Origin of the sequence: Actinoallomurus soli (genome assembly GCF_024055715.1) — a bacterium.
Classification (GTDB): Bacteria; Actinomycetota; Actinomycetes; order Streptosporangiales; family Streptosporangiaceae; genus Actinoallomurus; species Actinoallomurus soli.
Genome location: NZ_JAMXMV010000004.1, coordinates 1 through 457,704 on the forward strand (window position 1 = coordinate 1; position 457,704 = coordinate 457,704).

The 457,704-nt window shown below is 71.5% G+C and carries 433 protein-coding genes, 1 tRNA gene, 1 other RNA gene and 3 pseudogenes (1 of these 438 only partly in view); 168 read left to right on the plus strand and 270 right to left on the minus strand.

What is annotated here, in order from left to right:
* Positions 1-95 precede the first annotated feature (95 nt).
* The 6 genes from ssrA to ftsE all read right to left on the minus strand — a co-directional run bounded on the left by ssrA (position 96) and on the right by ftsE (position 6,227).
* Positions 96-470: a transfer-messenger RNA gene (ssrA, locus tag NDW01_RS11890) on the minus strand.
* Between the two features lie 377 nt (positions 471-847).
* Positions 848-2,722 (minus strand): penicillin-binding transpeptidase domain-containing protein, encoded by a 1,875-nt coding sequence (locus NDW01_RS11895; RefSeq protein ID WP_252819869.1) that lies wholly within the window; start codon positions 2,720-2,722, stop codon positions 848-850.
* A gap of 2 nt (positions 2,723-2,724) precedes the next feature.
* The gene (smpB, locus tag NDW01_RS11900; protein ID WP_252785445.1) at positions 2,725-3,198 is read right to left on the minus strand and encodes an SsrA-binding protein SmpB; all 474 of its coding nucleotides are present in this window, start codon (positions 3,196-3,198) and stop codon (positions 2,725-2,727) included.
* Positions 3,199-3,202: 4 nt separating this feature from the next.
* Positions 3,203-4,444, minus strand: a complete 1,242-nt coding sequence (locus NDW01_RS11905; protein WP_252819871.1) for a S41 family peptidase — start codon at positions 4,442-4,444, stop codon at positions 3,203-3,205.
* A 55-nt stretch (positions 4,445-4,499) separates the two neighbouring features.
* On the minus strand, positions 4,500-5,405 hold the full coding sequence (gene ftsX / locus NDW01_RS11910; protein ID WP_252785443.1) for a permease-like cell division protein FtsX: 906 nt from the start codon (positions 5,403-5,405) through the stop codon (positions 4,500-4,502).
* Positions 5,406-5,528: 123 nt separating this feature from the next.
* On the minus strand, positions 5,529-6,227 hold the full coding sequence (gene ftsE / locus NDW01_RS11915; RefSeq protein ID WP_252785442.1) for a cell division ATP-binding protein FtsE: 699 nt from the start codon (positions 6,225-6,227) through the stop codon (positions 5,529-5,531).
* Between the two features lie 267 nt (positions 6,228-6,494).
* Here ftsE and NDW01_RS11920 point away from each other — a divergent pair, with 267 nt between their 5' ends.
* Positions 6,495-6,683 (plus strand): hypothetical protein, encoded by a 189-nt coding sequence (locus NDW01_RS11920; RefSeq protein WP_252819873.1) that lies wholly within the window; start codon positions 6,495-6,497, stop codon positions 6,681-6,683.
* A gap of 50 nt (positions 6,684-6,733) precedes the next feature.
* On the opposite strand, the gene prfB is transcribed toward NDW01_RS11920, so the two are convergent.
* On the minus strand, positions 6,734-7,855 hold the full coding sequence (gene prfB, locus NDW01_RS11925; RefSeq protein ID WP_252819875.1) for a peptide chain release factor 2: 1,122 nt from the start codon (positions 7,853-7,855) through the stop codon (positions 6,734-6,736).
* A 140-nt stretch (positions 7,856-7,995) separates the two neighbouring features.
* Here prfB and NDW01_RS11930 point away from each other — a divergent pair, with 140 nt between their 5' ends.
* Complete coding sequence (locus tag NDW01_RS11930; RefSeq protein WP_252819877.1) at positions 7,996-9,048, plus strand: hypothetical protein; 1,053 nt, start codon at positions 7,996-7,998, stop codon at positions 9,046-9,048.
* A gap of 12 nt (positions 9,049-9,060) precedes the next feature.
* Here the strand turns inward: NDW01_RS11930 and NDW01_RS11935 are convergent, their stop codons facing one another.
* The 10 genes from NDW01_RS11935 to NDW01_RS11980 all read right to left on the minus strand — a co-directional run bounded on the left by NDW01_RS11935 (position 9,061) and on the right by NDW01_RS11980 (position 24,885).
* On the minus strand, positions 9,061-10,014 hold the full coding sequence (locus NDW01_RS11935) for a hypothetical protein (RefSeq protein ID WP_252819879.1): 954 nt from the start codon (positions 10,012-10,014) through the stop codon (positions 9,061-9,063).
* 31 nt (positions 10,015-10,045) lie between these two features.
* Positions 10,046-10,957: a hypothetical protein gene (locus NDW01_RS11940; RefSeq protein WP_252819880.1), complete on the minus strand. Its 912-nt coding sequence runs from the start codon at positions 10,955-10,957 to the stop codon at positions 10,046-10,048.
* A gap of 105 nt (positions 10,958-11,062) precedes the next feature.
* The gene (locus NDW01_RS11945; protein WP_252819881.1) at positions 11,063-15,994 is read right to left on the minus strand and encodes an NAD-glutamate dehydrogenase; all 4,932 of its coding nucleotides are present in this window, start codon (positions 15,992-15,994) and stop codon (positions 11,063-11,065) included.
* Positions 15,995-16,361: 367 nt separating this feature from the next.
* A complete protein-coding gene (locus tag NDW01_RS11950; protein ID WP_252819883.1) occupies positions 16,362-18,233 on the minus strand; it encodes a serine/threonine-protein kinase in 1,872 nt (623 codons plus the stop codon).
* 264 nt (positions 18,234-18,497) lie between these two features.
* Positions 18,498-20,474, minus strand: a complete 1,977-nt coding sequence (locus NDW01_RS11955) for an acetoacetate--CoA ligase (RefSeq protein WP_252819885.1) — start codon at positions 20,472-20,474, stop codon at positions 18,498-18,500.
* A gap of 87 nt (positions 20,475-20,561) precedes the next feature.
* Positions 20,562-21,272 (minus strand): HAD family hydrolase, encoded by a 711-nt coding sequence (locus NDW01_RS11960; RefSeq protein ID WP_252819887.1) that lies wholly within the window; start codon positions 21,270-21,272, stop codon positions 20,562-20,564.
* 85 nt (positions 21,273-21,357) lie between these two features.
* Positions 21,358-21,885 (minus strand): methane monooxygenase/ammonia monooxygenase subunit B, encoded by a 528-nt coding sequence (locus tag NDW01_RS11965; protein WP_252819889.1) that lies wholly within the window; start codon positions 21,883-21,885, stop codon positions 21,358-21,360.
* Between the two features lie 98 nt (positions 21,886-21,983).
* On the minus strand, positions 21,984-23,612 hold the full coding sequence (gene pruA / locus NDW01_RS11970; protein ID WP_252819891.1) for an L-glutamate gamma-semialdehyde dehydrogenase: 1,629 nt from the start codon (positions 23,610-23,612) through the stop codon (positions 21,984-21,986).
* An 89-nt stretch (positions 23,613-23,701) separates the two neighbouring features.
* Positions 23,702-24,337 (minus strand): HAD family hydrolase, encoded by a 636-nt coding sequence (locus NDW01_RS11975; protein WP_252819893.1) that lies wholly within the window; start codon positions 24,335-24,337, stop codon positions 23,702-23,704.
* A 41-nt stretch (positions 24,338-24,378) separates the two neighbouring features.
* On the minus strand, positions 24,379-24,885 hold the full coding sequence (locus tag NDW01_RS11980) for a DUF6912 family protein (RefSeq protein WP_252819895.1): 507 nt from the start codon (positions 24,883-24,885) through the stop codon (positions 24,379-24,381).
* Positions 24,886-25,056: 171 nt separating this feature from the next.
* Here NDW01_RS11980 and NDW01_RS11985 point away from each other — a divergent pair, with 171 nt between their 5' ends.
* Entirely contained in the window at positions 25,057-25,938 is an 882-nt protein-coding gene (locus NDW01_RS11985; protein WP_252819897.1) for a GNAT family N-acetyltransferase, read from the plus strand.
* Here NDW01_RS11985 and NDW01_RS11990 read toward each other — a convergent pair.
* Positions 25,935-26,597: an HAD family hydrolase gene (locus NDW01_RS11990; protein WP_252819899.1), complete on the minus strand. Its 663-nt coding sequence runs from the start codon at positions 26,595-26,597 to the stop codon at positions 25,935-25,937. The genes NDW01_RS11985 and NDW01_RS11990 overlap by 4 nt on opposite strands.
* A 157-nt stretch (positions 26,598-26,754) precedes the next feature.
* Positions 26,755-27,339, minus strand: a pseudogene (locus NDW01_RS44325) (helix-turn-helix domain-containing protein); the annotation flags it as partial.
* On the opposite strand from NDW01_RS44325, the gene NDW01_RS12000 reads away from it, so the two are divergent.
* Together NDW01_RS12000 and NDW01_RS12005 are read left to right on the plus strand one after the other, a co-directional pair.
* Positions 27,318-27,644 (plus strand): hypothetical protein, encoded by a 327-nt coding sequence (locus NDW01_RS12000; protein WP_252819903.1) that lies wholly within the window; start codon positions 27,318-27,320, stop codon positions 27,642-27,644. The pseudogene NDW01_RS44325 and the gene NDW01_RS12000 sit on opposite strands and share 22 nt — an antisense overlap.
* A gap of 366 nt (positions 27,645-28,010) precedes the next feature.
* Positions 28,011-28,937, plus strand: coding sequence for a hypothetical protein (locus tag NDW01_RS12005; protein WP_252819905.1), 927 nt, complete (start codon positions 28,011-28,013; stop codon positions 28,935-28,937).
* A 60-nt stretch (positions 28,938-28,997) separates the two neighbouring features.
* Here NDW01_RS12005 and NDW01_RS12010 read toward each other — a convergent pair whose 3' ends face one another.
* Entirely contained in the window at positions 28,998-29,399 is a 402-nt protein-coding gene (locus NDW01_RS12010) for a winged helix-turn-helix transcriptional regulator (RefSeq protein WP_252819907.1), read from the minus strand.
* Positions 29,400-29,538: 139 nt separating this feature from the next.
* Between NDW01_RS12010 and NDW01_RS12015 the strand changes: the two genes are divergently transcribed.
* The 4 genes from NDW01_RS12015 (at position 29,539) to NDW01_RS12030 (ending at position 34,912) form a co-directional block, all read left to right on the plus strand.
* A complete protein-coding gene (locus NDW01_RS12015) occupies positions 29,539-30,420 on the plus strand; it encodes an alpha/beta fold hydrolase (RefSeq protein ID WP_252819909.1) in 882 nt (293 codons plus the stop codon).
* A gap of 997 nt (positions 30,421-31,417) precedes the next feature.
* Positions 31,418-31,870 carry a sigma-70 family RNA polymerase sigma factor gene (locus NDW01_RS12020; RefSeq protein ID WP_252819911.1) on the plus strand — a complete coding sequence of 151 codons (453 nt, stop codon included), beginning with the start codon at positions 31,418-31,420 and terminating at the stop codon, positions 31,868-31,870.
* 94 nt (positions 31,871-31,964) lie between these two features.
* Positions 31,965-34,187, plus strand: a complete 2,223-nt coding sequence (locus tag NDW01_RS12025) for an N-acetylmuramoyl-L-alanine amidase (RefSeq protein WP_252819913.1) — start codon at positions 31,965-31,967, stop codon at positions 34,185-34,187.
* Positions 34,188-34,363: 176 nt separating this feature from the next.
* The gene (locus NDW01_RS12030; RefSeq protein ID WP_252819915.1) at positions 34,364-34,912 is read left to right on the plus strand and encodes a hypothetical protein; all 549 of its coding nucleotides are present in this window, start codon (positions 34,364-34,366) and stop codon (positions 34,910-34,912) included.
* Between the two features lie 16 nt (positions 34,913-34,928).
* Here NDW01_RS12030 and NDW01_RS12035 read toward each other — a convergent pair whose 3' ends face one another.
* The 4 genes from NDW01_RS12035 to NDW01_RS12050 form a co-directional block, all read right to left on the minus strand.
* Positions 34,929-36,602, minus strand: coding sequence for an ABC transporter ATP-binding protein (locus NDW01_RS12035; RefSeq protein ID WP_308211681.1), 1,674 nt, complete (start codon positions 36,600-36,602; stop codon positions 34,929-34,931).
* Between the two features lie 26 nt (positions 36,603-36,628).
* Positions 36,629-37,528 carry an ABC transporter permease gene (locus NDW01_RS12040; protein ID WP_252819919.1) on the minus strand — a complete coding sequence of 300 codons (900 nt, stop codon included), beginning with the start codon at positions 37,526-37,528 and terminating at the stop codon, positions 36,629-36,631.
* A gap of 31 nt (positions 37,529-37,559) precedes the next feature.
* Entirely contained in the window at positions 37,560-38,513 is a 954-nt protein-coding gene (locus NDW01_RS12045) for an ABC transporter permease (RefSeq protein ID WP_252819921.1), read from the minus strand.
* Between the two features lie 72 nt (positions 38,514-38,585).
* On the minus strand, positions 38,586-40,424 hold the full coding sequence (locus tag NDW01_RS12050; RefSeq protein ID WP_252819923.1) for a peptide ABC transporter substrate-binding protein: 1,839 nt from the start codon (positions 40,422-40,424) through the stop codon (positions 38,586-38,588).
* A gap of 324 nt (positions 40,425-40,748) precedes the next feature.
* Between NDW01_RS12050 and NDW01_RS12055 the strand changes: the two genes are divergently transcribed.
* The 8 genes from NDW01_RS12055 (at position 40,749) to NDW01_RS12090 (ending at position 52,424) form a co-directional block, all read left to right on the plus strand.
* Positions 40,749-41,861 (plus strand): ROK family transcriptional regulator, encoded by a 1,113-nt coding sequence (locus tag NDW01_RS12055; RefSeq protein WP_252819925.1) that lies wholly within the window; start codon positions 40,749-40,751, stop codon positions 41,859-41,861.
* A 30-nt stretch (positions 41,862-41,891) separates the two neighbouring features.
* On the plus strand, positions 41,892-43,352 hold the full coding sequence (locus NDW01_RS43765) for a M81 family metallopeptidase (RefSeq protein ID WP_252819927.1): 1,461 nt from the start codon (positions 41,892-41,894) through the stop codon (positions 43,350-43,352).
* 29 nt (positions 43,353-43,381) lie between these two features.
* A complete protein-coding gene (locus tag NDW01_RS12065; protein ID WP_252819929.1) occupies positions 43,382-44,122 on the plus strand; it encodes a copper homeostasis protein CutC in 741 nt (246 codons plus the stop codon).
* Positions 44,123-44,166: 44 nt separating this feature from the next.
* Positions 44,167-44,742: a hypothetical protein gene (locus NDW01_RS12070; protein ID WP_252819931.1), complete on the plus strand. Its 576-nt coding sequence runs from the start codon at positions 44,167-44,169 to the stop codon at positions 44,740-44,742.
* Positions 44,743-44,906: 164 nt separating this feature from the next.
* Positions 44,907-46,220: an ammonium transporter gene (locus tag NDW01_RS12075; protein WP_252819933.1), complete on the plus strand. Its 1,314-nt coding sequence runs from the start codon at positions 44,907-44,909 to the stop codon at positions 46,218-46,220.
* A 148-nt stretch (positions 46,221-46,368) separates the two neighbouring features.
* Complete coding sequence (locus tag NDW01_RS12080) at positions 46,369-47,580, plus strand: alpha/beta hydrolase family protein (RefSeq protein WP_252819935.1); 1,212 nt, start codon at positions 46,369-46,371, stop codon at positions 47,578-47,580.
* Between the two features lie 402 nt (positions 47,581-47,982).
* Complete coding sequence (locus NDW01_RS12085; RefSeq protein WP_252820641.1) at positions 47,983-51,885, plus strand: DNRLRE domain-containing protein; 3,903 nt, start codon at positions 47,983-47,985, stop codon at positions 51,883-51,885.
* 125 nt (positions 51,886-52,010) lie between these two features.
* On the plus strand, positions 52,011-52,424 hold the full coding sequence (locus tag NDW01_RS12090; RefSeq protein ID WP_252819937.1) for a hypothetical protein: 414 nt from the start codon (positions 52,011-52,013) through the stop codon (positions 52,422-52,424).
* Positions 52,425-52,487: 63 nt separating this feature from the next.
* Here the strand turns inward: NDW01_RS12090 and NDW01_RS12095 are convergent, their stop codons facing one another.
* The 5 genes from NDW01_RS12095 to NDW01_RS12115 are packed head-to-tail and all read right to left on the minus strand — an operon-like array spanning position 52,488 to position 57,465.
* Positions 52,488-53,384, minus strand: a complete 897-nt coding sequence (locus NDW01_RS12095; RefSeq protein WP_252819939.1) for a carbohydrate ABC transporter permease — start codon at positions 53,382-53,384, stop codon at positions 52,488-52,490.
* Positions 53,381-54,331: a carbohydrate ABC transporter permease gene (locus NDW01_RS12100; protein WP_252819941.1), complete on the minus strand. Its 951-nt coding sequence runs from the start codon at positions 54,329-54,331 to the stop codon at positions 53,381-53,383. Before NDW01_RS12100 ends, NDW01_RS12095 begins: the two co-directional genes overlap by 4 nt.
* Positions 54,307-55,572 carry an ABC transporter substrate-binding protein gene (locus NDW01_RS12105; RefSeq protein WP_252819945.1) on the minus strand — a complete coding sequence of 422 codons (1,266 nt, stop codon included), beginning with the start codon at positions 55,570-55,572 and terminating at the stop codon, positions 54,307-54,309. Before NDW01_RS12105 ends, NDW01_RS12100 begins: the two co-directional genes overlap by 25 nt.
* Positions 55,573-55,612: 40 nt before the next feature.
* Entirely contained in the window at positions 55,613-56,539 is a 927-nt protein-coding gene (gene murQ, locus NDW01_RS12110; RefSeq protein WP_252819948.1) for an N-acetylmuramic acid 6-phosphate etherase, read from the minus strand.
* Entirely contained in the window at positions 56,536-57,465 is a 930-nt protein-coding gene (locus NDW01_RS12115; protein WP_252785397.1) for a MurR/RpiR family transcriptional regulator, read from the minus strand. Before NDW01_RS12115 ends, murQ begins: the two co-directional genes overlap by 4 nt.
* A gap of 90 nt (positions 57,466-57,555) precedes the next feature.
* On the opposite strand from NDW01_RS12115, the gene NDW01_RS12120 reads away from it, so the two are divergent.
* Positions 57,556-58,578, plus strand: a complete 1,023-nt coding sequence (locus NDW01_RS12120) for a BadF/BadG/BcrA/BcrD ATPase family protein (protein ID WP_308211682.1) — start codon at positions 57,556-57,558, stop codon at positions 58,576-58,578.
* Between the two features lie 162 nt (positions 58,579-58,740).
* Here NDW01_RS12120 and NDW01_RS12125 read toward each other — a convergent pair whose 3' ends face one another.
* From NDW01_RS12125 to NDW01_RS12135, 3 genes are all read right to left on the minus strand, one after another.
* Positions 58,741-60,573, minus strand: coding sequence for a glycoside hydrolase family 3 protein (locus NDW01_RS12125; RefSeq protein WP_252819952.1), 1,833 nt, complete (start codon positions 60,571-60,573; stop codon positions 58,741-58,743).
* Between the two features lie 152 nt (positions 60,574-60,725).
* Positions 60,726-62,012 carry a glycoside hydrolase family 3 protein gene (locus tag NDW01_RS12130; protein ID WP_252819953.1) on the minus strand — a complete coding sequence of 429 codons (1,287 nt, stop codon included), beginning with the start codon at positions 62,010-62,012 and terminating at the stop codon, positions 60,726-60,728.
* An 86-nt stretch (positions 62,013-62,098) separates the two neighbouring features.
* Positions 62,099-62,581, minus strand: coding sequence for a MarR family winged helix-turn-helix transcriptional regulator (locus tag NDW01_RS12135; RefSeq protein ID WP_252819954.1), 483 nt, complete (start codon positions 62,579-62,581; stop codon positions 62,099-62,101).
* A gap of 79 nt (positions 62,582-62,660) precedes the next feature.
* Between NDW01_RS12135 and NDW01_RS12140 the strand changes: the two genes are divergently transcribed.
* Together NDW01_RS12140 and NDW01_RS12145 are read left to right on the plus strand one after the other, a co-directional pair.
* A complete protein-coding gene (locus NDW01_RS12140) occupies positions 62,661-63,200 on the plus strand; it encodes a hypothetical protein (protein ID WP_252819955.1) in 540 nt (179 codons plus the stop codon).
* Between the two features lie 38 nt (positions 63,201-63,238).
* Positions 63,239-64,003: an SDR family NAD(P)-dependent oxidoreductase gene (locus NDW01_RS12145; protein ID WP_252819956.1), complete on the plus strand. Its 765-nt coding sequence runs from the start codon at positions 63,239-63,241 to the stop codon at positions 64,001-64,003.
* Between the two features lie 51 nt (positions 64,004-64,054).
* Here NDW01_RS12145 and NDW01_RS12150 read toward each other — a convergent pair whose 3' ends face one another.
* The gene (locus tag NDW01_RS12150; protein ID WP_252819957.1) at positions 64,055-64,984 is read right to left on the minus strand and encodes an SDR family oxidoreductase; all 930 of its coding nucleotides are present in this window, start codon (positions 64,982-64,984) and stop codon (positions 64,055-64,057) included.
* 84 nt (positions 64,985-65,068) lie between these two features.
* Between NDW01_RS12150 and NDW01_RS12155 the strand changes: the two genes are divergently transcribed.
* Complete coding sequence (locus NDW01_RS12155; protein ID WP_252819959.1) at positions 65,069-65,632, plus strand: TetR/AcrR family transcriptional regulator; 564 nt, start codon at positions 65,069-65,071, stop codon at positions 65,630-65,632.
* Between the two features lie 162 nt (positions 65,633-65,794).
* On the opposite strand, the gene ptsP is transcribed toward NDW01_RS12155, so the two are convergent.
* From ptsP to NDW01_RS12170, 3 genes are read right to left on the minus strand one after another with little or no spacing between them, the layout of a single operon-like run.
* On the minus strand, positions 65,795-67,471 hold the full coding sequence (gene ptsP / locus NDW01_RS12160; RefSeq protein WP_308211683.1) for a phosphoenolpyruvate--protein phosphotransferase: 1,677 nt from the start codon (positions 67,469-67,471) through the stop codon (positions 65,795-65,797).
* The gene (locus NDW01_RS12165) at positions 67,464-67,727 is read right to left on the minus strand and encodes an HPr family phosphocarrier protein (RefSeq protein WP_252819960.1); all 264 of its coding nucleotides are present in this window, start codon (positions 67,725-67,727) and stop codon (positions 67,464-67,466) included. The genes ptsP and NDW01_RS12165 overlap by 8 nt, the downstream gene beginning before the upstream one ends.
* A gap of 17 nt (positions 67,728-67,744) precedes the next feature.
* The gene (locus tag NDW01_RS12170; RefSeq protein ID WP_252820644.1) at positions 67,745-68,773 is read right to left on the minus strand and encodes an SIS domain-containing protein; all 1,029 of its coding nucleotides are present in this window, start codon (positions 68,771-68,773) and stop codon (positions 67,745-67,747) included.
* A gap of 167 nt (positions 68,774-68,940) precedes the next feature.
* On the opposite strand from NDW01_RS12170, the gene NDW01_RS12175 reads away from it, so the two are divergent.
* Complete coding sequence (locus NDW01_RS12175; protein WP_252785387.1) at positions 68,941-69,690, plus strand: GntR family transcriptional regulator; 750 nt, start codon at positions 68,941-68,943, stop codon at positions 69,688-69,690.
* A 36-nt stretch (positions 69,691-69,726) separates the two neighbouring features.
* Here the strand turns inward: NDW01_RS12175 and NDW01_RS12180 are convergent, their stop codons facing one another.
* On the minus strand, positions 69,727-70,287 hold the full coding sequence (locus NDW01_RS12180; protein WP_252819962.1) for a hypothetical protein: 561 nt from the start codon (positions 70,285-70,287) through the stop codon (positions 69,727-69,729).
* Between the two features lie 4 nt (positions 70,288-70,291).
* Entirely contained in the window at positions 70,292-72,934 is a 2,643-nt protein-coding gene (locus NDW01_RS12185) for a fibronectin type III domain-containing protein (protein WP_252819964.1), read from the minus strand.
* A gap of 247 nt (positions 72,935-73,181) precedes the next feature.
* Between NDW01_RS12185 and NDW01_RS12190 the strand changes: the two genes are divergently transcribed.
* On the plus strand, positions 73,182-73,661 hold the full coding sequence (locus tag NDW01_RS12190) for an Rv3235 family protein (protein ID WP_252819966.1): 480 nt from the start codon (positions 73,182-73,184) through the stop codon (positions 73,659-73,661).
* A gap of 68 nt (positions 73,662-73,729) precedes the next feature.
* Here NDW01_RS12190 and NDW01_RS12195 read toward each other — a convergent pair whose 3' ends face one another.
* The 3 genes from NDW01_RS12195 to secA all read right to left on the minus strand — a co-directional run bounded on the left by NDW01_RS12195 (position 73,730) and on the right by secA (position 78,243).
* The gene (locus NDW01_RS12195) at positions 73,730-74,701 is read right to left on the minus strand and encodes a CU044_5270 family protein (protein ID WP_252819968.1); all 972 of its coding nucleotides are present in this window, start codon (positions 74,699-74,701) and stop codon (positions 73,730-73,732) included.
* Positions 74,698-75,297, minus strand: a complete 600-nt coding sequence (locus tag NDW01_RS12200) for an RNA polymerase sigma factor (protein ID WP_252819970.1) — start codon at positions 75,295-75,297, stop codon at positions 74,698-74,700. Before NDW01_RS12200 ends, NDW01_RS12195 begins: the two co-directional genes overlap by 4 nt.
* Positions 75,298-75,438: 141 nt before the next feature.
* On the minus strand, positions 75,439-78,243 hold the full coding sequence (secA, locus tag NDW01_RS12205) for a preprotein translocase subunit SecA (protein ID WP_252819971.1): 2,805 nt from the start codon (positions 78,241-78,243) through the stop codon (positions 75,439-75,441).
* A 245-nt stretch (positions 78,244-78,488) separates the two neighbouring features.
* Between secA and NDW01_RS12210 the strand changes: the two genes are divergently transcribed.
* A complete protein-coding gene (locus tag NDW01_RS12210) occupies positions 78,489-78,797 on the plus strand; it encodes an HGxxPAAW family protein (RefSeq protein WP_252785378.1) in 309 nt (102 codons plus the stop codon).
* 230 nt (positions 78,798-79,027) lie between these two features.
* Positions 79,028-80,293, plus strand: a complete 1,266-nt coding sequence (locus NDW01_RS12215; protein ID WP_252819974.1) for a winged helix-turn-helix domain-containing protein — start codon at positions 79,028-79,030, stop codon at positions 80,291-80,293.
* A 19-nt stretch (positions 80,294-80,312) separates the two neighbouring features.
* Here NDW01_RS12215 and NDW01_RS12220 read toward each other — a convergent pair whose 3' ends face one another.
* The 7 genes from NDW01_RS12220 to mtnA all read right to left on the minus strand — a co-directional run bounded on the left by NDW01_RS12220 (position 80,313) and on the right by mtnA (position 88,442).
* A complete protein-coding gene (locus NDW01_RS12220; RefSeq protein ID WP_252785376.1) occupies positions 80,313-81,011 on the minus strand; it encodes a response regulator in 699 nt (232 codons plus the stop codon).
* A 147-nt stretch (positions 81,012-81,158) separates the two neighbouring features.
* Positions 81,159-81,836: a ribosome hibernation-promoting factor, HPF/YfiA family gene (gene hpf, locus NDW01_RS12225; RefSeq protein WP_252819976.1), complete on the minus strand. Its 678-nt coding sequence runs from the start codon at positions 81,834-81,836 to the stop codon at positions 81,159-81,161.
* Positions 81,837-82,454: 618 nt separating this feature from the next.
* On the minus strand, positions 82,455-83,156 hold the full coding sequence (locus NDW01_RS12230) for a ComF family protein (protein ID WP_252819978.1): 702 nt from the start codon (positions 83,154-83,156) through the stop codon (positions 82,455-82,457).
* 184 nt (positions 83,157-83,340) lie between these two features.
* Positions 83,341-85,077, minus strand: coding sequence for an LpqB family beta-propeller domain-containing protein (locus NDW01_RS12235; protein ID WP_252819980.1), 1,737 nt, complete (start codon positions 85,075-85,077; stop codon positions 83,341-83,343).
* Positions 85,074-86,723: an MtrAB system histidine kinase MtrB gene (mtrB, locus tag NDW01_RS12240; RefSeq protein WP_252819982.1), complete on the minus strand. Its 1,650-nt coding sequence runs from the start codon at positions 86,721-86,723 to the stop codon at positions 85,074-85,076. Before mtrB ends, NDW01_RS12235 begins: the two co-directional genes overlap by 4 nt.
* 30 nt (positions 86,724-86,753) lie before the next feature.
* Positions 86,754-87,431: an MtrAB system response regulator MtrA gene (mtrA, locus tag NDW01_RS12245; RefSeq protein WP_252785371.1), complete on the minus strand. Its 678-nt coding sequence runs from the start codon at positions 87,429-87,431 to the stop codon at positions 86,754-86,756.
* A gap of 6 nt (positions 87,432-87,437) precedes the next feature.
* Complete coding sequence (mtnA, locus tag NDW01_RS12250) at positions 87,438-88,442, minus strand: S-methyl-5-thioribose-1-phosphate isomerase (RefSeq protein WP_252819985.1); 1,005 nt, start codon at positions 88,440-88,442, stop codon at positions 87,438-87,440.
* 279 nt (positions 88,443-88,721) lie between these two features.
* Here mtnA and NDW01_RS12255 point away from each other — a divergent pair, with 279 nt between their 5' ends.
* The 6 genes from NDW01_RS12255 to NDW01_RS12280 all read left to right on the plus strand — a co-directional run bounded on the left by NDW01_RS12255 (position 88,722) and on the right by NDW01_RS12280 (position 94,797).
* Positions 88,722-89,870, plus strand: coding sequence for a hypothetical protein (locus NDW01_RS12255; RefSeq protein ID WP_252819987.1), 1,149 nt, complete (start codon positions 88,722-88,724; stop codon positions 89,868-89,870).
* Positions 89,867-90,520, plus strand: a complete 654-nt coding sequence (locus NDW01_RS12260; RefSeq protein ID WP_252819989.1) for a DUF4129 domain-containing protein — start codon at positions 89,867-89,869, stop codon at positions 90,518-90,520. The genes NDW01_RS12255 and NDW01_RS12260 overlap by 4 nt, the downstream gene beginning before the upstream one ends.
* 155 nt (positions 90,521-90,675) lie before the next feature.
* Entirely contained in the window at positions 90,676-91,866 is a 1,191-nt protein-coding gene (locus NDW01_RS12265; protein WP_252819991.1) for a DUF4350 domain-containing protein, read from the plus strand.
* Positions 91,863-92,840 carry an AAA family ATPase gene (locus NDW01_RS12270; protein ID WP_252785366.1) on the plus strand — a complete coding sequence of 326 codons (978 nt, stop codon included), beginning with the start codon at positions 91,863-91,865 and terminating at the stop codon, positions 92,838-92,840. The genes NDW01_RS12265 and NDW01_RS12270 overlap by 4 nt, the downstream gene beginning before the upstream one ends.
* A gap of 13 nt (positions 92,841-92,853) precedes the next feature.
* Positions 92,854-94,146 carry a DUF58 domain-containing protein gene (locus NDW01_RS12275; protein ID WP_252819993.1) on the plus strand — a complete coding sequence of 431 codons (1,293 nt, stop codon included), beginning with the start codon at positions 92,854-92,856 and terminating at the stop codon, positions 94,144-94,146.
* Positions 94,147-94,230: 84 nt separating this feature from the next.
* Complete coding sequence (locus NDW01_RS12280; protein WP_252819995.1) at positions 94,231-94,797, plus strand: Uma2 family endonuclease; 567 nt, start codon at positions 94,231-94,233, stop codon at positions 94,795-94,797.
* A gap of 56 nt (positions 94,798-94,853) precedes the next feature.
* On the opposite strand, the gene NDW01_RS12285 is transcribed toward NDW01_RS12280, so the two are convergent.
* On the minus strand, positions 94,854-95,624 hold the full coding sequence (locus NDW01_RS12285) for a GNAT family N-acetyltransferase (protein WP_252819997.1): 771 nt from the start codon (positions 95,622-95,624) through the stop codon (positions 94,854-94,856).
* Between the two features lie 92 nt (positions 95,625-95,716).
* Complete coding sequence (locus NDW01_RS12290; RefSeq protein ID WP_252819999.1) at positions 95,717-96,715, minus strand: stage II sporulation protein M; 999 nt, start codon at positions 96,713-96,715, stop codon at positions 95,717-95,719.
* A 67-nt stretch (positions 96,716-96,782) separates the two neighbouring features.
* On the opposite strand from NDW01_RS12290, the gene NDW01_RS12295 reads away from it, so the two are divergent.
* Positions 96,783-97,751 carry an RDD family protein gene (locus tag NDW01_RS12295; RefSeq protein ID WP_252820001.1) on the plus strand — a complete coding sequence of 323 codons (969 nt, stop codon included), beginning with the start codon at positions 96,783-96,785 and terminating at the stop codon, positions 97,749-97,751.
* Between the two features lie 41 nt (positions 97,752-97,792).
* On the opposite strand, the gene NDW01_RS12300 is transcribed toward NDW01_RS12295, so the two are convergent.
* The 4 genes from NDW01_RS12300 to ahcY (NDW01_RS12315) form a co-directional block, all read right to left on the minus strand.
* Positions 97,793-98,203: a hypothetical protein gene (locus tag NDW01_RS12300; protein ID WP_252820002.1), complete on the minus strand. Its 411-nt coding sequence runs from the start codon at positions 98,201-98,203 to the stop codon at positions 97,793-97,795.
* Between the two features lie 44 nt (positions 98,204-98,247).
* The gene (locus NDW01_RS12305; RefSeq protein ID WP_252820004.1) at positions 98,248-98,808 is read right to left on the minus strand and encodes a hypothetical protein; all 561 of its coding nucleotides are present in this window, start codon (positions 98,806-98,808) and stop codon (positions 98,248-98,250) included.
* A 376-nt stretch (positions 98,809-99,184) separates the two neighbouring features.
* Complete coding sequence (gene ahcY, locus NDW01_RS12310; RefSeq protein ID WP_252820006.1) at positions 99,185-100,438, minus strand: adenosylhomocysteinase; 1,254 nt, start codon at positions 100,436-100,438, stop codon at positions 99,185-99,187.
* Positions 100,439-100,451: 13 nt separating this feature from the next.
* Positions 100,452-101,879, minus strand: a complete 1,428-nt coding sequence (gene ahcY, locus NDW01_RS12315) for an adenosylhomocysteinase (RefSeq protein ID WP_252820008.1) — start codon at positions 101,877-101,879, stop codon at positions 100,452-100,454.
* A gap of 110 nt (positions 101,880-101,989) precedes the next feature.
* Between ahcY (NDW01_RS12315) and NDW01_RS12320 the strand changes: the two genes are divergently transcribed.
* The 4 genes from NDW01_RS12320 to NDW01_RS12335 all read left to right on the plus strand — a co-directional run bounded on the left by NDW01_RS12320 (position 101,990) and on the right by NDW01_RS12335 (position 105,574).
* Positions 101,990-102,328 carry a MerR family DNA-binding transcriptional regulator gene (locus tag NDW01_RS12320; protein WP_252820010.1) on the plus strand — a complete coding sequence of 113 codons (339 nt, stop codon included), beginning with the start codon at positions 101,990-101,992 and terminating at the stop codon, positions 102,326-102,328.
* Positions 102,329-102,474: 146 nt separating this feature from the next.
* Entirely contained in the window at positions 102,475-102,945 is a 471-nt protein-coding gene (locus NDW01_RS12325) for a carboxymuconolactone decarboxylase family protein (protein ID WP_252820012.1), read from the plus strand.
* Positions 102,946-103,400: 455 nt separating this feature from the next.
* On the plus strand, positions 103,401-104,906 hold the full coding sequence (locus NDW01_RS12330; RefSeq protein WP_252820014.1) for a sensor histidine kinase: 1,506 nt from the start codon (positions 103,401-103,403) through the stop codon (positions 104,904-104,906).
* Positions 104,903-105,574 (plus strand): response regulator, encoded by a 672-nt coding sequence (locus NDW01_RS12335; RefSeq protein WP_252820016.1) that lies wholly within the window; start codon positions 104,903-104,905, stop codon positions 105,572-105,574. The genes NDW01_RS12330 and NDW01_RS12335 overlap by 4 nt, the downstream gene beginning before the upstream one ends.
* 5 nt (positions 105,575-105,579) lie before the next feature.
* Here the strand turns inward: NDW01_RS12335 and NDW01_RS12340 are convergent, their stop codons facing one another.
* The 5 genes from NDW01_RS12340 to NDW01_RS12360 form a co-directional block, all read right to left on the minus strand.
* Positions 105,580-106,521 (minus strand): cation diffusion facilitator family transporter, encoded by a 942-nt coding sequence (locus NDW01_RS12340; RefSeq protein WP_252820018.1) that lies wholly within the window; start codon positions 106,519-106,521, stop codon positions 105,580-105,582.
* 33 nt (positions 106,522-106,554) lie between these two features.
* Positions 106,555-107,703: an SIS domain-containing protein gene (locus NDW01_RS12345; protein ID WP_252820020.1), complete on the minus strand. Its 1,149-nt coding sequence runs from the start codon at positions 107,701-107,703 to the stop codon at positions 106,555-106,557.
* Between the two features lies 1 nt (position 107,704).
* The gene (locus NDW01_RS12350; protein WP_252785350.1) at positions 107,705-107,878 is read right to left on the minus strand and encodes a Trm112 family protein; all 174 of its coding nucleotides are present in this window, start codon (positions 107,876-107,878) and stop codon (positions 107,705-107,707) included.
* Positions 107,875-109,230 (minus strand): phosphomannomutase/phosphoglucomutase, encoded by a 1,356-nt coding sequence (locus tag NDW01_RS12355; RefSeq protein WP_252820646.1) that lies wholly within the window; start codon positions 109,228-109,230, stop codon positions 107,875-107,877. Before NDW01_RS12355 ends, NDW01_RS12350 begins: the two co-directional genes overlap by 4 nt.
* A gap of 61 nt (positions 109,231-109,291) precedes the next feature.
* Positions 109,292-109,672, minus strand: coding sequence for a DUF3499 domain-containing protein (locus NDW01_RS12360; protein WP_252785348.1), 381 nt, complete (start codon positions 109,670-109,672; stop codon positions 109,292-109,294).
* A gap of 190 nt (positions 109,673-109,862) precedes the next feature.
* Here NDW01_RS12360 and NDW01_RS12365 point away from each other — a divergent pair, with 190 nt between their 5' ends.
* Positions 109,863-110,249 (plus strand): metallopeptidase family protein, encoded by a 387-nt coding sequence (locus tag NDW01_RS12365; protein WP_252820648.1) that lies wholly within the window; start codon positions 109,863-109,865, stop codon positions 110,247-110,249.
* 228 nt (positions 110,250-110,477) lie between these two features.
* Here the strand turns inward: NDW01_RS12365 and NDW01_RS12370 are convergent, their stop codons facing one another.
* Positions 110,478-110,741 carry a WhiB family transcriptional regulator gene (locus NDW01_RS12370; protein ID WP_252785347.1) on the minus strand — a complete coding sequence of 88 codons (264 nt, stop codon included), beginning with the start codon at positions 110,739-110,741 and terminating at the stop codon, positions 110,478-110,480.
* A 222-nt stretch (positions 110,742-110,963) separates the two neighbouring features.
* Positions 110,964-111,803, minus strand: coding sequence for a hypothetical protein (locus tag NDW01_RS12375; protein ID WP_252820022.1), 840 nt, complete (start codon positions 111,801-111,803; stop codon positions 110,964-110,966).
* A gap of 98 nt (positions 111,804-111,901) precedes the next feature.
* On the opposite strand from NDW01_RS12375, the gene cofD reads away from it, so the two are divergent.
* Positions 111,902-112,846 (plus strand): 2-phospho-L-lactate transferase, encoded by a 945-nt coding sequence (gene cofD, locus NDW01_RS12380; RefSeq protein WP_252820024.1) that lies wholly within the window; start codon positions 111,902-111,904, stop codon positions 112,844-112,846.
* Positions 112,843-114,114 carry a coenzyme F420-0:L-glutamate ligase gene (locus NDW01_RS12385; protein ID WP_252820026.1) on the plus strand — a complete coding sequence of 424 codons (1,272 nt, stop codon included), beginning with the start codon at positions 112,843-112,845 and terminating at the stop codon, positions 114,112-114,114. Before cofD ends, NDW01_RS12385 begins: the two co-directional genes overlap by 4 nt.
* A 55-nt stretch (positions 114,115-114,169) precedes the next feature.
* Here the strand turns inward: NDW01_RS12385 and NDW01_RS12390 are convergent, their stop codons facing one another.
* On the minus strand, positions 114,170-115,147 hold the full coding sequence (locus NDW01_RS12390) for a substrate-binding domain-containing protein (protein ID WP_252820029.1): 978 nt from the start codon (positions 115,145-115,147) through the stop codon (positions 114,170-114,172).
* A 256-nt stretch (positions 115,148-115,403) separates the two neighbouring features.
* On the opposite strand from NDW01_RS12390, the gene NDW01_RS12395 reads away from it, so the two are divergent.
* The gene (locus tag NDW01_RS12395; RefSeq protein ID WP_252785342.1) at positions 115,404-115,775 is read left to right on the plus strand and encodes a hypothetical protein; all 372 of its coding nucleotides are present in this window, start codon (positions 115,404-115,406) and stop codon (positions 115,773-115,775) included.
* A 72-nt stretch (positions 115,776-115,847) separates the two neighbouring features.
* Here the strand turns inward: NDW01_RS12395 and NDW01_RS12400 are convergent, their stop codons facing one another.
* The 3 genes from NDW01_RS12400 to NDW01_RS12410 form a co-directional block, all read right to left on the minus strand.
* Positions 115,848-118,400: a bifunctional FO biosynthesis protein CofGH gene (locus NDW01_RS12400; RefSeq protein WP_252820031.1), complete on the minus strand. Its 2,553-nt coding sequence runs from the start codon at positions 118,398-118,400 to the stop codon at positions 115,848-115,850.
* Between the two features lie 164 nt (positions 118,401-118,564).
* Complete coding sequence (locus NDW01_RS12405) at positions 118,565-118,945, minus strand: hypothetical protein (protein ID WP_252785339.1); 381 nt, start codon at positions 118,943-118,945, stop codon at positions 118,565-118,567.
* Between the two features lie 9 nt (positions 118,946-118,954).
* Positions 118,955-120,247, minus strand: a complete 1,293-nt coding sequence (locus tag NDW01_RS12410; RefSeq protein WP_252785338.1) for a helix-turn-helix transcriptional regulator — start codon at positions 120,245-120,247, stop codon at positions 118,955-118,957.
* 277 nt (positions 120,248-120,524) lie between these two features.
* Here NDW01_RS12410 and NDW01_RS12415 point away from each other — a divergent pair, with 277 nt between their 5' ends.
* The 3 genes from NDW01_RS12415 (at position 120,525) to NDW01_RS12425 (ending at position 122,921) form a co-directional block, all read left to right on the plus strand.
* A complete protein-coding gene (locus tag NDW01_RS12415) occupies positions 120,525-121,013 on the plus strand; it encodes an ATP-binding protein (protein ID WP_252820033.1) in 489 nt (162 codons plus the stop codon).
* A 209-nt stretch (positions 121,014-121,222) separates the two neighbouring features.
* The gene (locus NDW01_RS12420) at positions 121,223-121,369 is read left to right on the plus strand and encodes a hypothetical protein (RefSeq protein WP_252785336.1); all 147 of its coding nucleotides are present in this window, start codon (positions 121,223-121,225) and stop codon (positions 121,367-121,369) included.
* Positions 121,370-121,445: 76 nt separating this feature from the next.
* Positions 121,446-122,921: an asparagine synthetase B family protein gene (locus tag NDW01_RS12425; protein WP_252785335.1), complete on the plus strand. Its 1,476-nt coding sequence runs from the start codon at positions 121,446-121,448 to the stop codon at positions 122,919-122,921.
* Here the strand turns inward: NDW01_RS12425 and NDW01_RS12430 are convergent.
* From NDW01_RS12430 to NDW01_RS12450, 5 genes are all read right to left on the minus strand, one after another.
* Complete coding sequence (locus NDW01_RS12430) at positions 122,914-123,450, minus strand: GNAT family N-acetyltransferase (RefSeq protein WP_252820035.1); 537 nt, start codon at positions 123,448-123,450, stop codon at positions 122,914-122,916. The genes NDW01_RS12425 and NDW01_RS12430 overlap by 8 nt on opposite strands.
* 125 nt (positions 123,451-123,575) lie before the next feature.
* Positions 123,576-124,493 carry a DNA-3-methyladenine glycosylase family protein gene (locus NDW01_RS12435; RefSeq protein WP_308211684.1) on the minus strand — a complete coding sequence of 306 codons (918 nt, stop codon included), beginning with the start codon at positions 124,491-124,493 and terminating at the stop codon, positions 123,576-123,578.
* Complete coding sequence (locus NDW01_RS12440) at positions 124,490-125,557, minus strand: mannose-1-phosphate guanylyltransferase (protein ID WP_252820652.1); 1,068 nt, start codon at positions 125,555-125,557, stop codon at positions 124,490-124,492. The genes NDW01_RS12435 and NDW01_RS12440 overlap by 4 nt, the downstream gene beginning before the upstream one ends.
* A gap of 34 nt (positions 125,558-125,591) precedes the next feature.
* Positions 125,592-126,707, minus strand: a complete 1,116-nt coding sequence (locus tag NDW01_RS43770) for a glycosyltransferase family 4 protein (protein ID WP_252820037.1) — start codon at positions 126,705-126,707, stop codon at positions 125,592-125,594.
* A gap of 103 nt (positions 126,708-126,810) precedes the next feature.
* Complete coding sequence (locus NDW01_RS12450; protein ID WP_252820039.1) at positions 126,811-127,518, minus strand: class I SAM-dependent methyltransferase; 708 nt, start codon at positions 127,516-127,518, stop codon at positions 126,811-126,813.
* Between the two features lie 84 nt (positions 127,519-127,602).
* On the opposite strand from NDW01_RS12450, the gene NDW01_RS12455 reads away from it, so the two are divergent.
* Positions 127,603-128,550 carry a lysylphosphatidylglycerol synthase transmembrane domain-containing protein gene (locus tag NDW01_RS12455; RefSeq protein ID WP_252820041.1) on the plus strand — a complete coding sequence of 316 codons (948 nt, stop codon included), beginning with the start codon at positions 127,603-127,605 and terminating at the stop codon, positions 128,548-128,550.
* 115 nt (positions 128,551-128,665) lie between these two features.
* Entirely contained in the window at positions 128,666-129,004 is a 339-nt protein-coding gene (gene trxA, locus NDW01_RS12460; protein WP_252820043.1) for a thioredoxin, read from the plus strand.
* Between the two features lie 30 nt (positions 129,005-129,034).
* On the opposite strand, the gene NDW01_RS12465 is transcribed toward trxA, so the two are convergent.
* Genes NDW01_RS12465 through NDW01_RS12475 form a run of 3 tightly spaced genes read right to left on the minus strand, consistent with a single transcriptional unit; the run spans position 129,035 to position 133,209 of the window.
* A complete protein-coding gene (locus NDW01_RS12465; RefSeq protein ID WP_252820045.1) occupies positions 129,035-130,180 on the minus strand; it encodes a glycosyltransferase family 4 protein in 1,146 nt (381 codons plus the stop codon).
* Entirely contained in the window at positions 130,177-131,073 is an 897-nt protein-coding gene (locus tag NDW01_RS12470; RefSeq protein WP_252785327.1) for a glycosyltransferase family 2 protein, read from the minus strand. Before NDW01_RS12470 ends, NDW01_RS12465 begins: the two co-directional genes overlap by 4 nt.
* Before the next feature lie 54 nt (positions 131,074-131,127).
* Positions 131,128-133,209, minus strand: a complete 2,082-nt coding sequence (locus tag NDW01_RS12475) for a hypothetical protein (RefSeq protein ID WP_252820051.1) — start codon at positions 133,207-133,209, stop codon at positions 131,128-131,130.
* A 61-nt stretch (positions 133,210-133,270) separates the two neighbouring features.
* Here NDW01_RS12475 and NDW01_RS12480 point away from each other — a divergent pair, with 61 nt between their 5' ends.
* The 3 genes from NDW01_RS12480 (at position 133,271) to NDW01_RS12490 (ending at position 136,715) form a co-directional block, all read left to right on the plus strand.
* Positions 133,271-133,993: a TIGR03089 family protein gene (locus NDW01_RS12480; protein WP_252820053.1), complete on the plus strand. Its 723-nt coding sequence runs from the start codon at positions 133,271-133,273 to the stop codon at positions 133,991-133,993.
* 34 nt (positions 133,994-134,027) lie between these two features.
* Positions 134,028-135,461, plus strand: a complete 1,434-nt coding sequence (locus NDW01_RS12485; protein ID WP_252820056.1) for an LCP family protein — start codon at positions 134,028-134,030, stop codon at positions 135,459-135,461.
* A gap of 129 nt (positions 135,462-135,590) precedes the next feature.
* Positions 135,591-136,715 (plus strand): acyltransferase family protein, encoded by a 1,125-nt coding sequence (locus NDW01_RS12490; protein ID WP_252820057.1) that lies wholly within the window; start codon positions 135,591-135,593, stop codon positions 136,713-136,715.
* Here NDW01_RS12490 and NDW01_RS12495 read toward each other — a convergent pair.
* The 3 genes from NDW01_RS12495 to wecB are packed head-to-tail and all read right to left on the minus strand — an operon-like array spanning position 136,645 to position 140,610.
* Positions 136,645-138,879 (minus strand): glycosyltransferase, encoded by a 2,235-nt coding sequence (locus NDW01_RS12495; protein ID WP_252820059.1) that lies wholly within the window; start codon positions 138,877-138,879, stop codon positions 136,645-136,647. The two genes, NDW01_RS12490 and NDW01_RS12495, sit on opposite strands and share 71 nt — an antisense overlap.
* On the minus strand, positions 138,876-139,550 hold the full coding sequence (locus tag NDW01_RS12500; RefSeq protein WP_252820062.1) for a hypothetical protein: 675 nt from the start codon (positions 139,548-139,550) through the stop codon (positions 138,876-138,878). The genes NDW01_RS12495 and NDW01_RS12500 overlap by 4 nt, the downstream gene beginning before the upstream one ends.
* Positions 139,543-140,610, minus strand: a complete 1,068-nt coding sequence (gene wecB / locus NDW01_RS12505; RefSeq protein ID WP_252820655.1) for a non-hydrolyzing UDP-N-acetylglucosamine 2-epimerase — start codon at positions 140,608-140,610, stop codon at positions 139,543-139,545. Before wecB ends, NDW01_RS12500 begins: the two co-directional genes overlap by 8 nt.
* 65 nt (positions 140,611-140,675) lie before the next feature.
* On the opposite strand from wecB, the gene NDW01_RS12510 reads away from it, so the two are divergent.
* Genes NDW01_RS12510 through NDW01_RS12520 form a run of 3 tightly spaced genes read left to right on the plus strand, consistent with a single transcriptional unit; the run spans position 140,676 to position 144,505 of the window.
* The gene (locus NDW01_RS12510; protein WP_252820063.1) at positions 140,676-142,118 is read left to right on the plus strand and encodes a glycosyltransferase family 4 protein; all 1,443 of its coding nucleotides are present in this window, start codon (positions 140,676-140,678) and stop codon (positions 142,116-142,118) included.
* A gap of 12 nt (positions 142,119-142,130) precedes the next feature.
* The gene (locus NDW01_RS12515; protein ID WP_252820065.1) at positions 142,131-143,399 is read left to right on the plus strand and encodes a nucleotide sugar dehydrogenase; all 1,269 of its coding nucleotides are present in this window, start codon (positions 142,131-142,133) and stop codon (positions 143,397-143,399) included.
* A gap of 23 nt (positions 143,400-143,422) precedes the next feature.
* Entirely contained in the window at positions 143,423-144,505 is a 1,083-nt protein-coding gene (locus tag NDW01_RS12520) for a glycosyltransferase (RefSeq protein ID WP_252820067.1), read from the plus strand.
* Here the strand turns inward: NDW01_RS12520 and NDW01_RS12525 are convergent.
* Positions 144,502-146,286, minus strand: a complete 1,785-nt coding sequence (locus NDW01_RS12525; RefSeq protein ID WP_252820069.1) for an outer membrane protein assembly factor BamB family protein — start codon at positions 146,284-146,286, stop codon at positions 144,502-144,504. The two genes, NDW01_RS12520 and NDW01_RS12525, sit on opposite strands and share 4 nt — an antisense overlap.
* Positions 146,287-146,351: 65 nt before the next feature.
* On the opposite strand from NDW01_RS12525, the gene NDW01_RS12530 reads away from it, so the two are divergent.
* Entirely contained in the window at positions 146,352-148,703 is a 2,352-nt protein-coding gene (locus NDW01_RS12530) for a HelD family protein (RefSeq protein ID WP_252820072.1), read from the plus strand.
* Between the two features lie 660 nt (positions 148,704-149,363).
* Here the strand turns inward: NDW01_RS12530 and NDW01_RS44330 are convergent.
* The 7 genes and pseudogenes from NDW01_RS44330 to NDW01_RS12560 form a co-directional block, all read right to left on the minus strand.
* Positions 149,364-149,576 (minus strand): annotated as a pseudogene (locus tag NDW01_RS44330) (helix-turn-helix domain-containing protein); the annotation flags it as partial.
* A gap of 344 nt (positions 149,577-149,920) precedes the next feature.
* Complete coding sequence (locus NDW01_RS12535; protein WP_252820075.1) at positions 149,921-150,781, minus strand: glycosyltransferase family 2 protein; 861 nt, start codon at positions 150,779-150,781, stop codon at positions 149,921-149,923.
* Positions 150,778-151,569, minus strand: coding sequence for a CDP-alcohol phosphatidyltransferase family protein (locus NDW01_RS12540; RefSeq protein ID WP_252820078.1), 792 nt, complete (start codon positions 151,567-151,569; stop codon positions 150,778-150,780). The genes NDW01_RS12535 and NDW01_RS12540 overlap by 4 nt, the downstream gene beginning before the upstream one ends.
* Entirely contained in the window at positions 151,547-152,602 is a 1,056-nt protein-coding gene (locus tag NDW01_RS12545; protein ID WP_252820657.1) for an iron-containing alcohol dehydrogenase family protein, read from the minus strand. The genes NDW01_RS12540 and NDW01_RS12545 overlap by 23 nt, the downstream gene beginning before the upstream one ends.
* Before the next feature lie 17 nt (positions 152,603-152,619).
* Positions 152,620-153,351, minus strand: a complete 732-nt coding sequence (locus tag NDW01_RS12550) for a phosphocholine cytidylyltransferase family protein (RefSeq protein WP_252820079.1) — start codon at positions 153,349-153,351, stop codon at positions 152,620-152,622.
* Positions 153,348-154,031 (minus strand): DUF5941 domain-containing protein, encoded by a 684-nt coding sequence (locus NDW01_RS12555; protein ID WP_252820080.1) that lies wholly within the window; start codon positions 154,029-154,031, stop codon positions 153,348-153,350. Before NDW01_RS12555 ends, NDW01_RS12550 begins: the two co-directional genes overlap by 4 nt.
* On the minus strand, positions 154,028-155,683 hold the full coding sequence (locus NDW01_RS12560; protein ID WP_252820081.1) for a CDP-alcohol phosphatidyltransferase family protein: 1,656 nt from the start codon (positions 155,681-155,683) through the stop codon (positions 154,028-154,030). Before NDW01_RS12560 ends, NDW01_RS12555 begins: the two co-directional genes overlap by 4 nt.
* A 230-nt stretch (positions 155,684-155,913) precedes the next feature.
* On the opposite strand from NDW01_RS12560, the gene ispD reads away from it, so the two are divergent.
* Positions 155,914-156,633, plus strand: coding sequence for a 2-C-methyl-D-erythritol 4-phosphate cytidylyltransferase (ispD, locus tag NDW01_RS12565; protein ID WP_252820082.1), 720 nt, complete (start codon positions 155,914-155,916; stop codon positions 156,631-156,633).
* Here the strand turns inward: ispD and NDW01_RS12570 are convergent.
* Positions 156,596-157,612, minus strand: coding sequence for a glycosyltransferase family 2 protein (locus NDW01_RS12570; protein WP_256511586.1), 1,017 nt, complete (start codon positions 157,610-157,612; stop codon positions 156,596-156,598). The genes ispD and NDW01_RS12570 overlap by 38 nt on opposite strands.
* An 81-nt stretch (positions 157,613-157,693) precedes the next feature.
* Between NDW01_RS12570 and NDW01_RS12575 the strand changes: the two genes are divergently transcribed.
* The 4 genes from NDW01_RS12575 to NDW01_RS12590 all read left to right on the plus strand — a co-directional run bounded on the left by NDW01_RS12575 (position 157,694) and on the right by NDW01_RS12590 (position 161,011).
* Positions 157,694-159,331, plus strand: coding sequence for an LCP family protein (locus NDW01_RS12575; RefSeq protein ID WP_252820083.1), 1,638 nt, complete (start codon positions 157,694-157,696; stop codon positions 159,329-159,331).
* Positions 159,332-159,446: 115 nt separating this feature from the next.
* On the plus strand, positions 159,447-160,154 hold the full coding sequence (locus NDW01_RS12580) for a hypothetical protein (RefSeq protein WP_252820086.1): 708 nt from the start codon (positions 159,447-159,449) through the stop codon (positions 160,152-160,154).
* A 119-nt stretch (positions 160,155-160,273) separates the two neighbouring features.
* Positions 160,274-160,570 (plus strand): hypothetical protein, encoded by a 297-nt coding sequence (locus NDW01_RS12585; protein WP_252820088.1) that lies wholly within the window; start codon positions 160,274-160,276, stop codon positions 160,568-160,570.
* 75 nt (positions 160,571-160,645) lie between these two features.
* Positions 160,646-161,011, plus strand: coding sequence for an STAS domain-containing protein (locus NDW01_RS12590; RefSeq protein ID WP_252820090.1), 366 nt, complete (start codon positions 160,646-160,648; stop codon positions 161,009-161,011).
* A 6-nt stretch (positions 161,012-161,017) separates the two neighbouring features.
* Here the strand turns inward: NDW01_RS12590 and NDW01_RS12595 are convergent, their stop codons facing one another.
* Positions 161,018-161,467 carry a CoA-binding protein gene (locus NDW01_RS12595; protein WP_252820092.1) on the minus strand — a complete coding sequence of 150 codons (450 nt, stop codon included), beginning with the start codon at positions 161,465-161,467 and terminating at the stop codon, positions 161,018-161,020.
* Between the two features lie 355 nt (positions 161,468-161,822).
* Between NDW01_RS12595 and NDW01_RS12600 the strand changes: the two genes are divergently transcribed.
* Both NDW01_RS12600 and NDW01_RS12605 read left to right on the plus strand, forming a co-directional pair.
* On the plus strand, positions 161,823-162,182 hold the full coding sequence (locus tag NDW01_RS12600; protein ID WP_252820094.1) for a hypothetical protein: 360 nt from the start codon (positions 161,823-161,825) through the stop codon (positions 162,180-162,182).
* On the plus strand, positions 162,179-163,360 hold the full coding sequence (locus NDW01_RS12605) for a zinc-dependent alcohol dehydrogenase (protein WP_252820096.1): 1,182 nt from the start codon (positions 162,179-162,181) through the stop codon (positions 163,358-163,360). The genes NDW01_RS12600 and NDW01_RS12605 overlap by 4 nt, the downstream gene beginning before the upstream one ends.
* Before the next feature lie 52 nt (positions 163,361-163,412).
* Here NDW01_RS12605 and NDW01_RS12610 read toward each other — a convergent pair whose 3' ends face one another.
* Positions 163,413-164,312, minus strand: coding sequence for an NADP-dependent oxidoreductase (locus tag NDW01_RS12610; protein WP_252820098.1), 900 nt, complete (start codon positions 164,310-164,312; stop codon positions 163,413-163,415).
* A gap of 70 nt (positions 164,313-164,382) precedes the next feature.
* Between NDW01_RS12610 and NDW01_RS12615 the strand changes: the two genes are divergently transcribed.
* Positions 164,383-164,991 (plus strand): TetR/AcrR family transcriptional regulator, encoded by a 609-nt coding sequence (locus NDW01_RS12615; RefSeq protein ID WP_252820100.1) that lies wholly within the window; start codon positions 164,383-164,385, stop codon positions 164,989-164,991.
* A 39-nt stretch (positions 164,992-165,030) separates the two neighbouring features.
* On the opposite strand, the gene NDW01_RS12620 is transcribed toward NDW01_RS12615, so the two are convergent.
* The gene (locus NDW01_RS12620) at positions 165,031-166,350 is read right to left on the minus strand and encodes a UDP-glucose dehydrogenase family protein (protein ID WP_252820102.1); all 1,320 of its coding nucleotides are present in this window, start codon (positions 166,348-166,350) and stop codon (positions 165,031-165,033) included.
* 114 nt (positions 166,351-166,464) lie between these two features.
* Here NDW01_RS12620 and NDW01_RS12625 point away from each other — a divergent pair, with 114 nt between their 5' ends.
* Entirely contained in the window at positions 166,465-167,634 is a 1,170-nt protein-coding gene (locus NDW01_RS12625; protein WP_252820104.1) for an acyl-CoA dehydrogenase, read from the plus strand.
* Positions 167,635-167,715: 81 nt separating this feature from the next.
* On the opposite strand, the gene NDW01_RS12630 is transcribed toward NDW01_RS12625, so the two are convergent.
* The 4 genes from NDW01_RS12630 to NDW01_RS12645 are packed head-to-tail and all read right to left on the minus strand — an operon-like array spanning position 167,716 to position 170,040.
* Positions 167,716-167,904, minus strand: a complete 189-nt coding sequence (locus NDW01_RS12630) for a hypothetical protein (protein ID WP_252820106.1) — start codon at positions 167,902-167,904, stop codon at positions 167,716-167,718.
* 49 nt (positions 167,905-167,953) lie between these two features.
* Entirely contained in the window at positions 167,954-168,340 is a 387-nt protein-coding gene (locus tag NDW01_RS12635; RefSeq protein WP_252820108.1) for a hypothetical protein, read from the minus strand.
* Positions 168,341-168,394: 54 nt separating this feature from the next.
* Entirely contained in the window at positions 168,395-168,877 is a 483-nt protein-coding gene (purE, locus tag NDW01_RS12640) for a 5-(carboxyamino)imidazole ribonucleotide mutase (protein WP_252820110.1), read from the minus strand.
* The gene (locus NDW01_RS12645; protein WP_406567717.1) at positions 168,874-170,040 is read right to left on the minus strand and encodes a 5-(carboxyamino)imidazole ribonucleotide synthase; all 1,167 of its coding nucleotides are present in this window, start codon (positions 170,038-170,040) and stop codon (positions 168,874-168,876) included. Before NDW01_RS12645 ends, purE begins: the two co-directional genes overlap by 4 nt.
* Positions 170,041-170,209: 169 nt before the next feature.
* On the opposite strand from NDW01_RS12645, the gene NDW01_RS12650 reads away from it, so the two are divergent.
* Positions 170,210-170,764 carry a GtrA family protein gene (locus tag NDW01_RS12650; protein WP_252820111.1) on the plus strand — a complete coding sequence of 185 codons (555 nt, stop codon included), beginning with the start codon at positions 170,210-170,212 and terminating at the stop codon, positions 170,762-170,764.
* Here NDW01_RS12650 and NDW01_RS12655 read toward each other — a convergent pair.
* From NDW01_RS12655 to NDW01_RS12665, 3 genes are all read right to left on the minus strand, one after another.
* Positions 170,748-172,028, minus strand: a complete 1,281-nt coding sequence (locus NDW01_RS12655; RefSeq protein ID WP_252820113.1) for a sensor histidine kinase — start codon at positions 172,026-172,028, stop codon at positions 170,748-170,750. The genes NDW01_RS12650 and NDW01_RS12655 overlap by 17 nt on opposite strands.
* Before the next feature lie 60 nt (positions 172,029-172,088).
* A complete protein-coding gene (locus NDW01_RS12660) occupies positions 172,089-172,760 on the minus strand; it encodes a response regulator transcription factor (protein ID WP_141956913.1) in 672 nt (223 codons plus the stop codon).
* 195 nt (positions 172,761-172,955) lie between these two features.
* Positions 172,956-173,783 (minus strand): MBL fold metallo-hydrolase, encoded by an 828-nt coding sequence (locus NDW01_RS12665; RefSeq protein ID WP_252820115.1) that lies wholly within the window; start codon positions 173,781-173,783, stop codon positions 172,956-172,958.
* Positions 173,784-173,853: 70 nt separating this feature from the next.
* On the opposite strand from NDW01_RS12665, the gene NDW01_RS12670 reads away from it, so the two are divergent.
* On the plus strand, positions 173,854-174,453 hold the full coding sequence (locus NDW01_RS12670; protein ID WP_252820117.1) for a TetR/AcrR family transcriptional regulator: 600 nt from the start codon (positions 173,854-173,856) through the stop codon (positions 174,451-174,453).
* Between the two features lie 6 nt (positions 174,454-174,459).
* Here the strand turns inward: NDW01_RS12670 and NDW01_RS12675 are convergent, their stop codons facing one another.
* A complete protein-coding gene (locus NDW01_RS12675; RefSeq protein ID WP_252820661.1) occupies positions 174,460-175,395 on the minus strand; it encodes an NADP-dependent oxidoreductase in 936 nt (311 codons plus the stop codon).
* Between the two features lie 106 nt (positions 175,396-175,501).
* Here NDW01_RS12675 and NDW01_RS12680 point away from each other — a divergent pair, with 106 nt between their 5' ends.
* Positions 175,502-176,506 (plus strand): GlxA family transcriptional regulator, encoded by a 1,005-nt coding sequence (locus tag NDW01_RS12680; RefSeq protein WP_252820119.1) that lies wholly within the window; start codon positions 175,502-175,504, stop codon positions 176,504-176,506.
* Between the two features lie 230 nt (positions 176,507-176,736).
* Here the strand turns inward: NDW01_RS12680 and NDW01_RS12685 are convergent, their stop codons facing one another.
* Both NDW01_RS12685 and NDW01_RS12690 read right to left on the minus strand, forming a co-directional pair.
* On the minus strand, positions 176,737-177,087 hold the full coding sequence (locus NDW01_RS12685) for an NUDIX domain-containing protein (RefSeq protein ID WP_252820121.1): 351 nt from the start codon (positions 177,085-177,087) through the stop codon (positions 176,737-176,739).
* A 93-nt stretch (positions 177,088-177,180) separates the two neighbouring features.
* Positions 177,181-177,633 carry a hypothetical protein gene (locus NDW01_RS12690; protein WP_252820123.1) on the minus strand — a complete coding sequence of 151 codons (453 nt, stop codon included), beginning with the start codon at positions 177,631-177,633 and terminating at the stop codon, positions 177,181-177,183.
* 545 nt (positions 177,634-178,178) lie between these two features.
* On the opposite strand from NDW01_RS12690, the gene NDW01_RS12695 reads away from it, so the two are divergent.
* A complete protein-coding gene (locus tag NDW01_RS12695) occupies positions 178,179-178,661 on the plus strand; it encodes a DUF308 domain-containing protein (RefSeq protein ID WP_252820125.1) in 483 nt (160 codons plus the stop codon).
* A gap of 7 nt (positions 178,662-178,668) precedes the next feature.
* Here the strand turns inward: NDW01_RS12695 and treZ are convergent, their stop codons facing one another.
* The 3 genes from treZ to glgX are packed head-to-tail and all read right to left on the minus strand — an operon-like array spanning position 178,669 to position 184,749.
* Positions 178,669-180,393 (minus strand): malto-oligosyltrehalose trehalohydrolase, encoded by a 1,725-nt coding sequence (treZ, locus tag NDW01_RS12700; protein ID WP_252820127.1) that lies wholly within the window; start codon positions 180,391-180,393, stop codon positions 178,669-178,671.
* Complete coding sequence (treY, locus tag NDW01_RS12705; protein ID WP_252820129.1) at positions 180,390-182,663, minus strand: malto-oligosyltrehalose synthase; 2,274 nt, start codon at positions 182,661-182,663, stop codon at positions 180,390-180,392. Before treY ends, treZ begins: the two co-directional genes overlap by 4 nt.
* Positions 182,656-184,749 (minus strand): glycogen debranching protein GlgX, encoded by a 2,094-nt coding sequence (glgX, locus tag NDW01_RS12710; RefSeq protein WP_252820131.1) that lies wholly within the window; start codon positions 184,747-184,749, stop codon positions 182,656-182,658. Before glgX ends, treY begins: the two co-directional genes overlap by 8 nt.
* Before the next feature lie 160 nt (positions 184,750-184,909).
* Between glgX and NDW01_RS12715 the strand changes: the two genes are divergently transcribed.
* Genes NDW01_RS12715 through NDW01_RS12730 form a run of 4 tightly spaced genes read left to right on the plus strand, consistent with a single transcriptional unit; the run spans position 184,910 to position 187,262 of the window.
* The gene (locus NDW01_RS12715) at positions 184,910-185,110 is read left to right on the plus strand and encodes a (2Fe-2S)-binding protein (protein ID WP_252785286.1); all 201 of its coding nucleotides are present in this window, start codon (positions 184,910-184,912) and stop codon (positions 185,108-185,110) included.
* 52 nt (positions 185,111-185,162) lie between these two features.
* Entirely contained in the window at positions 185,163-185,642 is a 480-nt protein-coding gene (bfr, locus tag NDW01_RS12720; RefSeq protein ID WP_252785285.1) for a bacterioferritin, read from the plus strand.
* A complete protein-coding gene (locus tag NDW01_RS12725; RefSeq protein ID WP_252820133.1) occupies positions 185,639-186,784 on the plus strand; it encodes a DUF2786 domain-containing protein in 1,146 nt (381 codons plus the stop codon). The genes bfr and NDW01_RS12725 overlap by 4 nt, the downstream gene beginning before the upstream one ends.
* Before the next feature lie 49 nt (positions 186,785-186,833).
* On the plus strand, positions 186,834-187,262 hold the full coding sequence (locus tag NDW01_RS12730; protein WP_252820135.1) for a hypothetical protein: 429 nt from the start codon (positions 186,834-186,836) through the stop codon (positions 187,260-187,262).
* Positions 187,263-187,321: 59 nt separating this feature from the next.
* On the opposite strand, the gene NDW01_RS12735 is transcribed toward NDW01_RS12730, so the two are convergent.
* Entirely contained in the window at positions 187,322-187,741 is a 420-nt protein-coding gene (locus NDW01_RS12735) for a winged helix-turn-helix transcriptional regulator (RefSeq protein WP_252820137.1), read from the minus strand.
* Positions 187,742-187,837: 96 nt separating this feature from the next.
* Between NDW01_RS12735 and NDW01_RS12740 the strand changes: the two genes are divergently transcribed.
* Positions 187,838-188,686, plus strand: coding sequence for an SDR family oxidoreductase (locus NDW01_RS12740; protein WP_252820139.1), 849 nt, complete (start codon positions 187,838-187,840; stop codon positions 188,684-188,686).
* A gap of 61 nt (positions 188,687-188,747) precedes the next feature.
* On the opposite strand, the pseudogene NDW01_RS12745 reads toward NDW01_RS12740, so the two are convergent.
* Together NDW01_RS12745 and NDW01_RS12750 are read right to left on the minus strand one after the other, a co-directional pair.
* Positions 188,748-188,957: pseudogene (locus NDW01_RS12745) on the minus strand (pentapeptide repeat-containing protein); the annotation flags it as partial.
* A 30-nt stretch (positions 188,958-188,987) separates the two neighbouring features.
* Positions 188,988-189,257, minus strand: a complete 270-nt coding sequence (locus tag NDW01_RS12750) for a pentapeptide repeat-containing protein (RefSeq protein ID WP_252820143.1) — start codon at positions 189,255-189,257, stop codon at positions 188,988-188,990.
* A 246-nt stretch (positions 189,258-189,503) separates the two neighbouring features.
* Here NDW01_RS12750 and NDW01_RS12755 point away from each other — a divergent pair, with 246 nt between their 5' ends.
* A complete protein-coding gene (locus tag NDW01_RS12755; RefSeq protein WP_252820145.1) occupies positions 189,504-192,299 on the plus strand; it encodes a DUF6924 domain-containing protein in 2,796 nt (931 codons plus the stop codon).
* A gap of 134 nt (positions 192,300-192,433) precedes the next feature.
* A complete protein-coding gene (locus NDW01_RS12760; RefSeq protein WP_252820147.1) occupies positions 192,434-193,123 on the plus strand; it encodes a class I SAM-dependent methyltransferase in 690 nt (229 codons plus the stop codon).
* On the opposite strand, the gene NDW01_RS12765 is transcribed toward NDW01_RS12760, so the two are convergent.
* Complete coding sequence (locus NDW01_RS12765; protein ID WP_252820149.1) at positions 193,120-193,866, minus strand: TetR/AcrR family transcriptional regulator C-terminal domain-containing protein; 747 nt, start codon at positions 193,864-193,866, stop codon at positions 193,120-193,122. The genes NDW01_RS12760 and NDW01_RS12765 overlap by 4 nt on opposite strands.
* A gap of 112 nt (positions 193,867-193,978) precedes the next feature.
* On the opposite strand from NDW01_RS12765, the gene NDW01_RS12770 reads away from it, so the two are divergent.
* On the plus strand, positions 193,979-195,448 hold the full coding sequence (locus tag NDW01_RS12770; RefSeq protein WP_252820150.1) for an MDR family MFS transporter: 1,470 nt from the start codon (positions 193,979-193,981) through the stop codon (positions 195,446-195,448).
* A gap of 7 nt (positions 195,449-195,455) precedes the next feature.
* Here NDW01_RS12770 and NDW01_RS12775 read toward each other — a convergent pair whose 3' ends face one another.
* From NDW01_RS12775 to NDW01_RS12795, 5 genes are all read right to left on the minus strand, one after another.
* Positions 195,456-196,334 (minus strand): NUDIX hydrolase, encoded by an 879-nt coding sequence (locus tag NDW01_RS12775; protein WP_252820152.1) that lies wholly within the window; start codon positions 196,332-196,334, stop codon positions 195,456-195,458.
* Complete coding sequence (locus tag NDW01_RS12780; RefSeq protein WP_252820154.1) at positions 196,324-198,393, minus strand: RNA degradosome polyphosphate kinase; 2,070 nt, start codon at positions 198,391-198,393, stop codon at positions 196,324-196,326. The genes NDW01_RS12775 and NDW01_RS12780 overlap by 11 nt, the downstream gene beginning before the upstream one ends.
* Before the next feature lie 193 nt (positions 198,394-198,586).
* Positions 198,587-199,330 carry an SDR family NAD(P)-dependent oxidoreductase gene (locus NDW01_RS12785; protein WP_252820156.1) on the minus strand — a complete coding sequence of 248 codons (744 nt, stop codon included), beginning with the start codon at positions 199,328-199,330 and terminating at the stop codon, positions 198,587-198,589.
* A gap of 125 nt (positions 199,331-199,455) precedes the next feature.
* On the minus strand, positions 199,456-200,355 hold the full coding sequence (locus tag NDW01_RS12790) for a LysR family transcriptional regulator (RefSeq protein WP_252820158.1): 900 nt from the start codon (positions 200,353-200,355) through the stop codon (positions 199,456-199,458).
* Between the two features lie 52 nt (positions 200,356-200,407).
* Entirely contained in the window at positions 200,408-201,112 is a 705-nt protein-coding gene (locus NDW01_RS12795) for a GntR family transcriptional regulator (RefSeq protein WP_252820160.1), read from the minus strand.
* Between the two features lie 93 nt (positions 201,113-201,205).
* Between NDW01_RS12795 and NDW01_RS12800 the strand changes: the two genes are divergently transcribed.
* Positions 201,206-201,739 carry a YbhB/YbcL family Raf kinase inhibitor-like protein gene (locus NDW01_RS12800; RefSeq protein WP_252820162.1) on the plus strand — a complete coding sequence of 178 codons (534 nt, stop codon included), beginning with the start codon at positions 201,206-201,208 and terminating at the stop codon, positions 201,737-201,739.
* Between the two features lie 110 nt (positions 201,740-201,849).
* Here the strand turns inward: NDW01_RS12800 and NDW01_RS12805 are convergent, their stop codons facing one another.
* The 7 genes from NDW01_RS12805 to NDW01_RS12835 form a co-directional block, all read right to left on the minus strand.
* Positions 201,850-202,320 carry a hypothetical protein gene (locus tag NDW01_RS12805; protein WP_252820164.1) on the minus strand — a complete coding sequence of 157 codons (471 nt, stop codon included), beginning with the start codon at positions 202,318-202,320 and terminating at the stop codon, positions 201,850-201,852.
* Between the two features lie 235 nt (positions 202,321-202,555).
* Positions 202,556-203,536 carry an adenylate/guanylate cyclase domain-containing protein gene (locus tag NDW01_RS12810; protein WP_252820166.1) on the minus strand — a complete coding sequence of 327 codons (981 nt, stop codon included), beginning with the start codon at positions 203,534-203,536 and terminating at the stop codon, positions 202,556-202,558.
* An 11-nt stretch (positions 203,537-203,547) separates the two neighbouring features.
* Positions 203,548-204,057, minus strand: a complete 510-nt coding sequence (locus NDW01_RS12815; RefSeq protein WP_252820168.1) for a PH domain-containing protein — start codon at positions 204,055-204,057, stop codon at positions 203,548-203,550.
* A gap of 39 nt (positions 204,058-204,096) precedes the next feature.
* Entirely contained in the window at positions 204,097-204,783 is a 687-nt protein-coding gene (locus tag NDW01_RS12820) for a hypothetical protein (RefSeq protein ID WP_252820170.1), read from the minus strand.
* A 13-nt stretch (positions 204,784-204,796) separates the two neighbouring features.
* On the minus strand, positions 204,797-207,346 hold the full coding sequence (locus NDW01_RS12825; RefSeq protein WP_252820172.1) for an FtsK/SpoIIIE domain-containing protein: 2,550 nt from the start codon (positions 207,344-207,346) through the stop codon (positions 204,797-204,799).
* A gap of 78 nt (positions 207,347-207,424) precedes the next feature.
* Positions 207,425-207,685, minus strand: a complete 261-nt coding sequence (locus NDW01_RS12830) for a hypothetical protein (protein ID WP_252787068.1) — start codon at positions 207,683-207,685, stop codon at positions 207,425-207,427.
* A 32-nt stretch (positions 207,686-207,717) separates the two neighbouring features.
* Complete coding sequence (locus tag NDW01_RS12835) at positions 207,718-209,136, minus strand: FAD-dependent monooxygenase (protein ID WP_252820175.1); 1,419 nt, start codon at positions 209,134-209,136, stop codon at positions 207,718-207,720.
* Positions 209,137-209,221: 85 nt separating this feature from the next.
* Here NDW01_RS12835 and NDW01_RS12840 point away from each other — a divergent pair, with 85 nt between their 5' ends.
* Positions 209,222-209,818, plus strand: coding sequence for a TetR/AcrR family transcriptional regulator (locus tag NDW01_RS12840; protein WP_252820177.1), 597 nt, complete (start codon positions 209,222-209,224; stop codon positions 209,816-209,818).
* Here NDW01_RS12840 and NDW01_RS12845 read toward each other — a convergent pair.
* Both NDW01_RS12845 and NDW01_RS12850 read right to left on the minus strand, forming a co-directional pair.
* A complete protein-coding gene (locus NDW01_RS12845; RefSeq protein WP_252820179.1) occupies positions 209,815-210,660 on the minus strand; it encodes a biotin--[acetyl-CoA-carboxylase] ligase in 846 nt (281 codons plus the stop codon). The two genes, NDW01_RS12840 and NDW01_RS12845, sit on opposite strands and share 4 nt — an antisense overlap.
* Positions 210,661-210,690: 30 nt before the next feature.
* The gene (locus tag NDW01_RS12850) at positions 210,691-210,945 is read right to left on the minus strand and encodes a helix-turn-helix domain-containing protein (RefSeq protein WP_252820181.1); all 255 of its coding nucleotides are present in this window, start codon (positions 210,943-210,945) and stop codon (positions 210,691-210,693) included.
* Positions 210,946-211,044: 99 nt separating this feature from the next.
* Between NDW01_RS12850 and NDW01_RS12855 the strand changes: the two genes are divergently transcribed.
* Positions 211,045-211,626 carry a GlcG/HbpS family heme-binding protein gene (locus tag NDW01_RS12855; protein WP_252820183.1) on the plus strand — a complete coding sequence of 194 codons (582 nt, stop codon included), beginning with the start codon at positions 211,045-211,047 and terminating at the stop codon, positions 211,624-211,626.
* Positions 211,627-211,648: 22 nt separating this feature from the next.
* Here NDW01_RS12855 and NDW01_RS12860 read toward each other — a convergent pair whose 3' ends face one another.
* Positions 211,649-212,611, minus strand: a complete 963-nt coding sequence (locus NDW01_RS12860; protein ID WP_252820185.1) for an amidohydrolase family protein — start codon at positions 212,609-212,611, stop codon at positions 211,649-211,651.
* Positions 212,612-212,783: 172 nt separating this feature from the next.
* Between NDW01_RS12860 and NDW01_RS43775 the strand changes: the two genes are divergently transcribed.
* Positions 212,784-213,518, plus strand: coding sequence for an IclR family transcriptional regulator (locus NDW01_RS43775; RefSeq protein ID WP_252820187.1), 735 nt, complete (start codon positions 212,784-212,786; stop codon positions 213,516-213,518).
* A 52-nt stretch (positions 213,519-213,570) separates the two neighbouring features.
* On the opposite strand, the gene NDW01_RS12870 is transcribed toward NDW01_RS43775, so the two are convergent.
* The gene (locus NDW01_RS12870) at positions 213,571-214,557 is read right to left on the minus strand and encodes an NYN domain-containing protein (RefSeq protein WP_256511606.1); all 987 of its coding nucleotides are present in this window, start codon (positions 214,555-214,557) and stop codon (positions 213,571-213,573) included.
* A gap of 274 nt (positions 214,558-214,831) precedes the next feature.
* Here NDW01_RS12870 and NDW01_RS12875 point away from each other — a divergent pair, with 274 nt between their 5' ends.
* Genes NDW01_RS12875 through cydC form a run of 4 tightly spaced genes read left to right on the plus strand, consistent with a single transcriptional unit; the run spans position 214,832 to position 220,929 of the window.
* Complete coding sequence (locus tag NDW01_RS12875; RefSeq protein WP_252820190.1) at positions 214,832-216,241, plus strand: cytochrome ubiquinol oxidase subunit I; 1,410 nt, start codon at positions 214,832-214,834, stop codon at positions 216,239-216,241.
* Between the two features lie 22 nt (positions 216,242-216,263).
* Positions 216,264-217,298: a cytochrome d ubiquinol oxidase subunit II gene (gene cydB / locus NDW01_RS12880; RefSeq protein ID WP_252820192.1), complete on the plus strand. Its 1,035-nt coding sequence runs from the start codon at positions 216,264-216,266 to the stop codon at positions 217,296-217,298.
* Positions 217,295-218,953, plus strand: a complete 1,659-nt coding sequence (cydD, locus tag NDW01_RS12885; protein WP_252820195.1) for a thiol reductant ABC exporter subunit CydD — start codon at positions 217,295-217,297, stop codon at positions 218,951-218,953. Before cydB ends, cydD begins: the two co-directional genes overlap by 4 nt.
* Positions 218,950-220,929 carry a thiol reductant ABC exporter subunit CydC gene (gene cydC / locus NDW01_RS12890; protein WP_252820198.1) on the plus strand — a complete coding sequence of 660 codons (1,980 nt, stop codon included), beginning with the start codon at positions 218,950-218,952 and terminating at the stop codon, positions 220,927-220,929. The genes cydD and cydC overlap by 4 nt, the downstream gene beginning before the upstream one ends.
* 142 nt (positions 220,930-221,071) lie before the next feature.
* On the opposite strand, the gene NDW01_RS12895 is transcribed toward cydC, so the two are convergent.
* On the minus strand, positions 221,072-221,533 hold the full coding sequence (locus NDW01_RS12895; protein ID WP_252787077.1) for a GNAT family N-acetyltransferase: 462 nt from the start codon (positions 221,531-221,533) through the stop codon (positions 221,072-221,074).
* A gap of 84 nt (positions 221,534-221,617) precedes the next feature.
* Here NDW01_RS12895 and NDW01_RS12900 point away from each other — a divergent pair, with 84 nt between their 5' ends.
* Positions 221,618-222,187: a DUF3885 domain-containing protein gene (locus NDW01_RS12900; protein ID WP_252820200.1), complete on the plus strand. Its 570-nt coding sequence runs from the start codon at positions 221,618-221,620 to the stop codon at positions 222,185-222,187.
* Positions 222,188-222,413: 226 nt separating this feature from the next.
* Here the strand turns inward: NDW01_RS12900 and NDW01_RS12905 are convergent, their stop codons facing one another.
* Together NDW01_RS12905 and NDW01_RS12910 are read right to left on the minus strand one after the other, a co-directional pair.
* Complete coding sequence (locus NDW01_RS12905; RefSeq protein ID WP_252820202.1) at positions 222,414-222,647, minus strand: hypothetical protein; 234 nt, start codon at positions 222,645-222,647, stop codon at positions 222,414-222,416.
* A gap of 209 nt (positions 222,648-222,856) precedes the next feature.
* On the minus strand, positions 222,857-223,240 hold the full coding sequence (locus tag NDW01_RS12910) for an ATP-binding protein (RefSeq protein WP_252820205.1): 384 nt from the start codon (positions 223,238-223,240) through the stop codon (positions 222,857-222,859).
* Between the two features lie 101 nt (positions 223,241-223,341).
* Between NDW01_RS12910 and NDW01_RS12915 the strand changes: the two genes are divergently transcribed.
* On the plus strand, positions 223,342-224,124 hold the full coding sequence (locus tag NDW01_RS12915) for a GntR family transcriptional regulator (protein ID WP_252820208.1): 783 nt from the start codon (positions 223,342-223,344) through the stop codon (positions 224,122-224,124).
* A gap of 228 nt (positions 224,125-224,352) precedes the next feature.
* On the opposite strand, the gene NDW01_RS12920 is transcribed toward NDW01_RS12915, so the two are convergent.
* A complete protein-coding gene (locus NDW01_RS12920; protein ID WP_252820210.1) occupies positions 224,353-226,716 on the minus strand; it encodes an FtsX-like permease family protein in 2,364 nt (787 codons plus the stop codon).
* Positions 226,710-227,459, minus strand: a complete 750-nt coding sequence (locus NDW01_RS12925) for an ABC transporter ATP-binding protein (RefSeq protein WP_252820213.1) — start codon at positions 227,457-227,459, stop codon at positions 226,710-226,712. Before NDW01_RS12925 ends, NDW01_RS12920 begins: the two co-directional genes overlap by 7 nt.
* Positions 227,460-227,592: 133 nt before the next feature.
* Here NDW01_RS12925 and NDW01_RS12930 point away from each other — a divergent pair, with 133 nt between their 5' ends.
* Complete coding sequence (locus tag NDW01_RS12930; protein ID WP_252820215.1) at positions 227,593-228,888, plus strand: sensor histidine kinase; 1,296 nt, start codon at positions 227,593-227,595, stop codon at positions 228,886-228,888.
* On the plus strand, positions 228,888-229,496 hold the full coding sequence (locus NDW01_RS12935) for a response regulator transcription factor (RefSeq protein WP_252820662.1): 609 nt from the start codon (positions 228,888-228,890) through the stop codon (positions 229,494-229,496). Before NDW01_RS12930 ends, NDW01_RS12935 begins: the two co-directional genes overlap by 1 nt.
* Before the next feature lie 122 nt (positions 229,497-229,618).
* Here the strand turns inward: NDW01_RS12935 and NDW01_RS12940 are convergent, their stop codons facing one another.
* Positions 229,619-232,195 carry a phosphoenolpyruvate carboxylase gene (locus NDW01_RS12940; protein ID WP_252820664.1) on the minus strand — a complete coding sequence of 859 codons (2,577 nt, stop codon included), beginning with the start codon at positions 232,193-232,195 and terminating at the stop codon, positions 229,619-229,621.
* Positions 232,196-232,350: 155 nt separating this feature from the next.
* On the opposite strand from NDW01_RS12940, the gene NDW01_RS12945 reads away from it, so the two are divergent.
* On the plus strand, positions 232,351-233,955 hold the full coding sequence (locus tag NDW01_RS12945; protein ID WP_252820217.1) for an acyl-CoA carboxylase subunit beta: 1,605 nt from the start codon (positions 232,351-232,353) through the stop codon (positions 233,953-233,955).
* An 11-nt stretch (positions 233,956-233,966) separates the two neighbouring features.
* Entirely contained in the window at positions 233,967-234,182 is a 216-nt protein-coding gene (locus tag NDW01_RS12950) for an acyl-CoA carboxylase subunit epsilon (protein WP_252820219.1), read from the plus strand.
* Positions 234,183-234,591: 409 nt separating this feature from the next.
* Here NDW01_RS12950 and NDW01_RS12955 read toward each other — a convergent pair whose 3' ends face one another.
* A complete protein-coding gene (locus NDW01_RS12955; protein WP_252820220.1) occupies positions 234,592-236,058 on the minus strand; it encodes a PucR family transcriptional regulator in 1,467 nt (488 codons plus the stop codon).
* 258 nt (positions 236,059-236,316) lie between these two features.
* Between NDW01_RS12955 and NDW01_RS12960 the strand changes: the two genes are divergently transcribed.
* Positions 236,317-237,510, plus strand: a complete 1,194-nt coding sequence (locus NDW01_RS12960) for a YncE family protein (protein WP_252820222.1) — start codon at positions 236,317-236,319, stop codon at positions 237,508-237,510.
* Positions 237,511-237,653: 143 nt separating this feature from the next.
* On the opposite strand, the gene NDW01_RS12965 is transcribed toward NDW01_RS12960, so the two are convergent.
* From NDW01_RS12965 to NDW01_RS13010, 10 genes are all read right to left on the minus strand, one after another.
* Positions 237,654-240,707 carry a bacterial transcriptional activator domain-containing protein gene (locus tag NDW01_RS12965; RefSeq protein WP_252820224.1) on the minus strand — a complete coding sequence of 1,018 codons (3,054 nt, stop codon included), beginning with the start codon at positions 240,705-240,707 and terminating at the stop codon, positions 237,654-237,656.
* 22 nt (positions 240,708-240,729) lie between these two features.
* On the minus strand, positions 240,730-241,170 hold the full coding sequence (locus NDW01_RS12970) for a TadE/TadG family type IV pilus assembly protein (RefSeq protein ID WP_252820226.1): 441 nt from the start codon (positions 241,168-241,170) through the stop codon (positions 240,730-240,732).
* The gene (locus NDW01_RS12975) at positions 241,167-241,730 is read right to left on the minus strand and encodes a TadE family protein (protein ID WP_252820228.1); all 564 of its coding nucleotides are present in this window, start codon (positions 241,728-241,730) and stop codon (positions 241,167-241,169) included. Before NDW01_RS12975 ends, NDW01_RS12970 begins: the two co-directional genes overlap by 4 nt.
* Entirely contained in the window at positions 241,727-242,164 is a 438-nt protein-coding gene (locus NDW01_RS12980; RefSeq protein ID WP_252820229.1) for a TadE/TadG family type IV pilus assembly protein, read from the minus strand. The genes NDW01_RS12975 and NDW01_RS12980 overlap by 4 nt, the downstream gene beginning before the upstream one ends.
* Position 242,165: 1 nt before the next feature.
* Positions 242,166-242,402 carry a Flp family type IVb pilin gene (locus tag NDW01_RS12985; protein ID WP_252785871.1) on the minus strand — a complete coding sequence of 79 codons (237 nt, stop codon included), beginning with the start codon at positions 242,400-242,402 and terminating at the stop codon, positions 242,166-242,168.
* 38 nt (positions 242,403-242,440) lie between these two features.
* Positions 242,441-243,358 carry a type II secretion system F family protein gene (locus tag NDW01_RS12990; RefSeq protein WP_252820231.1) on the minus strand — a complete coding sequence of 306 codons (918 nt, stop codon included), beginning with the start codon at positions 243,356-243,358 and terminating at the stop codon, positions 242,441-242,443.
* Positions 243,359-243,455: 97 nt separating this feature from the next.
* The gene (locus NDW01_RS12995; protein WP_252820233.1) at positions 243,456-244,421 is read right to left on the minus strand and encodes a type II secretion system F family protein; all 966 of its coding nucleotides are present in this window, start codon (positions 244,419-244,421) and stop codon (positions 243,456-243,458) included.
* Entirely contained in the window at positions 244,418-245,719 is a 1,302-nt protein-coding gene (locus NDW01_RS13000) for a CpaF family protein (RefSeq protein ID WP_252785868.1), read from the minus strand. The genes NDW01_RS12995 and NDW01_RS13000 overlap by 4 nt, the downstream gene beginning before the upstream one ends.
* Positions 245,700-246,707, minus strand: coding sequence for a hypothetical protein (locus tag NDW01_RS13005; RefSeq protein WP_252820236.1), 1,008 nt, complete (start codon positions 246,705-246,707; stop codon positions 245,700-245,702). Before NDW01_RS13005 ends, NDW01_RS13000 begins: the two co-directional genes overlap by 20 nt.
* The gene (locus NDW01_RS13010) at positions 246,707-247,555 is read right to left on the minus strand and encodes a CpaB family protein (RefSeq protein ID WP_252820238.1); all 849 of its coding nucleotides are present in this window, start codon (positions 247,553-247,555) and stop codon (positions 246,707-246,709) included. Before NDW01_RS13010 ends, NDW01_RS13005 begins: the two co-directional genes overlap by 1 nt.
* A gap of 396 nt (positions 247,556-247,951) precedes the next feature.
* Between NDW01_RS13010 and NDW01_RS13015 the strand changes: the two genes are divergently transcribed.
* Complete coding sequence (locus NDW01_RS13015; RefSeq protein ID WP_308211688.1) at positions 247,952-252,259, plus strand: FtsK/SpoIIIE domain-containing protein; 4,308 nt, start codon at positions 247,952-247,954, stop codon at positions 252,257-252,259.
* Positions 252,260-252,403: 144 nt separating this feature from the next.
* Here NDW01_RS13015 and NDW01_RS13020 read toward each other — a convergent pair whose 3' ends face one another.
* The 5 genes from NDW01_RS13020 to NDW01_RS13040 form a co-directional block, all read right to left on the minus strand.
* Positions 252,404-254,911, minus strand: a complete 2,508-nt coding sequence (locus tag NDW01_RS13020) for a CehA/McbA family metallohydrolase (RefSeq protein WP_252820243.1) — start codon at positions 254,909-254,911, stop codon at positions 252,404-252,406.
* Positions 254,908-256,386: an APC family permease gene (locus tag NDW01_RS13025; protein ID WP_252820245.1), complete on the minus strand. Its 1,479-nt coding sequence runs from the start codon at positions 256,384-256,386 to the stop codon at positions 254,908-254,910. The genes NDW01_RS13020 and NDW01_RS13025 overlap by 4 nt, the downstream gene beginning before the upstream one ends.
* 124 nt (positions 256,387-256,510) lie before the next feature.
* Positions 256,511-257,980 carry a PucR family transcriptional regulator gene (locus NDW01_RS13030; protein WP_252820247.1) on the minus strand — a complete coding sequence of 490 codons (1,470 nt, stop codon included), beginning with the start codon at positions 257,978-257,980 and terminating at the stop codon, positions 256,511-256,513.
* A gap of 212 nt (positions 257,981-258,192) precedes the next feature.
* The gene (locus NDW01_RS13035) at positions 258,193-259,722 is read right to left on the minus strand and encodes a N,N-dimethylformamidase beta subunit family domain-containing protein (protein ID WP_252820249.1); all 1,530 of its coding nucleotides are present in this window, start codon (positions 259,720-259,722) and stop codon (positions 258,193-258,195) included.
* A gap of 593 nt (positions 259,723-260,315) precedes the next feature.
* Entirely contained in the window at positions 260,316-260,993 is a 678-nt protein-coding gene (locus tag NDW01_RS13040; RefSeq protein ID WP_252820251.1) for a TetR/AcrR family transcriptional regulator, read from the minus strand.
* A gap of 142 nt (positions 260,994-261,135) precedes the next feature.
* Between NDW01_RS13040 and NDW01_RS13045 the strand changes: the two genes are divergently transcribed.
* The 4 genes from NDW01_RS13045 (at position 261,136) to NDW01_RS13060 (ending at position 265,521) form a co-directional block, all read left to right on the plus strand.
* Positions 261,136-261,495 (plus strand): cupin domain-containing protein, encoded by a 360-nt coding sequence (locus NDW01_RS13045; protein ID WP_252820253.1) that lies wholly within the window; start codon positions 261,136-261,138, stop codon positions 261,493-261,495.
* A gap of 211 nt (positions 261,496-261,706) precedes the next feature.
* Positions 261,707-262,660, plus strand: coding sequence for an agmatinase (gene speB, locus NDW01_RS13050; protein WP_252820255.1), 954 nt, complete (start codon positions 261,707-261,709; stop codon positions 262,658-262,660).
* Position 262,661: 1 nt separating this feature from the next.
* Positions 262,662-264,032, plus strand: coding sequence for an NAD-dependent succinate-semialdehyde dehydrogenase (locus tag NDW01_RS13055; RefSeq protein ID WP_252820257.1), 1,371 nt, complete (start codon positions 262,662-262,664; stop codon positions 264,030-264,032).
* 604 nt (positions 264,033-264,636) lie between these two features.
* Positions 264,637-265,521 (plus strand): transposase, encoded by an 885-nt coding sequence (locus tag NDW01_RS13060; protein WP_252820261.1) that lies wholly within the window; start codon positions 264,637-264,639, stop codon positions 265,519-265,521.
* Between the two features lie 71 nt (positions 265,522-265,592).
* Here the strand turns inward: NDW01_RS13060 and NDW01_RS13065 are convergent, their stop codons facing one another.
* Entirely contained in the window at positions 265,593-265,862 is a 270-nt protein-coding gene (locus tag NDW01_RS13065) for a WXG100 family type VII secretion target (protein WP_252785857.1), read from the minus strand.
* 136 nt (positions 265,863-265,998) lie between these two features.
* The gene (locus NDW01_RS13070) at positions 265,999-267,258 is read right to left on the minus strand and encodes an MFS transporter (RefSeq protein WP_252820263.1); all 1,260 of its coding nucleotides are present in this window, start codon (positions 267,256-267,258) and stop codon (positions 265,999-266,001) included.
* A gap of 647 nt (positions 267,259-267,905) precedes the next feature.
* Between NDW01_RS13070 and NDW01_RS13075 the strand changes: the two genes are divergently transcribed.
* From NDW01_RS13075 to NDW01_RS13100, 6 genes are all read left to right on the plus strand, one after another.
* Positions 267,906-269,669: an acetyl/propionyl/methylcrotonyl-CoA carboxylase subunit alpha gene (locus NDW01_RS13075; RefSeq protein WP_252820666.1), complete on the plus strand. Its 1,764-nt coding sequence runs from the start codon at positions 267,906-267,908 to the stop codon at positions 269,667-269,669.
* A 194-nt stretch (positions 269,670-269,863) separates the two neighbouring features.
* A complete protein-coding gene (locus NDW01_RS13080) occupies positions 269,864-271,201 on the plus strand; it encodes a hypothetical protein (RefSeq protein ID WP_252820265.1) in 1,338 nt (445 codons plus the stop codon).
* A gap of 21 nt (positions 271,202-271,222) precedes the next feature.
* Positions 271,223-271,555 (plus strand): DUF5313 family protein, encoded by a 333-nt coding sequence (locus NDW01_RS13085; protein WP_256511779.1) that lies wholly within the window; start codon positions 271,223-271,225, stop codon positions 271,553-271,555.
* 227 nt (positions 271,556-271,782) lie between these two features.
* Entirely contained in the window at positions 271,783-273,000 is a 1,218-nt protein-coding gene (gene trpB / locus NDW01_RS13090) for a tryptophan synthase subunit beta (RefSeq protein ID WP_406567718.1), read from the plus strand.
* A complete protein-coding gene (gene trpA, locus NDW01_RS13095; protein WP_252820268.1) occupies positions 272,997-273,797 on the plus strand; it encodes a tryptophan synthase subunit alpha in 801 nt (266 codons plus the stop codon). The genes trpB and trpA overlap by 4 nt, the downstream gene beginning before the upstream one ends.
* A 35-nt stretch (positions 273,798-273,832) precedes the next feature.
* Positions 273,833-274,591 carry a GntR family transcriptional regulator gene (locus tag NDW01_RS13100; protein WP_252820269.1) on the plus strand — a complete coding sequence of 253 codons (759 nt, stop codon included), beginning with the start codon at positions 273,833-273,835 and terminating at the stop codon, positions 274,589-274,591.
* Positions 274,592-274,600: 9 nt separating this feature from the next.
* On the opposite strand, the gene NDW01_RS13105 is transcribed toward NDW01_RS13100, so the two are convergent.
* Positions 274,601-275,986, minus strand: a complete 1,386-nt coding sequence (locus NDW01_RS13105) for an NAD(P)H-quinone dehydrogenase (RefSeq protein WP_252820270.1) — start codon at positions 275,984-275,986, stop codon at positions 274,601-274,603.
* 70 nt (positions 275,987-276,056) lie between these two features.
* On the opposite strand from NDW01_RS13105, the gene NDW01_RS13110 reads away from it, so the two are divergent.
* The 6 genes from NDW01_RS13110 (at position 276,057) to NDW01_RS13135 (ending at position 281,536) form a co-directional block, all read left to right on the plus strand.
* On the plus strand, positions 276,057-276,509 hold the full coding sequence (locus NDW01_RS13110; RefSeq protein ID WP_252785849.1) for a gamma-glutamylcyclotransferase: 453 nt from the start codon (positions 276,057-276,059) through the stop codon (positions 276,507-276,509).
* A gap of 33 nt (positions 276,510-276,542) precedes the next feature.
* Entirely contained in the window at positions 276,543-277,343 is an 801-nt protein-coding gene (locus NDW01_RS13115; RefSeq protein WP_252820272.1) for a purine-nucleoside phosphorylase, read from the plus strand.
* 7 nt (positions 277,344-277,350) lie between these two features.
* Positions 277,351-279,012 (plus strand): phospho-sugar mutase, encoded by a 1,662-nt coding sequence (locus NDW01_RS13120; RefSeq protein ID WP_406567719.1) that lies wholly within the window; start codon positions 277,351-277,353, stop codon positions 279,010-279,012.
* A gap of 280 nt (positions 279,013-279,292) precedes the next feature.
* A complete protein-coding gene (locus tag NDW01_RS13125) occupies positions 279,293-280,558 on the plus strand; it encodes a sensor histidine kinase (RefSeq protein ID WP_252820276.1) in 1,266 nt (421 codons plus the stop codon).
* 233 nt (positions 280,559-280,791) lie between these two features.
* Positions 280,792-281,433: a response regulator transcription factor gene (locus NDW01_RS13130; RefSeq protein ID WP_308206976.1), complete on the plus strand. Its 642-nt coding sequence runs from the start codon at positions 280,792-280,794 to the stop codon at positions 281,431-281,433.
* A gap of 30 nt (positions 281,434-281,463) precedes the next feature.
* Positions 281,464-281,536, plus strand: a tRNA-Gly gene (locus tag NDW01_RS13135).
* 343 nt (positions 281,537-281,879) lie between these two features.
* Here the strand turns inward: NDW01_RS13135 and NDW01_RS13140 are convergent.
* The 3 genes from NDW01_RS13140 to NDW01_RS13150 are packed head-to-tail and all read right to left on the minus strand — an operon-like array spanning position 281,880 to position 284,492.
* Positions 281,880-283,013: an epoxide hydrolase family protein gene (locus NDW01_RS13140; protein WP_252820277.1), complete on the minus strand. Its 1,134-nt coding sequence runs from the start codon at positions 283,011-283,013 to the stop codon at positions 281,880-281,882.
* On the minus strand, positions 283,003-283,662 hold the full coding sequence (locus NDW01_RS13145) for a TetR/AcrR family transcriptional regulator (protein ID WP_252820279.1): 660 nt from the start codon (positions 283,660-283,662) through the stop codon (positions 283,003-283,005). The genes NDW01_RS13140 and NDW01_RS13145 overlap by 11 nt, the downstream gene beginning before the upstream one ends.
* Positions 283,663-283,706: 44 nt before the next feature.
* On the minus strand, positions 283,707-284,492 hold the full coding sequence (locus NDW01_RS13150; protein WP_252820281.1) for a DUF1963 domain-containing protein: 786 nt from the start codon (positions 284,490-284,492) through the stop codon (positions 283,707-283,709).
* A gap of 166 nt (positions 284,493-284,658) precedes the next feature.
* Here NDW01_RS13150 and NDW01_RS13155 point away from each other — a divergent pair, with 166 nt between their 5' ends.
* Positions 284,659-285,453, plus strand: a complete 795-nt coding sequence (locus tag NDW01_RS13155) for an MBL fold metallo-hydrolase (RefSeq protein ID WP_252820284.1) — start codon at positions 284,659-284,661, stop codon at positions 285,451-285,453.
* Positions 285,454-285,583: 130 nt separating this feature from the next.
* On the opposite strand, the gene NDW01_RS13160 is transcribed toward NDW01_RS13155, so the two are convergent.
* The 12 genes from NDW01_RS13160 to NDW01_RS13215 form a co-directional block, all read right to left on the minus strand.
* A complete protein-coding gene (locus NDW01_RS13160) occupies positions 285,584-286,216 on the minus strand; it encodes a PH domain-containing protein (RefSeq protein WP_252820285.1) in 633 nt (210 codons plus the stop codon).
* On the minus strand, positions 286,198-287,283 hold the full coding sequence (locus NDW01_RS13165; RefSeq protein ID WP_252820287.1) for an adenosine deaminase: 1,086 nt from the start codon (positions 287,281-287,283) through the stop codon (positions 286,198-286,200). The genes NDW01_RS13160 and NDW01_RS13165 overlap by 19 nt, the downstream gene beginning before the upstream one ends.
* 91 nt (positions 287,284-287,374) lie before the next feature.
* The gene (locus NDW01_RS13170; RefSeq protein WP_252820289.1) at positions 287,375-288,655 is read right to left on the minus strand and encodes a thymidine phosphorylase; all 1,281 of its coding nucleotides are present in this window, start codon (positions 288,653-288,655) and stop codon (positions 287,375-287,377) included.
* A complete protein-coding gene (locus NDW01_RS13175) occupies positions 288,652-289,053 on the minus strand; it encodes a cytidine deaminase (protein WP_252820291.1) in 402 nt (133 codons plus the stop codon). Before NDW01_RS13175 ends, NDW01_RS13170 begins: the two co-directional genes overlap by 4 nt.
* Positions 289,053-290,312 carry an ABC transporter permease gene (locus NDW01_RS13180; protein WP_252820294.1) on the minus strand — a complete coding sequence of 420 codons (1,260 nt, stop codon included), beginning with the start codon at positions 290,310-290,312 and terminating at the stop codon, positions 289,053-289,055. The genes NDW01_RS13175 and NDW01_RS13180 overlap by 1 nt, the downstream gene beginning before the upstream one ends.
* Before the next feature lie 52 nt (positions 290,313-290,364).
* Complete coding sequence (locus NDW01_RS13185) at positions 290,365-291,459, minus strand: ABC transporter permease (protein WP_252785834.1); 1,095 nt, start codon at positions 291,457-291,459, stop codon at positions 290,365-290,367.
* Positions 291,456-292,976: an ABC transporter ATP-binding protein gene (locus NDW01_RS13190; RefSeq protein ID WP_252820296.1), complete on the minus strand. Its 1,521-nt coding sequence runs from the start codon at positions 292,974-292,976 to the stop codon at positions 291,456-291,458. The genes NDW01_RS13185 and NDW01_RS13190 overlap by 4 nt, the downstream gene beginning before the upstream one ends.
* 72 nt (positions 292,977-293,048) lie before the next feature.
* Positions 293,049-294,095 (minus strand): BMP family lipoprotein, encoded by a 1,047-nt coding sequence (locus tag NDW01_RS13195; protein ID WP_252820298.1) that lies wholly within the window; start codon positions 294,093-294,095, stop codon positions 293,049-293,051.
* Positions 294,096-294,310: 215 nt separating this feature from the next.
* Positions 294,311-295,576 (minus strand): amidohydrolase, encoded by a 1,266-nt coding sequence (locus tag NDW01_RS13200; RefSeq protein WP_252820300.1) that lies wholly within the window; start codon positions 295,574-295,576, stop codon positions 294,311-294,313.
* Complete coding sequence (locus NDW01_RS13205; protein WP_252820303.1) at positions 295,563-296,729, minus strand: glutamate--cysteine ligase; 1,167 nt, start codon at positions 296,727-296,729, stop codon at positions 295,563-295,565. The genes NDW01_RS13200 and NDW01_RS13205 overlap by 14 nt, the downstream gene beginning before the upstream one ends.
* 272 nt (positions 296,730-297,001) lie before the next feature.
* Positions 297,002-297,772, minus strand: coding sequence for a maleylpyruvate isomerase family mycothiol-dependent enzyme (locus tag NDW01_RS13210; RefSeq protein ID WP_252820305.1), 771 nt, complete (start codon positions 297,770-297,772; stop codon positions 297,002-297,004).
* 54 nt (positions 297,773-297,826) lie between these two features.
* A complete protein-coding gene (locus NDW01_RS13215) occupies positions 297,827-299,440 on the minus strand; it encodes an acyl-CoA mutase large subunit family protein (protein ID WP_252820307.1) in 1,614 nt (537 codons plus the stop codon).
* A gap of 346 nt (positions 299,441-299,786) precedes the next feature.
* Here NDW01_RS13215 and NDW01_RS13220 point away from each other — a divergent pair, with 346 nt between their 5' ends.
* Positions 299,787-301,322: a D-alanyl-D-alanine carboxypeptidase family protein gene (locus tag NDW01_RS13220; RefSeq protein WP_252820309.1), complete on the plus strand. Its 1,536-nt coding sequence runs from the start codon at positions 299,787-299,789 to the stop codon at positions 301,320-301,322.
* A gap of 6 nt (positions 301,323-301,328) precedes the next feature.
* On the opposite strand, the gene NDW01_RS13225 is transcribed toward NDW01_RS13220, so the two are convergent.
* The 4 genes from NDW01_RS13225 to NDW01_RS13240 are packed head-to-tail and all read right to left on the minus strand — an operon-like array spanning position 301,329 to position 305,203.
* Positions 301,329-302,264: a YihY/virulence factor BrkB family protein gene (locus NDW01_RS13225; RefSeq protein WP_252820310.1), complete on the minus strand. Its 936-nt coding sequence runs from the start codon at positions 302,262-302,264 to the stop codon at positions 301,329-301,331.
* 58 nt (positions 302,265-302,322) lie between these two features.
* Entirely contained in the window at positions 302,323-302,865 is a 543-nt protein-coding gene (locus NDW01_RS13230) for a 2'-5' RNA ligase family protein (protein WP_252785825.1), read from the minus strand.
* Positions 302,858-303,886, minus strand: a complete 1,029-nt coding sequence (gene trpS, locus NDW01_RS13235; RefSeq protein ID WP_252820311.1) for a tryptophan--tRNA ligase — start codon at positions 303,884-303,886, stop codon at positions 302,858-302,860. Before trpS ends, NDW01_RS13230 begins: the two co-directional genes overlap by 8 nt.
* Positions 303,887-303,898: 12 nt before the next feature.
* Positions 303,899-305,203, minus strand: coding sequence for a hemolysin family protein (locus NDW01_RS13240; protein ID WP_252820313.1), 1,305 nt, complete (start codon positions 305,201-305,203; stop codon positions 303,899-303,901).
* A gap of 97 nt (positions 305,204-305,300) precedes the next feature.
* On the opposite strand from NDW01_RS13240, the gene galE reads away from it, so the two are divergent.
* Positions 305,301-306,248 carry a UDP-glucose 4-epimerase GalE gene (gene galE, locus NDW01_RS13245; protein ID WP_252820314.1) on the plus strand — a complete coding sequence of 316 codons (948 nt, stop codon included), beginning with the start codon at positions 305,301-305,303 and terminating at the stop codon, positions 306,246-306,248.
* A 185-nt stretch (positions 306,249-306,433) separates the two neighbouring features.
* Here galE and NDW01_RS13250 read toward each other — a convergent pair whose 3' ends face one another.
* Positions 306,434-307,696: an ABC transporter substrate-binding protein gene (locus NDW01_RS13250; RefSeq protein ID WP_252820315.1), complete on the minus strand. Its 1,263-nt coding sequence runs from the start codon at positions 307,694-307,696 to the stop codon at positions 306,434-306,436.
* A gap of 162 nt (positions 307,697-307,858) precedes the next feature.
* On the opposite strand from NDW01_RS13250, the gene galK reads away from it, so the two are divergent.
* Together galK and NDW01_RS13260 are read left to right on the plus strand one after the other, a co-directional pair.
* Entirely contained in the window at positions 307,859-308,977 is a 1,119-nt protein-coding gene (gene galK / locus NDW01_RS13255; protein ID WP_252820316.1) for a galactokinase, read from the plus strand.
* Between the two features lie 36 nt (positions 308,978-309,013).
* Positions 309,014-309,376 (plus strand): hypothetical protein, encoded by a 363-nt coding sequence (locus NDW01_RS13260; RefSeq protein WP_252820317.1) that lies wholly within the window; start codon positions 309,014-309,016, stop codon positions 309,374-309,376.
* 72 nt (positions 309,377-309,448) lie between these two features.
* Here NDW01_RS13260 and NDW01_RS13265 read toward each other — a convergent pair whose 3' ends face one another.
* The 5 genes from NDW01_RS13265 to NDW01_RS13285 all read right to left on the minus strand — a co-directional run bounded on the left by NDW01_RS13265 (position 309,449) and on the right by NDW01_RS13285 (position 315,024).
* Positions 309,449-309,763: a hypothetical protein gene (locus NDW01_RS13265; protein WP_252820318.1), complete on the minus strand. Its 315-nt coding sequence runs from the start codon at positions 309,761-309,763 to the stop codon at positions 309,449-309,451.
* A 239-nt stretch (positions 309,764-310,002) separates the two neighbouring features.
* Positions 310,003-310,992, minus strand: a complete 990-nt coding sequence (locus NDW01_RS13270; RefSeq protein WP_252820320.1) for a malate dehydrogenase — start codon at positions 310,990-310,992, stop codon at positions 310,003-310,005.
* 121 nt (positions 310,993-311,113) lie between these two features.
* Positions 311,114-311,617: a hypothetical protein gene (locus tag NDW01_RS13275; RefSeq protein ID WP_252820323.1), complete on the minus strand. Its 504-nt coding sequence runs from the start codon at positions 311,615-311,617 to the stop codon at positions 311,114-311,116.
* A 435-nt stretch (positions 311,618-312,052) separates the two neighbouring features.
* Positions 312,053-314,284 (minus strand): NADP-dependent isocitrate dehydrogenase, encoded by a 2,232-nt coding sequence (locus NDW01_RS13280; protein WP_252820326.1) that lies wholly within the window; start codon positions 314,282-314,284, stop codon positions 312,053-312,055.
* 341 nt (positions 314,285-314,625) lie between these two features.
* A complete protein-coding gene (locus tag NDW01_RS13285) occupies positions 314,626-315,024 on the minus strand; it encodes a DUF3017 domain-containing protein (RefSeq protein WP_252820328.1) in 399 nt (132 codons plus the stop codon).
* Between the two features lie 177 nt (positions 315,025-315,201).
* Between NDW01_RS13285 and NDW01_RS13290 the strand changes: the two genes are divergently transcribed.
* Positions 315,202-315,918, plus strand: a complete 717-nt coding sequence (locus tag NDW01_RS13290) for an FHA domain-containing protein (RefSeq protein ID WP_252820331.1) — start codon at positions 315,202-315,204, stop codon at positions 315,916-315,918.
* Positions 315,919-316,031: 113 nt separating this feature from the next.
* Here the strand turns inward: NDW01_RS13290 and NDW01_RS13295 are convergent, their stop codons facing one another.
* Genes NDW01_RS13295 through purN form a run of 4 tightly spaced genes read right to left on the minus strand, consistent with a single transcriptional unit; the run spans position 316,032 to position 319,338 of the window.
* Positions 316,032-316,883, minus strand: coding sequence for a bifunctional methylenetetrahydrofolate dehydrogenase/methenyltetrahydrofolate cyclohydrolase (locus NDW01_RS13295; RefSeq protein ID WP_252820332.1), 852 nt, complete (start codon positions 316,881-316,883; stop codon positions 316,032-316,034).
* A 52-nt stretch (positions 316,884-316,935) separates the two neighbouring features.
* Positions 316,936-317,124, minus strand: coding sequence for a hypothetical protein (locus NDW01_RS13300; RefSeq protein ID WP_252785812.1), 189 nt, complete (start codon positions 317,122-317,124; stop codon positions 316,936-316,938).
* Between the two features lie 58 nt (positions 317,125-317,182).
* On the minus strand, positions 317,183-318,733 hold the full coding sequence (gene purH, locus NDW01_RS13305; protein ID WP_252820335.1) for a bifunctional phosphoribosylaminoimidazolecarboxamide formyltransferase/IMP cyclohydrolase: 1,551 nt from the start codon (positions 318,731-318,733) through the stop codon (positions 317,183-317,185).
* Positions 318,730-319,338 (minus strand): phosphoribosylglycinamide formyltransferase, encoded by a 609-nt coding sequence (gene purN, locus NDW01_RS13310; protein WP_252785810.1) that lies wholly within the window; start codon positions 319,336-319,338, stop codon positions 318,730-318,732. The genes purH and purN overlap by 4 nt, the downstream gene beginning before the upstream one ends.
* A gap of 84 nt (positions 319,339-319,422) precedes the next feature.
* On the opposite strand from purN, the gene NDW01_RS13315 reads away from it, so the two are divergent.
* Complete coding sequence (locus tag NDW01_RS13315) at positions 319,423-319,890, plus strand: DUF4190 domain-containing protein (protein WP_252820337.1); 468 nt, start codon at positions 319,423-319,425, stop codon at positions 319,888-319,890.
* A 10-nt stretch (positions 319,891-319,900) separates the two neighbouring features.
* Here NDW01_RS13315 and NDW01_RS13320 read toward each other — a convergent pair whose 3' ends face one another.
* From NDW01_RS13320 to sucC, 4 genes are all read right to left on the minus strand, one after another.
* A complete protein-coding gene (locus tag NDW01_RS13320; RefSeq protein WP_252820339.1) occupies positions 319,901-321,355 on the minus strand; it encodes a cell division protein PerM in 1,455 nt (484 codons plus the stop codon).
* 168 nt (positions 321,356-321,523) lie between these two features.
* A complete protein-coding gene (locus tag NDW01_RS44335) occupies positions 321,524-321,619 on the minus strand; it encodes a DUF397 domain-containing protein (protein WP_406567120.1) in 96 nt (31 codons plus the stop codon).
* Between the two features lie 302 nt (positions 321,620-321,921).
* Positions 321,922-322,806, minus strand: coding sequence for a succinate--CoA ligase subunit alpha (gene sucD / locus NDW01_RS13325; protein WP_252785807.1), 885 nt, complete (start codon positions 322,804-322,806; stop codon positions 321,922-321,924).
* A gap of 1 nt (position 322,807) precedes the next feature.
* Entirely contained in the window at positions 322,808-323,998 is a 1,191-nt protein-coding gene (gene sucC / locus NDW01_RS13330) for an ADP-forming succinate--CoA ligase subunit beta (protein WP_252820341.1), read from the minus strand.
* Positions 323,999-324,239: 241 nt separating this feature from the next.
* Between sucC and NDW01_RS13335 the strand changes: the two genes are divergently transcribed.
* A complete protein-coding gene (locus NDW01_RS13335) occupies positions 324,240-325,631 on the plus strand; it encodes a glycoside hydrolase family 15 protein (protein ID WP_252820344.1) in 1,392 nt (463 codons plus the stop codon).
* Between the two features lie 3 nt (positions 325,632-325,634).
* Here NDW01_RS13335 and NDW01_RS13340 read toward each other — a convergent pair whose 3' ends face one another.
* From NDW01_RS13340 to dhaK, 7 genes are all read right to left on the minus strand, one after another.
* Positions 325,635-326,036 (minus strand): cobalamin B12-binding domain-containing protein, encoded by a 402-nt coding sequence (locus NDW01_RS13340; protein WP_252785804.1) that lies wholly within the window; start codon positions 326,034-326,036, stop codon positions 325,635-325,637.
* A 91-nt stretch (positions 326,037-326,127) separates the two neighbouring features.
* Complete coding sequence (locus NDW01_RS13345) at positions 326,128-327,591, minus strand: right-handed parallel beta-helix repeat-containing protein (RefSeq protein ID WP_252820346.1); 1,464 nt, start codon at positions 327,589-327,591, stop codon at positions 326,128-326,130.
* Between the two features lie 128 nt (positions 327,592-327,719).
* Positions 327,720-330,038: a DNA helicase PcrA gene (gene pcrA / locus NDW01_RS13350; protein ID WP_252820348.1), complete on the minus strand. Its 2,319-nt coding sequence runs from the start codon at positions 330,036-330,038 to the stop codon at positions 327,720-327,722.
* Positions 330,039-330,081: 43 nt separating this feature from the next.
* Positions 330,082-330,501: a dihydroxyacetone kinase phosphoryl donor subunit DhaM gene (gene dhaM / locus NDW01_RS13355; protein ID WP_252785801.1), complete on the minus strand. Its 420-nt coding sequence runs from the start codon at positions 330,499-330,501 to the stop codon at positions 330,082-330,084.
* A complete protein-coding gene (locus NDW01_RS13360) occupies positions 330,386-331,039 on the minus strand; it encodes a MerR family transcriptional regulator (RefSeq protein WP_308211693.1) in 654 nt (217 codons plus the stop codon). The genes dhaM and NDW01_RS13360 overlap by 116 nt, the downstream gene beginning before the upstream one ends.
* An 81-nt stretch (positions 331,040-331,120) precedes the next feature.
* A complete protein-coding gene (gene dhaL, locus NDW01_RS13365) occupies positions 331,121-331,729 on the minus strand; it encodes a dihydroxyacetone kinase subunit DhaL (protein WP_252820354.1) in 609 nt (202 codons plus the stop codon).
* On the minus strand, positions 331,729-332,724 hold the full coding sequence (gene dhaK, locus NDW01_RS13370; RefSeq protein ID WP_252820356.1) for a dihydroxyacetone kinase subunit DhaK: 996 nt from the start codon (positions 332,722-332,724) through the stop codon (positions 331,729-331,731). Before dhaK ends, dhaL begins: the two co-directional genes overlap by 1 nt.
* Before the next feature lie 88 nt (positions 332,725-332,812).
* Between dhaK and NDW01_RS13375 the strand changes: the two genes are divergently transcribed.
* The 4 genes from NDW01_RS13375 (at position 332,813) to NDW01_RS13390 (ending at position 335,544) form a co-directional block, all read left to right on the plus strand.
* Complete coding sequence (locus tag NDW01_RS13375; RefSeq protein ID WP_252820358.1) at positions 332,813-333,523, plus strand: PIG-L deacetylase family protein; 711 nt, start codon at positions 332,813-332,815, stop codon at positions 333,521-333,523.
* Positions 333,524-333,554: 31 nt separating this feature from the next.
* Positions 333,555-334,496 carry a nucleoside hydrolase gene (locus tag NDW01_RS13380; protein WP_252820360.1) on the plus strand — a complete coding sequence of 314 codons (942 nt, stop codon included), beginning with the start codon at positions 333,555-333,557 and terminating at the stop codon, positions 334,494-334,496.
* 21 nt (positions 334,497-334,517) lie between these two features.
* Positions 334,518-334,955, plus strand: coding sequence for a GNAT family N-acetyltransferase (locus NDW01_RS13385; RefSeq protein ID WP_252820361.1), 438 nt, complete (start codon positions 334,518-334,520; stop codon positions 334,953-334,955).
* A 94-nt stretch (positions 334,956-335,049) separates the two neighbouring features.
* Positions 335,050-335,544 (plus strand): beta-class carbonic anhydrase, encoded by a 495-nt coding sequence (locus NDW01_RS13390; protein WP_252820363.1) that lies wholly within the window; start codon positions 335,050-335,052, stop codon positions 335,542-335,544.
* Between the two features lie 115 nt (positions 335,545-335,659).
* On the opposite strand, the gene NDW01_RS13395 is transcribed toward NDW01_RS13390, so the two are convergent.
* Positions 335,660-336,433 (minus strand): alpha/beta hydrolase family protein, encoded by a 774-nt coding sequence (locus NDW01_RS13395; protein ID WP_252820365.1) that lies wholly within the window; start codon positions 336,431-336,433, stop codon positions 335,660-335,662.
* A gap of 308 nt (positions 336,434-336,741) precedes the next feature.
* Between NDW01_RS13395 and NDW01_RS13400 the strand changes: the two genes are divergently transcribed.
* Positions 336,742-337,665, plus strand: a complete 924-nt coding sequence (locus tag NDW01_RS13400) for an AraC family transcriptional regulator (RefSeq protein WP_252820367.1) — start codon at positions 336,742-336,744, stop codon at positions 337,663-337,665.
* 101 nt (positions 337,666-337,766) lie between these two features.
* Here NDW01_RS13400 and NDW01_RS13405 read toward each other — a convergent pair whose 3' ends face one another.
* Positions 337,767-338,438, minus strand: coding sequence for a LuxR C-terminal-related transcriptional regulator (locus NDW01_RS13405; RefSeq protein ID WP_252820370.1), 672 nt, complete (start codon positions 338,436-338,438; stop codon positions 337,767-337,769).
* Positions 338,435-339,601, minus strand: a complete 1,167-nt coding sequence (locus tag NDW01_RS13410) for an ATP-binding protein (protein ID WP_252820372.1) — start codon at positions 339,599-339,601, stop codon at positions 338,435-338,437. The genes NDW01_RS13405 and NDW01_RS13410 overlap by 4 nt, the downstream gene beginning before the upstream one ends.
* A gap of 129 nt (positions 339,602-339,730) precedes the next feature.
* Here NDW01_RS13410 and NDW01_RS13415 point away from each other — a divergent pair, with 129 nt between their 5' ends.
* The 5 genes from NDW01_RS13415 to NDW01_RS13435 all read left to right on the plus strand — a co-directional run bounded on the left by NDW01_RS13415 (position 339,731) and on the right by NDW01_RS13435 (position 344,875).
* Entirely contained in the window at positions 339,731-340,963 is a 1,233-nt protein-coding gene (locus NDW01_RS13415; protein ID WP_252820374.1) for a PspC domain-containing protein, read from the plus strand.
* Entirely contained in the window at positions 340,950-341,126 is a 177-nt protein-coding gene (locus NDW01_RS13420) for a hypothetical protein (RefSeq protein WP_252820376.1), read from the plus strand. The genes NDW01_RS13415 and NDW01_RS13420 overlap by 14 nt, the downstream gene beginning before the upstream one ends.
* Before the next feature lie 85 nt (positions 341,127-341,211).
* Positions 341,212-341,736: a PadR family transcriptional regulator gene (locus NDW01_RS13425; protein WP_252820378.1), complete on the plus strand. Its 525-nt coding sequence runs from the start codon at positions 341,212-341,214 to the stop codon at positions 341,734-341,736.
* Between the two features lie 26 nt (positions 341,737-341,762).
* On the plus strand, positions 341,763-342,458 hold the full coding sequence (locus NDW01_RS13430; protein ID WP_252820669.1) for an ABC transporter ATP-binding protein: 696 nt from the start codon (positions 341,763-341,765) through the stop codon (positions 342,456-342,458).
* Positions 342,455-344,875, plus strand: a complete 2,421-nt coding sequence (locus NDW01_RS13435; protein ID WP_252820380.1) for an ABC transporter permease — start codon at positions 342,455-342,457, stop codon at positions 344,873-344,875. Before NDW01_RS13430 ends, NDW01_RS13435 begins: the two co-directional genes overlap by 4 nt.
* 28 nt (positions 344,876-344,903) lie before the next feature.
* Here NDW01_RS13435 and NDW01_RS13440 read toward each other — a convergent pair whose 3' ends face one another.
* The 4 genes from NDW01_RS13440 to NDW01_RS13455 form a co-directional block, all read right to left on the minus strand.
* The gene (locus tag NDW01_RS13440) at positions 344,904-346,373 is read right to left on the minus strand and encodes a hypothetical protein (RefSeq protein ID WP_252820382.1); all 1,470 of its coding nucleotides are present in this window, start codon (positions 346,371-346,373) and stop codon (positions 344,904-344,906) included.
* Positions 346,374-346,579: 206 nt separating this feature from the next.
* A complete protein-coding gene (locus tag NDW01_RS13445) occupies positions 346,580-347,065 on the minus strand; it encodes a cupin domain-containing protein (protein ID WP_252820384.1) in 486 nt (161 codons plus the stop codon).
* 222 nt (positions 347,066-347,287) lie between these two features.
* Complete coding sequence (locus NDW01_RS13450) at positions 347,288-347,926, minus strand: flavin reductase family protein (RefSeq protein ID WP_406567720.1); 639 nt, start codon at positions 347,924-347,926, stop codon at positions 347,288-347,290.
* 552 nt (positions 347,927-348,478) lie between these two features.
* The gene (locus NDW01_RS13455) at positions 348,479-349,660 is read right to left on the minus strand and encodes an ROK family transcriptional regulator (RefSeq protein ID WP_252820388.1); all 1,182 of its coding nucleotides are present in this window, start codon (positions 349,658-349,660) and stop codon (positions 348,479-348,481) included.
* A gap of 149 nt (positions 349,661-349,809) precedes the next feature.
* Between NDW01_RS13455 and NDW01_RS13460 the strand changes: the two genes are divergently transcribed.
* The 6 genes from NDW01_RS13460 (at position 349,810) to NDW01_RS13485 (ending at position 355,388) form a co-directional block, all read left to right on the plus strand.
* On the plus strand, positions 349,810-350,811 hold the full coding sequence (locus tag NDW01_RS13460) for an SIS domain-containing protein (protein ID WP_252820390.1): 1,002 nt from the start codon (positions 349,810-349,812) through the stop codon (positions 350,809-350,811).
* Positions 350,801-351,730 carry an ROK family protein gene (locus NDW01_RS13465; RefSeq protein WP_252820392.1) on the plus strand — a complete coding sequence of 310 codons (930 nt, stop codon included), beginning with the start codon at positions 350,801-350,803 and terminating at the stop codon, positions 351,728-351,730. Before NDW01_RS13460 ends, NDW01_RS13465 begins: the two co-directional genes overlap by 11 nt.
* A 35-nt stretch (positions 351,731-351,765) precedes the next feature.
* Positions 351,766-352,635 (plus strand): amino acid ABC transporter permease, encoded by an 870-nt coding sequence (locus tag NDW01_RS13470; protein ID WP_252820393.1) that lies wholly within the window; start codon positions 351,766-351,768, stop codon positions 352,633-352,635.
* A complete protein-coding gene (locus NDW01_RS13475) occupies positions 352,632-353,426 on the plus strand; it encodes an amino acid ABC transporter ATP-binding protein (RefSeq protein ID WP_305883777.1) in 795 nt (264 codons plus the stop codon). Before NDW01_RS13470 ends, NDW01_RS13475 begins: the two co-directional genes overlap by 4 nt.
* Before the next feature lie 23 nt (positions 353,427-353,449).
* Positions 353,450-354,406 carry an ABC transporter substrate-binding protein gene (locus NDW01_RS13480; protein WP_252820396.1) on the plus strand — a complete coding sequence of 319 codons (957 nt, stop codon included), beginning with the start codon at positions 353,450-353,452 and terminating at the stop codon, positions 354,404-354,406.
* A 196-nt stretch (positions 354,407-354,602) separates the two neighbouring features.
* Positions 354,603-355,388 carry a thioesterase family protein gene (locus tag NDW01_RS13485; protein WP_252820398.1) on the plus strand — a complete coding sequence of 262 codons (786 nt, stop codon included), beginning with the start codon at positions 354,603-354,605 and terminating at the stop codon, positions 355,386-355,388.
* Between the two features lie 95 nt (positions 355,389-355,483).
* Here the strand turns inward: NDW01_RS13485 and NDW01_RS13490 are convergent, their stop codons facing one another.
* Both NDW01_RS13490 and NDW01_RS13495 read right to left on the minus strand, forming a co-directional pair.
* The gene (locus NDW01_RS13490; RefSeq protein WP_252820400.1) at positions 355,484-356,908 is read right to left on the minus strand and encodes a hypothetical protein; all 1,425 of its coding nucleotides are present in this window, start codon (positions 356,906-356,908) and stop codon (positions 355,484-355,486) included.
* A 262-nt stretch (positions 356,909-357,170) separates the two neighbouring features.
* Positions 357,171-357,770: a TetR/AcrR family transcriptional regulator gene (locus tag NDW01_RS13495; protein WP_252820402.1), complete on the minus strand. Its 600-nt coding sequence runs from the start codon at positions 357,768-357,770 to the stop codon at positions 357,171-357,173.
* 106 nt (positions 357,771-357,876) lie between these two features.
* Between NDW01_RS13495 and NDW01_RS13500 the strand changes: the two genes are divergently transcribed.
* The 5 genes from NDW01_RS13500 to NDW01_RS13520 all read left to right on the plus strand — a co-directional run bounded on the left by NDW01_RS13500 (position 357,877) and on the right by NDW01_RS13520 (position 364,055).
* Entirely contained in the window at positions 357,877-358,677 is an 801-nt protein-coding gene (locus NDW01_RS13500; protein WP_252820404.1) for an SDR family NAD(P)-dependent oxidoreductase, read from the plus strand.
* Positions 358,678-359,205: 528 nt separating this feature from the next.
* Positions 359,206-359,700 (plus strand): (2Fe-2S)-binding protein, encoded by a 495-nt coding sequence (locus tag NDW01_RS13505; protein ID WP_252820407.1) that lies wholly within the window; start codon positions 359,206-359,208, stop codon positions 359,698-359,700.
* A 64-nt stretch (positions 359,701-359,764) separates the two neighbouring features.
* Entirely contained in the window at positions 359,765-362,233 is a 2,469-nt protein-coding gene (locus NDW01_RS13510; protein ID WP_252820408.1) for a xanthine dehydrogenase family protein molybdopterin-binding subunit, read from the plus strand.
* On the plus strand, positions 362,230-363,075 hold the full coding sequence (locus NDW01_RS13515; RefSeq protein ID WP_252820410.1) for an FAD binding domain-containing protein: 846 nt from the start codon (positions 362,230-362,232) through the stop codon (positions 363,073-363,075). The genes NDW01_RS13510 and NDW01_RS13515 overlap by 4 nt, the downstream gene beginning before the upstream one ends.
* A gap of 155 nt (positions 363,076-363,230) precedes the next feature.
* Positions 363,231-364,055, plus strand: coding sequence for an SRPBCC family protein (locus tag NDW01_RS13520; protein ID WP_252820412.1), 825 nt, complete (start codon positions 363,231-363,233; stop codon positions 364,053-364,055).
* A 36-nt stretch (positions 364,056-364,091) separates the two neighbouring features.
* Here NDW01_RS13520 and NDW01_RS13525 read toward each other — a convergent pair whose 3' ends face one another.
* A complete protein-coding gene (locus NDW01_RS13525) occupies positions 364,092-365,039 on the minus strand; it encodes a hydrogen peroxide-inducible genes activator (RefSeq protein WP_252820673.1) in 948 nt (315 codons plus the stop codon).
* Positions 365,040-365,138: 99 nt separating this feature from the next.
* On the opposite strand from NDW01_RS13525, the gene NDW01_RS13530 reads away from it, so the two are divergent.
* Both NDW01_RS13530 and NDW01_RS13535 read left to right on the plus strand, forming a co-directional pair.
* Positions 365,139-365,693 carry a peroxiredoxin gene (locus NDW01_RS13530; RefSeq protein WP_252785770.1) on the plus strand — a complete coding sequence of 185 codons (555 nt, stop codon included), beginning with the start codon at positions 365,139-365,141 and terminating at the stop codon, positions 365,691-365,693.
* A 103-nt stretch (positions 365,694-365,796) separates the two neighbouring features.
* The gene (locus NDW01_RS13535; RefSeq protein ID WP_252820414.1) at positions 365,797-366,336 is read left to right on the plus strand and encodes a carboxymuconolactone decarboxylase family protein; all 540 of its coding nucleotides are present in this window, start codon (positions 365,797-365,799) and stop codon (positions 366,334-366,336) included.
* A 78-nt stretch (positions 366,337-366,414) separates the two neighbouring features.
* Here NDW01_RS13535 and guaA read toward each other — a convergent pair whose 3' ends face one another.
* Together guaA and NDW01_RS13545 are read right to left on the minus strand one after the other, a co-directional pair.
* The gene (guaA, locus tag NDW01_RS13540; RefSeq protein WP_252820416.1) at positions 366,415-367,986 is read right to left on the minus strand and encodes a glutamine-hydrolyzing GMP synthase; all 1,572 of its coding nucleotides are present in this window, start codon (positions 367,984-367,986) and stop codon (positions 366,415-366,417) included.
* 308 nt (positions 367,987-368,294) lie between these two features.
* On the minus strand, positions 368,295-368,519 hold the full coding sequence (locus tag NDW01_RS13545; protein WP_252820418.1) for a hypothetical protein: 225 nt from the start codon (positions 368,517-368,519) through the stop codon (positions 368,295-368,297).
* Between the two features lie 198 nt (positions 368,520-368,717).
* Between NDW01_RS13545 and NDW01_RS13550 the strand changes: the two genes are divergently transcribed.
* A complete protein-coding gene (locus tag NDW01_RS13550; RefSeq protein WP_252820420.1) occupies positions 368,718-368,945 on the plus strand; it encodes a FitA-like ribbon-helix-helix domain-containing protein in 228 nt (75 codons plus the stop codon).
* Positions 368,942-369,346, plus strand: a complete 405-nt coding sequence (locus NDW01_RS13555; protein WP_252820422.1) for a type II toxin-antitoxin system VapC family toxin — start codon at positions 368,942-368,944, stop codon at positions 369,344-369,346. The genes NDW01_RS13550 and NDW01_RS13555 overlap by 4 nt, the downstream gene beginning before the upstream one ends.
* A 26-nt stretch (positions 369,347-369,372) precedes the next feature.
* Here NDW01_RS13555 and NDW01_RS13560 read toward each other — a convergent pair whose 3' ends face one another.
* Positions 369,373-371,094 carry a GMC oxidoreductase gene (locus NDW01_RS13560; RefSeq protein ID WP_252820424.1) on the minus strand — a complete coding sequence of 574 codons (1,722 nt, stop codon included), beginning with the start codon at positions 371,092-371,094 and terminating at the stop codon, positions 369,373-369,375.
* Between the two features lie 10 nt (positions 371,095-371,104).
* Positions 371,105-372,682 (minus strand): succinic semialdehyde dehydrogenase, encoded by a 1,578-nt coding sequence (locus tag NDW01_RS13565; protein ID WP_252820426.1) that lies wholly within the window; start codon positions 372,680-372,682, stop codon positions 371,105-371,107.
* 201 nt (positions 372,683-372,883) lie between these two features.
* On the opposite strand from NDW01_RS13565, the gene NDW01_RS13570 reads away from it, so the two are divergent.
* Entirely contained in the window at positions 372,884-373,516 is a 633-nt protein-coding gene (locus NDW01_RS13570) for a TetR/AcrR family transcriptional regulator (RefSeq protein ID WP_252820428.1), read from the plus strand.
* A gap of 61 nt (positions 373,517-373,577) precedes the next feature.
* Here the strand turns inward: NDW01_RS13570 and NDW01_RS13575 are convergent, their stop codons facing one another.
* From NDW01_RS13575 to guaB, 4 genes are all read right to left on the minus strand, one after another.
* Entirely contained in the window at positions 373,578-374,867 is a 1,290-nt protein-coding gene (locus NDW01_RS13575) for a phospholipase D-like domain-containing protein (RefSeq protein WP_252820430.1), read from the minus strand.
* Between the two features lie 177 nt (positions 374,868-375,044).
* Complete coding sequence (gene glpD, locus NDW01_RS13580) at positions 375,045-376,790, minus strand: glycerol-3-phosphate dehydrogenase (RefSeq protein WP_252820432.1); 1,746 nt, start codon at positions 376,788-376,790, stop codon at positions 375,045-375,047.
* Between the two features lie 128 nt (positions 376,791-376,918).
* A complete protein-coding gene (locus NDW01_RS13585; RefSeq protein WP_252820434.1) occupies positions 376,919-378,031 on the minus strand; it encodes a GuaB3 family IMP dehydrogenase-related protein in 1,113 nt (370 codons plus the stop codon).
* A 57-nt stretch (positions 378,032-378,088) separates the two neighbouring features.
* Positions 378,089-379,585, minus strand: a complete 1,497-nt coding sequence (gene guaB, locus NDW01_RS13590; RefSeq protein WP_252820436.1) for an IMP dehydrogenase — start codon at positions 379,583-379,585, stop codon at positions 378,089-378,091.
* A 139-nt stretch (positions 379,586-379,724) separates the two neighbouring features.
* On the opposite strand from guaB, the gene NDW01_RS13595 reads away from it, so the two are divergent.
* A complete protein-coding gene (locus NDW01_RS13595; RefSeq protein ID WP_252785756.1) occupies positions 379,725-380,111 on the plus strand; it encodes a DUF5319 domain-containing protein in 387 nt (128 codons plus the stop codon).
* 176 nt (positions 380,112-380,287) lie between these two features.
* On the opposite strand, the gene NDW01_RS13600 is transcribed toward NDW01_RS13595, so the two are convergent.
* Positions 380,288-381,073: a hypothetical protein gene (locus NDW01_RS13600; protein WP_252820438.1), complete on the minus strand. Its 786-nt coding sequence runs from the start codon at positions 381,071-381,073 to the stop codon at positions 380,288-380,290.
* Complete coding sequence (locus NDW01_RS13605; protein WP_252820675.1) at positions 381,070-381,693, minus strand: sigma-70 family RNA polymerase sigma factor; 624 nt, start codon at positions 381,691-381,693, stop codon at positions 381,070-381,072. The genes NDW01_RS13600 and NDW01_RS13605 overlap by 4 nt, the downstream gene beginning before the upstream one ends.
* 24 nt (positions 381,694-381,717) lie before the next feature.
* On the opposite strand from NDW01_RS13605, the gene NDW01_RS13610 reads away from it, so the two are divergent.
* On the plus strand, positions 381,718-381,873 hold the full coding sequence (locus NDW01_RS13610) for a hypothetical protein (protein ID WP_252820440.1): 156 nt from the start codon (positions 381,718-381,720) through the stop codon (positions 381,871-381,873).
* Positions 381,874-381,923: 50 nt separating this feature from the next.
* Here the strand turns inward: NDW01_RS13610 and groL are convergent, their stop codons facing one another.
* Both groL and groES read right to left on the minus strand, forming a co-directional pair.
* Positions 381,924-383,546 carry a chaperonin GroEL gene (gene groL / locus NDW01_RS13615; protein ID WP_252820442.1) on the minus strand — a complete coding sequence of 541 codons (1,623 nt, stop codon included), beginning with the start codon at positions 383,544-383,546 and terminating at the stop codon, positions 381,924-381,926.
* 89 nt (positions 383,547-383,635) lie between these two features.
* Positions 383,636-383,947, minus strand: a complete 312-nt coding sequence (gene groES / locus NDW01_RS13620) for a co-chaperone GroES (protein WP_425542373.1) — start codon at positions 383,945-383,947, stop codon at positions 383,636-383,638.
* Positions 383,948-384,228: 281 nt separating this feature from the next.
* Between groES and NDW01_RS13625 the strand changes: the two genes are divergently transcribed.
* The 4 genes from NDW01_RS13625 (at position 384,229) to NDW01_RS13640 (ending at position 388,352) form a co-directional block, all read left to right on the plus strand.
* Positions 384,229-385,422: a class I SAM-dependent methyltransferase gene (locus tag NDW01_RS13625; protein ID WP_252820444.1), complete on the plus strand. Its 1,194-nt coding sequence runs from the start codon at positions 384,229-384,231 to the stop codon at positions 385,420-385,422.
* Positions 385,423-385,664: 242 nt separating this feature from the next.
* Complete coding sequence (locus NDW01_RS13630; RefSeq protein WP_252820446.1) at positions 385,665-385,880, plus strand: TFIIB-type zinc ribbon-containing protein; 216 nt, start codon at positions 385,665-385,667, stop codon at positions 385,878-385,880.
* A gap of 317 nt (positions 385,881-386,197) precedes the next feature.
* A complete protein-coding gene (locus NDW01_RS13635) occupies positions 386,198-387,271 on the plus strand; it encodes a hypothetical protein (protein WP_308211694.1) in 1,074 nt (357 codons plus the stop codon).
* A gap of 151 nt (positions 387,272-387,422) precedes the next feature.
* Positions 387,423-388,352 carry an aminoglycoside phosphotransferase family protein gene (locus NDW01_RS13640; RefSeq protein ID WP_406567117.1) on the plus strand — a complete coding sequence of 310 codons (930 nt, stop codon included), beginning with the start codon at positions 387,423-387,425 and terminating at the stop codon, positions 388,350-388,352.
* Positions 388,353-388,420: 68 nt separating this feature from the next.
* Here the strand turns inward: NDW01_RS13640 and NDW01_RS13645 are convergent, their stop codons facing one another.
* Complete coding sequence (locus NDW01_RS13645; RefSeq protein ID WP_252820448.1) at positions 388,421-389,530, minus strand: hypothetical protein; 1,110 nt, start codon at positions 389,528-389,530, stop codon at positions 388,421-388,423.
* A 1,082-nt stretch (positions 389,531-390,612) separates the two neighbouring features.
* Here NDW01_RS13645 and NDW01_RS13650 point away from each other — a divergent pair.
* The 5 genes from NDW01_RS13650 to NDW01_RS13670 all read left to right on the plus strand — a co-directional run bounded on the left by NDW01_RS13650 (position 390,613) and on the right by NDW01_RS13670 (position 394,577).
* Positions 390,613-391,137, plus strand: a complete 525-nt coding sequence (locus NDW01_RS13650; protein ID WP_252820450.1) for a toxin-antitoxin system HicB family antitoxin — start codon at positions 390,613-390,615, stop codon at positions 391,135-391,137.
* A gap of 68 nt (positions 391,138-391,205) precedes the next feature.
* Positions 391,206-392,072, plus strand: coding sequence for a DUF4097 family beta strand repeat-containing protein (locus NDW01_RS13655; RefSeq protein ID WP_252820452.1), 867 nt, complete (start codon positions 391,206-391,208; stop codon positions 392,070-392,072).
* A 350-nt stretch (positions 392,073-392,422) separates the two neighbouring features.
* Complete coding sequence (locus NDW01_RS13660) at positions 392,423-393,367, plus strand: ATP-binding cassette domain-containing protein (protein WP_252820455.1); 945 nt, start codon at positions 392,423-392,425, stop codon at positions 393,365-393,367.
* A complete protein-coding gene (locus NDW01_RS13665) occupies positions 393,364-394,155 on the plus strand; it encodes an ABC transporter permease (protein WP_252820457.1) in 792 nt (263 codons plus the stop codon). The genes NDW01_RS13660 and NDW01_RS13665 overlap by 4 nt, the downstream gene beginning before the upstream one ends.
* A 101-nt stretch (positions 394,156-394,256) precedes the next feature.
* A complete protein-coding gene (locus NDW01_RS13670; RefSeq protein WP_252820459.1) occupies positions 394,257-394,577 on the plus strand; it encodes a MiAMP1 family antimicrobial peptide in 321 nt (106 codons plus the stop codon).
* 80 nt (positions 394,578-394,657) lie between these two features.
* Here NDW01_RS13670 and NDW01_RS13675 read toward each other — a convergent pair whose 3' ends face one another.
* The 13 genes from NDW01_RS13675 to NDW01_RS13735 form a co-directional block, all read right to left on the minus strand.
* Positions 394,658-394,828: a hypothetical protein gene (locus tag NDW01_RS13675; protein WP_252820461.1), complete on the minus strand. Its 171-nt coding sequence runs from the start codon at positions 394,826-394,828 to the stop codon at positions 394,658-394,660.
* 290 nt (positions 394,829-395,118) lie between these two features.
* Positions 395,119-395,634 (minus strand): type II toxin-antitoxin system VapC family toxin, encoded by a 516-nt coding sequence (locus NDW01_RS13680; RefSeq protein ID WP_252820463.1) that lies wholly within the window; start codon positions 395,632-395,634, stop codon positions 395,119-395,121.
* Positions 395,624-395,893 carry a type II toxin-antitoxin system Phd/YefM family antitoxin gene (locus tag NDW01_RS13685; protein WP_252820465.1) on the minus strand — a complete coding sequence of 90 codons (270 nt, stop codon included), beginning with the start codon at positions 395,891-395,893 and terminating at the stop codon, positions 395,624-395,626. The genes NDW01_RS13680 and NDW01_RS13685 overlap by 11 nt, the downstream gene beginning before the upstream one ends.
* A gap of 63 nt (positions 395,894-395,956) precedes the next feature.
* A complete protein-coding gene (gene tsaD / locus NDW01_RS13690; protein WP_252780933.1) occupies positions 395,957-396,988 on the minus strand; it encodes a tRNA (adenosine(37)-N6)-threonylcarbamoyltransferase complex transferase subunit TsaD in 1,032 nt (343 codons plus the stop codon).
* Entirely contained in the window at positions 396,985-397,455 is a 471-nt protein-coding gene (gene rimI, locus NDW01_RS13695) for a ribosomal protein S18-alanine N-acetyltransferase (protein ID WP_252820467.1), read from the minus strand. The genes tsaD and rimI overlap by 4 nt, the downstream gene beginning before the upstream one ends.
* Before the next feature lie 11 nt (positions 397,456-397,466).
* Positions 397,467-398,129 (minus strand): tRNA (adenosine(37)-N6)-threonylcarbamoyltransferase complex dimerization subunit type 1 TsaB, encoded by a 663-nt coding sequence (gene tsaB, locus NDW01_RS13700; RefSeq protein WP_252820469.1) that lies wholly within the window; start codon positions 398,127-398,129, stop codon positions 397,467-397,469.
* Between the two features lie 51 nt (positions 398,130-398,180).
* A complete protein-coding gene (locus NDW01_RS13705) occupies positions 398,181-398,906 on the minus strand; it encodes a hypothetical protein (protein WP_252820471.1) in 726 nt (241 codons plus the stop codon).
* 126 nt (positions 398,907-399,032) lie between these two features.
* Positions 399,033-399,455: a tRNA (adenosine(37)-N6)-threonylcarbamoyltransferase complex ATPase subunit type 1 TsaE gene (tsaE, locus tag NDW01_RS13710; RefSeq protein ID WP_252820680.1), complete on the minus strand. Its 423-nt coding sequence runs from the start codon at positions 399,453-399,455 to the stop codon at positions 399,033-399,035.
* Between the two features lie 29 nt (positions 399,456-399,484).
* Positions 399,485-400,564 carry an alpha/beta fold hydrolase gene (locus NDW01_RS13715; protein WP_252820473.1) on the minus strand — a complete coding sequence of 360 codons (1,080 nt, stop codon included), beginning with the start codon at positions 400,562-400,564 and terminating at the stop codon, positions 399,485-399,487.
* On the minus strand, positions 400,561-401,712 hold the full coding sequence (gene alr / locus NDW01_RS13720; RefSeq protein ID WP_252820475.1) for an alanine racemase: 1,152 nt from the start codon (positions 401,710-401,712) through the stop codon (positions 400,561-400,563). Before alr ends, NDW01_RS13715 begins: the two co-directional genes overlap by 4 nt.
* Before the next feature lie 59 nt (positions 401,713-401,771).
* A complete protein-coding gene (locus NDW01_RS13725; protein ID WP_252820682.1) occupies positions 401,772-403,277 on the minus strand; it encodes an NAD(P)H-hydrate dehydratase in 1,506 nt (501 codons plus the stop codon).
* Between the two features lie 54 nt (positions 403,278-403,331).
* Positions 403,332-403,688 (minus strand): holo-ACP synthase, encoded by a 357-nt coding sequence (locus NDW01_RS13730; protein WP_252820477.1) that lies wholly within the window; start codon positions 403,686-403,688, stop codon positions 403,332-403,334.
* Between the two features lie 13 nt (positions 403,689-403,701).
* Positions 403,702-404,589 carry a helix-turn-helix transcriptional regulator gene (locus NDW01_RS13735; protein WP_252820479.1) on the minus strand — a complete coding sequence of 296 codons (888 nt, stop codon included), beginning with the start codon at positions 404,587-404,589 and terminating at the stop codon, positions 403,702-403,704.
* A 101-nt stretch (positions 404,590-404,690) separates the two neighbouring features.
* Here NDW01_RS13735 and NDW01_RS13740 point away from each other — a divergent pair, with 101 nt between their 5' ends.
* Entirely contained in the window at positions 404,691-406,079 is a 1,389-nt protein-coding gene (locus NDW01_RS13740) for an MFS transporter (protein WP_252820481.1), read from the plus strand.
* A 112-nt stretch (positions 406,080-406,191) separates the two neighbouring features.
* Here NDW01_RS13740 and coaA read toward each other — a convergent pair whose 3' ends face one another.
* Positions 406,192-407,130, minus strand: a complete 939-nt coding sequence (coaA, locus tag NDW01_RS13745; RefSeq protein WP_406567721.1) for a type I pantothenate kinase — start codon at positions 407,128-407,130, stop codon at positions 406,192-406,194.
* A gap of 112 nt (positions 407,131-407,242) precedes the next feature.
* Between coaA and glmS the strand changes: the two genes are divergently transcribed.
* The gene (gene glmS, locus NDW01_RS13750) at positions 407,243-409,087 is read left to right on the plus strand and encodes a glutamine--fructose-6-phosphate transaminase (isomerizing) (protein ID WP_252820483.1); all 1,845 of its coding nucleotides are present in this window, start codon (positions 407,243-407,245) and stop codon (positions 409,085-409,087) included.
* 3 nt (positions 409,088-409,090) lie between these two features.
* Positions 409,091-409,621 (plus strand): DUF1697 domain-containing protein, encoded by a 531-nt coding sequence (locus NDW01_RS13755; RefSeq protein ID WP_252820486.1) that lies wholly within the window; start codon positions 409,091-409,093, stop codon positions 409,619-409,621.
* Between the two features lie 85 nt (positions 409,622-409,706).
* Here NDW01_RS13755 and NDW01_RS13760 read toward each other — a convergent pair whose 3' ends face one another.
* The gene (locus NDW01_RS13760; protein ID WP_252820489.1) at positions 409,707-410,537 is read right to left on the minus strand and encodes a helix-turn-helix transcriptional regulator; all 831 of its coding nucleotides are present in this window, start codon (positions 410,535-410,537) and stop codon (positions 409,707-409,709) included.
* Positions 410,538-410,639: 102 nt separating this feature from the next.
* On the opposite strand from NDW01_RS13760, the gene NDW01_RS13765 reads away from it, so the two are divergent.
* The 3 genes from NDW01_RS13765 to NDW01_RS13775 are packed head-to-tail and all read left to right on the plus strand — an operon-like array spanning position 410,640 to position 412,860.
* Entirely contained in the window at positions 410,640-411,407 is a 768-nt protein-coding gene (locus tag NDW01_RS13765; RefSeq protein ID WP_252820491.1) for an SDR family oxidoreductase, read from the plus strand.
* A gap of 23 nt (positions 411,408-411,430) precedes the next feature.
* Positions 411,431-412,210 carry an SDR family NAD(P)-dependent oxidoreductase gene (locus tag NDW01_RS13770; RefSeq protein WP_252820493.1) on the plus strand — a complete coding sequence of 260 codons (780 nt, stop codon included), beginning with the start codon at positions 411,431-411,433 and terminating at the stop codon, positions 412,208-412,210.
* Positions 412,207-412,860 carry an SDR family NAD(P)-dependent oxidoreductase gene (locus tag NDW01_RS13775; protein ID WP_252820496.1) on the plus strand — a complete coding sequence of 218 codons (654 nt, stop codon included), beginning with the start codon at positions 412,207-412,209 and terminating at the stop codon, positions 412,858-412,860. Before NDW01_RS13770 ends, NDW01_RS13775 begins: the two co-directional genes overlap by 4 nt.
* A gap of 113 nt (positions 412,861-412,973) precedes the next feature.
* On the opposite strand, the gene NDW01_RS13780 is transcribed toward NDW01_RS13775, so the two are convergent.
* Complete coding sequence (locus tag NDW01_RS13780; RefSeq protein ID WP_252820497.1) at positions 412,974-414,410, minus strand: MFS transporter; 1,437 nt, start codon at positions 414,408-414,410, stop codon at positions 412,974-412,976.
* 148 nt (positions 414,411-414,558) lie between these two features.
* On the opposite strand from NDW01_RS13780, the gene NDW01_RS13785 reads away from it, so the two are divergent.
* Positions 414,559-415,443, plus strand: coding sequence for a helix-turn-helix transcriptional regulator (locus NDW01_RS13785; RefSeq protein ID WP_252820500.1), 885 nt, complete (start codon positions 414,559-414,561; stop codon positions 415,441-415,443).
* Here the strand turns inward: NDW01_RS13785 and nagA are convergent.
* The gene (gene nagA, locus NDW01_RS13790) at positions 415,440-416,594 is read right to left on the minus strand and encodes an N-acetylglucosamine-6-phosphate deacetylase (protein WP_308211695.1); all 1,155 of its coding nucleotides are present in this window, start codon (positions 416,592-416,594) and stop codon (positions 415,440-415,442) included. The two genes, NDW01_RS13785 and nagA, sit on opposite strands and share 4 nt — an antisense overlap.
* Positions 416,595-417,229: 635 nt before the next feature.
* On the opposite strand from nagA, the gene NDW01_RS13795 reads away from it, so the two are divergent.
* Complete coding sequence (locus NDW01_RS13795) at positions 417,230-418,102, plus strand: alpha/beta fold hydrolase (RefSeq protein WP_252820505.1); 873 nt, start codon at positions 417,230-417,232, stop codon at positions 418,100-418,102.
* A 154-nt stretch (positions 418,103-418,256) separates the two neighbouring features.
* Here the strand turns inward: NDW01_RS13795 and NDW01_RS13800 are convergent, their stop codons facing one another.
* Entirely contained in the window at positions 418,257-418,946 is a 690-nt protein-coding gene (locus NDW01_RS13800) for a hypothetical protein (protein ID WP_252820508.1), read from the minus strand.
* A 168-nt stretch (positions 418,947-419,114) separates the two neighbouring features.
* Between NDW01_RS13800 and NDW01_RS13805 the strand changes: the two genes are divergently transcribed.
* From NDW01_RS13805 to NDW01_RS13830, 6 genes are all read left to right on the plus strand, one after another.
* The gene (locus NDW01_RS13805) at positions 419,115-419,858 is read left to right on the plus strand and encodes a dienelactone hydrolase family protein (protein WP_252820509.1); all 744 of its coding nucleotides are present in this window, start codon (positions 419,115-419,117) and stop codon (positions 419,856-419,858) included.
* A gap of 1 nt (position 419,859) precedes the next feature.
* On the plus strand, positions 419,860-420,129 hold the full coding sequence (locus NDW01_RS13810) for a DUF6295 family protein (RefSeq protein WP_252820511.1): 270 nt from the start codon (positions 419,860-419,862) through the stop codon (positions 420,127-420,129).
* 210 nt (positions 420,130-420,339) lie between these two features.
* Complete coding sequence (locus NDW01_RS13815; RefSeq protein WP_252820513.1) at positions 420,340-421,230, plus strand: ABC transporter ATP-binding protein; 891 nt, start codon at positions 420,340-420,342, stop codon at positions 421,228-421,230.
* Positions 421,227-422,117 carry an ABC transporter permease gene (locus NDW01_RS13820; RefSeq protein WP_252820515.1) on the plus strand — a complete coding sequence of 297 codons (891 nt, stop codon included), beginning with the start codon at positions 421,227-421,229 and terminating at the stop codon, positions 422,115-422,117. Before NDW01_RS13815 ends, NDW01_RS13820 begins: the two co-directional genes overlap by 4 nt.
* 46 nt (positions 422,118-422,163) lie before the next feature.
* Positions 422,164-423,075 carry an ABC transporter ATP-binding protein gene (locus NDW01_RS13825; RefSeq protein WP_252820517.1) on the plus strand — a complete coding sequence of 304 codons (912 nt, stop codon included), beginning with the start codon at positions 422,164-422,166 and terminating at the stop codon, positions 423,073-423,075.
* Entirely contained in the window at positions 423,072-423,788 is a 717-nt protein-coding gene (locus NDW01_RS13830; protein WP_252820519.1) for an ABC transporter permease, read from the plus strand. The genes NDW01_RS13825 and NDW01_RS13830 overlap by 4 nt, the downstream gene beginning before the upstream one ends.
* Before the next feature lie 54 nt (positions 423,789-423,842).
* Here NDW01_RS13830 and NDW01_RS13835 read toward each other — a convergent pair whose 3' ends face one another.
* The 4 genes from NDW01_RS13835 to rplM form a co-directional block, all read right to left on the minus strand.
* Positions 423,843-424,049 (minus strand): dodecin family protein, encoded by a 207-nt coding sequence (locus NDW01_RS13835; protein WP_252780824.1) that lies wholly within the window; start codon positions 424,047-424,049, stop codon positions 423,843-423,845.
* A 129-nt stretch (positions 424,050-424,178) separates the two neighbouring features.
* Entirely contained in the window at positions 424,179-425,519 is a 1,341-nt protein-coding gene (gene glmM / locus NDW01_RS13840) for a phosphoglucosamine mutase (protein ID WP_252820521.1), read from the minus strand.
* Positions 425,520-425,701: 182 nt separating this feature from the next.
* Positions 425,702-426,208 (minus strand): 30S ribosomal protein S9, encoded by a 507-nt coding sequence (gene rpsI, locus NDW01_RS13845; protein ID WP_252780809.1) that lies wholly within the window; start codon positions 426,206-426,208, stop codon positions 425,702-425,704.
* 34 nt (positions 426,209-426,242) lie between these two features.
* The gene (rplM, locus tag NDW01_RS13850) at positions 426,243-426,686 is read right to left on the minus strand and encodes a 50S ribosomal protein L13 (RefSeq protein ID WP_252808899.1); all 444 of its coding nucleotides are present in this window, start codon (positions 426,684-426,686) and stop codon (positions 426,243-426,245) included.
* Positions 426,687-427,031: 345 nt separating this feature from the next.
* Between rplM and NDW01_RS13855 the strand changes: the two genes are divergently transcribed.
* The 3 genes from NDW01_RS13855 to NDW01_RS13865 all read left to right on the plus strand — a co-directional run bounded on the left by NDW01_RS13855 (position 427,032) and on the right by NDW01_RS13865 (position 430,599).
* Positions 427,032-427,712 (plus strand): CAP domain-containing protein, encoded by a 681-nt coding sequence (locus NDW01_RS13855; RefSeq protein WP_252820523.1) that lies wholly within the window; start codon positions 427,032-427,034, stop codon positions 427,710-427,712.
* A gap of 38 nt (positions 427,713-427,750) precedes the next feature.
* Positions 427,751-428,971, plus strand: a complete 1,221-nt coding sequence (locus NDW01_RS13860; RefSeq protein WP_252820691.1) for a hypothetical protein — start codon at positions 427,751-427,753, stop codon at positions 428,969-428,971.
* Between the two features lie 221 nt (positions 428,972-429,192).
* A complete protein-coding gene (locus tag NDW01_RS13865; RefSeq protein ID WP_252820525.1) occupies positions 429,193-430,599 on the plus strand; it encodes a hypothetical protein in 1,407 nt (468 codons plus the stop codon).
* A 237-nt stretch (positions 430,600-430,836) separates the two neighbouring features.
* Here NDW01_RS13865 and truA read toward each other — a convergent pair whose 3' ends face one another.
* From truA to NDW01_RS13910, 9 genes are all read right to left on the minus strand, one after another.
* Positions 430,837-431,688, minus strand: coding sequence for a tRNA pseudouridine(38-40) synthase TruA (gene truA, locus NDW01_RS13870; RefSeq protein ID WP_252820527.1), 852 nt, complete (start codon positions 431,686-431,688; stop codon positions 430,837-430,839).
* Positions 431,689-432,046: 358 nt separating this feature from the next.
* Entirely contained in the window at positions 432,047-432,568 is a 522-nt protein-coding gene (rplQ, locus tag NDW01_RS13875) for a 50S ribosomal protein L17 (protein WP_252820529.1), read from the minus strand.
* Positions 432,569-432,717: 149 nt separating this feature from the next.
* Positions 432,718-433,731: a DNA-directed RNA polymerase subunit alpha gene (locus tag NDW01_RS13880; RefSeq protein WP_252780730.1), complete on the minus strand. Its 1,014-nt coding sequence runs from the start codon at positions 433,729-433,731 to the stop codon at positions 432,718-432,720.
* Between the two features lie 94 nt (positions 433,732-433,825).
* Entirely contained in the window at positions 433,826-434,455 is a 630-nt protein-coding gene (gene rpsD, locus NDW01_RS13885) for a 30S ribosomal protein S4 (protein ID WP_252780715.1), read from the minus strand.
* Between the two features lie 16 nt (positions 434,456-434,471).
* On the minus strand, positions 434,472-434,873 hold the full coding sequence (gene rpsK / locus NDW01_RS13890) for a 30S ribosomal protein S11 (RefSeq protein ID WP_252780568.1): 402 nt from the start codon (positions 434,871-434,873) through the stop codon (positions 434,472-434,474).
* 60 nt (positions 434,874-434,933) lie between these two features.
* A complete protein-coding gene (gene rpsM / locus NDW01_RS13895) occupies positions 434,934-435,314 on the minus strand; it encodes a 30S ribosomal protein S13 (RefSeq protein ID WP_252780566.1) in 381 nt (126 codons plus the stop codon).
* Between the two features lie 164 nt (positions 435,315-435,478).
* Positions 435,479-435,592, minus strand: a complete 114-nt coding sequence (rpmJ, locus tag NDW01_RS13900; RefSeq protein WP_252780562.1) for a 50S ribosomal protein L36 — start codon at positions 435,590-435,592, stop codon at positions 435,479-435,481.
* A gap of 106 nt (positions 435,593-435,698) precedes the next feature.
* The gene (gene infA, locus NDW01_RS13905; RefSeq protein WP_067912209.1) at positions 435,699-435,920 is read right to left on the minus strand and encodes a translation initiation factor IF-1; all 222 of its coding nucleotides are present in this window, start codon (positions 435,918-435,920) and stop codon (positions 435,699-435,701) included.
* Positions 435,921-436,255: 335 nt separating this feature from the next.
* Entirely contained in the window at positions 436,256-436,909 is a 654-nt protein-coding gene (locus tag NDW01_RS13910) for an HD domain-containing protein (RefSeq protein WP_252820531.1), read from the minus strand.
* Positions 436,910-437,180: 271 nt separating this feature from the next.
* Between NDW01_RS13910 and NDW01_RS13915 the strand changes: the two genes are divergently transcribed.
* Positions 437,181-438,152, plus strand: coding sequence for a GlxA family transcriptional regulator (locus tag NDW01_RS13915; RefSeq protein WP_252820533.1), 972 nt, complete (start codon positions 437,181-437,183; stop codon positions 438,150-438,152).
* Here the strand turns inward: NDW01_RS13915 and NDW01_RS13920 are convergent.
* The 30 genes from NDW01_RS13920 to NDW01_RS14065 all read right to left on the minus strand — a co-directional run.
* A complete protein-coding gene (locus NDW01_RS13920) occupies positions 438,149-438,586 on the minus strand; it encodes a DUF1707 domain-containing protein (RefSeq protein WP_252780558.1) in 438 nt (145 codons plus the stop codon). The two genes, NDW01_RS13915 and NDW01_RS13920, sit on opposite strands and share 4 nt — an antisense overlap.
* 234 nt (positions 438,587-438,820) lie before the next feature.
* A complete protein-coding gene (gene map, locus NDW01_RS13925; protein WP_252820536.1) occupies positions 438,821-439,621 on the minus strand; it encodes a type I methionyl aminopeptidase in 801 nt (266 codons plus the stop codon).
* Between the two features lie 236 nt (positions 439,622-439,857).
* Entirely contained in the window at positions 439,858-440,511 is a 654-nt protein-coding gene (locus NDW01_RS13930; protein ID WP_252780554.1) for an adenylate kinase, read from the minus strand.
* On the minus strand, positions 440,511-441,812 hold the full coding sequence (gene secY, locus NDW01_RS13935; protein ID WP_252780551.1) for a preprotein translocase subunit SecY: 1,302 nt from the start codon (positions 441,810-441,812) through the stop codon (positions 440,511-440,513). Before secY ends, NDW01_RS13930 begins: the two co-directional genes overlap by 1 nt.
* A 156-nt stretch (positions 441,813-441,968) precedes the next feature.
* On the minus strand, positions 441,969-442,421 hold the full coding sequence (gene rplO / locus NDW01_RS13940; RefSeq protein WP_252780548.1) for a 50S ribosomal protein L15: 453 nt from the start codon (positions 442,419-442,421) through the stop codon (positions 441,969-441,971).
* Between the two features lies 1 nt (position 442,422).
* Positions 442,423-442,605, minus strand: a complete 183-nt coding sequence (gene rpmD / locus NDW01_RS13945; protein ID WP_252780546.1) for a 50S ribosomal protein L30 — start codon at positions 442,603-442,605, stop codon at positions 442,423-442,425.
* The gene (gene rpsE / locus NDW01_RS13950; protein WP_252780543.1) at positions 442,602-443,210 is read right to left on the minus strand and encodes a 30S ribosomal protein S5; all 609 of its coding nucleotides are present in this window, start codon (positions 443,208-443,210) and stop codon (positions 442,602-442,604) included. Before rpsE ends, rpmD begins: the two co-directional genes overlap by 4 nt.
* A 46-nt stretch (positions 443,211-443,256) precedes the next feature.
* Positions 443,257-443,643 carry a 50S ribosomal protein L18 gene (gene rplR, locus NDW01_RS13955; RefSeq protein WP_252820538.1) on the minus strand — a complete coding sequence of 129 codons (387 nt, stop codon included), beginning with the start codon at positions 443,641-443,643 and terminating at the stop codon, positions 443,257-443,259.
* 2 nt (positions 443,644-443,645) lie between these two features.
* Positions 443,646-444,182: a 50S ribosomal protein L6 gene (gene rplF / locus NDW01_RS13960; protein WP_252780526.1), complete on the minus strand. Its 537-nt coding sequence runs from the start codon at positions 444,180-444,182 to the stop codon at positions 443,646-443,648.
* Positions 444,183-444,198: 16 nt separating this feature from the next.
* Positions 444,199-444,597, minus strand: a complete 399-nt coding sequence (gene rpsH / locus NDW01_RS13965; protein WP_252780523.1) for a 30S ribosomal protein S8 — start codon at positions 444,595-444,597, stop codon at positions 444,199-444,201.
* A gap of 110 nt (positions 444,598-444,707) precedes the next feature.
* Complete coding sequence (locus NDW01_RS13970) at positions 444,708-444,893, minus strand: type Z 30S ribosomal protein S14 (protein ID WP_252780511.1); 186 nt, start codon at positions 444,891-444,893, stop codon at positions 444,708-444,710.
* Positions 444,894-444,896: 3 nt separating this feature from the next.
* Positions 444,897-445,469, minus strand: a complete 573-nt coding sequence (rplE, locus tag NDW01_RS13975; protein ID WP_252780508.1) for a 50S ribosomal protein L5 — start codon at positions 445,467-445,469, stop codon at positions 444,897-444,899.
* Entirely contained in the window at positions 445,469-445,783 is a 315-nt protein-coding gene (gene rplX, locus NDW01_RS13980; RefSeq protein WP_252820540.1) for a 50S ribosomal protein L24, read from the minus strand. The genes rplE and rplX overlap by 1 nt, the downstream gene beginning before the upstream one ends.
* Entirely contained in the window at positions 445,783-446,151 is a 369-nt protein-coding gene (gene rplN / locus NDW01_RS13985) for a 50S ribosomal protein L14 (RefSeq protein ID WP_252780494.1), read from the minus strand. The genes rplX and rplN overlap by 1 nt, the downstream gene beginning before the upstream one ends.
* Positions 446,152-446,230: 79 nt before the next feature.
* On the minus strand, positions 446,231-446,503 hold the full coding sequence (gene rpsQ / locus NDW01_RS13990) for a 30S ribosomal protein S17 (protein ID WP_252780482.1): 273 nt from the start codon (positions 446,501-446,503) through the stop codon (positions 446,231-446,233).
* Positions 446,496-446,744, minus strand: a complete 249-nt coding sequence (gene rpmC, locus NDW01_RS13995) for a 50S ribosomal protein L29 (protein ID WP_252780978.1) — start codon at positions 446,742-446,744, stop codon at positions 446,496-446,498. Before rpmC ends, rpsQ begins: the two co-directional genes overlap by 8 nt.
* A 67-nt stretch (positions 446,745-446,811) precedes the next feature.
* Positions 446,812-447,231, minus strand: a complete 420-nt coding sequence (gene rplP, locus NDW01_RS14000) for a 50S ribosomal protein L16 (RefSeq protein ID WP_252780460.1) — start codon at positions 447,229-447,231, stop codon at positions 446,812-446,814.
* A gap of 8 nt (positions 447,232-447,239) precedes the next feature.
* A complete protein-coding gene (rpsC, locus tag NDW01_RS14005; RefSeq protein WP_252820543.1) occupies positions 447,240-448,085 on the minus strand; it encodes a 30S ribosomal protein S3 in 846 nt (281 codons plus the stop codon).
* Positions 448,085-448,465, minus strand: coding sequence for a 50S ribosomal protein L22 (rplV, locus tag NDW01_RS14010; RefSeq protein WP_252780443.1), 381 nt, complete (start codon positions 448,463-448,465; stop codon positions 448,085-448,087). Before rplV ends, rpsC begins: the two co-directional genes overlap by 1 nt.
* A gap of 28 nt (positions 448,466-448,493) precedes the next feature.
* Positions 448,494-448,775, minus strand: coding sequence for a 30S ribosomal protein S19 (gene rpsS / locus NDW01_RS14015; RefSeq protein ID WP_252780430.1), 282 nt, complete (start codon positions 448,773-448,775; stop codon positions 448,494-448,496).
* A gap of 9 nt (positions 448,776-448,784) precedes the next feature.
* Positions 448,785-449,618, minus strand: a complete 834-nt coding sequence (rplB, locus tag NDW01_RS14020) for a 50S ribosomal protein L2 (protein ID WP_252820545.1) — start codon at positions 449,616-449,618, stop codon at positions 448,785-448,787.
* A gap of 38 nt (positions 449,619-449,656) precedes the next feature.
* The gene (gene rplW / locus NDW01_RS14025; protein WP_252780425.1) at positions 449,657-449,956 is read right to left on the minus strand and encodes a 50S ribosomal protein L23; all 300 of its coding nucleotides are present in this window, start codon (positions 449,954-449,956) and stop codon (positions 449,657-449,659) included.
* Positions 449,953-450,564 carry a 50S ribosomal protein L4 gene (gene rplD / locus NDW01_RS14030; protein ID WP_252820548.1) on the minus strand — a complete coding sequence of 204 codons (612 nt, stop codon included), beginning with the start codon at positions 450,562-450,564 and terminating at the stop codon, positions 449,953-449,955. Before rplD ends, rplW begins: the two co-directional genes overlap by 4 nt.
* Positions 450,565-451,212: a 50S ribosomal protein L3 gene (gene rplC, locus NDW01_RS14035; RefSeq protein WP_252820550.1), complete on the minus strand. Its 648-nt coding sequence runs from the start codon at positions 451,210-451,212 to the stop codon at positions 450,565-450,567.
* Positions 451,213-451,226: 14 nt separating this feature from the next.
* Positions 451,227-451,535, minus strand: coding sequence for a 30S ribosomal protein S10 (gene rpsJ / locus NDW01_RS14040; RefSeq protein WP_141956729.1), 309 nt, complete (start codon positions 451,533-451,535; stop codon positions 451,227-451,229).
* Positions 451,536-451,648: 113 nt separating this feature from the next.
* Positions 451,649-452,842 carry an elongation factor Tu gene (tuf, locus tag NDW01_RS14045; RefSeq protein ID WP_252820553.1) on the minus strand — a complete coding sequence of 398 codons (1,194 nt, stop codon included), beginning with the start codon at positions 452,840-452,842 and terminating at the stop codon, positions 451,649-451,651.
* A gap of 80 nt (positions 452,843-452,922) precedes the next feature.
* Positions 452,923-455,034, minus strand: coding sequence for an elongation factor G (gene fusA / locus NDW01_RS14050; protein WP_252820555.1), 2,112 nt, complete (start codon positions 455,032-455,034; stop codon positions 452,923-452,925).
* A gap of 42 nt (positions 455,035-455,076) precedes the next feature.
* Positions 455,077-455,547 (minus strand): 30S ribosomal protein S7, encoded by a 471-nt coding sequence (gene rpsG / locus NDW01_RS14055; protein ID WP_252780395.1) that lies wholly within the window; start codon positions 455,545-455,547, stop codon positions 455,077-455,079.
* Between the two features lies 1 nt (position 455,548).
* The gene (gene rpsL, locus NDW01_RS14060) at positions 455,549-455,923 is read right to left on the minus strand and encodes a 30S ribosomal protein S12 (protein ID WP_019632621.1); all 375 of its coding nucleotides are present in this window, start codon (positions 455,921-455,923) and stop codon (positions 455,549-455,551) included.
* 457 nt (positions 455,924-456,380) lie between these two features.
* Positions 456,381-457,704, minus strand: partial view of a hypothetical protein gene (locus tag NDW01_RS14065; protein WP_252820557.1) — the 3' portion only. It continues 1,268 nt past the right edge of the window; only the last 1,324 of its 2,592 coding nucleotides appear in the window; its start codon lies off the right edge, out of view; the stop codon is at positions 456,381-456,383.

The window sequence follows — 457,704 nt, forward strand, 5'->3', positions numbered from 1 at the left end:
CCTCGGGGGGCTCGGGGGGTCGTCCCCCCGAAAGAAATGACGAAGGGCCAGCGGGGAAGGGAGCGTCAGCTCCCGACCACACTGGCCCCAGGCCCGAGTGGAGGTGGCGGGAATCGAACCCGCGTCCTTCAGTACCAAGACAGGGCTTCTCCGGGCGCAGCCTGCTAGTCGTTTTCTCAGCCCCGGCGCTCACGCAGGCGTGTCGCCGACAGGCTCAGCCACTGTTAGGTTTCCCTGTCGCTCCCGTGGCCGGAGCGGCAGGTTGAGTCTCCTAGCGATGCCAGGTCCCGGGCCGGAGACACTCCCGGGCTGACAAGTTCGCTATCTCGCCTTAGGCGGCGAGGGCGAACTGAGTGCGCTTAGAGTTGGCACTTGTTCTTTTGCGGTTACAGGATTTACGAGGTCACAACCGCAACCCTCGGCCCGCTTCCCCGTGTCTCGACATACCGAAGTCGAAACCGGTCACCCCCTCTTGAGTTGTCAACCGGGCACCGAAGCGCCCGTCACGCCGACCGTACATCTTCAACACCGGGGATGCCAACGTCATTCCCGCCGGAGGGCCGGTCCGGGTGATGGGTGATCGGGGGCCGGAGAGATGAGAACCCCCGTGGGTGTGGACTAGGCACACCCACGGGGGTGACCGGCAGGGTCGGGCCGGTCCGGACGACAGAGCCTCCCCCGAGACGAGGCTCTGGTCTCATCACGGCGACTGAGTCCGCAACCCCCCAAGCGGTATCTCAGTCACTCGTTAAGACGCCCGGTCACAGGCGGATGGTTGCGGCCCGAGAGTCAAGAAATGACAAAGCCGTCACGCCGGTCACTTCGGCCGGTCAGGACACCTCGGCGTTCAGTGCTTCGCCCGCAGGAACGCCGCCGCCAGGCTCGCCGCCGAGACCTTGCCCTCGACCGCGATCGCGAAGGCGACGTCCTGCCGGTACCCGACGAACCAGGAGACGACCTTGCCGTTGCCGTCCGGCACCATCGCGGTGACGCCGGCCACTGGACGAGGGGGGACCTTCGCCTGCCGGGCCGCGCCGCTGCGGACGGACGTCTGCATGAGGCTCTGGAGCTGCGTGATCGAGTCGGTGCTGCCGCTCAGCGGCTGAGGCTGGATCGGCTGCGGGGAATCCTTCAGGAGCTGCGGCGGCCGCCAGGTGCCGCTCGCGACGGCGCCGGCGACCAGCGCCATCGACAGCGGGCTGACCTCGATCTTCCCCTGACCGACCATCTCGGCGGCCCGCTCGGCGTCATTGGCCGCCAGGGGCACCGAGCCGGAGAACGCCGGCACGGGCAGGCTCCACGGCGCGCCGAGCCCGAAGCGGGCCGCGCTGACGCGCAGGTCCTGTGGGGCGACGTTGCGGTACAGCGCGGCGAACGCCGTCGTGCAGCTCACGGCGAAGTTGGACGAGAAGGTCTTGCCGACCCGCCCGGAGTAGGTGAACTCCTGCCCGCCGATGTTCTGCGTGCCCCTCTTGCAGGGCGGCGAGGTGATCTTCTGGTCGTGCTGCAGGAGCGCCCGGGTCGTCACGATGCTGAACGTCATGCCCGGCGGATAGTGGCCGTTCAGCGCGGTGCTGCCCTGCTGCGAGGGGTCATCGCTCTGGCGGGCGTCGTTCTTGCGCTGGGCCGGGGGGTTGTCCGCGGCCGCGAGGACGGCGCCGGTGTACGGGTCGATCGCGGCGAGGGACGCCGGGTAGGGCACCCCCTTCAGCGCGGCCTCGGCGGCGTCCTGCGTCCTGCGGTCGATCGTCGTGGCGACGGACTGGCTCTGCGTGCCGCGGACCTCGTTGAGGATCTTCTCGTCGGCCCCGGAGGGGTCCTGCGCCACGACCTGGACGGTGGGGGTACCGGCCAGCTTCCGCTGCTCCAGCACCTGCAGTCCGGAGACGCCGATCGTGTCACCGGGCTGGTACGGCGCGCCGACCTGCTGAAGGCGCTCGGCGGTGGCCGGGCCGAGGTCGCCCACGATCTCATCGGCGACCGCGGGCGCGACGTACGCCGGCTTGGACCGCAGCTCCACGCCGGGCACCTGCCGGAGCTGGGCGGCGTCGCCGGCCTGCTGGGGTACCTGGAGGGTCACCAGCGGCAGGAACTTCTGCGGCGGCGCGGACCGCACGTGGGCGAGCACACGGTCCTTGTCCAGATGGGTGATCTTCGCCAGCTGGCCGAGCGTCTGCTCGGCGTTGGCGAGCCTGCCGGGCGTCACGCCGAAGACGTCGACCTCGACCTTCTTGAGGAGCGTCTTGCCCTTGTTGTCGACGATGGGCTGGCGCGTCGGCGTCATGGTGACGATGGCGAGCCGCTGGCCCTGGCCCAGCTGCGGGTGGATGATCGACGGACTCCAGACGACCTTCCATTTGCCGTTCGTCCGGTGCAGGCGCATCGAGCTGCCGTAGCTCCAGGGCTGGCCGCCGTCGCCGAGGTCGATGCTGACCGCGAACTGGGCCGTCGCGTCCTCGCCGGTCTGCCGCACGCGGCCGAGCGCGAGGCGCAGCGACGCCAGGTCCAGCTGGGACGGCAGGGCGGAGAGGACCGCCGCGACCGCGGTCCGGTCCCCGTCGGTCTCCTTCGCGGCGTTACGGTAGTTGCCGTTCTGCCAGGACACGAGGAAGTTGCGGATCGTCGGCAGCGGCGAGGGCTCGGCGAAACAGCCGGCGGTCGCCGTCGTGGCCAGCAGGGCCGCGGCCAGTCCGGCCGCCGACCGGAGCCGTCGGATACCCACCCTCAGCGCCTCCGCAGCCGTGCGGCGCGGGCCCGCTCCATCTCCCGGACGGCGTCCCGCTTGGCGATGTCCTGTCGCTTGTCGTACTCGCGCTTGCCGCGCGCGACCGCGATCTCCACCTTCGCCTTGCCGTCCTTGAAATAGAGGGTGAGCGGGATCAGCGTACGGCCGGGCTCGTTGGTCTTACCGATCAGCTTGCCGATCTCTCGCCGGTGCAGCAACAGCTTCCGGGGACGACGCGCCGCGTGGTTGGTCCACGTCCCCATCGTGTATTCGGGAATGTGCACTCCCTCGAGCCAGACCTCTCCGTCGCGGATCAGAGCGTACCCGTCCGTGAGGTTGGCCCGCCCGGCGCGCAGTGACTTCACCTCGGTGCCGGTGAGCACGAGGCCCGCCTCGTAGGTGTCCTCTATGTGGTAATCGTGACGCGCGCGCTTGTTCTGCGCGATCAGTTTGCGTCCCTCTTCGCGTGGCAATGACTCAGCCTCGGTCCTTCTTCGGCAGGGTGGCCGACAGCCCGCGCACGACCGTGAGCGCGCGTCGCTCGGCCTCCCGGGGTGGGCGGTTCGCGTTGACCGCGACGTCGGGGTCGATCCCGGACCCATCGAGGTTACGGCCACTCGGAGTCCGGTATCGACCGACGGTGAGTTCGATCGCGGATCCGTCGGCCAGCCGCAACGGCTCCTGCACCGACCCCTTTCCGAAGGTACGCGATCCGACGATCACTGCGCGATCTCGGTCCCGCAATGAGCCCGCGACCACCTCGGCGGCGCTGGCCGTGCCCCCGTCGACGAGGACGACGAGCGGGTCCGCGGTGTCGCCGCCCGGACCGGCCAGGAGCCGCTCCGGCGGGGCCCCGGCCCGTTCGAAGGTCGCCACGGGGCCGCCCGGCAGGAAGACCGAGGCGGTGTCGACGGCCTCGTCCAGCAGGCCGCCGGGGTTCGCCCGCAGGTCGAGCAGGACGCCGCCGCGCCGCCCGGGCCGGCCGGTCACCGCCGCGCGCACCTCCCGCCCGACTCCCCGGGTGAACGCCGCGATCCGGATCACGACCACGCCGTCGGCGGTGAGGGACGCGCTCACGTCGTGCGACGGCACGGCCGTCCGTACCAGCGCGAACCGCAGGGGCGCGCCGTTCCGGCGGACGGCGAGGCCGACGCCCGTGCCGGGCCGTCCCCGCAGAGCCGCGGCGACGGCGGCGACCGTCAGGTCACGGGTCGCGGTGCCGTCGACCGCCGAGACGACATCGCCGGGGCGCACGCCCGCGCTCTCGGCGGGTGAGCCCGGCTGGACGCCGACGATCCGGACGTCGTTCCCGGCCTTCGCCAGCCACAGGCCGACGCCGCTGTACCAGCCGTTCAGGGTGGCCTCCAGGCCGCCGAACTCCGCCGCCGTGTAGAACCGCGCCCAGCGGTCGCCGATGCGGCGCAGCGTCTCCGCGATCACGGCGCGCTCCTCCGCCGGGTCCGGCGCCGCCGCGACGCCCGCCATCACCGGGGCGCCCGGCGGGACCGGGGCGTCCGGCGCCGCCGAGGCGGGATCCGGCACCGCCGGGGCCGGCTCGATCGCCGCCCGTCCGGCCGGCCGGGCGCTCCGCCCGGGCGGCTTCCGCCGCGCCGACGCGTGGGTGCCCCTCCCGCCCGCCCCGGCGTCCATGACGTACACCACCGCCAGAGCGGCCACGGCGGCCGCCCCGCGGAGCACACGACCGGTCAGCCGGGGCATGCGAGGATTCTACGAGCGACCTGATCACCGGACCGGCATATCGCCGGGAGCAGCGTCAGATCTTGAGATAGCGGCGCAGAGTGAGGAAGGACGCCAGGGCGCACAGCAGGATGCCGAAGCACATCGACGCGACGATGACCGTGGTCACGTCGAGCCAGCCGAGCGGCGTCGCGAGTTGCAGGTTCTTCTGCAGCCTGCCGAGCAGGAAGACCTTCGAGAAGCTCAGCAGGATGGCCGCGAACACACCGCCGACCAGGCCCGCGATCGCGCCCTCGAGGACGAACGGCAACTGGATGTAGACGTTCGAGGCGCCGACCAGCCGCATGATGCCGGTCTCCCGCCTCCGGTTGAACGCCGACAGGCGGATGGTGTTCGCCACCAGGAGGACGGCCGCGATGAGCTGGATCGCCGCGATGATCAGCGCCGCCCACTGCAGACCACTGAGGATCTTGAAGAACTTGTCCAGGATGGCGCGCTCGTTGACCACCTGGTCGACGCCCTCCCGGTTGCTCATCTGGGCGACGACCGCCGCGAAGTTCTTCGGGTCCTTGAGCTTCACCCGGAAGGAGTCGGGGATGTCACCCGGCTGAATCGAGCCGGCGATGCCCGGGCTGTCCTTGAACTGCTCCTTGGCGCGCTGGTACGCCTCCTGCGCCGTCTCCGGGACGACCTTCGCGACCTGCGGCATCGACTCGAGCTGCTTGCGGATCGCGTCCTTCTCGCTCTGGTTCGGCTCCGTCTTCTTGCAGTTCGGGTTGGCGCTGAGCTTGTTGCACAGGTAGATCGAGACCTCGACCTTGTCCGACCAGTAGTTGTTCGACTTGTCGACCTGCATCTTCAGCAGCACACCCGTGCCGAACAGCGCCATCGCGATCGCGACGGTGACGATGAGCGCGATGGTCATCGTGAGGTTCCGGCGGAGACCGATCCAGATCTCCTGAAGAACGAACTGTACCCGCATGCCTCGCTGTCCTTGGTCGTCCGGGTGTTGGTCGTGGCGGCGCGGCGGCGCGGTCGGCGAGGGGCCGTTCCGCGCCTGGCCGGCGGTCTGTCGAACGCCGGCCCGCGCCTGGTGGGCGGTCCGCTAGACGCCGCCGTACGCCTGGCCGTAGACGCCGCGCGACTGATCGCGCACGACGCGGCCGTCCTCCAGCTCGACCACTCGCTTGCGGAACGCGTCGACGATCGCCGCGTCGTGCGTCGCCATCACGACGGTCGTGCCCGTCCGGTTGATCCGGTCGAGCACCTTCATGATGCCGATGCTGGTCGCCGGGTCGATGTTCCCCGTCGGCTCGTCGGCCAGGAGGATCATCGGCCGGTTGACGAACGCCCGCGCGATGGCGACGCGCTGCTGCTCGCCGCCGGAGAGCTCGTCGGGCATCCGATGGGCCTTGCCCTCGAGGCCGACCAGGTCGATGACCTCGGGGACCACCTTACGGATGAAACGCCGTGGCTTCCCGATGACCTCGAGAGCGAACGCGACGTTCTCGTAGACGTTCTTGTTGGGCAGCAACCGGAAGTCCTGGAACACGCAGCCGATACGGCGGCGCAGGTGCGGGACCTTCCAGTTGCTCAGCCGACTCAGGTCCTTGCCGGCGACGTGGATACCGCCCTGCGTCGGCCGCTCCTCCTTGAGGATCAGGCGCAGGAAGGTCGACTTGCCGGACCCGGAAGGACCGACGAGAAAGACGAACTCGCCCTTCTCCACGGCCACGTTGACACCCTGGAGGGCCGGTCGACTCTGGTGCGAATAGACCTTGGTGACGTTATCAAAGTGGATCACGGCTGCATCACGACGTGCCAGTCTAGGGGCTGGGGACGGCGACGACTGTCTTTCCGTCTGACAGACGCCCTGCCGCGGCTTCCCGGCTTGGCGGGCCGATTGGCCAAGCAGCAGTCTAGAGGGGAGACTGGCATGGATAGTCCAACTTGGGTACACCGAGGGAAAGCAACCGGGCATCACGGACACCCGTCGCCGATTGACGGCGGACCACCGGCCAGGAACGCATAGGCTGAACGGATTCCCGCCCGACGTTCAGGAAGGAGCCGGATGAGCTGCGAACATCTGATCTGCGCGCGATGCTCGGGCCCCGTCGTCGAGGGGCGCTGCCCCGCCTGCCGCGCGGCACGGGCGGAGGTGCACCGTACCGGGCCGTTCGGCCTGTCCCCCGTCCTCATCGTCGGCGCCCTGATCCTGGCGCTGACGCTGCTGATCGCGCTCAGGCTGGGCCTGCACTGACCTGGCCGGGCCCCCGGGCCCGGTCCAGGCCTTCGGCCGCGTCGTAGGGTCTAGTCCTGGTCCTCGCCGGCCTCGCGGCGGCGCATCCACCGGATCTCGGCCTCGATGAACTCATCGATGTCGCCGTCGAGGACCGCCGTCGGGTTGCCCGCCTCGACGCCCGTGCGCAGGTCCTTGACGATCTGGTACGGGTGCAGCACGTAGTTGCGGATCTGCGTGCCCCAGGAGCTCGTCGTCTCACCGCGCAGCTCGTTCATGCGCTCGGCCTCCTCCTGTCGCTTGCGCTCCAGGAGCTTGGCCTGCAGCACCGACATCGCGGTCGCGCGGTTCTGCAGCTGGCTGCGTTCGTTCTGGCAGGAGACGACGATGCCGGTCGGCAGGTGGGTGATCCGCACCGCCGAGTCGGTGGTGTTGACGCCCTGCCCGCCGGGGCCGCTCGACCGGTAGACGTCGATGCGCAGCTCGTCCTCGGGGATCTCGACGTGGTCGGTCTGCTCCACCACCGGCACCACGTCGACGCCGGCGAACGAGGTCTGCCGGCGGCCCTGGTTGTCGTACGGGGAGATCCGGACCATGCGGTGGGTGCCGTGCTCGCCGCGCAGGGTGCCGTAGGCGTACGGCGCCCTGACCGTGAAGGTCGTCGACTTGATGCCCGCCTCTTCGGCGAAGGACGTCTCGTAGATCTCGGTCGGGTAGCCGTGGCGCTCGGCCCAGCGGAGGTACATCCGCTGCACCATCTGGGCGAAGTCGGCGGCGTCCACGCCCCCGGCCTGGGAGTTGATCGTGACGAGCGCCTCGCGGGCGTCGTACTCCCCGGACATGAGGGTGCGGACCTCGAGCTGCTCGATCTCCTTGCGGAGCGTGCCGAGGTCGCGTTCCGCCTCGCCGCGGACGTCGTCGTCGCCCTCCTCCGAGGCCAGCTCGAACAGCACGGCGGCGTCGTCGAGGCGGCTGCGCAGGCCCTCGACCTTGCCCAGCTCGCCCTCCAGGTAGGACAGCCGCCGGGTCACCGCCTGGGCGCGGTCCTGGTCGTTCCACAGATCGGGGTCGGCAGCCTGCTCACGTAGCTCCGCGATGTCGCGGCGCATCGCGTCGAGGTCGAGGACGGCCTCGATGCCGGTCAGCATCGAGCCGAGTTCCTTCATCTCTTCCGAGGGATCCATGACTGCCACGTTCGAAGCCTACCCGTGCCCGTACTCTCCGCGTACGCGCTCCGCCGGTCTTCCACGGGCCCCGGGACCGGACCGCGCGAGGGCGTACTCGGAGATCCCTGGCATACTCTGCCCGATAGCTGTAGCGAAGGCCGGGGAACATGAACAAGGCGGTTGCGTCCACACTCGTGGCGGTGCTCACCATCACCGCCGCCGCGGGTTGCTCGGGCAAGCCACACCGCACCGTACGCGCGAGCCCGGTCGCCGCCGAGAGCAGCAGCCCCCCGCCCGAGCCGCTGACCCCCGACGTCGCGGCCAAGGCGTTCCACTCGTTCGTGAACAACGACGACGTGGCCCGGGCCAGCGGGGACGAGCGCCTCGCCCTGTGGTGGACCAGCGAGGGGCAGTCGCAGCTCACGGCCGCGGCGTTCCGGCGGGCGGTCGCGGCGGGCGACCCGGTCCCCCGCTACGTCTACGGGAAACCGGTCTTCTACGTGCCGCACCTGCTGCTGACGGGACCGCAGTGGTTCGTGGTGAGCGCGCGCCGGACGACGACGGACGGCAAGGATCCCCACACCGTGTACATGGGGTTCCTGCGGACCAAGTCGGTCCAGCGCTGGCGGCTGAGCGCGCTGGCGGTGCTCGACGACAAGCAGAAGCCCCCGAAGGTCGCGGTCGACTCCGACGGCTACGCCAAGGCCCTGGCCACCTTCGACAACGCCCTGCTGATCCCGCCGCGGCTGGTGCCCTCGATCCAGGCGACACTCGCCGAGGAGGGCCCGCAGAACGTCGCCGCCCAGGTCATGCGCGCCGGGAAGTACACCACCGGCTACTACGCGACCGACCAGAAGGCGATGAAGAACAAGAAGGCGAAGAAGGCCGGGCTGCACAACAGCGTCGTGTACGCCGCGACGTCCTTCCCGATCTTCCCGCTGGCGACCGCGGACGGCGGAGGGCTCGTGCTCTACGCCCTCAGCCGCGACACGGTGATCACCAAGAGCAAGGACAAGGACAAGTCGGACCGCTTCCCGGTCCCCGACGACGCCGCGCCCTTCCTGACGTCGAAGTCCGTCAAGAGCGAGATCGACATCAGCCAGACGATGCAGTACGTCGCGGTGGTCCCGGCCAAGCCGAAGAAGGAGGACGGCACCGTCAAGGCGCAGATCATCGGCGCCGACGGCGGCACCGTCAAGGCGTCCGTCCCCACCAAGTAGGCGTTCGCGATCTCAGGACGCCTGGGCGGAGGCCAGGTCGAAGGCCTCGATCAGCACCGTCGCCCGGCCCCGTACGGGCAGGTAGGTGACGGCCTGCCAGACCCAGGTCGCCGTCACCCGGTGCGCGGACCTGCCGTGGAGGTAGGTGCGGACGTCCGCCGGCAGGACCGCGACATCGCCGCTGCCGGTCGCCGTGTAGGTCGTCGTACGGCGCAGCGAGTAGGACACGATGGCGCCGCCGTCGTCGGTCCGCAGCGCGTAGACGGGATAGCCGGTGGGCGCGGACCGGCCGGAGACGGTCACCCCGTGATCACGTAGCTGCCGCTCCTGTCCGGCCTCGGCGGTCCGCCAGGTGCGGGCGGTGGTACCCGGCACGATCGAGTCGTCGTTCCCGCGATCGAGGTACGCGGCGTGCGCCGCCGGCAGCGCGGCCGGCGCCGTCGCAAGCGTGGTCGTGTCCGGGTCGACCGCGACGGCGTAACCCTGATCGCCGGTGGCGATCTTGGGCGGCTCCCCGTGGAAGTACATCCTGCTCGACAGCCGCCAGGCCGACTTCGCGTTCTTCTGCGCGAACACCGCGAAGAGCGGGCGCTCGGTGCCGCCCTTACGCTCCAGCGCCGACACCGCGAACCACCGGGGCGTGCCGCGCAGCCGCGGGACGTACATCACGGGGTTGCGCAGGGAGATCGCGCCGGTGCGCGGTGGCCGTCCGCCGCCGAGGCGCAGGGCGGCCTCGGCGGTGGCGCCGATCGCGTCGGTGCCCACCTCCCGCCACTCCTTGACGTCGCCCGCCGTGACCGCCCGGTTGTAGTGGCGTACGTAGGCCGCCAGGACCTGCGCCGAGGTGTCGGCCGAGACGGCGGGAACGGCGGTGTCGCCCGTGGTGTCACCGTCGTCGTGGCCGTCCTGGCAGCCGGCGAGCAGGAGGATCGCCAGCACGGCCGGCGCGACACGGCGGTGACGCATGCCACGAATTCTGACATTCGCCGCATCATCGCTAGGACGCGGTGGCCTGGATCGCCTTGCGGTAGCTTCCGACGACCTTGGCCGCGCCCTGCGGAGGGACCACGGCGAGGTACTGCGTCAGCGCGGTGGTGTCCAGGTGCCGGCGGACCTTCCCGTTGATCAGGCCGGCCAGGTCGCCGCCGTTGCCGATGAGCCCCGGCTTGGCCAGGTCGTAGCTCTCACTCTGCCGCACGACGTACCAGACGAGCGCGCCGCCGTCGGTGGTGCGCAGCGCGAACGCCTGCTGGCGGTCCGGCCGGAAGTCGGAGGTGAGCGTCACGCCCCGGCGCTTGAGCGCGGCCTCCGCCTTGACCAGCGCGTCGTGCGCCTGGTTGGTGTACGGGCCGGGGGCCATGCCGGACGTGCCGCGCGTCAGCGTGGCGGCGTGCACCGCGGCGATCTTGCCGGGCGCGGGCGCCGTCTTGCCGTCGTCAGGGGCCACGGCGGTGGCGTAGCCGTCCTTGTCCAGGGCGACGCCGGTGATCGTCTCGGCGGGGAACGGGTCGGCGGTGAGCAGCCAGGGGCCGCCGGGCCGCTCCTGGGTGAAGACCAGGGCGTGCCGGGTCCGGCCCGCGGTGGCGACGACCGCGAACCACTTGGGGAAGCCCGTCTCGCGCGGGATGTAGTAGGCCGGGGCGCTGTAGACGAACGGCGCGTACTTCTCCTTGGCCGCCGCGCGCCGCCGGTACTCGGCGCGGTCCATGTCGAGCTGGGCTCCGGTCTCGACCGTGGCCAGCAGCCTGTCGTCGGACGAGCCGTTGGCCCGGTTGTTGACGGACTGGTAGTGGGCGAGCAGCTGCGCGGCCCGGTCCTTGGCCACGGCGGGCGCGGCGACCGCCGGGGAACCGGCGCACGCGGCCAGGGGCAGCAGGACGACCGTCAGGGCGGTGAGGTGTCGAAGCATGCCGACAGATTCGCACAGTGATCATTCGATCACTGTGCGAATCCGGAAAGAATCATCGGGCGGAGAGACGCCCCGGCGACCACCGGGGCATCTCTCGCCGGCGGGTCAGCCGGGCAGGGTGCTGGCGGTGACCAGCGTGCGGATCGCGCGCAGCGCCACCGAGAGGGTCGCGATGCCGAAGCTGTCGCTCTCCCAGATCTCGCCGAGGGTCTGGCCCGCGCGCGAGACCGCGGCGCTGTTCTTCTCGGCCCAGATCGCCAGGCGCTCCTCGGGATCCGCGCCGGGCTCGCTGGTGGCGAGCACGTCGCGGGCGAGGGCGGCGTGCGCGGCGTACAGGTCGTCGCGCAGCGCCGACCGGGCCATCGACTGCCAGCGGTCGTCGCGCGGGAGCGCGATGACGCGCTCGCGCAGCCGCGCGATCTGCAGGCGCTCGGCCAGGTCGAAGTAGACCTCGGCGGCCTCTTCGAGCGGGCGGCCCGTGCTGTGCGCGATCTCCACCAAGTCGAAGGTGGAGTAGGCCGGGACCATGATCGCGACCTGCTCGGCCAGCTCGCCCGGCACGCCCGCCTCGGCGAAGCGGTCCCGCCGCTCCTCGAAGCCCGCCAGGTCACGGCCGGTGAGCAGCTTCGGCAGCTGCGGCGCGAGGATGGCCGCGCCTCCGGCGAAGAAGTCGACCGTCTCCTTCAGGTCGAACGGCATCCGCCGGTTGTGCAGCAGCCAGCGGGCGCCGCGCTCGGTCAGCTTGCGCGCCTCCAGCCGCATCCGGATCTGCGTCGCGGTGTCGACCTGGGACTCCAGGGCGTCCACCGAGCCCCAGAACCGCGGCATGTCGAACACCGCGCGCGCCACCAGGTAGGCGCGGGCGATGTCGGAGGCCGAGGCGCCGGTCTCCTCGTTCATCCGGAACGCGAAGGTGGTGCCGCTGTTGTTGACCAGGCTGTTGACGACGGACGTGGAGATGATCTCCCGGCGCAGGGGGTGCCGGTCCATGTAGTCGCGGAACCGCTCCCGCAGCGGCGTGGGGAAGTACTCCACGAGCCGGGTGGCGAGGTGCGGGTCGTCCGGCAGGTCGGAGGCCCGGATCTCCTCCTCCAGCGTCAGCTTGCTGTAGGCGAGCAGCGTGGCGAACTCCGGGCCGGTCAGGCCGAGGCCCGCCTGCCGCCGTTCGGCGAGTGCCTTGTCGTCGGGCAGGTCCTCCAGCCGCCGCTTCAGCTTGCCGTCGCGTTCGAGCTTGCGCAGGTGGCGGGCGTGTACGTGCAGCATGGAGGAGGCCTGCGTGCGGGCGGCGGCGAGCACGACGTTCTGCTGGTAGTTGTCGCGCAGGACCAGGTCGGCCACCTCGTCGGTCATCTGGAGGAACAGCGCGTCCCGCTGCTTGCGGGTCATCTCTCCGTCGCGGACGACCTGGTCGAGGAGGATCTTGATGTTGACCTCGTGGTCGGAGGTGTCCACCCCGGCGGAGTTGTCGATGAAGTCGGTGTTCACCAGGCCGCCGCCGAGGGAGAACTCGATCCGGGCCCGCTGGGTGAGCCCCAGGTTGCCGCCCTCGCCGATCACCTTGCAGCGCAGCTCGGTGGCGTCGGCGCGCAGCGCGTCGTTGGCCCGGTCGCCGACGTCGGCGTTGTTCTCGTTCGACGCCTTGACGTACGTGCCGATCCCGCCGTTCCACAGCAGGTCGACAGGGGCGCACAGGATCGCGTGGATCAGCTCGTGCGGGGTCATCGCCGTGACCCCGTCGTCGATGCCGAGCGCCGCGCGCACCTGCGGGGTGATCGAGATCCGCTTGGCGGTGCGCGGGTGCACGCCGCCGCCCTTGGAGATCAGCGAGGAGTCGTAGTCGGCCCAGGAGCTGCGCGGCAGCGCGAACATCCGCGTGCGCTCCCGGAACGACGCCGCCGGGTCGGGGTCCGGGTCGAGGAAGATGTGCCGGTGGTCGAACGCGGCGACCAGCTTGATGTGCTCGGACAGCAGCATGCCGTTGCCGAACACGTCACCGGACATGTCGCCGACGCCGACGACGGTGAAGTCCTCCTTCTGCACGTCCACGCCGAGCCCGCGGAAGTGGTACTTCACCGACTCCCACGCGCCGCGCGCCGTGATGCCCATCGCCTTGTGGTCGTAGCCGACCGAACCGCCGGAGGCGAACGCGTCGCCCAGCCAGAAGTCGTACGACGCGGCGACCTCGTTGGCGATGTCGGAGAACGTCGCGGTGCCCTTGTCCGCCGCGACGACCAGGTAGGTGTCGTCCCCGTCGTGCCGCACCACGTCCGGTGCCGGCACGACCTGCATCTGGCCGGCCCCCTTACGGGTGCCCACCCCCGCCTCTCCGCCGACGAGGTTGTCGGTGATGTCGAGCAGGCCGCTGATGAACTGCTTGTACGACGCGACGCCCTCGGCGAGGAACGCCTCGCGGTCGCTGGGGTCCGGCAGCCGCTTGCAGACGAACCCGCCCTTGGCACCCGCCGGGACGATGACGGTGTTCTTCACCGCCTGTGCCTTGACCAGGCCGAGGATCTCGGTGCGGAAGTCCTCCTTGCGGTCGGACCAGCGCAGGCCGCCGCGGGCCACCGACCCGAACCGCAGGTGCACGCCCTCCAGGCGCGGGGAGTACACGAAGATCTCGAACTTGGGGCGCGGCTGCGGCAGGTCCGGGATCGCCTCGGGGTCGAACTTCAGCGACAGGTACGGCTTCGGCCTGCCCTCGGCGGTCCGCTGGTAGTGGTTGGTGCGCAGGGTCGCGCGGATCATCGCCAGGTAGCTGCGGAGGATGCGGTCCTCGTCGAGGCTGGAGACCGCGTCGAGCGCGCCCTCGATCTCCTCGGTGATGGCCGCCTCGAGCTCCTCGTGGGCGGCGGCGGACCGGTCGTCGCCGGCGTGGTTGAGGCGCGGGTCCAGCCGCGCCTCGAACAGCCGGACGAGGAGGCGGGCGACGCGCGGGTTGGCGACGAGCACCTCCTCGATGTACCGCTCGCTGAAGGTGGTCTTGGTCTGGCGGAGGTAGCGGGCGTACGCGCGCAGCACCATGGCGGACCGCCAGTCCAGGCCGGCGCGCAGCACCAGCGCGTTGAACCGGTCGCTCTCCACCCTGCCGTCCCAGAGCGCCTCGAACGCCTCCTGGAACAGCCCCTTGACCTCGGTCTCGTCCACATCGGGCGACGGGTCGTACCGCAGGCCCAGGTCGTAGATCCACGCCTCGCGGCCGTCGGCGCGGGCGATCTCGTACGGCCGCTCGTCCACGACCTCGACGCCCATCTCCTGCAGCAGCGGCAGGATCTGGGACAGCGAGATCGGCGGGCCGAGCCGGTAGATCTTCAGCCGGCGCTCGCCGGCCTGCGCGTCGTACGGCTCGTACAGGTTGATCGAGATCTCGCCGGGCTCGGTGAGCTCCTCGAGCCGGGTGAGGTCGGCGCACGCCGTACGGGCGGGGAAGTCGGCCTTGTAGCCCTCGGGGAACGCGTCGGTGTAGCGCCGGGTGAGCGCGCTCGCCTGCTCCTCGCCGCACTGCTGAACGATCGCCTCGGCGAGGTCGTCGGTCCAGGACCGGGTCGCGGCGATCAGGCGCCGCTCCAGGTCGGCCGGGTCGACCTCGGGCAGCGGGCGGCCCCGCTCACCGCGGACGACGACGTGCAGGCGGGCGAGGATCGAGTCGCCGACCATCGCGCTGTAGTCGACGGAGATGCCCTCGTACGCCTTGAGCAGGATGTCCTGGATGCGCAGCCGGATCTGCGTGGTGTAGCGGTCGCGGGGCAGGAAGACCAGGCACGACATGTACCGGCCGTACTCGTCCTTGCGGACGAACAGCTTCAGCTGCTTGCGCTCCCGCAGCCGCAGCACGCCGAGCGCGATCGGCAGCAGCTCGGCGACGGAGATCTGGAAGAGGTCGTCGCGGGGGTAGGTCTCGAGGATCTCGATGAGGTCCTTGCCGTCGTAGCTGTCGGCGGCCAGCCCGGCGCGGCCCAGGACCTCCTCCACCTTGTGCCGCAGCACGGGGATGTGCTCGATGCTCTCGCTGTAGGCGGTGTGGGTGAACAGCCCGAGGAAGCGGCGCTCGCCGACGACCTCACCGTTGTCCCCGAACTTCTTGACCCCGACGTAGTCGAGGTACGCCGAGCGGTGCACGGTCGCCCGCGAGTTGGCCTTGGTGAGGATCAGCAGCTGCGGCTCCCGCGCCTTCGAGCGCACCTCCTGTGGGAGGGACGCGAAGCTCGTGGACTCCGCCTGGTCGGAGCGCAGGATGCCCAGGCCGGTGCCGGGAATCGCGCGCAGCTGCTCGCCGTCCGGCCCGTCCTCCAGCTTGTACTCGCGGTAGCCGAGGAAGGTGAAGTGGTCGTCGGCCAGCCAGTCCAGCAGCTCGACGCCGTCGATGATCTCCCGGTCCGGCAGCGGCGGCCGCGTCTCGTTCACCTCGACCGCGATCGCGCCCGCCAGCGCGCGCATCTTCTGCTCGTCCTCGACGGCGGCGCGCACGTCGCCCAGCACCCGCTGCAGGTCGGCCTCGAGCTCGTCGAGCAGCACCCGGTCGCTCTGCCGGTCGATCTCGATGTGGATCCAGGACTCCTCCAGCACGAGGCCGTCGCCGGCGCCGATCCGCTGGAGGCTGCCGGTCACGTCGCGGGTGACCCTGAGCTGGGGGTGGACGATCAGGTGCGTCGCAAGGCGGTGCCGGTTGAGCTCCATCACCACCGAGTCGACGAGGTACGGCATGTCGTCGGTGACCACCTGCACGACGCTGTGCCCGGGGTCCCAGCCGTACTCCTCGATCGTCGGGGTGAACGCCCGCACGTTGGCGCGCCCCTGCGGCCGCTCCTCGCCGAGGTGGCGGTGCACCATCGCGGGACCGCACACGTCCACCGGGTCGCGGTCGAGCAGATCCTCCGGCGCGACGTGGCGGTAGTACGCCCGCAGGTAGCCGAGGATGTCCCCGGCGTCCTGCCGCACGCCCGGGGTGTGCGTGCACGCCCGTGCCGCGCGCTCCAGCAGTTCGTCCTTGGCGTCGTCGAGTCCGGCGGTGCCGCTGACGTTGGCACTCGCGCTCATGCGCCCTCGCCCCTCATTCCAAGTCTCCCTCAATACCTTCGCAGATTCAGTGCTTCACGTGGTCGCGGGCTCGGCGACCGTTGTTCCCGCCAGGACGGGTCGGGAACGCGGTCGGCCACGGGGACGGTGATTCCGTGGGATGGCCGGCCGTGCGGGGGGCGCCGCAGCGCCACTGATCTCGTCGGATTCGAGAAGATCTTCGGCGAGTCGCCGGGGGTCGTCGTTTACGAAGCTACGCCCGGGCACGCGGGATCCGTGTCCGGACACGCCGGAAGCGAACGCGGCCGCACCACGCCGTTGTGGTGTTGTGCTCACGGCGGCCAGGTTAACGCGAAAACGGAGATTGTCCGACCCGGATGAGACCCGGTCACGCGCCTCCGGCACTGGTCGTGGCGTTGGCGTGACCGCCGGGCGCGCCCTGGGAGCCCACGTCCTGACCGGTCCCACCGGACCCACCGGTCCCCGTGCCACCGCCTGATCCCGTACCGGTGCCCGTTCCGCCGCCGGTGCCCGTTCCTCCCCCGGTCCCCGTGCCGCCGCCGGTGTGGCCCGAGCCCGTTCCGGTTCCGGTGCTCGATCCGCCTCCGGTCCCACTGGTGGGGGTCGACGTGTGGGTCGGGGTGGAGGTGTGGGTCGGCGTGGGGGTGTCGGTCGGTGTGGGCGAGGAGGTCGGCGTCGGTGTGTCCGTCGGCGTGGGCGTGTCCGTCGGCGTCGACGTCGGGTGCGACTGATGCGAGGAGGGCACGTCGACCGGCACGTTGTGGTTGTCCTGGCTGCTCTGGGAGGGGGACACGCTGCTCTGCGTGCCGTTCGGGGTGTAGCCGGTGTTCTGCCCGGTGCGGTCGTTCCCGGTGAAGGCCAGGGCCAGCGTGACGACGACCGCGGCGGCCGCGACGACCGCCGCTCCGGCGGCGGCGAGCCTCCGGCGGCCACGGGACAGCTCCGACCAGCGCCCGTGGGGGACCGGCGCGGCGCCGGGCACGGGCGGGAGCACCGGCGAGGTCGCCTCTCCGGCGAAGGGCGCCTGGGCCGACTGCCCGGCGTACGGCGCCTGGGCGGCCTCCCCGGCGTAGGGCGCCCGGGCGGCCTCCCCGGCGTAGGGCGCCCGGGCGGGCTGTCCGGCGTAGGGCGGCTGGGCCGGGGTCCCGGCGACGGGCGGCGTGACCGGCTCGGTGCGCTCCCCCACCCCGACGGTGGGCGTCCGCTCCACTCCCGCGACGGGGTACTTGGCGGCGACGGGGTACTTCGGTCCGGTGGCGCCCGAACCCGGCGCGCCGGCGAGGGCCGTGCCGCCGGGCGGGGTCCGCTGGGCGGCGACCGTGGCCGCGTGCTCGAGCAGGTCGGCGGGGACCGCCAGGGGACCGCCGGCCATGGTGGCGACGGGCGGCAGCACCTTGGTCGGGGAGGACTCCTGCCGCTGGGCCTGCTCACCGCCGCCGAGCAGGCGCAGCAGGAGGGCGTCGGCGGTGAGCCGCTTCTCCGGGTCCTTCTCCAGGCAGCCGGCGACCAGCGCGTGCAGCGGCGCCGGCAGGTCGCCGAGCCGGGGCTCCTCGGTCAGGATCCGGTTGACCACCGCGGAGATCATGTCGCTGCCGAACGGCGGGGTCCCGGTGGCCGCGAAGACCATCGTGGCGGCCCACGCGAAAATGTCGACGGGCGGTCCGACCGTCTCGCCGCGGATCTGCTCCGGGGCCATGTAGGCGGGGGTGCCGACGACCCGGCTGGAGACCGTCGAGGTGCCGTCCAGCGCCCGCGCGATGCCGAAGTCGATCACCCGGGGACCGTCGGGTCCGAGCAGCACGTTGTGCGGCTTGAGATCGCGGTGGACGACACCCGCCTGGTGGATGGCGACGAGCGCGGTGACCGTGCCGATCGCGAGCCGCTCCAGCGCGGCGCCGCCGATCGGCCCGCTCTCCTTGATCACGTCGTAGAGCGAACGCCCGGGGACGTACTCGCTGACGATGTACGGGCGGTCCCCCGCGACGTCGGCGTCGAGCACCTGCGCGGTGCAGAACCGCGCGACCCGCTTGGCGGCGGTCACCTCACGCTCGAAGCGGGTCCGTGCCTTGGTGTCCTGGGCGAGCTCGGGGTGGAGCAGCTTGATGGCGACCTGCGCGCCCTCGGGGGATCTGCCCAGGAAGACGGCGCCCTGGCCGCCCCTCCCCAGCCGCCCGACGACCTCGTACTCCCCCAGCCGCCGAGGATCACCTGGCTGCAGGGGATTCGCATTATGGTCCACCGCAGTCCGGTCCATGGCCGACCGCATCCCTTCCGTCGCTCCCCGCCGACCGTCCCCACGGTCGGGCATATCGGTTGAGATGCGGTCGATGTCCCGCTGGTTCGGCCGGCCGGCCGGGGTCGTTCACTCCCCTGCCGGCTCGCCGATCGGAGCATGGGCGACGAACCGCATCTGCCGAACATATCCCCACCGACTCCGCGTGCCCAGGGCGGGCCGCGGCAGGTGACGGACATGTCTCGTACGAGAGACGCGCCCGGCTCCTGGTCAGGAATCCGGAGTGAAGTGGCGCAGCACCTCGGGGTTGGCCATCGCGTCCGGATTCGCCGCCTTGTCGATGGGCGTGCCGAGCAAGATCTTACGGACTGGAACCTCCAGTTTCTTACCGGACAGGGTGCGCGGCACTCCGGGCACGACCCGGATCTCGTCGGGCACGTGCCGGGGCGACAGCGTCGAGCGCAGGGCGGCGCGCAGCCGGCCGACCAGGTCCTCGGACAGGTCGACCCCCTCGGCGAGCTGGACGTACAGCAGCAGCCGGCCCTCGGCGCCGAGCTGCCCGGTGTCGACGACGAGCGAGTCGGCGATCTCGTCGAAGCCCTCGACCACGCGGTAGAAGTCGGCGGTGCCCATGCGGACGCCCCCGCGGTTGAGGGTGGAGTCGGACCGCCCGTAGATCACGCATCCGCCGTCGGGCAGCACCTTGATCCAGTCACCGTGCCGCCAGACGCCCTCGTACACCCCGAAGTAGGAGTCGCGGTAGCGCTCGCCGTCCTCGTCGTTCCAGAAGGAGATCGGCATGGACGGCATCGGCGCGGTGAGCACGAGCTCCCCGACCTCGCCGACGACCGGCTCGCCCTTCTCGTCGTACGCCTCGATCCTCGCGCCGAGCCCGCGGCACTGGATGACGCCGGCGCGCAACGGCAGCAGCGGGCAGGGCCCGACGAACCCGGTGGCCACGTCCGTGCCGCCGGAGAACGAGCCGACCAGCGCGTCCCGGCCGACGTGGTCGTACAGCCAGCCGAATCCCTCCGGCGGCAGCGGCGAGCCGGTCGAGCCGATCCCGCGCAGCCGGGACAGGTCATGCGTCCGGCCGGGGTCGAGGCCCGCCTTCATCGACGCCAGGACGTACGGCGCGCCGACCCCGAAGTAGGTGACCCCGGTCTCGGCGGCCAGCCGCCACAGCGCGTCGCCGCCGGGCGCGCCGTCGTACAGCACGATCGTCGCGCCGACGAGCAGGCCGCCGATGAGGTAGTTCCACATCATCCAGCCGGTCGTCGTGTACCAGAAGAACACGTCGCCGGGGCCGAGGTCCTGATGGAAGGTGAGGGCCTTGAGATGCTCCAGCACGATGCCGCCGTGGCCGTGCACGATCGGCTTGGGCAGGCCCGTGGTGCCCGAGGAGTACAGGATCCACAGCGGGTGGTCGAAGGGCACCTCCTCGAAGGCGAGCGGCTCTCCGGAGCGCCGCAGCTCGGCGTACCGGAGTGCCCGGCCGTCCCCGATCGCGGCGGCGTCCGGGTCGAGGTACGGGATCGTGACGGTGGCCGTCAGCGTGGGCAGTGCCGCCGCGATGTCGCGGACCACCGAGGACCGGTCGAACCGCTTGCCGTTGTAGGCGTAGCCGTCCACCGCGATCAGCACCTTCGGCTCGATCTGGGTGAACCGGTCGATCACGCTCGGCGCGCCGAAGTCCGGCGAGCAGGACGACCAGATCGCGCCCAGGGACGCGGTCGCGAGGAAGGCGACCAGGGCCTCGGGCATGTTCGGGACGTACGCCGCGACGCGGTCGCCCCGGCCGACGCCGAGCGCCCGCAGCCCGGCGCGCACCTCGGCGACCTCGGCGGCGAGCTCTCCGTAGGTCAGCGTCCGCGAGCGGGCCGGCCCGTCGGAGCCCTCGCCGGCCGGGGAGCCGTCGTCGGCCTCCGTGCGGAAGACCACCGCCGTGGCGCCGGGGTCCTCCTCGGCCCGGCGCAGGGCGTTCCGCGCGTGGTTGAGCGTCGCGCCGGGGAACCAGCGCGCGCCCGGCATCTCGGCGCGCTCCAGCGCCGGCCCGTCGCCGCGGTCGCCCAGCACCCCGAAGGAGGACCAGATCGTGTCCCAGAACGCGCCCACGTCGGTGACGGACCAGCGCCACAGCTCGTCATAGGAGCCGAACCCGCGCTCTCGCATGAACCGGGCGACACGGGCGCTGCGGCGGACCTCCTCGGACGGCTCCCACAACAGGTCACCCTCGGCAACGGACACGACACGGCCTCCTCACGTCTTCGTGGCACCCAGCATTCACGGGGGCGGCCACCGATCGCAATGTCGGGTTCCCACCCGACTCTGCCGTCACGCCTGTGGGGTCGCGGTGAGCTCCTCGATCGCGGCGACGACCGCGCCGGTCTCGGTGAGGCTCGGCAGCACCACGTCGGCGCCCGCGCCGCGCAGCTCCGCCTGGGTGGCCGTGCCCGTCGCGACCGCGATCATCTTCGCCCGGGCGATCTTCGCCGCCTGCACGTCGCGTGGCGAGTCGGCCACGAGCACGGTCGCGGCCTCGGCGATCACGCCGCCGTGCCGCTCCGCCGCGCGGGTGCGGGCCAGTTCGACGAGGGCGGCCTTGGGATAGGTCTCCGAGCCGTACCCGCCGACCTCGAAGTCGAGGTACTTGGCCAGGCCGAGGGCCTTGAGCTTGGTGACGGTGTTCGGCCGGATCGCGCCGGTCAGCACCGACTGCACGACGTCGCGCCGCTTGGCCACCGCCGCGAGGGCCTCGCGGGCGCCCGGCAGCACCCGCCCGGCGCCCCGGACCGCGCCCTTGCGCGCCGCGAACGCGTCGGCGAGCGCGGCCATGAACTCCGGCAGGTGGTCCTCGGTCGGGGGGACGTCGTTGAACGCCAGGGTCTCGAAGATGATCTCCGATTCGGTGCGCCCGGCGGTCGGCGCGAGGCGGACGAGCGGCCGTCCGGTCACGCGCTCGAACGCCTCGGCGTACGCCTCCCGGGTCACCTTGCCGACGTCGACCAGTGTGTGATCGACGTTCCACAGCACCAGACGAGGCATCACGGTCTCCGCACACGGTCAACACAGGGGGCCGGTCAATCGTGAAGGCCCCGGCCCGTCCGCGCAAACCCGGCCGGTCACGGCGTCAGGGGAACCGCCCCGTGGTCGCCCTGACCTCGCCAATCACCTCGAGCGGGATCGTCCCGCCGACCGGCCCGGTGAACCGGCCCAGGAACGTGTTGATCGTCATCCGCCCGCGCGGCGGCCGGTCGTCCGGGGTGTTCACGACGACGCGCACGGTCCTGGTCTCCCCCGGGCCCAGCCGCTGGAAGATGCACTCCACCCGGCCCATCCCCCAGCACGACGGGTCGCTGACGGACACGACGGCCAGCCGGTCGTCGGTTCCGGGCGCCGCGACCTTGACGCTGCGCGCCACGACGTGACGGACGGCCTCCGGGCCCGCGTTGGTCACGGTGAAGGCGTACCGGGCCGGGCGGCCGGGCACGAGCCGGTGACCGGTCACCGGGACCAGCCGCGGATCCGCCCGGATCGACAGGTGGGCGAGGTCGGCGTCCCCGTCGGCGTCGACGACACGGGCGGGCCGCGGCTCGGGCACGGTGAGCGCCTTCACCGCGTACCCGGCCGCCGCCGCGCAGCCCACGAGGGCGGCCACTGACGCCAGACGCCGCACACAGCCCCCCGGTCTGTCCTACGCGTCACGCGTTCTGCCTGGTCACAGGCCAGGTTACTCGCCGGGAGACGCGAAGGCGATCACCCCATGTGCGGGTACCGGTGGTCGGTCGGCGGCACGAACGTCTCCTTGACCGCGCGCGTGCTCACCCATCGCGTCAGGTTGAAGATCGAGCCGGCCTTGTCGTTGGTGCCGCTGGCCCGCGACCCGCCGAAGGGCTGCTGCCCGACGACCGCGCCGGTCGGCTTGTCGTTGACGTAGAAGTTGCCGGCGGCGAACCGCAGCTTCTCCGACGCCTCGGCGATGGCCCGGCGGTCCTGGGCGATGACCGACCCGGTCAGGCCGTACGGCGCGGCGTTCTCCATCTGGGTGAGCACCGTGTCGTAGTCGGCGTCGTCGTAGACGTGGACGCCGAGGATCGGGCCGAAGTACTCCGTCGTGAAGATCTCGTCCTCCGGGTCGGCGCTCCGCAGCACCGTCGGCTGGACGAAGTAGCCCTCGGAGTCGTCGAGGCCGCCGCCGACCAGGATGTCGATGGCGTCGTGCGAGCGGGCCCGCTCGATCGCGGCCCGGTGCTTGGCGAACGCCCGGTCGTCGATCACGGCGCCCATGAACACCGACAGGTCCTCGGCGACGTCGCCCATCGTCAGGGACTCGACCGTGCCGAGGAAGTCGTCGCGCATGGTGTTCCACACCGAGCGCGGGACGTACGCGCGGGAGGCGGCGGAGCACTTCTGGCCCTGGTACTCGAACGCGCCGCGGATCAGCACGGTGGAGAGCACCCGCGGGTCGGCCGACGGGTGGGCGACGACGAAGTCCTTGCCGCCCGTCTCGCCGACGAGCCGCGGGTAGGTGCGGTAGCCGGCGATGTTCTCCCCGACGGTGCGCCACAGGTGCTGGAACGTCGCGGTGGAGCCGGTGAAGTGGATGCCCGCCAGGTCCGGGTGCCGCAGCGCGACGTTCGAGACCGCCTCGCCGTTGCCGGTGACCAGGTTGATCACCCCGGGCGGCAGGCCGGCCGCCTCCAGCAGGCGCATCGTGAAGTGCGCCGCGAACTGCTGCGTCGGCGACGGCTTCCACACGACGACGTTGCCCATGAGCGCGGCGGAGGTGGGGAGGTTCCCGGCGATCGCCGTGAAGTTGAACGGCGTGATCGCGAGGACGAAGCCCTCCAGCGGCCGGTACTCCGCGCGGTTCCACACGCCCGGTGAGCTGATCGGCTGCTGGGCGTAGAGCTCGCGCGCGAACGAGACGTTGAAGCGCAGGAAGTCGATGAACTCGCACGCCGCGTCGATCTCGGCCTGCTGCACCGACTTGGACTGGCCGAGGATGGTCGCGGCGTTCAAGGTGTTCCGCCAGGGACCGGACAGCAGGTCGGCGGCCTTGAGGAAGATCGCGGCGCGGTCGTCGAACGACAGCGCCCGCCAGCCCGGCGCGGCCCGCCTCGCGGCCTCGATGGCCGCGCGCACGTCGTCGTCGGTCGCCTCACGGGCCTGGCCGAGGACGTGCCGGTGCTTGTGCGGCTGCACCGTGTCGACGGGCCGTCCGCCGCCGAGCCGCTGCTCGCCGCCGATGGTCATCGTGAGGTCGATCCGCTCGCCGGCGAGTTCCTTGATCTTCGCCTCGAGGCCGGTCCGGTCCTGGCCGCCGGGGGCGTACGCCCTCACCGGCTCGTTCACGGGGACCGGTACGTTCGTGACAGCGTCCATGAGACAGCTCTCCCCGCAGTTCGTGACAGCGTCGTCAGAATGATCCGGGTGAGGATCGTGGACGCGGCCCCTCGTGAGGACCGCGCAGGTCAAATGTACGCGGAGACCTCGGTGAGCCGCTCCACCACCGGGACCCCGAGACGTTCCAGGTCCGCCCGCGCGTGCGTCCCCCCGGCGTACAGGATCGCGCGCGCGCCCGCGTGCCGGGCGGCCGCCGCGTCATCGACGCTGTCCCCGACCGCCACGACCTCGGCCGGGTCGACCCCCAGCCGGGACAGATGCCGGACCATGAACTCCGCCTTCGACCCGCCGGCCTCGCCCGGTCGCAGGCCGTCGACCCGGCGGAAGATCTCGCCGATCCCGTGCTCGCGCACCGCGACGGTCAGCCGGTCGTGGTGCCACATCGACAGCAGGGACTGGGTGTGCCCGGCGTCGGTCAGGGCGTCGATCGCGTGCCGGGCGTCCGCCGCGAGCCGGCAGCGCTCCATCAGCCGGTGGTAGGAGTCGTGGAACGCCGCGTCGAGCCGCTCCCACTCCCCCTCCTCCAACGCGCGGCCCAGCAGGCGCTCGTAGCAGGCCCAGATCGGACGGCTGTAGATCGCCTGGAACCCCGCCCGGTCCATCATCGGCAGGCCGTACGACGCGAAGACCTCGTTGGTCGCGTCCACGGTCGCGTCGATGTCGTCGAAGAGGGTGCCGTTCCAGTCCCAAACGATGTGCGCCATAGCCAGTCGAGCATAAGCCAGCCCGCTCGCCGGCCGGAACCTCATGGGACCAGGTGACGCAGCTCCTGCGTGGCGTACCACATGAGGTCGTGCCCGGCGGCGCCGTCGACGGTGAACATCGCGTCGTCGTCGCCCGCGTCGGCCGCCTCGACCGCCGCGCGCGCGGCGCGGACGTCCGCCTCTGCCTCGGCGTCGTCGATGTGCCCGGACACGATCCGGCTGAACGGGATCGTCTCGGAGATCCGGACGACGGCCCGGTCCTCGGCGTCGACCAGGTCACCCACGACGGAGGTCACGAGCGTGTCGGGGACCTCGGCGGCGATGACGACCCGGCGGGACGGCGCCTCCGGATCCGCGGCCAGCAGCCGGAGGGACGCCTTCGCGGCGTCCGACATCGCGGCGTACTCGAGCTCCTCGAGGTCCGCGGAGGCGTACCACTCGCGCAGCGCCGGCGTCACGGCGTAGGCGGTCAGCGGCACCGGCCCGAGCTCCCGATCGCGGAGGATCCGGGCCAGGCCGTTCAGTGTGGACGGTAGATAAACGCGCATGTCCCTGCAGAGTGTGCCAGCACGGGACCGCCGATGCGCGTGCTATCCGGCCGACACCCGCAGGACGGAAAAGCCTTTGCCGCTCCCCCGGCGAGGGGGTTACCTTCGGCGGACCCTCGGCCGACCTGGGCTTTCCCAGGTTCCGTCGTCCCCTTTCCCCCTGGAGACGCCTTGACCGTCCGCATCACTGCGTTGATCGACCCGGACACCGATCCGTCCCATCGACGCCTGGCATGGCTGGCATCCGACGCCGACGGCGCCCCCGTCGGGTCGGCGTTCCTTCGCCTCTTCACCGGGACCGGGCAGGACCACCTCGCCGAGTTGCAGCTGAACGTCCATCCGGCGGAGCGGCGCAGGCACACCGGCTCCCGCCTCCTTGACTCGGTCGTTGCCGCCGCACGTGAAGACGGCCGACGGTGCGTGATCGCCCAGGCCACGGCCGGCTCTGCCGGTGACCGGTTCCTGTCCGCCCGGGGCTTCCGCAAAGTCCTGACCCTGACCTACACCCGGCTACCGCTGGCCGACGCGGACGTCGCGGCTCTCCTCAGGATCATCGAACAGCCGCATCCCGGGTACCGGCTGGCGTCATGGGACGGCGCGGTCCCCGACGAACTCGCCGAGACGTTCGTGGTGTCACGTCACGCCATGGACGACATGCCGACGGGCAGCACCGATTTCGGCACGGTGACCTGGGACCTGGAGCGGGTTCGGGCCGCCGCTTCCGCCGTCGAGAAGCGGGGCGACCGCCTGCACACCGTCGTCGCCATCAGCGAGACGGATGGTGCGATCGCCGGATTCACCGAGCTGGTCGTCCCCGGCGACGGCAAGGGCGATGCCCAGCACTACGGCACCGGCGTTCTTCCTGAGCATCGCGGGCATGGCCTGGGCCTATGGATGAAGGCCGCTTCGATCCGGCAGGCCCGTGAGCGGTACCCCCAACTCGGCGGCCTGCTCACCGACACCGCCGACGACAACCCCTACATGCAGCGCATCAACGACTCGCTCGGCTACACGCCGACGCACACGGCCTACGAGTACCAGCTCGACCTCTAAGGCCGCTGCCCGCCGTCCCCGAGCGGAATGCCGAGCAGCCCCTCCAGCCGCACGACCGTGCTCTCCGCGTCCACGTAGTGCACGCCGGTGATGCCGAGCTCCTCGGCGGCGCGGACGTTGTGCTCGATGTCGTCGACGAACGCGCACTCCTCCGGCGTCAGCCCGATCAGCTCCAGCGCGTGATGGAAGATCGCCGGGTCCGGCTTGCGGAGCCGCACCTCCGAGGAGATGACGACCGCGTCGAACATCTCGGCGAACAGCTCACGCGGATAGGTGTTGCCCCAGGAGTTGGACAGCAGGCACGTACGGACACCGGCGGCCTTCGCGTTACGCAGCGCGTCGTACATCGGCTCGACCGGCTCGAACGCGAGGAACATCCGCGTCAGCAGCCCGTCGGCGGGCACCGCCGTGCCGGTCCGGGTCCGCAGCCGCTCGGCCAGCAGGCGCTCGAACTCGGCGGGGCTCAGCGACCCGTCCTCCAGCCCGTGGATCGGGTTGACCGCGCCGTCACCGGCGTACGCCTGGGTCACCCACTCCTTCATCACGAGCTTGTACGCGTCGGGATCGATGTCGTCCGCCTCGATCCACGCCGTGATCGTCTCTTTCAGCGGCGTGGTGAGCACGCCGCCCCAGTCGGTGATGAGCCCGCGAACCGTCACGAAGCCGATCGTAAGCCACCGCTCCCCAAGAACCGAACGGGGTTCTACCTCGTTGAGGCCGACTCCGCAACCACGGCCCCGACCTCAACGCACTGGCCACCCGTGTCGCCATCAAAGTAAAAGCGCCCATAACGCCGGCATAGGCACCTGTACGGCTCGGGACGATCTGTACGGTGATGTTGGGTTGCTCGGCGAGTTCGATCAAGTGGTTTATCTGCTCTCTGCGTGTTTCCTCGTCACCGATCGGCCGGTGCAGGACGTTCTCGTCGAGGACCAGGACGATTTCGGGCGGGTCCTCGCGGACCAGAATCTGCTGACGTTCCATCCGTGTGGCGACCAGATGTTCGACCGCCTCTGGCTTGCGGCCGGTCGTGAGCACCTCGCGGGCGTACTGCGGGGTCTGGAAGAGGCCGGTGACGACCATGTTCTCGAAGATGCACATCATCGTCGCCTTGGCCTCTAGTTCGAGGAAGCCGGAGAAGCCCGGAGGTAGTGCGGCGTGTTTGCCGGCACGGCGGATCTCCAGCCACATGCGGTGGAAGGTCTCGGGGGTCTTGAAGTAGGTGTCGAGGTCTTCCGACGTTGCCTCCGAGGGGGCGCGGAGGGCGGTCTCGAGCTTTTCGATCCATTGCGGGGTGCAGCCGAGCGCCTGGGCGAGGGCGGGCCGGGAGAGTTTCGCGGCTTCGCGGTGGCCGCGCAGGACCGCGCCGAAGGCTCGCCATGGCGAACGGCGCCGACTCACTGGCGCGGCGACCGCCGTCGGAGGCGAGGGAACTGCTCCAGCTGGACTTCCTCGTCCGCAAGTACCCGGCCGCCGCGCGCATGAGTCTGCAGCGGCGGCAGCGGGCCGACGCCGACCTCCCGGCGCCGCCGCAAGGCTGGTCGGCGGTACTGGACACGGGTGGAACGGGCCCCGCCGAAGCCGGGCGGCAACGGGGCGTTCTCTGCGACCGGCGCGGCGCGGCCACCACGCCGCAGGACATAACGCACGATCAGGGCATGTCAGACGCCTCCGGAGGCACCTCGCTTCCCACGCCGTCTACTTAGAGGAGAATTCGTCTCCTGTGAGTAGACGCCGCAGAACGCGATGGGTCCACCCGGCGAGGGAAACGCCCGATTATGTGGATATTCGCGCCGACCGGGCCCTGAAGAGAGCCCCGACCGAGGCCGTTCCGCACGGGCCACCGTTGCCGCGCCCTGTCCGCCGGCGACCGCGGTGCACCACCCCGTCCCGTTCGAGCACGCGCAGGTTCTGGGTGAGCTCTTGGTCGTAGCCACGGCCCGCCCGGGCCGGTGGCACTCGGCCGAACCCTCCGGACCCGCCCCGAGCGATTCGGCGCTGACGAACCCACCCCCGGCCGGCCAAGGAGCACGCTGCTCCGCGTCGGCAGAGGAGGGCAGTACTGTGCGCGGATGATCGCTGACCTGGTCGACCGCATCCTGTCCGGCGACGATGACGCCGCGTGGGAGCTCGAGGAGCTCGTGGAAGACGATCCGGACGCTCTCCGGCCCTACCTGTCGCGCCTGCTCGACGCCGACGACGTCTACCTTCCGGAGGCGCTGTTCCGCGAGGCGGACGAGGACGTGCAGCGCGATGCCGTGGCGCGGATCGACGCCGGTTCCCCGAACGTGTGGCTGGTGACGATGCTCACGGCCACCCACGGTCCGGTGGCCGAGGCGGCGTTCCGGCGATGGCTGAAGCAGGCGCCACCGGGTATCGAGGCCGAGACCCTCGCCAACGTGCTTCCCCGGTACGGCTGGGACTTCGAGGCCGACGGGCAGGCTCGGGAGATCCGCGGAGCGACGGCGTACGAGCTGGTGCCCGAGGACGGCGCCGCGTCGGCCGAGGAGGAATGCCCCTGGTGCGGCGGCCCGCTCTGGGTGGTCCTCGACATGGACACCACGGACCCGCGCGTCGCCGCCGCGCTCGCTCACACCGGTTGGCGGGGGCGGCTGCGGATCGTCGCCTGCTTCCTCTGCTGCATCTACCCCAGGGTCTCCTTCGCGGAGGTGACCCCGGACGGCGACGCCACGTGGTCCGCGCACACCGTCCGGCCCGGTTACCTGGACGGGAAGAAACTGGAGAAGGCGGACCCGCCGCCCGTACGCCTGACCGTCGGGGAGCGGCGGCCTGACCGGTACCTGGGCGGGCCGACGCTCGGCGGGGAGCCCGACTGGGTCCAGGATCCGGACTACCCGGCCTGCCCCGCCTGCGGGAAGGTCATGAACTACGTCGGCGGTATGACCGGAACGGTCATCCGCGAATACATCGACTGCGACTTCTTCCTCTTCCTGCACGCTCCCTGCGGCCTGGCCGCCGTGGTCACCCAGACCGACTGAAGCCTTCTTCCGGTCCCCGGGGGCGGCGGGCCGGCCCGCCCCGTACCGTCACCCTCGGGTTCACCGGGCGGCGCCGCCGTCCTTGGCGTCGAAACAACGCCGGGCCGCTTCGATGTGGTCGAGGTAGCGGCGGGTCCACGCGCACATGCCGCTGACCGTGTCCCGCAGGGCACGGCCCGCCTCGGTGAGGCGGTAGTCGACGCGTGGCGGCACCGTGGGGTGCACCGTCCTGTGCACCACCCCGTCCCGTTCGAGCGCGCGCAGGTTCTGGGTGAGCATCTTGTGGCTGATGCCCTCGACCTCCGTGCGCAGCTCGGTGAACCGCAGCGTGCGCTCACCCAGCACGTTGATGATCAGCAGGGCCCACTTGTTGGCCACGCCGGAGAAGATCTCGCGGGCCAGGGAGTCGGCGCGCGTCACATCCGCGTCGTCGGGTGCGCGCGTGACCTGCTCGGTTTCCACGAGGTTCCCCTCTCACCGAAAAGTGCGTTCTTCCATGTCAGAGCATACTCACTTACGGTTCCCAGGTAACCAGAAGAGAGCAGCGCCGCGGCCCGGCCCACCGGCCGGACCGCGGCCGAGTGGAAGAGTCAGTGGAGCGATGCTTCTCGACCATCGTGACGAACCCGTCCGTACCGGCCGCGCCTCCGTCAACGGAACGAGTCTGCATTACCGAACGGCCGGCTCCGGTCCGGCGGTCGTGCTGCTGCACGGGGTGCCCAAGACCGGCTATCACTGGCGGCACCTCGTCCCGAAGCTGACGCCGCGGTACACGGTCGTCGTGCCCGACCTGCGCGGTCTCGGCGACTCCGCCCGCCCCGCCGGCGGCTACGACTCCGCGACGATGAGCGACGACATCGCCGCGCTGATGGCCCACCTGGGGCACGCCTCCTACACCGTGGTCGGGGAGGACTGGGGGGCGGTGATCGGCTACCAGCTCGCCGCCCGGCACCGTGACCACGTCAACGCGCTGGTGTTCGCCGAGGCGCTGTTCCCCGGGTTCGGCTTCGAGGACCACACCGCGCTCACCCCCGAGAACGTCTCGAGCGGGATGCACCTGTGGCACCTCGGCTTCTACTTCCAGCCGGACGTGCCCGAGATGTTGATCACCGGGCACGAACGCGAGCTCATCACCTACATGATCAAGAACGAGCGCCTCTACCCCGACACCGCGACCCCGGACGCCGTGGAGGAGTACGTGCGCTGCTACTCCATGCCCGGCGGCATCCGCGCGATGCTGGCGATCTACCGCGCGATGCTCCTCGACGCCGAACAGAACCGGCAGAGCTCCCAGAAGAAACTGGACATCCCGGTCCTGGCGCTCGGCGGCTCGGCGTTCATCGCCGACCGCAACGAGACGCAGATGCGGATCATGGCCGACGACGTCACCGGCCACGTCTTCACCGCCGGACACGACCTCGCCGAGGAGGTCCCCGACGAGATGGCCGAGGTCGTGCTGTCGTTCCTGACCGAACGGCTGTAGCCGTACCTGCCGCCCTGTGCCCTCTCCGCTCGTGCCACGCCTCCCGGGAACCCGGCGAACAGCAGCGCGACCACCATTAGCAGTACCAGACGTTTTGCCATTTACGCGCCGACAACCGGCTCACGACAACTCCACTAGGGCAGTCGAAATCAAATCCAGAGCGCGCTGACGCGCCTGGAACTGGCGTCAGGAATAGTCGAAGACCGAATGACCCACTGAGGGCAGGAGTGACGATGACCCGTTAGGTCGGGCCGCGGGCAGGCGAAGTGACAGCCACTACCACCGAACCTCCGCAACAGACTGGCCGCTCGGGCTCGCCGGCAGCGAGCGCGCTTCGCCAGCGATCTTCACTCGGCGGTTTACGGCGGTCAAGGCAGGTCAGAGCGGACGGTGGCCGCAAAGAGGCCGTCAAGGCAGAGACCGGAGTCCCCCCAAGACCAAGCGTCCGGGGTCCTCGAAATGTCACACCTTCCCGCCAGGATGGCAACAGCCGGTCAGCTCAGACCGGCGCCGGTCGACGATCCGTAGCGCACCGGTCACTCTTCGCATGGACCCACCGAGAAGATAACAATTTAATCACGACGCCTAATCGGCGAGATCCCGAATCTGCCTGGCTCAACTCCTAAAAGCGTGTTAACCTTCCGCCGCTCTTTCAGAAAATCGCGGTCATTGATGAGCTCGATCGACTATCTCCGCACGGGTGCAAGGGGTGGCATGCCAGGGCAGGGAACGGCGGCGCCTCGCGAGCACTCCGGAGGCAGGGCGGACGGTCAGGACGCCGTCTCGCCCCATGCCGGTGACCGGCGCCGGCCCGACCATGAACCCTGACCGCCGGGCCGAGTCCTGTCTGGAAGGCGATCCCTCCGAGGAAGACGCAGGCCCGCCCGCCCCGATGTCCTCCGGCCCGTACCAAGCAGCGTCCGATTCCGATGTCGTCGCCGCGCAACACGGCGACGAATCCGCTTTCCGCCGTCTCTACCACGACGTTCAGCCGCGGTTGCTGCGTTACCTGGGCGCGCTCGCCGGAGCCGAGGCTGAGGACATCGCCGCCGAGACGTGGCTGCAGATCGCACGGGACCTGCACCGCTTCCGCGGGGATCTGGCCGCGTTCCGTGCCTGGGCCGCCCGGATCGGCCGCAACCGGGCCATCGACCAGCTCCGCCGTGCCCGGCGACGCCCCATCGCCGACGTACGCGCCGACGAGCTCACCGATCTGGCCGACCGCGAGCTTCCCGAGGAGACCGTCATGGCGCGGCTCGCCGCGGCCGAGGCGTTCCGGCTCATCGCGACTCTGCCGCCCGACCAGGCCGAGGCGGTCCTGCTGCGCGTGGTGATGGACCTCGACGCCAAGCATGCCGGTCGCGTACTCGGCAAGCGCGCCGGTGCCGTACGCACCGCCGCGCACCGTGGCCTTCGCGCGCTCGCGCGGCGGCTGGCCGGCGACACGTGACGAGCCCTGTCTCCTGAGGTGTAACAGCGACGGACCCTCCTGCGCTCTCGGTCGTACTGCGCTCTCTCGCAATGGAGGATTGATGAGATTTCGCGTGCGACCGCGCACCGCCGTCGCCGTCACCGCGGTGGTGCTCGGCTCGGCAGGCGTCGCCGTCCCGCTGCTGGCCTCGTCCGGAACGACCGCTCCTCGAAAACCCGCGGCGGCGGAGGTGACCGGTCCCATCGACGGGAACGTGCACACGGTCGGTCTGCGGACCACCGGTGCCAAGGCCGGCGCCCCGGCCCAGTCGACCTCGCCGTTCAGCCTGCTCGGTGTGGTCTGGGACCGGCCCGGTACGCGGCTGAGGGGAACCGTGAAGGTACGCACCCGCAGTGCGACGACCGGTACGTGGTCGGCCTGGCGGCCCGTCACCGTCGCCGATGATGACGTCCCCGACGGCACTAAGCGCGAACGGTCCCGTCAGGGCACCACCGCACCATTGTGGGTGGGCCCCTCCAACGGCGTCGCCGTTCAGGTGACCGGGCACCGCCGCCTGCCCGCCGGGCTGCGGGCCGTCCTCATCGACCCGGGTGCCAGACGGCGCCGTCCCGCCCGCACCGGCGTGCGGCACCCCGCGCACGCCGCCGGGCACCAGGGCGTGCGGGTCGCCCTCGCCGCGGACAGCGGCAGTCCTGATCCGTCCGCGCCGCCCGCGGACTCCCCCAGCGCGGCCCCGACCGCGAGCACCAGCGTCTCTCCGCCGCAGTCCCCCGCCCCGACCACCGGCCCGAGCGACTCGCCCCTCCCGTCGGCCTCCGCATCGCCGACTCCCCGAACCGGCACGGCGCCCCGCCCGACGATCGTCTCCCGTGCCCAGTGGGGCGCCGATGAGTCACTGGTCGCCACGCCCAACGCGTACGCGGACCAGGTCAAAGCGGTGTTCGTCCACCACACCGACACCGGCAACGACTACTCCTGCGCGGACTCGGCGGCGGTCGTCCGCTCGATCTTCCTGTACCACGTGAAGACGAACGGCTGGAACGACGTCGGCTACAACTTCCTCGTCGACAAGTGCGGCACCCTCTTCGAGGGACGGTCCGGAGGCGTCGACCGGCCGGTGATCGGCGCGCACGCCTACGGCTTCAACACCGACTCCGCCGGCGTGGCGGTCCTGGGCACCTTCACGAACGTCGCACCGCCCCAGGCGGCACTCGACACCGTCGCCAAGGTCGCCGCCTGGAAACTCGGCCTCGACGGCGGTGACCCCACCGGTTCCACGACACTCACCGAGGGCGTGAAGGACGGCAACTTCACGTACGGTTCGCAGGTCCCCTTCAAGACCATCTCCGGACACCGCGACGCCAACAGCACCGCCTGTCCCGGGCTCCTGTACGACAAGCTGTCCACGATCCGTACGGCCGCCAAGCAGTGGAGCACCCCGGCCGACCTCACCGCCGTCTCCCTCACGGGGGCGACGAAGGTGAACACGACGTACTACACCAAGGGCACGGTCACCCTCGGCTGGCACCCCGCCGCGGCCACCGGATACCGACTGCTCGACAACGGCACCGCGATCGCCCACCCCACGGCGTCGGCGACCTCGGTCACGGCCACGCTGCGCTCCGGGACCCACCAGCTTCAGGTCATCGCCGACAACATCGACGGCACCACCGCCAAGTCCTCCGCCTTCTCCGTCGTCGCCGACGCGACCAGACCCGTCTTCAGCAGTTCCGCCGCCCTGTCCGTGCGGACCGGCACCGTCAGCTCCACGAAGATCCCCGTCAGCCTCACGTGGAAGGCCACCGACGACCGGCTGCTGCGATCGGTGAAGGCCACCTCCCCAGCCGCCGTGACGTTCACGCCGACCACCACGGCCTGGTCCGCCTACGCAAAGCCCGCGACGTCCACGGCCTGGTCACTGACCGCGACGGACGCCGCCGGCAACACCGCGACCAGTTCCGCGACCCGGACGGCGTCGCTGCGGTCCGACTCCTCTTCCAGCCGCACCGGAACCTGGAAGACGACCACGAACAGCCACTACCTCGGCGGGACGGGCATCTACTCCAGCGCCAAGGGAGCCACCGCCTCATGGACCGTCACCGCCCGCTCGGTCGCACTGATCGACAAACGCGCCACCACCGCCGGCAAGTACTACGTCTACGTCGACGGCACCTATGTCGCCACGGTCGACACCAAGGCGTCCTCCAGCCTCTACCGGCAGATCCAGTGGACCCGGACCTGGAGCAGCAGCTCCCGCCACACCATCAAGATCAAGGTCGCCGGCACGTCCGGGCGTCCGACCATCGCCCTCGACGGCCTGGCCTACATCGGCTGAGCCACGGGCCGCCTACCGCTGTCACGTGAAGCATGGTGTCGCGGCGGCATACGGCATGATCGGTGAGAGACCGTCCTCAGCCGTCCCCCGCCCACGCCGTCGCGACATCCACGGCGGCCCGGCACCGTCCGAGCAGCACGCCGCCCGAGCAATCCCAACCGACCGGAACGCCAGCGATGAACGATCCACGGCTCGATCCCGAAACCGCCGAACGCCTGCTGCGCGGGGAGCACACGAGCCCGACCGAACTCGCCGAAATCCTCGCCGCCGCCTCCACCGCCCCGGTCGACGAGGACCCGAGGCGGGAGGAGGCAGCCGTCGCCGCGTTCCACGACGCCCGGACACGCCATCACCGGCGACTACCGATCCCACGCGTACTGCTCACCGCGAAAGCGGCACTCATCGCCGTTCTGCTGGCCCTCACCGGCGGCATCGCCGCCGTCGCCGCGTCACAGCACGTGCCCCTCCCAACAGGACACCACCACTCACGCGGCACTCACCAGCCGAGACGATCCCCCGCCCCCACAGCCACCGACTCACCGTCCCCGGGAGCCCTGCTCCCGCCGACGTCCCCCGGGCGCAGCCCGTCCCACGGGCACTCCGGGGAGCACCCGAAGCACTCGCACAAGCCGCATCCGGCGAGGAAGCACCCGACGAAGAAAAAGCCCAAGGGCAAGCCCTCGACCCATCAACCGCCGGGACGGTCGTCGCACCGCCTCTCGTGAGGCGCCCCGGCCACGGTCAGTCGCGGGCGGCCCTCAGTTCGGCCGCGCGGGCGCGGCGTTCGCGCTGCTCGACCGGGTCGGGTACGGGGGCGGAGCTGATCAGGCGGCGCGTGTAGTCCTCGCGCGGGTCGAACAGCACCTGGTCGCGCGGGCCCTCCTCGACCAGCTTGCCCTGGTTCAGCACCGCCACGCGGTCGGACACCAGCCCGACGACGGCGAGGTCGTGCGTGATGAACAGGCAGGCGAAGCCGAGGCGGGCCTGCAGCTCCAGGAAGACGTCCAGCACGGCCGCCTGCACCGAGACGTCCAGCGCGCTGGTCGGCTCGTCGGCGATCACGAGGTCGGGGTCGAGGGCGAGCGCCCGCGCGATGCCGATCCGCTGCCGCTGCCCGCCGGACAGCTCGTGCGGGTAGCGGAGCCGTACGGCGGGGTCGAGCCGGACGCTCTCCAGCAGGGCGACGACCCGCTCGTCGCGGTCGCCGACCTTGTTGATGACCAGGGGCTCGGCGATGCAGTCGCCGACGGTCATCCGGGGGTCCAGGGACGAGGCGGGGTCCTGGAACACGATGCCGCAGCGTCGCCGCAGCCGCCGCAGCGCGCTCCCCCGCGCGCCGGTCAGCGAGTCGCCGAGCAGCCGTACGGTGCCCGAGGCCGGGGTGATCAGCCCGATCGCCGCGCGGCCCAGGGTCGACTTGCCGGATCCGGACTCGCCCACCAGGCCGAGGACCTCGCCCTTGGCGACGGTGAGGGAGACGTTGTCGACCGCGCGGACCTTCGCGCCGCCCTTGCCGCGGAACTGCACGACGAGGTTCTCGATGGCGAGCGCCGCCTCGCCCGGCGCCGCCGGTTCGCCCGCGACCGCCGGTTCACCGGTGCGCTCGTCGCCCCGCGGCCTGAGGCGCGGGACGGCGCCCAGCAGGCGCTTGGTGTAGTCCGCGCGCGGGCCGGCGAACAGCTCCTCGACCGGGGCCTCCTCGACGACCTTGCCCTGGTACATGACGACGACCCGGTCGGCGATGTCAGCGACGACGCCCATGTTGTGGGTGATGACCAGCATCGCCGTGCCGAACCGCTCCCGCAGGTCGCGCAGGAGGTCGAGGATCTCCGCCTGCACGGTGACGTCCAGCGCGGTGGTGGCCTCGTCGGCGATCAGCACCTTCGGCTCGCACGCGATCGCCATCGCGATCATGACGCGCTGGCGGAGGCCGCCGGACAGCTCGTGCGGGTACTGCCCGAGCCTGCGCCGCGCGTCCCGGATGCCGACCGTCTCCAGGAGCTCGGCGGCGCGGTCCAGGGCCTGTTTCCGTGACAGGCCGTCGATGTGCAGGCGCAGCGCCTCGGCGACCTGCCAGCCGACGGTGAACGCCGGGTTCAGCGCGGTCATCGGCTCCTGGAAGACCATGGCGATCTCCGAGCCGCGTACGGCGCGCAGCGCGGGGCCGTCCAGCGTCGTGACGTCGACCCCGCCGACCCGGACGCTGCCGCTCGTGGAGGCCGTGGGCGGCAGCAGGCCGAGGGTCGACATGGACGTGACGCTCTTGCCGGACCCGGACTCGCCGACCACCGCGACGATCTCGCCCGGGTCGACGCGGATGCTGACGCCGTCGACCGCGCGGACCTTCCCGGAGCCGCCCGAGCCCGAGAAGGAGACGTGCAGGTCCTCGATGGCCAGAGCCGGGGAGTCGCTCACCGTCTCACCTTTCGTCCGGTCGCTCATCAGCGCCCCTGGAGCCGTACTTCGAAGGCGTCGCGCAGGCCGTCACCGATGCAGTTGAACGCGCACACGACCAGCACGATCGCCAGGCCCGCCGGGAAGATCAGCCACCAGTAGCCCTCGGAGGTGTAGGAGATGCCCTTGCTGAGCATGCCGCCCCAGTCGGTCTTCGGCGGGGCCACGCCGAGGCCCAGGAAGCTGACGTAGGCGATGAGCAGGATCGCGTCGGCGACCTGGAAGGTGGCGTTGACGACGACCGTGCCGATGGCGTTCGGGATGACGTGCCGGAAGACCGCGCGGCCGTGGCCGCCGCCCATCGCCTTCATCGCCTGGACGTAGTCGCGGCTGCGCAGGGACAGCGCCTCGGCGCGTACGAGCCTGGCCGGCACGAGCCAGGACACGCAGCCGATGATCAGGATCTGCACCGGCACCGTCGGGCGGAGGATCGTCGCGGTCACGAGGAGCAGGAACAGCGCGGGGATCGCGATGCCCGCGTCGACCACGCGCATCATCACCGCGTCGATCCAGCCGCCGGCGTACCCGGAGATGGCGCCCCAGACCGTACCGATCAGCGTCGCCAGCAGCCCGGCGGCGATGCCGATCTCCAGGGACGTCTGGCCGCCGACCATCAGGCGGCCCAGCACGTCCCGGCCGACGTCGTCGGTGCCCAGGAGGTGGCCGCGCGTGCCGGGCGAGAGGGTCGCGTCGGCCAGCTGCGTGTGGACCTGGTCGGTGTGGTGGATCAGCGGGCCGATGAAGCAGAACACGAGCAGCAGACCGAGGATGACCAGGCCCGTGACGGCCAGCCGGTTGGCGAGGAACATCCGCACCATGCGGCGGTACGGCCCGGCCGCCGTGGTGGCGGGCGCCTGCTCGGTCATCAGCGGAGCGGAGACCGTCATGGTTTCTCCTTCGCGGTACGGGACGCGCGGGTCATCGGATCGATCCTCGGACACGGGGGTCGACGAGCGCCTGGACGATGTCGGCGAGCAGCGAGCCGATGACGGTGGCGAGCGCGATCACCAGGACGGTGCCGAGCAGGATCGGGTAGTCGGACGTCTGCGCGGCGTTCCAGAACAACAGCCCCATGCCGGGGTAGTTGAACACCGACTCGATGACCAGCGCGCCGGAGAACAGCACCGGCAGGTAGTAGCCGAGCATCGCGATGATCGGCGTCAGCGAGTTGCGCATGATGTGGAGCCACACGACCCGGCGTTCCGAGGCTCCCTTGGCCCGCGCGGTCCGTACGTAGTCCTCGGCGAGGTTGTCGAGCACCGCCGACCGCATGTACCGGCTGAACGCCGCGACCGTCGCGATGGCCCCGGCGAGGACGGGCAGGATCAGCGCACGGGAGTCGGCGAACAGCGCGCCGAGCGTCTGGGCCTGCGGCGCCTGCGGGGGCAGGATCGGGATCTTCTCGGTGAAGACGATCACGAGGATGAGCGCCAGGAAGAAGACCGGCGTCGCGTATCCGACGAACACCAGGGTGGTGACCGTGTAGTCGGTCAGGCCCCGGCGCCGCCGGCCCTGCCACACGCCGAGCGGGATCGCGATGACCAGCGCCACGAGCGTCGACAGCCCGGTCAGGACGAGCGTCTTGGGCAGCCGCTGCCCGATGAGCGAGCCCACCGACTGGTTCAGCGTGTACGAGTCGCCGAGGTCGCCGTGCAGCAGGCGGCTGAGGAACGCCCAGTACTGCTGGACCAGCGACTTGTCGAAGCCGTGCTCGTGGTTGAAGGCCGCGATGGCCTGCGGGCTGGCCTGGGGACCGAGGATGCCCCGCGCGGGCCCGCCGGGGACCGAGTGCAGCAGCAGGAAGACGATCACGGTCACCAGCAGGATGACGACGATCGCCTGCCCGAGGCGCTTTGCCAGGAAGCGGATCAACGGGGTTCCTCCGGCCAGGGTGAGGTCAGGATGAGGGCCCGGGACGGCCGGCGGCCGTCCCGGGCGCGCCGGTCACTTCGCGAGATACCAGCGCTGCGGCTGCATGAAGGCCAGGGGGTCCTGGACGACGCCGCGCAGGTTGTTGCGGATGGCCGACACCTGGTAGGCGGGGTTCGGCATCCAGATCACCGGGAGCTGCTTGGCGAGGTAGGAGCTGTACTGCTGCATGGCCTGGGGGTCCGACGAGCTCGTCGACTCCTTGACCAGCTTGTCGGCCGTGGGGTCGCTGTAGCTGCCGAGGTTGGTGCCTCCGTCGGTGGCGAAGATCTGCTCACCGCTCGGGTACGCCGGGAAGTACCAGCTGCCCTGGGTGCCGAAGAAGGAGAGCTGCCAGGAGCAGGTCGACTGGTTCGGCTTGCACTCCGGGCTGTGGTCGAGGACGGAGTTGAGCGGCTCCGACTTGATCGACAGCGCGATGCCGATCTTCGACAGGGAGGACTGCAGCTCCTGCATCGTGTTGTCGGTCTCGGTGCTGCCGCTCTCGGTCAGCAGCGAGAACTTCAGCTGCGTGCCCGCCTTGATCCCGGCGCCGCACTGGTCGGCCCCGGTGCCCGGCTTCGTGCAGGAGGCGATGTTGCCCGCGATCGTCCAGCCGTGCGACGTGAGCAGCGCCTTGGCCTTGTTCACGTCGTAGGGGTACGGGTTGTTCTTCTGGTCCTGGGACAGGTACTTCGACACCGGCTGCTGGGGCACCGGCCCGTACCCGGGGGCGGCCTGGTCGTGCCAGATGACGCGCGAGATCGTCGCCTGGTCGATCGACATCTGCACGGCCTGCCGGATGTAGAGCTGCTTGAAGACCGCGCCCATCTCCGGGTTGTTGAAGTTGTACGGAATGTAGGTGATCGCCCAGCCGTTCCACGGCTTGACCTGGTACCCGCTGTTCTCGATCGTCTTCTGCTGCGAGACGGCGAGCGCCGGCAGGTAGCCGTAGTCGACGCCGCCGGAGCGCAGGACGTTGAACTCCGCCTGGGCCGAGGTGAAGGGCTTGAACGTCACGGCGTCCAGGTGGGCGGCGTCGTCGCCGGTGTACTTGGCGTTCTTGGCGAGCGTCACCTGGCCGGTGGTGGTGAACTCCTTGACCGTGAACGGCCCGTCCGCGACCTTCCACAGCGGGTTGCTCGCGTACTCCGACAGCTTGCCGGCCTCGCCGATGAGGTACTTGAAGACCTTCTTGGCGCCGTCGGTCGTGCGGTCGTAGTCGCCGACCTTGCCGCTCGCGTCCTCGACGTCCCAGGCCGACTGCGGCATGGGCGTGACGTAGGTGAGCTGGTTGGCGGTGAACCACTCCGGGTTGTACGCCTTGGTCAGGTCGAGCTTGAACGTCGTGTCGTTCACCGTCGTGAACTTCGCGACGTTGTCCGGCAGGTCGCCCTTGCTGTAGTTGCCCCACTGGGCCTTGTTGGCCTTGGCCAGGTTGAACCAGAACTCCACGTCCCGGGTGGTGACCTTCTGGCCGTTCGCCCAGGTGAGGCCGTCCTTCAGCGTGATCGTGACCGTCTTGCCGCCGTTGGAGTAGACCGGGGCCTTGGCCGCGCCGGCCTTCTCGTCCATGGCGACGGTGCCGCTCGACCCGTTGTAGGCGTACAGCGGCAGGAAGACGTTCTGCCGGATCGCGCTGTTGTACCCGGCCAGGTGACCGGGGGTGCCCAGCGGGAAGATCCAGTTCGGTGTGGCGTTGGGCGGCAGCGCGAACGTCACCGAACCGCCCTGCTGCGGCGTGCCGCCGGTCGCCGACGACCCTCCCTGCCCACTGCCGGAGGAACATCCGGCCACGAGCAGTGTGGCGGCCACGCCGAGCACCGCCAGCGGGGTGCGCGCGGTCGCCGGGAACGAAGGCGATCGTCTTCTCATCGATGCTCCTGACGGGGGGAACGGACGTCGTCCGCAGGTTTCAGCGAGTCGGTTCGGCCGACCGGCCGGGGGCTTCGTTCGAGTGGCCGGTCCGGCGGGGGTCGGTGGCGATGTGGCGGTGACGATACAGCGCCCCATCGAACGAAGACAAGACCGAATCGAAACAAGTAACGCAGTCGACGCAACAGGCGCGCCTGGTCACGGTCGTGTTACGCGGCCGACCGGTGGACTGCCGTCACAGCGATTGCTATTGTCCGACCGAATCAACCGAAGTAACGTTCGGATCCGAAGCAAGTCTGCTGAACATTCGACTAAGGAGCCACCGTGTCGGCCGCGCACATCATCGGGCTCGTGGCGTCGGGCCAGGCCACGTCGCGGGCCGAGCTGGCCCGGTTGCTCGGCTGGGCTCCGTCGACGGTCTCCGCCCACGTCCAGGAGCTGCTGGACGCCGGCCTGCTCCTGGAGTCCGGCGAGGGCCGCTCGCGCGGCGGCCGGCGGCCGCGGTTGCTCAGCGTCCCCGCCGGTGAGGGCGTGATGCTGGCCGCCGACCTCGGCGGCCACCACGCGCGCCTCGCGACGCTGGACGGGACGGGCCGGCCCCAGAAGATCCGCGATCTGGAGATGGACGTCAGCGCCGGGCCGGAACCCGTCCTGGACCAGATCATGGACGCGCTCGAAGAGCTCAGCGACGGCCGCCCGGTGCTCGGCGCCGGGATCGGGCTGCCCGGGCCGGTCGACCTGGACGGCGTCATGGTCGGGCCCTCCCGCATGCCCGGCTGGCACGGCTTCTCCGTACGTGAGCGGATGAGCGGGCGGTTCCAGGCCCCCCTCGTCGTGGAGAACGACGCCAACCTCATGGCGATGGGCGAAACGGTCGCCCGCGGGCCGGATCTCCGCGACTTCGTCTTCGTCAAGGCCGGCACCGGCGTCGGCGCGGCGGTCGTGAGCGACGGCCGGCTGCACCGGGGGGCCCGCGGCTTCGCCGGCGACATCACCCACAACCGCGTCCCGGCGGGCGGCGACCGGCCGTGCAGCTGCGGCAACTTCGGCTGCCTGGAGACGATCGCCAGCGGCGCCGCGCTGGTCGCCGCCGTGAGCGCCGAGGGCGTCGACGTGAAGAGCACCGCCGACCTCGTACGCCTCGCCCGCGACAGGCATCCGACGGTCACGACCAACGTCAGGTTCGCCGGTCGGCAGCTCGGCGAGGTCCTCACCACGATCGTGAACTTCCTGAACCCCCAGGCGGTCATCCTCAGCGGCGCGCTCGCCGCCTGCGACCTGTTCGTCGCCGCCGCGCGCGGCGTCCTGTACGAGCGGTGCCTGCCCCCGACCACCCAGGACCTGGAGATCGCCGAGAGCGTCGCCGGGCCCGACGCCGGCCTGCTGGGCATCGGCCGCCTCATCCTCGACCAGGGCGTGGCCCTGGCCTCCTCCTGACCCCCGCCGCCCCGAACGAAAGATCCACCCGTGAGAGCACTCCGCATCGGCATTGCCGGCATCGCGATCGAGTCGAGCACCTTCTCCCCGCACCTGACCCGCCTGGACGACTTCACGGTCACCCGCGACGACGCCCTGCTCGCGCGGTACGCCTGGATCCGGGAACCGCGGGCGTGGTGCGAGGGCGTGGAGTGGGTGCCGCTGCTGCACGCGGTCTCGCTGCCCGGCGGCGCCGTCGACCCCGACGTGTACGACGCCCTCGAGGCCGAGATCGTGGAACGTGCCAAGGCGGCGGGCCCCCTGGACGGCCTACTCTTCGACATCCACGGGGCGATGAGCGTCACCGGGCGCACCGACGCGGAGGCCGGCCTGGCCGCCGCCGTACGCGCCGCCGTCGGCCCCGACACGCTGATCTCCGCGTCCATGGACCTGCACGGCAACGTCTCCCGCGAGCTCGCCGCCACGGTCGACCTGATCACCTGCTACCGGATGGCGCCGCACGAGGACGCCTGGGAGTCCCGTGAACGCGCGGCGCGCAACCTCGTGACCCGGCTGCGCGACGGCGGCCGGCCGCGCAAGGCCTGGGTGCAGGTGCCGGTCCTGCTGCCCGGCGAGAAGACCAGCACCCGCATCGAGCCCGCCAAGAGCCTGTACGCCCGCGTATCCGAGGTCGAGGCGATGCCCGGCGTGCTGGACGCCGCCATCTGGGTCGGGTACGCCTGGGCCGACGAGCCCCGCTGCCGGGCGGCCGTCGTCGTCACGGGCGACGACGAGGCGACGATCACCCAGCAGGCGCGCGGGCTCGCCGAGGCGTACTGGAAGGCCCGCGCGGACTTCGCCTTCGTCGCCCCCACCGGAAGCCTCGCCGACTGCGTCCGGTCCGCGATCGACAGCGACGCCCGGCCGTTCCTGATCAGCGACTCCGGCGACAACCCGACCGCCGGCGGCGCCGGTGACGTCTCCGCGGCCCTGGAGTACCTGCTCGGCGTCGAGGACATCCGCCTCGGGAGGGTCAGCGCGATCTACGCGAGCATCCAGGACCCCGAGGCGGTGGCCGCCGCGTTCGCCGCCGGGGAGGACGCCGAGGTCGTGCTCCGCGTCGGCGGAAAGATCGACTCCGGCCCGGCGGGGCCGGTCACCCTCGCCGGGACCGTCCAGGCCCTCCGCCGCGACGACCCGGTCGGCGGCGACATCGCCGTGATCCGGACCGGCGGCCTGCGGGTCATCGTCACCGCCCGCCGCAAGCCGTACCACGAGATCCGCGACTTCACCTTCCTCGGCCTCGACCCGGCGGCGACCGACCTGGTCATCGTCAAGATCGGCTACCTGGAGCCGGAGCTGTACGACCTGGCCGCAGACTGGCTGCTCGCGCTCACCCCCGGCGGCGTCGACCAGGACCTGCTCCGCCTCGGCCACCACGGCGTACGGCGGCCGCTGTTCCCCTTCGACTCCGACATGCCCGACCCGGATCTGACGCCCGAGCTGCTCTGATCCACCTCCCCCGCGAAAGGAACCGAAACGTGCGTTACGAGATCTGCCTGGAGTCCGCCGACGGCGTCGCGGCCGCAGCGGAGGCCGGCGCGGACCGGGTCGAGCTCTGCGCCGCCCTCCTGGAGGGCGGGATCACGCCGAGCATCGGGATGGTCGAACAGGCCGTCGCCCTCGCGGCCGGCCGGATCAAGATCCACGTGATCATCCGCCCGCGCGGCGGGGACTTCGTGTACGGCCCGGCCGAGGCCGCGGCGATGCTGCGCGACATCGAGGCCGTCAAGGCCGCCGGTGTGGACGGCGTCGTCATCGGCGCCCTGACCCCGGACGCGGAGATCGACACCGAGCTGTGCGCGCGGCTCGTCGAGGCCGCCCGCCCGCTCAGCGTCACCTTCCACCGAGCGTTCGACGTCACCCGCGACCCCGAGGCGGCGTTCGAGGACGTCGTCGGGCTCGGCGTGGACCGGCTGCTCACCTCCGGCGCGGCCCCCTCGGCCCTGGAGGGCGCGGACCTGATCGCGCGTCTCGTCGCGAAGGCCGCCGGGCGGATCATCATCCTGCCGGCCGCCGGCATCAACGAACGCACCGCCGCCCGCGTCCTCGAGCAGACGGGCGCCCAGGAGCTGCACTTCACGGCCTCGGAGGACCGGCCGTCGTCGTCCCGCTTCACCCGGCCGGGCATCTACATGGGCGGCGCGCTCTACCCGCCGGAGACCGTTCGCTCCGTCACCACCACCGCGCGCGTCCAAAGCATCATCGCCGCCGTCGGCTGACCGAAAGGCCCCCAGAACGACCGAAATCATGCACACTGCAGGGGATGAAGATTTCCGACGGCGAACTACGGCGTATCCGGCTCGGCCCCAGCGAGGATGACGACGACGAGGGCCTGTTCCTCCTCCGCGTGTTCTTCACGGCGACCGACCCGGAGGCCGTGATCGCCCGTGCGCGTGAAGTGCTCGGCTGCGTTCTCGAGCGGGTGGACTCATGGCCGCCGGACGAAGAGTGGCCGAAGATCCTTCCTTCCTGGTTCGTCGAACGGTTCGCACCGGAGCCCACGCCTCCCGCCCCTGCGCCGATCTTCGATCCCGCCGCCAGAGCCGCCGCCTGGCTGCAGATGTGGCAGTCGGCGACTGCGGTCGAGGAGACCGCTCCTGACACGACGGACGAGGCCGAAGAGACGGACGAGGGCCCCGGGAGGCTTTCGGACTGGCTCTTCCACTTCGACCCGAGCGAGGAAGAGGGCGGCGGCGACCGGAGCTGGTGGTGGTGGGACGCCGGAATCGACGCGCTGGGCACCGGCTGGATCGACGTCGCCACCCCCCGGCTGCCTTTCGGCACCGAAGCCCTGTACCGGCTGATCGAGGCGAGCGGCGGCGCGAACCCCGGGTACTGATCGCGCCCGCCACCCTGCGGAACCCGCGGTGAGCTCTTCGCAATCTTCGTGAAACACGAAACACGCGGGTAACACGCCTGTACTCGACCGGAAACGTGGGCTGGCGACCCTTCCCAGAGCCGCCCGGGCATCGCCCGGGCCGATCGGGAGGACGACACACCGACATGCCGACCGGATTCGATGCCGGCGACACCGCCTGGCTGCTGACCAGCACCGCACTCGTTCTCATGATGACGCCGGGCCTGGCGCTGTTCTACGGCGGCATGGTCCGGACCAAGAGCGTGCTCAACATGCTGATGATGAGCTTCGTCTCGATCGCCGTGGTGACCGTCGTCTGGCTGCTCGCCGGCTACACGCTCGCCTTCGGTCCCGACCTGGGAGGCTGGGGGCTGCTCGGCGGCCTGCGGTACGTCGGCATGCACGGCATCGGGCCGAGGAGTCTCACCGGGCACGTACCGACCCTGATCTTCGCCGCGTTCCAACTCGCGTTCGCCGTCATCACGGCCGCGCTGATCAGCGGGGCCATCGCCGATCGGGCCAAGTTCGGCGCGTGGGTGGTCTTCGTCGCCGCCTGGACGCTGCTGGTCTACGTACCGGTGGCCCACTGGGTCTTCGCGCCCGGCGGCTGGATCCTCACCCGGCTGCACGCGCTGGACTTCGCCGGGGGCACCGTGGTCGAGGTGAACTGCGGCGCCTCCGGTCTGGCGCTCGCGTTGCTCCTCGGACCGCGCCTCGGCTTCAGGAAGGAGGCCATGCGTCCGCACAACCTGCCGCTGGTGCTCCTCGGCGCGGGGCTGCTGTGGTTCGGCTGGTTCGGATTCAACGCGGGCTCGGCGATGGGCGCCAACGGCCTGGCGGCGGCCGCCTTCGTCAACACCCAGGCGGCCGGCTGCACCGGCATGCTGGGCTGGCTGGCGGTGGAGAAGCGCAGGGACGGCCACGCCACCACGCTCGGCGCCGCCTCCGGCGCGGTCGCCGGCCTGGTCGCCATCACCCCCTCCTGCGGCTCTGTGGGCGTCTTCGGCGCGCTGGTGATCGGCCTGGTGGCCGGTGTGCTGTGCTCGTACGCGGTGAGCTGGAAGTACCGCTTCGGCTATGACGACTCCCTGGACGTCGTCGGGGTCCACCTGGTCGCGGGCGTCGTCGGCACCGTGCTGATCGGCGTCTTCGCCACCGCGGTGATGACCGGGGGCGCCACCGGGCTGCTCTCCGGCGGCGGAGGAGGCCAGCTGCTCAGGCAGGTCACGGCGGTGCTCGTGGTGGGCGCCTACGCGTTCACCGTGACGTACGGGATCGGGAAGCTGATCGACCGGATCATGGGCTTCCGGGCCTCGGCCCAGGACGAGCAGGCCGGCCTGGACCTGGCGGTACACGCCGAGAGCGCCTACGACCACGGCGTTCTGGGACACGGCACGACGCAGAACGCCAACCGGCGCCCGGCGACGCATCCGGACCGGACCCCGGCCCCCGAGAGCTGAGCCGTGACCTTCTCCGCCGCCTGAAGCCGCATACGCGACACATGCCCTTCCTGATCACAGGGCGGTCACGAAGTGATTCTGACGTTGATCAACCCCGTCCGTCAGGCGTTGTCAGGAGACGTGGTCCCTTCCGCAGGCGGGAGCGGTGATGCAGAGGATCATCTCGGTCGTCGCGGCGATCGTCGCGTTGGTGTTCGGCGCCCTCCCAGTGCCGGCCGCCTCGGCTCGGCCGGGGGCGGCGCGTCCGGCGACGACGCCGGTCTCGCCGCTGTCGCTGCCGCGTCCCACGGGGCCGTACCGGATCGGGACGGTCTCGCTGCACCTCGTCGACCCGTCCCGGCGTGACCCCTGGGTGGAGTCGCATCCGGTACGGGAGCTGATGGCGCAACTGTGGTACCCGGCCGCCCGGACCGCGGGGCTGCCCCGCGCGCCGTACATGCCGCCCCTCGCCGGAAGGCACCTGGACGCCTTCACCGCGCAGGCGCTGGGCGCACAGGTGCCGGAGGGGACGTTCCACGGGCTCCGCACACACTCGTTCGAAGGCGCTCCGGTCGCGCGGCCGCCGCGTACGGGATGGCCGGTCGTCGTCTTCTCCCCCGGTGACGGCATGGACCGGTCCTCACTGACCGGTCTCGCCGAGGACCTGGCGAGCCACGGGTTCGCCGTCGTCGGCGTCGACCACACCCACGACGCCGGCGAGGTGGAGTTCCCGGGCGGCCGGCTCGAGGTGGGGGGCGTCATCCCGCCGGGCAAGGCCGACGAGGAGACGCTGGTGCGCGCCGCCGACGTACGGTTCGTGCTCGACCGGCTCGCCGTGCTCGACGCGGGCGCCGACCCCGACGCCGAGGGGCGGTGGCTCCCCGCCTTCCGGGAGATGCTCGACCTCACGCGGGTCGGCATGTTCGGTCACTCACACGGGGCCGAGGCCACCGCCGAGACGATGCTGCAGGACCGGCGCGTGATCGCGGGGCTGGGGCTGGACGGTGGGGTCAGCGACCGCGTCGCCGCCGCCGGCCTGCCGGCGCCGTACATGGTCATCAGCGGGGCCACCGCCGCGAGCCCGCTGACGGAACGGAACCTGACCGCCCTCTGGCCGCACATCACGGCCTGGCACCGCTGGCTCCGGTTGCGCGACTCAGGCCACCTCACCTTCACCGACTTCGAGACCTTCGCCGGCGCCCTCGGGGTGCCGCAGCCCGTACGAGAGCAGCTGTTCGGCACGCTCGTCCCCGAGCGGGCCGTCGCCGTCGGACGGGCGTACGTGGAGGCCTTCTTCATGGAGCACCTGGATCACCACCACCGCCCGATCCTCGACCGGCCCTCGCCCCGCTACCCGGAGATGACGTTCGAGCCGAGCTGATCGCCTTCAGGCGGGCCACGAAAACCGCAACACAAATCGACCCAGATTTCGGATGTCCGTAATTCAACCCCCGGGGATACGCCTTTACCATCTCTTGCCTAGAAGATGGCATTTTTGCTACCTTGCCGCTACCTACCTCACTTTCGGATGGCTGGTCGAGTCGATTCCATCGACGCGCCTGTCAGATGTACCGCAGACGCTCATGGCCGGCCCAGTTCATCCGAAGGGACCCGCGTATCGCGCCCGCGGTCCATCGATGGAGCGGACCGGTGAAAGCCGTCCGCGACGACGATTGGGAGCACATTGGCGGGAGCGGGGAGAGCACCGGCCCTGAGGGGTCATTCGCGTGGCAGTCGGCCACTGATGCGGCGGTCCCGATGGAGCGCCGGCCTGGTGACCGCGATGGTCACCGTGACCGTTGTAGCGGTGACCGGAAGTGAGCGTGCATCCGCCGGGGAACGATCACCGTCGCGGGATCCGCGCACTGTGGCCTCGCAGACGGCGAAAGCACGCGGCACGAAAGTCGAAGTGCAGGACGATCGGACGGATAATTCGACCACATGGGCAAACCCGGACGGCACATTCACGATGGAGTCCTTCAGCGGACCTGTCCGGGTGAACAAAGATGGCACGTGGCGCTCGATCGATACCTCACTCACGCCGAACAGCGCTGCCACGGAACTACGACCGAAGACCGCCGCAGCCGACATTCAACTGTCGGACGGCGGCGCCGGCCCATTCGCCACTCTGCAGCGCGCGAATCGGTCGTTCTCCGTCGCGTGGCGCGATTCCCTCCCGAGCCCGCGGGTACAAGGGGACACCGCGATTTATGAGGATGTCGTTCCCGACGGCGACCTGGTGGTCAAAGCACTGCCCAACGGCTTCAGCCACTCGCTCGTTCTCCGGAAGCAGCCGAAGCAGGACCTCGAGATTCCGCTATCGGTCGATACCGAGGGACTGACTCTCGCCGCCTCCAGTGAGCACGGCCTGGATCTGCGCGACTCCTCGGGCCGGCTCGTGGCATCGGCACCCGAGCCGAGGATGTGGGACTCCGGAACCGATCCGCGCTCCGGCGAGCCGTCGCACCAGGCCGCCGTCGACACCACCATCCAGCAGACCGCCGACGGTCCGGTGCTGCGACTGAAACCCGACGCGCGGTTCCTCGCCGACCCCGCGGTTCGCTATCCCGTGACGATCGATCCCACCAGCACCCTGACCGTGCAGACGGACACCTGGGTGCAGACCGACTTCCCCGACTCCCAGCGAGGGTCCACCGAACTCAAGGCGGGAACGTACGACGGCACTCACATCGCGCGCTCGTACCTGAGGTTCAACCATGTCGATGACCTCCGGGGAACTCAGATCATCGACGCCGATCTCCGGTTGTGGGCCTTCTGGTCTTCTGTCTGCAAAGACCCGAGCGCCGGTGTCCAGGCCCGCCGGGTCACGTCCACCTGGGATCCCGACACGATCAGGTACGGCAGCGAGCCGAACACCACGACGACGGGGGCCGTGACCAGCGTCGCCGCGCCCGGTGCCGCGAGTTGTCCCCAGGACTTCATGCACTGGAACGTCGGCACCATCGTCAAGGCGTGGGCGGACGGACAGCCCGACTACGGCATCCAGCTTCGCGGCGCGGATGAGAAGGACCCGTCCACCTGGAGGAGGTTCTACTCCTCCAACTATGTGGCCGGGGCTCAGGGGGAGAAGGAACCGGCTCTGAGCGTCACCTTCAACTACAGGCTGCCGACGCCTACGAATGTCGGTGCCTCACCCAAGGCATCCGACCTGACGACATCGCCGACCGTGGCGTCCACCAGGCCGACCCTCTCCGCGCAGATCACCGAACCCAACGGCAAGCCGGTCGACTACACATTCGAGGTGGCGAAGTCCGCCGGTCGAACGACGGTGGTGACCGGCAGCGCGAATGCCGTCGCTTCGGGAGCGACTGCGACATGGCAAGTCCCCGACGGCCGGCTGAAGAACCCCGGGTCGTACATCTTCCGGGTCAGAGCCATGAGCGCCACCGGCGCCGGCGGCTGGTCGGCGTGGCAGCCGCTGATCACCGACGCGGCTCAGACTCCGCAGTCGCTGGCGACGGGAACCGATGAGTCCGGATCGACCGTGCTCTCGGGCGTGCTGTCTCGGCCCTCAGGGGCCGAGGTGGGCGCTCATTTCTACCTCTATGACACGAGCGGCGCGGTGATCGGAGGAACGCCGCTCGGCCAGGGAAGTGTGCAGAGTGGGCAGCGGATGAGTCTGCGGGTTCCGGCGGGGTTGACCAAGCCCGGCCAGTCCTATCGCTGGCAGATGGACGCCTGCGTGAAGGAGGTCTGCACTCCCAAGACCCCGAGCATCGCCTTCACCGCTCCCCAGCCGAGATCGTCCACCGGAACCCAACGCGTCACCATCGCGAAGAACAAGATGACCATCAGGACCGCCCAGTCGGATCCGGCGGCGTGCGGCGGGGCGGCCTGCCCGCTCACCGCGGACGACGCCGTTCGAGTCGGCGGAGCCGGCACGGCCCAGCGGGTCACCCACCTGAAGGTCGATCTGGACGCGCTGCCTGCAGGGGCGAGGATCACCGCGGCGAGCCTGAATCTCGGAGCGCCGGACTGCGGAGCCGGCTGTCCGAGCAGCGGCTCGGTGTCCGGTGAGCAGCCGGAGAGCGACCTCGCGGACAACGCGACAGGCGCCGACGCGGCAGAGGTGGCGGTGAGGGACCCGGATGCGCCGCCGACGAGCATCGCCGACCCTCAGGTGGACATCACGGGCCTGGCCGGTATCTGGTACCAGGATTCCTCTCAGAACAGCGGGATCATCCTCGAAGCCGACGGAAGCGATCTGCCGGTCCTCTCGTATGGGAATGGGTCAAGCTCGATCAACGTGACGATCGACTACCTTCCCCCCACGCCGCCGGGGAAGGTCTCCAACATCTCCACCCGAGGCGGCGACGGCGGGGTACTGGTCTCCTGGGCCGCCCCTCAGGACGTCGGCGCGAGCACCTCCCCGGGCACAGGCGCCGACGACGACCCGATGGCCTCACCCATCAGTTCGTACGACGTCCAGGCCCTGGACGGGAACAACAACGTCGTACAGTCCAAGACCGTCGTGAACGAAGCGACGATCGTCTCCGGACTGGCGAATGGCACGTCCTATCATTTTCAGGTCCGGGCGCACAGCAAGTACGGCGACGGGCCATGGCTGACCACCCCGGCTGTCGCCCCTGCCGGAATCCCGGGCGACAAGGCGGCCTATGTGGACGCGGTGAAACAGCTGGTACAGGGCCGCGAGGCGATCACGGAAGGCCGCTTCTCCGACGCGGACGCCGTCCTGGCGGCGAGCCCGGACGCCGACTACTTCGGCGCGGCGCTCAAGGCGCAGTCCGCCGACCTGGTCGCCGGCCGTGACGACGCAGCACAGGAACAACTCACTCAGGCCGACTCGACGATCACATTCCCGGAGATCTTCGCGAGCTACTCCCCATCGAACGACGCGGTCACCATCCGCGCCGCCTACGAAGGCCAGGAGGTGTTCGTGAACAACGCGGGCACGGCCGCGGAGAGTAAGGTGACGAACGATTTCTCGAGGGAGAGCGACTTCGTCTTCAACAGGCCATTGATCAACGCCCAGGGCGACGCCGATGAGCCCGCCCCCGTCCTGGCCTCCGAGACGGACTCGAGCGCGATCGACACTCAAGTCGACGGCGGTGGCGAGATCAACGCGTTCACCCCCGAACAGCTGACGGCGTCGGTGACTCCTAAGGCCGCCTCCGGTTCCGATCTGGACAAGGCTTCTCTACGAGCGGCGGCGAAGGTGGACCATCCGGGAATCGCGAGGTGGGCCGTGAACCACGCCAAGAGCGAAAAAGCAGAGTACAAGTACGACTGCACGAACTTCGTGTCCAAGGCCCTTAACCGGGGCGGTCACATACCGATGAGAACGGGGTGGTACCGCAGCGACCGTTCCTGGTGGGACAACTGGCTCAACGCCTCCTACCCCTGGGCGGCCGCGGACCACCACAAGAAGCACTTCGCGACCGCGTGGGACGGCAAGAAGCCGCGCGTGTACTGGGAACGCAACTACGGCGAAGTCGAACTCGGTGATGCCATCTACTTCGAACGCCCCGCGGGGACACCCGTGCACATGGCGATCGTCAGCTACAAGGCCGCGTCCAGCATAGGCGGTATCTACTTCGCGCAGCACAACCGCGCCAAAGGCCATCAGCACTACGACACCTACAAGCCTCTGTCGCTGGTCTACGGGAACTACCGCAACATCGGATTCGGATACATATGGAAGTAAGACACAGGGCGGTCACCGGAATTCTGTGCGCCCTTACGCTGATGGCGTCATCCGGTGCGTGCGGCGATCGGAGCCGCCCGTCGCTTCCGGACAACGCGACCGTGACAGGAGACGCGGACCGCGGTGTGCGATCGACGGTGGCGGAGTTCCTGACGCGGATCAGGGCGCACGACGTCGACGGCGTAGCACGGCTCGAGGTGAAGCCGCACGACAAGGACTGGACGACCGCGCACGCGGGATCCGGCTGGCTGGTCGGCAACTACGCCGACGCGCTCCGTGGCGCCGTACGTGCCGAGGTCAGGGACGAGACCGAGCTGGAGCAGCAGTGGCACGTGTGCCTGCGATTCGGCTCCCCGGAGCGGAGTCTCCGCCTGACCGTCCTGGAGAGCGGATCGGACGGTCATTTCTCCGCGAACGGTGGCCATCGTAAGTTGCTGCTCTCCGGCTTCGCCGAGCTCAGAGGGGCACCGAAACCGGATCCAACCGTCAAGCCCGGCACCTTCTGCGCCGCCGGCATCGTCGGTCCGCAGTGGGGTTGAGGGGTCGTCAGGAGCCGGCGTGTGACCACACGCCGGCTCCTGGCACCCTTCTCTCACAGTCGTTCACTTGGACATTCCGGCGGTCAGGCCTGCGACGATCTGTTTGGTGGCCACGAGGAAGAGGACCACGAGGGGGATCGTCGTGATGACCAATCCGGCGGACAGCGTCGCGTGCGCGGACTCGAACTCGCCGAAGAACCGCGTCAGGCCCGTCGGCAGAGTCCACTGGTCGTCCCTCAGCAGCACCAACGGGAAGAAGAAGTCGTTCCAGAGTGGGATGAACTGGAACAGCGCCACCGTGGTCAGCGCCGGGCGGACCATCGGGACCATGATCCGGGCGAAGATCCGCAGCTCGCCGGCGCCGTCGATGCGGGCCGCCTCCTCCAGCTCCATCGGCAGCTGCCGGAAGAACGCCGTCAGCACGAAGACCGAGAACGGCACGCCGCTGCCCGCGTACACGCAGATCAGCCAGAACCGCGTGTCGACCCCCGGCAGTGACTGCGTGAGCGAGTTGACCAGGTAGAACACCGGGACGGCGCCCAGCCGGATCGGCAGCATCAGGCCGGCCAGGAAGTAGGACGACAGCGCTCCCCGGCCGCGGAAGCGGTAGCGCCCCAGCGGGTAGGCGGCGAGCACCGAGACCCCCGTGCCGAGCACGACCGAGAACACCGTGATCACGACGGAGTTCACGAAGTAGGTGCTGAAGTTGCCCTCGGACCAGGCGCGGGAGTAGTTCCCGAAGTCCGGGTGCAGGGGCAGGCCGAGGGGCTGGTTCGCCAGGTCCTGCTCGGTGCGCAGCGAGTTGAACGCCATGATGATGAGCGGCGCGAGGGCCGCCAGGGCGTACACCCACAGCAGGATGACCGAGGCCGCTCCGCCGACCCGGATCCGCCTGCGCGGCGCACGGGGCCGCGCGGCGACGGTGGACCGCTCGCCGACCGTGAGGGTGCTGCTGGTCATTTGAGGCGTTCCTCCATCCGGCGGAAGACCTTGTTGGCCGCCAGCGAGACCCCGAAGATCAGGATGAACATGCAGACGGCGAGCGCGCAGGACTGGCCGATGGCGTTCGGGTCGGGGTTCTGGAAGGCCGTCCGGTAGAACAGCAGCCCGAGCGTGTCGGTGGCGAACCCGGGGTTGCCCTGGGAACCCTGCAACGCGTAGATCAGGTCGAGCACGTTGAACGTCCCGATGAAGGTCAGGACGGTGACGATGCCCAGCACCGGCGTGAGCAGCGGCAGCGTGACCCGGCGGAACACCTGCCACGACGAGGCGCCGTCGACGCGGGCGGCCTGCTCGTACTCGTCGGGGATCCCGGCGAGGGCGGCGCCGAACAGCAGCATCGGGAAGCCGACCCACTGCCAGGCGTTCACGACGATCGCGACGGGCAGCGCCAGGTGCGGGTCACCGCGCCACGGTTGCGCCAGCGCGCCGAGGCCGACGTCGCGCAGGGCGGCGTTGATCGCGCCGAACTGCGGGTTGAGCATGATCGACCAGAGGTAGCCGACCACGATGGGGCTGACCAGGTGCGGCAGCGTGTAGGCGGTCTGCAGGAACCGCTTGCCGCGCCGCGACTTGTGCAGCAGCACGGCGAACGCCAGGCCGAGGGTGGTCTGGATCAGCATCGTGCCGATGAAGAACAGGCAGTTGTGGCCGAGGGCGCGCCACACCTGCTCGCTCAGCGGGTACTTGGTGAACAGCTGGTGGAAGTTGGACAGGCCGGCGAAGCCGTCCTGCCTGTTCCCGGACCAGGAGTACAGGCTGTACTCCGCGGCCGAGACCAGCGGATAGATGATGAACACCGTGTACAGCGCCAGAGCGGGCAGCAGGAAGGTCAGCAGGACCCGGCGGCGGGGTCGCCCGCCGCCGGCTCCGACCGGACGCCTCAGCCTCCGCTGGGCTTGAACCACGCCGAGATGCCCTTCTGGACGAGCTTGCCCGCGTCCGCGGCCGAGGTGCCGCCCAGCATCTTCTGCAGGGCCAGCCCCTCCTGGTCACGGCCGAGGGGGTTCCCGTAGCCGAAGTCGACGACCATGATGTACGTCGCCCCGTGCTGCTGGTAGCCCTGGTAGGCCTGGGTGAGCAGCGGGTCGCCGGGGGTCGTGCCGGGCACGGTCGAGATCTGCTTGAGCGTGCTCGCGTACAGCTGCCCGAACTCCGGCGTCGCCATCCACTTGACCAGCTCGAGCGCCTCGCTCTTGTGCTCGGAGTGCGCGTTCACGCCGAACGACCCGTCGACGTAGCCGGAGGTCAGCGGCTGGTTCACCTTGGCGCCCGGCGCGGGCGGTGCGTCGAACCAGCCGATCTGCAGGTCCGGCGTCGTCTTGGTGAACGGCCCGATCTCGTACGAGCCGCCCGGGTACATCGCGGCCTTGCCGCTGGTGAACAGCGTCTGCGCGTCGGGGTAGTCGACGGCGGTGACCTGGTTCGGGAAGTACTGCTTCAGGTCCGCGACGGTCTGCAGCGACGCCGTGTAGTCCGGGTCGGTGAAGTCCTTCTTGCCGGTGAGGACGGCCTGCTCGAAGTCGTTGCCGCCCTCGCGCGTCGCGCCGAAGATCTGGTGGTCGATCGCCAGCACCCACGGCTGCAGGCCGCTCGTGGCCATCGGCGTGATGCCGGCCTTCTTGAGCTTGTCGCAGGCGGCGGTGAAGTCGGCCCACGTCTTCGGCGGCTGGATGCCCTGGTCGGCGAAGATCTTCTTGTTGTAGAGGATCCCGAGCGTCTGCAGGGCGTACGGGACGCCGTACAGCTTGCCGTCGTCCTTGCCCTTGGCCGCCTGCAGCACCTTGTCCTGCCAGCCGCTGACGTTCACCTGGCCGTCGAGCGGCACCAGGTTGCCGGCCTTGATGTAGGACTGCAGCGGCCCGTACGGCTTGAGCTGGACCACGTCCGGCCCGCCGGTCGCCTTCTTCAGCTCGTTCGGCAGCACCGTCAGGTAGTCGGTGCTCTTGATCGGCTTGTAGTCGACGACGACCTTCGGGTGCTTCTTCTCGTACGCGTCGAAGATCTTCTGGTAACCCGCGGTGTCCTCCGGCCGCCAGGTCTCGACCGTGAGGTGGACCTTGCCGCCGCCGCCACTGGTGCTCGGTGCGCACGCCGGGAGGGCGAGGGTTGCGCCCAGCGCCGCGACGAGCGCGCAGAATTTCCGCATGAGGAGGTTGACCCCTTTCTGAGCTGCCCCCGACGTCTTGCTACTGGCCCTCAGGCCGGATCCTGCGCATCGCCTCTCGCACCGAGCCCCCGGTCTCTTCCAGCGCTCCGGCGGCGCGGTCGGAGGGCACGTCGCACAACAGGGAGAGCAACGCGATGCGCGTGTCGCCGCCGGCATCCGCCAGCGCCGCCGCGCACGTCTCGGCGTCCAGACCGGTCGCCTCGACCAGGATCTTGATCACGCGGCCGCGCAGCTTGGAGTTGAGCGCGTTGACGCTGACCATGAGGTTGGAGTAGGTGCGGCCGAGCCGCACCATCGCAGCGGTGGACATGGCGTTCAGCACCAGCTTGGTCGCGGTGCCCGCCTTCATCCGGGTCGAGCCGGTGACGGCCTCGGGCCCGGTCTCCACGGCGATGTTGACGTCGACCTCCGAGCCGAACGCCGTCCGCGGGTTCGAGCTGATCAGCGCGGTGTGCGCGCCCTGCCGGGCCGCGGCGCGCAGCGCGCCCACGACGTACGGCGTGCGGCCGCTCGCGGTGATGCCGACGGCGAGCTCGCCGAGGCGCACGTCCGCGGCGTCGCGGGCCCCGAGGTCCTCGTCGTCCTCGACGTCCTCGATCGCCTGCGAGAGCGCGCCGAGCCCGCCCGCGTGGTGGGCGACGAAGAGGTCCGGGCTGACGCCGTACGTCGGCGGGAGCTCGGCGGCGTCCAGCACCGCGAGCCGCCCGGAGGTGCCGGCGCCGAAGTAGTGCACGCGCCCGCCGCCGCGCAGCGCGTCGACGGCGAAGTCGACGGCCTGGGCGATCTGCGGCAGCACCTTCGCCACCGCGCCGGGCACCTGCTCGTCCTCGGCGTTGATCAAACGGAGCATGTCCAGGGTGGGCAGCAGGTCGATGTCGATGGTGCGCGGATTGCGACCCTCGGTGGGGACCCCCCGCAGAACCCCGACGGAGAGACGATCGGTCACCTGCGTCTCCGATCTGATCCGACACGGCGGACCCGGACCGCCTCGCGGGTGGCCTCCAGGGCCTGCCGGGTCGGTTCGTACGTGCGCTGCGCGACGCCGACGAAGACGCAGTCGACGACGGTCAGCTGGGCCAGGCGGCTCGCCGTCGCACCCGACCGGAAGGTCGTCTCGCGCGCCGCGGTGGTCAGGACGTAGTCGGCGACCTCGGCGATCGGCGAGCGCGGGAAGTTGGTCAGCGCGACGGTGGTGGCGCCGCGCCGCTTGGCGACGCCGAGCGCGTCGATCGTGTCGACCGTCGTGCCGGTGTGGGAGATGCCGACCGCGACGTCTCCGGGCTCCAGGACGGCCGCGCTGGTGAGCATGATGTGCGCGTCGGACCAGCCGTAGGAGATGCGCCCGATGCGGTGCAGCTTCTGCTGGAAGTCCAGGGCGACGAACGCGCTGGCGCCCACGCCGTAGATGTCGACCCGGCGGGCGTCGACGATCGCCGCGACGACCCGCTCGAGGGCCTCGATGTCGAGCTGGTTGGCGGTCTCCTCGACCGCCCGCGCGTCGGCGAAGGAGATCTTCTCCACGACCTGCTGGAGCGTGTCATCGGTGCTGATGTCGCTGCCGACGACGCGCCCGCCGGTCACCCCCTGGGCGCGCCCGGCCTCGGTGGCCAGGGTCAGCCGCAGCTCGGGATAGCCGGCGAAGCCGATCGCCCGGCAGAACCGGATGACCGTCGTCTCGGAGGTGCCGCACGCCTGCGCGAGCTCGGTGATGGTGGAATTGGCCACCGCCTCCGGATCGTCGATGACGCGCTGGGCGACACGCGCCTCCGCGGGGGGCAGTGAGGGCAACAGGGAACGGACGCGAACGACCGTGCTGAGCGACGCTCCGGCACTGTCGGCCGCGGACCCGGCGTCGGGCCCGACCTTGCTCATGCAGGAAATTTTCCGACGAAACCCATTCCCTGTCAATATGCGATGTTCTACGGTCACAGTGTGTGTCCCAATTTGAGTGGTCCGTATGTCGTGGGAGTGGACGCCGGCGGCACCAACACCCGTGCCGCGATCGTCACGCTCGATGGCATCGTCGCTGGTCGCGGCCGTGGACCTGGTGCCAATCCTAACTCCAGCACCGATCCGGCCGGGGCTCTGGCCAGCGCCGTCGGCGACGCTCTGGGCGACCTGGACCGACTACAGGTCGTAGGCGGCGTTTTCGGGATCGCCGGCGCCGGCGCGGCCGGACGGTCGAAAGCGGTCGCCGCCGCGACCGCCGCGTGGCGGGAACTGGGCCTCCTGGGTGAACCGGAGGTCGTCACCGACATCGCGGTCGCGTTCGCCGCCGGGAGCCCCGCGCCCGCCGGGCTCGTCGTCTTCGGCGGCACCGGAGCGGGTGCGGCCGTGGTCGACGACGGCGAGGTCGTGCGCCGCGCCGACGGCTACGGGTGGCTGGTCGGCGACGAGGGCTCCGGCGTGTGGATCGGCGCCGAGGCGGTACGCGCGGCGCTGCGCGCCTACGACGGGCGCGGACGGCCCACCACCCTGGCCGAGAGCGTGCCGAGGCTGCTGCTCGGCGAGGCCGCGGGCCCGCTCCTCGCCGACGTCGATCTGAAGGCCCTGACCGACGGCGCCGGCGACACCGGCGCGGCCGCGATGTCCTCCGGCGCCGCGCTGCCCCAGGCGGTGCTCAGGGAGGTGTACGGCGGGCCGCCCGCCGGGCTCGGCCGCGCGGCCCCGCTGGTCACCGCCGCGGCCGCGGCGGGCGACGAGGTGGCGCGGCGGATCGTCGCGGAGGCCGCGGAGTGGTTGCTCGCCGACGTCGACGCCGTGCGCCCCGCGCTGGAGGAGATCATCGGCGCGGGCCGGGACGGCGGATCCGGGCCGGGGATCGTGGTCGCCGGTTCGCTTCTGGAGAAGGGACCCATCGCCGAGGCCGTATGGGCCGGGTTGCGCGAGCGGTTCGGCGCCGACGCCTCCGTGGCCAGTGACGGCACGCTCGGCGCCACCCGCCTGGCCCTGCGCCGGGCGCGATCCCGTACGGCGGACGAATGACCGCTTTACGCGGCGGCGGGTTCGGGTGAGGATTTGCCAGGGGCGTGGGACGGCGACCGGCGGGGTCTCGTCGTCCCACGCCCCCTTGCCCGGAAGTTCGGTCCGGGTGCCGCCTCATCGATCCGGACATCGATGAGGCGGGCACGCCGGCCGGGCGCCTTACTACTTCTTGTGGAAGGTGAGCCCGGTCCCGAAGGGGTACAGGACCTTGGTCGGGTCACCCGCGACGGGGATCATGACGGGCAGCTTGCCCTTCGGGCTGATCTCGCCGAACAGCACCTTGGTCAGCGACTCCAGCGTCGCCGGCGTGTAGCCGTAGGTGGCCAGGTAGGTCTGCGCCTCGGGGAAGTACGCGATGTCGTACGCGTCGCGCACCGCCGCCACGATCACCGGCTTGCCGGTGGCCACCAGCGCCTTGACGAGATCGGCCTGGCCCGGGCCGTTGTGGCCGGAGCCCGGGTCGACGTCCCAGGCGCGGTTGGTCGTGACGACGACGAGGTCGTTGTCCTGGGCCTTGGCGACCGCCTGGTCGATCGTCGCCTGCGACGGGCTCGTGCCGGTCTGGTAGACGGTCGTGGCCGGGCCCCGCTTGTGGATGTCGTTGGCGAGCGTCTGAGTCGTCGCGACGCCGTAGCCGGTCACGAGGACCTTCCGCCCGTCCTTCGGCAGCGGCAGCACGTCGTTCTTGACCAGCGTGATGGTGCGGTCGGTGACCCGCTGCTCGGTGGCGAGGTGCGCGGGCGTGCCGACGATGTCGGCGACCTTCCCCTCGTCGACGTACGGGTTCGCGAACAGGCCGTGCTTCTTCTTCACCTCGAGGAGCCGGTAGACCGACTCGTCGATCCGGGACTCGGTCAGCTCGCCGCTCTTCACCGCGTTGATCACGGAGTTGAGCTGCAGGTCGAACAGGCCGTTGCCCTTCGCGTCCGTCGGCGGCTTCTCCAGCTCGTCCGCGCCCGCCTTGATCGCCAGCACCGGCACGCGGTCGTCGCCGTACTTGTCACGGACGCCCTGCATGCCGAGCGCGTCGGTGGCGATGACGCCCTTGAAGTGCAGCTGATCGCGCAGGATGCCGGTCAGGATCGGCTTGGACAGCGTCGCCGGGTCACCGGACGGGTCCAGCGCCGGGACGACGATGTGCGCCGTCATGATCGAGTCGACGCCGTGCGCGATGGCCGCCTTGAAGGGCGGCTCGTCGAGCTTCTCCCACTGCTCCCGCGTGTGGTTGATGACCGGCACGCCGGTGTGGCTGTCGGTGGCGGCGTCGCCGTGGCCCGGGAAGTGCTTGGCCGTCGGGATGACGCCCGCGGCCTGGTAGCCGTCGACCTCCGCCGCCACGAACTTCGAGACGAGCTGCGGGTCGGAGCCGAAGGACCGTACGCCGATCACCGGGTTGGCCGGGTTGGTGTTCACGTCGGCGTCCGGGGCGTAGTCGGTGTTGATGCCGATCGCCCGCAGCTCCTGCCCCGTGATCTTCGAGGTCTCGTACGCGTCGCGGGGCCGGCGTCCGGCCCCGAGGGCCTGGCTGCCGGGGAACTGGGTGAACGGCGCGGGGACCCGGGTCACCACGCTGCCCTGCTCCTGGTCCGTGACGATCGTCATCGGGATCGGCACCCGCTGGCGCATCGCGGCCTGCTGGATCCCGTTGGACAGGTGCGCGACCTGCTGCGGGCTCGCGAGGTTCGGCGGATCCACCGAGTAGTAGATGATCCCGCCGGGGTGGTACTTGTCGATCAGCTGCGCGGCGTTGTCGACGCCGTACAGCTTCCGGTTGGCCGCGACGGCGGCCGGGTCCGTGGTGTCGGCGCTGGTGCCGTACACCTGCAGGACGAACAGCTGGGCGACCTTCTCCTGGAGGGTCATCGAGTGGAGGATCCGCAGGACGCTCTGGTCCTTGCCGGGCGAGGACGCGGCCTGGGCGGTTCCCGCGCCCAGACCCGCGATCGCCACCAATGACGCCGTGCTGATCGCGGCGAGCCGTCGGCGACGGGACATTCAGACTCCTTCCGTCCGCCCCCGAGACGAAATCGTAAAAAAGTGACTAGACGAAACCGGTCTGGCGAAAGTTAGTCACACATTCGGACGCGCGTCAACGGTCGATCACTCACTCGCTGGTCAGCGGCCCGCGCGAGCGAGCGCGCGGTGGGTCAGCGGCCCGCGCGGACGTGCGCGGCGACCCGCCGCGCGGCCGCCCGGTGCTCCGCGGAGCCCACGATGTCGGAGGCGCGGGACGCGTCGACGTACGGCGAGCGGAGGATGCCGCGGTCCTGCTTCATCCGCAGGATGCGGGTCACCGCCTGGTCGAGACGGCTCTGCGGGATCCGGCCCGACCGCACCGCCGACAGGACGGCGCGGTAGGCGCCGTCCAGGCTCGGCGGCATGAGGAGCATGTCCGCGCCGGCCCGTACGGCCCGCACCGCCGCCTCCGGCGCGCCGTACTTCATCCGCGCGCCCGCCATGCTGAGCGAGTCGGTCACCACGACGCCGTCGTAGCCGAGCTTGTCGCGGAGCAGGCCGGTCAGGACGGTCTTGGACATCGTCGCCGGGTCGCCGGAGTCGTCGAGGCCGGGCACGACGATGTGCGCCGTCATGATCATGTCGACGTGGTGCGCGATGGCGGTCTTGAACGGGGGCGCGTCGAGGCGCTCCCACGTCGCCATGGAGTGCTTGATCACCGGCAGGCCGGTGTGGCTGTCGGTCGCGGTGTCGCCGTGCCCGGGGAAGTGCTTGGCGGTCGCGACGACCCCGGTCGCCCGGTAGGCGTCGATCGCGACGCCGACGAGGTGGGCGACCTCCTTCGGGTCGGCGCCGAACGACCGTACGCCGATCACCGGGTTGCGCGGGTTGACGTTGACGTCGGCGACCGGCGCGAAGTCCTGGTTGATGCCGACCGCGCGCAGCTCCTCGCCGGTGACCCGCGCCGCGGTGCGCACGTCGTCGTCGGGGTCCCTGGTCGACGCGAGCGCCTTGTTGGTCGGGAAGTGCGTGATGTACGGCAGACGGGAGACGATGCCCTGCTCCTCGTCGGTGCCGATGAGCAGCGGGACGCCGCCGTCCTTCTGCGCGGCGCGCTGCAGGCCGTTGGACAGCGTCGCGGTCTGGTGGGCCGTGCGCAGGTTGTTCGGGAAGTAGATGACGCCGCCGGGGTGGTACTTCGCGATCATCGCCGCACCGGTGGCCGCGGTCGTGCCCTGCACGGTCGGGATGAACAGCTGACCGACCTTCTCCGCCGTGCTCATCCGCCGCACGAGCGCCGCGACCGGGTCGGGCGTGGGAGTGGGCGTGGCGCTCGGGGAGGTCCGGACGCCCGCCGCGGTGCGCCGCGCGTGCCCGTCGTCGGAGCGGGCCGCCGACCCGCCGCACGCGGTCGCCGAGGCCGCCGCGGTCATCACGGCCACCGCGGACAGGAGCCGCAGGCCACCGGTCCGTCTCACTCGCCGCCCTCCCCGAGCCGTCATCGCACCCGCACGACGCTAACCTCCGGACCCGCATGCGGCAAACGCCCCGGTCGGCGGACCGGTCAGGACGAGCGGTAGCCGGGGTGCACGCCCGGGGTCAGTCCCTGCTGCTCGGCGACACGGCGGAGCAGCGCGGTCAACTGCGTGTGCTCGTCAGGCGAGAGCGCCGCGCAGACGTCCCGCTCGTGCGCGGCTCCCACCTTGCGCAGCTCGGCCAGCAGCTCGACACCCCGTTCGGTCAGGTACAGCGCGTGCGAGCGCCGGTCGTCCGGATTCTTGCGCCGCTCGATCAGGCCGCGCGTTTCCAGCTCGTCCGCGAACGGCACGAAGCGGCTCGGCGGCATCCCGAGGTCCTCGGCGAGCCGGCGCTGGCTGCGGCCGGGCGTCGCGGCCAGCATCCGCAGCAGCCCCGCCTGCGGAGGTGTCAGGTCCAGCGCGGCGATCCGCGCTGCGAACGCCCGTGCCGCGTGCGCCCCGAGCTGAGCCAGCAGGAAGGCCGCGCCTCCCTGCGTCGCGGAGCGCTCGGCCTCCTCGTTCGTGCCCATACGGAGAATGTATACGATTGACAATCGTTCAAATATGTAATCATTATTGCGTGTACACGATCCGCGTCGAGGAGATGAGATGACCACCGCCTCTGCCGCCCCCGGCGTTAAGCCCCCAGGCCGCCGCCCGCAGTCCGGCCCTCCCCTGCTCGCACCCGTGCTCGCGTTCACCGCGCTGACCATCGGCTACGTCGTCGCGAACCGCGCTACGCCGCACCCGGACGCCTCCGGCCTCGCCGTTCTGCACCACGCCCGGACCCACGGCACCCCGATCAAGATCGGGGCCTTCCTGCTGCTCGCCTCCGCGGTGCCCCTCGCCCTCGTCGCGGCGGTGCTCTACCGGCGGCTGCGGGCGCTCGGCATCACCGCGCCGGGTTCGGCCATCACCCTGGTCGGCGGTGTGCTGGCCGCCGGTGCGCTCGGCCTGAGCGGGATGTTCGTCTGGAGCGGCGGCCGGACGAAGACCGACCCGGCGCTCGCCCGCGCCCTCGCCGACCTGGCCTTCCTGTCAGGCGGTCCGGCCTTCGCGGCGATGTTCGCCATGCTCATCGCCGGTATCTCGGTGACAGGCCTGCTCGCCGGCCTGCTGCCGCGTACGCGACCCTCCCGCCACCAGTGAGAGCCCCGGACCGGGCCGAACACCGAGGAGCCCTTCCCATGACCAGCACCTACTCCGACCTCGCCGGCAAGGTCGTCGTCGTCACCGGCGGGTCGCGCGGCATCGGCGCGCGGACCGCCCGGGCCTTCGCCGCCCAGGGCGCCGAGGTCTGCGCGGTCGGCCGCGACACGGAAGCCCTCGCGCGGGTGGTCGCCGGGATCGCCCGGGACGGCGGCGTCGCGATCGACGTGGCCGCCGACGTCACCGACTCCGCCGCGCTCGGCGCCGTACGCGACCAGGTCGAGGCGCGACTCGGCCCGGTCGACGTCCTCGCCGCCTTCGCCGGCGGCCAGGGCTTCCCGGCCCCCTCCGCGGAGCTGACCGAAGAGCGCTGGCGGGAGGTGCTGGACTCCGACCTCACCTCGGTGTTCCTGACCATCAGGGCGTTCCTGCCGGGCATGCTCGAACGCGGCCGGGGCTCGATCATCACGATGTCCTCGGCCGCCGGCCGTCAGCCGAGCCGGGCCAACCTCGCGTACGGCGTGGCCAACGCGGGGCTGGTCATGCTCACCCGCCACCTCGCCACCGAGGTCGGGCCGCGCGGGGTCCGCGTCAACTGCATCGCTCCCTCGGCCATCGCGACGGAGAAGGTCCAGGCCCGCATGCCGGCCGAGGTCCGGGCACAGGTCGCCGCGACGCACCCGCTCGGCCGCATCGGCACCACCGACGACGTCGCCCAGACGGCCCTGTTCCTGGCCTCCGATGCCTCGTCCTGGCTGACCGGGATCACCATCGACGTCGCGGGCGGCCGGATCACCGGCTGACGCCGCTCAAGGCGAGCGCGTCGGCCGGTGGCCGGGCGAGGAAGCGGATCCTCAGGCGGACGGGGCGCGGAAGTAGTGGCCCTTGTCGAGGTCGTCGAGGAGGCCGGGCTGGGTCGGCTGCCATCCCACCAGCTCACGGGTCAGCGCGCTCGAGGCCGGAGCGTCGGCCCCGATGAAGGCTCCCAGCCAGCCGAAGTGCTCCCCCGCGTCCTCGGGGGCGATGGAGACCACCGGGAGGTCGAGGTGGCGGCCGATCACTTCGGCGACCTCACGGATCGGCACGCCCTCGTCGGTCACCGCGTGCAGCACCGATCCGGCGGGGGCCTTCTCCAGCCCCAGGCGGAACAGGTTCGCGGCGTCGAGGCGATGCGTCCCGGGCCAGCGGTTGGAGCCGTCGCCGACGTAGCCGGAGACGCCCTTCTCGCGGGCGACGCCGACCAGGGCCGCCATGAAGGCGTAGTCCCCGTCCCCGTACACGGTCGGGGGCAGGCGCAGCACCGACGAGCGGACGCCCCGGGAGGCGAGGGAGAGCGTCAGGAGCGCGGTGCCGTAGCGGGTCCGCGGGCCGGCCGGCGTCGAGTCCGGAGCGGGCCCACGCCCGTCCTCCTCGGTCGCGACCCGCCCCGGCGCGAGTCCGACCAGCCCGGAGGCGAGGACGAAGGGCCGGTCGGAGCCCGCGAGCGCCTCACCGAACGTCTCGACGGCGCGGCGATCCGCGTCGGCGGCGGCCTCGAAGCCACCCGAGAAGGCGAGGTCGTGCTTGAAAGCGAGATGGATCACACCGTCCGACGCGGCGGCCCCCTCCCGCAGGACGTCGAGGTCGTCGAGAGTGCCGCGGAGCGCCTCCGCTCCGGCCGCGGTGAGGGCGGCGGCCGACTTGTCCGAGCGCGCGAGCCCGATGACCTGGTGGCCGGCGCCGATGAGCTCCGGAACGGCGGCGGAGCCGATCCAGCCGGACGCGCCGGTGACGAATACGCGCATGAGAAGCCTCCATAAGACGATGTCAGTGGCTGTCATCACTATAGCAAGCGATGTCAGCGGCTGTCATCGGGCTACGATCAGGGCATGGGTCGATGGCAGCCGAACGCGCGCGGCCGGCTCACGCAGGCGGCATACGAGCTCTACGGCGAACGCGGGTACGAACAGACCACCGTCGCGGAGATCGCCAAGCGGGCGGGGCTGACGGAGCGCACCTTCTTCCGGCACTTCGCCGACAAGCGCGAGGTCCTGTTCGCGGGATCGGAGGTTCTGCAGGAGGCCTTCGTGAACGCCGTCATCGACGCGCCCGAGTCGGTCGCGCCGGCCGACGCGGTGACCGCCGCCCTGGAGACCGTCGGTGCCGTGCTTCAGGACCGGGAGCTCTCCCGGCAGCGGCAGCGCCTCATCGAGGCGAACGCGGAGTTGCGCGAGCGCGAGCTGATCAAGCTCGCGTCACTGGCCACGGCCATCGCCGACGCGCTTCGCAGTCGCGGTGTCCCCGACCTGACCGCGAGTCTGGCCGCCGAGGTGGGGATGGCCGTCTTCAAGGTCGCGTTCCAGCGCTGGCTCGACGGAACGGGCGACGAGGACCTCGCGGGGTACGTCCGCGAGTCGGTCGCCGAGCTGAAGGCCGTGACCCCCGACGCCTGAGCGCCGGCAGACGCGGCCCTGGTGCCCGTGTCGGCTTACCGGCCGAGCGGCCCATGCCAGGTCACAGGCCGAGCGGCCCATGCCAGGTCACAGGCCGAGCGGCCCATGCAGGTCACAGGCCGAGCGGCCCATGCAGGTCACAGGCCGAGCGGCCCATGCAGGTCACAGGCCGAGCGGATCCAGGCCGGGGAGCTCCGCGCGCGCGGCCGTACGGGCGCCGTCGGCGTCGGTGGCGCGGCGGGCCGCCTCGGCCGCCTTACGGCACTGGTCCAGGGTGTGCGCGGCCAGCGCGGCGCGTACGCGGGGCAGCGCCCGGGCGCTCATCGACAGCGAGGTCACGCCGAGACCGGTGAGCACGCAGCCGAGCGCCGGGTCGGCGGCGGCCTCTCCGCAGACACCGCAGTCCTTGCCCGCAGCGCCGGCGGCTCCCGCGGCCAGCGCGACCAGGTCGAGCAGTGCCGGCTGCCACGGGTCCTGGAACCGCGCGAGCCCGCTGATCTGCCGGTCGGCGGCGAAGGCGTACTGGGCGAGATCGTTCGTGCCGAGGCTGAAGAAGTCCGCCTCGGCGGCCAGGTCGCCGGCCCGGAGCGCGGCCGCCGGAATCTCGATCATGACGCCGGCGCGGCTCAGCCCGGCCGCGCGGCAGGCCGCGACGAACGAGCGCGTCTCCTCCGCGTCGGTGACCATCGGCGCCATCACCTGCAGCCTGACGTCCAGCCCCTCGGCGGCGCGGGCGAGAGCGCGCAACTGCCCCGTCAGCACGCCGGGATGGCTGTGGAACAGGCGCAGGCCGCGTTCGCCGAGCGCCGGGTTCGGCTCGTCGTCCGGCGGCGGCAGGAAGCCCAGGGGCTTGTCGGCCCCCGCGTCCAGCGTCCGTACGACGACGCTCGGAAACGCCTCCAGCACGGCGCGGTAGACCGACTCCTGCTCCTCCTCCGAGGGCGCGGTCGTACGGCCGAGGAAGAGGAACTCGGTGCGGAACAGGCCCACGCCCTCCGCACCGCAGGACAGCGCCGCCTCGATGTCCTTGGGGCCGCCGATGTTGGCCAGCAGCGGCACCCGGTGCCCGTCGGCGGTGGCGCCCGGCCCGGTGCCGGCGCCCAGCACGGCCGCCCGCGCCTCGGCCTCCGCCTGGGCCGCCGCCAGCTCCTGCTCGGTGGGGTCGGGGCGCACCTCGCCGGAGGTCCCGTCGACGAGCACCATCGTGCCGTCGCCGAGGTCCATGCAGTCACCGCAGGCGACGATCGCGGGCACGCCCATCGCGCGGGCGAGGATGGCGGTGTGGCTGGTCGGCCCGCCGTCCCGGGTGACGAAGGCGAGGACCTTCGCCGGATCCAGCAGGGCGGTGTCGGCCGGCGCGAGGTCCCGGGCGACCAGCACGAACGGCTCGTCGGAGTCGGGGACGCCCGGCGCCGCCACACCCAGGAGGATGGCGACGGCACGGTCCCGGATGTCATCGAGGTCGGCGACCCGGGCGGCCATGTACTCCCCCGCGCGGGCCAGCGCCGCGCGGAAGGTGTTGAACGCCTCGTACACCGCGCGCGGCGCCGACAGACCCTCGTCGATCCGGTCGGTCACCACGCCGGCCAGCCCGGGATCCCGGGCCATCATCGCCTGGGCGGCCAGGACCTCCCGCGCCTCGCCGCCCGCCCGCGCGCCACGCTCCTCCAGGTCCGCGCCGACGCTGTCCAGCGCGGCGAGCGCACGCGCGCGTTCGGCGGCGGCATCGCCCGCGGAGCGTCGGCCGGCGGGTGGTTCGGGCACCGCGCCCGACATGGTCCGGACCGGCCCGGCCGCGACGCCGGGGCTGACCCCCGTGCCGCGCAGGACGTCAGGCACTCGACTCGGTGACCAGTCCCGCCAGCTCCTCCAGCACGGCGTCGGCGCCGTCGCCCTCCGCCCGGATCACGATCTCCTCGCCGTTCTGGGCGTCGAGAGCGAGCACGGAGAGGATGCTCTTGGCGTTGACCGGGTCCTTGCCCTGCTTGGCCACGGTGACGTCCAAGGGCGTCCTCGTGGCCGCCTGGACGAAGAGCGCAGCCGGGCGGGCGTGCAGCCCCACCTTCGTTTCCACCCTGACACGGCGCTCGGCCATGGGGTCCTCCTGCCTCGTTAGTCGGTCTGGGTCACCTTGTCGAGGCCGCGCGGGACATCGGGATCGATGCCGAGCCCGCGGGCCAGCGCCTCGGTCAGCAGCTGGCCTGGCACGATCAAGGCCAGCGGCGATACCCACTCTGGCAGATTCGGACCAGGTAGTGCACATGAGGTCGCATCGGACAGTGCCCGGCCGCCGCCGACGCCGTACGCCCGGGCGCCCGCCGCCACCACCCGCTCGGCCAGCGCCACCGTGCCGGGCAGCGTCGGACCTGAGTCGGCGGCGACCAGGACCGCGGGCGTCTCGTCGTCCACGACGGCGATCGGGCCGTGCAGCAGATCAGCGTAGGACAGGCCCATGGCGTGCAGGTAACAGGCTTCTTTCAGCTTGAGGGCCAGCTCGAGGGCGGTGCCGTACGCGATGCCGCGCCCGGACACCACCACGCCCTTGACCCCCGCGAGGCCGTCGACGATCGGACCGAGAGCGCCGGACTCCTCGGTCGCCGCGATCAGGCGCTCGACCTCGTCGGGCGCACGGCGCAGGTCCGCGACGTCGGCCTCGGCGCCGAGCGCGATGCCCAGCACGGCCAGCGCCGCGAGCTGCGTGGTGTAGGTCTTGGTCGCCGGAACCGCCACCTCCGTGCCCGCCTTCGTCACGAGGGCGATCTGGGCGGCCTCCGCGAGCGGCGATCCCTCGCCGTTGGTGACGGCGATCGTACGGGCGCCGCAGTCGGCGGCCCAGTCCAGCGACTCGACGATCTCCTCGGTCTTGCCCGACTGGCTGATGGCGACCGCGAGGACCCCCGACAGGTCGAGCCGCTTCTTGTAGGTGGTGGCCACCGACGGCGAGGCGAGGGTCGCCAGGCGGCCGGCGTGCGTCTGGATCAGATAGCTGCCGTAGACGGCGGCGTTGTCGGACGATCCGCGCGCGATGAAGAGTACGTGGCGGGCCTCCTGCGCCAGGAGCCCGATCTCCGGCATCCGGGGAAGCAGAGCGTCGAGGGTGGCCCGCAGGGCGGCGGGCTGCTCCCCGATCTCCGCCCGCATGCGCGATGTGCTCACCGGAACCTTCCCATCTGTTGAGCCTGTGATCTCGTCGTTACGTCTTCGTAGTGCTGACCTGCATTGACAGCATGTTCTGACGTGTGGTCTAGTCCGGACTAGACCAGTCTGAACCATACTTCAACCCCCACTTCGCTGCCAGAGGTACCCCAATGGGGAAAATCGACCCCAACAGTCCCGTGCCGAAGTACTTCCAGCTCCGCGGCATCCTCCTCGACCTGATCGACGACGCGGAGTTGCCCGTGGACGCGCCGATCCCCTCGGAACGCGAGCTCTGCCAGCGGTTCGGGCTCTCCCGGATGACCGTTCGTCAGGCGGTCGACCACCTGGTCACGGAGGGCCGGCTGTACCGGGTTCCCGGAAAGGGCACGTTCGTCGCGCGGCCGAAGATCGAGATGCCGCTGCGCCTGGTCTCCTTCACCGAGGACATGCGGGCGCGCGGCCTGGAGCCCGGCGCACGGGATCTCGACCACCGCACCACGCAGGCGAACAGCAATCTCGCGCGGGTGTTCGGCATTCCGGTGGGCGCCGGGGTGCACGTCATCGAGCGGCTGCGGACCGCCGACGGTGAGCCCATGGCGGTCGAACGCTCCCAGATCCCGGCGGCCGTCGCCCCGGGGCTCCTCGACATCCCCCTTCGGGACGTCTCGCTGTACGACGTGCTGGAGAAGCGCTTTGGCGTGATCTTCGACGCGGGCGAGCAGACGATCGAGGCGGGCCTGGCCGACGCGGCGGACGCCCGGCTCCTCGACCTGCCCCGCGGCAGCGCCGTCCTGCTGCTGCAGCGCCGGTCGTTCATGAACGGCAGGTGCGTCGAGCTCGCCGTCTCCACCTACCGCGCCGATCGCTACCAGATCCGCGGCGCCCTGGAGATCCCCCGCCGCGGCCGCCCACGCCAGTGACGCATCACGCCTGAATTCGAAGGCCGGACCACCGCCTCAGCCTCCGTCGACCGCGAAGCCGTCCTGGCAGAAGGTGTCGCGGTCATGGTGCGGCGCCGGCGACGGCCGACCCGGTTCGGGAGACGGAGGCGCGCCCTGCACCTTGGCGAGAACAAGCTCCCATCGGGACCCGCCCTTGTCGGCTTTCCGCACGAATTGGACGAGCTGATAGGGGTAGCTCGGGAAATTCAGGCACGCCGCCCGTTCGTCGGGCTTGCCGATCACCGCGAAAGTGATCAAAACTCGTCCGTCGAGCAGACGGGCGTAATTTCGTACCAGTGAGCGGGCCTGCGCGAGCGCGTCGTCGCCGATGCCGATGCGCGCGATGGCCGCGGGATCACGCGCACGCATGGCGTCGACGAACCGGACCATCACCGCCTCGCTCCCCGTGATCTCCCGGGCGCTTTCGGAGAAATCCCTGTCCTCGGTGAGGCGCTTTCCGAAGGTCACGCCGGGCGGCCGTTGTGGATGCTCGGGCGGCGAGGAGCACCCCGACAGGGCCATCGCGGCGAGCAGGCCCGCCGCGATGCCCCGTCCGTCCCGTCTCATGAGCGCCATGGGGTCACCAGTCCAGACTCGCGTAGCCGATGTTGCGCACGGTCCTGTCGCGTCTCATCGCGAAGGCCAGTGGCCGGTAGGCGTCGTAACCGACGGTCGGGCTCGAGCCGAGACCGTGGTCCGCGATGTAGATGCCGCCCGGGCCGTCGGCATTCTTGTAGGTGACCATGGACATGTGGTCGATGCCATCGATTCGGTCATCCCACCACATGACGTCGCCGACTCTGACTTGGGCGTAACTTCGTCTCCAGGTGACACGGTGGTGCTTGCGGCTGAAATGGCCGAGGTTCGCGCCGGCCAGGGTCCAGGATCGGGTGGCACCGGGCGCGAACGGCGGCGGATCGGCGTTGCGCCACCACGCGGATGAGTTGGTGTACCAACCGCTGACGTACTGCGCGCCACCGCCGAAGTGCATGACCTTCGACATGAAGTTGGTGCAGTCCTGGCGATACTGCCACCGGTCCCTGATGTGCCGGACGGCCCAGCCGACCATGCCGGAATGGCTGATCGCCGAATGGGCCCGTGCGGCGGTCACCGCGTCGGGACCCGCCGCCTTCCGAGCCGCGAAGATCTCGTCCGGCCTCAGGTGCGCCTCGGGGCCTCCGGCCTGGTCCTTGGTGACCGCGTTGATCTCCCCACCGATCGTTCGGGAGTCGACGGCCGGGCCGGCCAGCTCGTGGAGGAGCGTGACCCCGTCACCGCCGGCGTCGACGCCGAAGACGAAGTCGGCGCACTCGCGGTACTCGCTGCGGACCTTGTGCTCTCGGCCGGTACCGACACCGTCGGCGTAGACCTTGGCGCCGGACAGGTCGGCCCGGACGGTCACCGTCCGGGCCGCCGGGGAGTAGGTGACCAGCGACGAGTCCATCCGCACGGTGCTGGACAGCTGCGCCGATCCCATGCTCCGCGCGAATCCGCGCATGTCCAGCAGGTCGTTCCGGTGCGCCGCGAGCACGGCGCGGATGGCGTCGCCGGCCGGCCCGGAGCCGGCGACGGCGGGGGGAGCGGTGCCTTCGATGAGGCTCTCGCGGGCTCTGACGTAGGCGGTGGTGAGGTCGAGGAATCGCCGTGTCCCGCCGGGGACGGCGACCGGAGTGATCCGGCCGGCCGTGGTCCAGGGGCCCGCGCCGAAACCGTTGCGCGCGCGGATCCGGCTCAGGTATGCGGTGCCGTCGGCCAGACCGGCGACGGTCACGTCGGGCGTCTGGCTCCGCACCGTCGTGACCGCATGACCGGCGTCGTCCAGGATTTGGACGTCGTAGCCGGTGATGGCCGTGTCGGTGGCCCCGTCACCGGTGAGCGGAGGTGCCGCCGCCCCGGAGTCGGCGGGCGGAGCCCAGGTGACCAGGGCTCCGCCGTCGCCCTGCCGGGCCGTCGCGTCGGAGACCGCGCCGGGCACCGTTCCGGGAACGTAGGTGACCTCGACCGAGGCGTGCGCCAGGTCGTAGCCGACCGCGGTGGCCGAATCGGAGGTCAGGGCGATGCCGGTGTTCCTCGCCGGCTCGTGCCGCCACGAGCGGATCAGATCGGTGAGGTCCAGCCTGGCGTCCTGGAGCGCCGAGGACGTGCCGGCCTCCGGGATCGACGCGGCGACGACATCGGCACCGGTCGCCTCCGTACCCAGGGCCCTTCGCAGTTGGGCGGCGATCAGATGCGCCGATGCCGGGCAGCCGCCGTGGCCGGCGCAGGTCGGACCGCCCAGCCTGAGAACCGCCGACGTGATCCGCGCGCCTCGGGGAATGGCGGACGTGTCCACCTTCAGCAGGGTGACCCGTCGACGCGAGCCGGTGCCACCGCCGACCCGGATCGCAGTGCCCGCGGTCAACACGCAGGAGGTGCCCGGACAGGCGCCGGACGCCGCTTCGGCGGTCCAGGCGGACACCGCCTTGTCGGCCAAGGTCGTCGACGCGGTGCCCTTCAGCACGGGCGGGATCTGCGGAACCCTGAACGGAACCGGCCGCGTGGCGGCACTGCAGGCATCCTGGACGCAGGCCTTCATCGTCCAGGTGTAGGCCGCTCCCGGACGCGTCAGGCCGTCGGGCACCCGGAGCGAGATGCGTTCGCCGCCGTCCGCGGCACCGACGCCCAGCGGGCTTCCGCCGACCGGGCGACCGGCACCGTCGTACAGGAAGAACCAGCCGGTCACCGGCATCCCGGACGGGCGGGTCACCAGCCCGGTCAGGACGGGGCTCGCCGGGTCCCGCAGGTCGGTCCCCACGTCGGTGGGAACGCCGGGAGCGTCCACGACCGCCCAGGTGACCGGCGACCAGTCACTGACCGTCCGGCCGTTCGCGGTCCGGACCCGATAGCCGTAGACGCCGGGATTCCGCAGCGCGCTCAAGGCCAAGGTGGCCGGCCGCCCGGACGGGACGCCGGTGACGGTCGCCTGCTGGACCGGGACCCTGTCGTTGAAGTCGGTCAGCACCTGGAAGGTGTAGTCCAGCGGCGCGCCGCCGGGGTCGGTCGCGACCGCGGACAGCGTCGGCGCCGTGCTGGTGACGACCTGCAGGCCGGCCGGAGCCTGCCGGTCGGTGGGTTCCATCGTCGCCCGGATGGACCGGCCCGGCGGGTCCGCCCGGGGGACGGCCGCCGCGACGGCGGGCGCCGACAGCGCGAGCGGCAGGGACAACGCGACCGCGAGCACCACCGACCGTCTCCCGCGAAGGCGTGGTTCGCGGCCGGACCTGGCGTACGAGCCCAGTGGATCCACCGACGACCCTTCCCGACGTCACCATCAGTGCCGACTCGGACACCGATGGTAATCGGAGAAATCCGCGATCGGCTCCACGGGGCACGGTCCTGGCCGGATGCGGCCAGGACGTATCAACGCGCCGTCTCAGGCCTCTTTGTGTCTGCCGCCCTCCCCGCGCGGCAGACACCAAGGGAGGCCCGTCATGCGCCGAAACCCACCCGCACGCCGTCCGGCCCCGATCCGGCTCATCCCGTACGGCTCGGGCCGGGCCGCCGGGATCGTCGTCCACGGTTCACTGGCCGTCGCCCTGGACTCCGGGCCGCCACCCCGGACCCGTCCGCCGCTCGGCGTCGTACGCCCCGGCGCGCCGGACGTCACCGCGGACGCCCGGCTCATCGCCCGGCTGGTCCTGGAGGTGCTGGCCGGCGTGCGCCCGTACCACCACCTCGCCGGCCGTACGACGCCGGAGCTGTTCGAGCACCTGGACGGGTTCGCGGCCCGGATGAGGACGCGGGTGTTCCCCCGGCTGGGCACGGTACGGGTCTGCGCCCCCGCTCCCGGCGTCGCCGAGGTCACCGCGCTCGCGTCGTTCGGCTCGCGGGTCCACGCCCTGGCGCTCCGGCTGGAGCAGGAGCGCGGCCGGTGGCGCTGCGCCGCCATCGAGACCGCGATCCCGGCCTGAGACACCGAGGGCCCGGCCCCCCCGTGATCGTGTGTCACGGGGGGCGGGCCCTCAGGCGGCCTCGGTCGTCAGCCTCGCTGCCCGGCATGGTCGACCACCGCGGAGCCGAGGACGGCCTGGGTCGAGTCGCCCATGTAGCGGTAGGTCCGAGGATCAAGGATGATCTCCATGCCTCCCCTCGTACCCGGCGTCCCCCAGAGGACCGCGATGCCGTGGCGCCCGGCGTAGTCGGTGCCGTCCTTGGCGACGCGCACCCCGGGCATCAGCGCGAGAGCCCGGTAGAACGCCGCGGTCGTCTTCGGCGGCATGAGCCTGTCATCCCGCAGAATCCCGGAGATCTTGCCGAACATTCGTCCGTAATCGTCCTGGCGGTAGTGTCCGTCCTTCCGGATCCGCGCGAGCAGGGCGACCGGATCGGTCGGCAGGCCGGCGACGTAGCCGTACACCACCTTCGGCGCGGAGTTCCAGATGCCCGGACCCCCGATCCACCCCGCGTTGACGGCGGGATCAGGGCGACGCGGCGGCCGATCTCCCATCCCCGGCAGGACGCCCTTGACGTAGAGCCTGCCGCCCTGGAGCGACCGTGCCAGGCGCCTGCCGTCGAAACGCCACCACTCCTCTTCCTTCACCTTGCCGTGCAGCATCGCCTCCGGCCCGACGACGTCACCGTCCTGGAGGGCGTACTTGTCCATCCGCAGCGTGTAGACCCACTGTCCCGGCCGGGGCCGGCCGACGGGCACCTGGGTCTCGACGGTCGCCGCCGCCAGCTCCAGCGTCCGCGTCGTCAGCGCCTCCGGAGAGGACGGCGAATGCCCGCCCGGGAGCACGGCCACGATCCCGGCCGCGGTACAGGCCGCCGCCGCCACACCGACGGGCAGGACCCACCGGGCCGCCCGGCGGCGCGCCGCCCGGCGCCGGGTCTGCGGAGCCCCGATGATCTCGGCGTGCAGGCGCGCCCGGGCCCGTGCCCCGGCCCCCGTGTCCTGCGGCGGATCCGCCGGACGGGCCCGGCCGACCAGGTCGATCTCGTCGTCGATCACGCGAACTCCTCCTGCAGACGTGAGGGGTCGATCCCGCCGAACGCCCGGCGGAGCTTCCCGCGGACCCGGTGCAGCCGGGACCTGACCGTGCCGAGCGGCAGGTCCAGCGCCTGCGCCGCCTCCTCGTACGTCAGGTCGGCCCAGGCGATGAGCAGCAGCAGGTCGCGCTCCGCCGCCGACAGGCGGGTGAGCGCGGCGGCGATCCGCGGGCCGAGCCGCTGCGCCGTCACCCGCGCGTCGCTGCCCTCGTCGAACGGCACGGCCGTCCACTCGGCATTCGCCTGTGCCAGGGCGCGTTGCCTGCGGCGCTCCGCCCGGCGATGCTCACCGATCAGATTCGTCGCGATGCCGAAAAGCCACGGCCGGGCGTCGGGCCGCGTCAGGTCGTAACGGCCGCGGGCGCGGAAGGCGACGATGAAGGTCTCCGCGCTGACGTCCTCGGCGACCTCGGGGCCGAGCCTGCGGACCACGTACCGGTGGATCGCGTCCCAGTGCCGATCGAAGACCTGAGAGAACCTCTCCGGATCGGTGATGGACTCCGCGATCGCCTCGCCGTCGGTCACCTCCCTCGTGCCCGGGTGCGGCGTGTTCTCCACCGAAGTCTCCTTTCGATGCGGTGCGCATCGGTCATCCGGTACTTGGTGCAGCGGCGCCGCGTTGTTCCCGCTTTTTTTCGCGCTCGGAAACGCCGAACGGCCCCGGGCGAAGATCGCCCGGGGCCGTTCGGCCTGTGTCCGTCAGCCGGCGTGCTTCGGGTCGCCGTGGCAGCGCTTGTACTTCTTGCCCGAACCGCAGGGGCACGGGTCGTTGCGCGAGACGTTCGCGAAGGCGTCGTCGGCCTCTTCGGTGTGGGTCTCCACCCCGCCCTCGCCGTCGACGGTCGGCGCCGTGTAGCTGAGCGTCTGCGGCCGGGAGGCCTCCTCCAGGCCCTTCGCGACGATCTCGGGTGCCTCGTCGGAGGTCGCGGACAGCTCGACCGGGGCCTCGCCGACACCGGCCACCGCCGGGGCCTGGTCCTCCTCGGCCACCTCGACCTCGAGGTTGAACAGGTAGCCGACCGACTCCTCCTTGATGCCCTCGAGCATCGCGGTGAACATGTCGTAGCCCTCGCGCTGGTACTCCACCAGCGGGTCGCGCTGCGCCATGGCCCGCAGGCCGATGCCCTCCTGGAGGTAGTCCATCTCGTAGAGGTGCTCGCGCCACTTGCGGTCGAGGACGGACAGGACGACACGGCGCTCCAGCTCGCGGAGCACCTCCCCGCCCAGCTCCTCCTCACGCCGTTCGTACGCGGCCTGGGCGTCCTCGCCGATCTTCTCGGTGAGGATCTCGGCGGTCAGGCCGGCCTGGCCGCCCACCTCCTCGACGAGGTCCTCGGAGCTGATCGAGATCGGGTAGAGCTGCTTGAACGCCTTCCACAGCTTGTCGAGGTCCCACTCCTCGGGGAAGCCCTCGGCGGTCGCCGCGGTGACGTACCCGGCCACGACCTCGTCGATCATGCGGACGATCTGGTCGTGCAGGTCGGCGCCCTCGAGGACCCGGCGGCGCTCGGCGTAGATCACCTTGCGCTGGCGGTTCAGCACCTCATCGTATTTCAGGACGTTCTTGCGAATCTCGAAGTTCTGCTGCTCGACCTGGTGCTGGGCCGACCGGATGGCGTTCGACACGATCTTCGACTCGATCGGCACGTCGTCCGGGATGTTCAGCCGGGTCATGATCGCCTCGACCCGCGCGGAGTTGAACAGCCGCATCAGGTCGTCCTCGAGCGACAGATAGAAGCGGGACTCGCCCGGGTCGCCCTGCCGGCCAGACCGGCCGCGCAGCTGGTTGTCGATGCGCCGCGACTCGTGCCGCTCGGTCGCGAGGACGTAGAGGCCGCCGAGCTCCCTGACCTCGTCGTGCTCCTCCTTGACCGCCTTCTTGGCCTTCTCAATCGCCTCCGGCCAGGCCTTCTCGTACTCCTCCGGAGTCTCGAGCGGGGACAGGCCGCGGGCGTGCAGCTCCTTGTCGGCGATGTGGTCCGGGCTGCCGCCGAGCATGATGTCCGTACCACGGCCGGCCATGTTCGTCGCGACCGTGACGGCGCCCTTACGGCCCGCCTCGGCGACGATCATCGCCTCCTTCTCGTGGTACTTGGCGTTCAGCACCTCGTGCGGGATGCCGCGCCGCTTGAGCATCCGCGACAGCTTCTCGGACTTGTCCACCGAGGTGGTGCCGACCAGGACCGGCTGGCCCTTCTCGTGCCGCTCCATGATGTCCTCGACCACGGCCTCGAACTTGGCCTGCTCGGTCTTGTACACCACGTCGGAGACGTCCTTGCGGATCATCGGCTTGTTCGTCGGGATCGGGATGACGCCGAGCTTGTAGATCTTGTTGAACTCGGCCGCCTCGGTCTGGGCGGTACCCGTCATGCCGCCGAGCTTGTCGTACAGCCGGAAGAAGTTCTGCAGGGTGATCGTGGCGAGCGTCTGGTTCTCGTCCTTGATCGGCACGCCCTCCTTGGCCTCGATGGCCTGGTGCATGCCCTCGTTGTAGCGCCGGCCGTGCAGGATACGGCCGGTGAACTCGTCGACGATCAGGACCTCACCGTTGTTGACGATGTAGTCCTTGTCCTTCTTGTACAGCTCCTTGGCCTTCAGCGCGTTGTTCAGGAAGCTGACCAGCGGCGTGTTGACCGAGTCGTACAGGTTGTCGATGCCGAGCCAGTCCTCGACCTTCTCGACGCCGGACTCCAGGATGCCGACCGTGCGCTTCTTCTCGTCGACCTGGTAGTCGCCGTCCTCGCCCTCCGGACCGTCGGTGGCGCGCTTCAGCCGCGGCACGATCTTGGCGAACTCGACGTACCACTTGGAGTTCTGCTCGGCCGGGCCGGAGATGATCAGCGGCGTCCGCGCCTCGTCGATGAGGATCGAGTCGACCTCGTCCACGATCGCGAAGTTGTGCTCGCGCTGGACGCACTCGTCGAGGCTCCAGGCCATGTTGTCGCGCAGGTAGTCGAAGCCGAACTCGTTGTTCGTGCCGTACGTGATGTCGGCGGCGTACGCCTTGCGGCGCTCCTCGGGCGTCATGTCGGCCAGGATCACGCCCACCTCGAGGCCGAGGAACTGGTGTACGCGACCCATCCACTCCGCGTCGCGCTTGGCGAGGTAGTCGTTGACGGTGACGACGTGGACGCCCTTGCCGGACAGCGCGTTGAGGTAGGCGGGCAGCACACAGGTCAGCGTCTTGCCCTCACCGGTGCGCATCTCGGCGATGTTGCCCATGTGGAGGGCGGCGCCGCCCATGATCTGCACGTCGAAGTGGCGCTGGCCCAGCGTGCGCTTGGCCGCCTCGCGGGCGGTCGCGAACGCCTCGGGAAGCAGATCGTCGAGCGTCTCGCCGTCGGCGAGGCGCTCCTTGTACGTCTCGGTGAGCGCGCGCAGCTCGGCGTCACTCATGTCGACGAAGTCTTCCTCGATGGAGTTGACCTGGTCGGCGATCCGCTTGAGCTTGCGCAGAACTTTGCCCTCGCCAGCGCGAAGGATCTTGTCGATGACTACTGGCACTCTCGGAAGCTCCTCGAACCATTGCTGGAATCGCCGGGGGTCATGTCCGACGGTGCATACACGACCCGTACGGTGTCATCGTAGGCGAGTCCAACCGTACAGCGGGACCACCTCGATATCACGGGACTCGGCCGCAGGGACGGCGAACCCCGGGTTTATCGTTGACCCTGCGAGGAACCGCACCACAAAGCACAACGTAGGACGGCGTTCGGGGACGAACGCAGATGCCCCTGGGAGGAAAACACATGGCCGGCAGTTCTCACGCAGGCCGCCTCAGTTCGTGGGTCGCGGTCGTCGTGATGTGGATCGGCTTCATCGTCGGGGGCGTCGCGATGGTCAGCGGACCGTCCTGGTGGCTCTTCTGGACCGGGGTCGGCATCGTCGCGGTCGGCGGGATCATCGCGCTGATCGTCCGCATCTTCGACGACGTCATCATCGACGCGCCGCGCGTGATCCCGGAGGAGGCCCACCCGGCCGTGCTGCACGCGCGGGCGACCTCCGGCGAGGGTCCCGCCATCGCCACCGACCCGCAGACGACGCATCCCCACGGCTGAGCGAACACCAGCGGACGGCCGAGCGGACATCGCGCGGCCGTCCACCGGACTCCGGCGCGGGCGCACCGTCGCACCGCCGTCGTTTTCACGATTCGTTTCACGCCGTATCAGGGCCCGCCCGAGCCGAGCACCGGCCGAGCGGGCCCTTCGCGTTCCCCTGATCGTCCGTGCCGCCCCGACCGCTCAACCCCCATAACCGTTTCGTCGGTGTCGCCGCCTACGATCTGCCCATGCCGACCGACGAGCTGACCGCCGACGAGGCGCGCCGGATCCAGCTGCACGCCCAGGGCCTCATCGGACGGGTCACGCCCGCCCCGGTGTCCGGGCTGCGCGGCGACCCGGACGCGCGCCGGGCGCTCGGCGCGCTCCGCCACCTCGGCGCGGTCCAGCTGGACACGATCTCCGTGCTCGCCCGCTCCCATGAGCTGGTCGCGTACGCCCGGCTCGGCGCGGTCGGGCGGACGAGCGTCGAGCGGGCCTACTGGGGCGGGACCGCCGCGTTCGAGTACTGGTCGCACGCCGCGTGCGTCCTGCCCATCGAGGACTGGCCGCTGTACGCCTTCCGCCGCCGCGCCTACCGGCGGCGGGGCCGGCACTGGCACCGCACGCCGGAGAAGGTCTGCGAGGACGTCCTGGCCCGGCTCCGCGCCGAGGGCCCGCTCACCGTCACGGGTCTCGGCGGCGCCAAGAAGGGCGGCGAGTGGTTCGACCGCACCGACGAGAAGATCGCCGCCGAGTTCCTGCTCGCCACCGGCGACGTCGTCTGCACCCGGCGGGTCGGCTGGCGGCGCGTGTACGACCTGCCGGAGCGGGCCGTCCCGGCCGAGCTGCGCGCTCGGGACCTCGACGACGCCGAGTGCTTCACGACGCTCGTACGGCGCGCCGCGCGGGCGCTGGGCGTCGCGACCAGGGCCGACCTCGCCGACTACGTCCGCGTCCGTGGTGAGGACGTGGACGCGGTCGTCGAGGCGGCCGGCCTGGTCCCGGTCACGGTGGCGGGCTGGGCCAACGGCAACGGCACAGGCCGCAGCGCCGCCTGGGCGCATCCGGACGCGCTGGCCGCACCGCCGCGGGGCCGGCACCGAACGACCCTGCTGTCGCCGTTCGACTCGCTCGTCTGGGATCGCAAGCGCACCCAGCGGGTGTTCGGCTTCGACCACCGGCTGGAGGCGTACGTCCCCCGCGACAAGCGCGTGCACGGCTACTTCACGATGCCGCTCCTCGCGGGCGGGCGGCTCATCGGCCGCGCCGACCCGGCCCGTGAGGGAAGCACGCTCGTCGTCCACAAGGCGTCGCTGGAGCCCGCGGCCGTGAGCACCCCGGCCCGTGCGGAGATCGCGGTGACACGGCTGGCCGACGCGCTGACGGAGGCCGCGGCCTGGGTGGGGTGCGACGCCGTCCGCGTGGAGCGGCTCGATCCGCCCGAGCTCGCCTCGCTGCTCGGCACCGCCCTGAAGGAGGCGGGACTCGCCCGGTCCTCGGCGTCCGGGCAGTGACCGGCCGCTCACGCCGCGGTCAGCTGATCTCGAGAAGCTTCTCCCGCACCGCGTAGACCACCGCCTCCATCCGCGAGTGCAGCTGAAGCTTCTCGAGGATGTTGCGGATGTGGTTCTTCACGGTGTTCTCGGAGATGAAAAGCTCCTTGGCGATCTCCCGGTTGCCCAGGCCCCGTGCGACGAGACGGAGGACCTCCATCTCCCGCTCGGTGAGCTTGGGCGCCGGGACCTGCTGCTGCCGCTCCTCGCCGCGCTTGGCCAGCGCGGCGAACTCGGTGATCAGCTTGGACGCCATCGACGGGCTGATGAAGGACTGGCCGTCGTGGACGGCGCGGACGACGTCGGCGACCTCGTCGATCGAGACGTCCTTCAACAGGTAGCCCGTGGCACCGGCCTTGATCGCCTCGAAGAGGTCCTCCTCCTCGTCGCTGATGGTCAGCATCACGATCTTGGCGCTCGGTACCTGGTCCTTGATGGCGGTACACGCCTCGATGCCGCCGCGCCGCGGCATCCGGATGTCCATGAGCACGACGTCCGGCAGCAGGTCTCCCACCTGCTCGACGGCCTCCTGGCCGTCGCCGCACTGCCCGACGACCTCGACGCCGTCCTCATCCTCGAGCACCATCTCCAGGCCACGGCGGAACAGCGCGTGGTCGTCGACGATCAGCACGCGGATGGGATCACCGGCCGCGCCGCGAGTCTCGGGGGTCTCGCTCAACTCATCCTCCAAACGGTGCGCCTGCCCATGATCAAATCCTGGGCGTGTCGCAGGGCTGAGAGCAAGCTCGGGGAGTCCTGGGCGTCCCACCGCGGAACGCTTCCGAGTCCAGAGTGGTCGAGGCCGTGGCGCGGCGCAAGCGGAGGGTCACTCTTCGACGAGACGAATGACGCCGTAGTCCCATCCCCGCCGCCGGTAGACCACGCTGGCGTCGCCGGAGTCCTTGTCGCGGAAGAGGAAGAAGTCGTGACCGACCAGCTCCATCTCGAAGAGGGCCTGGTCGATCGTCATGGGCTGGGCCTTGTGCGACTTCTCGCGCACCACGAGCGGCCCCTCGCCCTCCATCGGGATGGGGACGATGCCCTCTTCGGTCTCCCGCCGGTCGCGGCCCTCGTCGCGCCAGGTGTCCTGGAGCTCCTCCACGGCCGGCTCCGTCAGGGGAACGGCGCCGCCGAGGGTCTCCACGGGTTCCGGAGCCAGAGCCTCCGCGAGACGGGCGCGCCCGTGGCCGCCATGGCCTCCGCGCGGCTTACGCCGGTCGCTCACGCGGCGGAGCCGCGCCTCGAGCTTGCCGATGGCCATGTCGAGCGCCGCGACCCGGTCGTCGGCGGCGGCCTCGGCCCGGATCACCGGGCCGCGTGAGTGGATGGTGAGCTCAACGCGCTCGCGCTGGGCCGACTGGCGGGGATTGTGCTCCTCGGAGACCTCGACGTCGATCCGCATGACCTTCGGGTCCAGCTTCTCGACCTTCGCGATCTTGCTGTCCACGTGACGGCGGAACCGGTCGCTCACGTCCGTGTGGCGACCCTTGACGATGATTTCCACGGGGGACCCCCCTCCTCCCCTGCCGCTGACCTGTCAGCGACGGGAACGCCGGGCTCGGTAGGTTCTTCGGATCCGGCCGTTCGTCGCCGGACCCCTAGGGGACAACACCCGCCCGGCCGACCTGGTCTTCGTCCCCACATCCGCCTGCTGAGGGTCTCGCGGCGCTCTCGCCACTACTGCCCTTCTCCCGGTCCGGGAGACATCTGATCCCCCGGCGAGGCAGGACTTACCTCTAAGCCGCACCGTGATCGGTCGACGAAAAGTCGCCTTACGTGGGCCGTTTCGCCTGCGGCTGGCATCGGCTTGCCGGGCCGGTAGGGGCTCGGCGCAACCACGGACCCGGGCGGGTGTCATGTTGGAACGCTAACCCCTCTTCGGGCGAATGTCAGGGGGGTGTGACGGAGAAAACCACGGATAGTCATGAACGAAGGCCGTTTCGGCCCTCCGGTTCGGCCTGCCGAGCCGCCCGGCCACCCGCCGCCGACCGGGCGAAACGCGCTGCCGTACGGGCCTCGCCGACGTCCGTACGCCCGGAGAATCGCCCTCCGGACACGGCGGGACGCCGACGGTGACCCTTCGGGCCCGGCCGCGCGGTCTGGAGGGGCGGCCGATAATCGGTTACGCAAAGTTACCGAACTCGGTGGGCGCCAGACCGTCGCCGTACCGGCGTGTCGCCGCGACCACCGCCGCCGCCCGGACCCGCGCCCCGCCCGACCGGAGGGCGCGGGCGGCCTCCGCGAGCGTCGCCCCGGTGGTGATCACGTCGTCGACCACGACCACGAGCGCTCCCCGCACGTCACCACGGACCTCCAGCGCGCCCGCGAGGTTGGCGGACCGGTCCGCCGCCGACAGGCCGGCCTGGTCGGCGACCCTCCGCCGATGGGCGAGCGCCCGCGCGACCGACACGGCCGCGCCCGAACGGACGGCCTCGCGGGCGGCGGCCAGCGCGATGCGCAGCGTCGGATCGTGGCCCCGGCGGCGGACCGACGCCCGCGAGGACGGCACCGGGACCAGCAGGACGGGGCATGCCGCGTCCCCGGCGGCCGCCAGCACGGCCGTGGCGAGACAGGAGCCGAGGGGCCGGGCCAGGCCCGTGCGGCCGTGCTCCTTGTGCGCCAGGATCATCTCCCGGACCGCGCCGGTGTAGGCGGCGACCGCCCAGGGCCGCGGCAGGCCGGGCGGCGTGGGCCGCGGCGGGCGGACCCGCGCCGGGCCGCCGAGCAGAGCGGCGCAGGCGGAGCACAGGAGACCGCCGGTCCGGCCGCAGCCGGCGCACTGCTGCGGCAGCATCAGGTCGAGGGCGGCGCCGAGGAGTCCCACGGCTCGAAGCCTGCCCGCCCGCGTCCCCGGCCCGCCAGTCCCGTACCGCGACCTGTGGACGGGCACCGCGCCGTCGGCCGGGTGGCCGGCGCCGGGAACCCACGCGCCGTCGGCCGGGACGGCGGGGTCGGAGAAACTCGCGCCGTCAGCCGGGATGGACGTGACGGGAAACGCTCGCGCCCCGTCAGCCGGGGTAGGCGGGGTTGGAGGTGCCGTTGAAGCACTTCCACTCGTCGTACTGGACGCTGAGCCGGCAGACGTTCAGCGTCTTGTCCCCCGAGATGCGCTGGGTGACCAGCAGCGGCGAGCCGGGCGAGGCGGTGATCGTGGTGATCTCCCCGCCCGGGCCGATCATCGGCGAGATCGGAGCCCCGCTCACCGGCACGTCGAACAGCGACGGCGAGGGGTTCCCCTGCGTCATGCCGACGACGGCGAGATGGTCGGTGGTGCTCCACGCCAGGTCGATGGCGCTCTGCAGCTCCGAACTGATCGAGATGAAGCCCTCCGCCTGCAACCCGCCGGACGGGGCGCGGTCCACCCGGCCGAGCTGGACCTGCCAGCGGCCGTCCACCTTGACGATGACCGCGGCGCGCGTGCCGTCCCGGGCGATGCGCAGCGCCTTCACGGGGTACTGGGCCAGCGCCCAGCCGTCGACCGCGACGGACCGGGTGCCGCCCTCGATGACCCAGAGCTGGGAGCCCGTCTTGGTCGACTCGACCACCCAGACGTTCCCTCGCGAGTCCCAGGAGGGCGGGGTGAACCGGCCGTCCTTCGCGTTGGCCCGCAACGTCGTGCGGACGGCGCCGCCGATCAGGTCCGTGACGGTGACCGTGTCGGCCGCGTCGTTCAGGGAGGCGACCTGCCGGTCGTCGTAGGAGATCGCGGGGTGACCGGCCTGCACCTTGGTCGGCACGGCCGACGCGCGGGCGGCGTCCAGCCGGCCGAGGCGACCGTCGGCGAGCCGGACGTAGGCCGGTTGCGGTTCGCCGCCGCCGTTGGGGTTGTAGGCCGCCCAGTCGCGGGTCGACTGCAGGGCCCCGCTGACGCCGGGGACGTCGACCGGCTTGCCGTCGATCCGCAGCTCCATCCGCTGGACCTCGCGCAGCTGCCGGAGCGTCCACATCAGCTGGATCGACATGGTGTTCAGGTCGCCGGCGCGCGCCTGCCGGGTCAGGTCGACCGTCGCGACGCCCCCGTTGATCCGCAGGCCGCGCAGACGGGTGCCGGCCGGGAACGCCGAGCGCACGAGCGCGCTCTTGAGCCAGGTCGTGGGGCCCCCGATCAGCTGCTTCACCAGCTGTGTCGGCAGCCAGGACCGGCTCACGAGCGGGATGAACACCGGGTTCGGCACGAGCATCTGTGAGTCGGGCGCGAAGAAGTACAGGTCGAGAGTGCGGAAGGCGCGGGTGACGTCGTCCCGGCTGAGCAGCAGCTCCGACGGCAGGTCGGTGATGCGCCACTGCCGCTGGGCGTCCTGGCGCAGGTGGAAGACCTGCTTGAAATCGCGGGCGTCCGCGATGTACTGCCCGTCGGCGCCGATCTGGCCCAGCTGGGTGCCCTGGAGCGTGACCGTCGCCCGGTTGGGGCCGTCCTGCTCGTACGACGGGGGGTCCAGCCTGCTGTAGACGATCGAGGCGACGCCCGGCCGCCAGCAGGACACGCAGGCGAGGTAAGAGCGGGCGACCTGGTGGTCGCCGTTCGGCCCGTCGAAGCTGGAGGAGGCCGTGCGGAACCCTTCGACGATCGCGATGGGCGACCAGTCGCGCGCGGGGCCGACCGGGATGATGCCGACGAACGGGTCGTCGACCGGCTGCTCGGTCCCACCGGCGTTCCCGCTCAGCACCCGGCCGCCCTGCGGCACGCCGACGCAGCCGCCCGCCAGGAGCGTCAGGAGGGCGACGGCCAAGAGCCGGAACCTCATGCGTCCGCCTCCAGTTCCAGCTCGGCGTACGGCGCCCGCTGCAGCTCGATCTCCGGCGGCACCAGCGGCAGCGGCGACCCGCGCAGCTCCGCCCCCGCCACCCGGGGCAGCGACAGCCGGAACTGCGATCCCTGGCCGGGCTCGCCCCAGGCCTGCAGCCAGCCGCCGTGCAGCTGGGCGTCCTCCATCGAGATCGACAGGCCCAGGCCGGTGCCGCCCGTCGTACGGGCCCGGGCCGGGTCGGCGCGCCAGAACCGGTCGAACACCATGTTCGCCTCGCCGGGCCGCAGACCGCAGCCGTGATCGCGGACGGCGATGGCGACGGCGTCCCGGTCGGCGGCGACACTGACGACGATGTCCTTGCCCTCGCCGTGCTCGACCGCGTTGACCAGGAGGTTGCGCAGGATCCGCTCGACGCGGCGACGGTCGACCTCGGCCATGGTCGCCTCGCCGGGCAGCTGCTGGATGATCTTGCTGCCCTTGCGCTCGGCCAGGTCCTCGGCGTAGCCGACCGACCGCAGCACGAGGTCGCGGACGTCCATCGGCTCGATGTCGAGGGTCGCGGCGCCGGCGTCGTACCGGCTGATCTCCAGCAGGTCGGCCAGCAGCCCGTCGAAGCGCTCCAGCTGGCTCTGCAGCAGCTCGGCCGAGCGGGAGGCCATCGGGTCGAAGTCCTCCCGAGACTCGTACAGCACCTCGGCGGCCATCCGAACCGTGGTCAGGGGCGTGCGCAGCTCGTGCGAGACGTCGGAGACGAACTGCCGCTGCACCTGCGACAGCTCCTGCAACTGGACGATCTTCTCCTGGAGGTTCGCGGCCATGTCGTTGAAGGAGGTCGCGAGCCGGGCCAGGTCGTCCTCGCCGCGCACCCGCATCCGCTCCTCCAGGCGGCCGGCCGCCAGGCGCTCGGCCGCCTGGGCCGCCATCCGCACGGGGATGACCACCTGGCGCGTGACGATCGACGCGATCGCGGCGAGGAGCAGGACGAGCGCCGCGCCGACCCCGAGGATGGTCTGCTGGACCACCGCCAGGCTCTGCCGCTCCTGGGTCAGCGGGAACAGGTAGTACAGCTGGTACCGGCTGACCTTCTTGCCGACGATCAGACCCGGCTTCGACGAGCCGTCGTCGTAGGTCAGCGTGCCGTAGGTGCGGTACGGCTTGCTCGCGTCCGACGCCTCGACCTGCTGCATCAGCACGGCCGGGACGCTCTTCAGCCGGATCCAGTTCGAGCTGAACCCGACGCTGCCCGGGTCGTCCCGGTCGATGATGATGACCTCGTACAGGCCCGACGGCCCGCTCCGGTGCGCGAGCGAGGTGACGATCCCGTTGAGCGTGCTCTTGGTGTTGTCGGAGTCGTCCGTACCGGCGCCGGCCAGCCGCCCCTGGGCCACGCCGACGCCCTCGTCGAGCTGGAGCAGCGCCGCCCGCTCCTTGGCCTCCAGCAGCGCGGTCGTGATCTGCTGCATCAGGAAGACGCCCAGGACCGCGACGACGAGGCCGGACACCAGGAGGGTCGTCGTCACGACGCGGGCCTGCAGCGACCGCCGCCAGCTCACGTAGGCCCTGCGCACCGCGGCGCGGGAGTAACGGCGGATCAGGCGCAGGCCGCGGCGGGCCGCCGACGGCAACGTCGGCCATCTGTTCATGGACTGCTCGGGGGGGAGTCGAAAGGGCCGTTACGCCGGCCCCGCCTTGTAACCGACACCGCGCACGGTGACGACGATCTCCGGGTGCTCGGGGTCCTTCTCGATCTTGGCGCGCAGCCGCTGGACGTGGACGTTCACCAGCCGTGTGTCGGCGGCGTGGCGGTAGCCCCACACCTGCTCGAGCAGCACCTCGCGGGTGAAGACCTGGCGCGGCTTGCGGGCCAGCGCGACGAGCAGGTCGAACTCCAGCGGCGTGAGCGGAATGTGCCGGTCCGCTCGCTTCACCGAGTGGCCCGCCACGTCGATCGAGATGTCGCCGATCTGCAGCAGCTCCGGCGTCGGGTCGTCGGTCCGGCGGAGCCGGGCGCGGACCCGCGCCACCAGCTCCTTCGGCTTGAACGGCTTGACGATGTAGTCGTCGGCGCCGGATTCGAGGCCGAGGACGACGTCGACCGTGTCGCTCTTGGCGGTCAGCATCACGATCGGCACGCCGGACTCGGCGCGGATCTGACGGCAGACGTCGATCCCGTCGATGCCGGGGAGCATCAGGTCCAGCAGCACGAGGTCGGGCCGGGTCTCCCGGAAGGCCTCGAGCGCCTTGTCACCGTCGTGCACGAACGACGGCTCGAAGCCTTCGCCGCGGAGCACGATGCCGAGCATCTCGGCCAGAGCCAGGTCGTCATCGACGACCAGCACGCGTCCCTTCATGAGCCCTCATCGTCGCGTTATCGGAGGCGGGTCGCCCAGGGCAGCCAGGGTACCCTCGTTCACCGGCGAGATGACCCCACGCTCGGTGACGATGGCCGTCACCAGGTCTCCCGGGGTCACGTCGAAGGCCGGATTGTAGACAGGACTCCCGAGCGGCGCCGTCGGTTGTCCGGCGAACGCGGTGACTTCTCCCGGATCACGTAGCTCGATCGGGATGTCGTCACCCGTCCGCGCGGTCAGATCGACGGTACTCGTCGGCGCGACCACTACGAACGGAACGCCGTGATGGCGGGCGAGCACCGCGAGGGAGTACGTCCCGACCTTGTTGGCCACGCTGCCGTCCCGGGCGATGCGGTCGGCGCCCAGCACGACCAGGTCGACCTCCCCCGCCGCGAACAGCGAGGCCGCCGCGCCGTCCGGCAGCAGGGTGTACGGCAGGCCGTGACGCGCCGCCTCGTACGCCGTCAGCCGGGCGCCCTGCAGCAGCGGCCGGGTCTCGTCCACCCACAGCCGCGTGAGCCGCCCGGCGCGATGTGCGGCGATCACGACGCCCAGCGCCGTACCGTCGCCGCCCGCCGCGAGGGCCCCGGTGTTGCAGTGCGTGAGGACCCGCCCGCCGTCCGGCACCAGCTCCAGGCCGTGCTCGGCCATCCGCGCGGAGTACGCCGCCTCCTCCTCCGCGATCGCGTGCGCCTCGGACAGGGCGGAACGCCCCTCCCGGTGGGCGCGCAGGACCCGCTCGGCGCCCCGGGCGAGGTTGACAGCGGTGGGCCGGGCACCGGCGAGGTCGCGCGCCGCCGCCTCGACGTCCTCGCCGAGCGCGACGGCCAGCGCGACGCCGTACCCGGCGGCGATCCCGAGCAGCGGCGCCCCGCGGACGGCGAGATCCTTGATGGCCCTGACGATGTCGGGGACCTCACGGCAGACGAGAACGACCTCCTCATGCGGCAGCCGGGTCTGGTCGAGCAACAGGAGCGCCGGGCCCTCGGGCGGATCATTCCACCGCAACACGTCCACGGTCCTCAGTCTGCCTCATCGGGTACGGCCGGTCAGCGGATCGGACCGACCCCGGCCACCGGGACACGGGGCGGCGAATCCGCCCCGGCGGCAGACGCTTCCGGCCGACCGCGGCCACCGGACGGCGGGCGGCTCCGGCCCACCACCGCCACCGGACGGCAGGAAGGCGGATCGCCCCGACGGCGGGCGGGTCCGGGCGTCCGCGGCGACCGATCACCGGGACTCTCTCCGCATGGCAGGATTGGCCGGGTAATCGGCGGGCGGGAGCAGGCGATGACCGACGCACCGGGTTGGGCGGCGCCGGGCTCCGCCATGCCCGAAACCGCCGAAGCGGCCGTCCCGCCGCCGGCGGCGCCTCCCGCCGTGGACGACTCGCCGGTGACCGAGATCCCGCTGCGGCCGCTCGGCGTCTCCGAGCTCCTCGACGGAGCGATCACCTACGTCCGCCGCAGCCCGCGCGCCGTGCTCGGCCTGTCGGCGATCCTCACGTCGATCGTCCAGGTGATCGTCACGGTCGTGCAGGTCATCGCGCTCGGCGGCCGGATCCACATCGAGAGCCCCGCGGACCTGACCGGCGTCCTCGGGCCGGCGTCCATGACCTCCCTCGTCGGGCTGTTCCTCACCGCGTACGTCGTGCTCCTGCTCAGCGGGCTCCTCGCCCCGGTCATGGGCCGCACGCTGCTCGGCCACGGCACCTCGTTCGGGCATGCCTGCCGCGACGCGCGCCCCGTGAAGGGCCGCCTCGCCGGCGCCGCCACGGCCGTTCTCGCGATCGTGCTGCTCGCCGTCGCGCTGCCGATCGCCCCGCTCGTCGCGTCGCTGCTCGTCCACGCTCCCACCGGCGTTCAGGCCCTCACCGCCGTCCTCGGCGTCCCGCTGTCGGTGGGGCTGATGGTGGTGGGTTACGTCTGGTTCGCCTTCGCCACCCCCATCGCCGTCCTCGAACGCCGGGGCGTCCGGGCCGCGCTCCGCCGCTCGGCCGAGGTCGTACGGGGCCGCTGGTGGCGGGTGATGGGCGTGCTCACCCTGGCGCTGATCATCACCGTGTTCGTCGAGTTCCTCGTGCTGCCGGTGCCGTTCGCGGTCGCCCAGCAGATCATCCTCGCCTTCGACAAGAACCCGCACGGCTGGTTGCTCGTGGCCGTCATCGCGGTCGGCGGAGTGGGCCGCGTCATCGCCGGCACGCTCGTCAACCCCTTCAACGCCGGAGTGATCATCCTGATCTACGCCGACCGCCGGATGCGGCGTGAGGCGTTCGACCTGGAGCTGCAGCTCGAGCCCGCGGACGACCCGCTCGCCGCCTGGCTGCCCGGCCCGCTCACGGCCGCCGGGTCCGGTCCCCAGCCGAAGACGCCGCGCCGGTCGTTCGTGGCTCCCCCGCCGCCGCCCCCACCGCCGCCGCCCCCGGGATGGCACCGATGACGCCGATGATCCGGTACGGAGGCGGTCCGCCGATCGCCCGCGACCCCGCGCGCGAGCTGGCCCGCCGCGAGCTGGGCAAGCCGATCTACCACCAGGACGACCCCTCGTTCTTCGAGCGCATCCTGAACAAGATCTCGGACTGGCTCAACGCCCTCTACCACCGGTTCACCGACGTCGGAGGCGGCGCGGGCGGCGGCTGGCTCGGCATCGTCGTCCTGCTCGTCATCCTGGCCGTGGTGGTCGGCGCCGTCTGGTGGCGGATCGGCAGCGTGCGCCGCAACGCCGCCGGGCCCGGCGCCCTCCTCGGTGAGGCGGTCACCACCGCCGAGGACCACCGCGCCACGGCCGAACGCCACGCCGCCGCCGGTCAGTGGCCCGAGGCCATCCGCGAGCGCCTCCGCGCCATCGCACGCGACCTGGAGGAGCGGGCCATCGTCCCGCCCCGGCCCGGCCGTACCGCCGACGAGCTGGCGACCGAGGCGGGGACGGCGCTGCCCGACCACGCCGACGCCCTGGCCTCCGGCGTGCGGCTGTTCGACGACGTCTGGTACGGCGGGCGGCAGGGCGACGCCGACGGCTACCGAGCGCTCGTCGACCTCGACGACCGCTTGCGCGCCGCCCGGCCGGTCCCGCTCGGAGGCGTCTCATGAGGCCGACGGAGGAGGTCCCATGACCGAGCGGAGCGAGGGAATCAATAAGCAGAGCACCTTGGTCATGAGGCCGACGGAGGAGGTCCCATGACCGAGCGGAGCGAGGGAATCAATAAGCAGAGCACCTTGGTCATGAGGCCGACGGAGGAGGTCCCATGACCGCCCTGCAGGCTCCGCCGGTCGGTGAGCCGGCCACCGCCGGGCAGGTCGCGCGGCGGCGCTGGCGGCGGTCCCGCGGCATCCTCGTCGCGGTGCTCGCCCTGCTCGTCCTCGGCGTGCTGCTCGCCCTGATGCGCCCGCGCACCGGCTCGGAGACCCTCGACCCGGACTCGCCCGGGCAGCAGGGCGCGCGCGCCCTCGCGGAGATCACGCGGCGGCACGGCACGCCCGTGACCGTCGTGCACCGGGCCTCCGACGCCGCCGACCGCCTGCGCGCCCAGCCCGACTCCGTCCTCGTCGTCGTCCGCTCCGAGCGTCTCGTGGCCGCCGACCTGACCACGCTGCGGGGCGCGCCCGGCGACCGGCTCCTCGTCACCCCGTCCAGCGAGACGCTGACCGCGCTCGCCCCGGGCGTGGAGGCCGCCGGGTCCGCGTGGGGCGTCCCCGAGCCCGGCTGCACCCTGCCGGCGGCGGCCTACGCCGGCGACGCCGACTTCCTCGGCGCGACCACCTACAAGGCGCGCGGCGAGGCCACCCAGTGCTACTTCGACGGCCTCGGCGGCGCGGGGCTGGTCCAGCTGCCGGTCGGCGGCGCGACGGTCACCGTCCTCGGCTCCTCCCGCGCGCTCATGAACGAGCACCTCGCCGAGCACGGCAACGCCGCGCTGGCCATGAACCTCATCGAGGGACGGGCCCGCGTCGTCTGGCTGATGCCGGACCTGCCCGCGCCGGGCAGCGGGGGGCACAAGTCGTTCGCCGAGCTCCTCCCGTTCGGCGTCAAACTCGCCGTGCTGCAGATCGTGATCGCCGTGGTCCTGGTCGCGCTGTGGCGGTCCCGGCGCCTCGGCCCGGTCGTGGTCGAGCCGCTCCCGGTCGTCGTCCGCTCCGCGGAGGCCGTCGAGGGCCGGGCCCGGCTGTACCGCTCCCGCCGGGCCGCCGACCGGGCCGCGGAGGCGCTGCGCGCCGGCGCGCTCGAACGGCTCACCGCGCTGCTCGGCATGCCGCGCAGCGCCGCCTCCGACCCCGCGATGGCCGCCGAGATCGTCGCCGCGGTCGCGGCGCACACCGGCCGGGAGCAGGCCGTGGTCGGCGCCGCCCTGTACGGTCCTCCCCCAGTGGACGACGCCGGGCTCGTGAGCCTCGCGGGCGTCCTCGACGACCTGGAAAGGTTGGTTCGCAACTCTTGACGGAAACTCCACACGACATCCAGGGTGAGGACGCCCGTACGGCGCTGACCGCACTGCGCGGCGAGGTCGCCAAGGCGGTCGTCGGCCAGGACTCCGTCGTGACCGGCCTGGTCATCGCCCTGCTGTGCCGGGGCCACGTGCTGCTCGAGGGCGTTCCGGGCGTCGCCAAGACGCTCCTGATCCGTACCCTCGCCCAGGCGCTGAAGCTCGATTTCAAGCGCGTGCAGTTCACCCCCGACCTCATGCCGGGTGACGTCACCGGCTCCCTGATCTACGACAACCGCACGTCGGAGTTCGAGTTCCGTGAGGGGCCGGTCTTCACGAATCTGCTGCTCGCCGACGAGATCAACCGCACGCCGCCCAAGACCCAGGCGTCCCTGCTGGAGTCGATGGAGGAGCGGCAGGTCTCGGTCGAGGGCGAGGCGCGTCCGCTGCCCGACCCGTTCGTCGTCTGCGCCACCCAGAACCCCGTCGAGTACGAGGGCACGTACCCGCTGCCGGAGGCCCAGCTCGACCGGTTCCTGGTCAAGCTGAACGTCCCGGTGCCCTCCCGCGAGGACGAGATCGCGGTGCTGCAGCGCCACGCGTCCGGGTTCGACCCGCGTGACCTCGGCGCGGCCGGCGTCACTCCCGTCGCCGGCCCGGAGGACCTGGCCGCCGGCCGGGAGGCCGTGCGCCGCGTCCACGTGGACCCGAAGGTCAGCGGCTACATCGTCGACCTGTGCCGCGCCACCCGGCAGTCGCCGTCGCTGCAGCTGGGCGTGTCGCCGCGCGGCGCCACGGCGCTGCTGGCGACGGCCCGGGCGTGGGCGTGGCTGTCCGGCCGCGACTACGTACGGCCCGACGACGTGAAGGCGCTCGCCCGGCCGACCCTGCGGCACCGCGTGCAGTTGCGGCCCGAGGCGGAGCTGGAGGGCGCGACCACGGACGGCGTGCTGGAGGGCATCCTCACCACCGTCCCCGCTCCCCGGTGAGCGGGGACCGGGCATGGCGCTGACCGGGCGTACGGGGCTGCTGGCCGTCCTCGGCGCGGTGGTCCTCGTGATCGTTCCCAGCTGGTGGACGCTGCTGGCCGTCGACGGTGTGATCGTCGCGCTCGTCGTGGCCGACCTCGTGCTCGCGGGCAACGTGCGGCGCCTGCGCCTGCACCGCTCCGGTGACACGAACGTCCGCCTCGGCGAGGAGGCCACCGTGGCCCTGATCGTCGAGAACCCGGGCCCCCGGCGGCTGCGGGCCCGGCTGCGGGACGCGTGGCCGCCGAGCGCGGGCTCGTCGCCCCGTACGGTCACCGTGACGATCCCGCCCGGCGAGCGGCGCCGCGTCGAGACCCGCCTCGTGCCGACCCGCCGCGGCGACCGCGCGGCCGTGGCGGTCACCGTGCGCTCGTACGGCCCGCTGGGGCTCGCGGCCCGCCAGCTGAACCGCGCCGCGCCCTGGACCGTACGGGTCCTGCCCGCCTTCCCGTCCCGGCGCCACCTGCCCGCCAAGCTCGCGCGCCTGCGCGAGCTCACCGGCCAGCACGTCGCGCTGATCCGCGGCCAGGGCACCGAATTCGACTCGCTGCGGGAGTACGTCGACGGCGACGACGTCCGCTCGATCGACTGGCGGGCGACCGCGCGCCGCGGCGACGTCGTCGTCCGCACCTGGCGGCCCGAGCGCGACCGGCGGATCTACCTCGTGCTCGACACCGGCCGTACGGCCGCCGGGCGCGTCGGCGACATCCCGCGCCTGGACTGCTCGATGGACGCCGCGCTGCTGCTGGGCGCGCTGGCCTCCCGCGCCGGCGACCGCGTCGACCTGCTCGCCTACGACCGGCGGGTCCGCGCCCGCGTCGAAGGCGTCTCCCGTACCGAGGTGCTGACCGCGATGGTGCGGGCGATGGCGCCGCTGGAGCCGGAGCTGATCGAGGCGGACGCGGCGGGCATGGTCTCGACGCTGCTGTCCCGGGTCCGGCAGCGGTGCCTGGTGGTGCTGCTGACCGACCTCAACACGACCGCGATCGAGGAGGGCCTCCTGCCGCTCCTCCCCCAGCTGACCGCCAAGCATCTCGTCGTCGTCGCGGCGGTGAGCGATCCGCGGGTGACCGAGATGGCGGCGGCCCGCGGCGACGCGGCGGCGCTCTACGACGCCGCCGCCGCCGAGCGCGCCCGGGCCGACCGCCGCCGCGTCACCGTCGAACTCCGCAAGTACGGCGTCGAGGTCGTCGACGCGCCCCCGGACGAGATCGCCCCCGCCCTCGCCGACGCGTACCTCTCCCTCAAGGCCGCCGGCCGCCTCTGACGACAGAAGGATCGCCCCGTCAACGGCGGTACTTCTAAGATGTGAGAAGCAGGGAGAGCGACCCCTGGCACCAGGAGGGCCATTATGACGGCTTTGCCGGAATGGATGTTGAGCCTTCCGGAGGAAGGCGTCACCGCGGAGCAATACGATCGGATGCCGGAAGAGATCTGCCGGCGTATTGAGATCGTTGACGGGAGCATCATCGTGTCGCCCTCCGCGACCCCGCGGCACAGTCGGATCGCGCGTCTGTTCGCCAACGCGCTGGAGGCGGCCGCACCGGCTCCCTGGCAGGTCACCACGGACGTCGACCTCCGACTCGCGGACGTCCCGCTGCACAACCGCCGGCCGGATGTCCTGGTGTTCGACGGTGACCCGGACGTGCTCCCGGTCCGCCCGCATCAGGTTCTGCTGGCGGTCGAAATCATGAGCAAGGGCAGCATCAGCGCCGACCGCCTGGACAAACCGGCCGAATATGCCACAGTAGGCATTCCACATTATTGGCGTGTCGAGCAGCAGAATTCTGGATTGATCACGTATACCCACATCCTGAATGCGACGACGAGAAGCTACGCCTCATCCGGCGCCCACACCGGTGTCCTGAAGACCGATCAGCCTTTCCCCGTCGCCATCGACCTCGACGCGTTGAGCTGATCCATCAACGCCGAGGGTTCCGATCGCCCATACGACCAGACCCTCGGCGGAGACGCTCAGGCCGGCGGCGACCAGACGTAGGGGGTCGTCGTGGTGACGGGGCTGAAGCCGAGGCGCTCCAGGATGGGGCGGCTGTCGTCGGAGGCGTCGACCTGCAGGTACCGGTAGCCGCGCTCGGCGGCCACGCGCGCCCGGGCGGCCACGAGCGTCCGGTAGATGCCGCGGCCCCGCCACGCCTCCAGTGTCGACCCGCCCCACAGGGACGCGAAGACCCCGTCCTCGCGGAGCGCCACCCAGGCGGCCGCGACGACCTGGCCGCCGGCCTCCGCGGTGAAGATCGCCAGCCGGTCGGGGGCGGCGGCCAGCCTCCCGGCCAGGTGCTCACCGATGAAGCCGCAGTCGCGCCCCCACACCTGTGACTCCATCGCCACGATCGCGGGGATCGCCTCGCCGCCGGCCCGGCGGATCACCACGCCGTCGGAGGCGGGAGGCGCGGCCGGCAGGTCGGTGACGCGGCCGATCACGACCGTCTCGGTGGGCTCGGCCACGAATCCCGCGGCGCGCAGCCGGTCGGGGAGGTCGCCGGGGAGGTCGTGACCGCGGGTCTTCCACTCCACCGCCTCGCCGCGGGCGCCGAAGAAGGCGACCTGCGCGGCGATGAGGGCGTCGACGTCGTGACCGGACAGGTCGCGGGGGCCGGTGACGAATCCGCGTTGCTCTCCGACGACCCGCAGCAGCGGACCGTCCCGCTCGATCCACGCGCCCTGGGCGGGAACGCCCACCCCGCGCAGATGCTCGTCGTAGGCGGCCAGAAGATCCTCAGTCATCCGGCTGGAGAGTAATGCCTCGTGCCTCCAGCTGCGACCGCTTTTCCGCACCCCTGCCGGGATCGGTGACGGAACGGCTCCGGGCGGTTCGGTCAGGCGGCGACGGGGGCGGTGTCGGGAACGAGCTCGGCGTCGCCGGTCGCGCCCTCCCTGGCGGCACGGCGGCCGAACACGATGACGTACGAGAGGAAGGCCGTCTCGGCGACGATCCCGATGGCGATGCGCAGCCACGTGACGTGGACGTGGCCGGTGACGAAGCCCTCGATGGCGCCGGAGACGGCGAGCACGCCGATCAGGCCGATCGCGATGCTCATCGCGGCCCGGCCCTCCTCGGCGAGCGCCTGCCCCCTCCGGCGCGGGCCCGGGTCGATGACCGTCCAGCCGAGCCGCAGGCCCGCCGCCGACGCGAGGTAGACCGCCGTCAGCTCCAGCAGGCCGTGCGGCAGGATCAGGCCGAAGAAGATCGCGCCCTTGCCGTGGGCGAACATCAGGCCGGCGGAGACGCCGAGGTTCAGCTGGTTGGCGAACAGGGCGAGGATCGTCGGGATGCCGAGCAGGATGCCGAAGATCAAGGTCTCCGCGGAGACCCAGACGTTGTTGATCCACACGTGGAACGCGAACGCCCCGGCGGCGTGCTCGGTGTAGTAGTTGGCGAAGTCGTGGTCGACGAGCTGCTTGATCTGGTCGGGGGACAGCAGCGAGGTCTGCACCTGCGGGTTGCGCGCGATCCACACCGCGAGGATCAGGGAGACGAGGTTGGACAGCACCGCCGACCCCAGCCACCACCAGCGCATGCGGTAGGCGGTCACCGGGAACGCCACGGTGAGGAAGCGGGCGGCGTCCCGCCACATGGGGGCCTGCGCGCCGGTCACCGCGGCCCGGCCCCGGGCGACCAGCCCGGACAGGCGGCCGACCAGTGCGGGCTCCGGGGAGCTGGAGCGCACCACCGACAGGTGGGTGGCCGCCCGCTGGTAGAGCTCGACCAGTTCGTCGATCTCCGTGCCGCTCAGCTTGCGCGTGCCGCGGTTGACGAGCTGCTCGAGGCGCAGCCACTCGGCGTTGTGCGCGGCCACGAAGGCGTCGACGTCCACAACCCGGCAGACTACCGTTCACTGGGAATCTCCAGGCTCGAACGCATCCGCGACCGGAAGGGGCAGCGTGCCCGTCGAACTCGTCACCGGTGAGGCCGTCGCACTCGACATCCGGGTCGCGCGGCTGGCCAGCCGCGCGCTGGCCCTGTTCATCGACGTGATGCTGCAGCTGATGGTGCTCTACTTCTGCATGATCTTCATCAGCCTGTCCGCGCACGTGTCGGACACCGCGGTCACGGCCGGACTGACGATCCTCGCGCTCGTCGGCGTGCTGGTGGGCTACCCGACGATCATCGAGACGCTCACCCGTGGCCGTACGCTCGGCAAACTCGCCCTCGGACTGCGCGTGGTCGCGGACGACGGCGGGCCGGAGCGGTTCCGGCAGGCCCTGGTGCGGGCGCTGGGCGGGTTCGTCGAGTTCTGGATGCTGGCCGGCTCTCCGGCGCTGATCGCGTCGCTGCTGAGCCGGCGCGGAAAGCGGCTCGGCGACATCTTCGCGGGCACGATCGTCATCCAGGACCGGGTTCCGGTGAGCGTGATGCTCGGCCCGGTGGCGATCATGCCGCCGCAGCTCGCGCCCTGGGCGGCGTCCCTGGAGCTGTCCCGGCTGCCGGACACCACCGCCCTGGCGGCGCGGCAATATCTCACGCGGTTCTGGGAGCTCGCGCCGCTGGTCCGGGACGAGATGGGACGGCGGCTCATGGACGAGGTGCTGACGTACGTCAGCCCGCCGCCGCCGATGGGGTTCCGGCCGGAGATCTACCTGTCGGCCGTGCTGGCCGAGCGGCGGCACCGCGAGGAGCGCCGGCTGGCCGAACGCGCCGCCCGGCGGGCCGCGATCGCCCGGCGCGGGCTGCCGCTCGCGGTGAGCGTTCCGCCCGGCGCGGGACGGCCCGGCGGCCCCGCCTTCATCCCGGTGGGCGGCCCGCCGCCGGTCCCCCCGTCGTACGGCGGCGGTCCCGTGCCCGTCCCGGAATGGCTCGGCGGCGCCCCGGGCACCGCGAACCCGCCGCGGTTCATCCCGCCCGCGGGCTGACGCGAGCGGCGCCGGCGCGCGCACCCGCGAAGGGGGGCGGTTCAGCGCACGGTGACGCGGACCGTCGGGGACGGCCCGTAGATCTCGTGCGCCTTGTGCTTCTTGTGGCGCACGCTCATCCCGACGGCGCGGAAGGAGTACTTGCCGCGCGAGAGCAGCCGGGTGCTGAAGCCGAAGTCGGCGGTCCAGCCGTCGACGCGATACGGCGTCACGCACTCGCCGACCTGGCTCCAGTGCCCGGCGTCCCGCACCTGCAGGCAGAACCGGCTCTCGCGCAGCCCCGCGTCATCCCCGGCGAATCCCGCCAGGTGCACGGTCTGACCTCGATGGATCACATTGCGCGCGGCCCTGAGGTCGAGATCGGACTTGGCCATGGCCGCACCCCCGGCCGCCACGACCAGCCCGCCACTGAGAAGCCCCACCACACCGGCGCCCACGAACACACGCATCATGATCCGTATGACACCGCACATGACCCCGAGGTTGTCAGAGATTCCTAGGAAAAATTCGGGGGATTCTCAAGGTTGACCAGTTCGATACCGGGAGCAGCCACGACCACGTCTCCGGCCAGGTGGAACTCCGAGACCTCACCGGTCTCCAGGTCGGTGATCTCATAGCGCTCGACCGGGACGCGCTCCCCGTCGGCGTCGTGCCAGGCGGTCTCGGCGAGGGCCCAGCGCTGCGGGACCGTACGGACCGCGAGCGACGGGGCGGTGACCTGCAGGACGCGCACGTCGACGCGCTCCCCCTCCGCGAGGCGCAGCGACCGGGCCACGGCGACCAGCAGGCCCGGGGACTCGCCGAGGAAGCCGGCGGCCCGCGCGGCGTGCTCCCGGCCGGCGGTCACCCACAGCAGCTCGGCCCCGACGGCGCCGCCCCGCAGGACCTGCTCCCCCGCGGTCACCTGGAGCCGGGCGGCCCGCCACCGGCTGTCGGCGACCAGCTCGATCGTGCCGCCGTCGGACCGCTCGGCGGAGTAGCGCCAGCCACCGCCGTCCAGGTCGCAGGCGAAGCGCTCCTCGACGCCGGGCTCGTGAACGTACGTACCGCGCGGCATGCTGAGAATCTACGCGACGGCACCGGCCCCCGACCGACCCGAGTCCGGCGGCCACCGCCCGCTCCGGCGGCGTGCCGCCCCGCAGGTGTGGGCCGGCCCCATGCCACCGCCAGCCCGAGCCTGGGTCATCCGGCCGGCTCGATCAGCCACATTGACGTCGCCATGCGCCCACCAAGACCGGCATAGGGGTCATCACCCCGACGCAGCGGCGGCGAAGTGACCACCACGGCGGCGAAGTCCTGCGACATTTCCCGTCGTCACCGTGCGTGCGGCCGGGGGCTCTCTGCTATCTGACCCAACCCACCGGCCGTTCACAGATCCCTGGCGATCGCTGCGCCCTAGAGCCGCAGCGAACACCAGCGGGCCGGGTGGCCTGTCAGCTCCCCTGGCGCCAGGAGGACAGGTACTCCTCCTGGCCCGGCGTGAGGGCGTCGATCCCGACGTCCATGGAGGCCAGTTTGAGACCGGCGACCTCGGTGTCGATCTCCTTCGGGACGTCGTAGACGCCGGGCGTCAGCTCCTGGCCGACGAGCCACTCGCAGGTGAGGGCCTGATCGGCGAAGGACATGTCCATGACGGCCGCCGGATGGCCCTCGGCGGCGGCGAGGTTGACCAGGCGGCCCTCGGCGAGCAGGACGAGCCTGCGGCCGTCGGCGAGGACGTACTCGTCGGCCTGCGGGCGCACGCCGCGGTTGACCTCCACGGCCAGGTCGGCGAGCGCCCGTACGTCGATCTCCACGTCGAAGTGGCCGGAGTTGGCGAGGATCGCGCCGTCCTTCATCCGGGCGAGGTGCTCGGCGCGGATGACGTCCCGGTTGCCGGTGACGGTGATGAAGACGTCGCCGTGCTCGGCGGCCTGGGCCATCGGCAGGACGCGGTAGCCCTGGAGGACCGCGTCGAGGGCCTTGACCGGGTCGATCTCGGTGACGACGACGCGGCCGCCCATGCCGCGGGCGCGTTCGGCCAGGCCCCGGCCGCAGTAGCCGAACCCGGCGATGACGATGGTCTTGCCGGCCAGCAGCGTGTTGGTGGCGCGGACGATGCCGTCGAGGGTCGACTGACCGGTGCCGTACCGGTTGTCGAACATGTGCTTGGTGTCGGTGTCGTTGACCGCGACCATCGGGAAGCGCAGCGCGCCCTCGCGGGCCATCTGGTGCAGGCGGATGACGCCCGTCGTGGTCTCCTCGCAGCCGCCGCGCACGCCGTCGAGCAGGTCGAGGCGCTCGGTGTGCAGGATGTTGACCAGGTCGCAGCCGTCGTCGAGGACGAGGTCCGGGGCGATCTCGAGCGCCTGGTGGATGTGCCGGTAGTACCCGTCGCGGTCGACCCCCTGCCGGGCGAACACCGCGGCGCCGTACTCGTGGACCAGCGCGGCGGCGGTGTCGTCCTGGGTGGACAGGGGGTTCGAGGCGGCGAGGGCCACCTGCGCGCCGCCGGCCTGGAGCGTACGGATCAGGTTGGCGGTCTCCGTGGTGACGTGCATGCACGCCGCGACGCGCAGGCCGTCCAGGGGGCGGTCGGCGGCGAAGCGCTCGCGGATGCGCCGCAGCACGGGCATGGACCGGTCGGCCCACTCGATGCGCCGGACCCCGGACTCGGCGAGCCCGGGGTCCGTGATGTCGTACGTCACGACGAGGCAGACCTCAGTAACGGTAGTGGTCCGACTTGTAGGGGCCCTCGACGTCGACGCCGATGTAGGCGGCCTGCTCCTTGGTGAGCTTGGTCAGCTTGACGCCGAGCGCGTCGAGGTGCAGGCGCGCGACCTTCTCGTCGAGGTGCTTGGGCAGGGTGTACACGCCGATCGGGTAGTTCTCCGTGCGGGTGAACAGCTCGATCTGCGCGATCACCTGGTTGGTGAAGGAGTTGGACATCACGAAGCTCGGGTGGCCGGTGGCGCAGCCGAGGTTCATCAGCCGGCCCTCGGCGAGCACGATGATGGAGTGGCCGTCGGGGAAGGTCCAGGTGTGGACCTGCGGCTTGACCTCCTCCTTCACGATGCCGGGGATCTTCGCCAGGCCGGCCATGTCGATCTCGTTGTCGAAGTGGCCGATGTTGGAGACGATCGCCTGGTGCTTCATCCGCTCCATGTGGTCGGCGCGGATGATGTTGAAGTTGCCGGTCGTCGTGACGAAGATGTCGGCGATCTCGACGACGTCCTCGAGCGTGGTGACCTGGAAGCCGTCCATCGCGGCCTGCAGCGCGCAGATCGGGTCGATCTCGGTGACGATGACGCGGGCGCCCTGGCCGCGCAGCGCGTCGGCGCAACCCTTGCCGACGTCGCCGTAGCCGCAGACGACGGCGACCTTGCCGCCGATCAGCACGTCGGTGGCACGGTTCAGGCCGTCGATGACGCTGTGACGGCAGCCGTACTTGTTGTCGAACTTGGACTTGGTGACCGAGTCGTTGACGTTGATCGCCGGGAAGAGCAGCGCGCCGTTCTTGTGCATCTCGTAGAGGCGGTGCACGCCGGTGGTGGTCTCCTCGGTCACGCCCTTGATGCGCTCGGCGATCGCGGTCCACCGGCCGGAGCCGTCGACGGTGCGGTGGAGCAGGTCGAGGATGACCTTCCACTCCTCCGAGTCGTCCGCGGCGGCGGAGGGCACGGCGCCGGCCTTCTCGTACTCGGCGCCCTTGTGGACGAGGAGCGTGGCGTCGCCGCCGTCGTCGAGGATCATGTTCGGTCCGTCACCACCGGGCCAGGTGAGCGCCTGCTCGGTGCACCACCAGTACTCCTCCAGCGTCTCGCCCTTCCAGGCGAACACCGGGACGCCCTGCGGGTTCTCCGGAGTGCCGTTCGGGCCGACGACCACCGCGGCGGCGGCGTGGTCCTGGGTGGAGAAGATGTTGCAGCTCACCCAGCGGACCTCGGCGCCGAGCGCGACCAGCGTCTCGATCAGCACGGCGGTCTGGATGGTCATGTGCAGCGAGCCCATGATCTTCGCGCCGCGCAGCGGCTGGTCCTTGGCGTACTCCTCGCGTACGGCCATGAGACCCGGCATCTCGTGCTCGGCGAGCTGGATCTCCTTGCGGCCGAACGCCGCCAGCGACAGGTCGGCGACCTTGTAGTCCATGGTTCGTTTGCTCCCTGGGATTCGGTGTCGTCAGCGAGTCTAGGCGCGGCTACTCGGGGATCGCACGAGCCGGACGCCGTATCTGACACTGATTTGTCAGAATAGGCCTCATGCGTATCACGGAGGCCGCCCGGCGGCTCGGCACATCCCCCCGCATGCTCCGCTATCGCGAGAGCCTCGGCCTCCTCCCGCCGACCCGCGAGCGGCAGGGCCATCGCCGCTTCGGCGACGCCGAGCTGCGCGCCGTCGCCCTCGCGCTGGCGCTGGAGCGCAGGTACGACATCAGCCCGGCGGAGCTGGCGTTCGGACTGCGCGTGCTGGCCGACCCGGAGGTGCGCGCGGACGTACGAGAGCTGGGCGAGCGGGTCGGCCGGCTGTCGGCGCCTCCGGCGCGCGCCCTGGACTTCGAGAAGGAGAAGGCCCTGCGCCTCCTGCGCGGCCGGCCGTAAGGGTCCCGGGTCTCCTGCGCCACCGGCCGTGGAGATCCCCGGCCTCCCGCGCGGCCGGCCGTGGAGATCCCCGCCGCGCCGATGTCACATCTCGCGCGGCCGCGTCGTCAGAGGGGTGTCAGCACGCAGACGACGAGGAGAATCTCATGGAAGCCCGGCTGAACTACTACGGCAACCCGGTCGCGGGGAATTTCGCGAAGTACATCAACTCCGCCGGCAAGGTGGTGACCGACTCGAGCCTGCCCGCCACGACGCAGGAGCTGGTGAAGATCCGCGCGAGCCAGATCAACGGCTGCTCGCTCTGCCTCGACATGCACACCAAGGACGCCGCGCACGCCGGGGAGACCGCGCTGCGCCTCAATCTGCTCGCGGCCTGGAGGGAGGCCAAGGTCTTCACCGAGGCCGAGCGGGCCGCCCTGGAACTCACCGAGCAGGGCACCCGCCTCGCCGACGCCGGTGGCGTCACCGACGAGGCCTGGGCGAACGCCGCCAAGCACTACGACGAGGAGCAGCTCGCCGCGCTGGTCTCCCTCATCGCCCTCATCAACACCTACAACCGCATGAACGCCATCACCCAGCAGCCCGCGGGCGACTACCAGCCCGGCCAGTGGGGATGATCATCGGTCCGCGGCGGCCCGCGCGGAGGAACCGCACGGGCCCGCCGCCGGCGCGTCCGCCGGCGTGAAACGGCGGGCCATCGCGTGCAGCCCCCGCCGAGGAGGCCGGATCGGGGCATTCCCCAGCCCATGGTCGCCCCGACCGGCCGTCCACGGGACACACCCGCGGGAGACCCGGACGGACTGCGGCCACCTCGGCGAGGGACGTCGGCCGCGCCACCCGAACCCCCGAGATCCAGATGACACGACCCGGGCGCCGGCGACCTCGGACCCCCTAGTGCGAGGACGCCGGCGCCCCGTCACAATGCAAAGGTACGCCGCGGATCGCGGCCGGTCGTCCCCCGCAAGGATGGACCCGGGATCGTCCCAGAGGTGGACATCGGGGCACTCACGGCCGAGAAGGAATCGCCCCGTACGGTGAGGCGAACACCCCCGCGGGCAGGCGATAGTAAAGAGTGACCAGCGACAAGCCTGACTTCCTCCACGAGGCCGGACCGGCGGCGTGGCGCGTGGCCGCGCAGGTCGTGACCGCGGTGGGTCAGGTCCTTCTGTGGATCCTCACCGGGGTCGGCCGGCTCCTGCGCCCGATCACCAACCGCCTCGTCGCCGCCCTGTACGGCAGAAGCACTCCACCTCCGGCGTCTCCGCCTTACGGCGGACCGCCCCCGTACGCCACCCCGGACGGCACCCTGTTCACGCGGCAGCCGGTGCCCCCGCCCGGAGCGCCCGCCCCGCCGGCGAGGCCGCCCAGGACGCCGCCGCTGCTGCGCTGGGCGCACGCCTGGCGCCGGTTCGGCGAGTCGTGGGCGTACGGCCCGGTGACCGGCGCGATCCTCGCCGTGGCGGCCCTGATCGAGCTGCCTCTGCACGATCTTCAGGTCGTGAGCCTGTCCGGCGCGTTCGCGCTTGCGGCGACGCTGCCGCTGATGTTCCGCCGCGAGTCGCTGCGGCCCGCGTCGGCGATCGTGCTGGGCGCGCTGGCCGCGGGCCTGCTGTCCGGGCAGCACGTCCTGCTGACGACGGCCTTCGCCGGGCTGTACACGTTGTACCTCCTCGCCCAGCAGTTGCCCCGCCAGTCCACGGGCGTGCTCGGCGTGTGCAGCGTCGTCGCCGTCGGCGTGGTCTACCTCGCCTCCGGCAGCCTGGACGACATCCCGTGGCTCGCCGGGTTCACGGCCGTGATCGCCGCCATCGGCCTGGGCGACGCCCGCCGTACGGTGGAGACCGCCGAGGCGAGCGTGGACGAGGAGCGCGAGCGCAGCAGCGAGACCCTCACCCAGCTCAACGCCGCCCAGCGCGAGCAGGCCATCCTGCGGGAGCGCGCCCGGATCGCCCGGGAGCTCCACGACGTGGTCGCGCACTCGGTCTCGATGATCGCCGTGCAGGCGGAGACGGCCCCGTACACGATGCGGGACCTGTCCCCCGAGGCCAAGAAGGGCTTCGGGGAGATCGCGGGCGCCGCGCGGGAGGCCCTGGAGGAGATGCGCCGCCTCCTGACCGTGCTGCGCGCCGAACCCGGCGCCGAGCCGGAGGTGACGCCGCAGCCGCGGCTCGACCGGCTGGGCGAGCTCATCGACTCCCACCGCGGCGCGGGCGGCGACGCGCGGCTGACCGTACGCGGCAGCGCGCGGCCCCTGTCCACCACGATCGAGCTGTCGGCGTACCGGATCGTGCAGGAGGCCCTGACCAACGCGCGGCGGCACGCGCCGGGCGCGCAGGTGAACGTCGAGCTGGACTACCAGGGCGACCGGCTCGCCGTCCGCGTCACCGACGACGGCGCGACCGTCCCGCCCACGACGACGGTGAACACCGACGGCCGCACGAAGCTGATGGGCCACGGGCTCGTCGGCATGCGCGAGCGGGCGACGATGCTCGGCGGGCGTTTCGCGGCCGGTCCGCGGCCGGAAGGCGGATTCGCCGTGCAGGCCGAGCTTCCGGTAGGCCAGAATCGTCGATCGTGATCCGAGTGCTGATCGTCGACGACCAGACGATCGTCCGGGCCGGTTTCGCCGCCCTCCTGGCCGCCCAGCCGGACATCGACGTCGTCGGGCAGTGCGGTGACGGGCGGGAGGCCGTGCGCCTCGCCGAGACCCACCGGCCCGACGTCGTGCTGATGGACATCAGGATGCCGAAGATGGACGGCATCGAGGCCACCCGGCGCATCCTCGCCGACCCGGCCGGCGCGTCGGCGCGCGTGCTCGTGCTGACGACGTTCGACGTGGACGAGTACGTCTACGAGGCGCTGTCCGCCGGGGCGAGCGGCTTCCTGCTGAAGGACTCGACCGCCGACGACCTGGTGGCCGCCGTACGCGTGGTCGCCCGGGGCGACGCCCTCCTGGCCCCGCAGGTGACGGGGCGGCTGATCCGGGAGTTCGCGCGCCAGCGCCGCGACCGGCCGAAGCCCGTCCCGGCGCTGGCGACGCTGACCGCACGCGAGACCGAGGTCCTCCAGCTGATCGCCGGAGGCCTGTCCAACGCCGAGATCGCCGCGCGTCTCGTGGTGAGCGAGCACACGGTCAAGACGCACGTCGCCCGCGTGTTCACCAAGCTCGGCCTGCGCGACCGCGCCCAGGCCGTCGTCCTGGCCTACGAGTCCGGCCTGGTCACCCCGGGCGGCGCCGCCCCATAGCCGGATCAGGCCTGGCGGCCGGGCTCCGGGGAGAGGGCGGAGCGGTCCAGGTCGGGTTCGAGGTAGATGTGGCGGGCCATCGGGACGGCGGTCCGTACGCGCTTCTCGGCCGCGTCGATCGCCCGGGCGACCTCGGCGGCGGTGTCGTCGTGGGTGACCGCGATCTTGGCGGCGACGAGCAGCTCCTCCGGGCCGACGTGCAGCGTCCGGATGTGGATCACCCGGTCGACCTCCTCGACCGACTCCAGCTCGGTCACGATCTGCTTCTCCACCTCGGTGGCCGCGGCCTCGCCGATGAGCAGGCTCTTGGTCTCGACGGCCAGCACGATCGCCACGAACGCCAGCAGAACGCCGATGGCCATCGAGCCGACGCCGTCCCAGACGCCGTTGCCGGTGACGACCGCCAGCGCGACGCAGATCAGGGCGATGACCAGGCCCAGCAGGGCCGCGGAGTCCTCCAGGAGCACGACCGGCAGCTCGGGCGCCTTCGCGCGGCGGATGTAGGACACCCAGCTCTGCCCGCCCCGCGTGCGGCTCGCCTCCTTCATCGCCGTACGGAACGAGGAGCCTTCGAGGAGGATCCCGAGAATCAGCACGGCGAACGCCCAGATCGGGTCCTCGACGTCGTGCGGGTCGATGACCTTGTGCCAGCCCTCGTACAGCGAGAACAGCGCGCCGACGGTGAACAGCACGACGGCGACGATGAAGGCGTAGAAGTAGCGCTCGCTGCCGTAGCCGAACGGGTGCTCACGGGTCCTGGCCCGCTTGGACCGCTTGCTGCCGAGCAGCAGGAGGCCCTGGTTGCCCGAGTCGGCGATCGAGTGCACGCCCTCGGCCATCATCGACGCCGATCCGGTGAACGCGAACGCCACGAACTTCGCAGCAGCGATGCCGAGGTTCGCCCCGAGCGCCGCGATGATCGCCTTGGTACCGCCTTCAGCACTCACGGTCGCTCCCGTCCATCGCGCGGCCGGTGTTACTCACAGGGTCCTCTCTTCGGGCTCCCGGACGGTCGCCGACGGATCGACGCCGACGGCCAGTGCCAGGTAGACGCTGATGTAGTCGATGTGCGCGATGAGCCCGGCGAGCCGCTCCAGGGGATGGGTGCCCCTGGTCGTCAGCTCCACCACGGGGACGGCGCGGTCGCGGGCGAACTCGGCGGCGAGCTCCCGCCGCCTGGTCACCTGCGGGTGCTCCTCGACGTCGTTGAGGAGCACGAGCGACAGCCGGGTCGGCTCCGGTTCCTCGACCCGGTCGCGGAAGAAGTCCTCCTCGGCGGAGCCGCCGGAGCCGCCGGAGCCGGCGGCGAACGGGCCGTCGAACATCGCCGCCTGGTCGTGCCAGGCCGCCGGCAGCTCACCGTGGAGGGCGGGGCACCCGGCGTTCGCCGCGAGCTGGCTCGCGAACCGGTGGGCGGCCGCCCCCGTCATCGGTGACGTACCCCAGATGACGGGCACCGACCCGGCGAGCTCCAGGGCGACCTGCTTGGCCGGGTTGACGAACGACTCGCTCGCCGGGCGGCACTGGTGGCTCATGTCCTCCAGCGTCCCGGCCGTCCGTTCGAGGGCCTCCGCGGTGATGTCGACCAGGTCGAGCGCCCGCGCGGCCAGCAGCAGCGGGACGGTCAGGCCCCACAGCATCGCCCGCTCCGGCCCGGCCGCCCGCACGGGCACGAACGGCACCCCCGCCTGGACGGCGATCTCCGCCAGCGGTGATCCGGCCGCGCCGACGCACAGCAGCCGGCAGCCCCGGCGCACGGCCTCGACGGCCGCCGCCAGGGTCTCCTCGGTGCCGCCCGGCCCGGACACGGCGATGACCAGGTCGGCCGCGCCGACCCAGCCGGGGAGCCGGTGACCTCGCACGGTCGTGATCGGCACGCGGCAGCCCTGCCCGCAGACGGCCGCCAGCATCTCGCCGGCGAGGCCGGAGCCGCTGGTGCCGACCACCACGATGGCACGGGGACGGCCGCCCTGGGCGATGCGTTCGACGCCCGCCTCGGCGGTGTACAGCTGGGCCTCGCGGACCTGCGCCGCGGCCGAGGCGACGCGCCGCAGCATCTCTCCGGGATCGGCGGCCGCCAGCGCCTCGGCGTCGTCGAGGCGGCCGGGGTCGACCTCGACAGAACTCATGTCAGGCCGGGGTCCGCGCCTGGTCGACCAGGAGGACGGGGATGTCGTCGCGCACCGGGTAGGCGTACTTGCAGGTGCCGGTGCAGACGAGCTCGTCGGCCGCCTCGTCGGTCTTCAGCTCACCCCGGCAGTTGGGGCAGGCCAGGATCTCCAGCAGCCAGGAGTCGATCTTCAACGTTCTTCCTTTCGCACCACGGCGAGCACTTCGTCGCGCACCGCGGCCATGGTCTCGGGGTCGGCCGCCTCGGCGTTGAGGCGGAGGAGGGGTTCGGTGTTGGACGGTCGCAGGTTGAACCACCAGTCGGCGTGCCCGACCGTGAGACCGTCGAGTTCGTCCACGGTAACGCCGGGCCGCCCCGCGAACTCCGCGCGTACCCGCGCCGTCGCCGCCGCCTGGTCGGCGACCTCGGAGTTGATCTCACCGGACGCGGTGTACGGGCTGTAGGCGGCGAGCAGCGCGGACAGCGGGCGCTCCTGCTCGCCGAGCGCGGCGAGGACGTGCAGCGCGGCGAGCATGCCGGAGTCGGCGAACCAGAAGTCGCGGAAGTAGTAGTGGGCGGAGTGCTCGCCGCCGAAGACGGCGCCGGCCTCGGCCATCGTCTGCTTGATGAACGAGTGCCCGACCCGGGTACGGACGGGCTCCCCGCCGTGCTCCCGGATGATCTCCGGCACGGCGCGCGAGGTGATGAGGTTGTGCACGATCCGCGCGCCGGGGTGCTTGGCCAGCTCCCGTACGGCGACCAGGGCGGTGATGGCGGAGGGCGTGACGGGCTCGCCGCGCTCGTCCACGACGAAGCAGCGGTCGGCGTCGCCGTCGAAGGCCAGCCCGAGGTCGGCTCCGTGCTCGCGCACCGCCGCCTGGAGGTCGCGGAGGTTCTCCGGCTCGATCGGGTTGGCCTCGTGGTTCGGGAACGTGCCGTCGAGCTCGAAGTACAGGGGCACCAGGTCGATCGGCAGACCCGCGAACACCCCCGGCACCGTGTGCCCGGCCATGCCGTTGCCGGCGTCCACGACGACCTTGAGCGGGCGAATGCCCGACAGGTCGACGAGGGACCGCAGGTGCGCGGAGTACCCCGGGAGCAGGTCCGACCTGCGGACCGTGCCCGCCGGGCCGTCGTGGGCGGGGACGCCCTCCTCGACGAGCCGGCGCATCTCACCGAGCCCGGTGTCCCTGCTGATCGGCCGGGCGCCCGCCCGGCACAGCTTGATCCCGTTGTACCGGGCCGGGTTGTGGCTGGCGGTGAACATCGCGCCGGGCAGGCCGAGACTGCCGCTGGCGTAGTAGAGCAGGTCGGTCGAGCCGAGGCCCGCCTCCGTCACGTCGGCGCCCTGGGCGGTGGCGCCCCGCGCGAACGCCGCGGACAGCGGGCCCGACGAGGTGCGCATGTCGTGGGCGGTGACGATCGCCGTGGCGCCGGTGACGCGCACGAACGCGGCGCCGGCCGCCTCGGCTATCCGCTCGTCGAACTCATCGGGCACGACCCCCCGGACGTCGTACGCCTTGAAGATCTTGGCCAGGTCGCCCACGCGCGCCCCCCTGCTCACGGCCCGGTCGTCGCTTTGCGGTCATGAGCCTACCGGGAGCGGATCAGGGCTTGCGGGGCGTGTCGGAGCGGAGGGGCGTGTCGGATCGGAGGACCCGAAGATGGCCGCGCCGGCCGACCTCGATGCCCTGCCCGACCGGCTCCTCCCGCGGCGTGGCCGGCTTGGCGGCCTCGCGGACGGCGTTGGCCAGGGCTTCGAGATCGTCGCTGGTCGGCTCGGACTCTTCGGCGGGGAGGCGGACGAGCTCCCAGCCGACGGGGGCGGTCAGGCGCTCGGCGTGCTCGGCGCAGAGGTCATAGCAGTGCGGCTCGACGTACGCTGCCAGCGGGCCCAGAACAGCGGTCGAGTCGGCGTAGACGTACGTGAGCGTGTAGACAGCAGACTGCTTGCACGCGGTGCGGGAGCAGATGCGGACGGGGCTCACGACGGGAACGTATCTCCTCCTGCCGCCCCTGCGCCACTATCCTCACTTCGTGTCGCCGTATTTCCGGCGCGCGACCGCATAACGGATCTTTGTGCGGGGGACGGTCAGGCCAGGTCCGGACTATGCTCAAGGAGTGCGATCCCGGGTGACACGCTCCAGCACACGCCGCCGCGACCGCCGTGGGCGCGGCATGCGCGGACCGCTCACGCCGCCCGATGCGCCGATCTCCCGGACCCGCGCCGAGCGCTTCGACGATCTGGTCCGCGATGAGGCGCGCCGGCTCGAGCAACGGTGGAGCCGCGAGTTGACGGGTGTCGAGTTCGCCGTCGAAGAGGTTCCGCCCGTCGAGCCGTGGGCGGACGCCGCCGATCCGGTCCCGCTCGGACGCCTGCTGCCCGCGGCGGACGACAGGCCGGCGCGGATCGTGGTGTACCGGCGGCCGGTGGAGGCGCGTGGCGGCGACGACGAGCGCGACCGCGCCCGCCTGGTCCGCGACGTGGTCGTCGAGGAGGTCGCGGACCTGCTCGGCCTCGCGCCGGAGTCCGTCGACCCGACCTACGACTCCCGCGACGACTGAGACGTGGTCGGCCGAGACGGCTGACCGGCTGAGACGTGGTCGGCTGGAACGATCCCACCGCCGGTCCCGATCGGCGGGCATGGGCGTTGCGAGGCTCTGCGTGGGACTTCCGGGGCGCCGCGGCCGTGGGCCTTCGGTGCCGCCGGGGCCCGCCGGACCGCGTCAGAGCCGTCCGGCAGGACCCCGGTGAAACGTCACCGCGGGCGTCATACGCCGCGAATGCGGGTTTCAGCCTGCAGCGCGCTTGAGCTTCCGGCGTTCACGTTCGGACAGACCTCCCCAGATCCCGAACCGCTCGTCATGCCCCAGCGCATATTCCAAGCATTCCGCCCGCACCTCACAGGCACGGCACACTTTCTTGGCTTCACGGGTCGAGCCACCCTTTTCCGGAAAAAAAGCTTCCGGGTCGGTTTGCGCGCACAGGGCGCGCTCCTGCCAGCCCAACTCTTCGCCTTCTGCACCGTGCGCCAGCGGGATGAGCACTTCGCTCACAGACGCACCTCCTCGCCCCGTGGAGTCCCCCCCTGGTCACCTTCCCCGACACAGTCCCCCGGGAAGGCAGAACTACACCCATGAAATTACACGCGTGTATGACCAGGGACGTCAAGCCGAATGGGCACGGTGCGGTGTGTCACGACGCAAAGTCGTGCTGACCTGCGGAGACGATCAGTGACTCCACAGAACCCCGCGGTTATGCGTTCCTGCCGTCGCCGACTACTCCGGAGGCCGGTACGGGTCCGCCGGAGGCGACTGATCCGACTCCTCGGACCCCGACGAGGTCTCCTTCGGCGCCGGCTGGTCCGTGCTGCCGTAGGCACGCGTCCACTCACCCTCACCCTCCCCGGCCGGCGGTGCCGGCTGGGCCGGCGGCGCCGACGGGGCGGCCTGGGCGGGTCGCTGCTGATAGTAAGCAGACTGACCGTACGGCTGCTGCGGAAATGGGGACTGTTGACCATACGGTTGCTGCATCTGGGGCTGCCCATAGGGCTGTCCCGGCTGACCGTAAGGCTGCTGCTGACCGTACGCCGGTCCGTACGGCGGCGCCGGCTGGCCGTACCCCTGCGGGTACTGCGGAACGGCGGGCTGGGCCGGCGCCATCGACTGGAACGTGGAGAAGGCGTAGAAAGCGGCCACGGCACCCACCGCGAGCTTCGCGACGCCGTACAGGAACATCGAGAACTTCGCGCTGGCCGGCACGTCCAGGATGACGCCCGGAGTGTTGCCGCCCGCCGTGAGGCCGGCCAGGATGGCGATGACCTCGACCAGCCCCATCACGCCGAGCAGGATCGCGCCGGCGAGGGCGACGTTGCGGGCCTGGGCGGTGGGGGGACCTCCCAGCCGGGACGCCAGCGCCACCGCGACGACGACCACCCCGATGACGGTCAGGCCCGCGAAGAAGTTGTCGTACGCGACGAAGTTGTAGGCGCGGTAGCTGAAGTCCGTCCCCTTGCCCGTCGATAGGGCGATGAGTCCACTGACGAACTGCAGGGCCACCGAAGCCAGGAGGATCCAGGCACCGGGTCCTCGTAGCCGCTGCGCGGCGTCGTTGTTCACGCGCTACTCCCTGTCGGTTATCGGATCGACGTCAGCTTCGCACACCGACCCGCGGCCCGTGGGCATCCGCCACTCCCCGAGGTGCCAGACTTGTCCGCATGCGCATCGTGGCATTGGCGGGCGGAATCGGGGGAGCCCGTTTCCTGCGCGGACTACGGCAGGCCGCCCCGGAGGCGGACATCACCGTTATCGGCAACATCGGCGACGACATTTCACTCTTCGGACTACGCGTCTGTCCCGACCTGGACACCGTGATGTACACCCTCGGCGGTGGCATCAACGAGGAGCAGGGCTGGGGCCGCGCGGACGAGACCTTCACGATCCGCGAGGAGCTCGCCGCGTACGAGGTCGGCCCCTCCTGGTTCACCCTCGGCGACCGTGACTTCGCGACGCACATCGTGCGCACGCAGATGCTCGACGCCGGATATCCGCTGTCCGCCGTGACCGAGGCGCTCTGCGACCGGTGGAAGCCGGGCGTGCGCCTGCTGCCGATGAGCGACGACCGGGTGGAGACCCACGTCCTCATCGAGGACGAGCAGGGCCGGCGGGCCGTCCACTTCCAGGAGTGGTGGGTGCGCCTGCACGCCCAGGTCCCGGCCCGCTCGATCGTCGCGGTCGGCGCCGAGGACTCCAAGCCCGCGCCCGGCGTGCTCGAGGCGATCGACGCCGCCGACTTCGTGATCCTCCCGCCGTCCAACCCGGTGGTCAGCGTCGGGACGATCCTGTCCGTACCGGGCATCCGCCCGGCGGTCGCGGCCAAGACCGTGGTCGGCGTCTCCCCGATCATCGGCGGCGCGCCCGTACGCGGCATGGCCGACGCCTGTCTCACCGCGATCGGCGTGGAGACCTCCGCCGGAGCGGTGGCCGCGCACTACGGGGCCGACCTGCTCGACGGCTGGCTCGTCGACACCGCCGACGCCGCGCTCGAGGGCGACCTCGGCGGCATCGCCGTCCGCTCCCGGCCACTCCTGATGACGGACGTGGACGCGGCCGCGGACATCGCCCGCGCCGCCGTCGACCTCGCCGAGGAGCTCTCCGCATGAGCGCCTACGAGGTGTTCGGGGTCGACGGCCTGCCCGAGGTGCGCCAGGGCGACGACGTCGCCGAGCTGATCGCCGGGGCCGGCCTGCGGGACGGTGACGTGGTCGTCGTCACCTCCAAGATCATCAGCAAGGCGGAGGGGCGGACCCTGGTCGCCGACGACCGGGAGAAGGCGATCGACGCCGAGACCGTTCGCGTCGTGGCGCGAAGGGGCCCCACCCGGATCGTGCAGACCCGCCAGGGCCTGGTCCTGGCCGCCGCGGGCGTGGACGCCTCGAACACCGCTCCGGGCACGGTGCTGCTCCTCCCCGAGGACCCGGACGCGTCGGCGCGCCGCATCCGCGCGCGCCTGCGCGAGCTGACCGGAGCACGGGTCGGCGTGATCGTCTCGGACACCCTGGGCCGGCCCTGGCGGCTCGGCCTCACCGACGCCGCCATCGGCGCGGCCGGCGTCGCGCCGCTGGAGGACCTGCGAGGCCGCGTCGACGCGTACGGGAACCGTCTCGACGCCACGGTCGTCTCGGTCGCCGACGAGATCGCCTCGGCCGCCGAGCTCGTGAAGGGCAAGCTGGCCGGCGTCCCGGTCGCGGTCGTCCGCGGCCTGGCCGACCACGTGACCGAGGAGGACGGACCGGGCGCGCGGGCGCTCGTCCGCTCGCCCGACGAGGACATGTTCCGGTACGGCTCGGCGGACGTCCTGACGGCCCGCCGTACGGTACGGGAGTTCGCGCCGGACCCGGTGGACCCGGCGGCGGTCCGCCGCGCGGTGGCCGCCGCGATCACCGCACCCGCCCCGCACCACACGACCCCCTGGCGGTTCGTGCTCGTCGAGGAGCACAAGGACCGGCTGCTCGACGCGATGCGCGACGCCTGGGAGGCCGACCTGCGCGGCGACGGCTTCAGCGAGGAGTCGATCGCCCGGCGGCTCAGGCGCGGCGACGTGCTGCGCCGTGCCCCGTACCTCGTGGTGCCGTGCCTCGTGGCGGACGGCGCGCACGACTACCCGGACGCGCGCCGGTCCCGAGCCGAGCGCGAGATGTTCCTGGTCGCGATGGGCGCGGGTGTGGAGAACCTCCTCGTGGCACTGGCCGTCGAGGGCCTCGGCTCGTGCTGGGTGTCGAGCACGCTGTTCTGCGCCGACGTCGTGCGCGAGACGCTCGGCCTGCCGCAGAACTGGGACCCGATGGGCGCGGTCGGCGTCGGCCACCCCGCCGCTCCCCCGCGCGACCGCCCGCCCCGCGACCCGGACGACTTCATCGTGACCCGCTGAGCCGTACGGCCGAGGGTTCTCGCCGCCGGAACGACGAGAACCCTCGGCGGAGCCGTCAGGACCGCATCGCGGCCGCCACCTGCGCCGGAGTCGGGGCGGGGAGGATCCTGGGGAGGGTCTCCCTCAGGCCCAGGCGGGTGGCGTCGCGGAGGTCGAGGCGGCCGTCCGTGGTGCGGAAGCCGTACCACTGAAAGGTGTCGACGGCCTGCCGGCCCCGCAGCGCCCAGCGGAACGCGTCGACGGCCTGGGCGCGCAGTGGGTCGGTGCTCACCGCGACGAACGGGTGATCGAGCAGGAGGGTGCCCTCCTCGGGGACGATGACCGACGCGGGGTTGGGCCGGTGGGCGTCGTTGTAGGCGACGACCGACTGTTCGGACGCGGCGACGAGGGGGCGGCGGAGGTCCTGCAGGCCCGCGAAGGAGGCGTAGAGCCGGGCGGGGCCCGGGGCGTGCGGCGCCGTGACGCGGCCGACGGTCGCGCGGGCGGCCAGCGCCACCGCGACGCCGGCGGCGTCGCGCGCCGGGTCGAGGACGCGCACCGACGCGTGCAGCGGGGCGTTCTTCAGCAGGCGCCAGCTGGCGGCGATCCCGTCGTCCCGCAGCTCGGCGGCGACGGCGCGCGGCGCGGCGATCACCACGGGGGACGCGGCGAGGGGCGAGCCGAACCCGACCGCCCGCGCGCCGGCGGCCCGCGCGCGGTCCAGCCACATCGAGGAGTCGGGCACCCAGGCGTCCACGTCGGACCGGTCGCCCTTCGCCAGGGACCGGACGACCGTTCCCGGGTCCCGCGCCTCGACCTCGATCTGGGCGCACCGTCCCCCGATCTCGTGCGGCTGCACGTTGAACCGGGCGGCGATCGCGGCGAGCGCGGGGGTGATGTCCGGGGCCGCCACCACCCCGACCGGCAGGGCCTTGCCGTGACAGGCCTGCGGACGGTCGCGCAGGAGGTACCACCCGGCGGACAGGCCGGCGAGCAGGAGCACGGCGCCGACGACCAGCAGCCGGATGCGCGGATCCCTCCTGGTCGCGGCCATGATCCGGAGAATAGCGCGCCGACCGGTCCGCTCTCCCCGCCCTCTACCAGACCTCCGGGCCCGCTCGCTCCCGTCTCAACGGAGATCAGAGCTTTTTAGGACTACGGGGCTAATTGGGGTCTTGATGTTGGGTCTTTTGGATCTCGCCGTATACGGAGGCCGCCGACTAGCTTCGTTCCCGTCATCCCGCCCGTGACCGCGCGCCGACACGGCGTGCCCGGACCGGCGGTAGAGACGATCCCAAGGAGAATCCCCCATGAAGAAGCTTCTGGCCGCGGGCGTGGCGGCCGCCGCGCTGACGATCACCGGAATCGGCACGGCCCCCGTCGCGTCGGCGAAGACCTCCCACTCGGACGTGTCGGCCGCGTCCTGCGTGTACCGGCTCAAGGCCCGGTACAACGTCAAGATCCGCAAGTCCAAGAAGATCAGCGCGACCGCTCTCGGCGTCCTGCCCCACGGCAAGCCCGTCTGCTCGGACAAGTACGAGCTGGGCGGCAAGTACACCTACAAGGGGTCCTGCAAGGACAGGTACGGCTGGAAGAACCACTGGGACCACATCACCTACAAGCCCAAGGGTCACGCCAAGATCGTGGGCTGGGTGCCCAGCACCTGCCTCACCTGGGCCTGAGCGTCCGATCCTGTGCCGTGCCTCCGGAGACTGCCGCCTCCGGACGCCCCGCCCGTCCGCGGATCGGAGCCGTCAGCCGACGATCGGGAGGAACCGGCCGACGCCGTCGGTCGCCAGCGCCGCGGCGCGGCGCTCCTCCGGGACCGGGCCGTACAGGGTCGTCCGCTGCCGCGCCGGGCGCCCGGCCTTCGCGGCCAGCTCCTCCAGCGCCGACATCGTCTTGAACGAGCCGTTCTCCGAGCCCGCCATCCGGCTGATCGTCTCCTCCATGAGCGTGCCGCCGAGGTCGTTGACGCCGCCCTGGAGGACCTGCGCGCACAGGTCGTCCTCGAGCTTCACCCACGAGCACTGGATGTTGGGGATCGCCCCGTGCAGGAGGACGCGGGCGAGCGCGTGCACGGCGCGGTTCTCCCGTGCGGTCGGGCCGGTCCGCGCCAGGCCCGCGAGGTAGATCGGCGCGTTGTGGTGCACGAAGGGCAGCAGGACGAACTCGGTGAAGCCGCCGGTGCGCTCCTGGATCGACCGGATCAGCTTCAGGTGCGCGACCCAGTGCGCGGGGGTGTCCACGTGGCCGTACATCATCGTGGACGTCGTCGGCAGGCCGATCTCGTGGGCGGTGGTGACGACCTCGATCCACGCCGAGGTCGGCAGCTTGCCCTTCGTGAGCACCCAGCGCACGTCGTCGTCGAGGATCTCGGCGGCCGTGCCGGGCAGTGAGTCCACGCCCGCCGCCTTCGCCTCGAGCAGGAAGTCGCGGACCGACAGGTTCGTCCGGGCGGCGCCGTTGACGACCTCCATCGGGCTGAAGGCGTGCATGTGGATCTCCGGGGCCCGCCGTTTGACCTCGCGGGCGAGGTCGAAGTAGGCGGTGCCCGGCAGGTCGGGGTGGATGCCGCCCTGCATGCACACCTCGGTCGCCCCGGCCGCCCAGGCCTCGTCGATCCGCTGCCCGACCTGCTCGATCGACAGCGTGTACGCGTCGGCGTCCGTACGGCGCTGGGCGAACGCGCAGAACCGGCAGCCGGTGTAGCAGACGTTCGTGAAGTTGATGTTGCGAGTGACGACGTAGGTCACCTCGTCGCCGACGGCGTCGCGGCGCAGGTCGTCCGCCAGCCGGGCCAGGGCCTCCAGCTCGGGACCGTCGGCGTGCAGCAGGGCGAGGGCGTCCGCGTCGGACAGCCCGGCCGGGTCGCGCTCGGCGTTCCGGAGCGCCGCCGCCACGTCGGCGTCGAAGCGCTCCGCCGGACGGATCCGCGTCCCCACCTCGGACCAGTCGCCGTACACCTCGTCGAAGTCGTCCCGGCGGTCCTTCGTCCGGCCCTCGGCGTCGATCGCCACGTGCAGGTCCGTCCGTCCGGCCTCGCCCCAGCTGCCGTCCGGCTCCTGCCAGGGCAGGCCGGCCGGCGTGACGTCCTCGCGGGCCAGTCCGTCCGGGCCGGCCAGCGCGGCCACGTGGGCGGCGAGGCGCGGGTCGAGCCAGGACTCGCCGCGCCGGACGTACTCGGGGTAGATGGTCAGGCGCTCGCGCAGCGTGAAGCCGCTGTCGGCGGTGCGGGCGGCCAGCTCGTCGATGTGCGGCCACGGCCGCTCGGGGTTGACGTGGTCGGGGGTCAGCGGCGAGACGCCGCCCCAGTCGTCGATGCCCGCCCGCAGCATCAGGGCGTACTCGGAGTCGACGAGGTTCGGCGGGGCCTGCACCCGCGCCTTGGGCCCCAGGACGACGCGCGTCACGGCGATCGTGGCGGCCAGCTCCTCCAGCTCCGCGTCGGGCGTGGCGCGCATCTTGGTGTCCGGCTTGGCGCGGAAGTTCTGGACGATGACCTCCTGGATCCCGCCGTACTCCCGCATGACCTTGCGGATGGCGAAGATCGACTCGGCGCGGTCGCGGATCGTCTCGCCGATGCCGATGAGGATCCCGGTCGTGAACGGGACGTTCGAGCGGCCGGCGTCCTCGAGCACCCGCAGGCGCACGGCCGGGTCCTTGTCCGGGGACCCGAAGTGCGCGCCGCCCTTCTCCTCGAACAGCCGGCGCGACGTCGTCTCCAGCATCATGCCCATCGACGGCGCGACCGGCCGCAGCCGCTGCAGGTCCCGCCAGCTCATCACGCCGGGGTTGAGGTGGGGCAGCAGCCCGGTCTCCTCCAGCACGCGGATCGCCATCGCGCGCACGTACGAGAGCGTGTCGTCGTAACCGTGCGCGTGCAGCCACTCGCCGGCCTGTTTCCAGCGGTCCTCCGGCCGGTCGCCGAGGGTGAACAGCGCCTCCTTGCACCCGAGCGCGGCACCCTGGCGGGCGATCTCCAGAACCTCGTCCGGGCCCAGGTAGGGCGCGTCCAGACGGCCGGGGACCGTGGCGAACGTGCAGTAGCCGCACCGGTCGCGGCACAGGCGCGTGAGGGGGATGAAGACCTTCCGGCTGTAGGTGATCACGCCGGGCCGTCCGGCGGCCTCCAGCCCCGCGTCACGGACGCGGGCGGCGTACGTCAGGAGCGTCTCCAGGTCCTCGCCGCGAGCGTGCAACAGCACCTCGGCCTCGGACACGTCGATCGACTTGCCGTCGCGCGCGCGGGCGAGCGCGCGGCGGAGGGCGGTGGGTGAGGGTGCCGGGGCGACCAGATCACTCATGCTGGAAACCTACGCCCGCGCCGTATCCGGTCTTCCCACTGCCCCCTGATGCCAGTGCGTATCCAAGTGAGAACGCACCAACCCTGGCCTGCGGGCCGACGCTCACGACCAGCGTCCGGTCAGCCGCTCCCTATCCGTACCGGACGGCTCAGGCCACGCGTTGGTCAAGCGTGCTTTTCGATCTCTTCGAAGATATCGATATCGGTCTGTTGCTGCCATCCCGGAAGCACGTCCCAATCCGCGACGTAGGATGGCTTCGGGTCGGGAATGTGCTTGTAGATCTGAGCGATCCAACACAGCGCGACGAAGCGACCCTTTTGTTCTCGGGTGAGTTTGTCGGTCGCCCCGCCGGACACCGCGACGAAATCGGCCACTTGCCGGTAGACCGCACTTGCGGCTTGGCGTTCCCATTCGGGAGTCTCGTCCCACGGCGCGACGTAGCCGGGCTTGGGGTCACCTGGATAGTGCTTGCGCACTCCGGCGATCCATGCTTCCCGGAAGATACGGCCGTCTTCGCTTTGCCGGGTGTCCAGCTGTTCCTGCATATCGTCTCCTCAGAGTTCGGCGATTCGTTCGCTGAGTTGAGCCGCCCGGCTGTTGGACGCCAACGGGGCAAGCTGGGTACGCAAATCTTGGAGCTTGCGCCCGATGTACCCCGACGAGCCGGTCTGTTCTGCTAGTTCGACCGCTTGCCCACCGTAATCCAGGACCCGGTCCAGGTCCCTGGCCTGCATACCCAGGGCGGCAAGGTCGGTCAGGATGCTTCCGCGCCGACGCGGCGATGTGGCCGTGTCGAGAGCCTTGATCAGCGCTTCGGAGGCCAAGTCGGCCCGCCCAAGAGCGGCGTAACACGTGCCGCGCTCCTCGGCCAATCGTGAGTCGTCAAAGCGGAGCCAGCCACCTGGCATCGCACGCCCGGTCAGCGCCTTCACCTGCTCGGCTTCGTCGAGGGCACGTTGGCACGCGTCAAGGTCCCCCAGCCCGGCATACGCCTCAGCCTGCACCGCGGCAACCCAATGCCGGGTAGACAATTGCCGGTCACCACGTCGGGCGAGCCTGGCGGCCCCCTCCAAGATCGGCGTCACATCCTCGAATCGGCGTTCGTACATGCCGAGATAGGCGTGTCGGGTCAAGGCGCACGCCCACAGGTCGAACGCCTCAGCCTCTTTACTGGCATCGGCCGCGAGTTTGTAACAGTGCGCCGCGTCGGTATACCGGTCGGAGTCAAAGAAGATCTCTCCGGCCAGTTGGAGGAGATCCCCGGTAGCGGCACAGAGTCGCTTGTGCGCGGCGGACGAGTGCGCCCGGTCGAGGCTTCCGGTCAGCAAGCCCAGTTGTTGCCGTACGACCGGGTACACGGTCCGCTTGGACTCCGACAGGGCATACACCTGCCATAGGTGGGAGTTCAGCTGCTCGTACTGGCCGATCTGTTCGGAGTCATCGAGAGATCCATCGGTGACGAGATCAGGCACCGCGACCAGCGTTCCCGCGATGCTCAGCAGACGAAGCAACCCGCGGCGGTTCATGTCCTCCAGTCCATCAGAGTCGACATCGGGTGTAACCACTGTGGCAGCGATAACGCGGCCCTGGAGCACCCGTCTCTGAGCGGGCGGCGCGTGGACCTGCATCCATGCCGCGTCAATCATCAGTAATTCGTCCAGTTCCTCCCGGCTAACTTGGAGGAGCTCGCAGAGCTTGAATCGGTGGTATAGCTGCGGGTCACATTGCCCGCGTTCCCATCGGGCGACGGTGGACCGGTCGGCCCCGAGCGCGGCGGCAAGCGACTCCTGAGTGAAGCCGCACGTTCTTCGGCGTTCGGCCAGCCGGGGCCGTCGTCCTGTCGTCATCGAGAGTCCTCCAGGCGATGAAACCGACTCGCCATCGTCGGGTTTGCCAACGTCAGCGTAAGGCGTGAATCGGCGATGCAGCGCGAATGCAGCAGAGATGCCCCACGGTTGCACCAGCACCGCGCCACGGATGCTCTGGGGTGAAGGCGTTCGCTCGGCTTTCCTGGGAGAGAACCGAGCAACCAGCCATGAGCCGAGCTTGGATCCATCCCAATACGCAGAGTGATTCCACCATCACGGATCTCACTCGATGACCCCCGACGGGGAGTGATTCCCTGTGCCACTAGAGTCAGCGGTCACCGACCGCACGTCCCCCACACCTCGCCGCCCTGCGTGGCGTGCCCTGCGCGCCCGGCCCAGCGAGGTGGCCCGGGCACGGTCTTTCGCCTCGTCCGAGGTGTTCGGTCTGCCGTTCGACGCCCACGAGATCGGGCTGATCACCAGCGAGATCGTCACCAACGCGGTCAACGCCGCCCGCGCGCTGTGCGAATGGCCGGACCACATGTCGCCGATCATCATCCGCATGGTCGTCACCGATCGGTATGTGCACCTGGCCGTCACCGACCCCGACCACCGGCCCATCGCCGGCCTGGACCAGGGCGGCCAACTCGCCGAGTACGGCCGCGGCCTATCGATCGTCGACCAGTTGGCCGCCGCGCGCTGGGTGACGTATGACGAGCAGTCCAAGATCGTGCACGTCGTCGTAGCCGCGGACAAGGTCATCCTGACCGACACCGAACTCATGCGGATCGGGGTGCCGGCGTGAGCGGCGAACAGATCTCCTGCCAGGTCACCCGGGCCCCCTACGTCCCCGGCTTTTGCAGCGCCCGACGCATCGAGTTCGGCGCCCTCTCGGCGGCCACAGAACGCCGCGAGCCGGGCCCGTAGCGCAGGACCCACAGCCGCGGCCGACCGTGGCTCTGGCGCTTACTCAGGCCACGGTTCTCGTAAGAGGCACACGCGAAGGGAGGTGTCATGGTCACGCTGACGCTCGACCCCATCGGGGACCTGTTCACCGATACGCCGGAGTGGGAGGTTCCCCCGGTCGAGGACCGCTTCGCCTACAAGAAGAAGGCGGGCTCCTCGGACAGCTACAACACCAAGGACGAGATCGAGACCTGACCGTCGACGCGTGAGAGTCGACACGTTGGCCGGCGGCCTTCGTGCCGCCGGCCTTCCACTCCGAACGGGAGCTGGCATGCTGAAGCTGAAAATCTCGATCGACGATACGAACGGGCCGTGGACGTGGGACGGCCGCCGGTGGACGCACGGGCGGTCCTGGATCGAGCCGTACGCCCATCCGGCCTTGGAGCGCCTGCACGCATACGGCCGGTTCTGCATCCGCGAACGCATGGCCTGCCGCGACGGGCAGCCGGCCGACTTCCTCGACATCCGGATCGACGCCGGGCGGGTCCGGATCACCGCCGGGCTGCGGGGCGTCGCGCCGCTGTATGTCGCCGAGCAGGCCGGGGTCCTTCACGGCTCCTGGGATCTGTTCGACCTCCGGCCTCACATCGACCCGGGGAAGCTACTCGACCGTGAAGTGGCCCGGCTGCTGGCGTTCCGCGTCCGGTACGGACACGACACCGTGTTCGCCGGCGTCTACCGGATCAGCGAACGGTCCACCGCCGTCTACGACCGCAATGGCCTCACCCTGCACTACCCCGAGCCCGCGCTGCACTCGCGGTCCCGGCAGTTACGCCCCGACGTCGACGATGCCGCGGTGATCGACGCGTACGAGCAGTTGCTCGCTGGGGCCGTCGCCGGGCATCGCTACGATCCGGCGAGCTCCTGCGTCGAGCTGTCCGGCGGCATGGACTCCGCGAACGTCGCAGCAACGCTCGGTGCCCTCCACCCGGCACAGGTGAGCGCGGGAGCGTTGATCATCCTCGGTGACGCCGGACGGCAACAGATCCGTCGCCGTGACGCGTTCATCGACCTGCTGCAACTCGGTGCGGACACCCAGGTCACCCTCGGCGGGCGGCTGCCGTTCTGCCCCGGCGGCCGACGCGGCCCCTACGATGACGCCTACGCCGAAGCCAAGAACATCCTGCTCGCTCGGCTGGCCGGCCAGGGTGTCCGGACGGTGTTCACCGGCATCGGCGGGGATGAGATGGTCGCGGTGACGTCGCGAGAGTGGCCACACCCGCCCTACGGCACCGAGTTGGAGACCAAATCCTGGATCGGTGACCGGGTCGTGGACGGGCTGAAGGAGGCCGAGGACAACGTCGCTCCCGCAGCGGTCATCAACGAGATGACGTTGTCCGCGCAGGCGTGCGCGGCGCCGGCGTTCCTGCGCGCCGGGATGTGGCCCGTTCATCCGCTCGCCGATCCGCGGCTGATCACCTTCGGCGAATGGCTGCCCCTGGGGTGGAGACGCCACAAACGTCTCCACCGCGAACGGCTGGAACACCGCGGCTGCCACGGCGAACTGATCCACCCGCCACTGGTGGAGAACTTCGCGCCGGTGATGCGTGAAGGCCTTCGCCGCCACGGCGTCGCGCACATCAATGTCATGCTCGGCGGAGGTTCACCGCTGATCGACGGCGGTTACGTCGCAGCGGATGGCCTGGCCGACGCCCGCGACCGCATCGCCCGTGGCCAGTTCCTCGATCGGGACGCGGAGCTGTATATGGTGCTGGCCCTAGATCTGACCCTGCGATCGTTCAGCTGACCGGCGCGCCGGTCAGCACGGGCAGGTCGGGCTGCAGCTCGGCACGCCGAGCCAGCCCGACCACCGTTACACCGCCACGTTCCTGCTCCCGCACGATCTGCCAGCCCTGCACCTGCGTGTAGTAGCGGACCAGACCCGGCTCGATCGTGCCGCGCCGCACCCATTCCCGGCCGCTGCGGGCCGCGTGGTCCAGGACCCAGCGGAGCATCAGGTGCCCGAAGCCCTGGCCGGCGAACGCCGGATCGGTGACCGTCGAAGCGACGAAGTATGCCGTCTCGGCGCACTCCTCAGGCGTCCAGAACCACGCGGGGGACTCCTCATACAGGCACGTCGCCCCGGCCACCTGACCGTCGCGGGTCAGGACCCACATCGGAAAGTCGGCGTCGGCGGCCTGGCGGCCGTACTCGGGTGCGAACTCCCGCCATCCCTGCCCGTGCAGTCCGCGAGCCTCCAGCCAGTCCGCCCGCGCCTGCGTCATCGCTACGATCGGCTCGCTGTCCTCGGCGGTCGCCGGGCGCATCACCAGCATCCTCCGACCCTATGCAATCCGGCCCGTCGACGCCGCGACAACCCATCGGATCGGTCGCGCCCCGGACATGACGAAGCGCCCCCGCCCTCCCCGCAGACCGGACTGGTGCGGAGCGGTTCCCGTGATCAGAAGTGGCGGTAGTCGCGGACGGGCATGCGCGGGCCCCGGCGCGGCGGGGACGCGCCGGACAGCTCCAGCAGGCGGGTCACGCGGTACCGGTGGCCGGCGTACGGCGTGAGCAGCTCCAGCATGCCCGCGTCGTCGACCTTGCGGCCGCTCAGCGCCCAGCCGACGATGCCGGGGATGTGGTAGTCGCCCACCGAGACCGCGTCGGCGTCGCCGAGGGCGCGCTGGCGCACCTCCGCCGACGTCCACACGCCGATGCCGCTCAGCGAGCGGAGCCGCCGATCCAGCTCCAGCGTGTCGTCGCCCTCCAGCCGGCTCGCGACCCGCGCGGCGCCGATGATCGTACGGGCCCGTACCGCCTCGATGCCCGACTTGTGCCACTCCCAGGAGGGGATCACGACCCAGGCGCGAGGCGGGGGCGGCACCCGCAGGTCCAGCGGGCCGGGCGCGGGCTCGCCGAACCGGCGCACCAGGTAGCGCCAGGCCCGCCACGCCTCCTTGCCGACCACCTTCTGCTCCAGGACCGCCGGCACGAGCGCCTCGAAGACGTTGCGGGTCCGGCCGATGCGGAAGTGCCGCAGGCGCAGCGCCGCGCGGCGCAGGACCTCGTGCTCCGGCCGGAACGACGCCGGGTCGTCCGCCGCGCCGAGCAGGTCGGGCACGCCGTCGAGGAGCCGGGCCGCGCCCGGTCCCCATGCCTCGGCCTCGATCGCGTCGCCGCGGGCGAGGAGCCGGATCGTGCCCGGCCCGTCCGGGGTCGTGGACGCCCGCCACACCGCCCCGTCCGGCGTCACCGCGAAGGCGGGGTCACCGGTGCCCCGGCGGTGCGGCGCCAGCGTCAGCCGTACGTCGACCGGCCAGGGCGGCCGCCACGTCCGGGTCTGGGAGACCTCGCGGGTGAGCATGCCGGGCCTCACACGTCGGAGGAGAACCGCACGGCCGTCTCCGGCAGCTGCACGCCCGGCCACAGGCGCAGCCCGTCCCGCAGCTCGTTGCCCGGCCCGACCATCGCGCCGTCGCCGATCACGGCGTCCGACACGACCGCGCCCGCGCAGATCCGCGCGCCCCGGCCGAGCACCGAACGCGACACCCGCGCCCCGCGCTCGACGACGGCGCCGTCGAACAGCACGCTGGACTCCACGGTCGCGCCCGACTCGACCACGGCCCCGGCGCCGACGGTCGTGCCGCCGGAGACCGCGGCCTCCGGGGCGACCACCGAGCCGTTGAGGAAAAGCACGCCACCGCCCGGCCGCACGGCGGGCGACTCCATCCGGCCCAGCACCAGGTCGCACGAGCCCTGCACGAACGCGGCCGGCGTGCCGACGTCCAGCCAGTACGCGCCCTCGACGTACCCCATGATCGTCTCACCGGAGGCGAGCAGCTGCGGGAACGTCTCGTACTCCACCGACACCACGCGGCCGGTGGGGATCGCGTCGATCGCCGAGCGGCGGAAGACGTAGCAGCCGGCGTTCACCTGGTTGGTCGGCGGTTTCGGGGACTTCTCCACGAACTCGATGACCTTGCCCTCGGAGGTCGTCGGCACCGCGCCGTAGCGCCGGGCGTCGTCGACCAGGGTCAGGTGCATCGTGACGGCCGCGTCGGACTTCTCGTGCATGGCGACCTGGGACACCAGGTCGTGGCCGGAGAGGATGTCGCCGTTCAGCACGACGACCGGGCTGTCGTCCTCGCAGGTCAGCTCCGCGGCGGCGTTCCGGATCGCGCCGGCCGTGCCCAGCGGCTCGTCCTCGGTGACGTAGACCAGCTCCAGCCCGAACCGCGACCCGTCGCCGAACGCCTCGGTGAACATCGCGGCGCGGTACGACGTGGCGAACACGACGCGGCGGATGCCCGCCGCGCTCGCCTTGCGCAGCTGGTGCTCCAGCAGTGGCACCCCGGCCGTCGGCAGCAGTGGCTTCGGCGTCGAGATCGTCAGCGGCCGAAGCCGCGTGCCCTTACCTCCGACCAGCAGGATCGCTTCCAGGGTGCCCCTCCCTCATCGGTACCGGCCGAACACCTTACTGTTCGACGGCGCGCTGGTACGCCGCCAGATGTGCCTCGGCGGATGCAGCCCAGGTGAATTCTCGGGAACGCGCGTGCGCCGCCTCGGCGAGCCGCCTCCGCCGCTCCGGGTCGTCGATCAGCGCGCGCAGCGCCGCCGCGATGTCCTCCACGCCGGGCTCGGTGTAGGCGACCGCGTCGCCGCCCACCTCCGGGAGCGAGGCGCGGTGGGTGGTCAGCACCGTGGCGCCGCAGGCCATCGCCTCCAGGACCGGCAGGCCGAACCCCTCGCCCCGGCTGGGCAGGGCCACGGCCAGCGACCCGGCGAAGAAACCAGGCAGCGACGGCCACGGCAGGTATCCCGGCCGGATGACCTTCAGGTGGGAGGGGACGTCGGCCAGCGCGGCGTCCAGCTCGTCGTCCCAGCCCCCGCTGCCGGCCAGGATCAGCGCGGGCGGGCTCTCCAGGCCCTCCGCCGCGCGGACCCAGCCGCGGATGAGGTTCGGGACGTTCTTGCGCGGCTCCAGCGCGCCGAGGAACGCGATGTAGGGCCGCCCGTGCAGGCCGAGCCGGTCGGAGACGCGCCGCCGCTCCTCCGCGGTGGGCGGATGAAAGATCGTGTGATCGACGCCGTGGTAGGCGACGTCGATCCGGGTCGGGTCGGCGCCGAGCAGCCGGACGAGCTCGTCGCGGGTCGCCTTCGACGGGACGATCACCCGGGTCGCGCGCCGCACGGCCGTGCGCGTCGCCGACCTGATGAAGGTCGTCCTGACCGGGTTGTGCGCCTCGGGATCGGTGAAGTACGCCATGTCATGGACCGTGGCGACGGTCGGCAGGCCCGGGCGCAGCGGGATCGAGTAATACGGCGCGTGAATGAGATGCGCGCCGACCTGCTGGGCGACGAGCGGCAGGCCCGACTGCTCCCAGGCCAGGCGCGCCTGGCGGTGCGCGATGGAGGTCGGTCCGGCGACGACCCGCGCCTTCGGCGCGAGCTTGCCGTACCGCTCCTCGTCCGACCGCTGGCAGACGACGGCCAGATCGGCGTCCGCGCGGTGCAGCGCGCCGATCAGCCCGTCGACATAGCGGCCGAGCGCGCCGCGATCGGCGGATATGGCGGTCGCGTCGACAAGCACACGAGGCACCACGGTGTCTGTCGCCCCCTCCGTTCGGTGCCGATGTGGTCGGGATCACTCCCCGATCGGAAGCCTACGCCGATCGATCGCCGACAGGGGGACGTCACCCTTTCTTGCGCGCCTTGATCAGGATGATGCTGCCGCGGTCGTTCGGGCTGCGCCGGTCGGCCAGCGCGACCAGCGGCGTGAGCGGCGCCGCGGCGTTGAACCCGACCCGGCCGCCGTACGCCGACAGGGAGAGGTAGAGACGCTCGGTCGTCTTGCTGCGGAACTGGTAGGAGTACTCGGCGAGCTCCATGCCGCGCTCGGCCAGCAGGCCGCCGAGGCTCTCATGCGTGTAGGTGTGCTGCACGTGGTACTTCTCGCAGTGCGCCGCGCGGAGCTTCGGCCACTGGCGCGACCGGCTCAGCACGTCGGCGGACATGAAGAGCTCGCCGCCCGGCTTGAGGATCCGCGCCATCTCGTCCAGCGCCGTGCCGCCGTCGTCGAAGTGCTCGATCGCGCACACCGACAGGACGGCGTCGAAGCTGTCGTCGGCGAACGGCAGCTTGAGCGCGTCGCACTCGATCAGGGCCGGCGGGTGCTTCAGCGTCCGGCCGTAGAGCATCTTGCCGCGCGCGAGGTCGATCGAGACGGCGTGCGCGCCGCGCTTGCGGGCCTGCCCGGCCCAGTAGCCGTCGCCGCCCGCCACGTCGAGCACCCGTTTGCCGCGCAGGTCATCGCCCATCCAGCGCAGGAGGGTCCCGGCCTCGCGGAAGCGGCACACGTGCACCTGATGGCCGACGAAGGCCTTCGCGTCATTGAGTTTCATCGCGGTCCTACTGTACGGCCCCGGCGGAGCGCGTACCCGCTGATCACCGAGTGTTCACCGGCGCGTACCGACTAGTCTGGCGGGGTGATCTCCCGCCTGCGAGCGAGCCGCCTGGCGCGCGTCGCCCTGGTCGCCGTCGCGCTCGTCTTCTGCGGCTATGGGCTGTTCGCCCGCTGGGACGACACGCGCGACGCCCTGACCCGGCTGTCCTGGCCGTACGCCGGCGCCGCGCTGCTGGCGGGCCTGGTCGCCCTGGGCGCGTGGATGCTCGCCTGGCGCCGCCTGCTGGCCGGCCTGGGCTCTCCGCTGCCGCTGCGGGCCGCGGTGCGGGTCTACTTCGTCTCCCAGCTCGGCAAGTACATCCCGGGCTCGGTGTGGGCGCTGGTGGCCCAGATGGAGCTGGCCAAGGAGCACCGGGTGCCGCGCGATCGCGGCGCGAGCGCCGGCGTCCTGTCGATGGCGACCACGATCGCCACGGGCTGCGCGGTGGCCGCGGTGACGCTGCCGCTGACCTCGCCGGACGCCACGCGCCGCTACTGGTGGCTGCTCATCCTGGCGCCGATCTTCCTCGCGATGCTGCATCCGCGGGTGCTGGCGTTCGCGCTGAACCGCGCGCTCCGGCTCGTCCGGCGCCCGCCGCTGGCCCGTACCGCCGGGCTCGGCACGATGGTCCAGGCGGTGGCCTGGACGGCGGTGGGGTGGCTGCTGTTCGGCGCGCACACCTGGCTGCTCGTGCGGGCATCCGGCGGGCACGGTTTCTTCCTGGCCACCGGGGCGTACGCCCTGGCCTTCACGGCCGGTTTCATCATCGTGATCGCGCCCGGCGGGGTGGGCGTGCGGGAGGCCGCGCTCACCGTGACGCTCGGGCCGGTGCTGCCGGCGGCGGGCGCGCCGCTGGTCGTCGCGCTCGCCTCCCGCGTCGTGCTGACCGTCGCCGACCTCGCGTGGGCGGGCGCCGCCGTGCTCCTCGGCACCCGGCACCCCGTCCTCGTCGAGGACGAGGCCGAACCGGTCGGCCGGCCCGTCGACTAGCCTCCCCAGGCTGCCCGTCGACTAGTCTCTCCGGGCTGGAATATCGCCGGGGCCGCCGGCCTTGAGATGCGTGTTGCCCGACGCCGCCTCCTGCGGCGCACCGGAAGGAGAGATAATGGCTCCCGTGGCCGCCGAACCCATCACCGTGACCGACGCGACGTTCGACCAGGAGGTCCTGGCCAGCGAGACGCCCGTGCTGGTGGACTTCTGGGCGTCGTGGTGCGGGCCGTGCCGCATGATCGCGCCGGTCCTGGACGAGATCGCCGCCGAGTACGCCGGCAAGCTCAAGATCGCCAAGCTCGACTACGACGCGAACCCGGCGACCCCGGGCAAGTACAACGTGCTCGGCCTGCCGACCCTCCTGCTCTTCAAGGGCGGCGAGGTCGTCGAGCAGATCACCGGCGCGAAGCCGAAGCGCGCGCTCCTCAAGTCGATCACGCCCCACATCGCCTGATCACGTCGCACTTCGGCCGATCGGCCGGATCTAGACCGTACGCGCCTCACCGTCGGCCCCCCTCGGCACGAGCGGGCCGGCCGTGAGGAGCTGCTCGAGGTAGGCGGTCCAGTGCGGCTCGGAGTCGACGGGCCGCACCCCCGCCCGCAGCCGCGCGGGCTCGCCCGGCGCGTAGAACCGGCGCAGCGCGTCGGTGAGCGAGTCGACGTCGTCGGGCTCGCACAGGACGCCGTCGACGCCCTCACGGACGTGGTCGGCGAGCGTCCCGGCGCGCGTGGCGATGACCGGGATGCCGTGCTCGTACGCCATGAAGACGTTCTGCGAGGCCGTCGCCGTCCGGTACGGCAGGACCAGCGCGTCCGCGCGGGCGAACAGCTCGGGCACCTCGGCGGCCGGCACGTACCCGGGCCGCACCTCCACCCGCTCCTCCAGCCCCAGCGAGGAGATCAGCGCGCGGGTCTCCTCCGCGCCGCCCCAGAACTCCCCCGCCACCGTCAGCGCGACGTCGTCCACCCGCGCCAGCGCGCGCAGCAGCACGTCCAGGCCCTTGTACGGCCGGACCATGCCGAAGAACAGCAGGCGGTTCCACGGGCCCTCCGGCGTGCCCGTGCGCGCTCCGCCGCCCCGGCCGGGCGTCGGCAGGTGCGCGGGCAGCACGGCCGTGCGGACCGTCGTCCCCGGCGCCAGGTCGCGGGCGAGCTGCGCCTGCTGGGCGGAGTGCACCAGGGCGCCGTCGGCGCCCTTCAGCAGCCGCCGCATCAGCGGCACGTCGTACGGCTTGCGCTCGTGCGGCAGAACGTTGTGGCACAGCGCGACGACGCGCGGCCCCCGGCCGTTCCGGCCGCCCAGGCCGGCCAGCATGCCGAGGTAGGCCGGGACCTGCACGGGCGAGAGCACGACGAGGACGACCAGGTCCTGGGCGCGCAGGCGGCGGCCCGTCCGCAGCCAGCCGTCCGGGCGGTACCAGGCCAGCGCGTGCCGGGTGCCGGGGAACGGCTCGCCCTCCGGAGTGGCGATCGTCTGCTCACCGGGGTACAGGAAGGACGGGTACTGCGCCTTCCACGACTCCAGGGTCACCTCGTGCCCGGCGGCGGCCAGCCGGTGCGCCAGCTCGGTCGTGTGGTGGGCGCCGCCGCCCTTGTAGGGGAACGCGGGCCCGACGATGGCGATTCTCACGTGTCTCCCCGCGATCGCACGATCAGGTCGGCCAGCAACGCCATCGACGCGATGATCAGCCCGGTCACGAAGATCAGCACCGTGTTGATCGCGAACCGCAGGGGGTGCAGGACCATGTCGAGGATGCCCTTGGCCACGCCGAGCCCCAGCAGCCACAGCGCGAGCGGCATCAGGACCTTCAGCGGGTTGAAGTACATCACCATCCGCAGCACCTGCAGGATGTAGCGGTACGCGTCGTGCACGAAGTGGAACTTCGAGCTGCCGGCCCGCTTGAAATAGTCGATCGGCACGTAGCGGATGTCGTGCTGGTTCGACATGAACGCCAAGGTGATCGTCGTGACGCAGGAGAAGCCGGGCGGCAGGAGCTTCAGGTAGGGCTCGGCGACGTCCTTGCGGAAGGCGCGCATCCCGGAGTTCAGGTCGGGGATCTTCTGCCCGGCGAGCCGCTCGGCCACCTTGCGGATGAACCACTTGGCCGGCACCCGCAGGACCTTGTGGGTGCCCTCCTCGCTGGTGCGGGCGCCCACCACCTGGTCGACGGTCGGGTCCTCGTCGAGGATGTCGACGAGTTCGGGGATCCGCTCGTTCGGGTAGGTCATGTCGGCGTCGGTCCAGACGACGATGTCCCCGCGCGCCTGCTGCGAGCCGATCCGCCGGACGGTGCCCGAGCCGCCGTTGCGGTGGAACGGCACGATCTGCATGTTCGGGAACTGCGGGGCCGCCGCCTCGAGCCGGGCGAGTGTCTCATCGGTCGAGCAGTCGTCGACGGCCAGCAACTCGTAAGTGTGCCCGCTGGCGTCCATCGCCTTGCAGATCCGCTCGACCTCGTCGATGACGTGGTCCTGCTCGTTGTAGCACGGCAGGACGATCGTCACGTGGGGCGTGGTAGTCACGCCCGGCGAGGATAGTCGCCCACTCCGGTGCACGGTTCCAAGCGTACGCAACGTTCACCGTCCGTACACGGGAACGCTCATCCAGACGTTGATCGTCAGCGACCACGTGGTCCGGGGCGCCGAGACCAGGGTGCTCGCGTCGCGGCGGGTGTGGATGTGGAAGACCCGCCGGGCCTGGCCGTACGGCGCCACGTCGACGGAGTCGGCGCCGAGCAGCACCGGACGGCGGCCGGCCGCGGCGACCTTCTGGACCACGCGCCGGACGTCGTTCTCCGTCGGGTTCTTGAACCCGGCGGCGATGCGCACACGCGCGGTGGGCGTGCCGCACATCCCGCGGATGAGCTGGGCGAACCGGTCACCGGTGACGCGTTCGACGAAGAGCACCGAGGCGTTCGGGCCGATGGCCCGGCACATCGCCTGGGCCTGCGACACCTCGCGCTCCTCGGTCCGCATGACGGACATCGGCGCCGAGGCCCAGGCGGTCGGCGCCAGGATCAGCAGCGCGCCGGCGACGGCCACGACGGCCGCGACCCGCCGCCGGTCCGGGAGGAACCGCCGGGCCCGGCGCGCCAGCCAGGCGGCGGCCCAGAGTGCGAACAGCAGCAGGCCCGGGATCACCATGCCGATGAGCCGCCGGCTCGCCCAGGGGTGGTCGGGCGTGATGCCGGGCCGCCACAGGGTCGCCACGGTCGTCCAGACGATCAGCGCGTACGGCAGGAGCCAGGCGGTGCGGCGCCGCAGCAGCAGGTCGCGCAGGACGAGCGCGGCGCCGACGGCGGCCAGCAGGACGGCCGGGATCCCGATGTACCACGCCACCCAGTGCAGGCTCAGCTCCGAGTACTGGCGGTTCGGGTCGAGCGGGAGGTTCTGGGACCGCTGCAGGGCGGCGATGAAGGAGGCGTTCACCCGGTCGTCGGGGTTGTTCGGCACCCGGCGCACGGTCTGGAACATCGGGCGCGCCGCGAAGAACGCCAGCATCGCGAAGGTCGCCGGGAGTGCCAGGTCCGGCAGCCGGAACCGGGTGAGGTCCGGCAGCCCCCAGCGGCGGACCGCGAGGCCGGCGACCGCGGTTGCGGCGACCACCGCGACCGCGATGTACAGGAGCGGGTGCAGCGACGCGCTGAGATAGTGCAGGTACGGCCGGGACATCACGACGGCCTCGAGCAGTCCCGCGCCGACGCCGGCCGTGAGCCCCGCCGCCAGCGGGAGGCCGACGCGCCGCCGCAGCGCCAGCAGCAGCCCGGCGAACGCGACCACCGGCAGCACGTCGCGGATCCCGTCGATGCGCACGAGGATCGTCAGGCCCAGCGCCAGGCCGCCGAGCAGCGCCGGCAGGCGACGGCCCGAGCGGACCGCGTCGAGGATCAGGGCCACGCCGCCGAACATGAGGATCAGCGCGCCGGTCTCGCTGTAGATCGACCGGGAGATCATCATCATCGGCCAGGTCAGCCCGAGCGCGAGCGCGGCGACGGGCGCCCAGCGCGGGCCGATCAGGCGTCCGGCGACGCCCGCGAACGAGATGAGGGCCAGCGCGCCGATCAGCGGCATCATGGCCAGCGTCGCGTACGGGCCGCCGATCCAGGCGCCCGGCGTGACGGTCAGCGGCATCCCGGCCATGAACTGCGGGACCAGCACGCCGCCGCGCTGGTAGAACGCCGGGCTGCCGTACGTCAGCGCGCCGTCTCCGCCGCCGAACGCCCACCGCATCTGCGGGATCGGCAGCGAGCCGTGGTGCGCCAGCCAGGTCGCGAAGTTGAAGTACGACGCCGGGTCGCGGCGCACGACGATCTGCTGGGAGCACATCACGAGCTGGAACGCCGCGAACGCCGCCGCGATGACGAGGAGCCAGATCAGCGGCCGGTGGGAGGAGGACCCGCTCTCCCGCCGGTCCTCCGGCCGACCGCCCTCGGGCCGCCGGACGGAGGGCCGTACCGCCCGCAGGCCGAACCTCAGCGCGAGCGCCGCGACCGGCACGTACAGCGGGATCGCCGCCCAGGGGCGGAAGATCCCCGCCATCAGCAGCGGCAGCGCGACCACCAGCCAGGCGGCCAGGAGCAGGGCCGGGGCGACCGTCACGCGGGCGAGGAGGAGGTTCGCCCGAGATGCCCCGACTCCTCCGTCTATGTCGTTGTCCATCGAGTCCGGAGAGTAACGGCCGCGGGAGCCTGACGGCCCAGGGGCCGTAATCTTCATTTTCATGTCACATCCCGTTGAGCTCCTGCGCGGGGCCCTGGCCGCCGACCCGTCCCGTCCGCTCGTCACCTTCTACGACGACGCCACCGGCGAGCGTGTCGAACTGTCGGTGAAGACGTTCGACAACTGGGTGGCCAAGACCGCGAACCTCCTGGTCGACGGGCTCGGTGCGGTACCGTCCGGACGGGTGGCCCTCGCCCTTCCGGGGCACTGGCAGACCGCCGTCTGGCTGTTCGCATGCTGGTCGGCCGGGCTGACGGCGGTGCCGGTGGGCGACGGCGCCATCCCGGGCGATGCCGACATCGTAGCGGCGGGGCCCGCTCGGCTGGCCGAAGCGACCGCGTCGGCCGCCGAGGTCGTCGGACTGTCCCTGCACGCGCTCGGCGCGCCGCTGACGGACTGCCCGCCGGGCGTGACGGACTACGCGGTGGAGGTGCGCGCGTACGGCGACCGGTTCTCCGGCGGCCCGCTCGACGCCGATGCCCCGGCGGTGGAGCTGGCCGGGCGGACCCTGACGGGGACGGAACTCCTCGCCGAGGCCCGCGCGTTGGGCACGCCGGAGGGTGCCCGGGTGCTCACTACTGTGGGCTTCGACACACCTGAGGGTCTCCTGAGAGGTCTGCTCGGACCCTTGACCTCCGGCGGATCGGTAATAATCTGCCAAAACCTCGACAAGTCAGGTTTGGAGCGCAGAATCTCCGTAGAACATGTGACATCCGTGATCTGACTGGATCAGCCGTTCCACACCTTATGCCTAGCCGATGGGGCCGATGATCAGCGACTACGACTACCTGGACCAGGACTACCCGTCCGGCCCGCCGCCGAAGCGGGGGGTCTGGTGGCGCGTCATCGGCTGGGCGTCCATCGCCATGGCGGTGGTGCTCGTCGGAACGAGCCTCACCGCCTACGCGGCGTACCGCAAGCTCGAGGGCAACATCAAGCACGAGGACGTCACCGCCCAGCTGGGGTCCAAGCGCCCGCCCAAGCTCAACAACGCGCTGAACGTCCTGCTCATCGGCTCGGACCAGCGGAACGGCGCGAACGCCAAGTACGGCAAGGACGTCGGCGAGCGCTCCGACACCATGATCCTGCTGCATCTTTCCCCGGGCGGGAAGAAGGCCGTCGGCATCAGCTTCCCCCGCGACTCGATGGTGCCGATCCCCTCCTGCAAGACGGCCAGCGGCCACACCCTCCCGGCGCAGAGCGTCGCCATGATCAACTCCGCGTTCAACACCGGCGGCGCCGCCTGCACGATCCGGACGATCGAGTCGCTGACGAAGATCCGCATCGACCACTTCGTCAAGGTCGACTTCTCCGGCTTCAAGCGGGTCGTGGACGCCCTCGGCGGCGTCGAGATCTGCCTCCCCCAGCGCGTCGCCGACAAGAGCAGCAAGCTGTACCTGTCCGCCGGGCGGCACATCGTCAAGGGCGAGCAGGCGCTGGCCTACGTCCGCATGCGCCACGGCCTCGGCGACGGCTCCGACCTCGGCCGCATCAAGCGCCAGCAGAAGTTCCTCGGCGCGGTCGTGAAGAAGGCGACGAGCAACGGCACGCTGACCAACCCGTCGAAGCTGCTCGGCTTCCTCGACGCCGCCACCAAGTCGGTCACCACCGACAACGACTTCACCATCGACGAGATGAAGAAGGTCGCCGGCAGCGTGCAGGGCATGTCGGCCGGCAAGGTGCAGTTCATCACCGTGCCGTGGACGGCGTACGCGCCGGACCCCAACCGCATCGCCTGGAAGGAGCCGGACGCGGACAACCTGTTCGCCGCGATCCGCAACGACAACCAGGTGCAGGCCCCCGCCAAGGTCAAGAAGGTGAACCTCCAGCCGGCCCAGGTGAAGGTCGAGGTCCTCAACGGCACGGCGACCCCGGGTCTCGCCGGACGGGCCGGGGACCAGCTCAAGGCACGCGGCTACCAGGTCGTCAAGGTCGGCACCCTGACCGGGCCCAAGCCGGCCAAGACCGAGGTGCGCTACGGCGCCGGCGCCGACCAGCAGGCCGCGGCCCTGGCCCAGGTCGTCCCGAACGCCCAGCCGGTCGCCGGGCAGGGCACCCCGGCCGGCACCGTCGACCTCGTCCTGGGCCCCGACTGGGAGGGTCTCAAGACCTCGCAGTCGACCTCGATCCCGACCTCGACCGCCGCCGGAGCGGTGAACGCCGCCGCAGACGTCTGCTCGGACAAGTCCTAGACCCGTAGTAACTGAAAGGTTCCTCAGAGCACGGCCGTTGCCCTGCATGTGCCTCCGACTGTCGGTATGGTCGTTTCCCGACCCCTGGTTTCCGGGGCCCGGAACACCCGCCTCCAATCTCTGGAACCCATGACCTGGCCGACCGCGCACCCCGCACAGCCTCCGCTGAACCCCGTAGCCACCACCATCCCCGACCTGTTCGCCGTCTCACCGGCCCTGCCCGCCGTGCCCGCGACCCGCGCGCGCCGCCGGCGTGACCCGTTCTTCGACAACGCCAAGTTCCTGGCGATCGTCCTGGTCGTGATGGGCCACTCGATCGTCAACCTGCGCGACGTCCGGTTCGCGCACGCCCTCTACCTGTTCGTCTACACGTTCCACATGCCGGTGTTCATCGTGATCACCGGCTACTTCTCCCGGAACTTCACGTTCTCCGGGGGCAAGGCCCGCAAGCTGATCACCAATCTGGGCGTGCCGTACGTCGTCTTCGAGACGGCCTACTCCACGTACCACTGGGCGGTCGGGCACTCCGCCTTCCAGATCAGCCTGCTGGACCCGTACTACCTCACCTGGTTCCTGATGGCGCTGTTCCTGTGGCGCCTGTCCACGCCGGTCTGGCAGCAGATCCGCTGGCCGGTGCTGATCGCCCTGGTGATCTCCCTGCTGTCGGGCATGAGCGACCTGCCGAGCGAGCTCGAGATGCACCGCGTGTTCGGCCTCGTGCCGTTCTACGTCCTGGGCCTCGTACTCAAGCAGGAGCACTTCGACCTGCTCAAGCAGACCAAGGCCCGCGTGCTGGGGGCGCTGACGCTCCTGGTCGGGTTCGTCTTCACCTATTTCGTCGCCGACCGGCACATGACCACCGAGTGGGTGTACTGGCGCAGCCCGAACTCCACGATGCACGTCGACAACCTGACGGGCACCGGCATGCGGCTGGGCCTCATGATCGCGGCGACCGTCCTGGTCGCGGCGTTCCTGTCAGTCGTGCCGGCCAGGCAGACGTGGTTCACCAACCTCGGCGCCGCGACGCTGTACGCCTACCTGCTGCACGGCTTCCTCACGAAGCTGCTGGAGTACATGGGCTGGTGGGACGTGTCGTTCCTGCACACCATCCCCGGCGTGTTGCTGACCGCTGCGACCGGCGCGGTGGTGGCGACGCTGCTGTGCACCCCGCCGGTGCGCAAACTCATGCACTGGGCGCTTGAGCCGGATATGTCGTGGGCGTTCGTGCCGCTGCGGCGGCCGAAGAGGGCCTGAGCAGCTCCACCCACGCCTCGCCGACGAGATCGAGGGCGTAGGACCGCGCGACCTCCGCGTGGGCCTGCGCCCTCTCGTCGTTCCAGCGGCCCTCGGCGACCATCGCGGCGAGGTCCCGCGCCATCGTGGACGGCGACTCGTGGATCCAGCGCCGGTCGTAGATGGTGTCCGCGCCCGGCCAGGGCAGCAGCGCGGGCACCGCGCCGGACGCCATGCCCTCGGCGGGCGCCAGGTGGAAGCTCTCGTCGTCGCTGGTGGACAGCACGAAGCCGATGCGGCGCAGCCAGGCGGCGACGTCCGGCCCGGCCGGGTCGAAGACGACCGAGCGCGCCAGCAGCGGCGACCGCCGGATCCGCCGGAACAGCGCCTCGAACGCCTCCCGCTCCTCCGTACGGTTCCAGATCCACGGCAGGTCCCAGGGCAGCTTCGACTTCACGAACAGCGTGAACCGCGGGTCGTGGCGGCGCAGCTCCTCCAGGACGTCCACGGCCAGGTCGAGGCGTTTGCGCCAGGGCGCGATCCCGATCATGCCGAGATGGAACTGCGCGCCCGGGAGCTTGGCGCGGTGGAACTGCGCGACGTCCACCCAGTTGGGGATCACGGTGATCTTCTCGGCGGGCCAGCCGGTCATCTTGCGGGTCAGCTCCGCGTACGACGGGCTGACGCAGACGACCTGGTCGATCAGGTCGATGTCCAGCCGCCCCGGCCACGCGCCGTACAGCTCGAAGCGGTGCAGCCGGACGATGAGCCGCTGGTCCGGGCGGCCGTGCTTCTTGCGCCACTCGCTGTACCAGACGGCGTTCGGCCCGCACCACTCACAGATGATCACGTCGGCCCACTCGGCCAGTTCGGCGCTGACCTGCGGGTCGTGGGTGCCGAGGGCGGGCCAACGATCGACGCGCACCTCGACGTCCGGCAGCGCGCCGATGTGGTCGAGCAGCCGGGTGAAGAACTTCAGGTCGTGCCCGGCGACGACGATCCGCGTCGTACGCCCGGCCCCGTCGGCGCGCAGAGGCGGCGGGAACGCCTGCCGCAGGTACGTGCGGAGCCTCCCGGCCGCCGCGTCGAGGGTGAACGACCGTGCCGCGTCCAGGCAGCGGCGGCGGGCGAGCGCGTAGACCTCCGGGTCGGTCACCTCGGCGAGCACGTCGACGACGTCCTCCTCGGTGGCGGCGAACAGCGGGTAGTCCGCGCCGAGGAGGTTCTCGTGCATCGGCGTGCGGTTGAGGACCACCGGCAGGCCGAGCGCCCCCATCTCCAGGACCTTCGTGGACAGCTCCAGGCTCGCGTCGAGCTCCGGATGACGCCAGGACAGCCCGACGTCGCAGCCGGCCGACACCCGCATGGCCTCGGCCCGCGGGTGGCCGCCGTGCCAGGTGAGGCCGGGCGTCGACTCCAGGGCCACCCGCATGCGGCGGGAGAAACCCGGGTCCTTCCGGTCGTGGTGGATCTTGTCACCGATCATGTGCAGCTCGGCGTCGATCCGGCGGGCGGCCAGGCGGCGCGGCAGCCCGGTCATCTCGTAGGTGTTCCAGCGCGGCGCGAACTTGCCGGTGTAGACGAGCCGCAGCGGCCGACCGGGTGTCTTGTCCGCCGCCGGTTCCAGGCCCTCCGGCAGCGCGACCACCGGCGGGAACAGCACGCACTTGCCCGCCGCCTTGTGCAGCACGCCCTCCAGGTGGCAGCGCAGCTCCTCGGTCTGGCAGAGCAGGAACCGCGACGCCTTGGCGACCGCCGCCAGCTCGCCGCGCGTCCTGCCGTCCAGCTCGGCCACGGTCTGCGGCACATCGGTGAGGTACGTCCACAGCCGCCCGGCCAGGGGCGTCGCGGTCAGGCGTACGGCGAGGCGCTTCCCGCGCACGACGACCAGGTCGTACGGCCGCTCGGCGTCGAGCTCGGTGAGCAGCCCGGCCGCCTCCTCGACGGTCAGCGAGGTGGTCGCGTCCTCGGGCCGCCGCCGTACGGTCACCCCGGCCAGCCGTTCGAGCGGCTCGACGAGGCGCCCGGTCCGCACCGGGGCCTTGAGGACCAGCGTCACCTCGACGCCGGCGGCCTGGAGCGCCTGCACCATCCCCTGGGCCCAGATCGCGGACCCGTCGATGAGGTTGAGGTCGACGTCGCCGTACACGAGCGCGCGCACGCGTTCTCCTTCTCGCAGGATCATCGGAGTTCTTCGATGCCGAACCGGGCGCACAGGCCCGGCAGCGCCTCGCCGATCGGCGTACCGGGCGGGACCGTCGCGTCCCAGCCGAACCCGGCGATCGCCGGCGCGGAGCCGGCCAGCACGACGGGACGGCCCCGGTCGCGGGCGACGCCCATCAGGGCGAGCAGCGCCCGGTCGCGGTCCGGGACGCCCGGGACGCCCAGGTAGGCCCACGGGCCGCCGGGCTCCCCGGCGGCGGCGTCCACGAGCACCAGGTCCACGTCGGTCGTGTCGAGGACGAGGGCGGCGTCGTGCGGCATCAGCGGCACCACATGCGCGACCTCGCCCAGGGCCGCGGCGGCGGCCGGGCCGAGCACGCCGGCGACGACCAGGCCGGCCGCGGGCGCCGCCGCGATGAGCCGGTCCTCGTCGCGCGCGGTGAACATCGGGCGCTCGCGCGCGTCGACCGAGGTGACGACGTTCGGCGCGCCCCGGTGCCGCCACATCCGGTACAGCTCGCGCGGCAGCTGGACGACGCCCTTGCCGGGCCTGCGGGCCGCGTCGGTCACGGCGCGGCCCACCTTGAGGGACGTCGAGCCCTCCAGCGCGGCGACCCGCGCCTCCAGGATCTGGACCCGGGCCTCCCGGTCGGCCAGCGCCGCCTTGAGCCGGGCCACCTGCCGGTCAGCCACCGAGCCACCCCTCCACGACGCGGGCGATGCGCGGTCCGGCGTGGCCGTCCCACAGCGGCGGGTGCTCCCGCTCGCCGCGGCCGGCCGCCAGGGCCTCGGCGACGGCGGGGACGACGTCGTCGGCGGTGACGAGCCGGTTGGTGCCGTGCGTGATCGTGATCGGCCGCTCGGTGTTGGGCCGGAGCGTCAGGCACGGCACGCCGAGGATCGTCGTCTCCTCCTGCACGCCGCCGGAGTCGGTGACGACGGCCGCCGCGCCGCGCACGGCCGCGACGAACTCGACGTAGCCGAGCGGTTCGAGCAGGCGCACGCGCGGATGGGCGTCCAGCCCGGCCTCGGTGAGCACCTTACGGCCGCGCGGGTGCACCGGCATGACGACGTCCACCAGCTCGGCGATCTCGTGCAGCCGCTTGACCAGGCCGGCCGCGACCTCCGGGTCGTCGACGTTCGCGGGCCGGTGCAGCGTCGCGACGACGTACCGCTCGGGCAGGTCGTACGCCCGCCGGACGGCGTCGGCGTCGAACCTGCCGAGGTTCGCGAGCAGCGTGTCGATCATCGGGTTGCCGACGAAGTGGATCCGGTCGACCGCGACTCCCTCGGCCGCGAGGTGGCCGACCGCCTCCGGGCTCGTGACGAGGCACAGGTCCGACAGCTGGTCGACGAGCCGGCGGTTGACCTCCTCCGGCATGGTCATGTCGAAGCTGCGCAGCCCCGCCTCCACGTGGGCGACCGGGATGCGAAGCTTGGCCGCGACGAGGGCGGCGGCGATGGTGGAGTTCACGTCGCCGTACACCATGACGAGCTCGGGTGAACGCTCGATGAACTCCTTCTCCAGCGCCACCATGATCGCGGCGGTCTGGGCCGCGTGGCTGCCCGAGCCGACCTCCAGGTTCACGTCGGGTTCGGGCAGGCCCAGGTCACGGAAGAACACCTCCGACATGCGCTCGTCGTAGTGCTGGCCCGTGTGGATCACTCGCTGTCCGCGCCCCGTCTCGGACAGCGCGGCGATCACCGGCGCCGCCTTGACGAAGTTCGGACGGGCGCCGAGTACATGCGCGATCACAGTTGAGTTTCCCTTTCGTTCACGGACGATCCCTAACCTCGCCCGCCATGCAGGTGGCCAAGATGATCTTTTTCTGGTCGGTGCTCGCGTGGCGGCACGCGCGCGCCGATCCCCGCCGGGCGGGCCGGCTGGCCGTACGGCTGGCGCTCCGCGTGGCGCCCGGCCCGGTACGCGCGCGGTTCCGCGCGCTCGCCGCGCCGGCCCCGCAGCGTCAGGACCGCGAGACCGGGGAGCTGCGCGAGCTGCTCGACGACGCCGCCGAGGCGAAGCCGCGAACCGGGCGCGCAGCGTCCCGCCCGTCCGGGGAGCGGATGGCGGTGCTGCACCTGGTGACGAACGCGCTGCCGCGCACGCAGGCCGGGTACACCGTGCGGACGCACCGCATCGTGTCCGCGCAGCGCGAGCTGGGCCTGGACCCGCACGTCGTGACGCGGCTCGGCCACCCGCTGGCCCAGGGCGTCCGTGACACGCGGCCGCGCGTCGAGGTGGACGGGATCCCCTACCACCGTCTGCTGCCGTGGACGCCGCCGAAGGGCCCGGTGCGCGAGGTGCGCAAGGCCGCCGACCTGGCCGGACGGCTCGTCGAGGAGCTGCGCCCCTCGGTGCTGCACGCGGCCAGCAACCACCTCAACGCGGCCGTGGCGCTGGAGCTGCGCCGCAGGTACGGCCTGCCGGTGGTGTACGAGGTCCGCGGCTTCCTGGAGGACTCCTGGCTGTCGCGGGACCCGGCGCGCTCGACGAGCGATGACTTCTACCGGCTCACCCGCGAGCTGGAGACCGCCCGGATGCGCGACGCCGACCTGGTCGTGACGCTCGGCGAGGCGATGCGGGCGGAGATCCAGGGACGCGGCGGCGTCGGCGACGTGCTCGTCGTGCCGAACGCCGTGGACGACACCTTCCTGGAGCCGCTGCCGGACGGCGGGAAGCTCCGCGCCGACCTCGGCATCGCCGAGGGCGAGGTCGTCGTCGGGCTCACCTCGACCTTCTACGGCTTCGAGGGCATCGACACGCTGATCGAGGCGGCGGCGCTGCGGCGCGACTTCACGCTCCTGCTCGTCGGCGACGGACCCGAGCGCCCGGCGCTCGAGCGCCGGGCCGCCGAGCTCAGGGTCCCGGCGATCTTCACCGGCCGGGTGCCGGTCGATCAGGTACGTCGGTATCACGCAGTCCTCGATGTGTTCGCGGTCCCGCGGAGGGCGGACCGGGTGTGCCAGCTGGTGACTCCGCTGAAACCGCTGGAGGCGATGGCAGGGGGGCTCCCAGTAATAGCAAGTGATGTCAAAGCGCTCCGCGAAATCATCGAACCGGGCGTGACCGGCACGTTAACTCTTCCAGAAGACCCGGAAGCATGGGCGAATTGCCTGGACCAGCTCATTTACAGTCCGGAGCTACGCGGCGAAATCGGTCAGGCGGCCCGGGAATGGGTCGCGGCCCACCGCACCTGGCGGGCCGTCACGGCACGCTGTCTCGGCGCCTACCGGGACCTCGCCTCCGCAGCATCCTGAAGGGAGCCACTGGTGGATCTGGTGGTCATCGGACTTGGCTACGTCGGCCTCCCGCTCGTGCGGGAGGCCGGCCGCGCCGGCCTCCGGGTCGGCGGGCTGGACCGCGACGCCCGTGTCGTCGCCGGGCTCAAGGCCGGCCTGTCCCACGTCGACGACGTGAGCGCCGAGGACGTCGAGCGGATGCTCGCCGCCGGCTTCACGCCCTCACGGGACGAGGACATCCTCGACGGTGCGCGCACCATCGTGATCTGCGTGCCGACGCCGCTGTCGAACGACGGCGGCCCCGACCTGACGGCCGTCCGGTCCGCCGCGCAGACGGTCGCGCGGCACCTGGACCCCGGCACGCTCGTGGTGCTGGAGTCGACGACCTACCCGGGCACCACCGATGAGGTCGTCCGGCCGATCCTGGAGGAGTCCGGCCTGGTGGCGGGCGAGGACTTCCACCTGGCCTTCTCCCCCGAGCGGATCGACCCGGGCAACCCGGTGTACGGCGTCCACAACACGCCGAAGATCGTCGGCGGCCTGACGCCGTCCTGCGCGCACGCCGCGGCGGCCTTCTACGGCAAGTTCGTCGAGCACGTCGTGCAGGCCAAGGGCACCCGCGAGGCCGAGATGGCCAAGCTGCTCGAGAACACCTACCGGCACGTCAACATCGCGCTGGTCAACGAGATGGCGGTGTTCTGCAACGAGCTGGGCATCGACCTGTGGGACTCGATCGCCTGCGCCTCCACCAAGCCGTTCGGCTTCCAGGCGTTCTACCCGGGACCCGGCGTCGGCGGGCACTGCATCCCGATCGACCCGAACTACCTGTCGTACAAGGTGCGGTCCCTCGGCTACCCGTTCCGGTTCGTCGAGCTGGCGCAGGAGATCAACGACCGGATGCCGCGGTACGTCGTCGAGCGCGCGCAGGCCCTGCTCAACCGCGATGGCCTGGCCATGAAGGGCGCCAAGGTGCTCATCCTCGGCGTCACCTACAAGCCGGACATCGCGGACCAGCGCGAGTCGCCCGCCCGTCCGGTCGCCCGGCGGCTGCGGAAGATGGGCGCCGACCTGAGCTTCCACGACCCGCACGTCGAGAGCTGGGACGTCGACGGCGAGCCGGTGCCGCGCGCCCGCGTGCTCTACACGGCGCTCGCGGAGGCCGACCTCGCGATCGTCCTCACCGACCACCGGGAGTACGACCCGGAGAGCCTCACCCGGCACGCGCGGCTGCTGTTCGACACCCGGGGCGCCACGCGCCGCCTCGAGGAAACGGCCGCCGAACGCGTCGAATTGCTGTGACCTGGAATTCACCGGAAATTAAGATGCGGATATTCGTGTGTACCGTCGTGCACCATCCGGAGGATGCGCGAATTCTGCATCGGCAGATTCGTGCGCTGCTGGACGCCGGGCATGACGTGACCTTTGTGGCGCCGTTCCGGAGCTGCAATGTGACGCCCTGGCCGGAGATCGATCCGCTCGACGTCCCGCGCGCGACCGGCCGGAACCGGCTGCACGCGCTGCGGAGGGCGCGGCGCGTCCTCGCCACGCACGCGAAGGACGCCGACATCCTCCTGCTGCACGACCCCGAACTGCTGCTCGCGGTGCCGCGCCGGCTCCGCTCGCGCACCGTCTGGGACGTGCACGAGGACACCGCGGCGGCGCTGGGCGCCAAGGGCTGGCTGCCCGCGCCGCTGCGCGTCCCGCTGCGGTTCGCGGTGCGCTTGATCGAGCGGCGCGCCGAACGGCGGCTGAAGCTGCTGCTGGCGGAGGAGGGGTACCGCGACCGGTTCCGCCGTCCGCACCCGGTGGTGCCGAACACCACCAACGTTCCCGACCTGCCGCCGGCCCCGCCCGGCGACGACCGGATCATCTACGTCGGCCAGCTCTCGTTCGCCCGCGGCGTGCGGGACCTGGTCGCGCTGGCCCGGCTGGTGCACGCCGACGGGATCACGCTCGACCTGGTCGGCGGCGCCGACGCCGACGTACGGCCGCTGCTGCGCGACGCCCAGCGGGAGGGGATCCTCCGCTGGTACGGGTTCGTGCCGAACGACCGGGCGCTGCGCATGGCGGAGGGCGCCCTCGCGGGCCTCTCGCTCCTGCACGACAGCCCGAACTACCGGCACTCGATGCCCACCAAGGTCGTCGAGTACATGGCGCGCGGCATCCCTGTGATCAGCACGCCGAACCCCATCGCCGCCCGCATCGTCGAGGAGGCGGGCTGCGGCATCGTCGTGCCGTTCGAGGATCCCGCGGCCACCGCGGCGGCGGTCCGGCGGCTGCGCGAGGACCCGGAGCTGCGGCGGGAGATGGGCAAGCGGGGTCACGAGGCCGCCCGCGCGCGGTTCCACTGGCCCGAGCAGGCCCGCCTGTTCGTGGCCAAGCTGGAGGAGTGGGCCGGAGTCTAGGCGGCGGCGGGCAGGCGCGCGGCGATCACGGCGGCCAGCCGCGTCGCCGTGTCGGGCAGTCCGGAGCTCACGGTCACGATCGTGCGCCCGACCCGCATCACGACCGTGCCCGACGAGGTGCCGACCGCGTACGCCTCGTCGCCCGCGCGTACCCGGTCCCGCGCGCCGTTCTGCGTGTCGCGGGCCGCGGCGAACAGCGCCTTGGCGGTCAGGGCGTCGGGAGCGACCCACTGCACGGTCACCGACAGCTCCCCGGCCTCCCGCTCCGGCCCGTCGGGGTCCCGGCTCTTCGCACGACGCGGCCGGAAGGTGCAGCCCGCGGGCACGCGCAGCCCGTCGACGGCGGCCTGCGCCGGCTCACCGGAGTACCCTCGCGGCAGGTCGCGCTTCGGCAGCAGGGAGCAGGCGTTCGGCCACTGGCGCGCCGGCACGCCGGCCAGCTCCGGCGGGCCCTCACCGCGAAGACCGCCGCGCAGCGCCACCAGCCGTGCCGCGCCGAACGGACGGGGCCGCGCGGCCGGCGCGGCGACGTACAGGAGCCCGCCGCCCGCGGCGACCCAGGGCCGTACGCCGTCCAGGCCCGCCCGCAGCACGACGGGGATCGGCACCGTCGTGCCGTTCCCGCTGACGGGATCGATGACGTCCACCCCGGCGGGCAGCAGCGGATCGGCGAGCCGCGACCGCAGCCCGTACACGAGTCCGCCCGCGACCGTGAGCGCGTCGTAGCCGGGCATGTCCCGGTGCCAGGACGACAGCCCCGACGCGATGTCCACCGACTCCAGGCGACGGGTCGGCGTGGCGTCCTCGGGCCGGCGCCCCGTCTCGTACGCCACCAGCAGGTGCCCGGCGGTCACCGCGATCGGGCACATGTCCCGGCACAGGTCCTGACCGGAACGGTCGAGGAAGGCGTGCCCCCTCCGGTCGAACGCCTGGAGCGACTCACCGTCGAAGACGACCGTGACGTCGCCGCCGACCGCGAGCGCCGACCGCGCGGTGTTCCGGGTGAGCACCGTGAAGTCCGTGCGGCCCTTCGACGGGTCGACCACCAGGACCCGGTCCGCGTCCCCGCAGTCGATGCTGAACGCGGCGAGGCTCTCGCTGCTGTCCGAGGCGTACGGCACCGCCTCCGGCAGCAGGCAGCCGTGCGGGAGCCGTTTGCTCCACAGCCGCCGGCCGTTCTGCGCCGACCGGCCGTACAGCGTGTGCCGTCCGTCCTCGGTGACGAAGACCACTCCCCCGGCGGCCGGCCAGCGCAGCGTCGTACGGTCGATCGCGGCGGGCACGTCGCCGCGCTGCCGCCACAGCAGCGTGCCGCTCACCGCGTCCAGGCCGACCATGAGGCGGTTGCCGCGGTGCCCGGTCCGTTCGAGGTACGCGACGAGGACCTGTCCCGTGTGCGCCCAGCCGAGCATCGACCACTCGGCGCGGTAGTAGTGCCAGCGCTCCCGGCCGGTGCGCGCGTCCCGTACGTCGAGGCCGTGCCCGGACACGACGACGAGCTGGCCGTCCACGATCGTGTACGCCACCCGGTCGTAGGCGGGCAGGTCGCTGTCGCCGACGGGCGTGCTGAGCTGCCAGCTCGTCGTCACCGGCGTCGCCGGCGGCCCCAGGTCGGCCAGCGGCGGCCGTGGCGCGTGCGTGACGGTGCGGTTCACCTGCCACCACTCCGCCTGGAGGACGAAATGGTCGGCCAGCACCCCACCGACGATCACGGTCAGCAGGGCCGTCAGGGCGCTCAGAACGATGTGCCTACGGCTCCGCGCGGACTCGACCGTGATCACCTCCTGTTGATGCCACGCACCGCTGAGGGTACGGGGTTCCGGCGCTTCGCACCGATAATTGGCCCATGGTGCCGACCGTGAAGGACGAGCAGATGGCCGCGGAACAGTCCCGCGTCGACGAAGCCTACGCACGTCTGGAGGAGATGCGCGCGGCCGCTCGCCGGATGCTGGAAGAGGGCTACCGCCAGGCCCAGGCCGGCACCAAGGGATCGCTCGTCGACCGCGACGCGATGGTCCACCAGGCGGCGGTCCGCAGCCACGCGCTCGACGTCGCCGAGGAGGGCCTGGTCTTCGGCCGGCTCGACCTGGTCGGCGGCGAGACGCTCTACGTCGGGCGGATCGGCGTCCGCACCGGCGAGCACGACTCGCTCGTCATCGACTGGCGCGCTCCGGCGGCCGAGGCGTTCTACCGCGCGACCCCCGAGGACCCGCGCGGCGTCGTACGCCGGCGGGTACTGCACTGCCGGGGCCGCACGGTCGTCGACCTGGAGGACGACCTGCTCATCCCCGGCGCGCGGACGGACCTGACGATCGTCGGCGACGGCGCGTTCCTGGCCTCGCTCGCCCGCAGCCGCGAAGGGACGATGCGCGACATCGTCGCCACCATCCAGCGCGAACAGGACGAGGTGATCCGCTCCCCGGCCGACGGCACCGTCATCGTCCAGGGCGGCCCCGGCACCGGCAAGACCGCCGTCGCCCTGCACCGGGTGGCGTACCTGCTGTTCCGGCACCGGCGCAGGTTCGGCTCGCGCGGCGTGCTCATCCTCGGGCCCAACCCGCGCTTCACCGCGTACATCGAGCGCGTGCTGCCGTCCCTGGGCGAGGGCGGCGCCACGCTGCGCTCGCTCGGCGACCTCGTCCCCGGCGCGGAGGCGACCGCCCACGACGTCCCGGAGCTCGCGCGCGTCAAGGGCGCCACGATGATGACGCGGGTGCTGCGGCGGGCCGTGCAGGACGCTCCCCCGGGCAGTCCGGACACCCTCCGCACCGTCTACCGCGGGGTCGTGGTGTCGCTGGAGCGCGAGGCCCTGGACCGCATCCGCCGCGAGGTCCACCGCACCGCGCACGGCTCGGTCAACACCGCCTACCCCCGCGCCGCCGACCTGCTCCTCGGCGCGCTCTGGGACCGTTTCCTGGAGGTCGGTGGCCCGGACGACGCCCCTGGGACGTCCCGCGCCGCGTTCACCGCGCACGTCCGTGACGAGCGGCGCTTCGTCGAGTTCCTGCGCTCCTGGTGGCCGGTCCGCCGCCCGGCCGACGTGCTGCGCTCGCTCACGGACCCCGATCGGCTGCGCCGCGCCGCGGGCCGCTCGCTGAACGACCGGCAGCTCCGGCTGCTCGCCGAGTCTTGGGGCGGCCCCTGGTCCTACCTCGACATCGCGCTGCTCGACGAGGCCGGCGCGATCCTGGGGCCGCCTCCGCGGCCGCCGCGCGGCAGGAGGCGCAAGGCGGAGGACCCGTTCGTCATCGACGGCGTCAACGTCTTCACCGGCGAACGCGTCGAGACCGAGGACGACGACGAGCCGACGCTGCGCGAGCTCACCACGTACGTCGAACGCCGCGAACAGGCGATGCGCCGCGACGACGAGGAGGACGAGGACCTTCCCGTGGAGTACGCCCACATCGTCGTCGACGAGGCGCAGGACCTGTCGCCGATGCAGTGGCGCATGCTGGGCCGGCGGGGCCGGACGGCCACCTGGACGATCGTGGCCGACCCCGCGCAGAGCGCCTGGGAGGACGCCGCCGCCGCGCGCAAGGCGATGGACACCGCGCTCGGCCGCCGGCCACGCCACGCGTTCGAGCTCACCACCAACTACCGCAACTCCGTCGAGATCGCCGAGGTCGCCGCGAGAGTCCTGGCCCGGGCGGTCCCCGAGGCCCGGCCGGCCCGCGCCGTCCGCGCCTCCGGACACCGCCCGGTCATCCGCCACGTCCCCGCGCTCGACGGCAACGTGCGCGCCGAGGCGGCCGCCCTGGCCGACGCGGTCGAGGGCACCGTCGGCGTCATCCTGCCCGTGGGCCACCCGGCGCCCTGCCTGCCGGACCTGCCCGAGCGGGTCCAGGTGCTCGACGCCCTGGAGGCGAAGGGCCTGGAGTTCGACGCCGCGTTGATCGTCGAGCCGGGAGAGATCGCGGACTACGCTCAGACGGGACTGCGCACGCTCTACGTCGCCGTCTCCCGCGCCACCCAGCGCCTCACCGTCCTCACCACCGCCCCGGACTGGGAGGCCCTCCTGTCCGGCACCGCGCCCGATAACGGCATCACGGGTAGCGCCGCACGGGGCAGCACCCCAGGCGGCGGCACCAGGCCGGGCGGCACGGCAGGAGACGACGCCAGGCCGGGCGGCACGGCAGGAGGCGACGCCGGATCGGACAGCGCGATAGGGGGCGGCGCCGGGTCGGGCGGCGCCGGATAAGAGCCGCGGACGGTTCATCCGGTCGAGGACCCGGCGCGCGTAGCCGTCGCTGGTCTGGATCTCGGCGAGCGGCACCACGGGGAGCCGCACCCGGGTCAGCATCGGAATCCTGCGCCGGAAGGAGGTCGCGCGCAGACACTTCTGCGGCAGGTCCTCGATCTCCGTCCACAGCACGGGGGCGAACTCCTCCACCAGCCGGATCCGGAACTCCCCGTGCGTGCACTTGTACGTAAAAGGGTCCCTCCCCGAGGCGCAGGGCGGCATGCGGCCGTCGGCGTCCGCCCCAGCGGTCCCGGAGAGGTCCTCCACATCCTCCTCGGCCGCGCGCGGGTCGAGGGACATCGGACCACCCCACTGGAGCCAGTAGGAGTTCCACCGGGAGGCGCGCATCTCGTCGAGCAGGTCCGTCAACCGCTCCAGTGAGTCGGGGTCGCGGGGAACCGCGAGCTCAAAGGCGGTGACGGGGACCGGCGCTCCCTGCAGCGCCGCCGCCATCAGACCGTCGGCGAGGTAGGGGGTCTCGGCGAACCAGGAGACGAAAGACGTCAACTCGATCTTCCAGCCGGCGATCCGCTCCTTCAGCGGCCGCCCGGCCGCGGCGGCGATGGCCGCGTCGATCGCCTCCCATCTCGGCCGCGCCTCCAAATGGAGCTCCAGCTCCATCGCCTCCAGGATCCGATCGGCCAGCGGAAGGCTGATGTTGCGCGTGCCCCGCTCGATGGCGCTCAGCATCGCCACACTGGCGTCGCACAGGTCGGCGAGATCCCGCAGAGACAGCCGCCGCGTCCGCCTCGCCTGCCTGATCAGCGCCCCGATCCGCCGACTGCTCCCTCCGGACATGACAGCATCATGCGCCGTGATCACGGTCGCCATCCACCGCCGTCCACACCCTGTGGAAAACTCCCGTGCCCGGAGGAAGGGCCCCAGGGCCTGCGTGACATGAGACCGAAGCCGAGGCCCCAGGGGTGGGGGCACCTCTTCCGGGGCCGTCCACTGACAGGAGAATTCGTCTACTGACAGTGGACGGCCCAGAACGAGGCACGGCAGCCTGCAGGCTGCTTTCGTCCCGATTCGTGGCGTCCTGACGTCCCGCCGTGCTGACGTCCCGCCGTGCTGACGTGCGACCGCTTGGTCGCCAGGCCGCACGGCTGGCCGCTGGGTCGGCGGCTGGTCGCTGGGGTGGTGGCGGCCGGGACGGCGGCCGGTCGCGGAACCGCCTAAATGACCGGGGGGCGGCCGAGGCGGGTCATGCGCCAGACGGTGCGCCAGGAGATGGCGCGTCGCCTGCCGGCGGGCTTGCGCCAGCCCTCCAGGAAGCCGCTGAACCAGGGGCGGAGCGCGGCCGGCTTGCGTTCGCGCAGGACCGTCATCCCCGTCCACACGCCGAGGTAGACGAGGACGAGCGGCCAGGGCAGGTTGCGCCGGGCCAGCCAGACGCGGTTGCGGGCGTTGAGCCGGTAGAACATCTCGTGCCGGGTCGGCGCGACGGCCGGGTGGAACATCACCGACTCGGCGTCGTACACGATGCGGTATCCGGCGTTCAGCGCCTGCCAGGCGAGGTCGGTCTCCTCGTGGGCGTAAAAGAAGTCCTCGGGGAGCCCGCCCGCCGCGTCGAACGCGGCGCGGCGCATCGCGCAGGCGCCGCCGAGGAAGGTCGTGACCTCCGAGGAGCGGAGCGGGTCGCCGGCGCGGAGCCGGGGAACGTGACGCCGCTCCCCCGGGCCGCCCTCGGGGTCGCGCACGCGGAAGGACACGATGCCGAGCTTCGGGTCGCGGGTGAACATGTCCCGCAGCCGCGCGCCGAGCTCCATCGACTCGTACCAGCCGTCGTCGTCCAGGAAGAGGATGAGCTCGCCGGACGACGCCTCGACGCCCCGGTTGCGGCCGGCGGGGATGCCGACGTTCTCCGGGAGACGGAGGACTCTGACGTTGTCGGGCCAGGAGCCGGGGACGTCCGCGCCGTTGCCGACGAGCACGACCTCGATCTCGACGCCGACCTGGCCCAGCGCGCTCTTGACCGCGCGTTCGAGCTCGACCGGCCGGTTCCCCATGGTCAGCACGACGACCGAGATCCTCATTTGAGCCTCCGGGACGCCACGATGCTGACGAAGTGCAGGCCGGTCTGCAGGACGGCGACGACCGCGACGGCGACGGCGAGGACCCTTGTTGCGGTCAGGCCGTGCGTCAGGTGGTCGATGACCGCCGTGGCCACGATGAGCAGCGACAGCTCCACCGCGCCGATGATCCGGTGGAACTTCAGCAGCGACGCGGCCTCGCGGGCCAGCGCCAGGCCCGTCGACTCCGGGCGCAGCGCGCGGTCCCCGGTCGCGGGGTCCGCGGGCAGGCCCGACTTGGCGCGGGCGACCACGACGTTGTCGGTCTCGGCCTTGATCAGCGCCGCGCCGAGCGCGGCGAGCAGGCCCAGCTCGACGTAGCCGCCGTTCTCCCACGCGCCCTGGGCCCGTACGCCGAGGCCGACCAGCAGCGCGACCTCGGACATGTAGTGCCCGATCCGGTCGAGGAAGACGCCGGTGACGGACGTCCGCTTGCGGAACCGCGCGACCTCGCCGTCGGAGCAGTCCAGCAGGAGATACGCCTGGATGAGGAGGGCGCCGACGATGGCCCAGATCAGGCCCGCCGTTCCGCGGCCGTCGACCGCGACGGCCGCGCCGCCCAGCACGCCGCAGGCGATCATCATGTAGGTGAGCTGGTTCGGGCTGAACCCGATCCGGATGAAGAGCCAGGTGAACAGGGGCGAGATGCTGCGCATGTACAGCCGTCCCGCCCAGTGCTCTTCGTTCCGGCGTTCCTTGAGGCCGGGTGGCTGTCCGCCCGCCCGAACCTCAGCCAGCGAAGGTGCCGACATATTCGCGTACCGCTTTCAGCACAGCGCCCTCGTCGAGTCCGAGGTGCTCCAGGATGGTGTACCGGCCAGGCCGTGTCTGGGGAGCGTAGAACACCGCCTCGGCGAACTGCTCCTCGGTCAGACCGATGTCATGCGGTGTCTTGGGCAGTCCGTGACGGTCGAGGCACGTCACGATCTGCGTGAGGCGTTCCGCGCCCTCGCCGAGGTGGGTGGCGCGCAGGTGGTAGCAGAACGCCGCGCCGATCCCCGCCAGCTCGCCGTGGTTCGCGGTGCCGGGGAACAGGTGGTCGATCGCGTGCAGGATCTCGTGGTCGCCGCCGCTCGCCGGACGTGAGGACCCGGCGAACGACATCGCCATCCCCGACAGCACGAGCCCCTCGGCCAGCACGGTGAGGAACTCGTCCGACTCGATCGACCTGGGCTGGTAGATGAGCGCCTCAGCGGCCGTACGGGCGAGGGTCAGCGCGAGCCGGTCGATCGGGTCGCCCTGCTCCCGGCCCGCCAGCAGCCAGTCGTCGACCGCCGAGAAGTTGCTCAGCACGTCGCCGATCCCGGCGCGGACGAGCCGCTCCGGCGCGGCGCGCACGTAGTCCAGGTCGACGACCATGGCCAGCGGCATCGCCACGCCGAAGGAGTTCTTGCCCTTCTCGTGCTCCAGGGAGGCCGTCGGCGAGCAGATGCCGTCGTGGGAGAGGTTCGTGGCGACCGAGACCATCGGCATGCCGGCGAGCGTCGCGGCGTACTTCGTCGCGTCGATGGTCCTGCCGCCGCCGATGCCGACGACCGCCTCGTACGAGCCGCTGCGCAGCCGGGACCCGAGCTCCATCGCCGCGTCGACCGTGCCGCCGTCGACGTGGAACACCTCGCACGCCTGCAGGCCCGGCCGTACGTGCTCGGCGATCTGGTCGCCCTGCCCCGGCCCGACCGCGATGGCGACGCGGCCCTCCGTGGCGATCCGCCGGTCCGCGAGCAGCTCCCCGAGGTGGGCGATGGCCCCGCGCCGCACGTCGATGGACAGCGGCGCGGGGAGCATCCGCGTGAGCAGCGGCATCAGTATTCCTTGGCGATCCGGCGGGCCTTCTCCAGGTCGTCGTGGTTGTCGACCTCGACCCAGTCGACCGCGCCGATCGGGGCCACCGAGATCCTGCCGCCGCGGTTCACCAGCTCCTGGTAGCCGTCCTCGTAGTACAGGTCGGGGTCGCGCTCCCAGGTGGCCTTCAGCGCGTCGGCGAGCGGCTCGGCCGCGGCGGGCTCCAGCAGCGTGGCGCCGATGTACTCGCCGTACGCCTCGGAGGGGTCCATCAGCTTCGTGATGCGCTGCAGATGCCCGTCGGCGTCGAGGATGACCTTCATCTCCTCTTCCGCGAGCTTCTTGACGTCGTCGACGGCGAGGAGGATGTCCGGGCCGCGGTTCTCCAGGAGGGTCTTCTCGACGCTCACCGGGTGCACCGTGTCGCCGTTGACCATGAGGACGCCCTCGCCGAAGTGCTCACGCGCCAGCCACATGGAGTAGGCGTTGTTCCACTCCTCGGCCTTGTCGTTGTGCACGAGCGTGATGGACACGCCGTACCGGCTCTCCAGCGCGGCCTTGCGCTGCTCGACCGCCTCGGCGCAGTAGCCGACGACGATGACGACGTCGGTCAGCTCCACCTCGGCGAGGTTCCCGAGCGCGATGTCGAGAATCGTCGTGTCACCGTCGACCGGCACCAGGGCCTTGGGCAGCGTGTCCGTGTACGGACGGAGACGTCGCCCCGCGCCCGCGGCCAGAACCATGCCGATCATGAGCCGGCTTCCTCCTCATCCTCGAGATTGACCATCACGCCCTTGCCGGTACCGGTCCGCACCCAGGTGTAGACGCTCTCGATACCGAACAGCAGGGCGAAGTAGACACCGAGCACGGCCAGGACGACGGGCAGCCTGCCCACGAGCGCGGCGATCGCCACGATCAGCAGGCGGCCGTCCCAGCCGAGGCCGGCGACGAACACCCATCGGGCCGGCCACAGCCGCTGACGCGTGCGGTAGACGGTGTCGTAGTGGTGGTAGGCCAGCACGCCCAGGAAGGCGTAGACCAGCGGCTTGGAGACGTCGTGCGCGAAGCCCAGCGTCGCGAGGTAACCGTACTCGATGGCCCGCATGAGCGGCGGCACGAGCCAGTCGAGGCGCCCGCTGTGCGGATGCGTCGAACCGGGACCCGCCAGCAGCAGCACCAGCACCGGAGCGAAGACCGCCGGGCTGGTCTGGCCGCTGACGCCGACCCCCAGCAGGATCGCGGTGACGATGCCGGCGACGAGCAGCGGCAGCAGCGGCGGAAGCTGGCCCTTGGTCAACCGGCCCAGCGCGTGGGCGATCGGGCCGTCGTCGCGGTAGGCGACCAGCCGGCTGCCGTGGTAGGCGAGCTCGGCGTCGGGGACCGGGGCGGCGGCGGGCTTGCCCGCCGCGGACATACCAGGGAGGACACTCATTTCGAAACCGCCACCGACCTCGGCTGGGTGAGGGACCGGAGGATACGGCCGGCGATCGTGTAGAACGCGGCGACGCCACCCCACGTGAGCAGGGCGATGAACGTCACGCGCGCGTTGAAGATCGCCGCCGTGAGGGCGATGAGCGCGAACCGCTCTCCGATCGGAAGCACGATCATCTTCTTGAACCAGTGGAAGACCCGGACCTGCTCCGAGCGCGCGGACAGCCAAACCGCGAGGTGGCTGAGACCGCGGCCCTTGGGCCGGCTCTTCGGCGGCTCCGGCTCGTCCAGCATGCTGTCACTGGGCGTGCCGAGCGGAACGACCGGGATCGGCTCGGGCGGCATGCGCCGCTTCGAGGCGCCGAACGCGAAGTCCACCATGTGCCGGCAGGTCTGCGCCGTGATGGCGGTCGCGGCGAGGAACCACACGTCGCCGCCGTGCGCCGAGCTGCCGACCGCCGCCGCGGTGGAGCCCACCGCGAGGCCGGCGAACACGGTGTACTCCTTGGCACGGTCGAACGTCGCGTCGAGCCAGGCGCCGAGCGTGCTGAACTGCCGGGTGTAGCGGGCGAGCTGCCCGTCCACGCAGTCGAAGACGAACGCGAAGTACAGCGACAGGCCGCCGAGGATCATCCCCCACCGCTGGCCGGTGGCGAAGAACCCCGCGGCGATGATCGAGATTCCCATCGAGATCGCGGTGACGGCGTTCGGCGTCCAGCCGCGCCTGCCGGCCCAGCGCGCGATGTAGCGGGAGTAGGTGCTGACCGCGTAGGTCGTGAAGAAGCCGTCGTTGTTCTTGACCGCCGCGGTGAGCCGGACCTTGTCCTCGTCGACGGAGTCGACGGCCCGCTGGGCCGCGTCCGCCTGCGTCTGATCCAGGACCCGCTCGCACACCAGCGTGCTGTTGCCGCGGCCGGTGACCTTCACCCCCGAGCGCACCAGGCCGACGACGAGCAGTGCCGGCGCGTCGTCTCCGGTGATCGGGGTGGTGGCCAGGGCCTCGAGGTGCACGCCGCCGGCCTGCTCGATCTCGACGTCCCCGGTGTCCTCCGGGTCGTCCCACAGCCGGCGGAGCGGGCTGATCTGCGTGAAGCCGTCCGGCTTGTCCGCGAGGTCGGCCAGTCTGTCGGCCACCGTGGCGAGCGTCCCGGTCTCCTCCTGGGAGACCCGCACGATGCCGCGGAAGACGGCGTTCGGGTCGGTCACCTGGTGGTACGCGGAGCCCGCGGACTGGATGCGGCCCTTGCGGATCCGGATGAGAGGGCGGGTCAGCCGGTCGTCGTTCACGGGCACGCGGGCGACGGCGGCGGAGGCGGGCGCCTTGGAGTTGTAGACGAGCCGCGCGAACACCTCGCGGTGGGCGACGACGTCGCCGTGCACGATGAGCATCGGCCGTTTCGCGGTGCGGGCGACCCGGGCGATCTCACGCAGGTCGTCGGCGAGCCCCTTGGACTCGACGACCTCGCAGCCGGCCTCACGCAGGGCGGCGGCGAACTCGGGGCGGGCGATCACGCGTCTGTCGGCGATGTCGAGGGACTGGAGCTGGGCGAGCAACCGGGTGACGACCGCGGCGCCGCCCGGGAGTGTGAGGCCGGCCGTCGGCGTGGAACCGGACGCGACCGCCTCGGTCGCGAGAACCACTGCCAACGTCATCGGCACCCTCCGAAGATCATCTCTGTAGTCCTCAGGTCTGGGGTGGGGGTCTCTCTCCGGCCGGGGCCGTGAGATGCGAGCGCCGACCATACCGCGACTAGTAGCGCGCCGCCTCCTCGCCGTAAACATCCGTTCAGCCGGGTGACGCGGCGAGAGCCCCCATAGGTTACCGCTGCCACGGGCCTGTGGGCCCCCACGGCCGTACCCGCGCGGTCGGTAAAGTGCTGCGGATGAGAACCGTTGCGGTCGTCCTCGCCGGCGGGACGGGACTGCGCCTCGGGCTGGGTGCGCCCAAGCAGTTGGCGGCGGTCGGCGGTCGCCCCATTCTGGCCCGTGCGATCGAGGCGTTCGAGTCGGCGCCGGACATCGACGAGGTCGTCGTCGTGATGGCGGCCGGTCACGTTCCCGAGGCCGAGGTCATCGCCAAGCCGTACGCCAAGGTGCGCCGGGTCGTCGAGGGCGGCCCCACCCGTACGGAGTCGACGCTGCGGGCGCTGGCCGCCCTGGAGCACGAGCCCGGCGACGCGCGCGTGCTGTTCCACGACGCCGCGCGCCCGTTCGTGGACGCGCGCATCATCGCCGAATGCGTCGCCGCGCTGGAGCACGAGGACGTCGTCGCGGTCGCGGTGCCCTCGTCGGACACCGTGGTGGTGGTCGAGGGCGACCGGGTGGTCGAGATGCCGCGCCGGGACTCACTGCGGCGCTTCCAGACGCCGCAGGGGTTCCGCCTCGCCGTCATCCGCGCGGCGTACGAGCGGGCGCTGGCCGACCCGGGGTTCACCGAACGGCCGCCGACGGACGACTGCGGCGTCGTGCACCGCTACCTGCCCGAGACGCCCATCCTGGTCGTCCCGGGCAGCGAGCAGAACATCAAGATCACGCATCCGGTCGATCTGCTGATCGCCGAGCAGATCACCGCTGGGGAGAGCGCCCAAGGCTCGGCGGGCTGAGCAGGAAGCCCGCGCCCCACGCGAGGTGCATGGTCGCGTAGACGAGCGGCAGCCGCGCCCAGGCCGAGAACGGCAGCCCGCGCCCGGTCGCGACCGAGCCGGCGAGGATCGCGGCGGCGTACCCGCCGGGGATGATCCAGCCGGGCCAGAACCCGAACACGCCCGCGACCGCGCCGGCCGCGATCGCGACCACGGCGACCGGCGGCGCGAGGTAGCGCAGGTTGAGCGTGCCCTGATGCTCCCGGCCGACGACGCGCCGCCACTTCCCGGTGTGGAAGAACTGCTTGGCCAGTGCCCGGAGGTTCGGCCTGGGCCGGTACGTCACGCGCATCCGCGGGGTGAACCAGATCCTGCCGCCGGTCTGGCGGATGCGGTGGTTCATCTCCCAGTCCTGCGCGCGCACGAACGTCTCGTCGTACCCGCCGACCCGGTCCAGGGCGCTGCGCCGGAAGCTGCCGAGATAGACGGTCTCGACCTCACCGGGCTGCCCGCCGATGTGGAACGTCGCGTTGCCGATGCCGATCTTCGTCGTCATCGCGCGGGCGACGGCCTTCTCGAACGGCGTGACGCCCTCGGCGGCCATGATGCCGCCGACATTGTCCGCGCCCGTCTCCTCGAGGGTCTCGACGGCGGCGAGGACGTAGTCGGACGGCAGCAGCGAATGGCCGTCGACGCGGACGATGATGGAGTGCCGGGAGGCCTGGATGCAGGCATTCAGGCCGTTGGGGGTGCGGCCCGTCGGATTGGCGACGACGACGATCCGCGGGTCGTCGGCCGCGAGCTTCTCCGCGATCTCCTGCGTACGGTCGCGGGAGGGCCCGACCGCGATGACGAGCTCCAGCTCACCGGGGTAGTCCTGGGTGAGGATGGACCCGACCGCCTCCGCGAGATGCCGCTCCTCGTTGAGCACGGGCATGATCACTGACACGGCCGGCCAAACGCGGTTTCGGGCGACCTGTGTGTTGGGCGAGGGATTCATGACGGCGCCACGCTACTGTACGAACGCGAGGAACGCCGCAATGAAGGCAAGACTTCGCACCCCCCGGAGAGGCGAGCCGGCATGGCACACGACGAGGAGTCCGACCCGCAGGAGCGCTACTTCCGTCCCCGTCCCGGCGCCCCGGGTGACGACGAGGCGGCGGAGGTGGAGGGTGTCGCGTTCGGCGACACCGAGTCCTCCCACGTGCGCGTCGAACGCCGCTCGCGCGCGGCCCCGGCGGCGGCGGTGGCTCCGGACGGCGCGCGGCGGCAGCGCCGGTACCTCGTCACGACGGGCCTGATGTCGACGGCCGTGCTGCTGTTCTCCGGCGGCGGCTGGGCCGTCCAGGACTACGTGCTGGGCAGCGTGCGGCGCGTCAACGCCTTCGACGGGCTGAAGAACCGCCCCGACGCCGGGCCCCAGGGCTCGATGAACATCCTGCTGGCCGGTGTCGACCGGCGTGAGGGCCTGACCGACCAGCAGATCCGGGACCTGCACCTCGGCAAGGCCGACGGCGAGCGCTCCGACACGATGATGCTGGTGCACATCTCCTCGAAGCACGACAAGGTCACCGTGGTCAGCATGCCGCGTGACTCCCTGGTCACCATCCCGGCGCACCGGTCCAACGGCAGCGAGGGCGCGAAGGGCACGGAGATCGGCGAGCGGCAGGGCAAGCTCAACTGGGCGTACATGTACGGCGGGCCGACACTCGCCGTGCAGACGGTGGAGCGGGTCACCGGCGTCCACGTCGACCACTACGTCGAGGTGAACTTCCTGGGCTTCATCAAGGTCGTCGACGCGCTGGGCGGCGTGACGATCTGCACGAACCAGCCGATCGACGACCCGAAGAGCGGCCTGCGACTGCCCGCCGGCAAGAGCACCGTGGACGGCAAGACCGGGCTCGCCTACTCACGCGCCCGCTACACCCTGACCGGCGGCAGCGACCTCGGCCGGATCCAGCGGCAGCAGCAGTTCATGTCGGCGGTGGCGCACAAGGCGCTGAGCGATCCGACGAAGTATCCCGCGGTGCTCGGCGCGGCGCTGAGCACGATCCGGGCCGACAAGGAGCTGTCGAAGGGCACGCTGACGTCCCTGGCCACGCAGATGAGGGGGATGAGCACGGACAGCATCGCCTTCACGACGGTGCCGCTGTCCAACCCCGACTACCTGACGACGATCGGGGGGCTGCGGCAGTCGACCGTGCTGTGGGACGAGCAGGCCGCCGGCCGGCTCTTCGACGAGATCCAGCGGGACAAGCCGATCGTCGAGCCGCCGAAGCCCGCCCAGAGCGCCTCGTCGAGCGCGTCCCCGGCCGCGTCGCACACGCCGGATCCCAATGCCCTGACCGTGGCCCCGCGGAACATCACGGTGCGGGTCGTCAACGGCGTCGGGACTCCCGGGCTGGCCGCCCGGGCGGCGGGCGATCTGCGTGACGCCGGGTTCGGCGCGGTCGTCGTGCCGGGCGCCCGGCCCGGGGCCACGGCGACCGTCATCCAGTACGGCCCGGGCCGCGAGGATTCGGCGCGCACCCTGAAGGCCGCCATTCCGGGGGCACGGCTGAAGCAGGTCCCCGCCCTCGGCTCGCGGCTGCAGGTCGTGGTGGGTCCGTCCTGGTCCGGGGCCAAGAAGGTCACCGTCAGCCCGCCGGCCAAGGCGCCGGCCGGCGACTCCCAGCAGCAGGTGACCGCGCGGACGGCGACGCAGAACCTCTGCAAGTGATTCCGGGCGTAAGCCGACGAGTGACTTCAATGTGCCTTTTGACGCGTTCGCCGGGCCACTAGCCTTCTGCTGTACCGGCGGCCACGCCGGGTCGCCGGCCACTGGGAGGACAGCGATGTCGAACGGCGCCCGCCATGCCTGGGGGCTTCTCCTGGGCGTGGTCCTCACCGCCGCGCTCGCGGGGCTTCTGATCTTCGGCACCTACCGCCTGCAGCACGGCTTCGTGATGCAGGGTCACAAGACCGACAAGTGGCTCGGCGGGGGCCTGCTGGCCGGCGCCGCGGTCGTCTTCGCCCTCCTCGTCGCCTCGCGCCTGTCGCCGCTGGGCTCACTCGCCGGCGGCCTGATCCTCACCGGCGCCGGCGTCCTGTTCTTCGTCTCCCAGAAGACGACCGCCGACCTCATCAACCGGTTCCCCTTCAAGGGCCAGCGCGTCACGCTCGCCGGCCTCGAAGAGGAGGGGTTCATCCTGTTCGCGGGCGTCGGCCTGCTGTTCGCGTCCTTCTTCCCCTCGCGGTGGCGCCGCCGTCCGGGCGCCGACGACGACCCGGCGTACGAGTACGGCCTGCCCGAGCCCGAGGAGACGTACGGGCGGCGTTCGACGTCCGGCGGCGGCCGGGGCCGGCACGCCGCGCGCGACGACGGCAACACTCCCGCCTACGGCACGTCCCGGTACGCCGAGGAGGAGCCGGCCGCCACCGCGTACGGTCAGACGGAGTTCGACGTGCCGCTGTACGAGCCGGAACGCTCCTACGGCGACCGCTCACCGTTCAGCCCGCGCGACGAGGACGGCGGTACCCGGGAGATGCGCCGCCCGCGGTAGGCGGGCCGATGCAGCGCTGACCAGCCGGTGTAGCGCTGGACGGACAAACACCGTAAGATCCGGCATACCGGTCAAGAAGTGGCTCGGGACAGTCTCCTCTCGTGAGAAGGACTTCCGTCATGGCCATTTCCGTCTGGGAACCCTCCATCGTCTGCGACATCGCCACGCGGCGGCTCATCGAGCGGTTCGACCGGATCCCCGCCGAGACGATCGAGCGATGCGTCCGCAACGTCTGGGTCTGCGCACTGCACACCGGTGCCCGAGCCGACGCCCGGCTGCTGGAGACGCTCGCCCAGGGCCTCCTCGAAGCACTGCCCGGCTACGCCGAGACGGCCGAGCCCCTCACCGGAGTTCTCATCGAGCCGCCCGCCGAGGAACCCGCGCGACCGCGGGGTGACGGCTGGGCGTTCGCCTGACTGCGGCCGGCCGGAACCCGGCCCGCCGACCGACGTGATTCTCCTGCCCACGACCCGGATACACGGAGAAGCCCCATGGAAGAGCTGACGCTCACGCACCGACGCCTGCCCGGCACCACCGTCGTCACGGTCGGCGGCGAACTCGACGCCGCCACCGCCCGCGACCTGGAGGCGTTCCTCTCCGAGGTCCTGCACGAGGGCGACGACCTGGTCTTCGACCTCACCGCGCTGGCCTTCATGGACACCAGCGGCCTGGGGGTCATCCTGGCCGCCGGCGAGCGGACGCGCCGGCTCGGCGGCCGGCCGTGCCTGGCGGGACTGCGGGGCGGCCCCGCCCGGGTCGTCGCCCTGACCGGCATCGCCTCCGCGGTCCCCGTGTACGACACGGTCGACGACGCCCTCGTCACCGCCACCGGTGTCGCCGCCATGGCGGCGTCCTGACGCGCCTCAGCGGGGCAGGCCCAGGCGGGCCCACTCGATGGCCGGGCAGCGGTCCATGACGACGTCGAGCCCGGCGTCACGGACCCGCCGGGCGGCCTCCTCGTCGACCACGTCGAGCGGGAACCAGACCGCCCGAACCTCGCCCTCCCGGCGCGGGCCGTACGTCGCGAAGAGCTTGATCGCCTCGTCGGCGACCTCGCCGGCGTGCTCGGCGCGGCGGTAGACGCCGACGACGTCCACCCGGCCCGGAACCTCGACCAGCGCGGGGATGCCCGGCTCTCCCAGGACGGTCTCGGCGCCGGGGTGGACGGGAATGATCGTCTTGCCGCGAGACTGCAGCAGCCGCGCCATGTCGTACGCGGTACGGCCCGGATTGTCGCGCAGCCCGACGAACGCCCACGTCCGCGAGTCGAGCAGGACGCGGCGGATGACGGCCTCATCGGCGTAGTCGCTCATGACTCTGCCAACCGCCGGGCGTCCCGGACGCTTCCCGGGGGCCGCCGAGCGTTCGGCATGTCCCGTCTCCCCGATCCATTTCTTGAACCAGCGTCAGATAAGCGCGCTTTCTCGCCGGCTAAATCGTCAGCATGCGGCAAAGGTTTGCCATCATCCCCGGACCGAGGGTGAGGTCCCGGTCGGCACGGGTAAGGGTGATTTCACGCATTCGACCCAAATAGCCGACAAACGGCGAGGAGACATGAGACGTAGCGTAGGACTCACGTTGCCGGCCGGAGCGGGGGTCGTCGCCGCGTGGCTGCTCGCGCGTGCCGCCCGGAGGAGAAGAGAACCCGAGCCCCTGAACCGCTGGCAGATGGTGACGATCAACTATCCGCCCCAGCGCCTGTCCGAACCGGGCGAACTCCCCGAGCCGATCGCCCGGTTCGGGGAAGCGCTCGAAATCATGATCCGACCGGCCCCCGGCGGCCGTGGGACCGAGCTCGGTGCACGGCTGCGCGAATCGCCCGCGCGGGGACGGATCGCCAAGGCGGCCGGCCGAACGGCGGAAGGCGATGCCCGCCAGGTGGTGCAGTCGGCACTGCGTGCGGCCAAGTCCCTGATCGAGACGGGGGAAGTTCTGCAGCCGCCCGCGCCGCCGACCACGCGACGCAGGACGGCCGCAAGGCTGTCGGAGCTCGCCACCCTGCGTGCCGGCGGAGAGGGGGGACGGTGAAGGCGCTGTGCTGGGAAGGGATCGACGACCTGTCGGTGAAGGATGTGCCCGATCCGGGGATGGAGAACAGGCAGGATGCGATCGTCAAGGTGACGCTGACCACGACCTGTGGCTCGGACCTGCATCTGCTCGGCGGTTACATCCCCCAGATGAGGCCGGGTGACGTGATCGGGCACGAGTTCATCGGAGAGATCGTCGAGATGGGTTCGCAGGTCCGGCGCCACCGGGTGGGTGACCGGGTCGTGGTGTGCTCCTTCATCGGCTGCGGCCGTTGCTGGAACTGCGAGCACGGCCTGTGGTCGCTGTGCGACAACAGCAACCCCGATCCCACGCCCGGCCAGAAGGCATGGGGCTTCGAGACCGGCGGCGTCTACGGCTATTCGCACGTCATGGGCGGCTTCCCGGGCAGTCACGCCGAGTACATCCGTGTGCCGTACGCCGACTATGACGCGTTTCCCATTCCCGACGGTGTCGAAGACGAGAACGCGTTGTTCGCCTCCGACGCGGCTCCGACCGGTTGGATGGGGGCCGACCTGGGAGGTGTGAAACCCGGCGACATCGTCGCCGTCTGGGGTGCCGGCGGCGTCGGCCAGATGGCGGCCCGTGCCGCGATGCTCCTCGGCGCGGAACGTGTGATCGTCATCGACCGGCTCCCCGAACGTCTGGCCATGACCGAACGCCACGTGGGTGCGGAGACGATCGATTACACCGCCGTCGACGTCCTCGCCGAGCTGCGGGAACGCTCCGGCGGGCGAGGACCGGACGTCTGCATCGAGGCGGTCGGGATGGAGGCCCACAGCCCGAGCCCGGAGTTCGTCTACGACCAGGCCAAGAAGCGATTTCATGTGGAGACGGAACGCCCGTTCGCCGTCCGGGAGGCGATCCTCGCCTGCCGTAAGGGCGGAACGGTCTTCATCCTCGGCGTCTTCGCCGGAACGGTCGCCAAGTTCCCCCTCGGCGCGGTGATGAACAAGGGGCTGACCGTCCGCAGCGCGCAGCAGCACGGACACCGGTACATTCCCATGCTCCTCCAGCGGATCGCCAAGGGTGAACTGGTCACCCGCCATCTCGCCACTCACGAGATGTCGCTCGACGACGCGCCGAGGGGATACGAGATGTTCAAGAAAAAGGAGGACGGCTGCGTCCGCGCGGTATTCCGGCCCGATTCATCGGCGTAGGAGTCGCTCATGACTCTGCCAGCCGCCGGGCGTCCCCGTGGGCTTCCCGGCGCTAGGAAGCGACGACCACGACCCGCCGCCCGCGCGTGTGACCGGCCTGGCTGTCGATGTGCGCCGCCGCGGCCTCGGCGAGCGTGTACGACTTCTCGACCGGGATGTGGAGCCTCCCCCGCGCGATGAGGCCGGCGGCCTCGGCGAGGGCATCCGGCACGCTCCCGGCCACGCCGGAGAAGCGCACGCCGAGCTCCGGCGCGCCGAGATCGGCGATGGAGATCACCTTCCGCGGATCCCCGGTCAGCTCGACGAGCTCGCCGATCACGCCCGAGCCGGCCAGGTCGAGAGCCGCGTCGACACGGCCGAGCCGCCGCACCCGCTCGACCCAGCCCTCGCCGTACGTCGTGGCGCGGGCGCCCAGGCTGCGCAGATAGTCCTGGTTCGCGGCCCCGGCCGTGCCGATCACCGCAATGCCGCGGTCGCGGGCGATCTGCAGCACCGCCGATCCGACTCCCCCGGACGCGCCGCTGACCAGCAGCGTCTGCCCGGGCCGCACCCCGACCTCGCGGATGATGCGCAGCGCGGTCTCCACCACGGAGGGGTACCCGGCCGCCTCTTCGAACGTCAGGCCCTCGGGCATGCGGGCCCAGGCCGACAGTACGGCGAACTCGGCGTAGGTGCTCGACCCTTCGCCGAACACGTGGTCGCCGACCTCGACCCCTTCGACGCCCTCGCCGACCTCGTCCACCACCCCGGCGGCGTCCAGGCCGACTCCGGAGGGCAGCTCCACCGGGTGGGCCCCGAGGACCTGGCCTTCGCGGATCCTCCAGTCGACGGGATTCACGCCCGCCGCCCGCACGGCGATGCGCACCTGGCCGGGCCCCGCGTGGGGCTCCTCGGCGTCGATGAGTTGCAGAACGTCCGGACCGCCGAACTCGGCGAAGCTCACTTTCCTCATGCGGACGACCGTAGCACTAACCGTTAGTTCTTCGAAACGGTTATGACTTTGGACCTGATAGCATCAGGGGATGACCGTGCCGCCCGGCCGCCGTGAGCGAAAGAAGGCCGCGACCCGCCAGAAGATCGCCGACACCGCCCTGCGGCTCTTCCTGGAGCACGGATACGAGGCGGTGGGCATCCGGGACGTGGCCGCCGAGGCCGACGTGGCCGTCACCACGGTCTTCTCCCACTTCGCCGCGAAAGAGGCCCTGGTCTTCGAGCAGGATGCGGACTTCGAGCAACGCCTGACCCAGGCGGTCACCGGCCGTGCGCCGGACGAGCCGCTCATCCCCGCGCTGCGCCACGAGATCCAGGCCCTGGTGCGCCATTGCACGGGGGACGGCGCCGCCCCCATCTGGCGCATGATCGACGAATCTCCCGCCCTGCGGGAGTACGAGGGGGCGATGAGGCTGCGCCACGCGGAGTCGCTGGCGACGGCCATCGCCGCCGATCTCGGCCTGCCACCGGCCACGACGGCCTGCCGGACGATCGCGATGTTCGTGATCGACGCTTTTTCGCTGGCCCGCGAGGCGGCCGATCCGGAGGCCGCGGTGGACGAGATCTTCTCGATGATCGAGGCGGCCTGGGAGGTCACCCGCGCCGAGGCCTCCGGCGCACGGGGTTCTTCCGGTCGTTGAACCGCCTACCGGAGGCCTCTTCATTTACGGGAACGAGTTCTAGGGGCGTCCCAGCGCGCGGTACTGCCAGCCCGCCGCGCGCCACCGCTCGGGGTCGAGCGCGTTGCGGCCGTCGACGATGTTCCGCTCGGCGACCGCGGTACCGAGGACCTCCGGGTCGAGGTCCCGGAACTCCTTCCACTCCGTGAGCAGCAGCACGACGTGCGCGCCGCCGGCGGCGTCCATCGCGGACGAGCCGTAGCTCAGGTCCGGGTGCGCCCGGCGGGCGTTCTCCAGCGCCTGCGGGTCATAGACCGTCACCTGGCCGCCCTGCGCACGGATGGACGTCGCGACGTCGAGGGCCGGAGAGTCACGGATGTCGTCGGAGTTCGGCTTGAACGCCGCGCCGAGGACGCCGACCGTACGGCCGATGAACGACCCGCCGAGGAGCTCGCGCGCCAGGTCGACCATGCGGATGCGGCGCCGGATGTTGATGGCGTCCACCTCGCGCAGGAACGACAGCGCCTGGTCGACGCCCAGCTCGCCGGCGCGGGCCATGAACGCCCGGATGTCCTTGGGCAGGCAGCCTCCTCCGAAGCCGAGCCCCGGGCCGAGGAACTTGCCGCCGATCCGGTCGTCGTAGGAGAGGGCCTCGGAGAGCTTCGTCACATCGGCGTGCGCGGCCTCGCAGACCTCGGCCATCGCGTTGATGAAAGAGATCTTCGTGGCGAGGAAGGCGTTCGCCGACACCTTGACCAGCTCGGCGGTGGGGAAGTCGCTGACGATGAAGGGGACGCCGTCGGCGATCATCGAGGCGTACACCTCGCGCAGGACCTTCTCCGCGCGGTCCGACCCGACGCCGACGACGATGCGGTCCGGGTGCAGGGTGTCCTCGACGGCGTAGCCCTCGCGCAGGAACTCGGGGTTCCAGGCGAGCTCGACGACGTCTCCGGCCGGGGCGAGCTCCGTCAGCCGCCGGGCGAGCCGCTCGGCCGTGCCGACCGGGACGGTGGACTTGCCGGCGACGACGCAGGCGCGGGTGAGCAGCGGCGCGAGGGAGTCGATCGCGTCGTCGACGTAGCGCATGTCGGCGGCGTACTCCCCGGGCTTCTGCGGCGTGCCGACGCAGATGAAGTGCACGTCGCCGAACTCGGCGGCCTCCTCGTACGAGGTCGTGAACCGCAGCCGGCCGTTCTCCAGGTTGCGGCGCAGGATCGGCTCCAGGCCCGGCTCGTAGACCGGAAGGTCGCCCCGGGTCAGTCGGGCGATCTTCTCGGCGTCCACGTCCACGCCCAGCACCTCGAACCCCAGGTCGGCCATGCATGCCGCGTGGGTGGCGCCCAGGTAGCCGGTACCGATCACGGTCAAACGCTGTGCCAAGGTCCCGCCTCCTTTCCTCAGAGTTTCGTGCCCGACCCCGTCTGCATCCCCCACGGGCCGCTCGGCATGTTATCGGCCCTACTGGCGAGTAGGTTGACCGCGTACCATCGGCACATGACCGCAGACTTTCCTCTGTACGAACTCTCCGAAGAGCACCGGATGCTCCGCGAGACGGTTCGCTCGCTGGCCGATGACAAGATCGCTCCGCGGGCCGCGGAGACCGACGAGACCGGGGAGTTCCCCCAGGCCGTCTATGACGCGCTCGTGCAGGCGGACCTGCACGCCGTCCACGTCCCCGAGGCGTACGAGGGAGTCGGCGCCGACGCCCTCGCCACGGTGATCGTCATCGAAGAGGTCGCCCGAGCCTGTGCCGCCTCCTCCTTGATCCCGGCGGTGAACAAGCTCGGAACCGTGCCCATTCTCCTCTCCGGCTCTGAAGACCTGAAAAAACGCTACCTGAGCCCGGTGGCCCGCGGCGAGGCCATGTTCTCCTACGCCCTGTCGGAGCCGGAGGCGGGCAGCGACGCGGCCTCGATGAAGACCAGGGCCGTGCGCGACGGCGACCACTGGGTCCTCAACGGCACCAAGCGGTGGATCACCAACGCGGGCGTCTCGGAGTACTACACCGTGATGGCCGTCACCGACCCGGAGAAGGGGGCCCGCGGCATCTCCGCCTTCGTCGTCGAGAAGAGCGACCCCGGTGTGAGCTTCGGCGCCCCGGAGAAGAAGCTCGGCATCAAGGGCTCGCCGACGCGCGAGGTCATCATGGACGACGTGCGGATCCCGGCCGACCGGATCATCGGCGAGGAGGGCACCGGCTTCAAGACCGCGCTCGCCACCCTGGACCACACGCGGGTCACCATCGCGGCCCAGGCCCTCGGCATCGCCCAGGGCGCGCTCGACTACGCCATCGGGTACGTCAAGGAGCGCAAGCAGTTCGGCAAGGCGATCGGCGACTTCCAGGGCGTGCAGTTCATGCTCGCGGACATGGCCATGAAGCTGGAGGCGGCCCGCCAGCTCACCTACGCCGCCGCCGCGAAGTCCGAACGGGCGATGGAGGGCGAGAAGGCCGCCGACCTGACCTTCATCTCCTCGGCGGCCAAGTGCTTCGCCTCCGACGCGGCGATGGAGATCACCACCGACGCGGTCCAGCTCCTCGGCGGCTACGGCTACGTGAAGGACTACCCGGTCGAGCGCATGATGCGCGACGCCAAGATCACCCAGATCTACGAGGGCACCAACCAGATCCAGCGCGTCGTCATGGCCCGCCAGCTCCTCAAGTAGACCCCCTGGACGGCGAGAACTCCCCCCTGCCCCGATCGGGCCGGGGGGAGTCGCGCTTTCAGGGCAGGGAGCGGATGAGGCTCATGCGCTTTCGATGTAGGCGGCGGTGTCGCCGCTGAGCAGGAGGAAGGGGCCGACCCGGGCCAGCTCCACATCACGGAACCGGAAGCGCTGGGGCTCTTGCCCGCCGGCCAGGTCCCGGTAGAGCGGGAGCGCGGACTCGAGGTCGTCGACGATGACGCGGGCGAGAACGCCGGTGAGGTTGGACATGACGACGACAACCGGCGGTGCGCGCGGTCCATGCCGCGTGGTCGGCGGCTCAGTTGTCGTCGTCCATCTCCAGGTACCGGTCCGCGCCGATCTTGACGTACAGCGTGTGACCGTCGCCGTTGCGCCCATCGGGCTCCGGGCACGACCAGACAGAGGTGCGATAGACCTGCCATCGCGCGAGCCCGACGGAGGTCGCCCGCAGCCACCGCGTGGCCCGGTCGGCGCGCATCGCCCCCGCGCGGGACGTGGTCACCTCCTCGCCCGGAGCGCCTGCCCGGTAGTAGCGCACGCCGCAGAACCGCAAACGGTCCGGCGGCGTGAACGGCGACCACTCGCCGTACGAGACGCGCGTGTACAGGCCGGCTCCGACCGGCCCGCACACGGCCAGCGCACCCAGCCCGACGGCGACACGCTTCCACGTCCTGATCCCTGTCACGCCCTGAAGCATGACCCGCGCCGAGCGAAATGTCTCGGCGCGGCCGCCGGCCGACTAGCCGCGGCGGAGGCGTTCGCCCTTGCGCTTGGCCTGGGCGTGCAGGTCGCGCTGGAACTCCTCCATGCGCTCGCGCAGCTCCGGGTCGCTCGCGGCGAGGATCCGGACGGCCAGGAGGCCGGCGTTGCGGGCGTTGCCGATCGCGACGGTCGCCACCGGCACGCCGGCCGGCATCTGCGCGATCGACAGCAGCGAGTCCATGCCGTCGAGGTACTTGAGCGGCACCGGCACGCCGATCACCGGGAGCGGCGTCACGGCGGCGAGCATGCCCGGCAGGTGGGCGGCGCCGCCCGCGCCGGCGATGATCACCCGGAGCCCGCGGGAGGCGGCCTCCGAACCGTAGGTGATCATGTCGTTCGGCATCCGGTGCGCCGAGACCACGTCCGCCTCGTACGGGACGTCGAACTCATCCAGCGCCTCGGCGGCCGCCTTCATCACGGGCCAGTCCGAGTCGCTGCCCATCACGACGCCGACGGTCATCCGGTAGGGCCCTTCCTCAGATAGTCGGCGGCGTGGCGGGCCCGCTCGCGGGTCTCCTCCAGGTCGTCGCCGAGCGCGGTGACGTGGCCGATCTTACGGCCGGGCCGGACCTCCTTGCCGTAGAAGTGCACCTTCACGGCGGGGTCGTGGGCCATGACGTGGATGTAGCGCTGGTAGATCTCCGGGTCGTCACCGCCCAGGACGTTCGCCATCACGGTGTACGGCGCGGTGGGCGTCGTGTCGCCGAGCGGCAGGTCGAGCACGGCGCGCAGGTGCTGCTCGAACTGCGACGTGCGCGAGCCCTCGATCGTCCAGTGCCCGGAGTTGTGCGGCCGCATCGCCAGCTCGTTGACGAGGACGCCGTCCTCGGTCTCGAACAGCTCGACGGCCAGCAGCCCGGTCACGCCCAGCGAATCGGCGAGGCCGAGCGCCAGCCGCTGCGCCTCCTCGGCGCGGTCGGAGTCCAGACCCGGCGCCGGGGCGATCACCTCGGTGCAGATCCCGTCGGTCTGGACGGTCTCCACGATCGGGTACGCGGCGCCCTGCCCGTACGGCGAGCGGGCGACGAGGGCGGCCAGCTCCCGGCGGAACGGCACGTGCCGCTCGGCCATCAGGGCCACGCCCTCCCCCGTGGCACGCTCGACGACGGCGCGGCCCTCCTCCAGGGACGCGCAGACCCACACGCCCTTGCCGTCGTAGCCGCCGCGCGTCGCCTTCAGCACGACCGGCCAGCCCGTCTCCGCGGCGAAACTTTCAAGGGTCGCGAGGGGCTCCTCGGGGTCGAGGACGACGAACTCCGGGCACGGCGCGCCGAGGGCGGTGAGCCGTTCGCGCATGACGCGCTTGTCCTGGGCGTGCAGCAGCGCCCCGGATCCGGGGCGGCAGACGACGCCGGCGGCCTCCAGCGCCTGGATGTGCTCGCCGGGGACGTGCTCATGGTCCCAGGTCACCACGTCGGCGCCCTTGGCGAAGGCGCGCAGGTCGTCGAGGGAGCGGTGGTCGCCGATGCGCACGTCGGAGATCACCTTCGCCGCCGACGCGTGGGCGCTGTCGCTGAGCACCCGCAGCGGCACACCGAGCGCGATCGCCGCCTGCTGCGTCATCCGGGCCAGCTGCCCGCCGCCGACCATTCCGACGACTGGTATGTCTTGCCTGTCCGTCACGGTGCGAAGCCTATCCGTCGTGCTCAGCGGGTGGGTTCGCCGGGCGACGAGCGTGGGAACAACAGGCGCGGGAAGGCCGTCTAACCTCGTAGGCCAGGGGTATCGACAATCCGGGCTTCGTCGAGCGACGTGCGATCGGCCGCCACACCGGAATGAGGAGTCCCGCTTCGTGAGCTTCGTCAGCCGTTCCTATGAGAGATTCGCGCATCTGATCCACGAGCTCGCGGCGTTCGGGACGATCGGCGTGCTGAATTTCGTCATCACCATCGGCATCTCCGACACCCTGCACCTCGGACTGCACGTCGGCCCGCTGACGTCGTTCGGCGTCGGCACGATCGTGGCGACGACGTTCTCCTACTTCGCCAACCGGTTCTGGACCTTCCGGCACCGCGACAGGTCGGGCCTGGGCCGGGAGTACGTCCTGTTCTTCGTGTTCAACGGCGTCGGCCTGGTGATCACGTGGATCTTCATCGGCTTCACCCACTATGTCCTGGGCATCCGCAGCGGCCTGGCGTTCAACACGTCGCAGATCATCGGCACCGGCGTGGCGACGCTGTTCCGCTACTGGGCGTACAAGAGGTGGGTGTTCCTGCCGCCGGCCGCACCGCCGGTCGACCCGCACACCGGGCTGCCCGAGGCCCCGGACGAGGAGACCGTACGCGGCGACGCCACACCGCCCCCGCCCCGGATGCCCGCCGGGCAGGTCGTCAAGCGGGGCCGCTGACGACGCGCTCGCGCGCCCGCAGCACCTCGTCGGCCTTCCGCAGGAAGATCGCGAAGGTGGCGGGCCGGGCGCGGATCAGCTCCAGCCGTCCGCCGTCCGCGGTCGCCAGCGAACGCGCGAGGTAGAGCCCGAGCCCGGTGCCCTGCCACCGCCCGCTGACATTGCGGTCGAAGACGCGGCGCTCCAGCTCCGGCGGCACGCCGACCCCCTCGTCGCCGACCTCGACGACGATCGACGTGGCGGTCTCCTTCGTGTGGATCGTGACCGTGCCGTCTCCGTGCACGAGCGAGTTGTCCAGCAGGGTGGCGACGATCTGCGACAGACCGCCGGGGCTGGCCACGGCCGTGAGCTCCGGAACGCCGGAGACCTCCAGCCGGCGTCCCTTCCGCCGGAAGACCGGATCCCACTCCTCCACCTGCTGCGCGACGATGTCGTCGACGTCGACGGGCACCGCGTCGCCGGTCGGGTCGTGCTTGGCGCGGGCGAGGAGCTGTTCGACCACCGCGGCGAGCCGTTCGACCTGGGCCGCCGCCGCGGCGCCCTCCTCCCGCACGACGTCGGGGTACTCCGCGGCCTCGATCATCTCCTCCAGCCGCATCGACAGCGCCGTCAGCGGCGTACGCAGCTGGTGGCTGGCGTCGGAGGCGAACTCCCGGCTCGCGGCCAGCAGGTCGGCGATCCGCACGGCACTGCGGTCGAGCACCTCCGCGACCCGGTCGACCTCGGGCACGCCGTACCGGCGGCGGCGCGGCCGCGCGTTGCCGGAGCCGAGGCGGTCGGCCGTCTCGGCCAGGTCGATCAGCGGCAGGGTCAGCTTGCGCGCCTGGACCATCGCCAGCCCGACCGCCACGCCGACGCCGAGCACGACGAGGCTGCCGATCAGCACCAGCGTGCGCAGCGCCTCGGCCTCGATGTCGGCGGCGTCGCGGGACACCTGGACCCGTACGCCGTGGTCGTTGGCGGTCTTCCTGATGACGTGCGTGCCCTTGGGCGGCGCGGCCCCGGCCGTGATCACCTCGTCATTGGCCAGCGTGATGACGATGTAGCGGCTGGGGAACTCCTTGGCGATCTGGTCGCCGATGACGGACTGCTTGCCTTCCTGTTTCAGGTTCACGCCGGCCACCACGGTCGCCGCCTCCCGCTCGACCTGCTGTTCGGCCTCGTCGTACAGGAGCCGATGCGTCGAGTACGCCAGGGGGATGCCGAGCAGGAGCACGGCGACGACCGCGACGGCCAGCGTCGACAGCAGGAGCCGTCGCCTCATGGGGGTCCCTCTCTTTCGCCCGGGACGTGACCAGGGGGTGGTCACGCCGGGTTCACACGACTAGTCACCGCGCTCGAAGCGGAAACCCACTCCTCGTACGGTCGTGATGTAACGCGGGCTGCCCGCGTCATCTCCCAGCTTGCGCCGAAGCCAGGAGATGTGCATGTCGAGGGTCTTGGTGGAGCCCCACCAGTTGGTGTCCCACACCTCCCGCATGATCTGTTCCCGGGTGACGACCTTGCCCGCGTCGCGGACCAGCACGCGCAGCAGGTCGAACTCCTTGGTCGTCAGCTGGAGCTCCTGGTCGCCCATCCAGGCGCGCCGGGACTCGGCGTCTATTCGGACGCCCTGGACGATGGGCGTCTCGGTGCTGCCCCGGCGCAACAGCGCGCGGACGCGCGCCAGGAGCTCGGCGAGCCGGAACGGCTTGGTCACGTAGTCGTCGGCGCCGGCGTCGAGGCCGACGACGGTGTCCACCTCGTCGGCGCGGGCGGTGAGAATGAGGATCGGCACGCCGTGGCCCTCGGCGCGGACGCGCCGGGCCACTTCGAGCCCGTCGAGCTCGGGCAGCCCGAGGTCCAGGACGATGAGGTCCACCCCGCCCCCGAGCGCCCGCTCGAGAGCCTGCGGACCGTCGGGACTGACTTCGACGTTGTATCCCTCCCGCCGCAGCGCTCTGGCGAGAGGCTCGGATATGGACGTGTCGTCCTCGGCGAGCAGAACTGAGGTCATGAACCGATCGTAGAGCTATTCAAGAACGTTTCCTCGGCAGTAGCGGGGCCTTGACCTGCGATCTTCCAGTCGTAGGGCTAGACCAGACATACCGATAACCGCGCTAATGCAAAGTAAATACGCTCCACTCCGGGTCGACCTTCCCAGCTCAGGGTACGCGCGGGACCACAAGGGGTGACCGCCTCACCCGCCGCCTCACCCCGCGGCGAGCCGGGCGAAGGCCCAGGGGTCGTGTGCCGAGAAGACGTCGACCTCGTCGCCGTGGTCGCGCAGGAGCTCGCGCAGGCGAGCCTGGTTGGCCATGCGCAGCGGCCGGTCGATCTCGGTGATCTCCTCCAGCGCCTCCCACAGGGGCATCGACCAGCGGCCCTCGGGCTCGATCTGGCCGTGGTGGTAGAAGGCGTCACCGGCGTGCAGGAGCCAGCGATCGCCGTCGCGTACCGCCACGGCGCAGTGTCCCTCGGTGTGCCCGGCCAGCGGGACGAGGAGGATCTCCGGCGGCAGGCCGTCGAGCTCGATGGCGTCGAACCCGAACCACGACGCGCCCTTCCTCGACGCGTAGGTCCGCCAGTGCGGGCGGTGCGCCCAGTGCGCCGGCCGGTAGCGCAGCGCGTGCTCGGGATGCCCGCTCGCGGCGGCCATGGCGGCCCGGTGCTCCGCGTCGTGCAGATGAACGGTGGCGTCCGGGAAGTCCGGCAGCCCGCCGCTGTGGTCGAGGTCGAGGTGGGTCAACACGATGTGGCGGACGTCGGCGGGCGAGTGACCGAGGCGCTCGATCCGCCGTACGGCGGTCTCTCCCGGGTCGAGGAGCGCCTGGGTGCGATCGAGGAAGGTACGGCCGAGGGTCTCCTCCGGGCGGGCGACGTCGGCCGTTCCGAAGCCGGTCTCGATCAGGACGAGGCCGGACGTGTCGGTCTCGACCAGTAGGCAGTGGTTCAGGGCGCGGGCGGGCTCCGGAGCGTTCTTCGCGCCGCCGGGGTCGATCTCGCGCATCGAGCCGCAGTTCAGGTGGTGGATCCTCATGGCGGCACCTCTTTTAGCTACCGAACGGTCGTACGCACTTAGCGAACGGTCGGTAGGTTAAGCTGCTGCCATGAGCCCCCGCAAGTCCGCCGTCGAGACCGCCGCCACCCGGACCCGGATCATCGAGGCCGCCCTGACGCTCGCCTCGGCCGAGGGGCTGGAAGGCGTCACCATCGGGCGGCTCGCCACCGAACTCGGCATGAGCAAGGCCGGTGTCATCGGCCATTTCGGCACCAAGGAGGCCCTGCAGCTCGCCACCCTCGACGCGGCGATCGAGCGGTTCCGCGCCCGCGTTCCGGCGCGGGTAGCGGGCGCCGACCCGGGGGCCGCCCGCCTGGCGCGGGCCTTCGGGGAGTGGATCGCCTCCATGACGGACGCGGAGGGGAACGCCGGCTGCTTCATCACCTCGGTCGCCACCGAGTTCGACGGCCGGCCCGGCCCGGTCCGCGACGCGGTGCTCGCCGCCTTGACGAGCTGGGCGGACTACGTCGCCGCGGAGCTCCGCGCGGCCGTCCAGGCCGGTGACCTGCCGGAGGACACCGACGTCGACCAGCTCGTCTTCGAGCTGAACGGTGTCGTGCTCGCCGCCGAGCAGGCGATCCAGCTGCACCGCGACCCGACGGCCCCCGCACGCGCCCGCCGCGCCATCGACCGCCTGCTCGGCCGCTGACCGGCCTCAGCCGGCGACCGTCAGGACGATCTTGCCGGTCGTCCGGTTCGTCTCGCCGCGCTCGTGGGCCTTGGCCGCCTCCTCCAGCGGGAATACCGAGTCGATCTCGGGACGCAGCCGACCGTCCTCGACGAGCGCCGCGATCTCCTTCATCCCCGCGTGGTCCGGCTCGACCAGCGTCCAGCCGGCCCTGATCCCCCGCTTCCCGGCCTCCGCCAGCACGTCGTCACCGACCAACAGGAAGGAGACGAGGACGCCGCCGTCGCGGAGCGTCCGCAGGGACCTGAGGCCGTAGTCACCGCCGACGGCGTCGAGCACGATGTCGACGTCCCGGACGACGTCCGTGAAATCGGTCTTCGTGTAGTCGACGACCTCGTCGGCGCCCAGCCCGCGGACGAACTCATGTTTCGCCCCGCTCGCGGTCCCGATCACGTACGCGCCCTTGGCCTTGGCGATCTGCACCGCGAGGTGACCGACGCCTCCGGCGGCCGCGTGCACGAGGACCCGCCGGCCGGTCCGGACTCGCGCCGTGTCGACCAGGCCCTGCCAGGCGGTCAGCGCGGCCAGCGGAAGCGCGGCCGCCTGGACGTGATCGATACCGGCGGGCTTGCGGGCGAAGTGCCGTGCCGGTGCGGTGACGTACTCGGCGTACGCCCCCGCCGGGTGGGGGAAGCGCGGCATCCCGAACACCTCGTCACCGGGCTCGTACAGCGTCACGCCCCGCCCGACCGCCTCGACCACCCCGGACACGTCGAAGCCAGGTCTCGGCAGCGGTACCCCGGTCATCGAAGTGCCCCGAGCCCGAGTCTTCCAGTCCGTGGGGTTCACCCCGGCGGCGTGCACCCGGACCAGGATCTCCAGCAGGCCCGGCTCGGGCCGCTCGACCTCGGCGATCCTGAGGACCTCAGGGCCGCCCGGTGCCTCCTGAACGATCGCGCGCATGGTGTTCATCGACTCTCCCGTGTCGTCGGTTGCGATGGGCCCAGCCTCGGGCAGTCGCACGCCGATCGGGAGTGGCACGATGGTCATCCTGTGAAAGGATCTGGCCATGGCCGGATCCCCGCATGGCGTCGTCGTCCTGGCACTGGAGGGTGTCGTCCCGTTCGAGCTGGGCATCCCCGCGCGGATCTTCGGGGGTGCGCGCGGCCCGAAGGACGAGCCGCTGTACCAGGTGTTGGTCTGCACGCTGGACGGCGGGCCCGTCCGCACGCACGCCGGCTTCTCGATCTCCGTGGACCATGACGCCTCGGTTCTGGCGACCGCGGACACCGTGGTCGTCCCGCCCTTCGGCGGCTGCCGACCGATCGACCGGCTTCCCGGCGAACTCGCGGCGGCGCTGGCGCTGATCCGGCCGGGCACCCGCGTCATGTCGATCTGCACGGGCTCGTTCGTCCTGGCGGCGGCCGGCCTGCTCGACGGGCGGCCGGCGACGACCCACTGGAACGAAGCGGCGGAGCTGCAGCGGCTCCACCCCCGCGTCCGGGTCGATCCGGACGTCCTGTTCGTCGACGACGGCGACGTCCTGACGTCGGCCGGGGCGGCCTCGGGCATCGACCTGTGCCTCCACCTGGTGCGCCGCGACCACGGCAGCGAGGTGGCGAACCGCGTGGCCCGCCAGGTCGTCGTCCCGCCGTGGCGTGACGGCGGCCAGGCGCAGTACATCGAGCGCCCGGTCCCCGAGCCGCACGACGCGGGCACCGCACCGGCCCGCTCCTGGGCGCTGGAGCACCTCGACCGGCCGATCTCCCTGTCCGAGCTCGCCGCGCGGGCCGGGATGAGCGTCCGCACGCTGACCCGCCGGTTCCACGAGGAGGTCGGGATGAGTCCCGGCCGCTGGCTCGCCCGCCAGCGCGTCGACCTCGCCCGGCACCTGCTGGAGACCACCGACCTGCCGGTGGACCAGATCGCCCGGCGGGCCGGCTTCGGAACCGCCGTCTCACTGCGCCAGCACCTGCACGCGGCGATCGGCGTCTCCCCAATGGCCTACCGCCGCACCTTCCACCCCCAGGCCACCGCCACCACAGCGTCGGTGGGTTCCCCCGGAGGCGCATAGCGTCCCCGCGGGCATGCGATCAGCGAACATCGCTCCTGCGAAGTCGGTCCCGCGATGAGGTCAGCGGACGGCCATCCTGGGAGTACACGGCCTGTCCGGTCCTGAGCGCATCCAACGCATTGATCACCCGGCTCCAAACGTAGGGCCGCAGACGAGTGGCCGCCTCCGCTTCGGTGCAGAATTCGAACGATCGCAACTCTCCGTCCGTGATTTTCACGGCGGAGATCTCGTCACGCCCCAAGCGACCGCCCGAGAAAACGAACATCAGCGATGTCATCCCACGGGCCGTGCGGCGAAACCCAGTCGACGCACAGCAGGTCACCGACCACCACCTCCAGACCGAGTTCTTCCTTCAGCTCGCGTCTCACTGTCTCGGCGGGTGGCTCGTTGGCTTCGCTCATCCCTCCGGGCAGATCCCAATCAGGCTTGTACGCAGGATCCACCAGTAGTAGTCGGTCATGCTCATCGCGCAGCAGGATGTCTGCACCCACCCTCTTACGTGGCTGCGTAGCGTTGCCTTCGGCAAGGTGCGCGTGCCAGGCATCAAGATCTCGCTCATACAGTGGCTTGTCGTCGGCCAAGCTGCTTCTCCTCTCAGATGACCTTGTCCGAATCCGGTCGGTCGGCGATCGGACCCCTCAGCGCTCCACGTAGGTACGGCAAGGATTCAGCGACTACCTTGTCATCACGATAAGAACCAACAATCCCGTAACATCTTTGAGCTGATCCATGACGAGGGAGGAAGTGAGCGCCTGAGCCGCACTGATCACCTCCCCGGCGATCACGCAGGCCTCATCCGGACGTCCCTGCCTTACCAAGGCGGCCACAAGAAGTAGCTGAGCGAAAGCACGGCTTCGCACGTGGCAGTGCGGGCGCAATTCGATGACCCGGCGAGCGTGCGACTCGACCTCGGCGAAGCGTCCGAGTTCATACATGCAGCGAGCGACCTCGCCGGACAGAGCCGCTTCGCCGAAGGGGTTCACCCATGGCGATCGCACCGGTGTGGGTATTCCATTCAACGCCGCCTCAGCACGGAGGATCGCCTTCTCGCAGTCCTGCACGCGACGCAACACGGCCAGCGCGCGGGCCTCCATGGCGAACAGCCTGGCGCCGAACTCTTGGGCCACGCCTCGAACTCAGTGTGGACGCTTCCGCACAAAGGAAGTTACGCCCGCCCGCCTGAGGACTGGCTGGATCCCAGGATCTCGGGGTCGTGAATGGACGACGAAACGATCGCCTGTGCCCTGGCGAGCCTGCGAAGGCGCTTCCCTCGCGTCGACTTCCTGTTCAATCCGTTCGACGGTCGCTGGTACGCCCTGTACGGGCGAGAAGGTCTCATGGTGGCGAGCGGCGCCCTGGAGTTGAGGGAGCGCCTGTCCGGGCTGGTCTGGTCGCCACCACGGACCAGATCGATCAGCCACTGTGACGCCGGCAGTGACCTACCAGCCCCGGCAAACCGGTCATCCACGCGTCACTCCTGACGGCGATGAGGCCGCGACGGTGGCACCGCGACCAACACGGCGGCGAGGTCACCGCGGAACCCTCCCGGGGCATCCGCCTCAATCCGCTCTTCTCGGTCAAATAGCACGTGGGGTCGACGGGAGCTCCACTACGGTGGCAGGCGTCTTGACCGAAGATCGGCCTGCCGCCCGCCAGCGAATGAGCGGAAAAGATGACAGAGCAATATCCAGGGGCCGTGCCGCCCCCGCCGAACTACCCGCAGGCTCCGCCCGCCGCTCCCTACCAGGACGCTCCGCAGCAGGGTGGCGGCTACCAGGCGCCGTACCAGGCTCCGCCGGGCCAAGGCCCATACCAGCAGAATCCGCCCTACCAGAACGGGCCGTACTCCAACGCGCCCTATCCGAACGGGCCGCAGCCGTACCAGGGGCCGCCCGAGAACGGGCCGTACCAGAACGGGCCGTATCCGAACGCGCCGTTCCAGGGCGCGCCCGTGAACGACGCGGAGCGGCGCCGGGCCACGCGCGCCATCGGTTTCGGCGCGGTGTTGTTCGTGGTCGGGTTGCTGATCACCGTGCTCACGTACTCGCACGCGTCCGGGAGCGGCGGGGTCTACGTCGTCGCCTGGGGGCCGATGCTGTTCGGGGCCATCCGGATGATCATCGGCCTCGTCCTGCTGGGCAAGAGCAGGCGGTGACCGCCGGTCACGTGCGGGCCTGACCGGGCGTTCGCAGGATCGCGATGGACTCGCCCGGGAGCCTGCCCTCGGCCGCCTCGGTGGAGGAGGCGAGGAGCACGTCGCCCTCCGGCAGCGGCAGCGAGTCCGGGCCCAGGTTGGCGGCGATCCGGAGCGGGCCGCGGTGGATGACGAGCCAGGTCTCGCCGTACTCGACCGCGACCTCGGTGAGCCGCGGGTCGGTCAGCTCGGGCTCGGCCCGCCGGAGCGCGATCAGGTCGCGGTACCACGCGTACAGGTCCCGATGGTCCGGCTCGTCGAGCTCGCTCCAGTTCAGGATCGAGGCGCGGTAGGTCTCGGGGTCCTGCGGGTCGGGGACGTCCTCCGAGGCCCACCCGTGGTCGGCGAACTCCCGGCGGCGGCCCTCGCTGACGGCGCGGGCCAGGTCGGGCTCCTGGTGGTCGCTGAAGTATCGCCACGGGCTGCCGGCGCCCCACTCCTCGCCCATGAAGAGCATCGGCGTGAACGGCGCGGTCAGCAGGAGGGCCGCGCCGACCTTGCGCAGGCCCGGGGACAGGCTCGCGGAGATCCGGTCGCCGGTGGCGCGGTTGCCGACCTGGTCGTGGTTCTGCAGGAAGCCGAGGAAGCGGTGGCCCGGCGTACGGTGCGTGTCGACCGGCCGCCCGTGCGTGCGGCCGCGGAACGACGACCACGTCCCGTCGTGCAGGAACACCCGGGTCAGCGTCTTGGCCAGCACCTCGGGGGTGCCGAAGTCGGCGTAGTAGCCCTGCCGCTCGCCGGTGAGCAGGGTGTGCAGGGCGTGGTGGAAGTCGTCGCTCCACTGCGCGTCCAGGCCGTATCCGCCCGCCTCCCGCGAGGTGACCAGGCGGGGATCGTTCAGGTCGGACTCGGCGATGAGGAACATCTCCCGGCCCGTCGCCGCGCTCAGCCGGGACACGGCCCCGGCCAGCTCCTCCAGGAGGTGCAGGGCGCGCTGGTCCCGGATGGCGTGGACGGCGTCGAGCCGCAGCCCGTCGATGTGGTGGTCGCGCAGCCACATCAGCGCGTTGCCGACGATGTACGCGCGGACCTCGTCGGAGCCGGCCTGGTCGACGTTGACCGCCGGGCCCCAGGGCGTCTGGTGGGCGTCGGTGAAGTACGGGCCGAAACGGCCGAGGTAGTTGCCGCTCGGGCCCAGGTGGTTGTAGACGACGTCGAGGACGACCGCGAGGCCGCGCCGGTGGGCCGCGTCCACGAACCGCTTCAGTCCGTCCGGGCCGCCGTACGGGTCGTGCACCGCCCACAGGTGGACGCCGTCGTACCCCCAGCCGTGCCGCCCGGGGAAGGCCGCCACCGGCAGCAGCTCGACGGCGTCGACGCCGAGGTCGACGAGGTGGTCGAGGCGCTCGATGGCGGCGTCGAACGTGCCCTCGGGGGTGAAGGTTCCGACGTGCAGCTCGTACAGGACCGACCCCCGCAGGGGCCGTCCCCGCCAGCCCTCGTCGGACCACGGGAAACGCCCGTGGTCGTATGTGCGGCTCAGCCCGTGCACGCCGTGCGGCTGCCAGGGCGAACGCGGGTCCGGGAACGGTCCATCGCCGTCCAGCACGAAGCCGTAGTCCTGCTCACCGCCCTCGGCCCCGACGTCCGCCGTCCACCAGCCGGGGCGGTCGGCGCGCGTCATCGCGTGCCGGGACCCGCCGGTCTCCACCTCGACGGTCTCGGCGGCCGGCGCCCACACCTCGTACCTCATTCGGCCTCGATCAGGACGGCGACCGGGAGGAGGCGGAGGACCCCGCTGAGCTCCAGGCCGGAGGGGTAGGACTGGTCGGTGAGGACGTCGTGCCAGGGACCGCCGGGCAGGTCGAGGTGGGTGTCGGCCCAGCCGCCGCGGCGCTCCAGCCCGGCGGCCAGCCTCGTCACGACGATCACGGCGCCACCGCGCCGGAACGCGACGGCGTGCCCGGCGGCGGAGCCGGTCGCGGGCACCGGCTCGTACCGGCCGTCGAACCAGTCGGGGTGCCGCTCCCGCAGCCGGAGCAGGCGGGACGTCAGGAGGAGCTTCTCGCCGTCGAGGTCGGCCGGGGTGGTTCCGGCGTCCAGGTCGGCGAGCAGTTCGCGGCGGTGGGCGTAGTCGACCGGGCGCCGGTTGTCCGGGTCGACGAGGGACAGGCCGGTCAGCTCGCAGCCCTGGTACACGTCCGGCACGCCCGGCATGGCGAGCTGCACCAGCTTCTGGCCGAGCGAGTTCACGCGGGCGTACGGGGCGATCCGCCGGACGAACCGCTCGACGTCCGCGGTCAGCGTCGGGTCGGACAGCACCGCGTCGGCGTGGGCCAGCACCGCCTCCTCGTACGCCGGGTCGCCGTCGGTCCAGGACGTGCGGGTCTTCGCCTCGCGCATCGCCTTGGTGAGGTACTCCCGGAGCCGGTCGGGCGGCAGCGGCCACGCCCCGACGATCGTCTGCCACATCAGGTAGTCCAGGTCGGCCTCCAACGGGCTCTCCGGCGCCCGTGACCGCCAGCGGCCGACGGCGGCGACCCACTCGTCCGGCAGCTCGGACAGGACGGCCAGCCGGGCCCGTACGTCCTCCTGCCGCTTGGTGTCGTGCGTCGACAGCGTGGTCATGGTCCGCGGCCAGTCGGCGGCGATCCGCGCGCAGTAGGCGTGGAAGTCCTCCGGCGAGACCGCGAACCGCGCCGGGTCGCCGCCGACCTCGTTCAGGGCGGCCAGCCGCGACCAGCGGTAGAAGGCGGTGTCCTCGACCCCCTTGGCGGTCATCGGCGCGGACGTCTGCTGGAACCGTACGACGAACTCGTCCCGCGTCTCGTCCCGGCCGCCCAGCCCCAGGACGAGCGGGATGACCTTGTCGAGCAGCCCACCGTCCGGGAGGACGGCGCGGGCCTCGGCGGCCGCCTGGGCGACGATCTCCAGGGCCTGGGCCGGCGGCTCCTCGCCGGGCACCATGTAGGCCCGGTAGACCGGCATCGCGACCAGCAGCTCGACCAGGACCTCCCGCAGCGCGCCGGGGTCCTCGTCCGGCAGGATCCGGGTCAGCAGCGCGGTCAGGCGGCGCACCTCCGGGACGAGGATCCGGTCGGCGGCGAATCGCCGCGCCGCGCGCTCGACCTCGGTGAAGTCGGCGGGGCCGCCGGTCAGCGCGCTGTACGCCTCGGTCAGCGGCTTCTCCCCCGCCGGGTCGACGAACAGGCCGCCGACCATGCCGAGCGCGTCGTACCCGGTCGTGCCCGCGCAGGGCCAGTCGGCGGGCAGCGGCTCGTCGCCGGTGAGGATCTTCTCGACGAGCACCCAGCCGCGCGGCCGCTCCAGCCGCCGCAGGTACCCGCGCGGGTCCGCCAGTCCGTCCGGGTGGTCGATGCGCAGGCCCTCGATAAGGCCCTCGTCCACCAGCCGCAGGAGCACGGCGTGCGTCGCGTCGAAGACCTCCGGGTCCTCGACGCGCAGCCCGATCAGGGAGGAGATGTCGAAGAAGCGGCGGTAGTTCAGGTCGGGTTCGCGCCAGTACGCCGGGCGGTAGCGGCCCTCGCGCGGGAAGACGTGGTCGTGGTAGCGCAGCACGTCGCCGTCCGGCTGCGGCTCGTCGTCGGGCGAGCCCAGCACCGGCACCACGACGGCGCCCTCCGACCAGTCGATGTCGAACCACCGGGCGTACGGGGAGTCCGGCCCCTGCCGCATGACGTCCCAGAACTGCCGGTTCAGCGTCTCCGGCGCGGGAACGGCCATGTGGTTCGGCACGACGTCCACGATGATCGACAGACCGTGCGCGCGCATCCGGGCCGCCATCGCGCGGAAGCCCTCCTCGCCGCCGAGGTCGTCGGAGATCCGCGCGTGGTCGACGACGTCGTAGCCGTGCGCGGAGCCGGGGGTCGCCTGCAGGATCGGCGACAGGTACACGTGCGAGACGCCGAGCGCCGCGAGGTAGCCGGCCAGCTCCCCGGCCTCGGCGAACCCGAAGCCCCTGCGCAGCTGCAACCGGTACGTTCCGGTCGGCCGCCTAGACACGACGCAGCACCTGCATGGAGCGGGCCTCGACCGCGACCTTGTCGCCGGAGCGGTGCACCGGCCGCTCGTGGTCCTCGTACACCTCGATCGGGGTCGCCGTGTCGAGCACGCCGGTCCACATCCCTCCGCCGGTATCGGGCAACACGAAGTCCAGGTCGGAATCCGCCGCGTTGAACAACAGGAGGAACGAGTCGTCGTGGATCTGCTCGCCGCGCGGGTCCGGCTCGGTGATGCGGTCGCCGTCGAGGAAGACCGTGACCGCCTTGGCGTACGGGGTCTGCCAGTCGGCGTCGGACATCGGCCGGCCGGAGGTGGAGTACCAGGCGACGTCCCCGTCGCCGGTCGGGAAGCGGCGCCGCCGGAACACCGGGTGTTCCCGGCGCAGCCCGGTGACCCGCCGTACGAACTCCCGCAGGACCTCGTTGGCCGCAGAGTCGGACCAGTCCACCCAGGACAGCTCGTTGTCCTGGCAGTAGACGTTGTTGTTGCCCCGCTGGGTGCGGCCCGCCTCATCGCCGTGGGAGATCATCGGCACGCCCTGGGACAGCAGGAGCGTGGTCAGCATGTTCCGCTTCTGGCGCTCCCGGAGCGCGATGATCTCCGGGTCGTCGGTCTCGCCCTCCACGCCGTGGTTCCAGGAGCGGTTGTCGTCGGCGCCGTCGCGGTTGTCCTCGCCGTTCGCCTCGTTGTGCTTGCCGTTGTAGGAGACGAGGTCGTGCAGCGTGAACCCGTCGTGGCACGTGACGAAGTTGACCGAGGCGATCGGGTGCCGCCCGTCGTCGGCGTACAGGTCGCTGGAGCCGGTGAAGCGGCTGCCGAACTCCGGCAGCCGGCCCTCCACGCCCCGCCAGTAGTCGCGCATGGTGTCGCGGTACTTGCCGTTCCACTCCGTCCACAGGGCGGGGAAGTTGCCGACCTGGTAGCCGCCCTCGCCGACGTCCCAGGGTTCGGCGATCAGCTTGACCCGGGACACGATCGGGTCCTGCTGGACGAGGTCGAAGAACGCCGACAGCCGATCCACGGAGTGGAACTCCCGTGCCAGCGCCGAGGCGAGGTCGAACCGGAAACCGTCCACGTGCATCTCGGTCACCCAGTACCGCAGCGAGTCCATGATCAGCTGGAGTGCGTGCGGCTGGCGGACGTTGAGGCTGTTGCCGGTGCCGGTCGTGTCCATGTAGTACTCCGGCGCGCCGTCGACGAGCCGGTAGTAGTGGGCGTTGTCGATGCCCCGGAAGCTCAGGGTGGGACCCAGGTGGTTGCCCTCGGCGGTGTGGTTGTAGACGACGTCGAGGATCACCTCGATGCCCGCCTCGTGCAGGGTCCGCACCATCAGCTTGAACTCCTGCACCTGCTCGCCGAGCTGCCCGGTCGAGGAGTACCCGTTGTGCGGGGCGAAGAAGCCGATCGTGTTGTAGCCCCAGTAGTTCGACAGGCCCCGCCGCAGCAGGACGTCGTCGTGGACGAACTGGTGCACCGGCATCAGCTCGACCGCGGTCACGCCGAGGTCCCTGAAGTAGTCGATCATCGACGGGTGGGCCAGCCCGGCGTACGTGCCGCGCTGCTCCTCCGGGATGTCGGGGTTCAGCTTGGTCAGGCCCTTGACGTGGGCCTCGTAGATGATCGTCTCGTGGTACGGCGTCCGGGGATGGCGGTCGGACATCCAGTCGAAGTACGGATTGATCACCACGGACTTCGGCATGTGCCGGGCGCTGTCGTCGTCGTTGCGGGCGGTGGGATCGCCGAACCGGTAGGAGAACAGCGACTCGTCCCAGTCGACCGCCCCCTCGACCGCCTTGGCGTACGGGTCGAGCAGCAGCTTGCCGGGGTTGCAGCGCCGGCCGCTCCCCGGGTCGTACGTGCCGTGGACCCGGTAGCCGTAGCGCTGCCCGGGCCCGACCGTCGGAAGGTAGCCGTGCCAGACGAAACCGGAGCTCTCGGGGAGGTCGAGTCGCGTCTCCCCGCCGTCGTCGTCGAACAGGCACAGCTCGACGCGGGTGGCCGCTTCGGAGAACAGTGCGAAATTGGTGCCGGCGCCGTCATAGTGGGCGCCGAGGGGGTAGGGGTCGCCCGGCCATACGCGTGTCACATGGGTTGAGCTTCCCTGCCGTGATCGCCTCACACGCGGAACTTCATGGCGGTTTGTCACGGGACAGGCACGGAGCCACCACCCCGTATTGCCTGGTCACGCACCCTGCGTTACCTTAGGAGAGCCTTACCTAATGGATCGACCGAGAGGTTCTCCCCGGATGTACGCATGTGTCTGCCACGCCGTCACCGACGAGGACGTGCGCGATCATGTCGAGGCGGGGGCCTGCTCGGCCAAGGAGGTCCGCGCGGCGTGCGGCATGCGCCCCGGCTGCGGCTCCTGCGTCAACCGGATCCGCGCCCTGATCGAGCAGCACGCCGCCGCCGAGCCCGGCGAGGCGATCGCCACCGCGGCGGCCTGACCGGCGGGTCGGTCGGCTTCCTCCGCGCACCGCCATGCCACGATGGGTGAGTATGGAAGGTGACAGGGAGATCATCGGGCTGCTGAACGAGCAGCTCACCGCCGAGCTCACCGCGATCAACCAGTACTTCCTGCACGCCAAGATGCAGGAGAACTGGGGGTTCACGAAGCTCGCGAGCCACACTCGCGACGAGTCGTTCGACGAGATGCGGCACGCCGAACGCCTCACCGACCGCATCCTGTTCCTCGAGGGCCTGCCGAACTACCAGCGCCTGAACCCGCTGCGCATCGGCCAGAGCGTGCCCGAGCAGCTCCGCGCGGACCTCGCCGTCGAGATCGAGGCGGTCGAGCGCCTGCGCCCCGGCATCGAGCTGATGCGCTCGCGCGGCGACGTCACGTCCGCCCGGATCTTCGAGGAGATCCTCGCGGACGAGGAGGAGCACATCGACTACCTGGAGACGGAGCTGGAGCTCCTGGAGAAGCTCGGCGAGCCGCTGTACCTCCAGCGTTACGCCGAGCCTCCGGACGAGTGAGCCGGCCGCCCCGGGAGGCACCCGGAGCGGACCGCGCGCTGCCGGACGCCGTGACCGGCGCGGTAACGGCGGCATGGCGGCTGGGCTGGCAGCCGGCCGACCTCGTGCGCCACGCGGCCCGTACGCACGGGAAGCGGGCCGGCCGGATGATGACCGACGCGATCGCGGCCGAGATGCGCGCGTACGCGGCGGCGACCGTGGACGAGCGGTGGCGCGACCAGCTGACGGCGCTCGGGGCCGTCGCCTGGTGGCGGCGGGACGACACGTACCTGACCGAGTGGGCGGCCCGCAACGGCACCGACCACGCCACGGCCGCCGACTGCGTCTCCCGCCTGACCGCCCTCCTGCGGGCGCTGCCCCGCCTCGAGATCCTCTGCCCGCCGCCCGGCCACACCCGGCCCTCCGCCGGTGACACCCGCCCGTCCTCCGGTGACACTCGCCCCTCCCCCAGCGGCGCCCGCGCCGACCGGCGCGTCCTCGCCAAGGTCCAGGCGCTGCTGGCCAAGGCCGAGTCGACCGAGTTCCCCGAGGAGGCGGAGGCGCTGACCGCACGGGCCCAGGAGCTGATGGCCCGGCACAGCCTCGACCACGCGCTCCTCGCCGCGCGGACCGGCCGGACCGGTGACGGCCCCGTCGGCCGCCGGGTGCCGATCGACGACCCGTACGCCTCGGCGAAGGCCCTGCTGCTGGGCGCCGTCGCCGACGCCAACCGGTGCCGCGCCGCCTGGACCAGGGCGCTCGGCTTCTGCACCGTGCTGGGCTTCCCGGCCGACCTGGACGCGGTCGAACTGCTCTTCGCGTCCCTGCTGGTCCAGGCCACGTCGGCGCTCGCCCACGAGACGGGCGACCGCGCCCGTACCCGCGCCTTCCGCCGGGCGTTCCTGGCGTCCTACGGCGTCCGGATCGGCGAACGCCTCGCCGAGGCCGCCGGCGCGGCCGAGCACCGGGTCGCCGCCGAGACGCCCGGCACGGACCTCCTCCCGGTCCTCGCCGCGCGCGACCGGGCCGTCGAGGACGCGATGACCGCGATGTTCCCCCAGATCACCGGCCGCCGGATGAGCGTCTCCGACCGGGCGGGCTGGCTGTCCGGCCAGGCCGCCGCCGACCGCGCCGACCTCACCGCCCGCAGACCGGTCCGCTGACCGTGTCATTTATCGGCACACCTGGTCACAATGTGCGACGATCAGCGGTATGGGACTCGATGTCTATGCGGTCCGCCCGGGAGACCCGGCGGTGAAGGGCCACGACACACTGCGGACACCCGTGACCTGGGAGTGGGAGGGGCCCGCGGACCTCGATCCGTTCGAGGACGTCCCCCGGGGCTTCCCCGAGGGCCTCTTCTGGCCCTCCGACGGCGACTTCACCGGGTTCCGCGGCCAGGTGTACCGGGAGTGGGTCAACGGCACGCTCGGGTTCAACCTGTACGAGCTGCTCGACCCGGCGCAGGTCCGCGACCTGGCCGGTCGCCTCGACCAGTGGCTGACCGACGCCCGCGGCTCCGGCACGGACGAGGTGGCGCTCGACGAGGGCACGACCGTCCCGTTGAAGGGCATCGAGGCGCTGGCCGAGTTCGTCCGCGCCGCCGCCGCCCAGGATCTCTGGCTCTTCCCCGACTCCTGAGCCGAGAAGTCGCACGCGGGGACGGCGCCGAACGAAGGCGCCGTCCACGAGAACGGCCGTCAGCGCCGAGGATCGTCGTCGCCGACGGCACCGACACCCTCGGCGCCGGGCGCTCGCCCGTCGTAAGCCGCGCGTGCCCTCAGCACGCGGGGGGCGTTGGCCTTTGACCAGTCGGCGATCGCGCCGGTGAGGGCGCCGGCCTCGACGCCGAGGTCGGTGAGGGCGTACTCCACGCGCGGCGGGACGGTCGGGTAGACGGTGCGGCTGATCAGGCCGTCGCGTTCGAGGTTGCGCAGCGCCTGGGTCAGGGACTTCTGGGTCACTCCCTCGATGTGGCGGCGCAACTCGGTGAAGCGCAGCGGCCGCTCATACTGGCGCAGCAGGCCGAGCACGTAGAGCACCCACTTGTTGGCCAGCACGTCGACCACGGTGCGGGATGGGCAATCCTTCGCGTAGGCGTGCTGCCGCTTGGTATCCATCAGGTACCTATATATCCGAACGGTGCCTTCTTCACAGCGGAAACCAAAGCCTGGAGGATCGGACTCGCTCGCAGACACCGCCCGAAGGAACACGTCATGATCTTGGTCACCGGAGCGACCGGCAAGGTCGGATCCGAAGCGGTCCGGCTGCTCGCCGCGCAGCACCGCCCCACACGGGCACTGGTCCGCGATCCGGCCCGCGCGCCATACGGCGGCGCGGCGGGCGTCGAGATCGCCGTGGGGGATCTCGACCGTCCCGCCACGCTCGACGCGGCCATGCGCGGCATCGACACCGTCGTGCTCGTCACTCCGTCCTGGCCGGTTCAGGAGATCGCGGTCATCGACAGCGCCCTCCGCCACGGGGTGACGCACATCGTCAAGATCACAAATCACAAGGCGACGGTCGACTCACCGGTCGACCGCCGGCGTGACCATGCGCGGATCGAGGCCCACCTGAAGGCGACCGGACTCGCGTACACGCTGCTCGCTCCCAACCTCTTCATGCAGAACCTCCTCGCCGTCGCACCGATGATCAAGCAGACGGGCGGATTCACGATGTCGGCCGGGGACGGCCGGTTCGGGATGGTCGACGCCCGCGACGTCGGCGCCACCGCCGCGGCGATCGCCGCGGCACCCGGGGAGCACGCGGGCCGGGCCTACCTGCTGACCGGCCCCGAACTGCTCACCTATGCGGACGTCGCGAAGGAGTTGACGCACGCGCTCGGACGGGAGATCGAGTACCGCCGGATCTCTCCGGACGAGCACCGCGAGGCGATGATCCGGGCAGGAGTCCCCGAGGCCGTCGCGACCTCCAACGCCCAGGTGTTCGGCCTGATCGCCGAAGGCGATGCGGAGTGGCTGTCCGACGACGTGGCATCCGTCACCGGGATCCCGCCGCGCAGCCTGCGCACCTTCCTCGCCGAGCACGTCACCGCCTTCTCATGAGAGCCCCTGCGGAGGATGCCCCGCGAGGTGATGGTCCGCCCCGGCCGTCGGCAGACGGCCGTTACCGGTCCTCGATCCTGATGCCGAACGCCGACGCCATCGCCCATACGAGGCTCTGCGCATCGGCGGCCGACACGGTGGCACCACGAAGATCCCCGACGCCCCCGACGCCTGACAGGTCACAATCCTTGAATCGGGCGTCGACGATCTTCACTTGGGAGAATTGAGCACCGGTCAGGCGGTAGTTCTCGAACAGGACGCCGTTGAGCGTGGCGGCCTGGAAGCCGGCCTCCGTGAGGTCTCAGTCGCGGAAGACCACATCCCGCAGTGTCGACATCCGGAACCGGGCCAGGTTCGCGCGGCAGTCGGTGAACACGACGGTGAACCGGCACCCGTTCACCTCCACGTCCTCGGCCTGTATCCCGGCCCAGCCGCTGCCGTGCAGGTCCAGGGATACCAGGACCTGGTCGTCTGCGAGCGGTCGCGCAGAGACGGCGGTACCCGTCAGTCGACGTGGGAGCCTGGGTGCGGCCGGCTCGCGGAGCCGGGCCGGACCACGGGAGTTCGGCATCGCCCGAGCGTATCGGCGAGCGCCGTCCCAGGCGGACCGTCGACGTGCCCAAGACTTGTCGGTCCTGGTTGCGAGGATGCGATATCAGACCGGAGTAGACGTACCGGCCGGCACCGACGCCTCGCACCCGTGACCCTTCCTCGGCGGCCCCGCTCACGGTGCCGGTGGGCGGCCGTGAGCCCCCGCGGGAGTCTCGGCGGCCGAATGACGACTGGAAGGCGGGAGCGCATGGTGGTTGAAGGTTCCGTGTTCGCATTCCGTATGTGGCGGCGCGCGGGGGACTCCGTGGAGTGGCTGCCGGCTTCGCGGTTGCTCGTGCATATAAGCGACGGTGAGAGTGTGGTGCCGGCGCACCTGCACTGGGGCACCGAGGACGGCGCGCAGTCCGCAGTGGGCTTCTCCCCGGACATGGTGAGCTGTTACGGCCATCGCCGCACTCCCGCCGGTGACGTGGTGCAGGTGCGGGGCGAACTCGATGACCGGCGAGAGTACCCGGAGGAGGTCGGCGGTGCTCGTGGGTACGAGTTCGAAACGGAGGTCGAGGAGCCGGGAGGCCGGCAGCCGGCGGGACGGCTACGGGTGCTGATCGATGACGGCGGCGACACGCCTGTACGGTGGGCGGCCTGGCGCGAGCGCTCGGGCCTTGCCTGTTCGGTCGCGCTGCGTTCGGTGAGTCCCTCCGGCAACGCGGACGTCACCGATCTGGTGAGCGTCGTGTGGGCCAGTGCCGAACATCGCGACGCGGGCGAGGTGGCCGAGAACCTGACGGACGCGTCGGCCGGCAAATGGTTCGCACCGCACGACCGTGCGTCCCTGGGATTCGAGCTGTCCCGGCCGATCGCGGTGGATCGATACGTTCTCACCTCTGCCGATGACGCACCTGACCGCGACCCGGCCGCATGGACCCTGCGCGGCTCGGCGGACGGGGCCGTGTGGCGAACGCTCGATGTTCGCTCGGGTGAGTCGTTCACCCGGCGGCACCAGTCCAGGACGTACCGGATCGCCGAGCCCGGACCCTATGCCCACTATCGTCTCGACATCACCGGCAACAACGGCTCCCCGCACCTGCAGCTCCAAGCCGTCCGGCTCCTGGCCGACGCCGGCGCCGGATTCGTCGGCTACCGCCAACATGAAGGCCACGCCCCCGTCGCCTACCGGGGCGTACGCGTCGCGCAGGCGTCGGAGTCGCCGCCCGAGGACACCCCGGCGCCTTCGAACGGGAGTGCGCCCGCGCCCCGAGCCCGCGGGGACCGCCCGGCCGAGTGGCGGGGATGGCAGCCGGGAGGATCATGGTTGCCGCTCGGCGGCAGCCTGTCGATGGAGTCCTTGACCTCGCCGTCGGGGCGGTTCACGGTGCGGCACTCGGTGTACGAGCCGTCCTTGGCCGTACGGGACAACGTCACGCGGGAGTGGGCGTGGGTCGGCGACTCGCCGGAATCGAGTCAGGTATGCCTGGGGCCCGACGGAGATCTCGTGGCCTGGGACCACCACGGCAACCGGGTGTGGAGCACCGGCACGGCGTGGCTGGGTGTGCGGCGGCTGGAGATGCGGGACAGCGGTGAGCTGGCCCTGATCGACGCGAACGGGGCCGTCGTGTGGAGTTCGGGTATCCCCCAGGTGTCGGCGGCCGCGGGGACCGGTCACCGCGCGGTGGCCCGGGGGTCGAGGATGCGCCGAGGCGAGAGCCTGTACGGACAGTCGCTGACCAGCGACGACGGGTCGACCGTGCTGTGCCACGACGGTCGCGTGGTGTTCGTCATCATGCGGGGACGGACCTCGCACTGGGACAGGTTCCCCGAGCAGGAGACCGTCCTGGCGCTCGACGACGACGGGTTCCTGCGCTTGCGGACCCTGGGCGGCGCCGTGGTGGAACAGATCGCCGGGCCGGGCGCCGAGCTCGTCGTCGTGCGCGGCGCGGCGGAGCTCCGTGACGACACCGGGGCCGTCGTCTGGGCCTCCGCCGATCGCTGGAGCCGGGTGGCGCCGGTGCGGGAGCCGGCGATACCGCAGAACGACGACCTGGCCGCCTGGTTCGGCGCTCTGGTGGGCGAGGGTCGCGGCTACTGCGTCGCGGTGGTGAGGGAGAGCACCCCGCAGGACGTACTCGAGCGCACCGGCGTCGCGCCGGGCTCGATGACGCCGACCACGTGGCACCGGCTCCAGCGGGACCGGGACACCGCACATCCGGACGAGGGGAAGGTGGTGGCGGCGATCGCCGTGGGTCCGGACGTTCTCCTGGTCGGCGACGACCCCACCCTGCCGGTGGCGGCGCTGGCACCCTCGACCTCGGTGGTGGCCCTCCACCAACCGTCCGGCGGGGAGGGGTACGGCGGGACCTTCAGTCTTCATCAGAACGGCAGGCTCGTGGCCGAGGTGCGGGACGAGCCTCGCCGTCGCAAGGGGACGAAGGTGCCGGACGTCGCCGCCGCACTGGACGACCTCGCGCACGACCTGCACCGCCACGAGCTGGTATTCCGCGTGTCCGGGGTGGTTCCCAGCGCCGCCGAGCTCGGCGGCCCGCTGCTCGGCGGGGTCCTGGTACCGGCGCCGTCACCATCCGCGACGCCTGCGGCCGAGCCGGCCGAATCGTTCCCGGCGGTCGAAGGGTACGACGGCATGTCCCCCTTGGTGGTCCGCACCGACTTCACCGACGATGACGCCTGGGACCGGGTGGTCGAGCAACTGCGTACGCCGTGGATGGATGACGATCCGGTGACTCCCTACCTCATCGGCGACCCCAGGTACGCCGATGCCTCCACCGAGCGCGTGCTGAAAGGCGTTCGCGCGGCACTACCCGGTCCGAGCCGGCCGGGAGCGATCTTCATCGCCGACAGCACCACGATGCGCGGCACGGGTCATCCGCTCCTGGCCGTTTCGACCGAATGGGACGGTGAACCCTTCGAGGAGGACGAGGAGGAATTCGTCACGCAGTTCCGCCTGCTGCCCAACGCGGCCGTCGAGATCAGCACGAACCTCGGCCTCGGCAACATGGACTTCGAAGACTTCGCCGACGACGAACTGTACGAACGCATGGTGGACTGACGCCCCTCCTCCGCGCGTCCTCAAGCCGCCATCAGCGCCGAGGATCGTCGTCGCTCACGGCACCAGAACCCTCGGCGCTGAGCCGGCGACGCCGCGCCCGAGACCTGTCGGACCGCACTGCGAGGATGCCGGTCATGAGGGACGACAGCACCGCGATCGCCGACTACTGGGACGCCGCCGCGCCGGCCTTCGACGACGAGCCGGATCACGGGCTGGGGGATGAACGGACCCGCGCGGCGTGGGCGCGTCTGCTGGACGCCTGGATGCCGCCCGCTCCGGTCGGCGTCCTCGACGTCGGGTGCGGGACCGGCTCGCTGTCCCTGCTGCTCGCGCAGGCCGGGCATCGCGTGACGGGCGTCGACCTGGCGCCGACGATGGTCGCGCGGGCCCGCGGAAAGCTGGAGGCCGCCGGACTGCCGGGCCGGTTTCTCGTGGGTGACGCGACCTCGCCGCCGACCGGCGACGAGGTCTTCGACGTCGTGTTGTCGCGCCACCTGGTGTGGACCCTTCCCGATCCCGAGGCCGCGCTGGGTGAGTGGGCGGAGCGGCTGCGGCCCGGTGGCCGGCTGGTCCTGGTCGAGGGCCGGTGGCGTGAGTCGGGACAGCGTGGGACGCCGTACGTGAGCGGAGCGGAGCTCCTGCCATGGAACGGCGGAATCGGCGCGCACGACCTGGCCGCCGTCATACGTCCCCTCGTCACCGACCTGCGAATCGAGCCTCTCAGTGGCGACTCGGACCTGTGGGGCGGTCCCGTGACCGACGAGCGGTACGCCCTGATCGCCCGGCGACGCCGCGATCGGGCCGGCCTCTCCCGCGGCCGCTAGCGGCTCTGGCCGTACTCGCGTTCGATGCCGTCGAGGATCCAGGTCAGGCCCTGCTCGAAGTCCTCTTGGGCGGGGATTCCCGCGTCCAGGACCGGTTTCAGATGCGGGAACCGTCCCTCGGCCAGGAGACTGCGCACGTACGGCTGTTCCTCGATGCCGCCCAGGCCGGCCGCCTCACGTTCCCGGTTGTGCTGCGCGCGGAGCGTGTAGCCGAGCAGGTAGTGGTCGATGGCCGTGACGATGGCCCGCATCGCGCGGGGGTCGTCGGTGAGCCGGCTCGCGGCGGCGAAGGACTGCTCGGCGTGCAGGAGCCCGTTGGGTCCGACCCGCGGTGAACGTCCCGCCAGCTGGAAGACCCACGGGTGCCGCAGTCCGGCCTCCCGTTCCCGGGCGGCGATCCACCGGAACGCCTCGCGCCAGTCGCCGGGCAGCTCCCCCTCGATCAGCACCTCGGCGGCCACCTCGTCGTACATCAGGTCGAGGAGGTCCTCTTTGGCGTCGATGTGCGTGTAGAGGCTCATCGCGCGCACGCCGAGTTCGCTCGCGACGCGCCGGATCGACACCGCGTCCAGCCCCTCGGCGTCGGCGATCGTGATGGCGGCCGCCACGATCGCCTCCCGGCTGAGCTTGGGCCGGCGCCCGCCGCGGGGGCGGGACCACACCGGGTCGGCGGCGCGCTTGCGGTCGCCGGCGCGCTGGTAGCGCTCAGGCACTGCGGACGGCCGGTCCCCGTCGATCGTCATGTCCCGATCGTACCCGTACGGCGTACGTTCCCGCCGATACGCTGTACGGATTGAGCGATACGGCGTACGGTTAAGCGATACACCGTACGGAAACTTCATGGGAGAAGACCGGATGACCGCCGTACCCACCCGCGACCCCGCCACCGGCCGGCGCGGCATCGACCCCGAACTGCGCCGGCTGGCGATCGTGGTCCTGCTCGGATCGATCATGACGATCCTCGACACCACGATCGTCAACGTCGCCGTCACCACCCTCGGCAAGGACTTCGACGCCTCGCTGTCGTCGATCCAGTGGGTGATGACCGGCTACACCCTGGCCCTGTCCATGGCGATCCCGCTCACCGGCTGGTCGGTCCGCCGCTTCGGGGCGCGCACCATGTGGCTGACCTCGCTGGTGCTGTTCATCTCCGGCTCACTGCTGTGCGGGCTGGCCTGGTCGGTGCCCGCCCTGATCGCGTTCCGGATCCTGCAGGGCGTCGGCGGCGGCATGCTCATGCCGATCGGCCAGACCGTGCTGGCGCGTGCGGCGGGGCCGGACCGGATGGGTCGGGCGATGACCATCGTCTCGGTGCCGGCCATGCTCGCGCCCGTGCTCGGTCCACTGCTCGGCGGTGTGATCCTCGACAGCGTCAGCTGGCGCTGGCTGTTCTTCATCAATCTCCCGTTCTGCGCGCTGGCGCTCACCGCCGCGCTGCGCATGATGCCCCGCGACGCCGAGCGCGACCCGGGCGCGCCGCTCGACCTCCTCGGCATGCTGCTGCTCTGCCCCGGCCTGGCCGCGCTCGTGTACGGCCTGGCCCGGACCGGTGCGGGCGCGGGTCTGTCCGACCCCCGCTTCCTGACGGCTTTCGGGGCGGGTGCCGTGCTGGTCGCGGCGTTCGCGGCGCACGCGCTGCGCAAGGGCGCGGGCGCGCTGATCGACGTGCGGCTGCTGCGCGACCGCTCGTTCGCCGCCGCGACCGGCGGGCTGTTCGTCTACTGCGTTCCGGTGTTCGGCCTGACGGTGCTGCTGCCGCTGTTCTCCCAGGTCGTACGGGGCGAGTCGCCGATGGCCGCGGGCTGGCTGATCTCGCCGCTCGGCCTCGGCGCGATGCTCACGATGACGGTGGCGGGGAGGGTCACCGACCGGTACGGGGCACGCTGGATCGCGGTCGGCGGGGTGGCGCTGGTGCTGGCCGGCACGCTGGCCCTGACCCGGATCGACCCGTCCACCGGCCGCCTCGTGCTGATGGCGGTGATGCTGGTGATCGGGTTGGGGCATGGCGCCGTGTCCCCGGTCCTGATGGCGGCCGCCTACCAGGGCATTCCGCGTGAGTCGGTGCCCGCCGCGACGACCGGCGCCGGCGTCCTCGTCCGGGTCGGCAGCTCGTTCGGCACCGCGATCCTCACGATCGTGCTCCAGATCATGATCCGCGGCCACGTGCCGGGCGCGACCGGCAACCTCAGGGAGGCCGCCGCCCACCGCACCGCGCGGACCCCCGTCCAGCTCACCTCGGCGTTCACCGGCACGTTCTGGTGGGCGGCCGTGCTCCTGGCCGTCACACTGGTCCCCGTGCTGCTGGTTCCGCGCAGGCGCGGGTGATCCGGGGTCAGCAGGTGTGGCGTTCGAGGGAGGCGAGGGCCCGGTCGGCGACCTGGACGACCCAGAAGCCGCCCTTCGGGAGCCGGGGATCCTCCGGGGGCGGGGCCCCGAGTTCCTCGCAGGCGCGGGCGATGAGCTCGGGCACGAGCTCGCCGTGGGTGCAGATCACGGCGGGGACGCCGTCGGCGAGGAGCTCGGCGAGCCGGTCGCCCGGGGCCTTGGCCGTGCCGACGGTGACCGCCCAGTCGGTACGGACGTCCGCGGCGGTACGGGCGGCGTAGGGCAGGACCGTCTCCAGGCAGCGGGCCGTCGCCGAGCTGATCACCCGGGCGGGCCCGTAACAGATCAGGACGTCGTCGAGGCGCTGCGCCTGCGCGCGTCCCTCCTGGTCGAGGGGGCGCAGCAGGTCGTCCTCCTCCCAGTCCCGCTTCTGTCCGGCCGTGGCGTGCCGGAGGACGACGTACGGCGTGGTGCGGGGCGGACCGGCGGCGAACTCCCGCAGCACGTCACGGTCGTGGTCGTAGCTGAGCCACCGGTCCGCCTCGCCGAGCGGGAGCCACTCGATCCGGTCGACCTCATCGCCGGGGACGAACCGGCCCTCGTCCCCGGTGGCCGTCCAGTAGTCGACCCGTTTGGGCCGGCCCCGCGCCTCGTACCGGATCGTGGACAGCCTGCGGCCGAGGACCGGCCAGACGCCGGTCTCCTCCCAGACCTCGCGGGCCGCGGCGCGTACGACGTGCTCGCCGCGGTCGACCTTGCCCTTGGGGAAGGACCAGTCGTCGTACCGGGGACGGTGGATCAGGGCGACGAGCGGGCGGCCGTCCGGGCCGGGCCGCCACAGCACCGCGCCGGCGGCACGGATCGTCCCCGGGGGGTCAGGAGTCAACGGTCCTCCAGCGGCGTGCCCGCATCAGGTGGGTCTGCACGTCGATGTCTCCCTCGTGCCGCGTCCACACGCCGTTCTCGCCGAGGACCCAGCACTTGGTGTCCGAGCCCATCGCGAGGTCGAAGCGGCCGACGAGGTCCGCGCAGTGGGCCGGGTCGGTGACGCGCACCAGCGTCTCGACCCGGCGGTCCAGGTTGCGGTGCATGAGGTCGGCGCTGCCGATCCAGACCTCGTGGTTCCCGCCGTTCTCGAAGGCGTACACCCGCGAGTGCTCCAGGAACCGGCCGAGGACGCTGCGGACCTGGATCGTCTCCGACATGCCGGGCACGCCGGGGCGCAGCGCGCAGATTCCGCGCACCCAGACGTCGATCGGCACACCCTCCCGCGAGGCCCGGTACAGCGCGTCGATGAGCACCTCGTCGACGAGGGCGTTGCACTTGAACCGGATACGGGCGGGCCGGCCCTCCTCATGGTGCTCGATCTCCCGCTCGATGCGCTCGACCAGCCCGGCGCGCAGGGAGTCGGGGGCGACGAGGAGCCGCCGGTAGTCGGTGTCCCGCGAGTAGCCGGTCAGGTGGTTGAACAGGGCGCTGACGTCCTGGCCGACCTCGGGGTCGGCGGTCAGCAGACCGTAGTCCTCATAGATCCGGGCGGTCTTGGGGTTGTAGTTGCCGGTGCCGATGTGGCAGTAGCGGCGCAGCGACCCGTCGGACTCCTGCCGGACCACCAGCGCGACCTTGCAGTGGGTCTTGAGGCCGACGAAGCCGTACACCACGTGGCAGCCGGCGCGCTCCAGCTTGCGCGCCCACGTGATGTTGGCCTGCTCGTCGAACCGTGCCTTGATCTCGACGACCACGACGACCTGCTTACCCGCCTCGGCGGCGTCGATGAGCGCGTCGATGATCGGCGAGTCGCCGCTGGTCCGGTACAGCGTCTGCTTGATCGCCAGGACCTGCGGGTCGCCGGCGGCGTCCTCGATGAGGCGCTCGACGCTCGTGGTGAACGAGTCGTACGGATGCTGGACGAGGACGTCGTGGTCGCGCAGGGTGGCGAAGATGTCGGTGTCGTGCGGCAGCGCCGCCTCGGACGGCACGAACGGCGGGTACTTCAGCTCGCTGCGGTCGAGGTCGGCGATGGCGGCCATGCCGCCGAGGTCGAGCGGGCCGGGGACGCGGTACACCGCGCGCTCGTCGACCTCCAGCTCGGTCATCAGCAGTTCGAGGACCTCGGGGGTGATCGACTCCTCGACCTCCAGCCGTACGACGGGCCCGAACCTGCGGCGCAGCAGCTCGCGTTCGAGGGCCTGCAGGAGGTTCTCGGCGATGTCCTCGTCGACCTCCAGGTCCTGGTTGCGGGTGACCCGGAACGCGTGGTGCTCGAGGATCTCGGTCCCGGTGAACAGCTCCGGGAGGTTCTCGGCGATCACGTCCTCCAGCGGCACGAACCGCGACGGCGACGCCTCCAGGAACCTCGGCAGCACCGGCGGCACCTTGACGCGGGCGAACATGGTCGTGCCGATGTCCGGGTCGCGGACCAGCACCGCCAGGTTGAGGGACTGCCCGGAGATGTACGGGAAGGGGTGTGCCGGGTCGACGACCAGCGGCGTCAGCACCGGGTAGATCCGCCGCCGGAACAGGCGGTTCAGGCTCTCCTTCTCGGTGTCGGCGAGCTCGTCCCAGCGCAGGACCTCGATCCCCTCCTTGGCGAGGGCCGGGAGGATCTCCTCGTGGAAGAGCGCGGCGTGCTCCAGCATCAGGTCGCGGGCGACCTCGGAGGTGTGCGCGAGGACCTCGCGGGGCTGGCGGCCGCTGGCGCTCTGGACGGCGATGCCGGTGGCCATGCGCCGGGTCAGCCCGGCGACCCGGACCATGAAGAACTCGTCCAGGTTGGTCGCGAAGATCGACAGGAACCGTACGCGTTCGAGCAGGGGCAGTGACGGATCGGCGGCCAGGTCCAGGACGCGCTGGTTGAACCGGAGCCAGCTCTCCTCCCGATCAAGGAACCGATCCTCTGGCAGCCCGTCCACGGATCGGGCGAAATGCCCTGCTTCAACGCTCATGAGGTATATGGTCCCCATTTTTGGTGAACGGAAAGCGAACGAGATGTTTCCGGCCCGATTCCCCTCCGCCAAGCCGCCGACCAGCATGGACCGGCCCACAGCGGCTTGATCGTTCTACCGGGTCTCCGCCGCGAACGGCAAAGCGGCGGCCCGCTCGTCAGGAGGTGGAACGGGCCGCCGGATGCTCGTAATCTCAGACCGCGACGCGGCCACCGTCGACGGGGAGAACAGCGCCGTGGACGAAGCTCGACCGGTCGCCGGCCAGGAAGACGATCGCCTCGGCGATCTCCTGGGCCGTGGCCGGACGGCCGGCCGGAGCGGCGGCTGCCAGGCGGTCGAGGCCCTCGCCCATACCGGCGGTGCCCTCGGTGCGGGTGGGACCGGGGCTCACCGCGTTGACGCGGACGCCCGCCGGGCCGTACTCCGCGGCCCAGGACTTGGTGAGCAGTCGCAGCGCGGCCTTGCTCGCTCCGTACAGGCCCATCCCCGCCGCACCGAACTCGGCGACCATCGTGGTGACGTTCACGATCGCGCCGTCGCCGCGCTTCGCCATGTCCGGAGCCAGCTCGGCGACGAGGAAGTACGGCGCCTTGACGTTCAGCGCGAACACGGCGTCGAAGTCCCCCTCCGTCGACTCATGGGTCGGACCGAAGGGGAAGACGCCGGCGTTGTTGACGAGGATGTCGACGCGGCCGACCAGGTCCCTGGCCCGCGCCGCCAGCGACCGGGCGGATGCCTCGTCGCGCAGGTCCGAGGCCACGAAGTGGGCCTCCCCACCGGACGCGCGGATCTCCCGTACCACCTCTTCTCCACGGGCCGCGTCACGCCCGGCGATCACTACGCGCGTGCCCCGCTCGGCGAGCGCGATCGCGGCCGCCCGGCCGATGCCGCTGTTCCCACCGGTCACCAGCGCCGACTTTCCCTGCAGTTCCGACATGGTCTCCACCCACTCCTGCTGCTTCCGCGAGGCCGGGTCGATCCCGGCACGTGGGTGTAAGGAACGGCGGCACCGAAGGTTTCCCACCGCGCCAGTCGAGCGCCTTATGGCCGCCATCAGCCCACCTACTGGAGCCCGCGGTACTCCAGACCGGCGAGCAGCCGGGCCAGGTCACGCCGGTGGGAGGTGGCGGGCCACACCGCCCAGGTACGCCGCACGATCGGATGCCCGGCGAGCGGCGACCAGGTGACCGCGTCGGGCAGCGGCCGGTCCCATCCGGGCGGCGCGAGCGCGAAGGCACCGCCCGCCGTCACCGCGGCCAGCTTCACCTCGGCGATCAGCTCCTGCCCCTCCGGCGGCGGGATTCCCAGATCCAGGCCATGGCTGCGCAGGATCGCGGTGAGCTCGTCGTACCAAGCGGGGCTCCCGGAGCGGGGGAATCCGACCCAGTCCAGCCCCGCGAGCTCCTCCAACCGGATCCCGTCGGGTCCGGCGATTCTCGCGGCCGCTTCGGCGGCCAGGACGACGCCCAGCCGCTCCTCGACGACCAGCATGGCGTCCAGATCTTGGCCGATCGGGTGTTCCCGTACCAGTCCGACGTCTATTTCACCCGCCCGCAGGGCCGCGAACTGGTCCGTGGTGGACATGTGGCGGGCCTGCACCCTTGTCCCCGGATAGGCGGCGGTAAGGCCGGCGAGCGGCCCGGAGAGCAGGTCTGAGGGAAGTTCGAGCGGGATCCCGATCCGCACGAGGCCTCCCCCGTCGGCGGCGTGCCTGGCGACCGCGGCCATCGCCTGATCATGACGCGCCAGCACCGCGCGCGCCTCGGCCAGCAGCGTCATACCCGCCTCGGTGGCCCGCACGCCGGTGTTCCCGCGCTCCAGCAGCCGCAGGCCGAGCCGCCGTTCCAGGGTGTTCATCGTCTGCGACAGCGCGGGCTGGCTCACATGCAGCCGCCGCGCGGCGGCCGACAGACCGCCCTCCTCCACGACCACGACGAACGCCCGCATCTCCCGCAGATCCACCCGCCCATCACATCACGCACCGGGTAGGGCCCGGCCAGGCCGGGGAGGCGCGTCAGGCCTCCCCGGCAGGTGCTCCGCCGATACGGCCGGTCAGTCCGGTGGCGGTCAGAGTGAGGTGGTGGGCCAGCACCTCGGCCGCGGTGTCGGCGTCACGGGCCAGCGCCGCCTCCTCGAGCCGGCGGTGCTCGGCGATCGTGTCCCGGCCGGGGTTGCGCTGCGCCGACCAGCGGCGGGCCAACTCGCTCGCGGTCCACAGCCGGTCGAAGGTCTCCAGCAGGACGGGGTTGCCGCACCCCTCCAGCAGGGTGCGATGGAAGAGCCGGTGGGCCTCGGACCAGGCGCTGCTGTAGTGCTCGCCCTCCTCGGGCACGTACGCCGGAGTACGGGCCAGCCGGTGGTGGGCGGCGCGGACGCGGGCCTCCCAGTCGACGTCACCGCGCTCGATGGACAGGCGCAGCACGACCGGTTCGATGGACCGGCGGGCCTCCGCGATCTCCTGCCACCGGCGGTCGGAGAACGCCGGAACGGCGAAGCCGCGGTTGGGCAGCCGGTCGGCGAGCCCCTCGCCGACCACCCGCACGAGCGCCTCGCGCACGATGGCCAGGCTCACTCCCTGCTCCTTCGCGAGGTCCTGCGGCTTGAGGGCGTCGCCGGGGGCGTAGTCCCCCCGCATGATCGCGTTCCGCAGGTGCTCGTAGACCTGCTCGGAGAGCATCTGCTTCCCCGGCGAGGGCGGGGTCTGGGTCATCCGGCTCATGGAAGGAGGATAGACGATCGGATAGATAATCGATTATTAGTGCTATCGTCGATTACATCGCACGTCCCACCACGGCCGGAAAGGCAGAACGCCATGAGCGCCAACGACCCCTTCGCCCGCCTCCCCGAGGCGGCCTCCTTCACCGTCACCAGCATCAACGTCGCCGACGGCACCGCCTGGGCGCCCGAGCAGCTCTCCTCCGGCATCCCTGGCGGGAAGGACGTCTCCCCGCAACTGTCCTGGAGCGGCGCCCCCGAAGGCACCAAGAGCTACGCCGTCACCGTCTACGACCCCGACGCCCCCACCGGGTCCGGGTTCTGGCACTGGGCGGTCGCCGACATCCCCGCCACCGTCACCGACCTGCCCGAGGGCGCCGGCGACGACACCGGCTCAGGCCTGCCCGAGGGCGCCTTCCAGTTGCCCAACGACGCCCGCGTGGCCCGCTACCTCGGCGCCGCCCCACCGGCCGGGCACGGCCCGCACCGCTACTTCGTCGTGGTGCACGCCCTCGACGTCGAGTCCATCGGCGTCCCGGCCGACGCCACGCCCGCCTACCTCGGCTTCGTCATGACCGGCCACATCCTCGGCCGCGCGGTCCTGACCGCCACCGGCGAGACTTCCGCATAACAGATGACAACGAAGATGGCCCTCGACCACGGTCGTGATCGAGGGCCATCTCATGACACCCCAACGTCGTTCGACACGGCACCAGCGGTATCGATGCCGTCAGACCGCTGTCAGAAGACGAACGGCCCCGGGGCCTGCGGCGAGGTGGCCGTGCAGTTGATCGCGAGTGTCCCGACCGTGCTCGTGAGGGACTTGGCCTGCAGCACGTCACCCGGGGCGACGGTGCCCGTCAACGGGCCGGAGTTGAAAGGCTGCCAGGGCAGCGTCCATGCCGGGTTGGACGTTCCCTTGAAGGTGACGGTGCCGCCGTGCGCATTGGACATCGTCAGCGTCGTGTTCATCGAATTCGCCGGAATGGAGTGGGACGTCCACACCACGGATGTGGTGAAGGTGATGGTCGCCGTCGTGCCGTTCTGCTGGACGTCGAGCCTGGCCTGGCCTGAGGGCCAGCCGCCCTCGCAGTTGATCTGGACGGTGGCGGTGGCGGGGCTGACGGCCAAGGCCGGCGGGGCCGTGACCAGCGCGCCCATCGCCAGGGCCGCCGTGCCTGCCGTGCCGGTTACGAGGGTCCTGAGTTTCATGCCAGCTGCCTTCCTGTGGTGGCTTCCGGCGCCGGGCCGTGCACGGTCCGCACGGACCCGTCACCCGGGAGAGGCTGGTCGCCCGACCAACGGCCAATAGTTGACCGTTCAAACATATGAAGGAGCAAAGGCCGCGTCTAGGACGGCGGCGAATGAGGGGCTTATTTAGGCAATCGATCGACGTCGTCGGCAATTGCCTAGTCGACTTCGTGACACCCGGCCGGGTTCTAATGCGCTAGCGGGCGCGGCGGACGACGTACGGCTGGACGATGCCTAGGCCACGGGCCGGGCGGCGGCCGATGCGGATCAGGTCGTACGCGCCGGCGCCGCGCAGGCCGTCGGCCAGGGCCGCGTCGGCGAGGACGGTGCCGGGCCGGGCGATCGAGGTCAGCCGGCTCGCGAGGTTCACGGTCGTGCCGAACACGTCGCCCATCAGCGAGAGCACGAGACCGTACGCCATGCCGACCCGCACGTCCGTGTCGCCTCCGGCGCGGACCGCCTCGGCGATGCACAGCCCGATCTCCGCGCCGAGCGTGGGGGTCTCGGCGGTGTAGAGGACCTCGTCTCCCAGGGTCTTGACGATCCGCCCGCCGTGCTCGGCCACGACGTCGGAGGCGGTCTCCTCGAACCGCTCGACCAGGTCGGCCAGCTCCAGCTCGCCGAGGTTCCGGCTGGTCGCCGTGAACCCGACGATGTCGGCGAACCCCACCGCGACCCGCAGCCGCCCCGGAACGGCGTCCTCCGCCGCCGACGCGGTCAGCGCGCGGGTGCCGGCGGCGGCGAGCTGCCGCCGCCACGCGTGGACGAGGAGCGGCTCCAGCGCCGCGATGTGCCCCTCGGCGTGCTCCATGATCATGCGGACGACGTCCGGCGAGGGCGGCTGCAGCGGATCGGCCAGCGCGCCGACGATGATGTCGATCTGCCACTCGGCGAGCCGCGCCATCGTCTGGCCGACGGCGCGGACCATCCGCAGGACCATCTCCTCGTCCAGCAGGCCCTCGCCGAGGAGGTCCTTGATCCGGACGAGCGCGTCGAGGTCGCCCTCGGTGAAGGCGACCGTCTCGTCGGCGAGGTGGGGGAAGCCGAAGGCCCGCCACAGCCGCTGGGTGAACTCCGGCGACACCCCGGACCGCTCGATCGCGTCGATCCGCGTGAACCTCAGCTCACCGCCGAGGAGGAGCTCCTCGATCTCCTTCGGCTCCGGCACGTCGCTCATGTACGGCCCGTCTACGGCTTGACGCCGTCGCCGTCGGTCAGCTCCTCGACGATCCGGTAGAGCTGGTTCTGGGTGTACTCGACCCGGGGGATGTTCTTCAGGACGAGCTGCCCGTGCTCACCGCCCGACTCGACGATCAGCGTGCCGGTCCCCAGCATCCGCTGGATCAGGTTGTGCTCGAACGACACGTCGTTGACCCGGGTGAGCGGGATGTCGCGCCCGGAGCGGGACAGGATGCCGTGCCGCAGCACGAACCGCCGGTTCGTGAGGGTGTAGGACGTGGTGACCCAGCGCAGGAACGGGATCAGCCCGACGACGAGGATCGCGACGACCGCGACCGCCGCGATGATGAGGCGGATCACCGTCTGCGCACTGCCGCCCGGGATGAAGACGATGGCGGCGACCGCCACGGCGACCGTCACGACCGCCCAGAAGATCGTGCCGACCAGCGTCGACCAGTGCGGGTGGAACTCGAGGACGATCTCTTCGTCCTCGCCCAACGAGCTCTTCGCAAGACCCATGGCGTCATCCTGGCAGAAACGGAGGGGTGGGAAATGTCATCACGTCACAAAGTGGACAACGATGAAGATGAGGGCGATGACCCACACGCCACCGCCGCCGACGAGGCCGCCCGTCGCGGTGTCGACGGCGTACTCGCGCTCCTCGTGCGACGTGCGGAGCCGGATCCAGCCGGCCGCCGCGACCTGCCCGAGCCACGGTGACGCCAGCACCGGCCCGTACGCGAGGGCCAGCCGCGCCTGCCCCAGGCCGCGCAGGCTCTCGGCCAGCTCGAAGCCGATCGCGGTGACGACGACGGCCACCACGAAGCCCAGCACCGCCATCTGGACGTACCGGCCGGCGAGGGCGTAGTGGACCGGCTCGCGCACGCGCCGGTGCGCGTCGCCCACCAGCTCGGCCGCCTCCTGGTCGGGGCGCACGTCGTCGGCGGGGTCGGGCAGCGGGCCGACCGCGTGCGGGCCGAAGCGGGTGGTCAGCTCCCGCCAGACGCCGGCGGCCCGCTCCTCCAGGCCGTCGAGGCGCGCCCACTCCTGCTCGACCGAGGCGTACGCGGCGGTCCGCCGCTCCTCGGCCTCCTCCAGGCCGCGCCGGGCCCGCTCCGCGGCGAGCAGCCTGCGGCCGGCCTCGGCGGCGTACTCCTTGTACGCCCGCCGTGCCGCCTGCGGATCGTACGCGCGCCGGGCCGCCTGCGGGTCGTATGACCGCCGTGCCGCCTCCGGGTCCGTCATCTGCCCTCCACCCTCACGCGACGCCGTCCCCCGCCTCGCTCATCACCTCGAACGGGATGATCGGCTGGGGCGGCACGCCGGTGCGCTGGTCGTGGAACAGGGCCCGCCGGTGGCGCGGGGTCCAGCTCAGCATCTGGCCGCCCGGCAGCGGCGACAGCTCGCTGTCCCGTACGTCCAGGGCGACCCAGGCGTCGATGTTGCGCACGTTCCCGACCCGCTCGACGACGTCGGCCTTGAGCCGGTCCGTCGTCCGCCACCAGCCGAGCACGTGCATCCGGCGCTCCGGGCCGTGCTCGACGAGACGGCGGACCGCCCGGCGCAGGTCCTCGGCGCGGCCGGTCGCGGCGTCCACCGCGAACAGCGCGAGGTACTCGGGCACGTCCCGGTCGGCGGGCTCGGGCAGGTCGCCGCCGAGCGTGACCTGGTGCCCGTCGTCGGCCAGCCGCCGGGCCAGCAGCCCGACCCGGGGCTCGAGCTGTGCGTCCAGCGCGTACAGCCGGAAGACCGCCGATCCGGGCGCGTGCCCGCGCGACAGCGACAGCACCGCGGAGGCGAGCACGTCGTACGCCTCGTCGGCGCGGGTGCCGACGACCGCGAGGTTGCGGCCGGGCGCGCGGTCGAACCGCACGGTCGCCGCGCTGCCGACCAGGTCGATGAGCTGGCCGACCGCGCTCTCGCCCGGCGGCAGGGCCGGCGCCGTCATCAGCTCCGGCACGTGCGCGCCGTCGAAGATGCGCGGCGGCGCGAGGTGCTCGGGGCGGCGCTGCCACAGCTCTCGCTGCAGCGCGTCGAACGTGCCCGCCGCCCCGGCGTCGGGCAGCCGCGCGATGCGGTTGGCCTGCCGCGCGCCCGACTCGGCGTTCACGACCGCGCAGAAGCGCGCCACCTGCAGCGCCGCGGTGTTGTCGTCGGCGAGGATGCGGCGCGCCTTGGGCAGCGCGATCCGCAGCGTGAACTGGTCCAGGATGGCGCCGCGCCCCCACAGCGACTGGACGCCGCCGATGTTCTGGCTGGCCAGGACCAGGTGGATGCCCTGGGACCGGCCCCGGCGGGCCAGGTCGTTGAGGAGGTACAGCGACTCGTCGGTGATCTTGTCCTGCTGCTGGATCAGCACCTGGAACTCGTCGATCACCGCGACCATGCGCGGCCAGTGCCCGTCCGGGTCGACCGCCCGCAGCTCCTCCAGCTTCGTGACCTCGTGCTCGCGGGCGGCGGCGCCCCGGCGTTCGAGCTCGCGGGCCAGGAAACGCAGCAGCGCCAGGCCGAACTCCCGGTCGTTGTTGATGTTCACGCCGATGAGCCGGGCGTGCGGCAGCCACGTCTTGTCGGTACGGCCGCTGGCCAGGCGGGCGAACGACACGCCCTCCTTGAAGTCTAGCAGGTAGAACTCCAGCTCGTCGGGTGAGTACCGCGCGGCCATCGACCCGATCATGGCGTAGAGGAAGTTCGTCTTTCCGGAGCCCGGCGGGCCGCCGACGAGCGCGTGCACCGGGTCGTCGCCGAGGAGGACCTCCACCGGCTCGTACCGGTCGACGTCCTCGCCGATGGGGGCGCGCACCCCGGCCGCCGACGACTCGCTCCACATGCGGTGCGGGACCAGCTCGGCGAAGCGCGGCGGGTCGCGTTCGATGCCCGCCCAGCGGGCGGCGCGCTCGCAGACCGCGCGGACCAGCTCGGGCGGCGGCGGCTCGACCGTCACCGGCAGCTCCCCGGTCATCGAGGTGGTGACGCGGCCGTCCGCCGTGATGTGGATCGTCTCGATGCCCGGCGCGTCCTCGGCGGGCACGTCGCGGCAGACGACGTGGATGCCGCAGGCCGCGCCGGCGTGCATCACGCTGTTCAGGTGGGCGACCTCGTCGTCGCGGAGGCCGCGCACCGGGCTCTGCACGATGACGACCTGCCACGGCTCGGGCCGCCGTCCGGTCGCCGCGGCGAGCTCGGCGAGGGAGGAGTGCCCGCCGCCGAGCACGTCCCGCTGGATGCGCCGGATGTCACGGTCAAGCGAGCCGAGGAGATCCTTGAACTCCTCGACGCCGTACACGGTGAGCAGGCCGGGCCGGGACAGGGCGTGGAAGCCGCCGAGACCGGCCCCGAGCCGCCGCGGATCGTACAGGCTCACCCGTACGGAGCCGGGCCGCGTCATCGCCACGATCCGGACGAGCAGCGCGTCGACGATGGCGTCGGCGAGCGGGGTCTGGCCCCCGGTGATCTTCAGGTGGCCGGAGTCCAGCAGCGGGATCAGCGCGGGCACCTCACCGGCGGCCGTGCCGACGCGGTAGAGGCACGGCCCGGAGTCGGCCGGCTCGGGCTCGGCCGGCCAGTCCGCCCAGGGCGCGGACGCGGCGCCGGGCGCGGCCTCGGCGGCCAGCTCCCGCCAGCCGGCCACGGCCGTCGCCGTCTCCGGGCCGCTCGTCGCGGCGACGTCCCGGCGGCCCTGCTCGACCGCCGCCTCCGCCTCGGCGATCATCTCGTCGAGCCGGCTCCGGCGGGCGCGGATCGCGCCGCGCGCCTGCCGGATGTCCTTGCGCACGGCGGCAACGAGATCGCCGGGCTTGAGCGTCATGTGGGGGTTCCTGCGGCTTTCACGCAGACGGCGGTGGGCGGGGTACCTCGGTCGGGGACGTGCGGGGGTGCGGTCGCCTTACAGCCCCTCGGCGTAGGTGTTCGCCTCTTCGATCGCGGCGCCGATCTGGTTCTGGCACTCCTCGATGCTCTCGACCGCCTGCCCCATGGCGCCCAGCGCGCCGCTCAGGGCGTCGTGCTCGCTCCCCTGGGCCACCGCGATCAGGTACTGCAGCGCCGACTCGGCCCGGCTCCCGGCCTGGACGAGCAGCTGCACTGCCTGCTCGGCCTCTTCGCCGGCCTGGGCGATGGCGCCCTTGAGCTCAGCCACACTGGCCATGCAACGACCTCCGGAGGATGGGGATAGCCCAATTAAACCGGCGCGTTGCGGACCGGTCCAGTTGGGCAGGTCCGCCGACCGATGTAGCCGTCCGGGCGGATGACGACGGAGGTGCCGGCCGAGGCGTCGTACGCGGTGTGGGCGTGGCCGTGAGTGTCGATGACGTAAGGTCCGGGCGCGGACTCGCCGGGGCGCAGGACGGCGTAGGCATGAGGCGCGTCCGGGGCGGGGGCGCCGAAGGTCAGATGGGTGGCGTGCGGGCCGCGGAACAGGTCGAAGAGCCGGATCGTCCTGCCGTCGGCGTCGGTGACGGGGGCGTCCGGCGCGCGATCGCCCGCCACGATCCGGCCCTCGGTCGTCCGGTACGTCACGTCCAGCTGGCGGGTGTTCTCCCCGCGTTCGTGGGCGTCCTCCGCCCCCTCCCGGTGTTTGCGCATGAGCTCGGAGCTGATGCGCAGGACCCTCTCGGCGGTCGCGCGGCGTTCGGTCTCGTAGCCGTCGAGCAGCTCGGGTGAGCCGTCGGCCAGCTTCCAGCCGAGGTTGTAGGCGTCCTGCACGCCGGTGTTCAGCCCTTGCCCGCCGGTGGGCGGATGTGCGTGGGCGGCGTCGCCCGCGAGGAAGACCCGGCCCACGCGGAAGCGCCCGGCCAGGCGGATGTTGGGCCGCCAGACGGTCGACCAGGCCAGCCGGGTCAGCCGGACGCCCGCGCCGAGCGCGTCCAGCTTGCCCTGCAGGATCTCCAGCGAGGCCTCGTCCTCGTCTTCTCCGAGCGGGGCGTTGAACTGGAAGAGGCCTGGTGTGCTCGGCAGCGGGCTCAGGCCGACTCCGACCATCGGGGCGTCCGCGCGGGCGAACCAGTAGCCCCAGGCGTGGTCCAGCCCGTCGGCGGCCACGTCGCCGAGCAGCATCCGGATGGTCTCGTCCGTGACCCCCTCGAAGGGGACTCCCAGGACCTTGCGGACGGTGCTGCGTCCGCCGTCGGCGCCCACCAGATAGGAGGCGCGCACGGTCTCGCCGGTGGACAGGCGCGCCGTCACGCCGTCCGCGTCCTGGTCGAAGTCGACCAGGGCGGTGTTCAGCTCGACCCGGGTCCCGAGCTCGGCGAGCCGGTCCCGCAGGATGCCCTCGGTCTGGGACTGACCGAGGACCCACGCGTTCGGGTAGGGCACGTCGGGGGTCGGCTCGAGGTGCTCAGCCATGCGCCGGTCCATCACGTACTTCCCGTCGAGGTGCACGCGTATCACCGGCACGGGGCGTCCCTGCCGGAGCACCGCGCCGAGAACGCCGAGGTCCTCGAAGATTTCGAGCGTGCGCGGCTGGAGGCCGTCGCCCCGCGACCCGGCGAAGTACTCGCTCGCCTTGTCGATGACACGGACGCCGAGCCCCCGGCGGGCGAGATCGATGGCCAGGGTCAGGCCGGTCGGGCCGGCGCCCGCGATGATCACATCCATCACTGAACCACCACTCACTGAATCAACTTTCACTGAATTTAGATTCAGTATGTTGGTTGGTACGGTTCCCGGTCAAGGAGGTTCCGTGAAGCGCAAGGAGAGAGCGGCGGAGACCGAGGCCGCTCTTAAGGCCGCCGCGAAGCGGGTGTTCGCCGAACGCGGCTACCTGAACACGAAGATCGCCGACATCACCGCCGAGGCCGGGCGGGCAGCGGGCTCCTTCTACAACCACTTCGCCGGGAAGGAGGCCCTCCTCGAAGCGCTCCTGGCCGACATGGCGACCGAGGGCGACTCCGCGGCCTCCGCTCCCGGGCACCTGTCGGACTTCACCGACCCGGAGGCGGTCCGCCAGCACATCGAGGTCTCCGTCCGCCTCTACCGGGAGCACGCCGCGACGATCCGCGCCGTGCAGGAGGCGGCCCTGGTCAGTGAGAACTTCGCCGGCACCCTGGCCAGGTTCGCCGGGAGCGAGATGGCCGACATCCTGGGCCACGTCACCTGCGTCACCGACGCCGGGCGCCGGCTCCCCGCTCCACCGGAGACCGCGCTGCGGATGGTGTACTCCCTGGTCCACGCCTTCCTGCAGATCCGGCGGCAGCCCGCCGACGCGCTCAGCGACGAGGAAGTGACCGAGGCCCTGACCCGCTTCGTCTACCGCGGCCTCAACGGCTGCGACTTCTAGCGCACGTGCACGACGTCGCCGGCGCTGAGCACGTGGTCGCCACCGGCGGCGCGGACGACCAGGCAGCCGTTCTCGTCGACGTCCACGGCCTCCCCGGTCAGCACGCCGTCCGGCGCGCCCGGCGCTCCGCCGGGCAGCTCCACGCGCACCTGACGGCCGAGCGTCGCGCACACCGCGCGGTACGCGTCCCGGAGCGCGCCCTCGGTCCAGTCCCCGCAGTACTCGACGTACCGGTGCGCCAGCTCGCGCAGGATCGCGCGCAGCACCGGGTCGCGGTCGGCGGGGGCGCCCTCCAGCGCGAGGGAGGTCGCGGTGGGCACCGGCAGCTCGTCGGCGCGCAGGCTGACGTTGAGCCCGATGCCGAGGACGACGGCGTCGCCCACCCGCTCGGCGAGGATCCCGGCGAGCTTCCGGCCGTCGATCAGCACGTCGTTGGGCCACTTCAGCGCCGCGTCGGCCATCCCACCGCGCGACGTGTCCTCGATCTCGGCGAACCCGCGCAGGGCGCTCACCACCGCCACCCCGGCCAGGAGCGGCAGCCAGCCGAGCCGGGCGACCGGGACGGGCGGCCGCAGCAGCGCTGAGAACGCCAGCCCCGAACGCGGCGGGGCCGTCCACCGCCGGTCCAGGCGGCCTCGCCCGGCCGTCTGCGCCTCGGCGACGAGGACCAGGCCCTCCCCCGCGCCGTTCCGGGCGGCCTCGGCCAGGTCGGCGTTGGTCGAGCCGGTCTCGGCGACGACGTCGATCCGGCGCCACACCCCGCCGGGACGGACGAGCGCGCGGTTCAGCGCCCGCTCGTTCAGCGGCGGACGGTCCAGATCGGTGTACGGAGAAGGGCTCACCTCCCCAGCCTAGAGGCGGGCCGAGGGTGGTCACCGTGCCGTCATCGGCTCCGGTGCGTGGTGGGCGCGACGGTAGGCCAGTGGTGACAGGCCCAGGTACGTGTAGAAGTGCTTGCGCAGCGCGACAGGGTCGCCGAGGCCGGAGGCGGTGGCGATCCGTGCGACGGTCAGGTCGGTGGACTCCAGCAGCAGGCGCGCGTGCGCCAGCCGCCGCTGCGCCAGCCACTTCAGCGGGCTGCTGCCCACCTCACTGCGGAATCGCCGGGTGAAGGTGCGCACACTCATGTGCACCCGCGTGGTCCCCACCCCGGCCTCGCCCCTGCGGTGACCCGGCTCCGGGTCACTTCACCCGCCGGCGCACAGCCCAGCGACAAAGGAATCTCCATGAGCACCGACACACTCCGGAAGTCGGCCCCCGCCTCGTCGGTCACCCGGGCCGCCGCCGGTGCACTCATCGCGGCGGTGCACACCGCCGCGGTCCGGATCGGCTTCACGGCGGCCATCGCCGTCACCGACCAGGGAGGACATCTGAAGGCGTTCGACCGAGCCGACGACGCGCCCTTCCTCACCGCCGAGGTCGCCCTCGACGAGGCCTGGACCGCGGCCTCCTTCCTCCTCCCCACCCATACGTGGAACGACCACCTCGCCGACCCGCGGGTCGCCCCACTGGCCGGCCATCCTCGCCTGGTGGCCGTCGGCGGCGGCCACCCGATCATTGAGAACGGCCGGTGCATCGGGGGGCTGGGGATCTCCGGCGGCAGCGCCGAGCAGGACCAGCAGGCCGCCGAGGAGGCCCTGACCGCCCTCGGGTTCGAGGTGCCCGGTCACCGACCGGCCATCGGGGGCACGTGCGGCTTGCCGACGGCGTCGACGGACAGGTCGGTGCCGATGGCAAGCCGCCCGCCGCCTTCCGGTAGGCCGCATCCCGCCTGCGCGGACGATGCCGGCGATGGGGCCTCCCCCTGAAGGAATGCCAGGTGTCGGCCGATCAGCGCTCCGGCCCTTCGCCGAGGAGGAGGCCGGCGTTGCGCGTGGTGAGGGTCCGCCAGTCCTCGTGCCCGTCGGCCATCGCCGAGTCGAGTGACGTCAGCAGGCGCAGGGCGAGCTCGCGCTTGGTCCAGGCGTAGTCACTGCCGTAGAGCAGCCGATCCGGCCTGGCGATGCCGGTGAGCGCGGCGATCTGCTGCTTCGACGGCATGCCGGCGAGGTCGTAGTAGAACCGGCCGAGGATGTCGGCGACCGTGACGCGGTCGGCCGCTTCACCGCTGATCGTACGGAACGCCTCGACGCGCTCCGTGAGCAGCGGCAGCACTCCGCCGAGGTGGGGCACGATCAGGCGGATGCGGGAGAACTTCGTCGCCGCGCCGCTGAGGATGAAGTCGATGACCGTACGGGCGGTCTCGAACAGGAACTCGATCATCGGCCACGGCCGTCCTGACGACAGGTCCTCGGCGCCGGGGCAGGTGGTCGGGTGCAGCAGGACGATCGCCGCTCGGCGGTCGAGTTCGGCGAGCAGCGGGGTGAACCGCTCGTCGGCGAGCCGGATCCCCGCGTGGTTGGACAACAGCGCCACGCCGTCCGCGCCGAGTTCGTCGAAGCAGTGGGCGAGCTCCGACAGCGAGCCGTCCACATCGGGCAGTGGCAGGGTGGCGAACTGCCCGAACCTGTCCGGATGTCCTCGCACCTCCTGGGCGCAGAACTCGTTGACCTCACGCGCCAGGGAACGGGCGGCCCGGTCGTCGCCGAAGTGGGCGCCCGGCGAGGACAGCGACAGCATCGCTTTCGCGATACCGGCTTCGTCCATGAGCGCCAGATGTTCTTCGGCGGTCCATCGCGGCCAGTAGGCCTCAGGCATGCCGTCGGCCTGCACGTGACCGCCCGCCTTGGCGGCCTCGATGTAGTGCGGGGTGGTGAAGTGGGCGTGAAAGTCGATCAGGCCGTGCGTTCTCATCGCCGTTTCCTCCCAGTCGGGGGTGCTCGGGCGCCTTACCCTAGGCAGGAGAGCCGTTCAATGGCATGGGGTGTGCCACTCAGTGAAACGGAGATGTGGTGCCGACATCAGATCCGCTCACGGCGGGTCCGGGCCTCAGCCGCCCGCGCCGTCCGTCAAAGCGGGCGAGGCAGTGATCGACCGAGCCTTCGCCGTGCTGGGCGCCTTCGACGCCGACCACCGCGTCCTGCCCTTGACGCGCCTCGCCCAGCGGACCGGTCTGCCCCGCAGCACCGCCTTGCGCCTGGCCCGCAAGCTGACCGAGGCCGGGGCGCTGGAGCGCCTCGACGACGGCCGCTACGTCATCGGACTGCGACTGCTGGAGATCGCCTCGCTCGCTCCGCGCGGGCACGGGCTGCGGGCCGTGGCGATGCCCTACCTGGAGGACCTCTTCCACGTCACGGGCCGGCACATCGTGCTGGCGGTGCGGGACGGCGCCGAGGCCATGCTCGTGGAGCGGCTGTCCGCGCACAACGCGAGTCCCGCGCTTTACCGGGTCGGAGGCCGCATGCCCCTGGCCCGGACCGGCGTCGGCCTGGTCCTGCTGGCCCACGCCCCCGTCGATGTGCAGGAGCAGATCCTCGGGTGCTTTGAACCCGGGCATGGCCCTGACGGGGTGCGCACCGCCGAGGATCTGCGCCGGGTCCTCGCCGAGGTCAGGCGGGGCGGCTATGCCATCGGGAGTCAGGCCGAGCCACAGCCGCACACCACGGTGGCGGCGCCGGTCCGCGACGCGGACGGCGTCGTCGCCGCCGTGTCCGTGGTGGCGCCGAGCATTGATTTCGACGCGGCGGTCTATGTGCCGGCCGTCCGCGCCGCCGCGCGTGCCATCTCGCGGGAGATGAGTGACAGCCTCCAGGTCGGCTGACAGCCCCGTCCCGCGCCGTCCGCGCGTTCCCGGCGGGGCGGGAGCCGAAGCGTCAGCGGGGGGCCTTGCCGGAGATGCCGACGCCGAAGTCGAACTCACGGTAGACGCGCGCCCAGAAGCCCTCCCGCAGCCAGTCGCGGGCCTCCTTGTAGGGGCGCAGCGAGTGGCCGAGCTCCTTCTCGCCCTCGATCAGCAGCTCCTTGTCGATGACCGTGGGCAGGATCGGGCCGGGCAGCAGGTCGCGGATGTTGTCCCGGCCGCGGGTCAGGATCCACTTGTGCGCGATGTGCTCGCCGATCTCCTCGACGCGGTCGCGGCTGGGGCCCAGCTTGGCGACCGGGCTCGGCTGCGCCGGGCGGACGGGCGGCGGGGCGGGCCTCGGCGGCCGGGTGCCGAAGACCGCGGTGGGCGACGGGATCGGCGGCGTGACGGGCGTCTCCGCGGCCGGCTCGCGTGAGGTGTCGAGGGTGAAGTACGGCTTGACGAAGTCGGCGTTCACCACGTCGACGGTGTCGGACTCCCAGATGAGCCGCTCGGCCTGGTTCGTGCCGTACGGCGGCTCGACGCCCCACAGGTGGATGAGGACCCCGTAGGTCTGTGCGGCCTCCACGGCCGGGAGCATGTCCTCGTCGCCGGCCAGCAGGATGGCGTCGGTGACGGCGCCGTGCCGGGCGAGCGTCTCCAGGTCCTCGCGGATCTGGGCGTCGACGCCCTTCTGCTGGTTGTGCTTGTTGAGGTTGCCCAGCCGGAGCTTCACCTGGGGCAGCGGCGCCACGACCCGCTGGTCGATCGTCGGCACGCGGTCGCGAGCGGCGTCGAACCAGTAGATGCGCAGCAGCTCTTTGTCGCGCAACGCGACGCAGGTCTTCGCGCGCTCCTGGAGGGCCTTGATGAGGCCCTCGGCGTCCACCCGGTAGGAGCGGCGGGAGGAGACGCCGAACAGGAGGTCACCCGCCGCGGCGTAGAGGTACCCCACGTCTACGAGGATCGCGTAGCGCGGTAGCGGCGACGGTTGAGACACGGACTCGCGAACAGTCATCACCTATGACTTTAGGTGAAGATCAGCCCCGCGTCCTCGGTTGTGCCGCCTTTCTGGCCGTTCAACGGCGCTTTCGCATGTGAGCGGCTCATCGACGGCCGACACGCCGCTCTCCGGTCGCCCGGTAATCCCGAAACGGCACGGGCCGTTATCCGCGCGCAGCGCTGTGATCGACGTAACGGGGCGCAGGGGAGGACACGAGGCGAACACGCCGTAGGATCGACTACGAGTCGTAGTACTACGAGCCGTAGTAGATGAACGGGAGGGCGCGGGCATGAACCCGCTCGACATCGCCCGGTGGCAGTTCGGGATCACGACCGTCTACCACTTCCTCTTCGTGCCGCTGACCATCGGCCTGTCCGCGCTCGTCGCGGGCCTGCAGACGGCGTGGGTGCGGACCGGGAACACGGGCCACCTCCGCGCGACCAAGTTCTGGGGGAAGCTCCTCCTGATCAACTTCGCGATGGGAATCGTCACCGGCATCGTGCAGGAGTTCCAGTTCGGGATGAACTGGAGCGCCTACTCCCGGTTCGTCGGTGACGTGTTCGGCGCGCCGCTGGCCCTGGAAGGACTGCTCGCCTTCTTCCTCGAGTCGACCTTCCTCGGCCTGTGGATCTTCGGCTGGGACAGGCTGCCGAAGAAGATCCACCTGGCCTGCATCTGGATCGTCTCCGTAGGAACGCTCCTGTCGGCGTACTTCATCCTCGCCGCCAACTCCTGGATGCAGCACCCGGTCGGCTACCACCTCGACCCGGCGACCGGACGAGCCCGGCTGACCGACTTCTGGGCCGTGCTGACCAACTCGACGATGCTCGTCGCCTTCCCGCACACGATCACCGCGGCGTTCGTCACGGCGGGCCTGTTCATGGTCGGCATCAGCGCGTGGCACCTGGCCCGGCGCCGGCACGTCGAGGTCTTCCGGCCGTCGCTGAAGATCGCCTTGGCGGTCACGCTGATCGCCTCGCTCGGCGTCGCCGTCACCGGTGACCTGCAGGGCAAGGTCATGACGAAGCAGCAGCCGATGAAGATGGCCGCGGCCGAGGCGCTGTACAAGACCGAACGGCCCGCGTCGTTCTCCCTGGTCACCGTCGGCACGCTCGACGGCCGCAAGGAGGTCTTCAGCGTCAAGGTCCCGCGGGTCCTGTCGTTCCTCGCCACCGGCCACTTCGACGGCAAGGTCGACGGCATCAATGACGTGCAGGCCGCCGAGCAGGCGAAGTACGGCGCGGGAGACTACCGGCCGGTCGTCCCGGTGACCTACTGGAACTTCCGGATCATGGCCGGCATCGGGTTCCTCACCGCGTTCCTCGCCCTGCTCGGCCTGTGGCTCATGCGCCGCGGGCGGCTGCCGCGCAACCGCTGGGTGTGGCGCGCCGGCGTCCTGTCGCTCGTCCTGCCGTTCGTCGGCAACTCCGCGGGGTGGATCTTCACCGAGATGGGCCGCCAGCCCTGGTCGGTGTACGGCGTCCTGAAGACCTCCGCGAGCGTCTCACCGGGCGTCTCGGCCACGTCGATGCTCATCTCCGTCCTCGCGCTGACCACGCTGTACGCCGTGCTGATCGTCATCGAGACCGGGCTGATGCTGCGGTACGTCAAGGCCGGCCCGCCCTCCGAGGAGGACGTCGCACCGCCCCCGCCCGGCGACGACTCCTCCGCCGAACCGTCGCTCACCTTCGCCTACTGACCTACTGACAAGGGGTTGTGCCATGGAGGCCACGACCGTCTGGTTCGTCGTCATCGCCTTCCTGTGGACCGGCTACTTCTTCCTGGAGGGATTCGACTTCGGCGTCGGCGTCCTGCTGCCGGTGCTCGGCCGCGGCGACACCGAGCGCCGCGTCCTGCTGAACGCCATCGGGCCGGTCTGGGACGGCAACGAGGTCTGGTTCATCGTCGCCGGGGCCGGGACGTTCGCCGCGTTCCCCGACTGGTACGCCACCCTCTTCAGCGGGTTCTACCTGCCGCTGCTGGCGATCCTGCTCGCGCTGATCGTGCGCGGTGTGGCGCTGGAGTACCGCGGCAAGCGGGACGAACCGCACTGGCGCCGCCGCTGGGACCGCGCAATCTTCGGGGGCAGCCTCGTCCCGGCGTTCGTGTGGGGCGTGGTCTTCGCGAACCTGAGCCGCGGGGTCCCGCTGGACGCCCGGCACGAGTACGTCGGCACCCTCGCCGACCTGCTGAACCCGTACGCGCTGCTCGGCGGTCTCACCACGCTCACGCTGTTCGTGCTGCACGGCGCGGTGTTCCTGGCGCTCAAGACGGCCGGGGACGTACGGGCCCGCGCCGTACGGATCGCCCGGGCCGCCGTGGTGGCCGCCATCGTGGTGGGCGGGGCGTTCCTGCTCATCACGCAGGTGCAGCACGGCAAGCCCGTCACCTGGGCCACCGTGGCGGTCGCCGCCGCCGGCCTGGCCGGCGCGGCGGTCGCGGTCGTCCGCGGCCGCGACGGCTGGGCGTTCGTCGGCACCGGCACGGCCATCGTCTTCGCGGTCGTGACCCTGTTCACGGCGCTGTTCCCCGACGTCATGCCGTCGACGATCGCCGCCGCGAACAGCCTCACCACGACCAACGCCGCCTCGTCCCCGTACACGCTCAAGATCATGACGATCGCGGCGGTCGCCTTCACGCCGCTCGTCGTCCTCTACCAGGGCTGGACGTACTGGGTGTTCCGCCGGCGCATCCACGCCTCGCACATCCCGCAGCCGGTGCCGGAGCCGGCGAAGGACCCGGAGCCCGCGCGATGAGACCCTTCGACCCCCGGCTGCTGCGGTACGCCCGCACGACCCGGGCGTACCTGGCCCTGTCGGTGATCCTCGGCGCCGCGACCGCCGGCCTGGTCATCGCCCAGGCGACGCTGCTCGCGGGCCTGATCGGCGACGCGTTCCTCGGCGGCGCCTCGCTCGCCGCGTCCCGTACGCCGCTGCTGCTCCTCCTCGCCGTCGTCGCCGGCCGGGCGCTGGTCGCCTGGCTGCAGGAGGTCGCCGCGCACCGTACCTCGGCCGCGGTGAAGTCGCGGCTGCGCGGGCTGCTGCTCGAACGGGCGGTGGCGCTCGGCCCGCGCTGGCTGTCCGGCGAACGCAGCGGCGAGCTCGCCACCCTCGCCACCCGGGGGATCGACGCGCTGGACGCCTACTTCTCCCGTTACCTCCCGCAACTCGTGCTCGCCGTGCTCGTCCCGGCGGCGGTGGGCGCGCGGATCCTGTTCGGCGACTGGCCGTCCGCGCTGACCGTCGCGCTGACGCTCCCGCTCATCCCGATCTTCGCGATCCTCGTGGGGCTGGCCGCCCAGCGGAGGATGGACCGCCAGTGGCGCACGCTGTCGCTGCTGTCCGGGCACTTCCTCGACGTCGTCGCGGGCCTGCCGACCCTGAAGGTGTTCGGCCGGGCGAAGGCGCAGGCGCGCGCGATCCGCGAGGTCACCGGCCGGTACCGCACGGAGACCATGGCGAGCCTGCGGGTGGCGTTCCTGTCCGCGCTGGTGCTGGAGATGCTCTCGACGATCTCCGTCGCGCTCGTCGCCGTCTCGATCGGCCTGCGCCTGGTCGACGGCGAGGTCGGCCTGCGGACCGCGCTGCTCGTCCTGGTCCTCGCGCCGGAGGCGTACCTCCCGCTGCGCCAGGTCGGCGCGCAGTACCACGCGAGCGTCGAGGGGCTCACCGCCGCCCAGCGCATCTTCGAGGTGATCGAGACGCCGCTCCCGCGCCACGGCGCCCGTACCGACGTCCCCGACCCTGCGGCCACGCCGCTTCGCCTGGAAGAGGTCACGGTCGCGTACGAGGGCCGGGACGAGCCCGCGCTCGACGGCTTCTCGCTCGTCGTACGCCCCGGCGAGACCGTCGCCCTGACCGGGCCGAGCGGGTCCGGCAAGTCGACGCTGCTCGCCGTCCTCCTCGGCTTCGTCCGCCCGGACGCCGGGCGGGTCCTCCTCGGCGGAACCGACCTGGCCGACCTCGACCCCGACGCCTGGCGGTCACGCGTCGCCTGGGTGCCCCAGCGGCCGTACCTGTTCGCCGGGACCGTCGCCGACAACATCCGGCTGGGCCGCCCCGGCGCCACCGACGACGAGGTACGGCGCGCGGCGCGCGACGCCTTCGCCGAGGAGTTCGTCGACGCGCTGCCGGAGGGGTTCGGCACCCCGCTCGGCGAGCGCGGAACCGGCCTGTCCGCCGGGCAGCGCCAGCGGATCGCCCTCGCGCGGGCGTTCCTGCGCGACGCGCCGATCCTGCTGCTGGACGAGCCGACGTCCGGCCTGGACGCCGAGAGCGAGGCGGCCGTCATCGAGGCCGTACGGCGCCTGGCGGCGGGGCGCACGGTGGTGCTCGTCGCACACCGCCCGGCCCTCGCCGACCTGGCCGACCGGGTCGTCCGCGTCGAAGGAGCACTGGAGGCGGTCGCATGACCTCGATCATCGGAGTCGGCGCCCCGGCGCGGCCGGCCGAGGCGGCGGCAGCCGCCGAGACACTCGGGCCGGGCGGGCCGACGGAGGCGACGCACGGCGCCGGGCCGGCCGATGCGAGGCGCGATGGCAGGCCGACGGAGGCGAGGCGCGCGGACGGCCTGGCGAAGGCGAGGCGCGCCGACGGCCCGGCGGAAGCGAGGGCCGCCGACGGTCCGGCGGAGGCGGCGCGCGGCGGCGGGCCGGTGCTGCGGCTGCTCGCCGCCGCCCGCCCGGCGGGCGGACGGCTGGCACTCGCCGCGCTGTGCGGCGCGCTGGCACTGGGCAGCGGCGTCGGGCTGATGGCGACGTCCGCCTGGCTGATCTCGCGGGCCGCGCAGCACCCACCGGTGCTGGTGCTGATGGTCGCGATCGTGGCGGTGCGGGCGTTCGGGATCGGGCGCGGCGTCTTCCGCTACGCCGAACGGCTGATCGGGCACGACGCGACGTTCCGGATCCTCGCCGACCTGCGGGCCCGGGTGTACGAGCGGCTGGAGCGGCTCGTGCCGGCCGGGCTGCCGGACGCGCGCGGCGGCGACCTGCTGGGCCGGCTCGTCGCCGACGTCGACGCCGTTCAGGACCTCTACCTGCGGGTGCTGCTGCCCGCCGCGGCGGCCGTCCTCGTCGGCGGGGCGTCGGTGGGCCTGGCGTGGAGCCTGCTGCCGTCCGCGGGCGTCCTCCTGCTGGCCGGGCTGCTGCTGGCGGGCGTCGTCGCCCCGTGGCTGTCGGCCACCGCGTCCCGGCGGGCGGAGCACCGCACGGCCGATCTGCGCGGCGAGCTGACCGCGCACGTGGTCGACGTGCTCCAGGGGGCGCCGGAGCTCGTGGCGTACGGCGCCGCCGCCGACCGGCTCGCCACGGCCGCGCGCCTGGACGACGGGCTCACCCGCGCGTCCGCCCGGTCCTCCGCGACGGCGGGGGCCGGGGCGGCCGTGACCGCGCTGGCCGGCGGGCTCGCCGTCTGGGGCGCCCTCGTCGTCGGCATCCCGGCCGTGCGGTCCGGGCGCCTCGACGGGACGCTGCTCGCCGTGATCACTCTGCTCCCCCTGGCGGCGTTCGAGGTGGTGGCGGGCCTGCCGCTCGCGGCGCAGCAGCTGCAGCGGGTCCGCCGGTCGGCCGCCCGCGTCTTCGCCGTCCTCGACCGCGAGGAGCCGGTGCGCGACCCCGCCGTGCCGGTCGCGCTCCCCGAGCCGCCGTACACGTTGCGGGTCTCGGACGTGCGCGCCCGGTGGACGCCCGGCGGCCCGTACGCCCTCGACGGCGTCTCCCTGGACCTGCCGCCGGGCCGGCGGTGCGCCGTGGTCGGGCCGAGCGGGTCGGGCAAGACCACGCTGACCGCCGTGCTGCTGCGGTTCCTCGCGTACGAGTCGGGTCTGGTCACGCTGAACGGTGTTGACCTGAGCGAGTTCGCCGGTGACGACGTGCGCCGCGTCGTCGGGCTGTGCGGCCAGGACGCGCACCTGTTCGACACGACGATCGGGGAGAACATCCGGCTCGCCCGGCGGTCCGCCACCGACGAGGAGATCCGGGACGTGCTGCGCCGGGCGCGGCTCCTGGACTGGGTGGAGACGCTGCCGCGCGGGCTGGACACCCGCGTTGGTGAGGAGGGCGCCCAGGTCTCCGGCGGCCAGCGGCAGCGCATCGCGCTGGCCCGCGCGCTGCTGGCCGACTTCCCCGTGCTGCTGCTCGACGAGCCCGCCGAGCACCTGGACGTCGCGACCGCCGACGAGCTCACCGCCGACCTGCTCGCGGCCACCGAGGGCCGCACCACCCTGCTCGTCACGCACCGCCTGGCCGGGCTGGACGCCGTCGACGAGATCGTGGTGCTCGACGCCGGCCGGGTGGTGCAGCGCGGCGGTCACGCGGACCTGCTGGCCCGGCCGGGGCCATACCGCGCGATGTGGGCTCACGAGCGCCGGCACGACGACGCGCCGTGCTGACCGGCCGCGCGCCAGCGCCGGACGCGCGCGGCGTCAGCGCCGGACGCGCGCGGCGCCAGGGCCGGGCGCCCGACGAGCCACGCGTCGGGGCCGGGCGCCTGGCGTACACGGCGTCGGGGCCGGGCGGCTGACGCGCGCGGCGTCAGACGCGGTCGGGTTCGGGGAGCAGGTCCTTGCGCATGTGGACGGCGTTCCGGCCGTCGATGCCCTCCCGGCCCGTCTCCCCATAGCCGAGGGACTCGTACAGGCCGATGTTGGAGGTCATCTTCTCGTTGGTGTACAACCGCACCGCGGGCAGCCCGAGCGACCGGGCGCGGAACTCGGCGAAGGCCAGGAGCCGGTGCCCCAGCCCCCGGCCCTGGCGGTCGGGGCGGACGGCGACGTTCTCCACGAGCAGCGTCTCCGCCTCCGGAACGAGGACGATCAACGCGTCGACCTCCTCGTACTCGAGGACGTACACGTACCCGCGAGAGATCAGCTCCGCGTAATCGGCGACGAGTGGCAGGGGTTCCACGCCGATCACCGGGATCCACGGGTCGTACGCCGCCTTGACGATCGCCTCTACCGCGTCCTGGTCGACGGCTTCGGCCAGCCTGATGCCCATGCCCTTCCCTAACCGTCAGATCGACGAGAATCATCCGAATCTACCCCACGTGACTCGGGTGATCGGATCGCAGGAGGAGTGATCGTGACCAAGGACGAGGTGGAATCGCTCACCGCCACCTGGCGCACACGCTGGGGCGGCGCACCCATCGCGCATCAATTTCGCGGCCGGTATGCGGATCGCTGGGTCCGGTTCCACAGTCTCCCGCAGTCGAAGCGGTATGCCGAGACGGAGGACGAGTACGACATCATCCTCGAACGGCATCACCGCGTGCTTGCGGCGCTCGGCGCGGACGACCGTCTCTACGTGATCGCCGGCTACTTCGAGAACACGCTCGGCCGAGGCGCCCCCGCGCCCGCTCATCGTGGCGCAGTCCCCTGGATGACGGTTCCGCCTAATGATTATTCGGGCTTCGTGATCCCGATGACGCTCTACGTCAGCGTGACCTCCCCTGCGCCGTCGAGCCTGGATCCGTTCCTGCGGGCCGTGGCCGATGACGAGATCGCTTACGCGATCATCGCCCCGCTCGACCTCAGGTGGCTGTACCACCCCTATGACGGCGGGGCCGACGTCATCGCTCCGACCACGGACGACCGGGACGGTCTCAAGGCTCGCCTCACGGACTGGCTCTCGGCTCACCCCCTGGGTCTGTAGACGCCGGCGTCGCGGCGTTCAGCCGCCTCCCAGCTTCCCCACACCGGCGGGGACGGAGCTTTGCCGTCGGCATTGACGGAACAAAACGCGTGTTCGGCATGAAGCCCAGCCACAGCGGCGGCGAAGTGACCACAGCGACGGTGAAGCAGGCATCACGGTGATCGGCCCACGATGCCCCCGGGGATGCCGGGAGGTGCACGGATGAACCCCCAGCGACTTCGGCCGCTCACACCGCCATCGCCAGTTCGGCCGCGCGGCAGGCGAACACCAACTGCTGCGGGGTCGTGGCGAACAGGATCGGGTCGGGGGTGTTGAACCGGGCGATGGCGGTGTACTCACGCCGGTACCAGCACCACATCACCAACCACTGGCGGCACAGCCCCTGCAGTTCGGCGAGCTGAGCGGGGCTGGGGTCAGGGCGGGCGGCAGGGATGTCGGTGATCGACTCTCCGACCACCACGGCACGTACGGGTGTAGCTCGGAGCAGCCGGACAAGCCCTGCGAGGAGTGAACGGATCATCCTGCGCTTCGAATCCGCTGTGCCTGGGCCGGCGTCCGCGTGACGTCCAGCGCCGCTCCGAGGTGCGCGGGTTCGCCGGCGCCTTCGAACATCGTCCATGGGACGGCGGACACTTCCGTGTGTTCGGTGGTACTCCGGCGCTCGGCTGGTCACGCCTTCACCTCGGCCCAGGCCAAGCGGCCTTCGCTGGACACTTCGTCGCCCATGACGTCGGCGAGCTGGGTCACGATGTGCAGACCACGGCCGAAGTCGGCGGCTTCATCCGCCGCCCAGACGTCCGAGGCTCCCCGTCGAGGGCCTTCATCCCGGACTTCGAGGCGAATCCTCTCGCCATCGGCGGTCAGCCGCAGGCGGATGTGCCCGCCCTCGGCCGCCGTCGAATGGCGGACGCAGTTCGTCGCGTACTCGCTGGCGATGATCTCCATGCGGTCACGAGCGTCCTCGGGGAAATCGCCGAGGACTTCACGCACCCAGTGCCGGACGCCGGGCACCATCGACGGCGAACCTGCGACCTCCATCGCCCACTCACTCACGGCTCACAACCATTCACCCTCGGTCATCAAACCTGGAATCCAGGTTCCTGGCTGGATTCCAGGATGTCAAGGGCTCCCCTACGATGGACCTTGATCGAAAGATGACTTTCGAGGGGGAGGCTGCCGGAGTGTCGGCTGAAAACCTGCTCTACCTACGGGTTGCGGACGATTTGCGCCGCCAGATCATCGACGGCGAACTGACCGCCGGATCACGGCTTCCCTCACGCGCCCAACTCGCCGAACAGTTCCACGTCAGCGAGAACGTCGTACGCCGAGCGATCGACGTCCTCATGGCCGAAGGGCTCATCGAGACCCGTACCGGTGCCCGGCCCACCGTCCGGCAACGTCCGCAGCTACGCCGGCTCACTCGCTCCTGGTACCGCGAGCAGCGCGAAGGATCGCCCTTCCGCGCCGACATCCAGGCCCAAGGCCACGAAGCGGACTGGACCTGCGAATCCAAGACCACGACCGCCTCGCCGACCATCGCCGAGCGGCTCCGCATCGCAGCCGACGCGCCGGTGATGCGCTCGGACTACGTGTTCACCTCCGACGGCGAGCCGGTCATGATGAGCACGTCCTACGAGCCGTTGGAATTGACACGCGGCACACCGGTGATGCTGCCCGAACGCGGCCCGTACGCCGGCCAGGGCGTCCGGGACCGCATGTCGGCTATCGGGCAGCACGTCGTGACAGCGACCGAAGTCGTAACGGCCCGCCCCGTCACGCAGAACGAGTCGGCTGCCATGGATGTCAGCGCGGGCACCATCGTGATGGTCATCCAGCGGACGTACTGGACCGATGAGCGACCGGTGGAGACAGCCGACATCGTTGTGCCCGTCGACCGCTATGAACTGCTGTATGTCATCCCCGTCGAGGGCGACTGAGTCCCCTCGGACTTTGGAGGATCCTCACCGAGGGTGGCCCGTCGGGTTGGACGCTGTCCCCTCACAAGGAACAAAGTGGCTCCTGACGGGACACGCGCTGAAGACACACACCCACCCGGGCGCCCGGTTCGGCGCGAATGTCCACGTCCCCGGGTCGGCACCCCGTACACGACGAATGCCGTTGCGGGCTGTCCCGGATCAGGATCCTCGCGTTCGGCCGTGGTTCGGTCAGACGGCCAGGTGCAGGCCGAGCAGCACGATGGCCGCGGCCCCCACGGCCGTCACGGCGGCGGCGGCCGTCAGCAACGCGTACTCCTGGCAGACGAAACCGACCGCCTGCAGACGGGTCGTTCCGATGCGGCGGAGCAGGGCCACTTCGCGGCGTCGGCCGGAGATCGCCGTGGCCGCCGTGGCCACAGTGCCGATCAGTCCGTAGACGGCGGCGATGCCGATCATCACCAGCAGACCGACGCGGGTCTGGTCCGCCTGGCGGTCGGTGACGGTGGCCGCCCACCGAGAGGCGGCGACGACCGTGGCGTCCGGCGTGGTGAAGCCGCGGGCGTCCGGCGGGGTGACCCGGTGGGGAGAGCGCACCACGGCCCGCACAGCGGCGGCGGCCATGGGGCCGGCGCGCAGGTAGATGCGGTCGGGTTGGGCGCGACCGGCGCGATGTGGGCCCAGGATGAGGCGCGGGCCGCCGGGTTCGGCGTCGAACACCGCGGTGACCCGCAGGGTCGCCGGAGTGCCGTCGGCCAGCCAGAGGTGGATGGTCTGCCCGACGTGCTCGTGCCAAGAGCGATCGAGCGCCACGGTCGCATCGTTCACGCCGCCCAGTGAGCCTTGGCGGACGTGCACTCCGAGCACGGCCGAGGAGTCGATGGCGATGGCGGGGAACGGCACGGGGGCCGGTGCCTCCAGGTGGAACGGTGTCAGGGCGGGTTCGCGGGTGAGCACGCTCGTGTCGGTGACGGTGGTCGCCGCCACGCCCGGCACGGCATGGACACGGGCGACCAGCGCGGGGGGCAGTCCGGAGGCGTCTGTCGGCAGAACGACGAGGTCGGCGGGTGCCGATTGGCGGTGCAGGCCGCGGTTCTCGACCGTCTGGGCGGTCCCGGTCGCGCCGAGGACGGCCAGGGCGAGCCCCAGAGTGATCATCAGCGGGACGACGGTGCTCGCAGCCTGGCGGGAGCCGGTGGTCACCCGTTCACGGGTCAACAGGCCGCCGGGGCCGGCGCCGCGGGTGAGCGGCCACGTGAGCATCCTGACCAGTGGCGGAAGCAGGGTGGGGGCCAGCAGCGCCGCGCCGCCGACGATCAGCAGCGCCAGTTCGACGTCGGTCTTGGCGTCCAGGGCGGTGCCGGGCATCAGGGCGGCGACCGCGAGCAGCAGCACCGAGCCGCAGCCGAGCGCGGCCAGGCCCAGCAGTCGCCGCGGCAGACCTGATCCCCTGCGCTCGACCTCCGCCTCGCGCAGCGCCTCGGCCGGGCGGACGGTCGCGGCCCGCACGGACGCGGCCACCACGGCCAGCACCGCGACCAGGACACCGGCGGCGAACGCGAGCGTCAGCGGCGCGATGCACGCGGCGGTGCGCGGGACGGTGAACCAGGCCGGGGCCATGGCGTGCCGGGCCAGCCATCGGGCCAGCAGCGGCCCGCCGAACAGGCCGAGCGCGCACCCGGCGGTCGACCCGGCCAGCCCCACCAGCACCGCCTCGATGCCGACCGCCCGGACGACCTGCACCGGTGTGGCGCCGAGTGTCCGTAGCAGCGCCAGTTCGCGGCGGCGGCGCGCGACCGCCAGGCCGAACGCGCCGGCGGTGACGTACAGCGAGACGGAGGCCGACAGCAGCGCGGCGATGCCGAGGAAGGAGGTCAGGGACGTCAGGTCGGCGCGGTCGCGCAGTGCCCCGGGATCGGCCAGGGCCCGGTCGCGGCCCGTCAGGACCCGCACGCCGGGACTGTCGGCGGCGCGCCGGGCGGACGCCTGGTCGGTGGGCACCAGCGCATCGACGGACGGTGAGAGCCGGGCCGCCTCGGCGTCGGTGAAGAAGACGGCGTGCTCGACCTGGGCCGTGCCGGAGGGAGGCCGCGCGGTGCCCACGACGGTGTAGAGGCCGTCCCGGCCGGCGACGCGGACCGTCACCCGCTGCCCCGGCCGGGCACCGCCGGAGGTGACGATCTCATCGGGACGGGTGGGGGCGCGACCGGAGGTCAACGTGTAGGGGGCGAAGGCCGCCGAGGACCAGCCGTGGCCGACCTGGTCGGCCGGGCCGCCGGGCAGCCGGGCGGGGAAGGTGCGGTCCAGCGCCGCGCCGGGGAAACGGGCGAGGACCGCGGCGGACAGGGCGGGCTGCTCGGCGAACGGCACGGCGGTCGGCGTTCCGTAGCGGTCCCGTAGCCGCAGGTTCGGATCGGCCTGGACGACGACGGGTGCGGCGGCGAAGCGCCGCGGCAGCCGGTGCGGATCGTCGGAGGCCGCTCCCAGCACCAGCGCCATCGTGGCGATCACCGCCACGCCGAGCGCGAGCGCGGCCAGCGGTCCGGCGAAGGAGGCCCAGCGGGTCCGCAGGCCCGCGGCTGCGACGCTCAGCATGCCGTCGCCTCCCCGGCGGCCGCGGCCTCCAGGCCGGCCAGCCGCGCGGCGACGGTGGCCGCGTCGGGGCGCTCCAGGCTCCCGGCGAGGCGACCGTCGGCCAGGAAGATGACGCGGTCGGCATACGCGGCGGCGACCGCGTCATGGGTGACCATGACGATCGTCTGGCCGCGGTCGGTGACCAATGTCCGCAGGATCCGCAGCACCGTGTGCGAGGCCGCGTTGTCCAGGGCCCCGGTCGGCTCGTCGGCGAACAGCACGCGCGGCGCGGTGACCAGGGCGCGGGCGATCGCGACGCGCTGCTGCTGCCCGCCCGAGAGCTCGGCGGGCCGGTGCCGCGCCCGGTCGTCGAGGCCGACGGCGCCCAGCGCGGCGCGCACGTCCCGGGCATCGGGGCGCTTCCCGGCCAGCCGAAGCGGCAGTCCGACGTTCTGCTCGGCCGTCAGCGCGGGCAGCAGATTGTAGGACTGGAAGATGAAGCCGACGGTCTCGCGCCGTAGCCGGGTCAGCGCGGACTCGCGCAGCCGCGACAGGTCCCTGCCGGCCAGCGAGACCGCCCCCGACGTCGGCCGCTCCAGCCCGGCGGCGCATTGCAGCAGCGTCGACTTGCCCGACCCCGAGGCACCCATCACGGCGGTGAACGAACCTTCCGCCAACCCCAGGGAGATCTCGTCCAGGGCGGTCACGGCGCCGGAGCCCGTCCCATGAATCTTGCTCACGGCGGTCAGCCGCACGATGTCCATGGCTCCAGGCAACCGGTGCGGCCGGGGCCGAGTCGATCACCCGGGCCACCGTGTGCGGGGTATGCCTGGCCTTACCCCCGCCGTCACCCGCGCCTGATGGTCCGCCTCCGAGCACCGTCCCTATCCTGACGCGATGGAAGTGATCACGGCACTGCGGCGGCGCGGTTTCCTGGCGTCGGCGTGGCCGTGGCGGAGCCTGGCGTACCTGGTGACCAGTTCGGTTCCCGGAGCGCTCGTGCTGACCATCGTGGCGGCGGTGCTGATCGTCGGCGGAACCCTGGCCTCGGCGCTCGTCGGGTTGCCGATGCTGGCGGCGCTGGCCTTCGCGGGCGTGCCGGTCGCGGCGTTCGAGCGGTGGCGGCTGCGCCTGGTGGACCCCGAGCCGGTGGCCGACCCGCACCGTGTCCCGGACGGGCCGGGCGTCGGCACGTGGCTGGCGACCCGGGTGCGTGAGCCCGCGACCTGGCGGGAGCTGGGCTTCACGGTGCTGCTCGCCACCGTCTTGTGGCCGATGGACCTGGCCGTCGCCGCGGCGGGGGCCGCCCTGCCGGTCACGCTGCTCACCGCGTGGATGCCCGTCCTGTCGGGCGGACGACGCGGGCTGGGGCCGGGTCTGGCGATCCACAGCCCCGCGCAGGCGCTGGCGGCGCTGCCCGCCGGGATCATTCTGCTGGCGGCCGGCGCCTACCTGATCACCGCGGCGGCGGCCGGGCGGGCGGCGCTGACCCGGCGGCTGCTGAGCCCACGCCCCGACGAGGCGGCGCGGCTGCTGGCGGAGGTGACCGGGTCCCGCGCCCGGCTGGTCAACGCCTTCGAGGCCGAGCGCCGCCGCATCGAACGCGACCTGCACGACGGCGCCCAGCAGCGGCTCGTCGCGATCGCCACCAGCCTCGGCCTGGCCCTGCTCGACCTGCCTCCCGGGCCCGCCGCCGACCACGTCGCGCACGCCCACCGGCAGTCCCGGCTGGCGCTCACCGAACTGCGCGAGCTGATCCACGGCATCCATCCGCAGGTCCTGACCCAGCACGGGCTGGCCGCCGCCGTGCAGGACGCCGCAGACCGTTCGCCGTTGCCGGTGGACCTCGCCCTGGAGCTCACCGGCCGGCTACCCGCCCCCGTGGAGGCCACCGGGTATTTCATCGTCTGCGAGGCCCTGGCCAACATCGCCCGGCACAGCGACGCCGACCGTGCCTGGATCACCGTCGGGCACCGCGCCGGCACGCTGCTCCTGGAGATCGGCGATGATGGCGTCGGAGGCGCCGACCCGGCCGGCGGCAGCGGCCTGACCGGTCTGTCCGACCGGCTCGCGGTCATCGGCGGCGTCCTCACCCTGTCCAGCCCGCCCGGGGGCCCGACCGTGCTGAAAGTGGAGTTGCCGTGTCCGGAGCCCGTCCCCTCCGCGTCGTCCTCGCCGAAGACGGCGCCCTGATGCGCGATGGACTGACCGCCGTGCTCACCCGGTTCGGACACCAGGTCGTCCAGGCGGTCGGGGACGCGCCGGCGCTCGCCGCCGCAGTCGAGACGCACAGGCCCGACATCGTCGTCACCGACGTGCGCATGCCTCCCACCCAGACCGACGACGGCCTGCGCGCCGCGATCGCCCTGCGCGAGCGCCACCCCGACCTGCCGGTGCTGGTGCTCAGCCAGTACATCGAGACGGCCTCGGCCGGTGAACTCCTCGGCTCCACCGACGCCCGCGCAGTCGGCTACCTGCTGAAGGACCGCGTCATCGACGTCACCGACTTCGCCGACGCCGTCCACAAGGTCGCGGAGGGTGGCATCATCATCGACCCGGAGGTGATCCGCCACCTGCTGGGCCGCCGCCGCGACCCGCTGGAACGCCTCACCCCCCGCGAACGCGAGGTGCTGGCGTTGATGGCGCAAGGCCACTCCAACACCGCCATCGCCCAGGCGCTCACGGTCTCACCCGCCGCCGTCGGCAAGCACATCAACAACATTCTGGCCAAACTCGACCTTCCCCCGGACGCCGATGTCCACCGCCGGGTCCTGGCCGTCCTCACCTTTCTCCGCTCCTGAACCCGGCGGGCACCCGCAACGACCTGCGCCGAACAGGACGGCCGGCGCGGCCGGTCGAAGAACGAACGCCGCCGGCCCGCCCCTGGGGGCATGGCCGGCGGCGTACTGTCGGATCTCGTCGATCAGCCGGTGTTCTGCAGGCCGGCCGCGACTCCCGCGGCGGCGAGAAGCAGGAGGTCCTCGATCCGCTCACGCTCGGCGTCGTCGTCGACCCCGGCCCGCAGCTCCTGCAGCGCGCGCAGCTGGAGGTGGGACAGCGCGTCGACGTACGGGTTGCGCAGCTCGACCGCGCGGGACAGCACCCGGCGGTTCTCGAGGAGCCGGGTGTGCCCGGTGACCTCCAGGACCAGGGAGCTCGTGCGGTCGTACTCGGCCAGGACCGTCTCGGCCAGCTCCGGCCGGTCGCCGAGGGCGAGGTAGCGCTCGGCGATGGCGCGGTCGGTCTTGGCCAGGCTCATCTCGGCGTTGTCCAGCAGCGCGGCGAACAGCGGCCACGACTGGTACGCCTCGCGCAGGGCGTCCATGTCCTCGGCGGCGGCCAGGCCGCTGCCCAGGCCGTACCAGCCGGGCAGGTTGACCCGCGTCTGCGTCCAGGAGAACACCCACGGGATCGCCCGCAGGTCGTCCAGCGAGGTCGTCGCCTTGCGGCGGGACGGCCGGGAGCCGAGCCGGAGGTTGCCCAGCTCGTTCAGCGGGCTGACCCGGGCGAACCACTCCGGAAAGCCCGGCGACTCCACCAGCGACCGGAACGTCCGCTCCGCGGCGACACTGATCTTGTCGGCCAGCGGACGGAACCGCTCGGCCGCCGCGACCGCGTGCTCCTGCACCGCCGGCGTCGAGGCCAGCAGCACCGCGTTGGCGACCTGCTCGACGTGGCGCTGGGCGATCTCCGCGTGGCCGTACCGCGCGAAGATGACCTCGCCCTGCTCGGTGACCTTGAACCGGCCGGCGACCGAGCCCGGCGCCTGTGCCAGCACGGCGCGGTTGGCCGGGCCGCCGCCGCGGCCGAGCGCGCCGCCGCGGCCGTGGAACATCGTGAGCCTCACGTCGTGCCGGTCCGCCCAGGCGGCGAGCGCGGCCTGCGTGTCGTACAGCTTGAGGGTCGCCGTCGTGGGGCCGAGCTGCTTGGCCGAGTCGGAGTAGCCGAGCATGACCTCCATGCGGCGGCCGGTCTCCAGCAGGCGGCGGCGCACCGGCGCGAGGTGCAGCATGCCGTCCAGCACGGCCGGGGACCGGTCGAGGTCCTCGCCCGTCTCGAACAGCGGCACGACGTCCAGCACGGGCGCCCGGCCGCCGATCGCGGCGGCCTCGGCCAGCTCGTACACGGCGGCGACGTCGTCGGCGGTGCGGGTGAAGGAGATGACGTAGCGGCGGCAGGCGTCCACGCCGAACCGCTCCTGCACCCACGACACGACCCGCAGCGTGTCGAGGACCTCCTCGGTCTGCTCGCTGAGCGGTCCGCCGGCGCGGACCTCGGCGAGGGCCTTCTCGTGCACCGCGGAGTGCTGGCGGACCTCCAGCTCGGCCAGGTGGAACCCGAAGGTCTCCACCTGCCAGATCAGGTGCTGCAACTCGCCGTACGCCTGGCGCCGCGCGCCCGCCGCGACCAGGGACTCCTGGACGATGCGCAGGTCGGCCAGCAGGTCGTCGGGGCCGCGGTACGCCAGGTCGGCGTGGCGCAGCCGGGTGGCGTTGATCCGCTCGGCGGCGTACAGCAGGAACACGCGGTGCGGCTCGCCCGGCGACCGCTTGGCGATCTCGGCGCACAGCTCGGGCTGGGCGGCGCGGGCGGCGGCGAGCGCGCCGCGCAGCGCCTCGGACGGCGGCGTCGTCGTCTCGTGCACGGTCAGCGTGCGGCCGATCCGGGTGCAGGCGTTGCCCAGCGCGCGCAGGATGTGGTCGGCCTGGACGCCGATCGCCTCCCGGGTGATCTGCGCGGTGACGAACGGGTTGCCGTCGCGGTCGCCGCCGATCCAACTGCCGTAGTGCAGGAACGGCTTGGCCAGCGGCGGCCGCTCGCCCGTGCCGGGCGCCAGCGCGGCGTCGAGCGAACGGTAGATCGCCGGGACCACCCGGAAGATCGTCTCGTCGAACATCGCCATCGCGGTGCGGACCTCGTCGAGCGGGTCCGGCTTCGTGCGGCGCAGCTGCGAGGTGCGCCAGAGCAGGTCGATCTCCTCGACCAGCCGGCGGGTGATCTCCTCGCGCTCCCCGCTGCCCGCGCGCGGGTCGTTCAGGTCGGTGAGCAGCTCGCTGATCCGCAGGATCGCGGTGACGACCGCGCGGCGGCGCGCCTCCGTCGGGTGCGCCGTCAGGACCGGGCGCAGCTCCAGGTCCTCCAGCAGCTCACGGACGCGGTCCTCACCGATCTCGGCGACCGCGGCGGCGACGGACTCGCGCTGCGGCGTCTCGCCGGTGTCCCGCTCCCGGAGCGTGCGGATCCGCTGGTGCTCCTCGGCGAGGTTGGTCAGGTGGAAGTACACGGTGAACGCGCGGGCCACCAGCTCCGCGCGATCGATCGCCCAGCCGCCGACGATTGCGGCGACGTCGTCGACGGAGGTCTCGCCCCGGCGCGCGGCGAAGACCGCGTGGCGCAGGGCCTCGACGTCGTCGAGCAGGCTCTGCCCTCCGTACTCGACGAGAACGTTGCCCAGGAGTGAACCGAGCAACCGGACGTCACGGCGCAGTGGCTCGGGCATCTCCTGCCGAGCTGAGTTTCGTGTCGACACGCACCTCAGGGTAGTTCGTCCCGCAAGGCGATCCGAGTCCGTCTCGCCTGGTGAGAAGCCGCAGGGAACACGGAGATCCCGCCCCTCCTGGCGGGCCGTTCCCACCGCTGGCTAACCTGATCTCCATGGCCACGCAAGCTCCCGAGCCCCTGCCCGCGGACGAGATCGACATCCACACCACGGCGGGCAAGATCGCAGACCTGGAGCGCCGCCGGTACGAGGCGGTCCACGCCGGTTCCGCGCGTGCGGTCGAGAAGCAGCACGCCAAGGGCAAGATGACCGCCCGCGAGCGCATCGACGCGTTCCTCGACGAGGGGTCCTTCGTCGAGTTCGACGAACTGGCGCAGCACCGCGCGCACGGCTTCGGCGTCGAGAAGAACCGCCCGTACGGCGACGGCGTCGTCACCGGCCACGGCACGGTCGACGGCCGGCCGGTGGCGATCTTCTCCCAGGACTTCACGGTCGCGGGCGGCTCGCTCGGCGAGGTGTTCGGCGAGAAGATCGTCAAGGTCATGGACCACGCGCTGAAGACCGGCTGCCCGGTCATCGGCATCAACGACTCCGGTGGCGCGCGCATCCAGGAGGGCGTGGTCGCGCTCGGCCTGTACGCCGAGATCTTCAAGCGCAACACCCACGCCTCCGGCGTGATCCCGCAGATCTCCCTGATCATGGGACCGTGCGCGGGCGGCGCGGTGTACTCCCCCGCCCTCACCGACTTCATCGTCATGGTCGACCAGACCTCGCACATGTTCATCACCGGGCCGGACGTCATCAAGACGGTCACCGGCGAGGAGGTGACGTTCGAGGACCTCGGCGGCGCGCACACCCACAACACCAAGTCCGGCGTCGCCCACTACCAGGCGTCGGACGAGCAGGACGCGCTCGACTACGTCAAGGCGCTGCTGTCCTACCTGCCGTCGAACAACCTGTCCGACCCGCCCGCGTACGACGCCGCCGCGGCGCTGGAGATCACCGACGAGGACCTCGAGCTCGACACGCTGATCCCGGACTCGCCGAACCAGCCGTACGACATGCACACCGTCATCGAGCACGTCCTCGACGACGGGGAGTTCCTCGAGGTCCACGCGATGTTCGCGCCGAACATGGTCTGCGGGTTCGGCCGCGTCGAGGGCCGCTCGGTCGGGATCGTCGCCAACCAGCCGATGCACTTCGCCGGCACGCTGGACATCGAGGCGTCGGAGAAGGCCGCGCGGTTCGTCCGCACCTGTGACGCGTTCAACATCCCGGTGCTGACCTTCGTCGACGTCCCCGGCTTCCTGCCGGGCACCGACCAGGAGTGGAACGGCATCATCCGGCACGGCGCCAAGCTGCTGTACGCCTACGCCGAGGCCACCGTGCCGCTCGTCACGGTGATCACCCGCAAGGCGTACGGCGGCGCGTACGACGTCATGGGCTCCAAGCACCTCGGCGCGGACATCAACCTGGCCTGGCCGACGGCGCAGATCGCCGTGATGGGCGCGCAGGGCGCGGTGAACATCCTGTACCGCCGCGAGCTGGCCGCCGCCGAGGACCCCGACACCCGGCGGGCCGAGCTCATCACCGAGTACGAGGACACGCTCGCCAACCCCTACATCGCCGCGTCCCGTGGGTACGTCGACGCGGTGATCAAGCCGTCCGAGACGCGCGGCCAGGTCATCAAGGCGCTGCGCGCGCTCCGCGACAAGCGCAAGACCCTCCCGCCCAAGAAGCACGGCAACATCCCGCTGTAGGAGAGGACCTGATGAGCGAGCGCCCCTTCCTGCAGGTCGTGCGCGGAGACGCGACGCCGGAGGAGATCGCCGCCCTGGTGGCGGTGCTGACCGCACGGGCCCGGGCCGCCGAGGCCGCACAGGGGACGCCCCCGCAGCGCCGCTCGGCCTGGGCCGACCGCTCCCGGCAGCTCCGCCGCCCCCTCCCCCACGGCCCCGGCACCTGGCGCACCAGCGCCCTGCCATAAGGACCTCCTCACAAAAGGCGACGAAGCCGTCACAGACAGCGATCTTCATCTGGACCTGGTCAGATGAGGGAGATCGCCATGTCCGTTCACCCTCACAGCGCTCCTCCGGCGGTGGCCGTCGGCGGCCCGACCGCGCCCGGGCCCGTACGTGGTGCGCCCCCGCTCCACCATGTGGCCTGGGTCGGGTCGGAGCCGTCGCCGTGCCTCTTCTCCCTCCTCTGTCCCGTGAACGATGCTCACCGGGCCGGCCGCGTCGGCCGGGCAGGCGATGTCGTTCCTGGCGGCGGGGCGGCACGGCGCCGAGGTGCCGCCCCGTCGTCGACGGTAGGGAAGGCCCGACGGGGAGACCAGTGTCACCGTGCACAGTGGAGCCGCCGCCCGGTGATGGAACGCTGCGTGGGTTCCGAACTCAGGTGTCCAGGACCTTGAGGGCGAACCACAGGTCGTAGCGCGCTGACGGGCCGTTCAGCAGCGAGCGTCCGAGGACCTCCTCCGTCCGGATCAACCGTTTGCGCACGCCGGAGGGCGAGATGCCCAGCGCGGAGGCGGTGGTGTCCAGGCGGGCGTCGTTGGCCAGCCACACGCGGAGTGTCGTCATGAACGGCTCCGTGCCCGCCCGGAGGAGAGGCGCCACTTGCAGGTCCGCCCAACGGCGCACCTCCGGATCGTCGAGCAGTTCCTCCAGGGTGGCCGGGCCGTCGGCACCGGCGGGGCCGCCGAGGACGCGTAGCGCGAGATGGAGCGTCGCCTGGGTGTCAAGGCTGCTCAGTGGCCGGCGCAGCAACCCTTCGATGTACCGCAGCCGCGCGGCCAGCGTGTTGCGGTGGATCTTCAGTTGCCGCGCGGCCCCTCCGTAGAAGTCCAGCCAGGCCCCGAGGGTGGTGGTCAGGGCGGCGGCGTCGGGATCCTGGGCGCGCTGGGGCCGGTGGCCCGTGAGCGGCTCCAGCGTCGCCGCGACCCAGGCGTATCCGCGGGGGCGCACGAGCGCCGCCAGCTCACCGCGCCGGCTGAACCGCGCGAACCTTCTCTTGCCGTTCCGGGCCACCGCCAGCGCGTGGAAGGCCTGCTCGTACCCCGTCAAGAAGTCCCGGAGTGCGACGGCGTCACTACCGCCGACTTTGACCCCGCCCGCGACGTCGACGAAATCGCACAATGCGTCTCCGAGGTCGTCCGGCTCGGCCGATGCGGGGGCCAGGACGATGACATGCCGGCTGTAGACCAGACACCGAACGATCCAGGCCCGGCCGCCCGATGCCTGCTCGCAGTGGTCGATGGTGCGGGCCCGGGCGGCGGGCGGACCCTCCACAACGAAGACCCGGAGCGGGTCGGCGAGCGCGGGGCCGAGAGTCGCGGCGACCCGGCGGGCGGCATCGAACTGGCCGACCATGAGAAGGTCGAGAACCGCCTCCCTGGCCTGCCGCTCCGCCCTGTCCACGCGCCGGTACCGAAGGTCCAGAGCATCCGCGCGCCGGCGTAGACCCACCAACTGGGCCGCGTCGCCGATCAGCACTCGTACGTCCGCGGTGAAACGGTCCCGCCGGATGACCACCAGCGTGGCGTCGTCACCATCCACGCCGACTCGCTGGATGTGGACGATGCTGCCGCCGACCTCGGCGACGGCGGCCCGTACCTCGCCGGTGACGACTCTGTCGACCTCTCCCGCCGCACGCCGCAGGATGTCCCAGGGAACTTCGGGGAAGGCATGCAGCGGCGCGCCGTACCGGTCGAGCAGCACGACCGTCCCATCAACGCGCCCCGCCAGCCACCGTAAAAGGCGCTCGAGGCCGTCGGCCGAGGCCGCCTCCCGGTGCATCTTCCGGAGGTCGTCGGCGGTGTGCTCCAGACCGTGTCCCTGCTCATCTCGGATGGCCGTCATCGTCCGCGCTCCCGGCCGCAACGGATAGCCCGACGCACAACCAGCAGCATGCGGCATCGCGTGCCGCCGGGACAAGTTGGTCCTTAGACGCATAGTGAACACGGAGGCACGGAGGCGATCGGTCTAGGACGTTCGTCACCCGGAACGTCAAGGACGTCGCGCGGACCGGGGTACGCCCGCTCGACCCGTTCGAGCCGATGGCAACCTCTTCGTAATTATCCGCTCACGATCCGCCCTCGGGGGCTAGGTTCGGCGCCTATGAAGGGGTGCAGGGCGGCGCCGCGCGTCGGGGTCGCGGTGACATGGGCCGTCGGGTGCGCGGTGCTCTGCGGGTGTCAGTCGGTGCCGTTCCGCGGCCGGCCGGGGCCCGACTCGCCGGTCCTGGCGCTGGGCGGGCCGGCGCCGTACGTCCGGCCGTCCGTCACGCCGCCGCCCTCGCCGCTCAGCCGCCCCGCCGGCTCGCCCGACCGGCGGCCCGGCGTCTACGCCGCGACGCGGGCCGGCATGCTCGGGCCCGCCGCGCGGCACCTGCCGCCACGGGTGTACGTCCCGGTCAGCGGCGGAACCGCGGTCGAGGTCGTCGACGCCCGTACGTACCGCCCGATCCGCCGCATCCCGGTCGGCCGCGTGCCACGGCAGGTCGTCCCGTCGTGGGATCTGCGGACCCTGTGGGTCACCGAGGCGGCCGGCCTCGTGCCGATCGACGCGCGCACCGGCGCACTCGGCCGTACGGTGCCGGTCCCCGATCCCGTCGACCTGTACTTCACCCTCGACGGCCGGTCCTCCCTGGTCCTGGGCGCACGGCCGGGCCGCCTGCAGATCCGCGACCCCCGGACCCTGCGGCTCCGGTCGACCGTCCGCCTGCCCTGCCCCGACCCGGCCGCGGCGGACCTGTCGGCCGACGGATCGACGATGGCGGTGGCGTGTGCCGGCGGGCGGCTCGTCCGCGTCGACCTCGAACGGCGGTCCGCCACGGCGACGGGCCCGCTCGCCTCGGACGCGCGGCTCCAGGACGTCCGCCTGTCCCCGGACGGCACGGCCTTCTTCGTCGCCGACGCCGGGCGCGGCGGCGTGTGGGTGGTCGACGCCGCGGGCCTGCGGCCGGCCGGGTTCATCCCCACCGGGCGCGGCGCGCACGGGCTGTACCCCAGCCGCGACGCCGCCACCCTCTACGTCACCGACGGCGCCGCGCGTACGGTCTCACTGATCTCCGTCGCCGACCACCGCCTCGTGAACCGGTGGCGGCTTCCGGTGGCGCCCGACATGGGCGGGGTGTCGGCGGACGGCCGGGTGCTGTGGCTGTCCGCCCGGCAGGCCGACACGGTCGTCGCCGTCTCGACGCGCACCGGGCGGATCATCCGTCGGCTGCCCGCCGGACCCGCCCCGCACGGTCTGTGCGTCTTCCCGCAGCCCGGCCGGTTCTCCCTGGGCCACACCGGCAACTACCGGTAGGCCCGCCCGCACCGGCGACCACCGCCGGCCCCGTCCCTGCACTACCGGCGACCACCGCCAGACACGCCCGCACCGGCGGCCACCGGTCGGGATGCTCGGCCGGACCGCGCAGTGCTCGGCGCCTGCGGCGATCCCGCAGGGGCTCAGCCCGCGCCCTCGGCGACGCGGTACTGGGGTACGAGCTCCTCGACCAGCGCCTCCGTCTCCGGCTGCAGCTGCGCGGCGAACGGGTCGGCGCCGACGCGCTCGCTCAGCTCGTCGACGACCTCGTACACCGCGGACCGATCGCCCGTCGCGTGGGTGGCGCGCAGCAGGTCCCGCCACAGGCCCTCGTCGTCCACCGCCAGCCGCAGGCCGGCGCGGGCCGCCGTCACCGCTCCCCGGGAGTCGCCGTCGTCCAGGCGCATCAGCACGAGCCGGTGCGCGACGTCCGCGACGCGCGCGGTCGCCTCGTACTCCAGGTCCTCGGCGGCCAGCCAGGAGTACCGGCCGCGCGGACGGCCCTCCAGCAGCGGGCCCCGTACGAGGTCCAGCGCGTAGGTGAGGTACGCCGTCTCGGAGGCCGGCTCGGCGGCGGACCGCCAGACGAGCCAGCGGAACATCTCCCAGTCGACCCGGACCTCCGACCCCAGCCGGATCCGGCCGCGCTCGTCGTAGTACAGGTTGGGGCGGCCACGGGAGTCGCGGCCGAGCCAGTCGGCGACCCGGGCGACGGTCGCGTCGCGCACCGGCGCCGAGACCCCGCGCGGCCACACCGCGCCGCTCAGGACGGTCGGGTGCACGCCCTCGGGGTGGGTGGCCAGGTGGACGAGCACCTCGGTGCACAGCGCCCGGCGGCTCTCCTCGACGACGCCCGGCGCGTCCACCTCGACAGGGCCGAGGATCCGGATGTCGACGGCGGGCCGTACCTCGCCCATCGCGGGTGCCGGCACCGGCTCCTCGTCGAGGCCGCCGTACGGGACGCCGTCCGCCCGCCCGGCCGTACGGAACAGCTCGAGGACGGCGCGGTAGTGCCGCTCGGGCACGAGCTGGGCCTCGACGTCGAAGCCGAGGACCCCGGCGCGGAGCCGGCCGTCGGGCGTGACGTCCCAGGTCCAGGTGGCGCCGGGCGTCTCGCCCGCGACGATGTACCCGGCCGCCATCCGCTGACCGGTACGGGCCAGGGCGACGAGGCGTTCGGCCTCCTCGGGCGCCGGCGGGTCGGCCATGATCAGGTAGTGCGGCATCCACGCCTCGCCGAACACGCCGCGGCAGCGACCGGTGAGGACCGAGTCGACGCCCGAGGCTGCGAGGGCCTGACGCACCTCCTCGGTGCGGCTCTCCAGCTCCGGCAGCGCCTCGCCGAGCGTGGCGACGGCCCGGATGCGGTCCGGCGCGATCAGCGAGAGCTCCTCACCGAAGCCGACGAGCGTGATTCGCATGTGGTCGGACCAGCGGTTCGTCGCCAGCTCGACCGCGACGGCCGCGAGGACGGCGCGGCGGGCCTCGTCCGGGCCCTGCAAAGAGATCAGCCCGTGCGCGGTCTCCAGGTCGATGAGGATCCGGCCGGTGTCGTTCGTGCCGATCGAGACCAGCCCCGGGTACGGCGCCAGGACGTCGGCGAGGTCCGCGGTGGCCACACCGTCGAGGGCGCCGGCGTTCAGCCGCCAGACCTGCCCGTTGTCGTACTCCTCCCAGGGCGCCGGCGGATTGCGGTCGGCGGGCGCGATCCACAGGTCGAGACTGTCGGCGCCGAGGTGCACGCCGTACACGGTGGGCAGCGTGCGCCCCTCGGCGGCGAGGGCCTTGGACATCTGCCGCAGACCGAGGTCGAGCAGGCGGGTCGCGTCGGTGTCCGCGCCGATGCGCAGCGCCTGCTCGGCGAGCGCGGCCTCCCCGTCCGGCCGGGCGATCCTGGTGCCGAACGCCCGCCGCCACAGCTGCTCGCGCCGCCGCCGCCCGAGGACGGCGAGCACTCCGGCGGCGAGCAGCGACGCCACCGCCAGCTCCTCGGGCCAGCCGAAGTCCGGCAGGTGAGCGGGCTGCCGCTCGTCGGGCCGGTGCTGTTCGGCGGGCGGCCGATGGTGCTCGGCGGGCCGATGCTGTTCGGACGGCTGCCCGGAATGCTCCGGCCGGGCCGGCGCGGAATGCTCGGCGCGCGGTGACGCGTGAGCGGGCGGCCGTGCCGGCGGAGCCGCGCCCGGCGAGGTCGCGTGCGGCGGCTGCGCGGCCGGCGGGCGGCTCGCCTCGGCACCGCCCTGGTGGGCCGTCCCCTGGTCGTTCCCCTGGCCCGCCTCGTGACCGGTCCGGTGGTCCCGCGCCTCCTGCTCGGCGGCGCGCCGGGCCGCGTCGACGGCCTGCTTCTCGGTGGTGACGCCGCTGCGGTGGTGGACGCCGCCGGGCACCTGGGAGTGCGGCACGCCGTGCTCGTGCTGCCCGTCGTGCGGACCTCGCTGGACCACCTCGACGTGCGTCGCGTCGGCCGGCATGTCGAGCACCCAGCCGGGCCGGATCAGGCTCGCCATCGTCAGCCGGGTGCCGTCCGGCTGCACCTTGCCCTTGTTCAGCGCGTAGATCTCCCGGTAACGGCGGCCGTCGCCGAGGCACTTCTCCGCGATCTCCCACAGGCTCTCGTGGTGCCGTCCCTCCGGCGGGCGGACCCGGTAGATCTTGCGTACGGCGTTCTGCTCCATGGGGGTCGGCGCGGTGTCCGGTTCCGGAGCCTGCCGGGCCACGGCCTCGGGGTGTTCGGCCGGCCGCGGCTGCTGCCGCGGCGGGTCCTTGACCTGGACGTGCGTCGCGCGCGGCGCGGTCAGGGCGGGCACCACCACCGTCGTGGCGGTGAACAGCAGCAGGGCCGCGACGACGAGCCGGTGCGCCACCGCCTGGGGACCACCGGCGAACGGCACCCGGGCGGGCACGCCGACCCCGCGGATCCCCGCGTACACCTCCACGAGCACGCAGGCGGCCAGCTGCAGCCAGGCCAGCCACACGACGATGACGAGGATGCGCATCAGCGCGGAGGTGTCCAGCCGCTGCGTCAGCGTCTCCATCGACGGGGGCCTGCTCGGGATCGGCGAGCCGAAGAAGGTGACCAGCGCGAACGGCACACCGACGAGCAGCGCGGCGATGGCGGCGAGCGCGAGCACCCCGACGGCCACGTCACCGGGCCCGCGCCCGCGGTCGATCCGCACAGGCGGCCGTCGAATGGTACTCACGCGCCCTCCACCAGCCTTCTCATCAGATCCCCTCCTGAGGGTGGGCGGTGGCCGCCGACGTCATGGTGAAGTCGTTGAAGCCGGGAATGATGCCGAGCAACTGCAGCCGGACCTTGATCTGTACGACGACGCGCGCGGTACGGCCGCCCTCGATCTGGCATCGGGCCCGCCCCGTCACCTCGGGGTAGGTGGCGACGAGGCGTTCGGCGCGGGCGCAGGCCGCGCGCGGATCGGTGATCCGCGCCTGCCCGGTCTGCCGCAGGACGTCCTGGTCGATCTCGTCGGCCGCGGCGCGGGCGCCCTGCTCGGCGATGTCCGCCGCGCGCTGGCGCGCGTGGATGGCCAGACCGCCGTCGACGACGAGCCCGGCCAGCACGATCACGAACAGGGCGAAGATCGTGGTGAACATCGCGACCGTCCCGCGGTCGCGGTCTTCGGCCACCGCCCGGTGCCACCGCGTCAATCGATCCTCCGCAGTGTGTCGAGGGGAGCGGTCGCCGTGCCCACCATCGTCCTGGAGGCGGTCAGCCCGATGAGGGACAGGCCGCCCAGGTCGATGTCGCATCGCACCGTGACGGTGACCTGGCCGCCCGGACGCCAGTCGCGGAAGTCCGGCTCCGTACGCGGTCCGCCCCGGCACCGTTTGCCGCCGCTGAGGGTCGCCTGCGCCGCCTGCTCGGCATCGGAGCGGGCGCTCACCCGGTCGCGCGCCACCGAGGCGGCCCGGGCCGCGTCACGCGCGGCGCCGTCCACCTGGCCGTGCGCCTCGACGATCCGGCCGAGCCCGACCATCAGCATCATGAACGCCACGAGCAACGGGGTGAGGATGGCCATCTCCAAGGCCATCGTGCCCCGGTCCGGGACCGCCGCCGGCGACCCCGCGTCCTCCGCCGGCGCGTGCTCCACCACCGGCCCCTGCGCGTCCCGCGGCGTCTTCGCCGCCGGTTCCGGTGTGTCCCGTGGCCTCTTCGCCGCCGGTTCCGGCGCGTTCCTCGGGGGCTCGGCCGCCGCGGGTCTGGTCACGGCCGGGCCTCGCAGGTCGTGCCGGCGCCGACGTCGGGCCGGTAGCACTCGATCGGCCCGCCGGATCGCTGGCTGACGTGGAAGGTCATGAAGGGCACGACCCGCACCGCCGTGCCGGTCACCGTCACCCACCGGGAGTTCTGGTCGCCGCCGGCCTGCGGTGTCACGCCGGTCAGCAGCGCCGGGCCGATCTGCTGGACGTACTCGCGCGCCTTCGTCTCCGCCTCTCCCTTCCAGTCGGCGGCTCCGCTCTCGCGCGCGACGCGGGCACCGGATTGCGCGGCCGCGAGCGCGACGTGCCGGGCGTGGTAGACCATCGCGAACTGGACCACCAGCAGAATGACGAGCAGGAGGATCGGCGTCAGCAACGCGAGTTCGAGGGTGTTCGCGCCGTCGTCCGCCGTGGCGCCCTCCCGCACGGTGCGGTAGCGCACCTCAGCCCCCGGGACCGTTGTCGACGTTGATCTTGTTGGCGGCGGACTTGACCCGGCGGAAGATCACCCAGCCAACGGTGATCGCGATGAGCGCGAGGATCCCGGTGATGATCGCCCACTCGATCGCGGACGCACCGCGTGACCTCTCGGAGTCCTCGCGAAGCCGCTCGATGCGCGCCTCGACGTGGGACCGCACATAGACGACGACCGGGTCGTTCATCGGATTCAACCACTGCATGGAACACCTCGGGGGATTCGGAGGACGGTTCTTCGTCGTCATGTGGCGATGACCCGCATCACCGCCGGATAGGCGAGGAAGATCAAGAACCCTGCGCACAGCAGCAGCTGGGCGACGAGCATGGACTGGGACTGCTCACCTGCCTTTCCCTCGATGTCCGCGAGCTCGCGGCTGCGCATGCTGGCCGCGCGGGCGGACAGCGACTGCCGCACCTTCGCCCCGTCGTCGGCGACCAGGGCGAGCGCCGCGGACAGGTCGCGGAGCTCGTCGACGCTGATCTCCTCGCCGAGCCGTCCGAGCGCCTGCCACGGCGTGATGCCGGTGATGCGCGCGTTGGACAGGGCGTCGCGGATGCGGCGCATGGCCCAGCCGTCACCGACGTTCGCGGCGGTCATGAGGGCCTCGGGCACGCCTCGCCCGCCCGCGAGGTTCATCGCGACGAGGTCGAGGAACGCGCTGACGGCGTGCCGGAAGTCGCGCCGCCGCGCCGCCGCCTCCTGGCGCAGCTGCAGGTCCGGCAGCAGGAAGAAGATGAGCGCGAAGATCAGGCCGACCCAGACCGGGACGGAGACCCCGACGCCGAGCCCCAGGACGGCGAAGTAGCCGGCGAGGATGGGGATGAACACGATCGCCGCCGCCGACAGCAGGAACTTCGTCGCGAGGAACCCCTCGAACGACCGGTCCAGCAGGGCCAGGTCCGCGCGGGCCGAGCGCTGCTGCCATCCCCGCGCCTCGTAGAAGGCGGCCAGGGAGCGGCCGACCCGGGCGCGCAGCCCGGGGAACCGGCCCGAGTCGCCGGAGGGCCGGCCACGCTCCGGCCCGGTCTCGCCGCGCCGGCGGGCCGCGTCGAAGGCCGCGAGGCGCGCCGCCAGGCCCGGCCGGGGCGGGAACAGCGCCCGGAACAGGAGGTACCCGCCCAGGCCGAAGAGCGCCCCGGCCAGCAGTGCGGTCGTCATCGCGCTCCTTCCCGGCCGAGGAGGCCCCGGACCGGCCGTACGGCCCTCGTCGCGTGATGCTCGTGCTCAAGGAGGCCCCCGGCCCGCGGTGCGGTCGTCATCGGGTGCCTCCCTTGACCGTGGGGTTGGGGCCGGTGCCCGTACGGCCCTGCCAGCGCGCGACCGTCTCCGGGACCTCGGAGGGCACACCGGGCCGGTCGGTGTCGGCGCCGCCGAGGAAGCGCTGCGGCATCTCGTACTTGGCGAGGCGGCGCAGCCAGATGAACCCGAGGGCGAACAGCCCGACGACCACGCCGAGGACGAGCTGGCCGGTGAACGTGTCGTACATCTTCACGTAGGACCGGTTGAAGACGGCGAGCACCATGGCCGTGCCGACCGAGACGCCGACGACGATCTGGACGCTGCGGCGCGTGGTGCGGCGGTTCGCCTCGACGCGGCGCCGCATGTCGAGCTCGGCGCGGGCGGAGGTGGACAGCGCGCCGAGCATGTCGCGCAGGCCGGGGCCGCGCAGCCGCGCGTTCAGGATGAGCGCTGCGACGACGAGGTCGGCGGACGGGTCGTTCAGGTCGTCGCCGAACCTGCGGAGCGCGTCGGCGAGCGGCACGCGGGTGTGCAGGCGGTCGACCAGGGTCCGTACGTGCGGTTCCAGCACCGGGGTGACGGCGCGCAGCGAGGAGGGGATGGCCTGTTCGAGGCCGACCGCGCCGGCGATCGTGTCGCGCAGCGACTCGGTCCACGCGGCGAGGGCCTCCAGCCGGGCCATCGCGCGGCGCTCGTCGGCCGCGCCGCCGCCGACGGTGTTCCAGGCGAGGACGAGCAGGCCGCTGCCGAGTGCGGCGACCGGCCACCGCGTGACGATCAGCACGGCGACGCCGACGATGACGGCCAGCGCCGTGCGCGTGCTCAGCGTGCGGATGATCTCCTCGCGGCTGCGCCCGGACGGCCTGCCCGGCCGGGGACGTACGCCGCGGATCGCGAGGACGAGCAGGAACACGCCACCACCGACCATCGCGCCCGCGAGGATGGCGGGCAGCGCGGTGACGTCGGTGAGGCCGGCGCTCACCAGGAGACCCCGTGGGCCGGGTCGTAGCCGAAGGGCACGAGCTCCTGGACGCAGGCGATCGGCGCGGCGGGCACGGCGGAGCCGTCCGGGCCGGGCTCGAAGATCTCGCTGGACAGCACCCGCCCGTCGCAGCCGGTCACCTCGCGGATGCTGGAGACGAAGCGCCGCAGCCGCCCGCCCTGGGCGTAGTCGTTGCGCTTCTCGATGAAGATGACGAAGTCGATCGCACCTGCGATGAGCATGTGCGTCGCCTCGATCGGCAGGCGTTCGTCGGACTGCAGGGCGTACGTCGCGATGCGGTTGAACACCTCCCAGGAGGAGTTCGCGTGGATCGTGGACAGGGAACCGTCGTTGCCCTGCGTCATCGCGTTGAGCATCGTGACGATCTCGTCGCCGAGGACCTCGCCGACGATGACGCGGGAGGGGTTCATGCGCAGCGACCGGCGGACGAGCTCGGCCATCGTGATCGTGCCCTGGCCCTCGGAGTTCGGCAGCCGCTCCTCCAGCGCGACGACGTTCGGGTGCAGCTCGGGGAACTGGTCGAGCCCGAGTTCGAGGGCGCGCTCGACGGTGATGAGGCGCTCGGCGGCGGGGATCTCGTTGGCGATGGCCCGCAGCAGGGTCGTCTTCCCGGCGTTGGTCGCCCCGGCGATCATGATGTTCTTGCGCGCGGCGACGGCGGCCCGCAGGAACAGGCCGACCTCGGTGCTGAGGGTGCCGTTGCCGACGAGGTCGGACAGGAACACCTTGCCCAGCCGGGCCCGCCGGATCGACAGCGCGGGCCGTACGGTGACGTCCATGACGGCGGACAGCCGGGATCCGTCGGGCAGCCGCAGGTCGAGCTGCGGGTTGGCGGAGTCGAACGGCCGGCTCGACAGGCCGCTGTAGGCCGCGAGGATCTGGATGAGCTCGACGAGCTCCTCGTCGGACTCGGCGACCGGCTCGCCCATGACCTCCCGGCCGTCGGCGTACCCGATGAAGACCCGGTCGCAGCCGTTGACGTCGATGTTCTCGATCTCGGGGTCCTCGAGCAGGGGCTGGAGCCGCCCGACGCCGAACAGGGCGGCGTGCACGCCGGCCGCGAGCTGCTCCTCCTCTTCGGCGTTCGGCGGGCGCCGGCCCGCCGCGATCTCCGCGCGGGCGTACTCCTCGAGGACCTGCCCGATCAGGGCGCGGGCGAACTGCCGCTCGTCCTCCGAGCTCATCGGCGCGATGCCGTTCGCGGCGTCGAGCCGGCGCTGGTCGGCGAGCCGTCCGCCGACCTCCTGCCGGAGTCGCTTAACGAGACTGTGATCCACTAGCCGCTCCCTGCGCCTCGCGGCCCTCCGGGCCGCCCGCGGCCCGCGCGGCGAGATCGCCCGCGATCTGCCGGGCCGAACGAATCAGCAGTGATCTGTCAAGCCTCCCGCCCCAACGTCCCCTCAGCATTTCAGCACCCTTGGGATCCAGCGCGAAACCCCCCAGAACACTCGCGGGCAATTCGGCATTGGAAATGATGCGGCCGACCTCGGTGATGGAGGTGCGGTATTCGCGGGGATCCGCCACCACGACGACAGCGATCGGCGGGGCGGCGTGACCGCCGAGTTCGGCGGCGAGCGAGTTAATGCGTTCGCGCAGGTGAGCGACGTGTTCGAGGGTGGCGCGGGTGAACAGGACGATCGTGGACGCCTCCCGCAGCAGGTCGGTCACGGCCGATCCGGCGCCCAGCCGCCCGCAGTCCGCGACCACGTCGACGGGCGTCTGGATCGCGGGAGCACCCGCTCCGTTGACCGGCGGACCGCCCTGAATCGGGAACCCTCCGCTCGGCGTCGTGCCGTTCCCCGCGTGCCCGGCGCCCGGTGTGGGGCCGGTCCCGGGATACCCGCCGTTCGGCGTCGTGCCGTTCGTCACGCCGTTCGCCGCGTGCGCGGCGCCGTCGGCGTACGGGGCCGGGACGCCGAGGCTCGCGAACGCGCGGCCGAGCGGGCCCCACAGCCAGGTGAGCCCCTGGGCCTGTTCGGCGTTGGCGAGGCCGACGAGCACGTCCAGGCCGCCGACGAGCCGCTGCGTGTGCTCCCAGACCTGGTCCGCGCGCAGCCCGCGCCGCGCGGTGGCGGCGAGGCTGAGCATGCCGCGCGCGGGGTTGAGCATGCCGCCGTCGTCGGCGGGCAGCCGGTAGACCAGGTCGCCGCCCGCCTGGTCGCACTCGGCCAGCAGCACCGGGCGCGGCCACACCGCCGCGATGGCGACGGCGGCGGTGGTGACGCCCGGCGCTCCCTTGTCGGCCGCGAGGACGATGAGCCCCATCAGGGCCTGCCCGTCGGGCCACCGGACGCCCCTGAGGCCGGCCGGCGGGTCGTACGGTCGGGGGCCGGCTGCCGGGCCGTCGCCGACTGCTGCGGCGTCGGGGGGACGGCGCTCGGGACGGTGACGGCGTGCGCCCGTTTGCCGGACGCCTGCTCGCCGGGCGCGAGGACGGCCACCGCGACCGCGCCCGCCGACGCGGCCTGGGTGACGAGCGGGGCCTCGTCCGTGGGCACCGTCACCGACACCTGGACCTGGTCGCTCTGGATGTCGTTCTGACCGGGCCCGGCGACGTCGTACACCATCGCGACCGGAGCGAGCACCGCCCCGGCCTGGATGCCGGTCTGCCCCTCCACCGCGACGGCGTACACCGCGACGCGGTCGCCCGGGCGCAGGCCGCCCGCCGGAAGCTGACCGGGCTTGAGCGCGAGCCCGACGACGACGGTGCCCTTGGCCGCCGAGGCGGCCGTGCTGATCATCCCGTTGGTCAGGAGCGATCCGCTCACGAGGGTGACGGTCGCGTACGTCTGCGTGACCTTCGCGCGGTCCCGCCACGGAATGTAGTCCAGGCCGCCGGCCGCCGAGACCTGGACCTCCTCCAGCGCGGACGCCGGGATGCGCTGCCCCGCGGCGACCGGCTTGGCCACCCGGATGACCGGGACCCGCTGCCCGCTGACCATCACCAGATAGGCGCTGACCAGCGCACCTCCGACGATGAGCAGAACGGCCAGCGCCGCCATCGCCGGCTTGCGCTCCCGGGGCGGCACGGGAATCCGGTGGCCGGCCGCCACCGCGAGCGACGGCCGCCCTGGGGTGTCGGCGACGCTCTTGCGATCACTGCTCGTCGTCACTGGATACTCCGCCAATTCGGGGGATTGCGGACTGTCGGCGTTGACGGGACGCGGCGAACCATCGTTCCGTCCTTACCGCTCCGCGTCAATGCGGCATCGACAGATTGTTTCGTCCCGGATGTCGCCGGCCAGTTAAGTGATCAAGACTGCACTCGGGCGGAGCCGCTGGAGAGACCCCGGAACCCTCTCTATCCTGGTCCGGCAGACGGCGAATCCGGAGGGGTAATGCGAATCTCGCTCACGGTGATGACCGATCAGGGTCCCCGTGACGTCGTGGTCAACGGTGATTCCGATATGACGGTAGAAACCGTTGCGAGATCACTAATTACGGCGCTCAACACCGAGCCGGTCAAAGAGGCCCTCGCGGAAGTCGTACACCTACCAAGCGCACGCTGGGTGGCCGAATCCGCGCCGCCCCTGTGGGCGGGCGGCCGCATGCTCGATCCGGCCGTCCCCGCGGCACGGGTCCTGCGCGACGGCGCCCTCGTGGCCCTCGACCCCGCCGGCGCCGTCGCGACGGTCCTGGCCGAGCCCACCGGAAGCGCCGAGATCCGTGTCGCCGGCGGTCCCGCCGCGGGCGCGGTGCACCGCGTCGGCATCGGCGAGACCACCGTCGGCAGCGGCCCCGACGTGGACGTGCGCCTCGGCGACCCGTCCGTTCCCGCGCACGCCCTGACCGTCACGGTCGAGTCCCACCGCGTCACCGTCTCCGTCACGGTCGCCGCCGCCGGCGACGCCCTCCTCGACGGAGCCCCGCTCGACGGCACCGCCCAGTGGACGCCCGGCGGGATGCTGACCGTCGGGTCCTCCGTGCTGACCTACGTCCCGGCCTCCGCGCCGGACGCCCACCTCGCACCTCTGGAGGACGGCGGGCTCGCCTACAACCGGCCGCCCCGCCTGCTGCCGCCCGAGCGGCCCTCCAGGCTGGAGGTCCCGCAGGAGCCGCCGAAGACGCAGCGCGAGCGGCTCCGGCTGGTCGGCTCGCTGCTGTTCGCCGCGGCCGGCGTCGTCATGGCCGTCGTCACCGGCCAGTGGTACTGGGCGCTGATGGCCCTCGCCTACCCCGTCATCCAGGTCGGCGAGTGGATCGCCGACCGGATGTACGGCCGCACGTCCTACAAGAAGGCGATCAAGGACTACCGGCGCGCCAAGGAGGAGTTCGACGCCGCGCTGGAGCACCTGCGCCACGCCGACGAACAGGACCGCCGCGCGCTCGCGCCGGACGCCGCCGAGGTGCTCCTGACCGCCACCGGCCCGCGCCGGCGGCTCTGGGAACGCCGCCGCTCCGACGCCGACACCCTGTACCTCCGCGTCGGCCTCGCCGACCTCCCCGCGGACATCGAGCTCGTCCCCGGCCGCGGCGGCGACACCGACCCCGTCATGCCCGAGCCGCCCGTCGCGCACGCCGTCCCCGTCTCGCTGCCCCTCGCCGACCTCGGCGTCATCGGGCTCGCCGGCCCTCGCGACCGCTCCCGCGCGCTCGCCCGCTGGCTCGTCGCCCAGGCCGCCGCCCTGCACAGCCCCCGCGACCTGGCCATCGTCGTGCTCTCGGCCGACCCCGACGGCGGTGAGCACTGGAACTGGGTCCGCTGGCTGCCCCACACCGCCCCCCGTGAGGGCGAGGAGTGCGTCGCGCTGATCGGCGCGGACCCCGACTCCGTCGCCCACCGCATCACCGAGCTGGCGATCCGCATCACCGAACGCCGCCGCGCCGCCGACCGGTCCGCCGGCGGCCTCTTCGGCGGCGCCGCCCAGGGCTCCGGCCCGTACAACATCCTCCTCGTCATGGACGGCGCGCGACGCCTGCGCCGGATGCCGGGCATGCCACAGGTCCTGTCCGCCGGCCCGTCGTACGGGCTGCACGCGATCTGCATCGACGACGACGAACGCCTCCTCCCGGAGGAGTGCACCGCCGTCGCCGTGTGGGACTGGGACCGGCCCGCGCACGTACGGCTGCGCGGCCACGGCCTCGACTCCCTCGGCCCGATCCTCGCCGACCAGGTCTCCACGGGCTGGTGCGACCGCATGGCCCGCGCCCTCGCCCCCGTACGGGACGTCTCCCGCGACGACGCCGAGGCGGCCGTCCCGCGCGAGGCCCGGCTCCTCGACGTCCTCGGCATGCCGAACCCCACCGCCGCCCACGTCCAGGCGATCTGGGCCGCAGGCGGCCGTACGACCGCCGTCCCGATCGGACTGTCGGCCGACGGCGTGTTCACCGTCGACCTGCGCGTCGACGGGCCGCACGGCCTCATCGCCGGCACGACGGGCGCCGGCAAGTCCGAGCTCCTGCAGACCCTCATCGCGTCGCTCGCCGTGGCGAACCGGCCCGACGAGCTGACGTTCGTCCTCATCGACTACAAGGGCGGCGCGGCGTTCGCGGACTGCGCGTCGCTCCCGCACGTCGCCGGAGTGGTCACCGACCTCGACGGCCACCTCACCGAACGCGCCCTCGAATCCCTCGGCGCCGAGCTGCGCCGCCGCGAGGAGATCCTCCTGCACGCCGGGGCCAAGGACATCGAGGACTACTGCGAGCTCCACGACGACGGCGACCCGCGCGCCTCCATCCGGATGCCGCGCCTCGTCCTCGTCATCGACGAGTTCGCCACGCTCGCCGCCGAGCTCCCCGGCTTCGTCGACGGTCTCGTCGACGTCGGCCGCCGCGGCCGCTCCCTCGGTGTCCACCTCCTCCTCGCCACCCAGCGCCCCGCCGGCGTCGTCACCGCCGACATCCGCGCCAACACCAACCTGCGGATCGCGCTGCGCGTCACCGCCCCCGAGGAGTCCACCGACATCATCGACGACCCGTCGGCCGCCCGCATCTCCAAGGCCACGCCCGGACGCTGCTACGTACGGTCCGGCGCCGCCGCGCCGCACGCCGTCCAGTCGGCCCGCATCGGCGGCCGCCGCCCCGGCGCCCTCACCGCCACGCCCGCCGAGGTCCTCCCCCTCCCCTGGCAGGGCCTCGGCCGCCCCCTCCCAGTCGTCGCCCCGGCCGACGACGAGACGGCCACGATCACCGACCTGAAGGCACTCGTCGCCGCGATCCGCGACGCCGCCGACCGCGCCGGCCTCGACGACCAGCCGCCCCCGTGGCTGGAGCCGCTCCCGGCCCGCGTCACCCTCGACGACCTGCCCGCCGTGTTCACCGACCACGACGACGTGGCCCCGCTCGCGTTCGGTCTGACCGACCTGCCGTCCGCCCAGACCCGCTCCGTCCTCGCCCTCGACCTCGTCCAGGGCGGCCACCTGTACGTCGCGGGCTCGGCGCGCTCCGGCCGCACCACGGTCCTGCGCACCCTCGTCGGCTCCCTCGCCGCCACCTGCGCCCCCGCCGACGCCCACCTCTACGCCATCGACTGCGGCGGGAACGCCCTCCTCCCCCTCGTCTCCCTCCCGCACTGCGGCGCCGTCGTCACCCGCGACCAGACCGAACGCCTCGAACGCCTCCTCACCCGCCTCCACGCCGAGGTCGGCCGCCGCCAGCAGATCCTCGCGGCCACCGGCTTCTCCTCCCTCGCCGAACAGCGGACCGCCGCCGCGCCCACCGAACGCCTGCCCTGGATGCTGCTCCTGCTCGACCGCTGGGAGGGCTACGTCGCCGCGTTCGAGGACTACGACTACGGCCGCCTCGTCGACTCCCTCCTGCGCCTCCTGCGCGAGGGCGCCGCCGTCGGCCTGCGCGCCGTCTTCACCGGCGACCGCTCCGGCCTCACCGGCCAGGTCTCCACGGTCTTCGACGGCCGCCTGATCCTGCGCATGGCCGACCCGAACGACTACGCCTACGCGGGCCTCGACGAACGCCGCGTCCCGTCCGACATGCCGCCGGGCCGGGTCCTGGAGCCGGTCGGCCCGGACGGCCCGCCGCGCGAGTCCCAGATCGCCCTCCTCACCGAGGTCGCCGCCGGCACCGCCCAGGTCGCCGCGTTGCAGCGGCTGGCGCGGGAGGCCGAGCGCGCGTACGACCGGCCGGGGCGCGCCCAGCGGCCGCTGCACGTCGACGAGCTGCCGGTGCACGTGACGTACGCCGAGGCCCTGGCCCTCGACCCCGACTTCGCCGCGCCGTCTCCGTTGTGGGCGCTCGTCGGCGCGGGCGGTGACGAGCTCGGCCCGATCGGCGTCGACCTCCTCGCGGACGGCCCCGGCTTCACCGTCGCGGGCCCACCGCGCTCCGGCCGCTCGACGGTCCTCATGACGATGGTGAGGTCGCTGCTCGACCCGCGGATCGGCGAGGGCGCCGTGCCGGTGGTCCTCGTCTGCCCGCGCCGCTCCCCGCTCCGGGACCTGCGCGGGGAGCCGGGCGTGCTCGCCATCCTGGAGGGCCCGGACGACGCGTACCGGTTCGAGGAGATCGTGGAGGGCCACAGCCGGTACGTCGTGGTGGTCGACGACGCCGAGCTGCTCGACGGCGGTTCGTTCGACGACGTGCTGGTCCGCGCGCTGCGCGCGGCCCGCGACGCGGACCAGGCCGTCGTCATCGCCGGCACGACCCAGGACCTGGCGCGCGGTTACAGCGGTTTCATCTCCGAGACGCGCCGCTCCCGCACCGGTGTCCTCCTCGCCGTCGCCTCTCCGGACGACGGCGACGTCTTCAACCTCCGCCTCCCCCGCCAGATCGCCCTGGAGGGCCCCACCGGCCGCGGCCTCTACGTCCACCTCGGCCAGCCCACGCCGACTCAGGCCGCCATAAGCCTGAATCGGCTATGAGGGGTTCGATGAGTTCCGGCGAAGCATCCACGGCCTACCTGCAGGAGTCCTGGCTTGATCTTCCACCCCGGGTGTGGATGGGGCGCCCCCGGTTGATTGATCACGGATGAAGCCCGCCGGCATTCACCGTTCGGCACCGCACATTCAGGAGTCCTCTGCGAGCCTCTGCAGGATCGTCTGCCTGGCCTCGGTCAGCGGTGCGAGCAGGAAGCCGTCGTGGTCGGACGTACCGTGACGGTGATCGACCGGGCCGGGCCACGAGGTTCTGGCACGGTCGCGGATGTGCTGTTCGACACCGTCGATCAGGTGCAACATCTCGTTGAGCACGGCCGGGTCGGTGCGCAGGTAGGTGTCGCCAGTCGCGAGATAGATCGGCGAGGTGTGCGCCATGATCGGCCGTTCCCAGACGTCCCGGTGCCGGGCGATGTCGTCGCCGGGGCCGTAGCACCGGGCGGCGACCCAGGAGGACTCGTCGACCGGGAGGTCGAATTCGAGCGAACCGGTCAGGGACGGCGAGGCCCAGCGCCGCGACTTGACGACCGAGCCATTGACCACGATCTCCAGACGGTCGACCGGGAAGATCGAGTGGTACTCCGCGACGCCGTGCACCGTCCCGCCGCGGATGTTGGTGAGTACGGAACCAGGGGTGGCATCACCGACGGACAGGCGCAGATGCGGGCCGCTGGTGACGACGGTGTCGCCCGAACGGACCGCCGCGCACCAATCCCAGTAGTCCATGGTCCGCGGGTCGGGGACCCGGGCGTAGGTACGGACGAGACCGATCGGCACCTCGCTGCTCATCTTGTCGGTGCCACCGACGAGGGTCAGGCGGTATCCGGCGTTGAGATAGCGGTAGTACTGGGCGATGTTGTAGTCGTCGTAAGCGATCATCTCCACGCCATCGAGACGGCCGGTGGCGATCAGGGCGGCCGCCTCGCCGTTGGGGACGGGGAAGTGCGCGAGGAGGACCGTCCCGCCCTGGGCGCGGCACTCGTCGGCCCAGTGGGCCAAAGTGGTCTCCAGACCGCCGCCGAGGTCGGACTCCTCGGCGCCGCCGGTGCACCAGGGCCGGATCGGCGTGCGCAGGCCCAGCAGGTTGATGTGGCCCAGCATCGCGGTCCGGTTCTCCTGGCCGGTGAAGACGTGGGTCGTCCCGTCCACGGAGGTGTGCGGCTGCCCGGTGAAGTCCTCGACGTTGGTGTGCAGGTGGCCCCACTGGCTCAGCAGGAGGTTCGTTACCCGTACTCCCTCGCCGCGCGCCTCCAGTTCGGCGCCGTGTGTGGAGACGAAGTGGACGTGGGTGTCTCCGGCCGCGTATCCGTCCGCCTCCGGGTCGTAGAAGGGCTTGAGCCGCAGTTCGAGCGTTCGCTGTCCGGGCCGGATCGTCAGTTCCTCGCGCAGCGGAACGTAGTCGAAGCCGTGCACCGCCTCGACGACGACCTGCCCGTGGGGGAGCCAGCCCTCGAACTCGCCGTCGACGTAGGCGTAGGTCCGCTGGCCCAGGCGGACGTCGCCGCCGATGTCGAGGTTCCAGGTGTTGCCGTCGGAGTTGATGTGCGCGTGATGCCCGTAGGGCGCGAGCGGGACGCCCTCGGGGGTGTGGAAGTGCAGGCGGCAGGTGAGGAGCTCGCCGGTGACGTCGTCCACGATCGTGCCCTTGATCCAGGCTCGTCCGTGCCCGGGAAGGTACCACTCGGTGCCGTCCGCGGTGACGATTCGGCCCTGATCGAGGATGTCGCCCCAGGTGAAGGCGGCCGTCACGGTGCCGGCAACGTCGAGCGACACGGTCGCCGAGGGCGTCGCGGCGACCCTGACGTAGCCGCTTCGCTCGTTGGTCGCACCTCCCCAGCCCGGTGGGCTCGACAGGCTGTCGGCGTCCACCGTGCGGTAGGCGTAGGTGGCGGTGCCGCGGTCGACGACCACCGCCACGTCCTCGTCCACCGAACCGTCGGCGAGCGAGAAGATCAGCTCGCGGGAGACGGTCCGGCCGAACGGGTCCTCGGACAGCCGGCTCAGCGTTATGGCGCCGACCAGCACGGCCGGGCCGGCGGAGGTGATCTCGATGGCGGCCACCCGGCGCTCCGGGTGGGGGTTGCGCCATGGCCAGAGGTAGAACCGGTAAGGCAGAACGTAGGGGGAGCGCGCCTGCGGGTCGTCGATATCGACGAACCGGGCCCCTGCCGCGTCGTACCGGCCGCACGTGCGGTGCATCAGCTGGTGCTGCGCGTCGGGCAGGGCGAGGAAGGGGGTCTGCCCCCAGTCAAGCGGGATCGGGCGGCCCTGCCACAGCCGCGGGGTTGGGCCGATCTCGAACCGCTGCCGCACGGGGACGCTCTCCGCGCCTCCGTCGGCGTACCGGAGTGTGTAGTGGGCGGCCGTCTCGCCGACCGGGGCGCCCTCGAACAGGCTCGGCTCTTCGAGGGCGTGGGCGAAGAGGATCCACTGACAGTTCTCGTCGACGGGGATTACCGTCGTGGCATCGCCAGTGGCCCGCACCAGGGACGGCCCGTCGATGTCGTCGCCGAAGCGGAACGGCAGCCCGTACAGCTTCCGCTCCCCGGTGAACGAGGCGTCCACGTCGTCGAGCAGAGTCATTGGCGCGTTCCAGGACGTCGCGAGGTCCAGGGCCCGGTAGCCGCGCTCCCACATCATGCCCTCGCCGCCGGAACCGCGTCGGTGGCCTCGTCCAAGGTCGTCTTCGCAAGGACGGCGTACCGTCGCGGGGCCCGCGAGCGCAGCGACAGCGCGGACGCTATGCCCGACACGAAGACGAACACGCACAGTCCGAGCAGCACCGCGTTGACCGCCGTGCCCGCGCCGGTGAGCAGGGAGACGTTGGCGACCGCCAGGACGAGGATCACGCAGAGGGCGAGGAAGCTGAGGCCCGGGGCGATCAACGTGCGCCACGGGCCCGCTTCGGGATGGTTCCGCCGCAGGTAGGAGATCACGGCGAGGCAGCACAGCGCCCACAGCACGATGATGCCGAGGAAGCCGATCGCGCTGCCCCACAGCAGCAGTTCGAGGTACGGATCGAGGCCGGACACAGCCCACACCACGATGACGGCGGCTGCCAGCAGCGTCTGCGCGCCGCCCGCCATGTGGGGTGCGCGCGTGCGCGGGTGCGTGCGCCCGAACGCGCTCGGCATGAGCCCCTCGCGGCCCAGCGCGAACAGGTACCGGTTCGCCGCGTTGTGCAGCGCCAGCAACGCCGCGAAGGCGCTCGTGAGCAGCAGGAGCTGCATGACGGCGGAGACCGGGCTCGGTGTGTACTGGTCGAACACGGCGATGACCAGTCCGGCGGTGTTCTTCGCTGCCGCCGCCGCGATGCCGTCCGCACCGATCGCCTGCACGATCGTCCAGGTGATGAGGGCGTAGAAGACGGCGATGAACCCCACGGCGATGTAGGTCGCGCGCCGCACCGTGCGGATTCCGCCACGCGCCTCCTCACTGAAGATCGCGGTGGACTCGAACCCCATGAAGGCGCCGAACACCAGCGTGAACATTGCCGCGTTGGACGGCTTGAACACTGTGCCCGGAGAGAACGAAGTGAAGGACGTCCCGCCCGCGCCGCCCTTGGCGAGCACGCACACGGCCATCACCACGAGCACCGCGATCTCGAGGACGAGCAGGATCCCGAGGATCCGGGCGCTGGTGTGGATGCCGCGATAGCCGAGCCACGCCACAAGCGCGACTGCACCCAGCGCGAAGACCCACCAGGGGAGCGACATGCCGGTGTACTTCTTGAAGGTGTCCGTGGCGTAGAGCCCGAGCGCCCCGTAGGTGCTGATCTGCAGGGTGTTGTAGGCGAGCAGGGCCAGGGTCGCCGCCCCGGAACCGACCGGCCGACCCAGTCCGCGGGTGATCGTGGCGTAGAAGGCCCCGGCGTTGCGGACGTATCGGCTCATCGTCATGAAACCGACCGCGAACAGCGCCATGACAACGCCCGCTACCAGATAGGCACCCGGAACGGCGGCGCCGCCCTTCAGGAAGTGCAGCGGCGCCACGGCGACGATCAGGGTCAGCGGTGCCAGCGCCGCCAGGACCGTGAAGACGAGATCCTTCGTCCCCATCGCGTTCGCTGCCAGGCCGTCGCCGCCTGGTCGTTCGCTGCCTGGTCGTGTTGACATCGTCATCCGCCTCCGGGAGTCCGCGGGAGATCGCTGCGCCAACGGTAGGGAGCCGTCGTGGGCGAAAGAAGTGGACGTTCGGCCCCATCTGGACGCGTGTGTTGTACGTATCGCCCCGGCGCGGTCAACGGATCTGGCTTCGCCACCGCAGCGCGAACCACAACTCCATGCGCACGTCCGGGTCGTTGAGGTCCCGGTCCAGGAGCCGGGTGATCTGGCGTATCCGGTGCCGCACGGTGTTGCGGTGCACGCCGAGGTCGGCGGCGGTCCTGTCCCAGCTGCCGTGGTGCGCCAGCCAGCTCCGCAGCGTGCCGGCCAGCAGGGCGGAGTCCTTGGGCGGGACGGCGTACAGGGGCGCCAGGAGCCGGTCGGCGTACCGGGACGCCTGCGGCGAGTCCAGCAGCGCCATGACGCCGTGGGGGTCGGTTCCGGCGACCACGGCTCTGCCGCCGACGCGCGCGCCGTCGAGGGCGAAGCCCGCCTCGCCCCACGCGGGATCGAGGTCCGCGGCGGGATGGGGGCGGCTGATCCCCGCGAGCAGGCCGGCCTCGTCCAGCAGGCGCCGCAGCTCATCCACCGGGTCGTCCGGGACGATCGCGACGAACGAGCCACCGTCCCACGTGACGAAGGGCGTCCCGAGCAGCGCCGACAGCCGCTGGATGATCGTCTCGCGTGCGCCCGGCGGCTCGTCCAGCAGCCCGCGGACGACGCGCCACCGGCCGTCCCTTGCCCGGTCGAGCGGGGTGGCGAGGTCGCGGGTGAGCGTGGGGAGCCGCAGCAGGCCGGCCACGGCGGCCGCGCCGAGTGCCTCCGGCGAGCTCGCCGCCGAGGGCGCTGTGAACAGCAGCGAGAGCGCCGAGGCGGCCACGCCGACGATGCCCCGGTCGGCGACGGTGAACGGGCCGCGCCGTGCGACGGCCATCGCGTAGCCGGAGGGGGCGGGGCCGAGGAGCCGCTGGACCTCGATGTTCTCCTCGGCGGTGGCGAGCGCCGCGCTCATCGGCGATCTGCTCGCGCAGGCGCGTTCCAGCATCGCCGTCACCTCCGCGTCCTGCCGGACCGGCCCGGATGACCAGGTTCGGTCCCGGTTGCTGTCGAGCACCAGGGCCCAGCCGTCGAGGAGTTCGGCCAGCCGCTCCACCACGGCCCTCAGCGGCCCTGGGCCGGCGGCCGCCCGGATGAGCACCGCCTGGCCGTCCGAAAGACGTTTCAGGTGATGTGTCTCGGCGCGGACCAACTCGGCGTGGTGGAGCTCAACGATCGAGGCGAACGGCACTTGCGCCGGCACCTCCAGGAGCGCCATGCCGAACTCCTCGCACGCGGCTACGAGTTCGGGCGGGACGGCGTCGAAGACCGGCGTCACCCCGAACCCGATCGCGACGACCCCGGTCTCGGCCAGTCGGCGCACGTAGGCGCGGCTCTCCTCGGGGCGAAAGCCGGTCCCGGCGAGCAGGAGCAGTTCCCCACCGCGCAGAAACGGCGACGGGTCAGGCAGTTCACTGACGTGCACCCACCGCACCCAGCACTCGGACGGGTCGTCGGCGCCCAACGGCCGCAGAGCGAGCCGGGCCACGAAAATCCGGAGAGGAACCACGACGTAACCGTATGCGCGGGACCGCTATGGCCGTGCAAACGACGGATTGAGCGGGTTGCGGCGACGAAGACCTTGCTCGTGGGCTCGACGGTCACCTGATCTCCCGCAAATCCCTGCGGGAGAAGGCGTCGCCGACGCCGAACTCCGCTCGGCCGCCGTCGAGGTCCACGACGGCGACCCGATCGCTGATGATCACTATGGTCGGGAGTGACTCAGCCTTCCTGGTCACCCGCGAGGAACCGGTCGAGAACATTGCGGACGATGCGGTCGACGTAGGGGTCCCCCACGTGGAGCGCGTACGGCCATTCGGTCGAACCGCCGTTGAAGACCTCGCCTCGCCCGCGGGTGAACGCCGCGATCATGCCGGCCCCGCGCATCTGCCCTTCATGCACGTAGTCGGGCAGGTCGTCGCCGAGTTCGCGGTTGTAGGCGTACACCTCCTCCTCGGGCCCGCCCATGGGCAGGAGGCCACCGAACCGGTCCTCCTCGCCGCGGACCGCCGGGGTCAGCGCGAGGATCTCCAGCGTCTCCGGCGCGCCGTCCTCGAAGGTCGGGTACGGCAGGCCCCGGCGGAAGGTGTACTCGACCGAGTCCACTTCGAACGCGGCCAGGAACGTCGGGGCGGCACCAAGCTGGTCGCCGTAGTACAGGTCCGTCCCCTCGAACGCCCAATGGTGCGGACGGTAGACGGTGAACCCGCCCGACGATCTGGGGGTGGCGACCCCGTAGCGCGTGTAGACGCCACCGAGGCCGTTCAAGCCGACCGTGGTCGCCCCCGGCCGTCCGACGGACTTGGCCTCCCACATCGTCGTGGCCGTCCGCGGCGATCGGGCCGTATCGGGGTCGAGGGAGGGCAGCCGGTAGCAGTACTGCGTGGTCAAGTCGTCGCTCAGCCTGACCTGCCACTGGTAGTTTCCGCCGAACCGGGCCAGACCCCCGCCGCCGTCCACGAACCGGTCGACGGCGTCACGCATCTCCCAGCTCCAGTACTCGTCGTGCCCCACGACGATCACGCAGCGGTAGGGGTCGAGCACGGCCTCGTCGACATGCAGGTCGTGCTGGGTGAGGTAGTCCAGCTCGTAGCCGTTCCGCTCGGCCCACTGGACGAAGAGCCGCTCGTACGTCGCCCAGAACGCGTCGGCGTGATGACGGCTGTAGCCGTTCAGGCGGGCCCACTCGTAGGACGCGTACCGGGGTGCGCCGTTCATCGGCAGCGTGAGGTGGTTCGCCTCCCGGGGCGCCCCAGCGGGCTTGCGGATCATCCCGCGGGCGATGGGCCGCTGGGTCGAGGACAATGGGCTGCCCGCGTCGTCGCGCGGGTCATCGCCCAGCCCGCGATAGTGGTTGGCGCCTCCCCAGTCGTTGTACGCCAGCATGGTGCCCGTGGTGAGAACGATCGCCGCCTTCGGACGCCGGCCGGGAGCGGCCTTGACCACGAAGAAGTGCTCGCGCTCCCAGAGCTCGCCGTCGCTCAGCACCGCCCGGACGGTGACGATGTAGAACCCCGGGCGCCAGTCGTCCGGGACGTCCAGCGTGAGGCCGGCAGGCCAGCCGCATCCCTTCGCGTAGGCGTCGGCCGGGGCCTCGAAACGTCCAGCCGTGACGCCGTCGCGGCTCCAGACGGTCTCCGGACGCAGACCGTCACGGGTGATCTCAACGGTGAACGACGGGACGCTCGCGCTGAGGTGGAATGTGACCGTCTCGCCGGGAAAGTAGGAGAACCGGTCGGTGTAGCACCACACCTGCCCAGCGTCCGGGACGGCGTACGCCCGTTCCGACGGCCACGACCGCGGTGACCACGCAAAGGCCGGCTTCGGGTTGTGCACTTGTCTCACTCCTCGTTCAGTGGGATCCGCTGGAACGATCCAGGCTTACCCACGTTGGCCGCGGCGCTCCACGGTCGGCGATCGGGACGATCTCCTCCCGCATGGTCAACGCCGACGGTTTCCCGGTGTCCCAGCACTCGACCTCGGCCGGCTCGTCCGCGTGCCGCTCGATCGCGTGGCGCCCCATCCGGCCGGCGGATCTTACGTCCGAAACGCCGCGCGACCATGACGTTCCGCGGTCATGCTAGGAAAGCGCTCTTCTGTCCGGCTTCGTGCGAATCAACCCGTCCAGCGAGACTGCTTGTGCACTTGGGACAAGTGTCAGCGCTGTGGCGTGCCCTGCCCAACGTGGTCCACCGGACCATGTCGGCGCAGCCGGTCGCCAGTCAAGAAGGTGCGATGCCGGGCGCACGAGTCGGTGATCTCCTACAGCAGGGAGCAGACCTTGGCGCGTCCGGGCTTCAGGGAAGACGGCGCTCGCGGCGTGGTCGGGTTTCACGAGCGATCGCCTATGAAACACCGGGGCTGAGGGGTGCGGCCGTCGGTTGGTTCCAGCGGCTGCTGAGGTTCGCGCTTTCCTGGCGTATGTCGGGCAGCCGAGTGGGGTCGGCGAGCGTGGCGCGCAAGACGAAGTCTGCGACTTCGAGGGCGCGTTTCTCTGGCGCGGGCGAGGGTGCTGCACCGCGCTCCCGTACGACCTCGAGCAGGAGGCCGGTGATGGCGTGCTGCACGAAGTCCGTTTCGATGGCGATGAGCTCCCCACTCGCGATTCCTTGATCGACCAGTGTGGTCGTGAGGTGGTGCATCTGCTCTCGCCGGGTGGCCTGGTCGGTCAGGTCGGGCAGTTCGAGGACGTCGTCGTTGTACAGGCCGCGGACGTCATAGGGCAGCCGGAGGATGGCGGCGACGTCGGTGTGCAGATAGGCGTGAAGGCGCACGGCGGGGCCGGCTTCCGCCGCGAGTGCCGTGCGGATGCGTTTGAGGGCCGGGAGCAGGTCGGCGTCGAGCAATTCGGCGAGGATCGCGGTCTTGCTGGCGAAGTGCCGATAGAAGGTCGGTTGCCGGACGCCGACGGCCTCGGCGATGTCGCGGGTGGAGGTCCCGTGGAAGCCCCGGGCGGCGAAGAGTCGTGAGGCCTCGATGAGAGCCCGGTGCCGGGTGACGCCGTCGGGACCGCGTCCTGCCATGGATCATCCTTTCGCCGCTGGGCCAGCGTATCGGCCGGCGAGTGCAAAGCGCCCGTTAAGTCTGCTTGCCCCCTTGCGCACATAGGCTATCGATCTATAGCTTTACGCGCACCCGCTACCAGCGGTCGAAGGGAGAACGTCCATGCCGATCGAGCAGATCCAGGTCCTTGCTCCGGGGTCGGGAAGCCCGGTGGTTCCGCCTGTGAGCGACTACGCCGAGGTGACCGGGGGGTGGGCCGAGGTCGAGCACCGGGCCCTGGTATCCGATGGCCGTTCGATCGCCGGCGCGTGGGAGGGCGAGCCGGGGGCCGTCCGGATCATGCGGTGGCCCTATGACGAGGTCTGCGTCATCCAGGAGGGCCGGGTGGCGATCGAGGACACGCGCGGACACCGCCGGGAGTTCGGGCCCGGCGAGGCGTTCCTGGTCCCTGCCGGGTTCGACGGCTGGTGGCACACGCTGCAGCGCACTCGCAAGATCTTCGTCGGCATCGCGTCCCGCTGATCCCGCGGTGTCCGGGGAGCCGGCCCATCGAGACCGCCTCCACCCCAGTCCGAGGCCGCCGCGCGCAGCCGGCACGAAAGGTCCCCACGTTGGACGTCGCGCACCCCCCCGAAACACCACCTGCGACGAGTTCACCGAGCAGATCACCCGCAACGTCCTGCAACGCTACGCCGCCCGTAGCCGACCGCCCCCGCCACCACCAGGAAAGGCCATGATGAGCCCGCTGGGACCCATCGACAGCTCCACCACCCCCCGCTACGCGGGCCCGGCCACGTTCGCCCGGCTCCCCCGCCTCGACCAGGTGGAACACGCCGACATCGCCGTCGTCGGGGTCCCCTTCGACACCGGTGTCTCCTACCGGCCCGGCGCCCGGTTCGGCCCCGTCCACGTGCGTGAGGCGTCCCGGCTGCTGCGCCCCTACAACCCGGCGCTGGACATCGCACCGTTCGACATCGCCCAGGTCGCCGACGCGGGCGACATCGCGGTCAACCCGTTCGACATCGGCGAGGCGATCGACACCATCCAGGCCTCCGCGCTCGACCTCACCGCCGCGGGCACCCGGCTGGTGACCATCGGCGGCGACCACACCATCGCCCTACCGCTCCTGCGGGCCGCCGCCGAACGGCACGGCCCGGTGGCGCTGGTCCACTTCGACGCCCACCTGGACACCTGGGACACCTACTTCGGCGCCGAGTACACCCACGGCACCCCCTTCCGCCGCGCCGTCGAGGAAGGCATCCTCGACACCGAGGCACTCAGCCACGTCGGCACCCGCGGCCCCCTCTACGGCAAGAAGGACCTCCAGGACGACCACCGCCTCGGCTTCGGCATCCACACCGCCGCCGACCTCCTGCGCCGAGGCGTCGACGAGATCGCCGACCGGCTGCGCACCCGGGTCGGCGACCGCCCCGTCTACCTATCCGTCGACGTCGACGTCCTGGACCCCGCGCACGCCCCCGGCACCGGCACCCCCGAAGCCGGCGGTCTCACCAGCCGCGAGCTCCTGGAGATCCTGCGCGGCTTCACCGGCCTCAACGTCATCGGCGCCGACGTCGTCGAAGTCGCGCCCGCCTACGACCATGCCGAACTGACCGGCGTGGCCGCCTCCCACATCGCCTACGACCTGGTCTCCCTCCTGGCGACCCAGGTCGGCGAGGAGGCCTGACATGACCGAGCGGCTCTATACCGTCACCGACCCCGCCACCGGCCAGGTGGTCGCCACCTACCCGACCGCCGCCGACGCCGACGTCCAGGCCGCGCTCACCGCCGCCGCCAAGGCCGCGACCTGGGGCCGGACGAGCACGGTCACCGACCGCACCGCCCTGTTGCGACGAGTCGCCGACCTCCACCGCGAGCGGCGCGCCGAGTTGGCCGCGACCATCGTGCGGGAGATGGGGAAACCGGCCGACGAGGCCGACGCCGAGATCGACTTCTGCGTCGACATCTACACCTACTACGCCGACAACGCCGAACGCTTCCTCGCCGACGAGCCCATCGACATCGGTATCGGCCAGGGCAGCGCGCTCTTGCGCCGCACCCCGGTCGGCGTGCTGCTGGGCATCATGCCGTGGAACTTCCCGGCTTACCAGGTCGCCCGCTTCGCCGCCCCGAACCTCGCGGTCGGCAACACCATCGTGCTCAAGCACGCTCCGCAGTGCCCGGCCTCCGCCGCGGCGCTGGAGCAGATCTTCCTCGACGCGGGCTTCCCCGCGGGCGCCTACGTCAACGTCTACGCCACCAACGACCAGGTCGCCGACATGATCGCCGACCCGCGCGTGCAAGGCGTCTCCCTCACCGGCTCCGAACGAGCCGGCTCCGCCGTCGCCGAGATCGCCGGACGGCATCTGAAGAAGGTCGTCCTCGAACTCGGCGGCTCCGACCCGTTCATCGTCCTATCCACCCACGACCTCGACGACACCGTCGACAAGGCCGTCGCCGCACGCCTGGACAACACCGGCCAGGCCTGCAACGCCGCCAAACGGTTCATCATCACCGAACCCCTCTACGACGAGTTCGTCACCCGGTTCACCCACCGGCTCCTCAGCCGCTCACCCGGCTCGCCCTTGTCCTCACAAACCGCCGCCGACACCCTCGCCCGCCAGATCGACACCGCAGTCTCCCAGGGCGCGGTCTACCGCAGCGCGGGACAACGGAACGGCGCCTACTTTCCCGCCGGAGTCCTCACCGGCATCACCACCGACCACGACATCGCCCACCGAGAACTCTTCGGCCCCGTCGCGATGGTCTTCGCCGCCACCGACGAAGACCACGCCGTCCAGATCGCCAACGACACCCCCTATGGCCTCGGCTCCTACGTCTTCACCACCGACCCCGCCCAAGCGCAACGCGTCGCCGACCGGATCGACGCGGGCATGGTCTTCATCAACGGCGTCCTGGCCGAAAGCGCCGAACTCCCCTTCGGCGGCGTCAAACGCTCCGGCTTCGGCCGCGAACTCGGCCGCCCCGGCATCGAGGAATTCGTGAACAAGAAACTCATCCGCACCATCACGCCCGCGCCATCAGGCCCTGACCGATGACTATGCCGGGACGCCTGCCGCGCTCGCAGCGGGGCGGCTCAGTGCGAACCCGCTTGGAAGGCCGCCTCTCAATTCAGACGGGTGTGTCCGGTTAACGGCCCTGGCTCACTTCCGGTGGTAACGCTCCGTATGGCGCGGACCCAGTTGGGCGCCTATTCTGGAGCGCCAAGGGGATCTGAGCCGGTCAGGAAGCAAGTCCGGGAGTTCAGGCCCGACGATCTGCCGTACATTGGCGGCATCTGACCGCCCTGGCCAGAGGACCTCAATGGCAGGGAAGGGCGAGGTCATGCCGCTTACAGTCAGTCACCACCGAAAGTGAGCCAGAGCCGAAAGTGCGACAGAGCCGTTAGCTGGACAGGAGCCTGGATCGGCTGCGCTGATCACCTCGGGGGCAGGAAAATTACCTGGGCGTCCCGGGTGGCCGATGGGTCTGCGACGCCGGTGAGCTCGTTGGACAGGATGGCTAGGGATCTGCCGGGGAATCACGGTTTGTCGCCAGGGCGATTGGAGTTGCCCGGAGCACGCGTGTCAGACTCCGCCTCTTCCCTGATCCTGCGGGGCGCCCACCGTTGCACGAGCGTGCCACGCGGAGGGAGCAGGGAGCATGGCCGTATCCCGGCAGGAAGTCAACGACGAGGTCATCTACCTACGGTCGGCCGGAGTCGACCTGGGCAAGCGATTCCTGCTGGCCTGCGTGCGCACCCCCAGTACGAAGCGAGCAGGCAGCTGGAGCCTGGAAACCGAACGGTTCGGCACCACTCGCACCGAAGTCGGCCGCCTGCTGGCCTGGCTGATGGCGCGGCAGGTCGAAGTAGTGGTCATGGAGGCCACCTCGGACTACTGGCGCGGGGTCTACTACGTACTGCAACCGCATCTGAATCTCATGCTGGTCAACCCCGCTCACCTGCGCGGGATCCGCAGCCGCAAGAGCGACCCGAGCGACGCGGCGTTCCTTGCCCGTGCTGGTGCCGCCGGGATGGTGAAGGGTTCCTTCAAGCTGGATCACCTGGACACGATCCTGGGAGTGGGCAGGCTCGCCGCCGAGGTCATCATCGCCGAGACCGGCGCAGACATGCGCCGTTTCGCCTCCGCCCAGCACCTCGCCTCCTGGATCGGAGTCTGCCCAGGCCAAAACGAGTCCGCCGGGGTGAACAAGTCCGGCCGCTCACGCCCCGGCAACAGCAACCTCAAACGCCTGCTCGGCACCCCCGCCATGGCCGCGATCCGCGACAAACGCTCATATCTTTCGGCGTTCCATCGCCGCATCGCCGCCCGCAGAGGCGGCAAACGTGCCCTGGTAGCGGTGATGCACAAACACGCCATCGCCATCTGGCACGTCCTGCACGACCAACAGCCCTACCGCGATCTCGGCGCCGACTACTTCACCCGCCGCAACCCCGACCGCGCCCTACGCCGGATGACCAAAGAAGCCAACAGCCTCGGCTTCACCATCCGCTTCGACCCAGTCGCAGCCACCCGACCTGCGTAACGTCCTTATTTTCGTGTCAGACCCGGTGCTGGTGGCAGGCGTGGCGCCTCCAGCGCCCCCGCAAGCGGGGGCTACTTGCCGACGTTGCGGAAGCCCTCGGCGCGGCTGTTGATGTCCCGGTGGGCCTCCTGGAAGGCGACGACCATCTTGTCGAAGGAGGGCTTCGCCTGCGCCCACGCCTCGCGGAACCGGTTGGCGCCGGGACCCTGCCAGATGCTCTGGCTGCTCTGCGTGTTCGCGTTGAGGTCCCGGATGATTTGGTCGAGCTCCTGGCCGTGCTTCTGGAAGAGGCTCGCGAGTCTCTTCATGGCGTCGGGATCGCCACCGTAGATGCCGCCCATTGGATTCGCTCCGTTCGCTGTCGACCCGTCTGTGCAATCAAGCATCGACAGAGGGTCGGCGGAACCCCGCGCATTGTCCGCTTCCGGCCATCCATCCGAACAAGATTCTTAAGTGGCCGTACGAAATGGTCGGCGGTCACGTCGGCGCGGCGGACGAATCAGAAGAAGTCGGCGCTTTCTCGATGGTGGCCGGGAGGTGGCGGATGGCGGGGACGGCCAGGGCGGCGAGGGCGACGAGGAACTGGAGGACGCCCGCGAGCCAGAGGGCCGGGTGGGTGCCGATACCGGCCGCGAGCGGGCCGGCCGTGGCCTGGCCGATGGGCTGAACGGCGAAGGATCCGAACCAGTCGTACGCGCTGACGCGGGACAGGGCCTTGTCCGGGACGTGCTGCTGGATGGCGGTCTCCATGAACGTGTTGAAGAGCGTCATCCCGACGCCGCCGAGAAAGGCCAGGCCGGACACCGTGACGACGGAAAGGCCCGCCGCCAGGCCCATGGTGGGCAGGGCGCAGAACGCGAGGGCGAGGACGCCCGTCCGCAGGGGGCGGCGCGGGTGAACGCGCAGCGCGGCGAGGCCGCCGACCAGCGAGCCCACGCCGAGCAGGGCCTGGATCGCCGCCCAGCCGGCGGGGCCGCCGGACGACCGTTCGGCGGTCGCCGGGCCGAGGACGTAGTAGGCCGCGAACAGCAGGTTCGTGAGGGACGCCGCGGCGACGAGGGCGCAGACCCAGGTCCGGGAGCTGAACTCCGTCCAGCCCTCCCGCAGGTCGCGCAGGAAGGACTGCGCCGGTGCGGGCCGCTGCGCGGGCAGGCGCAGCCGGGAGAGCGTGGCCGCGCTGATCGCGAACGTGGCCGCGTCGACGGCGATGGCCCAGCCGGGGCCCGCCGTCGCGGCCAGGAGACCGGCCAGGACCGGGCCGCCGATCTTGCCGATCGACAGGGACAGGCCCCGCAGCGCGTTGGCCTGTTGGAGACGGGGACCGGTGACGATGGCAGGGAGGAGGCCCGTCGAGGCGGGGCTGAACAGGGCGGTCGCCGTACCGTGCACCGCTTGGAGCGCCCCGAGCTCCCAGATCGTCGCGTGGCCGCCGATCAGCAGGGCGGCCATCGTGCCCTGGCCGAGGAAGCGCGCCAGGTCGGCGGCGACCATGATCCGGCGCCGGGGCAGGCGGTCGGCGATCACCCCGCCGACGAGCAGGCCCGCGATCATGGGGATCGTCCGGGCCGCCAGCACGTACCCGAGGTCGGACGGCGACCCGGTGAGGTCGAGGACCGCGAACGCCAGGGCGACTCCGATCATGCCGTCGCCGAGCAGCGACGCCGATTGGCCGACGAAGAACCGCCGGAACTGCCGTTCTCTGAGGACGGCGAGGGCCGTCCCGGGCGCGGGGCTCATGCCCCCGCCCTCTCGCCGCCCGCCGTTCGCCCCGGTTCGATCACGATCCCCATCTTCGATGGGCCGCGGCGGGGGTGAATGGGCGCGAGGACGAGTGAACCGAAGTCTCGGCGAACGGGCATGCGTCTCGGGGCCGAGCCGGATGAAGGCACACGAATCAGCCGCGGAGTGGGCGCGAATCCGAGATTCTCGCCAGCATCGGACGCTCCGGCCCCTCACCCGGCCATCCGGGGCGTTTCCCCTGCCGCCCGGGCTCGCACTCGGTGAGGGCCGCGGCGGCGCTCGTTCGGGCTCCCGAGCAAGGCCGCCCGCGTTCCCGCGGGCCTTTGCTCTGCTCACCGCCAGTAGGCAGTGGACCGTTCCAGGTGCATACCCCGGGTGAGCAGAGCAAAGGCGGAGGGAAGGCGGGACGGCGGGGGCGGCGCGTGCTCCGCGACGGTCGACGTGGTGGAGGCGCGATTCCGCTCCGCGTGGCGGCGCGCCGCCGGGCCGGCCCTACGGGCGTCTAAGGCCAGGTGGCGGGGGTTGCACGGCGCGGTAGCAAGTGATTGGTTACCCTGGAGATCGCCACAACCGGGCGGCCCTTGAGCGCGAGAAGAGCGGGGTTGCCTAGACTCTGGCTGATCGGCAAGAGCGAGGAGTCGTACGTGCGCAAGGTCCTGATCGCCAACCGAGGTGAGATCGCCGTCCGTGTCGCCAGGGCGTGCCGGGACGCCGGAATCGGCAGTGTCGCCGTCTACTCGGAGCCCGACCTGGACGGGCTGCACGCGCGGGTCGCGGATGAGGCGTACGCGCTGGGCGGGTCGACCGCGGCGGAGAGCTACCTCGACATCGACAAGCTGCTGCGAATCGCGAAGGAGAGCGGCGCCGACGCCGTGCACCCCGGCTACGGCTTCCTGTCCGAGAACGCCGGGTTCGCCGAGGCGGTGATCGACGCCGGGCTGACCTGGATCGGGCCGCCGCCGAGCGCGATCATGGCGCTGGGCGACAAGGTGCAGGCGCGGCACATCGCGCAGAAGGTCGGCGCGCCGCTGGTGGCGGGCACCAAGGACCCGGTGAAGGACGCCGACGAGGTCGTGGAGTTCGCCCGGGAGCACGGGCTGCCGATCGCGATCAAGGCGGCGTTCGGCGGTGGTGGCCGCGGGCTGAAGGTCGCGCGCACGATGGAGGAGATCCCGGAGCTGTACGAGTCGGCCGTCCGTGAGGCGGTGGGCGCGTTCGGGCGCGGGGAGTGCTTCGTCGAGCGGTACCTCGACCGGCCGCGTCACGTGGAGACCCAGTGCATCGCCGACCGGCACGGGAACGTCGTGGTCGTCTCCACGCGTGACTGCTCGCTGCAGCGCCGGCACCAGAAGCTCGTGGAGGAGGCTCCGGCGCCGTTCCTGAGCGAGGAGCAGCTGGCGACCCTGTACTCCAGCTCGAAGGCGATCCTGCGTGAGGCCGGATACGTCGGCGCGGGCACGTGTGAGTTCCTCGTCGGCCAGGACGGCACGATCTCGTTCCTCGAGGTGAACACCCGGCTCCAGGTCGAGCACCCGGTCACCGAGGAGGTCGCGGGCGTCGACCTCGTACGGGAGCAGTTCCGGGTCGCGGAGGGCGAGGAGCTGGGGTACGACGACCCGGTCCTGCGCGGGCACTCGATCGAGTTCCGCATCAACGCGGAGGACGCGGGACGCAACTTCCTGCCCGCTGCCGGGACGATCACCCGGTGGAGCGCGCCGAGCGGTCCGGGGGTGCGCCTGGACAGCGGGTTCGAGGGGGGCATGACGGTCCCGCAGATGTACGACTCGATGATCGCGAAGCTGATCGTCACCGGCGCGAACCGTACGGAGGCGCTGCAGCGGGCCCGGCGCGCGCTCGCGGAGTTCGAGATCGAGGGCATGCCGACGGTCCTCCCGTTCCACCGCGCGGTGATCGAGGACCCCGCGTTCGTCGATGAGCCGTTCCAGGTGCACACGCGCTGGATCGAGACCGAGTTCGACAACCGGATCGCGCCGTACGACGCGACGGTCGAGGCGGCCGAACCGGCGGAGCGCGAGAGGGTGACCGTCGAGGTCGGCGGCAAGCGCATCGAGGTGGTGCTCCCCGCGGGGCTGGGCGCCTCGGCGGGCGACCCCGGCCCGAGCTCCGGTCGCGCGGCCGCGCCGGCCCGGCGCAAGGGCGGCAAGAAGGCCGGAGGGGCCGCGGCGGGCGGAGACGCGCTGGTCAGCCCGATGCAGGGCACCATCGTCAAGATCCTCGTCGAGGACGGCACGGCGGTGGAGGCCGGAGCCACGATCGTGGTCCTCGAGGCGATGAAGATGGAGCAGCCGCTGACGGCGCACAAGGCTGGCACGGTGACGGGCCTGGCTGCGCAGGTCGGCCAGACGGTCTCCAACGGCGCCGTGATCTGCGAGATCAAGGACGCCTGAGCCGACGGTCAGGACCTACCGGGGAGACGGGACCCGAGCGGGGCGTAACGTGATGCTCGCCATCGGTTACGCTCGGCTCTGGGACGTCCTGGTGCCCGGGGTGCCGCGCGCTGTGGGCCTGTGCGCGGAACCATCTCGAGCGCTGATTCGTCGAAGGTAGTCCAAGCATTCACACTGATCACATGAAGGCCGCCATGAAGCTTCGCCGTTCGACGATTCTCGCCGCCATGGCCGCCGTCGTCGCACTGCTGTTCGCGTTCGCCGTTCCGGCGAACGCCGACCCGTTCCAGAACGTGGTCCGGGGCTTGAAGAGCCAGGGGTTCTACCTGTCCTCGGACGCGGGCGCGTCGATGTCCGGTTCCGACCAGCAATCCGTGATCAACGCGCTGAAGGACGACGAGTCGACCATCCGGATCGCCGTGGTGAAGCAGGACCGCGTCTCCTCCTCGGGCCTGCGCCAGCTCGACAGCGCCCTGGGCCGGAAGGGCACGCTCATCCTGCTCGACGGCACCGGACGGCGGATCCTCGCGGGCACCCACGAGGGTCTGGGCTCCGGCAAGGTCCAGCAGCTGGTGACCCAGGCGCGTGGCGACTCGTCCAACCTCAAGGACCTGGTCCTCAACCTGAACCAGCGGTTCGACAAGGCGATCTCCGACAAGAAGTCGGGCTCGGCGACGGCCGGGTTCGTGGTGCTGGGCGTCCTCGTCCTCATCGTCCTGGGCATCGTGGGCCTGATCTTCTTCGCGCGCAAGCGGCGGAAGGAGCGGGACGCCAAGCAGCTGGCCGAGCTCAAGGAGAACGTCTACGAGGACGTCACCCGGCTCGGTGAGGACATCACCGGGCTGAACCTCAACGTGATGGACCCGAACCTCGACCCGGCCGCCCGGGACGACTACCAGCGGGCCATGGACGCCTACGACCGGGCCAAGGCCGCGGTCGACGAGGCACGCCGCCCGCAGGACATGAGCAGGGTCACCGAGGCTCTGGCGGACGGCCGCTACTCCATGACGGCGGTGCGGGCCCGCCTGGACGGCCGGCCGGTTCCCGAGCGGCGCGCCCCCTGCTTCTTCAACCCGCAGCACGGCCCGTCGGTGCAGGACGTCATGTGGGCGCCCGCGGGCGGCGCGCCCCGGTCGGTCCCGGCCTGCGCGGCCGACGCGCAGCGGGTGCTGTCGGGCGTGGACCCGGACGCCCGCCTGGTCACGATCGGCGGCCAGCGGCGGCCGTACTGGGACGCCGGACCGATGTACGCGCCGTACGCCGGCGGCTACTACTCCGGCTTCGGCGGCGGGGACATGCTCGGCGGCCTGCTGATCGGCACCGCGCTCGGTTCGATGTTCAGCGGGGGCTGGGGCGGTCACGGCGGCTACGACGCCGGTTACATGGCCGGGTACGAGGCGGGCAACGACAACGACGGCGACTGGGGCTTCGGCGGTGGAGACGGCGGCGGCGGCGGCTTCGACATCGGCGGCGGCGACTTCGGAGGCTTCGACGGCGGTGGTGACTTCGGCGGTGGCGGCGGCGACTGGTGATGGGGGTACCCGCTGACCCGGCTGCCCGGTGACCCGGGCCCGCTCCGGCGGGCCCGTTACACCATGGGGTTCCGGCTCCCTCCGGAGAACCTCGGTTGGGTCCGGCACGACCTGACCGATGCGGGGTGGCGTGGCCGCATGATGGTCCGCCACCTCGCGCTCATGGCCCCCGTCTGCGTGGTGCTCGCGCTGCTGCCCGCCGAGTGGGGCATCCGGGTGGCCGTCGTGGCACTGGCGTTGCTGAGCAGCACCTTCGTCGTCGCGATCAACTCGGCGGACATCCGGCAGGCCCGGCTGCGGCAGCACGGCCTCCCCGTACCCGACGACCCGCAGCGCGGTCATCCACCGCACTGACCTGGTGTTACGCGTAATCCACAGGACTCGTCCACAGCACCTGTCCACAACCTGTGGACGACTTTTCCCCAAGGCCCGGCCGATTCCCGGCCGGGCCTTTGTCATGCCCGCCTTCCCCCGTGGACCGCTCCGCCCGCCTAACGCGCTGGCGCGTCCGGCGCATCCTGTGCCACTCTCGAAGAGTTATAGAACTCATTCGATGAGTTCTACATCTCAGAGGAGGCGCGATGGCGACGGACGTACAGCCGCGGCCGGTGCGGGAGGCGGTCCCCCGCGGCACGGCGATGGGCGATCCCGGGGTGCGCGGCAGGTTCGGGGGTCACGGCGGCCGGTACGTGCCGGAGTCGCTGGTGGCGGCGTGCGGCGAGGTGGAGGACGCCTTCCGGACGGCGTGGGCGGACCCGGCATTCCGCGCCGCTCTCGCGGCGCTGCTGGCCGAGCACGTCGGCCGTCCGACGCCGCTGACGCGGGCGCGGCGCCTGTCCGCCGAACTGGGCGTCGAGGTCCTGCTGAAGCGCGAGGACCTGGCCCACACGGGCTCCCACAAGATCAACAACGTGATGGGGCAGGCGCTGCTGGCCGTCCGGATGGGCCGGACCCGGTTGATCGCCGAGACGGGCGCCGGGCAGCACGGGGTGGCGACCGCGACCGCCGCGGCGCTGCTGGGCCTGCGGGCCACGGTCTTCATGGGCGAGAAGGACATCGAGCGCCAGGCGCTGAACGTCTTCCGGATGCGCCTGCTCGGCGCCGAGGTGGTCCCGGTGACGATGGGCAGCCGCACGCTCAAGGACGCCACGAGCGAGGCGATGCGCCACTGGGTGGGCGCGCTGGAGGACTCCCACTACTGCATGGGCTCGGTCGTCGGGCCGCACCCGTACCCGTGGATGGTCCGGGAGTTCCAGCGGGTGATCGGTGACGAGGCGCGCGGCCAGTGCGCCGCCGAGCTGCCCTCCGGCGCGCCGGACTACGTCGTGGCCTGCGTCGGGGGAGGCTCGAACGCGGCGGGCACCTTCGCCGGGTTCGCCGACGGCCCCGCACGGCTCGTCGGGGTCGAGGCCGAGGGCGGCGCCGGCGCGACGCGTGGCCGGGCCGGCGTGCTGCACGGCTTCCGCTCGCTGTTCCTCCAGGACGACGACGGCCAGATCACCGAGGCCCACTCCATCGCGGCCGGCCTGGACTACCCCGGGGTCGGCCCGGAACACGCCCACCTGCGCGACCTGGGCCGCGCCCGGTACGTCACGGTCACCGACGAGGAGGTGGTCGACGCGGCGGTACGGCTGGCCCGTACCGAGGGGATCGTGCCCGCACTGGAGTCCGCGCACGCGGTCGCGTGGGTGATCCGGGCGGCGGGCGACGGTGAGCTGCCGCCCGGCGCGACCGTGATGCTCACGCTGTCGGGGCGGGGCGACAAGGACATCTCGACGCTGATGGGAGTTCTGGGATGACCGGCACGACGACGCTCGGGTCGCTGGAGCGGTGCCTGCGGGCGCGCCGCGACGCGGGCCGTACGCTGCTGATGCCGTACCTCACCGGCGGGATCACCCCGGACTGGACCGCGTACCTGCGGGCGTTCGCGGCGGCGGGGGCCGACGCGATCGAGGTCGGGCTGCCGTTCAGCGATCCGACCCTCGACGGCGTCACCATCCAGGAGGCGTCGAACGCGGCGCTGGCGCGCGGGGCGTCGGTGCGCGGGATCCTCGCCGACCTCGCCGCGCTGGGCGAGCCGGCCGTGCCGCTGGTCGCCAGCACGTACTACAACCTGGTCCTGCGGGACGGGCCGGAGACGTTCTGCGCGGCGCTGCGGGACGCCGGGGTCACCGGGCTGATCGTCCCGGACCTGCCGGTGGACGAGGCCGGTGAGCTGACGGACGTCGCGGCCGCCGCGGGCGTCGACCTGGCGCTGCTCGCCTCCCCGGCCACCCCCGAACCACGGCTGGCGGAGATCGGCCGGCGCAGTCGCGGGTTCGTCTACGCCGTCTCGCTGATGGGCACGACCGGCGAACGGTCCGCGCTCGCCGCGTCGGCGACGACGACCGCCGAGCGGATCCGGCGCGGCACCGACCGCCCCGTGCTCCTCGGGTTCGGCATCTCGACCCCCGGGCAGGCGGTGGCGGCCGCCCGCGGCGCCGACGGCGTCGTCATCGGCGCGGCGCTGATGCGGCAGGTGCTGGACGGGTCCGGGCCGGACGACGTCGGGGCCTTCCTGGCTAAGATTCGCCGAGCACTCGACGAGGAGACCTGAGCGCAGGGCGAGCCGCGCGGAGGAGAGGGAGGGCGATGGCCCGCGACACCGGCCACGAGGCGAGGTACCGCACCATCGCCGCCGACCTCGCCGCGAAGATCCGCGCGGGTCACTACGCCCCGGGCGAGGCGCTCCCGCCGCAGCGCGAGCTGAGCGCCTCGTACGGGGTGACGCTGATGACGCTCCGGCAGGCGCTGCGGCGGCTCAGCGACGAGGGGCTGATCGTGCAGCGGCACGGGCGCGGGACGTACGTCGCGCCGCCGCACCTGGCGTACCAGCTCGGGTCGCTCCGGAGCCTCGCCGACGACCTGCGGGAGCAGGGCCACGAGGTGCGCACGGTGGTGCTCGGGCGGTCGGTGCGGAAGGTTCCGGCGGGCGTCGCCGCGCGGCTCCGCAGCCGTCCCGGCGAGACGGCGCTGCGGCTGGAGCGGCTCCGCGAGTTCGCGGGGCGCGCCGCGATCCACCAGGTGTCCTGGGTCCGGCAGCCGCACGCCGAGGCGGTGCGCGACCGGGACTTCACCGGCGTCTCGCTGTACGGTGCCCTCGCCGACGCCGGGGTGGCGGTGGCCCGCGCCGCCGAGACGATCCGCCCCGGGCTGCTGGACGCCGCCCTCGCGCGGCACCTGGAGGAGCCCGCGGGCAGCCCGGTGTTCACCAGCGAGCGGATCACGTACACGCTGGACGGCACCGCGATCGTCGACGACCACGCCACCATCCTCGGCAGCATGATGGAGATCAGCACCGACCGCGCCGCGACCGGCCTGTCCCTGACGTGGGGCGCCACGGGCCGCTAGGGCCGTGGATCAGTAGGCCGACTCCTGCATGAGGCGGCGGGCGGCCTCGGTGATGCTGCCGGACACGGACGGGTACACCGCGAACGTGTGGGCCACCTGGTCGACGGTCAGGTGCTGCTGCACGGCGATCGACAGGCCGAGGATCAGCTCGCCGGCCCGGGGCGCGACGATCACGCCGCCGAGCACGATGCCGGTGGCCGGCCGGCAGAAGATCTTCACGAAGCCGTCCAGGAAGCCCTGCATCTTGGCGCGCGGGTTGGTCGACAGGGGCAGCTTCACGATCCGGGCCGGGACCTCGCCGGAGTCGATCTGCGCCTGGGACACGCCGACCGTGGCGACCTCCGGATCGGTGAAGATGTTCGCGGCGACCCAGCCGAGCTTGAGCGGCTGCACGGCCTCGCCGAGGGCGTGCCACATCGCGATCCGGCCCTGCATGGCGGCGACCGAGGCGAGCATCAGCACGCCGGTGCAGTCCCCGGCGGCGTACACGTGGGGGGCGGACGTGCGGGACACCTTGTCCACCTGCACGAACCCGCGTTCGTCCAGCCGTACGCCGGCCTCCTCCAGGCCCATTCCGCGGGTGTTGGGCTCCATGCCGACCGTCATGAGACAGTGCGACCCGGTGACCGTACGGCCGTCGGTGAGCGTCACCTCGACGCCGTCGCCGGTGCGCTTGACCCCGGCGGCGCGGGAGCGGGCGAGGAGGTTCATGCCACGGCGCTGGAAGACCTCCTCCAGGACCCGCGCGGCGTCCTCGTCCTCGTTCGGCAGGACGTGGTCGCGGGAGGAGACGAGCGTGACGCGTGAACCGAGGGCGAGGTACGCGCCGGCGAACTCGGCGCCGGTGACGCCGGAGCCGACGACGATCAGGTCCTCGGGCAGTTCGGGCAGGTCGTAGAGCTGACGCCAGTTCAGGATGCGCTCGCCGTCGGGCTCGGCGCCGGGCAGGACCCGCGGCGTCGCGCCGGTGGCGATCAGGACGACGTCGGCGTGGATCCGCTCGTCGCCGACGGCCACGATCTGCGGGTCGACGAGGCGGCCCTCTCCGCGGACGATCCGTACGCCCTCGTCCGCGACCCGGCTCTCGATGTCGGCGGACTGGGCCCAGGCCAGCTCCTTCACCCGCTTGTTGACCAGGGGAAGGTCGACCTCCGGCCCGCCGACCTCGCCGTCCGGGCCCCCGGAGAACCGCACGCCGAGGGACGCCGACTCCGACAGCACCGCCATGCGCGTCGAGGTCGCGATGAGCGTCTTGGAAGGGACGCAGTCGGTGAGGACACAGGCCCCTCCGGGCCCGTCGCGCTCCACGAGCGTGACGTCCGCGCCCAGTTGTGCCGCGACCAGGGCGGATTCGTAGCCGCCGGGGCCGCCTCCGAGGATGGCTACGCGTGTCATATCGGTCATTCTCCCGCACTCCCGGGGTTGACACGCCGCCGCGGCCGCCCAGGCCGTACGCTGGGCGACCGTGGCCTTGTACGCGGCGTACGCCTCCAACATGGATCCCGCGCAGATGGCGCAGCGGGCTCCGCACTCGCCCCTGCGCACGACCGGCTGGCTCCAGGGCTGGCGGCTGACCTTCGGCGGTGAGAACGTCGGCTTCGAAGGCGCCCTCGCCACGGTGGTCGAGGACGCCGACGAGCACGTCTTCGTCGTGCTCTACGACGTTCCCGAACTCGACGAGCAGGCCCTGGACGAGTGGGAGGGGGCGGCCCTCGGCGTCTACCGGAAGATCCGGGTCCGGATCGCCACCCTCGACGGCGACGTCCTCGCCTGGCTCTACGTCCTCGACGCCTACGAGGGCGGCCTGCCGTCGGCGCGGTACCTCGGCATCCTCGCCGACGCCGCCGAGCGGGCGGGCGCGCCGGACGACTACGTCAAGGATCTGCGCACCCGCCCGTGCAAGTCACTCGGCGACTGATCAGCGCGTACGTCGTGGGTAGTCTGTCCGCTTGTGAGCAATGACGCCTACGAACTGGCCCGATCCGCGGCCGACGTGCTGAAGCGACGCCTGACCGCCGACTCCTTCGACGTCGCCCTCGTGATGGGGTCCGGCTGGGTGCCGGCGGCGAACGCGCTCGGCGCGCCCGCCGACGAGATCCCCGTGACGGAGCTGCCCGGGTTCGCCGAGCCGGGAGTGCCGGGCCACGCGGGCACGATCCGTGTGATCGAGATCGGAACGAAGCGGGCGCTGGTCTTCCTCGGCCGCACCCACCTGTACGAGGGGCGGGGCGTGCCGCCGGTCGTCCACGGCATCCGTACGGCGCTGGCCGCCGGGGTCGGGACGGTCGTGCTCACCAACGCCGCGGGCGGCACCCGCCCGGAGTGGCAGAAGGTCGGCGACCCGGTGCTGATCAGCGACCACCTGAACCTCACCGGCCACAACCCGATCTCCGGCCCGACCTTCGTCGACATGACCGAGGCGTACTCCCCCGCCCTGCGGGCCCTCGTCAAGGACATCGACCCGGCCCTCGCCGAGGGCGTCTACGCCGCGCTGCCCGGCCCGTCGTACGAGACGCCGGCCGAGATCCGCATGCTGCGCACGATGGGCGCGGACCTGGTCGGCATGTCCACCGTCCTGGAGACGATCGCCGCCCGCGAGGGCGGCGCCGACGTACTGGGCATCTCCCTGGTCACGAACATCGCCGCGGGCCTGACCGGCGAGCCGCTGGACCACCAGGAGGTGCTGGCCGCCGGACGGGCCGCCGCCGAGCGGATGGGCGCGCTGCTCGGCAAGGCCCTGCGGGCCCTCTGAGGCCGGAATGGACGGACACGTGAGCGACGGATACCGGCGGCGGGCCGAGGAGTGGCTGGCCCAGGACCCCGACCCCGAGACCCGCGAGGAGCTGCGGGCCCTGCTCGGCGACGAGACGGCGCTGGCCGAGCGGTTCGGGGCGAAGCTGGAGTTCGGCACGGCGGGCCTGCGCGGCGAGCTCGGGGCCGGCCCGAACCGCATGAACCGCGTGACGGTCATGCGGGCCGCCGCTGGCCTCGCCGCCGTGCTGACCTCCGAGGACGCGACGGAGCGGTTCGACCGGCCCGGCAACGGCGCCTCCGTCGTGATCGGGTACGACGCGCGGCACAAGTCCGACGTGTTCGCCGAGGACTCCGCCGCCGTGCTCGCCGGGGCGGGCGTCACGGTGCACCTGATGCCGCGGCCGCTGCCGACGCCGGTCCTCGCGTACGCCGTCCGCTTCCTCGGCGCCGACGCCGGCGTCATGGTGACCGCCAGCCACAACCCGCCACGGGACAACGGCTACAAGGTGTACTGGGGCGACGGCGCCCAGATCATCCCGCCGCTGGACGCGGAGATCTCCCGCGCGATCGACGCCGTCGGACGGGTCGACGAACTGCCGCGCGGCGTCGAGTGGAACCTCCTCGACGACGGCATCGTGGACGCCTACCTGCACGCGCTGTCGCGGCTGCCGCTCGGCGCCGCGCGGGACGTCTCGGCCGCCTACACCCCGCTGCACGGCGTGGGCGGGGACGTGCTGGCCCGCGCGTTCGCCTGGAGCGGGTTCCAGGCGCCCGACGTCGTTGCCGAGCAGGCCCGGCCCGACCCGGACTTCCCCACCGTCGCGTTCCCCAACCCGGAGGAGCCCGGCGCGATGGACCTGGCCCTCGACCTGGGCAAGGACCACGACCTGGTGATCGCCAACGACCCGGACGCCGACCGCTGCGCGGTGGCCGTGGGCGGGCGGATGCTGACCGGGGACGAGGTCGGCGGGCTGCTCGCCGAGCATGTCCTGCGGCACACGAGCGGACCCGACCGGCTCGTCGTCACGACGATCGTGTCGTCCTCGCTGCTCGGGAAGATCGCGGCCGCGCACGGCGTCCGGTACGCCGAATCGCTGACCGGATTCAAGTGGATCATGAAGGCGGGCACCGACCGCGACCGGCTCGTCTACGGGTACGAGGAGGCGCTCGGCTACTGCGTCGGCGGCGACGACGGCGTCCCCGTGCGCGACAAGGACGGCATCGGCGCGGCGCTGACCGTCGCCGCGCTGGCCGCCGAGGCGAAGGCCGAGGGCCGTACGCTCCTCGACCTGCTCGACGACCAGGCACGCCGGTACGGCCTGCACGCCACCGCGCAACTGGCCGTACGGGTGGCCGACCTGTCCCTGATCACGGACGCGATGGCCCGGCTGCGCGCGACGCCGCCGGACCGGCTCGGCGGCCGTACGGTGACGGACGTGGACGACCTGGCGGCCGGGCCGGCCGGCCTCCCGCCGACGGACGGCCTGCGCTTCCGGCTGTCGGAGGGCGGGCGCGTCGTCGTCCGCCCGTCCGGGACCGAGCCGAAGCTCAAGTGCTACCTCGAGGTCGTCCAGCCGGTGACCGGCTCCGTCGCCGAGGCCCGCACGACCGCCGAGGCCGCGCTGTCCGCGCTCCGCGACGACCTCGCCGAGGTCATCGGGCTCTGACCCGCGCGTAGGCCGCCGACATCCGGCGGGACGACCCTGCCAGGCGGGACCACATCGCCGGGCGGGACCGCACCGCCGGGCGGGACGACACCGTCGACGTGACCTGCCGTCCCCGTGACCGAGCCGCCGGGCGGGATCGTGCCGCCGGGCGTGAGGGTCCGTCGGGCGTGGCCGTGCCGGTGGCGGGACCGTACGGACCGGTCGTCTCGACCCGAGGTCATGGCGGCGTCGACTTTCGGCCGATGCCGGTCCGCCGGGCGAGGATCTACCGTTGACGACCATGAGCGGTATGGCGGTGTCCCGCCCCGACCACCCGTCCCTCCTCCCCGCCCTGCTCGCGGCCCCCGACCCGACGGACCGGGTCCCCCGGTCGGCCCGTGACTGGGCGGTCGACATCGCCTGCTTCGTCCTGGCGATGCTCTTCGGGTGCCTCATGCTGGTCGCCACGTCCCAGGGGACTCACCCGCCCCACCACCCGCCGTGGCTGCCCGACGTGATGATCGGCGCGCTCGGCTGCCTCGCCCTGTGGGGACGCCGGCGCCGTCCCGTGGAGCTCGCGGTCGCCTTGGGCGTGCTGGGCACGGTCTCCGTGACCACCTCCGGCGCGGCCTGCATCGCGCTGTTCACGGTGTCCGTGCACCGACACTTCCGTACGGTCGTCCTGGTCGCAGGGGTTCACCTGCTCACCGGCGCGATCTACGCCCTCCTGTTCCCGGATCCCCGCGAATCGTTCTGGTTCGCGATCATCTGGAACGTCATGGTCGTCGCGGCCATCGTCGCATCGGGGATGTTCGTTCGCGCGCGGCGTCAGCTCATCCTGTCCCTGCGCGAGCGGGCGTTGCGGGCGGAGGCCGAGCAGCAGCTCCGCGTCGCGCAGGCCCGGCACCAGGAGCGCGCCCGCATCGCCCGGGAGATGCACGACGTCCTCGCCCACCGCATCTCGCTGCTCAGCGTGCACGCGGGAGCGCTGGAGTTCCGTCCCGACGCTCCCCCGGACGAGATCGCCAAGGCCGCGGGCGTGATCCGGGCGAGCGCCCACCAGGCGCTCCAGGACCTGCGCGAGGTGATCGGCGTGCTCCGTGATGACGCTTCCGGGGACACGCCCGAGCGCCCCCAGCCGAACCTCGGCGACCTGCCCACGCTCATCGACGAGTCGCGGCGGGCGGGCATGACCGTGACCTACGAGAACCGGCTGCGCGACGCCGACGCGATCCCCACCGCGCTCGGGCGCAGCGCCTACCGCACCGTGCAGGAGGCCCTGACGAACGCCCGCAAGCACGCTCCGAACGCCACCGTGACCGTCGTCGTCGACGGGTCCGCGGGCGCCGACCTCACCGTCGAGGTGCGCAACCCACTGGTCAACGCCGCGTCGGGGATCCCGGGCTCGGGCACCGGGCTGATCGGGCTGGCCGAACGCGCCCTGCTGTCCGGCGGGCGGCTCGAACACGGCCCCACCTCGGACGGGGAGTTCCGCGTCCGCGCGTCGCTCCCCTGGCGCGGCGAGACCACGCCGGCCGGCGCGTCGAACGGCGCCACCCCGCCCTGACCGGCGATGGCCCGCCCGCCTTGGAGCAGCGGTGGCCGGTCCGCCCTGAGCACCGGAGCCGGTCGACCTTCATCGGGGCGCCGGGCCGGATGAGGCATTGATCGACGGTTCCGGTCCTGATCGACGGTTCCGGTCCTGATCGGTGGTGCCGGTCAACCTTGATCGGCGGGGGCCGCCGGACCTGATCGGGCGGAACACACCGTCGATCGGCGCGCGCCGTTAGTGTGTCCCACGTGACCATTCGCGTGCTGATCGTCGACGATGACGCATTGGTCCGTGCGGGCCTGTCGATGATGCTGGCCGGAGCCGACGATCTACGGATCGTCGCGGAGGCGGGCGACGGCGCCGAGGTCGCCGCGCTGGTCGCCCAGCACTCGCCGGACGTCGTCCTCATGGACATCCGGATGCCCCGGATGGACGGCCTCGCCGCGACGGAGGCCCTGCGGGCCCGGCGGGGGCCCCCGGAGGTCGTCATCCTGACCACATTCGACGCGGACGAGCACGTGCTGCGCGCCCTGCGGGCCGGGGCCGCCGGGTTCCTCCTCAAGGACACGCCGCCCGGTGAGATCATCGACGCGATCCGGCGCGTCGCCGCGGGCGAGCCGATCCTGTCCCCCAGCGTCACCCGCCGGCTGATCGCGCACGTGGCTCACACGCGGCCCAACCCCGCGCAGGAACGCCTCGCCCGGCTCAGCGACCGCGAGCGCGAGGTGGTCGTCGCCATCGGCCAGGGCAAGTCGAACGCCGAGATCGGCTCTGAGCTGTACATGAGCGTCGCGACCGTGAAAGCCCACGTCTCCCGGCTGCTCGCCAAACTGGAGCTCAACAATCGGGTGCAGGTCGCCCTCCTCGCCCACGACGCGGGACTCGTGTAGTCCCGAGATCCGGTATTCTTGGGGAGTCACGCGGACGTGGCTCAGTTGGTAGAGCATCACCTTGCCAAGGTGAGGGTCGCGGGTTCGAATCCCGTCGTCCGCTCTCGTGATGTCTCAGGGCATCGAAACGACCCCGGACCTTCAGGTTCGGGGTCGTTCGCGTTGTGGGACCGGGCCACCGGCCGGCCTCCATCCTGTGCGTGCGCGGGCGTCGCAGGTCGCCTGCGCCGCCGACGTCCGATCGCCGAGATTCGGCTCGGCGACGTGGGAGGTGACGCCGGGCGGCGGGTGCGGGGATGGCTGTCGACCGGCGACATGGAACTGCCGGTGACGGTAGCGGCGGATCGGGGGCTCGACTCGCCATTCCGCGCACGCGAAGTCGCCGGAATGCGCCCGATGGGTGGCGCCCGCCGCCATTCGCGGGCGGCCGCTCGGGCTCATCGATGTCACCGATGGGCGCGGAAGAACTCGGTGATGTCGTGGGCCAGCAGTTCCGGTTCCTCGATGGCGGGGAAGTGGCCGCCGCGGGGCATGGGGGTGAATCGGGTGACGTTGTAGGTGCGCTCGGCCCAGCTGCGGGGCGGCCGGCTGAGATCGGCGGGGAACAGCGCGACGGCCGTGGGGACGTCCACCCGCTCCACGCGCCTGGTCAGTCCCCTGGCGTACTCGTAGTAGGGGCGGAACGAGGTCGAGATGGTCTGAGTGAACCAGTAGAGCGATGCCTGGGTCAGGATGAAGTCGTCGCTGAACCGTGACGACAGGTCGCCTCCGCAGTCGCTCCACGCGCGGTACTTCTCGACGATCCAGGCGAGCAGCCCGGCGGGTGAGTCGGCGAGCCCGTAGCTCAGGGTGAGGGGACGGGTGCTCTGCTGGTGCTGGTATCCGCCCTCCTCCGCGGCCCATGCCGCCACGGAGTCCAGGTACGCCTGTTCCTGCGGGGTGAGACCGGCCGGGTCGTAGGTCGTCGGGGCGGCGACGGCCAGCAGGTGGATGCCGACCACGGCCTCGGGGTGGGCCTCGCCGAGACGTGAGCTGATTCCGGCGCCCAGGTCGCCTCCGTGGGCGGCGTAGCGTTCGAAGCCGAGTTCGTCGCGCATGAGCCGGTGCCAGAGCTCGTGGGTCTGCGGCGGGTCCGTGAGCGAGGGCCGCTGCGGCGAGAAGGCGAATCCGGGCAGCGAGGGGATGATCACGGTGAACGCGTCCGCGGCGTCTCCTCCGTGACGCGACGGCGCGGCCAGCCGGTCGGCGAGACCGGTCAGTTCGAGGAAGGAGCTGGGCCACCCGTGGGTCAGGACGATCGGCAGCGCGTCGGGGTGTTCACCGTCGAAGCGCAGATAGTGGACCGGCGTGCCGTCGATGTCCGTGGAGTGGGACGGGAGGGCGTTGATGGCGGCCTCGTGGGTGCGCCAGTCGTAGCCGTTGGCCCAGTACTCGGCGAGACGCCGCACCGCACCGACGTCGGCGCCGACCTCCCACCCGCTCCCGGGCCAGGCGACCGGCCACCGGGTGCCGAGCAGTCGTGACCGGAGGTCGTTCAGCTCCGCGTCGGTGACGGAGAGCAGAGGTGTCCTATGAGACATGGGATTCTCCGGCCGGGCCGAGAGTCTGGACGATCGCGGCCCGCGCCGCCTCGCGGGGTTCCGGCGTCGCGGCCAGCAGGGCATGCATGATCATGCCCTCCAGCAGGGCGTCCAGGCGCGCCGCGGTCTCGGGGCCGGTGAAGCGGGCCAGCACGGCCCGGCTGTCGCTCGTCCAGGTCTGCGTCAGGACGCGCAGGTCGGGGTTGCGGAGGGCGGCCAGGTGGAGTTCGAAGCCGAGGACGGCGCTGCGGTGCCGGGCGGGACCGCCGTGAACGAGATCGACCAGCACCTCGACGAACCGTTCGCGCGTCTCCACGCCCTCGAACAGCTCCTCGAACCGCGCGGACTGCAGCTCGACGTGCCGGGCGAACGCCTGCGCCAGAAGGTCGGTCAGGCTCGCGAAGTGGTAGGTCACCGACCCCAGCGGAACGTCGGCGCGCGCGGCGATGTGCCGGTGCGTCGCCCCGGCCGTCCCGTGCTCGGCGATGACGTCGAGAGCGGCGCCCAGGATCCGCGTCCTGCGGTCCGGGTCGTACCGGCGTGCCCGCCGCGCGCCGCGCGGGTGGCCCGGCGAACGGCCGTCCTCGGTCGCCTGCCCGGTCGTGCCGCCCTCGGGAGAGTCCGAGGGCGGCGATGCGATGGATGCCATGCGTACAAATGTACACAACGAGAATGGGTCGGATGCCTCGGTGGTCAGAAGGCGTCGACGTACACGTACACCCGGTCGAAGCGGAGAGCGGCCAGATCGGCGCGGCGGATCACCCAGTGGAAGAGGCCCGCCTCCAACTCCTCGCAGTCGTCTTCACCGCGCCAGGTGGCCAGCAGCGTCCACTCGTCGCCGTCCGCGACGGGCAGCGGCACTTCGTCCCGGGCCACCTCGACCGGGTCCCAGTTGAAGAGCACCGGCTCACCGCCGAGTTGGAAGCGCCAGTGAGGGCGCCAGCCGACCACGTGCGACCAGGCGGACTCCAATTCGGCGGCCCGCTGCGACTCCTCGTCGTCGTCCTCCTCACGCCAGGGCCACGACCACTGGTGGAAGCAGAAATCCAGCCGCGCCCGGCGGTAGGTGTCCTGCCCGTCGTCCGGGTCGACCGGTCGCTCTGCCGACGGCGTCCCGGCCGGTACGTACCGCACGGCGTCGGCGACCACCGCCCCGCTGCCCGGATCGGGATCGGCGAAGAACAGCAGCCGGCCCTCGGTGGGCAGCGGCAGATCCGTCGCCCCGGGAGGCAGGGCCGCGCAGTCGACGGCCGCGACGAACGCCGCCGCCGGCGCGGGGGCGCCCTCCGGCAGCGGCGGGTTCCCGCCGGTCAGTGCCACCACCGGGCCGGGGCCGTCCTCCGCGAGGTAGATCGCCGGACGGGCGGCGCGTATGTACGCCTCCACCTCGGCGGCCGGGATCCCCCGTGCGGCGGCCTCCGCGCGGAAGCGGGCGGCCCTCGCCGCCGGGGTGTCGTCAATGATCTCCGTGTCGGTCATGGGACGATCCTCCCTCACCTTCGGAACGAGTCCCGGCGCCGCTCCAAGGCGGTTTCGTTCGCATCCGGCAGCGGGGAAGCGGGTGACGGGAATCACCTACTCGCGCGGATGGTTGCAGCCCGATGATCGGTCGAACAACCGTTCGGCCCGGAGCAGAGGGGCACGCGTGAAGATCGGCGACATCGAGGTCCTGGCGGTCATGGACGGGGTGGGGACCGAGGTCGCCGCCGATATCCTCACCCGTCCGGGCGTGGACGACCCTTGGGCCTGCCACGACCACCACCGAGCCTCGGACGGGACACTGGATCTGCCGCTGGGCGGCTTCCTGGTGGGCACCGGGGAGCGCATCGTGCTGGTCGACACCGGCGTCGGCGCGTTCGACGACGGCCGCTACCGAGGCGGCTCGCTCCTGGAGTCGCTCGCCGCGCACGGCATCGCCCCCGCCGACGTGACCGACGTGGTCTTCACCCACCTGCACTTCGACCACATCGGCTGGGCCACCCACCACGGCCGGCCGGTCTTCCCTCGCGCGACCTATCGCGTCCATCGCGCCGACTGGCAGCACTTCGTCACCGGCGAGGCCCCGCAGCAGAGCGCCGTCGACAAGCTCACCCCGCTCGCCGACCGGCTCGAGCTCTTCGACACGGACCACACGATCGCCCCCGGCCTGGACGCCCTGCACACCCCTGGCCACACCCCCGGCACCACCGTCTACGCCCTCTCCTCCCGCGGGGAGCGCGCGCTGTTGCTGGGCGACGTCGTCCACTCCGTCGTCCAGTTCTCCGAACGCGACTGGCAGGTCATCTGGGACGTCGACCCGGCCGCGGCCTCCGCGGCGCGCAACCGCATCGCCGACCAGGCCGCCGAGACCGGCGATCTGCTGGCCGCCGCCCACTTCCCCGGCATGCGCTTCGGCCGCGTCATCACCGCCGGCGGGCCCCGGCGCTTCGTCGCGGTATGACACCTTCCCGGCGGGCGAGTTCGCGCCGGCCGCTCGCCGGAACCACGCCGGGCCGGGTCCCGCAGACGGTGGCGGTGGAGGGCCTCATCCCGACGCTGCCTGGCGTCGAGCCGCCGCGTGGGTGGCCGGGTCAGAGCAGGGCGATGACGAGGGCGACGAGGAAGGCGGCCGCCGGGACGGCCACGGCGACGATCGCGGGCCAGGCCCACGTCACCGTCGGTTCCGCCCCGCCGTCCTTGTCGCGCCGGGAGCGCCGCCCGGCCAGCTCGCGGAGCTGCTCGACCGCGAAGTCGGTGTGGGTGCGTCCCTGGACGTAGTCCGCGACGTGGTCGGGCAGCTTCCGCTCCTGGCGGCGGGCCTTCGCCTCGAACCGCGCGCGGTTCCGCGGGGAGATCTGCAGCACGAAGGCGCGGAACCGGCGGCCGTCCGCGTGGACGTACACGGCGTCGCCGCCCTCGACCCGCTCCACCCCGCGCCAGGGCACCTCGACGTCGCGGATGAGGTTGTGCAGGCGGACGCCCTCCTCGTCGGCGACGATCCGGGGCCGCAGCGCGGCGACGTACGCGACGCCGCAGCCGAGCAGCATGACCGTCGCGGCCACCAGGGAGGCGGCGTCGCGGCCCCGCCAGATCAGGTCGACGAGGTTGGCCGCGGCGAAGACCATCCAGGCCCAGCCGAAGAAGCGGGCGGCCGTCGGCCGGAACACCTTCGCGCCGGGCGGGGTCTTGGGGAACACGGCGGCGGTCACGGGCGCGATCGCCACTTCAGCTGCGCGAACCCCGGCTTGATGACGCCGTTGATCAGTTCGAGCCGCTCGTCGAAGCCGAGGAAGGCCGACTTCATGGCGTTGACCGTGAACCACTGCAGGTCGTCCCAGCCGTAGCCGAACGCCTCGACGAGCTTGGCGAACTCCTCCGACAGCGTCGTGCCGCTCATCAGCCGGTTGTCGGTGTTGACGGTGACCCGGAAGTAGAGGCGGCGGAGCAGCCCGATGGGGTGCTCGGCGATGGACTTGGCGGCGCCGGTCTGGACGTTGGAGCTGGGGCACATCTCCAGCGGGATGCGCTTGTCCCGTACGTACGCGGCGAGGCGCCCGAGCCGGGGGCTGCCGGCCTCGCGCTCGCCGATGTCGTCGATGATGCGCACGCCGTGGCCGAGCCGGTCGGCGCCGCACCACTGGATGGCCTGCCAGATCGACGGCAGGCCGAACGCCTCGCCGGCGTGGATGGTGAAGTGGGCGTTCTCCCGCTGGAGGTACTCGAAGGCGTCGAGGTGCCGGGTGGGCGGGTAGCCCGCCTCGGCGCCGGCGATGTCGAAGCCGACGACGCCCTCGTCGCGGTAGCGGACGGCCAGCTCGGCGATCTCCATGCTGCGGGCCTGGTGACGCATCGCGGTGAGGAGCGTGCCGACCCGGATGCCGTGGTCGCGGCCGCCCTCCGCGAACCCCCGCAGCACCGCCTGGACGACCTGGTCGAGCGTCAGGCCCTGGCGGGTGTGCTGCTCGGGCGCGTAGCGGACCTCCGCGTAGACGACGCCGTCCTCGGCCAGATCCTCGGCGCACTCGTACGCGACCCGGGCGAGCGCGTCGGCGGTCTGCATGACGCCGACCGTGTGGTCGAACGTCTCCAGGTAGCGCTCCAGCGAGCCGGAGTCGGACGCCTCGGCGAACCAGGTGCGCAGCTCCGCCGGGTCGGTGGTGGGCAGCGCGTCGTAGCCGGTGTCGCGGGCGAGGTCGACGATGGTCTCCGGCCGGAGCCCGCCGTCGAGGTGGTCGTGGAGGAGCACCTTGGGAGCCCGCCGGATGTCGTCGAGCACAGGACGGTTCGTCACCCCACGCACATTACCGGCCGTCCGCGACCGACAGCACCGTACGGCCCCCGGCGAGGCGCCGGGGCCGTACGGCGGCGTTCGCGGGGGGCGGTCAGGCGATCCGCTCGATGATGAGCGGCCGGCGGGCGTCCTCGATCTCGCCGATCTCGACCGTGCCGTCCAGGGCGTCCAGCGCGCGCTCGAAGCGCGCCGGGTCGTCGGCGTGCAGCGTCATCAGCGGCCGGCCCGCGCGGACGATGTCGCCGGGTTTGGCGTGCAGGACGATGCCCGCGGCGTGCGCCACCGGGTCCTCCTTGCGCGCCCGGCCGGCGCCGAGACGCCACGCCGCGACGCCGACGCCGTAGGCGTCGAGCCGGGAGAGCACGCCGGACTCCGTCGCCAGGACCTCGTGGGTCTCCTTGGCGACCGGGAGCGGGGCGTCCGGGTCGCCGCCCTGCGCGGAGATCATGGTCCGCCAGACGTCCATCGCCGAGCCGTCCCGCAGCGCGTCGGCGGGATCCTTGGCGCCCTCAAGACCCGCCGCGGCGAGCATCTCCCGGGCCAGGGCGACCGTCAGCTCGACGACGTCCTCCGGACCGCCGCCGGCCAGGACCTCGACGGACTCGTCGACCTCCAGCGCGTTGCCGACCGTACGCCCGAGCGGGGTGTCCATCGCGGTCAGCAGCGCGACCGTCTTCACGCCGTGGTCGGTGCCGATGTCGACCATCGTGCGGGCCAGTTCACGGGCGTGCACGACGCTCTTCATGAACGCGCCGGACCCCGCCTTGACGTCCAGCACCAGCGCGCCGGTGCCCTCCGCGATCTTCTTCGACATGATCGAGCTGGCGATCAGCGGGATCGACTCGACCGTGCCGGTGACGTCGCGCAGGGCGTACAGCTTGCGGTCGGCGGGCGCGAGGCCGGAGCCGGCCGCGCACACCACCGCGCCCGCCGAGTCGAGGACGGCGAGCATCTCCTCGTTCGACAGCGACGCGCGCCAGCCCGGGATCGACTCCAGCTTGTCGAGCGTGCCGCCGGTGTGGCCGAGGCCGCGGCCGGACAGCTGCGGAACGGCGGCGCCGCAGGCGGCCACGGTCGGCGCCAGCGGCAGCGTGATCTTGTCCCCCACCCCGCCGGTGGAGTGCTTGTCCGTCGTCGGGCGGCTCAGCCCGGACCAGTCCATCCGCTCGCCGGAGCGCAGCATCGCGTCGGTCCACCGGGCGACCTCGCGCCGGGTCATGCCGTTCAGCAGGATCGCCATGGCGAGGGCGGACATCTGCTCGTCGGCGATGACGCCCTCGGTGTACGCGCCGATCGTCCAGTCGATCTGCTCGTCGGACAGCTCTCCGCGGTCCCGCTTCGTACGGATGACGTCGACGGCGTCGAAGATCACGCTCGGGTCTCCAGATCGTCGGGGCCGAACGCGTCGGGCAGCACCTCGCGCATCGGCCGGATGCCGCTGACGGTCTCCAGCAGCATGTCGGGACCGCCATGCTCCCACAGCAGCTGACGGCAGCGACCGCAGGGCATCAGCGGAGCGCCGTGCCGGTCCACGACGGCCACGGCGACCAGCCGGCCGCCGCCGCCCGTACCGTGCAGCGCCGAGACCAGCCCGCACTCGGCGCACAGGCCGACGCCGTACGAGGCGTTCTCCACGTTGCAGCCGGCGATGATCCGCCCGCCGTCGGTCAGGCCGGCGGCGCCCACCGGGAAGTTCGAGTACGGGACGTACGCCTTCTCCATCACCGCGCGGGCGGCCGCCCGGAGCGCGTCCCAGTCGATGTCGGCCATCAGTGTCCTCCTCCGCGTCGGTAGGTCAGCCCGTCGGCGGCCGGCATCCGCAGTCGCTGCGCCGCGAACGCCAGCACGAGCAGCGTCGTGATGTGCGGGCTGTAGGTGACGATCTCCTTGGGCAGCTCGTCGGTCAGGAAGAACCAGGCGAGGAGCCCGACCGCCACGACCGCCGAGACGACGGCCGTGACCATCCGGCGCCGGTACGCGTGCCAGACCGCGAGGGCCAGCAGGCCGACGCCGAGCAGGAGCAGCATGGCGTGGACCGCGCCCGCGCCGCCGCGCAGTTGCAGCGCGTCGGTGTAGCCGAACAGGCCCGCGCCCGCCGCGACGCCGCCCGGACGCCAGTTGCCGAAGATCATCGCAGCGAGGCCGATGAAGCCGCGCCCGTTGACCTGGCCCTCCTGGTAGTTGGAGGACGCCACCATGGCCAGGAACGTACCCCCGACCCCGGCGAACGCCCCGGAGATCACCACCGCGGCGTACTTCATCGTGTAGACCTTCACGCCCAGCGACTCGGCGGCGAGAGGGTTCTCGCCGCAGGACCGCAGCCGCAGGCCGAACGCCGTACGCCACAGCAGGAGGAACGAGATCGGGATGAGCGCGGCGGCGATGAGGGTCACCGGGGACAGGTTCGTCAGCAGGCCGCGGACCAGCCCGGCGAGGTCGGAGATCAGGATCCAGTGGTGCTTCTCGAGGTCGCCGAGCGGGCCGCCGACGCCGGGCACGCTCCACGTCGGGAAGTCCGGCAGCTGCGGCGACTGGGTCGCGCCGCCGCCGGTCTCGTGCGTGAAGAACAGGTCCGACAGGTAGCGCGCGACGCCCGGCGCCAGGATGTTGATCGCGACGCCGGAGACGATGTGGTCCACGCCGAACGACACGGTGGCGACGGCGTGCAGCAGGCCGCCGAGCGCTCCGGCGATCACCCCGGCGAGGAGCCCCAGCCAGGGATTTCCGCCGAAGTAGGCCCCGAAGGCGGCGCCCCAGGTGCCGAACACCATCATGCCCTCGAGGCCGATGTTGACGACGCCGGAGCGTTCGGACCACAGGCCGCCCATCGCGGCCATCCCGATCGGCACGGCGAGACCGAGCGTCGCGCTCATGGTCCCGCTGGAGGTGATGTCGCTCTCGCCGGTGATGAGCCGCAGCAGGATGAGGGCGGCGAAGGCGCCCAGGCCGATGGTCAGCGCCCGCCGGCCGCGGAACGCGCGCACCCCGCCGGTCCGCGGAGCCGGCGTACGGACCTCCTGGTCGATCATGCGCCCTCCCTGCCTGCCTGCTCCGAGCCGTACGCCGGACTGTCGAAGTTCCTCACGCCGCCGCCTCTCCGAGCTCCGCGGCGACGCGCCGCTGGTCCATGCGCCGGCCCACCCGGTTGACGATCTCGTAGACCACGACCACCGACAGCAGCACCGCCGCCTGGGTGATGGCGACGATCTCCTTCGGGATGTCGTTGAACTCCAGGATCTGCGACGACTGGTCCAGGAACGCCCACAGCAGCGACGCGAAGGCGATTCCGACCGGGTTGTTCCGGCCGAGCAGCGCGATGCCGATGCCGGTGAAGCCGATGCCGGTCGGGAAGTCCAGTGAGTAGGAGTACGACCCGCCGAGCAGCTGCGGCATGCCGACGAGACCGGCGACCGCGCCGGACAGGACCATCGCGATGACGACCATGCGCTTGGCGTCCACGCCGCTCGCGACCGCCGCGCTCTGCGACAGGCCGGTGGCCCGCAGGTCGAAGCCGAACCGCGTGCGGTTGATCACGAACCAGAAGGCGGCGCCGGCCAGCACCGCGAGCAGGACCAGGCCGTAGATCTTCAGGTCGCTGCCCGGGTAGGAGATACCCGGCACCCGGCCGGACGAGCCGATGGGCTTGGTGCCGATGTTGTTGCTGCCGGCGACCTTGGCCGCGAGCCGGTTCGGGCTGAGCAGGAACGCGATCACCCCGGTGCCGATGAAGTTCAGCATGATGGTCGAGATGACCTCGCTGACGCCGCGGGTCACCTTGAGGATCGCCGCGATGCCCGCCCACGCGCCGCCGACGACGACCGCCACCAGGATGATCACGATCTGGCGCAGCCCGGCCGGCAGCGCCCACGCGCCGCCCGCCGCGGCGGCGAGCATGGCCGCGAGGCGGTACTGCCCGTCGACGCCGATGTTGAACAGGTTCATCCGGAACCCGATCGCGACCGCGAGCGCGGACAGGTAGTACGCCGCCGCGCGGTTCACGGTGTTGACGACGCTGTCGGGCTCCTTGCCGAAGTCGAACATCGCCTGGAACGTCGACGGCGGGTTGAACCCGCTCACCGACAGCACGATCGAGGTCACGACGATCGCGAAGACGAGCGCGACGAGGGCCGCGATCACGGTCCGCGCGTACGACTTCGCGAGCAGGTTGGAGATCATGCCACGCTCCCCTCTGCGGCGCCGGTCATCAGGGAGCCGAGTTCGTCCGGAGTGATGGTCGCGGGGTCGGCCTCCCCGACCAGCCGGCCGCGCAGGATCACCCGCAGGGTGTCCGACATGCCGATCAGCTCGTCAAGGTCGGCGGAGATGAGCAGCACCGCCAGGCCCTCGGCCCGCGCCCGTCGCAGATGGTCCCAGATCGCCGACTGGGCGCCGACGTCGACCCCGCGGGTCGGGTGCGCGGCGATCAGCAGCTTCGGGTTCCCGGACATCTCCCGGCCGACGATCAGCTTCTGCTGGTTGCCGCCGGACAGCGAGGACGCGCTGACGTCGATGCCGGGGGTCCGCACGTCGTACTCCTCGACGATCCGCTCGGTGTCCCGGCGGGCGCCGGCGCGGTCGATGAGGATGCCCTTGACGTTCGGGGACCGGGTCTGGTGGCCGAGGACGCGGTTCTCCCACAGCGGGGACTCCAGCAGCAGGCCGTGCCGGTGCCGGTCCTCGGGGATGAACCCGACGCCCATCTCCCGGCGGTGCCGGGTCGACCGGCCGGCCAGGTCCTCGCCGCCGAGCCGTACGGAGCCGGACTCGACGGGCAGCATGCCCATGATCGCCTCGACGAGCTCGGCCTGGCCGTTGCCCTCGACGCCGGCGATGCCGAGGATCTCGCCCTCGTGGATGGTCAGGGACACGCCGTCCACGACGGCGCGGCCCGTGGCGTCCCGGACGGTCACGTCTTCCAGGGTCAGCACCGGGACGTCGGTGACCGTCGACTCGCGCAGCTCCGGGACCGGGAGTTCGCTGCCGACCATGAGCTCGGCGAGCTGCCGGGCGGAGACCTCGCCGGGATCGGCGGAGGCCACGGTCGTGCCCCGGCGGATCACGGTGATCGCGTCGGCGACCTTCAGGACCTCGTCGAGCTTGTGCGAGATGAAGATGACGGTGAGGCCCTCGCGCTTGAGCTCCTGGAGGTTGGCGAAGAGCTCGTCGACCTCCTGCGGGACGAGCACCGCGGTGGGCTCGTCGAGGATGAGGATCCGCGCGCCGCGGTAGAGGACCTTGAGGATCTCGATGCGCTGGCGGGCGCCGACGCCGAGCTCCTCGACCAGCCGGTCCGGCTCGACGCCGAGCCCGTACTGGTCGGAGATCTCCCGGATGCGGCGCCGCGCCCCGCCGCCGATGCCGTGCAGCCTCTCGGCGCCGAGGACGACGTTCTCCAGGACGGTGAGGTTGTCGGCGAGCATGAAGTGCTGGTGCACCATGCCGATACCGCGCGTGATCGCGTCGGACGGCGAATGAAGGTCGGCGACCTCGCCGTTGACCTTGATCGTCCCCTCGTCCGGCCGTTGCATGCCGTAGAGGATCTTCATCAGGGTCGACTTGCCCGCGCCGTTCTCCCCGACGATCGCGTGGACCGTGCCGGCCGCGACCGTGATGTCGATGTCGTGGTTGGCCACGACGCCGGGGAAGCGCTTGGTGATGCCGTGCAGCTCGACCGCCGGCCTAGTCGTGGACATGACCTGCTCCCGCGCCAGTGGGCCCGGGAGGGAGGCCGAAGCCGTCCACCCGGGCCCGAACCCTTACCGCCGTCACTTCTCGGGCGGCGTGATCTTTCCGGAGATGATCTGCTGCTTCAGGTCATCGAGGGTCGACGGCAGGTCGCCCAGCGCCGTCGGGTTCGACTTGGAGTAGTCGACGCCGTCGTTCTTGAGGGTGAACCGCTGGTCGCCCTTCTGGAACTGGCCCGCGCCGACGCCCTTGACGAAGTTGAACACCGCGTTGTCCACGCGCTTGAGCATCGAGGTCAGCACGTACGGCTTCTCGTCGGCGGTCGCCGTCAGGTACTGGTCGGAGTCGACGCCGATGAACCACTTCTTGGCCGCCGCGGCCGCCTGCAGCGAGCCGGTGCCGGACAGGCCCGCCGCCGTGTAGACGACATCGGCGCCCTGGTCGTACATGCCCTGGGCGATCGTCTTGCCCTTGGCCGGGTCCTTGAAGCCACCGAAGTCCGGCGGCTGGGAGATGTACTTGCTGTCGACCTTGATGTTCGGGTTGACCTTCTTGGCGCCCGCGACGTACCCGAGCTCGAACTTCTTGATCAGCGGGGTCGCCACGCCGCCGATGAAGCCGATGTGGCCGGTCTTGGACTTCTTGGCCGCCGCCGCGCCCACGAGGTAGGAGCCCTCGTTCTCGGCGAAGAGCAGGTCCGCGACGTTCGGCTGCTGGACCGAGTTGTCGTCGATGATGGCGAACTTGGTGTTCGGGAACTTCGGCGCGACCTTGCCCAGCGCGCCCGCGTACGCGAAGCCGACGGCGATGACCGGGTTGTACCCCGACTGGGCCAGCAGCTGCAGCCGCTGGATCTTGTCGTTGTCGCTCTCGCCTTCCTTGGCCTCGATGTCCTTGACGTCGAGCTTCAGGTCGCTCTGGACCTTCTGCAGGCCGGCGTACGCGGCGTCGTTGAACGACTTGTCGCCACGGCCGCCCACGTCGTACGCGAGACCCACCTTGACGATCTTCTTGCCGTCACCGCCACCACCGCCTCCGGTGCTGGCCTTCTTGCCGCCGCAACCCGCGGCGCTGAGTGCAAGCACCGCGCTCGCCGCGACGGCGGTCATCTTCACTGCACGGCGCAAGGTAGCTCCTCCAATTAGACCCCGCCCGAAATGTGCTCTTGGCACGAATCTCTCGGACGATAGTCGGAGCTAGCGGCGGAACGCGCCAAAGCTACCGTGTCGCAACGCGTCCGTTATCAAGGCGAAAGCGCGTCGTCACAGGTCAGGCCACCACATGTGCGGTGGAGCGCCCGGGCGGCGACCGAGAGTCGTCGGGGCCGACCCGGGCGTGTTCGTCAGGCGGCGGGCTCCCCGATGGGCTCGGCGGCGCCCGCGCGCCGGTCCTCCCACAGAGCGGTCAGGGCGGTGGCGACCATGATCCGGACGCCGACGCCGATGCTCCGCTCGTCCACGTCGAAGGTGCCGCGGTGCAGGTCGTACGCTCCGGCCATGCCGGGGGCCGCGACGCCGAGCCGGGCCAGCGCGCCGGGGATCGACTCGAGGTACCAGCCGAAGTCCTCGCCGCCGAGGCTCTGCGGGGTGCCCGCCGCGCCGTCCTCGCCGATCACCGCGTGGACCGCGGTACGGAACATCTCCACGCTCGTCCGCTCGTTGACGGTCGGGGGCACGCCGCGGACGTAGTCCAGCTCGGCCTTCACGTCGTACGCGCTGGCCACCGAGTCGAGCAGGGTCTTCATCAGCTCGGGCGCGGAGTGCCACGCCTCGTCGTCGAGGCAGCGCACCGTGCCCTGGGCGATGCCGTCGTCGGGGATCGCGTTGGCCACCGAACCGGCCGACACCCGGCCCCACACGAGGCTCAGGCTGGAGCGCGGGTCGACGCGCCGGGACAGCGCGGCCGGCAGCTCCGTGACGATCTTGGCCAGGGCGTACACCAGGTCGGCGGTCAGGTGGGGGCGCGCGGTGTGACCGCCCGGACCGGCGACCCGGACGTTCACCTTGTCGCAGGCCGCGGTGATCGGGCCGACGCGCAGGCCGAGCCGCCCGACCTCCAGGCGGGGGTCGCAGTGCAGGGCGAAGACGCGGTCGACCCCGGCGATGCCACCGGCGGCCAGGACGTCCAGGGCGCCGCCCGGCGTCTCCTCGGCCGGCTGGAAGATCAGCCGCACCTTGCCGGGGATCAGGCCGGCGGCGGCCTGCCGCGCGAAGAACCGGCCGACCCCGAGCAGGATGGTCGTGTGCACGTCGTGGCCGCAGGCGTGGCAGACGCCCGGCACCGTGGAGCGGTAGGGGACGTCCTTCTCGTCGGTCAGCGGAAGGGCGTCGATGTCCGCGCGCAGGCCGACGACCGGCCCGTCTCCGTTGCCGACCTCGCACACCACGCCGGTGCCCTTGGGCAGCCGCTTCGGCCGCAGCCCCGCGGCGGTCAGCGCCTCGATCAGGCGAGCCGTCGTGCGGTGCTCGGCGAAGCCGAGTTCCGGATGCATGTGCAGATCCCGGCGGAAGGCGATGAGATCGTTCTCGTTCTCGGCGAGGAACGAGTCGAGTTGCGGTCTCAGCCCTCCTCCCGCTGGCTCATTACCGGGGAGTTCAGGCCCCCGCATGTGTCACCTCCCGTGGATTGACGAACCGGTCCTCCCGGCATTCCGTGAGAGCCGCGGTAACGACATCCTCAAGGCTGCCGCCATCGGCGACGATGGCGCGCTGCCGCTCATACGAAGCGCCCTGGTCGAGGACGTCGGAGAGCACCTTCAGATCTTCGGCGCAGCCGAGCCGGTCCGCTATCGGCTCCAGCTCCCGGACCAGTTCGTAGAGCTCGTCACGGAGCGGAGCGGTGGTTCCCTGATCGTCGGTGATCACGATGGCGTCCAGGCCGTAACGGGTCGCGCGCCATTTGTTGTCGCGTACGACCCATGCGGCTGGGCTGGGCAAAGTGTAGCCGCGATCAAGCTGGTGATCGAAGAGTTCGACGAGGGATTGACAGAGTGCCGCGGCCATTCCGACCTCGCGAAGGGTCGGAATGCCATCGAACATCCGAATTTCGATCGTTCCGAAATCCGGGTGCGGCCGGATGTCCCACCAGACCTCTTTGATGCTTCTGATCGCCTGGGCGCGCAGCAGCGTCTCCATGTACGCCTCGAACTCCGCCCAGTCCGCGAGCAGGTGCGGCGGCCCCGCGGTGGGCAGCGAACCGAAGACGATCGCCCGGCTGGAGGCCAGGCCCGTGTCCTGGCCGCACCAGTAGGGGCTCGACGCGGTGAGCGCGAGGAAGTGCGGCAGGTAGGCGGACAGGGCGTTGACGATCGGAATGGCCTTGTCGCCGGAGCGGATGCCGACGTGAACGTGCACGCCGTACGTCTGGATGCGCCGGGCGAGCCACTGGTACTGCTCGACGAGCTCGGCGTAGCGCTGGATCGGCGCGAGCTCCGCGTCCCGCCAGTCGCTGATCGGGTGCGTGCCGGTGCAGGCGAGTCCGATGCCCCGCGGCTCGGCGACGGAACGGAGCTCGGCGATCGTGGCGGCCAGGTCGGCGCGCGCCTCGGAGACCGTGTGGCACACGTCTGTGACGATCTCCACGGTCGACTCCATGAGCTCATGGCGGATCTTGGGGTTGCGCTCGGCCTCGCTGAGCCCGGGCAGCGCCCCCAGCACCTGTCCGGCGTCCTGGCGGAGGCGCCGCGTCTGGTCGTCGACGAGCTGAAGCTCCCACTCGATGCCGAGCGTGGCACCCCGTGAGGCGTTGAACGCGATGGCCACGGCCAACCTCCGTCCCTCAATCCTTGCAGGTTAATGCCGCCCGTGTGGCGTAATTCGGCCAGCACGTCGGGTGCCCAGGGTGAGCACCGAAACCGCCCCGATCCGATGCCCATCATGCCGCCGACCGCCTGCCGTCTCGGGAGGTCTTTGCCCCACGATGCACGGTTGACTCTTCTGGGGCACCCATCGGGCGACCGGCACCATCCGATCCGGCTATGAGCGATCCTCAGTAATGACCAGATGGATCATGCGCCACCGGTCCGGACGTCCGCTCAGGGCGTTACGGCCATGCCCGCGAGCACCCGCCCGGCCAGGTCGCCGTCTCCGGTGATCTGCACCTCGGCCTCCGCCGGGTCCACGCGGCCGCCGCCGAGCCGGAAGAACGTCTCCCAGCCCATGCGCAGCCGTACGGTCGGCTCCCGCGGCTCCTCGGCGAGGCGGCCCCGGCGGTCGGCGCCCATCTCGACGCACCAGCAGCGCCCCGGGGTCTCGACCACCACCGACTGGCCCGGCTCGGGCCGCGCCCGCCTGCCGACGACGAGCGGCAGCAGACCCCCGAGGATCCGCGCGCTCACCTCGGCGGCGGGGCCGTCGAGGTTGCCCGGACGCCCCGTCGCGCGGCGTACGTCCTGCTCGTGCATCCACACGTCGAACGCCCGATGCGCCATGAAGTCGCCGTACGGCATGTCCCGGCCGAAGGGCGTGGTGACGACCTGGGCCAGGTCGACGGCGCCGGATCGCAGCGACGCGACACGCCGCTCGATCACCCCGCGCAGCTCGCCGACGACCTTGTCCGGCGGCCAGGAGCGGAAGGCCTCCACGTCGAGGGCGGTGTTGGCCACCGTACGCGGCTCACCGTCGGAAGCCTCGCCGAGCAGCCAGCGCTCGATTCCCAGGATATGCGCGTACTGGTCCCGCACCGACCAGCCCGGGCACTCGGTCGGCCGGGCCCAGTCCGCCGCGTCCAGCTCCCCGCCCAGCACGATCATGGATTGGGCCGTCTGTTCCAGGGCGTCGATGTTCGCCCGCCACTCGTCGCTCATCGCGTGCATCCTCTGCTCCCGGGGGTGGTGGCGCTGAACGTTCGGTGTGAACGGTCAGTACGCGTCGGCGGGGACGTAGACGCCCCAGACGTCGCGCAGCGCGTCACAGACCTCGCCGACCGTGGCGCGGGCCCGCAGCGCCTCCTTGAGGGGGTACAGCAGGTTGCCGTCCCCCGCCGAGACGTCGCCGGCGGACGCCTGCTCGCCCTCCTTCTCCGCGAGGTGACGCAGGTCGTCGAGGCGCCGGCGCACCTCCTCGTTGTCCCGCTCGGCGCGCAGCCGCGCGAGCCGCTCGGCCTGGGCCTCGCCGATGGCCGGGTCGACGCGCAGCGGCTCGTACGGCTCCTCGTCCTCGGTACGGAACTTGTTCACGCCGACCACGACCCGCTCCCCGCCGTCGATCTCCAGCGCCGTGCGGTAGGCCGACCGCTCGATCTCGGCCTTCTGGAAGCCCTTCTCGATGGCGTTCACCGCGCCGCCCAGCTCCTCGACCTGGTCGATGAGGGCGCGGGCGGCCTCCTCGATGTCGTCGGTCATCGACTCGACGGCGTACGACCCGGCGAACGGGTCCACCGTGCGGGTCAGGTCGGACTCGTTCGCGATGACCTGCTGGGTGCGCAGCGCGAGGCGCGCGGCCTTCTCGGTGGGCAGCGCGATCGCCTCGTCGTAGGAGTTGGTGTGCAGCGACTGCGTGCCGCCCATGACCGCGCCGAGCGCCTGGATGGCGACGCGGACGAGGTTGACCTCGGGCTGCTGGGCGGTGAGCTGGACGCCCGCGGTCTGGGTGTGGAACCGCAGCATCTGGGACTTGGGGTTCTTCGCGCCGAACTCGTCGCGCATGATGTGCGCCCAGATCCGGCGGGCCGCGCGGAACTTCGCGACCTCCTCCAGCAGCGTGGTGCGGGCGACGAAGAAGAACGACAGGCGCGGGGCGAACGCGTCGACGTCCAGCCCCGACTCGACGGCCGCCCGGACGTACTCCTTGGCGTTGGCGAGGGTGAACGCGATCTCCTGTACGGGCGTGGCCCCGGCCTCGGCCATGTGGTAACCGGAGATCGAGATCGTGTTCCACTTGGGGATCTCGGACCGGCAGTACCGGAACGTGTCGGCGACGAGCCGCAGGCTGGGCTTCGGCGGGAAGATGTAGGTGCCCCGCGCGATGTACTCCTTGAGGATGTCGTTCTGGATCGTCCCGGTCAGGCGGTCGGCGGAGACGCCCTGCTCCTCGGCGACGAGCTGGTAGAGCAGCAGGAGCACGGCCGCCGGCGCGTTGATCGTCATGGACGTCGAGACCTCGCCCAGCGGGATGCCGTCGAACAGCACCCGCATGTCCTCGATCGAGTCGATCGCGACGCCGACCTTGCCGACCTCACCGCGGGCGAGATCAGCGTCGGAGTCGTACCCCATCTGGGTGGGCAGGTCGAACGCCACCGACAGGCCCGCGGTGCCGGCCTCGATCAGCTGGTGGTAGCGCCGGTTCGACTCGGCGGCGGTGCCGAACCCGGCGTACTGCCGCATCGTCCACGGCCGCCGGGTGTACATCGTGGGGTAGACCCCGCGCGTGAACGGGAACGCGCCCGGCTCTCCCAGGCGCTCCGCGGCGTCGAACCCCTCCAGCGCCCCGGGCCCGTAGACGGGTTCGATCGGCAGCCCTGACTCCGAACGCATGCCGTCCATCACCTTTCCAATCAAGGCCGCCGACCTGAGGAAACGCTCTCGGCGGCGCGGGCTGCGCGACTCACCGTCGCCCTGGTGCGATCGTACGACCGATCGTCTCCCCGTTACGGGGCGGCCACAAGGTGGCCTACTTCACACCTCGGACGGCCTCCCGTGGATGGCATCGAATCCGGTAGATCGGGCGGGATCACCACCCCAATTCTTGACCAGCATCAGCCACCCGAACTTTTCAAATCCGGCAAGGCGTCTCAAAACAGCGAGCGGGCTCCCACAGGCCGCATTATTGGGGGTACACCCGCTGTGTCGCTCCCGTACCGCCGTCTACCTTTGGGCCGCCATGCGAACTTTGATCGCCTGCATCACTCTTTCTGGTGTTATCGCGCCGGCGTTGTACGCCGTGCCGGCCCGAGCCGACACGGTCGTCGGCGGGCCCGAGCTGAGCGGGCACGGCTACATCTGGGACCACTCGGCCGGGGTGTCCGCGCCGCCCCACATCCAGGCGTCCTCGTACGTCATCGCCGACCTGGAGACCGGGCGGATCCTTGCGGCGAAGGACCCGCACGGCGAATACCGGCCGGCCAGCACGCTGAAGACGCTCACGGCGATCACGCTCATTCCGCGCCTGGACCCGGCCAAGAAGATGAAGCCCTCATCGAACGCGGTCAACGCGTCCGGGTCGGCGGTCGGCATGGACACCAAGTGGACCTACACCGTGCGCGACCTGTTCCACGGCCTGCTGATGCAGTCGGGCAACGACACCGCCATCGCCCTGTGCGAGGCGAACGGCGGGCTCCAGCCGTCCCTCGACCAGATGAACGCCGAGGCCCACCGCATCCAGGCCCTCGACACGGTCGCCCGTACGCCCAACGGCCTCGACGACGACCCGCCGCTCACGCTCGCCCAGCAGCACAGCTCCGCGTACGACCTCGCGCTGATCATGAAGCAGGGCCTGAAACTGCCCGACTTCCGCAAGTACGTCGGCGCGACGCTGTACCACTGGCCGGCCCCGCCGGACAAGAAGGAGCGCGAGAAGGGCGAGAAGACCGGCGGCTACGAGATCGGCACGCACGACCACCTGCTCATCGGCAGCAGGCCCTACAAGGGGATGATCGGCGGGAAGAACGGCTGGACCAGCCACGCGCTCGGCAGCTTCGTCGGCGCCGCCACCCGCGACGGCCACACCATCATCATCGCGCTGATGCACGCCCAGTCCGACTTCTGGGACGACGCCCGCGCCCTGCTCGACTGGGGCTTCGCCGAGCGCGCGAAGGCGGGCGCGGTCGGGACCCTCGTCGACCCGATCCCGCCGCCGCAGCCGAAGAAGCCGGCGCCGGCGACGACGAAGAAGCCCCTCGCGGTCCGCGTCTCGCCCGCGGACGGCCCCGACTGGGCCAAGCTGGGTGCGGCGGGCGGCGGTGGCCTGGTCCTGCTGGCGATCGTCATCGGGCTCGGGATCGGCCTGCGCCGCCGGCGTCGGACGGCGCTCGCCGAGGCCGCGGCCGCGCCCGCCGGCGGTCACGTCCGCGCCTTCGACCCGGAAGGGCCGCCGTCCGGCGCCGCCTCCGGGATGGCGGACGGGCCCGACGCGCCTGGCGGAGCGTCCGGGCTGCGGCACCCGGGAGACGTCAAGGTCGCGGGCGCTCCGTCGTCCTTCGGCGCGAACGGCCCGTCCGCCCGGGAGACCGCGCCGAACCCGGTGCGGCGCGGCCGGGACGACGAGGACGCCGGGCCCGACGGCGACGGCACCGGGCACGGCGGTGAGGGCACCGGGCACGGCGGTGAGGGCACCGGGCACGACGACGGTGAGGGCACCGGTGAGGAGGGCGCCGTCGGCACCGACCGTCAGGCGGGCGAGGAGGAGGCGTCGTCCTGAGATGATTCAGGCCTTCTGCGGCTGGGCCGGTGGTTCCTCGTCCACGTTCAGCACCACCCGGCGGGTGGCCGTCCACGCCGCGGTGAACAGGATGAACCGCGACACCACGTTGATCCAGATGAGCAGCCCGACGATCACGGCGAACGACGCGTACAGCGGATTGCGCATGACGTGCCCGATGAGGAACGTGCCGAGCAGCTTCAGCCCCTCGAAGCCCACCGCGCCGAACAGGCAGCCGCGCAGCAGCCGCCGCCAGGGCGCGCGGGTGCCCGAGAGGCGGGCGAACAGCACCAGGAAGATCAAGATGTTCGCCGCGATGGCGACGCCGATCGCCACCAGCCGCAGCACCGTGCCGGCGCCCGGCACATCGGTCAGCCCGGTCCGGTGCAGGACGGCGTGGGTGGCGGAGGTGGCCAGGCCCGACAGCGCGACGGACGCGAGCAGCGTCAGGCCCAGGACGACCAGGACGGCCAGGTCCGAGAGCTTCTTGATCACCGGGTTGGCGTCGTAGTCCGGGTCGCCCTTCCACATGGTGCGCAGGGACTCGCGCCAGACGCCGACCCAGCCCAGGCCGCTCCAGGCCAGACCGAGCAGCGCGATCACGCCGGCCCCGGCCTTGGCGTCGGCGATCTGCTGGACCGGGAGCTTGTCGGCGAGGCCGGGCAGGAGCTGGTAGATCGCCTTGGTGACGTAGTCGCGGGCGCCGGGGCTGATCGCCACGGCGTACCCCATCACCGCGAACGCCAGGGCGACCAGCGGGAAGAAGGACAGGAAGCCGTAGAAGGTCAGGGCGGCGGCCATCCGGTCGCCGCGGAACCGCTGGTAGCGGTCGTAGGCGCGGCCCAGGTGGTCGAACCACCTCCAGCGGGCCCGCAGCCCGCGCAGGAAGGCCTTGAAATGCTCCTCGACGGAGGAGACCCCCCGCTGCACCCCACTGATCACCGGCGCCATGGTGGGGGACTACCCCGGCCCGGCGAGAAGATTCACCCGGAGTAAGCAATCATGAACGGTATGCGCGGCCGCCGAACGGGAAGTGCCACCGGGGCCGCCACACGCCGTCCAGCCCGTGCTCGTACAGCGAGAAGCCGTCCACGGGGAACTCGGCCTCGTACGCGGCGAGCTCCTTGAACGCCTGATCGAGCAGGTCGTCCGGGAGGTGGTGGGCGACGGTCACGTGCGGGTGGTACGGGAAGGCGCGTTCGACCGCGAGCGGGCCGCGCCGGACCTCGTACTCGAGGCGCTCGCAGTCGCCGATGCCCTCGGCCAGCGCGACGAACACGACCGGCGAGACCGGTCGGAACGTGCCGGTCCCCCGCAGGTGGATGTGGAAGGGACGTTCGCGCAGCGCCACGCCGCGCAGATGCCGGTCGATGTCCTCGATCATCGGGGCCGGCACCCGCGTCGGCGGGACGAGCGTGATGTGCGCCGGGATCGACGAGGCGAGCGGATCGCCGAACGAGGCGCGGCGGCTCTGCAGCTCGGGACCGTACGGATCGGGAACGGCGACGGCCACTCCGATCGTTCGTTCCTCGGCGTCAGGCACGGCCCAGGAACCCCACCCGGTCGCGGACCGTCTCCATCGTCTCGCGGGCCACCTCGCGGGCCCGGTCGGCGCCGACCGCGAGCATCCGGTCCAGCTGGGCCTCGTCGGCCAGCAGCTTGCCGGTCCGCTCCCGGATCGGCTCGAAGGTGTCCAGGACGATCTGGGCGAGCTCCTTCTTGAGCGTGCCGTAGCCCTGGCCCTCGAAGTGGCGCTCGAGGTCCTCGATGGAGGTGCCGGACAGCGCGGAGTGGATCCGCAGGAGGTTGGTGATGCCCGGCTTGTTCTCCTCGTCGGCCTTGATCTCGGTGCCGGTGTCGGTGACCGCCCGCATGATCTTCTTGCGCAGCGGGCCCGGCTCGTCCAGCAGGTCGACGATGCCCTGGGGCGAGGACGAGGACTTGCTCATCTTCGCCGTCGGCTCCTGCAGGTCGGTGATCTTCGCGGCGGCCTTCAGGATGTACGCCTCGGGGACGACGAAGGTGTCGCCGAACCGGTGGTTGAACCGCTGCGCGAGCGTCCGGGTCAGCTCCAGGTGCTGCCGCTGGTCCTCGCCGACCGGCACCTGGTCGGCCTGGTAGAGCAGGATGTCGGCGGCCTGCAGGACCGGGTAGGTGAACAGGCCCACCGAGGTGCCCGACGCGCCCTGCTTGGCCGACTTGTCCTTGAACTGCGTCATCCGGCCGGCCTCGCCGAACCCGGTGATGCAGGACATCACCCACTGCAGCTCCGCGTGCTCCGGCACCTGGCTCTGCACGAAGAGCGTGCTGCGCTCCGGGTCCAGCCCGATCGCGAACAGCTGCGCGGCCGCCACCCGCGTGCGCCGCCGCAACGTCTCCGGGTCGGTCTCCACCGTGATCGCGTGCAGATCCGCGATGAAGTAGAACGCGTCGTGGGTGTCCTGCATGGTGACCCACTGACGGAGCGCGCCGAGGTAGTTGCCGAGGTGGAAGGAGTCGGCGGTCGGCTGGATGCCGGACAGGACCCGCGGGCGCGGGGCGGACGGGCTGGGCTCGATGGGCATAGCTGGATTCTCTCAGGCTTCGTCGGCGTCGGCCGGTGGGGTCGGCGGCGGACTGAGGCGGACCCGCGACACGCGCCGGCCGTCCACCTCGCTGACGGTGAGGCGATGGCCGTTCACCTCGGCGCTCTCCCCCACCTGGGGCAGGTGCCCGAGAACGGCCATCAGATAACCCGCGACGGTCTCGTACGGCCCCTCGGGCAGCTCCAGGCCGGTCTCGTCGGCGAACGCGTCCAGGTTGAGCAGCCCGTCGACCTCCAGCGCCCCGCCGTGCAGCCGGCGGGCGTGGGCGTCCTCGACGTCGTACTCGTCCCGGATCTCCCCGATGAGCTCCTCGACCAGGTCCTCGAGGGTGACGATCCCCGCCGTCCCGCCGTACTCGTCGACGACGATCGCCAGGTGGTGGCCCTCGCGCCGCATCTCCGACAGCGCGGCCAGGACCCGCTTGCTGGCCGGGAGGTACAGGACCGGCCTGACCAGCTCGCCGACCGGCGTGGACCGGCCCGCGAGCTGCGGATCCAGCAGGTCGCGCACGTGCACGAACCCGATGACGTCGTCGTGGGAGTCGCGGTAGACCGGGTAGCGGGAGTGCGGGCTGCCGGTCGTCGTGCGGGCGGCCTTGGCCAGCGGCGTCGAGGCGTCGAGGAACTCCACCTCCGTGCGCGGCACCAGCACCTCGCGCAGCTGCCGCTCCCCGGCGTCGAAGACCTCCTCGATGAGGTTCCGCTCGTCCGGGGCGATCTCCGTCGTGCCGGCCACCAGCGAGCGGATCTCCTCGGCGGTGATCGCCTCGCGGGAGGTCTCCGGATCGCCGCCGAGCAGCCGCACGATCACGTTGGTCGACTTCGACAGCAGCCAGATGACCGGCCGCGACACCTTCGCCATCCGGTCGAGGAACGGCGCCACCATCAGCGCGGTGCCCTCGGCCCGCTGCAGGCCGAGCCGCTTGGGCGCGAGCTCGCCGACCACCAGCGTGACGTAGGAGATGATCAGGGTGACGCCGACGACGCCGATGAACCCGGCCAGCCCCTCCGACATGCCTTCGCGGATCAGGGCCTTCTTGGCGGTCTCGGAGAGGGTGATCGCGCCGTACGCGGAGGACAGCAGCGCGGTCAGCGTGACGCCGATCTGCACCACCGCGAGGAAGCGGTTGGGGTCGCTGACGAGCCTCGCCACCGCGGTGCCGCGCCGGCCGGCCTCGCCCATGCGGCGGACCTGACTGTCGCGCAGCGACACAAGAGCGATCTCGGAGGCCACGAAGAGGGCCTCGACAAGAATGAGCGCGAGGACGATCGCGGCGCTCACCAGCGTTTCTCTCATGAGAAACGCCTAAGACTATGTGGGTCGTCCATGTCCAGGTGGGTTGTTCGGAAGACTAGAGCTGAAAGCGTACCCGTTCATGCCTGTTGGAGGTCCGATGAAACTTCTCGTCACGGGGGGCGCCGGCTACATCGGCAGCGTCGTCTCGGCCCGGCTGCTGGAGGCGGGGCACGAGGTCGTCGTGCTGGACGACTGCTCGACCGGGCACGCCGACGCGGTGGCGGACGGCGCGCGGCTGGTCCGGGGCACCCTCCGGGAGGCGGCCCACGAGACGCTGGCCGCCGGGTTCGACGGCGTGCTCCACTTCGCGGCCAAGTCCCTCGTCGGCGAGTCGGTGGAGAAGCCCGGCCTCTACTGGGACAAGAACCTCGGCGAGTCGCTGGCCCTGCTCGACGCGATGCGGACCCACGGGACGCCGCGCATCGTGTTCTCCTCCACCGCCGCGACGTACGGCGAGCCCGAGCGGACGCCGATCCTGGAGACCGACCCCACCCGTCCCACCAACCCGTACGGCGCCTCGAAGCTGGCGATCGACACGACGCTCGCCGAGTACGCCCGGATGTACGGCCTCGGCGCGGTCAGCCTGCGCTACTTCAACGTCGCGGGCGCGTACGGGCGCTACGGTGAGCGGCACACGGTCGAGACGCACATCATCCCGAACGTGCTCAAGGTGCCGCTCGGCGAGCGCGAGTCCGTCGCGGTCTTCGGCACCGACTATCCGACCCAGGACGGCACCTGCGTCCGCGACTACATCCACGTCGTCGACCTGGCCGAGGCGCACCTGCTCGCCCTCGACGCCTGCGCGCCGGGCGAGCACGAGATCTTCAACCTGGGCAGCGGATCGGGCTACTCGGTCCGCGAGGTGATCGACGTGTGCCGTGAGGTCACCGGGCACGAGATCCCGGCGGTGGAGAGCCCCCGGCGGCCCGGCGATCCCGCCGTGCTGATCGCCTCGTCCGCCAAGATCTCCGACCGGCTCGGCTGGAAGCCCGAACGCGACCTGCGGGCGATGGTGACGGACGCCTGGGCGTTCGCCCGCCGGTAGACCCCGCCCCAAGGGGCCTGCCGGGCAGGCCCCTTGGGACGTTCCCGGCGGCGCACCGGCGGCCACGCCGCCCCCGGGAACCGCTCGGGACGTTCCCGGCGGCGCACCGGCGGCCACGCCGCCCCCGGGAACCGCTCGGGGCGTTCGCGGCACCGCACCGCCGGGCACGCCGCCGTGGAGCGCCCTCACCCGGCGGTCAGCGGGCCCAGGTCGGCCTGGAGACGGGACAGCGCCTGTTCGGGGCCGATCCGCCCTCGGAGGGCCGCGTAGGCCGCCTCCTGGATGGCGGTCGTGACGTCGCCGTAGCGGACGGCCTCCGGCCGCGGCACGGCGTTCCGGATGGAGACGGCCAGCGTCGGCAGGTACGGCTGCGCCTTCACCATCGCGGGGTCGGAGTACAGGGCGGCGCGGGACATCGGGTAGGCGCTGCCCAGCCCGAAGGTCTTCTCGGCGGCGACGCCGGTGACGTACCGGATGAACTCCAGCGCCGTCCTCTTGCGCTTCGAGTACGCGGAGATCGCGACGTTGTTCCCGCCGAGGGTGGAGACGCCGGGGCCGGTGCGCCCGGGCAGCGGCGCGACCGCGAACCTGCCCGCGACCCGGCTCGAACCGTCGGTCCGGCCGGCGAGGGCGTAGACGTAGCCCCAGTTGCGGTGGAACAGCAGATCACCGGCTTCGAAGGCGCGCCGGCCGTTCTCCTCCTGGTACGTCAGGGCGGCCTTGGGGATCAGGCCGCGCTGCAGGCCGTCCGTCAGGAAGCGCAGGCCGGCGAGGGCCTCCGGGGTGTTCAGCGCGGGCCGCCCGGAGGCGTCCAGGACACGGCCGCCCGCGCTGTCGATCGCCTCGGTGACGTTGACGGTGAGGCCCTCGTACTCGTCGTACTGCCCGGCGTAGCACCCGATGTCCACGGACCTGCGCACCTTGGCGCAGTCGTCGGTGAGCTCCTGCCAGGTCCTCGGCGGCCGGGGGACGCCGGCCTTCGCCAGCAGGTCGGTGCGGTAGTACAGCAGCCCGGCGCCGGTGAGCCACGGGGCGGCGTACAGCCTCCCGCGGTACTGCCCGGTCCGGAGCGACGGAGCGAGGAACCCGCCGGTGTCCAGGCCGGAGAGCGGCTCGACCCACCGGTTCGCGGCGAACTCGGCGGTCCAGACGGCGTCCAGCGTGACGACGTCGAACGCCGTGGACTTGATCTGGGCGTTCTGGACGAGCTGCTCGCGCTGGGCGTCCGCCGCCTCCGGCAGGTCGACCAGGGTGACCTTCGCGCCGGGATGCGAGGAGTTCCAGCCGTCGACGATCTTCCGGAGCGTGCCGGTCGGCTCCTTGAAGCTCGCCCAGGTGATCGGCCCGCCACCGGCCGGATCGCCGGAGCCCCGGGAAGAACCACAGGCGCACAATCCGAGGGCCAGGACGGCGCCGAGGAGACTCCGGCGCGACGAACGCTGCTTCATGGGAACTCCACGGATCGGCGACGTCCTCTCGTAGGGATCAACGCGCCGGCCGTGCGGGCCGTGCCCGGTGACGACCGGACCACCGCGTCGTGCCCCGCCGCACGAACCGGGCTGGCCTCTTCCCGGTGGGCTGCGACTAGGATCACTGGCCACACGATAGGCATGGTGATCATGGATTTCCGCGACTGCTACGGGCGTGAGCCGGAAGGGGCCTGGCGCGCCCCGGGCCGCGTCAACCTCATCGGCGAGCACACCGACTACAACGACGGCTTCGTCCTGCCGTTCGCCTTGGCCCAGGGCGTCACGGTCGCGGCGGCCCGCCGCGACGACGGCGTCCTCGAACTCCGCTCCCTGCAGTCGCCGGACGCCGTACGCGTCACCGACGCCGAGCCCGGCCGGGTCACCGGCTGGGCCGCGTACGCCGCCGGGGTGGCCTGGGCGCTGCGGGCGGCCGGGTACGACGTCGGCGGGGCGTCCGTGCTCGTCGACTCCGACCTGCCCCAGGGCGCCGGCCTGTCGTCGTCGGCGGCGCTCGAGTGCGCCGTCGCGCTGGCCCTGTGCGACCTGTACGGGATCGAGGTGCCGCGGCCGGAGCTGGCCCGCATCGCCCAGCGCGCCGAGAACGATTTCGTCGGAATGCCGTGCGGCATCATGGACCAGTCCGCCTCGCTGCTGTGCACCGAGGATCACGCCCTCCTGCTCGACTGCCGCAGCGGGCTGTCCGCCCAGGTCCCGCTCGACCTCACCGGCCTGTCCCTCCTGGTCATCGACACGCGCGCCGAGCACGAGTTGGTCGACGGCGGGTACGCCGCCCGCCGTGCCGCCTGCGAGAAGGCCGCACAGTTGCTCGGCGTCCCGGCGCTACGCGACGTCGAGGACCTGGCCGCCGCGCTGCGGGCCCTCGACGACCCGGTCCTGCGCCGCCGCACCCAGCACGTCGTCACCGACGACCACCGGGTCCAGGCGGCCGTGGGCCTGCTGCGGGCCGGTGCCGTCGCCGAGGTCGGCGCGCTGCTGACCGCCTCCCACCTGTCCCTGCGCGACCAGTTCGAGGTCTCCTGGCCGGAGGCGGACGTGGCGGTCGAGGAGGCCGTACGCGCGGGCGCGCGCGGGGCGCGGATGGTCGGCGGAGGCTTCGGCGGCTCGGTGATCGCGCTGGTCCCGTCGGACCGCGAAGAGCGGGTGCGCGCGGCGGTCATCGAGGCGTACGCCGACCGCGGCTGGGAGGCGCCCCGGTTCATCGACGCCGTGCCCTCGGCCGGAGCACACCGCGTGTCCTGACGCGCCGGGATCGCCCGCACCGCCATCCTTGGGGGCATGCGGCGGTATGAGGCGATAACGGTGTTCCTGCTCCTCGTCGGAGGGGTGCTCCTCCCGGTGGTCGGCTGGCTGATCGGGGCGGTGATGCTCCTCGGCTCGTCCCGCTGGTCGATCCGCGACAAGCTGGCCGGCCTGCTGGTCTGGCCCGGCGGCCTGGCCGTGGCCGTGGCGCTGGTCGCCTTCGCCCCGACCCGCGAGTGCGTGTACGTGGACGACACGGCCGGTCACCGGCACGGCGGTGGACAGTGCACGGGCACCGCCCTGCCCGGCTGGCTGGGCGCCCCGCTCCTCGTCATCGCGATCGCGGGCCCGCTGCTCACCGCCGCCTACCTGACCTGGCGCGCCCGCCGGGTCGCCTGAGGCACCGACGCGGAAGGCCGCCGGATCCCGCTCAGGGATCCGGCGGCCTTCACCGCCGTTCGGCGGACCGCGTCAGGAGCGGTGGTCCGCCTCGGACCGCGCGAGCAGCTTCGCGACCATCTCCCGCAGCTCGACCTGCCCGGCCATCAGCTCCGGAATGACCTCGACACGGACCTTGACCTGCGCCATGTCGGTCTGGAGCTTCGACACATCCGTCTTGAGGACGGCGACGTCGGTCTTGAGGACGGCGACGTCGCTCTTGACCTCTGCCATGTCGGCCGTCAGCCGGTCGAGCCGCCGCTCGATCCGGACGTAACCGGCATCGTGATCGTTCATGCGGCTCTCCAGCGCGCGTACCCGTTCCTGCGTGGTCTCGATGATTCCCACGGTGTTACCGCCTCCTCGGTGGGGGGTTGAAATGAACCGAAGGGCGACCGCTGGCTGCGGTGAGTCTCCACCAAGCTCCCTTGTTTCCGTCTGCACGCCCTCCCAGACGGACTTGCACGGGGATGCGGCCGCTGCCGGCCGGGATGGTGATGGCGCTTGAAGAGGTGACTCTGGACGCAAGGGTCACAGAAGTCACGCTCCGCGTCAACTCGATCACACAGGGAAGCGACGGCGTCGGATCAGATCAGGCCGAGGTTGCGGACGGCGTCGCGCTCCTCCTCCAGCTCGCGCACCGAGGCGTCGATGCGCTCACGGGAGAAGTCGTTGATCTCCAGGCCCTGGACGATCTCCCACTTGCCGTCCTTGCACACCACCGGGAAGGACGAGATCAGGCCCTCCGGCACGCCGTACGAGCCGTCGGAGACGACGGCCATGGAGGTCCAGTCACCGTCGGCGGTGCCGTTGACCCAGGTGTGGACGTGGTCGATGGCCGCGCTGGCAGCCGAGGCCGCCGAGGACGCGCCACGGGCCTCGATGATGGCGGCGCCGCGCTTGGCGACCGTCGGAATGAAGGTGTCGCGCAGCCAGGCCTCGTCGTTCACGACCTCGGCGGCGTTCCGGCCGGCGATCTCGGCGTGGAAGATGTCGGGGTACTGCGTCGCGGAGTGGTTGCCCCAGATGGCGATCTTCTTGATGTCCGAGACCGGCGCCTGGACCTTCTTGGACAGCTGCGCGATGGCGCGGTTGTGGTCGAGGCGGGTCATCGCGGTGAAGCGGTCGGCCGGAACGTCCGGGGCGTGCGACTTGGCGATCAGCGCGTTGGTGTTGGCCGGGTTGCCGACCACGAGGACCCGTACGTCGTCGGCGGCGCCGGAGTTGATCGCCTCGCCCTGCGGCTTGAAGATGCCGCCGTTGGCCTCGAGGAGGTCACCGCGCTCCATGCCCTTCGTACGCGGGCGGGCGCCGACCAGGAGCGCGACGTTGGTCCCGTCGAAGGCCTTCTTCAGGTCGTCGGTGACGTCGATGCCCGCGAGCAGCGGGAAGGCGGCGTCGTCGAGCTCCATCGCGGTGCCCTCGGCGGCCTTGACGGCCTGCGGGATCTCCAGCAGGCGCAGGCGCACGGGCACGTCGGCGCCGAGCAACTGCCCCGAGGCGATGCGGAAGAGCAGGGCGTAGCCGATCTGGCCGGCCGCTCCGGTGACGGTCACATTGACGGGAGTGCGAGTCATCGTGGTCTCCAGCTGGTACGAGGCCCGTGTCGAGCGCCGAGCGGAGCTCCGATCGGGTCTCTCGTCGTCGAGATATTCCAGCGGTCAGGCTATCGCGCGCCTGCTTCCCCGCCCGCACCGCCTATCGCGGTCCCCGCGCCAGCAGCCCGGGCACCCGACTGTGCTTGGCGACCATGTTCTCGAGGCCGCCTCCGAGATACCCGAGAACCCGCAACGCCGACTCGTGATCCGCTTCCAGGTGCCGGTGGTAGATCGGCTGATGATGCGCGACTCGGTTCCGAAGCGTCCGGAGTAGATCCAACTCTCGATGGAGAGGATCGCGCCGACGCAACCGGTAACCGGGAACGGCCGATCGGAGCCCTCGATACCAGAGCACGTGTTCATGAGAACGCCCGAAGAGAGCGATCCAAAATCCAAAAGGGAGCTTGGCGACCACGTCGTCGGCCGACCAGCCCGGCTTGATGCGCGCAAGCTTGTCCGTTACCGCAACGATCATGTCCTGGGTGACGTGATGCAGAGAAAGGCCTCGCGCCTCCCACCACTCATCTCGCCCGTACTTCTCACACAGGTTGAGGTGCACGGCGTTGCGGAGACCGACCTCGACGTACTGGAGCACTTCGTACATCGCGCCACAGAGCTCCGTATTCCAACAGTGCAGGCGGAACGCTGCTTGCCGGTCTCCAGAACAATCCGCCTCATACTCCCCGAGTCTCGCCGCCGACAGGAGTCGCCCAAGATCCTCGTCCCCCGAATTCGCCACGTTCGCCTTCCACCCATCGCTCCGATGACCTACACTGAGTGACGTACGCCCCGGATCCGCTTCCACCGCAAGGTGCGCGCCCGGGGCAGACCCTTTTATGGGCTCGGCACAGCGGTCGGACCAAACTTCCGACAACACTCAGTGCGACGAAGATATTACTGTCCGTCTGGCGTGCCATGGTCGAATACGGCGAAGGCCGCCCGCCGGGTGGGGCGGGCGGCCTTCGGGGAGTGAGCGGGATCAGGCCCGGTGCGGGCACGCGACGCCGCTGGGGGCGTCACGTGGGTGACACCGTGGGCCTTACGCGGACGGCGTGGCGAGCGTCGCGAGGGCCTCGTTGAAGGTCGCCGACGGGCGCATGACGGCGGCGGCCTTGGCCGGGTCGGGGTTGTAGTAGCCGCCGATGTCGGCCGGGGAGCCCTGGACCGCGAGCAACTCGTCGACGATCTTGCTCTCCTGCGAGGTCAGCGTCTCGGCGAGCGGGACGAAGGCCTTGGCCAGGTCGGCGTCGTCGGTCTGCCTGGCCAGCTCCTGCGCCCAGTACAGGGCCAGGTAGAAGTGGCTGCCGCGGTTGTCGATGCCGCCCACGCGGCGGGTCGGGGACTTGTCCTCGTTGAGGAAGGTCTCCGTGGCCCGGTCGAGGGTGTCGGCGAGGACCTGGGCGCGGGCGTTGCCCGTCGTCTGCGCGAGCTGCTCGAAGCTGACCGCGAGCGCGAGGAACTCCCCGAGGCTGTCCCAGCGCAGGTAGTTCTCCTTGACGAGCTGCTGGACGTGCTTGGGCGCCGAGCCGCCGGCGCCCGTCTCGAACAGGCCGCCGCCGTTGATGAGCGGCACGACCGACAGCATCTTGGCGCTGGTGCCCAGCTCCAGGATCGGGAACAGGTCGGTCAGGTAGTCCCGCAGCACGTTGCCGGTGACGGAGATGGTGTTCTCGCCGCGGCGGATCCGCTCCAGGGAGAAGGCCGTGGCCTCGACCGGGGACTTGATCTCGATCTGCAGGCCCGTGGTGTCGTGCTCGGGCAGGTACCGCTCGACCTTGGCGATCAGGGAGGCGTCGTGCGCGCGGTCCCGGTCGAGCCAGAACACGGCCGGGTCGCCGGTCGCGCGGGCGCGGGTGACGGCGAGCTTCACCCAGTCCTTGATCGCGGCGTCCTTGGTCTGGCACATACGGAAGATGTCGCCCGCGCCGACCGTCTGCTCGAGGACGACGTCGCCGGCCTCGTCGAGGACCCGTACCGTACCGGTGGTCGGGATCTCGAAGGTCTTGTCGTGGCTGCCGTACTCCTCGGCCTGCTGTGCCATCAGGCCGACGTTCGGCACCGAGCCCATCGTCGACGGGTCGAAGGCGCCGTTCGCCCGGCAGTCGTCGATGACGACCTGGTAGACGCCCGCGTAGCTGCTGTCCGGGATGACCGCGAGCGTGTCGTGCTCCTGACCGTCCGGGCCCCACATGTGGCCGGAGGTGCGGATCATCGCGGGCATCGAGGCGTCGACGATGACGTCGCTGGGGACGTGCAGGTTGGTGATCCCCCGGTCGGAGTCGACCATCGCGAGGTCCGGGCCCGCGGCGAGCTCGGCGTCGAAGGACGCCTTGATCTCCTCGCCGTCCGGCAGCGACTCCAGGCCGCGGAAGAGCCCGCCGAGGCCGTCGTTCGGCGTGAGGCCGGCCGCCGCGAACGCCTCGCCGTACTTGGCGAACGTCTCCGGGAAGAAGGCGCGGACCACGTGGCCGAAGATGATCGGGTCGGAGACCTTCATCATCGTGGCCTTCAGGTGCACCGAGAACAGCACGTCCTCGGCCTTGGCGCGCGCGACCTGAGCGGTGAGGAACTCCCGCAGCGCCGCGACGCGCATGACGGACGCGTCGACGACCTCGCCCGCCAGGACGGGTACCGACTCGCGCAGGACGGTGGTGGAGCCGTCGTCGCCCGCGAGCTCGATCCGCAGCGAGCCCGCCTCGGCGATCACCACGGACTTCTCGGTGGAGCGGAAGTCGTCGGCCGTCATGTGCGCGACGCTCGTCTTCGACTCCGGCGTCCACGCGCCCATGCGGTGCGGGTGGGTCTTGGCGTAGTTCTTGACCGACGCGGGGGCCCGGCGGTCGGAGTTGCCCTGGCGCAGCACCGGGTTGACCGCGCTGCCCTTGATCCGGTCGTACCGGGCTCGGATCTCGCGCTGCTCGTCGCTCTTCGGGTCGTCCGGGTAGTCCGGCAGCGCGTAGCCCTGCTCCCGCAGCTCGGTGATCGCGGCCTTCAGCTGCGGGATCGAGGCCGAGATGTTCGGCAGCTTGATGACGTTCGCGCCGGGGGTCTCGACCAGCTCGCCGAGTTCGGCGAGCGCGTCCGGGATGCGCTGGTCCTCCGTGAGGTACTCCGGGAAGGCGGCGATGATGCGCCCGGCCAGGGAGATGTCACGGGTCTCCACGGTGACGCCGGCGGTCGAGGCGTATGCCTGGATCACAGGCAGGAACGAATACGTCGCCAGGGCGGGTGCCTCGTCCGTGTGCGTGTAGATGATGGTCGAATCAGTCACCGGGTGCTCCGCTTCACGCTCAACAACATTCGTCAGCAACTCTCAGCTCGAGACAGACGGGCGGGGTCGGCCGCCCTCAGCAGGTCTCAGTCGATCCCTCACGTTTCGTATCGACCAGACGGGTTTCGCGGAGCCCCAGGTGCCCGGTGAGCAGGGATGCGACGGCACCCCGGCCCAGGAAGACACCCCGTGACGTGCAGCGACCGCGATGGGGGACAACATTCCGATCAGCATGAGTGACCTGGGGCACATTTTCCAGTATCGCGACGGGCTCCTTACCTGCGCCTGCATCATCCCACTGCTCGTCCAGGGGCCGGGCAAAGAGGTCGCGCTTGCGCGGTTCACTGCCCCTTCGCGACGAATGCGACGAGCGTGACGCCGACCGCGGCGGCCGTCATGAGCAGCACGTCCACCCACCGGCGGCGTACCGCGAGCATGCCGGTCTGGCTCTCCGGGAGGACCAGCCGGGCGAGCGCGCCGATGAAAACGGAGGCGGCGATGAGCATGCTGCCCCGCCGGAAGTGGTTGGTCGCGACCACGGCCAGGCCGGCGGCGACGCCGCAGAGGACGAAGACGTACGGCAACTGGCCCAGCCATCGCGGCACCGCCGCGCGGGCCGGTGCGCGCTCCCCGCGCCGCGGGGACGGCGGCGTCTTCGGTCCGGGCGCGGGTTGCGCCGCGGCGGGAACGTCCCTCAGGGACGCGTCGTAGGACTCCGGTGGCCCGTACTGCTCCGACATGACCCCTATCTTGGCAGCCGCCCGCGCGTGGCCCGCCCACCTTCGGGACCCTTCCCGGAGGCTCGAATGTCCCGTAATCTCCGGTGTACTCGGCCCTACCCACCGGTAGGCGGGTGTGACCATGGCCGGTCCGGGTAACCAGGCAGACAGGGGTCGCTAACTACTGGAGGGACCGCTGTGGAGGGCCCGTACATACGGATCGAAGAAACCGGCACGGTACTACCACTGCGCTCCGAGGTCACGACGATCGGACGAGGCCGGGGCGTCGACATACGGCTCGACGATCCCAGCGTGTCCCGCTTGCACGCCGAGCTTGTCCGCCGCGGTCCGTACGTCTACGTCGTGGATCTCGGCCTGTCGCGCAACGGCACGCGGGTGAACGGCCGGCCAATCGCCCGGCGCGTGCTCGAGGACGGTGACGTGGTCAGCTTCGGCGCCGCGCGCTGCCGGATGGGCGGCATCCCGCGCGAGGACGTCGACCCGGACGTCGAGTTGCGCCGCGCCGTCGCCCCGGAGCTCACCCGCCGCGAGATCGACGTGCTGACGTCGCTGTGCCGTCCCGCCCTGTCCGACGAGGCGTTCGTCGCCCCCGCGACGGCCCGGGAGATCGCCACCGACCTGGTGGTGACCGAGGCGGCGGTCAAGCAGCACCTGCTGCGGCTCTACCAGAAGTTCCGCATCCCGGAGGGCGCCAACCGGCGCACCCGGCTCGCCAACGAGGTGATCGCGCTCGGGCTGGTCCGCCCGCTGCCGCCCGTGCACGTCCCGCCCCAGGGCGGCCGCTCGCCCGAGCCCGCACGCCGCCCCGACGGCGCCCGGCCGGGCACGCCGCCGCAGCCGCGCCAGCCGATGACGCCCGGCCAGCCGACCGCACCGGGACGACGCGCCAGCTGAGGACGCGGGTCCGACGGCGCGGACCGGCCGCCTTCGTAGCGACGCGAACGCATCCCCCCGGCCGGCGGTCTTACGTGGCCTTCCGGCCGGGCGGCACCCGGCCGGTGCGCGGCTCAGGCCGAGGCCTTCTCCGCCGCCTCGACGACGTTCGCCAGGAGCATCGCGCGGGTCATCGGGCCCACGCCGCCGGGCATGGGCGCGACCCAGCCGGCGACCTCGCGGACGCCGGGGTGGACGTCGCCGACGAGGCCCTCGTCGGTGCGCGTGATGCCGACGTCGAGCACGGTCGCGCCGGGCTTGACCATGTCCGCGGTGAGCAGGCCCGGAACACCGGCGGCGACGACGACGATGTCGGCCTCGCGGGTGTGCGCCGCGAGGTCCTTGGTGCCGGTGTGGCAGGTGGTGACGGTGGCGTTCTCGGAGCGGCGGGTGAGCAGCAGGCCGAGCGCCCGGCCCACCGTGATGCCCCGTCCGACGACGGTGACGTCGGCGCCCCGGATCGGCACGTCGTGGCGGCGCAGCAGCTCGACGATGCCGCGCGGCGTGCACGGCAGCGCGCCGGGCTGCATCAGCACCAGGCGTCCGAGGTTGACGGGGTGGAGGCCGTCGGCGTCCTTGGCCGGGTCGATGCGCTCGAGGACCCGCTGCTCGTCCAGGCCCTTGGGCAGCGGCAGCTGGACGATGTAGCCGGTGCAGGTCGGGTCGGCGTTGAGCTCGTCCACGGCCGCCTCCACCTCCGCCTGGGTGGCGGTCGCGGGGAGGTCGCGCCGGATGCTGGCGATCCCCACCTCGGCGCAGTCGCGGTGCTTGCCGGCGACGTACGCCTGGCTGCCCGGATCGTCGCCGACGAGCACGGTGCCCAGCCCGGGGACGATGCCCTGCTCGCGCAGCGCGTCGACGCGCTGCTTCAGTTCCGCGCGGATCGCCGCCGCGGTGGCCTTGCCGTCGAGAATTCGTGCGGTCACCGTCTCATCCTCTCAGGAGGGGAGGGCGGGAGCCCGATCGACCCGAGGAAGATTACAGCTCGTCCTGGTCGGCCCGCTGGCGCCAGGCGACGAGGCGGTCCGTCAGGTGCCAGCTCGCGGATCCCGCGAGGACGGCGGCCAGCACGGCGGCGATGAGGCCGATCAGGGGGCGGACCTGGTCGGTGAGCGTCGCGCTGCGGATGATCGTTTGCACGCCGAACTCGAGGAATCCGTTCGCCACGGGATCTCCCTGGGGGGATTCGGTCGCCGGGGCATGAGGCCCCGGCGACCTGATGGGGTCAGTGGAAGAAGTGCCGGACCCCCGTGAAGTAGAGGGTGACGCCGGCCTTGGCGGCCGCTTCGATCACCTCGTCGTCATGAATCGAACCGCCGGGTTCGACAATAACCCGCACTCCGGAGTCCGCGAGCACCTGAAGCCCGTCGGGGAAGGGGAAGAAGGCGTCCGAGGCACCCACGGATCCGGCGGCGCGGTCCCCCGCCCGGGACACCGCGAGGCGGGCCGAGTCGACCCGGTTGACCTGTCCCATGCCGACCCCGACGGTGGCGCCGTCGGCGGCGAGCAGGATGGCGTTCGACTTGACCGAGCGGCAGGCGCGCCACGCGAACACCAGGTCGCGCAGGGTGGCCTCGTCGACCGGGTCACCGGTCTTGAGCTGCCAGGTCGCCGGGTCGTCACCGGAGGCGTCGATCCGGTCCCGCGTCTGGCAGAGCAGCCCGCCGTCGATCTGGCGGGTGTCCACCTGGGCGGCCGGGCCCTCCGGGCAGACGAGCAGCCGGAGGTTCTTCTTCTTGGCCGTGAGAAGCTCCAGGGCCTCATCCTCGAAGCCCGGAGCGACGATCACCTCGGTGAAGATGTCGGCGAGCTGGCGCGCCATCTCGGCCGATACCGGCCGATTGGTTGCGATCACGCCGCCGTACGCCGACACCGGGTCGCAGGCGTGCGCCTTGCGGTGCGCCTCGGCGATGTCCGCGCCGATCGCGATGCCGCACGGGTTGGCGTGCTTGATGATCGCGACGCACGGCTCGGTGAAGTCGTACGCTGCGCGGCGGGCCGCGTCGGCGTCGACGTAGTTGTTGTAGGACATCTCCTTGCCGTGCAGCTGCTCGGCTCCGGCCAGGCCGCCCTCGCCGTCGGTGTAGAGCGCCGCCTCCTGGTGGGGGTTCTCCCCGTAGCGCAGGACGCTCTTGCGGGTGCGGACCGCGCCGATGACGTCCGGCCAGCGGGTGTCGGTGTCCGGCGCGTACGCGCTCGCGAACCACGACGCCACCGCGACGTCGTACGCGGCGGTGTGGGCGTAGGCCTGGGCCGCGAGCCGCTTGCGCTCCGCCAGTTCGAAGCCGCCGCGGCGTACGGCCTCCAGGACCTGGTCGTACGCCGCCGGGTCCACGACGACGGCCACGGTCTGGTGGTTCTTGGCAGCGGCGCGCACCATCGCCGGGCCGCCGATGTCGATCTGCTCGACGATCTCGTCCGGGGCGGCGCCGGAGGCGACGGTCTCCCGGAACGGGTACAGGTTGGAGATCAGCAGGTCGAACGGCTCGACGTGCAGGTCCTCCAGCTGCTGGACGTGGTCCGGGTTCCGGCGGTCGGCCAGGAGCCCCGCGTGCACCTTCGGGTGCAGGGTCTTGACCCGGCCGTCGAGGCACTCGGGGAAGCCGGTGAGCTTCTCGACCTTCATGACCGGGACGCCCGCCTCGGCGATGCGCGCGGCCGTCGACCCGGTGGAGACGATCTCTACACCGGCCTCGTGCAGGCCCCTGGCGAGCCCTTCGAGTCCGGTCTTGTCGTAGACGCTGATCAGCGCCCGCTTGATCGCGATACGGGTCACCCGATCCTCACTCTCCTGTTCTCGATGGTCCATCCCTCGCGGACCAGACGGCCCACGGTGCCCACGAGCAGCGGGCGTTCGACCGCCTTGATCCGCTCGTGCAGCGAGTCCTCGTCATCGTCGTCCAGGACCGGCACGGTCTCCTGGGCGACGATGGGTCCGGTGTCGACGCCGGCGTCCACGAAGTGCGCCGTGCAGCCGGTCACCTTGACGCCGTATTCCAGTGCCTCGCGCGGCCCGTGGGTGCCGGGGAACGCCGGCAGCAGCGCGGGGTGTGTGTTGATCACCCGGCCGCCGAAGCGGTCGAGGAACCGCTTGCCGAGGATCTTCATGAAGCCCGCGGAGACGACCAGGTCAGGGGCGTACGCGGCGACGGCGTCGGTCAGGGCCGCGTCCCACGCGTCCCGGTTCGGATGGTCCTTCACGCGGACGACGAAGGTCGGCACGCCGGCGCGCTCGGCGCGGCGCAGCCCCTCGATGTCGTCACGGTCGGCGCCCACGGCAGTGACCCGCGCGCCATAAGCTGGATCGACACACGCGTCGAGCAGCGCTTGTAGGTTGGTCCCCGCACCGGAGACGAGGACGACGAGCCGGGCGGACACCATTTCTCCCCAGGAATGACTGGTGGGCGGGCCGTATCAGCCTATCGGCCGCCGCTCGGCTCGGTTCAGCCGACACCAGGAGGACCAGTGAGTGACGCGCCAGGCCCAGGCCAGGCCGGGCCGCAGACGCAGCTCCCCGAAGCACCCCGTCCGCCCCTGCCGCCGACCGCGCCCGAGCGCGGCGGCCCTCGCGCACGGCTTCTCGGCATCGCCGGGCTCGTCCTGACGGTCCTGTTCCTCCCCGCCGGGCTCGCGCTGTCCATCGCGGCGGTCGTGGCGGGCGTGCGCTCCCGCAAGCGGGCCCGGCGGGTCCTCGCCCCCGCGCCCGGCGCGGTCGCGGGAGTGGTGATGGGCACGATCGGGCTGGTCGTGTGTCTCTCCCAGATCGGGCTGTACGCGGTGATGTGGGACGACTTCAACGGCTACGTCAAGTGCCGTGAGTCGGCCCTCACGTTCGATGACAAGAAGACCTGCCAGGACCAGTGGCTGCCGCGCATCGAGCGCCGGCTGCACCTGCCGAAGGACTCGCTGCGGCAGCACCCCTCCTGGTACTGACCGCGGCAGGTCAGCCCCGGTCGCGCGGGGGACGCCTCCGAGCCGGTGCGGCCCCGCCGGGGCCGTCCTGCCCGCGCGGCCGCGGCTCGGTCCGCGAGCCGGTCCAGTCCCCGATCGGGATGACGCCCTCGGGCAGCGGCTCGTCGACGGTGGCCAGCACCGGGTCCGGATCCTCGAACTCCAGCTCCTCCGTGTCCCGCTCCTCGTCGTCCAGAGGCTCCGGACGGGAGCGCAGGCGACGCGACAGCCGCCAGTTGGCGATCCAGGCGGCGATCGCCGCCGACACGCCGACCTCCAGCGCGGCCAGCAGCCCGGTCTGCCACGCGGAGGGCCCCATCACGGCCATCCGCCCACCGCCGAGCGGGCCGCCGGACAGCGCGGCGAGAAAGGCGATCACACCGCCCGTGGCCACGCCGGACACGAACCCCCACAGCGGCGCGGCCTCGGTCGCCTCGGTCGGCTGGTACCGGATCGTGAAGACGCCGCCGACGGCTCCGGCGACGAACGGCACGGCCAGCGCGAGCAGCGACACGGCCGGAGCCGGGCCCGGCTCCGGCAGCGCGGCGAGCGGCGGGAACGCCGGGATCATGCCGACGAACACCCCGGACGGCGACACGCTCGTTCCCGCGCCGACCGCGAACCCCGGCCCCACGGCGTACGCGACGGCCCAGAGCGCGGCGTTCGGCAGGTACACCAGCCCGATCAGCACCACCAGGATCCCGCCGACGACGCCCGGCTTGAGCACGTCGTAGAGGTTCTCGGCCTCGGACAGGTGGAACAGCAGGGACGCCAGGAAGATCAAAACACCGAAGCCGAGCAGGACGACCGACGCGCCGGTGACCCCGGCGGCCACCGAACGGGCCCGCCGGGGCAGCAGCCCCAGCATCGCGACCCAGGGCGCGCGGTTGGTCGTGGACACCAGCGTCCGCGCCGCCCCGAGACCTCCGGCGAACATGGCCAGCAGGAAGCACAGCAGCAGCGCCTGCCACGCCGACGGCCGGATGGCCGACGAGCTCGCCACGAGCGCGAGCAGTCCGGACAGCACCGCGTACGGGATCGCCAGCGCGAACGCGGCATGCGTGACACCGATCCGGTACCGGCCCCGCACCCGGCCGGTCCGCGCGATCCAGCCGCCGGCGCGGAACAGCAGCGCGCCCGGCAGGAACATCAGCCCGAGCGGCAGCAGCCCGACCCGGCCGCGCGGCACCGTGAACCCCGCGTGGTGCGCCATCAGCCAGAACCCGACCGCCGTACGGAAGACGCCCGGCAGGCCGGTGCCGAGCGCGCCGCGCGGCGCGGCGATCCAGCCGAGCAGCGTGATCGTCGTCAGCACGGTCAGGCCGATGCCCGCCGCCCAGACCGCCGCCACGATGCCGGTGACGGCGAGCGGGCGCGTCACGGTCTCGGCCACGGGTGACGGGCCGGTCTCCTCGAGGTCCGCGTCGTCGTGGTCCGTCGTGGTCATCGGTCGCTCACCACTCCTCACTCGCGCCGGGCCTCCCCATGCTGGCAGCGCGGAACCGGCGAATCCGCGCACCCGCCCGGCGTGTCGCCCCATACCGGGCGCGGGCCGTGCCGGGCGAACATGTGAGAAGCCCCGCCGGGAATCGGCGGGGCTTCGACAGGTCGCGATCTATGAGGTGGTCTCATCTCCTCGGTCGCGGACGACAGCGACTTCTACGCAGTCGCCCCCGTTCGAGGAGTAGCTGCTTTTCGTCCAGGTGGCCACTGATCCTCCGGAAGGTGCTGGGAGGCAATAAAGGATCCCGCCGGCTCCCCGCCGAAGACGGGTCGACGGGCGCAGAAGTGGCCAGGCCCGGCCAGCAGGAGTGATCGCAGAGTACCCGCTGACGTCGCGGTTGTCACAAGGCAGTCAAAGCCTCTATCCGCTGCGTGATGAGGTTCGGCGACTCTTCACGCGGCGGCCCGGGCGTCGCAGGACGCGCGAAACGTTCTCCGGCGCCACCGAACGCGAAGACGCCCGGTCCGGGAGGCCCCGGCCGGGCGTCTTCGACGGCTTGCCCTGCGGAATCAGGCGGACATGATCTCGCGCATGAGGCGGGCGGTCTCGCTGGGGGTCTTGCCGACCCGGACGCCGACCTTCTCCAGGGCCTCCTTCTTGGCCTGCGCGGTGCCGGAGGAGCCGGAGACGATCGCGCCGGCGTGGCCCATCGTCTTGCCCTCGGGAGCGGTGAAGCCCGCGACGTACCCGACGACCGGCTTGGTGACGTGCTGCTCGATGTACGCGGCGGCGCGCTCCTCGGCGTCGCCGCCGATCTCACCGATCATCACGATCGCGTCGGTCTCGGGGTCGGCCTGGAACGCCTCCAGGGCGTCGATGTGCGTGGTGCCGATGACCGGGTCGCCACCGATGCCGACGCAGGTGGAGAAGCCGATGTCACGCAGCTCGTACATCATCTGGTAGGTCAGCGTGCCGGACTTGCTGACCAGGCCGATGCGGCCCGGGCTGGTGATGTCGGCCGGGATGATGCCGGCGTTGGACTTGCCCGGGGAGGCGATGCCGGGGCAGTTCGGCCCGATGATGCGGGTCTTGCCGCCCTTCTCGACCGCGTGCTTCCAGAACCAGGTGCTGTCGTGCACCGGGATGCCCTCGGTGATCACGACGCACAGCGGGATCTCCGCGTCGATGGCCTCGACGACGGCGTCCTTGGTGAACTTCGGCGGCACGAAGACCACCGACACGTCGGCGCCGGTCTGCTCCATCGCCTCGGCGACGGTGCCGAACACCGGGAGGTCCCGGCCCTCGTGCGTGACGGTCTGCCCGGCCTTGCGGGCGTTGACGCCGCCGACGACGTTCGTGCCGGCGCGCAGCATGCGGGCGGTGTGCTTGGAACCCTCACCGCCGGTCATCCCCTGGACGATGACCTTGCTGTTCTCGGTCAGCCAGATCGCCATCTCATGCCCCCTGCGCGGCCAGCTCGGCGGCACGGCGCGCCGCTTCGTCCATCGTCTCTACCTGCTGAATGACCGGGATCGCGGCCTCGTTGAGGATGCGCCGGCCCTCCTCGGCGTTGTTGCCGTCGAGCCGGACCACGATCGGCCGGTCGACGGTCTCGCCGCGGTCGCCCAGCAGCTTGACGGCCTGGACGATGCCGTTCGCGACGGCGTCACCGGAGGTGATGCCGCCGAACACGTTGATGAAGACGCTCTTGACGTCGGGGTCGCCCAGCACGATCTCCATGCCGTTGGCCATGACCTCGGCCGAGGCGCCGCCGCCGATGTCGAGGAAGTTGGCCGGCCGCTGGCCGCCGTACTGCTCGCCGGCGTACGCGACGACGTCGAGCGTGGACATGACCAGGCCCGCGCCGTTGCCGATGATGCCGACCGAGCCGTCGAGCTTGACGTAGTTGAGGTCCTTCTCCTTGGCCTTGGCCTCGAGCGGGTCGGCCGCGGCCTTGTCCACCAGGGCCTCGTGCTCGGCCTGGCGGAAGGAGGCGTTGTCGTCGAGGGTGACCTTGCCGTCGAGGGCGACGACCCGGCCGTCCTGCGTGAGGATCAGCGGGTTGACCTCGACGAGAAGGGCGTCCTCGTCGACGAAGACGGCCCAGAGGCGCTCGATCAGCTCGGCGGCGCCGTCCAGGGCCTCGGCGGGCAGCCGGCCGGCGGCCGCGATCTCGCGGGCCTTGGCCCGGTCGACGCCGGCCAGGGCCGAGATCGGAATCTGGGCCACCGCGTCCGGGTTGTTCGCCGCGACCTCCTCGATCTCCATGCCGCCCTCGACCGAGCAGATGGACAGGAACGTCCGGTTCGCGCGGTCGAGCAGGAACGAGAAGTAGTACTCCTGGGCGATGGCGCTGGCCTCTTCGACGAGGACCTTGTGGACCGTGTGGCCCTTGATGTCCATGCCGAGGATCTGCCGCGCCTTCTCCTCGGCGTCGGCGGGTGAGTCGGCGACCTTCACGCCACCGGCCTTGCCGCGGCCGCCGGTCTTCACCTGCGCCTTGACGACGACGCGCGAGGTGCCGGCCGCGGCGAACTCCTCGGCGATCGCGCGGGCCTCCTCCGGCGTCGTGGCGATCTTGCCGGTGGGGACCGGGACGCCGTACTCCGCGAAGAGCTCCTTCGCCTGATGTTCGAACAGGTCCACGGGGGTCCGTCCTTAACGGGATCGACAGATAACGACCGCGTCCAAGCGGTCCGCTCCGACCAGGCAGCCTAGTCCTTCCACGACACGGCGCGGGCCGGTGGGTCCGCATGCGACGCGTCGCGCGAATGACGGCCGGGTAAGCAGCCGATGTCGTCGAAGTGCCCTGCGCCGTTTGATGTACTGGAACGTCATCGACGGCGGAAGCCCGAGGTCGGGCACGAGACGGTACGGAGGTGCGGCGGTGACCCGAGAGACGGCACGGGGCGTTCGCCGCGTCGCCCTGCTGCTCCTCGTGGCCTCGCTCAGCGCCACCTGCGCCGCCGCGCTGCCGCGGCCCGGTGACGCCCCGTGGCGCAGCCCCGGCCTGCTCGGCAACGGGGGCTGGCCGTTCGCGCGGGTGCCGGTCACGCCGGAGGACGCGGCCGGCGCGTCGTTCGCCCCGGGCAGCTCCGTCCTGATGCTGCCCGACGGCCGGGCGCAGCTCATCCCGTTCGGCGGGGACGAGCCGGTGGCCGTGCACCGCGACGACCCACGGGTGGCCGACGCGATCCGCTCGGACCAGGCGTGGCTGGCCGCCGGCATGGTTCCCGGCACCACGCGCGAGGATCGCGAGGCGGCCACCCGCGCCCTGCTCGACCTGCGCATGCTGACCCTGCCGAACGGCGCCTCGACCGCCTCCTGGTACGGCGCGTGGAACTACGTGTGGCCGCGCGACGCCGCGTTCACCGTCGCGGCGTTCGCCGCGACCGGGCACGGCGGCGACGCGCAGCGGGTGCTGTACTTCCTCGCCCGCGCCCAGGCGCCGACGGGCCTGTGGGCCGCGCGCTACCTGCCCGACGGCGCCGCCGTCGCCGACGGCCGCGAGGTGCAGCTCGACAGCCTCGGCTGGGTGCTGTGGGCGACCTGGTTCCTGCGCGCGAAGGACCCCCACGCGGTCGACCTGGACACGCTGTGGCCGATGATCCGCCGGGCCGCCGACCGGTCCGCGACCGTCCTGCGCGGCGACGGCCTGCCACCGCCGTCGCCGGACTACTGGGAGCGCAGCCCGGCGCGGGAGCAGGCGCCGCACGCGCCGACGCTCGGCGTCTGCGCGCCCATGCTGGCCGGCCTGCGCGCCGCCGCGGCGCTGGCGGCGGACCGCGGCGACGCCGGGGCGGCGCAGCGCTGGGACCGAGCCGCCGACCGGCTGGCCGCGGCCGTCGAGCGGCACTTCGGCCCGTACGGCTATCCGCGTTCGCCGATCCCGGGCGGCGCCGTGGACGCCTCGGTCGCCTTCCTGGCCCCGCCGTTCGCGAACCCCGAGCCCGGCGTACTGTCCGCCGTCGCGCGGATCCGGGACCGGCTGCGGCTGCCGGGCGGCGGCGCGGTGCCCGGCGAGAAGTACGGCGCCGGCGCCGCGTGGACCCCGGAGACCGGTCTGTTCGCGCTGGAGGCGGCGGCGATCGGCGACAGGTTCGGCGAGCACGACTGGCTCGACTGGCTCATCGCGCACCGCTCGACGCTCGGGTCGTTCCCGGAGAAGGTCGACGACCACGGCCGTCAGGCCGGGGTCGCCCCGCTCGGCTGGACCTCGGCCCTGGTGGTGCTGGCCCTCAGCGCCGAGCGCACGCCGCTGCCCATCCCCCCGGGCTGAGGGTCAGTCCTCGCCGCCGACGTTGGCGCGGACCCACTCGACGATCTCCTGGGTCGTCGCGCCGGGCGTGAAGATCCTCGCGACGCCGAGCTTCTCCAGCTCGGGGATGTCGGCGTCCGGGATGATGCCGCCGACGAAGACCGTGATGTCGAGGGCGTCGCGGTCCTTCAGCAGCTCGACGACCTTGGCGCAGAGCGTCATGTGCGCGCCGGACAGGATGGACAGCCCGATGCCGTCGGCGTCCTCCTGCAGCGCCGCCTCGACGATCTGCTCGGGGGTCTGGTGCAGCCCCGTGTAGATGACCTCCATGCCGGCGTCGCGCAGCGCGCGGGCGACGACCTTCGCGCCGCGATCATGACCGTCGAGACCTGGCTTGGCGATGACGACGCGGATCGGACCCGCCATTACTGCCTCCTACCGGGATGCGTGAGCTGTCTCGCACACTAGTCGTAGCACGCCGGGCCGCCGCCGAGCGGCCCTGACCGTTCCGGGGCGGTCAGGACGCGGGCTTGGACGGGGCGGTGAGCCAGCCGCAGCGGGCGGGCTGCGGGCGGCCGGGGGCGTAGGCGGCGCAGGCGGTCACGATCGCGGTCTTGGCGGGGTTGCCCTGCTGGGCGTACGGCCCTCCGGAGGACGGGTGGTCGCAGTCGGGCAGCGCGGCCGGGTCGCTGCGCGGCCGGCCCCAGGACGAGGCGTTGTTCTGCCAGCAGTTGCCGTCGCCCTGCTCGTCCCACCAGAAGTCGACGCCGTTCGGCGCCGACGCCCCGAACGGGGTGACGCCCATCAGGTTGCCGACGTAGCGGTTGCCGTGCGAGGTGTCCCGCTGCTTGGCGGGGTCGGTCTCGCCGCGGCGGCTCGCCGGGATCCAGTACTGGGCGATGCCGTAGCGCCAGTTGTCGTAGACGAAGTTGCTCGCGTAGGTGTTCTCGTCGCCGCCCGCGAGGAGCATGCCGGTGCCGACCGGCACGGCGCGCGCCGGGCAGTGCGACCCGCAGTCGCGGTAGGGGTCGGCGTTGTTGCCGAACACGCGGTTCGCCACGAACATCGCGTGGTTCTGCGGCATGCCGACCGCCTGCACGCTGCTGTCGAGCACCGCGCCGGTGGCGTTGCCGGAGAACTCGTTGTCGTGGACGTACACCGAGTCACCGGCCGTCCCGGAGTAGCCGATCAGGTTGCCGTGGGAGCGGCAGTCGCGGATCTCCACGGACAGCCGGTTGCCGCGCTGGTCGGAGGCGGAGGCCGTGGCGATGCCCGCGTCGCCGTTGCCGGTCGCCTCGCAGTCGGCGATCACACCGTGGTCGGTGCCGTACGCCGCGAGCCCCTCCCGGCCGTCGTCGCGGGCGGTGACCCGGTCGAGGACGAACCCGTCGGTCTCGACGACGGCCACGCCGTCCTCCTTGAAACCGCGGACCGTGACGCCTCGCAGGTAGAAGCCGTCGGCGCGGTCGGCGCGGACGCCGATCGGCTTGTCGCCCTCGACGACGACCCCGTCGCCGACGCCCTCGATCTGCAGGTCGCCCAGGCCGAAGACGCTGATCAGGCTGCGCAGGTGGGGGCAGGAACGCTCCTGCTCGTACGTCAGGGTGCTCGCGCCGGCGAGCGCGCGGCAGGCCCCGGACGGAGCGGCCAGGCTCGGCTGCTCGCGGTACGTGCCGGGCAGGACGTAGATCGTGGTGCCGCGCTGCCGCACGGCGTCGACGGCCGCCTGGACGTCGTGATAGGCGCACTCGGGGGCGAGCTGCTGCGCCAGGCCGGTGTAGTGACCGCCGGGCTTGCAGACCACCAGCCGCTGCGTCGCCGGCGCCGGGCGATAGGCGGGGATGTGGTAGACGCCGGCCGGCGGGGTGACCGCGCGGCCCGGAGAGGCCGCGGCGGACGACGCGAGAACCGACGACGTGATTACGGTCGTGCTCAGTGCGGACACGACCGCGACGAGGAGACGCCGCGCGAACCGCCCCATTTTCCTCCCAACGGGCCGCAGGTGCTCCCACGTGCATCATGACGGTCCGCGCGCCTCATGTCGACGCCCGCATCCGGCCATATCGGCCGTGCAACCATTTTCGGCTCCGCTACGTACGCGCCCGGAGACTAGAGCTTCTCGATCGGCGCGTAGCGGAGGACGAAGCGCTTGACGCCGTAGTCGCCGCCGAAGTCGACCGTCGCGGCGGCCTTCTCTCCGGCCCCGTCGACCGAGACGACCGTGCCGAGGCCGAACGAGTCATGGACGACCCGCTCACCGGGGGACAGCGCGGGCACCGGGCGGTTGCCCGGTGAGCGCACGCCGGGCCGCTGCGACAGCGACGCCATCGCCGGAGTCGCCTGCGCGCCCTGGCCGCCGCCCTTCCACTCGACGAGCCTGTCGGGGATCTCGCCGAGGAACCGCGACGGCGGGTTGTAGGAGGGGGCGCCCCAGGAGCTGCGCATCGTCGCGCGGGAGACGTAGAGCCGCTGCCGGGCGCGGGTGATGCCGACGTAGGCGAGCCGCCGCTCCTCCTCCAGCTGTTTGGCGTCGCCGAGCGAGCGCAGGTGCGGGAAGACCCCGTCCTCCATGCCGGTGAGGAACACGACGGGGAACTCCAGGCCCTTGGCCGTGTGCAGGGTCATCAGCGTGACGACGCCCTCGTGGCCGCGGTCGCTGGGCGGCACGACGCCCGCCTCGCCGCCGGGGATCTGGTCGGCGTCGGCGACCAGGGCGACCTGCTCCAGGAACTCCACGAGCCGCCCCTCCGCGCCGACGGGCGCCGGAGCCTCCGCCTCCTCCGCGTCCTCCGTGTCGGCCGTTGGCGGGACGACACCGGCGGCGAGGCGCTCCTCGAACTCGGTCGCCACGGACTCCAGCTCGCGGAGGTTCTCGATGCGGGTCTCGTCCTGCGGGTCGCGGGAGGCCTCCAGCTCCGCGAGGTAGCCGCTCCGGGTCAGGATCGCCTCGATCAGCTCGGCCGGCGTCGCGGTCTCGACCATCTCCTGCAGCTCGTCGAGCAGCGCGACGAAGTCCTTGATCTGGTTCAGCGAGCGGGTGGCGATGCCCGGCGCCTCGTCGGCGCGGCGCAGCGCCTGCCAGAACGAGACGCGCTCGCGGCCGGCGAGGGCCTCCACGCAGGCCTCGGCGCGGTCGCCGATCCCCCGCTTGGGAACGTTGAGGATGCGGCGCAGGCTGACGGTGTCCTCCGGGTTGGCGAGCACCCGGAGGTAGGCGAGCAGGTCGCGGATCTCCTTGCGCTCGTAGAACCGGACCCCGCCGACGACCTTGTACGGCAGGCCGACCCGGATGAAGACCTCTTCGAACACACGCGACTGGGCGTTGGTGCGGTAGAAGACCGCGACGTCGCCGGGCGCGACGTCCTCCTCGTCGCTGAGCCGGTCGATCTCCTGGGCGACGAACGCGGCCTCGTCGTGCTCGTTGTCGGCGACGTACCCGCTGACCTTCGGCCCCTCGCCCTGGTCGGACCACAGGCGCTTGGGCTTGCGGTCGGCGTTGCGCTCGATGACCGCGTTGGCCGCCGACAGGATCGTCTGCGTGGAGCGGTAGTTCTGCTCCAGGAGGATGACGGCCGCGTCGGGGTAGTCGCGCTCGAACTCCAGGATGTTGCGGATCGTCGCGCCGCGGAAGGCGTAGATCGACTGGTCGGCGTCGCCGACCACGCACAGCTCGGCGGGCGGGACGTCGTCGTCGCCGGCCTGCCCGACCAGCTCGCGGACCAGGACGTACTGGGCGTGGTTGGTGTCCTGGTACTCGTCGACGAGGACGTGCCGGAACCGCCGCCGGTAGTGCTCGGCGACGTCGGGGAACGCCTGCAGCAGGTTGACCGTCGTCATGATCAGGTCGTCGAAGTCCATCGCGCCGGCCTGCCGCAGCCGCGCCTGATAGGTCGCGTACGCCTCGGCGAGGGTCTTCTCCATGTGCGTCGACGCCTGGTCGCGGAAGGTCTCGTAGTCGATGAGCTCGTTCTTGAGGTTGGAGACCTGGGCGGAGAAGCTGCGCGGCGGGTAGCGCTTGGCGTCCAGGTCGAGCTCACGGCAGACCAGCGCCATCAGCCGCTGCGAGTCGGCCTGGTCGTAGATCGAGAAGCCCGACGGGAAGCCGAGCCGTTTCGCCTCCCGGCGCAGGATGCGCACGCACGCGGAGTGGAACGTCATCACCCACATCGCCCGCGAGCGCGACCCCACGAGCGCCTCGACGCGCTCCTTCATCTCCCCGGCGGCCTTGTTCGTGAACGTGATCGCGAGGATCTCGCCGGGCTGCGCGCCCCGCTCCGCGAGCAGGTAGGCGATCCGGTGGGTGAGGACCCGGGTCTTGCCCGAGCCCGCCCCCGCGACGATCAGCAGCGGACCGCCCTGGTGGGCGACCGCCGCGCGCTGGGCGTCATTGAGGCCGTCGAGAAGAGGGTGGCTTACGAGCGTCGACACTCAATGAAGGGTATTGGGTGCGGGCGACAGCCGCGCCCCGCTCTCAGGTCTTGCGGAAGCCGTACGCCTCGTTGGCGGCCCGTACGACGGCGGCCACGTCGCCGCCGCAGGCCGAGGCCGAGGCGGCCGCGACCGCGCCCTCGACGAACGGCGCGTCGGCGAGCACGACGTTCGTCTCGGGCTCGCCGGGGCGGCCGGCGCGGGAGTCCTCCAGCTCCTCCAGGTACGTACGGGCGGTCAGGACGGAGGAGCCGAGGTCGGCGATGAGGACGACCCCGGCGCCGCCGTCGGCCTCCCGTACGGCCTGCTCCACGAGGTCGATGCTCGTGCCCAGGCCGCCCTCGCCGTCACCCCCGGCGGGCCGTACGGCGACCTCCCCGACACCCAGCTGCGCGGCGAGTTCGGCGGCTCCCTCGGCGAGGGCCCGGCTGTGCGAGACCAGCACGATTCCCACGGTGCTCATGCACCAGATGGTGCCGCATTCCGGGGCATCTGATGCATCCGATCTCACCGTGCCCGCGACCGGCCGCGCCGGCGGCGGGCCGGGTCGGCACGAGATCGACGAGTTCGTCGACCGACGGCGCGGCGCCCTCGCCGCCGTCGGCCGACGCGTCGATGACGGCCAGCAGCGCGCCGCGCAGCCGCTGGGCCGCCGCGATCCGCTCCTCGGTCTGCTCCAGCTGGCGGCGCAGCAGGTCCCGCAGGTCGGCCCCCGCGCCGTCCAGGACGTCCCCGATCTCGGCCAGGGACAGCCCGAACCCCCGCAGGGCGAGGATCCGGTGCAGGCGGCGGACCTCGGCGGGGCCGTAGCACCGCCGCCCGGCCCGGTCACGGGCGGGCGACAGCAGGCCGAGCCGGTCGTAGTGGTGCAGGGTCCGTACGGTCAGCCCGGTGGTCCGGGCGAGCTCCCCCACCGACAGCGTCCGGCTCGCATCCGCGTCTGGCGTCATGACCGGGAACGCTAGGTCCTGACGCCACGTCAGGCACAAGCCGCCGGTCATCCGAAGGCGCGGCGCAGCCGCCGGCCACCTCCCGGCGCGGCGCAGGCCGCCGTCACCCCACGGCGAGGTACAGGCCGCCGGTCAGCCCTCGCCGGCGGCGTCGGCGAGGGCGCGGAACAGCAGGACGGTCGAGGCGGCTCCGGGGTCCAGGTGGCCGACGCTGCGCGGGCCGAGGTAGCTGGCACGGCCCTTGCGCGCCTGCAAGGGCACGGTCGCCTCCGCGCCCTTCTCCGCGGCGTCCAGGGCGGCCCGCGCGGCGGCGGCCGGTCCGTCGCCGGCCGCGGCCTCGTACGCCGCGACCGCGGGCGTGAGGGCGTCGACCATCGTCTTGTCCCCTTCGACGGCCTTGCCGAGCTGCTGGACGGCGTCGAGCGCCGCGCGCAGGGCGGCGGCCAGCGCGGTGGCGTCCGCGTCGGCCGCGTCGCCGAGGGCCTTGCCCGCCCGGCGCAGCGCGCCGCCGTACAGGGGGCCGGACGCGCCGCCCGTCTTGGACACCAGGGCCCGGCCGGCGGTCATCAGCACCTTGCCGGGCGGCAGGTCCGGCCCGAGGGCCTCGACGGCCGCCCGCAGGCCGCGGTTCAGGTTGGCGCCGTGGTCGCCGTCCCCGATCGCGGCGTCGAGGCGGGTCAGGCGGTCGGCGTCGGCCGCGACGAGTTCGGCGAAGCGTTCGATCCAGCGGCGGGTGTCCATCAGCGGCCCCACCGCAGGCCGGGCGTCTCCACCGGGGCGTCCCACAGCTCGGTGAGCTGTGGGGTGAGGCGCAGGACCGAGATCATCGCGCCCGCCATCTCCAGGCTGGTCACGTAGTTGCCGACGAGCGAGCGCGCCACCGTGACACCGTGCCCGCCGAGCCATTCGGCGACGGCGGCGTACGCGACGTACAGCTCCATCAGCGGGGTGCCGCCCATGCCGTTCACCAGGACGAGGACCTCGGACCCGGACAGGGACATGTCCTCGTCGATCGCCGACAGCGCCACGTCGACGATCTCGGGGGCCGGGCGCAGTCTCGTACGCTCGCGGCCGGGCTCGCCGTGGATGCCGATGCCGAGTTCCATCTCGTCCGCGCCGAGCTCGAACGTCGGCCGCCCGGCGGCCGGAACGGTGCAGGCGGTGAGCGCGACGCCGAAGGAGCGGGTCCGCTCGTTGACCTCCCGGGCGACGGCGGCGACGTCCTGCAGCGACCCGCCCGCCTCGGCCAGCGCGCCGGCGGCCTTCTCGGCGAAGAGGGTCGCGCCGGTCCCGCGCCGCCCGGCGGTGAACGTGCTGTCCTGGACGGCCACGTCGTCGTCGATCACGACGGGTACGACCTCGATGTCCTCGTCCTCGGCCAGCTCGGCGGCCAGCTGGAAGTTCAGGACGTCACCGGTGTAGTTCTTCACGATGTGCACGACCCCGGCGCCGCCGGACGCCGCGGTCGTCGCGGCGAGGATCTGGTCGGGCACCGGCGAGGTGAACACCTCGCCGGGACAGGCGGCGTCGAGCATGCCGTACCCGACGAACCCCCCGTGCAGCGGCTCGTGCCCGGAGCCGCCGCCGGAGACCAGCCCGACCTTGCCCGTACGGGGAGCGTCGGCCCGGACGATGATGCGCTGGTCCAGGTCGACCCGCAGCGACGGATGTGCGGCCGCCATGCCGCGCAGGGTGTCGAGGACGACGTCGTCGACGTCACCGATCAGTTTCTTCATGGGTCCGGGATACCCGCATCGCCCCCTCCGGCGCCAGAGTTGTGGCTGATTGAGGGGTTAAAGGAGCACATTTCCTATGATGACGACCGTGATCGACGACGTTCAGCGCGCTCTCGTGGTGATGGCCCATCCCGACGACATCGACTTCTCCTGTGCCGGCACGGTCGCGACCTGGGTCGAGGCCGGCATCGAGGTCTCCTACCTCCTCGTCACCGACGGCGACGCGGGCGGGTTCGACGACGACGTCCCGCGCGAGGAGATGGGCCCGCTGCGCCGGGCGGAGCAGACGGCGGCCGCCAAGTGCGTCGGCGTCACCGACCTGCGCTTCCTCGGCTACCCGGACGGGCGCGTCGAGCCGACCCTCGACCTGCGCCGCGACATCGCCCGGGTGATCCGGCAGGTCCGTCCCGACCGGGTCGTCATCCCCAGCCCCGAGCGCAACTACGACCGGATCTACGCCGGGCACCCGGACCACCGCGCGGTCGGCTCGGCGGCGTTCGACGCCGTCTACCCCGACGCCCGCAACCCGTACGCGTTCCCGGAGCTGCGCGCCGAGGGCCTGGAGGCCTGGACCGCCCGGGAGATCTGGATGACCGGCGGGCCGTCCCTGAACCGGTACGTCGACGTCACCGACGTCTTCGACCGCAAGCTCGCGGCGCTCCGCGCGCACGTCAGCCAGGTCTCCCACCGCGATGACCTGGAGCCGATGCTGCGCGGCTGGATGGGCGCGAACGCCCGCGGCGGCGGTCTGCCCGAGGGCCGCCTGGCCGAGGTGTTCCAGGTCGTCCCGGCCGAATAGCCCTGCCCCGAACGAAGAGAGACGGACGACGTTGGCACCGAAGATCCTGCTCGACTGCGACACCGGCATCGACGACGCGATCACCCTGCTGTACCTGGCCAAGCTCGTGAAGGCCGGGGAGGCGGAGCTCGTCGCCGTCGGCACGGTGCACGGCAACGTCGCCCCCGAGGTCGGCGCGCTCAACACCCTCCGCGTCCTCGAACGCGCCGGCCTGTCCGGCGTGCCCGTCGCCGTGGGCGCCGTCCGCCCCATGGCCCAGGACGTGGACTACGCGCCCGACTGGCACGGCGCCGACGGCCTGGGCGACACGTACCTGCCCGAGCCGGCCGGCCGCCCGGTCGACACGACCGCGCCGGAGCAGATCATCCGGCTGGGCCGGGAACGGCCCGGCGAGCTGACGCTGGTGGCCGTCGGCCCCCTCACGAACCTCGCCATCGCGCTGCTGCTGGAGCCGTCGCTGCCGACGATGTTCCGCGAGGTGGTGATCATGGGCGGGGCGTTCGACCACCAGGGGAACGTCACCAGCCACGCCGAGGCCAACATCTGGCACGACCCGGAGGCCGCCGAGCTCGTGCTGAGCGCGGGCTGGCCGGTCACGCTCGTGCCGCTCGACGCCACCCACCCGACGGCGGTGGACGGGGCGTGGCTGGACCGCCTGGCCGGGGCGGACTCCGACCTCGCCCGGTTCGCCGCCCGGATCCTGGAGTTCTACGCCACCGCCTACTCGCCCTCCCTCGGCATGCGCGGCGCGGTCATCCACGACGCCCTGGCCGCGATGCTGGCCGTCGACCCGTCGCTCTGTGAGTACGCCGAGCGGCCCGTACGCGTGGAGCTGCGCGGCGAGCGGACCCGCGGCGCGACGCTGTGGGACCGCCGGTCGTACGCCGACGAGGGCGACCGCCCGGTCGTGAAGATCGCCGTCGCGAGCGACGTGGCGGCCTTCCAGGACCGCCTCCTCGCCGCCCTGCTGTGAACGCTTCTAGGATTCTCGGCCATGGGTGACAGGAAACCGCAGGTCGCGGCCTTCGCGGAGCTGGACGCCGGCACTCTCTACGCGTTGCTGCGGCTCCGCGTGGACGTCTTCGTCGTGGAGCAGGAGTGCCCGTACCCGGAGCTGGACGGTCGGGACACCGAGCCCGGCACCCGGCACGTGTGGCTGGCCGGCGACTCGGGGGCCCCGGAGGCGTACCTGCGCGTGCTGGAGGATCCCGACGGGGCACGGATCGGGCGGGTCGTGACGGCGCCGCACGCGCGCGGGGCCGGGCTGGCGGGGCGGCTCATGGAGGCCGCGCTGGAGGTCACCGGCGACCGTACGGTGCGGCTCGACGCGCAGACGCGGGTCGCGGGCTTCTACGCCAAGTACGGCTTCGCCGAGGACGGGCCGGAGTACGTCGAGGACGGCATCCCCCACGTCCCCATGGTCCGCCGCTGACCGCGCTCCCGGCGGCATCGAGGGGCGGGGAATTCCGGAAACCGGCTTCGTGATGGAATGGAGTGATCCATTCTCGAGAGGGGAGCCGTCACGCATGTCCGTCACCGATGAACTGCTGGAGAACGCCCGGCGCTACCGCGAGGGCTTCGACGCCGAAGGCATGTCGGCGGCGCCGTCACGGCACGTGACGATCGTGGCGTGCATGGACGCCCGCCTCGACATGTTCGGCCTGCTCGGCCTGGAGATCGGCGACGCGCACATCATCCGCAACGCCGGCGGCGTCGTCACCCCGGACGTGATCCGCTCGGTGTCGATCAGCCAGCGGATGCTGGGCACCCGCGAGATCGTGCTGATCCACCACACCGGCTGCGGGATGCAGGGCATCACCGACGACGGGTTCCGCGAGCAGCTGTTCGCCGACACCGGTCTCAGGCCGGACTGGGCGGTCGAGTCGTTCACCGACGTGGACGAGGACGTGCGCCAGTCGATCGCGCGGATCACGGCGAACCCGTTCGTCCCGCACAAGGAGTCCGTGCGCGGTTTCGTCTTCGACGTGAAGTCCGGTGAGCTGCGCGAGGTCACCGTCTAGTACCACCTCGGCCGGATCCGACCGCGAGGACCGCGTTCCGCCCGGCCGAGGGCCCGGCGGGCAGAACGCCACCATCATCGTCGGTCCTCGCGGTTTCGTCGCGTGAGGGCAGGGTCTACTTCGACTCGACGCGTCCGGTCGGTGCCGTGCCGCCGGCGAGCACCGCCGTCGCCCGCGCCCAGGCCGGATCTTCGGGGTAGAGCTCGCTCCGCAGATAAGCCCAGATGAGCGCTCGTACGGCAGCGACACGGTCGGGGTTCTCGTCGGTGGTCTCGGCCGCGTCGAAGGTCGAGATACCGCCCAGGCCATGCTCCGCGTCGAAGATCTCCAGCCGGGTCTTCGGCGCGGGAGCCGCGGTGTAGGGATCGCTTCGCCAGTCCTTCCGGTCGGAGAAGAAGGAGTTCCAGTCCCTCTCTCCGACGACGATGAGGACCTTCGGCGTCATGCCGTCGAATTCGGTGCTGGTGAGCGCCGCGTAGGGCTGCGCCGCCGGGCCGTTCAAGTCCGCACCGCGACCGGGCGCGGCGATCATGACACGGGCGCCGAAGCGTCCGTCGACGGCTCCCACCGTCGACCCGTCGCCGGCGTCGGTGATGGTCTGGCCCGAGATCAGGCCGACCGTGTGACCGCCGGCCGAGTGACCGACGGCGGCGATCCGGCCGGCGTCCAGGCGCCCCGCCAGTCCCGGAACGGCGCGCTCGATATCGCCGAGGTGGTCCACGATCTGGCGCAGATCTTCGGCCCGTGACCTCAGGTACAACGGCGCATCCGGGTCATCGGCCTCTCGTAGGCCGAGGAACGTGGCGTCGAGGTGCGTGGGCTGTATGACGACGAACCCGTGCGCGGCCCAGAAGTTCACCAACGGGCCGTACCCGTAGAACGAGGGCACGAAGGTCGACGGGCCGTGCCCCGTGCGAGAGAACGATCACTGGCAGATCACCACCGACGGCCGGAGCCGATACGCGAACCGCCAGCGGAATCGGGCGCCCGGGAACGTCGATCAGGACGGGATGGTAGGAGGTGACGGGCGTGGGACTCGTCACCGGGAACCCGGCGGCATACGCCGACGGGTCCTTCGCGGGATCGTTGCATTCCATGGAGTGCTCCTTCATGAGGGCGGCTATGGCTCTAGTCTGCGGCCGTTCGATTGAACGGAGAATGCTTGACAGGACGAACTTTCTTCGCGAGAGTTCAGCCATGGTCATCGACCAGCTGTCAGAGGTGTTCGACCTCATCGACGTTCGCGGCCAGATCTCCGGCGCGTTCGCGGTGCGCGGCCCCTGGGTGACGCGGTCCGCCATCACGAGCCCGCTGAAGCTGTCGGTGATGGTCCGCGGCCGGTGCCGGTTGTTGACCGACGGGCTCGACGCCCCGATCGCGATGGAGGCCGGCGACGTCGCGGTCATGACCGGCCGCTCGTGGCTGCGTGTCGAGGGCGGCGCCGGTGACGGGCCGCCCGTGGAGTTCACGCCCGAGGCGGGCGAGTACGCCCTGCGCGTCGACGGCGCGGACTTTGCCGTCGACGACGTCATCCTCGGCGGCCACGTCGAGCTCGACCCGGCCGGTGCGGCGCTGTTGACGCAGGCGCTGCCGCCCGTGGCGGTCATCCGGGCATCCGATTCCGCCGCGCCCGCCCTGCGCGCGTGCGTCGACCGGCTGGTCGAGGAGGTGACGGGCGAGCGGATGGGCGCCGCCTTCGCGATACGCCAGCACGCCCAGCTGTTCCTCCTGGAGGTGCTCCGGGCGTACCTCGGGCAGGCCGAGCCGCCGCCGGGATGGCTGCGGGCGCTGACCGACGACCGGCTGCGTCCCGCGCTCGCTCTCATGCACGGCGAACCCGGGCGGTCCTGGGGGCTGGAGGAGCTGGCCCGTGCGGCGGCGATGTCGCGGACGTCGTTCGCCGTGCGCTTCCGCTCCGTGGCGGGTGTCCCCCCGCTGACCTACCTCAACTCATGGCGGATGCTGCTGGCCCAGCGGGCGCTGCGCGACGACGACGTCCGGATCGGGGCACTCGCCGCGCAGCTGGGGTACACCTCGGAGAGCGCCTTCAGCACCGCCTTCAAACGCGAGGTGGGCGAGGCGCCCCTGCGCTACCGGCATCGGCTCCGGCAAGCATCGTGACCATCGGCGCGCCGGCGGCGACACCACCCGGCGCTCCCGGCCCGGCGCAAGGCCCGCCGCCGATCCAGGCGGGGTCACCACCGATCCAGGCGGGGTCGCCGTCAGACGAGGCGGCGGGCGGCGGCCCAGCGGGACAGCTCGTGGCGGTTGGACAGCTGCAGCTTGCGCAGCACCGAGGACACGTGCGTCTCGACGGTCTTCACCGAGATGAACAGCTCCTTGGCGATCTCCTTGTACGCGTACCCGCGGGCGATCAGCCGGAGCACCTCGCGCTCGCGCTGGGTGAGCTGGTCCAGCTCGGGGTCGATGGACGGCGCGTCGGTCGCGGCGAACGCGTCCAGCACGAATCCGGCCAGACGCGGTGAGAAGACGGCGTCGCCCTCGGCGACCCGGCCGATCGCGCTCGTCAGCTCCGGGCCGGAGATCGTCTTGGTGACGTAGCCGCGGGCGCCGCCGCGGATCACGCCGATGACGTCCTCGGCCGCGTCGGACACCGACAGGGCGAGGAAGCGCGTCGGCGCCGCCTGGTCCGCCGTCGCCCCCTCGGCGGGGCCGCTACGCGCGCCGCCGAGCACCCGGCGCAGCACCTCGACGCCTCCGCCGCCCGGCAGGTGGACGTCGAGCAGCACGACGTCGGGCCGCGTGGCCGCGATGACCTCGACGGCCTCGTCCACGTCGCCCGCCTCCCCGACGATCTCCACCGAGTCGCCCAGCTCGGCCTTCACACCGCTGCGGAACATCTGGTGGTCGTCGACCAGCACCACACGAGTCATGAGCGCTTCAACTCCAGTCTCACTTCGGTTCCCTCGCCCGGAGCCGTACGGATCTCCGCCTTGCCGCCGTTGCGCTCCATCCGTCCGATGATGGACTCCCGGACGCCCATGCGGTCCACCGGTACGGCGTCGAGGTCGAATCCCCGGCCCCGGTCCCGTACGAAAATCATGACCTCGTCGCCGTCCACCTCGGCGTAGACCGAGACGGAGGGCGTCTCGCCGTTCGCTCCGCCGCCGTACTTCGCGGCGTTGACCATGGCCTCGCGGGCGGCCTGCAGCATCGCGCCGAGCCGCTCGTCGAGCGGGCAGTCGCCGACGCACACGACCTCGATCGGGACGCCGTGGTGATCCTCCACCTCGGCGGAGATCTTCCGTACGGCGGGGGCGAGCGCCTGCTCGGCGTCGGCCTTCGGCTGGTACAGCCAGGCGCGCAGATCCCGCTCCTGGGCGCGCGCCAGCCGCTGGACCTCCTTCGGGTCGTGCGCGTTGCGCTGGATCAGCGTGAGCGTGTGCAGCACCGAGTCGTGTACGTGTGCGGCCACTTCGGCCCTCTCTTGTGATCGGATCCGCTCCCGGCGCTCGTCGTCCAGGTCGTGCCACATGCGCAGCAGGTAGGGCGTGACGATGACGCCGACCCCGGCGAGGACGATCGTGGAGCCCAGCAGGACCTGCCCGACGTGCTGGATGTTCTGCAGCAGGAACGCGGCGAGCCCCGCGATGACGAGGGCCGCGCCGACGACGCTGCGGATCCACAGGGAGCGGGTGTTGCGGACCCAGCGCCGCCGGTGCTCGGGGTCGGCCTGCTGCCAGATGATGCCGACGCCGACGCCGCCCGCCACCAGGGGCCACAGCGCCCGGCGCTCGGTGACCGAGGTCAGCGTGAACGCCGACAGCACGCCGATGAGCACGCCGTACGCGAACAGCTGCGTCCAGTCGCGCCGGGGCCGGACGTCGGACCGCTGCGGGACGAGCAGCCACAGCGCCACGTAGGCGATGACGCCCACGCCGGCGCCGATGAGCACGGCGAACGCCACGCGGACGATGACGAGGTCGATCCCGAGGTGGTCGGCCAGGCCACGGCAGACGCCGGCGGCGATCCGGCCGTCGGCGCGTCGTTCGAGGCGCGGGGGAGCGTCGGCGGCCTCACCAGGGTTCTCGGGCACACGCCGATCGTCACACGTCTCCGCCACTGATCGCATCGGGGCTGTCCCTGGGCCGACCCCGAGATGCTCAGGGAAGGGTCAGGGGTGTCCCGGATGGTGACCGGGAACGGCGTTCGCGACGATAGGCCCATGACCGAGGACAGCGGCGCGCCGCCGCGGCGGCTCACCCGGGCCCAGGAGGGCCGGCTCATCACGGGAGTGTGCGCCGGTCTCGCGCGGTACACCCGGATCGACCCGGTGGTGTTCCGCGTGGGCTTCGCGCTGCTCGTCCTCACGACCGGGGTCGGCGTCCTGCTGTACGTCTTCGCGTTCCTGCTGATGGGCGCGCCCGACGGCGGCCCCTCGAAGATCGAGCGGTGGGCCCGGCGGCTGTTCGACGGCGACGGCGCGCTGGCGCTGCTCGGCGCGGCCCTGGGCGCCTCGGCGGTGTTCGCGGCCGCGGGCGACTGGGGTTCCCCGGACGCCCTCGCGGCGTTCGTCGTCTTCGCGCTGGCCCTGGTCGTCGCGCGCTCGCGCGGCGTCGACCTCGTGGGACTGACGCGCGGCCTGCCGGAGGCCGCGCGGGGCCGTCCGCTGTCGTCGTGGACTCCTCCGGTCGCCCCCGGCCCCTCCTATCGGGCGCCCGACGGTATGATCGATCTTGCTCGTCTGGCGCGCACGGAACCGCTCGGAACAGAACCGCTCGAGACGGATCCGCCTCCCCCCTCGCCGCCATGGCCCTCGTCCGCCGTTCCGCGTCGGCGTCGGTCCTACCTGACGGCGTGCACTTTGGTGACCGCCCTCCTGGTGGCGGGCGTGCTGTACGCCGCCGGAGATCGGCGACCGGACCTCGGCCGCCTCCAGATCATCATCGCCGGCGCACTCGTCGTGGTGTCGGCCGGTCTTCTCATCGGCTCCTGGTTCGGCCGGGACCGCAAGCTGATCTTCGTTGGAGCGATCATGTCTCTGGCACTCGCATCGAGCTCGATCGCCGGCGATCCGGCCGTCGCGCGAAGAACGCACGCCACGACCTGGCGACTCGCCGACGTGTCGAACGCCGAGCAGTCCCACAAGGTCCTGGTCGGGGAGGGCACGGTCGATCTGACCACGGTGCCGCTGACTCCCGGGCAGCGGGTCCGCGTCACCGCGACCGTGACGCTCGGCGTGCTCATGGTCAGGCTGCCCGCCACGGCGCGGGTCGAGCTGGACGCCCAGTCGTTCCTCGGTGACATCACCGTGGACCGGCAGATCATCGGCGGCCCCCGGGCGAAGGTGAAGCGCGTGCTCGATCCGGAGGCCCCCCCGGTGGGCGCGGCGCCGGTCATCGCGCTGCGACTGCGCGGAAAGGTCGGGGACATGGAGGTCACGCGTGTTCCGGCATAGGTTCGACCCGTCCTCGCTGATCGCGGCGGTGGTGTTCCTCGGCGTCGCCGTGTGCTATCTCGGCGGGCGTCCGCCCGTCTGGGCGGCCCCCGGCGTCGCCGTCGCGCTGGGGATCGTGCTCGTGCTCCGGGGGCTGTTCCGCTCCCGGCGCCACGAACCCTGACGGATCCGCCCCCGCATCGAAGAGAACGATCTGACCGCTCCTGCGCTATACACGCGGTGTATATATTGTGTGTATAGTCGCGCGCATGTCAGTCGCACAGACTCTGCTCGGCCTCCTGGAGTCGGGCCCGCGGTACGGCTACGACCTCAAGCGCGCGTACGACGAACGATTCGGACGGGACCGGCCCCTGCACTACGGGCAGGTCTACTCCACCCTCGCCCGGCTGCTGAAGAACGGGCTCGTAGAGGTGGAGAGCGTCGAGCCGGGCGGCGGCCCCGAGCGCAAGTGCTACACCATCACCGACGCCGGCGTCACCGACGTCGAGCACTGGCTCGCGCAGCCGGAGAAGCCCGAGCCGTACCTGCAGAGCACCCTGTACACCAAAGTGGTGCTGGCCCTGCTGACCGGCCGCGCCGCCGCCGAGGTCCTCGACGCCCAGCGGACGGAGCACCTGCGCCTCATGCGCGAGCTCACCCGCCGCAAGCAGCAGGGGGACCTCGCCGACAAGCTCATCTGCGATCACGCCCTCTTCCACCTCGAAGCGGACCTGCGCTGGCTGGAACTCACCGCCGCGCGGCTCGGCGAGCTCGCGAAGGAGGTGCGCCGGTGAGCCACGCGCTCTTCTCGGAGGCGCCGATGACCGGCGGCCGGCCCGACGCCCCGCCGCTGCTGTACGGCGTCGACCTGCACAAGGCGTTCGGTCCGAGCAGGGCGCTGGACGGCGCCTCGCTGCACATCCGGGCCGGCGAGGTGGTGGCGCTCATGGGCCCGTCCGGATCCGGAAAGTCCACGCTGATGCACTGCATGGCCGGCATCGTGCGACCGGACTCGGGGCGCATCGTCTACCGGAACGACGACCTGACGACCATGTCCGACGCGGACCGCAGCGCGCTCCGCCGCACGGAGTTCGGGTTCATCTTCCAGTTCGGGCAGCTCGTACCGGAGTTGTCGTGCCTGGAGAACGTCGCGCTGGCGCTGCGCCTCGGCGGCGCCCGGCAGCGTGCAGCCGAGGCGAAGGCCGCGGAATGGCTGGAGACGCTGGAGGTGGCCGACGTCGCCGCCAAACGGCCTGGAGAGATCTCCGGCGGCCAGGGCCAGCGGGTCGCGGTGGCCCGAGCGCTCGCGGCCGACCCCAGCGTGATCTTCGCGGACGAGCCGACGGGCGCGCTCGACTCGCTGAACGGCGAGAAGGTGATGGACCTGCTCACCGCGTCCGCCCGGCGGATGGGCACCGCCGTCCTGCTGGTGACCCACGACGCAAGGGTCGCCGCCTACTCGGATCGCGAGGTCGTGGTCCGCGACGGCCGGACGCGGGAAGGCGAGCCCTCGTGAGCCGTCCGCCCCGCAGCGCGGCCTCCGCGGGTCCGCACCGCAGCACGCCCTCCGCGGGTCCGCACCGCAGCGCGGCCTCCGCGCGTTCGCGGCCCGCGGCGCGCCCCTGGTACGCGCGGTGGTCCGGCGACCTCGCGCTCGGTGTCCGGCTGGCGTTCGCGGGCGGACGCTCCGGGTGGAGCAGGATCGCGATGACCGCGGTCGGCGTCGGGCTCGGCGTGATGATGCTCCTGGTCGCCGCTTCGATGCCGACGATGCTCCACGCACGTGGCGAGCGGACCGCGGCGCGCGACTACGGATCGGCGGAGATGTCGAGGCCTTCGGACCGCTCGCTCCTCATCGGTGTGCAGGACACCGACTTCTACGGCAAGTCGATCAGAGGCCGGGTCCTCAGGCCGGAGGGGCCGCGGGCACCGCTCCCGCCCGGGGTGGCGGCGTTCCCGAATCCGGGCGAGATGGTGGTGTCACCGGCGCTGGCGGACCTGCTGTCCTCGCGCGAGGACGCGTTGCTGCGGCCGCGTCTCGGCTACCGCGTCGTCGGCAGGATCGGCCACGCCGGCCTCGGAGGCGCGCAGGAGTACGCCTACTACGCCGGCAGCGACCGGCTCACGTTGCGATCGGGCCTCGTCGTGCGCGTCACGTCGTTCGGCAGCCGCTCCCCCGGCCAGAGTCTCGGCCCGGTGCTGGTGCTGCTCGTGGTGATCGCCTTCGTCGTCCTGCTGCTGCCGGTCGCGGTGTTCATCGGCACGGCCATGCGCTTCGGCGGCGAATCCAGCGACCACAGGCTCGCCGCGCTGCGCCTGATGGGCGCCGACCAGCGCATGGCGCGGCGCTTCGCCGCGGCGGAGGCGCTGCTGGCCTCGGTGTTCGGACTGCTGGTCGGCGCGCTGATGTTCCTGGTCGTCCGGGTGTTCGTCGAGCAGGTCACGGTGTTCGGCGTCGGCTTCTTCACCTCCGACGTCCGGCCCGCGCTCCAGCCCGCGGTGCTGATCGCACTGGCCGTTCCCGTCTCGTCGGTGCTCGTCACCCTCTTCTCCCTGCGGAAGGTGATGATCGAGCCGCTCGGTGTCGTCCGCAGCGCGACTCGTACCCGGCGCCGGCTCTGGTGGCGCCCGATCGTCCCCTTCATCGGCCTCGCCCTGCTGTATCCGCTGCTCCGCGGGGTTCAGCGGCTGGGAAGCTTCAACGAGTACCAGGTCGCGGTGGGGGTGGCGCTGCTGCTCATCGGCATCGCGACCCTGCTGCCGTGGATCGTCGAGGCGGTCGTCGGCCGCCTCGGGAGCGGCGGTGGGCTGTCCTGGCATCTCGCCGTACGCCGGCTGCAACTGGACGGCGGGACCTCCGTGCGCGCCGTCAGCGGCATCGTCGTCGCGGTCGCGGGAGCGATCGCGCTGCAGACGATGTTCACCGGCGTGCGCGGCGACTACGTGCAGGAGACCGGCCAGAACACCTCGCGCGCGCAGGCTCAGGTGACCTTCCGCGGGGCCGTCGACGGTACGCGCGCCGCCGGGGCCGCCGCGCGGCTGGGCTCCGCGCCCGGCGTGCGCGGGGCTCTGGCCAAGGCCACCACGAGCGTGCTCCTCCCGGGCGCTAAGAAGGACGACTCCTGGGTGACGCTGACCGTCGCCGACTGTCCCGCTCTCCGGGAGGTGATCCGGATCGGCCGCTGCGCCGACGGTGACGTCTTCATCGCCGGTCTCGGGAGACGCGCCCCACGGCCGGGCGAGACCGTCCGGGTCGACGCCGACGAGGACACCGGTGGAGGCCGCGGCCCGTCGTGGCGGATCCCCAAGTCCGCGCGCCCGGCGGGGCAGCGGACCAACCCCCTCGGCCAGACCGAGGAGGGCGTCTTCGCCACCCCCTCCGCCGTCGACCCCCGCATCCTCCGGACGGCGCACGTCACCATGCTCGTACGGGTGAACACCGCCGACGGGGACGCCGTGGAGCGGATGCGCAACGCCGTGGCGGCCCTCGATCCGATGGCCGATGTGATGATGCTGACGGGGACTCAGGAGGACAACGGGTTCGGCGCGGTCCGCCGTGGCCTGTTCATCGGCGCGATCGCCGCCCTGCTGGTGATCGGGGCGGTCCTGCTGGTGACGGTGCTGGAACAGATGAAGCAGCGGCGCCGCCTGCTGGCGATGCTCGTCGCCTTCGGCACCCGGCGCTCCGTCCTCAATCGGTCGGTGCTGTGGCAGACCACTGTGCCGATGGTGCTGGGCCTGCTGCTGGCGGTCCCGGCCGGGACCGGTATCGGCGCGCTCCTGCTGAAGATGTCCGAGAAGCCGGTCTCCATCAACTGGGCGGCCGTCACCGGCATCTGCGGCGCCGCCGCCGGCGTGGTGCTCCTGGTGACGGCGTTCAGCCTCCCGACCGTACGGCGCCTGATGGACCCGGAGGGCCTGCGCACCGAGTGAGGCGACCGTACCGCCCGCCGGGACGCGGTCAGGCCGGGGCCGGCGAGGACGACGGTGGCGACACCGAGGACGGCGAGGAGAGGGTCGGGGACTCGGCGGACGGTTCGGCGCCCGTACGCCGGGTCCCCCACCAGACGACGACGATGAAGACGATCAGCCAGACCAGGTTCGCCCAGCGCACGTAGAAGTGCTGGTAGCCGTTCACGCGCACGCCGGGCAGCGTGAACACGCCGAGCATGACGCCCCGGAGGATCAGCATCCAGTCCAGGCGGCGGTAGGACAGCAGCGCCAGGACCGGCAGCAGCATGGCGTCGTACCAGGGGTACTGCAGCGGCGAGACCAGGGTGGTGCCGAACGCCAGCACCGCCACGGGCAGCACGTCGAGCGGGAGCCGCCGCGTCTCGTCGGACGGCCGCCGCCACAGCGCGAACGGCAGGCCGGACCGCCACCACAGGAAGGCCGTCAGCGCGACCGCGAGCGCCCCCATCCACAGCGTGTACAGGCCGTGGTGGGTCAGGATGTACTCCGGGACCGGCAGGTACCGGTCCTTCTTGCGGCCGAGGCGGGCGTTCAGCGAGTTCAGCGCGGCCGGCCCGGCGAGCAGGTAGCCGCCGCCGGCGACCAGCAGGAGACCCACGGCACTGGCCGCCGCGCGCCGGAACCGCGCCGGGGACAGCCACGCGGCGACGACCAGCCCGACCGCGGGGAACAGGAACGACGCCTTGACGGCGACCGCCGCCCCGCCCAGCACCCCGCCCGCGAACGCCGAGCGCCGCGCCGCGTACAGGGCGGCGACCAGGAAGAACACCGCGAAGGCGTCCGCGTGCCCGCTGCCCACCATCCAGAACAGGATCAGCGGGTTCGCCGTCCACAGGAGGCAGGCCCGGAGCCGGCGCACCGGGTCGGGGCCGGTCATCCGGTGCAGGATCACCCCGGTGCCGACGAACGCGGCCGCGTTGGCCCACTTGAGCAGGAAGATGATCCGCGCCATCGAGTTCCCGCCGAAGTGCGCGGCGAGCCACTGGATGAACGTCATGATCGGCCCGTACACCGTGGGAACCCGCTGCCAGCCGCTGGGCATCAGCAGGCCGACCGGGTCGCCGGTGTGCGCCAGCCGCAGCGGGGTCGTGACGTACGGGTCCCGGCCCAGGTCGGCGATCCGCCCGTAGATCGCGTAGTTCATCATGTCGACGGAGCCGGCGGGCGGCAGCATCGCGTACACGCAGGCGACGACGGCACCGGCGATCAGCAGCCGCCGGGGGCTCACCCACACGCCCCCGCGCAGGGCGTACAGCCCGGCCAGCACTCCGGCGCCCGCGGTCACCGCCGCGATCCACGTCAGGGTCGTGACCGTCCCCGAGGACGGGGTTCCGCCGAATGTCAGGAACGGCCAGGTCGGTCCGAAGTACGGCACGGCCGCCGAGGTGCCGAGCACCATCGCCGCGCCCATCGCGACGATGCTCACCCCCAGCATCACCCAGGAAAAGACGCGGGACATGTGACATGACCGTAAGGGCGGAATATCGGAGTTGCAGCGGGTCGGAGACGGTGTTCACCGAACGCTCATCTGAGGGTCGCGTGCGCGCCGACCGCGTGAACCGGACGGCCGTGCGAAGGCCGATCGCGAGCGCCGGACCGCCGCCGCGTACGCCCGCGCGTACCGGCCGATCACGAGCGCCGGGCCGGACCGCCGCGTACGCCGGTCTAGACGGTCGCGTGGAGGCTGACGGCGTACGCCGGGCCGGGGTTCACGAGCTCACGCGGATGCCCCGCGCCGTACACGCGGATCCGGTTCGCCCGTACGGCGCGCTCCGCGACCCCGTGATCGGTGATCGTGCGCTCCGACAGCTCCCCGGCGAGCACCGCCAGCACGTCGGCGACGGGGGCGGCGCGGTGCCCGGGCGGCCACGCGGACAGCCAGACCTCCGCCTCGCCGAGCAGCCGCACGGGCACGCCGTCGAAGCGGGCGAGGTGCCACCAGTCGCCGGGGCTGGCGGCGAGCTCACGGACGAGCCCGGCCAGGCGGCCGACCGTGACGGTCGGACGGGTGGAGAACGGGCTGTCGGCGCCCTGCATGGTCAAATCCGGGATGACGGAAAGGTTCACCGGGAAGTCCTTCGGTGGCGCGGCGGCGTGCCGCAGGCTGACGGTCGGCTGGAACGGGATCAGCGACAACAACACGAAGGACACAGCGCGGCGACCGCGTGGCGAGAGGCCACGTGGGCGGTCGTCATCCGGCGCGCTGGCATGGCATCAAGTGTGCAGGTCACTGGCGTTCCGCGTCAAACGCCGCGCGGCCCGTACGGCTGCGTCCCAGGTGGAACCGGCGTTTCGGCCCCGCCGCGGGCGGCGCGCGGGCCGTCGGCGCGTCCTCCGCGCCGACGCGGAAGCTCCGATGAAGGCGACCCGGTCTCAGCCGAGCGCGTGTTCGAGCCGGTGCGGCATCTTCCAGCCTTCGGCGAGCCGTGAGGGGTGGATGTTCTCCCCGCCGCCGAAGAACTCGCAGAACTTCATGATCAGCGGATCCCACCGCAGCGGATCGACGTAGTGCGTCCCCGGAATGATCAGCTCTTCCTCGACGTGGGCGCGGAGGACCCGCACCTGGAAGGCCGTCGCCCGCAGGTCCGGGCCCTCCAACGGGTGGATCGCCTCGACCTCGCACTCCAGTTGAATCGGGCACTCCTGGACGCGCGGCGCCCGGACCAGATCGGCGGGCTGCTCGGTGAGCCCGGCCGCCCCGAACTTGTCCCGCTCGGACCGGTAGCCGCGTTCCCGCTTGAACTCCGTGACCTCGGGCGTTCCCGTGAGCAGCGCGATCCGGTCGACGGCGTCGACCATCGAGGAAGGGACCAGGTTCAGCACGCACTCGCGTTCCCGGCGCAGGTTCGCCGTGGTCTGGCCGCTGTTGCCGAGGCCCAGCAGGCAGCGGTCGCCCAGCCACCAGGCGGACGACATCGGCGCGAGGTTCGGCGACCCGTCCTCGTTCCGCGAGCCGATCAGGACCACCGGGGTCCCGAAGTACAGCACTTTCAACTCGGCCACCTGGTGCATGCTCCCCGTCCTCACGTCGTCGCGATCACCGTCGGGACGACCCTGCCTTCTCTCGCCGGCCACCGCTGGCAGGAATTCGACCTGTGGTTCGCGGCGCAGCACGAAAAGGGGATGACTCTGGCGAATCACCTGGCCCCCGGGAGGTGTTCTCCTGGGGCCGTCTACTCCCAGGAGAATTCGTCTTCCGTGAGTAGACGGCACGAAACGCGATGGGTCACCCGGCGAGCGAATGCGGTACCGCCGCCACCGCTCTCGACGGCCCCGGGGACCTGTCGCTGGGTCGGCGACAACGACACGAAGGACACAGCGCGGCGAGAGGCCACGTGGGCGGTCGTCATCCGGCGCGCTGGCATGGCAACAAGTGCGCAGGTCACCGGCGTTCCGCGTCAAACGCCGCGCGGCCCGCAAGGCCGGCCGCGAGTCCAGGCCGAAGTAGTACCGGAAGTCGTAGACCAGCGGGCTCCAGCGGGCCGGATCGACATGGGAGGTGCCGGGCACGACGATGTCGGCCGCAGCGTGCACCCGCAGCACCCTCGCCTCGGCGATGGAACGTCAGGTCGGCCAGGGTCCGCCGTACCCCAGGAGGGCTCGCGGGGCGTGCGCCTCCCCGAGGAGCGCTCCGAGGGTGAGCTCGGCGGCGAGTGCGGTGGCACCGGCGAGGGTCGCGCTGTCGCCGAGCGAGCCCACGGTGATGTCGATGTCCAGCCCACGGCGTCGTACCTCCTGCTCGATCACCGGAAGGAGGATGGCGTTCTGCCCGACCCCGCCGCCGAGCACGATCGCCCCCGGGTCGGCGACGGCCGCCAGGACCACGGCGAGATAGGCGATCCCCCGGGCCTCGGCGCGTACGACCTCCGCCGCGACGGGATCCGTCTCCACGTTGCGGAACACCTCCTTCACGGAGATGCCGGAGTCCGTTCCCGCGCGGGCGGCGTAGCGCGCGAGGATGCCGGAGACGCTCAAGGCGTCCTCGGCGTCGGCGAACTCCGGGCCGTCGGTGAAGGGCGACGGAAGCCGGCGGAGCTCCCCCGCCTCTCCCTTCTCGCCACGCAGCAGGCTTCCCCGCGTGACGATCCCCGCCCCGATCCCGACGCCGATCTGCAGGTAGGCGAAGTCGCTGTGACGCGTCGCCCGGCCGTGGCGGAGCTCGCCCAGGGCCGCGCAGTTAACGTTGTTCTCCAGGTAGAGAGGAACGTCTCCCGGGATGCCGAGGCGGGCTGCGATGGACGCCAGGTCGCCGTGGTCATCGATTCCGGCGGCCTGCCAGTCCGTCAGCGCGGGCACGGCCCGCGACAACGCAACGCCCGCGGCCTGCACTCTGCCGTGCTCGGCCTCCGTCTTCGTGATGAAGGCGTCGATGGGATCGCCGGCGAACTGTGAGAGATCCGTGTTCGCGCTCTGAGACAGGGCCGGTACGGAGACCTCCGTCTCCACCAGGAGCCTTCCGCGCAGGGTCGTGGCCGCGAGGCGGAGGTGAGTGGAGCCCAGGTCCACGCCGAGCAGCCACCCCGCGTCCGAGGCCAGATCGTAGACGGACGCCGAACGGCCGGTGTGTCCCTGCTGGGAGGTGACGACCTCGACCAGCCGGTGATCTTCGAGCTCGCTTATGGCGAGGGAGATGGTCTGCTTCGACAGACCGGTCGCCTGGCTGAGAGCCGGACGGCTGGAAGGTCCGAGCTCCAGCAGAGCGGCGAGGGCCTTGCTGGCACTCTCCGACAGGTTCCTGCGCGCCACCCATCCTCCTTCAGCCGGTCCTGTTCCCGGCGCGTCGATCCTCCGGGTCCGGTCTTGAAACGGTTAGTTCGTTCGGTTACCGTACCAACATTAGTTCGTCCATCGGCCGAACTAACCCTATCCCCTCGAGTCGAAGCATCGATTGGATCATGGAATTCTCCTCCACCTTCGCCCACATCCCCACCTCGCTCGCGGAACTCTCGACCCGGCCCCTGCCCGACGCCGCAGCCCGGCTCGTCGCCGGTGCCCGACAGTTCCGGATCGTGGCCATGGGAGGCTCGTACAACGCGGCCTGTGCCGCTGTCGAGTACTTCCTCGGCCTCGGCATCGACGCCCGCGCCGAGCTCGCCTCCCACCTCGTTCATTCGAGCTCACGCACGGTCAGCAGCGACGAGGTCGTCGTCCTGGTGTCCTACAGCGGCACCAGCATCGAGACGATCAGGGCCGCGGAGACCCTCCGCGCCACCGGCCACGGCCGCGTCATCTGCATCACCAACGAGCCGACGAGCCCCCTCGCGCTCCTGTGCGACGTCGTCATCGACCAGCGGCTGACCGAGGAGACGCACGTTCCGTACGGACCGTTCGCGACCACGTACACGACGCTGTGCAAGCTCGCCGCGGCCGCGGACGGCACCGCCCCGCCTGACTTCTCCTCCGCAGGCCCCGCGGCCGCCGCCGCCCTCGACTCCCTCGACTCGATCACCGCCCTGCATCCCGCCGCCCCGGCGTACGCCGAGTTCTTCGGCCGGGGCGCGTACGCGGCGACGGCGGTCCAGGCCACTTTGATCACCCGGGAGATCGCTCGCGTGCCCGCCGCCGGGTGGGAGTCGAGCACCTACCGTCACGGCCCGATCGAGGCCATCTCCCCCCGCCAGTTGTCCGTCGTCTTCGCCGCCCGTGACGGCGGCGCCGCTCGCCTGGACGCGTCGTTCGCCCGCGCCCTCCGCGCCATCACCCCCGACGTCCTCGTCGTCGGCCCGGACGACGCCGACGTCCCGCTGGCCACCGACGACACGGTCGGCCCGCTCGTCGCGCTCACCGTCGTGGCCATCCTGGCCTACCACTGGGGCGAGACGGCGGGGATCCCCGCCGGACAGTTCCGCTACACCTCTCACTCGATCACCGATGAGGACGACCTCCATGTCGGGTGAGCACGGCGTGGCGTACGCCGGTGTCGACGTGGGCGGCACCAAGATCGCCGCGGGTTATCTCGACGAGGCCGGCAGGCCGGTGAGCGTCGGCACCGAGCCGACCACGCCGGGCGGCGGCACCGCGAACCTCGCCGCCATCGAGCGGCTGCTCGCGCACCCCGCGCTGCGCGGCGCCGAGACCGTGGGCCTCTCCGTCGCGACGACGCTGAACGCCGACGCGACCCTGCGCGATCCGCGCGGGTGGTTCGGCTGGACCGGCATCGACCCCGGCGAGCGTCTGAGCACGGCCGGCCGGTCGGTCGTCACCGTCGCGGACGCCGAGGCCGGGGCCATGGGAGAACTCGTTCGCGGGGCCGGCGCCGGCAGCCGTCACCTGTTGTACGTCACGGTCGGGACCGGTGTCGCCCACTGCTTCGTCCACCAGGGCGAACCCCTGGCGGGGGCGCACCGCTCCGCGTACTTCAGCGGGTACACCTCACCGGCCCGCTGTCCCTGGCCGCCGCTCTGCGACGAGTCCACCGTCGAGGACATCTCCTCGGGGTCGGCGATCGCGCGAGCGTGGTCGGGCGATCCCCGCCACGACGCGCGCGAGGTCTTCCGCGCCGCCGGGAACGGTGACGAGCGGGCGACGACCGTGATCGACCATGCGGCCTGGCACCTGGGCGCACTCGTCGCCGACCTCATCATGATCTACGACCCGGACATCGTGGTCATCGGCGGCGGACTCGGCACCGGCGCCGACGCGTACCGGGAATCGGCGGTCCAGACCGCGCGCCGGCGCATCGTCCCGGAGCACGCCCGCGACGTGCCCATCGTGCCCGCGGCGCTCGACGGGATGTCGTGCTGGGTCGGCGCTCTGGAACTCGCGCGCGGAGGCGCCACACCCTCCGCGCCGGGCGGACGGGATGTCCTCGCATGACGGCCGCGCCGTCGCGTGCCGCGAGATCGGAGGACATGCAGGTCGTCAAGCTGCGGCACTGGGGACGCCTGGCCGGGGCGATCGTGGCGGTCGCGGTCGTCGCCGCCCTGCTCTACGTGCTCGTCACCAGCCCCAACGTGGACTGGGGAACCGTCGGGTCCTATCTCGGTGATCCGGCGATCCTGAGCGGTGTCCTGGTGACGCTCGAACTGACCGTGCTGGCCATGGTCATCGGCATCCTGCTCGGCACGCTCCTCGCCGTGATGCGCCTGTCGAAGAACCCCGTCCTCCGTACGGTGAGCGCGGGATACGTGTGGTTCATCCGGAGCATCCCCCAGCTGGTCCAGATCCTGTTCTGGTACAACATCGCGCTGTTCATACCGGTGATCGCGATCGGCGGCATGAGGGTCTCGACGAACCACGTCGTCACCCCGATCGTGGCCGCGACCCTCGGTCTCGGCCTGAACGAGGCGGCGTACATGTCGGAGATCGTCCGGGCCGGGATCCTCTCGATCGACCGCGGCCAGACCGAGGCGGCGTCCGCTCTCGGCTACCGGCCCGGCCAGATCATGGGACGGATCGTCCTCCCCCAGGCCATGCGGGTCATCATCCCGCCCACCAGCAACGAGGTCATCGGGATGCTGAAGGCCACGTCTCTCGTCTCGGTCATCGGGGCGGCGGACCTCCTCACCCACGCCCAGTCGATCTCGTCGGCGAACTTCAAGGTCATCGAACTGCTGCTGGTCGCCAGCTTCTGGTACATCGTCGCGACCACGGTCGCGAGCATCGGGCAGCACTACCTGGAGAAGAGGTACCGGTGGAGCGTCGCACCCGGAGGCGGCCGCTCGTTCCTCAGCCGGCTGACCGGCCGTCGGCCGGTGGTACGTCCGGAGAAGACCGCATGACCGGCCGGAACGAGGAGACCCGCGGAACGGCCTCCCCGATGGTCGAGGCGATCGGGGTACGGAAGAGCTACGGGAACGTCGAGGTGCTGTCCGGCGTCGACTTCGTGGCCAACGCCGGTGAGGTGACCTGCATCCTCGGCCCGTCCGGCGGTGGGAAGTCGACCTTCCTGCGGTGCATCAACCACCTGGAGCGCATCGACGGAGGCGCCCTCTACGTGGACGGCGAACTCGTCGGGTACCGCCGGCAGGGAAACCGGCTGTACGAGATGAAGGAACGCGAGACCGCCGAGCGCCGGTCCCGCATCGGCATGGTGTTCCAGCAGTTCAACCTGTTCGCGCACATGACCGTGCTCACGAACGCCATCGACCCTCAGGTGCGTGTCAAGGGCCGGCCCGTTCAGGAGGCCCGTCGCCGCGCGGAGGAACTGCTCGAACGGGTCGGCCTCGCCGAGAAGCGGGACATGTACCCGAGACAGCTCTCCGGTGGGCAGCAGCAGCGCGCGGCGATCGCCCGGGCCCTCGCCATGGACCCCGACCTGATGCTCTTCGACGAGCCGACCTCGGCGCTCGACCCCGAACTCGTCGGCGAGGTCCTCGCCGTCATGAAGGACCTCGCCCGATCCGGCATGACCATGATCGTCGTCACGCACGAGATGAGCTTCGCGCGTGAGGTCGCCGATCGCGTCGCTTTCTTCGACGGCGGCCTGCTCGTCGAGAGCGGAGCGCCGGGCGAATTCTTCTCCAATCCCCGAACCGAGCGTGCCCGCGCTTTCTTGAGAAGGGTAATGTAATGGCCCTGTCGTCAAATCGCCCATTGTTCCTGGGAGCCCTGGCGGTCGCCGGTGCCGTGGCGCTCGGTGCCTGCTCCTCGGGTGGCGGATCATCGGCATCGACCTCGACCGCCGCCGGCGGCGCCGTCGCGGCGTCGGGCTGCACCGTCGCGGGCGTGAAGGTGGACGCCAATCCCGCGCTCAAGGCGAAACTGCCTGCGGCGATCCGCGATTCCGGCCAGTTGACGGTCGCGACCGCGGGCGACTCCCCGCCGTACACCTACAAGGACAGCAACGGCCGGCTCACCGGTCTGGAGATCGACATGGCCCGGGCCCTCGGCTGCCGGCTGGGCATGAAGATCGCGTTCCGGACGATCGGCTTCTCCGGGATCCTCACTGGAATTCAGGCCGGCCGGTTCACCATGGGAATGTCCACCATCAGCGACACATCGGAACGCGAAAAGGTGCTGAACTTCGTCAGTTACCAGACGGAGGGCACCGCGATCATCGTACCCAAGGGCAATCCTGATTCGGTCACCTCGCTCAACGGGCTGTGCGGCCATTCCGTCGCCGTCACACAGGGCAGCATCTCCCAGCAGCTCATCGCCAAGCAGAGCGCGCGGTGCTCTTCCGCGATCAAGGTGACCCCGCTTCCGACCGCGGCCGAAGGTTACCTCGCCGTACGGAACGGCCGGGCCGACGCGTTCCTCGACACCTTCGGAACCGCCGTCTACACGAGCAAGCACGGTTCTGGAACGGGCCGCGGCCTGCAAGTCGTCACCCAGAAGCGCTACGGCGTCGGATACCAGGCGGTCGCGCTGCCCAAGAACGCGGACGGCACGACGCTGACGCACGTCATCGCCGACACGTTCGACGAACTCATCACGTCGGGCGCCTACGGGGCCCTGTACCAGCAGGCGGGCCTGACCCAGAACGAACTCCCCAAGGTGGCCATCAACGACGCCGCCAAGTACGAGGGCACCTTCCTCGACATCAACTGAAGACCGACGGCGAGGCCCGCTCACCCCGGTGCCCGGGCCTCGCCGCCTGCGCGGCGTCTTATGGCGGACCCGAACCAGCTTAAAGCGGCTCAAAGCACCGGGCGGGCCCGCTTTTCACCGAGCGGGTCGCCCGGCTCCGCCGGGCGACCCGGGCCCTGGCGCGTGTACCGAGGGCTCTTTGTCCGAATATTGGTCCATGAGCGATCAGCCCGATGCCTTCTACCTGCCTGCCGGCGACGACGTCTACGAGCCGACAGGCGCCACCGAGAGCCCCTGGGACGGCGCCGCGCAGCACGGCGGGCCCCCGACCGCGCTGCTGGCCCACGTCATCGACGCCACCGTCGGACCCGGCATGCGCCTGGCACGGGTCTCGGTGGACTTCCTCGGCCCCATCCCCCGCCGCCCGGCCCGCGTCGAGGTCACCACGCTGCGGCCCGGCCGGCAGATCCGTCTCACCGAGGCGCACCTGGTCGTCGACGGCAAAGCGGCGGTGACCGCCCGCACCTGGCACATCGCGACGGGCCCGACTCCCCCGGTGAAGACCGAACGGGTCGCGCCGCCGCCGATCCCGCAGGACCCGGACGACTGGCACTCGCTGCTCGATCTGCCCGACTGGGGCTATGGCCAGGCCATCGAATGGCGGTTCATCCGCGGCGGCCGCGAGCCGCTCGGCCTCGCCGAGGTCTGGACCCGCGTGCGCATCCCGTTGATCGCCGGCCAGAAGCTCACCGGCCTGGCCCGCGCGCTGATCGTCGCCGACGCCGCCAACGGGCTGTCGGCGACGCTGCCCATCCAGCAGTGGCTGTCCATCCCGCCCACCATGACCACCACGCTGCTGCGCCATCCCGACGGCGAATGGGTGCACATGGACTGCCGCACCCACCTGGCCGACGACGGCCTGGGCCTCACCCACGCCACCCTGTCCGACCTCGACGGCCACCTCGGCGACGTGAATCAGCCCCTCCTGGTCCGCCAACGCTGATTCCGCCCGGACATGTGAAATCCCCCGCCCTTGGCTCCGGTGAACAAGGGCGGGGGACGTCGGGGGGAAACGACGCCTATCCGGTGCCGCTCACGTCACTCGGCGGTGAGCGCGGGGTCGCGGCGGAAGGCGAGGGCGGCGGCGACGCAGGCGACGGGGAGCGCCGGGATGACGTAGCGATAGTCGAACTCGGCGGTGGTCGGCGGCACCACGATGGCGGCCACCGCCACCGCCCACGGCAGTAGCGCCGCCCAGCGGCGGCGCACCAGCGCGACGAGGCCCGCCAGCAGGATCACGCCGAACATCGCGCCGCGTACGAAGAAGAAACGCTGGTAGACCTGCATGATCGAGGCGTACGGCCGGACGACGTGCGTGTTCAGGTGTCCGGGAGCGTACGCGCGCATCCGGGCCGCCGCCGTGGCCGACGGCTGCGGCGGGTGGGCCTGGAAGAGGTAGTAGTCGTACGTGTCGGGGTCCGGGAACGGCGGGTGGTGCCACCGGAACGTCCGCAGCAGGTCGGAGGTCACGGTCTCGGCGTAGTCGCCGGGCTGGGCCATGATCGCCCGCTGGGCGAAGTCGCCCGCCCGGCCCTCGACGTCGGGGGTGAACTTGCGCTCGCCGAGCCGGTGGAACGGCGAGATGCGGCCCCAGATGTAGAACTGCGACCGTTCCCGCTCGGCGGGCGGCGTGCTGATGCACAGCGGCAGTTCCTCGACCGGCGGCTTGATCTTGCGGCAGTCGGCGAACGACATGGTCCTGCTGTAGAGGAAGATCCCCGTGCTGTACGTCAGCGCGAACCGGTGCGTACGGGAGGAGAACCACCCCGCGTACAGCACGACCGGCAGCAGCCCGGCGACGAGGCCGGCGGCGATGGCGCGACGCCCCGCCCGGCGTACGGCCAGCCAGGCGAGGGTGAGGACGAGGATCGGGAGGCCCACCGAGCGGGTGACCGTCGCGAGGCCGACGAGCAGGCAGACCACGGCCAGCCGCCGGGTGCTCGGCGCCTTGTCCCACAGCGCGAGCGTCACCGCCAGCGTCAGCAGGAAGGTGAACAGCGTGTCGGACATGATCAGGTGCTCGAGCTGGACGCCGAAGGCGTCGAACAGCGCGGGCACCGCGGCCACGGACGCCGCCCAGCCGGGCAGTCCGAACCGGTGCCGCAGCAGCGCGTACACCAGCACCCCGACGGCGACGCCCATGGCGTGCTGGACGAGGACGACGAGGGTCAGGCTGTGGAACGGGGACAGCAGCCAGAGGAACAGGGAGTACCCGCTGGGCCGGATGAGGTTCGGCGTGAGGGTCAATGCCCCGCTGACATAGTCGTACGAGTCGGGGAACCACATCGCGCCCCGGTAGCCGAGCATCGTGACCAGGCGGAGCGCGACGGCCGGCGCGAGGACGGCGAGGATGACGCGGTGCCGGCGGGCGAACGCCAGGCCGCGGCTCAGGCGGCCGGGAGCCTCCCCGTCCGCCACCACCGGGCCAGGATCATCGGCGACGCGCTCCTCGAGACTCGTCACGACCCCTCCGTTCGAACGTGACGGAACACCACGATCCCACCGCTTTGATCGATTTGTCGGAAACTTCGTGGCGAAAGCCTGGTCAGCGCCTCTCACATCTCACACGGCGGGCCGGTGACGACCCGGTCGACGGACAGGATGCGGTCAGGAGCTTTCGCGGTCCTCCGGACCGGCCGCCCGTCAAAGCTCGTCGATCTCATTTCGCATCTTCGCATTCTCCTCGCCGGTCCACCCGAATTCCGCGCCGGGCACCGCCCTGCGGTCAGGTCCCGGGCGGCGAGAGCAGCGCGTCGAAGGCGCGTTCGAGGCGGGCCGTGAGGTCCGCGGGATCGGTCTCGGTGAGCGCGGTGCTCTGGATGACGGCGCGCATCAGCCAGAACCCGGCGATCAGCGAGTTCGCGAGTGCCGCGCGTCGCTCGGGGTCCGGCCCGTCGAGGAGCTCGGCGAGGCGGTGCCCGGCGTGCCGTTCCGTGCCGGCTCTCATGATCTCCGCAGCCCGCGGATTGGGGGCCGAGCGCAGCAGGAGCAGGAACGGATCGAGGGTCTCGGCGTCCGGATCCGTTCGTTCCACGAGCCGCCGGGCGAGGGTCGCCGCCAGGGATGCGGAGTCCTCGGAGATCACGGTCGCCGGGGCGAATGAGGCGTCGACGGCCTCGGCGAAGAGTTTCTCCTTTGAACCGAAGTAGCGGTTGACCAGCATCGCCGTCACTCCCGCGTCGCGGGCGATCTCGCGGACCCCGACGCCGTCGTAGCCGTGCCTGGTGAACGCCCTGATCGCCGAGTCGAGGATCGCGTTCCGCGTGGCGGCGGCGTTGCGCTGTCGCTTGGGGCCGGTGGTCTCCGGCCGTCTCTGATCGTTCACAGGGCAAGCGTATACGCCTGTAGACATGCGTCCCCCAAAAGGTCTACAGTCGTAGACATCGGTCGCGGGACCGATGTCCACGACTCTGCGAAACGCGGGTGAACCCATGGATCTGAAACTGTCCGGCAAGCGTGTGCTGATCACCGGGTCCAGCTCCGGCCTCGGCGAGGCGATGGCCCTGCTGCTCGGCGCGGAGGGCGCCGAGGTCGTCGTGCATGGCCGGGACGAGACGCGCGCGAAGTCCGTCGCCGCGGCGATCGTCGAAGCGGGCGGCAGGGCCGGATACGCCATCGGCGACCTCACCACGGATGCGGGCGCCGACGCGGTGGCCGGTGCGGCCCTGGAGGGCGGCCCGATCGACGTCCTGGTCAACAACGCCGGGTCCTATGAGCATCTGTCGTGGACGGACGCGACTCCCGAGGACTGGCGCGCGACCTACGAGGCGAACGTCATCTCCGGGGTCCGGATGATCCAGCGCCTGGTGCCCCGGATGCGGGAACGCGGCTGGGGGCGAGTGATCACGATCGGCGGCGGCCTGGCGATCCAGCCGATGAACACCCACCCGCAGTACAACGCCACCCTGGCCGCACGCCACAACCTCGCGGTATCGCTCGCCCGTGAGCTGAAGGGCACCGGCGTGACCTCCAATGTGGTCGGCCCGGGAGCGATCCTGGTCGAGGCCGTGAAGAACCTGCTCACCCGGACCGCGCCGGAACGCGGCTGGGGCGAGGACTGGGAGGACATCGAACGAGCGGCGAGCGAGCAGCTCGTGCCCAACGACACCGGGCGCATGGGCCGGCCGGAGGAGATCGCCTCGGCCGTCGCCTTCCTCGCGAGCCCCTTGGCCGACTACATCAGCGGAGCGACCCTCCGGGTCGACGGCGGAACCGTTCGCAGCGTGCAGTAGGCCGGCAGGACGCCGCCCTGCGAAGAGCCGCGCGTCCCCGGCCGTGCGGTGGGCCGGCGCCCCGGCCGTGTGGGGGGCCGGGCCCCGGCGTTCACCGTACGGCCGAGGCGGGGTCAACCAATGGCCAGGTTTCGTTTCACCTCTGGCCTTCCCGGCATTCCGGGCTTACGTTGACAACACGCAACGCCTCCTGCCACTGGAGCAAGCGATGTCGCGAAGCCGTACGCAGCGCACCAGACGATCTGCCGCCAAGATCCGCCGCAAGCACCGCGAAGGCGCCCGGCGCGGCCACAAGGTGAACACGCACCACCAGTTCAACCAGGGCTGACGCCCGAGCACCACCCCGTGCACCGGGAGCCGGCGCACGGCCGGCGTCCGCCGTTCCATCGCGCGTACGCGGCCGGGTGCCGTCTCGGTACACCCGCAGGGCCGTCGCTCCGGCACCTGCGGGGCGCCGCTCCGGCACGCCCGTGCGGCCTCCCGGGCACGGCCTGCCCGATATCCGAGTACGCACCCCGGGAGGAACGTATGCCGCGCGTGTCGGTGGAGGTCGACGGCGTGAGATACGACGACGACGTCGAGCCACGCCTCTTGCTCGCCCACTATCTTCGCGACCGGCTGGGCAAGGTGGGCACCCCGATCGGCTGCGACACGTCGAACTGCGGCGCCTGCACCGTCCTGATGGACGGCCTCAGCGTCAAGAGCTGCTCCGTCCTCGCCGTACAGGCGGACGGACACGAGATCACCACCATCGAGGGCCTGGGCGACGGGCGGAACCTGCACCCGATGCAGCGCGCGTTCCACGAGGAGCACGCCCTGCAGTGCGGCTACTGCACCCCCGGCATGATCATGGCCTCGCTCGACCTGCTGCGCGAGAACGCCGACCCCTCCGACGAGGAGATCCGCGCCGGGCTCGAGGGCAACCTGTGCCGCTGCACCGGCTACCAGAACATCGTCCGCGCCGTCCGCCGGGCCGCGAACGACATGCGCCAAAGCGACCAGGCCGAGGAGGCACACCGGTGAGCGAGCGGAGCGAGCGAATCGGAGGCACAGCGCGCCTGGTCACTCCTCCGACGAAGGAGGCCTCATGAGCGAGATAGCCCCGGAGGCCGTCGCCGAGCAGGTCACCCCGGGCACGCCCGACGCGAAGTCGGAGGTGGGCCGCGCCCGCCGGCGTACGGAGGACGCCCGGCTGATCACCGGGCGCACCACCTGGACCGACAACATCCAGCTGCCCGGTCTGCTGCACGTCGCGTTCCTGCGCAGCCCCATCAGCCACGCCCGGATCGGCCGGATCGACGCGGAGGCCGCCCGCGCCCGGCCCGGCGTGATCGCCGTCTTCACCGGGGCCGACCTCGCCGACGAGCAGGGCAGCCTGCCATGCGCGTGGCCGGTCACTGACGACATGGTCCTGCCCGACCACCCGCCGATCGCCGTCGACGAGGTGCGCTACGTCGGCGAGCCGGTGGCCGTCGTCGTGGCCCGGGACCGGTACGCCGCGGTGGACGCGCTGGAGGCCGTCGACGTCGACTACGAGCCGCTGCCCGCCGTCGTCGACATGGAGCGCGCGGTCGAGGAGGGCGCCGACCTCGTCCACGCCGACAAGGGCACCAACAAGAGCTACACCTGGGTCTTCGAGGCCGGCGAGCCGGACGCGGCGTTCCGGGACGCGCCCGTGGTGATCGAGCGCCGGTACGTCCAGCAGCGGCTGATCCCGACCGCGATGGAGCCCCGCGCGGTGGTCTGCTCGGCCGTCGGCGACGAGTACACCCTGTGGTCGGCGACGCAGATCCCGCACATCCTGCGGCTGATGCTCGCCACGGTCACCGGCATCCCCGAGCACAGGTTGCGGGTCGTCGCGCCCGACGTCGGCGGCGGGTTCGGTTCAAAGCTGCAGGTGTACGGCGAGGAGGTCGTCTGCCTGCTGCTGGCCCGGCGGCTCGGCCGCCCGGTGAAGTGGACCGAGTCCCGCAGCGAGGGGAACATGGCCGTGCACCACGGCCGCGACCAGATCCAGCGGCTCTCGCTCGCCGCCGACCGCGACGGCCGGATCCGCGGGCTGAAGGTCGACCTGCTCGCCGACATGGGCGCCTACCTCATGCTGGTCACGCCCGGCGTGCCGCTGCTCGGCGCGTTCATGTTCAACGGCATCTACAAGATGGACGCCTACTCCTTCACCTGCACCGGCGTGTTCACGAACAAGACGCCGACCGACGCGTACCGGGGCGCGGGCCGGCCGGAGGCGACGTTCGGCATCGAGCGGCTGATGGACGAGCTCGCGAACGAGCTGGGCCTGGACCCCATCGAAGTGCGCCGGCGCAACTGGATCCGGCACGAGGAGTTCCCCTACGACACGATCTCCGGGCTGACGTACGACTCCGGCAACTACGAGGCCGCCACCGAGAAGGCCCTGCGGCTGTTCGAGTACGACAAGCTGCGCGCCGAGCAGGCCGACCGGCGGGACCGCGGCGACCCCGTCCAGCTGGGCATCGGCGTGTCGACGTTCACCGAGATGTGCGGGCTGGCGCCGTCACGGGTCCTGGGCTCCCTGTCGTACGGCGCGGGCGGCTGGGAGCACGCCTCCGTACGGGTGCTGCCGTCCGGCAAGGTCGAGGTCGTCACCGGGTCGTCCGCGCACGGGCAGGGGCACGAGACCGCGTGGGCGCAGATCGCCGCCGACCGGCTCGGCGTGCCGTTCGAGGACGTCCGGGTGCTGCACGGTGACACCAGCGTCTCGCCGAAGGGCATGGACACGTACGGCTCGCGGTCCCTCGCCGTCGGCGGGGTCGCGCTGTTCAACGCCTGCGACAAGGTGATCGACAAGGCGCGCCGGATGGCCGCGCACCTGCTGGAGGCCGACGAGGGCGACATCGAGTTCTCCGGCGGGTCGTTCGCGGTGAAGGGCGTGCCGGGCCAGGCCCGTACGCTGCAGGAGGTGGCGCTGGCCGCGTTCGCGGCGCACGACCTGCCCGAGGGGTTCGAGCCGTCCCTGGACTCCGAGGCCACCCACGATCCGGAGAACTTCTCGTTCCCGCACGGCACGCACCTGTGCGCCGCCGAGGTCGACACCGAGACGGGGTTCGTGAAGCTCCGCTCGTACGTCGCCGTCGACGACGTCGGGAAGGTCGTCAACCCGCTGATCGTCGAGGGCCAGGTGCACGGCGGGCTGGCGCAGGGCATCGCGCAGGCGCTGTACGAGGAGGCGGTGTACGACGACGACGGGAACCTGACGACGACCACGATGGCCGACTACCTGGTGCCCTCGGCGGCGGACCTGCCGACGTTCACGACCGACCGTACGGAGACCCCGGCGACCACGAACCCGCTGGGCGTCAAGGGGGTCGGCGAGGCGGGCACGATCGCCTCGACACCGGCGGTCGTCAACGCGATCGTCGACGCCCTGCGCCCGTACGGGGTCGACGACGTGCCCATGCCCTGCACGCCCGAACGGGTCTGGCGGGCGCTGACCGAGGCCCGGCGCGGCGCCGCGCCGCCCGGAGGATCACCCGAACCCGGCGCGGGCGGCGGCCTCGGCTCCGCGGGAGGTGCGGCATGATCCCGGCGACCTTCGACTACGTACGGCCGTCCTCGCTGAGCGACGCGGTCGCCGCCCTGCGCGAGGCGGATGAGGAGGGCAAGGTCATCGCGGGCGGGCAGAGCCTGATGCCGCTGCTCCGGCTCCGGCTGGCCTACCCCGAGGTCCTCGTCGACGTCTCCGGCCTGCCGGAGCTGCGCGGCATACGCGACGAGGGGGACTCCCTGCTCATCGGGGCGATGACCACCCACTACGAGGTGATCCGCGACCCGCTGGTCCAGGCGCACGCGCCGCTGCTCGCCGCGGCCACCGCCACGGTCGCCGATCCGGCGGTCCGCCATCGGGGCACGCTCGGCGGCTCGCTCGCGCACGCCGACCCGGCCGGTGACCTGCCGGCCGTGGTGCTGGCGATGGACGGCGTGGTCGTGACGTCGGCGCGGGAGATCCCGGTCCGCGACTTCTTCACCGACTACCTGACGTCGGCGCTGGAGCCGGACGAGATCCTCCTGGGCGTACGCCTGCCGAAGGCGTACACCGGCTGGGGCCACCATTACGAGAAGTTCCACCGTACGGCGCAGGCGTGGGCGATCGTCGGCGTCGCGTGCCTCGTCCGGCGCGTGAACGGCGAGATCGCCGAGGCTCGCATCGGCCTGACCAACATGGGCCCGACGCCCGTCCGGGCCCACGCCGTCGAGACGGCCGTCGCCGACGGGCCGGCGTCCCGCCAGGCGTTCCAGGCGGCGGCGCACGACGCCCCGGACGGTACCAGCCCGCCGAGCGACCTGCACGGCTCGGCCGAGTACCGGCGGCACCTCGCCCAGGTCCTGACCGCCCGCGCCCTCGCGGCGGCCGCGGGCGCCTGACACTGCCGTGTCCGCCCCGCCCGCCTCGGGTACGCACCGCACGGCGCCTGAGGCGGGTCAGGCGGCGGACCACACCATCACCCCCTTTTCAGTGGCGTACGCGGTGAACTCGGTCGTAATGTCACCGCAGACCGCCGAACACGAGGAGGCAGCGCATGGAACTCGACCACGAGTTCACCGTTCCGGTGCCGGTGGACCAGGCGTGGCGGGTACTGCTCGACGTCGAGCGGATCGCGCCCTGCATGCCGGGGGCGACGCTGGACGCGGCCGAGACCGACGAGTTCACCGGCCGGCTGAAAGTGCGTCTCGGCGCGATGACCGTGACCTACCGGGGCACGGCCCGCATCGCCTCCCGCGACGAAGAGGCCCGCACCGTGGTGATCGAGGCGTCCGGCAAGGAGGCCCGGGGACCGGGCACCGCCTCCGCCACGGTCCAGGCACGGCTGAACGAGGACGACGGCCGGACGCGCGTCACCGTGCACACCAAGCTGAACGTCACCGGCCGGCCCGCGCAGTTCGGCCGGGGCATCCTGGCCGAGGTCGGCGGCCGGCTGATCGGCAGGTTCGCCGACAACCTCGCCGCCGAACTGGCCGCCGAGCCCGAGGAGACGGAGGGCACCGGCGCACCGGCCGAGGCCAGGGCCGAGGAGGAGGCCGCGAGCGCGGCCATCTCCGAGGAGGCCGTCGGCACCGCCGCGGAGAAGGAGAGCGGCACCGCCGCGGCATCCCCGGCCGAGGCGACCGAACCGGCCGGACCGGCTGAAGCGACCGAACAGGCGCAGGCCGCCCCAGAGCCGGTGACGGCCGCCCGGCCCGCCGAGCCGCCGGCCCGTCGCGAGGCGGCACCGGCCCGGCGGGAGGCGGAGCCGATCGACCTGCTGCAGGTGGCCGGCCCGTCCGTTGTCAAGCGGGTCGCCCCGGTGGCCGCCGCGCTGGTCCTGCTCTGGACGGTGTGGCGTCTCATCCGGCGGCGTCGCTGACCTCACGCCGTCGCGATCGCCGCCGCGCGTAGCGGCCTAACGGTCGCCCAGGGCGGTCACGGTGGGCAACCGGACTCGCCAGCGGCGGGCGTGTACGGACGCGCGGACCGCCTGGGCGAGCAACGCGAAGTCGTCGGCGCGCGGACTCGTACGCCGATAGATGATCCCTATCCGGCGGTACGGCGCGGGATCGCCGAACCGGGTGACGGAGAGACGCTCCGCGCGGCGCGTCTCGACCGGCAGCGCCGACTCGGGCACCAGCGTCACGCCGAGCCCGCCGGACACCAGTTGCACGAGCGTGGCGAGGCTCGTGGCGTACGTCGCGTCGCCGGGCCTCGCGCCGGCCTCCCGGCAGATCTCCAGGGCCTGATCCCGCAGGCAGTGGCCCTCGTTCAGCAGCAGCACGTCGAGGTCGCGGACGACGTCCCTGCCCACCGGCCCGGCGCCGAGCCCGTACGACTCGGGCGCGAGCAGGACGAAGTCCTCCTCGTACAGCGGGAGTTCGGCGAACCCCTCGTCGGCCGGGAGCGCCAGGATCGCGACCTCGAGCCGGCCGGCCCGCAGCTCCTCCACCAGGTCGCGTGTCTGCTGCTCACGTACGGCGAGCCGCAGGTCGGGGTACGCGCGCGCGAGGCCGGGCAGCACGACCGGCAGGAGGTACGGCGCGACGGTCGGGATGACCCCGAGGTTCAGCGGGCCGCTCAACGGGCGGCGCGGCGCGGACACCTCCTCGACCAGGCCGTCGAGCTCGGCCAGGACCCGCTCGGCGCGGCGGGCGACACGCTCGCCCTCGGGGGTGAGCAGCACGCGCCGGGTCGTTCGCTCGACCAGGCGGGCGTTCAGCGTCTCCTCCAGGGCGGCGACCGCGCCGGACAGCGCGGGCTGACTCAACCGGAGCGCCGCCGCGGCCTCCCGGAAGTGCAGGTGCTCCGCCAGGGCGAGAAACGCGCGAAGCTGGGCGACGGTGGGGCGGCTGATAGTAATCTCCTATCGAAATCCTTCGGGGGAGCCGATTTCGCAGATCAACGATACCTAAGGCACCCTGGGAGTCATCCAACACCCGTCTGGCAAGGAGGCCTACGAGTGCTCACGGTCGGTGACCAGTTCCCGGAGTACGATCTCACCGCATGCGTCTCGCTCGACCCGGAGAACGCGTTCGAGCGGATCAACCACAAGTCCTACGACGGCAAGTGGCGCGTCGTGTTCTTCTGGCCCAAGGACTTCACCTTCGTCTGCCCGACGGAGATCGCGGAGTTCGGCCGGCTGAACGAGGACTTCGCGGACCGGGACGCGCAGGTGCTCGGCGTGTCCATCGACTCGGAGTACGTCCACCACGCCTGGCGCAAGGACCACCCGGACCTGCGCGAGCTGCCGTTCCCGATGCTGTCGGACGTCAAGCGCGAGCTGACCTCGGAGCTCGGCATCCTCACCGACGAGGGCGTGGCCCAGCGCGCGACCTTCATCGTCGACCCGAACAACGAGATCCAGTTCACGATGGTGACCGCGGGCTCGGTCGGCCGCAACGTCAAGGAGGTCCTGCGGGTCCTCGACGCGCTGCAGTCCGACGAGCTCTGCCCCTGCAACTGGAACAAGGGCGAGTCGACGCTCGACGCCAAGAAGCTGATGGCGGGCGTCTGATCGACCGACCGGCCGGCCGCTGACCTCGCGGCCGGCCGTCGTCTTGACGGGGCTTGCGGGGGCGAGCCCCGTCAGCCCGTCTTCGAAGCATCTGGAGGATGACATGAGTGGTGTCGACACCCTGAAGAGCGCCCTTCCGGCGTACGCCAAGGACCTCAAGCTGAACCTCGGGTCGGTGACGTCCACGTCGCAGCTGTCGGAGCAGCAGCTGTGGGGCGCGGTCCTGGCCGGCGCGATGGCGACCCGCAGTGCGCAGGTGATCGCGGCGCTGGCGGAGGACGCCGCCGAGCACCTGTCCGCGGAGGCGTTCCAGGCGGCCAAGGCCGCCGCGGCCATCATGGCGATGAACAACGTCTACTACCGCTCGACCCACCTCATCGAGGACGAGACGTACGCCACGCTGCCGGCGAAGCTGCGGATGAGCGTGATCGGGAACCCGGGCGTCGAGAAGGCCGACTTCGAGCTGTGGTGCCTCACCGTCTCGGCGATCAACGGCTGCGGCCGCTGCCTGGACTCCCACGAGAAGACGCTGCGCGAGCAGGGCTTCTCGCGGGAGCTGGTGCAGGAGGGCCTGCGCATCGCCGCCGTCGTGAACGGGGTCGCCGCCACCCTCGACGCCGAGGGCGTGCTCACCCCGGCGTGACCCACGGCCGGCCGCGGCCCGGCGGCCGGTCAGCAGGCGCCGGGCGCGGCTTCCCGAGCCGGGGATCCGACCCGGGCGTCACTCCCACTCGATGGTGCCCGGCGGCTTGCTGGTGATGTCGACGACCACGCGGTTGACCTCCGCGACCTCGTTCGTGATCCGCGTGGAGATCCGCTGCAGCAGGTCGTACGGCAGCCGCGCCCAGTCGGCGGTCATGGCGTCCTCGCTGGTCACGGGGCGCAGCACGACGGGGTGGCCGTACGTGCGGCCGTCGCCCTGCACCCCGACCGAGCGGACGTCGGCGAGCAGCACGACCGGGAACTGCCAGATGTCGCGGTCGAGGCCGGCGCGGGTGAGCTCCTCGCGGGCGATCGCGTCGGCCTCGCGGAGCACCTCGAGGCGGTCGCGGGTCACGGCGCCGATGATCCGGATGCCCAGGCCGGGGCCGGGGAACGGCTGCCGCCACACGATCTCGGCCGGCAGGCCGAGCTCCTCTCCGAGCCGGCGCACCTCGTCCTTGAACAGCGTGCGCAGCGGCTCGACCAGCGAGAACTGAAGATCCTCGGGCAGCCCGCCGACGTTGTGGTGGGACTTGATGTTGGCCGCGCCGGTGCCGCCGCCGGACTCGACGACGTCCGGGTAGAGCGTGCCCTGCACCAGGAACTCGACGGCCTCGCCGTGCTCTCCGACGATCTCGCGGGCCGCCTGCTCGAAGACCCGGATGAACTCCCGGCCGATGATCTTTCGCTTGGTCTCCGGGTCGGTGACGCCCTCCAGGGCCCCGAGGAACCGGTCGGCCGCGTCGACGACCTTCAGGTCGACCCCGGTGGCGGCCACGAAGTCCTTCTCGACCTGCTCGGCCTCGCCCTTGCGCAGCAGCCCGTGGTCGACGAACACGCAGGTGAGGCGCGATCCGATGGCCCGCTGCACGAGCGCGGCGGCCACGGCGGAGTCGACGCCGCCGGACAGCGCGCAGATCGCCCGCTTGTCGCCGACCTGGGCGCGTACGGCCTCGATCGACTCCTCGACGATGTTGACCATCGTCCAGGACGGGCGGCAGCCCGCCGCCTCCAGGAAGTGCTTCAGCACCTCGAGGCCGTGCTCGGTGTGCATCACCTCGGGGTGGAACTGCACGCCGTAGAGCCCGCGGGCGGCGTCCTCCATGGCGGCGACCGGCGCGCTGGCGGTGCTGGCGGTCACGATGAAGCCGGTCGGGGCGGCGCTGCACGTGACGCGGTGCGACATCCACACCGACTGCTCCGCGGGCAGCCCCGCGAGGAGCCGGCCCTGGTCGAGCACCGTGAGCGGCGTCGCGCCGTACTCGGCGATGTCGGAGTTGGCGACCGTGCCGCCGAGCTCCTTGGCCATCGCCTGGAACCCGTAGCAGATGCCCAGGGTGGGCACGCCGGCCTCGAACAGGCCGGTGGGCACGGCGGGCGCGCCCGGCTCGTACACCGACGCGGGGCCACCGGACAAGATGATCGCCTTTGGCCGCTTGGCCAGCATCTCCTCGACCGGCATGGTCGAGGGCACGATCTCGCTGAACACGTGGCACTCGCGCACGCGACGGGCGATGAGCTGCGCGTACTGCGCACCGAAGTCGACAACGAGGACCGTGTCGAAGGACTGCTCGACTGACTCGACGGACACCGAGAACGCCTTTCGGGAGGTCGGGATCGTTCCCAGTCTAGGGGCCCGCTGCCTGCGCGAACGCCGCCACCGTCGTACGAACGGCTCATACCGACCGCGTGGACCCTCTCGGCACCGTCCTCGCCGAGCGCGAGAAGCCGTCCGCAACTGGGCGCCGCTGAAGGCGAGGAATCTGCCGATCATCGAGCGGATGATCCGTGAGCCGCACACCCGCCCGACAGGTCTTCGCCGCCGCCGTTGACGTCCTATGGCAGGCGTACCAGGGTGATCAGGTGTCCACGGCGACGGCGAAGCGGCAAGGAGGGCGGTTACTTACAGGCCTCCGCGAGGCGGACGATCGCATAGGCGGCCTGCATGTACTTGTTGCGGCCCATGTCGCCGATCGTCTTGATGCCGAACGCCTTCTTCAGCATCTCCGCGTCGTTCTCGCTGACACCGGCCAGGGCCTCCACCGGGGCGTCGACCAGCCGCTTCATGTCCATGTCCTCATAGCCGCGGTCCAGCACCTTGTTCATGTCGGCCGAAATCGCCATCGTTACATGCACCTCCATCGAGACTTGGCTACACTGCGTGCTCATCACATCGCAGTACGCAACCTTCCCCAGAGGTGTCATTCGGGCACGCCCCACCGAGAAGATCCTTATTGGGCATCTCCCCCAACCCCAGCGACCGGACGCCCACTTCCCTTGATTCTGCATGCTTCGTGCATGCATGGCGGCTACGCTAGGGGTATGGGAACCGTGGTGCAGGTGCGTGACGTCCCTGACGACGTCATCGCCAAGTTGAAGCAGCGAGCGGAGGCACGGGGCCAGTCTCTCGCCGCCTACCTGCGTGACCTCATGACCGAAGCGGCCGCCAACCCGTCGGTCGAAGAGGTCATGGACCGGATCGCGACCCGTGCGCCGATCACGTACAGCCTGGACGACGTACGCGAGTTCATGAACGACGGTCGCCGATGACCTTCGTCGTCGATTGCTCGATCATCATCCGGCTACTGGCCAATCTGGAGGGCGACGAGCTCTTGCGCCGACGACTCGCCCGGCGAGTACACGCGCCCGCCCTCATCGACGCTGAGGTCTCCAGCGTCGTGCGCGGCTTCACGATCACGTCCAAGCCCGAGGTCCGTATCACTGTGGAGCGGGCCGGGCAGATGCTCATGGACTACTCCGACCTGAGCATCACCCGCTATCCGATGCAGCCCCTCCAGCCGCGTGCCCTGGAACTCCGGCACGACCTGACGGCCTACGACGCGATGTACGTCGCATTGGCCGAAGCGCTGGGCCTGCCGCTGCTCACCGATGACGCGAAGTTCGCCGCCGCGGCGGGTCACCTGGCCGAGATCCACCACTATCCGAACTGACGGCTCGGCCCCGGTCGCCGTCGGGGTCAGGCGGGGGTGGTGGGGAGGTGGAGGGCGGCGGGGGCGTCGGCGGGGACGGCCGGGTTCTTCGGGGCCACGGGGGTGAGGCGCGTGTACGGCGTGCCGAGGTCCGGGCGGGAGTCCGGTTCGCCGCGGTTGGGCCAGAAGGCCATGGCGCGTTCGGCCTGGGCGGTGATGGTCAGGGAGGGGTTCACGCCGAGGTTGGCCGAGACGGTGGACCCGTCCACGACGTGCAGGCCCGGGTGGCCGTACACGCGGTGGTACGGGTCGATGACGCCCTCCTCGGGCGAGTCCCCGATCGTGCAGCCGCCGATGAAGTGCGCGGTCGTCGGGATGTTGAACAGGTCGAGCCAGGTGCCGCCCGGGAAGCCGCCGATCTCCTCGGCCAGCATGCGGACCGCGCGGTGCGCCTGGGGGATCCAGGTCGGGTTCGGCTCGCCGTGGCCGCGGCGGGCGCGCAGGCCGCGGCCGGACGGCGAGGGCTGGACGGTGATCGAGTTGTCGTTGGTCTGCATGACCAGCGCGATGATCGTGCGCCGGGACCAGTTGCGCAGGTTGGGCAGGCGCACGAGGTCCCACGGGTGCGTGACCAGCTGCCCGAGGAACCTGGCCCAGCGGGGCACGCGGCCGCCGCCGTCGATGAGCAGGGAGCGGAGGCCGCCCATGGCGTTCGAGCCGGGTCCGTACCGGGTGGGCTCGATGTGGGTGTGCTCGTCCGGGTGGAACGACGAGGTGATGGCCAGCCCGCGCGAGTGGTCCTCTCCCCTGGCGCGGAACCGCTCGACGCCGAGGATCGCCTCGGAGTTGGTCCGGGTCCGTACGCCGAGGCGGTCGGACAGGCGGGGCAGCGCGCCGGTGGCCTTCATCCGGTGCAGCAGGCGCTGGGTGCCGTACGTGCCGGCGGAGAGGACGACCTGCTCGGCGGTGAGCGTGCGCCGCCAGCGCGCGCCGCGCCGTCCGGTCCGCGTGATCTCGACGTCGTACCCGCCGCCGGGACGCGGCCGCACGGCGGTGACGGTCGCCATCGAGATGACCTTCGCGCCCGCGTGCTCGGCGAGGTAGAGGTAGTTCTCGGTGAGCATGTTCTTGGCGCCGACGCGGCAGCCGGTCATGCAGGAGCCGCACTCGGTGCAGGTCACGCGGCGTGGCCCGGCGCCGCCGAAGTACGGGTCGTCGACCGGCGCGCCCGGCTTGTCGCCGAACAGCACTCCCACCGGGGTGAGGTGGAACGTGTCGCCGCGCCCCATGCGGTCGGCGACCCGTTTGATCGCCCGGTCGGCCGGGGTCATGGTCGGGTTGGTGCGGACGCCCAGCATCCGCCTGGCCTGGTCGTAGTACGGCTGGAGCTCGGCCTTCCAGTCGGTGATGTGCCGCCACTGCGGGTCGTCGAAGAACGGCTGCGGCGGCTCGTAGAGGGTGTTCGCGTAGACGAGCGAGCCGCCGCCGACCCCCGCGCCGGCGAGCACGAGGACGCGGGAGCCCCGCTCGCCGCGCAGCAGGTGGATGCGCTGGATGCCGGTCATGCCGAGGCCGGGCGCCCAGAGGTAGCGACGGGTGCGCCAGGAGGTCTTCGGCAGGTCCTGGTGGCGACGGCCGGGCGTGCCGTCGGGGTCGTCGAAGCGGCGCCCGGCCTCCAGCACGCCGACGCGGTACCCCTTCTCGGTGAGCCGGAGCGCGGTGACGCTGCCGCCGAAGCCCGACCCGATGACCAGGACGTCGTAGTCCATCCGTGCGCTCCTACCTGAGGCGAAGGCGTTTCAGCAGTTTCTGACCGTTCGTGATCAGGGCGGCGTACGTCTCGTAGGACATGCCGAGGATCGGTTCAAAGCCGAGCCCGTGCTGGCTGGCGACCGTCTGGGCCTCGGTGTAGCGGAGGAGTCCCTCGGCGCCGTGCCGGCGGCCCACCCCGGACTCCTTCATCCCGCCCATGGGCGCGTCGTAGGAGCCGTACGCGGAGGCGTACCCCTCGTTGATGTTGACGGTGCCGGCCTTGATCCGGGCGGCGAGCCTGCGGCCCCGCGCGACGTCACCGGTCCACACGCTGGCGTTGAGCCCGTACGGCGTGCCGTTGGCCAGGCGTACGGCCTCGGCGTCGGAGGAGAACGGGTACAGCGCGACGACCGGGCCGAACGTCTCGCCCGCGCACAGCTCCATCTCCGGCGTGACGTCCTCCAGGACGGTCGGCTCGAAGAAGTACGGCCCGACGCCGGGGCGCGGCCGCCCGCCGGCGAGAAGCCGCGCGCCCTTGGCCACGGCGTCCTCCACGTGCCGGGTGACGGTGTCGAGCTGGCGCTGGGAGGTGAGCGAGCCCATGTCGGCGTCGAACCCGGCGCCCAGCCGCATGTTCTTGACCCGGTGGACGAAGCGCTCGGCGAACCGGTCGTAGATCCTCTCGTCGACGTAGAGGCGTTCGATCGAGATGCACAGCTGGCCGGCGTTGGTGAAGCAGGCGCGGATGGCGCCCTGCGCGGCCCGCTCGACGTCGGCGTCGTCCAAGACGATCATGGGGTTCTTGCCGCCGAGTTCGAGCGAGTAGCCGATCAGCCGGTCCGCGGCCTTGTCGGCGATGACCCGGCCGCCGCGGGTGGAGCCGGTGAAGGCGACGTAGTCGGCGCCCTCGATCAGCGGGTCGCCGATCCGCGCGGGATCGCCGATCACGACCTGCCACAGGTCCTCGGGCAGCCCGCACTCGACGAGCAGGTCGATCGCCCACAGGGTGGACAGCGCGGTCTGGGTGTCCGGCTTGTGCACGACCGCGTTGCCGGCGAGCAGGGCGGGCACGGCGTCGGTCAGGCCGAGCGCGAGGGGGTAGTTCCACGGCGAGATGACCCCGACGACGCCCTTGGGGTGGCGCAACTCGATGACGCGGGTCGCGGCGGGCATGATGCCCTGGCGGCGGCGCGGCCGCAGCAGGCCCGGCGCGCGGCGCGCGTGGTACAGCGTGCAACCCGCGGCGTCGAGGACCTCCTCGAAGGCGTGCCGGCGGGCCTTGCCCGTCTCCAGCTGGACGAGGTCGAGGACCTCCGCGCGCCGGTCGAGGATCGCGTCGTGGAACCGCAGGAAGGGCTCGGCGCGCCGGGCCGGGGACAGCCGCGCCCACGACTCCTGCGCGGCGCGGGCCCGCTCGTACGCGGCGGCGACGTCCGCCCCGGTCGAGACGGGAAGCGTGGCGACCGGGGCGCCGGTGAACGGCGCGGCGATCCGGACGGTCTCGCCGCTGGAGGCGACGCGTGCGGTGAGCCGCTCGACCACCTCCGCGGGGAGGTCGGGAGCGGTGACGGGTACCCCGGTCGAGGCCGCTGCGGGTGCCTTCATGCAGGGAACTCTAAGACGTGAGTCCTCCTCATGGCTACTGCTCGGTAATCATTCGCTCGCGTGGTCAGCGCCACATCGCCCGTCCTCAATGCCATTTCGGTCCGCTCCGGAGCCACCTTGTTCTGCATTTGCTGGCTCGGATTGCACCGCACGGTGTATTCCGGAGAAGGAGGCGAGGAACCGTCGAGACGAGGGGGCAGAATGATCTCCGGCCCGGACCGGTCCGCCGGCAACGAAGAAGGCCGCACACCCCGGCAGGAGCGGCGGGCCCAAACACGGGCCGCGCTCCTGGACGCGGCCGAGAAGCTCTGGGCGGAACGCGGGATCCGCGGCGCCTCACTCGACGAGATCGCCTCCCGGGCGGGGCTCACGAAGGGTGCGGTCTACTCCAACTTCGCCAGCAAGTCCGACCTGGTCCTCGCCCTGCTGGAGCGCTACACGCAGGCCGAGCCCGGTCTCGGCGCCTGCCCCGCCCTGCGGGACTCCGAGCGCCCGCAGGACGAGCGCTGCGCCGACGTCGGACGGCACTACGCCGAGCGGCTGTCGGACGAGGAGACCCGGATGCGGGCGCTCCTGCTGGTCGAGCTGTGGCTGTTCGGGATGCGCGACTTCTCGGCGGGCTGGCGGATCGCCGACTGGTACCACGCCCGCCGCGAGGAGCTCGCCGCCGGCCTGGCCGGCGGCCGGTCGGAGATGTCCCCGGAGGACCGGGCCTCGCTCGCCATGGCGATCGAGTTCGGGCTGGCGCTGCAGCACCTGCTCGACCCGGAGCGGGTGCCGGCCGAGCTGTACGGCTCCGGCGTCGGCCTCCTCCTGGGCCCGTCCTCCGACTGACGTGCGCTCCGGGCCGTAGGCGCTCGAACGGTGTGACCGCCTACGGCCCGGGGAGCCGTCGTCAGTCGTCGGCCGCGCTGGATTCGTCGGCGTTGTCGGACCGCACGACGCCGGTCGCCGCGAGCCTGGCGCCGGCGTCGGCGTACGTGAGGGCCTTGCCGCGCCCGAAGACCGTGGCGAAGTTCGTCACGTAGCTCTTCTCCAGGGCCGCGTCGGCGATGGTGATCATCGCTTCGTCGTGGGCGTGGAAGGCGACGTTGGTGTAATTGACACTGCCGGTGATGAGGACCTTCTGGTTCTTCCCCTGGTAGCGGCCGTCGAGCAGCAGATACTTCGAGTGCTCGTACGCTTGGCCGCCCTCCGGCAGGTACCTCACCTCGGGACCGCCGTGCCGGCCGCCGGGCCTCGTCAGCTCCCGCAGGGCCGACTTGCCGACGCTCCCGACGACGACCTGGACCCGGCATCCCTCGTCATCGAGCTTCCAGAGGCGCTGCGCGATCGGCTTCCAGAAGAAGAAGCCCATGACGATCCGGATATGAGTGCCGCCGGTGCATGACACCTTGTCCAGATCCTGGCTGATCGGGTCGTCCGCCGCCCAGGGGAAGAAGTCCACGCGGTACTTCCCGGCATGCACGATCCGGTGGTAGTTGCCGGTGTGATGCTGTTTCGCCAGGTCGTAGAAGTAGTGCCGGTACGCCGCGTACACGCTCGCGCTCTTCAGTGTCAGCGCGTCGTTCCACTGCTGCTCGCGCGCGACGTCCGTGGCGTTGGCGGAGGTCTGCAGCACGACGTTCTTCGACCCGAGCGTGGTGGAGAAGAGGAAGAACTTGTTGTGGTTGAACTGCGAGGCGATGCAGCCCCGGTCCTTGGCGCACAGGGTCACCCATGAGGACTTCTTGCGGTTGGAACCCAGCGACTTCTTCAGCGTCTTGTACGCCGCAGCGCCCGCGGAGTCGTGATCCAGGACCACTCGCACGTTGACCTTGCGCTTCTTCGCGTTGATGAGCTGCGTGGCCAGGCTCTTGGTGTAGAAGTGGTACATCGCGACGTAGATGGCCGCGCCCTTGGGCGCACCGGCGATCAGTTGGGTGATCTGGGTGTCGATCGCGCCCTGCTTGGATTTGGAACCCGTCGGGGCGTTGAAGATCGGACCGAGCCGTACGCTCGGCTTCTTCTTTTTCTTCTTCTTGGCGGCCCGAAGACCGACCAGGCCGGTCCTACCGAACGCCTGGGCGTCGACATCGTGCCCGGCCGCCCGTACGGAGGCGGCGGCGCCCGCGTGTGCGGGGGGCGCGGCGAACGCGACGTCACCCTGAACCGCGACTCCGGTGGCCAGCAGGCCGGTCCCCACTACTGCAAGCGCACGCGTCAGCGACCTCGCCACACGAACCCCCGTCTGAGCCGGATTTTTCGGGCATTAGCCCCATTGGCCCGAGAACCCTACAGGAGTTCACAGTGATAAAAGCCGACATATGCCGGTATTAGGAGAACACTTCGCGGCCGATTCCGGCCGTCGGAGGATCAGCGCCTAAGGAGTGGCGATCGGAACGATGTCGGGCGCTCCCCGGCGGGTCGCGTCCGCGTCCTGGTCGTCCACCTGCGCCTGGGAGTCGCGCTCCGCCTCGACGCGCTTGTGGTAGTACTCGATCTCCCGCTCGGTCTGCTCCGTCGACCAGCCGAGCTCGGGCGCGAGCAGCTCGGCCGCCTCACGCGCCGCGCCGATCCCCCGGTCCCACGTCTCGATCGCGATGCGCGTCCGCCGGGTCAGCACGTCGTTGAGATGCCGGGCGCCCTCGTGGGTCGCGGCGTACACGACCTCGGCGCGCAGGTAGTCGTCGGCGCCGTCGAGCGGCTTGCCGAGATCCGGGCGCTCCTCGATGAGGGCGAGCAGGTCCACGGTCAGCGTGCCGTAGCGCCGCAGCAGGTGCTCCACGCGCGCGACATGCAGCCCCGAGGACTCGGCCAGGCGGTGGCGAGAGTTCCACACCGCCTGGAACCCGTTGCCGCCCACCAGCGCGATCTGGTCGGTGCAGGACTCCGGAACCTTGCCGTCCAGCCCGTGCGCGACCGCGTCCACGGCGTCCTTGGCCATCACCCGGTACGTCGTGTACTTGCCGCCCGCGATCACGACCAGGCCCGGCACCGGGTGGGCGACCACGTGCTCGCGGGACAGCTTCGAGGTCTCCTCCGACTCACCCGACAGCAGCGGGCGCAGCCCGGCGTACACCCCCTCGACGTCGTCGTGGGTGAGAGGCGTGTTCAGCACCGCGTTGACGTGTTCGAGGACGTAGTCGATGTCGGCCTTGGACGCCGCCGGATGGTCCTTGTTCAGGTCCCAGGCCGTGTCGGTGGTGCCGATGATCCAGTGCCGGCCCCACGGGATGACGAACAGCACCGACTTCTCGGTGCGCAGGATCACCCCGCTGGAGGAGTGGATGCGGTCCCGCGGCACCACCAGGTGCACGCCCTTGGACGCGCGGACGTGGATCTGACCGCGCCCGCCGACGAGCTCCTGGATGTCGTCGGTCCACACCCCGGTCGCGTTGACGACCTGCTTGGCGCGCACCTCCAGCTGCCGGTCCGACTCCAGGTCCCGCACGCGTACGCCGGTCACGCGCTCGCCCTCGCGCAGGAAGCCGACGGCCTGCGTGCGCGAGGCGATCTGCGCGCCGTACGCCGCCGCCGTGCGCAGCGCCATCATCACGTAGCGGGCGTCGTCCACCTGGGCGTCCCAGTACTGGATCGCGCCGGTGAACGCATCACGGCGCAGCGACGGGGCGATGCGCAGCGCCTGCGTACGCGTCAGGTGCCGATGGTGCGGCACCCCGCGGTCCTGCCCCATCGAGATGGACAGCGCGTCGTACAGGGCCACGCCGGCCCCGATGTAGGCGCGCTCCCACACGTGATGGGTCATCGGGAACAGGAACGGAACGGGGCGTACGAGGTGCGGCGCGATCCGGCCGAGCAGCAGCCCGCGCTCGGTGAGCGCCTCACGGACCAGCTCGAAGTCGCGCTGCTCGAGGTAGCGCAGCCCGCCGTGGATCAGCTTGGACGACCGGGAGGAGGTGCCGGCGGCGAAGTCGCGCGCCTCGACGAGGGCGACGGTCAGGCCGCGGGTCGCGGCGTCCAGGGCCACGCCCGCGCCGACGATCCCGCCGCCCACCACGACGACGTCGAACTCCTCGCCGCCGCCCATCCGGTCCAGTGCCGCCGCGCGCTCGGCCGGGCCGAGCCGCGATCGGTTCCCGTCGTTCTCGGACTCCTCAACCGCCATGCCGTACTCCCTCGACGTCCGCGTGCCCACGCTACGTCCGTACCCCGGGTCGTCACAAAACACTTACCGGCCGACGCACTGCGTCAAAGGGACGGATGTGAGCTTCGGCACGCCTCCGCGCGAAGGGATCAGTGCGGCGCCACCACGACCTGGACCCGCTGGAACTCCTTCAGGTCCGAGTAGCCCGCGGTCGCCATGGCACGCCGCAGCGCGCCGATGAGGTTCATCGAGCCGTCCGCGACGCTGGACGGGCCGTACAGGATCTGCTCGATCGTGCCGATCGACCCCAGCTCCACGCGCTTGCCGCGCGGCAGCTCCTCGTGGTGCGCCTCGCTGCCCCAGTGGTAGCCACGGCCCGGCGCCTCCGTCGACCGCGCGAACGGCGAGCCGACCATCACGGCGTCCGCGCCCACCGCGAGGGCCTTGGCGATGTCACCGGACTGGCGCATGCCGCCATCGGCGATCACGTGGACGTACCGGCCGCCGGACTCGTCGAGGTAGTCGCGCCGGGCCGCCGCGACGTCGGAGACGGCCGTCGCCATCGGCACCGCGACGCCGAGGACCGTACGGGTCGTGTGACCCGAGCCGCCGCCGAACCCGACGAGGACCCCGGCCGCGCCCGTGCGCATGAGGTGCAGCGCCGCGGTGTACGTCGCGCAGCCGCCGACGATCACCGGGACGTCGAGGTCGTAGATGAACTGCTTGAGGTTCAGCGGCTCGGCCCGCCCGGAGACGTGCTCGGCGCTGACCGTCGTGCCGCGGATGACGAACAGGTCGACCCCGGCGTCGATGACCGCCTTGTGGTACTGCGCCGTACGCTGCGGCGACAGCCGCGCCGCGACCGTCACGCCCGCGTCCCGGATCTCCTCGATGCGCCGCCCGATCAGCTCCTCCTTGATCGGCTCGGCGTACAGCTCCTGCAGGCGCCGCGTCGCCGTCGCGTCGTCGAGCGAGGCGATCTCCGCCAGCAGCGAGTCCGGGTTCTCGTACCGCGTCCACAGCCCTTCGAGGTCGAGCACGCCCAGGCCGCCGAGGCGCCCGATGGCGATCGCCGTGGCCGGGCTGACCACGCTGTCCATCGGCGCGACGACCAGCGGCATCTCGAAGCGGTACGCGTCGATCTGCCAGGCGACGCTCACCTCCTCCGGGTCGCGGGTGCGCCGCGACGGGACGATGCCGATCTCGTCGAGCGCGTACGCCCGGCGGCCGCTCTTGCCCCGCCCGATCTCGACCTCAGCCATGTACGTCCTCTCCATGCAGCCGGCCGTGACCGCAGCGGGCCACGGCCGGAGGAACTCTCAGCGAACCTGGTAGTTGGGCGCTTCGACGGTCATCTGGATGTCGTGCGGGTGGCTCTCCCGCAGGCCCGCCCCGGTGATCGGCATCAGCATGCCGTTCTCCTGCAGGTCGCCGATGGTGCGCGAGCCGGTGTACCACATCGCCTGCCGCAGGCCGCCGACCAGCTGGTGGGCGACGGCGGCGACCGGGCCGCGGTAGGGCACCTGGCCCTCGATGCCCTCGGGGATCAGCTTGTCCTCGCCGGCCACGTCCTCCTGGGAGTACCGGTCCTTGCTGAACGACCCGCCGCGCTCGCGGTTCTTCATCGCGCCGAGCGAGCCCATGCCCCGATAGGTCTTGTACTGCTTGCCGTTGATGAAGATCAGCTCGCCGGGGCTCTCCTCGCAGCCCGCGAGCAGCGACCCGAGCATCACCGTGTCGGCGCCCGCGGCGATCGCCTTGGCGATGTCGCCGGAGTACTGCAGGCCGCCGTCGCCGATGACCGGGACGCCCGCCGCCCGGCACGCCAGTGCGGCCTCGTAGATCGCGGTGACCTGCGGCGCGCCGACGCCGGCGACCACACGGGTCGTGCAGATCGAGCCCGGACCGACCCCGACCTTCACCGCGTCCGCGCCCGCGTCGACCAGCGCCTGCGCGCCGGCCCGGGTCGCGATGTTGCCCGCGATGACGTCGGCGCCGCTGTTGGCCTTGAGCTTGGCGACCATCTCGAGCATGCCGCGCGAGTGACCGTGCGCCGTGTCCACGACGAGCACGTCGACGCCGGCCTCGACCAGCGCCTTCGCCCGCAGCTCGGCCTCCTCACCGATGCCGACGCCCGCGCCGACAATGAGCCGCCCGGCGGAGTCCTTCGTGGCGAAGGGGTACTGCTCGCTCTTGGTGAAGTCCTTGACCGTGATCAGGCCGCGCAGCCGGCCGGTGCCGTCGACGAGCGGGAGCTTCTCCACCTTGTTCGCGCGCAGCAGCGCGAACGCCTCGTCCCGTGAGACCCCGACCGGTGCCGTCACCAGCGGCATCCTGGTCATGACCTCGCGCACCGGGCGCGTGGCGTCGGTCTCGAACCGCATGTCGCGGTTGGTCACGATGCCGACGAGCACGCCGTCGGCGTCGGTGACCGGGACGCCGGAGATCCGGTAATGGGCGCACAGCGCCTCGACGTCGGCGAGGGTGTCGTCCGGCGAGCAGGTCACCGGGTTGTTGACCATGCCGGCCTCGGAGCGCTTGACGAGGTCGACCTGCTGGGCCTGCTCGTCGATCGGCAGGTTGCGGTGCAGCACGCCGAGCCCGCCCTGGCGCGCCATCGCGACGGCCATCCGCGCCTCGGTGACGGTGTCCATGGCGGCGGACACGAGCGGGATCCGCAGCGTGATCGACCGCGACAGGCGGGTCGTCGTGTCGGCTTCGCCCGGCGCGAGGTCGGAGTAGGAGGGCACGAGCAGCACGTCGTCATAGGTGAGCCCCTGCGGGGCGAACTTGGCGGGCTCGGGCGCGAAAGTCATGGGCATCATCCGGAAGGGGTCGCGGCGTCGGGCCTGATCAGCGGAGCGTTGCTCCCATCCTAGTCCGACGTGTCGAACGCCCGGCCAAGCACGGCGACAAGGCACGAATCGGCGGCCCATACTCGGGTAGCGTGGGTTTGTGCACGATGACGCTCCGCTCGATCCGTTCGCGAACGATCCCGAGGACCCGGCGGCCGCGCTCGGGGACCCGAGTGACGAGTCCGCTCCGCTGAGCACGACGGAGCGGGAGGACGTGCTGGCCGACCTCGCCGACCTGGAGGTGTTCCGCGCCCTGCTGGAACCCCTCGGCATCAAGGGCCTGACCGTCGACTGCGGCGACTGCGGCCGGGCCCACCACATCGACTGGGACCTCCTGCACGGCAACCTCCGTCACCTGCTCGACGAGGGACTGCCCCGCGTCCACGAGCCGGCCATCGCCGCCGCCCCGGAGGACTACGTCAGCTGGGAGTACGCCCGCGGCTACGTCGACGGCGTCATCGACAGCGAGGAAGGCCAGTCCAGCTGACCCGCGCCATCCGCTGTCCTCCACGGGCAAGTGACCTCGTGGACAGGTGACCTCCGCCGTCCGTTGATCTCTGGGGATGGCCGCCCGGCGCGCACCCGCCGGCGCTGCGTCGAATCCGCCGGCCCGACGCGGGCCGCCGACCTCCGCGGAGCCTGGGCTCCAGCGGTGGCCGGGCCTCAGCGGTCCTTGCCCCGCGCGGGGCGCCGCGACGCGTCCGTGTCCGACGAGGTGCTCTGACGCCGCAGCCGGTTCGGACGGGCGGTGCTCCCCTCGGGTTGCGGGGTGGCCGACGAGGAGGTCGAGACCGGCGAGGGCGAGTCGGTCGGCGTGCCCGGCGACGGGCTCGGGGTCGGGGTCGGCGAGGGACTGCCGGAGGGGCCGCCCGGTCCGGACGGCCGGGACGACGGATGAGATCCCACGAAGGCGGGGACGTGATCCTTCTTGGCCGGAGCGTGCGGCCCGTGCCTCTTCGACGGGGACGCGCTCGGTGTGGGGTCGGCCTTGCCGCCGGTGGGGGCCGGGGCAGGGCGGGGCCCGCCGGGGAGGTTCCGGCCGACCGACTGAACACGAGCCCTGGAGCGTTCCGTGATCTGGGAGCGCGCCGATGGGGTGTGGGCCTTCGGCCCGCCGCCCCCGCCGCCTGCGACGGCGGCGCCGGCCGTCGTCAGCATGACCGTGATCGCGCCGAAGGTGACGAACGCCCGGATGACGGGGCGTCCCGAGGACTTGGGCGCCGGGCGCGGGACACGGGCGGGCGCGGGTGCCGGCATCGGCGGCGCGTCCACGTCGACGTCGGCGACCAGCGCGGCCAGCAGGCGTGCGGCGGGATCGTCGGGAACGGCGGATCCGGAACCCGGATCGGTGGAGACGCGGCGCGCGGCCAAGGCGTCGAACAGATCGCCGCTGCGGGTGATCTCACTGAGGTCGAGCGGCTCGGGAGTGGCGGTACCCCCACCGGTCAAGCGATCGACTCCTCACTCGCCATCGCTCGAAGACGGGCGAGAGCCCGGTGCTGGGCGACGCGTACGGCCCCGGCTGACATGCCCAGTACATTACCGGTCTCCTCGGCGGACAGACCCGCCACCACCCGCAGGAGGACCAATTCCTTCTGATGATCCGGCAAGCGGTCGAGGAGATCCCGCGCGCGCTCGGCCTCGATGTAGCGGACGACCGTCTCCTCGGGGCCCGGGCCCTCGTCGGGACCGTCGGGCAGGTCCTCGGTCGGCACGGCGGCCCGGATCGCGCTGCGCAGCGCGTCGGCGATCTTGTGCGACGCGATGCCGAAGACGAAGGACGCGAAGGGCCGCCCCATGTCCCGGTAGCGCGGTAGCGCGCCCAGGACCGCGATGCACACCTCCTGGGCGACGTCGTCCGCGATGTGGTACTGCCCCGAAACCCGGCCCAGCCGCGCCCGGCAGTAGCGCACCACCATCGGGCGGACCCGCCCGATGAGGGATTCGACTGCTTCCGGGTCTCCTTGAACGGCAAGGCTCGTGAGTTCCCTGAGGTCGTTGTCGTCCGCCTTAGCCGGTCTTTTCCCCCGTAGTTCGGCGGTAGCACCCCGAACCGCGGCCCCGGCGATCGCTCCCTCGGTCACGAAAGCATGATGCCCATCGAGATCGCGCCTGTCTGCATCGTTGACGACAACGGAATGGTCACAGTGCTGATCCCAACGGGATTGCAATCGCTGAGCGTGACCATGGGCATGATCGTTGTCACCGAACGTCCCCGAGAACGACGGATGCCCTCGCCAGGCGCGTGACGAGGGCATCCGTTGTGATCCGTCGGCCGCGTGCGGCGGCCGGTCGCTGATCAGTGACCGTGACCGTGGCCGTGACCGCCCGCGGCGGCGTCCGGCTCCTCCTCGGGCTTGTCGGCGACGAGGGCCTCGGTGGTGAGCAGCATGCCGGCGATCGACGCGGCGTTGCTGACCGCGGAGCGGGTCACCTTGACCGGGTCGATGACGCCCTGGGCGATCAGGTCGCCGTACTCGCCGGTCGCGGCGTTGAAGCCGGAGCCGACCGGCAGCGTCTCGACCTTGGCGACGACGACGTAGCCTTCCCAGCCGCCGTTCTCGGCGATCCAGCGCTGCGGCTCGACCAGCGCGCGGCGGACCGCCTCGGCGCCGGTGGCCTCGTCACCGGACAGGCCGAGGGCGTCGAAGCCCTCCTTGGCGACGTGCACCAGCGCGCTGCCGCCGCCGGAGACGATGCCCTCCTCGATCGCCGCGCGGGTGGCGGAGATGGCGTCCTCGAGGCGGTGCTTCTTCTCCTTCAGCTCCACCTCGGTGGCGGCGCCGACGCGCAGGACGCAGACGCCCCCGGCCAGCTTGGCGAGGCGCTCCTGGAGCTTCTCGCGGTCCCAGTCGGAGTCGCTGCCCTCGATCTCGCGGCGGATCTGGCGGATCCGGTCCTCGATCGCGGCCGCCTCACCCGCGCCGTCCACGACGGTGGTGGCGTCCTTGGTGACGGTGACCCGCCGGGCGCGGCCCAGCACGTCGAGGTCCACGCTGTCCAGCTTGAGGCCGACGGCCTCGGTGACGACCTGGCCGCCGGTCTGGATGGCCATGTCCTCCAGCATCGCCTTGCGGCGGTCGCCGAAGCCCGGCGCCTTCACCGCGACGCTGACGAACGTGCCGCGGATCTTGTTCTGCACGAGCAGCGCCAGGGCCTCGCCCTCGACGTCCTCCGCTACGACCAGCAGCGGCTTACGCGTCTGGGCGACCTTCTCGGCCAGCGGCAGGAACTCGGTGACGTTGGAGATCTTGCCGTCATAGATGAGGACGTAGGCGTCCTCGAGGACCGCCTCCATCCGCTCCGGGTCGGTCACCATGTACGGCGACAGGTAGCCCTTGTCGAACTGGAGGCCCTCGGTGAACTCCAGCTCCAGGCCCATCGTGTGGGCCTCCTCGACGGTGATGACACCGTCCTTGCCCACCTTGTCGAACGCCTCGGCGATGAGCTCACCGATCTTGGCGTCCTGGGCGGAGATGGTCGCGACGTGCGCGATCGACTCCTTGTCGGTGACCTCGCGGGCCGACTTGAGCAGCTGCTCGGAGATGTGGCCGGCGGCGGCGTCGATGCCCCGCTTGAGGCTGATCGGCGACGCGCCGGCGGCGACGTTGCGCAGCCCCTCGCGGACGAGCGCCTGGGCCAGGACCGTCGCGGTGGTGGTGCCGTCACCCGCGATGTCGTTGGTCTTGGTGGCGACCTCCTTGGCGAGCTGAGCGCCGAGGTTCTCGTACGGGTCGTCGAGCTCCACCTCACGCGCGATGGTGACACCGTCGTTCGTGATGGTGGGGGCGCCCCACTTCTTGTCGATGACGACGTTGCGGCCACGGGGGCCGATCGTCACCTTGACGGCGTCCGCGAGGGCGTTGACGCCACGCTCAAGGGCGCGGCGCGCTCCCTCGTCGAACTCCAGGATCTTCGGCATTGGGAAGCTCCAAGTAGGAATGTCCGTGGACGTGCACAGCCCCGGCCGCCCTCATTGGGCAGAACCGGGGCGGCGCATCTGTTCGGGTCTTACTTCTCGACGACGGCGAGCACGTCGCGGGCCGACAGAACGAGGTACTCCTCGTTGTTGTACTTGACCTCGGTGCCGCCGTACTTGCTGTAGAGGACGACGTCCCCGACCTTGACGTCGAGCGGGACGCGCTTCTCGCCCTTGTCGTCGAAGCGACCCGGCCCGACGGCGAGGACGGTGCCCTCCTGGGGCTTCTCCTTGGCCGTGTCGGGGATGACAAGACCCGACGCGGTGGTCTGCTCGGCCTCGAGAGGCTGGACGACGATGCGGTCCTCGAGCGGCTTGAGAACAACCTTGGTGGCGGTCGACACGATCTGACCTTCCCCTTCGATTGCGTATCCTCGGCCGACCAGATCGGCCAGCCGCATGTTGGAGACGCGACCACGGTGGCCTGCCGTCGCGGGTGCCAGACCGACCTGTCGCTTGATTGGCACTCTCATGGGGAGAGTGCCAGTTGGAGATTATGCCGGGGTCCGGGAACCCGTCAACACGGGCCCCCGCGCGCCGCCCACCTGTCGTTATATGCGGCGTTTGCGGGGTTTCGCTGGTGGTCAGGTGCGTTCCGAGTGCCGCCGGGGACTACCGTCATCGGGTGGACACCGCCGCGTTCCGAGAGCTTCTCACCCCGGAAGGCCAGGAGCTGCTCGGCGAGATCGGCGTCGCCGGCGCCGACGAGCGGACGCTGCCGGCCATGGTCTCCCGCCTGCGCGCCCGCCACCCGGCCGACCTCGTCGGCGCGGCCCTGACGCAGGCCCGGCTCCGCGAGCGCGGCCGGGCCAAGTTCGGCGCCGACGCGGACCGCATGTACTTCACCCCGCAGGGCCTCGAACAGGCCACCCGGGCCAGCGTCGCCCGGCACCGGGCGCGGCGGTTCGCCGACCGGCTCCCGCCCGGGGGCCGGGTGCTCGACCTCGGCTGCGGCATCGGCGGCGACCTGCTCGCCCGCGCCCGTACGGGCGTCGGCGGCACCGGCGTCGAGCTCGATCCCCTCACCGCCGAGGTCGCGCGGGCCAACCTTCGGGCCTTCGGCCTCGCGGACCTGGCGGACATCCGGTGCGGCGACGCCACCGCGCAGGACACCGGCGGGTACGCCGCCGTCTTCGCCGACCCCGGCCGCCGTACGTCCCGTGGCCGGGTGTTCGACCCGGACGCGTACCTCCCGCCGCTCGGCACGGTGCTGGACCTCGCCGGCCGGGTGCCCGGCGCCTGCGTCAAGGTCGCGCCGGGGATCCCGCACGAGGCGGTCCCGCCGGGCGCGGAGGCGGAGTGGATCTCCGACGGCGGGGAGGTGAAGGAGGCGGCGCTGTGGCTCGGCGGCCTGGCGGGCGGCACGCCGCGCCGGGCGACGCTCCTGCGGCAGGACCGGGAGCCGGCGACCCTGGCGGCCGACCCCGGTCTCGGTCCGCCGCCCGTGGCCGGGTGGCGACGTTACCTCTACGAACCGGACGGCGCCGTGGTCCGCGCCCATCTCGTCGCCGAGGCCGCGGCCCTGATCGACGGGGCGCTGGCCGACCCGCAGATCGCCTACATCACCTCGGACGTACTGCGCGCGACGCCGTTCGCGCGGCCGTACGAGATCCTGGAGGTGCTGCCGTTCGGCGTGAAGCGGGTGCGCGCGGCGCTGCGCGCCCAGAAGGCGGGCACGCTGACGATCATGAAGCGCGGCTTCGCGGGGGACGTGGACCGGCTGCGCCGCGACCTGCGCACCGACGGCCCCGAGACGCGCGTCCTCGTCCTCACCCGCGTCGGCGACGCCCCGACCGCGCTCATCTGCCGCGCCCCGTGAGCCCGCTCGGGTGCGGGCGACCGCCCGGGACTCCGGCCGACGGACCATGATCGCCTGAGTCGGCGCGGGGTCGGGTGACCGCACGGCCCCGCACGACCCGCGGCGGGGGCGACACGCCAGAGTCCGGCAAAGACCACGGTGGTGACCGTGTCCGGCTGACTACTCTTGGCGACCGGCAGGCCCCGGCGGGGCGTGATCAGGGGCGCCCGCGATCCGGGGCGCGGCGAGGACGGGGGGCGACGATGGCCGACGCCGTACTGCGGTGCCCGAAGTGCGGTGCCGGAATGGTGACCTTCCAGCGGGGCGGCATCGTGTTCGAGGAGTGCTCCCGCTGCCGCGGGGTCTTCCTCGGACGCGGCGAACTCGACCGCCTGATCTGGCGCGGCACGCCCCACACCGCCGCCGTCTGCGGCCCCTCGGCGGGGATCTCGTACGAGGGCCGGCACCGCCGCGCCTGAAAAGGGCGCTTTGCCGTGCGGGGCATAATCTCTTTTCCCTAAATTTCTATTCTCCGGCTCGATGACCTTGGTCCGCTCAATAGAGTGTCTCCTCGCGATCCACGCCGCCGACCATTTCCGGTACCGGCAAACGAAGGAGCACCCGGGTGGACACCAATCACAACTTCCTGCAGACAGGGGGTCAGCCGGTCTCGGACCGAATGCGAGAATTGCTAGCCCGCGCAGCGCAAGATCATGTTTATGAGCAGCGTTCGACGGGCCAGCTCCTGGACGAGATTCATCAGCGACTGGAGGGAATAGAGTGGCTGCTCCGCGAGGTGCGGGAGCGTGAGCTCACCGGGCTGACGACCCAGCTCGACACCGTCCGCGGGCAGGTCGACGAGCTGTGCGGCAAGCCCCCGGAGTGGGCGGAGGGGCTGGCCGAGCACATCGAGTCGGTGGGTGAGAAGGTCAAGCCGGTCGCCGAGCTGCCCTCCCTGTGGGCCGACGTGGGCGTCATCGCCGAGAACGTCGACGAGGGCCTCTCCCGCATCCAGGCCGTGCTGGACTCCAGCCGGAGCATCACCGAGGCGACCCTGCAGGCGGCCCAGCAGATGGACGACCTGACCAAGCGGCTCGACCGGCTCGCCGGCACGATGGAGGCCGCGTCGGTCCGGTTCAACCGGCTGGACAAGACGCTCGCCGACCTCGGGCACCGGTCCGAGAAGCTCGAGCACGAGATCAACGGGGTGGCCGGCAAGGTCGACCAGTCACTGCACGACATGGCCGAGCGGGTCGAGCAGGGCCTGGAGGCCGTCAACGGCCGGGTCGAGGGGGTCGGCGGGCGCCTCGACGGCATCGACGGCCGCCTGGAGGGCCTGTCCGGAAAGATCCGTGGAGTCGAGGGGCATTTCCAGGCACTGGAGGCCAAGGTGGACGGGGCGTGCGACCGCGTCGAGGGCGTCGACCAGCAGATCGCCCGGCTGCCCGTGACGCTGGAGATCAACGAACTGCACCGCAAGGTCGCCGCGATCGGCGATCGGCCGTTCATCGACCCCACCGACCGGTTCGACGCCTTGGAGAAGCGGTTGTCCGAGGCGGTCGACCCGCTCCTCGACGAGCTGCGGGCGCGCCCCGACCGGGACGAGACCGAGGAGACGCTGTCGAAGATCATTGAGGCGTCCCGCGTCGACCTGACCAAGCACATGGAGATCCTCCGCGAAGACCTCCTGCGCCAGGTGGTCGGGGTTCACGACGACGTCTCCCAGCGGGTCGTCGGCGCGCAGCACGACATGACCAAGCAGGTGACGACCGTCCATGAGGACCTGATGAAACGGCTCGTCACGCTGGAGGAGACGATGCTGGCGCTGGCGGAGGCGCTGCTGCGGCCGCGCCGCGACGGCAAGGATTAAGGGGGTGGCCGCTCGCAAATCCCCCCAGAGCGGCCACTTCCCATTTATCGCTCTATTTACGGCAATTTACCTGCGGCACCCGCAATGACATGCCGTTCGGTCTGCCTTCTACCGACAAAAACACTACCGATCCTCGGCCGAATCCGTTTTCATGGAGGCCGTGACCTTCCCCACGCTCTCCGATCCGCCGAGCGCCGCCACGCTGCGCTGGATCGAAAAATGCCTGGGGCCCGGCAGTGAGGTGAAGATGGTCCGGCCCATGATCGGCGGGCTGGCCCATGTCAACCACGCGATCCTCGCCGAGAGCCGCTCGGGCACCGTGCATCGCCTGGTCCTGCGCCGCTGGGCGTCGTCCGGCTGGCCCGTCCTCGACATCGACTTCTCCCCCGAGCTGGAGATCGCGGCGCTGACCCTGCTCACCGCGTGCGCCATCCCCACCCCCGCGCTGGTCGCCGCCGACCCCTCCGGCGCGCACTGCGACGTCCCCGCGCTGCTGATCAGCCGGTTGCCGGGCCACCCGCCCCGCCCCGCCTGCGCGGAGCTGCCCGAGTACCTCATCCAGCTGGCCGCCGCGCTGCTGCCCGTCCACGCGGTCGCCGGGGCCTCGACCATGCCGCCCTACCGCCCGTACAACCGCCTGGAGATCCGGCTCGCGCCCCGGCACGCCCGGCGGCCGGCGCTGTGGGAGCACGCGCTGGACGTCGCCGCCGGCCCCACTCCCGGCGCCGCGGCGCACTTCATCCACCGCGACTACCACCCGGACAACACCCTGTGGGCCGGCGGCCGCCTGACCGGCATCGTCGACTGGTCCAACGCGTCGTACGGCCCGGTGGCCATCGACATCGCCCACATGCGCCGCGCGCTCGCCCTCCGCTATGACATCACGGTCGCCGACCGCTTCTCGGCCTCCTTCGACCAGGTGTCCGGCGGCTACCGGCACGACCCGTACTGGGACCTGCGCACGGTCCTCGACCTGCTGCCCGAGCAGCCCGACCGGACGATCGCCGCCCGCGACATCCCGGCCTTGGAGGACCTGCTCGACCACGCGCTCGCCGAGCTCGGCGCCCCTGCCCGCTTCTGAGCCCCGCTCGGCGTGCCCGCCACCCGGCGCGTACGGCGCGCCGGGGTGTCAATTCGTCGCGTTCGGGTTCACAGCGGTGGGGTGGGTGCGGGAAGGGATCCGGCACGGATCGCCTCGGCCTGGTCCCGGCTGAACGGGGGTTGGAACAGGTCCTGGGTCTGCTGCCAGACGCGGAACAGGTCGGCCACGAAGTTCATCCGGTTGCCCAGTTCGGCCCAGTCGTCGGCGGCGCTGCCCAGCACGGCGTTGGGCGTGCGGTCGATGTCGTACAGCAAAGCCTTGAGCTCGATGTTGGACAGGTGGGCCAGGTCGGGCGGGAAGACCCCTGCGGGGGCGGCGCGGCCGACGTCGGCCCCCAGGCGCTGAACGATGAGGCGGCGGGTCCGCTGGAAGTCGGGAGCGGGCATCCGGACGTCCATCAGGTGGGCGGTGGCCATGGCCCGCCACAGCCGTACCAGGCGCCTGCGCAGTGGCGGCGGAGTGAACGGGGAGACCTGCACCGGAACCAGCGCCTGGGCGATGGGCTCTTGCAAGCGGATCTGCTCGTGCAGGCCGATCCGCAGATTGGCCAGCAGGATGTGCTCGGCGCGCTCGGCGGCGTCGCGGGCGCGCATGGCGGCGTGATAACCGCGCACAGCGGCGATGAGCAGGTCCTGGCCGCCCTGTTCGGCCGCCCCGGGACGCAGCGCGGCCACGCAGCGTTCGAGCGCGCGGTCTCGGGCGGTGGCGTCGGTGGCGCCGGTGTACTCCTGGATCAGCCGGGCGTACAGCAGCCCCAAGTCCTCGAACACCATGCGGTTGCCGATCGCGACATTGTCGCCGACCTGCCGTACGGCGCGAAAGACCAGGTCGGGAGCGACCACCTGGATACGCGCGGGGACACGCTCGGCGAAGGCCCTCATGAGGCGGACCATCCGCGGGATACCCTCCCCGCGGATGAACCGGCCGGCCGTGCGCGAGGCCCAGGTGCCGAAGCAACACCAGCTGACGTTCTCCGGTCCCAACAGCGACGCCATCCCGATCGACAGATCGTGGTACGCCTGGGTGATGCGCAGGTTGCGAAGCACGGGGTCGGCGATGGCCGCGATCTCGGCCACGTCCTCCGCAGTGACGAGGGGGGCCATGTCGCATGCGGACGACTCGGGAGCGGGCCAGGTGCCGGCGGTCTCTAAGGGCATGCGCGGACGGTATCCAGCGCACCCCTCGCGGCGATAGCTACGAAAGGTAATGATTTAACTACCTAACGGAGGCGGAGTCTCAGCGTCCATGCCGTGCGCCCGCCGGCCGCCGCGGCCCGGGTGGGCTGCTCCCCGATGGCGCCGGTCGCGCTCGTGGCCGCGAACGCCGCGGCGGCCGAAAGTGTTCAGCCGAGCAGAGTGGAGCGTCGCAGACCTACCTTTTTGCGGCGCGCACCGATGAATTACGGCGAAAGAATGCCGACAGGGGCAAGAAATCGCCTTCAACGCCACCAGCCGACGCCGGAAGGGAGTTCCGTCGGCTCGGGGCCCCGCCAGTCCCGAGCCGACGTCCAGGGGAAGCCGATGATAGTTACATCCGAGCGATGCCTCGGTGCACCTGGAATGTCTCCCATCAGAAGGCGAAGATGACGCCTTCGCCCACGCGGCCCGCGGAGAATGCCCGCCCATGACGGCGAAGGCCGCCGGTCCGCGGGGTCATCGGCGCCGCCGCCGCAGCGCGACCGGGGGCCGGGGCCGACGCCCCGAGGCGGCCACCCTGGTGGTCCGCCGACCTCCGCCTCGCGGCGAATCGGGCATGCGCATTCCAACCTCCCTGCCGAGCCGAAGCGTGACCGATGACCATTTCGGCGTCCAAGAGTCGGGCTTTGGGACGTGCCCTCGACCCGCCGAATGGACTTTTTCTCAGGGATTATCACAAAGCCTCAAACCGTGAATCCCTTTCGCTCACGGACGTTATTACGGCGAAATCCGTGATTCAACCCCCGAAGCCCTGTCCACACCCGGCCACCGACTTCACAAGGGAACGATTGAAAGGCGTACTTTCTCCAACGTCCCGCCAACCGGGCCCTCATCAGCGCTTTCACCTCGCGTTCCACCCGGCGAATTTATTATTTTCCCAACATTCGAGCGCACCCAGTGAAACAGGTCACAGTCCGCAGACCGCGGTGACACCCCGCGCGGAGGGGCGCCCCGGCAGCCGCGCCGACATGGAGTCACCATGACGCCAAGTTGACGCCACATGGCGCTTGCCGTGACGCCAACCTTCGTGTCATGCTGACGCCATGCACCTGGAGTCGTACGTCGCAAAGCTCCGCCAGGAGCTCGCGCTCGCCGCCGAAGCGGGCGGCAACGAGGCCCGCGAGCTCGCCGAGCGGCTCACCGCCCCCCTGGAGTCGTCGATCCGGCTCGCCCTGCTGGACGCGCTGTCGGCCGCCGCCGAGGAGATCACCCGTGAGCTCGCGCCCGGTTCGGTGGACGTGCGCCTCCGCAGGGGCGAGCCCGAGTTCGTCGTGGAGCCGCCCCCCGGCGGCGCGGAGGAGGAGACCGCCGTAGCCGCGGCGCCCCCGGCGGAGCCCGCTCCCCCGGTGTCCTACGGCGCCAGGGACGGCGCCGTCTCACGGATCAGCCTCCGCCTCCCCGACGAGCTGAAGACCAGGGCCGAGCAGGCCGCCGAGCGAGAAGGACTCTCGGTCAACGCCTGGCTCGTCCGCACCATCACCGAGGCCGTGGAGCGTACGAGCCGCGAGCGGGACGTCCGCAGGCGCTCGTCTCCGCGCGGCGACCGCTACACCGGCTGGGTCCGCTGAGCCGGGCCCCCTTCACCACCACCGACCAGCGGCGGGGTCCTGGACCCTGTGACCAGAGAGGCAGCACCATGCCCACATTCGCCAGTCCGGAGCCGATCTCCGCGACACTCGACGCCTCCATCGCCGAGGTCCGCGTCACCGCCTCCGACCGCACCGACACCGTCGTCGAGGTGCGGCCCGCCGACCCGTCGAAGGCGAGCGACGTCCGGGCCGCGGAGGAGACCACGGTCGAATACACCGACGGACGGCTGGTGATCAGAGGGGCGAAGAGGCGCGCCCATCTGGTCCTGGGCCCCAAGGACGCCGCCGTCCAGGTCGACGTCGAGCTCCCCGCAGGCTCCGGCCTGCACGCCTCACTCGGAATGGGCAACGTCCACTGCGCGGGACGGCTCGGCGACTGCGAGATCTCCAGCGGCGCCGGCGTCATCTGGGTCGAGGACACCCACACGCTGCAGGTGCGGACCGGCGGCGGGGATGTCACGGCCGGGCGCGTCGCGGGAGACGTCAGGCTCACCACGGGTGTCGGCGAGATACGCCTCCGCCGCGGCGGCGGCACCGTCACGATCAAGACCTCCTCCGGAGCCGCCTGGATCGGCGAGGCCGTCGGCGACACCCGCGCCCGCTCCGCCAGTGGCGACATCGTGATCGACCAGGCGCACGCCGACGTCGACGCGAAGACCGCAGCAGGCAAGATCCGCATCGGGGAGGTCTCCCGAGGCGCGGTCGTCATCCAGACCGGCGCCGGTCAACTGGAGGTCGGCGTCCGCGAGGGCACCGCCGCCTGGCTCGACGTCCACGCCACCGCCGGAACCATGCACAACATGCTGGACCCGACCGACGGCCCCGGAGCGGCCGACCGGACCGTGGAGATCCGCGCCCGTACCGGGCTCGGTGACATCGTGATCCGCCGCGCCGCCGTGACCGCCCACGAGTGAACCCCGCACCGGCCACCATCCGCTGAATCCCGTGCCGGCACCCATCCGCTGAAGCCCGTGCCGGCACCCATCCGCTGAAGCCCGTGCCGGCCCCGTTCGCCCAACCCTCGCCGGCGCCGATCCGCTCAGCCCGCACCGGCGGCCATCCGCCTCTGGCCCGCACACCTCCCCGGCCACCCGGGACCGGGTTCCCTTCACGGCCGCGCTTTCTGATCCGCCCTCGACGGCGAACCCGGCGCGGCACGCGGGCCCCGGCTACCGGAGGGCGCCCTTCCCTTCTCACTGCCTCATCCGGACCCCTCTTTCTCCCTTACCGCGGCATGCCGCGTTGTGACGTAGCTGGAAGGATCATGACTGCAGCCATCAAGGCCACCGGCCTGCGCAAGTCGTTCGGCGACAAGGTCGTCCTGGACGGCATCGACCTGTATGTCCCGCGAGGAACGATCTTCGCGCTGCTCGGCCCGAACGGCGCCGGCAAGACCACGACCGTCCGCATCCTGACCACCCTCATCGACGCCGACGCGGGCCGGGTCGAGGTCGCGGGCCACGACCTCGCCGCAGATCCCGACGGCGTACGGGCCGCGATCGGCGTGACCGGGCAGTTCTCCGCCGTCGACGACAAGCTCACCGGCCGAGAGAACCTCATCCTGATGGCCGACCTGAACCACCTCGGCAGGACGCGGGGCAGGCGGCGCGCCGACGAACTCCTGGACCGCTTCGACCTACGGGAGGCGGCCGGCAAGCTCGCCGGCACCTACTCCGGTGGCATGCGCCGCCGCCTGGACCTGGCCATGACCCTGGTCGGCGACCCGCAGGTCATCTTCCTCGACGAGCCGACCACCGGCCTGGACCCGCGCAGCCGCCGCACGATGTGGCAGAGCATCGAGGACCTCGTCGCCGGCGGCGTCACCGTCCTGCTCACCACGCAGTACCTGGACGAGGCGGACCGGCTCGCCGACCAGATCGCCGTGCTGGACCGGGGCAGGCTGGTCGCCCAGGGCAGCGCGCAGGAGCTCAAACGCCGCGTCCCCGGAGGGCACATCCGCCTCCGCTTCGCCGATACCACCGCCCTCGGCCGCGCCGCGCACGTCCTGGACGACGCGGTCGCGGAGGACGCCGACCTCACCCTTCGCGTTCCCGGCGACGGCAGCGTCCAGGCCCTGCGCGACCTGCTCGACCGGCTCGACGCCACCGGCCTGCGGCCCGAGGAGCTGCAGGTCCACACGCCCGACCTCGACGACGTCTTCCTCGCCCTCACCGGCCGTACCGACACCCCTCAGGAGACCTCCCGATGAGCACCCTGTCGTACGCCGCGAGCGACTCGGCGACGATGCTGCGCCGCAACCTCCGGCACGCCATCCGCTACCCCTCACTGACCTTGAGCGTCGCCGGAATGCCGCTCATCTTCCTGCTGCTCTTCGTCTACGTCTTCGGCGGCGCGATGGGCGCCGGAATCGGCGGCCTGGGCGGCGGCCGGACGCAGTACCTGTCCTACATCACCCCGGGGATCGTCCTGATGACCTTGGCCTCGGGGTCGATCACGACGTCGGTGGCGGTGTGCGTGGACATGACCGGAGGCATCATCGACCGGTTCCGCACGATGGCGATCTCGCGGGCGTCCCTGCTGACCGGGCACGTCATCGGCAGCGTGATCACCACGATGTTCAGTACGGCGCTCGTCCTCGGCGTGGCCGTGGCGTTGGGCTTCCGGCCCGACGCCGGCCCGCTCGAATGGGTCGCGGCGGCCGGCGTCCTGACCATGGTGACGTTCGCGCTCACCTGGCTGTCGGTCGCCTTCGGCGTGTTCGCCAAGTCCCCGGAGAGCGCCAGCAACCTGCCCCTCCCCCTGTCGCTGCTCCCGATGATGGGCAGCGGCTTCGTGCCGACCGGCTCGATGCCGTCGGGCCTGCGCTGGTTCGCCGAGTACCAGCCCTTCACCCCGATGATCGAGACGCTCCGCGGCCTGCTGACCGGCACGGCGATCGGCCACAGCGCCGCCGTCTCCGCCGCCTGGTCCGCCGGCATCGCCCTCGTCGGCTACGCCTGGGCGAAGACCCGCTTCAACCGGGCCCGCACCCACTGATCGTCACTACGTTGGGTATCCACTTCCTTGCGCTCGGTAGTCGAAGGTGTGAGGCTTACCCCCGTCAGGGTCACAGCCATCGATCACTTCGGGAGATCAACGTGCGAAAGAAGACACTGGCGTTGGCCCCGGCGGTCACCGCCGGCATCATCGCCCTCTCCGCCGCCGCGGCGCAGGCGTCGACCATCGTCGTCTACGAGGGCGACCACTACTCGGGCCACTCCATCACGCTCAGCAAGTGCGGGATGAGCAACATCCCCGAGCGATACCACGGCTCCTACAAGTGGTACGCCACCGGACAGAGCGCCCGGATGTACAACCAGCCGAACGCCGAGGGCGTGGTGCACTTCGTGCTCAGCTCCGACCGGAACGCCGAGCAGGCGACGCCCTTCGGCTGGAAGAGCATGTTCATCGAGTGCTGAGGCGTCAGGGCCGCGCCCCGTGACCCGGTCACCGGGCGCGGCCCGATCCCCGTTTCGCGACGGCGTGCGGCTGCGCGCCTTCACCGCAGCCGGGAGCGTACGGCCTGCATCTCGTCGTCCCGCAGGCCCGCGTCACGCAGGTAGGCGGCGGCGTCGAACGAATCGATGACGGCGAGCAGGGCCTCCCGCTCGGTGGTGCCATGCCGGGCGAAGACGTGCAGCGTGCAGAAGCGCGGAGCCGTCTCCGCCATATGGCGGAGACGGCCGGCGCTACGAGGCGTAGCGCTGCGCCGACGATCCTCCCGCCGCCGCGAGCATGCCCGCGGCGGCAGGCGTCGACCTCCACGGATACCGGATTTTAGGCCGCGACCATCCTGGTGGCGTTCCAGAACGCTCTCCGAGGGCGCGAAAGGCCTTTCTGCATCGCACGGCCGATCGGCCTGGTCCGGTCTCCTGCCTCGAGGTTCGGGAAATCTTGGAGTTCCGCTGCCACCGGAACTCGTGGATATCGCGAACTCGCCGAGGAGGCCGAGACCAGGGATCAGGGCTGCCGACGTTCCCCGCTCCGACTCGATCCACTCAGTGAGGGATCCGACCCCCGCGGGTGCTGGACCACGGGACGCGTCACCCGTACGACCTCCAGTAGCTCACCCAAGCCCTGGAAATCGTCGGGGTTCGTGGTGAACAGCGGTAGTTCCTCGGCGATCGCCACCGAAGCGATCATCAGGTCGGCGACTCTCCGGCGTGGCTTACGGCCTGCGGCGACGACCCCTGCGGTGACTCTGCCGAAGGCCCTCGCGGCCTCGACCCCGAACGGGATGGGGTCGAATTCGTGCTCCACCCGCTGCAGCACGTCCAGCCGTCGAGCACGCTCGGCGTGCTCATCGTAGTCTCCCTGTTCGCTGTTGGGACGGACCTGGTGCGGGCCCGCCGACAGTTCGGCGAGTGTGATCGCACTGATCGCCATCTCGTTCGGCAGTTCAGCAGGGTCGATCCAGCTCCGCAGGATCACGATGTTCGTGTCGAGCAGACCCTGCGGATGACGTTCAGCGCCCATAAGGGTCGGCCGCCTCGTGGTCGAGCGCGGCGTCCTGGTCGGCCCGGAACGCGTCGAGGTCGATGGCGGAGGCACCACGCGACATCGCGGCGAACTCCTCACGGGGCACGAACCGGCGACGCCGACGCAGAGGGATCAGTTCACCGATCTGGTGACCGTCCCTGGTGACCGTGAACGCCTGCCCGTGCTCGACAGCGTCCATGATCTCTTTGGAGCGGTTCCGCAGATCCCGCTGGGTGATCTCAGGTTGCGCGGCCATATCCCTGATAGTAAGCGCTTGTGGCACGCTGGGCCACAGCGTGCTACAACCCACCTCGCGAGGCTAGACGAGGACCTGGGTGATGGGGAGGGAGGAGTCGGCGGGGAGGCCGAGGTCGGAGGGGGCCAGGCCGGCGGCGACGAGTTCGGAGCCGAGGGCCGCGACCATGGCGCCGTTGTCCGTGCACAGCTTCGGCCGGGGCACGCGGAGCTCGATGCCCGCCTTGTCGCAGCGCTCCTGGGCCAGGGCGCGCAGCCGGGAGTTGGCCGCGACGCCGCCGCCGACGAGGAGGTGGGACACGCCGTTGTCCTTGCAGGCGGCGATGGCCTTCTTGGTCAGCACGTCGACGACCGCCTCCTGGAAGGCGGCGGCGACGTCGGCGACCGGGACCGGCTCGCCGGCGCGCTCGCGGGCCTCGACCCAGCGGGCGACCGCGGTCTTCAGGCCGGAGAAGGAGAAGTCGTAGGTGCCGTCGTCGTACTTGCCGCGCGGGAAGAACACCGAGCCGGGGTCACCCTCGCGGGCCGCGCGGTCGATGTAGGGGCCGCCGGGGAAGCCGAGGTCGAGCACGCGCGCGACCTTGTCGAACGCCTCCCCCGCCGCGTCGTCGACGGTGGCGCCGAGCGGGCGCACGTCCGAGGCGACGTCGGGGACGAGGAGCAGGGAGGAGTGGCCGCCGGAGACGAGCAGCGCGACGCAGGGCTTCGGCAGCGCGCCGTGTTCGAGCTGGTCGACGGCGACGTGGGCGGCGAGGTGGTTCACGCCGTACAGCGGCTTGCCGAGGCCGAGGGAGTACGCCTTGGCGGCGGCGACGCCGACGAGGAGGGCGCCGGCGAGGCCGGGGCCGGCGGTGACGGCGATCGCGTCGATGTCGTTCAGGGTGACGCCCGCGTCGGTCAGGGCCCGCTCCACGGTCGGCGTCATGGCCTCCAGGTGCGCCCGGGAGGCGACCTCGGGCACGACGCCGCCGAAGCGCGCGTGCTCGTCCACGCTGGAGGCGATCGCGTCGGCGAGCAGCGTGTGGCCGCGGACGATGCCGACGCCCGTCTCGTCGCAGGACGTCTCGATCCCCAGGACCAGGGGTTCGTCCTTCATCTTCCCACTCCCTGTCCGGCGGGCACTCCGCTCCGCCGCGAGTCACGGACCATCACGATGGCGTCCACGCCCGATGGCTGGTAGTAGCGCTTGCGGACGCCGACCGGCGTGAAGCCGAACCGTTCGTACAGCCGCCGGGCCCGGTCGTTGTCGGCGCGGACGTCGAGGAACACCTCGGGGCAGCCGCGGGCCGAGGCCTCGTCGAGCAGCGCGGTCAGCAGCCGGGCGCCGTACCCCCGTCCCTGCAGCTCCGGCCGTACACCGATCGTGAGGACGTCGGCCTGATCGCCGACGGCGGCCAGGCCCGCCCAGCCGGCGAAACGCCCGTCGTCGTCCTCGATCACCACGTAGTGCCGCGTACCCGTCTCGTCGGCCAGCTCCTCGCGGTACGCCTGTTCCGACCAGGTCTCCTCGGGGAAGAGCACGGGCTCGAGCGCGAGGACGTCGGGAAGGTCGTCCGCGGTCATCGCGCGCAGCGTCACGGCTGCGTCACCCGTTTGCGGGGTCCGGGCTCGCGGGCGTCGGGCTTGCGGAGGTACAGCGGGACGGGCTCCAGGAGGTCGGGGCCCTCTCCGCCGGCCAGCCGGGTGATCACCAGGTCGGCGAGCGCGGCCGCGGACGGCAGCGCGGGCTCCTGTCCGGCGAGCGTGTCGGCGTACAGCAGGGCGCCCTCTCCGATGGCGGGCAGGCCCGGCTCGGCGGCCTCGGCGGGCTTGCCGACGGCGGGGCCACCGGCGCGTTCGCGGGCCGAGGCGTACGACGCCCAGTAGACCTCCTTGCGCCGGGCGTCGGTCGCCGCGACGAAGGGGCCGGTACGGCCGGACTGCCAGGCGAGGACGTCGAGCGTGCAGACGCCGTGGACCGGGATGCCGAGCACGGCGCCGAGCGCGCGGGCGGTGGTGAGACCGACGCGCAGGCCGGTGTACGGGCCGGGCCCCACGCCGACCGCGATGTCCGTCAGATCGGCACGGGTCACCCCGGCCTCGTCGAGCACGGTCGCGATGGCGGGGGCGAGCACCTCGGCGTGCCGCCGCCGGTCGACCGCGTTGGACTCGGCGCGCAGCCGGACACCGCCGGAAGTGCCCTCGCTCAAGGCGACGGTGACCGCGGCGGTCGCAGTGTCAAAAGCCAAGACCAGCACGACCTACGAGCGTAGCGCGCCCATGACGTCACTCTGACCGGGCGGCGCCGTTCAGGACTGGGACTGGAGCTTGGAGATCACGTCGCGGGCTGCGGAGAGGGCGCCGTTGGTGGCGTCGGAGGAGGAGATCGGCTTCATGTCGCCGTCCTTGTCGTCGCCGCCGGAGAAGTGGACGGTGACGAGGACGTTCGCGAGGCGGGCGTTGGCGACGGCGTCCCCGATGTCGTCGTTGTCGACGGTGTAGACGACGTACGCCTGCTCGCCGACGCCGCTGACGCCGCGGCTGTCGCGCACCTTGACCGTGTCGGCGAGGTCCTTGCCCGCCCGGTCGGAGTCCCACTCGTCGCCGAACGTCCGGGTCGCCACGCCGGTCGCGCTGGTCGTCCCGTCGCCGGTGAGGGCGCGCAGTTCGACGGTGAGCTGCCGGCGGTCGTTGCCGTAGATGCTCCACGCGCACTCGCTGTGCCGGTCGGCATCGGTCGCCTGGTCCATCTCGGTGCGCTCGGCGCCCGGGGTGAGCTGGTCGGCGACCTTCTGGCTCAGCGCGGTGCAGGCGTCCGGGACGACGTCGCGCTCGGAGCCGTCGGGCGCGCTCATCGGCGAGCTCTGCGGTCCGGTCGTGGCCCGGTCCGCCGTGGTCCGGGCCTTGCCCGGCCGGAGCAACGCCACGGCGACCGCGACGGCGCATACCGCGACGACCACTGTGAGGACGCCCGCGACGGCCCAGACGCGTCTGCGGCGTCCGGCCGGGCGGGGGGCGCGACGGCGGCCACTCACCAGATCTCTCCCCCTCGACCCCATATGTCCTGTTTCGCCAGGAAGATGAGATTCACTGGTGAGGGTATTGCATGATCGCGATTACGTCTGCGCCCAAATCGGAACGGACCGGTCCAAATGGCTAGATCACAGCACAGGGTCGACCGGTGAGTCCGCCCAGCGGCCGCCGACACCGATGATTCGGACGGTGCGCTCCTCGGTCTCCCCGCGCTCGATCGTCACCTCGAGCCGGTCCTCGGACAGCTCCTCGACCATGCCCTCGCCCCACTCGACGACGGTCACGGCGTCCTGCAGGTCCAGGTCCAGATCGTCGACCTCGTCCAACCCGCCGAGGCGGTAGGCGTCGACGTGCACCAGCGCGGGCCCCCCGGCCAGCGACGGGTGCACCCGCGCGATGACGAAGGTCGGCGACGTGATCGGCCCGCGGACCTTGAGGCCCTCGCCCAGGCCCTGGGTCAGCGTCGTCTTGCCCGCGCCCAGCGGCCCGGACAGCACGACCAGGTCTCCGGCGCGCAGCGCGGCGGCCAGCCTGCGGCCCAGCTCGCGCATCGCCTCGTCGGTGGGTACCGGGATGGGTTTCACGCCGAACGCTCCTCCTCCGCGACGGGGCGCACCCTGTCGATCAACCGGATGAGCGCCCTGGTGACGACCTCAGGATGCTCCATCATCGTGACGTGGCCGGCCTCGGACAGCTCCACGAGCTCGGCGTCGCCCAGGACCTCCGCGATCAGCCGGCCGTGCGCGGCGGGCGTCAGCCGGTCCTCGTCGCCGACGACGACCAGTGCGGGCAGGCCCTTGATGACCTCCAGCGCCGCGAGCTTGTCGTGGGCGGCGAGCGTCGGGTAGAACTCCGCGATCACGTCGATCGGCGTCGAGCGGATCATCTGCTCGACGAAGTCCACCACCGACGGGCTGACGTGCTTGTCGCCGAACGCGATCCGGCGGGTGACCATGAAGGCGACGTCGGCGCCGGCCCGCCGCCCGCGCTCGACCAGTTCGGCGCGCTTGCCCAGGCTGCGCGTCACCCGGGGCAGCGCCGCCTTGAAGACCTTCCCGAACGCCATCGGCAGGCCGAGGCTGAGCTCCGCCAGCTCGCCCGAGGAGGTGTTGATCAGGGCGACGGCGGCGATCCGCCCGTCCTCGAACAGCTCCGGGTGGCCGTCGGCCAGCGCCATGATCGTCATCCCGCCCATGGAGTGGCCGACCAGGACCACCGGCGTTCCGGGGTCCACGGTGGCCTCCAGGACCGCGAACAGGTCCGCGCCGCACTGGTCGACGGTGGCGTGGGTCAGGTCGCTGCGCCCGGACCGGCCGTGGCTGCGCTGGTCCCAGAAGACCAGCCGCAGGTCGCCGTCGCGGCCCAGGTCGCGTCGCTGGTAGTGCCAGCAGTCCTCGTTCAGGCAGTAGCCGTGGCAGAACACGACCGTCAGGGGGGCGTCGTCCGGTCCGTCGATCTCGACGTGCAGGGGCACACCGTCGCTCGCCTCGACGGTCAGCGTCCGGCCGTGCAGCTCGCCGAACGGCTCGCCCGCGTCCGGGTCCGGGATCAGCCGGGCCCGCCCGACGGCGTACCTCCGCGCGGCGACGACCGCGCCCACGCCGACCGCGCCGGCCGTGCCGACCGCCGCGCTGATCAGCCCGATGCGTTTCTTGTTCACTGGGGGATTCCTTCGTACACGCGGGAGACACGTGCGCCGATGCGGGTGACGATCTCATACGAGATCGTGCCGAGCAGGTCGGCCCAGTCCTGCGCGGTGGGCTCGCCCCGGTCGCCCGGGCCGAAGAGGATCACCTCGTCACCGGCGTGGATCTCGTCGTCGCCCACGTCGATGACGAACTGGTCCATGCAGACCGTGCCGGCGATGCGCCGCCGGCCACCGGCCGCCCAGACCTCCAGGAGGTTGGTGCCGCTGCGCGGGATCCCGTCGGCGTACCCGAGGGGAACGACGCCGAGCGTGGTCTCCCGGTCGGTGGTGTACCGGTGCCCGTACGACACGCCCGTGCCGGGAGGAACGCGCTTGGTGACGATGATCCGCCCGGTGAGCGTCATGGCGGGCCGGAGGCCGAAGTTGTGGTCCTCACGCCCGTCGGAGGCCGGGTGCGCGGGGATCGGGCTCAGGCCGTACACCGCGATGCCGGGCCGTACGAGGTCATAGCGCGCCTCCGGGATCGTCAGCGTCGCCGCGGAGTTGGCGATGTGCCGGACCTCCGGGCGGACGCCGGCCTTCTCGGCGAACTCGACCGCCTCGTCGAACGTCCGGAGCTGCGACGCGATCGACGGGTGGCCCGGCTCGTCCGCGCACGCCATGTGGGACCAGATCCCGACCACCTCGACGTGCCCGTCCGCCTGGGCGCGGAGCGCGGCGTCGACCACCGGTGGCCAGTCCTCGAGGGTCGCCCCGGCGCGGGACAGCCCGGTGTCGATCTTCAGGTGCAGACGTGCCGTACGGCCCGCGCGCACGGCCGCGGCCGCGATGTCCTCGACGACGCGCACCGAGCTCGCCGACAGGTCGACGTCGGCGGCGACGGCCTCCTCGAACGGCTCACCGGGCCCGTGCAGCCAGCACAGCAGGCGCGCGTCGATGCCAGCCCGCCGCACGGTCAGCGCCTCGGCCAGCGTGGCGACGCCCAGCCGGGAGGCTCCCCCCGCCAGCGCGGCGCGGGCGGCCTCGATGATGCCGTGCCCGTACCCGTCGGACTTGACGATCGCCATCACCTCGGCGCCCGCGGCCTTCTCGCGGAGGACGCCGATGTTGTGGCTGATCGCCGCCAGGTCGACATGCGCTGTTGCGGGGACGTTAACCATGGCTTCCAGTGTGGCAGCCGCCGGGGTGAGCTCCGGCCATCCGCGCCCTCGTCGTGGCGTCACCCGGACAGGGCGCGGAACGCCTCGGGCAGCGCGTCGAGGACGTCGTAGGCGCTGATCGGCGCGGGGCCCTCGCCGTACGGGTCGGCCGACAGCCGGGCGGCCAGGCCGTGGAGGTACGCCCCGGTCGCGGCCGCGTCGATCGCCGGCATGCCGCCGGCCAGCAGCGCGCCCGTGAGCCCGGACAGCACGTCGCCACTGCCCGCCGTCGCCAGCCACGGCGTGCCCGTGGGGTTCACCCGTACGGGGCGGTCGGCCTCGGCGACGAGCGTCGTGGAGCCCTTGAGCAGCACGGTGGCGCTCAGCTCCTCGGCGGCGCGGCGTACGTGTTCCAGCCGTCGTGCCTCGACCTCGCCGGCGTCGGTGCCCAGCAGCCGGGCCAGCTCCCCGGCGTGCGGGGTCAGGACGGTCGGCGCGGACCGCCACAGCAGGTCACGGTGCCGCGACAGCACGGTCAGGCCGTCCGCGTCGACCAGGACGGGCAGGTCCGTGGCGAGGACCTGGGCGAGCAGCGCCTGGGCCCGCTCGTCCGTGCCCAGTCCGGGCCCGGCGACCCACGCCTGCACCCGCCCGATCCCGTCCAGCGAGTCCCCGATGACCGTGGTCACGGACTCCGGCCAGCGGTGCCGGACGAGCTCCACCGGGTGCTCGGAGGAGGCGAACCGCACCATGCCCGCCCCGGCGCGCACCGCCCCGCCGACGGCGAGGACGGCCGCCCCGGTGAACGTCTCGCTCCCTGCCAGGACGCCGACGACGCCCCGCCGGTACTTGTTCGACTCGTTGGTCGGGCGCGGCAGCCGTCCGGCGACGTCCTCGGCCAGGGGCGCGCACACGTCCGGGTCCGCGAGGTAGGGCCCGAGCCCGATGTCGACGAGCTCGACCACGCCGGCGTGCTCGGCGCCCGGGTCGACGAGCAGGCCGGGCTTGTACGTCCCGAACGTGACGGTCACGTCCGCGCGGACCGCCGGACCGGCGACCTGCCCGCTGCTCGCGTCGATGCCGCTGGGCAGGTCGCAGGCCACGACGATCGCCGCGCTGTCGGCGGCGCGCCGGGCCAGGCCGGCGTATGGCTCGCGCAGCCCGCCCCGGCCGCCGATGCCGAGCATGCCGTCGATGATCAGGTCGGCCCGGCCGATCGCCTCGGCCACCCGGCCCTCGTCCGCGACGGGCAGCGCCTCGCCTCCGGCGGCGCGCAGGTCGGCCAGCCCGCCCTCATGGCTCTTCGGCCCGGCGAGGATCGCGGTGACCCCCGCGCCGCGCCGCGCCAGGCCCGCGCCCGCGTACAGGGCGTCGCCGCCGTTGTCGCCGCCGCCGACCAGCAGGACGACCCGCGCGCCGTACACGCCGAGGCCCGGCTCGCCGTGCGGCCGGCCGCCGCGCAGGATGCGGGCGCACACCGAGGCCAGGCCGGCCGCGGCGCGCCGCATGAGCGCCCCGTCGGGCAGGCGGGCCATCAGCGCCTGTTCGGCGGTCCGGACCTTGTCGACCTCGTGCGCGTACCGCATCACGCTCGCCTCCTCATCGGACGTTCTCCGCCACCACCGCCGCGACGGACTCCCTCATCGGGCGTTCTCCGCCACCACCATCGCGACGGCGACCCCTCCGTCGTGGCTGAGCGACAGGTGCCAGGTGGTGACGCCCAGCCGTTCGGCCGCCTCCTGGACGGTGCCCGCCACGTGCAGGCTCGGGCGGCCGTCCTCGGCGCGGCGTACCTCCGCGTCGGTCCACCGCAGCCCGCGCGGCGCGCCCAGCGCCTTGGCCAGGGCCTCCTTCGCCGCGAACCGCGCGGCGAGGGACCGCGGGGGCAGCCCGCGCTCGCGGTCGGTGAAGAGCCGGTCGGCCAGGCCCGGCGTGCGCTCCAGCGACCTGGCGAACCGGGCGACGTCGACGACGTCGACCCCCACTCCGACGATCACTCGACCAGGTTTATCACTCCGGGACCACGGGGGCCCGGTGGACGTGGTCGACGGCGGGCGCGCTGGGGTGGTCGATCAGCCACTGGATGCGCTCGCGGGTCTTCTCGTCGACCGGCGTGTAGACCGCCATGCGGGTCTCCGGCGTGGCGGTGACGGCGAAGTTGACCACCGACATCCGGATCTCACCGACGGCGGCGTGCCGGAAGTGCTTCACGCGCGTCGAGGGGACGGCGACGTCCTGTGCCGCCCACATCTCCGCGAACTCGGGGCTCGCCGCCGACAGCCGCTCGACCAGCCCGGTCCAGGACGGCTCCCCGAGGTGGCGGGCGAACGCCGCCCGGAACATCGCCACCATCTGCGGCAGTTCGGTGTCCTTGTTGAGCATCTGGCTGCAGCACTCCGGCGTCACGAACATCCGCCACAGCAGGTTGCGGGGGTGGGCCTCGCTCGCCCGCAGGACGGCCGGCCAGATCGCCGAGTAGGCGGTGTTCCAGGCGAGCACGTCGTACCGGCTGGACATGACGGCGGCGGGCAGCGGGACGAGGCCGTCGAGCACGGCCTGCACCTCGGGTTCGAGCCGGTCGTGCACCGGCGGGCCGGGCATGGCGGGCACGTCCGCCAGGTGGTAGAGGTGCTCGCGCTCGGTCCGGTCGAGGCGGAGCGTACGGGCGATCGCGTCGAGGACCTGGACGCTCACATTGATCGGCCGGCCCTGTTCGAGCCAGGTGTACCAGGTGACGCCGACCCCGGCGAGCTGGGCGACCTCCTCACGGCGCAGCCCGGGGGTGCGCCGCCGCAACCCCGCCGGGATGCCGACGTCGGCGGGGGTGATGCGCTCCCGCCGGCTGCGCAGGAAGGCGGCCAGCTCGGTCCGCCGGCGGGAGGGGGTCGTCACGGTCACCCGTCCATGGTGCGGTACGCCGGACGGCCGTGCCAGGTGCTGTCAGCACCAGTATCAGTGGGCTCTCACCACCCGTATCGTTCCGCCCGCAGGCTCGGCACATGGCCCAGATCACTCTCGACGCCCCCGCGGCACAGGCGCCGGTCCGCCGCGGCGGGCTGCTGACGCTCATCATGCTCGGGCAGTTCATGGCGGTCCTCGACGTGACCGTGGTCAACGTCGCCGCCCCCACCATCCGTACCGACCTGCAGGCGTCCGGCGCGGGCCTGCAGCTCGTCATCGCCGGGTACACGATCGCGTACGCCGTGCTGCTCATCACGGGGGCGCGGCTCGGCGACATCCTCGGGCACCGGCGTGCCTTCCTCGGCGGGCTGGCGGTGTTCACCGCGTCGTCCCTGGCGTGCGGCCTCGCGGGGAGCACCGGCCTGCTCATCGGGTTCCGTCTCGTCCAGGGAGCGGGCGCCGCGCTGATGGTGCCGCAGGTGATGAGCCTGATCCAGCGGAATTTCACGGGGGCCGCGCGGGCCCGTGCGCTCAGCCTCTACTCGGCCGTGCTGTCCGGCGGCGCCGTCGCGGGCCAGGTGATCGGCGGCGCGCTCGTCAGCGCGGACGTCCTCGGCACCGGCTGGCGGCCGGTGTTCCTGGTGAACGTCCCGATCGGCGTGGTGCTGCTGATCGCCGGGCCGCGCGTCCTGCCGGGCGACCGCGGCGAGCGGGGCCGCCGGCTGGACGTCCCCGGCGTGCTCGGCCTGTCCGCGGCCGTCGTCTGCTTCATCGTGCCGCTCGTGCTCGGGCACGAGGAGGGCTGGCCCGGCTGGGGCTGGGTCATGCTGGCCGGCGGCATCGTCGTCTTCGGCGTCTTCGTCCTCCTGCAGCGCCGCGCGGCCGCGCCGCTCATCCCCGGCCGGCTGCTGCGCACGCCCGGCGTCCTGGCCGGCGGCATCACGATCTTCTTCGCCATGGGGACCTTCGGCGGCTTCCTGTTCAGCCTGGCCCTGCACCTGCAGGGCGGCCTGGGCGACAGTCCGCTGCGCGCCGGGCTGTCCTTCATCCCCGGTGCGGGCGGGTTCGCCCTCGCGAGCCTGAACTGGCGGCGGGTGCCCGCCCGGTGGCACCGCCTGATGGTCCCGGCGGCGTTCGCCGTCGCGGCCCTCGGGTACCTGGGCCTGGCGGTCTTCCAGTCCGGCGGCGCGGGGCTGGAGGTGGCGATGGCGCTGACCGGCCTCGGCCTCGGCGGCGCCTTCAGCCCGATGCTGACGCTCGCGCTCGGGCAGGTCCCGGTCGCGGACGCGGCCGACGCCAGCGGCCTGCTCGTCACGATGAACCAGCTCGCCCAGGTGGTGGGCGTGGCGACGTTCGGCACGGTGTTCCTGAGCGTCGCGCCGCCGACCGGGCACGCCCTGGCGGTGACGAGCGTCGCCCTCGCCGCGACCGCCGTGCTGGGCGGCTGCTGCTCCATCCTGGCCGTACGCCCCCGGCGCGCCGGCTGAGGCCAGGAGCCGTACGACCTCGGCGCGCCGGCCGAGTCCGGGGAGCCGTACGGTCGGCGCGCAGGCCGGGAGGCCGACGCGCGGGCTGCGGGCTTCGGGGCGCCGGGCGAGGTCAGATGCGGCGCAGGCGTACGCGGTGGACCCGGTGGTCGCGGTCCTTGCACAGGACGAGGGTGGCGCGGTCCCGGGTCGGCAGGATGTTGGCGACGAGGTTGACCTCGTTGATCTCCCGCCACATCCGCTCGGCGTACGCCGCCGCCTCGTCCGGGTCCACCCGCGCGTACGGGTGGAAGTAGGAGCGCTCGTCGGTGAAGACCGTACGCCGCAGTGCGAAGAAACGGTCGACGTACCACTGGCGGACGTCGTTCACCCGCGCGTCGACGTAGATCGAGAAGTCGAACAGGTCCGACACCGCCAGACCGCCCGGCCGGGCCGTCTGCAGGACGTTGAGGCCCTCGACGATGAGGATGTCGGGCCGCCGGACGACCTGCCGGGCGCCGGGGACGATGTCGTAGGCCAGCGGGTCGTACACCGGCACGGACAGCTCCGCGGCGCCCGCCTTCACCGCGGAGACGAACCGCAGCAGCGCCCGGCGGTCGTACGACTCGGGGAAGCCCTTGCGGTCCATCAGCCCGCGCTCGGCGAGCGTGGCGTTCGGGTAGAGGAAGCCGTCCGTGGTGACCAGTTCGACCGTGGGCGCCCCGTCGCCGCGGGCGAGCAGCGTCCGGACCAGGCGGGCCACCGTCGACTTGCCGACGGCGACGCTCCCGGCGACGCCGATGACGAACGGGGTCGCGACGACCGGGTCGCCGAGGAAGGCGCCGACCGCGTCCCGGAGACGGCCGTCGGCCGCCGCGACCAGGCCGATGAGCCGCGCCAGCGGCAGGTAGACCTCCTCGACCTCGGCGAGGTCGGTGGGATCGTTCAGTCCGCGCAGGGTCTCCAGGTCCTCCGGAGAGAGCGGCAGCGGCATGTCCTCGCGCCGCGCCCGCCACTCCTCGCGGCCGAGTTCGACATAGGGGCTGGGCATTCCCTCCCCATCAGCGATCATGAGGGAAACCATAGCGTTTACTGAAGTTAACTTCTGGTGACCTTTGCCGGAAACGGACGCTCCGGGCGACACTGGTCTACCCGCTCACCTGGAGCCATTAGGGTGACGTCCCATGTGCGGAATCGTGGGGTACGTCGGGTCGCAACCCGCTCTCGACGTCGTCGTCGACGGGCTCGCCAGGCTTGAATACCGAGGGTACGACTCGGCAGGCGCGGCGGTGCTGGCCGACGGCAAGCTGACGGTCACCAAACGGGCGGGCAAGCTCGTCAACCTGCGGGACGCGCTCGCCGAGAACCCACCGCCGCAGAGCCGTGCGGGCATCGGCCACACCCGCTGGGCCACCCACGGGCCGCCCAACGACCGCAACGCCCACCCGCACGTCGACTGCACCGGCGCGGTGGCGGTCGTGCACAACGGCATCATCGAGAACTTCGCCGCCCTCCGCGTCGAGCTGGAGGAGCGCGGCCACGAGCTGTCCTCCGACACCGACACCGAGGCCGTCGCGCACCTCCTGGAGGAGGAGGTGGCCAAGGGCGCCGGCCTGACGGAGGCGATGCGCCGGGTCTGCCGGCGGCTCGAAGGGGCGTTCACACTGGTCGCCGTGCACGCGGGCGAGCCGGACCTCGTCGTCGGCGCGCGCCGCAACTCACCGCTCGTCGTCGGCGTCGGCGCGGGGGAGAACTTCCTGGCCAGCGACGTCGCCGCCTTCATCGCGCACACCCGCGACGCGATCGAGCTCGGCCAGGACCAGGTCGTCGAGCTGCGCCCGGACGGCGTCACCGTCACCGACTTCACCGGTGCCCCGGCCCCGGTGAAGGAGTACCACGTCGACTGGGACGTCTCCGCCGCCGAGAAGGGCGGCCACGACTACTTCATGCTCAAGGAGATCGCCGAGCAGCCGCGGGCGGTCGCCGACACCCTGCTGGGCCGCGTCGGCACCGACGGCCGCCTCACCCTCGACGAGATGCGCCTGTCCGACCAGCAGCTGCGCGACGTCGAGAAGATCATCATCGTGGCGTGCGGCACCGCCTACCACGCCGGGCTGATCGCCAAGTACGCCATCGAGCACTGGGCGCAGATCCCGTGCGAGGTGGAGCTGGCCAGCGAGTTCCGCTACCGCGACCCGATCCTCACCCGCACCACCCTGGTCATCGCGATCTCGCAGTCCGGCGAGACCATGGACACCCTGATGGCGGTGCGGCACGCCCGCGAGCAGCGCGCCAACGTGCTCGGCATCTGCAACGTCAACGGCTCGACGATCCCCCGCGAGTGCGACGGCGTGCTGTACACCCACGCCGGGCCGGAGATCGCCGTGGCCTCGACCAAGGCGTTCCTCACCCAGCTCGTCGCCGTCTACCTCATCGCGCTCTACCTCGCGCAGGTACGGGGGACCAAGTGGGGCGACGAGGTCTTCGCGATGATCCAGCTGCTCGCCACCATGCCGGAGAAGGTGGAGGCGGTCCTGGGGACGGTCGAGCCGGTCCGCGAGCTGGCCCGGTCGCTGGCGAACGAGCGCTGCGTGCTCTTCCTCGGCCGGCACGTCGGCTTCCCCGTGGCCCTGGAGGGCGCGCTGAAGCTCAAGGAGCTCGCGTACATGCACGCGGAGGGCTTCGCCGCCGGTGAGCTCAAGCACGGCCCGATCGCGCTGATCGAGCAGGACCTGCCCGTGGTGGTCGTCGTGCCGCCGCGCGCCCGGCCGGTCCTGCACGACAAGATCGTCTCCAACATCCAGGAGATCCGCGCCCGCGGCGCCCGTACGATCGTCATCGCCGAGGAGGGTGACGAGACCGTCGTCCCGTACGCCGACACGCTCATCCGGGTCCCGGCCGTGCCGACGCTCCTGCAGCCGCTGGTCGCGACGGTCCCGCTGCAGGTCTTCGCCTGCGAGCTGGCCACCGCGCGGGGCCACGACGTCGACCAGCCCCGCAACCTCGCCAAGTCCGTCACCGTCGAGTAGCCCGTGGCTCGATACGCCGCCCTCCTGCGGGGCGTCAACGTCACCGGGGACAGCAGGGTCGCGATGGCCGACCTGCGTGCGTGGCTGGCCGACCTCGGCTACACCGGCGTGCGCACGCACCTGAACAGCGGGAACGCCGTGTTCACCGCGCCGGAGGGGCCGACGGAGCGGATCGCCGCCGCGATCGAGGGACGTCTCACGGCCCGGCTGGGCCGTGAGGTCCCGGTCGTCGTACGGACCGCGGCCGAGCTGACGGCGGTGGTCGCGGGCAACCCGCTGGAGATTCGCGACCCGGCCAGGTGCGCGGTGGCGTTCCTGGCCGAGGATCCGGCCCCGGAGCGACTGCGCGCCCTTAAACCAGCCGAATTCGCCCCCGAGGAGGTCGGATTGGGCGAAAAGGTGCTCTACCTTTACTTCCCGAACGGGCTCGGCCGGTCGACGCTCGTGCCGACCCTCGAAAGACGCCTCGGCGTCCCGGCGACCGTCCGCAACTGGAACACCGTCACCAGGCTGCTGGCCCTCACGGACGCCTGACGCCTGACCCGGCGTCGTCGTGCGACGCCACCCGTGATCCCCGGCCATCGCTGCGCTCTGGACGCGGCCATTGCCAGTGGGGCGCTCAGGTCCCCTGGCGGGCGCCGGCGGCGAGGGAGCCGAGGAGGCCGAGGGCCTCACTGCTCGGCGAGCCGGGTTCCGCGTGGTAGACGACGAGTTCCTGGCCCGGGCTGGAACGGACGTCGAAGGTCTGCATCGACAGCGTCAACCGCCCGACGTCGCGGTGATGGAAGGTCTTGCTCTCCAGCGCCTTGCCGCGCGCGTCGTGCGAGGCCCAGAGCCGGGCGAACTCGGGGCTCTGCTCGAGCAGTTCGGTGAGCACCTGCCGGATGCGCGGATCGTCGGGCGCCTTGCCGTAGCCGAGCCGGAAGCCGGCCACGGAGTTGCGCGCGACCTCGTACCAGTCCAGGTAGAAGCTCCGCGCGGCGGGCTCGGTGAACACGACGTGCATGAGGTTCCGCGAATGCGACCAGTCGTGGAAGAGCGCGTCGGCGATGGCGTTCGACGCGAGGACGTCGAACGCGCGGTTGTAGACGATGGCCGGGTTGTGCGGCCACGCGCTCATGAGCTGCAGGAGGCTCGGGTCGACGTGATCGTTCACGGCGGCGCCGCGGGCGCGCGGACTGAGGCCGGCGAGCCGGAACAGGTGCAGGCGGCCGTCCTCCGGCAGGCGCAGGGCGACGGCCAGGGCCTCGACCACCTGTGCGGACGGCGTCCGCTCCCGGCCCTGTTCGAGACGAACGTAGTAGTCGACGCTGACGCCCGCCAGCGACGCCACCTCCTCACGCCGCAGGCCGGGAACCCTGCGATGCCCCGTGCTGGGAAGGCCGGCCTGCTCAGGCGTGACCTGGGCCCGCCGGGCCCTGAGGTAGGCGCCGAGCTCGGTTGAGGTCATGCCGTCATCGTAGGTCGGGGATCGGCGCGCTTCCTGGGTGCGCTGCTCCCAGGGAGGATCGCGCCCTTCTCCACTCCGTCCGGCCCGCCCAGAGTGGTGGTCATGCCGACGAACCACCTACCGAACACCCCGCCCGGCCGGAAGGTCGTCCTCGTCACCGGGGCCAGCAGCGGCATCGGCGAGGCCATGGCCGCCCGGCTGGTCCGCGAAGGCCACCACGTCGTCGCGGGCGCACGCCGGATCGAACGGCTGGAGGCGCTCGCCGAACGCACCGCGCAGGAGGCCGCCCGCTCCGGCGGCGGCATGCATCCGGTGCCGCTCGACGTGACCGACCGCGCCGGTTTCGGCGCGGTCGTCGCGTCCGCGCGCGACCGGTTCGGACGAATCGACGTCCTGGTGAACAACGCCGGGGTCATGCCGCTGTCGCGCCTGGACTCCCTGCTGGTCGACGAGTGGAACCACATGATCGACGTGAACGTGCGCGGGCTGCTGCACGGGATCGCCGCGGCCCTGCCCGTGTTCACCGAGCAGGGCGGGGGCCACTTCGTCACGGTCGCGAGCACCGGCGCCCACGAGGTGGTGCCCACCAGCGCCGTCTACTGCGGCACCAAGTACGCCGCCTGGGCGATCACCGAGGGCCTGCGCCTGGAGTCCGACCCCTCGATCCGCGTCACCACCATCTCCCCCGGGGTGACCACCTCCGAGCTCGCGGACACCATCACCGACCCCGGAGCCGCGGAGGCCATGCGCGTCTACCGCGCGAAGACCATCGAGCCGGACGCCATCGCCGCAGCCCTCTCGTACGCGCTCGCGCAGCCGGCCGACGTCGACGTCAGCGAGATCGTCGTACGGCCTGTCCACCAACGCTGACCCCAACGACTACGAGGGAATCCATGACCACCCCTGACCTCCGTTCTTCTCTCCCCGCCTCCTGGGACCTGACCGGGCGGGTCGCCGTCGTCACCGGCGCCGCGCGCGGCATCGGTCACGCCACGGCGGTCCTGCTGCGTGCCCGCGGCGCCCGTCTGGTCGTCACCGACCGTTCCGAAGCGGTCGAGGAACTCGCGGCCGCCGATCCCGACGACGTGGCGGCGCTCGTCGGCGACGTCGCCGACGAGGAACTCGCGCGGGCGACCATGCGGCTGGCCACCGACCGGTTCGGGCGGCTCGACATCCTGGTCAACAACGCGGGCCGCACCCTCAACAAGCCGATCACCGAGACCACCGTCGAGGACTTCGAGGGCATCCTGCGGGTCAACGCCGGCGGCAACTTCGTCCAGGCACGCGAGGCCTTCCGCGTCATGGAGGCCGGTGGCGGCGGCGCGATCGTCTCGGTCGCCTCGGTGTCCTCGGTCGTCGCCTTCGAGACCCAGACGGCCTACGCGGCGTCGAAGGGTGCCCTGGCGCAGATCACGCGCGTGCTCGCCATCGAGGGCGGCCCCAAGGGCATCCGCTCCAACGCCGTGCTGCCCGGAGTGATCGACACCGACATCATGGAGGGCGTCGTCGAGGACGGCCGCGAGATGCTCGCCTCCTTCGGCCCGGCGCACCCGATCGGCCGCATCGGGCGCCCGGAGGAGGTCGCGGAGACCATCGCCTTCCTCGTGTCCGACGCCGCGAGCTTCGTCACCGGCGCGCTCGTCGCCGTCGACGGCGGCTGGACCGCCCGGTGAGCGGGCCGATCTTCGTCGTCGGGGCGGGGCCCGGCATCGGCACCTCCGTGGCCCGCCGTTTCGCCCGAGAGGGCCACCCCGTCGGACTGGTCGCGCGGAGCCGGACCCGCATCGACGCCGTCGCCGGCGACCTGCGCGCCGCCGGCCACCGGGCCGCCGCCGCGACCGGCGACATCACCGACCCCGGCGACGTCGAACGGGCCCTCGGCGACCTGACGTCCGCCCTCGGAACACCCGAGGTCGTCTGCTTCAGTCCCCTCCCTGACATCCGCCTGATCCGGCCGGTCCTGGACACGACGGCCGTGGACGTGCGGGACGCGCTGGCGCTGACGGTCGTGGGCGCGAGCGCGGTCGTCCAGGCCGTCCTGCCGGACATGCTGGACCGTGGCACCGGCACGCTGTTGTTCACCACCGGCGGCGCCGCCGTGCGCCCCAGCCCCGAGCGCGCGGTCAGCGCCGTCGCCTACGCCGGCCTGGTGAGCTATCTCGACCTGCTCGCGCAGACGCTGCCACAACGCGGGATCCACGTCGGCCGGGTCACCATCGTCGGCGCCGTGGGGCCGGGACTCACGCACGAACCCGACGACATCGCCGAGCACCTCTGGCACCAGCACGCCGCGCGGCGGGAACCGGTCACCGTCGTGACCTGAACCCCTGGCCCACCGCCGGGGCGGCCCGCCCCGACCGGCCCGCCCCGACCGGCCCGACGCGACCGGCCCGACGCGAACGGGCCGACGCGAACGGGCCGACGCGAACGGCGCCCTCAGCGGCGGCCGGCCGCCCGGCGGCCCAGGAACAGCGCCGCGAGCAGGGCGCCGGCGACCACGATGGCGGCGTTGACGAGGACGGCGAGCCGTACGCCGCCGAGGACGGCCTCCGCATGCGGGCCGCCGAGCACGCTCGTACGGGCGGCGGCGATCGCGCTCATGATCGGAATGCCCAGGGTGATGCCGATCTGCTGCGTCATCGTCGCCAGGCCGGTGGCCAGGCCCTGCTCGGCGTCCGGCAGGCCCGAGGTCGCCGTCACCATGAACGCCACGATCGCCAGCATGTTGCCCACGCCGCCGGCGAAGGTCGCGGCGAGGAACAGCAGGATCCAGCGGTGCCCGTCGCCGAGCGCGGCCAGTGACGCGGTCGCCGCCGCCTGCAGGACGAACGCGCCGACCAGGATCCGGTACGCGCCCAGGCGGGCGATCGTCCGCGCGCCGAGCAGGCCGCCGGCCACGGTCCCCGCGCCCAGAACGCCGAAGGCCAAGCCGGTGACCAGCGGCGAGTAACCCAGGACCTCCTGCAGGTACAGCGTCATCAGGAAGACCAGCGACGTCTCGGTGAGGAAGGCGATCAGCCCGGCTGCGTTCCCCCAGACCACCGTGCGTCGCCGGAGGATCCCCACCGGAACCAGCGGCGCCGCCGCCCGTACCTCGACGAACCAGAACGCCACCAGCAGCGCCACGGCCACGGCGAACGCGGCGAGGGTGACCGGCGCGGTCCATCCCCTCTCCCCCGCCGCGGTCACGCCGTACACCAGGGCGAGCAGCCCACCGGTCACCGTGAGAGCACCGGGAACGTCGAGCCGGGCGCCCTCCGGCGCACGGCCGCCGGGGACGAGCTTCGGCGTGCCCGCCAGGATCGCCAGCGCGATGGGCACGTTGACCAGGAACGCCCAGCGCCAACTGAGCAGGTCCGTGAGCACGCCGCCCAGGACGGCGCCGGCGGTGAACCCGGCGGACATCAGCGCCCCGTTCAGCCCCAGCGCCCGGTCCCGCAGCGGCCCCTCGGGGAACGCGGTGGTGAGCAGTGACAGCGCGGCCGGCGTGCTGATCGCCGTGGCCACGCCCTGCAGTACGCGCCCGGTCAGCAGCATCGCCGGACCGGCCGCGAGTCCGCCGACCAGGGATCCCGCCGCCAGCAGCGCCATGCCCGCCAGGAACATGCGCCGCCGCCCGAACAGGTCCGCGACCCGCCCCGACAGCAGCGTGAGCCCTGCGGCGGGCAGCGCGAACCCGCTCGCGACCCACTGCAGCGCGTGCAGCCCGAATCCCAGGCCGTCCCCGACGGCCGGCAGTGCGACATTGAGGATCGAGAAGTCGACGGCCAGCATGAACTGCGCGCCCAGCAGCAGGACGAGGACCAGGCGCTGCCGCGCCGTCATCCGGGGCCTTACGGCGGTCCTCCCGGCGATCTCTTCCAAGACGGCCATGACCGCCCCTTTCTTGATGGGAAGTTCGTCGGGAACGAGACTGCGCCGCGCGGCCGGCCGTACCCAGACCCCTGGCTCGCGTACCCCGCGGGTTGGTACCACTGGCAGGGTCAGGCTCACCGCCGGATTCGGCGACATACTCGGATACATGGACAAGCGGCCCGAACTCGGCGACTTCCTGCGGTCCCGTCGCGCGCGGCTGCGCCCCGAGGACGTCGGGCTGACCCACTACGGCGGGCGGCGCCGCGTGCCCGGCCTGCGCCGCGAGGAGCTCGCCCAGCTCGCCGGCGTCAGCGTCGCCTACTACACGCGCCTCGAACAGGGACAGAGCCAGAACGCCTCCGACGCCGTCCTCGATGCGATCGCCCGCGCCCTCGGCCTGGACGAGGACGAGCGCGCGTACCTGCACGGCCTCGCCCGTCCCGCACCGGCCGCCCGGCGGCGTCCCCGCCCGGAGCGGGTACGGCCCGGCGTACGGATGATGATCGAATCCTTCGGGGACGTGCCCGCCATGGTGATCGGGCGGTGCACGGACGCCCTCGCGTGGAACCCGATGGCCCACACGCTGCTCGCCGGGCACCTCGACTTCGGCGCACCCGACCGCCCGGCCGACCGGCCGAACATGGCGCGGCTGCTGTTCCTGGACCCGCACACCCGTGAGCTGTACGCGGACTGGCGGAAGAAGGCGCGCGACGCCGTGGCCTACCTGCGACTGGCCGCCGGCCGGTACCCCGACGACCCGTCACTGACCGCGCTGGTCGGCGAGCTGGCGATGAAGAGCCCGGACTTCGCGGCGCTGTGGTCCGCGCACCCGGTGGGCGACTGCGCGTACAACACCCGCGAGTACCGCCACCCGCTCGTCGGCGCGCTCACCCTGTCCGAAGAGGTCATGCCGCTCCCGGACGACCGCGGCCAGCGCGTCATGGTCTGGACCGCCGAGCCGGGCTCGCCGTCCGCCGCGGCCCTCCGTCTCCTCGCCGACCTGTCCGCCGAGACCGCCGACCACCCGGAGACGGCGCCGGTGACGCGTTAGGGCAGGCTCCCGTGGACGATCACCCCGTTCCGGAGGACCGCCTCGACGCGTAGCCGGTCGGACAGGACGACGAGGTCGGCGTCCTTGCCGGGGTGGATGCTGCCCGTACGGTCGGCGAGGCCCAGGACGGCGGCGGGGGTCGTCGCCGCGGCGATCGCCGCCGTCGTGATCGGGAGGCCGACGCAGTGCACCGCGTGCCGCACGGCGGCGTCCATCGTCAGCGTGCTGCCCGCGATCGTGCCGTCGGACAGCGTCACCTTGCCCTCGCGGGCGAACACCGGAACCGGCCCGAGGTGGAAGTCGCCGTCGGTCATCCCGGCGGCGGGCGTCGCGTCGGTGATGAACGCGATCCTTTCGGCGCCCGCGGCGTTCACGGCGATGCGGACCGCCTCCTCGTGCACGTGGAACCCGTCGTTGATCAGCTCGCACGTGACCGCGTCGTCGGCGAGCGCGGCACCGGCCGGGCCCGGGTCGCGGTGGTGGAAGTCGCGCATCGCGTTGAACAGGTGCGTCGCCAGGCGCGCCCCGGACGCGAACGCGCGTCGCGCCTGGTCGAAACCGGCCGTCGTGTGCCCGACCGCGGCGATCACATCAGCGGAGACGACCTCGCGCAGCAGGTCCATCCCGCCGGGCAGCTCGGGCGCCAGCGTCACGACCCGTACGGTGCCGTCCCCGGCGGACAGCAGGTGCCGTAGCGCCGTGACGTCCGGGGACAGGAGGAACTCCGCGTGGTGCGACCCGCGCTTGGCGGGGTTGAGGAAGGGTCCTTCGAGATGGACGCCGACGATCGAGGGGTCGGCGGAGCCTCTGATGATCTCCGCGATCGTACGGACGGACGCGGCCATCCGGTCGAGCTCGTCGGTGACCAGGCTGGCCAGCGTGCGCGTCGTCCCGTGCGCGCGGTGAAAGGCCACCGCGGTGAGGATCTCCTCGGCGTCGTCGGTGGTGATCTGCGCGCCGCCCCCGCCGTGCATGTGGAGGTCGATGAACCCTGGCAGGACGTACCGGCCACCGAGATCGCGCACCGCCCCGTCACCGGGCGGCGGATCCCCGGCGCCGACGCCCCGGATGCGTCCGTCCTCGACGGTCAGCCAGCCGGGCTCCAGCACGCGTCGAACGGTCACGACCCGGGCATTCGCGAAGATGATCACATCCGCACATTAGCCCCGGTCATGACCGTACGGAGCGGAGGACACCGGCGCGCATCCGCTCCTCTCCGACCGCGCTCGGCTACCGCAACGTCCGCAAGTACCGCGAGGGCATCGAGGACTGGGGCGAGGCCGGCCTCCCCGCCGAGACCTCCTGCCGCCCGCCCGGGCGAGGGCGAAGACCTTTGCCTCTCCGCTCCGACATGGAGCGTTGCCTCTCACGCGACGCCCTCCTCCGCGAACGACCGGACGTCGAATCCACCTGCACCGTCGAACCGGACCTCGTACAGTTCGTCGAAGCCGTCCGACCGTCGCGGGCGGCGCAAACGTTTCACAGGGGCGAAGACGCCGACGTCGGGCACCCGGTCCCTTCCGGTACGGGACGCGTTGCGCCGCAGGCGGCCGTGGCCTGCCGATCGTCCAGGCGCTTGCCCAGGACTGGGGCTTCGAGGTGGAGCGGCACGGTTGCGTCGTCGTCTGGTTCGACCTGGCCGCAGCCACTTTGTAGCCACGGTGGACTCGTTGCCGTCGCAATGGCCGGAGGTTTGTCCGGTTCGCCGAGCTCCCTCCGGCGACGGCGGCGACAAGGACCGCTTCCGGCCAGTTCGTACGGTGCCGTAGCCCCCCACAATGGGGCGATGCGGGTCCGCGTTAATGACGTCGTGCTCTATTTCGACGTCGACGGGTGTCAGCTCGTGCCGGACGGGGCGACCATGGTGGAACGGCCGACGATCGTCGTGCTGCACGGCGACCCTGGTGCGGACCACTCGGTGTTCAAGCCGGGGTTCGGCGCGGCGACGGAGTTCGCTCAGGTCGTCTACCTGGATCAGCGTGGGAGCGGGCGGTCCGACCGGGCCGGTCCCGGGTCCTGGACGTGGGAGCGGTGGGCGGACGACGTCGTCGACTTCTGCGATGCCCTCGGCATCGTCGACCCGATCCTGGTGGGCGCGTCCAGCGGCGGCTGGGTCGCGCTGACCGCCGCCCTGCGCCGCCCGGATCGCGTCTCCAAGCTCGTGCTGGACAGCGTCATGCCCGGACCGGCGGAAGAGCGACTGGCCGTGTTCGAACGGCTCGGCGGCGCCGAGGCGCGCGAGGTGGCCCGCCGCTACTGGGCCGGCGAGAGCGGCGACGAGGTCAGGGAGGCGTGGGAGAGGGTATGTCTTCCGCTGTACTCCCGGAAGCCCGGCGGCGACCCGGACGCCGCCGACCGGCTGCGCCGGATCCAGTGGAACCACGACGTCCTCGAACACTTCAGGCACGGACTCGCCGCCCGGTTCGATCCCTGGGACCGGCTCGACCGGCTGGCCTGCCCGACGCTCGTCCTCGCCGGCGCGGACGATCCGGTGGCCACCGAACCGGCCGCCCGCCGCCTGGCCGAAGCGATCGCCGAGGCCCCCGTCCGCCTGCACGTCCTCCCGAACACGGGCCATGGCGTCTTCCGTGAGGCCCCCGACGAGGCGTTCGGGTTGCTCCGCGACTTCGTGACCGAGGGCGCGGAGCCGGGCCCTTGATTCTGCGCCGAGGGCCTTTGTTGTCTCGGCCAACATAAGCCGCGGCGCTGCCGAGCGCGCGGAATCTCCTAAGCCCCTTCGGCCACCTTCTCGCACAAGTCGCCGGGCGGTCAGCTCGGGGCCGGCGGGATCGACGACGCAGCGGCGCCGCCGATCAGTCGCCGGTGCTACCGCCCCCGTGCCTGCCCTTCGCGCACTTGCTCGGGTCGTCGCGCAGGCAGACCTTGCCGCCGCTGACGCGCAGGCCGACGTCGTCGTACGCGGTGACCCACCGGGCGGCCATGGCCCTCTGGGCCTTGGCGAGCGGGACGAGACCGGAGCAGACCGCGTCGTTGAGCTTGTGCTCGACCGCGTCCTTCGGGTTCGGGATGTGCCCGGGTTCCACCCACAGGTTGCGCGGGTCGTCCGGCGCGCCGCCGAGCTCGAGCGGGATCAGGTGGTCGTACTCCCCCGTGACGCTCCGGCTGAGGCTGTAGGAGCGGGCCGACTTGGCCTTCATCGCGTTGGTCTTCGAGGTCGGCGGCCGGACCGTCTTCGTCCAGCCGACCTTGCAGATGGTCTGGTCGATGTTCGACTGCTTCACGTCCGGGTTGATGGCACCGGGCGTGCAGTCCGGGTCCGGGAGCGGCTGGCCGTTACGGCTGCCGACCTTGCAGGTGCCGGGCGAGGGCATCGGGGCGGCCGGGTTGTCGACCGGCAGCCTGCTCCCGGAGGCCGTGGACGAGGAGGAACCACCGCCGTGGTCGCTCGTGTTCGTCACGCCGTTGGCCTTGCACCCCGCGGCGAGCACCACCGGGAGGATGATCGAAACCGCTCCTGCCTGCGTTCGCCATCGTCGCAGCATCGTCGCACCGTCCAAGGTTTTTACTCATCGTTTGCCCACTTATGACGGATGAATGCTGCCATATCGAGATGAGAGGTGAATCGGGCGATTTGACCTGCAGAGCGAACGGCGCAAGGACTCTCGGGGGCCCGGCGCGGGCGTCGACCAGAATCGCTAGCCTTGCTAACCATGTACGACGCGATGATGGCCGAAACGATTCCGCTGACCGGCCACAGCGGCGACCCGATCGAGGCGTACCTCGCCCGGCCCCTCGGACCGGGTCCGTACGGCGGTGTGGTGGTCATCCACCACATGCCCGGCTACGACGAGCCGAGCAAGGAGATCGTCCGTAAGATCGCAGCGCACGGCTACGCGGCGATCATGCCGAACCTGCACTACCGCGACGCGCCCGGCGCCTCTCCGGACGACGCGGCGGCCGCGTCCCGCGCCGCGGGCGGCGTGCCGGACGAGCGGCTCGTCGGCGACGTCGACGCGGCCGTCCGTTACCTCAAGGGCCTGACCTCCTCGAACGGCAAGGTCGGCACGATCGGGTACTGCTCCGGCGGGCGCCAGTCCTTCCTGGCCGCCTGCTCACTCGACCTGGACGCGGCGGTGGACTGCTACGGCGCGTTCGTCGTCGGGGAGGTGCCCGAGAACTTCCGGATGGCGGTGCGGCCCATCGTCGACCTCACCCCGAACCTGTCCTGCCCGCTGCTCGGCCTGTTCGGCGCCGAGGACCAGTACCCCTCCCCCGACCAGGTCAAGGAGCTTGAGGAGGCGCTCAAGCAGCACGGCAAGACGTACGACTTCCACGTGTACGAGGACGCCGGCCACGCGTTCTTCGCCGTCGACCGGCCGTCCTACCGGCCGCAGGCCGCGAACGACGGCTGGCAGCGCGTCTTCTCCTGGTTCGACCGTTACCTGGGAGCCTGAGATGTGCACCTACGTCACCGAGACGGTGAGGATGGCGGGCAGCGGGAAGGGGCCCGACGGCTGGTTCCCGCTGACGCAGGCGTCCGTGTACGTCGACCACCCGTTCCACGCGCCCTTCGAGCACACCGTGAACATCGACTTCGCCGCGCCGGAACTCGGCCCGGGGGCCCGGGTCGCGGTGGAGCTCACCGAGGAGTCGGCATTGGCGCTCATCGACGCCATCAAGGCGGCCCTCGCCGCCGCGCCTCCCGGCATCGCCGCCGCAGGCTGAGCCGCCCCGGCGGAGGGGCAGGGTCCAAGACGGCACACCACCCCCGCTCAACGGCATAATCCGCTCGACGGTGGACAGCGACGGGCGTCGCAGTCCACCGTCGGGCGTTCGGGCATCATCCGGAAGACGCGCACATTCATCCCCAAGGGGGGCCGGGTGTAGTGCCGAAGAGTGACGACGGACACAAAGCCGCTCCACTAGGTTCGGAACATGTCCATCATCGCCACCCGGGGGCTGTCCATGCGGTTCCCCGGCGTGCTCGCGTTGGATCAGCTGACCGTCGACATCGAGCCCGGTGTCGTCGGGCTCGTCGGAGCCAACGGCGCGGGCAAGTCGACGCTCATCAAGATCCTCCTCGGCCTCCTCGAACCCACGAGCGGGCAGGCCCAGGTGCTCGGCTTCGACGCGGCGCGCGACTCCATGAAGATCCGTGAGCTGGTCGGCTACATGCCCGAGCACGACTGCCTTCCGCCGGACGTGTCGGCGACCGAGTTCATCGTGCACGTCGCCCGGATCTCCGGCCTGCCGCCCACCGCCGCCCGCGAGCGCGCCGCCGACACCCTGCGCCACGTCGGGCTGTACGAGGAGCGGTACCGCCCGATCGGCGGCTACTCGACCGGTATGCGGCAGCGCGTCAAGCTCGCCCAGGCCCTCGTACACGACCCGAAGCTCGTCTTCCTCGACGAGCCCACCAACGGGCTCGACCCCGCCGGGCGCGACGAGATGCTCGCCCTCGTACGGCGGATCGGCGGCCAGTTCGGCATCAGCGTCCTGGTCACCTCCCACCTGCTCGGCGAGCTCGAACGCGTCGCCGACCACCTGGTGATCATCGACGGCGGACGACTGCTGCGGTCCCAGGCGGTCTCGGCCTTCACCCAGGTCAGCGGCGTGCTCGTGGTCGAGGTCGAGGAGGAGATGGACCGCCTCGGCGAGCACCTGGCGCGGACCGGGCTGCACGTACGCCCCGACGGCCGCCTCCTGCTCATCGACATCGCCGACGAGTCCACCTACGACGTCATACGCGACTCGGTCGCCGACCTCGGCCTGGCGCTCGTCCGCATGGAGAACCGCCGCCACCGCATCGAAGAGGTGTTCTCGTGACGAGCGTCATCCACGACATCGGATACCGGCACTACGACGGCAAGCGCCTCGGCCGGGCGTACGCCGTCCGGTCCCTCTTCACGCACAACCTGCGCGCGGCGTACGGCCTGGGCCGGCCGGTCAAGGCGAAGATCATGCCGTTCCTGCTGGGCGCGATCATGCTGATGCCCGCGGCGATCAGCGTGGCGGTCACGGCGATCGCCGCGCAGGTCGGAGCCGGCCGGGACATCCAGCTCATCCGCTACTCCGCCTACGCCATCTACCTGCAGCCGCTGATCGCGATCTTCCTGGCGGCGCAGGCGCCGGTGCTGGCCTCCCGCGACCTGCGGTTCCACGTCACGCCGCTGTACTTCTCCCGGCCGATGAGCCGCCTCGACTACGTCCTGGCCAAGTACGGCGCGTTCACGACCGCGCTGTACATGCTGCTGGCGACGCCGGTGACGATCCTGTACATCGGCGCGCTCGTCACGAAGCAGAAGCACATCGGCAGCCACACCGTGCACTGGCTCGCCGCCCTCGCCGGGTGCCTGATCTTCGCGCTGGTGCTCGCCGGCCTCGGGCTGGTCGTGGCCGCGTTCACGCCGCGCCGCGGGTTCGGCGTCACGGCGGTGATGGCGGTGTACCTGCTCAGCACCACGGCGGTCGCCGCCGTCCAGGGCATCGCCGAGAACCAGACGCAGTTCGGAGTCGCCCAGTGGGCGGGCATGTTCGCCCCGTTCAACCTGGTCGACGGCGTGCAGGTCTGGGCGCTGCGCGCCAAGGCGTCCGCGCCCGAGCCACCGCCCTCCGGCCTCGGCGGGCCGGTGTTCACCCTCGTGTGCGCCGCCCTCATCGTCGGCTGCGTCGCGATCCTGTACCTGCGCTTCCGGAAGGCGGGCGCCAAGTGAGCCGACCGCAAGGATCGTTCCCGCCCGACGCGGACGAGGAGGAAGCGTGAGCGTGCTCGAACTCCGGGACGTCTCCCGGTGGTACGGCAACGTCGTCGCCGTCAACGGCGTCACGATGACGATCGGGCCGGGCGTCACCGGCCTGCTCGGGCCGAACGGCGCGGGCAAGTCCACCCTGATCCACATGATGGGCGGCTTCCTCGCCCCCTCCAGCGGGCAGGTGACCGTCGACGGGCAGCGCATCTGGAAGAACCCGTCGGTATACCGCCACATCGGGCTCGTGCCCGAGCGGGAGACCGCGTACGACTTCCTCACCGGCCGTCAGTTCGTCCGCGCGATGGCCAAGCTGCACCGCCTGCCGAACCCCGAGGCCGCCGCCGAACGCGCCCTCGGCATGGTGGAGATGACCGGCCCGGCCGACCGGATCATCGGCAACTACTCCAAGGGCATGAAGCAGCGGGTCAAGATGGCCTCCGCCCTGGTCCACGACCCGCCGGTGCTGCTGCTCGACGAGCCGTTCAACGGGATGGACCCGCGCCAGCGGCTGCACCTGATGGACCTGATCCGGAAGATGGCCGCCGAGGGCCGTACGGTGCTGTTCAGCTCGCACATCCTCGAGGAGGTCGAGCGGCTCGCGCACCACATCGAGGTCGTGATCGCCGGGCGGCACGCCGCCTCCGGCGACTTCCGCGCGATCCGCCGGCTGATGACCGACCGGCCGCACATGTTCGTCGTCCGCTCCAGCGACGACCGGCGCCTGGCGGCGGCGCTCATCGCCGACCCGTCGACGCGCGGGGTCGAGCTGACCTCCGGCGGTCTCGAGGTGGAGGCCGTCGACTTCCGGCGGTTCTCCCTCGTGCTGCCCCAGGTGGCGCGTCAGGCGGACATCCGGCTGTGGGAGGTCGCCCCCGCCGACGAGTCCCTCGAAAGCGTCTTCTCGTACTTGGTGGCGTCGTGAACCCTGTCATTGCTTCCATCACGTTCCGCGCCATGCTGAGCAGGCGGCGGATCCTGCTGCTGTTCCTCCTGCCCGCGTTGCTGCTGGTCCTCAGCGTCGGCCTGCGGGTCAGCGGGCATGCCGACCTGGACAACGCCACGATGCTGCTCACGCAGTTCGGTCTCGGGGCGCTGCTGCCGCTGCTCGCGCTGCTCGCGGGCACCGGCGTGATCGGGCCGGAGATCGACGACGGCCAGATCATGTACATCATGACCAAGCCGATCGCTCGGCCGGTGATCTCCACGACGAAGTACGTGGTCGCGGTCGTCCTCGTGGTCGCCTTCGGCGTCGTGCCGATGTTCGTCGCGGGCGTCATCATGACCGGGCTGACCGCGGGCCTGGCGACGGGCTTCGCGATGGGGGCGCTGGTCGCCGGCGTCGCCTACTGCGCGCTGTTCCTCGCGATCGCGGTGCTCAGCCGGTTCGCGGTGACGATCGGCCTGATCTACGCGCTCGTCTGGGAGAACCTCATCGCCCGGTACGCCTCCGGCGCCAAGACCCTGTCGATCCGCCAGTGGGGCATCAGCGTCACCGACATGGTGACCAACGCCACCGCGGTCAAGGCGAGCGTCGGCTCGTCCACCGCGGTCCCGCTGCTGATCGTCGTCACCGTCGCGGGCGTCGTGTACGCCGGGTGGAAGCTGCGCACGCTCTCCATCACCGGCACCGACTGATCCCGCGCTCAGGGTCGATCGCCTGTCCTCGGATCGGGCGATCGACCCGCGGTGTCACTCGAGGACGAACGTGACCAGCATGTTGACCTTGTAGCCGCTGATGTTCCCGTCCTCGGAGAGCTGGACCTCCATCTCCTTGATCCAGGCGGACTGGAGCTTGCGCAGGGTCTCCGCGGCCCGGCTGATGCCGACCTTCACGGCGTCCTCGAAACTCGACTCCGAGATCGCGCTGATCTCGGTGACACGCGCCACTGATGCCATGGGTACTCGACCTTCGCCTCGTGGGAACCGCCGCTGGGCGGCGCAGCCGTCGTGATCGACGTACCCGCACCGTGACGGACGGTATCGGCCGGTCACGTAAAGCGATGACGAAGGTCGTGCGGGCCTCGGTCAGAGGGCGGTGCGGACGGCCTCGGCGAGCCGCTCGGCGACGGCGCGGGCCTGGTCCTCGGTCTGGGCCTCGACCATGACGCGCACCATGGGCTCGGTGCCGCTCGGGCGAATGAGCACCCGGCCGCCGTCCCCCAGCTCGGTCTCGGCGGCCTGGACGGCGGCGGCCAGTTCGGGAGAGGTCTTGGCCTTGGACTTGTCGACGCCCTTGACGTTGATGAGCACCTGCGGGAGGCGGTTCATGACCTTCGCCAGCTCGTCGAGCGGGCGACGGCGGTGGGCGATCGTGGACAGCAGGTGCAGCCCGGTGAGCACGCCGTCCCCGGTGGTGGCGTGGTCGAGCATGATGACGTGGCCGGACTGCTCGCCGCCGAAGGCGTACCCGCCGGCCTTCATCGCCTCCAGGACGTACCGGTCGCCGACGGCGGTCTCGACGACGTTGAGACCCTGGTCGCGCATCGCCAGTTTGAACCCGAGGTTCGACATGACGGTCGCGACGACCGTGTCGCCGGGCAGCTTTCCGGTGTCGCGCAGCTCCAGGGCCAGGATCGCCATGATCTGGTCGCCGTCGATGGTCTCGCCGGAGGCCGTGACCGCGAGGCAGCGGTCGGCGTCGCCGTCGTGGGCGATGCCGGCGTCGGCGCCGTTCTCCACCACGGCGCGCTGCAGGCGCTCCAGGTGGGTCGAGCCGTACCCGTCGTTGATGTTCAGGCCGTCGGGCGAGGCGCCGATCGCGATCACCGTCGCACCGGCGCGGCGCAGGGCCTCCGGAGAGACGCCCGAGGCGGCGCCGTGCGCGCAGTCGACGACGACCTTCAGGCCGTCCAGCGAGCCGGGCAGGGTCGACAGCAGGTGCGCGATGTAGCTCTCGACCTCGCCGTGCGCATCGCGTACCCGCCCGACGCCGGGGCCGGTCGGACCGGACCAGTCCTCGCCGAGGTGGGCCTCGACCTGGTCCTCGATCTCGTCGGCGAGCTTGTGCCCGCCGCGGCCGAAGAACTTGATGCCGTTGTCGGGGGCGGGGTTGTGCGAGGCGGACAGCATCACGCCCAGGTCCGCGCCCAGCGACTGGGTGAGGTACGCCACGGCGGGCGTCGGCAGCACGCCGAGCCGGAGCACGTCGACGCCGGCGGAGGCGAGCCCGGCGACGACGGCGGCCTCCAGGAACTCACCGGAGGCGCGCGGATCCCGGCCGACGACGGCGACGGGACGGTGTCCCTCGAACGCGCCGACCTCACCGAGGACGCGGGCGGCCGCGACCGACAGGTCCAGCGCCAGGGAAGCCGTCAGGTCGCGATTCGCGACTCCGCGTACGCCGTCGGTCCCGAACAGACGCGCCACCACAACACCCCACGATCGAACGCACGAACCGGTCGCGTCCGGACACGCCCGCCGGGCCGCGACCCCGGAAAAAAGCGATCAGCGGTCCCGCCGGAGGGCGGGACCGCCGAGATCCTGTCCACGGGCCCGGAACAAGCTCTGAGCCGCCGCCTGGGCGGAACCGGGCCGGTGGACAGGCGCGATCAACGCTTGCTGTACTGCGGAGCCTTACGGGCCTTCTTGAGGCCGTACTTCTTCCGCTCCTTGGCCCGCGCGTCACGAGTCAGGAAGCCGGCCTTCTTCAGGGCCGGGCGGTTGTCCGGGTCGACCAGCTGCAGGGCGCGCGCGATACCGAGGCGCAGCGCACCGGCCTGGCCGGTCACGCCGCCGCCGCCCACGCGGGCGATGACGTCGAACTGGTCCTCAAGGCCCAGGGTCACGAACGGCTCGTTCACGACCTGCTGGTGGACCTTGTTGGGGAAGTACGTGTCCAGGGAGCGACCGTTGATCGTCCACTTCCCGGAGCCCGGGACGATGCGGACGCGCGCGATGGCCTCCTTGCGACGGCCGGTGCCGGCGGCCGGGCCGGTCAGCACCGGGCGCGGAGCTTCGTCGGCGACGACCTCCGGGGACTCGGTGGTGTAGTCCCCCACGTACTCTTCGAACTCGGCGCCCTCGAAGGACGTCTCGACACCGGTGGGCTCGGCCACGGTACTCCTCAGGATCTCTTTCGGATGCCGCGCGTTACTGCGCGATCTGCTTGATGTCGTAGGGCACCGGCTGCTGGGCCTGGTGCGGGTGGTCGGGGCCGGCGTAGACCTTCACCTTGCTGAACATCTTGCGGCCCAGCGTGTTCTTGGGAAGCATGCCCTTGATCGCCTTTTCGACCGCACGCTCGGGGTTCTTCTTCATCAGGTCGGAGTAGGCGACGGACCGCAGACCACCCGGGTAACCGGAGTGGCGGTAGGCCTTCTTCTGCTCGAGCTTCTTGCCCGAGAGCGCCACCTTGTCGGCGTTGATGATGATGACGAAGTCACCCGTGTCGAGGTGCGGGGCGTAGATCGGCTTGTGCTTACCCCGAAGCAGCGTTGCGACCTGGCTGGCCAGCCGACCCAGCACGACATCGGTCGCGTCGATGACGTGCCACTGACGCTGGACGTCAGCAGGCTTAGGGGTGTAGGTGCGCACGGTCGTAAGCCTTCGTTTCGTGTCTGACAACAGAGATGGGTCCGCCGGACGGCCTTGCCGCCGCAGGCCCGGTGGGTCGAGCGACCCGCTGACGGGCACGCTGACGCACACAACGAACTAGCAGAATACCGGTCCACACGCCAGCGGGCAAAGCGAGCGTCCGGGACCGTCCTCCATCGTCACGACGCGACGATCGTACGGCTGTCCTCTTGGACACCCTATACCGGGAACTATCGGCGAACGCCGGACTTGACCCGCTTGGCGGGCATATAGTGCTGGTCCTCCGCAGCCCCCCGGGAGGATCCCCTGTCCGCGAAGCGCGTCAAACGCCGCGTCCAGGCATTCGTGCTGCTGGCCATCGCGGTCTTCGTCTCCGGCGGCATCGCCGCCCGATCGCTCTGGAGTGCCGCGCAGCAGCACAATCCGACACCGGCCACCACGCCCGCGCGCGACGTCGCCGTCTTCCCCCGCCCTGAGGGATCGGCCGTACGTCCCTCCGCCGACGCGAGCCCGTCGGCCCGCCCGGCCACGCCGGCCCGCCGGTCCAAGAGCCCGGCGAAGCGGAAGACGCCCAAGCACAGCGCCACCCCGCGCGCCACCCGGTCCTCCACGGCCGCCCCCACGCCGTCGAAGACCACGAGCAGGCAGGCGGCGGCGGAGAGCGCCGCGGTGCGCCTCACCAACGCCCAGCGGGCCGCGCACGGCTGCACGGCCCTGCGGGTCGACACCGGGCTGCGGACGGCGGCGCGGTCGCACTCGGCGGACATGCGTGACCAGAATTACTTCGACCACAACTCGCCGGACGGGCGGACCCCGTGGGACCGCATCAAGGCGGCCGGTTACACGACCCCCGGCGCGGAGAACATCGCCAAGGGCTACGCCACCCCGGAGGCCGTCGTACAAGGCTGGATGAAGAGTCCCGGCCACCGGGCGAACATTCTGAACTGCAGTCTGAAAGCCATCGGAGTCGGCGTCGCCTATGGCTCGGGCGGCCCCTGGTGGACACAGGACTTCGGCTTTAAGTAACCGCCTGAACACGCATATGAGCAGGTAGGGTCGCGTTCATGGCTTTTCCGGGTGATAAACAGCAACCCGGCGGCTGGGCATCTCCGCAGCCGCCGCAGTCGCCGTACGGCCCGGCCGAGGACCAGGCCTCCCGCGGTGGTTCACTCTTCGATCCCTCGTACGGCTCCGGCCCGCCCCAGGACGCGGATCCCGCGGGCCCGTTCGGCGGTCCGGGCTCCTACGACGGGTACGCCGCCGAGCAGCAGGGCGGTTACGGGCCGGAGACGCGGTCCTACGGCCAGGACGCCGGCTACGGTGCCGGCGGCTACGGCGCCGGACCCGGCGGTCCCGAGGGCGACCCGTACGGCGGCGCGGGCCGGTACGACGCTCCGGGCGGCTACGACGCTCCTGACGGTTACGACGGCGGACCCGGTGGACCGGGCGGACCCGGTGGACCGGGCGGACCCGGCCGGTACGGCGCGGTGCCGGGCGGCCAGGACGCGCTCGCGTTCGCGCCCGGTGGCGACGAGCGGCCGGGCGGGAGCAAGAAGAAGCCTCTGATCATCGGCGCGGCCGTCGCCGCGGGCGTCGTCGTCATCGGCGGCGGATCGGCGCTCGCGCTGTCCTCGGGCGGCGGCGACCCCAAGCCGAAGCCGACCGCGATGTCCTCCAAGCCCGCCGCGGCGCCCCCGCAGACCCCGACCGCGGTCCCCACCCCCACGCCGACCGAGACCGGCAAGGGGCAGCAGCTCGCCTCACGGACGACGGACCCGAAGCCGCTCACCCTGGCCGAGGTCTTCAAGAACAAGAGGTTCAAGGCCGGCGGGCGCACCTACGTGCTGACCACGCGGCGTTCGGACAGCAAGTGCGCGAACGGTGTGCACGGCACCACCTTCCGCAAGGCCCTCGTCAAGGCGGGGTGCACGCAGGTGCTGCGAGCGACGTACACCAACGGCAAGTTCGTCGGCACCATCGGCGTACTCAATCTCAAGTCCGAGACGACGGCCAAGGCCGCGCAGCGGGCGTCCCGCCCGAAGGACGCGTACGTCCTGCCCCTGCCAGGGGCCGGGAGCACCAGCAAGCTCGGCAAGGGTCTGTCGCTGACGACCGCGGATCCCGAGGGCCACTACCTCATCATGAGCTGGGTGCAGTACCCGAATGGCAAGGCGATTGCGAAGAGTGACTACAGCGGTGTGACCGCGTTCGTGCAGAATGCGACGATCGGTAGCAATCTGCGACCGGCCCTGAACTACCGGTCAATGGTCGGCAAACCCGCATAATTGGACACCGCGCGCTAATACTCTAGTGACCCATGTCTGGCCGTGACGTGACTTTTGTACCGTCCGTAACGGAAGGGTCGGAGCCTCCGCCGCAACCGGCACCACCAGGCCGCCGCGCACCGGCTGAGAATCCCCTCGCGACCCCCCAGGCCGCCGATGCGTCGCCGGACGACCCGGCCCGTTCCGGACCGCCCCCGACGCCCGACGACGCCGAGGAGAGCATGACCCCGCCACCCCCTCGTCCCGGATCGCCCGCGCCCGACGCGGAGGACCGGACGACGGCCCCGCCGCAGCGACCGACGGCCGCGACGCCCTCGGACCTCCGTTCCGACCGGCCGACCGGCCCCAGTACGGCGGGCACGTCTCCGCAGCGTCCGGCAGACGCCTCCCAGCAGCACCACGCCGCTCCGGGCTCCACGTCCGGCCCGGGGTCCGCGTCCGGCCCGGGGTCCGCGTCCGGCCCGGGCTCCACGTCCGGCGGGGCCACGGACGTCCCCAACGCCGCCCACGGCCCCGCCGGCGGCCCGGCCTCGCCCGAGCCGGGTCTGTTCCAGGGCGCCGCCGAGAAGACCGTGACGGACGTCCTGGAGCCCGAGACGGGCAGCGCCCTGCCCAAACTGCCCGTACCGCTGCGGACGGAGGGCCCGCCGCCCTCCCCGGCGGAGAACACCCTGCCGCCGCTCACCCCCGACGCGATCCTGCCGCCGGGCACGGTCCCCGAGGCCCCGCCGGAGCCCGACCCGGAGCCTGAGATGGGCGCCACGCGTCCCACTCCGCAGATCGGCTCCGGCGACCCTGGCGCGGGCCCGCACGCCGGAGGATCCGACGGCCCGCGTGGTCCCGGCCGGCCCTGGCGCGGCGCCGCGGGCGCCGCCGGGGCCCGCGGAGCGCTCCTCATCGGCGCCGGCGCGCTGGCCGCGCTCGTCCTCGGCGGTGGCGGCGTCATCGCCTACACCACGGTGTCCAACGACGCGCCGAAGGAGCACACGGCCGCCGCTCGCCCGACCCACGTCTCGCAACCGCCGCCCACGCCCAGCGCGGCCGCTCCGACGCCCACCGACACGTCGGCGAAGCCCAAGCCGAAACCGAAGCCCAAGCCGACGCCCATCGACATCAGGGACGAGAAGAAGGACCCCAAGCCGCTCAGCGTCACCGAGGTGTTCCCCGACCCGACGCTGCAGATCGCGGGCCACTCGTTCATCCGGATGAAGACCGTCCCGAACGACCACTGCGACCTGACCGCCAACGGCACCTTCAGCAAGGAGCTGACCCGTCAGCACTGCCGCCGGGTCGTACGGGCGACGTTCGTCTCGGACGACAACAAGATCGCGGTGACGACGGGCATCGCGGCGATGCCCACCGACGCCGCCGCGGCCGCCGCGATGAAGGCCCAGGACCCCGCCCACTACGACAAATGGTTCCGCGGGATGAAGGCCAGCGGCGCTCCGAAGATCGACCAGGCGGGCGGTTGGGCGGTGAGCGTCCAGCGCGGCCGGTACATCATCTACGCGTACGCGATGTACGCCGACGGGCACAGGTTCAAGTCGGGCGACAAGACGCTCAGGGACGTCGCGAACGGTTTCCGGGACGACACGGTCAAGCCGATCGAGGTCCGCGAGAAGAGCTGACGACCAGGCGACGCGCGTCCCTTCATCCCACGCCGGGATCCGGGACGCGCGTCCTACGTTCGTGCGCCGGCTCGGCGTCCCGCCGCTCACACGCGGACTCGGCCTCCCACGTCGTGCCGACCCTCACACGCCGGCTCGGCGTTCCAGGACGTGCCCCGCCCGTACGTGCGGCCGGCCGTCCGGCGGCGCCACTGCGCCCGTACGCCGGGTTCGCCGTCCGCCGACGCGGCGAGGGCGTCAGCCGGCCTGACGCTCCTCGGGGGCGGTTCCGCCGAGGACCCGGACGCGGCGTGTCTCCTGGGCGCGGCTGGCCAGCAGGCCGGCCTCCGGGTACGTGACCTCCTCCAGCGTCAGGCCGTGCGGCGGGAGAACCTGCACCGCCGAGTCCCGGACCCCCGCGGACAGGACCTCGGCCGGCCAGTCGACCGGTCGCCGCCGGTCGCCGACCGACAGCAGCGCGCCCACGATGGCGCGCACCATGGAGTGGCAGAAGGCGTCCGCCACGACCGTGGCGACGGCAACGTCGGCCGACTCGCGCTCCCAGTCGTACCGCAGCAGCCGCCGGATCGTCGTCGCGCCCTCGCGCTTACGGCAGTAGGCGGCGAAGTCGTTCTCGCCGAGCAGCAGCGCGGTGGCGGCGTTCATCCGGTCCAGGTCGAGAGGACGGGGGTGCCACAGCACCTCGTGGCGGCGCATCGGGTCGACGCCCACCGGGTTGTCGCAGACCCGGTACGCGTAGCGGCGCGACAGCGCGGAGAACCGCGCGTCGAAGCCCTCGGGAGCCTGCCCGATCCGCCAGATCCGTACGTCGGGCGGGAGCACTCCGGCCATCCGGCGCGGCAGCGTGCCGCCCACCTGGGAATAGGCCGCCACGGGCACCACCACGTGCGCGACCTGGCCGCGCGCGTGCACCCCGGCGTCCGTACGGCCCGCGACCGTGAGGACCGGCGGTGGGTCCAGCCGCAGCACCCGGCCCAGCGCGTCCTCGATGACACCCTGGACGGTGCGCCGCCCCGGCTGCCGCGCCCAGCCCGCGAAACCCGACCCGTCGTAGGCGAGGTCGAGCCGGAGTCGTACGAGAGCGGTCATCGGGCTCGCGGCGCGTCGGTCTCGGCCCTCGGACCGAACGCGGAACGCCGCCTCCCCCCTTCTGTTACCGTGAGCGAGTCGGCGAGGGCGCGGCGGAGTCGCGTCCCGGCGCGCCACACGGACACGCCGAGCCCCTCGGCCTTCGGGCGGGGGCGCGGACGACGGACCACCGGCTTCTCCTTCACTGAAGAGCGAACGTCCGTGAGGGGTGAACGTCGCCGAACGGATCGACGGCTCCCGCCTGCCGGCGGCCGAGTGGCGCCGGAACCGGCGGCCGAGCTCGTCGGGCACAAGTCTTTCAAACAACGAGCCCGCCGTCCCGTAGGGGCACGGCGGGCTTCGTCGTAAACGTTGCCTACTACTTCTCTTCGGCCTCGGTGTCGTCCGCCGCGACCTCGGCGGCCGGGGCCTCGGCCGCCGGCTCCTCGGTCGCCGCCGGGGTCTCCTCGGTCTCCTCGGCGGCGGGCGCCGGGGCCTCGGTGGCCGGAGCGGTCGTCGTCCGGGTCGTCACCGCGGACGGCGCGGCCTCCTCGACCAGCTCGATCAGCGCCATGGGGGCGTTGTCGCCCTTGCGCGGGCCGAGCTTGGTGATCCGGGTGTAGCCACCCGGGCGGTTCTCGAACCGCGGGCCGATCTCGGTGAAGAGCGTGTGGACGACGCCCTTGTCCCGCACGACGGTGAGGACCTGGCGCCGCGCGGCGAGGTCACCGCGCTTGGCCTTGGTGATCAGCTTCTCCGCCAGCGGGCGCAGCCGCCGGGCCTTGGCCTCGGTCGTCGTGATGCGGCCGTGCTCGAACAGCGCGGTGGCGAGGTTCGCCAGGATGATGCGCTGGTGCGACGGGCTGCCGCCGAGACGAGGGCCCTTGGTGGGCGTGGGCATTGATCCCTCTCCTTGTTTCAACCCGCACCGGCCGTACGAGGTACCGGTGTCGGTCCGGCGGAGCCATGGCCCCGCCGAGTGTCGGTGACCGGTGGCGGCCCGCGGGCCGCCACCGACCATCAGTCAGATTCAGTACTGCCCGGTGCCGCTCAGTACTGCTCGGTCTCGGCGTAGCTCTGGTCCTCGTCGCCGTAGGCGTCCGCCGCCGCCGTCGGGTCGAACCCGGGCGGGGAGTCCTTCAGCGTGAGGCCCATGTCGTTGAGCTTCTGCTTGACCTCTTCGATCGACTTGGCACCGAAGTTGCGGATGTCGAGCAGGTCCTGCTCGCTGCGGGCCACGAGCTCACCCACGGTGTGGATGCCCTCGCGCTTGAGGCAGTTGTAGGACCGGACCGTGAGGTTGAGCTCCTCGATCGGCAGCGCCAGGTCCGCCGCGAGCGCGGCGTCCGTCGGGGACGGGCCCATGTCGATGCCCTCGGCCTCGACGTTGAGCTCCCGGGCCAGGCCGAACAGCTCGACCAGGGTCTTGCCGGCGCTCGCCACCGCGTCGCGCGGCAGCATCGCGGGCTTGGTCTCGACGTCCACGATCAGCCGGTCGAAGTCGGTGCGCTGCTCGACACGCGTCGCCTCGACCTTGTAGGTGACCTTCAGGACCGGGGAGTAGATCGAGTCGATCGGAATCCGGCCGATCTCCTGACCCGGCTGCTTGTTCTGCGCGGCGGAGACGTAGCCACGACCACGCTCGACGGTGAGCTCCATCTCCAGCTTCGCCTTGTTGTTCAGCGTGGCGATGTGGAGCTCGGGGTTGTGCACCTCGACACCGGCCGGCGGCGCGATGTCGGCGGCGGTGACCTCACCGGGGCCCTGCTTGCGGAGGTACATCACGACCGGCTCGTCGTGCTCGGAGGAGACGACGAGCTCCTTGAGGTTCAGGATGATGTCGGTGACATCCTCCTTGACGCCCGGGATCGTGGAGAACTCGTGCAGCACGCCCTCGATCCGGATGCTCGTGACGGCGGCACCCGGGATGGAGGACAGGAGCGTCCGGCGGAGCGAGTTGCCGATGGTGTAGCCGAAGCCCGGCTCCAGCGGCTCGATCGTGAATCGCGACCGGAACTCGTCGACCTGCTCTTCGGTGAGAGTCGGTCGCTGGGCGATGAGCATTTCTTACTTCCTTCCCGCGGCGCCCGCTATTTGACTGCCGCGATCTCGCACTGCGGGGCGCACGCCGTGAGACGTGCGCCCGCACGAGTGGACGTCAGCGCTTGGCGTACCACTCGACGATGAGCTGCTCCTGGACCGGCGCGTCGATGTGCTGCCGGACCGGGAGGGAGTGCACGAGGATGCGCATCCGGTCGGGGACGACCTCGAGCCACGCCGGGACCCGGCTGTCGCCGGCCTCGGCGCGCGCCACCACGAAGGGGGTGTCCTCGAGGGACTTCTGGCGCACCTCGATGATGTCGCGCTCGCTGACGCGGTACGACGGGATGTCCACCTTCTTGCCGTTGACCAGGAAGTGGCCGTGCTTGACCAGCTGCCGGGCCATGTCGCGGCTCTTGGCGAAGCCCGCGCGGTAAACGACGTTGTCGAGGCGGCGCTCGAGCAGGCTCAGCAGGTTGTCACCCGTCTTGCCCGTCCGGCGGTTCGCCTCCTTGTAGTAGTTGACGAACTGGGCCTCGAGGACGCCGTAGATGCGGCGGGCCTTCTGCTTCTCCCGGAGCTGGAGCATGTGCTCGCTCTCCTTGGGACGGCCGCGACCGTGCTCACCCGGCGGGTACGGGCGGATCTCGATCGGGCACTTCGGGCCCTCGCACTTGCTGCCCTTGAGGAACAGCTTCATCTTCTCGCGGCGGCACAGCTTGCAGTCGGCGCCGGTGTATCGAGCCATCTCTCTCTTCCCTAACTCAGACGCGGCGGCGCTTGGGCGGCCGGCAGCCGTTGTGCGGCACCGGGGTGACGTCCTGGATCGAACCGACCTCGAGGCCGGTCGCCTGCAGCGACCGGATCGCGGTCTCACGGCCCGAACCGGGGCCCTTCACGAAGACGTCGACCTTGCGCATGCCGTGCTCCATGGCGCGGCGGGCGGCGGCCTCGGCAGCCATCTGAGCGGCGAACGGCGTCGACTTACGCGAGCCCTTGAAGCCCACGTGACCGGCGCTGGCCCAGGAGATCACGGCGCCCACGGGGTCCGTGATCGTGACGATCGTGTTGTTGAACGTGCTCTTGATGTGGGCGTGCCCGTGAGCGACGTTCTTCTTTTCCTTCCGGCGCACCTTCTTGGCGCCGGCGCGGCTCTTTGGCGGCATCTGCTCTCAAATCTCCTGGAGGTCGTCGATCCGTCGGCCCCGGGCGGGGGCCGAGGACTACTACTTCTTGCCGGCCTTCTTCTTGCCGGCGACGGTCTTCTTCTTGCCCTTGCGCGTACGCGCGTTGGTCTGCGTCCGCTGACCGTGCACCGGCAGGCCACGGCGGTGCCGAATGCCCTGGTAGCAGCCGATCTCGATCTTGCGACGGATGTCGGCCTGGATCTCGCGGCGCAGGTCGCCCTCGATCCGGTAGTTGGCCTCGATCCAGTCACGGAGCTGGATCAGCTCGTCGTCCCCGAGCTCGTGGACGCGACGGTCACCGCTGATGCCGGTTTCCTTCAGCGTCTCCAGGGCACGGGTACGGCCGATGCCGAAGATGTAGGTGAGAGCGACCTCGAGGCGCTTGTCGCGCGGGAGGTCGACGCCGAGGAGGCGTGCCATCTCGGGCAGTTCCCTTCTGTTTCACGGAGGTCTGCGCCCCGCATCCCCGCCCCTGCCCGGGCGGGGCCCCGGCCTCCGACCGGGGGTTGCTCCTCATCGGAGCCGCGGAACGTCGGAATATGCGCGACCGCGCCAGGTCACCCGTGGCGCGGCCTGTTCAGTTGTCAGCCCTGACGCTGCTTGTGGCGCGGGTCATCGCAGATGACCATGACCCGGCCGTGCCGCCGGATGATGCGGCACTTGCTGCAGATCTTCTTGACGCTCGGCTTGACCTTCACTGGGTCTCCTCATACAGGGTCACCCCCGCGTTGCCGAGCCATAGGCGAACACGCACAAGCGGCTCACCAACCGACTATACGCGGGGAAGGCAACCCCAGTGGGTGGTTACTTGTATCGGTAGACGATCCGACCGCGCGTGAGGTCGTAGGGGCTCAACTCCACGACGACGCGGTCGTCGGGCAGGATCCGGATGTAGTGCATCCGCATCTTCCCGCTGATGTGGGCGAGCACCTTGTGCCCGTTGTCGAGTTCCACCCGGAACATGGCGTTCGGGAGCGACTCGACGACGGTGCCCTCGATTTCGATGGCCCCTTCTTTTTTGGGCATGTCCTCCGCGCTTCGCTGATCGGTTCGTCAGGAGAACGGCCACCGCGGGACACCCGAGCACGCCTCAGAGGCATGCGGGCATGAGCCAACACGGGACCGACAAAAGAGTCTACGTCACGCGACACGAAACCCGAAATCGGCGCCGGCCTCGTGTCGCGGGACCCACTCCTCCAAGCGTGCAACACCGGAGCGACCGCGTTTCATCCCGCCGATCCCCGCCTGTTGATCTCAGCCCGCCGATCGCGGTCCCCCGTGCGACGGGCGGCGCAGGACGAGTCTTCGCGCGACGCGGTGCCGCTCGTCCTCGTCCTCGCCCTCATCGGCGGCGGGCATCCTCATTCCGGCCAGGCGTTGCCCTGGATGATCTCGACGAAGTCCGCCCGCCGGAAGTCCGGATCGAAGTACGCGAGGACGTCGTCGTTCATGGTGCCGAAGGTGGTGTCAGGGCGGTCCGCCACGCCCTCGTAGAACGCGCGCAGGATCCGGCGCTTGAAATCCGGTCGGGGATGGGCCAGGACGACGGCCCGCTTGTCGGCGTCGCTGATCTGGTCGAGGTCGAGGCCGAGCACGTCGGTCTCGACCCCGAGCGTGACCACGCCCACCTCGGGTCCCAGGCGCAGCGGCACCTCGGGCGTGGTGTGAAGGGCGATGGCGAGCCAGACGTCGCGGGCTTCGCCCTCGAACCTGCCGTGATCACGGAGGAACCCGTACGCGGCATCCGCGCCGTCGACCTCGAAGCGCTGCCCGGTGGTACGGAACCTCCGGGTCAGTCCGAGGTCATGGAACATGCCGCCCACGTAGGCGAGCTCGGGGTCGACGTCCACGCCGCGCGCCTTGGACTTGAGCATTCCCCAGAGGAAGACGCGCCGAGAGTGGTGGAACAGCGTGTCCCCGACCACCGGGTCGTCCGCGGCGTCCCGGGTCACCTCGGTCGCCGCGCGGACGAGGTCGGTGTCGGGAATCTCGATTCCTGCGATGGTCTGCGCCATGGAACTCCTCCTGATCGCTCGGGTCGGGGACTCCTCCAGCCTCCCGGCGCCATGACGCTTCGCGGCCCTCCGTACCGGACAGGAATCGCTCGGTCCACGACAGCTCAGGCGACCACCGCGCCCGGTAGCGCGGCCTCCGGGCACCGGACCGCAGGGGGCTTCCCACGGGGAATAAAGCGGGCCGTTGGCCGGGTCGTCACACGTGGGTGCCGCCCGCGCCGCCGGTCCCGTACGGCGGCGCGATGGCGGTCGCGGCAGAGGAGGTCCGAGGATGGCGCGGCGGCGACGCGTGGTCTTCCTTGTGTTCGACGGCATGAAGATGCTGGACGTCACCGGTCCCGCCGAGGTGTTCTCCACGGCGAACCGCTTCGGCGCGCCCTACGACCTCGGCTACGTATCGCCCTCCGGCCGTACCGTGACGACCTCGATCGGAGCCGAGTTCGCCGTCGACGGCCCGGCCGGTGACGTGGAGTCCGCGGACACCGTCGTCGCCTCCGGAGGCGACGAACTGCCGTCGAAGCCGATCCCCCGCGACCTCATCGCGGCCGCCTCCGCCCTCCGGGACCGCTGCACCCGCATGGTCTCCATCTGCACCGGCTCGTTCGTCCTGGCGTCCTCCGGCCTGCTCGACGGCCGCCGAGCCACCACCCACTGGCGGCACACCGACCTGCTCGCCCGCGCCTTCCCGAAGATCTCCGTGTCGCCGGACGCCCTCTTCGTACACGACGGCGGCATCTACACCTCCGCAGGCGTGTCCGCCGGCATCGACCTGGCCCTCTCCCTCGTCGAGCAGGACCACGGCCCCGACCTCGCACGCGACGTCGCCCGGGACCTGGTGATGTTCATGCAACGGCCTGGCGGTCAGACCCAGTTCGCCGCCCCTCTGCAGGTCAGGGCGCCGCGCACGCCGACACTGCGCGCGGTGGTGGACCTCGTCTCCGCGCAGCCCGCGCTCGACCACAGCACGAGTTCCCTGGCCGCCCACGCCGGCGTCAGCCGGCGCCACCTCGCCCGGCTCTTCGCCGCCGAGCTGGACACCTCACCCGCCAAGTTCGTCGAGCGCACCCGCCTGGACCACGCCCAGTCGCTCCTGAACGCCGGCCACGGCGTCGCCGAGACCGCGAGGCTGGTCGGCTTCGGCAGCGCCGAGACCATGCGCCGGGTCTTCGTCTCCCGGCTCGGCGTCTCGCCCAGCCGGTACCGCGCGCGCTTCAAGACCACCGCCCCGCCGCGTTCGGGCTAGCGGTGCTCCTCTGAGCCGCCGAAGAGCTGCCCGGCCAGCATGAGCGCGCCCCACGGACCGGCCACCCAGATCCACCAGGGGTACCAGGCGCCCGCCGTCACGGCGGTGAGCAGCCAGATCACGATGCAGACCAGGTTGACCGACGCGTACGTCGCCCAGCCCGCCCGCATGCCCTTCCGGTAGAGACCGTTCCCGGGACGGCGGGCCGGAGTCGACTGCCGGTACGCCGGCACCGGCAGCTCGTACATGTCCTCCTCGGGCAGGTCGCTGGTGACCTTCTGCAGGTCACCCAGCGTCCGGGCACGGTAGGCGAGGTCGAGGCGCTCGTTGAGCTCGTCGACGGCGATCCGTCCCTGAGCACAGTGCTCCCGCAGCGCCGCCGCGACGCGATCGCGATCGGCGTCGGAGGCGCGGATCTCAGGATTGAGCGGCATCGTCGATCCTCTCCCTCAGGAACCCCCGGATTCCTTAATCAGAGGCTACGCCGCAGAACGCCGCTTTCCACGACCACCGCCCCGTCCGATCCCGCCCGCCGCACGAAGCACGCCCGCCAGGCCGGGCGCGGCCCGTCGAACGGTCTCCGACGTTGCGCGCGGCCGTCCTGCGCTCTTTGACGTGACGGACGGCCGTCAAACGCACTGTGACGTTGCCTCCGGCCCTGCGAGCGGTCAGGCGTCCTTGAGGCGGGCGCCGCCGTCGAGTGCGGTGAGCACCCAGGGGCCATCCTCCGTGACGGCGAAGGTGTGCTCGAAGTGCGCCGAGCGGCGGCCGTCACCGGTGATGACGGTCCACTCGTCGTCGAGCAGCAGGGTCTCCGCCGTACCCAGGTTGACCATCGGCTCGACCGCGAAGCACATGCCCGGCACCAGGACCGGTCCACGGCCCGGCAGCCCGTAGTTGGGCACCGCGGGGTCCATGTGCATCTCGGTGCCGATGCCGTGGCCGACATACTCCTCGACGATGCCGTACTCGCCCTGCCCGCGGATGTAGGTCTCGATCGCATGACCGATGTCGCTGAGCCGAGCGTCGACCTTCCCGGCCGCCAGCCCCCGCCACATCGACTCCTCGCAGACCTCCAGCAGCCTGCGCTCCTCCGGCGTGATCTCCCCGACCGGAACCGTCACCGCCGAGTCGCCGTGCCAGCCGTCGACGATCGCGCCGCAGTCGATCGAAATGACGTCACCCTCGGCCAGCACCTTGGACGGGCTCGGGATGCCGTGCACGATCTCCTCGTTGACCGAGGTACAGATGCAGGCGGGGAACCCCTGGTAGCCCTTGAACGACGGCGTCGCGCCCTCGGACCGGATCGAGTCCTCCGCGATCGCGTCCAGGTCCGCCGTCGTGATGCCCGGCTTGACGGCCTCGGTGAGCCGCTGGAGCGTACGGGCGACGACCAGGCCGGCCTCCCGCATCACGTCCAGTTCGCCACGGGACTTGATCTGAATGGCCGGCTTACGCTTCTTCCACACTCTTATGCTCCGCAGGTAGATCCGAGCGCGTCGGGATGGATCCGGCGCACCTCGCCACCGCGGGACTCGCTGCCGCGCTCATTCGCAGACGCGATCCGCGGCCGGCTCGTACCTCACCGGCCACTACGCTCGCTCGTCGGTTTGCACAGCACCCAACGCCGCGCACAACCTCCTCGCTCACTACGCGGCCGGCTCGTACCTCACCGGCCACTACGCTCGCTCGTCGGTTTGCGCGGTCAGTCGGTGAATGGGCGGAGCGCGGCGAGAGCCCGCTCGGTGACCTCTTCGACGGGCCCTGTCGCGTCGATGCCGACCAGGATGCCCTCATCGGCGTAGAACGACGCGAGGGGCGCAGTCTGTTCCTGGTAGACCTCCAGGCGATGCCTGATGGTCTCCTCGCGGTCGTCGTCGCGCTGGAACAGCTCGCCGCCGCAGACGTCGCAGACGCCCTCCTTGGACGGCGGGTCGAACGCCACGTGCCAGATCTTTCCGCACTTGCGGCAGGTCCGGCGCCCGGACAGCCGGCGTACGACCTCGTCGTCGTCGACCACGAGCTCGAGCACGAGGTCCAGGCGCTGGTCCATCTCGGCAAGGATCTTCTTGAGCGTCTCCGCCTGCGGAACGTTGCGCGGGAAGCCGTCGAGCAGGAAGCCCTCCTGCGCGTCGTCTTCGGCCAGCCGGTCACGCACCATCGCGATGGTGATCTCGTCGGGGACGAGATCACCTCGGTCCATGTACTCCTTGGCCTTACGGCCAAGGGGCGTGTTGCCGCTCACGTTGGCGCGGAAAATGTCACCTGTCGAAATCTTCGGGACCGACAGATGCGATGAGATGAACTGGGCCTGAGTCCCCTTGCCCGCTCCCGGGGGGCCCACGAGCACGATTCGCACTACCGCAGGAAGCCCTCGTAGTTACGCTGCTGAAGTTGGCTCTCGATCTGCTTCACCGTGTCCAGCCCGACGCCGACCATGATCAGGATGCTGGTGCCGCCGAACGGGAAGTTCTGGCTCGCTCCGATGATGCCGAACGCCACCATCGGGACCAGCGCGATGAGTCCCAGGTACAGCGCGCCGGGAGCGGTGATCCGCGTGAGCACGTAGTCGAGGTACTCGGCGGTCGGCCGACCCGGGCGAATACCCGGAATGAACCCACCGTACTTCTTCATGTTGTCCGCGACCTCGGTCGGGTTGAACGTGATCGCCACGTAGAAGTAGGTGAAGAAGATGATCAGCAGGAAGTACAGGGCCATGTAGATCGGGTGATCGCCCTTGACCAGGTACTTGCTGATGAACGTCGCCACGGGGTTCGAGCTGTGCCACATCTGCACGATCAGCGACGGCAGGTACAGCAGTGACGAGGCGAAGATGACCGGGATGACACCGGCCTGGTTCACCTTGAGCGGGATATAGGTCGAGGTGCCGCCGTACATCCGCCGGCCGACCATCCGCTTGGCGTACTGCACCGGGATGCGGCGCTGGGCCTGCTCGACGAACACCACGCCGGCGACGATCGCGATGCCCACGATGAGGACGATCGCGAAGACGAAGCCGCCCTTGGTCTTGTAGATGTTCCAGAACTCGGACGGGAAGACCGCCACGACCTGGGTGAAGATCAGGATCGACATGCCGTTGCCGACGCCGCGGTCGGTGACGAGCTCACCGAGCCACATGATCACCGAGGTGCCCGCCGTGATGGTGATGACCATCGTGACGATCGTGAACCAGCCCTTGTCCCACAGCAGGTCCTCGGTGCAGCCCTGGAGCAGGTTGCCGGTGCTCGCCATGGCGACGATGCCGGTGCCCTGCAGGATCGCGAGGCCGATCGTCAGATAACGGGTGTACTGCGTGATCTTCGTCGTCCCCGCCTGGCCCTCCTTGCGGAGCGCCTCCAGGCGCGGGATCACCACGGTGAGCAGCTGAAGGATGATGCTCGCCGTGATGTAGGGCATGATGCCCAGTGCAAAGATCGAAAGCTTCAGCAGCGCGCCGCCGCTGAACAGGTTGACCAGGCCATAGACGTTGGCGTTGGCCCCCTTGCTCACGACGTCCACACATCGGTGTACGGCCCCGGTGTTCACGCCCGGTGCCGGCAGCTGAGAGCCCAGCCGGAACACCGCGATGATGAACAGCGTGAAGAGAAGCTTCTTGCGCAGGTCGGGTGTTCGAAACGCCCGAGTGAACGCGGTCAGCACCATTCCTCCTGCGCGGTTTCCGGCCAGCGGCCGCTCACGGCCTCGGTCGATCCTCAAGTTGCGGCGACAGTCTCGCCGGTCGAACTCTAACAGCCCTTGCGGGGATTGCCGCCCCCGCCACCGCAAGGCGGGGGCGAATCCCGCAAGGGCTTTGACTCACAGCTCTTCCGCAGTGCCTCCGGCACCTGTGATCTTCTCCTTCGCGGAACCGGAGAAGGCGTGCGCCTTGACCTGAACCGTTACGGAGATGTCACCGGTGCCCAGCACCTTGACCAGGCGGCCGGCGCGCACGGCGCCCTTCGCCGCGAGGCTCTCCGGCGTGACCTCGCCGCCCTCGGGGAAGAGCTCGGCGATCTTGGCCACGTTGACGACCTGGTACTCGACCCGGAACGGGTTCTTGAAACCTTTCAGCTTCGGAACCCGGCGGATCAGCGGCATCTGGCCGCCCTCGAAGCCGGTCGGCACGGTGGTACGGGCCTTCGTGCCCTTCGTGCCGCGTCCGGCGGTCTTGCCCTTGGACGCCTCGCCACGGCCCTTACGGGTCTTGGCCTTGTGGGCGCCCGGCGCCGGCCGCAGGTGGTGCGGCCGCAGCGGAGTCTCTGCACCCATGTCAGTCGACCTCCTCGACGGTGACGAGGTGGCGAACGGTGTTGATCATCCCGAGCACCTCGGGGCGGTCCTCGCGGACGACGCTGTCGCCGATCCGCCGGAGCCCGAGCGTACGCAGGGTGTCACGCTGGTTCTGCTTGCCACCGATCTTCGACTTCACCTGCGTGATCTTCAGGTTCGTCACGATGCCACCTCCTGCCGGGGCTCGCTGCCCGCCGCGCGAGCGCGGAGCATCGCGGCCGGGGCGACATCCTCGATCGGCAGACCCCGCTTGGCCGCGATCTCCTCGGGCCGGTTGAGCTGCTTGAGGGCCGCCACCGTCGCGTGGACGATGTTGATGGCGTTGGACGAGCCGAGCGACTTCGACAGGACGTCGTGGATGCCCGCGCACTCCAGGACGGCGCGCACCGGGCCACCCGCGATCACACCGGTACCGGGGCTGGCCGGCTTGAGCATGACGACGCCCGCAGCCTCCTCGCCCTGGGTGGTGTGCGGGATGGTGCCCTGGATCCGCGGCACCTTGAAGAAGTGCTTCTTGGCCTCCTCGACACCCTTGGCGATCGCCGCGGGCACCTCCTTGGCCTTGCCGTAACCGACCCCCACGGTGCCGTTGCCGTCGCCCACGACGACCAGCGCCGTGAAGCTGAAGCGCCGGCCGCCCTTGACGACCTTAGCGACCCGGTTGATCGCTACGACGCGCTCGATGTACGACTGTCCCTTGTCGGCGCCACCGCGGCGGTCATCACGCCGGTCGCGCCGCTCGCCGCCGCCACGACGTGGTGCTGCCATTAGTGGTTCCTCTTCTCGTGCGTCATCAGATGCGATTGACGAGCCATCAGAAGTCCAGCCCGCCCTCTCGGGCGCCGTCCGCCAGGGCCGCGATGCGGCCGTGGTAGCGGTGCCCGGCGCGGTCGAAGACCACCGCGCTGATGCCCACCTCGCGCGCACGCTCGGCGAGGAGCTCGCCGACCTTGCGCGCCTTGGCGGTCTTGTCGCCCTCGGCCGTACGGAGCGTGGGGTCCAGCGTGGACGCCGACGCCAGCGTGTGACCGGCCAGGTCGTCGATGATCTGCGCGAACATGTGCTTGGTCGAACGCGTCACGACCAGGCGCGGCCGCTGCGGCGTGCCCTGGACCTTCTTGCGGACGCGCAGGTGCCGGCGGGTCCGCGACGCGGCGCGCGACGCGGTCCGCTTGCGGACCTGAGTCTTGCTCGCAGCCATGTCTACTTACCAGCCTTTCCGACCTTGCGGCGGATCTGCTCACCCTGGTACCGCACGCCCTTGCCCTTGTACGGGTCGGGCTTACGCAGCTTGCGGATGTTCGCGGCGACCTCGCCGACCTTCTGCTTGTCGATGCCCTCGATCACGAACTGGGTCGGCCGCTCGACACGGAAGGTGATGCCCGCCGGGGGCTCGACCGTGATCGGGTGGCTGTAGCCGAGCGAGAACTCGAGGTTGCTGCCCTTGGCCTGAACGCGGTAGCCGACGCCGACGATCTCCATCGTCTTGCTGTAGCCCTGCGTCACGCCGATGACCATGTTGTTGATCAGCGAGCGGGTGAGGCCGTGCAGCGCACGCACCGGTCCCTCGTCGCTGGGCCGGCCGACCTTGATCTCGCCGCCCTCCTGGGCGACCTCGATCGGCCGGGCGACCGTGTGCTTCAGCTCGCCCTTGGGGCCCTTGACCGTGACCTCCTGGCCATCGACCTTGACGTCGACGCCGCTGGGGACGGGAATGGGCAAACGTCCAATGCGCGACATTCTTGGGTCCCTCCCCTCACCACACGTAGGCGAGGACTTCCCCGCCCACACCGTGCTTGCCGGCCTGCTTGTCGGTCATCAGGCCGGAGGACGTCGAGATGATCGCGACGCCGAGACCACCGAGGACCTTCGGCAGGTTGTCCTTCTTCGCGTAGACCCGCAGGCCCGGCTTGGACACCCGCTTGAGTCCGGCGATCGAACGCTCACGGCTCGGGCCGAACTTGAGGTCGATCACGAGCTTCTTGCCGACCTCGGCGTCCTCCACGCTCCACCCCGAGATGTAACCCTCCTGCTGGAGGATCTCGGCGATGTGCGCCTTGATCTTCGAGTACGGCATGCCCACGGTGTCGTGGTACGCCGAATTCGCGTTCCGCAGACGCGTCAACATGTCTGCGATCGGGTCGGTCATCGTCATGGCCTACTGGCCCTCCTCGCCGCGGTTTCCGCCGATTGCGGACCTACGACGTGGTCGTGGGCGCCTTGTCTTCAGGCGCCCGGTCGGTCATTTATCGAAAAGCCGGTGGGTTACCAGCTGGACTTGGTGATGCCGGGCAGCTCGCCGCGGTGCGCCATCTCCCGGAAGCAGATCCGGCACAGGCCGAACTTGCGGAAGACCGCGCGCGGACGCCCGCACCGCGAGCACCGAGTGTAGGCGCGCACGGCGTGCTTGGGCTTCCGGTTCGCCTTGGCGATCAGAGCCTTCTTCGCCATCTCTCAGTTCTCCTTGAACGGGAAGCCCAGGTGCCGCAGGAGCGCCCGGCCCTCGTCGTCGGTCGTCGCGGTGGTGACGATCGTGATGTCCATGCCGCGCTGGCGGTCGACCTTGTCGGGGTCGATCTCGTGGAACATCACCTGCTCGGTGAGCCCGAACGTGTAGTTGCCGTTGCCGTCGAAGTGCTTCGGCGACAGGCCGCGGAAGTCACGGATCCGGGGCAGCGCCAGCGACAGCAGGCGGTCCAGGAACTCCCACATGCGGTCGCCGCGCAGCGTCACGTGCGCGCCGATCGGCATGCCCTCGCGCAGCTTGAACTGCGCGATGGACTTCTTCGCCCGCGCGACGGCCGGCTTCTGGCCGGTGATGGTGGTCAGGTCGCGCACCGCGCCCTCGATGAGCTTCGAGTCGCGGGCGGCGTCACCGACGCCCATGTTGACCTTGACCTTGGTCACGCCCGGGATCTGCATGACGTTGGCGTAGCCGAACTCGTCCTGCAGCTTCTTCGCGATCTCCTCGCGGTAGCGCTGCTTGAGCCGCGGCTGGGGGACCTGCGTAGTCGTGTCGGCGGTCATCAGATTTCCTTACCGGTACGGCGCGAGATGCGGACCTTCGTGCCGTCTTCGTTGATGCGGTAGCCGACGCGAGTGCGCTTACCGTTCTCCAGCAGCATCACGTTGCTGACGTGGATCGGCCCCTCCTTGGTGACGACCCCGCCCTCCTTGGCGCCACGCGGGCCCTGGTTCGTCTCCTTGGTGTGGCGCTTCACCATGTTCACGCCTTCGACGACCACGCGCTCGCGCTTGGGGTCCGCCGAGATGACCTTCCCGGTCGCGCCCTTGTCCTTGCCGGCGATGACGACGACGTCGTCGCCCTTCTTGATCTTCATCAGAGCACCTCCGGCGCCAGCGAGATGATGCGCATGAACCGCTTCTCGCGCAGCTCCCGGCCGACCGGGCCGAAGATACGCGTGCCGCGAGGGTCGCCACCGTCCTTGATCAGGACGGCAGCGTTCTCGTCGAAGCGGATGTAGGAGCCGTCGGGACGGCCCCGCTCCTTGCGGGTGCGCACGACGACGGCCTTAACGACATCACCCTTCTTGACGCCGGCACCGGGAAGGGCGTCCTTCACGGTGGCGACGATGATGTCACCGATGCCCGCATAGCGCCGACCCGAGCCGCCGAGAACGCGGATGCACAGAATCTCCTTGGCACCCGTGTTGTCGGCGACCTTGAGTCGCGACTCCTGCTGGATCACGTCAACTCCTGTATTTCACGCCGGTTCTCGTTGTGAGCCTGGCGGATTCGATCCTCAGCCGCTTGGCGGCGGCTGCCAGCTACTTGGCCTTCTCAAGGATCTCCACGACGCGCCACCGCTTGGTGGCGGACATCGGCCGGGTCTCCATGAGACGAACCCGGTCGCCCACGCCACAGGCGTTGGCCTCGTCGTGCGCCTTGTACTTCGTGGTACGGCGGATGATCTTGCCGTACAGCGGGTGCTTGACGCGGTCCTCGACGGCGACGACGACGGTCTTGTCCATCTTGTCGCTGACCACGAGACCCTCACGGATCTTGCGGTAGTTCCGCGTCTCGGTGTTCTGCTCACTCATCGGTGGACTCCTCCACGGGCTCCTCGGCGAACTCGACGATGCCGAGCTCACGCTCCCGCATCACGGTGTAGATGCGGGCGATCTCCCGCTTCACTTCCCGAAGCCGTCCGTGAGTCTCGAGCTGGCCCGTCGCCGCCTGGAAGCGGAGGTTGAACAGCTCCTCCTTCGCCTCCTTGAGCTTGGTGACGAGCTCAGCCTCGGGCTGGGTCCGCAGATCGTCAGCGGTAAGGCCCTTGGCCATCACGCCTCACCCACTTCACGCTTCTCGAACCGTGAGCGCTGCATCGGGAGCTTGTGCTGCTTGAACATCACGCCTCACCGACCTCGCGCTTCACGAACTTGCACTTCATCGGGAGCTTGTGCATCGCGCGGCGGAGCGCCTCGCGAGCCAGCGGCTCCGGAACGCCGGCCAGCTCGAACATCACGCGTCCGGGCTTGACGTTGGCGATCCACCACTCCGGCGAGCCCTTACCGGAACCCATACGGGTCTCGGCCGGCTTCTTGGTCAGCGGACGGTCGGGGTAGATGTTGATCCACACCTTTCCGCCACGCTTGATGTGCCGGGTCATCGCGATACGAGCGGCCTCGATCTGCCGGTTGGTCACGTACGCGCCCTCGACGGCCTGGATGCCGTACTCGCCGAAGGTGACCTTCGTACCGCCCTTGGCCATCCCACGCCGCTTCGGGTGGTGCTGCTTGCGGTGCTTGACCCTGCGAGGGATCAGCATGGGTTACTTCAGCTCCCCTCACCCGTGCTGGACGGCGCGGCCGCCTCGTTGGACTGCTGCTGCTCGGCGCCGGTCGGCGCGGAAGCGGCCTGCTGCTGCCGGCCGCCGCGGTCGCCGCCGCGCTCGCCACGACGGCCACCGCCGCCGCCACCGCGACGCTGCGGCCGCTCGCGCCGACCGCCACCGGCGGCCCGCTCCTTGGCCTGCTGCGCCTCACGCTCGGCGCGGCTCGTCGGAGCCTCGCCCTTGTAGATCCAGACCTTCACGCCGATCCGGCCGAAGGTGGTACGGGCCTCGTAGAACCCGTAGTCGATGTCGGCGCGGAGCGTGTGCAGGGGCACCTGGCCCTCGCGGTAGAACTCCGAGCGCGACATCTCGGCGCCGCCGAGGCGGCCGCCGCACTGGACCTTGATGCCCTTGGCGCCGCTCTTCATGGCGCTCTGGATGGCCTTGCGCATCGCACGGCGGAACGCGACCCGGCTGGACAGCTGCTCGGCGACGCCCTGGGCGACGAGCTGAGCGTCGACCTCGGGGTTCTTCACCTCGAGGATGTTCAGCTGGACCTGCTTGCCCGTCAGCTTCTCGAGGTCGCCGCGGATGCGGTCGGCCTCCGCGCCACGCCGGCCGATGACGATGCCGGGGCGGGCGGTGTGGATGTCGACGCGGACGCGGTCACGGGTGCGCTCGATCTCGACCTTGGAGATGCCGGCGCGGTCCATGCCGCGGGTCAGCATCCGGCGGATCGCCACGTCTTCCTTGACGTAGTCCTTGTACAGCTTGTCGGCGTACCACCGGCTCTTGAAGTCGGTGGTGATGCCCAACCGGAACCCGTGCGGGTTGATCTTCTGCCCCACTAGCGGGTCCTCCTCGTCTTCTTACGACCGTTGGACTTCTCGCCCTCCGGACGCGACTCGACCACGACCGTGATGTGGCTCGTACGCTTGTTGATGCGGTACGCGCGCCCCATCGACCGCGGGCGGAAACGCTTCAGCGTCGGTCCCTCGTCGACCCACGCGCGGCTCACCCAGAGGGTGTCGACCTCGAGCTGGTTGTTGTGCTCGGCGTTGGCGATGGCGCTCGAGAGCACCTTGTACACCGGCTCGCTCGCAGCCTGAGGGGCGAACCGCAGCACCGCCTGAGCCTCCGTGGCCGGCAGGCCACGGATGAGGTCCACCACGCGGCGGGCCTTCCTGGGCGTGACGCGGGCGTACCGCGCCTGGGCCCTGGCTTCCATCGCTGTTCCTCGCTCTCAGTACTTCCGGTCAGCCGCGACGGCTGCGGCGGTCTTCCTTGATGTGGCCCTTGAACGTCCGCGTCGGGGCGAACTCCCCGAGCTTGTGACCGATCATGGCCTCGGTGACGAACACCGGAACGTGCTTGCGGCCGTCGTGCACGGCGATCGTGTGACCGAGCATGTCGGGCACGATCATGGAGCGCCGCGACCACGTCTTGATGACGTTCTTCGTGCCCTTCTCGTTCTGTACGTCCACCTTCTTCATGAGGTGGTCGTCCACGAAAGGGCCCTTCTTAAGGCTACGTGGCATCGTGGGCTCCTACCGCTTCTTCTTGCTACGACGACGGACGATGAGCCGATCGGACGGCTTGTTCGCCTTGCGGGTACGGCCCTCGGGCTTGCCCCAGGGGCTCGACGGGTGACGACCACCGGAGGTCTTGCCCTCACCACCACCGTGCGGGTGGTCGATCGGGTTCATCGCGACACCGCGGACGGTCGGGCGCTTGCCCTTCCACCGCATACGGCCGGCCTTACCCCAGTTGATGTTCGACTGCTCGGAGTTGCCGACCTCACCGACGGTGGCGCGGCAGCGAACGTCGACCATCCGCATCTCACCGGAGGGCATGCGCAGCGTGGCGTACTTGCCCTCCTTGGCCAGCAGCTGCGCGCCGGAGCCGGCCGACCGGGCCAGCTTGGCGCCGCCGCCCGGCCGCAGCTCGATGGCGTGCACGACCGTACCGGTCGGGATGTTGCGCAGCGGCAGGCAGTTGCCCGGCTTGATGTCGGCGCCCGCGCCGTTCTCGATCGCGTCGCCCTGCTTCACGCCGGTCGGGCAGAGGATGTAGCGCTTCTCCCCGTCGGCGTAGTGCAGCAGCGCGATCCGCGCGGTGCGGTTCGGGTCGTACTCGATGTGCGCGACCTTCGCCGGGACGCCGTCCTTGTCGGCGCGCCGGAAGTCGATGACGCGGTAGGCCCGCTTGTGGCCACCACCCTGGTGACGGGTGGTGATGCGGCCGTGGGTGTTACGGCCGCCCTTCTTCGGGAGCGGACGCACCAGCGACTTCTCGGGCTCGGTCCGGGTGACCTCGACGAAGTCGGCCACGCTCGAACCGCGACGCCCGGGGGTCGTCGGCTTGTACTTACGGATGCCCATCTTTTTCGTTCATCCCTTGTCTGCTTCGGCGATCCCGGTCAGGAGACCGGGCCACCGAAGATGTCGATCCGCTCACCGTCGGCCAGGCTCACGATGGCCCGCTTGGTGTCCTTGCGCTTGCCGTAACCGAACCGGGTGCGCTTGCGCTTGCCCTGCCGGTTGATGGTGTTCACGCCCGTCACCTTGACCCCGAAGACGGCCTCGACGGCCTGCCGGATCTGGGTCTTGTTGGCGTCCGTGCGGACCTCGAACGTGTACTTGTTCTCATCGAGCAGCCCGTAGCTCTTCTCAGAGATCACGGGCGCGATGAGGATGTCGCGCGGGTCGGCGATCTTCACTGCGCGCTCTCCTTCCCGCTGACACGGCCCACGAAGGCCTGGTACGCGGCCTCGGTGAACACCACGTCGTCGCTGCAGAGCACGTCGTAGGTGTTCAGCTGGTCCTCGACGATCACGTGGACCTCGGGGACGTTGCGCAGGCTCTTCCAGGTGAGCTCGTCCTCGCGGTCGAGCACCAGGAGGACCTTCTCCGCCGGGGTGACCTCGCGCAGCGCGGCGAGCGCCGTCTTGGTCTTCGGCGTCTCGCCCTCGAGCAGGTTCGACACCACGTGCACGCGGCCGTACCGGGCCCGGTCCGACAGCGCGCCGCGCAGCGCGGCCGCCTTCATCTTCTTCGGCGTCTTCTGCTCGTACGAGCGCGGCTGCGGGCCGTGGACGGTGCCACCGCCGGCGAACTGCGGCGCACGGGTGGAACCCTGACGGGCGCGGCCGGTGCCCTTCTGGCGGTACGGCTTCTTGCCACCGCCGGAGACCTCACCGCGGGTCTTGGTCTTGTGCGTGCCCTGGCGGGCCGCGGCCAGCTGCGCCACGACCACCTGGTGGATCAGCGGCACGTTGACCTTGGCCTCGAAGATCTCCGGGGCCAGCTCGACGTCCAGCTTGCTCACTTACTTCGCCCCCTTCGCGGCGGTGCGAACCAGGACGAGGCCGCCGTTCGGACCGGGAACCGCACCCTTGATCAGCAGCAGGTTCTTCTCGGTGTCGATGGCGTGCACGGTGAGGTTCTGGACGGTGATACGGGCGTTGCCGTGCCGACCGGCCATGCGCAGGCCCTTGAACACGCGACCCGGGGTGGCGCAACCGCCGATCGAACCCGGCGAGCGGTGCTTGCGCTGGGTACCGTGCGAGGCGCCGAGGCCCTTGAAGCCGTGGCGCTTCATGACACCCGCGGTGCCCTTGCCCTTGCTGCGGCCGGTGACGTCGATCCGCTGGCCGGCCTCGAAGACCTCAACGGTGACTTCCTGGCCGAGCTCGTACTCGGTGGCGTCGTCGGTGCGCAGCTCGACGAGGTGACGGCGCGGCGTGACGCCGGCCTTCTCGAAGTGCCCGGTGAGGGGCTTGTTCACCTTGCGCGGGTCGATCTGCCCAAAGCCGAGCTGGACGGCGGAGTAGCCGTCGTTCTCCGGCGTGCGGACCCGGGTGACGACGCACGGCCCGGCCTGGACGACGGTCACCGGAACGATCCGGCCCTCATCGTCGAAAACCTGGGTCATGCCGAGCTTCTCGCCCAGGACGCCCTTTCTCTGCTTACTCATCTCTCGAAGCGTCCTTAGAGCTTGATCTCGATGTCGACGCCGGCCGGCAGGTCGAGCCGCATGAGCGAGTCGACCGTCTTGGGCGTCGGATCGATGATGTCGATCAGGCGCTTGTGCGTGCGCATCTCGAAGTGCTCGCGGCTGTCCTTGTACTTGTGCGGCGAGCGGATGACGCAGTACACGTTCTTCTCGGTCGGCAGCGGCACCGGGCCGGCGACCTTCGCGCCCGTGCGCGTCACCGTCTCGACGATCTTGCGCGCCGAAGTGTCGATGACCTCGTGGTCGTAGGCCTTGAGCCGGATGCGGATCTTCTGTCCCGCCATGGTGGCCTCGGTGTCCTTTACTTCCTAGTGCCGCTGGGTCTTCTCATCGTGGTGCGGCGGCCGTTCAGGTCGCCGATGACGTCGCCCATGTAGTCCCGCCGCCGCACGGGTTACTACTTGATGATCTTGGTCACTCGGCCGGCGCCGACGGTGCGGCCGCCCTCGCGGATCGCGAAGCGGAGGCCTTCCTCCATCGCGATCGGCTGGATGAGCTCGACGCGCATCTCGGTGTTGTCGCCCGGCATGACCATCTCGGTGCCCTCGGGCAGGTGCACGACGCCGGTCACGTCCGTGGTCCGGAAGTAGAACTGCGGACGGTAGTTGTTGAAGAACGGCGTGTGGCGGCCACCCTCGTCCTTGGACAGGATGTAGACCTGGGCCTCGAACTCGGTGTGCGGGGTGTTGGTGCCCGGCTTGATGACACACTGACCGCGCTCGACGTCCTCGCGCTTGATGCCGCGCAGGAGCAGACCGACGTTGTCACCGGCCTGGCCCTCGTCGAGCAGCTTGCGGAACATCTCGACGCCCGTGACCGTGGTGCTGGTCGCGGTCTCCTTGATGCCGATGATGTCGACGGTCTCGTTGACGTGGACGACGCCACGCTCGATGCGGCCGGTGACCACGGTGCCGCGACCGGTGATCGAGAAGACGTCCTCGATCGGCATCAGGAACGGCTTGTCGGTCTCACGGACCGGCTCCGGGATGTTCTCGTCGCAGGCGTCCATGAGCTCGCCGATCTTGGCGCCCCACTCCGGGTCGCCCTCGAGCGCCTTGAGCGCCGAGACGCGCACGACCGGCACGTCGTCGCCCGGGAACTCGTACTCGGACAGCAGCTCGCGGACCTCCAGCTCGACGAGCTCGAGGATCTCCTCGTCGTCGACCATGTCGGCCTTGTTGAGGGCCACGACGATGTACGGAACGCCGACCTGGCGGGCCAGGAGCACGTGCTCCTTGGTCTGCGGCATCGGGCCGTCGGTCGCCGCCACCACCAGGATCGCGCCGTCCATCTGCGCGGCACCGGTGATCATGTTCTTGATGTAGTCGGCGTGACCCGGGCAGTCGACGTGCGCGTAGTGGCGCTTCTCCGTCTGGTACTCGACGTGGGCGATCGAGATCGTGATGCCCCGCTCGCGCTCCTCCGGCGCCTTGTCGATGTCCTCGAACGGCGTGAAGGGGTTGAGGTCGGGGTGCTTGTCATGGAGCACCTTGGTAATCGCCGCGGTAAGCGTGGTCTTACCGTGGTCGATGTGTCCAATGGTGCCGATGTTTACGTGCGGCTTCGTCCGCTCGAACTTGGCCTTGGCCACCGGTGTCTCCTTGCTGCGATCCTCGGCCGTCTAGACGACCGCATTGCTTTCAGTGGTTGGTCTTGTGCGCCGCGGTGCGGTTATTCGCCCCGCGCCTTGGCGACGATCTCCTGCGCGACGTTCCCCGGAACCTCGGCGTAGGAGTCGAACTGCATGGTGAACACGGCCCGGCCCTGGGTCTTGCTGCGCAGGTCGCCCACGTAGCCGAACATCTCCGACAGCGGCACGATCGCCTTGATGACGCGGACGCCGGAGCGCTCGCCCATCTCCTGGATCTGGCCGCGCCGGCCGTTCAGGTCGCCGATGACGTCGCCCATGTAGTCCTCGGGCGTGGTCACCTCGACGGCCATCATCGGCTCCAGCAGCGCGGGGTCGGCCTTGCGGGCCGCCTCCTTGAACGCCATGGACCCGGCGATCTTGAACGCCAGCTCCGAGGAGTCGACGTCGTGGTAGGCGCCGTCCTGCAGCGTCACCTTGACGCCCACGATCGGGTAGCCCGCGAGCACACCGAACTCGGCCGCCTCCTGGCAGCCCGCGTCCACCGACGGGATGTACTCCCGGGGGATGCGGCCACCGGTGACCTTGTTCTCGAACTCGTAGCCGTCACTGCCGCCGCCGATGGGCTCCAGGTCGATGATCACGCGACCGAACTGGCCCGAGCCACCCGTCTGCTTCTTGTGGGTGTACTCGACCTTCTCCACCTTGCGGCGGATGGTCTCGCGGTAGGCGACCTGCGGCCGGCCGACGTTGGCCTCGACCTTGAACTCGCGCTTCATGCGGTCGACCAGCACCTCGAGGTGCAGCTCGCCCATGCCGGAGATGATGGTCTGGCCGGTCTCCTCGTCGGTCCGCACCTGGAAGGACGGGTCCTCCTCGGCGAGCCGCTGGATCGCGGTGCCCAGCTTCTGCTGGTCGGCCTTCGTCTTCGGCTCGATCGCGACGTTGATGACCGGCGCCGGGAAGTTCATCGACTCCAGAACCACGGGGTTCTTGTCGTCGCTCAGCGTCTCGCCGGTGGTGGTCTGCTTGAGACCCATCACCGCGACGATGTCGCCGGCGCCCACGCGCTCGATCTCCTCACGCTTGTTCGCGTGCATGCGGTAGATCTTGCCGATGCGCTCCTTGCGGTCCTTCACGCTGTTCAGGACCGAGGAACCGGACTCCAGCACGCCCGAGTAGACGCGGATGAAGGTCAGCTTGCCGAGGTGCGGGTCGCTCATGATCTTGAACGCCAGCGCCGCGAACGGCTCGTCCTCGCTCGGCTTGCGCTCGATCACCTTCTCCTCGTCGCGCACGTCGTGGCCCTTGATGGCCTCGATGTCGAGCGGCGACGGGAGGTAGTTGACGATCGCGTCGAGCAGGGGCTGGACGCCCTTGTTCTTGAACGCGGTGCCGCAGGTGACCGGGGTGAGGTTGCCGGCGATCGTGGCGCGGCGGATGGCCGGGATCAGCTGGTCCGTCGTGGGCTCGTGGCCCTCGAGGTACAGCTCCATGATCTCGTCGTCCGCCTCGGCCAGCGTCTCCACCAGCTTGTCGTGCCACTCACGCGCGGCGTCGGCGTGCGACTCCGGGATGTCCAGGACGTCGTACATCTCGCCCTTGGCGGCCTCGGCGCTCCACACCAGGGCCTTCATGCGGACCAGGTCCACGACGCCCTTGAAGTCGGCCTCGGCGCCGATCGGGATCTGCAGCACCAGCGGCGTGGCGTTCAGCCGGTCCACGATCATGTCGACGCAGCGGTGGAACTCCGCGCCGACCCGGTCCAGCTTGTTGACGAAGCAGATCCGCGGCACGTTGTAGCGGTCGGCCTGCCGCCAGACCGTCTCCGACTGCGGCTCTACACCGGCGACACCGTCGAACACCGCGACGGCACCGTCGAGGACGCGCAGCGAACGCTCCACCTCGACGGTGAAGTCCACGTGGCCCGGCGTGTCGATGATGTTGATGGTGTGATCGACGTCGTCAACCGTCCAGTGGCAGGTGGTCGCGGCGGACGTGATCGTGATGCCGCGCTCCTGCTCCTGTTCCATCCAGTCCATGGTGGCCGCGCCCTCATGGACCTCACCGATCTTGTAGTTGACGCCGGTGTAGTACAGGATCCGCTCGGTGGTGGTGGTCTTGCCCGCGTCGATGTGGGCCATGATCCCGATGTTCCGGACCTTGGCCAGGTCTACGCCGGTCTGAGTAGCCACTTCTCGCGTCCTCGTTTGTCTCGTACGACTAGATGCCGGTTGTTACCAGCGGTAATGCGCGAAGGCCTTGTTGGACTCCGCCATCTTGTGGGTGTCCTCGCGCTTCTTGACACTCGCGCCGAGGCCGTTGCTCGCGTCGAGCAGCTCGTTCATCAGCCGCTCGGTCATCGTCTTCTCGCGGCGCTGCCGGGCGTACAGCACCAGCCAGCGCAGCGCCAGCGTGGTGCTGCGGGCCGGGCGCACCTCGACCGGCACCTGGTAGGTGGCGCCACCGACACGCCGGCTGCGGACCTCGAGGGTCGGCTTCACGTTGTCCAGCGCGCGCTTCAGCGTGACGACCGGGTCGTTGCCCGTCTTCTCGCGGCAACCCTCGAGTGCGTCGTACACGATGCTCTGCGCGATCGACCGCTTGCCGTCGAGCAGGACCTTGTTGACCAGCGAGGTGACCAGCGGCGAGTTGTACACCGGGTCAGCGATCAGCTGGCGCTTGCCTGCGGGACCCTTGCGAGGCATGTCAGCTCTTCTCCTTCTTCGCGCCGTAACGGCTGCGCGCCTGCTTCCGGTTCCGGACACCCTGGGTGTCCAGCGACCCCCGGATGATCTTGTACCGAACACCGGGGAGGTCCTTCACACGGCCGCCGCGCACGAGCACGATCGAGTGCTCCTGCAGGTTGTGTCCGACGCCGGGGATGTAGGCCGTGACCTCGATCCCACTCGTCAGCCGGACACGGGCGACCTTGCGAAGCGCCGAGTTGGGCTTCTTGGGCGTCGTCGTGTAGACGCGCGTGCAGACGCCACGGCGCTGCGGGCTCCCCTTGAGCGCCGGGGTCTTGTTCTTGGTCACCTTGTCCTGGCGGCCCTTGCGGACCAGCTGCTGGATCGTGGGCACCGCGTCTCCGTCTTCCTCGTACCGAGCCGGTAAGTCTTCGTTGGTTGCCGCACTGTCGTACGGCTCCAGGTCACGAACCACTTACGCGGCCAGGACCTGCAGTTTTTCCCTCGTCCCCCGCCCCCGCGGTCGGGCGTGTCGCGCCTGCCGCGTCCCCGTCGGCCCGTGCTGGGCCGGACGAACTCGGGGGGAGTCGGATCCGTACCGCACGCCGGTCGGACCGACCACCGAGGGGTGACCGCCGAGACCGCCTGTGCGCGCACGATGAACCCGCGAACCGCGGGCACGAAGGGAGAGACTACCTAACACCCGAGCACGAGGTCAAAACAAGCCCCGCCACGCCGAAAGTCGCTCGGCGACGTTCACCCGCAGAACGCCAGAATGCCGACGGATGTTCCCGTCGGCATTCTGTCCTACCCGTCCGCGCGATGAAAGAGGCGGTCCCGGAGTCCCTACCTCACAGTGACATGAACAGGATGATGATCAGGATCACCAGCACCACGGTGCCGATGCCCAGAGCGATCCAGAGCTTGCGCTTGGACTCGTCCCCGGAAGAGGACGACGACACCTGGCCATAGCCGGGGAAACCGCCCTCCTGACCGAACGGCTGCTGACCGCCGTACGGCGACGGCTGCTGCTGGCCGTACCCCTGCTGGCCATAGCCCTGCTGCTGGCCATAGCCCTGCTGCTGGCCATAGGGCTGCTGCTGACCGAACCCCTGCTGAGGGTGGCCCTGCTGCCCGGCCTGCTGTTGGCCGCCCTGCTGCTGACCGTAACCCTGCTGCTGGCCGAAGCCCTGCTGGCCGTACGGCTGCTGGCCCTGACCCTGGCCCTGCCGGCCGGAGCCCGGCTGCTGCTCGCCGTACCCCTGCGGGCCGCTGCCCTGCTGGTCCGGGCGCCGCTGCTCGCCGTACGCCTGCTGCTGCCCGTAGCCCTGCTGCTGCCCGTAGGCGGGCTGGCCGTACCCCTGCTGCGGGAAGCCCTGGGGCTGCCCGAATCCCTGCGGACCCGAGGGCTGCGGACCGCCGCTCTGCTCTCCGCCGGAGGCCGGCGAACCGGACGGCGGAGCCCAGGGCAGCGGACCCGAGTCACCGCTCGACGGCGTGGGGTACGGACCGGAGTCCCCGGTCGAGGACGGAGACGCGTGCCGGCCGAAGGCCGAGGCGCCGAGGCCGTTCGGGTCGGAGGCGCCGCCGGCCGGGTTGCCGCCGCCGTACGGAGGCGGCTCCTCGTCGACCCGGCTCTGGCTCGCGAAACCGACCTCCGGAGGCGGCACCAGCATCGTGCGCTCGGCCCCGCCGTTGTCGTCGTCGCCCTGGTCGTCCCCGGCCTGCGAGCCGGCCGACGCCGGCTCCTCCGCCGCGTGCGCGCCGAGCACCGGAGCGTCACTCGCCGGACCGCCGAACGACGGGCCCTCGCTCGCCGAACCGCCGAAGGACGGGCCGTCCCCGGCGGGACCGCCGAACGCCGGAGCGTCGCTCGTCGGCGCGCCGAAGGCCGGGGGGTCCCCCGCCGGAGCGCCGAAGGCCGGGAGGTCGCCGGTCCGTGACGACTCCTCGCCGGAAGAGCCGGAGGAACCCGTCTCCAGCGGCCGGTCCAGCATCGTGGACGGCGGCTGCGGCACGTCGGCACCGGACGCGGCCGATCCGAAGGAGGAGGGAGGCTGGTACTCGCCCGTCCCCGTGCCGCTCTCCGCCTCCGGGCGGAAGGCCGTCGTCGCGGGCGCACCGAACCCGCCCTCGGCGGACGGCACCGGGCGCTCGCCGGTCGACTCCGACGGT

Coding starts and splice junctions, on each gene's coding strand:
- NDW01_RS12385 (WP_252820026.1), top strand. CDS start 112,843: ATGAGCGCCTACGAGGTGTTCGGGGTCGACGGCCTGCCCGAGGTGCGC.
- rpsD (WP_252780715.1), bottom strand. CDS start 434,455: ATGGCTCGATACACCGGCGCCGACTGCAAGCTGTGCCGCCGCGAGAAG.
- NDW01_RS13640 (WP_406567117.1), top strand. CDS start 387,423: ATGGAGGCCGTGACCTTCCCCACGCTCTCCGATCCGCCGAGCGCCGCC.
- NDW01_RS13645 (WP_252820448.1), bottom strand. CDS start 389,530: ATGCCCTTAGAGACCGCCGGCACCTGGCCCGCTCCCGAGTCGTCCGCA.
- NDW01_RS11945 (WP_252819881.1), bottom strand. CDS start 15,994: ATGAGCGCGAGTGCCAACGTCAGCGGCACCGCCGGACTCGACGACGCC.
- NDW01_RS12735 (WP_252820137.1), bottom strand. CDS start 187,741: ATGGATACCAAGCGGCAGCACGCCTACGCGAAGGATTGCCCATCCCGC.
- NDW01_RS12955 (WP_252820220.1), bottom strand. CDS start 236,058: ATGACGGCCATCCGAGATGAGCAGGGACACGGTCTGGAGCACACCGCC.
- NDW01_RS12560 (WP_252820081.1), bottom strand. CDS start 155,683: ATGACGTTGGCAGTGGTTCTCGCGACCGAGGCGGTCGCGTCCGGTTCC.
- NDW01_RS12495 (WP_252820059.1), bottom strand. CDS start 138,879: ATGATCCTGCGAGAAGGAGAACGCGTGCGCGCGCTCGTGTACGGCGAC.
- NDW01_RS12805 (WP_252820164.1), bottom strand. CDS start 202,320: ATGAAACTCAGGACCCTCGTAACCGGCACGGCAGGCACGGCGGCCCTG.
- NDW01_RS13740 (WP_252820481.1), top strand. CDS start 404,691: ATGGCCCAGATCACTCTCGACGCCCCCGCGGCACAGGCGCCGGTCCGC.
- NDW01_RS13180 (WP_252820294.1), bottom strand. CDS start 290,312: ATGATCGACCAGGAGGTCCGTACGCCGGCTCCGCGGACCGGCGGGGTG.
- NDW01_RS12585 (WP_252820088.1), top strand. CDS start 160,274: ATGGCCATTTCCGTCTGGGAACCCTCCATCGTCTGCGACATCGCCACG.
- NDW01_RS13275 (WP_252820323.1), bottom strand. CDS start 311,617: ATGTACGAAGTGCTCCAGTACGTCGAGGTCGGTCTCCGCAACGCCGTG.
- infA (WP_067912209.1), bottom strand. CDS start 435,920: ATGCCCAAAAAAGAAGGGGCCATCGAAATCGAGGGCACCGTCGTCGAG.
- NDW01_RS12085 (WP_252820641.1), top strand. CDS start 47,983: ATGGTCACCGTGACCGTTGTAGCGGTGACCGGAAGTGAGCGTGCATCC.
- NDW01_RS12780 (WP_252820154.1), bottom strand. CDS start 198,393: ATGAGCGTTGAAGCAGGGCATTTCGCCCGATCCGTGGACGGGCTGCCA.
- NDW01_RS13250 (WP_252820315.1), bottom strand. CDS start 307,696: ATGAAGCAGCGTTCGTCGCGCCGGAGTCTCCTCGGCGCCGTCCTGGCC.
- NDW01_RS13650 (WP_252820450.1), top strand. CDS start 390,613: ATGCACCTGGAGTCGTACGTCGCAAAGCTCCGCCAGGAGCTCGCGCTC.
- NDW01_RS12320 (WP_252820010.1), top strand. CDS start 101,990: ATGCGTATCACGGAGGCCGCCCGGCGGCTCGGCACATCCCCCCGCATG.
- pruA (WP_252819891.1), bottom strand. CDS start 23,612: ATGGACGCTGTCACGAACGTACCGGTCCCCGTGAACGAGCCGGTGAGG.
- NDW01_RS12520 (WP_252820067.1), top strand. CDS start 143,423: ATGCGGATATTCGTGTGTACCGTCGTGCACCATCCGGAGGATGCGCGA.
- NDW01_RS12580 (WP_252820086.1), top strand. CDS start 159,447: ATGTCGAACGGCGCCCGCCATGCCTGGGGGCTTCTCCTGGGCGTGGTC.
- NDW01_RS12145 (WP_252819956.1), top strand. CDS start 63,239: ATGACCAGCACCTACTCCGACCTCGCCGGCAAGGTCGTCGTCGTCACC.
- NDW01_RS13070 (WP_252820263.1), bottom strand. CDS start 267,258: ATGAGCCCCGCGCCCGGGACGGCCCTCGCCGTCCTCAGAGAACGGCAG.
- NDW01_RS13400 (WP_252820367.1), top strand. CDS start 336,742: ATGGTCATCGACCAGCTGTCAGAGGTGTTCGACCTCATCGACGTTCGC.
- NDW01_RS13765 (WP_252820491.1), top strand. CDS start 410,640: ATGCCGACGAACCACCTACCGAACACCCCGCCCGGCCGGAAGGTCGTC.
- NDW01_RS12275 (WP_252819993.1), top strand. CDS start 92,854: ATGGCGCTGACCGGGCGTACGGGGCTGCTGGCCGTCCTCGGCGCGGTG.
- NDW01_RS12155 (WP_252819959.1), top strand. CDS start 65,069: ATGGGTCGATGGCAGCCGAACGCGCGCGGCCGGCTCACGCAGGCGGCA.
- NDW01_RS12030 (WP_252819915.1), top strand. CDS start 34,364: ATGAACGATCCACGGCTCGATCCCGAAACCGCCGAACGCCTGCTGCGC.
- NDW01_RS12750 (WP_252820143.1), bottom strand. CDS start 189,257: ATGCCGAACTCCCGTGGTCCGGCCCGGCTCCGCGAGCCGGCCGCACCC.
- NDW01_RS12870 (WP_256511606.1), bottom strand. CDS start 214,557: ATGACTGTTCGCGAGTCCGTGTCTCAACCGTCGCCGCTACCGCGCTAC.
- NDW01_RS13465 (WP_252820392.1), top strand. CDS start 350,801: ATGTCGGGTGAGCACGGCGTGGCGTACGCCGGTGTCGACGTGGGCGGC.
- NDW01_RS13660 (WP_252820455.1), top strand. CDS start 392,423: ATGACTGCAGCCATCAAGGCCACCGGCCTGCGCAAGTCGTTCGGCGAC.
- NDW01_RS12960 (WP_252820222.1), top strand. CDS start 236,317: ATGAAGGGGTGCAGGGCGGCGCCGCGCGTCGGGGTCGCGGTGACATGG.
- NDW01_RS12680 (WP_252820119.1), top strand. CDS start 175,502: ATGGCCGGATCCCCGCATGGCGTCGTCGTCCTGGCACTGGAGGGTGTC.
- NDW01_RS13500 (WP_252820404.1), top strand. CDS start 357,877: ATGGATCTGAAACTGTCCGGCAAGCGTGTGCTGATCACCGGGTCCAGC.
- NDW01_RS13915 (WP_252820533.1), top strand. CDS start 437,181: ATGGCGCGGCGGCGACGCGTGGTCTTCCTTGTGTTCGACGGCATGAAG.
- NDW01_RS13655 (WP_252820452.1), top strand. CDS start 391,206: ATGCCCACATTCGCCAGTCCGGAGCCGATCTCCGCGACACTCGACGCC.
- NDW01_RS13260 (WP_252820317.1), top strand. CDS start 309,014: ATGCGGCGGTATGAGGCGATAACGGTGTTCCTGCTCCTCGTCGGAGGG.
- NDW01_RS13320 (WP_252820339.1), bottom strand. CDS start 321,355: ATGACCACGACGGACCACGACGACGCGGACCTCGAGGAGACCGGCCCG.
- NDW01_RS12150 (WP_252819957.1), bottom strand. CDS start 64,984: ATGCGCGTATTCGTCACCGGCGCGTCCGGCTGGATCGGCTCCGCCGCC.
- NDW01_RS12395 (WP_252785342.1), top strand. CDS start 115,404: ATGAAGAAGCTTCTGGCCGCGGGCGTGGCGGCCGCCGCGCTGACGATC.
- NDW01_RS12175 (WP_252785387.1), top strand. CDS start 68,941: ATGGGGAAAATCGACCCCAACAGTCCCGTGCCGAAGTACTTCCAGCTC.
- ispD (WP_252820082.1), top strand. CDS start 155,914: ATGAGAACCGTTGCGGTCGTCCTCGCCGGCGGGACGGGACTGCGCCTC.
- rplB (WP_252820545.1), bottom strand. CDS start 449,618: ATGGGCATCCGTAAGTACAAGCCGACGACCCCCGGGCGTCGCGGTTCG.
- trpS (WP_252820311.1), bottom strand. CDS start 303,886: ATGCCCATCGAGCCCAGCCCGTCCGCCCCGCGCCCGCGGGTCCTGTCC.
- NDW01_RS13865 (WP_252820525.1), top strand. CDS start 429,193: ATGACCCCGCCACCCCCTCGTCCCGGATCGCCCGCGCCCGACGCGGAG.
- NDW01_RS13045 (WP_252820253.1), top strand. CDS start 261,136: ATGCCGATCGAGCAGATCCAGGTCCTTGCTCCGGGGTCGGGAAGCCCG.
- NDW01_RS13460 (WP_252820390.1), top strand. CDS start 349,810: ATGGAATTCTCCTCCACCTTCGCCCACATCCCCACCTCGCTCGCGGAA.
- NDW01_RS13485 (WP_252820398.1), top strand. CDS start 354,603: ATGAGCGATCAGCCCGATGCCTTCTACCTGCCTGCCGGCGACGACGTC.
- NDW01_RS12140 (WP_252819955.1), top strand. CDS start 62,661: ATGACCACCGCCTCTGCCGCCCCCGGCGTTAAGCCCCCAGGCCGCCGC.
- NDW01_RS13025 (WP_252820245.1), bottom strand. CDS start 256,386: ATGTCAACACGACCAGGCAGCGAACGACCAGGCGGCGACGGCCTGGCA.
- NDW01_RS12485 (WP_252820056.1), top strand. CDS start 134,028: ATGGGGCCGATGATCAGCGACTACGACTACCTGGACCAGGACTACCCG.
- cydC (WP_252820198.1), top strand. CDS start 218,950: ATGACCTCGATCATCGGAGTCGGCGCCCCGGCGCGGCCGGCCGAGGCG.
- rpsK (WP_252780568.1), bottom strand. CDS start 434,873: ATGCCGCCAAAGAGCCGCGCCGGCGCCAAGAAGGTGCGCCGGAAGGAA.
- rpsE (WP_252780543.1), bottom strand. CDS start 443,210: ATGGCAGCACCACGTCGTGGCGGCGGCGAGCGGCGCGACCGGCGTGAT.
- NDW01_RS12810 (WP_252820166.1), bottom strand. CDS start 203,536: ATGAGCGACGTGCCGGAGCCGAAGGAGATCGAGGAGCTCCTCCTCGGC.
- NDW01_RS12570 (WP_256511586.1), bottom strand. CDS start 157,612: ATGAATCCCTCGCCCAACACACAGGTCGCCCGAAACCGCGTTTGGCCG.
- NDW01_RS13040 (WP_252820251.1), bottom strand. CDS start 260,993: ATGGCAGGACGCGGTCCCGACGGCGTCACCCGGCACCGGGCTCTCATC.
- NDW01_RS12740 (WP_252820139.1), top strand. CDS start 187,838: ATGATCTTGGTCACCGGAGCGACCGGCAAGGTCGGATCCGAAGCGGTC.
- trxA (WP_252820043.1), top strand. CDS start 128,666: ATGGCTCCCGTGGCCGCCGAACCCATCACCGTGACCGACGCGACGTTC.
- NDW01_RS13450 (WP_406567720.1), bottom strand. CDS start 347,926: ATGCACCAGGTGGCCGAGTTGAAAGTGCTGTACTTCGGGACCCCGGTG.
- rplQ (WP_252820529.1), bottom strand. CDS start 432,568: ATGCCCACGCCCACCAAGGGCCCTCGTCTCGGCGGCAGCCCGTCGCAC.
- NDW01_RS12050 (WP_252819923.1), bottom strand. CDS start 40,424: ATGAGAAGACGATCGCCTTCGTTCCCGGCGACCGCGCGCACCCCGCTG.
- NDW01_RS12405 (WP_252785339.1), bottom strand. CDS start 118,945: ATGCAGGAACAGCTGGACACCCGGCAAAGCGAAGACGGCCGTATCTTC.
- NDW01_RS13555 (WP_252820422.1), top strand. CDS start 368,942: ATGACCTTCGTCGTCGATTGCTCGATCATCATCCGGCTACTGGCCAAT.
- NDW01_RS13545 (WP_252820418.1), bottom strand. CDS start 368,519: ATGGCGATTTCGGCCGACATGAACAAGGTGCTGGACCGCGGCTATGAG.
- NDW01_RS13175 (WP_252820291.1), bottom strand. CDS start 289,053: ATGGCCGACATCGACTGGGACGCGCTCCGGGCGGCCGCCCGCGCGGTG.
- NDW01_RS13190 (WP_252820296.1), bottom strand. CDS start 292,976: ATGTCCACGACTAGGCCGGCGGTCGAGCTGCACGGCATCACCAAGCGC.
- NDW01_RS13560 (WP_252820424.1), bottom strand. CDS start 371,094: ATGGACTACGACGTCCTGGTCATCGGGTCGGGCTTCGGCGGCAGCGTC.
- NDW01_RS13805 (WP_252820509.1), top strand. CDS start 419,115: ATGTACGACGCGATGATGGCCGAAACGATTCCGCTGACCGGCCACAGC.
- NDW01_RS12005 (WP_252819905.1), top strand. CDS start 28,011: ATGATCGCTGACCTGGTCGACCGCATCCTGTCCGGCGACGATGACGCC.
- rplP (WP_252780460.1), bottom strand. CDS start 447,231: ATGCTGATCCCTCGCAGGGTCAAGCACCGCAAGCAGCACCACCCGAAG.
- NDW01_RS13120 (WP_406567719.1), top strand. CDS start 277,351: ATGGACGGACACGTGAGCGACGGATACCGGCGGCGGGCCGAGGAGTGG.
- NDW01_RS12105 (WP_252819945.1), bottom strand. CDS start 55,572: ATGCGGAAATTCTGCGCGCTCGTCGCGGCGCTGGGCGCAACCCTCGCC.
- NDW01_RS12655 (WP_252820113.1), bottom strand. CDS start 172,028: ATGAGGCGACGGCTCCTGCTGTCGACGCTGGCCGTCGCGGTCGTCGCC.
- NDW01_RS13470 (WP_252820393.1), top strand. CDS start 351,766: ATGCAGGTCGTCAAGCTGCGGCACTGGGGACGCCTGGCCGGGGCGATC.
- NDW01_RS13150 (WP_252820281.1), bottom strand. CDS start 284,492: ATGACCGACACGGAGATCATTGACGACACCCCGGCGGCGAGGGCCGCC.
- rplC (WP_252820550.1), bottom strand. CDS start 451,212: ATGAGTAAGCAGAGAAAGGGCGTCCTGGGCGAGAAGCTCGGCATGACC.
- NDW01_RS13535 (WP_252820414.1), top strand. CDS start 365,797: ATGAGTGGTGTCGACACCCTGAAGAGCGCCCTTCCGGCGTACGCCAAG.
- rpsM (WP_252780566.1), bottom strand. CDS start 435,314: ATGGCACGCCTCCTCGGCGTCGACCTCCCGCGCGACAAGCGCCTCGAG.
- NDW01_RS12170 (WP_252820644.1), bottom strand. CDS start 68,773: ATGCGGGCGGAGATCGGGGAGCAGCCCGCCGCCCTGCGGGCCACCCTC.
- NDW01_RS13065 (WP_252785857.1), bottom strand. CDS start 265,862: ATGGGCGGCATCTACGGTGGCGATCCCGACGCCATGAAGAGACTCGCG.
- NDW01_RS13770 (WP_252820493.1), top strand. CDS start 411,431: ATGACCACCCCTGACCTCCGTTCTTCTCTCCCCGCCTCCTGGGACCTG.
- NDW01_RS13105 (WP_252820270.1), bottom strand. CDS start 275,986: ATGACACGCGTAGCCATCCTCGGAGGCGGCCCCGGCGGCTACGAATCC.
- NDW01_RS12115 (WP_252785397.1), bottom strand. CDS start 57,465: ATGAGCAAGGTCGGGCCCGACGCCGGGTCCGCGGCCGACAGTGCCGGA.
- coaA (WP_406567721.1), bottom strand. CDS start 407,130: ATGATCGCTGATGGGGAGGGAATGCCCAGCCCCTATGTCGAACTCGGC.
- NDW01_RS12770 (WP_252820150.1), top strand. CDS start 193,979: ATGACCGCCGTACCCACCCGCGACCCCGCCACCGGCCGGCGCGGCATC.
- ahcY (WP_252820008.1), bottom strand. CDS start 101,879: ATGGACTACAAGGTCGCCGACCTGTCGCTGGCGGCGTTCGGCCGCAAG.
- NDW01_RS12305 (WP_252820004.1), bottom strand. CDS start 98,808: ATGCCGCGCGGTACGTACGTTCACGAGCCCGGCGTCGAGGAGCGCTTC.
- NDW01_RS12675 (WP_252820661.1), bottom strand. CDS start 175,395: ATGCGCGCGATCGTTCAGGAGGCACCGGGCGGCCCTGAGGTCCTCAGG.
- NDW01_RS12425 (WP_252785335.1), top strand. CDS start 121,446: ATGCTGAAGCTGAAAATCTCGATCGACGATACGAACGGGCCGTGGACG.
- NDW01_RS12615 (WP_252820100.1), top strand. CDS start 164,383: ATGACCGTGCCGCCCGGCCGCCGTGAGCGAAAGAAGGCCGCGACCCGC.
- NDW01_RS13100 (WP_252820269.1), top strand. CDS start 273,833: ATGGCCCGCGACACCGGCCACGAGGCGAGGTACCGCACCATCGCCGCC.
- NDW01_RS11920 (WP_252819873.1), top strand. CDS start 6,495: ATGAGCTGCGAACATCTGATCTGCGCGCGATGCTCGGGCCCCGTCGTC.
- NDW01_RS12125 (WP_252819952.1), bottom strand. CDS start 60,573: ATGTCCCGTCGCCGACGGCTCGCCGCGATCAGCACGGCGTCATTGGTG.
- NDW01_RS12475 (WP_252820051.1), bottom strand. CDS start 133,209: ATGGACAACGACATAGACGGAGGAGTCGGGGCATCTCGGGCGAACCTC.
- truA (WP_252820527.1), bottom strand. CDS start 431,688: ATGACCGCTCTCGTACGACTCCGGCTCGACCTCGCCTACGACGGGTCG.
- NDW01_RS12940 (WP_252820664.1), bottom strand. CDS start 232,195: ATGCCCGAGCCACTGCGCCGTGACGTCCGGTTGCTCGGTTCACTCCTG.
- NDW01_RS12000 (WP_252819903.1), top strand. CDS start 27,318: ATGGCGAACGGCGCCGACTCACTGGCGCGGCGACCGCCGTCGGAGGCG.
- NDW01_RS12760 (WP_252820147.1), top strand. CDS start 192,434: ATGAGGGACGACAGCACCGCGATCGCCGACTACTGGGACGCCGCCGCG.
- NDW01_RS11975 (WP_252819893.1), bottom strand. CDS start 24,337: ATGGCGCACATCGTTTGGGACTGGAACGGCACCCTCTTCGACGACATC.
- NDW01_RS12365 (WP_252820648.1), top strand. CDS start 109,863: ATGCGCGGACCGCTCACGCCGCCCGATGCGCCGATCTCCCGGACCCGC.
- NDW01_RS11905 (WP_252819871.1), bottom strand. CDS start 4,444: ATGCCCCGGCTGACCGGTCGTGTGCTCCGCGGGGCGGCCGCCGTGGCC.
- NDW01_RS13405 (WP_252820370.1), bottom strand. CDS start 338,438: ATGACTCGTGTGGTGCTGGTCGACGACCACCAGATGTTCCGCAGCGGT.
- NDW01_RS12935 (WP_252820662.1), top strand. CDS start 228,888: ATGCGCGATGGACTGACCGCCGTGCTCACCCGGTTCGGACACCAGGTC.
- NDW01_RS13505 (WP_252820407.1), top strand. CDS start 359,206: ATGCCGCGCGTGTCGGTGGAGGTCGACGGCGTGAGATACGACGACGAC.
- NDW01_RS12830 (WP_252787068.1), bottom strand. CDS start 207,685: ATGGCCAGTGTGGCTGAGCTCAAGGGCGCCATCGCCCAGGCCGGCGAA.
- mtrB (WP_252819982.1), bottom strand. CDS start 86,723: ATGAACAGATGGCCGACGTTGCCGTCGGCGGCCCGCCGCGGCCTGCGC.
- NDW01_RS13060 (WP_252820261.1), top strand. CDS start 264,637: ATGGCCGTATCCCGGCAGGAAGTCAACGACGAGGTCATCTACCTACGG.
- NDW01_RS13005 (WP_252820236.1), bottom strand. CDS start 246,707: ATGGGGCTCATCGTCCTCGCGGCCGACAAGGGAGCGCCGGGCGTCACC.
- NDW01_RS13510 (WP_252820408.1), top strand. CDS start 359,765: ATGAGCGAGATAGCCCCGGAGGCCGTCGCCGAGCAGGTCACCCCGGGC.
- NDW01_RS13425 (WP_252820378.1), top strand. CDS start 341,212: ATGTCAGTCGCACAGACTCTGCTCGGCCTCCTGGAGTCGGGCCCGCGG.
- NDW01_RS12450 (WP_252820039.1), bottom strand. CDS start 127,518: ATGAAACTCAATGACGCGAAGGCCTTCGTCGGCCATCAGGTGCACGTG.
- NDW01_RS13215 (WP_252820307.1), bottom strand. CDS start 299,440: ATGCGTTCGGAGTCAGGGCTGCCGATCGAACCCGTCTACGGGCCCGGG.
- NDW01_RS12545 (WP_252820657.1), bottom strand. CDS start 152,602: ATGCTCCCCGCGCCGCTGTCCATCGACGTGCGGCGCGGGGCCATCGCC.
- NDW01_RS13685 (WP_252820465.1), bottom strand. CDS start 395,893: ATGGCCGCGCAACCTGAGATCACCCAGCGGGATCTGCGGAACCGCTCC.
- NDW01_RS12600 (WP_252820094.1), top strand. CDS start 161,823: ATGGTGACGATCAACTATCCGCCCCAGCGCCTGTCCGAACCGGGCGAA.
- NDW01_RS12595 (WP_252820092.1), bottom strand. CDS start 161,467: ATGAGCGACTACGCCGATGAGGCCGTCATCCGCCGCGTCCTGCTCGAC.
- NDW01_RS13125 (WP_252820276.1), top strand. CDS start 279,293: ATGAGCGGTATGGCGGTGTCCCGCCCCGACCACCCGTCCCTCCTCCCC.
- NDW01_RS13585 (WP_252820434.1), bottom strand. CDS start 378,031: ATGGCTGAGGTCGAGATCGGGCGGGGCAAGAGCGGCCGCCGGGCGTAC.
- NDW01_RS11980 (WP_252819895.1), bottom strand. CDS start 24,885: ATGCGCGTTTATCTACCGTCCACACTGAACGGCCTGGCCCGGATCCTC.
- NDW01_RS13285 (WP_252820328.1), bottom strand. CDS start 315,024: ATGTCGGAGCAGTACGGGCCACCGGAGTCCTACGACGCGTCCCTGAGG.
- NDW01_RS13810 (WP_252820511.1), top strand. CDS start 419,860: ATGTGCACCTACGTCACCGAGACGGTGAGGATGGCGGGCAGCGGGAAG.
- NDW01_RS12985 (WP_252785871.1), bottom strand. CDS start 242,402: ATGCAGTGGTTGAATCCGATGAACGACCCGGTCGTCGTCTATGTGCGG.
- rplV (WP_252780443.1), bottom strand. CDS start 448,465: ATGGAAGCCAGGGCCCAGGCGCGGTACGCCCGCGTCACGCCCAGGAAG.
- NDW01_RS12625 (WP_252820104.1), top strand. CDS start 166,465: ATGACCGCAGACTTTCCTCTGTACGAACTCTCCGAAGAGCACCGGATG.
- NDW01_RS12165 (WP_252819960.1), bottom strand. CDS start 67,727: ATGGCCGAGCGCCGTGTCAGGGTGGAAACGAAGGTGGGGCTGCACGCC.
- guaB (WP_252820436.1), bottom strand. CDS start 379,585: ATGACTTTCGCGCCCGAGCCCGCCAAGTTCGCCCCGCAGGGGCTCACC.
- NDW01_RS13920 (WP_252780558.1), bottom strand. CDS start 438,586: ATGCCGCTCAATCCTGAGATCCGCGCCTCCGACGCCGATCGCGATCGC.
- NDW01_RS12930 (WP_252820215.1), top strand. CDS start 227,593: ATGGAAGTGATCACGGCACTGCGGCGGCGCGGTTTCCTGGCGTCGGCG.
- NDW01_RS12660 (WP_141956913.1), bottom strand. CDS start 172,760: ATGACCTCAGTTCTGCTCGCCGAGGACGACACGTCCATATCCGAGCCT.
- purN (WP_252785810.1), bottom strand. CDS start 319,338: ATGGTGTCCGCCCGGCTCGTCGTCCTCGTCTCCGGTGCGGGGACCAAC.
- NDW01_RS12835 (WP_252820175.1), bottom strand. CDS start 209,136: ATGGATGTGATCATCGCGGGCGCCGGCCCGACCGGCCTGACCCTGGCC.
- tsaD (WP_252780933.1), bottom strand. CDS start 396,988: ATGAAGGACGAACCCCTGGTCCTGGGGATCGAGACGTCCTGCGACGAG.
- NDW01_RS11960 (WP_252819887.1), bottom strand. CDS start 21,272: ATGCCTCGTCTGGTGCTGTGGAACGTCGATCACACACTGGTCGACGTC.
- NDW01_RS13780 (WP_252820497.1), bottom strand. CDS start 414,410: ATGGCCGTCTTGGAAGAGATCGCCGGGAGGACCGCCGTAAGGCCCCGG.
- trpA (WP_252820268.1), top strand. CDS start 272,997: ATGACCGGCACGACGACGCTCGGGTCGCTGGAGCGGTGCCTGCGGGCG.
- NDW01_RS13140 (WP_252820277.1), bottom strand. CDS start 283,013: ATGTCTCATAGGACACCTCTGCTCTCCGTCACCGACGCGGAGCTGAAC.
- NDW01_RS12215 (WP_252819974.1), top strand. CDS start 79,028: ATGCCGACCGACGAGCTGACCGCCGACGAGGCGCGCCGGATCCAGCTG.
- NDW01_RS12530 (WP_252820072.1), top strand. CDS start 146,352: ATGGTGCCGACCGTGAAGGACGAGCAGATGGCCGCGGAACAGTCCCGC.
- NDW01_RS13570 (WP_252820428.1), top strand. CDS start 372,884: ATGATCTCCGGCCCGGACCGGTCCGCCGGCAACGAAGAAGGCCGCACA.
- NDW01_RS13020 (WP_252820243.1), bottom strand. CDS start 254,911: ATGATGTGGGAGCGCGGCTACCGGGCCCTGGACCTCGCGACGTCCTGG.
- NDW01_RS11930 (WP_252819877.1), top strand. CDS start 7,996: ATGAACAAGGCGGTTGCGTCCACACTCGTGGCGGTGCTCACCATCACC.
- NDW01_RS12785 (WP_252820156.1), bottom strand. CDS start 199,330: ATGTCGGAACTGCAGGGAAAGTCGGCGCTGGTGACCGGTGGGAACAGC.
- alr (WP_252820475.1), bottom strand. CDS start 401,712: ATGGTTAACGTCCCCGCAACAGCGCATGTCGACCTGGCGGCGATCAGC.
- cydD (WP_252820195.1), top strand. CDS start 217,295: ATGAGACCCTTCGACCCCCGGCTGCTGCGGTACGCCCGCACGACCCGG.
- mtrA (WP_252785371.1), bottom strand. CDS start 87,431: ATGAAGGGACGCGTGCTGGTCGTCGATGACGACCTGGCTCTGGCCGAG.
- NDW01_RS13340 (WP_252785804.1), bottom strand. CDS start 326,036: ATGGCGGGTCCGATCCGCGTCGTCATCGCCAAGCCAGGTCTCGACGGT.
- NDW01_RS13200 (WP_252820300.1), bottom strand. CDS start 295,576: ATGCGGGGGCCTGAACTCCCCGGTAATGAGCCAGCGGGAGGAGGGCTG.
- NDW01_RS12410 (WP_252785338.1), bottom strand. CDS start 120,247: ATGACGACAGGACGACGGCCCCGGCTGGCCGAACGCCGAAGAACGTGC.
- NDW01_RS13800 (WP_252820508.1), bottom strand. CDS start 418,946: ATGCTGCGACGATGGCGAACGCAGGCAGGAGCGGTTTCGATCATCCTC.
- NDW01_RS13785 (WP_252820500.1), top strand. CDS start 414,559: ATGGACAAGCGGCCCGAACTCGGCGACTTCCTGCGGTCCCGTCGCGCG.
- NDW01_RS12510 (WP_252820063.1), top strand. CDS start 140,676: ATGATCTTTTTCTGGTCGGTGCTCGCGTGGCGGCACGCGCGCGCCGAT.
- cofD (WP_252820024.1), top strand. CDS start 111,902: ATGCGCATCGTGGCATTGGCGGGCGGAATCGGGGGAGCCCGTTTCCTG.
- NDW01_RS12590 (WP_252820090.1), top strand. CDS start 160,646: ATGGAAGAGCTGACGCTCACGCACCGACGCCTGCCCGGCACCACCGTC.
- NDW01_RS12695 (WP_252820125.1), top strand. CDS start 178,179: ATGACAGAGCAATATCCAGGGGCCGTGCCGCCCCCGCCGAACTACCCG.
- NDW01_RS12280 (WP_252819995.1), top strand. CDS start 94,231: ATGACGGCTTTGCCGGAATGGATGTTGAGCCTTCCGGAGGAAGGCGTC.
- glmS (WP_252820483.1), top strand. CDS start 407,243: ATGTGCGGAATCGTGGGGTACGTCGGGTCGCAACCCGCTCTCGACGTC.
- NDW01_RS13880 (WP_252780730.1), bottom strand. CDS start 433,731: ATGCTCATCGCCCAGCGACCGACTCTCACCGAAGAGCAGGTCGACGAG.
- NDW01_RS13520 (WP_252820412.1), top strand. CDS start 363,231: ATGGAACTCGACCACGAGTTCACCGTTCCGGTGCCGGTGGACCAGGCG.
- rplF (WP_252780526.1), bottom strand. CDS start 444,182: ATGTCGCGCATTGGACGTTTGCCCATTCCCGTCCCCAGCGGCGTCGAC.
- rpsS (WP_252780430.1), bottom strand. CDS start 448,775: ATGCCACGTAGCCTTAAGAAGGGCCCTTTCGTGGACGACCACCTCATG.
- NDW01_RS12255 (WP_252819987.1), top strand. CDS start 88,722: ATGACCGACGCACCGGGTTGGGCGGCGCCGGGCTCCGCCATGCCCGAA.
- NDW01_RS13725 (WP_252820682.1), bottom strand. CDS start 403,277: ATGCGGTACGCGCACGAGGTCGACAAGGTCCGGACCGCCGAACAGGCG.
- NDW01_RS13815 (WP_252820513.1), top strand. CDS start 420,340: ATGTCCATCATCGCCACCCGGGGGCTGTCCATGCGGTTCCCCGGCGTG.
- NDW01_RS12210 (WP_252785378.1), top strand. CDS start 78,489: ATGGCCGGCAGTTCTCACGCAGGCCGCCTCAGTTCGTGGGTCGCGGTC.
- NDW01_RS12400 (WP_252820031.1), bottom strand. CDS start 118,400: ATGAGTGATCTGGTCGCCCCGGCACCCTCACCCACCGCCCTCCGCCGC.
- NDW01_RS13630 (WP_252820446.1), top strand. CDS start 385,665: ATGGCCGACGCCGTACTGCGGTGCCCGAAGTGCGGTGCCGGAATGGTG.
- NDW01_RS12015 (WP_252819909.1), top strand. CDS start 29,539: ATGCTTCTCGACCATCGTGACGAACCCGTCCGTACCGGCCGCGCCTCC.
- dhaM (WP_252785801.1), bottom strand. CDS start 330,501: ATGAGCACCGTGGGAATCGTGCTGGTCTCGCACAGCCGGGCCCTCGCC.
- NDW01_RS12950 (WP_252820219.1), top strand. CDS start 233,967: ATGAGCGAGCGCCCCTTCCTGCAGGTCGTGCGCGGAGACGCGACGCCG.
- NDW01_RS12855 (WP_252820183.1), top strand. CDS start 211,045: ATGAGCACCGACACACTCCGGAAGTCGGCCCCCGCCTCGTCGGTCACC.
- NDW01_RS12420 (WP_252785336.1), top strand. CDS start 121,223: ATGGTCACGCTGACGCTCGACCCCATCGGGGACCTGTTCACCGATACG.
- NDW01_RS12945 (WP_252820217.1), top strand. CDS start 232,351: ATGGCCACGCAAGCTCCCGAGCCCCTGCCCGCGGACGAGATCGACATC.
- NDW01_RS12670 (WP_252820117.1), top strand. CDS start 173,854: ATGAGCCCCCGCAAGTCCGCCGTCGAGACCGCCGCCACCCGGACCCGG.
- treZ (WP_252820127.1), bottom strand. CDS start 180,393: ATGAGGTACGAGGTGTGGGCGCCGGCCGCCGAGACCGTCGAGGTGGAG.
- NDW01_RS13240 (WP_252820313.1), bottom strand. CDS start 305,203: ATGAGAGAAACGCTGGTGAGCGCCGCGATCGTCCTCGCGCTCATTCTT.
- NDW01_RS12180 (WP_252819962.1), bottom strand. CDS start 70,287: ATGGCGCTCATGAGACGGGACGGACGGGGCATCGCGGCGGGCCTGCTC.
- NDW01_RS12325 (WP_252820012.1), top strand. CDS start 102,475: ATGGAAGCCCGGCTGAACTACTACGGCAACCCGGTCGCGGGGAATTTC.
- NDW01_RS12730 (WP_252820135.1), top strand. CDS start 186,834: ATGGGACTCGATGTCTATGCGGTCCGCCCGGGAGACCCGGCGGTGAAG.
- NDW01_RS12875 (WP_252820190.1), top strand. CDS start 214,832: ATGAACCCGCTCGACATCGCCCGGTGGCAGTTCGGGATCACGACCGTC.
- NDW01_RS12190 (WP_252819966.1), top strand. CDS start 73,182: ATGCGCCGAAACCCACCCGCACGCCGTCCGGCCCCGATCCGGCTCATC.
- NDW01_RS12800 (WP_252820162.1), top strand. CDS start 201,206: ATGAGCGCCAACGACCCCTTCGCCCGCCTCCCCGAGGCGGCCTCCTTC.
- NDW01_RS13550 (WP_252820420.1), top strand. CDS start 368,718: ATGGGAACCGTGGTGCAGGTGCGTGACGTCCCTGACGACGTCATCGCC.
- NDW01_RS12430 (WP_252820035.1), bottom strand. CDS start 123,450: ATGCTGGTGATGCGCCCGGCGACCGCCGAGGACAGCGAGCCGATCGTA.
- NDW01_RS13210 (WP_252820305.1), bottom strand. CDS start 297,772: ATGAGCGACGAGTGGCGGGCGAACATCGACGCCCTGGAACAGACGGCC.
- NDW01_RS13415 (WP_252820374.1), top strand. CDS start 339,731: ATGACCGAGGACAGCGGCGCGCCGCCGCGGCGGCTCACCCGGGCCCAG.
- sucD (WP_252785807.1), bottom strand. CDS start 322,806: ATGGCGATCTGGCTGACCGAGAACAGCAAGGTCATCGTCCAGGGGATG.
- NDW01_RS13440 (WP_252820382.1), bottom strand. CDS start 346,373: ATGTCCCGCGTCTTTTCCTGGGTGATGCTGGGGGTGAGCATCGTCGCG.
- NDW01_RS13220 (WP_252820309.1), top strand. CDS start 299,787: ATGCGAACTTTGATCGCCTGCATCACTCTTTCTGGTGTTATCGCGCCG.
- rpsQ (WP_252780482.1), bottom strand. CDS start 446,503: ATGAGTGAGCAGAACACCGAGACGCGGAACTACCGCAAGATCCGTGAG.
- galE (WP_252820314.1), top strand. CDS start 305,301: ATGAAACTTCTCGTCACGGGGGGCGCCGGCTACATCGGCAGCGTCGTC.
- purE (WP_252820110.1), bottom strand. CDS start 168,877: ATGACCGTCGGCGTCGTGATGGGCAGCGACTCGGACTGGCCCGTGATG.
- galK (WP_252820316.1), top strand. CDS start 307,859: ATGGTGATCATGGATTTCCGCGACTGCTACGGGCGTGAGCCGGAAGGG.
- rplE (WP_252780508.1), bottom strand. CDS start 445,469: ATGACCGCCGACACGACTACGCAGGTCCCCCAGCCGCGGCTCAAGCAG.
- NDW01_RS13080 (WP_252820265.1), top strand. CDS start 269,864: ATGAAGCTTCGCCGTTCGACGATTCTCGCCGCCATGGCCGCCGTCGTC.
- NDW01_RS13970 (WP_252780511.1), bottom strand. CDS start 444,893: ATGGCGAAGAAGGCTCTGATCGCCAAGGCGAACCGGAAGCCCAAGCAC.
- NDW01_RS12915 (WP_252820208.1), top strand. CDS start 223,342: ATGACTTTCGAGGGGGAGGCTGCCGGAGTGTCGGCTGAAAACCTGCTC.
- NDW01_RS12235 (WP_252819980.1), bottom strand. CDS start 85,077: ATGAGGTTCCGGCTCTTGGCCGTCGCCCTCCTGACGCTCCTGGCGGGC.
- NDW01_RS13680 (WP_252820463.1), bottom strand. CDS start 395,634: ATGGGCGCTGAACGTCATCCGCAGGGTCTGCTCGACACGAACATCGTG.
- NDW01_RS11935 (WP_252819879.1), bottom strand. CDS start 10,014: ATGCGTCACCGCCGTGTCGCGCCGGCCGTGCTGGCGATCCTCCTGCTC.
- NDW01_RS13835 (WP_252780824.1), bottom strand. CDS start 424,049: ATGGCATCAGTGGCGCGTGTCACCGAGATCAGCGCGATCTCGGAGTCG.
- NDW01_RS12095 (WP_252819939.1), bottom strand. CDS start 53,384: ATGACCAGCAGCACCCTCACGGTCGGCGAGCGGTCCACCGTCGCCGCG.
- NDW01_RS12535 (WP_252820075.1), bottom strand. CDS start 150,781: ATGAGGATCTCGGTCGTCGTGCTGACCATGGGGAACCGGCCGGTCGAG.
- NDW01_RS12765 (WP_252820149.1), bottom strand. CDS start 193,866: ATGACGATCGACGGGGACCGGCCGTCCGCAGTGCCTGAGCGCTACCAG.
- NDW01_RS12850 (WP_252820181.1), bottom strand. CDS start 210,945: ATGAGTGTGCGCACCTTCACCCGGCGATTCCGCAGTGAGGTGGGCAGC.
- NDW01_RS12550 (WP_252820079.1), bottom strand. CDS start 153,351: ATGATCGGCATGGTTCTGGCCGCGGGCGCGGGGCGACGTCTCCGTCCG.
- NDW01_RS12540 (WP_252820078.1), bottom strand. CDS start 151,569: ATGTCGGCACCTTCGCTGGCTGAGGTTCGGGCGGGCGGACAGCCACCC.
- rplX (WP_252820540.1), bottom strand. CDS start 445,783: ATGAAGATCAAGAAGGGCGACGACGTCGTCGTCATCGCCGGCAAGGAC.
- dhaK (WP_252820356.1), bottom strand. CDS start 332,724: ATGAAGAAACTGATCGGTGACGTCGACGACGTCGTCCTCGACACCCTG.
- dhaL (WP_252820354.1), bottom strand. CDS start 331,729: ATGGACACCCGCCGCTGGATCGAACGCTTCGCCGAACTCGTCGCGGCC.
- NDW01_RS12555 (WP_252820080.1), bottom strand. CDS start 154,031: ATGAGTGTCCTCCCTGGTATGTCCGCGGCGGGCAAGCCCGCCGCCGCC.
- NDW01_RS12820 (WP_252820170.1), bottom strand. CDS start 204,783: ATGACGGACCCGGAGGCGGCACGGCGGTCATACGACCCGCAGGCGGCC.
- speB (WP_252820255.1), top strand. CDS start 261,707: ATGATGAGCCCGCTGGGACCCATCGACAGCTCCACCACCCCCCGCTAC.
- rpmC (WP_252780978.1), bottom strand. CDS start 446,744: ATGGCCAAGGGCCTTACCGCTGACGATCTGCGGACCCAGCCCGAGGCT.
- NDW01_RS12070 (WP_252819931.1), top strand. CDS start 44,167: ATGAAGATTTCCGACGGCGAACTACGGCGTATCCGGCTCGGCCCCAGC.
- NDW01_RS13360 (WP_308211693.1), bottom strand. CDS start 331,039: ATGACCGGCGGCTTGTGCCTGACGTGGCGTCAGGACCTAGCGTTCCCG.
- NDW01_RS13185 (WP_252785834.1), bottom strand. CDS start 291,459: ATGATCTCCAACCTGCTCGCGAAGTCGTACGCGCGGACCGTGATCGCG.
- rplR (WP_252820538.1), bottom strand. CDS start 443,643: ATGGCTGCGAGCAAGACTCAGGTCCGCAAGCGGACCGCGTCGCGCGCC.
- NDW01_RS12920 (WP_252820210.1), bottom strand. CDS start 226,716: ATGCTGAGCGTCGCAGCCGCGGGCCTGCGGACCCGCTGGGCCTCCTTC.
- NDW01_RS12075 (WP_252819933.1), top strand. CDS start 44,907: ATGCCGACCGGATTCGATGCCGGCGACACCGCCTGGCTGCTGACCAGC.
- NDW01_RS13610 (WP_252820440.1), top strand. CDS start 381,718: ATGCCCATCGAGATCGCGCCTGTCTGCATCGTTGACGACAACGGAATG.
- NDW01_RS13760 (WP_252820489.1), bottom strand. CDS start 410,537: ATGACCTCAACCGAGCTCGGCGCCTACCTCAGGGCCCGGCGGGCCCAG.
- bfr (WP_252785285.1), top strand. CDS start 185,163: ATGGAAGGTGACAGGGAGATCATCGGGCTGCTGAACGAGCAGCTCACC.
- groL (WP_252820442.1), bottom strand. CDS start 383,546: ATGCCGAAGATCCTGGAGTTCGACGAGGGAGCGCGCCGCGCCCTTGAG.
- NDW01_RS12795 (WP_252820160.1), bottom strand. CDS start 201,112: ATGAGCCGGATGACCCAGACCCCGCCCTCGCCGGGGAAGCAGATGCTC.
- NDW01_RS13345 (WP_252820346.1), bottom strand. CDS start 327,591: ATGGGGCGGTTCGCGCGGCGTCTCCTCGTCGCGGTCGTGTCCGCACTG.
- NDW01_RS12630 (WP_252820106.1), bottom strand. CDS start 167,904: ATGTCCAACCTCACCGGCGTTCTCGCCCGCGTCATCGTCGACGACCTC.
- ftsX (WP_252785443.1), bottom strand. CDS start 5,405: ATGCGGGTACAGTTCGTTCTTCAGGAGATCTGGATCGGTCTCCGCCGG.
- NDW01_RS13430 (WP_252820669.1), top strand. CDS start 341,763: ATGACCGGCGGCCGGCCCGACGCCCCGCCGCTGCTGTACGGCGTCGAC.
- cydB (WP_252820192.1), top strand. CDS start 216,264: ATGGAGGCCACGACCGTCTGGTTCGTCGTCATCGCCTTCCTGTGGACC.
- glpD (WP_252820432.1), bottom strand. CDS start 376,790: ATGGCGGTTGAGGAGTCCGAGAACGACGGGAACCGATCGCGGCTCGGC.
- NDW01_RS13795 (WP_252820505.1), top strand. CDS start 417,230: ATGCGGGTCCGCGTTAATGACGTCGTGCTCTATTTCGACGTCGACGGG.
- NDW01_RS12260 (WP_252819989.1), top strand. CDS start 89,867: ATGACGCCGATGATCCGGTACGGAGGCGGTCCGCCGATCGCCCGCGAC.
- NDW01_RS13390 (WP_252820363.1), top strand. CDS start 335,050: ATGTCCGTCACCGATGAACTGCTGGAGAACGCCCGGCGCTACCGCGAG.
- rpsH (WP_252780523.1), bottom strand. CDS start 444,597: ATGACGATGACCGACCCGATCGCAGACATGTTGACGCGTCTGCGGAAC.
- NDW01_RS13475 (WP_305883777.1), top strand. CDS start 352,632: ATGACCGGCCGGAACGAGGAGACCCGCGGAACGGCCTCCCCGATGGTC.
- NDW01_RS12575 (WP_252820083.1), top strand. CDS start 157,694: ATGGCACACGACGAGGAGTCCGACCCGCAGGAGCGCTACTTCCGTCCC.
- rplO (WP_252780548.1), bottom strand. CDS start 442,421: ATGGGTGCAGAGACTCCGCTGCGGCCGCACCACCTGCGGCCGGCGCCG.
- NDW01_RS12860 (WP_252820185.1), bottom strand. CDS start 212,611: ATGAGAACGCACGGCCTGATCGACTTTCACGCCCACTTCACCACCCCG.
- tsaE (WP_252820680.1), bottom strand. CDS start 399,455: ATGCGCGAGCTGGGCCGCAGGCTGGCCGCCGCGCTGCGCGCCGGAGAC.
- NDW01_RS12265 (WP_252819991.1), top strand. CDS start 90,676: ATGACCGCCCTGCAGGCTCCGCCGGTCGGTGAGCCGGCCACCGCCGGG.
- NDW01_RS12300 (WP_252820002.1), bottom strand. CDS start 98,203: ATGATGCGTGTGTTCGTGGGCGCCGGTGTGGTGGGGCTTCTCAGTGGC.
- NDW01_RS12080 (WP_252819935.1), top strand. CDS start 46,369: ATGCAGAGGATCATCTCGGTCGTCGCGGCGATCGTCGCGTTGGTGTTC.
- NDW01_RS12610 (WP_252820098.1), bottom strand. CDS start 164,312: ATGAGGAAAGTGAGCTTCGCCGAGTTCGGCGGTCCGGACGTTCTGCAA.
- NDW01_RS13665 (WP_252820457.1), top strand. CDS start 393,364: ATGAGCACCCTGTCGTACGCCGCGAGCGACTCGGCGACGATGCTGCGC.
- NDW01_RS12040 (WP_252819919.1), bottom strand. CDS start 37,528: ATGACGGTCTCCGCTCCGCTGATGACCGAGCAGGCGCCCGCCACCACG.
- NDW01_RS12345 (WP_252820020.1), bottom strand. CDS start 107,703: ATGAGTTCTGTCGAGGTCGACCCCGGCCGCCTCGACGACGCCGAGGCG.
- NDW01_RS13145 (WP_252820279.1), bottom strand. CDS start 283,662: ATGGCATCCATCGCATCGCCGCCCTCGGACTCTCCCGAGGGCGGCACG.
- NDW01_RS13270 (WP_252820320.1), bottom strand. CDS start 310,992: ATGACTCGCACTCCCGTCAATGTGACCGTCACCGGAGCGGCCGGCCAG.
- NDW01_RS12390 (WP_252820029.1), bottom strand. CDS start 115,147: ATGGCCGCGACCAGGAGGGATCCGCGCATCCGGCTGCTGGTCGTCGGC.
- NDW01_RS13385 (WP_252820361.1), top strand. CDS start 334,518: ATGGGTGACAGGAAACCGCAGGTCGCGGCCTTCGCGGAGCTGGACGCC.
- NDW01_RS13910 (WP_252820531.1), bottom strand. CDS start 436,909: ATGGCGCAGACCATCGCAGGAATCGAGATTCCCGACACCGACCTCGTC.
- NDW01_RS11940 (WP_252819880.1), bottom strand. CDS start 10,957: ATGCTTCGACACCTCACCGCCCTGACGGTCGTCCTGCTGCCCCTGGCC.
- NDW01_RS12285 (WP_252819997.1), bottom strand. CDS start 95,624: ATGACTGAGGATCTTCTGGCCGCCTACGACGAGCATCTGCGCGGGGTG.
- NDW01_RS12715 (WP_252785286.1), top strand. CDS start 184,910: ATGTACGCATGTGTCTGCCACGCCGTCACCGACGAGGACGTGCGCGAT.
- NDW01_RS12815 (WP_252820168.1), bottom strand. CDS start 204,057: ATGGGTCTTGCGAAGAGCTCGTTGGGCGAGGACGAAGAGATCGTCCTC.
- NDW01_RS12925 (WP_252820213.1), bottom strand. CDS start 227,459: ATGGACATCGTGCGGCTGACCGCCGTGAGCAAGATTCATGGGACGGGC.
- NDW01_RS13515 (WP_252820410.1), top strand. CDS start 362,230: ATGATCCCGGCGACCTTCGACTACGTACGGCCGTCCTCGCTGAGCGAC.
- NDW01_RS13055 (WP_252820257.1), top strand. CDS start 262,662: ATGACCGAGCGGCTCTATACCGTCACCGACCCCGCCACCGGCCAGGTG.
- NDW01_RS13675 (WP_252820461.1), bottom strand. CDS start 394,828: ATGGCGGAGACGGCTCCGCGCTTCTGCACGCTGCACGTCTTCGCCCGG.
- NDW01_RS13860 (WP_252820691.1), top strand. CDS start 427,751: ATGGCTTTTCCGGGTGATAAACAGCAACCCGGCGGCTGGGCATCTCCG.
- NDW01_RS12135 (WP_252819954.1), bottom strand. CDS start 62,581: ATGGGCACGAACGAGGAGGCCGAGCGCTCCGCGACGCAGGGAGGCGCG.
- NDW01_RS12825 (WP_252820172.1), bottom strand. CDS start 207,346: ATGACGCTCAAGCCCGGCGATCTCGTTGCCGCCGTGCGCAAGGACATC.
- NDW01_RS12490 (WP_252820057.1), top strand. CDS start 135,591: ATGACCTGGCCGACCGCGCACCCCGCACAGCCTCCGCTGAACCCCGTA.
- NDW01_RS13565 (WP_252820426.1), bottom strand. CDS start 372,682: ATGAAGGCACCCGCAGCGGCCTCGACCGGGGTACCCGTCACCGCTCCC.
- rpsG (WP_252780395.1), bottom strand. CDS start 455,547: ATGCCTCGCAAGGGTCCCGCAGGCAAGCGCCAGCTGATCGCTGACCCG.
- rimI (WP_252820467.1), bottom strand. CDS start 397,455: ATGACCGCGGACGACCTTCCCGACGTCCTCGCGCTCGAGCCCGTGCTC.
- NDW01_RS12990 (WP_252820231.1), bottom strand. CDS start 243,358: ATGACGACCGCACTGCTGGCCGGGGCGCTCTTCGGCCTGGGCGGGTAC.
- trpB (WP_406567718.1), top strand. CDS start 271,783: ATGGCGACGGACGTACAGCCGCGGCCGGTGCGGGAGGCGGTCCCCCGC.
- NDW01_RS12895 (WP_252787077.1), bottom strand. CDS start 221,533: ATGGGCATCAGGCTGGCCGAAGCCGTCGACCAGGACGCGGTAGAGGCG.
- rpsJ (WP_141956729.1), bottom strand. CDS start 451,535: ATGGCGGGACAGAAGATCCGCATCCGGCTCAAGGCCTACGACCACGAG.
- NDW01_RS12665 (WP_252820115.1), bottom strand. CDS start 173,783: ATGAGGATCCACCACCTGAACTGCGGCTCGATGCGCGAGATCGACCCC.
- NDW01_RS12480 (WP_252820053.1), top strand. CDS start 133,271: ATGTCACATCCCGTTGAGCTCCTGCGCGGGGCCCTGGCCGCCGACCCG.